This window comes from Dokdonella sp. GW821-FHT11D02 (assembly GCF_058808595.1).
Genome location: NZ_CM179520.1, coordinates 3,658,605 through 4,119,977 on the forward strand (window position 1 = coordinate 3,658,605; position 461,373 = coordinate 4,119,977).

Genomic DNA, 461,373 nt, shown 5'->3' on the forward strand with positions numbered 1-461,373 from the left:
GGATGTCATGCGGATTGGGCTCGCCGTCGACGACGGTCTCGCCCTTCTCCACGTGCTCGCCTTCGAACACGATGACGTGACGCCACTTTGGAATCAGCTCCTCGTGCTCGTTGCCGTCCTGGTCCTTGATGATCAGACGCTGCTTGCCCTTGGTGTCCTTGCCGAAGCTGATCACGCCGGAGCGCTCGGCCAGAATCGCCGGCTCCTTCGGCTTGCGCGCCTCGAACAAATCCGCCACGCGCGGCAGACCGCCGGTGATGTCGCGCGTCTTCGAAGTTTCCTGCGGAATACGTGCGACGACGTCGCCGATGCCGACCTCAGCTCCGTTCTGCAAGCTGACGATCGCGCCGGCCGGCAAGAAGTACTGCGCCGGAATGTCGGTGCCCGGCAGACGCAGCTCACCGCCCTTCTTGTCGACGATGCGCACCATCGGACGCAGATCCTTGGCGCCGCTGCCGCGACGCTTCGGGTCGGTGACGACGGCGCTGGCCAAGCCGGTCAGCTCGTCGATCTGCTCCTGCACGGTGACGCCGTCGGTGAAGTCGATGAAGCGGACCACACCGGCGACTTCCGACACGATCGGATGGGTATGCGGATCCCACTTGGCGACCAGCTGGCCGGCCTTGACCGCGGCACCGTCCTTGGCGTCGATGACCGCGCCGTACGGCACGCGGTAACGCTCGCGCTCGCGACCGTGTGCATCCATCACCGACAACTCGCCCGAACGCGACACCGCGACCAGGTGGCCGGCGTTGTGCGCGACCGTCTTCAAGTTGGTGAACTTCAGCGTGCCGGTGGTCTTGACCTGCACGTTGTCGACCGCGGCCGCTCGCGACGCCGCGCCACCGATGTGGAACGTACGCATCGTCAGCTGCGTGCCCGGCTCGCCGATCGACTGCGCGGCGATTACGCCGACCGCTTCGCCGATGTTGACCAGGTGACCGCGCGCGAGATCGCGCCCGTAGCACATCGCGCAGACGCCGAAACGCGCGTCGCAGGTGATCGGCGAACGCACCAGGATCGACTGCACGCCGGCCGCTTCGATCTTGTCGACCATCGCTTCGTCGAGCAGGGTGTTGCGCGTGACGATCGGATCTTCGTCGTTGCCCGGGGCGAACACGTCTTCGGCCACGACGCGGCCGAGTACGCGGTCGCGCAGCGGCTCGACCACGTCACCGCCTTCGACGATCGGCGCCATGGTGAGGCCGTTCTTGGTGTGGCAGTCGGTCTCGGTGACGACGACGTCCTGCGCCACGTCGACCAGACGACGCGTCAGGTAGCCCGAGTTCGCGGTCTTCAACGCGGTATCGGCCAAGCCTTTACGAGCGCCGTGGGTCGAGTTGAAGTACTGCAGGACGTTCAGGCCTTCGCGGAAGTTCGCCTTAATCGGCGTCTCGATGATCGAGCCGTCCGGACGTGCCATCAAACCGCGCATGCCGGCGAGCTGACGAATCTGCGCCGCGCTACCGCGCGCGCCGGAGTCGGCCATGATGAACAGCGAGTTCATCGACTTCTGCTCGACCGCCTCTCCCTTCGCGGTCTTGACCTTGTCGGCACCAATGCCCTTCATCATCGCCGCGGCGACTTGCTCGTTGGTGCGCGACCAGATGTCGACGACCTTGTTGTAGCGCTCGCCGGCGGTGACCAGGCCTGACTGGTACTGCTGCTGGATCTCGGTGACGTCCTTCTCGGCCGCCTCGAGGATGCCCTTCTTCTCGGCCGGGATCTTCATGTCGTCGATGCCGATCGACATGCCCGCGCGCGTGGCGTAGTGGAAGCCGGTGTACATCAGCTGGTCCGCGAACACGACCGTGTCCTTCAGACCGAGCCGGCGATAGCACTGGTTGATCAGGCGCGAGATCGACTTCTTGGTCAGCTCCGTGTTGGCCAGCGCGAACGGCAAGCCCTCCGGCAGGATCTCGGCCAGCAGCGCACGACCGACCGTGGTATCGACCAGGGCCGTCTTTTCAGTGCGCGCACCGTTCTCGTCGATCTCGACCTGACGCAGGCGCACCTTGACCTTCGCGTGCAGTTCGACTGCACGGTTGTCGTAGGCGCGATGCACTTCGGCGACGTTGGCGAACGCCATGCCCTCGCCCTTCACGTTCTCGAGCGCACGCGTCATGTAGTACAGGCCGAGCACGACGTCCTGGGTCGGCACGATGATCGGCTCGCCGTTCGCCGGCGACAGGATGTTGTTGGTCGACATCATCAGCGCGCGAGCTTCGAGCTGCGCTTCCAGCGACAGCGGCACGTGCACGGCCATCTGGTCACCGTCGAAGTCGGCGTTGAACGCGGTACAGACCAGCGGATGCAGCTGGATCGCCTTGCCTTCGATCAGCACCGGCTCGAACGCCTGGATACCGAGGCGATGCAGGGTCGGCGCGCGGTTCAACAACACCGGATGCTCGCGGATCACCTCTTCGAGGATGTCCCACACCTCGGCGCTTTCGCGCTCGACCAGCTTCTTCGCCGCCTTGATCGTGGTGGCGAGACCGCGGCGCTGCAGCTTGGAGAAGATGAACGGCTTGAACAGCTCCAGCGCCATCTTCTTCGGCAGGCCGCACTGGTGCAGCTTGAGCGTCGGACCGACCACGATGACCGAACGGCCGGAGTAGTCGACGCGCTTGCCGAGCAGGTTCTGGCGGAAACGGCCCTGCTTGCCCTTGATCATGTCGGCCAAGGACTTCAGCGGGCGCTTGTTGGTGCCGGTGATCGCGCGACCGCGACGACCGTTGTCCATCAACGCGTCGACCGCTTCCTGCAGCATGCGCTTCTCGTTGCGCACGATGATGTCGGGCGCGTTGAGTTCGAGCAGGCGCTTGAGGCGGTTGTTGCGGTTGATGACGCGGCGGTACAGATCGTTCAGATCGGAGGTCGCGAAGCGACCGCCGTCGAGCGGCACCAGCGGACGCAGATCCGGCGGCAGCACCGGCAGCACGGTCAACACCATGAACTCGGGACGGTTGCCCGACTCGAGGAAGGCCTCGACCAGCTTGATGCGCTTGGACAGGCGCTTCAGCTTGGTCTCCGAATTGGTCGAGGCGATTTCCTCGCGCAGCTTGATCAGTTCCTGGTTCAGGTCGATCGTCTTGAGCAGCTCGTAGACGGCTTCCGCGCCCATGCGCGCGTCGAACTCGTCACCATGCTCTTCGACCGCCTGCAGGTACTGCTCTTCGTTGAGCAGCTGACCGCGCTCGAGCGCCGTCAGGCCCGGATCGACCACGACATAGGCTTCGAAATAGAGGATGCGCTCGATGTCGCGCAAGGTCATGTCGAGCATGAGGCCGATGCGCGAAGGCAGCGACTTCAGGAACCAGATGTGCGCGGTCGGCGAAGCCAGCTCGATGTGACCCATGCGCTCGCGGCGCACCTTGGCCAGCGTCACTTCGGTGCCGCACTTCTCGCACACCACGCCACGATGCTTCATGCGCTTGTACTTGCCGCACAAGCACTCGTAGTCCTTGATCGGGCCGAAGATCGCCGCGCAAAACAGACCGTCGCGTTCGGGCTTGAACGTACGGTAGTTGATCGTCTCGGGCTTCTTCACTTCGCCGAACGACCAGGAACGGATCAGGTCCGGCGAGGCCAGCGCGATCTTGATCGAATCGAAATCGAGCGACTGGCGCTGCTGGTTGAACAGATTGAGCAGGTCTTTCATTTTTTACTCCGGGATTCGAGATTCGGGATTCGGGATTCGCAAGAAGCCGGGGATTTAGGAGTCGGAGATCGCGAGCGCTTGGCTACGCGTATCTCCAATCTCCAATCCCCAATCCCGGCTCTACCTCTCTTCCAACTCCATGTTGATGGCGAGCGAGCGGATTTCCTTCACCAACACGTTGAAGGATTCCGGCATGCCCGCGACCATCTCGTGGTCGCCATCGACGATGTTCTTGTACATCTGGTTGCGGCCGGAGACGTCGTCGGATTTCACCGTCAGCATCTCCTGCAGCGTGTACGCCGCGCCGTAAGCCTCGAGCGCCCAGACTTCCATTTCGCCGAAGCGCTGGCCGCCGAACTGCGCCTTGCCGCCGAGTGGCTGCTGCGTGACCAGCGAGTACGGACCGGTCGAACGTGCATGCATCTTGTCGTCGACGAGGTGGTTCAGCTTCAGCATGTGCATGTAGCCGACCGTGACCGGGCGATCGAACGCCTCGCCGGTGCGACCGTCGAACAACGTGGTCTGACCCGACTCCGGCAACTCGGCCAGGCGCAGCATCGCCTTGATTTCTTCTTCGAACGCACCGTCGAACACCGGCGTCGCCATCGGCACGCCGTCGGTCAGGTTGCGCGCGAGATTGAGCAGCTCCTCGTCGGTCAGCGACTTCAAGTTGACGTGGTGGCCGGCGGCTGCTTCCTTGCTCGCGTGCGCGTTGTAGACCTCGTCGAGGAACTTACGCAGCTCGGCGACCTTGGCTTGCGCCTTCAGCATGCGGTCGATCTTTTCGCCCAGGCCCTTCGCGGCCCAGCCGAGGTGCACCTCGAGAATCTGGCCGATGTTCATACGCGACGGCACGCCGAGCGGATTGAGCACGATGTCGACCGGACGACCGTTCTTGTCGTACGGCATGTCTTCGACCGGCACGATCATCGACACGACACCCTTGTTGCCGTGGCGTCCGGCCATCTTGTCGCCCGGCTGGATGCGGCGCTTAACGGCCAGATAGACCTTGACCATCTTGAGCATGCCGGGCGCGAGGTCGTCGCCGGCCGTGATCTTGGCCTGCTTGGCCTTGAAGCGGCCTTCGAACTCTTCCTTGTGACCCTTGATCTGCTCCTGCGCACGCTCGAGGAACTCGGCCGCATCCTCGTCCTTCATGCGGATCGCGAACCACTCGTCCTTCTTCAGGCTGTCGAGGTACTCGTCGGTGATCTCGGCGCCCTTCTTCAGGCCACCCGGACCGCCGTTCGCGACCTTGCCGACGATGGCCGTGCGGATGCGGTTGAAGATCGCGCCCTCGAGGATGCGGAACTGGTCGTCGAAGTCCTTCTTGACGCGCTTGATCTCCATTTCCTCGATCTGGCGCGCGCGCTTGTCCTTCTCGATACCGTCGCGCGTGAACACCTGCACGTCGATGACGGTGCCGTCCATGCCGGGCGGCACGCGCAGCGAGCTGTCCTTCACGTCGGACGCTTTCTCGCCGAAGATCGCGCGTAGCAGCTTCTCTTCCGGAGTCAGCTGCGACTCGCCCTTCGGCGTGACCTTGCCGACCAGGATGTCGCCCGCTTTGACTTCGGCGCCGATGTAGACCACGCCCGATTCGTCCAGACGCGCCAATGCCTGCTCGCCGACGTTCGGAATGTCGGCCGAGATTTCCTCCGGGCCGAGCTTGGTGTCGCGCGCCTGGCAGGTCAGCTCTTCGATGTGGATCGTGGTGTAGCGATCCTCTTCGACGACACGCTCGGACAACAGGATCGAGTCTTCGAAGTTGTAGCCGTTCCACGGCATGAACGCGACCAGCATGTTCTGGCCGAGCGCGAGCTCGCCGAGGTCGGTCGAGGAACCGTCGGCCAGCACGTCGCCTTTCTCGACGCGATCGCCGACGTTGACCAGCGGACGCTGATTGAGGTTCGTGTTCTGGTTCGAGCGCGTGTACTTGGTCAGCGTGTAGATGTCGACGCCGGCGTCGTTGTCGCCGATCTCGTCTTCGTTCACGCGCACGACGATACGGCCGGCATCGACCTGGTCGATCAAGCCGGGACGCTTCGCCGCCACGGTGACGCCGGAGTCACGCGCGACCGCGCGCTCGATGCCGGTGCCGACCAGCGGCGTCTGCGAACGCAAGGTCGGTACCGCCTGACGTTGCATGTTCGCGCCCATCAGCGCGCGGTTGGCGTCGTCGTGCTCGAGGAACGGCACTAGCGCCGCCGCGACCGACACGGTCTGCATCGGCGACACGTCCATGTAGTTGATCTCGCTCGAGGGACGCAGCTCCGATTCGCCGCGGAAGCGGCAGGAGACGTATTCCTCGACGAAGGTGCCGTCCTTGTTCAACGGCGAGTTCGCCTGCGCGATCACGTATTCGCCTTCGTCGATCGCCGACAGGAATTCGACCTTGTTGGTGATCTTGCCGTGCTCGACCTTGCGGTACGGCGTCTCCAGGAAGCCGTAGTCGTTGGTGCGCGCGTAGACGGCGAGCGAGTTGATCAGGCCGATGTTCGGACCTTCCGGCGTCTCGATCGTGCAGACGCGGCCGTAGTGGGTCGGATGCACGTCGCGCACTTCGAAGCCGGCGCGCTCGCGCGTCAGGCCGCCCGGACCGAGCGCCGACACGCGACGCTTGTGCGTGACTTCGCTGAGCGGGTTGTTCTGATCCATGAACTGGCTGAGCTGGGAGGAGCCGAAGAACTCCTTCACCGCCGCCGCGACCGGCTTGGCGTTGATCAGGTCCTGCGGGGTCAGGCCATCGGCCTCGGCCAGGGACAAACGCTCCTTGACCGCGCGCTCGACGCGCACCAGACCGATGCGGAACACGTTCTCGGCCATTTCGCCGACCGAACGCACGCGCCGGTTGCCGAGGTGATCGATGTCGTCGACGATGCCGCGACCGTTGCGGATCTCGATCAGCACCTTCATCACGTCGAGGATGTCCGAGCCGACGCCGAATTCCTTCACCAGGCCTTTCGAGGTCTCGTCGTTGCGCTCGCCGAAGTACTTGGCGTCGTACAGGATGCCCGGGCCCTTGTCGTCCTTGCGGCCGACGCGGCGGTTGAACTTCATGCGGCCGACGCGATCGAGATCGTAGCGCTCGGAGGAGAAGAACAGGTTCTGGAACAGGTTCTGCGCCGCGTCCTTGGTCGGCGGCTCGCCCGGTCGCATCATTCGATAGATTTCGACCAGCGCTTCCAACGGCGTGCGCGAGGGATCGATGCGCAGCGTCTTGGAGATGTAGTCGCCGCGGTCGAGATCGTTGACCCACAAGGTCGCCAGCTTGTCGACGCCGGCCTTGCGGAACGCTTCCAGGTGCGCGTCGTTGATCTCGTCGTTGGACGAAGCGAGCAGCTCGCCGGTCTTGATGTCGACCACGTCGTGCGCGAGGATGCGGCCGACCAGGTACTCGTCGGGTACTTCCAGCGACTTGATCTTGGCGTTGTCGAGCTGACGCACGTGACGCGCAGTGATGCGCTTGCCGGCCTCGACGATGACGTCGTCACCGACGCGCAGATCGAAGTTCAGCGTTTCGCCGCGCAGGCGCTCGGCGACGAGGTCGAGCGTGGCGCTGTCCTTCTTGCCGAGGTGGAACACGTTCTTCTCGAAGAAGATGTCGAGCATCTCTTCGTTGGTGTAGCCGAGCGCGCGCAGCAGCACCGTCACCGGCAGCTTGCGGCGACGATCGATACGCGTGAACAGCGCGTCCTTCGGGTCGAACTCGAAGTCCAACCACGAGCCGCGATAAGGAATCACGCGCGCGCTGTAGAGCAGCTTGCCGGACGAATGCGTCTTGCCGCGGTCGTGATCGAAGAACACGCCCGGGCTGCGATGCAGTTGGGAGACGATGACGCGCTCGGTGCCGTTGACGATGAAGGTGCCGGTATCGGTCATCAGGGGCAGTTCGCCCATGTAGACCTCCTGCTCCTTCACGTACTTGATCGCCTTGTTCGACGATTCCTTGTCGTAGATGACCAGGCGCACGGTCACGCGCAACGGCGCGCCGTAGCTCATGCCGCGCGAGCGGCACTCGCGCTCGTCGAACGGCGGCTCGCCGAGACGGTAGTTGACGTACTCCAACGCGGCGCTGCCGGAATAGCTGGTGATCGGGAACACCGATTTCAGCGCCGCGTGCAGGCCCTTGTCCTCGCGCGCGTTCGGCTCGACCTCGGCCTGCAGGAACTCACGATACGAGTCGACCTGGATGGCGAGCAGGAAAGGAACGTCCAGAACCGGCGGACGCTTGCCGAAATCCTTGCGGATTCGCTTCTTTTCGGTGAAGGAGTAGGTCGTCTGGGTCATGAGGAGCACACCTCTGTACAACGTGCGGCGAGGGCGAGTCGCCGGGGGGAAAAGCGGAAGGGAGAAGCGGACATCGGAAATCGCAGGTAGCGCCAGATGGGGGCGGCGCCTGCGATTTCCCATGCCCGTTCGCGAAACCTGCAACGGGCAAAGCCCGGGGGCTCGCGCCCCCAGGCTTGGCTTGTCATTCCGGCGAAAGCCGGAATCCAGTGGCTTTTGATTTTTCTATCGCTATCGCTGTCAAAAGAGCTGGATCCCGGATCGACGTACCTCCTTGTGCTGTCCGGGCTGACTTCATCCTGAAGTCACTTGACCTCGACGGTCGCGCCGGCAGCTTCCAGATCTTTCTTGAACTTCGCTGCGTCGTCCTTGCTGACCGCATCCTTGACGGTGGCCGGGGCCGACTCGACGAGGTCCTTGGCTTCCTTCAGGCCGAGGCCCGTGATCGCGCGGACGACCTTGATGACTTCGACCTTCTTCTCGCCGGCCGACTTCAGGGAGACCGTGAACTCGGTCTGCTCTTCGGCCGGAGCGGCGGCGGCGGCGGCGGGACCGGCGGCCATGGCGACCGGAGCGGCCGCGGACACGCCAAACTTCTCTTCCATCGCCTTGACCAGTTCCATCACCTCGACGAGGGACTTGGACGAGATCGCTTCGATGATCTGCTCGTTGCTAAGGGACATGATTCAAACTCCTGGATACGACTGTTAGTGAAATACCGAGTGGCGAATGGCTCAAGCGGCCTGCTTCTGCTGAGCGACCGCATTCGTCGCGCGCGCCAGCTGAGCGGCGGGCTCCGAAAGAACGCGGACCAGCATGGTCGCGGGCTGCACCATCACGCTGAGCAGCATGCTGAGTGCCTGATCGCGGGTCGGCAGCGAGGCGAGGACGTCGACGTGCGACCCCGGATACGCCTTGCCGCCAATGGCGACCAGTTTGGCCTTGAGCTTGTCGTTGGCCTTGGCAAAGTCCTTGATCAACCGACCGGCTGCGCCGGGGTCTTCCTTCGAAAAGGCGTACAGCAGCGGACCGGTCAATGCGTCCTGGACGCATGCGTAGTCCGTGCCTTCCACAGCGCGGGACACCAAGGTGTTTTTCGCCACCTTGAGGAAAACCCCGCCCTGACGGGCCTTCTTGCGCAGCTCGGTGAGCTGCTCGACGGTGAGACCGGCGTATTCGGCGGCGACCAGGGAATGCGCCTTGGCAGCCACATTCGCCAGTTCGGCAACGACCTCTTTCTTTTGCGCAAGATTGAGCGCCATTGCTTTCTCCGAACCGGGTTCCGGGACGCTCCTGCGCGCCGGTTCCCTGAAGCGTTCACGGTTCCGACTCCTTCGGATCCGTCGACGTCTCTCGACGTCTGCTTGGTGGCCGTTCCAGGTAAAAGCCTGAAGGGCTGCACCATCTACGCAGGCTTGTCGTTTAAGGCTCGCGCCGCCTGCGGTCTTTGACGGCCCTCGTTCGCACGAGGTGCCCTCAAAATTCTTGGTTTACTTTTGCGTTCGTCCTTGAACACGGAAGATCACGACCGGCCATTCATGGCCGATCTATTCACGAAATGCTTAAGCCGAAACGCTCGACGGGTCGACCGGCACGCCGACGCCCATCGTGCTCGACAGCGACACCTTCTGCAGGAAGATGCCCTTCGCGCTCGCCGGCTTCGCCTTGACCAGGTCGGTCAGCAGCGCGTTGAGATTTTCCTTCAGCGCATTGACGTCGAAGCTCGCCTTACCGATCGAGCAATGCACGATGCCGGCCTTGTCGTTGCGGAACTTGACCTGACCCGCCTTCGCGTTCTTGACCGCGGTGACGACGTCGGCGGCGACCGAGCCGTCCTTCGGGTTCGGCATCAGGCCGCGCGGACCGAGCAGCTGGCCGAGCTTGCCGACCACGCGCATCGCATCCGGCGTCGCGATGACGCGGCCGAAATCGAGATCACCGGCCTGCATGCGCTCGGCCAGATCTTCCATGCCGACCGCATCGGCGCCGGCCGCCTTGGCCGCTTCGGCCTTCTCGCCGGGCGGGCAGAACACGGCGACCTTGACCGTCTTGCCGGTGCCGTGCGGCAGCATCACCGAGCCGCGCACGCCCTGATCGGACTTCTTCGCGTCGATGCCGAGACGAATCGCGACGTCGACGGATTCCGGAAACTTCGCCTTGGCGCCGTCTTTGACGATCTTCAGGGCATCCTCGATCGCATAGACCTTGCCCAGAGTGACGGTTTTGGCCAGGGCCTTGTAACGCTTGCTGATTTTCGTGCTCATCGTCAGATCTCCGACACCAGGCCCATGCTGCGCGCGCTGCCCGCGATGGTGCGGACGGCGGCGTCCAGATCCGCTGCGGTCAGATCGGGCTCCTTCGCCTTGGCGATGTCCTCGAGCTGCTTGCGCGTGACCTTGCCGACCTTCTCGGTGTTCGGACGCTTCGAACCGGACGTGATGCCGGCCGCCTTCTTCAGCAGGATCGACGCCGGCGGCGTCTTCGTGATGAAGGTGAAGGTGCGATCCGAATACGCGGTGATGACGACCGGAATCGGCAGACCCGGTTCCATCTTCTGCGTCGCGGCGTTGAACGCCTTGCAGAATTCCATGATGTTCAGGCCGCGCTGACCGAGCGCCGGACCGACCGGCGGCGACGGGTTGGCCTGACCGGCCTTGACCTGCAATTTGATGTAGCCGACTACTTTCTTTGCCATTGTGTTCGCTCCTGGAGTTCAAACGTCTGCACGTCGATGAAGACTGCGGGACTCCTCCGTCGTTTATGCGGCCCTCTATGACCGCGAAGAACAGACCGGCATCCGTGCCGGACCTTTCATGAAAGCGCCGCCTGCGCGGCGACGCTTACGCTTTTTCGACTTGGCCGAACTCGAGTTCGACCGGCGTCGAACGGCCGAAAATCAGTACCGCCACGCGCAGGCGGCTCTTTTCGTAATTGACTTCCTCGACCACGCCGTTGAAGTCGTTGAACGGGCCGTCGGTGACGCGCACCATTTCACCCGGCTCGAACAGCACCTTCGGGCGCGGCTTGTCGGCGCCTTCCTGCACGCGTTGCAGGATGCTGTCCGCTTCCGAGTCGCGGATCGGCAACGGGCGATCCGCCGTGCCGCCGATGAAGCCCATGACCTTCGGCGTTTCCTTGACCAGATGCCAGGATTCGTCGTCGATCTTGATCGCCTTGCCTTCGTCGTGCGTTTCGATCTGCACCAGCACGTAGCCGGGGAAGAACTTGCGCTCGCTGCGACGCTTCTGGCCGCCGCGCATCTCGATCACTTCTTCGGTCGGCACCAGCACTTCGCCGAACTTCTGCTCCATGCCCGCGCGCGCGACACGCTCCTTCAGCGAACGCGCGACCGCGTGTTCGAAGCCGGAATAGGCATGCACCACGTACCAACGCTTGCTCATGCCTTTCCTCAGTGACCCAGTTTCAGCAAGTTGTCGAGCACGACCCACTTCAAGGTGAAGTCGATCAAGCCGAGCAACAGGCTCAGGATGATCACCACCACGATGATGACCAGCGTCGTGCGCAGCGTTTCCTCGCGCGTGGGCCACACCACCTTGCGCAGCTCGAACTGCGATTCGGCCAGGTACTCACGCACCGAGCGACCGAGCGCGGTGAACGCGGCGACGGCGAGAGCGGCGATCGTGCCGGCCAGCAGCACGCCCAATCGCGCCCAACCGTTCCAGACGTCGGCGAAGTAGTAGTAGGCGACGATGCCGGCTACCAGCAAGACGCCCGCGAGCGTCAGCTTGACGATATCGAGCGCGTTGCCGCCGCCTGCTTTTTCGACCTTAGTGTTCATGTCTTCTTTTGAAGAGTGCAGCCATCGATGGCCGCTTTCCCTGCGTTCACGGATGAGCGCAGAAATGACAGGAATGCGGCCGGAGGGCCGCTTTTCGGTGCGATCGTGCTAGATCGCAGAAGTAACTGGCACGCCAGGAGGGACTCGAACCCCCAACCTGCGGTTTTGGAGACCGCTGCTCTGCCAATTGAGCTACTGGCGTGTGATGTACTCGCGCCGTCCTCCGTGACGACAAAGAGGTAGACCAGCATCCCTGCTGGACTACTCGCGAACAGCTCAGCTTTGGCAGGAGATTCGGAATTCGTTGCGCGAATCCCGAATCTCCGATTCCAGCGTTTACTGGATGATCTTGGCCACCACGCCGGCGCCGACGGTACGGCCGCCTTCGCGAATCGCGAAGCGCAGACCCTCGTCCATCGCGATCGGCGCAATCAGCGTCACCACCATTTTGATGTTGTCGCCCGGCATCACCATCTCGACGCCTTCCGGCAGCTCGCACGCACCCGTCACGTCCGTCGTACGGAAGTAGAACTGCGGACGGTAGCCCTTGAAGAACGGCGTATGACGGCCGCCTTCTTCCTTCGACAGCACGTACACCTCCGCCTCGAACTTCGTGTGCGGCGTGATGCTGCCCGGCTTCGCCAACACCTGGCCGCGCTCCACGTCGTCGCGCTTGGTGCCGCGCAACAGCAGACCCGCGTTGTCGCCCGCCTGGCCCTGATCCAGCAGCTTGCGGAACATCTCAACGCCCGTCACCGTCGTCTTCTGCGTCGGACGAATGCCCACGATCTCGATTTCGTCGCCCACCTTGATCACGCCGCGCTCGATGCGCCCCGTCACCACCGTGCCGCGACCCGAAATCGAGAACACGTCTTCGACCGGCATCAGGAACGCCTTGTCGATGTCGCGCTGCGGCTCCGGAATCCACGTGTCCAGCGCTTCCACCAGCTTGATGATCGCCGGCACGCCGATTTCGCTCTGATCGCCTTCCAGCGCCTTCAGCGCCGAACCCTTCACGATCGGCGTGTCGTCGCCCGGGAAGTTGTACTTCGACAGCAGCTCACGGATCTCCATCTCGACGAGCTCCAGCAGCTCTGCGTCGTCGACCATGTCCGCCTTGTTCATGAACACCACGATGTACGGCACGCCGACCTGGCGCGCCAACAGAATGTGCTCACGCGTCTGCGGCATCGGACCGTCCGCCGCCGAACACACCAGGATCGCGCCGTCCATCTGCGCCGCTCCCGTGATCATGTTCTTCACGTAGTCCGCATGACCCGGACAATCCACGTGCGCGTAGTGACGGTTCGGCGATTCGTATTCCACGTGCGCCGTCGAAATCGTAATGCCGCGCGCCTTCTCTTCCGGCGCCGCATCGATCTGGTCGTACGCCTTGAACTCGCCGCCGAACCGCTCCGCACCGATCTTCGTCAGCGCCGCCGTCAGCGTCGTCTTGCCGTGGTCCACGTGACCGATCGTGCCTACGTTCACGTGCGGCTTCTTGCGCTCGAATTTTTCCTTGGACATGCCGAAGAACCCCGATCTGATGGAAACAAAACTAGTTGGAGGCGAAATTGCAAAACACAAACCGGCTCGCCACCGGCGCGCCGAAACTACAAATGGTGCTCACGAATGGAATCGAACCATCGACCTCCTCCTTACCAAGGAGGTGCTCTACCGACTGAGCTACGTGAGCGTGTACTTGTGCGGCCCTCCATGACCGCGAAGAACGACGCTGCATCCATGCAGCACTTTTCAATACAGAGACCTTGAAACTTTTCAGCAGTTCGATGGAGCGGGAGACGGGAATCGAACCCGCACAATCAGCTTGGAAGGCTGAGGTTCTACCATTGAACTACTCCCGCGCCGGAGAACCTGCTTGGGTATTGCGCCGACGGGCCGAAACCTATCGGATGCCGCTGTCCTTGAGCCTGCCGAAAAAAAACCGGCTCGATCTTGGTGGAGGGAGGTGGATTGCTCCGGGCATCCTGCCCTCCGCCCCTCCGGGGCCAGCCCTGCGGGCTGTCCAAAATCGCTCCTGCGATTTTGTCGAACCACGTCGGTGGATCTCATCCACCTCCTGCGGCTCCGTTGTTCGTTGAACCTGCCCAGAAGCCGGCTCGATCTTGCGTGGTGGAGGGAGGTGGATTCGAACCACCGAAGGCGTAAGCCAGCAGATTTACAGTCTGCCCCCGTTGGCCGCTTGGGTATCCCTCCGGAATTTCCTTTTAGAACTTTTTTGCTCGAACCCGCGCCACAAGAAGGGCACGGGCACGGAGCCGCGCATTGTCCTGTCCGCTACGGGATACTGTCAAGGCCTCGGACGCACGGAATTGCATCCGGCGACGCGAATCAAAGGTCGAGGCCGCCCAGCGTCAGAACCGAAGGCAGATCGCTGTCGGGGTGCGCTCTCAGCAACTGGTAGGCAATGCCGCCCAGGCCCGTCATCAATCCCGGCATGAACACCTCACGCACCGAGCCGCAGACCGGTCCGTGCGTCTCGATGCCGCTGACGATCTCCGCCAGCAGGCCTTCGCGTGACAGCTCCGGCGGGGCCAGTCCCGCTGCGATCGCGCGGTCCAGCAGCTCCCAGCTGCCGAGGTCGCCATGGCAGAGGCAGTGGTTCCAGCCCAGCCCCAGACGCGCCACGGCGGCCGCTGCGCGCTTAACCTGCAACCGCGCCGCCGGCTGCTGCAAAGACGGATCGAGATCCGCATGCGCGAGCCCGATGCCGACCGCGCCATGGCACCAAGCGGCCGTGCTCTTGATCCCCTCGATGCCGCGCAAATCGAGCCAATTGGCTTCATCGGCATCGAACAGGCCCTCTTCGAACGCAAACGCCGCGACCGCCAGCTCGGCGTGGCGTGCCTGGCCGTCGGTTCGGGCCAGCTTGCTCAGGGCCCAGCCGATCCCGCTCACGCCGTGTGCGAAGCCGCCGATGCCGTCGGGCCAGCGGTCGGCATCGACCCAGAACGCCGTTTTCCCGCTCCGCCGGCAACGTTCGGCGAGCAGATCGCCCAATTCGCCGGCCATCGTCCGATAGCGTGCATCCGCAGCAGCCCGAGCCAAGGCCAACAGCGGCACGATCGCGCCCGCGACGCCGGTCAAAAGGTCGTTGCTTTGGTCGGCGGCGGCCGCCTCCGGCAGGTACGCCGCCAGTGCGCGAGCACGCGCGAGACCCGCTTCGCCGTCGCGACCCCAGCGCGCCAGCAGCAAATGGCTCCAGATCTGCGAACCGAGGCCGATGTAACCGCCCGGCGCGCGCGGCCGCAGCTTGAAGCGCTCGCGCTCGAGCGATTCGCGCTTGCGTACCGCGAGATCCAGCGTATGCAAGACGGCGTCGAACAATCCGCTCAAGCCGGCGACCGCATCGGCGCGCCCCGCCTCGACCTCGCGCAAATAGGCCGCGGTCAACACGGCGATGCCGGACAGGCCGCCATAGAGATCCTGCTCGATCGGCTGGACCGACCAACCGTTCGGACGCAAGGTCGGCGCGATCCAGGCCACGCTACCGTCCTCGCCGCGCAAAGCCGTGGCGGCGAGCCGCTCGACGATCTTGGCGGCCTGGTGGCGGCGACGCTGGTCCAGATCGTCGCGGCGGACGTGCTCAGGCCGCAGCGAACGCTCGGGCGGCCGCCAGCCGTCGTTGATGTAGGCGCTGACCAGAGTCGCTTCGATGACGCTGCGCTCCAGCTCGAAATCGGCGCTGCGCCAATCCGCCAGCGCCGCTGCGACCCGATTTTCCGCTTCCATCCACTGCGTTCCGCGCGGCCCTTGCAGCCGGCCTGAACCGGCGAGCGCCCCGAAATACGGCACGTCGCCGTGCAGCAGTTCCTCGATCTCGGCCTCGATCACCCGCGCATCGCTCGGCGCCACGGCTGAATTTCCGGCCATGCGACCGAGCAGTTCGCGCGCACGCTGCCGCGCCGGCGCCTCCTCGTGCAACGAAGCCGGATGCCACAGCATGCGTCCGATTTCCGCGTAGGTTTCGGTCGAGCGCGGCACCACCCGGATGCGACAGCGCGCGAAATCGTCCAGTCGCGATTCGAGCTCGCCGGCTTCGTCCAGCCGACGCAACTGCGCGCTCATCTCGTCGAAGCCGGCCAGTATCTGCGGCCACTGCAGCGCCAGCGCCGGCTGCTCGCTCGGATGGTTCTGCGCTGGCACCGGCTCAACCTGCGCCATGTCGATGCGCGCGCTGTCGGTACCGGCGTCGGCGATGTAGGGCTGCGCCAGCCGCGGCTGCTGGCCGCGCAAGAGGCCGAGGCCGGAGCTGTCGATGCCATACCAGCCGAGGCCACCGCCGCGCCCCGGCAAGAGGCCGACCGACAAGACGGTGCGCCCGAGCAGTGCCAGCGCGCCGTCCAGCGCCTGGCCGCGTCCCGAAGGCGGCCGCGGCGGCCGCGGCGTGAACAAGGTTTCGCAATCGACTACGACCGGATGCGGCCCTGCCGCGATCAGATTCTCGGCATGCAGATCGCTGCCGCCGAGCACGCGCATCACCGCCAGCCAGTGACCGATGCCGCGGTAGAAGGCACGCAATTGTTCGTCGTCGCTGGCGTAGCGATGCGCGACGAACTCGGTCCATCCGTGTTCTCCGAAACCGATCGCATTCGGCACACGCATCGTCGACGGCGATTCGCCCTCACGAGTGAGCCCATCGACGAACCGGCGCAAGGCGAGATCGATCTCGACCGGACGCGGCTTGTAGACCAGCCGACCGCCTTCGCAGCGCAGCAGCGCCACCGTGCGTCCGCCGGCATGGCTGTCGCCGGCACCGAAGCCGAGCTCCAGCAGCTCACCCGGCGGCTGCCCGCACAAACTCTCGAGGCGATCGCGCTCCGCGCTCCAATGCTGCGCGAAATCTGCCGCCGCCGCGCAACGGTTGCTCGCCAGACGTCGGATACGTCCGAGCAAGGTCGGATAGTGCACCGCTAGCCCATCCCAGAAAGCGGGCTGCGCAGACAGCTCGCCGAATTGGTGCCAGCGTTGCGCCGGATCGGCACCGTCGAGCCGGCCGGTGACGCGGGCCGCATTCAATTCGAGCAACAAGAGCCGGCTCAGCTTGCCGTGCAGCACTGCGGTCAGCGATGCGCGCGCGGTGGCGCCGATGACGGCGCGTTCGCGCGCACCGAGCCCGCGCAGGGTCGCGAGTTGCGCGTCGAGCTGCTGCAACGGGGGTTCGGACATTGGGGCCAATGAGGCCGTGAAATCCGCCGGTGCCTCGTCCGCAGCTTCCATACCCGATGCGACTCCCGGCGTAACGACGATCCCAGCCCACGCCCGGAGCGGGCGCGAACGGGCTGGCGGTGTGTTAGGTGCTGAAAGCGTTTGGGCCGCCGCGCCGTCTTTTCGACGGCGAGCGGCGGCCCAACGCGATTCCCACGACGAGATCGAACCTCGTCAGATACAACAGAACGAACAACGCGATCCGGTGCATTCCGAAGCGGTCACGCACGAGGTCGGTCCGGCCTCTTCGCCGACGATATCCGACTCGGCGTATTCGCCGCCGACGAACAGCGGACCCGCTGGATTGCTTGCCGATCCGTTACTACGCCACTGAGCAACCAGCACCGTGCCTTCCGAAGCTTCGTTCATGGTTTTGCCCTCGCAGTTCTCCGAGCTGGACATGCCGAAGTCGCGATACTCGAGGAAGCCAAGCGTCCGAGCCCTTTCGAATTGTTCTTCCAGCGTCTACGGCACGCCTGGAATCTAGTCCCGCGGTTTGAAACGGTCAACTCGAAACGACGTCGCCTGAAGCGCCGTCAGGCGGCTGGGGGCGCGGTCGGCGCAGGCCGGAATCGCGCGACCTCGGCCTCCATCGTCTTCGACAGCTCGATCAAGCGCTTGGCGTACTCGGCCAGCCGCCGGTCCTCGTCGTTCTGCGCCTGCCACGCCGGCACCGGTGTCGGCTTGCCGTCCGGCGCGTCGAGCGCGACGAAGGAGATCACACAACTGGTCGCGATACGTTCGGCCGAAGTCTTCAGATCGCGCGCGCTGACGTCGACCGCGAAATGCATGCTGGAATTGCCGGTGTGGATCAGCTTGCAGCGCACCTTGACCAGATCGCCGATCAGGATCGGGGCGACGAACTGGATGCCGCCGACCGCGACCGTCACCGCGTAGCGGCCGCTCCAACCGACCGCGGCGGCGTAGCCGGCCTGGTCGATCCACTTCATCACCATGCCGCCGTGCACCTTGCCGCCGAAGTTCACATCGGTCGGTTCGGCCAGGAAACGGAACTCGACCTCGCGCTGCTGACCGGGCATCGGGCACCTCCGCAATCGTGGCCGCCAAGTCTAGGGATTCGGAGCTGTCTTGTGTGATTGCGGTCGCTTTGCCGGAGCGCCGCGGTCCGTAAGCTGAGCCGTCCGCGCAGGGGTGCGGCAGGGGGAAACGAAGATGGCAGCGACACGATGGTTCGGGCTCGCACTCGCCCTGGCCGGCCTCGCCCACGCGAGCGAGGTGACGGTCAAGAACGACTCTTTGGTCGACAACACGAGCGGCGTCGTGGTCACCGGCTTTGCCGCCGGCGAAGGTGCCGCCGCTTGGCTGACCTCGCCTTGCGACGGCCGCATCGTCGCCGCGCAGGTGTTCTGGCGCTCGCAGGACGCCACCGCCGCCCAAGTCATCGGCGATTCGCTCGACGTCTATCGCGCCGGTACGTTCCCCAATCCCGGCGAACTCGCCGCCGCCATCGGCGGCCCGGTGCTCACCGACGGCGTCATCAACGAATACCGCTATCTCGACGAGAACAACACGATTCCGTTGAGCGTGCCGGTTCTGCAGAACGAAACCTTCGTCGTCTCCTTCACCTTTGCCGAAGCGCCGCCGGCGCCGGAAGGCCCGAGCCTGGTGCGCGACACCAACGGCATCACCGCGGAGCACAACGCGCTCTACGGCGACGTCGGCGCCGGCCTGCACTGGTACGACGCGGTGACGGTGGGCATCACCGGCGATTGGGTATTGCGCGCGGTGGTGAACTGCCAAACCGTCTCGACCCAAGCCGATATCGGCATCACCATGACCGCCGAGCCGACCGCCTACGTCGCCGGCGCCGCGCTGGCCTACACGATCACAGTCGCCAACGCGGGGCCCGCCAACGCACCCAGCGTCACCGTCGTCGACGCGTTCCCGCAAGCCTACGTCGGCGCGACGTGGACCTGCGCCGCCAGCGGCGGCGCCATTTGTCCGACCAGCGGCAGCGGCACCATCGCGCAGATCGTCAATCTGCCGGCCGCCTCGCAGATCGTCTTCAGCGTGAACGGCAGCGTCGCCGCCGGCACCAGTGGAACGCTGAGCAATTCGGCGACCGCCGTGGTCGCGCCGCCGCAGTCCGATCCGGCAACGACGAACAACACGGCGGCACTCGATCTGCAGCCCGCCGACATCGATTCGATCTTTGCCGACGGTTTCGAAGCGGCGGCGCGCGCTGCGTTCGTCAGCGAGCGCTGGAGTCGCCGCAGGCGCTAAGAAGACGTCAGCCGCGTATCGCCTAGCGGCTGCGCGGCGCTAGACGGATTTCGCCGCAGATAGGCGATATTCCATCGGCGTCGCCAGCACGCCGCGATCGAGCGCTGCCGGCCCGAGCTCGACGAAGCCGAGCCGGTGATAGGCCGGCACCGCGAATGCGGACGAGTTGACCGTGATGCGCTCGGGCCGCGCTGATTCGATGCAGGCCGCCAGCGCCGTTTCCCACAACGCCCGCGCAATGCCGCGACCGTGGAACGCGACGTCGACGAAAAGCAGATTCAGATGGCTGTCGTCGCGCGTCGCCGCGACACCGACCAGACGCCCGCCGACTTCGGCGAGGTGATGCCTCTGACCGGCGCCGATGCGCGCGCCGATCGCCGCCGTGCCCATCCACTCGAGCAGCGGCGCAATCGCTGCCGGCGGCTGCTCCGGCAACACGTAGCGACGCGCCGATTCGACCACCAGCGCGCTGATCGCCGACGCATCGCCGAAGCGCGCGAGACGAATCGTGACGGCGGCCGCGTCGGTCATCAGACGTTGAAGCGGAAGTGCAGCACGTCGCCTTCCTTGACCAGGTATTCCTTGCCTTCCAGGCGCAGCCGGCCGGCGTCGCGCGCGCCGGCTTCGCCCTTGTACTTGATGTAGTCGTCGTAGGCGATCGTCTCGGCGCGGATGAAGCCGCGCTCGAAATCGGTGTGGATCACGCCGGCCGCCTGCGGCGCGGTCGCGCCCTTCTTCACCTGCCAAGCGCGCACTTCCTTCTCGCCGGCGGTGAAATAAGTTTGCAGGCCGAGCAGCTTGTAGCCGGCACGGATCACACGATTCAGGCCCGGCTCGTCGAGGCCGAGATCTTTCAGGAACTCGTCGCGGTCGGCGTCTTCGAGCTGCGCCATTTCCTCTTCGATCGCGGCGCACACCGGCACCACTTCGGCGCCTTCCTGCGCCGCACGCTCACGCACTTTGTCCAAGAACGGATTGTTCTCGAAGCCGTCTTCCTTGACGTTGGCGATGTACATCAGCGGCTTGAGCGTGAGCAGGAAGAGATCGCGCAACAGCGCCTTCTCGTCCTCGTCGAGGCCGGCCGAACGCGCCGCGCGACCGTCGTCGAGGACTGCCTGCACCTTTTGCAGCACCGGCCGGCGCGCGATCGCGTCCTTGTCGTTCGCCTTGGCGGCGCGTTCGACACGGTTGAGTGCCTTCTCGACCGATTCGAGATCGGCCAGCGCGAGTTCGGTGTCGATCGTCTCGATGTCGGAGATCGGATCGATCTTGCCGGCGACGTGCACGATGTCGGTGTTCTCGAAACAGCGCACCACGTGCGCGATCGCGTCGACTTCGCGGATGTGCGCGAGGAACTTGTTGCCCAGGCCCTCGCCCTTCGAGGCACCGGCGACGAGGCCGGCGATGTCGACGAACTCGATCGAGGTCGGAATGACCTTCAGCGGCTTGGCGATGCCGGCGAGCGCGTCGAGACGCGGATCGGGTACCGGCACCACGCCGACGTTCGGATCGATCGTGCAGAACGGAAAGTTCGCCGCCGCGATGCCGGCCTTAGTCAGCGCGTTGAACAGAGTCGACTTGCCGACGTTGGGCAGGCCGACGATGCCGCATTTGATACCCATGGTTGAGTCCGGGATTCGGGATTGGGGATTTGGGATTGGTAAGAGCCAAGATTGGAGAGCTGCGGATCGAGACCTCGGATCGGCTTTCGCCTGTCCGAATTCCCAATCCCCAATCCCTAATCCCGACTGTTCGTGTGCAATTGCTTCATCGCCGCCTCGAACTGGCCCGACACGGCCAGCGGCAGCACGTCGAGAGAGCGTCCGATCGCTTCGAGCATGGCTCCCTCGTCGACCGCGGACGGACGGCCGAGTACCCAGCCGTGCACACGATCCTTGTGCCCGGGATGACCGATGCCCAGACGCAGGCGATGGAACTTGCCGTGACCGACGTGCGCGAACAGATCGCGCAGACCGTTCTGGCCGCCGTGACCGCCGTCGAACTTCAGGCGCGCGGCACCGGGCGCCAGATCGAGGTCGTCGTGTACGACCAACATCTCTTCCGGCTCGATCTTCCAATAACGCAACGCAGCGCCGACCGAGGCGCCGCTCGCATTCATGTACGTGGTCGGCTTGAGCAGCCACAACGGCGCACCGGCCAGAGAAATTTTCGCCGTCTCGCCGCGCAGCTTGGATTCGACGCCGAAGCGCGCGCCCTCGCGCTGTGCGAGCGCATCGACCAGCCAGAACCCGGCGTTGTGCCGCGTCCTGAGATGCTCGGCGCCCGGATTGCCGAGGCCGACGATGAGACGAAGACCCGCCATGACGATGAGAACGCTCGCTGCTGAGATCGGCCGCGGCACGGCCTCTTTGATGAGAAAGCCAGCGGAGCCGGGCTCCGCTGGCTTTTCCGAACCGCCTGCGCCGACCGCTGGCCGACGCATGATCTCGCTTGCGTGCGGTTCTTACTTCTTCTCGTCCTTCTTCGCCGGCGCAGCCTTGGCCGGAGCGGCCTTGGCCGGAGCCGCAGGAGCCGCTTCGGCTTCGCCTTCGGCCGGAGCCTCTTCGACTTCTTCGCGGACTTCCTTGGCGATGACGACGGCGTTGTCGTGCTCCTTGCCCAGGCGCAGCTCCGGAATCTCGACGCCCTTGGGCAGCTTGAGATCGGACAGATGCACGATGTCGTCGACCTTCAGCTCGGACAGATCGATTTCGATGTACTCCGGCAGATCCTTCGGCAAGCACGAGACTTCGACTTCGTTGAGCTCGTGCGTGATGACCACGCCCGAGGCCTTGCCGGCCGGCGAATCTTCTTGATTGAGGAAGTGCAGCGGCACGCGTACGCGAATCGCCTCGTTCTCGTTCACGCGCTGGAAGTCCAGGTGCAGCACCATCTGCTTGAACGGATGACGCTGCATGTCGCGCAACAGCACTTTCTGCACGTCTCCGTTGAGACTGAGGTCGAGGATCGAGGAGTAGAACCACTCGTTTTGACTCGCATGCCAGACCGCCTTGTGCTCGATCTGGATGCTGACCGGCTGCAACTCGCCACCGTAGACGATTGCCGGAACGAAACCGGCGCGACGCAGGCGGCGGCTCGCACCCTTGCCCTGGTCGTCACGCTTTTCCACGCTGATTTGATGTGTCTTTGCCATTTTCTATTGCCTTTACTGCGGTTGTGCCGCCTCACGGCGGCATGGACTCTCTCCCGCGACCAGGAGAGGGGTGGAGCCGGGATTGGAGATTCGTGATTCGGGATTCGCTGAAGACAAAGCTCTGCGCTTTACCAATCCCCAATCCCCAATCCCAGCTTTCAATCTACATACAACGAACTGACCGATTCGCCATAAGCGATGCGGCGAATCGTCTCGGCCAACAGCTCGGCGACCGAGAGCTGGCGGATGCGGCCGCTGGCCTTGGCCGCGTCCGACAACGGAATCGTGTCGGTGACGACCATTTCGTCCAGCGCCGAGCCGACGATGTTCTGGATCGCCGGACCCGACAGCACCGGATGGGTGCAGTAGGCGACGACCTTGCGCGCGCCGCGCTTTTTCAGCGCCGCCGCCGCCGCGCACAGCGTGCCGGCGGTATCGACGATGTCGTCGACCAGCACGCACACCTTGTTCTCGACCTCACCGATGATGTTCATCACCGTCGCTTCGTTCGCGCGCGGACGACGCTTGTCGATGATCGCGAGGTCGGCGTCGTCGAGGCGTTTGGCGATCGCGCGCGCGCGCACCACGCCGCCGACGTCCGGCGAAACCACGATCAGGTCGTCCTTCGCGTAGTAGCGCCAGATGTCGGCCAACAGCACCGGCGAGGCGTACACGTTGTCGAGCGGGATGTCGAAGAAGCCCTGAATCTGGTCCGCGTGCAAATCCACCGTCAGCACGCGGTCGGTACCGACCACGCCGATCATCTCGGCGGCGACCTTGGCCGTGATCGGCACGCGCGCCGAGCGTGGCCGGCGGTCCTGCCGGGCGTAACCGAAGTACGGGATCACCGCGGTCACGCTGGCCGCCGATGCGCGCTTGAGCGCGTCGATCAGGGCCAGAAGATCCATGAAATTGTCCGCCGTCGGCGCGCACGTCGGCTGCACCACGAAGACTTCCTGCCGGCGCACGTTCTCTTCGATCTCGACCTGCACCTCGCCGTCGCTGAAGCGACCGACCAGGGCCTTGCCGAGCGGCACGTTCAATTCGGTGCAAATCGCGGACGCCAATTGGCGGTTCGCATTGCCGGTGAAAACCAGGATGCCGGGGCTGTTCACGTTGGTATCCACGCTGCAAAACTCCGATACGCAAACCACCGGCCCCTGCCGCGCAAGGGCGCCGACCGCCGATGGCCGGCAAAGTGTGGAGACTATCCAGCCCAGTCAACCCAAACGCTCGCGCGCGAGTGCTTGGGTTGGCTGGGGCGGCAGGATTCGAACCTGCGAATGCCGGGATCAAAACCCGGTGCCTTACCGCTTGGCGACGCCCCACCGTGCGCGCAGCGGGCTTTCGCCCGCCTTGCATGAAAAAGGTCGCGGCAAAACCGCGCCACGTCTTCCTCGACACGTCGCTCCGCGACGCGCCTGCAGCACCTCCTGTGCCGCGAACCACTCAGATCCTCGAACTCACCTTCTCCCGCCAGCGGAAGAAGGAAAGCAAACATGGGTCGCTATCCCGCTTCGGTGCGCCATTCCTGCAGCCGCGCCGACAGCGGTGAGACCGCTACACCGCGCGCCGCGAAAGCGCGCGTTCCGTCCGGACAACTTTCCACGATCCGCGCTGCCGTTTCGCGCGTATCGACCGCCGCGAAAAGGCAGCCGCCCGAGCCGCTGAGCCTTGCCTCGCCGTAGCGGCCGAGCCAGTCCAGCGCCTGCGCCACCGCGGGAAACCGTTCGCGCACGACCGGCTCGAACACGTTGCTCGTCCGGGCGCCCGCAAGGAAGCGCGGAATTGTCAGCTGCAGCGCAGCACGTGTCAATTCCGGCGCCGCGAACAGGGCTGCTGTCGGCACGCTGACGCCGGGGTCGACGACGACGTACCAGCGTTCGGGCAGCGCCAGCTCGGTCAGGCGCTCGCCGACCCCTTCGGCCCAGGCGCTGCGGCCGCGCACGAACACCGGTACGTCGGCACCCAGGCGCAGGCCCAGCGCAGCCAGCTCGTCCTCGTCTAAGCCCGTGTCCCATAACGCATTCAGGGCGACCAGCACGGTCGCCGCATCGGAACTGCCGCCGCCCAGACCGCCGCCGAGCGGGATGCGCTTGTCGATCGCGATGTCCGCCCCGAAGTGCACGCCGGCGGCGGCCTGGAGCGTGCGCGCAGCGCGCACCGCAAGGTCGTTCTCCGCAGCGACGCCGGGCAGCGGATCGGGCCGCCCGATCACGCCGTCCTCACGCAGGCGCAGACGCACCGTGTCGCCCCAGTCGAGCATCTGGAACGCGGTCTGCAGCAGGTGGTAGCCGTCGCTGCGACGGCCGACGATGTGCAGGAACAGATTCAGCTTGGCCGGCGCCGGCCAGGCGCTCCAGCCGGTGCCTTCGAGCGCTGCCGTCACCGCGCATCCCACTCGCGGATGGCGAGGCGGACCTTGTACTCGCCCTTGGCCGCGAACACCTTGCTCGGCAACGGCGGGGTGCGCGTCGTGTCGTAGTCGAGATATTCCACCTTCCAGCCGGCTTCCTCGATCTCGGCCGGCAAGCCGTCGGCACGGAACGCGATCTGCGCAGCGGAGCCCGCGCGAAGGCCACGCGCCCAATAAGTCAGTTCGGCCACCGGCACGTGCCAGCCGAGTTCGCGCTGGAGCAGGCTCTGCGCATCGCCCGCCTCGACCGCCTGCTCGCGCAGACCTTCCAGCCGCGCGCCGTGCGCGTCGCCGGTGAGCGTCCAGGTCTTGCCGGTGACCGGCGCGTGCATGCTGAAGCGGAACGCGGCGCCGTGCTGAGCCCATTCGAGCGAGCCGCTGCCGCTGTCGCGGCCATCGGACACGCCGAGGCGGCCGCGCAGGCTCCAATCCGTGACGGCACCGAGTGTGCGTTCGCGCTCGGTCTGGCGCGCGAGGTGGTCGGCGTCAGCCGGCTGCAATACGGGCTTCACGCGCTGGCCGACGCAGGCGGCGAGCAAGAGCGGCAGCGCGACTGCCGCGACCAGACGCAAGACGCCGCGGCTCATGCGCCGAGCCGCTTGATCGTTTCGAGCAGCACCTTGTTCTTCGGATCTTTCTTGCGGCCTTCATCCCAGATCCGACGCGCTTCCTCGCGCTCGCCCTTGGCCCATAGCACTTCGCCCAGATGCGCGGCGATATCGGGTTCGGGTTGTTTCTCGTAGGCGCGACGCAGCTGTTTCAAAGACGCATCGAGATCGCCCAGCCGGTAATGCAGCCAACCGAGGCTGTCGATGATCGCCGGCTCGTTCGGCTTCAGCTCGATCGCGCGGCGAATCAACTCACGCGCCTCGCCCAGCTTGGGACTGCCGCGCGGACTGCCGTCGGCCAAGGTGTAGCCGAGCGCGTTCATTGCTTCGGCGTCGTCGGGCTTGAGTTCGATCACGCGGCGCAGATCGCGTTCGGCCGCCTCGCTATCGCCGTGCTCGGCTGCCAGCAGTGCGCGTGCGTAGAGCAAGCGCGTGTCGTCGGGCAGCGCCTCCAGACCGCGCGCATACGCCGCCTGTGCCTCGCGCGGGCGCTGCTTGCGTGCGAGCAGCTCGGCTTCGAGCAGATAGGCGCTACCGAGCTGTTCGCTGTCTTCGGCGGTCTGCGCCTGCAGTTGATGCAGGAAATCTACCGCTTCGGCGCTGCGGTTGAGCTGGTCGAGCAGCACCGCCACGCGCAACTGCGCGTCGAACCAATGCTCGTCGTCGTCGCCGATCTCGCGGTACCAGCCGAGCGCGTCGTCACGCCGCTCGAGCATTTCGCCGAGCTGTCCGAGCAGATACAGCCGCTTGCCCGAACGCGCGCTCTTGTCGGCCTGCATCTCGCGGTAGAGCCGCGTCAGCGCGGCTTCGTCGTCGGCACGCGCGGCGTACGCGGCGCGCGCGCCGTAAGTGGTGTCGTCCTGCGCGCCGCGCTCGAGCGCGCGCGCGGCCGCAGCGTTGTCGCCGCTGTCGGCTAAGAGCGCCGCGTAACCGCCGCGCAACCGCAGGCTGCCGGGATCGCGCTTGAGCGCCGCGGCGTATTGCTCGCGCGCTGCCGTCTTGTCCCCCCGATCGAGGGCCAGGCGCGCGCTCCAGGCATAGCTTTCGCCGCCGCGGAACTTCGCTACCGCGCGATCGGAGAGGCGCTGCGCCAGCGCCTTGTCGCCGAGCTTGAAGGCGAGCTGGCTCATGGCGATCCAGTTCGTCTCTTTCGCCGACAAATGGTCCGGCGTGGCGAGCCGTTCCAGCGTTTGCGCGGCCGCGGCCTTGTCCGGCGCGTTCAACAAGGTCTGCGCGATCAGGCGCCAGCCCTGCTCGTCGCCGCGTGCGGCCAGGGCGGCGAGATCGCCGTAGGCGTCGTCGGCTCGCTGCTCACCTAGCGCCAGCGCGGCGCGCGCCTGCACGATGCCGGGTTCCTGCGGAGCGAGCGCCTGCCAGCGCGCCAGCGCACGCCGCGCGAGCGGCCATTGCTTGACCGCCAGTGCAAGCCGCGTCGCCTCTTCGCTCACCGCCGGATCGCTGGAAAGGTCGGCCGCTTCGGCGTAACCCTGCGCGGCGGTGGCGAGGTCGTCGCCCTGCAAGGCGAACTGCGCCGCCAGCAGTTTCAGCATCAGATCGTTTTCCGCCGCCACCGGCACCACCGCCGGCCGCAGTTCGGCGCTCGCCGCCGACGGCTTGGACGGCAGCGGCGTGCAGGCCGCCAATGCGACCGCCACGGCGGCGCAAGCGGCGCCGAAACGGAGCGAAATTCGAGGGCGGTGCGGCATTCCGTCGTGCATGCAAAGCCTTGTCTTGCTTGATATCGCGGGATCGCGCCCGCACAATTCGCGGCGCTCGGCGCAGGCGTTGCGCCAGTATCGGCAACGGTCGCGAACTAGCTTAGCCGATCCCGTCATCGCTGATTCCATCATCGAGACTCGCCACGCCTCACTCTCACTCGATATGGCTCTGGTCGCCCTCGGACTCAACCACCTGACCGCACCGGTCGCCCTGCGCGAGCGCGTCGCGTTCCCGCCCGAGGCGACCTCGCCGGCGCTGGCCGACTTGTTGGCCGAGCCGGGCGTGCGCGAGGCGGCGATCCTGTCCACCTGCAACCGCACCGAGCTGTACTGCACCGTCGAACCCGGCGCTGAAGGCACGCCCGCCGCCTGGCTGCAGCGGCATCAAGACCTGACCCGCGCACGCATCGACGAGTTCCTTTACCACCACCAGGACGCCGATGCGGTGCGGCACTTGTTCCGCGTCGCCACCGGGCTCGAATCGATGGTGCTGGGCGAGCCGCAGATTCTCGGCCAGGTCAAGGACGCCTACGCCTTCGCGCGCGACGCCCACACCCTGAAAGCACCGCTGGAGCGCCTGTTCCAGAACACCTTCGCGGTGGCCAAGCGCGTGCGCACCGACACCCGCATCGGCGCCAATTCGGTCTCGGTCGCATTCACCGCGGTACGGCTGGCCGAACGCGTGTTCGCCGACCTGCGCGAGGCCTGCGTGCTCTTGATCGGCGCCGGCGAGACGATCGAACTCGCCGCGCGCCACCTGACCGAGGCCAAGGTACGCCGGCTGATCGTCGCCAACCGCACGCTCGACCACGCGCAAAGCCTGGCCACGCGCTTCGGCGGTTACGCCATCGCGCTGGCGGATCTGGGCAAGCATCTGGCCGAAGCCGACATCGTGATCGCCTCGACCGCGAGCCGCGAACCGGTGCTGAGCCGCGCCCAGGTCGCCGCCGCCATCGCCGCGCGCCGGCGCCGGCCGATGTTTCTGGTCGACATCGCGGTGCCGCGCGACATCGAACCGGCCGCAGCCGAGATCGAAGACGTTTATCTGTACACCATCGACGACCTGCGCCAGGTCATCGACGACAACCTGCGTTCGCGCCGCGAAGCCGCGCGCGAAGCGGAAGCGATGATCGAGCTCTCGGTCGAGCATTTCATGGGTTGGTGGCGTGCGCTCGACGCGCACAACCCACTGGTCGACCTGCGCCGCGTCGCCGAAGCCAGCCGCGACGAGACGCTGGCCAAGGCACAGGCCCTGCTCGCGCGCGGCCGTCCGCCGCAGGAAGCACTCGCCTTCCTCGCCAATACGCTGACCAACAAGCTGCTGCACGCACCGAGCGCCAACCTGCGCGCCGCCGCCTTGCGCGGCGATGCCGAACTGCTGCGCGCGGCCGAGCGCTTGTTCGACACGGAAGCGGGGGTTGGGGATTAGGGATTGGGGATTGGTAAAGTCAGACCATACCGATCCGCTCACCATTCCGCAGTACGAAAGACGCCGAGCCCGGCTCTTCCGAATCCCCAATCTCAAGTCCTCAATCCCGGCCCTCCATGCAACCCACGATCCGCCGCAAGCTCGAACAACTGGCCGAACGCCACGAGGAACTCGAGCATCTGCTCGCCAGCGCCGAAGTCCTCGCCGACGCCAAGCGGCTGCGCGAGGTCTCGCGTGAGCACTCGCAGCTGACCCCGCTGACCGAAAGCCTGCGCGCCTACGACGAAGCCGGCAGCGCGCTCGAATCGGCGCAAGCGATGCTGCGCGATCCGGAATTGAAGGACCTCGCGGTCGAAGAAATCGCCGCGCTCGAAGGCGAGCGCAGCCGGCTCGAGGACGAACTCAACCGCTTGCTGGTGCCGAAAGACCCGCGCGACGGGGCCAATCTGTTCCTGGAAATCCGCGCAGGCACCGGCGGCGACGAAGCGGCGATCTTCGCCGGCGATTTGATGCGCATGTATCTGCGCTACGCCGAGCGGCAGCGATTCCGCGTCGAGATTCTGTCCGAAAGCGCCGGCGAGCACGGCGGCTACAAGGAAGTGATCGCGCGCGTCGAAGGCCAGGGCGCGTATTCGCGCCTGAAATACGAATCGGGCACGCACCGCGTGCAGCGCGTGCCGGAAACCGAAGCGCAAGGCCGCATCCACACCTCGGCCGCAACCGTCGCGATCCTGCCGGAAATGGACGAAGTCGAGGACATCGAGATCAAGGATGCCGACCTCAAAGTCGACACCTTCCGCTCCTCCGGCGCCGGCGGCCAGCACGTCAACAAAACCGACTCGGCCATCCGCATCACGCATCTGCCGAGCGGCATCGTGGTCGAATGCCAGGACGAGCGCAGCCAGCACAAGAACCGCGCACGTGCGATGTCGCTGCTGAAGGCGCGTCTGCTCGACGACGCGCAGGCCAAGCAAACCGCCGCGCAAGCCGAATCGCGCAAATTGCAGGTCGGTTCGGGCGACCGCAGCCAGCGCATCCGCACCTACAACTTCCCGCAAGGCCGCCTCACCGACCACCGCATCAACCTGACCTTGTACCGCCTGCCCGAAATCGTCGCCGGCGATCTCGACGAGGTGGTAGACGCGCTCACGCGCGAGGATCAGGCCGATCAGTTGCAGCGGCTGACCGCAACCGCCTGACCCCGCTCAGGGCGTGCGGCCGGCGACCGCGGTTTCGAGCTTCAGCACCGAATCGAACAGCGGCGAGTCGCCGCTTTGTTCAGTATCGGCGAGACGGCTTCCCCATCCACCGGGAGGGCTCCAATCGCATTTCGGCGGTCGCACTCGGCTGTCCGCGAGATTGAAGCAGACAGGCACCAGGACGGTGCCCGCCAACGGATGTCCGCCGACGAGTTCCGGCGCGAACGTCCACTGACGCACCGAGGCCAAGGCAGCATCGACCAGCGGCTTGTCCGCATGCGGCGCACCCGGATAGACGTCGACGTCGGTCACGCGCCCATCGCCGCCGTAGCGGACCTGAAGCAGAACCAAGCCTTGGCGGCGCGCCTTGACCGATGCATCGGGATATCTCGGCGGCACCCGCTTGCCGTAGTAGCCGCCGGTGTCGATGCTGGCAATGCGCAACGCGACTCGCTTGTCGTCGATCGGCGTCGCTTGCAGCCTGACCCGCAGGACCGATTCCGTCGCGGCCGGTTGCCCGTTGAGGGTGCCGGGCTTGAAGCGCCAAGTGCGAATCTCGTGTTCCAGTCTCTCGCGCAAATCCGATGGGACTTTGTCTCGGCTGCTGAGCTGCGTGACTGCCCCGCTCGCGTCCACGGAAATGGCCCAATTCAGCCGGATCGTCTTCGCTTCGCTCGCAGCCCAAAGATTCGAGCCGGCCAACATTCCTACTACGCACAGTCCCAAAGCGATCCACGACTTCATGATTGCCTCACTGCCGAAAACCCGCTGCATTCGAATCAGTATCGATCCGCCCCGGCCGCCGCGCAACGTGCGGCGATAGCGCAAATCCTCCGCCTGGGTTAGCGTCGTCCAATGACCGAATCGCTCCTGTCCGCGCCGCCGGATGCGCTGCAAACCGTCGTCCAATCGCTCGAACAAGGCCGCATCGCCGACGCCGAAGCACGCGCCGCTGCTTTGCGCGCACAGTTTCCCAGGGACGCGGAAACGACGCGTCTGCATGCGATCGCATTGCTGCAGCTGGGCCGCACCAGCGAGGCGCGCGAGGCGCTGATCGCTGCGCAACGCTTGGCGCCGCAATCGATCGAGGTGCTGTGCAATCTGGGCAGCGTGCTGTTGGCGGACGGTGACGCGGCGGCGGCGGTGACGACGCTCGAGCACGCGTACGCGTTGGCGCCGCAGCATCCGGCCGTATTGAATGGACTGGGCAATGCGCGGCGCGCGGCGGGCGATCTGGCCGGCGCCGGCGCGGCGTATCGCGCCGGCACGGCGGTCGCGCCGAACTATGTCGGCGCGTGGTTCAACCTCGCCGCGATCGAGCTGGCGCTCGGCGAGTTCGTGCAAGCCGAGCGCGATGCGCGGCACGCGCTCGCTCTCGCGCCCGGCCACCCGCAAGGCCTGCTCCTGCTCGGCCATGTGCTCGGCGCGCAAGGGCGGCACGCCGAAGCCGAGGCTGCTTACGCCGCCGGCGCGCGCTCCGATCCGCGCGACGCACGCTTCCCGTATCAGATCGGCCTGATGGCGGAGGAGCAGAAGAAGTTCGCCGTCGCCGCCGAAGCGCATGCACGCGCGCTGACGCTGGATGCGAACCTGCATCACGCCCTCGGCCAGCTCGTGTTCCTGCGCCGACAGCTGTGTGACTGGCGCGATCTCGATGCGTTGTCGAACGCGTTGCGCGCGCGGGTCGGCGCAGGTGCCGCCGGCATCGCGCCGTTCGGCTTCCTGTCCGAGCCGGCCGATGCCGCCGAGCAATTGCACTGCGCGCGCCATGCGGCACGCGACGTCGAAGCGAATGCCGCACCGCTGCGCGCGCGCCTCGCGTTGACGCAGCCGGTCTTGCCTGCCGACGCGACGCTGCGCGTCGGCTTCGTCTCCAACGGCTTCGGCAACCATCCGACCGGTTTGCTGACGGTCGCGTTGTTCGAAGCGTTGCGCGAACAAGGCCTGCACTTCGAGCTGTTCGCGACCAGCGCCGACGACGGCAGCGCGATTCGCCAGCGTCTGCACGCGGCCGCGCAAGCACTGCACGAATGCGCCGAGCTTTCCGCCGTCGCATTGGCGCAACGCATCCACACGCAAGCGATCGAGATCCTGATCGACCTGCGCGGCTGGGGCGGCGGTAGCGTCGCCGAAACGCTGGCGTTGCGTCCTGCCCCGTTGCAGGTCGGCTGGCTCGCCTATCCCGGCACCTCGGGCGCTCCTTGGATCGACTACGCGATCGCCGACCGCGTGGTGCTGCCGCCGTCGCTGTGCGCGCAGTTTTCCGAAGCGGTGGCGTGGCTGCCGCGCTGCTTCCAGCCGTCCGATCCGACGCGCGTGGTCGGTGAGCCGCCGTCGCGGACGGACTGCGGCCTGCCCGCGAACGGCGTCGTCTACGCCTGCTTCAACAACAGCTACAAGATCAATCCGGCGGACTTCGAGCGCATGCTCGCGGTGCTGCGCGCCGTGCCCGATTCGGTGCTGTGGCTGCTGTCCGGGCCGGAACGCGCCGACGATCGTCTGCGCGCCGAAGCGCAGCGCGGCGGCGTCGACGCGGCACGGCTGGTATTCATGTCCAAGCTGCCGCACGCCGACTACCTCGCGCGCTATCACCACGCCGATCTGTTCCTCGACACCTCGCCCTACGGCGCGCATACCACCGCTTCGGATGCGATCTGGGCCGGCTGCCCGGTGCTGACCGTGCCCGGCGCGACCTTCGCCGCGCGGGTCGCGGCAAGCCTGAATCATCATCTCGGCCTGGCGCAGCTCAATGCGGCGGACGATGCCGCTTTCGTCGACGCTGCGATCCGGCTCGGCCGCGACACCGATGCACGCGCGGCCCTGCGCGCCGAACTGGCCGAGCGGCGGCGCGGCAGCGGCCTGTTCGACATGTCCGCGCTGGCCACCGATTTCTTCGCCGTATTACGTGAGATGTCGCGCCGTCATCGCGCCGGGATGCCGCCGGCGGCGATCGGCTAGAAGGCGGCGGCTTCCCGCGGCCGGCGCCGCGCGCTACGCTGGCCGCATGACTGCGCAAGCCGACTTCGTTCCGCTCAATCTCTGCGTACTGACCGTTTCCGACACGCGCAGCGCCGCCGAGGACAGCTCCGGCGACTACCTCGTGCTTTCGCTCGGCCAGGCCGGGCACCGGCTGGCCGAACGGCGCATCGTCAAGGACGACCGCTATCTCGTGCGCGCGGTGGTCGCCGCCTGGATCGCCGACGAGAACGTGCACGGCGTGATCGTCAACGGCGGCACCGGCTTTACCGGCCGAGACTCGACGCCCGAGGCGATCTTGCCGCTGCTCGACAAGGAGATGCCGGGCTTCGGCGAAATGTTCCGCCAGATCAGTTTCGAGGAGATCGGCACCTCGACCATGCAATCGCGCGCGTTCGCCGGCCTGTCCAATCACACCTTCGTGTTCTGCCTGCCGGGCTCGACCTCGGCCTGCCGCACGGCCTGGGAGAAGCTGATCCGGGCACAGCTGGACGCGACCACCAAACCCTGCAATCTGGCCGGCCTGCTGCCGCGCCTGCGCGAGCGATGATCGGCGCGGCCGGCGCTACCGGCGAGACGGAGACGGCGACGTGGATAAACTGAAGAAGAAGCAGTACGCCAACACGCTCGAGGATCTGCACAAAGATCTGGTCCAGCTGCAGCGCTCGATCATCGCGACCGGCAAGCGCGTCGCCGTGATCTTCGAAGGTCGCGACGCAGCCGGCAAAGGCGGCGTGATCAAGGCGATCAGCGAGCCGTTGAACACGCGCTACACGCGCGTCGTCGCGCTGCCCAAGCCGAGCGAACGCGAATCGACGCAGTGGTACTTCCAGCGCTACGTCGAGCACCTGCCGGCGGCGGGCGAGATCGTGCTGTTCGACCGCAGCTGGTACAACCGCGCCGGCGTCGAACACGTGATGGGTTTTTGCAGCGACGCGCAGTACCGCCGCTTCCTGGCCGACTGCCCGGTGTTCGAGAAACTCCTCGCCGACGACGGCCTGATCCTGCTCAAGTACTGGCTCGCGGTCGATCAGGACAAGCAGGAGGAGCGCTTCGGCGACCGCGCCACCGATCCGCTCAAGCGCTGGAAGATCTCGCCGGTCGACATCAAGGCGCGCGAGCAATACGCCGCCTACGGCAAGGCGCGCGATGCGATGCTGAAGGCGACGCATGCCGCCTCGGCACCGTGGTTCGTGGCCGACTTCAACGATCAGAAGCGCGGCCGGCTGAACCTGATCTCGCATCTGCTCGCCCAGCTGCCCGATCGCGCGCCGCCGGACAAACCGCTGAAGCTGCCGAAGTTGAAGGGCAAGCTCGGACGCGAGCGCCTGGCCGACCAGCGCTTCTGGATTCCCGAAACGGCCTGACTTGTTGTCAGTTCGTGACCGGGTAGCGAGAAATACCCGCCTCGGCGGGCGCGCTTTTCACACCCCGTATACCCAGCACGGCGGAAGCTCCTGGGGCCGGTGCGGCGACCCGCGGGGTCGTCGCCGCTGCCGGCATTCAAGGACGCTGGGAACACGAGCACGAGCACTGGCGCTGGGCCGCGGCGGTGTGGAGTATTGCGCTTGTCCGTCGATGGGGGCAGCGTGGAATTCGACCGCGCGAAGAACTGAGACATGAATCCGCTGCTGCCACTGTGGATGCTGCTGGCGAACGTGGCGGTCTTGCTCGCCGGTTGGCTGGTGCAGCGCAGATTGCGCAATGCGGGATTGGCCGACTTGCTGTGGGCCTGCTGCATCAGCGCCAGCGCGATCTACTACGGCATCGTCGCGCAGGGTTCGCCGACCTCCCAGCTCCTGGTCGCCGTGATGGGCGGGCTGTGGGGATTCCGCCTCATCATGCATTTGCTGCGCCGCATCCTGGTCGAACGCGAAGACGCGCGCTATCGCCATCTGCGCGAGAGCCGGGCTCATCCCGAAGGGTATTTCTTCGCGCTGTTCCTCTGGCGCGGCATCTCGGCCGCGCTGTATTCGCTGCCGTTGTACATCGCCGCCAGCAATCCGCTGGTCGGCGCCGATCTGTGGACTCTGTTGGCGGCGCTCGTTTATCTGATCGGGCTTTCGGGCGAAGCCTACGCCGACATGCAGCTGTCGACCTTCCGCGCGAATCCACGCTATTTCGGCCACACCTGCCGGCGCGGTCTGTGGCGTTATTCGCGCCACCCGAACTACTTCTTCAGCGCGGTGCACTGGTTCAGCTACGTGCTGCTCGCGGTCGGCATGCCGGGGCCGCTGTGGGCGTTGACCTTGCTCGGCCCGCTGCTGACGATGGGCGGTTGGGTGGTGTCGATTCCGCTGGCCGAGGCGCAGGCCTTGCGCATGCGCGGCGAGGACTATCGCGTGTACCGCGACGCCACCTCGATCCTGCTGCCGTGGTTCCCGCGCGGCTGGCCGGACGACCAGCCCGACACTTCGTCCTGGCAGACACCGCTGCCGCCGTCGCGCCGAGTGGTGCGCACGACGGCAACGCGAGTGCCGCTGGAAGCGTACGTACGGCGCGAGATGAAGCCGCCCGGCGACGGCGCCGCCTGAGCGGCGGCGTCCTTACGGCCGGCGCTCGAGTTCCGGGCTTTCCTTGGTCACCGGCATCAGGTCGGACTTGGATACGCCGAGCCAGTACAAGATCGGGTTGGCGAAGAAGATCGACGACAGCGTACCGATCACGATGCCGACCAGCATGGTCAGGCCGAAGCCTTCCACCGCCGGGCCGCCGACGAAATACAGCGCGAACATCGACAGCGAGGTCGTGACCGAGGTCATGATCGTGCGCGACAGCGTCTGGTTGATCGACTTGTTCAAGATCGAATACGAATCGGCCTTGCGCGTCAGTCGGAACAATTCGCGCACGCGGTCGAACACGACCACCTTGTCGTTGATCGAGTAACCGATCACCGCCAGCAGCGCGGCAAGCACGGTCAGGTCGAAATCGATGTGCATCAGCGAGAAGAAGCCGAGCGTCAGGATGGTGTCGTGGATTTCACTGGCGATCGCGGCGATCGCGAAGCGCTTCTCGAAGCGGATACCGATGTAGATCATGATGCCGATCATCACGAACACCGCCGCGACGATACCGTCGTTGCGCAGATCGGCGCCGACCGAGGAGCCGACCAGGTCCGGGTGGCGCTTGAGCGTCGCGTCCGGACGCTGCTTGGCCAGCGCGCCGATGACGTCGGCGCCGACGCGCTCGGCGTCCTTCTGACCTTCCTGCGGCTGCAGGCGGATCGACACCTCGCGCGTGCTGCCGGCGCTCTGCACCTGGGCGCCGTGGAAGCCGCCGGCGTCGAGCGCGGCACGCACCTGATCGACTTCGATCGGCTGCTCGTACTTGGCTTCCACCAGCACGCCGCCGGTGAAGTCGAGCGCGTAGTTGAGGCCGCGCGTGGCCAAGAGCGCGAGCGAAGCGATCATCAGCACGACCGAGATCGCGATGCTGATCTTGCGCCAGCCGAGGAAGTCGATGTTGCTGTTGGGATTAAAAAGTTCCATTACGCCGCTCCCGCTCTGGAGTAGCCGCTGCCGATCGACAAGCCCTTCAGCTTGCGGCGGCCGTGCACGAAGGTGGTGATCGCGTGGGTGACCGTGACCGAGGTGAACATCGAGGTCAGGATGCCGATGAACAGCGTCACGCCGAAGCCGCGGATCGCGCCCGAACCGAGCGTCATCAGCGCCAGCGCGGCGAGCAGGTGGGTCACGTTGGCGTCGAGAATGGTCGCCCAGGCCTTGTCGTAGCCGGCGCGGATCGAAGCCAGCGGCGTCGAACCGTTGCGCAATTCTTCGCGCACGCGTTCGCAGATCAGCACGTTGGCGTCGATCGCCATGCCCAAGGTCAACACGATGCCGGCGATGCCGGGCATGGTCAGGGTCACGCCGATCGCACTCATCACCGCGAGCAGCAGCACCAGGTTGAAGAACAGCGCGATGTCGGCGATCAGGCCGAACACCCAGTAATAGAACGCCATGAAGATCAGCACTGCGCCGAGACCGAGCAGCACCGCGTAGACGCCCTTCTTGATGTTGTCGGCGCCGAGGCTCGGACCGATCACGCGTTCCTCGACGATATCGACCGGCGCTGCGAGCGAACCGGAGCGCAGCATCAGGGCGAGGTCGGACGCTTCCTTGTTGCTACCCAGACCCGAGGTGTTGAAGCGGTTGGAGAACACGCCGCGGATCGTCGCCACGCTGATGACCTCTTCGGTCACCTTCGTGCTGCGCACTTCCTTGCCGTCGATGATCTTCGTTTCCGGCGTGCGCTCGATGTAGACCACCGCCATCGGCTTGCCGACGTTCTGCGAGGTGAAATCGAGCATCTTGCGGCCGCCGGTCGCGTTGAGCGTGACATTGACCGCCGGCGTTCCGTTCTGCGGATCGGGCGCGCTGGACGCATCCACCATCTCATCGCCGCTGACGATGATCTTCTTCTTCAACAGCACCGGCTGCTTCTGGCCGCTGGGGCCGAGTTCGCGGCGGTAGTAGAGCTTGCTGTCGGGCGGCACGACACCGCCGTTGGCCGCTTCGATCGCGTTGCCGGTTTCGTCGGCGGCGTGGTATTCGAGCGTGGCGGTCGCGCCGAGAATCTTCTTCGCTTCGGCGGTGTCCTGCACGCCGGGCAGCTCGACCGCGATGCGCGATTCGCCCTGTTGCTGGATCAAGGGCTCGGCCACGCCGAGCGCATTGATGCGGTTGCTCAGAGTGGCCTGGTTCTGGCGGATCGTGTTGAGCGCGATCTCGCGCACCTTCTCCGGCTTCACGCCGGCGTTCAGCGTATACGCCTCGCCGACCTGGGCGCCGTTGGCGATGCTCAAATCCGGCACGCCGGTGCGGATTGCGGCCAGCGCCGCGTCGCGGTCCTCGGCACTGCGCAGCTGCACCACCAGACCCTGCGGGCCGCGGCCGACCGACTGATAACGGATGTTCTTGTCGCGCAAGGTCGCGCGGATGTCGTCGGCGTAGCGCTGCAGCTGCTTCTCCAGCACTTCCTTGTCGTCCACTTCCATCAGGAAGTGCACGCCGCCCTGCAAGTCCAGGCCCTTGGGCATTTCGCGCGCGCCGATCGAGCGCATCCAGCCCGGCACGGTCGAGGCGAGGTTCGGCGCGACCGTGTACTGGTCGCCGAGCGTCTGCTTCAGATCTTCGACCGCCTTGGTCTGATCGTCGGCGGCGCCGACCGGCAGACGCACGAGCAGATGAGTGCCGCTCAGATCGATGGACTGGAAGCCGATCTTCTGCTTCTCCAGCTCACCCTGCACTTTCTCTTTCAGCGCCGCGTCGACGGTGGCGCCGCGGTTGGCGACGATCTGCACCGCCGGTTGCTGCACGAACAGGTTCGGCACGCCGTACAGCACGCCGAGCAGCAGCACGACGACGACGAGCACGGATTTCCAGCGGGGAAAATCGTTCATCTTGGATTCCAGGCAGCGACATCCCGACCGTGTCCGGCCGGGCTACATATCCTAAAAACGGAGGACTACGCGGACTTCAACGTGCCCTTCGGCAACACCGCGGAGATCGCCTGCTTCTGCAGCTTGACCACCACGTTCGGAGCGACCTCGAGCGTGACGAACTGCTCGGCGATGTCCTCGATGCGGCCGAGCAGACCGCCGTTGGTCAGCACTTCGTCGCCCTTGGCCAAGGCGCCGATCATCGCGCGCTGCTCCTTCGCACGCTTCATCTGCGGGCGGATCAGCATGAAGTAGAACACCGCGAACAGGATCAACAGCGGCAGGAACGAAAGCAGCGGGTTGCTCGGGGCACCCGGCGCGGCCGCCTGGGCGTAGGCGTTGGTGATGAAGAAGTCCATGCTGTCTCCAGTGGTGCTGCGGCCGGCGCGAACGGCAGGCCGTTAGAAAAAGGTCGCGAAGTATGCCACAGGCCCGGCAGGCCGTCCCTGCCCCGCCGTGGCGCGCCGATCAGGCCGCTTCGGCGGTGCGCTGCGCGTAGAAATCGGCGACGAAGGCGTCCAGGCGCCCGGCCGCGATCGCCTCGCGCAGGCCGCGCATCAGTTCCTGGTAGTAGTGCAGGTTGTGAATCGTCGCCAGCTGCGGCCCGAGCATTTCGCCGCAGCGGTCCAGATGGCGCAGATACGCGCGGCTGAAGCCGGAGCGGCAGGTGTAGCAGGCGCAGTCCGCGTCGAGCGGGCGCGTATCGCGCTCGAACTTCGCGTTGCGGATGCGCAAGGTTCCGTGGCGGGTGAACAGGTGCGCATTGCGCGCGTTGCGCGTCGGCATCACGCAGTCGAACATGTCGACGCCGCGGCGCACGGATTCGACGATGTCTTCAGGCCGCCCCACGCCCATCAGATAGCGCGGCCGTTCCTTCGGCAGCAGCGGTTCGACGCCTTCCAAGGTCGCGTTGCGCTCGTGTTCCGGCTCGCCCACCGCGAGACCGCCGATCGCATAGCCGTCGAAGCCGATCTCGATCAGGGCCTCGGCTGAACGCTTGCGCAAATCCGCGTAGACGCCGCCCTGCACGATGCCGAACAACGAATTGGGATTGCCCAACTGGTCGAACGCGCGGCGCGAGCGCAAGGCCCAGCGCAGCGACAACTCCATCGAATCGCGCGCCTGCTTCTCGGTTGCCGGATACGGCGTGCATTCGTCGAAGATCATTGCAATGTCGGAATCGAGCGTGCGCTGGATGCGCATCGATTCCTCCGGCGACAAGAACACCTTGGCGCCGTCGACCGGCGAAGCGAACGCGACGCCCTCCTCGCTGATCTTGCGCTTGTGCGCCAGGCTGAACACTTGAAAGCCGCCCGAGTCGGTCAAGATCGGCCGCTCCCAGCCGATCAGCCGATGCAGCCCGCCGAATTCACCGACGACATCCAGCCCCGGACGCAAGAACAGATGGAAGGTGTTGCCGAGAATGATCTCGGCACCGATCTCGACCAGGTCGCGCGGCGTCATCGCCTTGACCGAGCCGTAGGTGCCGACCGGCATGAAGGCCGGCGTCTCGATCGTTCCGCGCGGGAAGGTCAGACGGCCGCGGCGCGCGGTGCCGTCGGTGGCGAGAAGATCAAATTTCATGAAAGCCGTGATTGGGGATTCGGGATTGGGGATTCGGTAGAGACGAGCACCAACAAGTCGACAATGGATTGGGTTGGGTTGAAGGAAACGAAAGTCCGGGAGACGCGACCGAAAGCGGATTCATCGCTGTTCTTCCGAATCCCCAATCCCCAATCCCCCATCCCCGCCCCGCGGCCATACCAACATCGCATCGCCGTAAGAGAAGAAACGATAGCGCTGCTCGACCGCGTGACGGTAAGCGGCCAGCACGAAGTCGCGGCCGGCGAACGCGGATACCAGCATCAGCAAGGTCGATTCGGGCAAGTGAAAGTTGGTGATCAGCGCATCGACGCTGGCGATGCGATAGCCCGGAAAAATGAAGATCTGCGTCTCGCCGGCGAACGGCGCCACCTCACCGTACTGGAGCGAGGATTCGAGCGCGCGCACGACCGTGGTGCCGACCGCGATCACGCGCCCGCCGCGCGCTCGCGTGCGGCGGATCTGCTCGACCAAACCGGCGCCGACGTTCAACCATTCGCGATGCATCGCATGATCTTCCAGGCGCTCGGCGCGTACCGGCTGGAAGGTGCCGGCGCCCACGTGCAAGGTCACGTAGCCGAAGTCGATGCCGCGCTCGCGCAGCTCGGCCAAGAGCGCCTGATCGAAATGCAGACCCGCGGTCGGCGCCGCCACCGCGCCCGCTTCGCGCGCGTACACGGTCTGGTAGCGCTCGTCGTCGGCGGAGTTCGGATCGCGTTCGATGTAAGGCGGCAGCGGCATCCGGCCCAGGCGCGCGAGCAGTTTCTCCAGCGGCTCGCGGCCTTCGAAACGCAGCAGGAAAAACTCGCCGTCGCGGCCGAGCACGGTCGCCACGCTGCCGTCCTGCAGCACGATGCGTCCGCCGGGCTTGGGTTTCTTGCTGACGCCGAGCTGCGCGCGCGCTTCGTGCGTGCCGGTCACCCGCTCGATCAGGATTTCGACCGCGCCGCCGCTCTCCTTGTGCCCGAACAGCCGCGCCGGCAGCACGCGCGTGTCGTTGAACACGAGCAGATCGCCCGGCGCGAGGAATTGGGGCAGCTCGGCGAAGCGCCGATCCTCGAGCCGAGACGACGCGGCATCAACCAGTAACAGCCGGCTCGCCGAACGCGCGGCCAACGGCGCCTGCGCGATCAGCTCGGGCGGCAGGTCGAAATGGAAGTCGCTTTTTTTCAAGCCGGGATTGGGGATTTGGGATTGGAGAATTGAGAATGATAGAGGCTCAAGCCCTCCGCCGTTCCGAGTCCCCAATCTCCAATCCCCAATCCCGGCCCTTCAAAGCCAGCCTTTCTGCCGCGCCAGCCGATACGCCTCGATGCGATTGGCGACGCCGAGCTTGCCGATCGCTTCGGACAGATAGTTGCGTACCGTGCCTTGCGAAAGATTGAGGCGTTCGGCGATGTCGCCGGCGGTCAGGCCCTCGCCGGCGTAGCGCAGCACCTGGCGTTCGCGGTCGTTCAGCGGATCGGCTTCGGACCAGGCTTCGAGCGCGAGTTGCGGGTCGATCGCGCGGCCGCCGCGATGCACCGTGCGCAGCGCGTCGGCGAGCTGCTCGGCCGGCGCGTCCTTGAGCAGATAGCCGCCGACGCCGGCGTCGAGTGCGCGACGCAGGAAGCCGGCGCGGGCGAAGGTGGTCACGATGACGACCTTGCAAGCCAGCTCGTGCCGCTGCACGCGCTGCGCCAGTTCGAGCCCGCTCAGACCTGGCATTTCGATGTCGGTCACCAACAGATCGGGGCGCAGTTGCTGCAGCAGGCGCCAGGCTTCTTCGCCGTCGGCGGCGCTGCCGACCACTTCGATGTCCGGCTCCAGGCCGAGCAAGGCGGACAGGGCGCCGCGCACCATCGCCTGGTCTTCCGCCAACAGAACGCGAATCACCCGTGCACTCCGGCAAGACGCCGATCGTGGGCGCCGTCGCCGCTGACTTTACAGGACATTGCGATCGGCTCGCCCTCGCCGCGGCACCGCTCGAGCGCGCGCAAAAACTCCCGATCTTCCACTAACTTGCATTGTGTAAATTTGTTGCACGCATCGACTCGAACGGACTAGGATGCGGCGATTCGGTCGTGCCACAGGGGGCTTCGATGCGATCTCGCGAACATGCCGCGCTTGCGCTGGCTGCGCTGCTGGCGTGGCCGTGCGCGGCCGATGCCGGCATCAGCGTACCGGCCGGCGGGCGCCTCGCGCTCAACGGCGGCAGCACGGATCTGGCGGCACAGGAATTGCGCGTCGACGGCGCCTTCAGCCTCGGCAGCGGCGCGCTGCTCGACGCCGGCGCGCTGCGCATCGGTGCCGGCGGTCAGGCCGACCTCGGCGCCGGCTTGGTCGACCTCTTGGGCGACTGGGAAAACCGCGGCAGCGTCGCCGCCGGCAACAGCCGCGTGAACTTCCTCGACGGCGCAGCGCAGAGCTCGGTGCTCGGCAGCACCGCCTTCGCCAACCTCTCCTTCGTCAGCGCCAACGGCAAGCGCTACCTGTTCGAGTCGGGATCCACCCAGATCGTCTCGGGGCAGTTGCAGATCGTCGGCAACGGCACGCCGATCCAGGTCGACGTAACCCAGCCCGGCACCATCGCGTTCCTCAATCTGCTGCCTTCGGGCAGCCAGGTGATCGCCAACGTCGGTGTTTCCGACGTGCACGCGGTCGGCCAGCCACTGGCGCCGGACCAGACCAACCAGGGCGGCCGCGGCAACGACACCGGCTGGTTCGGCGGCGGTGGTCCGGTCGCTCCGTCCGTACCGGTGCCGACTTCCTCGCCGCTCGGCCTGCTCCTGTTCGCCCTCAGTCTGCTCGGCGCCGCGCTGGTCGCGTTCCGCCGTCTCTCCACCTCCGGAGCTTCCTCATGACGCGCTCGAATCCCAATCGCCGTACGACTCTGTTCGTCGCGCTGGCGCTGGCTTGCTCCAGCGGCCTCGCCGGCGCCGACGACGTCAAGATCGCGCCGCCGCCGGGCGGCGGTTTCAGCGTCACCGACAGCGCCGGCAGCGTCGTGCGCCTGCGCGTGGACGAGAACGGCCAGGTCGTGATCCCGGCTCTGCCGGCCGCGCTGCAACAACAGAGTTTCGTCTGCTTCGACGCCGCCACCGGCGTGCTCGGCAGCTGCGCCGGCGTTCCCGGCGGCGTGACCGGTCCGACCGGTCCCGCAGGCCCGGCCGGCCCCATCGGTCCGGTCGGCCCGACCGGCGTCGGCGCCACCGGTGCCACGGGCGCAACCGGCGCTACAGGTGCGACCGGCCCCACCACGGGCGTGACCGGCCCGACGGGTCCGACCGGTGCAGTAGGCCCCGCCGGGCCGGCCGGCTCGATCGGCGCGACCGGCGCCACAGGTCCCGCGGGCCCCTTCGGTGCCACCGGGCCGACCGGAGCGACGGGCGTCACCGGCCCGATTGGTGCCACCGGCGATGCCGGTCCGACCGGCCCGGCCGGACCGCAAGGCGTCCCAGGTCTGCCCGGTACGGTCGGAGCGGCAGGACCCATCGGCCCCATCGGACCCGCCGGTCCGATCGGCCCGACCGGTGTCACCGGTTCGACTGGCGCGACCGGCGCAACGGGTGCAACCGGCAACACCGGCGTGGCCGGACCGGTCGGCGCCACCGGCAATACCGGCCCGACCGGTGTGGCGGGACCTGCGGGTCCGCAAGGCCCTGCCGGTCCGATCGGCCCCATCGGACCGATCGGGCCACAGGGTCCGATCGGCGTGACCGGCGTAACGGGCGCCACCGGCCCGACCGGTGCCACCGGCGCCACGGGAGCCGGGGTGACGGGCGCAACCGGCGCGACGGGTTCGACCGGCGCTACCGGTGCGACCGGAACCGCAGTCGGCTACACCATTCCGCTGCGCGTGCCCGCCACCGTCATCGCCGGCAACGGGCGCAACTACCTCATCGGCGTCGGCATGAGCAACGTCAACGAAGGCTTCGGCTTGTTCACCATCCCCGACGCCTGTACCAACGCCTCGATTCGCTTCGGCCTCACCGCCGATCCGGCTGCGCCGTACACGCTCAGCGTGAACAAGATCGCAGGACCTACGCCCACTCTGCCCGGCGTCGCGATCTCGGGCTTGAGCTGCACGGTGTCGGCCGGTGCCGGACGCTCCTGCAGCGCCTCCGCCACGGTCTCGCTGGCCGCCGGCGACCATGTCTCGATCCAGCTCGACGGTACCGCCAATTTCAATACCGGAACCGCGCACCTGGTCGGCGAGTTCAGTTGCAAATGAGCCCGTGACGGCGCCGTTCGCGCAGCAAATCTGCCTCAGCATGATCGTCAAGAACGAGGCAGCGGTGATCGACCGCTGCCTCGCTTCGGTACGTCCCTACATCGGCGCCTGGGCGATCGTCGACACCGGTTCGACCGACGGCACGCAAGAGCGCGTGCGCGAACATTTGCGCGACTTGCCCGGTACGTTGATCGAGCGGCCGTGGGTCGACTTCGCCACCAACCGCAACCAGGCGCTCGACCTCGCCCGCGCGCACGGCGATTACGCCCTGATCATCGACGCCGACGAGATCCTCGAGCGCGACGCGGATGCGCACTTTCCCGAGTATCTCGATGCGCCCGGCTACTACCTGCGCCAGCGCATCGACGGCGTCGAGTTCGAATATCAAAGCGCCAAGCTCTTGCGCCACGACGTTGGCTGGCGCTGGGAAGGCGTGCTGCACGAATTCCCGGCCGTTGATCCCTCGCCCTCGCTCGGACGTCTGGACGGCCTCGGCATCCGCAGCTTTCCCGACGGCGCACGCAGTCGCCGCCCGCTGCGCGACAAATACCTCGACGACGTACGTGTACTCAAAATCGCGCTCGCGGCCGAACCCGACAATGCCCGCTACGCGTTCTACCTCGCGCAGAGCCTGCGCGACGCCGGCGAGACCGCGGCCGCGCTGACCGCCTACGAACACCGCGCGGCGATGGGCGGCTGGGCCGAGGAGGCGTGGTATTCGACATTCCAGATCGCGGCGCTGCGCGAGCGACTGCAGCAGCCGGCGAGCGAGGTCGTCGACGCGTATCTGCTCGCTTACGAATCGCGCCCGACGCGGGCCGAGCCCCTGTGCGAGCTGGCGCGCTACCTGCGTCTGCGCGGCCGTTACGCCAGCGCCTATCTGCATGCCTGCGCGGCCGCCGAAATCGCACGGCCGAGCGATCTGCTGTTCATCGATTCATCGGTCTATCGCTGGCGCGCGCGCGACGAACGCGCGGTGGCGGCGTTCTATCTCGAGCGCCGCGCCGAATGCGCCGCCTTGTGCCGCGCGCTGCTCGCCGATCCGCAGCTGCCGGCCGAACAGCGCCTGCGCATCGAAGCCAATCTCGCGCTCTGCTGAGCGCGCGTCAGCGCAGCGCGATCTCCAAGGCCGCCTTCGACCGCGCCGCGTCAGGCAGCGGCAACGCGGCGAGCAGGCGCGTGCCGCTGCCGCGTGTGGACTGGATCTCGAGCCGTCCGCCCAGCGCGAGCAACCGCTCGCGCATGCCGCAAAGACCGTTGCCCGGTTCGATCGAGCCGCCGCGGCCGTCGTCTTCGATCGACAGTCGCCATTCGCCCTCGCGCGCGACCAGCTCGACGCGCGCAACGCCCGCTTGGGCGTGGCGTTGGATATTGGTCACCGCTTCGCGCACGGTCAGCGCGAACACGGTTTCCAGCGCCGGCGGCAGCGCGGCGTCGCCGTCGAGACGATAGTCGAGGCGGACGCCACTCAATTGGAGCAAGAGCCGCGCCGAGGCGAGTTCGGCGGCGAGACCGGCGGCGCGGATGCCGGTGACCGCGCGCCGAACCTGACTCAACGCATCGCGCGCGACGCGCTCGACATCGGCGATCTCGCGCCGCGCGGCCTGTGGATCGCGCTCGAACAACTTCGAGGCGAGTTCGGATTTCAACGCGATCAAGGACAGTGTGTGACCGAGCAGGTCGTGCAGATCGCGTCCGATGCGCTCGCGCTCGGCCAGCGCACCGAGCCGCCGCACTTCATCGTGGCTGAGCTTGAGTTCGGCCTGGCGCAGGCTCTTCTCGCGCTGGAACGCATTCGCCGCGTACAGCGCGGTCGACACGATCGCGGTCACGGTGACGCCCATCACCAGATACTGCAGCGGCCAGCCGATCCACAAAAGTTCCAGAGTGAACAGCACCAGCCCGGCGAAGATGACCGCAATCGACTTGCGCACGCCCAGACACGCATGCGGCAGCAGCGCGCTGGCGTAGATCAGATACGTGTTCGCATTGACGTTGAGGTTGATCAGGAGGAAGCCGAGCGCAGCGATCGCCGCGATGTGGCCGTACACGCGCCGGCTGGATCGATGCCAAGCGTCGAAGTAGATCGGCAGAAAGATCACCACGCTGATCAGCGTCGCCGGCAGCCAGTACGGCCTGGGGTAGTACATGCCGCTGAAGAACAGGAAGCCGAGGTAGAACAGGTTCCATGCCGGCATCCAGCCATATTCCTCCGAATGCGCGAAGGCCAGCACCTTGCGCAAGGTGGATTGCGTCTGGCCTGTTCGCATCACACTCGATCCTCCTGTTCCCAGCGTCATCATACGTGCGTGCCGACGACTCAGCGGACCTCGACGCGATCGATCGCGAATTCGAAGGCGCCGAGCGGCTGGCCGGCGCAGAACGCGAAGCCGCGCACACGGCCGAGATCGGCGCCGGCAAAGGCCGCCAACGGCAGACGAATCTGCTGCCATTGCGCCGTGGCGGCGAACTCCTGCATGGCCGGCATCGAACCTGCGGCCTCGCCACCGGAGAACAGCATGGCCGAGTAGCGGCGGCCATCGCCCTTGACCCACAGCACGATCTCTTTCTTGGCAGAAAAATCGACCGCGTCCATCGCCTTCTCGGCCGGGAAGAACATCACGCCCGCCCAAGGATGGGCGAAGCCGGCCTTGATCTCGCCGTGCACCGCCAACGCACCGCGACTGCCCTCGGCGCCGCCGGCGACCAGCCGGTGTTCGACGGTGGATTTGCCCTGCGCGAGCTGGTCGGTGGTCGGCTGCCAGCCGAAACCGTAGCGGCTGGCGATCGCATCGCCGTCGAAGTCGCTGACCAGGGCGTCGGCCGGCGCCGCGACCGTGGCCTTCGCGGCAGCGGCGGTCGCCGCAGCGGCGAGCGTGCGTTCGATCGGATAACCGTTCTTCCAGACCTGCGCGATGTCACGCGTAGCGTCGATGTCGCGGCCGGGATCGCCGTTGACCAGGAGCAAGTCGGCGCGCAGACCCTTCGCGATGCGGCCGCGATCGGCGAGATGGAAGCGCTGCGCCGGGATCGAAGTCGCTGCGGCCAGCGCCTCGGCCGGGCTCAGGCCGGCGCGCGTCAACAGCGCCAGTTCGCCGTGCAGCGAGGCGCCGTGCGCGGTACCGGGATTGCCGGCGTCGGTACCGGCCAGGATCGGCACGCCCGCCGCGTGCAGCAAGCGCACGCTCTCGATTGCATTGGTGAACAGCGCGGGATGCGCATTTCCGAACGCTCGTCCGAGCATGTCGGCCTGGGCCGACGTCAGGAACGGCTTGATGCGCGCATCGTCACGCAGCTTGGCGCCTTCGCCGGCGCCGCCGATGCTCGCCATCACGCTGAGCGTCGCTACGACGAAGCTGCCGCGTTGCCGTGCGAGCTTCACCGTCGCCGGCGTCGCCACGCTGTCGGAAAACACGTGAGCGAGGCCGTCGGTGCCGTTTTCCAGCACGAAACGCGCATCCTCTTGCGTGGCGACATGGACCACGGTGAGCTTGCGATCCTTGTGTGCCGCGGCGATCAGTGCCGCCGTGGTGTCCTTGCGCAAGCTCGGCGTGCGCATGTTGCCGCCGTAGGTCGAGCCGTCCTCGAGCACGATCTTGAGATAGTCCGAGCCTTCACCGATGCGCGCGTCGACGAACGCCTGCGCCTCCTTAGGCTCGGCGAGCACCGGAATCGGCATGCCGTATTCGGTGCCGTGACCGCCCTTGACCGTCGCCAGCGTGCCGGCGGACCACAGATCCGCCTGCTCGGTACGCGCCAGGGACTCTCGCTCGCGCTTGGCGGCGGCGAGCGCGTGCCAATCGGTGAACATGTCGAGTTCGGTGGTCACGCCGAAACGCAAAGCATCGCGGCGCGCATCGCCCCAGCTGTGCACGTGCGCATCGATCAGGCCCGGCAATACGGTCTTGCCCTGCCCTTCGATCACACGCAGTCCGGACGGAATCTCGACACCGACGCCGACCGCCGCGATGCGGCCGTCGCGCACGACGAGGTTGGCGCCGTCGACGAAACGCTCGCCGTCGAACACGCGCACCTGACGGATCGCGAACGATGCCGCCCCCTCGTCGTCCGCGGCCTCGGCAGCACGCGCCGCCGGCGCCACGCACGAGGTCGCCAGCATCAGCAGCACGATCATGACCAACGCGCGCCGATAGACGCTGCGCAGACTTCTTCCGTTCCAACGAACGCGATTCATAGCCGACTCCTCATGGGTCAAAGCGTGCGAGGCGCCGCCGTGCCAGCGCCAGAAAGATCAGGGTGAACGCCGCCAGCACGGCGACGTGCAGCGCGACGGAACCGACGGACGGTTGGCCGACTGCGGCGTAAGCGAGCTGGCCTAAGTGATAGGCCGGCCACAACGATGCGACCTCGCGCAGGAACGCCGGCAGCATCGCCAACGGCAGCCACAGGCCGGACAGGAACGACATCGGCAGATAAATCAGATTGATCAGCGCCGGCGCCGCCCGCCCGCTCACCGCCGTGCCGATGAAAAGGCCGATCGCGCAGAACGGCAGCACGCCGAACACTTCGACCAGGAACAACATCGCCCACGACGCCGGCGGCAGGCGCACACCGACCGCCGTCACCGCGATCACGGCGAGGATGGCGAACACCAGCGCCGCGAACAGCATCGCCATCACGAGCTTGGCGAGCAGATACGCGCCCGGCGGCAGCGGCAGCGCGCGCCGCAGCGTCAGCCAGCCGTTGTCCCGATCGAGCGCGACGGACACGCCGAAACCGAACAAGCCCGGCGCGATCACGCCGAACACGCCGTAGCCCGCCAGCATGGCGATCGACTGCGCGCTGCCGCCGGCGCCGCCGCGGCTCAGTACGACGCCGAACAGCAGATAGAACATCGCCGGAAAGGCCAAGGTCGGAATGCAGAACATCGGCGTGCGCAGCAGGCGCAGGAATTCGTGTTTGCCTTCGAGCGCGTAGCAGCGCCAGAGGCTGAAGGTGGCGTTGTCGAGGCGCGCTGTAGCAGTAGTGCCGTGCATGATGGCTCTCGCTGAAAAACTTAGATCCGGCCGCCGTCGACTGCTTCGCCGTGCGGCTACTCACATCGATCTCGCCGATGGCGGCGAGGGCGTAACGCGCAGCGCTCAGGCCGCCTCGGCAGCGACCTCGCGCGTGATTTCGACGAACGCCTCGGCGAGGCCGGCGCGATGCACTTCCAGCTCGCTCAGCGCGGTGTCCTCGAACAGCAGCTGGCGTACGACGATCTCGGCCGCGTCGGTGACGATCTCGATGCGCTCGCCGTCGCGGCAGGCGCTGCGCACTTCGGGCCATGCGCTGACCACGCCGGCGTCGAGCGCGCTGATGCAGCGGATGCGCTTCTGCGCGACGCGCGCGCGCACTTGCGCCACGCTGCCCGACGCCACCACCCGTCCCTGCGCGAGCACCGCGACGCGATCGGCCAGCGCTTCGGCTTCTTCCAGGTAATGCGTGGTCAGCACGACCGCACAGCCTTCGGCGACCAGATCGCGGATCGCCTGCCACAAGGCGGCGCGCGCGGCGACGTCGAGCCCGACCGTCGGTTCGTCGAGGAACAACAACTGCGGCCGGCCGCAGATCGCCAGCGCGAACTGCACGCGCCGCTGCTGGCCGCCGGAGAGGCGGTCGTAGCGGCGCTCGAGCAGCCCGTCGAGACCGGCGATGCGCACGCAGTCGGCGCTCGAATACGGATTGGGGTACGCAGCGCGCGTCTGCGCCAACAGTTCGGCCACCTTCAAAGTCTCGGGCAGGCCCGCGCTCTGCAGCATGACGCCGACCCGCCGCCGCACCGGCAAGGTCTGCGGCGATTCGCCGAACAGGTGCACCACGCCCGTGTCGGCGCGCGCCAAACCCAGCCACAGCGAAATGGCCGTGCTCTTGCCGGCGCCGTTGGGGCCGAGCACGGCCAACAGCTCGCCGGTCTGGACCGCGAGATCGACCCCGTCGAGCGCGCGATTGGCGCCGTAACACTTGCTGACGTTCTGCAGTTCGGCGGCCGCTGCGCGCATGGAGCCATTCCCCTCGCTATTTGACGGGGCCACTCTAGGCGCGGGCGCGCTGCGCCTGCAGAAGCAGGCGTCAGGCATCGCGTCTGACGGATGTCATGCGTTGCGTGCGGCGCCGCGACGCGGCGCCGGCGGGGTACCGCCGCGGTTCCCGCTGTGGTAAATTGGCCGCCTGATTTTTCCATTCCAATCAAGGCTTAAACCCACCGTGCCTGCACCTTTCACGAGGGCGGGCACAGTCGTTTTCCGGGAGGTCCGAATGAATCCGATGCTGGCCAAACTCAAGGAAATGCGCGAGTTCGATGGCGCTTTGCGTACCGTCGGTCTGGCCGACGCACAGATCGAGCGCTTTCTGCCGAGCGATCCTGCGCTCGCCGAAGCGATCGACGAGGCCTACGCGTCCCATCTCGCGCTGCGTTCCTGCATGCCCGACTTCCTGCACCTCGACGAAGCCGAGCAGATGCAGGCGGCGCAAGCCGACCTGATCAACTTCTATCCGGAAGACGGCGTCAATCCGTACGTGGCGCTGGCCGCGCGCGGCCCCTGGCTGATCACCTTGAAGGGCGCGGTGATCTACGACGCCGGCGGCTACGGCATGCTCGGCTTCGGCCACGCGCCGAAGGCGATACTCGGCGTGATGTCGCGTCCGCAGGTGATGGCGAACGTGATGACGCCGAATCTGTCGCAGCTCAAGTTCGGCAAGGCGCTCAAGCGCGAGATCGGCCAGAACCGCGAAGGCGGCTGCCCGTACGCGAAGTTCCTCTGCCTCAATTCCGGCTCGGAGTCGGTCACGCTGGCGGCACGCATCGTCGACGTCAACGCCAAGCTGATGACCGATCCCGGCGCGCGCCATGCCGGCCGCACGATCAAGCGCCTCGCGGTCAAGGGGGCGTTCCACGGCCGCACCGAGCGGCCGGCGCTGTACTCCGATTCCTCGCGCAAGGTCTATCAGCAGAACCTCGCCAGCTATCGCGACGAGAGCAGCCTGATCACGGTCGATCCCTACAGCGTCGAACAGCTCAAGCAGGCATTCGCCGACGCCGACAAGAACGGCTGGTTCATCGAAGCGGTCTTCATCGAGCCGGTCATGGGCGAAGGCGATCCCGGCCGTTCGCTCAGTACCGAGTTCTATGCCGCGGCGCGCGAGCTGACCAAGGCGCACGGCAGCCTGCTCTTGATCGATTCGATCCAAGCCGGCCTGCGTGCGCACGGCGTGCTGTCGATCGTCGACTACCCCGGCTTCGAGAAGCTCGAAGCGCCGGATCTGGAAACCTATTCGAAAGCGCTCAACGCCGGCCAGTATCCGCTCTCCGTGCTGGCCACGACCGAGCGCACCGCCGCGCTGTACAAGAAGGGCATCTACGGCAACACGATGACGGCCAACCCACGCGCGCTCGATGTGGCCTGCGCGGTGCTGAAGGAGCTGACGCCGGAACTGCGCGAGAACATCCGCCAGCGCGGCAAGGAGTTCGTGGCCAAGCTGGAGAAGCTGAAAGCCGAGCTGCCGGGCTACATCACCAAGGTGCAGGGCACCGGCCTTCTGTTCTCGTGCGAACTCGCGCCGGAGTTCAAGTGCTACGGCGCCGGCAGCACCGAGGAATGGCTGCGCGAACACGGCTACGGCGTGATCCACGGCGGCGTCAATTCATTGCGCTTCACGCCGCAGTTCGGCGTGCGCTCCGAAGAAGCCGACCTGCTCGTCGAGGGCGTACGGCGCGCATTGCTCGAAGGCCCGCGCAAAGCGCAGCCGTTGCACGCCGTGGCGGCTTGATCGGATTGACCCTGCGATCGTCCTTGATCGCATGGATGTGGAGCGGCTCTCCGGCCGAGTAGACCTTGCCGCCGGAGAGTCCGTCTCGACGCGCTGATTTCTTACATGGCTACGGCGTTTTTCGACGCCTGAATCGCCGACAACTCCTTCGTAAAAATCGCTGGATCGTCACTCCCGTTCCGCAGAGGCAGGCGTAGACTGCGCCGCACCGATGCCAGCCGGCAGCGGACACATTCGGAGAGGAGTTCCCTATGCAGCTCAAGACGATGTACTCGCTGTCGCTGGCGTGTGCGCTGGCCTTCGGTTCCTGCGCGGCATTGGCCGCCGATGCGAAGACCCTGACGCCGCAGCAGCAGCGCATGAAAGACTGCAACGCCGAAGCCAAGACCAAGGCGCTGGCCGGTGCCGAGCGCAAGACCTTCATGAGCTCCTGCCTCAAGGGCGAAACCACCGCCGCCGCGCCCGCCGCGAAGCAGACGCAGCAGGAAAAAATGAAGACCTGCAGCACCGAAGCGAAAGAGAAATCGCTCAAGGGCACCGACCGCAAGACCTTCATGAGCACGTGCCTGAAAGGCGACGGCGCGGCCGCCGCGGCGCACTGAGCTTTCACCGTCATCGCGTGACCGAACGGGCCCGCTGCGGCCCGTTCTTTTTTTGGGTCGACCAAGCCCGCTCGGGAGACGCTTCGCCCAATCGCCCGGGCTCCGCAAATCGCCCTAACGCGACTCGAACCCGTTCGCGAAGATGACGTCGACGAGTTCGAAAGCGCCGATGTCCGTGGTTGCGCCGAGCATGCGCGAGACGCCGCGCTGATCCGAACTCAGGCCCAGATTGTTGCTGCCGTGATCGATCGCCGGGCTGCCGGGTAGCAAGGCGTGCGTCTTGGTCGGCCCGCCGTTGTCGGCCAACGGGCCGAGTTGGGGATCGACGCCGGAAATCACGAACGACACCGCCGGCATGTAGGGAGGAATCGCCCGGACCAGGCTGCTGCCGCCTTCGATGGAGATGGCTTGCTGGCCTACGCTGCCGAGGTCCGACTCCGTGCCGTCGCCGAAGGTGTTGTTGGCGATGAGCGAACTCTGCAGCTGCAAGCCGTGCGCCGGCAACTGGTTGAACACCGCGCCGCCGGCATTGTCCGCGCCGTTGGCGCCGCTGACGTTGCCGGCGATGGTGCTGTTGAAGATCTCGACCGGGCACAGCGTCGCGTAGAGGCCGCCGCCGAGCTGGTCGGAACGGTTGCTGGAGATCGTGCTGTCGCGAATGTGGACGCGCTGGCTTTGCAACCAGAGTCCGCCGGCGGAACGCGACGTGTTCCCCGAAATCGTGGAGTTCTCGATGTGGACGGGTTGGTTGGGGTTGAGGAAGTTCACGCTGGCATCCAGGCCGCCGCCTCTGCCGCCGCTGGAGTTTCCGCTGACCGTGCTCCACTCCATGTAGAGCATGCCTTTCGCCGCAGCGCCGCCGCCGCGCGCGTCTCCGTCGATCGCGTTGGCCGAGTTTCCGCTGATCGTGCTGCGCGTGATCAGCAGGCCGTCGCCGGCGTAAAGCCCGCCGCCGATCGAGATCGGTGTTTGATTGCCGGACCCGATGTAGACGGAGTTGTCCGAAATCCGGCTGTCGGAAACGCTCAGCAAGCGGTGCGCATAAACCGCGCCGCCCTTCGCCTTGATCGAGGCGATGTCCGGATTACCGGCGATGACTTTGCAGTTCGACAGCGTCACGCCGTACAGGCCGACGCTGCCGTTCGAACTGATGCAGCCGCCGTAGGGTGTACCGCTGCCCGTGTACTTCCGCACGCCATCACGGATGTTCAGATTGTACAGACCGAGAAACCCCGAAGTCGTTTGATTGAAGACTCGGCTCGTATTGCCTGCCGTGATCGTCACCGGAGGCTGGCCGTCGCGCTGCTTGATCTTCAAGATGTCCTGCGCGATGACGATTTCCCCGCTGGTCAGGGTAATCGTGCTGCAGGGCAGCTTGCTCAGGTCGAGCGTATCGCCGCTCGCCGCCAGGCCGGCGTTCCGGCGCAGGCTGCCGATGCCGTCGTCGTCGCAGGAATAGACGAAGATCGTCGTCGGCGGCGGAATATCGGCTGCTGCGTCCGGAGGATGCGTCGGCAGCGGCTCGGACGATTGCGCCGCCGCGGCCAGGCCGGAATCGAACCCGGAAGAGGCGAAACTGGTCGCCAGACAGGCCGCCAGCAGGTTCCTGCGCAGCCGGGCCAAGCGGTCATGAGTGATCGACATCGTACCCTCGGTAGTCGCACCAACGGCGTGTGCCGTTGTCGGGGCCAGGGATACGTCGAAACGAGGGCTTTGCTGACAACGCGCGACTGGAGGGCACCGCTAGATCGAGCCGGAGAACCGACCGGCCGTTGTCAGCGAAAGCGATCCGTCGCTTCGATCAGCTCGTGCGTGATTCCGGGTTCCAGCGCCGAATGGCCAGCATCGGAGACGATGCGCAGATCGGCCTCCGGCCAGGCGCGATGCAGATCCCAAGCGCTGCGCAGAGGGCAGACGACGTCGTAGCGGCCCTGCACAATCACGGACGGGATGGACTTCAAGCGGTGCGCATCGCGCAACAGCTGGTCTTCCACTTCGAGGAAGCCGCCGTTGACGAAATAGTGGTTCTCGATGCGCGCGAAGGCGAGTGCGAACTCATCCTCGCCGCTCGCCGCGATGTGCGTGTTGTCCTGGAACAGGAAGCTGGTCGCGCCTTCCCAGGTCGACCACGCTCGCGCGGCCTCGAGCCGCAGCTTCGCGTCGGTGCCGGTCAGGCGTCGGTGGTAGGCGCTGATCAGATCGCCGCGCTCGACTACCGGAATCGGCTTGAGGTATTCCTCCCAGACGTCCGGGAAGATCGCGTCACAGCCTTTCTGGTAGAACCATTCCAGCTCCCAGCGACGCAGCATGAAGATGCCGCGCAGAACGAGTTCGGTCACGCGCGCCGGATGCGTCTGCGCATAGGCCAGCGCCAGCGTCGAACCCCAGGACCCGCCGAATACTTGCCAAGTGCCGATACCCAGGTGCGCACGCAGCGTCTCGATGTCCTGCACCAGGTGCCAGGTCGTGTTGTCGGTCAGTTCCGCGTGCGGCGTCGAGCGGCCGCAACCACGCTGATCGAACAAGACGATGCGGTAATGCGCCGGATCGAAGAAGCGCCGCGACTTCGCATTGCAGCCCGCCCCGGGCCCGCCGTGCAGGAACACCACCGGCTTGCCGTCCGGATTGCCGCACTGCTCGTAGTACAGCCGATGCAGCGGCGATACCTGCAGAAAGCCGTTGTCGAACGGCTCGATTTCGGGATACAGCCTACGGCGATCGGTCATTCCAGCAATCCATAGCGAGGCGTGGAACGAAAGCGTCGCACGACGAATGCATTTATTGAAGAGTGCGCATAGGGATGCGCGCTCTGGACGATCTAACCGTACGAAGCATCGGTCCGAATCGGACATCAACGAAGCAGCTCGCAAAGATGCGAGCACAAACAATGGTCGGGGCGGCCGGATTCGAACCGACGACCACCAGTCCCCCAGACTGGTGCGCTACCAGGCTGCGCTACGCCCCGACGTGTGTTGCGAATCGAAAGTGGTCACGCAGTATAGCAGACCGTCCACGAGACTCATCCGCTACCAGCCCCATGCATGGGCGAGACGGCAGCGTCCTCTCCCGCCCGATCACGCTTTCGCGAGAAGCATCGAAAGCGGCTGCGTTCAGCGCCGCAGGATCTGCAGCACTTCTTCCAGCTCCATCCGCACCTGCCGCACGATCTGATGCGAGATCGTCGATTCGGCCTTGGCTTGGGAGCCTTCCAGGCGCTGGCGCGCACCGGTGATGGTGAAGCCCTGGTCGTACAAGAGCGAGCGAATCTGGCGGATCATCAGCACGTCGTGGCGCTGATAATAGCGGCGGTTGCCGCGGCGCTTGACCGGCTTGAGGTTGGAGAACTCCTGTTCCCAGTAGCGCAACACGTGCGGCTTCACCCCGCACAGCTCGCTGACCTCGCCGATGGTGAAATAGCGCTTGGCCGGTATGACCGGCAGTTCGCTATTGCTGCCCTGATCCAGCATAGGCTTCGACCCGGACCTTGAGTTTCTGCCCCGGACGGAACGTCACCACACGCCGGGCGGAGATCGGAATCTCCTCGCCGGTCTTGGGGTTGCGCCCAGGACGCTGGTTCTTGAATCGCAGATCGAAGTTGCCGAACCCCGACAGCTTCACCTGCTCCCCTTTCTCTAGCGCGTCGCGCACGACTTCGAAGAACGCGTCGACGAACTCCTTGGCTTCGCGCTTGTTCAGACCGACGTCCAGAAACAGGCGCTCGGCCATCTCCGCCTTCGTCAACGCCATCCTATCCTCGCAACTTGGCTTTGCAACCCGATTCCAGAGCGGCGACCGCGAGAGCCACGCACCGGTCCGCATCCGGGTCCGTAAGCGTGCGGTAACGATCCTGCAAAATCAAGCCTATAGCGAGACTTTTGACACCCGATCCGAGATTCGGACCGGCGTAGCGATCGAATAGCACGATGTCCGTCAAGGTTTCGCCAACGGCACCACGAATCGCCGCCTCGACCGCGGCATACGGCACTTCCTCGGGCAGCTCGAAGGACAAGTCGCGCCGCACCGACGGGAAGCGCGACAGCGACTGCGCGGACGGAACCGCTCGCTCGCGCAGCGGTTCGAGATCGAGTTCGAACAAATAGACGTCTTCGGACAGGTCGAGCGCCTTGACCAAATTCGGATGCAAAGCGCCGACGTAGCCGACGCGACGCTCGCCGCGCCGGATTTCGGCGCTCTGGCCCGGGTGCAGCCACGGTTGCGCGGCCGGCACGAAGTGGAACTCGGGCGTTGCCGCGGCCAGTGCGAACAGCGATTCGACATCACCCTTGACGTCGAAGAAGTCGAGCGCGCGCGCGGCTTCGCCCCATTGCTCGGCGACCGCGCGGCCGCAGGCGACGCCGGCGATGCGGTCGATTTCGACCGGCGCGGACGTCGCGCCGTCTGCAGCCTCCCCTTCGCCGCCGGACCCGGCCAGATACACCCGGCCGCATTCGAACAAGCGCACGCGCGCCTGTTGCCGGCTGCGGTTGGACGCCAGCGCCGCGACCAGTCCCGGCAAGAGACTCGTGCGCATCACCGACAATTCGGCCGAAAGCGGGTTCGACAACGCGATCGCCGCGTCCGCCAGTCCCCAAGCGGCCAGCTGCTCGCGCGCGACGAAGGCGAACGTGATCGCCTCCAGATAACCGCGCGCTGCCAGCTGCTCGCGCAGCGAACCCAAGCCGGCACGGTCTTCGCGCAGCGCAGGTCCGACCAGTTCGCCGCTCGGCGCGCGATCGGGAATGCGCTCGTAGCCGTGGATGCGCGCGACTTCCTCGATCAGGTCTTCTTCGATCGCGATGTCGAAACGCGCAGCGGGCGGCGTCGCGATCCAGCCGTCCGCGGCGGCCTCTACTTGCATGCCGAGTGCGATGAGGATGCGTTCGACCTCGGCATCCGCCACGCCGATGCCGAGCACGCGCTCGATGCGCGCGCGGCGCAGGCGCACCGGCGCACGCACCGGCAAATGCTCCTTGGATACCGCTTCGAGAATCGGACCGACTTCACCGCCGGCCGCTTCGACGATCAGCTGGGTCGCGCGCTCGAGCGCGCGGCGCGGCAGCTCCGCATCGACGCCGCGCTCGAAGCGATGCGCCGCATCGGTGTGCATGCCGAACCTGCGCGCACGGCCGGCGATCACGCCGGGACGCCAATGCGCGGCTTCGAGGAAAACATTACGCGTGGCCGCAACCACGCGCGTGTCATAGCCGCCCATGATGCCGCCGAGGGCGACCGGCTTGTCCGCATCGGTGACGACCAGCAAATCGGTATCGAGTGCGATCTCGCGTTCGTCGAGCAGCTTGAGCGTCTCGCCCGCGCGCGCGAAGCGCACACCGATCGGGCCGCGCAGCGTATCGGCGTCGAACGCATGCAGCGGATGGCCGAGCTCGAGCATCACGTAGTTGGTCACGTCGACCAGAAGATTGATCGGACGCAGACCGCTGCGGCGCAGGCGATCGCGCATCCAAGAGGGCGTCGGCGCCGCGGTGTCGATGCCGATCACGTAGCGTCCGCAATAACGCGGACAGTCGGCCGGCGCGTCGAGGCGGATGTCGATGCGGCGATCCGACTGCGGCGCGACCGCGGCGATCTGCAACGGTGCATAGGCGACATCGAATGCGGCGGCGACATCTTTGGCCAAACCTTCGAGCGAAAGACAGTCGGCACGATTGGGCGTCAGGCCGAGATCGAAGGTCGCATCGGGCAGGTTCAGATACGTCACCAGCGGCGTACCGACCGGTGCGTCAACCGGCAGTTCGAGCAGTCCCGACGCGTCGGCATCGAGGCCGAGTTCCTTGGCCGAGCAGAGCATGCCGAACGATTCGACACCGCGCAGCTTGGCGGCTTTGATCGTCAGTTCACCGACTTTTGCGCCGACCATCGCCAACGGCGCCTTCAGTCCCGCGCGCGCGTTCGGCGCACCGCAGACGATCTGCAGCCGCTCACCGCCGGCGTCCACTTCGCACACCTGCAAGCGGTCGGCTTCGGGGTGCTTGGCGCAGGCGAGAATCTGCGCGACGACGACACCGTCGAGCTGAGCGCCGACCGGCTCGATGCTCTCGACCTCATGGCCGATCATGTCGAAGCGCTCGGCCAGCGCGGCGCGGTCGGCCGTCAGCGGTACGCGGGAACGCAGCCAGTTTTCGGAGATTTTCATGGAAGAGCCGGGATTGGGGATTCGGGATTGGGGATTCGAATGGCGCTCGGGAACGCTTTACCGATCCCCAAACTCCCATCCCGAATCCCGGTTTCTCAGGCGAATTGCCTGAGAAACCGGACGTCGTTCTCGAAGAACGCGCGCAAGTCGGTGACGCCGTAGCGCAGCATCGCCAAACGCTCGACGCCCATGCCGAAAGCGAAGCCGGTATAGCGTTCCGGATCGATGCCGCAGTTGCGCAAGACTTCGGGATGCACCATGCCGCAGCCGAGCACTTCGAGCCAGCGCGAACCGCCGTCGGGCAGCTCCCAGCGGATCACCACATCGGCGCCGGGCTCGACGAACGGGAAGAACGTCGGCTTGAACATCATGGTGAAGTCGCGATCGAAGAACGCGCGCAGGAATTCGCGCAGCGTGCCCTTGAGATCGGCCATCGTCGAGGTCTCGTCGATCAATAGCCCTTCGACTTGGTGGAACATCGGCGAATGGGTCTGATCCGAATCGCTGCGATAAACCTTACCCGGCGCGATGATGCGGATCGGCGGCGTGCGGCCCTTGGCGGCGCGGATCTGCACCGGCGAGGTATGCGTGCGCAGCAGACGACCGTCCGGAAACCAGAAGGTGTCGTGCATGGTGCGCGCCGGATGGTCCGGCGGGAAATTCAACGCGCCAAAGTTGTGCCAGTCGTCTTCGATTTCCGGGCCGTCGGCGACGTCGTAGCCGAGCCGGGCGAAGATGGAAACGATGCGATCGAGCGCGCGCGTCAGCGGATGCAGGCTGCCGCGCTCGGCACGGCGCCCAGGCAGGCTCACGTCGATGCGCTCGGAAGCGAGACGGCGATCGAGCTCGACCTGTTCGAGCGCGGCTTTGCGCGCAGCGATCGCATCCGCGAGCTGCTCCTTGACGCGGTTGACCTCGGCGCCGCGCGCCTTGCGCTCTTCGGGCGCCAGCGTGCCGAGCGCCTTCAGCGCGGCGGTGACGGCGCCGTTCTTGCCGAGCAAGGCGACGCGCTGCGCGTCGAGCGCATCGAGCGTGTCGGCGGCCGCGATCTGGTCGAGCGATCGTTGAGGGTCTTGCAATACGTCCATCGCGAAATTCCGGAGTGCTTCAACACGTGAGAAATGCAGCTGAGGACGGCTGCGGTGGAACGCTCCGAAGCCGAGACTTGCAAAAACCGTTGCAACCATTCCGATGGCGGCGCTCCTGGACGGAGCGCGCACCGATGAAAACAAAACGGGGAGGAGGCCTGGCCTCCTCCCCGCTGTCCAATCAGGCATCCAAACAAGCGACGCCTTTCTTGAGGAGTGCGGCCACCGATGGCCGCTCTTTGATTCTCGCGATCAGAAACGATCGCAAAAACTACAGCGCAGCTTTGGCTTTTTCCGCGAGCGCGCCGAACGCTTTGATGTCGTGCACGGCGATGTCGGCCAGCACCTTGCGGTCGAGCGTGATGCCGGCTTTCTTGAAGCCATTCATCAAGCGGCTGTAGGACAGGCCGAACTGACGCGCAGCGGCGTTGATGCGGACGATCCACAGCGCACGGAAATTGCGCTTCTTCTGCTTGCGGCCGATGTAGGCGTACTGGTGCGCCTTGGTGACGGCCTGCTTGGCGACGCGGAAAACCTTGCGACGCGCGTTGTAGTAACCCTTGGCCTTGCCGAGGATCTTCTTGTGACGACGGTGGGCGATGACGCCGCGCTTGACTCGTGCCATGGCTGCTCTCCTTAGCTATACGGCAGCATGCGCGAGACGCGACCGGCGTCTTCTTTGCGCACATGGTTGGTGGCACGCAGACCGCGCTTACGCTTGGTCGACTTCTTGGTCAGGATGTGGCTCTTGAACGCGTGGCCGCACTTGAACTTGCCGGACGCGGTCTTGCGGAACCGCTTCGCCGCGGCCCGGTTGGTTTTCATCTTAGGCATGACTAACTTCCTTCGTTGGTTTTCGTGACTGGCCCGAGCGGCGATCGTCGATCGCACTTTCCGTCCGTGCTCGTTCCGGCTTGTGATACTGATCGCCCGTAGGCGATCTCCCTGCTTCTTCACTTCTCCCGCTTGCGGGAGAAGTCGGCCCATAGGGGCCGGGTGAGGGAACTCGTGGAGAAGTCCCTCATCCTGTCCTCTCCCGCTAGCGGGAGAGAAATGTGCTTTTGCGCTCGTCCTGAGTGCGAAGATCAAACAGCGGTCATCCTGACCGCACTTTTCAATAGAGCTATTGCTTCTTCTTCGGCGCGATCATCATGACCATCAGGCGCCCTTCCATGCGCGGGTACTGCTCGATCACCGCTTCCTCGACGATGTCGGCCGAGATCTTGTCGACCATCGCACGGCCCAGCTCCTGATGCGCCATCTCGCGACCGCGGAAGCGGATCGTGATCTTGACCTTGTCGCCTTCCTCCAGGAACCGCCGCAGATTGCGCAACTTGATCGCGTAATCGCCGACGTCCGTGGTCGGGCGGAACTTCAGTTCCTTGATTTCCTGCTGCTTCTGTTTCTTCTTCGCCGCGTGCGCCTTCTTCTGCGCGTCGAACTTGAACTTGCCGAAATCCATGATCCGGCACACCGGCGGATCGCCGTTGGGCTGGATCTCGACCAGATCCAAGCCGACTTCCTGGGCCATGGCCAGCGCTTCGTCGCGCGACAGGATGCCGACTTGCTCTCCCTCTGCTCCGATGACGCGAACTCGCGGAACGCGGATTTCCAGGTTCCTGCGGTTCGGCTTGTTGTCGGTGGCGATATGCGAATCCTCTTTGGAGAAACGTTACCCGAAGCGGCCGGCGATCAGGCCTGCGCGCCCTCGGACTTCAAACGTGACACGAAGCTGGCGATCGGCATCGAGCCCAGATCCTCGCCAGCGCGCGTACGCACGGCGACGGCCCCCGCTTCCTTTTCGCGGTCGCCGACGACCAGGAGATAAGGGACCTTGTCCAGCGTGTGTTGGCGGATTTTATAGCCGATTTTCTCGTTGCGCAAATCCGCCTCGACCCGGAAACCTTGCGAGACAAGGGTTTGCGCGACTTCGCTCACGAAATCGGCCTGCGCGTCGGTAATGTTCATGACGACCGCCTGCGTCGGCGCCAGCCAGGGCGGGAATTGGCCGGCATGGTGCTCGATCAGGATGCCGATGAAACGCTCCATCGAGCCGACGATGGCCCGGTGCAGCATCACCGGCTGGCGGCGCTGGCTGTGCTCGTCGACGTACTCGGCGCCCAGGCGGCCCGGCATCATGAAATCGACCTGCATGGTGCCGAGCTGCCAGGTGCGCCCGATCGCGTCGCGCAGGTGGTACTCGATCTTGGGGCCGTAAAAGGCGCCCTCGCCGGGCAATTCCTGCCAGTCCACGCCGCAGGCGCGCAGCGCCGAGCGCAGGGCGCCCTCGGCCTTGTCCCAGGTCGCATCGTCACCCAGGCGCGGCTCGGGGCGCAACGCGATCTTGATCTGGATGTCGCTGAAGCCGAACTCCGCGTACACCTTCAGCGCCTGCTGATGGAACGCCGTCACCTCGGCCTCGATCTGCTCTTCGGTGCAGAAGATGTGGCCGTCGTCCTGGGTGAAGCCGCGCACGCGCAGGATGCCGTGCAATGCGCCGGAAGGCTCGTTGCGGTGGCAGGCGCCGAACTCGCCGTAGCGGATCGGCAGGTCGCGGTAGCTGTGCAGGCCGTGATTGAAGATCTGCACGTGGCCGGGGCAGTTCATCGGCTTCAAGGCGTAGGTGCGCTTCTCCGACTCGGTGAAGAACATGTTCTCCTTGTAGTTGTCCCAGTGGCCCGACTTCTGCCACAGCGACACGTCCAGCACCTGCGGGCAGCGCACTTCCTGGTAGCCCGAATCGCGGTAGACCCGGCGCATGTGCTGCTCGACCACCTGCCAGATCGCCCAGCCCTTCGGGTGCCAGAACACCAGGCCCGGCCCTTCCTCTTGCACGTGGAATAGGTCGAGCGCCTTGCCGATCTTGCGATGGTCGCGCTTCTCGGCCTCCTCCAGCTGGGTGAGGTACGCCTTGAGGTCTTTGTCGTTGAGCCAGGCGGTGCCGTAGACGCGCTGAAGCATCTCGTTGTTGGAGTCGCCACGCCAATACGCGCCGGCCACCTTCATCAGCTTGAACGCGCGCAGCTTGCTGGTGTTGGGCACATGCGGGCCGCGGCAAAGGTCGATGAAATCGCCCTGCGCATACAGCGACAGCTCTTCGTTGGCCGGAATCGACTCGATGATCTGCGCCTTGTATTCCTCTTGCTTGTCGCGGAAGAACTTGACCGCCTCGTCGCGCGACATGACCGAGCGCGCCACCGGCAGCTCCTCGGCGACGATCTTCTTCATCTCGGCCTCGATCTTCTCGAGGTCCTCCGGCGTGAACGCCGTCTTGCGCGCGAAGTCGTAATAGAAGCCGTTGTCGATCACCGGGCCGATGGTGACTTGGGTGTCGGGAAACAGCCGCTGCGTCGCCTGGGCGAGCAAATGTGCGGTCGAATGACGCAGGACCTCGAGCGCTTCGGGACTCTTGTCGGTGACGATGGCCAGGTCGGCGTCGTAATCGATCCGATAACTGGTATCGACCAGACGGCCGTCGACCTTGCCGGCCAGGGCGGCCTTGGCCAGACCGGCACCGATGGAGGCGGCGACCTCGGCGACCGTGACCGGATGATCGAACTGGCGCTGGCTGCCGTCGGGGAGCGTGATGTTGATCATGGTGGATTCGATTGAATTTGCGGCGATGGAGAGCCGCTTCGACTCTCGCCGTCAGGACGACGGCAAAAGCACACAAAAATAAAGGGCGCCAAGCGCCCTTCGAGGGTGGCTTCGCGCGATCGGATCAGGCTCGGAACGTTCGCGTCGACATGTCGCACGCTCGGCCGGCGGTTACCCGCGGGCCACCTCTCGATGGAGTTCGGAAAACGCCGGCAAAACTAGAACAGGCAGCGAAAGCTGTCAACGCACTCGCGCCGCCGTCTTCGGCGCCGGTCACGCGCAGACGCCGCGCAAACGAAAACGGCGCGACCGATGAGGATCGCGCCGTCCAATCGCTTGGATTTGGTGGGCGGTACAGGGATCGAACCTGTGACCCCTACCATGTCAAGGTAGTGCTCTACCGCTGAGCTAACCGCCCCTAGCAGGGGGCGCGAAGCCTAACCGAGTCGAGGTCCCAGCACAAGCTGAAAGCGGATCGGAAACTGAAATCCCCCAGCGGACGCCGACGGGAATTGGACGCGGCGAGCCTCCATTGACGGCCCCTCGCTCAGCCGATCCGCGCCCCGGTCGCTTCGCGAATGCGGCGCCACACCTGCAGCAGACGGCCCGGCATGGTCGCCGGCTCCACCCGCAACGGCTCCACCTCGTGACGACGCATCAGGCCGATGTTCGCGCGCAGCTCGGCATGGCGCTCGAGCGCCGCGATCAGGCCGCGGCGCAGCAGTTCGCGTACTGCCGGCTGCAACAGGAAACGGAAGATCTGTCCTTCGTTGATCAGGCCGATGACCAGGCGGCTGTCGCGCAGCGAGGAGAGCACGATCGCCAAGGTCGCCGGCCGCAATCGCTTCAGGCGCTTCAACGCGTCGGCGACGTCGCCGTGCGCGCTGGAAAGCTGCGCGACCAGCACGGCCACATCGTGCTCGGCCAGCAGGGACAGGGCACTTTCGAGATCGCGCGCGTGCTCGACTTGCACCGCGGCGGGCAGGAGTTCGCCGACCTGTGCGGCGATGGCGCCGTCGCCGTCGAGCACGAGAACGCGCGCCGCGATCGCGATCGGCGCCGGCGTCGGCGCTGCCGGCCGCACCGCAGGGCGAACGGCGACGGCGGCGAAATCGCGGATCGCCACGCGCGCGGCCTGCTCGACCACGTCGACCAGATACGGCCCGTTCCACGGCTTTTCGACAAAACGGTAGATCTCGCCCTCGTTGACCGAGGCGGTGACGGCATCGAGGTCGGCGTAGCCAGTGAGCAGCACCCGCATCGTCGCCGGCGAATGTTCGGCAACGGCGCGCAGCACCTCGACGCCGCTGAGGCCGGGCATGCGCTGATCGCTGACCACCACGTGCACCGGCCGCTGCCGCACCCAGTCGATCGCTTCGCGGCCGGAGGTGGTGGCGAGGATTTCGCAGCGGCCGCGAAACAGCATGCGCAGCGAGCGCAGGATGCGTTCCTCGTCGTCGACGAACAGCACGCTCGGCAGCGCCGCGCTCATGCGCGATCTCCGCGTGCGGCCAGCGGCAATACGAGCAGAAAGCGCGTGCCGATGCCCGGCTTGGATGCCACGCGGATCATGCCGCCGTGCTGCTCGACGATCTGATGCGAAATCGCCAGCCCCATGCCGGTGCCCTGCCCGACCGGCTTGGTGGTGAAGAACGGATCGAAGATGCGCGCCAGATGCTCTTCGGCAATGCCCTTGCCGTTGTCCTGCACCAGGATCAGCACGCGGCCGTCGAGCACCTGGGTGCGCACGACGATGCGCCCGCGCTCGTGCTCGATCGCCTGGATCGCGTTGCTGAGCAGATTCAGCAGCACCTGATTGATCTGCGCCGGCGCACATTCGATCTCCGGCAGCTCGCCGGTCTCGCGCGTCACGGCGATGTCGCGTTTACGCAAAAGGTGCTGCACGATCTTCAAGGCGCTGTCGACGAGCTTGTTGACGTCGGCTTTCTGCAGGAACGACTGGTCGAGCCGGCTGAAGTCCTTCAGATTTCCGACCAGATCGCCGATCTGGCCGACACCATGCAGGGTGTCGTCGAGCAGACCGCAAACGTCTTCCAGTGCCGCCGCGTCGATGCGCGGCCGCAGCGTCTCGATTTCGGCCAGGCGTGCATCGAGCGCGGCGTCCGGCTCTTCGGCGCCGGTGAGCGCGCCGATCACCGCCTGCTGCGCCGAGACCAGCTGCACCGCGTCGCCGAGCATCTCGCGCGTCATCTCGACGTTGTTGCGCACGTAGCCGAGCGGCGTGTTGATCTCGTGCACCAGGCCCGCGACCATCTGGCCGAGCGAGGCCATCTTTTCCGATTGCACCAGTTGCAGCTGCGAAGATTTCAGTCGCGCATAGGCGCGTTCGAGTTCGCCGCCGCGCTCGGTCAGGCGGCTCTCCACCGCGCGCAGCACGTCGAGCACGAGGCCGGTGCCCAGATACTCCCCGGCGGCGTCGACCAGCACGAAGTCGTCGGTGATCGGACTGCGGATGTGGCTGGCGATCGCGCGCGCCGCCTGATCCAACGGCGTGGTCGCCGCCAATACCAGAGGCTGCGCGTTCATCAGCGCGGTGATCGGGCGGCGGCCGTACAACTCGCGTCCGTACGGCATCAAAAATACCCGCATCAACTCGTAGCGGCTGATCGTACCGAGGGGTCGGCCGGCGTCGACCACGGCGAGGCTGAGCAGGCCGGCGTGGCGCGAATCGAGGAACAGTCGCGCGACGTCGAGCACGCTGGTCTGCGACGCCACCGGCGCGGTCGGCAGCAGCAACGGCTGCAGATCGGCGGAAGCGGCGACAGCCGGCACGCGAGCGCGCGTCGTCGGAGCTGGATTCATCGTGCAGTACTTCGCGATGCGCTGCCCATGCACGGGCGGCGCAACTTCCAGGGGCGGCTGCAAAGCCTAGCGGTAGCGCGCGACAGATCCGTGACCGTCGCGCACAGCGACGACTAGCCGATCAGGCCCTGCTCGCGAATACGGTGGATCTCATCGCGCAGACGCGCGGCGTCTTCGAACTCGAGATCCTGCGCGTGCTTGTACATCTGCGCTTCGAGCTGTCGAATCTTCGCCGCGACCTGCTCGGGCGTCAGCAGACGGTAGTCGGCCGCCGGTTCGGCGACCCGGCGCGCCGCCGATGTGCCGCGGCCGCGGCCACGCTCGGCGGCGCCCTCGGCTCGTGCGCCTTCCATTACGTCGGTGATCTTGCGCACGACCGACTTCGGCGTGATGCCGTGCTCGACGTTGTACTCGACCTGGCGCGCGCGGCGGCGGTCGGTCTCGTCGATCGCCGCCTGCATCGAGCGGGTGACACGGTCGGCGTACAAGATCGCGGTGCCGCGCAGGTTGCGCGCGGCGCGGCCGATCGTCTGCACCAGCGAATCGGTCGAACGCAGAAATCCTTCCTTGTCCGCATCGAGGATCGCGACCAGCGAGACCTCGGGCATGTCCAGGCCTTCGCGCAGCAGATTGATGCCGACCAGCACGTCGAACTTGCCCAACCTCAGGTCGCGCAGGATCTCCACGCGCTCGACCGTCTCGATGTCCGAATGCAGATAGCGCACGCGCACGCCGTGCTCTTCGAGGTATTCGGTCAGGTTCTCGGCCATGCGCTTGGTCAGCGTCGTGACCAGCACGCGATCACCCTGCGCGATACGCGCGTTCGCTTCCGACAGCAGATCGTCGACCTGGGTGCGCGCCGGGCGCACTTCCACGCGCGGATCGATCAGACCGGTCGGCCGCACCACCAGCTCGATGATGCTGCCGCCCGACTTCTCGATCTCGTACGCGCGCGGCGTGGCCGAGACGAACACGGTGCGCGGCGCGCGTTCCTCCCACTCGTGGAAACGCAGCGGCCGGTTGTCCAACGCCGACGGCAACCGGAAGCCGAATTCGACCAGCGTCTCCTTGCGCGAACGATCGCCTTTGTACATCGCGCCGAGCTGCGGCACCGTCACGTGCGATTCGTCCACCACCAGCAACGCGTCCGGCGGCAGATAGTCGAACAAGGTCGGTGGCGGCTCACCCGGCGCGCGCCCGGTGAGATGACGCGAGTAGTTTTCGATGCCGTTGCAGTAGCCGACCTCGGCCATCATTTCGACATCGAAGCGCGTGCGCTGCTCCAACCGCTGCGCCTCGACCAACTTGTTCGCCTTGTACAGATAGTCGAGCCGGTCCTTCAGTTCGGCCTTGACCGTGTCGATCGCATGCAGCACGCGATCGCGCGTGGTCGCGTAGTGCGTCTTCGGATAGACCACGTAGCGCGGCACCTTGCGCAAGGTCGCGCCGGTCAAGGGGTCGAACAGACTGAGGCTCTCGACTTCGCCGTCGAACAGCTCGATGCGCAGAGCCTCGGTTTCCGACTCGGCTGGGAACACGTCGATGACTTCGCCGCGCACTCGATAGGTGCCGCGACGCAGTTCCATGTCGCCGCGCGTATATTGCAGTTCGGTCAGATGACGGATCAGCTTGCGCTGATCGGTGTGCTCGCCGCGGGCGAGGATCAGCCGCATCGACAAATAATCTTCCGGATCGCCGAGGCCGTAGATCGCCGATACGGTCGCGACGATCAGTGCATCCGGCCGCGACAGCAGCGTCTTCGTCGCCGACAAGCGCATCTGCTCGATGTGCTCGTTGATGGTGGCGTCCTTCTCGATGTAGGTATCGCTGGATGGAACGTAGGCTTCGGGCTGGTAGTAGTCGTAGTAGCTGACGAAGTACTCGACCGCGTTGTGCGGGAAGAACTCCTTGAACTCGCCGTACAACTGCGCCGCCAGCGTCTTGTTCGGCGCCATCACCAGAGTCGGCTTCTGGATACGCTCGACCAGGTTCGCGATGGTGAAGGTCTTGCCCGAGCCGGTCACGCCGAGCAGGGTCTGCTGCGCCAGGCCCGCCTCGAAACCTTCTTGCAGGCGGGCAATCGCGCCCGGTTGGTCACCGGAAGGCTGGAACGGCGCTACGAGCTGAAAACGGTCGGACATCGGCACTCCGCGTCGATCTTCGATTATAGCCGTCGCACCGGCGGCTCCCGCCGGCACGCACGAGTGGATTTCCTACGTGCTTCGACGGCGCGCGGCCATCGTTCGCAAGGAGATCGGCACCTAGCATGGGACTGGTACGAGATGGAGGTTCGCCATGCAAAAGTCCACATTGCGTCCGCACGGATTCACCCTGATCGAGCTCTTGATGACGGTCGCCATCCTCGCCGTCCTGCTCGCACTGGCCGCGCCGTCCTACGCCAAGCTGATCGGCCGCACGCAGTTGCAGACCGCACGCGATTCGCTGCACGCCGCGCTCAACCAAGCACGCCTCGCGGCAGTCGGCCGTGGCAGTCGGGTTGTGATCTGCCCCAGCTCGGACCAACGACGCTGCGATCGCACCACGCAATGGCAGCACGGCTGGATCGTCTTCGCCGACCTCGACCGCGACCGCATCCGTTCGGAAAGCGACCCACTCGTCGCCGTCGCACAAGCGCAACCGGGCGGCGTCGCCATCCTCACCAGCAGCGGCCGCCTGCAGGTCGACTACCAGCCCGACGGCAGCGCCGGCGGCAGCAACCTCGGTTTGACCGTCTGCGACCGCGCTGCCGGTGCCGCTACCCGTCTGGTGATCAACAATGCCGGCCGTGTCCGCAGCGGCGCGGCGGAGCCCGCACAAGCCGCCGCCTGCCTGCGCGTAGCCGGCTGACCGGGCGGGTTCACAACGAAAACTTGACGGCCGACCGCGTCCTCAACAAAATACGCGGCTCGCCCGAATAGCTCAGCCGGTTAGAGCACTTGACTGTTAATCAGGGGGTCGTTGGTTCGAGTCCAACTTCGGGCGCCACATTCAAAGACTTAGACGGCCGCCCTCGTGCGGCCGTCTGACGTTATGGGATCTACCTAACGCTCTTCGGCAATCGTCGACCAAGTGCGCGGCGCCGCCCGCTTGGGCCGAGCTTGGCCGTGATTATCGATGGTCTCGTTCGAGGACCGCCTGCATGCGCGCCGCCTGCCCTCTGCCTCCATGCAGCCAAAACGCGAGCGCTCGCGGAAGGCGAAGAAGTCGCCAACGATGTGGCGCCGAAAGAAAGCGTTCGACCTCCGAGCTACTGGACTCGGTCGTATTGCATCGACCACGGCGCTCAAGAAGAAGACACGGCGGTATCGGTTCGGTCGGGAATTCGCGGAGTGAGCAGGCTCGTCCGTATTCTCTCCGCCGCACCGTCTTTGCCGGCACGGAGAATTACGAAGTGAAGCGGCGCCCACGCTGCCGACCGCACGAACGAGCAGCGCCGCCTACCTAAATTCTTCTTCATCGAAGTCGTCGCGCAGGCGCCATTGAACCGTTCCATGCGGCCCATAAATCGCCCTTGACCGCGGTTGGCCGATCTCCCTCCCCGTTGACGCTTGCCGGCCGTGGTCGTCCTTCGTGAGAAGTGCAGCCAGGCGGGACGGCGGGGTCGCCACGGATGGCCAGTTTCACGCCGGCATGGAGCCGGCCACAGCTACCAAGCGCCTCGCCCCGGGCGCACCGCGTTCGTACCGCTAACTCAGCGGTAGAACGCTCTCCGAACGCCTGCGATCAGCCGGCGTGAACTCGATAGCAAGGCACGTAGCGCGAGCCCGGCAGCTTCATGCGCTGCTGCGCGACGAAGCTGGCGAGCAGCGCGTCGAGCGCCAACATGATTTCACGATCGCCGTTGATCTCGAACACGCCGTGCTGTTCGATCGCACGCATCCCCTCTTCCTTCACGTTGCCGGCGACGATGCCGGAGAACGCGCGACGCAGATCCGCCGCGAGACGGTGCGGCGGTTGGTCGCGGTGCAGATTCAGCGCCGCCATCGCCGCGTGCGTCGGCTGGAACGGCTGCTGGAACTCGCGCTCGATGTTCAAGGCCCAGTTGAAGAAGAACGCGTCCTTGTTGTCGAGCCGGTACTGGCGCACGCGTTCGATGCCCTTGCGCACCTGGCGCGCGACCTCGCGCGGATCGTCGACGACGATCTTGTAATGCCGGGCGACGTCGTCGCCCAACGCCAGCCGTAGGAAGCGGTCGATCTGTTCGAAGTAGGCCGCCGATTCGCGCGGACCGGTGAAGAGCAGCGGGAACGGCAGGTTCGCATTGTCCGGATGCAGCAAAATGCCGAGCAGATAGAGGATCTCCTCCGCCGTACCGACGCCGCCGGGGAAGACGATGATCGCGTGCGCGACGCGGACGAAGGCCTCCAGGCGCTTCTCGATGTCCGGCATGATCACCAGGTTGTTGACGATCGGGTTCGGCGATTCCGCCGCGATGATGCCGGGCTCGGTGATGCCGATGTAGCGGTTGGTGCGTCGGCGCTGCTTGGCGTGGGCGATCGTCGCGCCCTTCATCGGTCCCTTCATCGCGCCGGGACCGCATCCGGTGCAGATGTCGAACGCGCGCAGACCGAGGTCGTAACCGACCTTCTTCGTGTACAGATATTCCTCGCGGCCGATCGAGTGGCCGCCCCAGCAGACCACCAGATTCGGATCGACGTTCGGGCGCAGCACGCGCGCGTTGCGCAAGATCTCGAAAACCGCATGAGTGACGCCGGGCGAATCGGTGAGATCGAAGCCGCCGGCGTCGATCTGGGTGGCGACGTAGACGATGTCGCGCACGACCGCGAACAACAGTTCGTTCACGCCGCGGATGATCTGGCCGTCGACGAAGGCTTCCGCCGGCGCGTTCTTCAGCTCGAGTTTGACGCCGCGATCCTGCTGCAGAATCTGGATGTCGAAATCCGGGTAGCGTTCGAGCAAGGCGCGCGCATCGTCGGTCGCCGTGCCCTGGGTCAGCACGGCCAGCGCGCAGCGGCGCAACAACTCGTGCAGGCCGCCGCCACCGGCGTCGCGCAAGCGCGCGACCTCGTGGCGCGACAGCACGTCGAGCCCACCGGCGGCCGGTGAAATGCGCGCGCTGAAGGTAGCGGGCGGGATCGGATTGGGAATCGGAGTTGGCTCCGTGCTCATGTCGTTTCCTTTTCGTTCGCGGCGACGGGCGCCGCGTGGGGTTGCTAGCAATGCCAGCCGCCGCGATGGCGGTCAAGTGGCCCCCATAAAAAGCGAACGGCCGGCGCAAGGCCGGCCGTTCGTGCAGCGGTGAAGCTCGAACCTTAGAACGTGTAGCGCACCGTGACCAGGACCGACCAACGCGATACCGCGTTGTCGTCCTGCTTGTTCTGCGCAATCGTCTTCGGGTCGGTCAGGTTGTAGATGAACTTGCCGTCCGGGCCGACGCCGGCGAAGTTCGCCAGCGAACGCACGTAGGGGAAGTTCGGGTTGTAGATCTGACCCCAATTCTTGTTCAGCAGGTTGCCGAAGTTGAAGAGGTCGAAGCGGACCTCGCCCTTGTTGCCTTCGAACAGACCCGGAATCTCTTGCACGAAGCTCAGGTCGAGCTGGTTGACCCAGGAGGAAGTCGCACCGTTGCGCGACACGACACCGCCCTGGTGATTGCGCAGGTAGTCGTTGTTCTTGATGAAGGCGTAGAAGTTGTCGATCTGCGCCTGCGTCGTGCCCGGGGTGAAGTTGACCTGGCCCGGACGCGGCACGAAGAACACGTCGTTGCGCGCGATGCCGTCGCCGTTGGCGTCGTTGCCGAAGGTCCAGCTGTAGGGCTGGCCCGAGTTGATGTTCCACACGCCCGAGACGCTGGTGGTGTAGTCGCCGAAGAACTTGTGCTGCCAGGTCAGCGCAGTCAGGAAGCGCAGGCGGATGTCGTAGTTCGAACGGCGCGCGATGTCCTCGTTCGGGTTGAGCGTGGCGCGGCTGTTGAAGTTACTGAAGGCCTGGCTCGAGGTGCCCGGATTCACTTCGGTCGAACGGCCGTAGGTCAGCGCCATCGTACCGAACCAGTTCTCCGAATAAGGCTTGCGGATCGACAAGGTCAGGTAGTTCGACTCGCCCTTGCGCGTATTGGTCAGGTAGGTCGAGGCGCCGCCGAAGCCCGGATTGGCGCCCGCACGCTGGTTGCCGGTGTAGCCGGTCGGGTTGTTGGTGCCGACCGGATTGCCGTTGCGGTCCAGCCAGTTGTTCGGATTCAGACCGGCCGTGGTCCAGTAGTTGATGCGACCGTCGGGCAGGAAGCCGTTGCCCGGACCGAGGTTGATCGCGTTGTACTGGATCGCGTTACGCACGCCGACGTGAGCGAACTCGACCGTGCCGATCAAACCCCACCACGGCAGCTCGCGATCGAAGGCGAGGCCGATCTTCAGCGCGGTCGGCAGCTTCAAGTTCTTGTCGACCACGTCGACGGTCTGCTGCACACCGGCATTGCCCGGCGGGTTCTGCGTGAACGGGTTCGGGTTGAACAGACACTCCGGCCCGGTGTTGCAGCTCGGACCGATCGAGAAGGTCTGCAAGGTCATGCCGTTGTTGGTGAACGGATTGGCCAGCCACACGCCCGGCGTCACGCCCTGCACGATGCCCATACCGCCGCGCAGCTGCGTCTTGCGCTCGGTGTCGAAGTCGTAGTTGAACGACATGCGCGGCTCGATCACGCCGTTGCCGTTGATCGTGCCCTGGTTGGAGTAGCCGAACGCGCGCTGGAAGTTCGCATTGGCGACCGGGCGATCCGGCACGCGCGGCACGTCCCAGCGCAAGCCGTACTGCAAGGACAACTGCGGCGTGAGCTGCCAGGTGTCCTGCACGAAGAAGCCCCACTGGTCGAGGCGGAAGCGCGCGGCAATGCTGTTGATGTCGCCGTTGGTCGGGCGATACAGCGAGTACGTCGAGTACCGGCCTGCCTCGAAATCTTCCACGCTGTTGAACGCGTACGAACCGAACTCGGTACGACCGAACAGGTTGAAGAACTTGTCGCGCTGGAAGTCGAGACCGGCCTTGACCGTGTGGTCGCCGAGGAACCAGTTGCCGGCGAAGAAGCCGGACAGGCTCTTCACGCCGAGCACGTTGTAGTGGCGGAACTCATCCTCGCCGAGATAGACGGCCGTGCCGGAGTTGCCGATGTTGACGCGCACCTGCGGCTGCTGCGCCAACGTGGTCGGCACCGAGTCGTACTTCGACCACGAGAACGAGGCTTCGGTCGAGAACGTGTCGGTCCAGTCGTCATACAAGTTCAGCACGTAGTTTTCGAGGTCGCGGCCCTGCGTGTACCAGTTGCTCGACAGGTTCAGGCGCGTACGGCTCGGCGTATTGAAGATCGGCTGTTCGCTCTTGGTCTTGGAGTAGCGGAAGCTCGCGCGATGGCCGTCGGCGATGTTCCAGTCGAGCTTGCCCAGCCAGAGCTTGTTTTCCTGATCCGCATTCGAGGCATTCAAGTCGCCCGGCTTCATGCCGTAACGATTGGCGGCCGAGATGATGCGGTCGAGCTGATCCTGGGTGACGTTGACGATGTTGTTGCGACCCGAGCCGACCGGACCGAAGTCCGGCGCCGGCGCCTCGATCTTCGATTCTTCGTAGCTCAGGAAGAAGAACAGCGTGTCCTTGATGATCGGACCGCCGAGCGTCGCGCCGTAGGTCTTCTTCGCGGTGTAGCCGGTGTACTCGGACGGCTCGTCGCTGGTCAGGTCCTTCGCGTTCGTGTACGCGTAGTAGGCGCCGCCGTGGAATTCGTTGGTACCGGACTTGGTGACGATGTTGACGTTGGCGCCGACCGCACGCTTATTGGTGACGTCGAAGTTCGCGGTCGAGATGTTGTATTCCTCGATCGCGTCGAACGACAGCGGCTGGTTCAACGACGGCAGGCCGTTCGGCTCGAGACCGAAGGAGTCGTTGGTCGCCACACCGTCGATCGTGATGTTGTTGTAGCGGCTGTTCTGGCCGAGCGCGGAAATTTCGCCGCGCGCTTTGTTGGTCAGATTGATGTTCGGGTTGAGGCGCGCGATGTCTTGGATCGAACGACCGGGATTGGGGATCAGCTTCAGCTCGCGCTGCGAGACGTTCGTGCTGAGGCCCTTGTTGTCGGCCTGGAACACCGCACCCGGCGCCGCCGCGGTGACGGTCAAGCCGGCAAGCTCCGTCGCGTTGCTGCTGCCGCCGGCGACCGTGAGGTTCAACGTGGTTTCTTCGGCCAGCTTCAGGTAGACGTCGTTCTGGTCGGCTTTCTCACCGTGATCGCCCGAGGCCTTGACCTCGAACGGACCGCCGACGCGCAGACCCTGCACCGAGTAACGGCCGTCCGCATCGGTCAGCACCGTGCGCGCGCTGCCCGACGGCACGTGGATGATTTCGACGCTGGCGCCGGCGACCGGCTTGCCGGCACCGTCGACGACGCGACCGGCGAGCGACGACGAGGTGTTTTGCGCGAAAGCGCTGGATACCGCGAAAAGCGAAGCGATGGCCCACGGGAGGACCCGCATCCGAAGTGGCTTGTTCATTGCTGCTAGTCCCTCACTGCATCGTAAAGTGCGCGAACGCGAAGCCGCCTCGAGAGGTTCCCCGGAAGGGAGCCCTCGTGGGCGAGCGTTGGTTTTTTCGATCCCCAAGCTGCCGGGTACCCGAACCCGGTAGAGCTGTTTAACTGCAGTTTAACAGCGTTTGATGACGGATTTGTAACATCAGCCCAGATTTTGCTGCGCTGCGTCAGGTCCGCGTGCGCCATCGATGTAACGCGCCCGCTTGATCGGGCGCAAATGGGCCAGATCCAGCCGCACCAGGCCGTCGACGCAACCGCCGAAGGCGGGATCGACGCCGAAGTCCAGAAACCGCACGCCAGCGGGCTCGCAGAGGTCCGCGTACTGGCGATAAAGGGTCGGCAGCTGGGCCTTCATGTCGCCCAGACGCTGTTTGAGGATGCTCAAACCTTCGCCCGGCGACCTTCCTGCCCAGTCCGCATGTGCGGCATCGGCGATGGACTTGGAGATGACAAAAGGATTGCGAGCGCGTGCCAGACACTCGTGGTCTCTGAAATAGTGGCCGTGGTAATGCACGATCCACTCGCGCGCCTCGGGCGGCAGCGAAGCGCTCAAGCTGACCGGACCGAACAGGTAGCGCACTTCCGGGCGCTTGCGCAGATAGGCGCCGATGCCCTGCCACAAATAGTCGAGACTGCGCGAACCCCAATAGGCCGGCTGCACGAAACTGCGGCCGAGTTCGACCGCGTCGGGCAGGAACGCCTGCGCTTCGGGCGCGTAGTCGAACAAGCTGGCCGAGTAGAGGCCGTCCAGTCCACGCTCGCGCAAGATCGTGCCGGCCTCGCCGAGGCGGTAAGCGCCGACGATCGCCAGCGCCTGCTCGTCCCACAACACCACATGCCGATACCAGGCGTCGTAGCGGTCGAGGTCGCGGCGCGCACCGGTGCCTTCACCGACACGGCGGAACGCCAGCTCGCGTAGACGTCCGATCTCGCGCAGGGCCGGGTCGTCGGCGCGCGCATCGAGCAGCAAGATCTGCTTGCCGTCGTTGGTGCGGCCGAGCACTTCCGCGGCGCGCAACGCACGGCGTACTTCCAGCGGCGACTCCGGATGCGCGACTGCGGCCGAAGTCGGGAACACGGTCGGACGACGGTGCGCAAGACGGTAGACGTGACGGCGCATGTGCTGCGCGATCTGCCCGGCGTCGAGCTTCGAGCGCGTCAGCGCCAAGGTCGGCACGATCTCGCCGACCTGAAAATCGATGCGCGACTGAGCCGCCGCGAACATCTCGCGCGCGAGCAGCAGCATCGCCAGCGGCTTGGCCAGCATCGACACGCCGTAAAATACCGGCGAGTTGCGCGCTTCGATATGCACCGGCAACACCGGCGCGCCGGTCTTCAGCGCCAACCGCGAAAAGCCCTCCGACCATTCGAGATCGCGCACGCCCTTGGAACTCATGCGTGAGACTTCGCCGGAAGGAAATACGATGATCGCCTCTTCGCGCTCGAGCGCGCGATAGGCCTCGCGCATGCCCGCCATCGCGCTGCCGTTGCCGAACACCGGCAAGGGCAGAAACAGCGGCTTCAGAGGCTCCAGCTTCATCAATACATCGTTGGCGAGCATTTTGACGTCGCGCCGGACCGAGCCGACCAGCTGGAGCAAGGTCAGCGCATCGAGCGCGCCGAGCGGATGGTTGGCGACGATCACGACGCGGCCCTCCACCGGGATGTTCTCGCGATCGGTATTGGCGACGCTGTAACTGATCTTGATCTCGTTCAGCACGAGCTCGACGAACTCGAAGCCGGTCAGCGACTCGCCGGCCTTGAGGATCGCGTTGATGCGTTCCTCGCAGGCGATTTTGCGCAGCAGCCCGACCACCGGCTGCGAGAACGCGCGCGCCTTGCCTGCGGCCAGACGCGGGAATTTCTCGTAGAAAGTGCGTTCAACGCTGATCAAGGCACACCTCTCGGATCGTCCATGGGCACGCTAACGCCCCCGTATTACAACAACTTTGCGTGGACCTGGCGCGACGCGCTCGGCCGGGAAGTCACGGATCGCGCGCCTGAACGACCCATCGTTCAGGCGATGTATCAATTTTGCTTAGTGGACACCGGCCAGCCTGATGTAAGCGACCAGCCCGTCCAGGAACATCTGCACCGACAACGCGACCAGCAGCATACCCATCAGGCGCTCCATCGCGGTCAGCACGCGCGCGCCCAGGATGCGGAACAAGAAGGTCGAAGACAACAGGATCAGCGCGGTCAAGAGCCAAGCGACCAAGAGGGCCACGCTCCAGTCGACGGTGCGGCCCGGATCGCTGTTGGCCAAGAGCATCACCGCCGCGATCGTGGAAGGTCCGGCCACCGCCGGTATCGCCAACGGCACGATGAACGGTTCGGCGTCTTCGTCGCCGCCGAAGATGCCGTGCTGCGGCGGAAAAATCATGCGTACGCCGATGATGAACAGGATGATGCCGCCGGCGATCGACACCGACTCCTGCTTCAAATGCATCAGCTGCAGCAGATACTGGCCGCCGAACAGGAACGCGAACAAGGTGATCAGCGCGATCAGCATTTCGCGCACGATCACGAACATGCGCCGTTCTGCGGGCACGGTGCGCAACACGCTGAGGAACAGCGGAATGTTGCCCATCGGGTCCATGATCAAGAACAGCAGGACGCCGGCGGACAAGGTGCTCATCGAACTTTCCATTCGTCCCCCGTAGCGGTGCAACGACCGCGCAATGCGACCCGAGCCCCATTCTAGGGGACGGAAACTGGAGCCTTCGCTCCAACGGACACGCCGGCTCTATGCCGGTCGACGCAGATCGAGCACTTTGCCGCGCAGCGCCGCCCCGTCACGCCCGAGCAGCCAGGTCGCAGCCGCTGCGGCATACGACGGCTCCGCATGGATCATCGTGTTCTCGCCGTAATAGGCCGCGCGGCGCAAAGCCGTGCGCATCGGAGACGGCAACAAGGCGTGCGTGCGGACGCCGGAGCTTTCGGTTTCCTGGTGCAGGATCGACGCAAGCCCGATCAACGCGTGCTTGGCCACACCGTAACCACCCCAGAACGCCTTGCCGACGCGCTCGACGTCGTCGAACACGAACACGATCGCGGCATCGTCCGCACGCCGCAGCAGCGGCAGGCAAGCCTGGGTCAGCAGCGCCGGCGCATGCAAGTTGACCTGCTGCGCGCGCGTCCATTCTTCCGCTTTCTGCTGCTCGAACGGTTGCAGCGTGTCGAAGTGCGCCGCCGCGTGCACCAAGCCGTCGAGCCTGCCGCAACCGCGCTCGATGTCGACGGCGAGCTCGGCGAAATCCTTCGGCGTGGCGCCGGCCAAGTCCATCGGATAGATCGCCGGTTTCGGTGCGCCGAGCTGCTCGATCTCATCGTAAATACGTTCGATCGCGCGCACTTTGCGTCCGAGTAGGACGACCGTCGCACCGGCGGCAGCCGCGGCCAGCGCGGTGCTGCGGCCGAGTCCGCCGGTCGCGCCGGTCACCAACACGACGCGCTCGCGCAACGAATCCGTCGCGGGCGACGCGACGCCGTCCGCGAGATGAACGAGAGGCAGCAAGATCAGGCCTTTTGCGTGTCTTGAACCAGCCGCTCCAACTCGCCCGATTCGTACAGTTCGAGCGCGATGTCGCAGCCGCCGATCAGCTCGCCGTTGATGAACAGCTGCGGGAAGGTCGGCCAGTTCGAGTAGCGCGGCAGATTGGCGCGGATCTCGGGATCTTCCAATACGTTGACCGAATGGAAGCTCGCGCCGACCGCCTTCAAGGCTTGCGCGGTACGGCTGGAGAAGCCGCACATCGGGAATTGCGGGGTACCCTTCATGAACAGCACGATCGGCTGCGACTCGAGGGTGGACTTGATGCGTTCGATGACGTCCATGATGACTCTCGGAAAGCTCGGCGCGCGTCGCGCCGAGGCGTGAATGCGCAAGGGCGCATGTTACCAGCTCGCGACCTGCGGTTGATTCGGCCGCACGCAACGTTGGAGCCGGTTCACGATCGATGTGCCCATCTTGCGTTGTCGTGCCGGCAACACATCGGTGCCGGTACGCGCTATTGGAAGATCACGAACGGGCTCTTAGACTGCGAGACCCGCTTTCCTCACCCACCGGCAAGGAGATTCCCATGGCGATCGAACTTCCCCCGCTTCCCTGGGCGCGCGACGCGCTGGCTCCGCACATCTCGGCGGAAACCATCGACTACCACTACGGCAAGCATCACCAGACCTACGTCACCAACCTCAACAACCAGATCAAGGGCACCGAGTTCGAGAATCTGGCGCTCGAAGACATCATCAAGAAGTCCTCCGGCGGCATGTTCAACAACGCCGCACAGATCTGGAACCACACCTTCTACTGGAACTGCCTCACGCCCAACGGCGGCGGCGAACCGAGCGGCCGCCTCGCCGATGCGATCAACAAGGCCTTCGGCGGCTTCGCCCAGTTCAAGGACGAGTTCACCAAGACCAGCGTCGGCACCTTCGGCTCGGGCTGGGGTTGGCTGGTGCAGCGTCCCGACGGCAGCCTCGCGCTGGCCAGCACCTCCAACGCCGGCACGCCGATCACCGGCACCGATCGTCCGCTGCTGACGTGCGACGTGTGGGAACACGCCTACTACATCGACTACCGCAACGCGCGGCCGAAGTACGTCGAAGCGTTCTGGAACTTGGTCAACTGGGAATTTGCAGCTTCTCAGATGGCCTAGTAAATCCCGTGCAATCGTCCGCGATTCGCGGACGATTGCCGCCTCGCTAACGAGGCGGCAGAGAATTTCGCGCGGTCGCTCGACCGCCTCTTAGGATCGACCTTCCAACACGGAAAGCACCGGCGCGACCTGCCCCTCACGCCCGAGCGCCAGCCCGATCCGCGTCAGGCGCTCGCGCAATTCCGCCGGATTTCTCGCGCAAACCGTCGCATGCCCGACCTTGCGCCCCGCCCGCGCGCTCTTGCCGTAGTCGTGCCAGTGCGCGCGCGGTTCGGCCAGGATCGGCTTCGCGTTCGGCAGCTCGCCGACCCAATTCAGCATGACGTGCAGATCGAGCGCGCTGGTGTCGCCGAGCGGCAAGCCGAGTACGGCACGCAGGTGATTTTCGAACTGGCTGGCCGGCGCGCCTTCGATGGTCCAGTGACCGGAGTTGTGCACGCGCGGCGCCATCTCGTTGCCGAGCAGCTTGCCGCCCTGCACGAACAATTCGAGCGCGAAGGTGCCGACGTAGTCGAGTTCCTCGGCAAGGCGTCGCGCATGCGCGTACGCGAGCGGCGCCAACGCGTCGCTGTCGGGCGCCGGCGCGAGACTGGCCGAAAGAATGCCGTCGGAATGCCAGTTCTGAGTCAATGGATAGGTGCGGAACTCACCCTCGCGCGAGCGCACCGCGATCACCGACAGTTCGCGCTCGAACGGCACGAACGCTTCGAGGATCGAAGGCGCGCCGCCGAGCGCGACCCAGGCTGCATCGACATCGGCCGCCGACTTCAAGCGGAACTGCCCTTTGCCGTCGTAGCCGAGCCGGCGCGTTTTCAGGATCGCCGGTGTACCGATGCGTTCGAGCGCGCGCGCCAGGTCGTCGCGGCTGTCGACCGCGGCGAAAGCCGGCGTGTCGAGACCGATGCGGCCGAACAGCGTCTTCTCGGCGAGGCGATCCTGCGAGGTCGCAAGCGCACGCGGATTGGGGAAGACCGGCACGTGCTCGGTCAGCCAATGCGCGGTTTCGGCCGGCACGTTCTCGAAATCGAACGTAGCGACGTCGACGCGTGCGGCGAAATCGGCGAGCTTGTCGAAATCACGCCAGTCCGCGCGCAAGAGCGGCGCGACCTGACCGGCGCAGGCGTCTTCCGCGCTGTCGACGACGAGGAAGCGTAAGCCCAACGGCGCACCGGCCAGGGCCAGCATGCGGGCGAGCTGGCCGCCGCCCAAGATACCTATCGTCTGCATGACTTAGCTGACTCGCCCCTGTTGCAACGTCGGTGCAGGCAAACCCGCACGATATCGATACGTCCTTCTTCCTCTCCTGCTGGCAGGAGAGGCGGCAGCCCTACGGTGTACGCGCTCATGCCGGTTCGCGCGGATCGGGATTGGCCAAGACGGTCTCGGTCTGCTCGCGCCGGAACGCATCGAGCCGCCCGGCCAGCGCGGCGTCGGCATGGGCGAGCATCGCCGCTGCGCACAGCGCGGCATTGATCGCACCGGCACGGCCGATCGCGAACGTCGCGACCGGAATGCCGGCCGGCATCTGCACGATCGACAGCAGCGAGTCCATGCCGTTCAGCGCATGCGACTGCACCGGCACGCCGAGCACCGGTACGCGCGTCTTCGCGGCGAGCATGCCGGGCAGGTGCGCGGCGCCGCCGGCGCCGGCGATGATCGCGCCGAGCCCGCGCTCGACCGCGCTCTGCGCATAGTCGAACAACAAGTCCGGCGTGCGATGCGCCGACACCACGCGCACTTCGTGCGCGACATCGAGGCGTTCGAGCGTCTCCACCGCGTGGCGCATCGTGTCCCAATCCGAACGGGAACCCATCACGACACCGATTCGTGGGCGCTCTGTCATGGCCGTGGCACGTGCAAATGGATATTGTACGCACATTCGCGCCGGCTACCGCGCGGCGCCGTTGCCGGATTCCTCATGGACAAGCGTTTGCTCGACATCCTCTGCTGCCCGATCACCAAGGCGCCGCTGCGCGCGTTGACCGAGACGGAACTGGCGGCGTTGAACCACACCATCGGCGCCGGCGAGGTGCACAATCACGCCGGTACGCGCGTCGCGCAGACGCTGGCCGCCGGCCTGATCACGCGCGACGGACGCACCATCTATCGCCTCGACGACGACATCCCCGTGATGCTCGCCGACGAATCGATCGCGACGACGCAGCTGGCCGACTTTCCGCGCCCATGACACATTCACAGGCGCCCTTGCGTGACGGCGTTCACAGCGCCGCGACGCGCACTGTCGGAGCATTCAGCCAGTGCGCCCAGGGGCCGTCGGCGACGACGTAGGAATCGCACCATGAATCCCGCCAACGATCCACCCAATGTCGTCGACCTGCAGCAGCGCCAACTCGGCGCGGCGGCCGGCAATGATCGTCTCGGCGATCTGTTGAAGCTGGTGCGCGGCATCTCGCTCAAGCGCATCAACAGCCTGGTCGGCACCTTGTTCGAGAACGTCGACGACGCCCTGTTCGATCTGGCCGAGCGCGCCGGCAGCAATGCGGTGCAGACCGAGTACTTCGACGGCATGCGCGAAGTGCGCAAGAAACGCCAGCTGGTCGATCGCCTGTTCCAGGAACACGCGACCAAAGCGTTCGGCGAATTCGCCGAAGGCAAGCTGCGCCCGGCGCGCCCGGAAATCGCGCCGCAGCCGGCCAACGCCGGTTTGTCGCTGGTCGACGACCAGGAACTGGAAGAGTCGCTGGCAGTGACCAGCATGGTGGCGAAGGCGGAGAACCGTCTGACCCGCGCGCTGTACCAGCTCAACCAGCGCCTGTCGGTCATCATCGGCGGCGGCAAGGTCGAGGACGCCAACAATCCGATCGGTCCGGCTGCACTGGGCCATGCGTTCCGCCAGGCGGTGCGCGAATTCGAGGTCAACGTCCAGGTCAAGCTGATCGTCTACAAGCTGTTCGACCGCTACGTGATGGCCGGCCTCGAGCCGATCTACGACGAGGTCAACATCGAGTTGATTCGCGCCGGCGTGCTGCCGCAAGTGCGGCACACCCTGCCGCACGGTTCGCGTCCGCCGCTGCCGCCCGGTGCCTCGGCACCGATCGGGACCGAAGCGCTCGGCGATGCCGGCGCCGCCGCTTATTACGCGCCGACGGCGGCGAGCGAACTGCAGATCGAGATCTACAACACGCTGCGCTCCCTGCTCGCAGGCCGCCGCGGCGGAAACGACTACGCGGCGGCCGGCATCGGCGGTGGCGGCGGCATGCCCGGCCTGAGTCCGACCGACCTGCTCAGCGCGCTGACGATTCTGCAGAACCAGTCGATGGCCGTGCGCGCGCAGGCCGACAGCGCCACCGACGCGGCGCAAGCTGTGCAGCAGCTCAAGCGCGAGCTGATGGATCAGGTGCACCGGCTGTCCGACGACGCCAAGGAACGCCGCGTCTCCAGCGCCGATGAAGACACGATCGACCTGGTCGGCATGCTGTTCGAATACATCCTGCAGGACCGCAACCTGCCGGCGCAGGTGCAGGCTCTGCTCGGCCGCCTGCAAATTCCGTATCTGAAGGTCGCGATTCTCGACAAGCACCTGTTCGCGCAGAAGGCGCATCCGGCGCGGCGCCTGCTCGACAGCCTGGCCGAGGCCGGCAAGAGCTGGTCGGAAGAGGCCGACCGCGACCATCGCCTGTACGACCGCATCAAGTCGTCGGTGCATACCGTGCTCGGCGATTTCGACGACGACGTCGGTGTGTTCGAGCGCGAACTGGGCGCCTTCACCGATTTCATCGAGCAGCATCACAAGCGCGCCGACCTTGCCGAGCAGCGTGCCGCCGAAGCCACGCGCGGACGCGAAAAACTGCAAGAGGCGCGCCGCGTCTCCGCGCGCGAAATCTTGAAGCGCATCGAAGATCGTGATCTGCCGCCGGTCGTGCACAGCGTGCTGTCGCGGCCGTGGGCGAACTATCTGGTGCTGATCCTGCTGCGCCAGGGCGAAGAATCGGACGAGTGGAAGAACGCGCTGCGCTTCGCCGACGAATTCGTCTGGAGTGCGCAACCCAAGACCAGCGAGAGCGAGCACACGCGCCTGCGCGCCTTGTTGCCGCAACTGGAGAAGGCGCTGCGTCACGGTCTCGCCACGGTCGCCTATCACGACAGCGACGTGCGCCAGTTGATGCAGGAGTTGTCGCAGTTCTACCGCCGCTTGCTCGACGGCCAGAAAGTCGAGACGCGCAGCGCGAAGGACGTCATCACCGGCAACCTCGCCCCGGCGGCCGATGCCGCCGCGTCGGCCGCCGACGGCGACAGCGCAGCGGCGGCGCCGAGCGCACCGCACAGCCCGGTCGAGGAGATCGTGCTGAGTTCGGGCAACGCCGAACCGGAAGCGCAAGCCGAGCCGCTGGCCGACGACGACGAATTCGTGCGCAACGTGCGCGAACTCAAGGTCGGCACCTGGATCGAATTCGTCGGTGCAGACGAGCAGCGCGAGCGCGCCAAGCTGTCCTGGATCAGCCCGATCAGCTCGAAATATCTTTTCGTCAACCGGCGTGGATTGAAGGTCTGCGACAAGACCGTCAACGCGCTGGCGATCGAACTGCGCCGCGGCAGCGCGATCGTGCTGGAAGAAGTACCGCTGTTCGACCGCGCGCTGGATGCGATCGTCGCGCGCCTGCGCAACGCGCACGAAGCGCCGGCCGCACCGGTGGCCGGCACCGACTGAGCCTTACGGCAGGGTTTCTCCGCGCGCCGCCGCTGCTATATGCTCGGCGCCCCGAGAGCCGCCGAGTGCACGCCTTGAGCACCGATTCTCCGACGCTTCCTCCGCAGGACACGATCGAAGGCGACGTCCGCCGCGCGCTGGCCGAGGACATCGGCACCGGCGACGTCACCGCCGACTTGTTGCCGTCCGGCGCCTACGCACGCGCACGCGTGATCACGCGCGAAGCGGCCGTGCTCTGCGGTACCGCCTGGGTCGACGAATGCTTTCGTCAAATCGACGCCTCGGCGCGCATCGAATGGCGCGTGCGCGACGGCGAACGCGTCGCCGCCGGCAGCGTGCTGTGCAAGATCGAAGGCGCCGCGCGCAGCCTGGTCACGGGCGAGCGCACCGCGCTGAACTTCCTGCAGACCTTGTCCGGCACGGCCACCGCGACCGCGGCCTACGTCGACGCCGCACGCGGCACGCGCACGACCGTGCTAGATACGCGCAAGACCCTGCCCGGCCTGCGCGCCGCGCAGAAGTACGCGGTGCGCGTCGGTGGCGGCCGCAATCATCGCATCGGCCTGTTCGACGCGGTGCTGATCAAGGAGAACCACATCGCCGCGACCGGTTCGATCGCCGCCGCGGTGCAGCGTGCGCGCGCCTTGCATCCGGGTCTGTTGGTCGAGACCGAGGTCGAGAACTTCGCCGAGCTGCGCGAAGCGCTCGCCGCCGGCGCCGACCGCATCATGCTCGACGAATTCGAGCTGCACGAACTCGCGCAAGCAGTCACCGAAGTCGGCGGGCGCGTACCGTTGGAAGTGTCCGGCTCGGTCGCGCTCGACCGCGTACGCGCGATCGCCGAGACCGGCGTCGACTTCGTCTCGATCGGCGCGCTGACCAAGCACGTGCGCGCGGTCGATCTGTCGATGCGGATCGAAATCGCGCCGCCCTGAGAGCGCACTTGTCAGCGGCAGCGGACGTCCCCACACTGGTCCGATGCTCGGAACCTGGCTTCTACTGCTCTTGATCGCCCTGGCCATATGGGCCTGGATGGACGCCCTGCGTTCGCGCGAACTGGCGATTCGTCACGGCCGCCAACTGTGCGGCGAAGCCGGCGTGCAGCTGCTCGACCAGAGCGTCTCGCTCAAGCGTCTGCGCCTGGCGCGCCGCGCCGGATTGCCGACCTTGATCCGCCGCTACCAGTTCGACATCAGCCTGGACGGCAGCGACCGCCATCGCGGCCACCTCGACCTGAACGGCCATCGCCTCGAAGCCTGGAGCCTGCCGCTCGGCGAGAAGGCCGCGGCTGCCGCGCTGGCGCGGCCGAATCATCTGCGCTTGGTGGAGTGAGTGCCGGGATTCGGGATTCGGGATTCGGGATTCGGGATTCGGGACGAGCATCAAGCTCCAAAGCCGACACGTCCAATCGACTGCGTACGCGATCGAGCGAACTCGCCTCTCGTTTTTACCCAATCCCCAATCCCGAATCCCCAATCCCGGCTACTTGATCACGCGCAAATGCGGCCGCTTCGGTGCCTCGTCCGGCTGCGGTGCCGGCGGCGGCGGGTCGGTTGGCGAATTGTCGGCCGAGAACATCATGCCCTGGCCGTTCTCCTGCGCGTAGATCGCCAGCACGGCACCCATCGGCACGTAAACAGACTGGCTGACGCCGCCGAAGCGGGCCAGAAAAGTGACGTGATCGTTGCTGATCTCGAACTGGCTGACCGCGCGCGCGACGACGTTCAGCACGACGCGCCCGTCCTTGGCCGCGCCCGGCGGCACGCGCACGCCTTCGATGGCGGCGTCGACCAGGAGGTACGGCGTCAGGCCGTTGTCGCTGATCCATTCGTACAGCGCGCGCAACAAGTACGGGCGGTTGGACGTCATGCTGGTCGAGGACATGGCGTTCGACTCGTTGACGGGGTCGGCGAGTTTCCCTAACTCGCCTCAAGGACGCAACGCTTTCTCCTCAGCCGTCATGCTGCGGGCGAAGCCTTGGCTGCGGAAAATGCGCTCGCCGTAATCGACGATCGCCTGCGCCTCGCGCGGCAACTGCACGCCGAGCGAGTCGAGGCGCCAGATCAAAGGCGCCAACGCACAGTCGGCGAGGCTGATTTCGGGACTGAGGAAGAATTTGGAGGCTTTGAACGCGGACGCGTTCTTGACCAGATCGTCGCGTAAGGCCTTGCGCGCGACGTCGGCCGGTTTGCCGCCGGCTTCGATCTGCTCGACCAGGGTCAGCCAGTCGTTCTCCACGCGCACCATCGCCAGGCGCAGGCGCGCGCGCGACATCGGGTCGACCGGCATCAGCGGCGGATGCGGGTAGCGCTCGTCGAGGTATTCGCAGATGACACTGGTGTCGTACAGGACCAGGTCGCGATCGACCAGGGTCGGCACCGAGTTGTAAGGATTGAGATCGATCAGGTCTTCGGGCGGGTTGTCGAGGTCGACCACGATGTGATCGTAGGTCACGCCCTTGGCCGCCAAGGTCATGCGGACGCGGTGACAATGCACGCTGTCGCGCGCCGAATACAGGGTCAAGATGGTACGTGAGCGCTGGTTCAAGGCCATTCCGTCATCCCCCTCCGTCCCCCCTCGCCGGAGCATAACCCCAATCCAACAAAATGTACTACGGCACCGCGCACACGCCTAGGCGGGCGGATTGGGGGGGATGGGAGACGGAGAGGGAAGCAGGTCGCGCTGCCCGGCACAGACGCGCCGGGCACGGAACGGGCGCGGGGCCGGGCCCCGCGCGGACTCAATGCACGTCTTTCCAGAACTCGTGCTTGAGCAGATAGGCGATGAAGGTGAACAGCGCCAGATAGAGCAGCACCCAGACGCCCATCGCTTCGCGCTTGAGCGCCGCCGGTTCGGCCGCGTACTGCAGGAAGGCGGTGATGTCGCGCACGGTCTGGTCGAACTGCTCCGGCGTCTGCCGGCCCGGGGTGCGGAGATCGAGCCGCTCGATGCCGGCCTCGTGGCCGCCCTCGGCCGCCTTCGGCACGGCGACCTGGATGCCTTGCAGCTCCCACAGCGGGTTGGGCATCGAAGCGTTCGCGAACACGGTGTTGTTCCAGCCCAGCGGCCGGGTCGGATCGAGGTAGAAGGACTTCAGGTACGTATAGATCCAGTCCGTTCCCTTCGAACGCGCCTCCAGGCTGAGATCGGGCGGCGCCTTGCCGAACCACTTGCTGCCGTCGGCCGGCGGCATGTGGTTGTTGGCGTGCTCGCCGACCTTGACGCCGGTGAAGACGAGATTCTTCTCGACTTCCTTCGGATCCAGCTGCAGATCCTCGGCGATGCGCGAATAGCGTAGGTACTGCAGGGAATGGCAGCCCGAGCAGTAGTTGAAGAACAGCCGCGCGCCGCGCTGCATCGAAGCGACGTCGTTGAGGCTGGTCCCGGCGTACTGCAAGCCGCCGCCTTCGGAGGCCTGGGCGACGCCGAGCGTCATCAGAAAGGCGACGGCAGCGGCGGCGAGTTTGGCGAACACGGAGCTTTTCATGGCGGGTGTCTCAGTCATGCGTCGTCACCCGGTCCGGCACCGGCCTGGTCTTCTCGAAGCCGAAGCGCGTGTAGGCCCACAGGAACACGAAGAACCCGAAGTAGACGAGGGTCCAGAAGCGGCCGAACAGGTTCTCGATCGAAGTGGCGTCGGCAGCGGCACCGAACAGCTTCGGAATCATCTCGGCCGAGACGCCGGCGCCGACCGCGCCGAGCATCACGAACGACAGCGCGAACAGGCCGAGCGCAACCTTGTAGCCGACGCCGCGGTAGCGCACCGACTTGACCAAGCCGCGATCGAGCCACGGCATCAGGAACAGCAAGGCGATCGCGGCGAACATCGCGATCACGCCCCAGATCGCGGTACCGAAGAACGACGGCACCATGCGCAAGATCGCGTAGAACGGCGTGAAGTACCACACCGGCTTGATGTGCTCGGGCGTGGCGAGATTGTTGGCCGGAATGAAGTTGTCGTGCTCGAGGAACCAGCCGCCGAAGGTCGGCGCGTAGAACACGATGAACGCGGCGATCAAAAGGAAGAAGCCGGTGCCGAAGATGTCCTTCACCGTGTAGTACGGATGGAACGCGATGCCGTCGAGCGGAGTGCCGTCGGGCTTCTTCTTTTCCTTGATTTCGACGCCGTCCGGATTGTTCGAGCCGACTTCGTGCAGCGCGGCCAGATGCAGCACGACCAACAGCAGCAGCACCAGCGGCAGCGCGATCACGTGCAGGGCGAAGAAGCGGTTCAGCGTGGCATCGGCGGGCAGGTAGTCGCCCATGATCCATTCGACCAGCGAACTGCCGATCCACGGAATCGTGCCGAACAGCGAGATGATCACCTTCGCGCCCCAGAACGACATGTTGCCCCATGGCAGCACGTAGCCCATGAAGGCCTCGGCCATCAGCACCAGGAAGATCAGCATGCCGAGGATCCAGACCAGCTCGCGCGGCTTCTTGTAGGAGCCGTACATCAGGCCGCGGAACATGTGCAGGTAGACCACCACGAAGAACAGCGAGGCACCGGTCGAATGCATGTAGCGGATCAGCCAGCCCCAGCTGACGTCGCGCATGATGTACTCGACCGAAGCGAACGCGGCCGTCACGCCGGGCGCGACTTCGGCCGCGCTCGGCTTGTAGTTCATGGTCAGGAAGATGCCGGTCAGGATCTGATTGACCAGCACCAGCAAGGCGAGCGAGCCGAAGTAGTACCAAAGATTGAAATTCTTCGGTGCGTAGTAACCGCTGGTGTGCGCGTTGAGGAAAGAGAAAACCGGCAGGCGGTCCTCGATCCAGTTGACCAGGCGGTTCTTGCTCTGCAGCCGCGTCATCGTGGTGCCCATTACGCAGCCTCCTTGCCCGGATCGACGCCGATCAGGATGTGCGTATCGTCGACGAAGTGATACGGCGGAACCGGCAGGTTGGCCGGCGCCGGCACGCCGTCGAACACGCGACCGGCCATGTCGTAGCGCGACTTGTGGCAGGGGCAGTAGAAGCCGCCCTTCCAGTTCGGATCGAACGGCTCGGGCTTGAGCTCGGGGAAGAAGTCCGGCACGCAGCCCAGGTGCGTGCAGATGCCGGTCACCACCAGCCATTCCGGCTTGATCGAGCGGTGCTCGTTCTTGGCGTACTCCGGCTGCTGCGCCGTGTTATCCGACTTCGGATCGCGCAGATGCGTGTCTTCGCCGGGCAGCGAGTCGAGCTGCTCCTTGGTGCGATTGACCACGAACACCGGCAGGCCGCGCCACGCGAACGTGACCTTCTGGCCCGGCTCGATCTTGCTGATATCGGCCAATACCGGCGCGCCGGCGGTCTTCGCCGCCACGCTCGGCTCCCACGACTTGAGGAAAGGAATCGCCGCGAGCACGACGCCCGCGCCCCCGACGACCGAAGTCGTCGCGGTCAGGAATCGGCGGCGCCCCTGGTCCACCACAGCAGCATCGTTTGCCATCCGCACCTCGATACTTGTGCGGCCTTCCCTGACCGCGAGTAAAGAGCGGCCGTCCTGGCCGCACCTTGCAAGAGGATCAAAACCTTTCAGATGCGCCGCCCTGAACGCGCCGATAGCGGCCTTTGCGGCGCGCCTCAGGTCGCTGGGGCGAGCCGGAAAATCGTGTTAGTTTAACGAACGCCCCTACACCGCACAATCGAAGTCGTGCGCCATCGCGGCCCGTGCAGGCGGTCGCAACGCCGCTTGCCGACGACGCAATCGCACGCGGATCGCGACACCCGACACCGGACATCATGCGCAGTCGCAGCTATTCCCAAACCCTCGCTTTCGTTGCGCGTTTCGCCGTGATCGGGCTCGCGCTCGCGTTCGTGATCGGCTTCCTCGCGCCGGGGTTGGCCGGACGTCTGCGCGGCGCCTTGCAGGGCAACGGCACGGCTCTGTTCTCCGATGCGACATTGCGCCACGGCCCGTTCTCCTACGCCGATGCGGTCGCGCGTGCGTCGCCGGCGGTCGTCAACATCTACGCGAACCGCACGCGCATCCAACGCCAGGTCGTTCCGCTCGATCCGTTGGCGCAGCGCCTGCTCGGTCTGCGCGGCTTCGCAGGTCCGTGGGAGAAGCGCCTCGATCGCAGCCTCGGCTCCGGCGTGATCTTCAGCTCCGACGGTTACGTACTGACGAACAACCACGTCATCAACGGCGCCGACGACATCCAGGTGCTGCTCGACGACGGCCGCGTCTCCAAGGCGCAGATCATCGGCAGCGACGTCGAAACCGATCTCGCCGTGCTGAAGATCGACGCCGGCAGCCTGCCCGAGATCGCCGTGCCGGACGACAAGATCGCCGACGTCGGCGACGTCGTGCTCGCGATCGGTAATCCGGTCGGCCTCGGCAAGACCGTCACCATGGGCATCGTCAGCGCGACCGGCCGCCAATTGAAGATGTCGGCCTACGAAGACTTCATCCAGACCGACGCCGCCATCAACGCCGGCAACTCCGGCGGCGCCCTGGTCAACGCGGCCGGCGAGCTGGTCGGCATCAATACCGCGGTCTACCCGCGCACGCCGACCGCCGACTCGCGCGGCGCCTATTCGCCCGGCGCCGAAGGCATCGGCTTCGCGATTCCGGTCACCACCGCCAAAGCCGTGCTCGAGCAGATCGTCCAGCACGGCCGCGTGATCCGCGGCTGGATCGGCACCGACTACCTCGACATTCCGCCGCCGAACGGCGCCACCTCGCGTCCGCAAGGCGTGGTGGTCACGCGCGTCGTGCCCGAAAGCCCGGCCGCACAGGCCGGACTGCAGCCGTACGACCTCTTGCTCAAGCTCGACGGCAGCGCGATCGTCGACCAGATCGACCTGCGCAACCGCGAGGCGACGCTCGCACCCGGTACCAAGGTGCGCCTGGAGGGGATGCGCAACAACGTGCCGTTCGCGATCGACGTGACCTTGGCGCAGCGGCCGGCGCCGAGCACGGTCGGCGCCTGAGCGCAGGATCGCCGCAGCGAAGCATTCACGCTTCGCAGGGAGCCGCGCGCACGTCGCTGTCGTCCGCATCCGTTTCGCGCGCCGCTTCGGTTTCGACCGCCGGATGCGCTGCCGAGGTACCGAGCAATAGCAACACGAGCACGGCCGTGATCGCGGTCGCGACCGCCAGCGCATAGATCAATCCGCTCGACGCTCCCGCATAGAGCTGCGCCAGGGTCGCCGTTTCGACGTCGGCACCGAGCGCCTGTCCCGCACCAGCAAGATCGGCGATCGAAAGCCGCTGCAACGCGGCCGCGGCATCGCCGACCCCAGGCAGCGCCGCATGCAAGCGCCATCCCAGCAAGGTCGCCAATGCGGCAGCGGCAAGCGCGAGCACGATGCCCTCGCCGGCGACCCGGCTCGCGCCGAAGATGCCGGCCGCCATGCCGGCGCGCTCCTTCGGCACCACGCTGATCGCGAGGCCGTCCATCAGTCCCCACGGCACCGCGGCGCCGATACCGATCAGGGCCAGGGGCGCGATCCAAGCCGGACCGGCCGCGCCGGCCGCGAGTTCGGCCAGCCACAGCAATCCGAGCGCCGAGAGCAGCAAGGCCGCGCTGCACAGAACGCCCGGCGCGATGCGATGACTCAACACGGCGCCGAGGAACGGCACCACCAGCATCGGCGCGGACAGCGCGGCCAACAGCAGGCCGGCGTCGAACGCGCCGTAACCGTCGACGCCGATCAGACGCACCGGCAGCAGCACGATCAGCACGAGATAGCAGAAGCCGGTGCCGATCGGCAGCAATTGCGCGCCGACGAAACGCGGATAACGGAACAGCGCCAGATCCAGCATCGGCCGCGCCGCCCGCTGTTCGATGCGCAAGAACAAGAAGAGGAGTACGACCGAGCCGATCAGCGCAGCCAGCACCAGCGGATGCGACCAGCCGTACTCGGGCGCCTGCAGCACGCCGGCGGTGAAGGCGGCCAGCATCGCGGTGAAGCTCAAGCTGCCGGGCAAGTCGATGCCGGCCGCGGCCGGGTCGCGCGACTCGCGCATACGCGGCACGCCGAATACCGCCGCGGCCGTCGCCACCAGCAGACTGGAAACGAAGATCGTGCGCCAACCCGAATGCTGCACCAGCGCGCCGGCCAAGCTCGGCCCGAACGCGAGGCCGATGCCGAACGTGGTGCCGAGCAGGCTGAACGCGCGCAGCCGCGCCGGACCATGAAATTCCTGCGCCAGCGCCGCGTTGCCGCCGGCCAGCGCCGCCGCCGCGGCGACGCCCTGTGCGGCACGCAAGAGATTGAGCACGAGCAAGTTCGGTGCGAATACGAGCGCGAGCGAAGCGGCCGCGAAGCCGACGATGCCGAACGCGAACACGCGCTTGCGCCCGATCGCATCGGCCAGCGCGCCGGCCGCCATCAGGCAGCTGCCGAAGCCGAGCATGAATGCGTTCGTCATCCAGTTCAGCGCGGCCGGACTGCCGCCGAGTTCGTGCGCGATCGCCGGAATCGCGATCGGCGGGCCGGTGAAGTTCAAGGGCAGCACCAATCCGGCGAGGCAGACGGCGGCGAGGATCAAATAGCGGTCGTGGCGCCCGCGCACGGTCTCGTGCGGCGGCGTGGGGAGGGAAGACATGCCGGTCCAGGAGCGAAGGAAGTTCGGACAGGCTATATATGCCGCAATGCCCGAAAAACCGGCCGGCTTTCCGTTCTTTATGGAAGAATCGGCCGCAATCCCCTACCCCAGCCCTTCCGATGGACAAGTTCGGCAGCTTGCTCGCCTTCGTACGCACCGCCGAGACGCGCAGCTTCGTCGCCAGCGCACGCCTGCTCGGCGTTTCCGCTTCGGCGGTCGGCAAGAGCGTGGCCAAGCTCGAGGCGGAACTCGGCGTGCGCCTGCTCGAACGCAATACGCGCAACGTCAGCCTGACCGAACAAGGCCGCCTGTACTACGAGCGCTGCCGGCCGCTGCTCGACGAACTGGCCGAAACCGAGGCGATGCTGACCCAGGCGATGCAGGCCCCACGCGGGCGCCTGCGCGTGAGCCTGCCGACGGCCGGCTACCGCTTTCTGATGCCGGTGCTGCCGGAATTTCTAGCGCGCTATCCGGCGGTCGAGCTCGATCTGGATTTCGATGACCAGCTGGTCGATGTGATCGCCGACGGTTTCGATCTGGTCATCCGCAGCGGCGCGATGCCCGATTCACGCCTGCAAGCGCGACGGCTGATGCCGTTCTGCTTCCGTCTGTGCGCCTCGCCGGCTTACCTCGCCGAGCGCGGCACGCCCAGGCGCCCAGCCGATCTGGAAAAGCACGCCTGCATCCATTTCCGCTTCGCCCACAGCGGCAAGCTGCAGGAATGGGCGCTCAAACTCGAACCCGGCGAGCGTCCGCCGCAACTGCCGGTGAGCCTGATCTGCAGCAACAGCGAGGCCGCGATCGACGCGGCATTGCGCGGCCTCGGCATCGTCTACAGCGTCAATTTCCTGGTCGACGACGCGCTGGCGCAAGGCACCCTGGTGCGCGTGCTGGCCAACCACGAGGCGCAGTCCGGTCAGTTCTGGTTGCTGTGGCCGAGCCAGAAGCAGATGACGCCGAAGCTGCGCGTCTTTCTCGACTTTCTCGCCACGCGCCTGGGCGTCTGACTTACAGGGCCTTGGAGTAGCGGTCCCGCAACGTCGCCACGCGCTGCACGTAGACCTGCGTTTCGTCGTAGGGCGGGATGCCGCGATAACGCTGCACCGCGCCCGGGCCGGCGTTATACGCGGCGGTGGCGAGCTGGGCGTCGCCGTTGAAGGTTTGCAGCAGCTGCGACAGATAACGCGCGCCGCCGCGGATGTTCTGGCCGACGTCGAACGCGTCCGTCACGCCGAGATCGTTGGCGGTGCCGGGCATCAGCTGCATCAAGCCTTGCGCGCCCTTGGTCGACATCGCCATCGGATTGAACGCGGATTCGGCGTGGATCACCGCGCGCAGGAGCGCGCTGTCGAGACCGAAATCGGAGGCTGCCGCGGCGATCTCGTTCTTGTACGCATCCAGATTGAGCGCGGTGCGCGCGAAGTCGATCTTCGAGTGCAGATCGCAGGCGACGCAGGTCGCGATGTAGGTGAACAGCACCGCGAACGCGCCGCCCTTCGGCCGCACATTGGTGTACTCGACGATGCCGTCGTTGCGCTGCACGCGATAGACCGAGCCGCGCACGATCTTGGTGCTCACCAACGGCGCCGGCGCGACGAACGCGGCCACCTCGCGCGCCGGTTGCTTGGCCTTCGGCCGCGGCCGATACGGCGCGGCGATGAACGACGGCGTTCCGACCAGCTCCGCGCTGCTGGCGACATCGGCCAGTACGGTGGAGAAATCCTCGGGCACGAACGGCTGGGTGCTTTGCGCGCCGGCGCGCACGAGAGCGAACGAGGCGCGCGCCGCGCCGGGCGGGTCGACCGCGGCGCTGCCGACGACGGCGGAAAAATCTGCTTTAGTCTGCGGATTCTCCTCGTACACCCAGCGCTGCGTGGTCGAGGTGCGCAGCTTGGGTGCGGCTGCGACGACGGGCGCGACCGGCGTCGGCTTCTTCGGCGCGCTGTCGGCGTAATGCGACAGCGCCTTGCACTTGGGAAAGCCGTCCGGCTTGTTGGTGTAGGCGATCACGCCGTCCTTCGCTTCGCAGCGGTACAGCACGCCGGCCGCGGCCGGCCGCGCGCACGCGAACGCACCGAGGCCGAGCGCCAAACAACAGAAAAGGGATCCGACCGATCGCAGCATGAGCGCTATGGAACTCTTTTTCCGCACGAAGTTTCCGCCGACTGTTTCCGAAACCCGACGCGACCACCCTCGCGCCGTGCTTGGCGAGGCGCGGTTGTACCACGTAAACTAGTGAACTTCCTAGGATTTGTGCACATGTCCGGCAAGCTCTACATCAAGACCCACGGTTGCCAGATGAACGAGTACGACTCGGCCAAAATGGCCGACGTGCTCGCCGCCGCGCACGGGCTCGAGCTGACCGCGAACGAGGCCGAGGCCGACGTGATCCTGATCAACACCTGCTCGATCCGCGAGAAGGCGCAGGAGAAGGTTTTCAGCCAGCTCGGCCGCTGGCGCGAACTGAAAGCCGCCAACAGCGCGGTGGTGATCGGCGTCGGCGGCTGCGTCGCCAGCCAAGAGGGCGAAGCGATCGTCAAGCGCGCGCCGTTCGTCGATCTCGTGTTCGGCCCGCAAACCCTGCACCGCCTGCCGGCGATGATCGAAGCGCGCCGCAGCACCGGCCGGCCGCAGGTCGACATTTCTTTTCCTGAGATCGAGAAGTTCGACAAGCTGCCCGAGCCGCGCGCGGAGGGCCCGAGCGCGTTCGTCTCGATCATGGAAGGCTGCTCGAAGTACTGCTCGTTCTGCGTCGTGCCCTACACGCGCGGCGAGGAGATCAGCCGGCCGTTCGACGACGTCGTCACCGAAATCGCGACGCTGGCCGAACAAGGCGTGCGCGAGATCAACCTGCTGGGCCAGAACGTCAACGCCTACCGCGGCGCGATGCACGAGGGCGGCACCGCCGACCTGGGCTTGCTGATCCACGCGATCGCCGAGATCGACGGCATCGGCCGCATCCGCTTCACCACCTCGCATCCGCTGGAGTTCTCCGACTCCCTGGTCGAGGCCTATGCGAACGTGCCCCAGCTCGCCGACTATCTGCATCTGCCGGTGCAGTCCGGCTCCGACCGCATCCTCGCCGCGATGAAGCGCGGCTACACCGCGCTCGAGTTCAAGCAGAAGATCCGCAAGCTGCGCGCCGTGCGTCCGGACATCTGCATCTCCTCGGACTTCATCGTCGGCTTCCCCGGCGAGACCGACGCCGACTTCGACAAGACGATGAAGCTGATCGACGACGTCGGCTTCGACCAGAGCTTCTCCTTCATCTATTCCAAGCGCCCCGGCACGCCGGCCGCGAACCTCGCCGACGACACCTCCGCTGCGATCAAGCACGCGCGCCTCGAGCGCCTGCAAGCGGCGCTCAACGCGAATGCGAAAACGATCAGCGAAGCGATGATCGGCAGCGTGCAGCGCGTGCTGGTCGAAGGCCCGAGCCGCAAGAACCCGAGCGAACTGACCGGCAAGACCGAGAACATGCGCTCGGTCAACTTCCCCGCTCCGCCGCGCCTGATCGGCCAGTTCGTGGATGTCACCATCACCGAAGCGCTGACCAATTCGCTGCGCGGGCGCGTGGCGCTCGACGACGAACGCAGCGCATCCGCCGCGTAGACGGGCAGAAGAAGAGCGCGCTACGCTCGCGCGCCTATGCCCAATCTCATCCAGCACGACTTCACTCTCGAACCCGCCGACGGCGAGCGCCTGGCCAATCTGGCCGGCCCGTTCGACGAGCATCTGCGTCAAATCGAATTGCGCCTCGGCCTCGAGATCGCCAATCGCGGCAACGTGTTCCGCCTGAGCGGCAACGAGCAGGCGGTCAAGCTCGGCGAACGCATCTTGCACGAGCTGTACGCGGCGACCGCGGAGGAGACGCTGACCGGCGCGCAGATCAATCTGCATCTGTCCGAGTCGGACGTCGACGCGGCGCAGGCGCGCGCCGCCGAAGGCGCACAAGACGTCGCCGTCAAGACCAAGCGCGGCACCGTGCGCGGACGCGGCGCGAACCAGACGCGCTATCTGCACGCGATCGCCACGCACGACATCAACTTCGGCGTCGGCCCGGCCGGTACCGGCAAAACTTATCTCGCCGTCGCGATGGCGGTCGATGCGCTGAACGACAATCGCGTGCAGCGCCTGATCCTCGTGCGCCCCGCGGTCGAGGCCGGCGAGAAACTCGGCTTTCTGCCCGGCGATCTGACGCAGAAGGTCGATCCGTACCTGCGCCCGCTGTACGACGCCTTGTACGAAATGCTCGGCATCGAACGCGTGATGAAGCTGATCGAGCGCAACGTGATCGAGATCGCCCCGCTCGCCTACATGCGCGGACGCACCTTGAACGATGCCTTCGTCATCCTCGACGAGGCGCAGAACACCACCGTCGAGCAGATGAAGATGTTCCTGACCCGCATCGGCTTCGGCTCGGTCGCGGTGGTCACCGGCGACATCAGCCAGACCGACCTGCCCAAGCACGTGAAGTCCGGCTTGCGCGATGCAATCGACGTGCTGCGCGAGGTCGACGGTGTCAGCTTCACGTTCTTCACCGCCAAGGACGTCGTTCGCCATCCGCTGGTGCAGCGCATCGTGCACGCCTACGAGGCGCGCGAACAGGAGCAGACGCGATGATCGTTCGTACCGTTGCCGTTGCCACCATGCTCGCGGGCGTGACGGCCGGCGCTTCCGCGCAGAGCCTGAACGGCCCCGAGAGCATCGAATTCCATCCGCGCAGCGGCCGCTACTTCATCAGCAACACCGCCGGCGGCATCCAGCAGCGCGCACCGGACGGCAGCTTGACCCTGTTCACCGACGCGCCGAGTTCGCCCTACGGCATCGAGCTGCTCGGCGGCGTGCTGTACGCGCTCGACTCGGGGCATCTGAAAGGCTACGACGTCGACAGCGCTGAAGAAGTGCTCGATCTCGCCATCACCGGCGCGTCGTTTCTCAACGGCATCGCCTCCGACGGCGCGCATACGCTCTACATCAGCGACTTCAGCGGCAAGAAGATCTACCGCGTCGACGTGAGCGATCTGGCAGCGCCGACGCAAAGCGTGCTGACGCCAACGACGCAGACGCCGAACGGCCTGGTCTACGAACGCAGCGGCAATCGTCTGCTGGTGGCGACCTGGGGCAGCAACGCGAAAGTCCTCGAAATCGATCTCGACGCAGAAACTCCGGCGCCGCAAACGCTGATCCAGACCTCGCTCGGCAGCATCGACGGCATCGCGCTCGATTGCCACGGCGCGATCGTGGTCGCACCGTGGTCCTGCGGCAGCGGCGGCTGCCTGCGCCGCTTCGATCCGCCGTTCGCGTTGGATTCCCCGGCGCAGGTCGTCGCCGACGGTTTGTCCAATCCGGCCGACATCGATTACAACCGCCGCAGCGGCGAGATCGCCGTGCCGGAATCGGGCGCGGACGAAGTCAGCTTCCACCCGACCGGCGACGCTGCGGCCAGCTGCGAAGCCGCCGTATTCGCCGACGACTTCGAGCGCTGAGCCCGCAGCGATGAGCGCGCGCAAGCAGACGACCTCCGCGGCGAAGCCCAAGCGTGCCGCCGAGCTGCCGCTCAAATTCTCGATGTGGCTGAAGAACGAAGCCGGCCGCAAAGGCGTGCCGCTGCTGCCGAGCTTCGAGCGCTGGCTGACTGCGATCCCCGAGCTGCGCCGCCCGCATCATTGGACCGAGCTGAACATCCTGATCGTCGGCCAGGCCGCCGGCCGGCGTTACAACCGCGAGTTCCGCGGCCGCGACTACGCCACCAACGTGCTCAGCTTTCCCTACGAGGCCGCGCCCGGCGAGCACTCCGGCCTGCTCGGCGACCTCGTCATCTGCGCGCCGGTGGTCGCGCGCGAAGCGCGCGAGCAAGGCAAGAACGCACGCGACCACTACGCGCACCTGACCATCCACGGCGTCTTGCATCTGCTCGGCTACGACCACGAAACCGATGCCGACGCCGAGCGCATGGAGGCGCTGGAACGCGCCGTGCTCGCCTCGCTCGGCATCGCCGATCCCTACGCCTGAGGCCCGTGCCGCCGTCGAATTTGCCTGCAACGCGCATTTGCTACACTGCGGCCCCGCCCGGCTGGGCCTGTATGCAGTGGAAATGAGCGAGGACCCTCCCAGTAGTCCCCCGCCACGATCGTGGTTCGAGCGCATCACCCAAGCGCTCTCGGGAGAACCGCAGAGCCGCGAAGAATTAATCGAGGAGCTGCGCCACGCGCAGACCAACGGCCTGCTGTCGAACGACACCTTGTCGATGGTCGAAGGCGCGTTCGAGGTCGCCGAACTCAACGTGGCCGACGTCATGGTGCCGCGCGCGCAAATGGTGTCGCTGCCGATCGACGCGCCGCTGCCGCAGATTCTCGACATCGTCATCGAGTCGGGCCATTCGCGCTTCCCGGTACACGCCGGCGACAAAGACGAAATCGTCGGCATCCTGCTCGCCAAAGATCTGCTGCGCTGCATGCAGGGCAGCACGCAGGACATCCGTCCGCTGCTGCGCCCGGTCACGATGATTCCCGAATCCAAGCGGCTGAACATCCTGTTGAAGGAGTTCCGCCTCTCGCGCAGCCACATGGCGGTCGTGGTCGACGAGTACGGCGGCGTCGCCGGCCTGGTCACGATCGAGGACGTGCTCGAACAGATCGTCGGCGACATCGACGACGAGCACGACGACGACGACGACGAACAGACCCTGATCCAGTCCGGCGCGAACGGCGAGTTCCTGGTCAACGCGCTGACGCCGATCGCCGAATTCAACGAACGCTTCGGCAGCGACTTCAGCGACGAAGAGTTCGACACCATCGGCGGCATGGTCACCTCGGAAGTCGGCCACCTGCCCGAGGTCGGCGAAGAAGCGGTATTCGCCGGCTTCCATTTCCAGGTGACCAAGGCCGACGCGCGCCGCGTGCTGCAATTTTCGGTGCGTGTGCATGAGGCTTGAGGGCGGGGATTGGGGATTGGGGATTCGGGATTCGGGAAAGCGGGGCTTTCGCGCGCGGATCGTCAGCGCCTGCCTGTTGCTTTTTTGCTTTCTCGCGCTGGCCAGCGGCGCTAACGCCCAGACTCAAACCGACCCTGCTTCTACCCAATCCCCAATCCCCAATCCCCAATCCCCGCTCCACATCAGCTTGCTGACGATAGGCCCCGGCCCGATCTTCTTCGAGCGCTTCGGCCACAACGCGATCGTCGTGCGCGACGAAATCGGCGGCGATGCGGTCGCTTACAACTACGGCATCTTCGATTTCGACGAGGGCGACTTCCTCGCCAACTTCGCGCGTGGACGCATGCGCTATCGCATCGCCGCCGACGATCTCGCCGACGATCTCGCCATGTACCGCGCCGAGCGGCGCGAGATCGTCGAGCAGCGGCTCGATTTCTCGCCCGAACAGGCGCAGGCGCTGGCCACCTATCTCGAGTGGAACGCGCGGCCGGAAAACGCGCTGTACCGCTACGAATACTTCACCGCCAACTGCTCCACCCGTGTGCGCGATGCGCTCGACCGCGCGCTCGGCGGCGCGCTGCATGCGCAGAGCGAGGGCCGCTCGCGCGGTTACACCTATCGCCTCGACGCGCTGCGCCTGATGGCGCCGGAGCCTGCGCTGATGCTGCTGATCGATCTCGGCCTCGGCCCGTTCGCGGACCAGCGCCTGGACTATTGGCAGGAAAGCTTCGTACCCGAAACGCTGCGCCACGTGATCGGCGAGATGCGCATCACCGGCTCCGACGGCAGCGCACGGCCGCTGGTCGTCGGCGAGCAGGTTCTCGCGCGCGGCGAGATCGAAATGCCGCCGGCGCTGCCGCCCGATCTGCGTTGGCCGTTCCTGTTCGGCGGACTCGCGCTCGGCCTGGCGCTGTACTGGCTGGCCGGCCGCCGCCATGCAATTGCGCGCATCACGCTGGGCGGTTTCGCGATCCTGTTCGAACTCGTCTGCGGCATCGGCGGCCTCGTGCTGCTCTTCCTCTGGTTCGGCAGCGAGCATCTCGCCGCCTGGCGCAACGAGAACCTGTTCCTGCTCAATCCGCTGTGCCTGCTGCTGTTGCCGGCGTGGATCGCAGCATTGCGCGGCCGGCTCGCACGGCCCTGGGCGCGCTTGGTCGCTTGGCTGATCGTGCTCGGCGCCGCGTTCGCGCTGTTCTCCAAGATCCTGCCTTGGTTCGCGCAGGAGAACTTGCATTGGATCGTGCTGCTCCTGCCCGTGCATCTCGCTCTTGCGCTCGCGTTGCCGCGCGTCGCCGCAGCGCGTAAACGATCGCGATGATCGACTCCGCACGGGCCTTCGTGCCCGCGCCCGTGTTAGCGTCCCGCGCATGCCGATGATTCTTTCGCACGGATGTGCGCAACATCCGACTCCATCGCTGCGCTCGTCGATTTTTTGCGCGCCAGCCTTGCTTGCCCTGTGCAGCCTCGCGTTCGCCGCGCCGCTCGCCGCGGCGACGATCACCGTCGACATCGCCGGCGATGTCTCGACACCCGGCGCCTGCTCACTGCGCGACGCCGTACGCGCCGCCAATCTCGACGCTGCCACGCAAGGCTGCGCGGCAGGCGCCGGCGCCGACGTGATCCGCTTCGCGGCTGCGATCAATGCGGTCGATCTGCTCGCCGCCGGCGGCGGCTCGCTGCGCATCGAAAGCGTGCTGACGCTCGATGGTGAAAACCGCAACGTGACGATCCGCCGCCCCTCGACGCAAACTGCCTTCCGCGTGATCGATGCGAGCAGTCTTTCCGCTCAGCTGAGCTTGAACCGAATCACGATCCGCGGCGGCAGCGTGACCAGCAGCGACGGCGGCTCATCCGGCGCCGGCGGCGGCATCAATGCGCGTGCCGACCTGACCCTGGTCGACAGCGCGGTGATCGGCAACGCCTCCAGCGTCGGCGAAGGCGGCGGCCTCTACAGCTTCGGCAACATCAGCTTGACGCGCAGCGTGGTGCAGTCCAATTCGACCGTCGATGCGGACGGTGGCGGCATCAGCCTGTTCGGCCATCTCACCCTGGTCGACAGCGAAGTCGCCGCCAACTCGATCTCCGGCACATCCGGCAGCGGCGGCGGCATCAACGCGATGGGCGGCGCCACCTTGACCCGCAGCCAGGTCCGCGACAACCGCATAAGCGGCGGCACGGGTGGCGGCATCAACGCGTTTTCCAGCGTCGAGCTGATCGACAGCGGCGTCTGGGGCAATTGGACCTCGGCGATGAATGGCTCCGGCGGCGGTATCTGGAGTTTCAACGACGTGCGCCTGAGCGGCAGCGCGGTGTTCGGCAACCAGACCTTCGAGCCCAACGGCAGTGGCGCCGGCATCTGGAGCATGCGCAAGGTCGCGCTGCTCAACAGCACGGTTTCGGGCAACTACGCGCGTACCGCGAGTGGCGCCGGCATTGTCGCCATGGGCGCCGATTCGACCGCCGACGAGTCCGTGCTGAGCCTGGTCAGCAGCACGGTCGCCACCAACCGTTCGAACATCGACTCGCCACGCAGTTCCAGCGGCATCCAGGTCGGCTCGATGGGTCAGGGCAAGATCGCCTTGCGCAGCAGCGTGGTGTTCGGCAACAGCGGCGTCGATCTCGTTTCATCTGCGCCGATCGTCGCGCTCGGATCGCACAGCCTGGTCGGCAGCGCCGATGCCGCCGTCACCCTGCCCGCGGACACGCTGCACTGCGATCCGCACCTGCAGCTACTGGCCTTCAACGGCGGCCCCACCGCCACGCAAGCCTTGGCCGGCGACTCCTGCGCAATCGATGCCGGCAACAACGAGGCGGCCCTGCCCTACGACCAGCGCGGCGCGGGCTATCCGCGCGTGATCGGCGGCGCTGCGGACATCGGCGCGTTCGAGTTCCGCGACCTCATCTTCGCCGACGGTTTCGACGGTGGTTGAGCCACCGGCGGCGTGACGAAAAGGCCGCTACACGGGCGCGCAAATCCCTCTACGCAATCTTTTGTAAAAATCCGACGCACGCCGACGCATGCGCTGCCGACCGGCTCCTGTGCGATCGACGCCGGCCACAACGACGCGGCGCTCGGAACCGACCAGCGCGGCGGCGGCTTCCAGCGCGTGGAAGGCCCCGCCGCCGACATCGGCGCGTTCGAGTGGCGCGGCCCCATCTTCCGCGACGGTTTCGAGGAGGCCTGAGCACCGGCCGGACGTATGGCAGTCCCCGCGTGGATTGCCGTTGTCATGTCCGAGCGGCATCATCGGCGCATGGGCTTCCATCCGACTAATCTGCCGACCGATCCGACCTGCAAGGATCCGATGGTCGTCAACTGCGTCGCCTACTCGGCCGACGGGCGCAAACTGCGCGACATCACCATCGACGAGATCAGCGACGTCCTCGAAACGCCGGACGAATGGGTCTGGGTCGGACTGCGCGAACCGACCGAGGAGCTGTTGGAAAAGCTGCAGGAGGAATTCGGCCTGCACGAACTCGCGGTCGAGGACGCGCACACCGCGCATCAGCGCGCCAAGATCGAGGTCTACGGCGATTCGCTGTTCATCGTCGCGCACACGGCGCAGACCGTGAACGGCAAGATCGCGTTTGGCGAAACCCACCTGTTCCTCGGCAAACGCTACATCGTGACGGTGCGTCACGGCGCCTCGCTCAGCTATGCGACCGCGCGGCGCGGCTGCGAACAGGCGCCGGAGTTGATGGCGTTGGGGCCGGGCTACTGCGTCTACGCCGTACTCGACTTCATCGTCGACAACTTCTTCCCGATCGTGCGCGAGTTCCGCGAGGAGCTGCAGGAGCTGGAAGAGGAAGTCTTCCAAGACACCTTCAAGCGCGAGACGATCCGGCGCTTGTACGAATTGAAGAAAGAGCTGGTGATCCTGCGCCTGGCGATCGCACCGATCCAGGACATCCTCAACCAGCTCGTGCGTCAGTACCCCGGCGTGATTCGCGACGAGGTGCGGCCGTACTTCCGCGACGTCTACGACCACGCCGCGCGCATCAACGAGTCGACCGACACCATGCGCGAGATGCTGACCGCGGCGATCAGCGTCAACCTCGCCCTGGTCGGCGTGGCGCAGAACGAAGTGGTCAAGCGCCTGGCCGGCTGGGCCGCCCTGCTCGCCGCGCCGACCCTGATCGCGAGCTGGTACGGCATGAACTTCCATCACATGCCCGAGCTCGACAAACCCTGGGGATACCAGGCGATGATCGCCGGCACCATCGGCATCTGCAGCGTGCTGTATTGGGTGCTGCGACGCGCGAAGTGGCTGTAGTCCCGCGCACGCGACCGGGGTATTCGACGAAAGGCTAATGCGGCGCGTCTTGACCCGTCCCCGGCGACGGCACAGGCTCGCACCCGGTGCTGGCATTCGGGGGTCGCATGAATTCGATAGCTGGGAAACTCGGCTGGACCGTCGTCGCCTTGATCGGCGCGTTCTGTCTCGGCACGATCGCGCTGCATCGCGGCGAGACGATCAATGCGATCTGGCTGGTCGCTGCGGCGACCTCGATCTTCTTCATCGGCTACCGCTTCTACAGCCGCTACATCGCCGACAAGGCGCTCGTGCTCGACGGCACGCGCGCGACGCCGGCGGTGCGGCGCAACGACGGCCTCGACTACGTGCCGACCGACAAATGGGTCGTGTTCGGCCACCACTTCGCCGCGATCGCCGGCGCCGGCCCCCTGGTCGGTCCGGTGCTGGCAGCACAGATGGGGTATCTGCCCGGCACCTTGTGGATCCTGTTCGGCGTGATCCTCGCCGGCGCGGTGCAGGACTTCATGATCCTGTTCCTGTCGGTGCGCCGCGACGGCCGCTCGCTCGGCGAAATGGTGCGCGCCGAACTCGGACCGACCGCCGGCGTGATCGCGATGATCGGCATCCTGATGATCATGTTCATCATCCTGGCCGTGCTCGCCCTGGTGGTGGTGAAGGCGCTGGCGGAAAGTCCGTGGGGCACCTTCACCGTCGCGATGACGATGCCGATCGCGGTGTTCATGGGCGTGTACCTGCGCTACCTGCGCCCCGGCCGCGTGCTGGAAGTCTCGGTCATCGGCCTGGTGCTCTTGATCGTCTCGATCTGGCTCGGCGGCGTGGTCGCGCACGATCCCGCCTGGGCCGCGATGTTCCACTTCAACGGCCGCCAACTGGCCTGGATGCTGATCGGTTACGGCTTCGTCGCCTCGGTGTTGCCGGTGTGGCTGCTGCTGGCGCCGCGCGATTACCTCTCGACCTTCCTCAAGATCGGCACCATCGTGCTGCTCGCGCTCGGCATCCTGATCGCCGCGCCCGAGCTGCGCATGCCGGCGCTGACCAAGTTCATCGACGGCTCCGGTCCGGTGTTCGCCGGCAACCTGTTCCCGTTCCTCTTCATCACCATCGCCTGCGGCGCGGTGTCGGGCTGGCATTCGCTGATCTCTTCCGGCACCACGCCCAAGCTGCTCGCCAACGAAAGCGAAGCGCGCCTGGTCGGCTACGGCTCGATGCTGATGGAAGCGTTCGTCGCGATCATGGCGCTGATCGCCGCCTGCGTACTCGATCCGGGCATCTACTTCGCGATGAACTCGCCTGGCGCGCTGATCGGCACCACGGTCGAATCGGCGGCGCAGGCGATCAGTTCCTGGGGTTTCGTCATTACGCCGGACGTGCTCGCGCAGACCGCCAAGGACATCGGCGAGAACTCGATCCTGTCGCGTGCCGGCGGCGCGCCGACCTTGGCGGTCGGCATGGCGCACATCATCCATCAGGTCATCGCCGGCGAAGGCATGATGGCGTTCTGGTACCACTACGCGATCCTGTTCGAAGCGCTGTTCATCCTGACCACGGTCGACGCCGGCACGCGCGTCGGCCGCTTCATGATCCAGGAGCTGGCCGGCCTCGCGGTGCCTGCGCTGAAGAAGACCGAGTCGTGGACGGCGAACCTGATCGCGACCGGACTGTGCGTCGCCTGCTGGGGCTACTTCCTCTATCAGGGCGTGGTCGATCCGCTCGGCGGCATCAACACGCTGTGGCCGCTGTTCGGCATCGCCAACCAGATGCTCGCCGCGATCGCGCTGACCCTCGCCTGCGTCTGCCTGATCAAGATGAAGCGCGAGAAGTATCTCTGGATACCGCTGCTGCCGACCGTGTGGCTGGCGATCTGCACGCTCACCGCCGGCTGGCAGAAGGTGTTCAGCGACGACGTCAAGGTCAGCTTCCTCGCGCATGCGAAGAAGTACTCGGCCGCGCTCGACGCAGGTCAGGTCCTGGCGCCGGCGAAATCGATCGACGACATGCATCGCATCCTCGTCAACGACTACGTCGACGCGACACTGGCCCTGCTCTTCATGCTGGTGGTGATCTCGGTGATCGGCTTCGGCCTGCGTGCCGCGTTCGCCGCGCGCCGCAGCGCGACGGCGACCGCACAAGAGACGCCTTACGTCGCGCTGGCCGGAACGGCACGATGAACGCGCGGCCGCTGCAACGGTTCTGGCGCGGCTGCGTGCGCATCGCGCGCCAGCTGATCGGCGTGCCCGACTACGACGTCTACATCGCGCACCTGCGCGCACACCATCCCGAACGCGCGATTCCGAGCTATCGAGAATTCTTCAACGAGCGTCAGCTCGCGCGCTACAAGGGTGGCGGCGGGCGTTGTTGTTGAGGCGCGTCTAGGCGGCTTCGACGACGATCGCGGCGCGGCGAACCTGCGGCCGCTTGACGCACGTCCTCAAGCGCGCGTCGGCCATGCGGAAAGCGCCGCGATGAATTCGTCGAGCGTCAGCTGCAGCGGTGCGGCGTCGTCGTTCCAAAGGTGCTCGATAAGGGCACCGTCGGACGAGAAAGTGACGGTGAAGGCATTTCCGGTCGCGTCGAGTTCGCTGTGGTGGCCGGCTCGAACGTTGTGGGCGGGCCCGAGATAGAAATCGCGGCAGGCCGCCGTCCGCACCTCGCTCTGCAAGAACTCATCCAATAGCGAAGGCATGATCCCGACTCCCGGGTTTCCCTCGTGCGAAACACGACGGAGTTTTTACCGACCCTATTCTCAAGACGCGAGAGGCAGCGGCGCGCCGGCCTGCCACCGCATCGCCTGCAAGCTTTGCAGCAAGGCGTCGACGCGCGGCTTGGTCGCGCCGCCGTGCACGAGCAGCAGGAGCACGTCGCCAGCGCGTGCCCAGTCCAATAGGGCAAGCATCGCACCGAATTCATCGAGGCATTCAACGATGCGCTCCGGCGCAAGGCCGCCTCGCACCAGCTCGGTGCGCAGCAGCGCGGGGACGGCGCCGACTTCCCTGCCGCGCAGCATGCCTTCGATGTCCTTGAGGATGACGCGCTCGGGCGAGAACTGCGCCGCGACCGCGGCGAGTTCGCGAATCTCGGCGTCCTCGCGATTGCCGGCCTGACCGAGCACGAGGCCGAGCCGGCCGCGGCGCGGGCGCGTGGCGAGTTCGAGCAGCGCGCGCAAGCCATCCGGATTGTGCGCGTAGTCGACGAACACCTCGATGCCGCCGACGGCCCAGTGCTGCAGGCGCCCCGGATTGTCTTCGCGTGCTGCGCCGAAGCGTGCGAACAGCTTGAGCAAGGTCGACGGTGCGACCCCAAGCGCATGCGCGGCGAGCGCAGCAGCGGCGAGATTGGCGATGTTGTAGCGCGCCGCGCCGCCGAAGCTCAGCGGCATCGCCGCGACGGCACCGAGGTCGTATTCGCTGCCGCCGGCGTCGAGGATCAGGCGGCCGTCGCGCAGGCCGCAGCAGCAGCTGGCGCCGGCCTGCGCACGCGCCTGTGCCAGATCGAGCGCGAACCAGGCGAGTCGACGCTGCATGCGCGCACCGGCGCGCGCGAGCAGTGCATCGTCGGCGTTCAATACGAGCACACCGTCGCGACCTAGCGCGTGCGCGACGCTGAGCTTGACCGCGGCGAGGTCGTCGAGATCGTGCACGCCGTATTCGCCGAAGTGGTCGTCGCTGATGTTGGTCACCACGGCGACGTCGGCATGCTGCACGGCGAGGCCGCGCCGCAACAGACCGCCGCGCGCGGTTTCGAGCACGGCCGCGTCGACATTTCCGGCGCGCAGCGCGACGCGCGCGCCAGCCGGACCGGAGTAATCGCCGGCTGCGAGCGCGGCACCGTCGACGAAGACGCCGTCGGTGCAGGTGTAGCCGACGTGGCGCCCGTGCGCGCGCAGCGCCGCCGCGAGCAGGCGCGTGGTGGTGGTCTTGCCGTTGGAGCCGGTCACCAACGCGATCGGCGCATCCTGCAGCGCGTTCCAGTCGATCTCGGCCGGCGCCGGCAGCGCGCCCGGCGACCAGCTGCGCGAACCGCGGCCGACGCCGAGCGAGACGGCGTCGTCGTCGATCAGCACGGTCAATCCGCGCGCTTGGGCAGCACCTACCAGTTCGACCAAGGCCGGATCGCGCTCGGCCGCGGCGAAGGCGCGCAGCGTGCGCAGCGCGGAGGGTTCGTCCCAGGCGGCCGGATGGCCGGGCGCATGGAAGCGTGCGAATCCGTCGTCCGATATCGCGTCGTCGCTTCCTTGCGTGAGCGCCGACGACAGCGCCCATTCGTTGACTTCGGTCGCCGTCAGCAGCTGATCGAGCGGCGCTGCGAACGCGAGCGAGGCGCCGCTCGGGTGCAGGCGCGCGAGCAAGGCCGCGTCCGGCCAGCCGAGTGCCGTGCGCACGCGGCGCACGCGCGCTTCCCAGTCGGCGAGCACGCCGGCGCCGCTCGCGCGGCCGACGGTCTCCAGTACCGCGCCGACGTCGGCGAAGTACAGGTTGTAACCGGTGAGGCGGCGCGAATCGTCGAACGGCAGCGAGGCGGAGGCAGCGCTCAGTCTTCGCCCTCCCGCGACAGATGGATGCCACGCTCGTCGCGCACCACACCGCCGAGTGCGGCGAAGCTGGCTTCGTCGAACACCGGCTCGGCCACCGCCGGCACGCTCGGCGGCAACGGCGCGGCCGGTGTTTCCGGCGCGCCTTCGGGGCGGAACTTGATGATCTGCTTCCACGAGCGCACCAAGGCGTCGGCGAACACCAAGAGCAGATCGCCGGGGCGGCCCATGCGCAAGGCGGCGTCGATCGCCTCTTGCTCGTCGGGAATGATCGAAATCGAATCCTTGTTCACACCGGCGGCGAGCAGCGCCTTCGCCATGATGCGCGGCACCTCGTCGCCGTCGCGACCGCGCAGCGAGTCGTCGCGGCGGCAGACGTAGTGATCGAAGCGGTTGGCCACCGCTTCAGCGATCGAAACCAGGTCTTCGTCGCGGCGATCGCCGGGACCGGCCAACACCACGATGCGGCGGCCGGCGACGTCGAGCCGCTGCGCCAGATCGGCCATCACGCCGACCGCGTGCGCGTTGTGGCCGTAGTCGAACAGCACCTTGAACGGATGTTCGTTGAACACGTTCATGCGGCCGGGCGCTTGGAAGAAGGTGGTGTCGAACGTGCGCAGGCCTTGGCGGATCGCGTCGAGCTTGATGCCGAGCGCGAACGCGACCGCCGCGGCGAACATCGCGTTCTGCACGTTGTGCAAGGCGCGGCCTTCGAGCGTGGCCGGGATCAGATGCGTCCACAACAGCGGAATGTGGCTGCCCTTGTCGTACAGCGTGATCATCGAACCGTTGACGCCGGCTTCGAGCGCACAGGCGCGGCCGCCGGCGCGCACGTGCTCGCGCACCAGCGCGTGCGAGGGGTTCATGGTCACGTAGCAGATGACCTTGGCGTCGGTGTAGCCGGACATCTTCAGCACGTTCGGATCGTCGGCGTTGAGCACGGCGCAATCCTGCGCGATTTCGATGACGATCCGTTTGACCTCGGCCAGCTGGTCGAGCGTGTCGATGCCCTTCATGCCGAGATGGTCGGATTGGATGTTCAACACCGCGCCGACGTTGACCTCGCGCACGCCCATGCCGGCGCGCAAGAGGCCGCCGCGCGCGGTTTCGAGCACGGCGATGTCGATGTGCGGATCGGCCAGCACCATGCGCGCGGAAACCGGGCCGGTCATGTCGCCTTCGACCGTGCGCTGGCCGTCGATGTAGACGCCGTCGGTGGTGGTCAGGCCCGGCGTGTAGCCGGCCATCTTGGTGATGTGGGCGAGCATGCGCGCCGTGGTGGTCTTACCGTTGGTGCCGGTGATCGCCGCGATCGGTACGCGCGTGGGCGCACCGGGGGTGAACAGCATGTCCACGACCGGGCCGGCGACGTCGCGCGGCGTGCCTTCGCTCGGGCTCACGTGCATGCGGAAACCGGGCGCGGCATTCACCTCGCAGATGCCGCCGCCGATCGACTTGTAGCTCTCGGCGATGTTGGGCGAAAGGAAATCGACGCCGCCGACGTCGAGTCCGATCGCGCGGATCGCGCGCACCGCCATGTCGCGGTTGTCCGGATGGATGATGTCGGTGACGTCGGTGGCGGTGCCGCCGGTGGAGAGGTTCGCGGTCGAACGCAGGTAGACGATCTCGTCGGCTTTCGGCACCGAGCTCGCGCTGTAGCCGACGCGCTCCATCATCAGGCCCGCCTCGCGGTCGAGTTCGAGCCGAGTCAGTACTTTCTCGTGACCGACGCCGCGGCGCGGGTCTTGATTCACGATCTCGATCAGCTCGGCGATCGTGCGCGCGCCGTCGCCGACGACGTGGCCGGGCGTGCGCTTGGTCGCGGCGACCAGTTCGCCGTTGACCACCAGGAGGCGATGATCGTCGCCTTCGAGGAAGTTCTCGACGATGACCGAGCGCGAATGCTCGCGCGCAGCGACGAAGCCGGCGCGGACTTCCTCGTCGTTCATCAGGCGGATCGAGATGCCGCGGCCGTGGTTGCCGTTGTAGGGCTTGGTCACCACCGGAAAGCCGAGCCGGCGCGCGGCGCGGATTGCAGCGTCTTCGCTCTGCACCAGTTCTTGTTTGGGTACGGGCAGGCCGAGCGAGGCGAGGATCTTGTTGGTTTCCTCCTTATCGCTGGCGAGTTCGACTGCGATGTGCGGCGTACGCCCGGTCACCGTGGCCTGGATGCGCTGCTGGTATTTGCCGTGTCCGAGCTGGACCAGCGACTGCTCGTTCATGCGCAGCCACGGAATGCCGCGCTGCTCGGCCGCGCGCACCAAGGACGCGGTGGACGGACCCAGCGCGCGGCGCTGCGCGTAGCGGATGAACTCGTCGCGCGCGGTCGGCCAGTCCCAGTCCTCGGGCACGCTGCCGCGCGAACGCAACTCTTGCGGCAGCAGCGAGTTCAAAAGACGCAGTGCGAGCTCGCCGGCGGCGATGCCTTCTTCGCGCTGCGCGTATTCGTACACCACCGTGTACACGCCCGGGCGCGCTTCACCGACGCTGCGCGTCTTGCCGAAGGTGACGTCTTCGCCGGCGACGTTCTGCAATTCGATCGCGACGTGTTCGAGCACGTGGCCGAGCCAGGTGCCCTCGCCTTCGCGCATGCGGCGGATGAAGCCGCCCGGTTCGCGATAGGAGCAGCCGTGTTCGGACAGTCCGGGCAAGGCGGCGATCAAACCGTCGATGAAGCTGGCACCGAGCTTGGCCGTCGGCCATTGCTCGAGTTCGCCCAAATCAAGTTCGAGCCGGATCACCGGGAAGTGGGCGTACAGCGAGGGGCCGACGAAGACGGAACGATCGAGTATGCGCATTGCGGACTCCCTCTTTCAGGACAACGCGTCAATCCTTCTCCCGCCTGCGGGGAAGGTGGCCCGAAGGGCCGGATGAGAGAAACCCGGAGCGGCACGCTCCACTTCGATTCCCCTCACCCCAACCCTCTCCCGCCAGCGGGAGAGGGGAACGATCGGCTCCGCCAGAGAGCCGGCCGCAACGTCCTCTCAACAGTTGAGCTGCAGTTCCTTCATACGCCGGTACGTCGCCACGCACAGCACGACGCAAGCCAACGCGAACAGCACGAGAAACCACTCGACGCGTCCGGTTCGGAAGTACTCGAACGTGCCGAAGCCGCCGAACAGCACGGCGAACAAACCCCACATCACCGACGCCAACGGCAGGCGCGTCTTCGCGTCCCGGCCGATGCCGTAGATACGCTTGGCGCGCCGGTTGATCTCGCGCAGTTCGGTCAGCTCGGTGGCACAGACGTCGCTGCACACGATGCCGAACGGAAGATCGCCGGCACACGCGCGACAAAGCCCGCGTCCGCAGTTCTTGCAGATGCCGGCGGCGGCGGTCGAAGCATGCTTGAAGCACTCCATCGTCGATTCTCTCTCTGCGCGGCGCGGCGCCGTCTCAGTGATCCCGCTTGGACACGCCGAGCGATCCGGCCGAAGCGCGCCGCGTCTGCAGGTTGAAGGTGGCACCGGCGATGAGCACGTGCACTTTGAGCCCGAGCAGACACACCGGCTCGTCCTCGCTGGCCTGGTCCATCGAAGAAAACTGCAATTCGCCGGCGTCGACCACGGTGACCGCACCGCTGCCTTCGACTTCGAGCGTGTTGTCCGGGCGGATGAACGCGGCGGTGTCCTCGTCGAGGCCGATGCCGACCGCGAACGGGTTGTAGGCCAGCGCCGCGAGCAGACGGCCGAGACGGTCGCGCTGGCGGAAATGCTGGTCGATCACGAAACGATTGGTCAGGCCCAGGCCCGGCGCGAGGCGCACGCTGGCCGCAGTCGGCGAGCCGCCCTCCTTGCCGAACGCGATCATGTGTTCGCTCAGGATGCCGGCGCCGGCGCTGGTGCCGCCGACGTGCACGCCTTGCGCGTTGCGCGCGCGGATCAGCTGCGCGATCGGCGTGCCGCCGAGCATGGTCGAGATGCGCAGCTGGTTGCCGCCGGTGAAGAAGATGCCGCTGGCCTGCTCGATGCGCTCCCAGCGGTTCGCTTCGAGCGTGTCGCGGCGCGTGTCGAAATCGAGCGCGCTGACTCGGCCCGCGCCGAGTTCGGCGAAAATCTTCTCGTAACGCTCGCCGGTGTCGACCAGCTGGCTCGCGGTCGGAATCACCACGATGTCGGCATCGGCGCCGCCGCACAAGTCGACGAAACGTTCGAGAATGCGCGCGTCCTGGTGCTTTTCCTCGGCACCGCCGATCGGAACGATCCAGCCGCGCTCTGCACCGTCGCGGACCTTGCTGGGACTCATGCTGCCGACTGCCTCCTGATCGATTGCGTTCTTATCTGTACACGGACCCGCCGCCGCCTGCAACGTGCCCGGCGTGTCTTCAATGCCGCCGCGGCGCCGCGGGACGGCGCAGGGCCAGCGTTTCCCAGGCTGCGACCAGCATCAGCACCAGCGTGGTCGCGGCGCCGAGCGCCAGCGCCGAGAACAGGTGCAGCAGCGCCGGCGGCAGCAGCGCGAGCAGCAAGGCCAGACCGGCCAGGTGCGACAGCGGCGGCGTCGGTCGGTCGTTGGTGACCCATTTGAACAGCGCATTGCCGAGCAGATACAGGGCCGGGCCGCCGAGCATCACCGCGATACCGGCGCCGTCGGCGTGACCGGGATGCACTAGCACGATCTCGTCGGCGACCGCGCAGACGATGATTCCGCCGACGATCAGGACGTGCAGGTAGGTGTAGGCCACACGCGCGATGCGGCCCGGATCGTCGGAATGTTCGATGCGATGCGCGGCGCGCCCCGCGCCGGCGTTGAAGTAGACCAGCCACATCGCGATGCTGCCGAGGAAATTGACCACGAAGGCGGCGACCGTCAGCGGGTTCCAGGCCTGCTCCGCGAAGGTCGCGCCGGTGACCAGCAGCGACTCGCCCAGCGCGATGATCACGAACAGTCCGCAGCGTTCGGCCATGTGGCCGCCGTGAACGTCCCAATCCGCCGTGGTCGAACGGCCGAGCCCGGGCACGCGGAAGTACATCGCCGGCCCTGCGATTTCGATCAGGAGCGCCGCCGCCCAGCACAGAAACTGCGCGTTGCCGTCGAGGAACGCGCCGGCGATCCACAACATGCCCGACGTGCTCAGCCAGACCAGGATGCGCTGGAAATTGCGTCGCCGCGCCGTCGCTTCGTGGCGCACCGCCCACAGGAAAAACAAGGTGCGGCCGACCTGCATCCCGACGTAGGCGCCGATGAAGGCGAAGGTGCGTTCGCCGAAGGCCTGCGGGATCGAGGCCGACAGCACCAGCCCCGCCAGCATCAGCGCGAACAGGCACAGGCGCACCGAGGTGCGTTCCGGATCGAGCCAGTTGGTGACCCAAGAGGTGTAGACCCACACCCACCAGACGCCGAACAAGAGCAAGGCGGTTTCGAGCGCGCCGCGCGGATCGAGGTGCGCGAGCAAACGGTGCGACAGCTGCGTCACCGCGAATACGAACACGAGGTCGAAGAACAGCTCGACCATCGTGACCTTGCCGTCTTCCTGCCCGCCGCGCCGGCGCAGCAGGCTGCTCGCTTTGCTCATACCTTCCCCGTCACGCCGCTCCGACCGGCCATCCTAGCCGAGCCGCCGCCGGCCGACACGGCCGGTCACCGACATTTACGGAGTGTCGAAGCCGTCGGCGAAGATCGTGTCGGTGTCGGCCGGCGGGGTGAAATCGCCGGCCAGGTGCAGCACGATCGCATTGCCGTCGCCGGCGATGGCGTCGTTGATCTGGCCGCCGAAACCGCCGCAGTCGTTCGTGCCGACCGGCGGAATCGCAAAACTCGGGTCGGACAGATCGAGTCCGGCCGCCGACGCGGTTCCGGCGAGTTCGATCGCGATCGGCGCGAACACGCAGGTGCCGACATTGATCGGGCCGAGCACGCTTGAGGCCGAGATCACCTGCAGCCGCAATGCCGCCGGCGTCAGCGCGGCGACGCCGTCGGCAGCGACCGTGCCGCTGGATTGATCGGTCTGGCCGAGCTGATAGGTCACCGTGACCGGACCGAACGGCGAATCGAAGCTGGTGGTGGTCTGCGGAAAGGTCAGCGTGCCGGGCGCGATCGCTCCGCTCGTGCTGTCGTAGCCCGATCCCGCGAAGACGCCGCCGCTCGGCAGCGCGGCGCTGTCGCCGCCGACCGAGAGCGTGCCGCTGAGCGGAAAATCGACCGCGGCGGCCACTGCCGGCAGCGCCATCGAAGCGACGGCCAGGCACCAGGCCGCCGCGTATCGCGTCTTGATCTGCGTTGAAACGCTTTGCATCGTTGCCGCCCAATTGCGACGAAGCCCGCTCGATGGCGCCGCCGTCTTGCGCGAACCCCGCTCGTCTGGAGGGGGTTCGCGCACGGCCGGCGTCGTTACTTCTTCTTGTCCTCCGCCGCCGTCCACTGCTTCAGCCAAGCGTTGACGGTGTCGTGCCAGAGCACGCTGTTGTGCGGCTTGAGCACCCAGTGGTTCTCGTCGGGGAAATGCAGGAACTGGCTCGGAACGCCGCGCCGCTGCGCTGCCGTGAACGCGGCGATGCCCTGCTCGAGCGGGATGCGGAAATCCTGCTCGCCGTGCACCACCAGGATCGGCACGCGCCAGTCCTTGACGTGGTTGACCGGGTTGAATTTCTCGTAGCCGGCCGGGTCTTCGAATTGGGTCTTGCCGGCGTGCTCCCATTCGTCGAACCAGAGTTCTTCGGTCGAGTAGCTCATCATGCGCGCGTCGAACACGCCGTCGTGCGCGACGATGCACTTCCACGGCTGGTTCCACACGCCGGCGATCCAATACGCCATGAAGCCGCCGTAGGAAGCGCCGAGTGCGCAGGCGCGGTCGCCGTCGAGGAAGCGGAAGTTCTCCAGCGCCGCGGCCCAGCCGAGCTTGAGATCTTCCAGCGGCGCGCCGCCCCAGTCGCCGGAAATCGCGTCGGTGAACTTCTGGCCGTAGCCGGTGGAGCCGTGGAAATTGATCGCGACCACGGCGAAGCCTTGGCCGGCGTAGGTCTGCGGATTCCAGCGGTAATGGAAGTCGCTGGTCATCGCGCCTTGCGGACCGCCGTGGATGATGAAGGCGACCGGGTACTTCTTGCCGGCGCGGTAGTTGGCCGGCTTGACCACGTAGCCTTGCACCGAATCGCCGTTCGCACCTTGGAAGGTGAAGAACTGCGGATCGCCGAAGCGGATGTTCTTGAGTCGTTCGGCGTTGAAGCGCGTGACCTGCTTGAGGCCTTTGCCGCGCAGATCGGCGCTGTACAGATCGGTCGGGTGGCGGAAGTCCTGGCGCGCGACGGCGAGTCCCTTCTTGCCGACGTCGAAGCCGACCACGCCACCGCCGTCGACGATGCGCGTGACCTTGCCGCTGGCCGCGTCGATCGCGAACAGCGGATGCTCGCCTTTGTCGTCGGTGGTCGTGTACAGCGTCTTGCCGTCGGCGGATTCCTTCAGCGTCGAGGCCGAGCGGTCCCAGCTCGGTGCGACTTCCTTCTTCGCGCCGGTGGCCAGATCGATCGCCCAGATGCCGAAACGATCGGCCTCGAAGCCGGGCCGCTTCATGGCGAGGTAGTACAGCGTCTTGCCGTTCGCCGAGGCCAGCGGATAGCCGTCCCAGGCCGGGTTGTCGGCGGTCAGATTGCGCGGCTCGGAAGAACCGTCGGCCGGCACCGCGTAGATGTCGAAGTTGGTCGACCAGGGCTCGGTCGTGCCGGCGATACGCGCATTGAAATAGACGCTGGCGCCGTCGGGCGAGAACCCGTACTCGCCGTCGTCGCCGAACGGCTTGGACGGCACGTCGCCGTCGATGCCGCGGCTCAACAGGCGCGGCTCGCCCTGCACGCGGCCGTCGCCGCCGACGTCGGCGATGAACAGCTGCGAGCGGCGGCCGTCGGCCCAGGTGTCCCAGTGGCGCACGAACAGTTTGTCGTAGACGGTGCCGCTGGCCTTGTCGGCCTTGCGCGCGTCAAGGCGCTGCTTGGTGCAGGCGAGCGTGTCGCAGTCGGCGAATACGTCGACCGACAGCAGCACGTGCTTGCCATCGGGCGCGAGTTTGAAATTGTTCACATCGAGCGGCAACCAGGTGATCTGACGCGGCGCTCCGCCCTTCGCATCGACCTGCCAGAGCTGGCTGACGCCGTCCTTGCCGGCCAGAAAATAGACGCCGGCACCGTCGGCCGACCAGCGCGGACCCGCCGCACCCAGGCCGGTTTCGGTCAGGCGTTTGGGCGCGCCGCCGCCGGACGGTACGGTCCAGATGCTGCTGCGCCCTTTGTTCGCCTCGTAGTCGGTTTCGCGCAGCTGGAACGCGATCTGGCGCCCGTCGGGGGACAGCGAGGGGTCGCTGACGCGGTCCATCATGACCAGGTCTTGCACGGTGAACGGATGCGGTTCGGCTTGCACGACCGCCGGCGCGGCCACGGCGAGCGCGAGCGATCCCTGCGCGAGTACGGCGCGGAACGACTTCATCGGGCGTCTCTCCCTTGTTCGAGAACCAAAAATAGTAAGCGCCGCGGGCGTAGTGCGGAAGTAGGCCCCGCGCGGCGGGCGGAATCGGCCTCGGCAGCCCCCTACGCGCCGCTTTGCCGCAGTGCGGCGAACCCGTGCCGACCGCACTACGATACCCTTATGCTTAGGCAATTGGTTTCGCGAGGGCACATTCGTCGATGACGAGACAATCGATCCGGTCCGGCGGCACCAAAGCACGTCTGCTCGAAGCCGCGGAGACGTTGTTCATCGAACACGGGTACGAAGCGATGTCGCTGCGCCAGATCACGGCGCAGGCCGGTGCGAATCTCGCCGCGGTGAACTACCACTTCGGCAGCAAGGAAGCCTTGATGCAGGAGCTCCTGACGCAGCGGCTCGACCGCTTGAACGAGGAGCGGCTGGAGCTCTTGTCGACCTGCGAGAAAGAGTACGGCGAGCAGACGATGGACGTCTCCACCGTGCTCAGCGTGCTGTTCACGCCCGGCCTGCGGCTCACGCGCAGCGCCGTCGGCGGCGCGAACTTCCTGCGCCTGCTCGGCCGCGTCTACAGCGACCCCTCGCCCTTCATCCGCGAATACCTGCACGAGCACTACGAATCGATCTCGGGACGCTTCTTCGAAGCCTTCTCGCGCGCGCTGCCGCAGATGCCGCGCCACGAACTCGGCATGCGCCTGCAATTCAGCCTGAAGGCGCTGTCGGGCATGCTCGCCAGCGAGAACACCGACGAGCTGGCCGCGGCGATCTGCATCGGCGAGGAAGTGAAGGACACGCTGATGATCGCGCGCCTGATCGCGTTCATTTCGCCGGTGTTGACGACGCCGTTTGGGCAGACTCAGCAGGCTAGTGCGGTCGAGCGGGTGCTGCATCTGGCTGATGCGGCGGCCAGCGCGGTCGATGCACGGGCACAACCGGATTCGCGTGCGAAATCGCGTAAATCGGGCTCTGCGCTGCCGTCGTGGAAGCCGCGCGCGGTCGAGCCCTGACGCGGCGGCTCTCAGCGTAGGCCGGGCGGCCGATTCGCTGCTGCGGGGCGACGCTGCCTCGGAGTCAGTTTCCGGCGAAACCGCACGCGTCCCAGCCCTGCTCCGTGCCGGCGGTCGATGGGCCGCGGAAGTTCTGCAGGTTGGACTGCGCCCATTCGTCCGCGTCGGCGATCTGCGCCGGCGTCAGATTCGCGGCCGCAGCGGTGAGTTCGCGATCGATCTGGGCGATACGATGCTGCTCCGCGCCGAGGCGGTAGAGCTTCAGGTAGCGGTAGTGTTGCGCAGGATCAGTGCCGACCACACCGGCGAGCAGGCCTTGTGCACCCGGCTCGTAGGCTTGTTGCAAAAGGTCAACGACGCGCCAGTCGCCGGCGGCGAGGCCCGCGTCGATCATCGATTGCGCGTCGTTGCGGTAGGTCTGCAGCGACTCGGGATGTTCCAGCAGACTGCGCGAATCGTACAGCGGTCCGCGCCCGAGGTAACAGGCGCGAGCGTCTTCGTCACCAAGCTTCGCCGCCTGAGCGATGTTCGGCACCAGGCTGTCGAGCATCGCCTGACTGGCGTCGGCACAGAGCTTCTGCGTCTCGCTCACGGAACGTTGGCGCAGTTCCATCGCATCCAGCAGGAACTGATAGGTGCGCAGCTGCTCGGGCGTCATGTCGTCGGTCTTCTTACTGGTCAGTTCGTCCGAAGCGTGGCCATTTCTCCATTCCGATCCACGCAAGCGGTTGCAACGATTTACGTCGCGCAACAGCCGTGCAGCCGCTGACGCATCACCGGCGTTCGCACGCGCCTGCAGATCGGCGAAGGTGTCTTTCAGCGGAGTACCGAGCGCGGGGAGCGGGTCACCTTTGTGGGCTGCCGATGCCGGCTTGGGCGACAACGGCGTGTGCGCAGCTCGTTCGCTGCCCTTTACGGTGGCCGGTCCGGTCTCGGGATGGCTTGGCCCGGCCATCGCCGCAGGTGACGGCGCGTTCGCTCGTCCTAGGAAATAAGCCGCGGCGACGATGCCGGCAGCGAGCGCGGCGAAGAGCCAGTGTCGATACTTCATGACAAAAGATTCCCGATGCAAGACTCGTCGCCGATCAAATGTTTGCTGTAGTTACGGGCACAATCACGAAGGATACGCGGCATTCGCAGCGTACCGAATGAATCGCGGCCCGCACGTTCGCGTCGTCGATCACGCTGGCGCTTGGGAAGCTTCCAAGGCGGCTTCCAAATTTGCTTTGACTCGCTCGCGCTCGCTCGGTGGCAACCGTGGATCGGGCATCAGCTCTTGCCACAAACGAATACAGGTGTCGTAGTCATCGATGAAGTAAGCCGCGAGTGCAAATTCGTCACGCGCGCGCCAGTGGTATACCGTCAGATCTACGTTCAAAAGATCGTCCGGACGCTCGATCGAACAGGCGATGCGCGCGAAGGTGTACGCGACCGCATAACGCTCGTGAGACCGCGCATGTCGCGCCAGCTCGCACGGCGCCTCGGCGCGCTGGGGGCGATAGTCATAGGCGTCGAGATAGGCCGCGAGGACGTCTTCGTAGCCGGCTCCAATTCGCTCTTGCAGTACCGCGATCTGAAACTTCGAGGCATACACTTCTTCGAACCAACCGCCGATCCGGACGCGGCGCTCGTAGGCCTCGATCGCCTCTTGCAGCCGGCCCGCGTCGCGCAGCGTTTGGGCGAGATAGAACGTGTAGCGCGGGTTGTCCGGAAAATCGACCAGCGCCTTCCGCAGCAGGTCGATGTCGTGTGCGTATCTTTGCTGCAATGGCTGCTGGCTGCGCACGCCGCCACCGAGCATGCGAATGCGAGCACCGTCGAGTTTGGTTTTCCAAACTTCGGCCAGCCGGGCTGAGTTTGGCACTTCGTGAATGACGCCTTCCCAGACCCAATCCAAGCCGAGCTTGAGCAATTGCACTCGATACCAGGATTGGACGCCGATCACGATCTCCACCATGTAGCCCGCCGCTCCGAGCGTGCCCCAAGAAAAATCGTCGGCCACTTCGAGCACGTCGTCGGCGTCGATCACCAACGCATAGTCGCCGTGCCGGTGCGCCAGCTGCAGCGCCTCGTTGCGGCCGTGCGCAAAGTCGATCCAGGGCCGTTCGATCAGCTCTCCCGGCAGGTCGGCCAATAAGGCACGAATTCGTTCCTGTGTGCCATCGGTGCTACCAGTGTCGACGATCGCCCAGGAATCGATGTGCGGGCGCACCGAACGGATGCAGCGCTCGATCACCTGCGCCTCGTTCTTCACGATCATGTTCAAGCAAACGCGCACGCAGACTCCCGTTAGTAATGCCCAATCATCCTGCGATGTAGCGACATCCGGCTTCTTCTCCGAACGCGTTCATCGCCCCACCACGTCGGCGCGCTTCAAAAAGCGGCTCAAGCGAGTGAAATCTCCTTTTGCTCGTTTCGGCTTCGCAGCTCGTTGCGCGCGGTTTCCAAATTGTTCTGCATGCGTTCGCGCTCGGCAGCCGGCACTTCCGGGACGGCGAGAATTTCTTCGTACAAGCGTACGCATGTAGCGTAGTCGCCGAGGGAGAAGCAGGCGATCGCGAGTTCGTCGCGCGCGCGCCAGCGATAGACGCCGGTGTCGACGATCACCAAATCTTCCGGCAACTCGATCGAGCAAGCGATGCGCGCGAACGCGTAGGCCGCCGCATGACGTCCGTTCATGCGCAGATAGCGAGCCAGCTCGCACAAGGCCTCGGCGCGTTGCGGACGGTACTCGTAGGCGTCCAGATAGGCGGCGACAATCTCCGCGTGCCTCGCCCCCATGCGCTCCTTCAGACAGGCGATCTGAAACTTCGAATAGCATACTTCCTCGAACCAGCCGCCGATTTCCACTCGGCGTTGATACATTTCCATCGCCTGCTGCAGGCGTCCTCGCTCGTTCAAGGCCTGAGCGAGGTAGAAGGTGTAGCGTGGATTGTCGGGCAGGTCGATCAGCGCGCGACGTAGTACCTCGATGTCTTTTTCGTATTTGTGCTCTAACGGCTGCTGGCTGCGCGCGCCGCCGCCGACAATGCGGATGCGCGGGCCTCGAAGCTTGGTTTTCATCACGGCTTCGAGATGCGAGGAGACTGGCACTTCGTGGATCACCCCCTCCCAGACCCAATCCAAACCCATGCGCATCAATGCGACACGCCAAAAGGACTGGTTGTCACCGAAGACGATCTCGAACATATAGCCCGGCGCGCCCAACTCGCCCCATTGAAACCCCGGATCTGCCTCGAATAGATCGTCAGCGTCGATCACCAGGGCGTATTCGCCGTGTTTCTGCGCCAGCTCGAGCGCTTCGTTGCGATTGTGCGAAAAATCGACCCAGGGTCGTTCGATCAGCTCGCCCGGCAAGCCTGCGAGCAGAGTACGGACCAGCTCCTGCGTGCCGTCGGTACTACCGGTATCGGAAATCGCCCAACTGTCGATGTAGGGCCGCACCGAACGAAGACAGCGTTCGATTACATGCGCCTCGTTCTTTACGATCATGCTGAGGCAAACGCGCGGACGTTTGGCCACTTCGGGCCGCTGCATCGCGGACGATCGCTCAGTGCCGCGGCTGTACCAATCTTCCGCACGCGATTTTTCTTCCGCTCCGAGTAGGCGCTTCTTGAAAACGACGTGCATCGAATCGACCGCACGGGGCGTGCGAAATATCTGCTCGTCCGTCATCCCGGTGCTGCGTAGACTCTGACCGAGCGGACTCAGGGCCATTTCGTTGCTGACCAAATCGAATCGCGCCTCGCGCCAACCGAGATACCAATGCCAGTCGGTGTAGTAGAGCCAGCTACGCTCGTTGAACGCGCGCACGTGAGTGGGATCCTGCCAGGCGCCGTAGGAAAGATCGTAAGGCACGCTGTTTCGCATTTCGCCGCCGACCTTCAGCAAGTCGAGGCTGCGCGTCATCAGACCGACCAAATCCGGTACGTGCTCGAGTACGTCTTTAGTTTCGATCGATTCGAAAGCGCCTGGATCGAAGCGCAAGAGACCAAAGCGGTGGCTGAAGTGCACACGGCGGAAGGCCCCCGCTTCGGTCAGATCGCAAACGACGTCGGGATTAGTTTTGGCATCGATGTCGATATTGAGCGCATCCGCCCGCCAGTCCTTGCCGCTCCCTAAGTTGATCCGTTTGGGCAGCGGCAAGACCAGCTCGGACAGTGCCTCGGCGAGCATCGGCGCCTGATCACGCTGCGAAAAGATCTCGAAACCGCGTTGCTCCAGAGCATGACGACGTTCGTCGTCATGCACCAATTCGACGCAAGTCTCCACCAGCTGCGAGTACGGAACGCAGGCCATCGCATCGCGCAGTTCGGCATTGATTTCCGTGTTGTCCTCGCATTCGCAGACGATGGCCTTGCGATTGGAAAGCAAGTAGGAACTGCGCACGATCTCGTGTACTTTCGCATCGTATATGTGCACGTTCAGCACCAGCTTGCTGCGTGCGATCCAGCTGTCGCGCTCTTGCCCATAGACGCCGAACAAGGTTTTCACCTTGAGGCCGGCGGCGCGGAGGGCGTCGATCGCCTGCTGTCGGCGTGGATTGGTCGAACCGTAGAACAGCACGTCGATGTCCTGCTCTGCCGCAGGGGCAATGCGCGAAAGTTCCGCCCTGTAGCCGATGCCCAGAAACTGTACGTGCCGATTTGCGGTTTGGGCGCGGATCTTGGCGACGTTGCGGCGCGAGTAATCGAGCACAGCGTGTGTGCGCAACTGCTCGAGATAATACGGATGAAAAAAAGGAGAATCAGCGCCCAACTGCTCGAAGTTGAGGATGACGGAGCTGGGCGGCAGGACGTTTCCTTGACCGAGCAGGTGCGCTCCGATGATCAGATTGGTGCTGTCCACGTCGAGCTCGTTGACGGCGGTATCGACAGTGCAACCTAGCGCACGCAATGCACAACCTAGGCTAAGGACTAGCTCGTCGAACGCGGCGGCATGGGCGAAACCGTCGGGCTGAATCAAGACGAGCCGCACGCGCTCGAATAGGGAAGGCAATTGCAGTGACGTCGCTGCCATTGGAAATTGGATACTCAAGCGATCTGTTGGACGAACGGCCGGCTGGACCGCGCAATCGAGCATGTCTCGGACGAGATCAGAACGCGCATGCGTTGCCCCACGTCATTGTCGATTCGCTCACGTCGTTGCCGCGAAATTGATTCTGGTAGGTGTCCTGCGCCCAGGCATCCGCTTCCGCTAATTGCGCCGCAGTCAAGGACGCTGCGGCAGCGACCATCTTTCCTTCAACCTTTGCAGCAGAATATTGGTCGTACTGGAGGTGGTAACCGAGGCGATAGAGTTTCAAAAAACGGTAGCGTTGGACCGGATCGAAATCCAGCATCCCACCGAGCAGGCTGTTGGAATCGGGCGCGTATGCGTCGTTCAATATCTCGACCACCCTCCAGTCGCCGGCGCCGATCCCGGCTTGCACTAGCGATGGTATGTTGGCTCGATACTGCTCGAGTACTTGCGGCCGACCACCAAGGCTACGCATGTCCAGACCCGGTCCTTGCTGAAGTACGCAAGCTCTCGCGTCAGCGTCGCCCAGTTCGGCGGCTTTTTGCATCGCCCCGAAGCGCTCACCGAACATGTCGCTAGTGACGCCGTCGCACAGGTGGTGCAGGCGTTGTAAGTTTTCCTTGTTGAGTTCGACGCTATCGAGTTCAGCCTGATACGTTTCCAACTGCGTCGAGTCCATCCCGTCCACAGCTCTTTTCAGTATTTCTTCAGAGAGGGAAGAAACTACCGATTCGGTGCCGGACAAGCTTCGGCAGCGACTCAAATCGCGATACAGGCGGGTTGCCGCTTCGACATTACCGGCCTTCGCCTCGCGCGACAACTCCGTGAAAGCGTCTTTCAGAGGTTGGATGTCGGGCGGCATACCCGACAAAGCCCTGCGTGCTTTCTTGAGCTCGGACGCCTTTACGGCGCGCTCCTCCGAATTCGACGCTGTCGGCGCGGCTGGCGTCAGCACCGCCGTGGCGGTCGGCACCGACCCCTTCCATTGGAAACGGGTGATGAAGTAGCCCAGGACGGCCGCGAGAAGAGAGAGCGATACGATGGCGATGGATCGGCGGCGCATGGCTGAAGCTCCTGCAGGACGGCCTTCACGGCCGCCCTGCAGTCATTTGAGTCTAGGGTCGGCCGACCTCTCCTTACGGAGTGGCTTGACCTGAAACGACATACCCTAGCGTAATCCGCGAGTTTCCGTTCAGAACCGCGGTGTTTTTACCGGATGCGGAAGGCAGGCCTACTTTCAAGTTGACCGCGCCCGAAACCAAGGCATCCAAGAGCTGGGTCAGGATCGGCAAACCGAGGGCGATATTGCCGCAACCTTTGGCGGCTGGTACCGCAAACGAGTTGTCGACCAAGGTGCTGCCGTCGACCTTGATGTAGCTGTAGTAGTTCGTTACGTCGGTCACGACCTCTTCGTACGTGCCGACATTGCCGGTGATCGGCTGATTCGGCGGCGGCGGATTGGTCGTCGACGTCCGCAGGTTCACCAGAACCGGATTTTCCGCGGAGCCGATGTAGCAGGTGTTGCCGAGGAAGGGGTTCGACAGACGCACGCGCAACGGCAGCGTCGCCGCTGTCGGATCGGTGCCGTCAGTGGGCGGATACAGCGCGTAGATGAAGACGGTTTGAACGGGAGCGACCAGCTCCATCGTCGCGGTCACGTCGTTGACCGAGTTGACGATGTTCCAGAACGCGACCCACAGCGGGAACGGCCAGTTCGGTAGCGGATTGGTGATACCCAGCAGGCCTCCGGGGACGTGTCCCGGCGGAGACGACAGCGTCGGCGCACCGACTGCATCGTACAACGGCGATCCGTTCAAGTAGGTCAAGCCGCCCTGCAGCACGATTGGAGAGTCGATTGGTAGGGTGGTGGAGCCGATCGTGAAGGCACCCGACGTCGTCTCGTTGTAGAGGCAGTTGCCGTAGTCGCCTACATTCGGATCGGTATATGGGCAATGCTCGAATACCTTGTAGGGGCCGGGCAGCGTGATTGCAGCGGCACTCTTCGGAACGACAGCGGTGGCGGCCAGCGCAGCCGTGAGCGCAAAGGTCAATGCGTGCAGCGATTGTTTCAACATAGCAATCTCCCGTGTTTCGACAAAAGCAATAAAGGCCTCCGGCCGGGGCATGAGCACCAGCCGCCGAAACAGCCTTCGACATCCTTGTCGGTCTTCTAAAAGCGATATCGCCGGAGCGAGGCTGTTTCGTCGAACGCTCAGGCGAATGAACCGACTTTTCTCCCATCAAGAACGGGGTCATCGTGCAGCGACCGCCATTCCTGCCCGCCACTTCGTCGGAATCAATAGAACCCCTTGCGCACACTCAGACCGATCATGCGCGGATCTTGCAGGAACACGTTGGAGGTCAGACCGGTGTCATCGCTGTTGAGGAAGGTACCGGTGATCGCCTCGCCGCCCAGCGCATTCTTGACGTACAGCTGTACAGTGAGATCGTCTTCCAACCTCTGCCAGGTCAGCGACAGGTTCACGTTGCCCCAGTCGTGCAGGCGATCGATCTTGTCTTGATAGATGCGTGCCCAGCTCTCACCTTGGTAGTACAGGTCAGCGCGCAGAATCAGGTCGCCGTGATCGGTGAAGAAGGTGTATTGCGGGCTCACGCTGACCGTGATGTGCGGAGCGTTCGGCAGGCTGTGGCCGCCTACGTTCTTGGCGAAACCTTGACCGCCGTTCGGACCGTCGGTGCGCGGATCGTAGTACCAAGGGAACAGCCCCGCGAATGGATTGTCGGGAACGTTGGCCCACGCGCCGCTGCCGAGCGGGTAGTTGTAATTGCAGAAGCGATTGAGCTGATTGAGCGCGTCGATCCCGATGCTTTGGAAGAAAGCCAATACATCGGATACGTACGCCCGCGGCGCGACGCAGTTCGACGAGTTCTGCAGCCAAGGCCGCACGACGACCCAGTCCGGATTGCCGTTGGTGCGGTCCATCGGGTCGATCGAGTACTGATTGGAACCGATACGCGTGCCGAGCAAACCGAGGTTGCCGCTCAGCTGGAACGAAGGCGTCGGTTTCCAGGCCGCCTCGAGTTCCAGGCCCCAGGTCTTGGCGTCGAAGTTTTCGTTCAGAGTTGCGCGGTCCTGGATCTGCGAAACCTGATAGTTCTTGTAGTCGTTGTAGAACAAGGTCGCGTTGACGATCAGCTTGCCGTCGGCCATCACGTTCTTCGTGCCGAACTCCAACGCGTTGACGTATTCGGCCTTGAACTTCGGATCGCGCTGCGGAAAGGAAAGGTAGCGAGGGTCGGCGCCAATACCTGGCGAGTTGGTTCCGCCGGCCTTGTAGCCGCGCGAGAACGAGCCGTAGAACATCGTACTGTCGGTGAACGAGGTCTGCGGCGTCCATTCCAGCACTACGCGACCGGTCGGCTCGTTCCAGGTCTGGCGAATCTCCGGCTGCGACGGATAGCCGCTGCTGACGTAACCACCACCGTAGAACCCTTCCGTGAGCAGCGCCTGACTCGGAATCGGCGTGGTGAATTTGCGGTCGTTGGTGAAGCGCAAGCCAGCGGTCAGCTTCACAGTGTCGGACAACTGCCAATACGTTTCGCCGAAGACAGCCGCCGATTTAGTTTCCGCCACGTTCCAGCTACGAAAATAATTGTGGCCCTGGCCATTTATGCGATTGAGAGGATTCGGATCGAGATAGAGACAGGCCGTCGCGAGAGGATTGCTCGGATCTATCGGCGCACGCGATCCCGGAGCGCAACTCACGGGCGGAGCGTACATGCCCGCGCCGCCGTAACCATTGAGGAACGTCTGCCCCAACAATGTGAACATGTTGTTGAAGACGTAATAGTTCTCGTCAATCTTGTAGTGCAGATAGTTGGCACCCACGCTGAAATTGAAGGCGCCGTCGAACGAGGATTGCAGACGGAATTCCTGCGACCACTGCGTGCTGTACGCCGTGTTCAGGTCGACCAGCAGCATACGATCGGACGGGCCCAATTGCGGATCGTTGAATACGCCGCCTGGAATCAGGTCGAACACCGGCGCGCCATCGGGCGGGCCGTTGGGCGGAAAACCGATCACGCCATCGGAGGTATTGGCGAATATCTTGTTCGACTGAAAACGCGCGTAGTCTTGCGAGGAATAGTAGCGATCGCGCGTATACAGGGTCTGCGAGATGAACTTCAATCCGTCGCTGACTTCGGCGTCGAAGTTGATCTGCGCGACATCATTCTTGGCCTTGAAGATTGGATCGTAGGTCGTCGCAATGCGGCGCAAATCCTTCGATTGCACCAGACCCTCGTACGGATCGATCCCAGGCGGCACGGTATAGACCGGCCCCGAGCCATCCCTTCTGAAGCCCAGAAGTCCTGGCTGCGATGCTGCGGCGAGAATCCAGGGCAGGCCGCTGCCGTTGGGTGTTCCGAATGCCGCGTCGCCGTACAAGGAACCGTCGAGGCAACCTTGATTGAAATAGGGGCGGTCGGCGACCGAAGGTACGATGCCGTTGAACTCCGCCGGTCCCGGATCGCGATGGCAAAGCTGCTTACCGGTACGCGAGCGGTCGTCGTTCTCGTTGAAGTGCTCCCATACGATGCTGGCATTGACACCTTCGGCAGGCTTCCAAGCCAACGACAGTCGCCCCGACCACAGATCGCGGCCATTGACGTTCTGGCGCGTCACCTCGTTGTAATCGTAGCCGTCACGATCCGTCCATGCCCCCGCGGCACGGAAAGCCAGGCTTTCACTGAGAGGCACGTTGACCATGCCGCTGAAGCGGCGGCTGTCGTAATTGCCGACCTCGGCTTTCACCCAAGACTCGAACCCGTCGAAACTCGGCAGATTCGGAATCATGTTGACCACGCCAGCGGTCGCGTTGCGGCCGTACAGCGTGCCTTGTGGGCCGCGCAGCACCTCGACACGGTTGACGTCGAAGTACTCCTGCTCGAACAAACGGTTGCGGATCATCGGCGTCGAATTGAAGCTGACCGCGACGGCCGGGTCGGTCGTCACCGACAGCGCCTGCGTACCGATGCCGCGAATCTGGAAGTTGTACATCGAGAAATTGGTCTTGGTGAAAGCGACGTTCGGTACTGCCGTCACCAGATCGCCACCACTTTCGATCTTGCGGTCGCTCAAATCCTCGCCGCCGAAGGCGCTGATCGCGATCGGCACTTTTTGAATGTTCTCGACCTTCTTCTGCGCAGTAACGGTGATGGTTTCGAGCTGAGTGGAATCCTTGGCTGACTTGCCCTTGGCCTTCGAAGACGGCGCGGACGCGGGAGTCGACGGGTCCTGCTGCGCAGCCTGCGGCGCATCCGCAGCATCAGGCGTGGCCTGTTCGTTCGTATCGCCTTGCGCATAAGCCGCGGCCCCCTGAAGCAAGGCCAGCCACAGCACATTACGACGCAGGCGGGTTTTTGAGTGGTATTGCACTTCAGCCATTTTCCGTCCCCGTTACAATCGCGGCATCGTTAGAAAAACAACTAGTTATGAACTCTCTGACGAAGCGATTTCGCTTCAATAGTCGACTGCCGCTCTATGAGAGGCGGCAGGATCACTTTCTCTCTTTTTCTTCGTAAATCCGATGGCTTCTTTCCAACGCGGATATCGTCGATCGCCCGTATCTCGATTAACACATGAGCAAAAATCGATCTGAACCGATACTTGCATCGAAATGAGACAGCGACACAGTTCGGCGAAGAGCGCAATGCCGCAGCTGTTTCTCCGCCGGCCTCACTGCAGCACGTAGCATCCGCTAGGTCGCCGTCGAAACGGGAAGGGCGTTACCGCCCTTCCCCCAACGTTTCGGGCCGAAAGGACAACTTCGGCGCAGCCGCCACATCGACCACTCTTGACTGATCGTGAAATCAGTGGATGTACGTGGTCGGCGTGCTGGTCAGATTGCCCGTTGAACGGACCACGCAGCTCGCACCGCCCGGCGCACTCAAAGTGCCGACGAAGGTTAGCTGGCCCGGACCGAGCGAGCCTACCGCGGCATTCGAACCATTCAGCGTTCCGTTCACCGAGCCCGTGCAGGTCTTGTTGATCGGCGCCGGCAAGAAGATCGTGATCGGACCAATGACCACATTGTTCGTTCCGCTCACCGAAGTCGGCACGCTGATGTTCCAGGGTGTTACGGCATTGATGGTCGAGCAGGACACCGGGGTGAACGATGCAGAAGTGACTTTGTCACCCGATCCTGCGACGCCCGTCAGCGTGAAGGTGGACGTGCAAGCAAGCGAGCCGCCGGAAATGGCGATCGTCGGGCCGGAGAACTTGGGATTGAAGACCGCCGAACCAGCCGAAGGATCGTTGAAATAATCCAACGCCATTGCCGAGGACGCTGCCAGCGTGCAGGCGGAAACCAGAGAACCCGTGACGATTTTCTTTACGGTTTTCATACTAAGACCCTCTTGGGCTAGATGAAGAATGGCAAGGCGTTTCTTCTTCGTCTTACTTCGTTTAATCGACGAAGTATTCCTCGACGCCGCCGCCTTGCAAGACGGCGCCAACAGGCTGCTTGATCGCTTGACTAGAAACTCCGTCGAATGTGCCTCATACCCGCGCCACCTCCGTCGGCCAGGAGGGTGGCCAAGCCTCCGGCTTCGAATCGGGGGACTGCAATCGTTGTTCGCGCTCGCTCTGCTGCTCGACCACGACCGCCAGTCCCATCACCTGCTCGATCGCGCTGTCATGCGCGACCTGGTCGAACGGCGTCGTCAGCATCGGCGCGATGAACGCAACCAGACGCGAAAGCAGTCGCGTGTCGTCAACCGGCCCGCCCACGCACATCGCGGCGATCAGCTGGTCGAGGTTCTCGCTCGCGAGCACGCCCGACAGCGCCTTCAGGCTGAACTGCAAACGCACGCCGAGCTCGTGCCGCGGAACTTGCGGCAATGCGCGCTCGAACGCGGCGAAGAAGCCCTCGAAGACCGAGCGATAGTGCTCGTGCAGAAAATTGCGGATGAACGGCGAAGGATCGCTGTAGACGCGACCGAGCAAACGCATCGAGGCCGGACCGCCGCTGCGCGCAAGACGCAGCGCCGGCACGAACAGCACGCCGAGCACGATGTTGAGATCGGGAGCCTGATCGCCGGCGGCTTGCTCGCAGGCGGCGAGCAAACGCTCGCGCTCGCGGCTGAGTCGGTCCAGGCGCTCCGACAGCAGCTCGCGCACCAGCGCTTCCTTGCTGCCGAAGTGGTAGTTCACCGCGGCGATGTTGGCGCCCGCGAGCATGGTGATCTGGCGCAGCGACATGGCGTCGTAGCCATGCTCGACGAACAAGGCTTCCGCCGCCTGCAAGAGGCGCGCCTTGGTCCCGTTCGAGCTGACGTTCTTGCCGATCATCGCCGAAGGCCCCCCTGGGCGCAGCGTGCAGATCCGGAGGCCGAGCCTGTGTCCAGGCCAACCTGACGTTCACTTCAATGAGGTGATTAATGAGATCACTTCAAACGAGTGATTGGCGATTGTAGAGATGCTGTGAAGAGGCGCAAGCTGCACTGCAAAACATCTCGCAGCGCCTCCAAGCAAGCTGCAAAGGCCGGTTCTGCAAAGGAAATGCGGCCCCGAGGCACAGCGGCGGCGGTGGCGATACCCGCCGAATTTGTTGCGATGCAGGTCGACGAGCCGATGCTGCTCCGCCGCATCGCCCTAGTCGCTTCGGTCGCAGAAAACGTTTCCGCCGCGGCCGCTTTCCACGCCCATCCCGCCGAACGATAGCCCTCCGTGGCTATACTCCGGCCGCTTCTCCGCCAGGAATCGGAATGTCCGCCGTTGCCGAGGTTTCGATCCGCCGGGACGAGTTCCTCGGCCATCCGAAGGGACTCTACGTCTGTTTCTTCACCGAAATGTGGGAGCGCTTCTCGTTCTACGGGATGAAGGCGCTGCTCTTGCTCTACCTGACCAAGTACCACCTCTTCACCGACGAGCACGGCTACAACCTGATCGGCGCCTACGGCGGCCTGGTCTATGCGATGCCGGTGATCGGCGGTCTCATCGCGGACCGCTGGCTGGGCATGCGCAAGGCGGTGGTGTTCGGCGGGATTCTGCTCGTGCTCGGGCATCTCGGCATGGCGATCGAAGGCCACCCGGCGAGCAGCGCGAACGGCGTGATCACACGCGACGCCGGCACGCTGCAGATCTTCTACTTCTCGCTCGCCCTGATCATTCTCGGCGTCGGCTTCCTCAAGCCGAACATCTCGACCATTGTCGGCAAGCTTTACGGCGAGAACGATCCGCGCCGCGATTCGGGCTTCAGCCTGTTCTACGCCGGCATCAACATCGGCGCGACGATCTCCGGTGTGTTGTGCGGCTGGCTCGGCGAAACCTACGGCTGGGGCTGGGGTTTCGGTGCCGCCGGCATCGGCATGCTGGCGGGACTGGCGAACTTCCTCTACGGACAGAAGCATCTGCACGGCCACGCCGAGCCACCCGATCCGGCCGCTCTACGCCAGCGCGTGTTCGGCTTTCTCACGCGCGAGCAATCGATCTACCTCGGCTCGCTCGCCGGCTTGTTCGCGATCTGGGGACTGATCCAAGCGCATTCGCTGTTTCTCGCGATCGTGCCTGGGTGGTTCGAACCGAGTCCGGTGCTGCTCGCGATGCACTTGGTCACCGCTTGTCTGCTCGGCGGCATCCTCTGGTTCATGTTCGCGCGCTGCACCAAGGTCCAGCGCGAGCAGATGGCGGCGGTGCTCGTCTTCATCGTGCTGTGCCTGATCTTCTTCACCCTGTACGAACAGACCTACGGTTCGTGGGTGCTGTTCTCCGATCGCGTGATGAACCATCGCGCGCTCGGTGTCGAATGGAATGCGAGCGAGCTGACATCGCTCGGCGCCGTGTTCATTCTGATCCTCGCGCCGATCTTCGCGTGGCTGTGGCCGCGGCTGGAAACGCGCGGCTGGAATCCGAGCAAGCCGGCGAAGTCCGCCTACGGTTTGATCCTCGCCGGCGCCTCGTTCCTGGTGCTGGTCTGGAGCGCGCGCAATCCCGAGGCGAACGGACTGACTAATATCTGGTGGTTCGTGCTCGCCTACTTCGTGCTCGAAGTCGGCGAGATGCTGCTGTCGCCGATCGGCCTCTCTGCGGTCACCGAGTTGTCGGTGCCGAGCGTGGTCAGTCTGATGATGGGCGGCTGGTTTCTCGGCACCTCGTATTCGGAGGTGCTGGCCGCGCAACTGAGCCAGCTGTCGGCGATCGAAATTCCTGACGGCCAAAGCCTGAACGTCGCCGAGGCACTGACGAAGTACGATCAGCTGTTCGTGTTCTCGGCCAAGATCGGCATCGTCTGCGGCCTGCTCGCGCTGGCGGCGACGCCGCTGATCAGGCGCTGGATGCACGGTGTGAAGTAACGACGACGGTGCATCGCCTGGGCGAGTGCGCCGCGCGGCACACTCGCCGTCGAATTGAGCCGCCTCAGCGCGCCGGCTCGGCCGATGCAGTGCCGCCGAGGCTGCGCTGCAGGAAGGCCAGCATCTTGGTGTACATCTCGACGCGGTTGGCGGTCACATAGAAACCGTGCCCTTCCTTGTCTTTGAGCAGCCACTCGTAGGGATATTTGCGTTCGTCCAGCGCCTCGCGCAACGCATCCGCCTGCGCGATCGGTACGCGTTCGTCGCGTCCTCCGGCGATCAGCATCAGCGCCGCCTTGAGGCGGTCGACGTTCTCGGCGGGTGAACGTTTGCGCATGTCGGCCGCGTCCGTGCCGAGCACTCTCTGCAGATAGCGCTTGCCGTACAGGCTGCGCGGGATGTCGCCGTCGCGATACATCAGGCCCAGATCGTAGACGCCGACATAACCGATCGCGCAGCGGTACAAATCCGGTTCGCGTACCGCGCCTTGCAACGAGGCATAGCCGCCGTAACTGCCGCCGTACAGGCACAATCGTTTCGGATCGGCATAGCCTTGCTGCACCGCCCAGCGCGTGGCGTCGGTCAGGTCGTCCTGCATGCGCAGGCCCCACTGCCGGTAGCCGGCCTGCTCGAAGTCGGCACCGTAGCCGCCCGAGCCGCGGAAATTCAGCTGCAGCACCGCGTATCCGCGGCTCGCCAACAGCTGCACTTCGGGATCGAAACCCCATCTGTCAGCGATGCCGTGCGGCCCGCCGTGAGGGTTGACGATCAGCGGCAGATTCTTGCCGTCGCCGCCGCGCGGAAGGGTCAGGTAGCCGTTGAGTTCGAGGCCGTCGCCGGCCTTCAAGCGTATCGGCTGCATCGCCGCCATCAGCTCGGGTTCGATCCATTTGCGCGCGCTGCCGATGTATTCGGCGTTCTTCTTCTGCGTGTCGAACAAATAGAAATCGCCCGGATTGCGATCGCTGGAAACGTGCACCAGACCGAATTTGCCGTCGTTGGCGAAGCTGCCGAAGATCGCGACCTGGCCGGGAAACGCCTTTTGCGTCGCCAGCGCGAGCCGCGCATGCGGCGAGTTCGGATCGAACACGTGAATGGCGGTCTTGCCGTCGTGCGTCACCACTCCGTAGGCGTCCTGCTGGTCCGGCGTCAGCAGCAGTTCGCCGGGATCGGCGCCGCCCTCGTACAAGAGCTCTTTCGCGCCACTGTCGAGGTCGATGCGATACAAGGCATCGGGTTTGTTCGCACGCGAGACGTTCGCATACAGATGCCGGTTGTCGCGCGCGAACATGCGCGGCCTCATGTACACCTTGCTGACCTTGGGGTCGTTGAAGACGCGCCATTCGCCGCCTTCTTCGCCGCGCACGTAGATGACCAGGTTCACGTTCTCGTCCGCGGCGCCGGCAATGCGCACGCGTCCGCGATGATCGGCGATGAACTGCGAATCCGCTTTCGGGCCGACGCCGACGCGACGCGTGTTGCCGGTGTAGACGTCGAGCATTTCGACGCTGGGCGGCGCTTGCTCGCTGTTCTGCCAATCGAAGGTCTGCACCAGGATGTTCTTGTCGTCGCCCGGAATGCGGTCGATGACGAAGGCGCTGGCGTAGCGCTTCTCGCCGCCGCGCTTGATGCGTGAGCCGACTTCCTCCGCACCGCGATAGCCGAACAGCTGCATCGAGCCGCTGCCGTCGGCGTTGATCGCATACAGCTCGCCGTTCGGCCGTGGCGCGTCGATGCCGCCGAGCTGCTCAGCTACCGAGGCGACCAGCCGCGTTTCATTGACCCACCAGAAACGATCGACCACGTTGTTCGAGGAAGCGCGGATGCTCGCGGTGCGCTGGTTCTTGACGCGATCGATGACGAACAGAACCGTCGTATCCTCGAACGGCACTTTCACCGCGAGATATTGCCCGCCGGGCGAGATCGCCATCTCCTCGATGTCCGGTTTCTTGACGAAATCTTCGATCGAGACCTGTGCCGGCGACGACGCCTGTGCCGGCGCTTCCGCTTTCTTTTCTTCGGCCCACGCGAACGCCGACGCAAACGCCAGCGCGACGGAAAGCATCCGTTTCATTGCAACCTCCCCTTGTCGCCCGCTTCCTTGTGCGACGACTCGCGCCTCCGTGCGGAGGCTTCTCCTCAAGTCGTCTTGACGCGCCCGTAGCGGTCTTCCAGGCGCACGATGTCATCTTCCCCGAAATAATCGCCGCACTGCACTTCGATCAAGTGAATATCGGTATCGGTCGGGTTCTCCAGCCGATGCACGGTGTTCATCGGGATGTAGGTCGACTCGTTGCGGCCGAGCAGGAATTCGCGCTCGCCAACGCGCACCTTCGCGGTGCCCTCGACCACCGTCCAGTGTTCACTGCGGCGATGGTGCAACTGCAGCGACAGCACCTGGCCCGGCTTCACCGTCAGCCGCTTGACCTTGCAGTCTTCGGCGTCCTCGAGCACGGTGTAGCTGCCCCAAGGCCGGTGCACGGTCTGGTGCACGCTCGCAGCGGCATGATTGGTCGCGCGCAGGCGCTCGACCACCAGTTTGACCTGCTGCGCGCGCTCGCGATGCGATACCAGCACCGCATCGCCGGTGTCGACGATGACCAGATCCTTGACGCCGACCGCGGCGACCATGCGCGCGTCGGACTGGATGTAGCAGTTCTCGCTCTCGATCACGATCGCTTGCCCGCGCACGCGATTGCCGTCGTCGTCGGCTTCGGCGTCGAGATCGCTGATCGCCTTCCACGAACCGATGTCGCTCCAGTCGAACGCGGCCGGTACCACCGCCACCTTCGGCGCGCGCTCCATGATCGCGTAGTCGATCGAGATGTCCGGCTGCGCCAGGAACGCCTCACGCACGTACTCGACCGGGCTTTCGTGGCTGGTCGCCTGCGCATGGCAGGTCTGCGCCGCGGCGAACACATCGGGACAGACCTTCGCGGCCACGTCGAGCAAAGCGTCGGCACGGAAACAGAACATGCCCGAGTTCCAGACATATTCGCCCGAGGCGACGTAGCTCTCGGCCACTTCGCGGCTCGGCTTTTCGACGAAGGCGCCGACCTGGCGCCCGTCGCGCCCGGCGATCGCCTCGCCCATGCGCACGTAGCCGAAACCGGTTTCCGGATGCGTCGGTCGGATGCCGAACGTGACCAGCCAGCCGTCCTGCGCCAGCGCGGCCGCGCGCTGCGCGTCGGCGGCGAAGGCGTCGAGATCGCGGATCAGATGATCGGCCGGCAGCACCAGCAACACGGCCTCGGCGCCGACGTGCTCGCGCGCGTACAACGCGGCCAGGACCACCGCCGGCGCGGTGTTGCGCCCGGCCGGTTCGAGCAGGAACGGCAGACGGTCGAGATCGGCCTGCGGATGCTGGGCGTACTCGTCGCGGGTCAGGAAGTAGTAGTCGCGGCCGGTCACGGTCAGCACCTGGCCGCCGTCGGCGAGGCGCAAGGCGCGATCGAGCGTCTTGCGCAGCAGCGTTTCGCCATCGCCCATGCGCATGAACGGTTTCGGATAAGCGCTGCGCGATACCGGCCACAACCGCGTGCCGGCGCCGCCGGAGAGAATTACGGGTACGAGCATAGGAAGACTCCAACTGCGGCGCTGATCGCCGCTTCGCGACCTGCCGTCAGGCAGGCTTCGAGGCAGGCCGGTCGTTTGCGGCGATTTCGCCGAGCACCTCGTCCAGACCCACGCGCCAATCCGCTAATTCTAGCCCGAATGCGGATTTCAGCCTGGCGCAGTCGAGCACCGAGTAGGCCGGCCGCTGTGCGCGGGTCGGATAGTCGGCCGTCGTGATCGCCAGCATGCGCGGCGCGCGCGCGATCAGCCCGCGCTCGGCGGCGCTTTTGAGGATGGCCGCGGCGAAGTCGAACCAGCTGCACTGTCCGCTCGCGACGAGGTGATAGGTGCCCGACGGCGGCGCCACGCTCGCTTCCAGCCGCTGCGCGATCGCCGCGGCGGTCGTGCGTGCGATCCAGCGCGCCGGCGTCGGCGCGCCGATCTGATCGGCGACCACGCGCAGCTCCTCGCGCTCGCCGCCCAGGCGCAGCATCGTGCGCAGGAAATTGTGCCCGCGCGCGGCGTAAACCCAAGCGGTACGGAAGATCAGATGTTCGGCGCCGCTCGCGCGCAAGGCGTCTTCGCCGGCAAGTTTGCTGTGGCCGTAGACACCGAGCGGCGCGGTCGCGTCGTCTTCGCGATACGGGCGCGTGCCGCGGCCGTCGAAGACGTAGTCGGTCGAATAGTGCACGGCGAGCGCCGCGTGCTCGCGCGCCCAGGCGCCGATCTCGGCCAGCGCGCGATGGTTGACGCGGTCGGCCAGCTCCGCTTCGTCTTCGGCGCGATCGACCGCGGTGTAGGCCGCGGCATTGACGATCGTGTCGGCCTGCGCCTGCTGCAAGGCCGCGCGTAGCGAATCGGCGTCGCCGAGATCGGCTTGCAAACAAGCCGTACCGTCGGCCAAGCGCCCTTCGCGCGTCGCCGCGATCACGTCTCCCAGCGGCGCCAGCGCGCTCACCAGTTCATGGCCGACCTGGCCGTTGGCGCCGAGCAGAAGCAGCTTCACGGCGAATACGTCGGCAGTTTCTCGCGCGGGACCTCGGCCAGGAACGGCGCCTTGGCGTCCTTGTCCGACAGCAGCGGCTCGGCGATCGGCCAGTCGACGCCGATCGCGGCATCGTTCCAACGCACGCCGGCGTCGGCCGCCGCTTCGTACAACGCGGTGCACTGGTAGGCGAAAGTGGCGTACTCGGACAACACGGCGAAGCCGTGCGCGAAGCCTTCCGGTATCCAGAAATGACGCTTGTTATCGGCCGACAGGATCGCCGCGGCCCAATGGCCGAAGGTCGGCGAGCCGGCGCGCACGTCGACGGCGACGTCGTAGACCTCGCCTTCGATCACGCTGACCAGCTTGCCCTGCGGATTGGGCCACTGGTAATGCAGCCCGCGCAGCACGCCCTGCGCCGAGCGCGACACGTTCGATTGCACGAAGCGCAGGTCGAGACCGGCCTCGGCGAACTTGCGCGCATTGAAGCTCTCGTAGAAGTAGCCGCGCGCGTCGCCGAACACGGCCGGCTCGATCACCACGACACCGGGCAATGTGGTCTGGACGATCTTCACGAAACCCTGCCCTGCTTGACCATTTGCATCAGATAGCGCCCATAGCCGTTCTTCGCCAGCGGCTGCGCCAGGCGCAGCACCTGTTCGGAATCGATCCAGCCGTTCTCCCAGGCGACCTCTTCCGGACAGCAGACCTTCAAGCCCTGCCGGTTCTCGATCGTCTCGACGTAGTTGGAGGCTTCGGTCAAGGACTCGTGCGTGCCGGTATCGAGCCAGGCGTAGCCGCGGCCGAGTTTTTCCAGCATCAGCGAATGATCTTCGAGGTAGCAGCGGTTCAGATCGGTGATTTCCAGCTCGCCGCGCGGCGATGGCTGCAGCGAGGCGGCGAAATCGCAAACGCGCTCGTCGTAGAAGTACAGACCGGTGACGGCCCAGTGCGAGCGCGGTGCGGCCGGCTTTTCCTCCAGATCGACGACCTTGCCCTGCGCGTCGAATTCGGCCACGCCGTAGCGCTCCGGATCGCGCACCCAATAGCCGAATACGGTGGCGCCGCGCGCACGTGCGTTCGCTGCGGCGAGCTGCTCGGTCAGGCCGTGGCCGTAGAAGATGTTGTCGCCGAGGATCAGACAGCTCGGCTGGCCGGCGACGAACTCGCGCCCGATCAGAAACGCCTGCGCCAAGCCGTCCGGCGAGGGCTGCACCGCGTAGCGGATCGACATGCCCCACTGCGAGCCGTCGCCGAGCAGGCGCTCGAACAAGGCCTGCTCGTGCGGCGTGTTGATGACCAGCACTTCGCGCACGCCGGCCAGCATCAAGGTCGACAGCGGGTAGTAGATCATCGGCTTGTCGTACACCGGCAACAGCTGCTTGCTCACCGCCTGCGTGAGCGGATACAGCCGAGTGCCGGAGCCGCCGGCGAGGATGATGCCCTTACGTGTCATGCCATCGTTCTCGCAAGAGAGTGGTTGAACTCAGACGATTTCAAATCAGGATGCGTTGCACGAAACGGATTCGCGATCTGGAGCGGCATCTCCATTGATCGCACCGCCTCTTCGACTCACGCGCCGAGTCGCTCCATGCGATAGCTACCGTCGAGCACGCGTTTCACCCAATCCTGCTGCGTCAGATACCAATCCACCGTGCGCGCGATACCGGTTTCGAACGACTCGCGCTGACTCCAGCCGAGTTCGCTCTTCAGCTTGGACGCATCGATCGCATAACGGCGGTCGTGGCCGGGACGATCCTTGACGTAGCTGATCAGCGATTCGCGCGCACGTCCGTCGGCGAGCGGCTGACGCTGATCGAGCAAGGCACAGATCGTCTTCACGACGTGGATGTTTTCGCGCTCGGCGTCGCCACCGACGTTGTAGACCTCGCCGACGCGGCCGGCGTCGAGCACGCGCTGGATCGCGCTGACGTGGTCGCCGACGTAGAGCCAGTCGCGCACATTGCGGCCGTCGCCGTAGACCGGCAGCGCTTCGCCGGCCAGCGCCTTCTGAATCATCAGCGGAATCAGCTTCTCGGGGAACTGGTACGGACCGTAGTTGTTCGAGCAGTTCGTCGTCAGCGTCGGCAGGCCGTAGGTGTGATGAAAAGCACGAACCAGATGGTCGGAAGCGGCCTTGGAGGCCGAATACGGCGAGTTCGGCTGATACGGCGAGTCCTCGCTGAAGCGTCCCTGGGCACCGAGCGAGCCGTACACCTCGTCGGTCGAGACGTGCAGAAAGCGGAAGGCGCCCTGCCGCTCTGCCGGCAGCTCGCGCCAATACGCGAGCGTGCTTTCGAGCAGAGTCAGGGTACCGACGACGTTGGTGTGCACGAATGCGGCCGGACCGTCGATCGAACGATCGACGTGCGATTCGGCCGCGAAATTCACGATCGCATCGGGCCGGTGCGCAGCAAGCACGCGGCGCACGAACGCGGCATCGCCGATGTCGCCGTGCTCGAAGGCGTAGTCGGCGCGGCCTTCGACCGCGGCCAAGGTGTCGAGATTGCCGGCATAGGTCAACGCGTCGAGGTTGACGATGCGCCAGCCGCCGAGCGCCAGCGTGTCGAGTACAAAATTGCCGCCGATGAAACCGGCACCGCCGGTAACGAGCAGGGTTTTCATGCGCTAAGGTTTTCCGCCACGAGATGGGATCTACGGACGCCGCGATCATTCTGCAGGCGCGTATTTTTGCCAATAAAAAGGGCCGGTTAACCGGCCCCTGCGCAATCCTATCCGCAATCCCGGCCGCGGGCCAACTGCGCCGGCGCAAGGCTTAGGCGGCGCCCCAGCCCGACGGCCGCGGCGGCGGCGTGCGCACGCCCTTGCGCGCACGCATGTGCGCATGCGCATGGCGGATCCAACTCGACAGCTGCGCGCGAATGAAATCCGGTCCCGGCGCGACGTGCGTGTGGCTGACCAGGCCGTGCAGCAAAGCGGTGAACTGCACGAACAGCGCCTTGATATCGGAATTGGAACCGGGCGCGGCGACGAAATAGTGATCGATCGCGATGTCGAACACCTCGGCCTGTTGCAGCAAGAGGTCGCGCAGCGCCTCGGCCAGCGCGGCGTCGCGCTGGCTCGCCGCCAGCAGCTCGTTGTAGGCGCGGTAGATCTTGGTCGCGAACAGCTGCTGCCAGATCGCCTCGACCAGGGCCTGCAAGCGATCGTCTTCCTCCGCCACCGACAGCATCAGCTCGCCCAGCGTGCGATAGATGTCGCGCAGGAGGTTCTGCGCCGCGTCCAGCATCAGGGCCTGCTTGCTCGGGTAGTGATGCACCTGCGCCCCGCGCGAGACGCCGGCGCGGCGCACGATCGAACTCAAGGTGCTGCCGGTATAGCCGTCTTCGGCCAGGCTTTCCAGGGTCGCGGCGAGCAGGCGCTTGCGCATCGCCGCGCTGCGGTCGGACTGCCGGCGCCGCGGCGCCTTGTCGGCCGCTTTTTTGGCCGCGGCGGCGGATTCTCTGCTCATCGATCGCATTCCAAAGGATGTTGCAAACGTTCAATACCGGCCGCCGGCCTAGTGTGCAATCTCCGCTCGGCGCGGGCCAGCGCAGAGGCCGCGGCGCGGCGCTTGACATCGCCTACGACGAAAGCTAGTTTCAATTTACATACAATCCAGACTGTAAATTATTTCGAGAGCCGGCGCATGATCCCCAGGACCTTGTTCTCGCCCGAGCACGACGAGTTCCGCCGCAACGTGCGCCGCTTCCTCGAACAGGAAGTCGCGCCGCACCGCGAGCGCTGGGAAGAACAGCAGCACGTCGACCGCACAATCTGGAACCGCGCCGGCGAACTCGGCCTGCTCTGCGTGACGATGCCGGAAGAGTACGGCGGCGCCGGCGCCGACCGCCTGTTCAGCGCGATCGTGATGGAAGAACAGATGCGCGTGGGCGACAGCAGCCTCGGCTTCGCCGTGCACAGCGACATCGTCGCCAACTATCTCAACCACTTCGGCAACGAGACTCAGAAACGCCAGTGGCTGCCGAAGATGGCCAGCGGCGAGGTGGTCGGCGCGATCGCCATGACCGAGCCGGGCACCGGCTCCGACTTGCAGGCGGTCAAGACCACCGCGCTCGCCGACGGCGACGACTACCTCATCAACGGCTCGAAAATCTTCATCACCAACGGGTACCTCTGTGACCTGGTCGTAGTCGTGGCCAAGACCGGCGATGCCGCCGGCGGCGCCGAGAACGTGTCGCTGATCCTGGTCGAGGCGGACCGCGCCGGCTTCGGCAAGGGCAAGCCGCTGAAGAAGATCGGCATGAAGGGCCAGGACACCTGCGAGCTGTTCTTCGACAACGTACGCGTGCCGCGCACGAATCTGCTCGGCGAGGAAGGCGTCGGCTTCATCGCGCTGATGAAAGAACTCGCGTGGGAACGTCTGATCATCGCGATCAATGCGATCGCCGCGGCGGAATACGCGCTCGAACTGACCTTGGAATACGTGCGCGGCCGCAAGGTGTTCGGCAAGCCGGTCGCGAACTACCAGCACACGCGCTTCAAGCTGGCCGAGCTCAAAGCCGAAATCGCGATCGGCCGCGTCTTCGTCGACCGCTGCTTGGAGCAAGAGTTGGCCGGCCAACTCAGCGTCGAAGCCGCGGCGACGGCGAAGTACTGGTGCAGCGACCTGCAATGCAAGGTCATGGACGAATGCCTGCAGCTGCACGGCGGCTACGGCTACATGCTGGAGTACCCGATCGCGCGCGGCTGGATCGACTCGCGCGCGCAGCGCATCTACGGCGGCACCAACGAGATCATGAAGGAATTGATTGCGCGGAGTCTGTGAGAACCGCGCAAACGGAAACCAACGAAATTCCGCCTACGTCATCCCCTCGAACACCGGAATCCAAAGCGTTTCGCGCGCCATCGTGAAATCGAGAGGGATTCCGGACGACGCCGGAATGACGGCGGAAACCCGCAACGACAAGACCGTAGAGAGAGCGTGCACATGTCGCAGCAACTCAGATACGACGGCAAAGTCGCCATCGTCACCGGCGCCGGCAACGGGCTCGGCCGCACCTACGCGCTGATGCTCGGCGCGCGCGGCGCCAAGGTCGTGGTCAACGACCTCGGCGGCGGCGCATTCGGCGAAGGCAAGTCGTCCGCCGCCGCCGACAAAGTCGTAGAGGAAATCCGCGCCCTCGGCGGCGAAGCGGTGGCGAACTACGATTCGGTGACCGACGGCGAGCGCATCGTGCAGGCCGCGCTGGATGCGTTCGGCACGATCGACATCGTGATCAACAACGCCGGCATCCTGCGCGACGTCAGCTTCGCCAAGATGAGCGAGCAGGACTGGAACCTGATCTATCAAGTGCACCTGCTCGGCGCGTTCAAGGTCACGCACGCGGCCTGGCCGATCTTGCGCGAGAAGAATTACGGCCGCGTCGTCGTCACCGCTTCCGCCGCCGGCCTGTACGGCAATTTCGGCCAGGCCAACTACAGCATGGCCAAACTCGGCCTGCACGGCTTCGCGCAGACCTTGGCCGAGGAAGGCCGCAGCAAGAACATCCACGTCAACACGATCGCGCCGATCGCCGCCTCGCGCCTGACCGAAACCATCCTGCCGCCGGAAGTGCTGGCCAAACTCAGCCCCGACTACGTCGCACCGCTGGTCGGCTGGTTGTGCCACCAAGACTGCAAAGAGACCAAGGGCCTGTTCGAAGTCGGCGCCGGTTTCGTCAGCAAGCTGCGCTGGGAGCGCAGCGAAGGCGTGTTCTTTCCGACCGGACGTGCGCTCGAGATCGAACAAGTCGCCGCACGCTGGGACGCGATCACCGACTTCGCGCGCGCCAGCGAGCATCCGACCAGCACCGCAGAAGCGTTCGCGCCGCTGCTCGCGAATGCGGACAAGCCGCGCCTGGGCGGCAACGAGCACATCGATCTCGACGAGGCGATGGCTGCGCGGCTGGAATCGGAATCCAGCTACGACGAACGCGACCTCGCGCTGTACGCGCTCGGCGTCGGCGCCGCGCGCGATGCGTCCGACGCCAACGATCTGAAATTCGCCTACGAACTGGGCGACAGTTTCCAGGCGCTGCCGACCTACGCGGTGATCCCGCCGGTCAATGCGATGCTGGCGCTGGTCAAGGAAGGCCGTTCGATACCGGGAATCCGCTTCGGCTTGGAGACGGTGTTGCACGGCGAACAGTACACGGAAGTTTTTCTTCCGCTGCCGCCGAAGGCTCGGCTCAAACACGTGATGCGCCTGAAGGCCGCCTATGACAAGGCGCCCAATGCGGTGATCGTGTTCGCCACCGACACCTTCGACGAGCACGGCAACAAGCTCGCCTACAACGAGATCTCCTCGTTCGTGCGCGGCATCGGCGGCTGGGGCGGCGAGCGCGGCCCGTCGGGCGAGATCAATCAACCGCCCGAACGCGCACCGGATGCGACCATCGAAGAGCGTGTCGATTCGAACCAGGCCCTGCTCTATCGACTGTCCGGCGACTGGAATCCGCTGCACGCCGATCCCGCCTTCGCGCAGGCGTTCGGTTTCGAGAAACCGATCCTGCACGGCTTATGCACGTTCGGCATCGCCGGCCGCCACGTCGTCAACGCGTTCTGCGGTGGCGACGCGCGCCGCTTCAAGAGCATCAAGGTGCGTTTCGCCGACAGCGTGTACCCAGGCGAGACCTTGGTCACGCGTCTGTGGAAAGAATCGGACACGCGCATCGTGCTCGAGATGCGCGTGAAGGAACGCGACAAGCTCGTGCTGCGCAACGCGGCGGTCGAGTTGTACCGAGACATTCCGCAAGCGCAGGTCAAGCCGGTTGTGAGCACCGTCGCCGAGAGCGCAGCGGCAGCGCCGGCGAACGAACCGAGCAGCGCCGACATCTTCGCCGTGATCGCGCGCCATCTCGCCGCGAACAAGGGCACCGGAGACCGGATCAAGACGCTGTTCCAGTTCGACCTGACCAAGCCCGATTCGGTCTGGACGCTCGACCTCAAATCCGGCGACGGCAGCGTGCGTGCGGGCGCTGCGGACAAAGCCGATACCACACTCAGCCTCGCCGACGCCGACTTCATCGCGATGAGCACCGGCAAGGCCGATCCGAACCAGCTCTACTTCGGCGGCAAGCTCAAAATCGCCGGTAACGTGATGGCTTCGCAGAAGCTCGGCTTCCTGCAGCAGATCGATCCGAAGCTGCTGCAGGCGGTATTGGCCGAACGCAGCGCGCCGGCCACGGCAACGACCGCGGCGCCCGCCTCCGCCGCAGCAAGCGCGCCGACGCTCGCTGCGGCCGACATCTTCGTCGCGATCGCGAGCCATCTGGCCGCCCATCCGGGCACCGGCGAGCGCATCAAGACCTCGTTTCAGTTCGACCTGACCGAGCCGGATGCGTCGTGGACGCTGGACTTGCGCGCCGGCGACGGCAGCGTGCGCGCGGGCGCCGCCGAAAAACCCGACGTGACACTCAAGCTCAGCGACGCCGATTTCCTCGCCATGTGCAGCGGCAAGGCCGACCCGAACCAGCTCTACTTCGGCGGCAAGCTGAAGATCGCCGGCAACGTGATGGCCTCGCAGAAGCTCGGCTTCCTGCAGCAGATCGATCCCAAGCTCGCACTCGACGCCGCGCGCGCACGCGCGGCCGCCGGCCCTGGTGAGACGAAACCCGCGGCACCGGCGCAGTCGAGCGGATCGGCCGCCACGATCTTCGGCGCGCTCGCCGACAAGCTGAAAACCCATCCCAAGGCCGCCAACGGACTCAGCGGCAGCGTGCTCGTGTTCCAGCTGCGCGAGCCTGAGACACGCTGGACGATCGATTTGTCCGGCAAGGCGCCGAAGGTCGAGCCGGGCGAGAGCGCGCACGCGAACGCCGTGTTCGGCCTGGCCGACGCCGACCTCGCCGAACTCGTGCGCGGCGAAGCAGACGCGCGTGCGCTGTACCAGCACGGCCGCCTGCGCGTCGACGGCGACGTGCGGCTCGCGCACGAACTCGATTTCCTCAAGAACTGATGCGCGAACGCACACGATCGGTCGCGCCGACGCCTTCGCTTTTGATCGAACGACATGGAATTCCCGCGGATGCGGGAATGACGAGCCAGGAGAAATGAAACCCATGAAACGCAGAGTCAACGTCATCGGCGTGGGCATGACCAAGTTTTCCAAGCCCGGCGCCAGTCCCGAGTACTACGAGATGGCGCGCGACGCCGGCCGCATCGCGCTGGCCGATGCCGGCGTCGGCTACCAGGAGATCGAGCAGGCCTACGTCGGCTACGTCTACGGCGATTCGACCTGCGGCCAGCGCTCGGTCTACGAACTCGGTCTCACCGGCATTCCGGTGGTGAACGTCAACAACAACTGCTCGACCGGCTCGACCGCGCTCTATCTCGCGCGTCAGGCGATCGAGGGCGGTCTCGCCGAATGCGTGCTCGCGCTCGGCTTCGAGCAGATGGAAAAAGGCGCTCTGAGTTCGAAGTTCAACGATCGCGAAACGCCGCTCGGCAAGTTCGCCCAGGTGATGAACGACGTGCAGGGCATGAACGCGGCACCGGTCGCGGCGCAGATGTTCGGCGGCGCCGGCCGCGAATACCGCTGGCGTCACGGCACCAAGAAGGAAACCTTCGGCAAGATCTCGGAGAAGGCGCGACGGCATGCGGCGAACAATCCGTATGCGCTGTTCAATCAGCCGTTGACGCTGGAACAGGTGATGGCCTCGGACGAAGTCTTCGATCCCCTGACCCGCTTCCAGTGCTGCCCGCCGACCTGCGGCGCCGCAGCGGCGATCCTGTGCTCGGACGAGTTCGCGAAAAAGCACGGCATCGCCAAGCCGGTGTACATCGCCGCGCAAAGCATGACCACCGACTACGCCACCTCGTTCGAGCCGCAGAGCATGATCAAGATGGTCGGCTTCGACATGAGCCGCAGCGCGGCGCAGCAGGTGTACGAGGCAGCCGGCATCGGCGCCGAGGACGTCGACGTGGTCGAGCTGCACGACTGCTTCACCGCGAACGAACTGTTGACCTACGAGGCGCTCGGCTTGTGCGCCGACGGCGCCGCCGAGAAATTCATCTGGGACGGCGACAACACCTACGGCGGCAAGTACGTCACCAATCCGTCCGGCGGTCTGTTGTCGAAGGGCCACCCGCTCGGCGCGACCGGACTGGCGCAATGCACGGAGCTGGTCTGGCAACTGCGCGGCAGCGCCGACAAACGCCAGGTCGACGGCGCGCGTATCGCCCTGCAGCACAACCTCGGTCTCGGCGGCGCCTGCGTCGTCACGATGTATCGCAACGATTGACCCATTCCGCGCCGGCGTTTCGGCGCTCGTTCCACCCTTGAGGACATTCGATGGACGCCAACACCCTCGTGCAGCAGCTTCCGAAAGCGTTTCGTCCGGCCGAGGCCGGCGACAAGTCGCACACGATCCAGCTCAACATCTCCCAGCCCGCCTATGCGGTGATCGAGAACGGCACCTGCTCGATCCACGCCGGTACCGCGCCGAAGAGCGATCTGACCCTGACCGTGTCCGACGAGAACTTCGTCGAACTGATGCAGGGTCGTCTCAACGGCGTCGCCGCCTTCATGAGCGGCAAGCTGAAAGCGGCCGGCGATCTGATGCTGGCGCAGCGGCTGAGCAAGATCTTCGACGCGAGCGCGCTGCAAGGATAGGCCGCGCATGAGCCTGCTCGCCGGCGTGCGCGTGCTCGACCTGACCCGGCTCCTGCCGGGTCCGTTCTGCACGCTGTATCTGGCCCAGCTCGGCGCCGAGGTGATCAAGATCGAGGACGGCGACGGCGGCGACTACACACGCCTGTTGATGCCGGAACTGTTCGCATTGCTCAATCGCGGCAAAGCCTCGATCACGCTCGATCTGCGTCAGCCGGCCGACGCGCAAACGTTCCGCCAGCTCGCCGCCGAGGCGGACGTGGTGATCGAATCGTTTCGTCCCGGCGTGATGGACAAACTCGGTTGCGGCTACGCGGCATTGAAGGCGATCAATCCGCGCCTGGTCTACGCCGCGCTGACCGGCTACGGCCAGACCGGCCCGTATCGCGACCGCGCCGGTCACGACATGAACTTCCGCGCCTACGCCGGCGAACTCGAACAGAGCGGCGTCGCCGACGGCGCGCCGGCGCCGGGCAATTTCCAAGTCGCCGACCTCGCCGGCGGCGCGCTCACCTGCGCGGTCGGCATCCTCGCCGCGCTGTTGCAAGCGCGCGCCAGCGGCGCGGGCACCCTGGTCGACGTGGCCATGCTCGACGGCACGCTCGCCCTGCAAGTCGCCGCGCTGGCGACCTTGCGCACCCTCGGACACAACCTGCCGCGTGGCGCCGACGCCCTCTCCGGCGCCATGGCGAACTATCGCGTCTACGCCTGCGCCGACGGACGCCACTTCGCGCTCGGCGCGCTCGAATACAAGTTCTTTTCGCGCGTCTGCCGGCTCGCCGCACGCGAAGACCTGCTCGCACTGCCGCTGGCGCCGGGCGCCGACGGCGGGCACGAACTGCACCAAGCGCTCATCGAGCTGTTCGCGCAGAAGACGCGCGCCGAATGGGAACAACTGCTCGGCGCCGAAGACGCCTGCGCAAGTCCGGTGCTGACGCTGGAAGAAGCGCTCGCCAACGAGCAGGTGCGCGCGCGCGGCCTGGTCGTCGACGACAGCGGCAAACCGGCGTTCGGTCTACCGATCCGGTTCGACCACCCGCTGCCGGCGCTGGCGCCGGCACCGGAACCGGGTGCGGACAACGCGCGCCTGCTCGGCACGCTGGCGCAGGAGGCTTGAACATGCACGAGGAAGAACGCGCATGAATCTTCGCGATGTCGCCGCGGTCGTCACCGGCGGCGCTTCCGGCCTCGGCGCCGCGACCGTGCGCGCCTTGCGCAGCGAGGGTGCGAAGGTCGCGATCTTCGACCGCGATGCTGCGCACGGCGACGCTCTCGCGCACGAACTCGACGCGACCTTCTGCCAGGTCGACGTAACCTCCGACGCCGAAGTCGACGCCGCCTTCGCGCAGGCACGCGCCGCCAACGGGCAAGAACGCATCCTGGTCAACTGCGCCGGCACCGGCCTGTCCGGCCGCACCGCGGCGCGCTCCAAGTCGAGCGGCGAGATTCGCCATTTCCCGCTCGATCATTTCCAAATGCTGATCGCGATCAACCTGGTCGGCACCTTCCGCTGCATCGCAAAATCCGCCGCCGGCATGCTCGCGCTGGCGCCGCTCGAAGACGGCGAGCGCGGCGCCATCGTCAACACCGCTTCGGTCGCCGCTGAAGACGGCCAGATCGGGCAGGCTTCGTACGCGGCATCGAAAGCCGCCATCGTCGGCATGACCTTGCCGATCGCGCGCGACTTCATGGACGAAGGCATCCGCGTCAACACGATCCTGCCCGGCACCTTCGACACGCCCCTACTGCAGCTGTTGCCGCCCGAAGCGCAGGCCGGGCTCGCCGCCGCGGTACCGTTTCCCAAGCGCGCCGGCCGGCCGGAGGAATTCGCCGCGCTGGCGCTGGAGATGTGCCGCAACGGTTACTTCAACGGCGCCAGCGTGCGCCTGGACGGCGCGATCCGGATGCCGCCGCGCTAAGGCGAATCGACGACACGACGCGAACCCATCACCGCGAGCTCATCATGAATGCACCCGTCTACGACTACGTGCAACTGTTGCAACAGCGCGGCCGCGACACGCCGGCACAGCCGTGGCTGCATCAGCCGATTGACGGTAAGGAGCGCATCTACAGCTGGGGCGAAAGCCTGACGCAGGTGCAACGCATGGCGGCGGCGCTGCGTGCGAAGGGTTATCCGCCCGGCAGCCGCATCGGCATCTCCGGTCGCAACACGGCGCATTGGTTCCTCGCCGACCTCGCGATCGCGATGGCCGGCTACGTCACGGTCGGTCTGTATCCCAAGCAGAGCGCGAAGATCACACGCTACATCTTCGAGCATGCCGAAATCCGCGCGATGTTCGTCGGCCCCGCACTCGATCTGCAGGAGCTGCTCGCCGCGGTACCGGCCGGCGTGCCGCGCTGGTCGCTGCCCTACCCCGGCGTGCCGCAGCTCGACGACGATTGGGACGCCATGATCGAGGGTTACGAGCCCTACACCGGCTATCGCGTGCCGCCGTCCGGGCAGACGGTGCTGATGGTCTACACCTCCGGCACCAGCGGCTTTCCGAAAGCGGTGATGCTGAGCGCCGGCAACGTGCAGTTCACTTCGGGGCGCTTCCTGCAACACGTGCTGTCGCCGCACGGATTGAAGTCCGACGGCAGCGAGCATCTGTTCTCGTATCTTCCACTTGCGCATTTCTTCGAGCGCCTCGTCTGCGAAGGCGGCTCGCTGATACTCGGCGCGCAGGTGCACTTCCTCGAAAGCATCGAGGCCTTCGGCGACACCTTGGCGCGCGTCGCGCCGTCGATGTTCTGCGGCGTGCCGCTGGTCTACAACCGCCTGCAGGCCGGTGTACTGAATCGGTTGCCGCAGCGCAAGCTCGATCGCCTGCTGCGCATTCCGTTCGTCAGCAGCTATCTCAAGCGCTCGATCCGCCGCAAGATCGGCCTGCATCGCGCCAAATTCATCCTGTCCGGCTCGGCACCGATCGCGCCTTCTCTGCTGGATTGGTACGAGCGGCTCGGCATCCGCGTGCTCAACGGCTGCGCGCCGACCGAAGCGTTCGCTTACATCGCGGTCAACGGCAATCGCGCCAATCGCGTCGGCTCGATCGGCAAGGTGCTGCCCGACGCCGAAGTACGGCTCGGCGAAGACGGCGAAATCCAGGTGCGCCACCCCGGCGTGATGCTCGGCTATTTCAAGGACGAGGAAGCGACGCGCAACGCGTTCACCGACGACGGCTTCCTGCGCACCGGCGACAAGGGCCGCTTCGATGCAGACGGCTATCTCTACGTGATCGGCCGCACCAAGGAAATCTTCAAGACGATGAAGGGCAAGTACGTCGCCCCGGCGCCGATCGAAGAGGCGGTGCGCACGCCCGACGTCGAAACCTGCTGCCTGGTCGGCCCGGGCGTGCCGCAGCCGATCTTGCTCGTCTCGCTCGGGCCGGAGGCACGCAAGCGCGCGCGCGAAGAGGTGCAGCGCGACCTGCTCGCCTCGATGCAGCACACCAACGCGACGCTCGATTCGAACGAGCAGATCGGCAAGATCGTGGTGGTGGCGACGCCGTGGACGATCGACAGCGGCCTGCTCACGCCGACCATGAAGGTGCGGCGCGAACCGGTGCAACAACGCTATGCCGAACTGATCGCGCGCGAGTCGGTCAGCCGCGATGCGTTCGTGTGGGAGGCGTGAGTTGCGCAGCCAGTGCCGCGCAGCTCAATCCATGTTCGGCGACACCTGAGCAAGGCGCCGAACGTTGGGGTCGCATCGCCCGCTAATCGGCAGGCGATGCAAATACACAGGTTCGCACTGCCGGCTCGCAACCGAACCGGCAGTGCGTATCGTGCCTCAGCGGCGTGCGGCGGGCGCCGTTTCGAAGCCGCTGGCGAAGATCACGTCGTTGGGCAGCACGGTGATGTCGACCGGCACCTCGATGGTCGGATTGGCCGTATCGTTGCTGTGGACGCAGACCAGGGCGTGGTGCGGGCCGAGTGCGAGATCGGTCGCATCGACGCTGGTCGTGATCTTGGCCGTCGCGCCCTGAGCGACGCTACCCGAGGTCGGCGCCGCGCTCAGCCACGATACCGCCGCCGGATTGGCACAGGAGGTCGGCGCGGTGTCGATCGTATAGGTCAAAGTGCTGCCGGCGGCGCCGACATTGCGCAGGTTGAACAGGTCGGTCGCGGTGGTTCCGAGCATCAGGCTGAGCGCGATCTCGCCCGCATTCACCTGCGCGGTCGGGTCGGTCGGCACCGAACCGATCCACGGGCCGAACGGCATCAAGGTCGGTCCGGTCTTCTTGCACACCATCGAATCCTGCGGAATGCAGTTGCTGCCGGTGCAGCCGGGCGGCCAGTCGTTCGCGGTCGAATCGCGCACGGCGACGCGGTAATACAGGGCGGGGCGCGCGTCGACCAGACTCTCGCCGTTGACCAGGTTGCCCGACTCCATGTTGCAGATGTTCAGCACTTCCCACGGATCGCTGGGCTCGACGATATCGGCGTATTCACCGTCGTGTTGTTTCGTCGCCATCATGTCGACCAGATGGAAGCCGCGTCCGGACTGGTTGGTCGGCACTAAGTAATCGTTCTCGCCCGGCACCAGCTTGTAGCCGTTGCCGGTGGTGGGATTGCGCACTTCCCAGGTCTTCGGGCCGCCGTTCGCGCCGCCGGCGGCGTCGCGCAGATCGGAGAACTCGGCCGTCTTGTCGACGCCGTTCACGCTGACCGTGTTGTTGCCGTCGTCGATGGCGAACTCCATGCGCCAGTAGTTGTGGTGCCAGTGGGTGACGGTATTGAAGGTGCCGTCGCGATTGCCGAAGCCGAACGAGGGTTGGATGCGGCCGTCGTTCCAAAACGTCCAGCGCGAGGCGTACATGTACCAGTCGGCGCGGTATTGCGTGGTCAAGACGACGTGGTCGCCGTTGTCCTCGATCGCGAACGGCGCGCCGCACGTCGCGGTCGCGTTCGGATAGCCCGACAGCTGGTAGGGGCAGACTTCGTAGGACTCGGTCGGATCGTTCGAGCGATCGCAAGAGGCGACCGCGCTGGGCGGGTCCACCGAGACGCCGAGCTTGTTCTGCACCGCGCGATCGGCCAGCAGACCCGAGTCTTCGTTCTTCCAGTCGCGGTAGCAGTCGCCGCCGTCGCCGTCCTTGTATTCGGCGAACAGCATCGGCGCGTGCGCGCGCACGAACACCATGTGGCCCTTGAAGTAGACCTTGCGCAGTTCCATGCCCGAGCCGATGCCGCCGACGCTTTCGCTCGGCGGCAGCCAGCACATTTCCCAGATCGGGTCAGTGGCCGGCCAACTCATCTTCGTTTCCGGACTCGTACAGGTCGGCGAGCCGGCGTGAGCGGCTCCCCAGCCGGCGAGCAGCAGCAGCGATATCGCGAGCTTGCATGAACGCATGGTCTACTCTCCCTTCGGTTTGATGGCCGTCTTCTCGTCCGCCGGGCGATAGAACGGATAAACGACGCGATCGCTTTGCAGATCGACGATCGAGTGCGAGACCGCGGTGCTGCCGTTGTCGGCCGACGCGATCGCATGGATGCAACGTGTTTTGTCCCCGCAATAGGGATCGTCGAGCTTGCGGTAGACGAAACCGCCGGCCCAGACCACGACGCCGGGCTTGTCCACCAGCGGCTTCAGTTCGGGTTGCTGCCGCACCAGCACTTGCACGCGCTCGCGTTCGCTCTCGGTCAGCGGCGGCTCCTCGCCGCGGACTCGTTGCGTCTGCAATAACGCGCCGCCTTCGTCGAAGGTCTTGCGCAGCGCGATGCCCTGGTCGTAGTCCCAGCCGTACTCCACTTCGTAACGATGTTCCTTGCCGTCGCGCCAGGAGAAGTCGCTGTGACGACGCCCGACGACGTAACCGTGCAGGCGGCCGCTCGACGCACCGCTGGTCGCTGCCGCGTCCGTCTTCGTGGTGGATTTCGTCGCCGGCGTCGCGCAGCCGGCGAGTAGCGCGGCGATCGAGACGGTCAACATGCGGATGAATACGTTCAACGTGAGCGCTCCTGCGGCGTGACGGCAACGGCGGTGGCGGTGACCGCGGGCGGCGACTTGCCGTAGCCGGCCTGTCCTGTGTCGTCGGCTGCGTTGTTCCACAGCTGATAGACGAATTCGCCGCGACTGCGCTGCTGCGGCCCGGCCGTGAACGGCCGCTCCGGACTGCCGCTGCACATCGAGTTCTCGCCCGGCGTCGCGTTGAGCACGGCTTGGTCGCGCAGGAACTCGATGTAGTCGCGGCTGGAGGTCTGGTAGTACAGCGTCGCGGTCGCGCTGAACGGCGGCGTCGCGGCGGGGGCCAGCTCGAAGCTGTAATCGGCGCGATCGCGATTGAGCAGCACGCCGGAGCCGGGCGAGGTTTCCGCATAGACGTGACCGACCGGCCCCGCTTCTTCGCCGTTCGGATCGTCGCTCGCCTTCGGCCGGAAGCCGAGCGGCGGAATGCGGTTGTCCTTCGCCACGCAGTTGTTGAGCACGAAATGGAACTGCTTCTTGCCGTCGCGCTCGATCTCGCAACGCTGCGTGGTGGCATTCCAGATGCCTTGCAGTGCCTCGTACACGCGCGCTTGTGGGTCTTCGGTCAGAACGGCGGTACTGGCGTCGTAGGCGGCGCTCTCGGCGACCAATTGGTTGGCCGCGTCGCGCACCTGCACGTTGAGCCACATGCGCCGGCCTTCGGCGTAGCCGGTCGGCAGCTTGTGGCCGGAGAGGTTGGTGACCTCGACGCGCACGCCCAGCGTTCCGGCGGTGGTCGCCCCGGGCGGCTGGTACTGCGTCACCGTCGCGGTGACGCTGGCGCTGGCTTGCAGCATCCTCTGCGCGGCCGCGATGGTGCGGTCGAAATCGCCGAGCAAGCTGCTGCTGATCAGACTGGCGTATTCGCCCTTGATGATCGCGGGAACCCAGGTATTGGCACCGGCGAATTCGTGCACCGGCAGATTGCCCGTGCGCGAGCCGGCCGGATTCTGCCGGCACGCCGCAGCAGCGTCGGACTGCGAAGACGGCATGTGGCAGTCCTGGCACTGTTGCGCGCGCGCGAGCACCGGCGTGCCGGGCGCGCCGTCGCCGAGGCCGTCGCGGAAGATCGCTTCGGCGAACAGGCTGCGCGTCCATTCGGTGTAGGTGCGCTCGATCGGGAACGGCCGCGCGCTGTCGCTGCCGTCGGCGCGGATCAAGGTGCGCAGCGGGCCTTCGTCGGTGTCCGGCGTGGTGACGTCGTGGCAGCTGCCGCACAGCGCGGAATCTTTGTGATAACTCGAATAGACGTAGCCGTGCGGCGCCTTCAGCGGATCGTCCTTGCTGTAGTCGTAGGGACCGCGGCGGCACGGGCCGGCGAAGGTATCGCCGTTGGGCGTGGTGCAGTTGAGCGCGTCGTCGACCCAGGTGTTGCCGTTGCCGATCGCCAGCGTCTCTCCTTGCGGACCGTTCGGCATCAGGCGATGGCAGTAGTGGCAGTCGACACCGCTGTAGTCGTTGGTCTTGCCTTCACGCTCGGTGTAGCTGCCGAGCAAGCGGCAGCCCTTCTCGCCGTCGGCTGCGGTCGGATTGCCGCTGGCGTCTTTGACGACACGGCCGCTCAGCCACCCGCGCGGCGTGTGGCAGCGCAGGCAGTAGTCGCCGACGCCGGATTTGCCGATCGAGGCGGCATCGGCATTGGCGACGTCGAGCGCGGCCCAGAACAATGGATCGCGCACCGCGTTCGCCATCATCGAGCCGCTCCAGGTCGAGTGCGGCAGGAAAGACGCCTGTACCGGCGTCGCGCCGCGATGACAGGACGAGCAGCCGGTCGGATCGATCAGGACCGATTGCAAGCCCGGCTGGGTGCCGTGCGGCGTGTAGTCGAGCGCGTGCGCGCCGCGGATCGCGAACAAGGCCGCGACGGCGAACAGTGCTTGCGTGACCCATGCGCCGCGAAAACGCGCACTGGTCGCGGCGGTGTCGATTCGCCGCCGAACCCGTTCGTCCGAGCGAGAAGGATCTCCGGCCGGCAACAGGCGATTGAAAACGGCGCCATCGATCGTTGCGTACGCTTTCCGATCTATCAACGTGTGAAACCCCAAGAAACTCCCCTCAACTGCCGGACTGAACGTCCGTTCCGGTCATCGACCCATCCTCGCAACGAATGGATCGCTCGCCCCGACGGCTCCGGCCATCGCCCGCCGATGAATCGACGGCGGCTCTCTCAGCCGCGGCGTTACTCATGCATCGGCAACGTCTCCTTATAACGTACGAGCGGGGACTTCACCCGAAGTCCCCGCTCGTTTCGAAGTTGCGCTCAGCGGCGCTTTGATTTGCTCGCGCCCGGATCGCGGGTAACGGGCTGATGCGGAACCTGCCGCGTCGAACCTTGGGTCTCGCCGATGGTGATGTCATCGACGAAACAATTGCCGTCTTCGGCACCGGTCGTGGTGTAGTCGAACTTGATCTCGTGCGCGGCGTCGTCCGCGTAGCTGCTCAGATCGACCGATACGTTCGTCCACGCGGCATCTTCGCCATTCGCCACGATATCCGTCGACGCGACTTGGGTACCGTCGACCGTGATCTTCAACACCGCCGTTCCGTCCGGCACCGTGTTGACGAGACGCCAGTAGTTCAGGTAACGCGCACCACCACTCGTGATCGTCACGCTCTGCGACCAGGTCTGCGTGCCCGGCTGGCGCCAGCCGCCGCCCCACGCCGCGAACTCACCCGTGTGCGCTTCGCCCAACGCTGTGCTGTAAAACGGCGTACCACCGCCATCGTCGTTGGTGTCGGTACCGGCCCAGAATGGATTCACTTCCGTGTCTCCCGGCGTCGCTTCGAAGCCCGGATCCTTCACCGGCTGCTCGAACGGTCCGCTGCCCGCACCGTCGAAACCGTCGCAGAAGATCTTGTCGGAGGCGGTGCAAGGATCGCCGCCGGCGGCCGTGACGGTGAAGCTGACCGGTACGGTGACCAGCGGATTGGCCGCATCGTTGCTCGCGACGCACAGATTGGCGTCGTAGCTTCCGGCTGCGAGCCCGGTCGCGTTCAACGTGACGGTGACGGCCGATTGGCCACCAGCCGCTGCCGTGCCCGATGCGGGCGAAGCCGACAGCCAAGGCACGTCGCTCGGATTGTCGCAACCCGTCGGCGTGGTACCGCCGCCGGCGATCGCAATCGCCACCAGATTCGTGCCGTTCTGTATCGGCCCGACTTCCGTCGCCGTACCGCTGGCGATATCGACCGTATAGACCTTGTCGTCGCCCTGGTTGGTCAGATACAGCTTGCCGCTGGCCGGATCGAATGCCAGGCCGACCAGATTGGTCACGTCGAAGCCGAGTGAACCGATCGTGGCCGTGGCGCCGCTGGTCTTGTCGATCGAGATCAGGATGTCGTCTTCCTGCACCGTACCGAACAGACGACCCTGCGCGTCGGCGGCGATGCCGTTGATGGTCTTGCCGGCTGCAACACCCGTAATCGCACCGATCAGCGTCGTCGCACCGGTGGTTGCATCCACGGTCGACAGCTTTTGGCCGGTGGTCGGGCCGATCCAATAGAGCTTTTGCGCGCTCGGATCGATCGTCATGCCCCAGACGTCGCCGCCACCCGCCGTACCGGAAATCTCCGTCGCGACACCGGTGGTGGTATTGACGGTGAACAGGCCGCTGTCGCCGAGCATGTACAACTTGCTGGTGTCGCCGTTGAGGAAGCCGGCGCCCCAGAACGGTTCGCCATTGGGCGAGCCGACCGTCGTCAACGCACCCGGCGTATTGAAGTCGAGCGACACCAACGCGTCTTCGCCGGCGTCGCGAGCGAAGCCGTTGACCGCGGCACCGAGCGGCGTCGACAACGCGGCTTTCGCCGAAGCGGAGGACGAAGAGGATTGCGACACCCACTTCGGCTGTCTCGCCGTGCTGCCGATCGGCGTCGCTTGACGCTCATCGCGCGGGAAGTGGCTGCGCGCCGCATCGGCCGCTTCGACGATCGACCAGTTCAAGCTGCCGCCGCCGGTGTTCTTGATCGCCAGCGGCGTGGTGGTCGACGCGCCGACGGCGGCGGTGCCGCTCAACGTGGTCGGGTCGACCGCGATGACCGGATCGGTGCCGGCGCCCGGTACCGTCACGGCGTAGGTGCAGCTGGTGTTGCCGTTCTGGTTGCCGGAGTTGTAGGCCGCGCCGATCGCATCGATCTGCGCCTGCGTGTAGCCGAGCGCCGCTGCGGCATTGATGACCGCCTGCGCCGCATCTTTCTGGTTGGTGTTGCCGCCGGTCATCGACATGCCCTGGAAATAGGCTTTGTCGAACGTCTTGCCGCCTTCGACCGGATCGATCACCTGCAAGGCGCCGCGTGCGACCAGATTGCACGACGACCAATACTGCCCAGGAATATGGCCACCGCCCGGACTGCTGCCGATATTCGGATAGGCGTGGTTCAACTGATAGTTGAGCACGCGCCCGGCCCAGGTGTCGGCGGAATGGCCGTCCCAGTTGAAGACCCAACTGTAGGCCGCGTCCGTCGGTGTCCACTGATCCGGAAAATCGCGGCTGTAGGAGCCGGCGACGAAATCGCCGAACCCTTCCGACAAGCCTTCTCTCGTCGACAAGTTTCCGCCGGTGATCCAGTCGTGCAGACCGTGACCGAGCTCGTGCACGATCACGTCCGCATCCTGCGCGTCGTCGACGCCGCCCTGACCGAAACGCAGATCGTTCGCTCCGCCGACGTACTGCGAATTGTCGTCGCCGTCGAATCCGTGCGGGTCGTAGACCACGCCGCCCGTATGGTTCAGCGGCATCGCGGTGATGCCGAGCGTTTCATTGACGTACTTCATGTAGCGCGAGATGTGGTAGTAGACGTTCACTCCATCGAACGTCTCCGCGCTGCGCGTGACCGAGAAATCGGTGCTCGCCTGCACCGGGCATTCGGTGCCGTGCGGCGTGTCCCAGTCTTTGCAGACCGCGTAGGGGCCGGACAGGCTGTAATTGCCCGATCCGTCCTGAGTGATGCCGGGCAGGGTTACGCTGACGAGCGCGGCGGTCAGCTCCGGCGTATCGGCATTGTTGCCGTCGACGTAGCCGCCACCGTAAGCGACCTTCTTGTAGGACAACGGATCGGGCGTCCATACCGTGCCGGTGCCGTCGGCGTTCTGCGCCTTGTCCTGCGCACGCAGCACCTCGCCGCTCTGCGCGTCGATCAGCAGTTCCCAATGGCCTTGCACGCCGCTTTTCGCGATCGCGTTGACGCGCCAGACGATGCGGGTTCCGCTCGGCGCGGCGTAGACCATCTTGCGCAGCTTCTGATATTCGAGTTCGGAAACGCCCAGATACTGCTTGGCCAGATCGAGCGCGTCGGCCTCGGACTTGTTCGCTGCATTGCTCAACGCTGCGAGGCCGCCGACGGCGGAGTTGGCCACGTAGATGACCTTACCGTTCGGCTGCACGCTGACTGCGATGTCGCTGCCGTAGACGGGCAGACCTTCGTGGCGCTGCTCGAAGCGCACCACGGAAAAATGTTTGCCGGCGCGCAAGGTCGTGCGCGCCAGCGAAGAGGCTTCGCTCGTCTTGAGGCCGAGCTGATCGTGGCGCGCTGCGAGGTATTCGCGCGCCATCGCTTCGGGCGCCGCGGCGCGCGCCGTGAACGCGGGCTCGCCGAGTGTGATGGCGGCGCCGTTGGATTTGTAGCGACCGTCGAGGCGGTTGATGCCGGCTTCGGGCTGCTCCACGCCGCGCGTCAGAGGGCTGGTGCTGGCCTGCATGCTCAAGGCGGATGCAGAGGTGGCGAACAAGGCGCTGATCAGCGCCGCGGAAAGAAGGCCACAGCGTATCGTTCTTCTCATGGGATGAGTCCTATCGGATGGACATCTGTCGGAAGAACTGACGACTCGAGGCAGGCCCCGCTCGACGGCTTCCGATCTCGGGAAGAGTGAGTTCACGAAACGGGGCCTCGGTGGAGGCCCCGTCGTTTTCATCGCGTCGACGCTCAGCGTCGCTTCGAGCCTTGGGTTTCGTTGATGGTGATGTCATCGACGAAACAGTTGCCGTCTTCGGCACCGGTCGTGGTGTAGTCGAACTTGATCTCGTGCGCGGCGTCGTCCGCGTAACTGCTCAGATCGACCGATACGTTCGTCCAAGCGGCATCTTCGCCATTCGCCACGATATCCGTCGACGCGACTTGGGTACCGTCGACCGTGATCTTCAACACCGCCGTTCCGTCCGGTACCGTGTTGACGAGACGCCAGTAGTTCAGGTAGCGCGCACCACCACTCGTGATCGTCACGCTCTGCGACCAGGTCTGCGTGCCCGGCTGGCGCCAGCCGCCGCCCCACGCCGCGAACTCACCCGTGTGCGCTTCGCCCAACGCTGTGCTGTAAAACGGCGTACCACCGCCATCGTCGTTGGTGTCGGTACCGGCCCAGAATGGATTCACTTCCGTGTCTCCCGGCGTCGCTTCGAAACCCGAATCCTTCACCGGCTGCTCGAACGGTCCGCTGCCCGCACCGTCGAATCCGTCGCAGAAGATCTTGTCGGAGGCCGAGCAAGGTTCGACTGCGACCGCTTCCACCGTCACGTTGACCGGCACGGTCACCAACGGGTTCGCGGTGTCGTTGCTGGTCACGCAGATGTTCGCCGAGTAGTTGCCTGCCGCCAGCGTCGATGCGTTCACCGTCACGGTCGAATCGGCCGAAGCACCGGCCGCCAAAGAACCGCTCGCCGGCGACACGCTCAGCCACGGCACGTCGGACGGGTTCTGGCAGCCGACCGGGCCGCCGCCTTCGTCGAGCGTCACGATCATCACCAGATGGAAATCGTCGAAGCCCAGCTCCGATGTCGAGGTCGGGTCGGCCAAGCCGCAAGTAGTGGACGAGAGGAAGGACGGATGGGTTTGCGGGGTCGTGTTGGCGCCGGGCAGCAGGAAGCCTTCGCCATCTGCATTGCCATCGACGTGGAACTCCACTACCAGATCCTTGCCGACCGTATCGTCGACCGAGCCGGTCACCGGAATCGTCGCCGTCACGTTGCCGCTGTTGATCGTTCCGGTGCCGGTTCCGATCGGCGTGAGCGCACTCCTCACCAGCGTATCGACCGGAGTCGAGTGCGGGATCGTGTAGAGGTTGATCGTGACCGGCATGCCGGTGATCGTCACGCCCGAACCGTTCTGACCGGCGCCGATGGTCACGCTCGCCACGTTTGCGCTCGCGCCCACTTCAGGATGTTCGCTGAAGTAGAAGCGGCGCCACCAGCTGTTGTCGGCCGTGCTCTCCGCGGCCGGGTCGTCCTCGCCGTTGTTGCCGCAGCCGACGCCGTCGTTGCCGACGGTGTTGTCCTGCATCTGCGAGATCGTCAACGCGCCGAGGACGACCGGTTGCGCGAACGGCACGCCGGTCAGGTTCTGATGCGCCTGCGCCCGGCTGAGCGTGCTTTGGCCGAGCTGCACGGTGCGTCTCTTCGTGTGATTGGCTCGCGCAGACGGCGGTGTCGTCTTGGCTGCTTCGGACATCGAATACGTCAGCGTGCCGCCGCCGGTGTTCTTGACCGTCAGCGGGCTGGTCTCGGTAGCGCCGGCGTCGACCGTGATCGCCAGGGGCGACGGCGTCACTTCGATGACCGGCGACGGATCGCCAGCGGCGAAGTTCGCGATCACCGTGCAGTCGGCCGTTACCGCCGCGGTCGTGTAGACGTTGCCGGCGAGCGAGCCACCGCAGGTGCCGGTGACGGTGTCGACGTGGAAGCCCGAGCCCGGCGTCAGCGTGAAGCTGGTGGTCGCGCCCGAAGCCACCGTCTGCGCGGTAGCCGGTGCGATCGTACCGGTGGGGGTGCCGACGCTCGGCGTGACGGTGAAGGTTACGCCCGGTGCGCCGGCGATCGCCAACGCAACCAGCTGCGCGTTTCCTTGAGCCGTGCCGACCGCTGTCGCTTGGCCGGTGGCCACATTGACGGTGAAGACACCGATGGTGGCATTGGAGAAATACAGCGTACCGCTGGCTGGATCGAACGCGAGACCCGACAGATTGGTCGCGTTGACGCCCAGCGGACCGATCGCCGTCGTGGCGCCGTTGGTCTTGTCGATCGAGATCAGGGTGTCGTCTTCGATCACGGTGCCGAACAAGCGACCTTGTGCATCGGCAGCGATCGAGTTGATGGTCTTGCCGGCCGCGACGCCGGTGATCGCACCGACCAGCGTGGTGGCGCCGGTGACCGGATCGACCGTGGAAAGCTCCTGATCAGTGGTCGGGCCGATCCAATAGAGCTTCTGCGAGCTGGGATCGGCAGTCATGCCCCACACGTCGCCACCACCGGCACTGCCGGAAATCTGCGTCTTGGCGCCCGTGGTGGTGTTGACCGAGAACAAGCCGCTGTCACCGAGCATGTACAGCTTGCTGGTGTCGCCGTTGAGAAAGCCCGCTCCCCAAAACGGTTCGCCGTTCGCCGAACCGACGCTGGTCAGCGTGCCGGGCGTGTTGAAATCGAGCGATACCAGCTGCCGTGCTCCGGAGTTCTGCGCAAATCCGTTGACCACGGCGCCGAATGGTGTGGACGGGCCGGCCTGCGGCGCCGACATCGATGAGGTGCGTGGCGCCAATTTCGGTTCGTGTGCTGCGGTACTGGCCTGCACGGATGCCACCGGCGTCAGGCCGGCCGCGAATACGGCGCCGGCGATCGTGGCGACCAAGCCGAGCGAACTCGACCAAGTGCCCGTACGCCTGCTTCTTTCGTGAATCGTCATTCGGATATCCCCAATCTGGAGTGCCGGCGACGGCTGCGGGTCGTCGACGGCACGATGAGATGCTCATCCGGAAGATCGGGCCGATGCTTCTCGTCTTCGTACAGTCCGCAACGCATGGACCCATGCCAATGCAGACCGCCGCGCGTTCCGACGCGGAATGACGAAATCAAATCCTCAAAAGCGCAACTGCAAGATCCCCAGTGTTCCGATGCCTCGAGACCGCCCGCCCTACGGTCCAGCCGCCTTCATCGAATCGCCCATACGGAACTTCGGCCAGCGCCGACGAGTAGCCGTCTGATCGATCCGCCTGCGAGCCAGGCGAATGGGTCAGGACATCGGCATCGTTCGACAAGCCGTTCATCCGTGCAGAGGTTTCGAGAAGGTCGACAGCATCGACACTCATAATTGCACCGCATAAGCGACTAGGGGACTGAACAAATACGCTGAATCTTTCAGCCGGTCAGTCGTGCAGGAAGCGGCGAGTCGCTCGGTTTTTCGTCGAGAGGCAACCATGCGCAAACGAATGTTCGATCGCTCGAAATCGTTCTATCGAAGGCTAGAACTGAATGATTTCTGCTCGTCGTGCAATTACGAAAATCGTGCTCGACAAGCACACTTCCTCTCGAGCTTTTTTCGTGTCTGCCGCGGACCGTCGTCCATCGACGATGATCGACAAGAACCCCAAGCTTGTCGACATCGAAAACAAGCTCGCTGAAAGGCCTCGGTTCCCGAGGCCTTTCTTTTTTCTCGCAAATCTTTCTGTCGCCCTCATCCGACTAGACGGCTGAATAGCCCTCGGTCGCATCGAAGCTCGACCTACGAAATGGCACCGAAACTCGCTACTCGGAAGCACACACCTCGAGGAACGAAATTCCTCTACTCATTACCGGCAAAGCTCAGAAACGATGGGTCACGCGGAATGCGTAGTAGCGTCCGAGCACATCGTCGAAGGCGGCATTGAAGCCGCCCGACGGTTCGTCGTAGTAGCGCGGCGTGCGATCGAACACATTGTTCACGCTTACGGTGAACGCCCAACGCGGGATGCCGTTGTAGGTGAGATTGAGATTGGTCAGTGTGAACGGCGGAATCTTGCACTTGCCTTGAATCTTCTTGTAGTCGGCACAGGGCGTCTCGGAGTCCGCATACGGCTCGGTCGAATACGAGCCGACGTAACGCAGATGCGCCGCACCGACCCAGTCGCCGCGCGACCAGCGCAGGGTCGACACGCCGGTCAGGCGCGGTGTGTCGGCGAAGCCGGCGCTGCGGGTCAGCGGCGTGCCGGGTGCGATGCGGCGATCGAGACGGTCGAGATAGTTCAAGCCGAGCGTCAGGCGGAAACGGCCGCTCCGCTCGCCGCCGAAATCCCAGCGCGCTTCGGCGTCGGCACCACTGGTCGTGGTTCGCGCGAGATTGGCGAACGCATTGGTGAGCCCGGTCAAACGACCGTCGGCATCGCGCGCGAGAAAATCGGCGAACTCCTGCGGATGGGCGAGCATGTACGCGTACGGCGGCGTCGCGATCTCGTTGTCGCGCACACTTCGGTACAGATCGAGGCTCAGGCTGAACGCCTGCGTAGGCCCCCACACCGCTCCGATCGCCGTCGTCTTCGTTTCCTCGGGCCGCAACGCGGGATTGCCGCTGATGCTGACGTCGAGCTGGCACAGGCTGGCAGGTCCGGTCGCGATTGCTTCGCGCAGGCAAGGGCCGGCCACTTGAGGAACCCACAGCGGCAGCGAGGTCGGTACGCTGCGCGGCTGATGCAATTCGAGCAGGGTCGGCGCGCGGAAACCGGAGGAACTCGAGGCGCGCAGAACGAGACTGTCCAATGGCGTCCAACGCAGGCCGAACGTCGGCGCTCCATGCGAGCCGAAGCCGTCGATTTGTTCCTGCCGCCACGCGACCGAGGCGTCGAGCTGCTCGGCGATCGGCAGATCGAAGGTGACGTACGCCGCTTTCGCGCCACGGCTGAGCGATTGGGTGTACTCGGGTGGCTGGTTCAACAGCTTGCCGGCGACCAGATCGGTATCGGGTTGCTGCTCGATGCGCTCGCGACGAGCTTCCAATCCGGTCGTCATCGACACCGCGCCGGCCGGCAGGTCGAAGGCGGCGCCGGAAGCTTCCAGCGAGAGCTCTTTCAGCTCGGTGACGCCTTTGCGCCGGATCTGAGGCGCCATCGCTTCGCGCAGCGCGCGACTCGGCGGAGCGCCGCCGAAGCTGTAGGACTCGCCGTCGATAGCTAGGACGTCGGATCGCACCAGACCGTCGATGCGGTCGTCGACGCGATTGCGCTGCGCGCTGGCATCCAGGCTCCAGTTCCAGTTCCCGAATGCGCCGCGAACTCCCGCATCGAGGCTGAGCAAGGTCGACTCGGTCTTCTCGCGCACGGGACCGATGTCGTTGAAGGAGTACAGCAAGGTGATCGGGTCTTCGTCCGACTGCCCCAGCAGCGGCACCAACGCGGCGGAAGGGCTCGCCTGCTGCCGCTGCACCAAATCGTTGGCGCGCAGATTGGCGTAGGCGCGGATCGAATCGCCGAGCGGAATTTCCACGCGCGCGAGCAGCGACTTGCCGACCCGGCCGTTCTGCAGCGTGGTGTACTTCGCCCCATCCAACAGACAAGCACCGGAATCGGCCAGCGTACCGTCGCAGCCGCGCAACGCCGCATAGCGAAGAGCTCCGCCGGCACCCTGAAAGACATAGGTGCCGGGAAACGAATAGGGGCTGCGCATGTCGAGCAGGCCCTGGCGGCGCTGGTCGAGGCTGTACCACGATCGCGCAGCGCCGAGCAGCGGTTCGCCGTGCAGATAGGCGAGATTCAACAACAGGCCGATGCCGCCTTCGGTGCGCTTTCCCCACAACAACGAGGTCTGCTGCGTGGCGGCGTCGCCGCGTTCGGATTGACCGACCGACTGGCTGATCTCGGCGCCGGAGAAATCGTGACGCAGGATCAGGTTGACGACACCCGCGACGGCGTCCGAACCGTAGATCGCCGCGGCACCATCTCGCAAGATTTCGATGCGCTCGACCATTGCCAGCGGAATCGCATTGAGATCGGGAACCGTCCCTGCCGTGTCCTGCGCCAGTCCGTAGCCGACGACACGCCGGCCGTCGACGAGAAACAAGGTGCTCTTGCCGCCGAGCCGCCGCAGCGCGACCGCGGCCGCTCCCGCCGCGCCGGTCTTGAAACTGGAATCGCTCGCCGACGCCATCGCCTCCGGCTGGTTGGTCACCTGCATGCCGGGCTGCGCCTTCAACAGCTCGAACAAAGTCAGATAGCCGCTGCTGTCGATCTGCTCGCGCGTGATCTCGGTGACCGGCATCACACCCTGCACACCCAAGCGCTGCACGCGCCAGTCTTCTACCGTGACGGTCGAAAGCTCGACCGGATTGAGCGCGCGCGGCGACGACACCTGTACTTCGCGGTCGACCGGCGCCGACTTCGTCGCGCGCTTGACCACGAACGTGTTCGCGGTCGCTGCCGCCGCCTCGAGGCCGCTGCCGCGCAGCAAAGTCGAAAGCGCAGCCTCGACCGAGTATTCGCCGTTCAAGCCGTCGACGCGGCGGCCGGCGAGGAGCCGGGTCTCATACAGGATCTGGATGCCGCTTTGCTCGGCCAGCTCGCTCAGGACGGTGGACAGCTCGCCGCCCGACAGATGGTAGGTGCGCGCACTCGACGAAGCGTTCGACGCGCGCACGCACCCAGCGTGGAGCAGGAAAAACAATCCCGCGAGCACGAAAACATTCGCGCGCAATGCAGCGACTCCGGCGTTCTGCGTCGGCTCGCGCGCATGCTCCGACGCGCGCGTTGCCCAGTCGTTCGGGTTTCCCCATCCCGCCCGCATCTGTCGGCGGGCGGCAGTCGGCCCTGACATGGGCGCTCTGCTCGCGGGAACTCGATCATTCGGCGTCGGGGGTACCGTCCGGACCGCACGGATTCCGAGATCCGCGAACGGGGCGATCTTAGGCACAAATGCACATGGCAAGGAATAGCCTGACGGCATGAGCTGACGAGGTGCGTATCGAGAGGAGCGCAGCCGGATTCGGCGGCGCTGGCCTCGCCAGGCGCCCGATTCCCGCCGCAGCGGCAACGGAAAGGAACGCAATCGCGCGCGGCGTCACCATTGTTGACAGTCTGCGAGACCGGTCACCGCTTCATGGTCGACCGGAACCGCATTTCTATTCGATATGGAATTTTTGTTCAGTTCCGCTGGCGAACCTGCTCACCTACAGTCGTAGGGCGCCGGGAGTCCTGCCGTTTCATACCCAGGAGTCGGCAGAGGGCGCCGCATGCGTGAGCATCCACTTCAAGATGAAACCGAAGCCAAGGACGGCCATTGCGCGTTCGAGTGACGACATCGAAACGCGCCGACGCGATCTCGCAACCTCTTCGCTGATGCTTTATCTACGTGCTTCCGGTGCGTTTTCCCCGCATTGCGCGCGGATACGGAGCGCGAGCCGCGAAGCAAAATCCCCTCCAACTTAGTCAGAGCAAAAGTCATCGAAACGATGGACTGCGGAGCGCAGCCTCGATGCTTCATCTGCCGCTGCGCGGCCTTCGCAGCTCGCGCGGTGGATGCGACGCCGGCTGTCGTTCTCGACGGCAGTTCCGGCATCGAACCAAGCCGCAGCACGCACGCCGTCGACCGCTGCATCGCTGCTGCGCGCGGCCGCCTCGACTTGTGCTCAAATCCGCCCAGCGTTCAGTTCGCTGTAGCGCGTACTTCGTTTCAGTCAGTGGCGGAGCGGAAGGTCGACTCCTATCGTCGTGCGACGCGGCGATCGGGGAGCGTCGTTTCCCGACGCCACGCGTATCGTCGCGCCGCAATTCCGTCGTCGACGGTGCGGCCCAGCCAACTCCCTCCTATCCGACCCTCGAGGACGAATCGATGTTCGTACGCCCGACCCGTACCGCGCTTGCCTCCGCTCTCGCCATCGCCTTCGGCGCTCAATTTCCCGCTGTCGGCGCCGCTCCGGCGACCGTAGCGGCCGCACCGCTGCAGATCGACGCACTCGACGCGGCGCGCGCCAATCCGCATCGATTGATCCTGCAGGTCGGAGCGTTCGATCCATCGGCGCAAGCACTGGACGTGTCCGCCGTCGGCGCGGCCGACGCAGCGGAGCCGACCTCCTACGCGATCGTGCAGTTCGAAGCCGACCGCCTCAAGACGGCGCGCCGCGAACTTCTGACTCGCGGCGTGAAGCTGCTCGGCTACGTGCCGAACAATGCCTACTACGCGCGCCTCGACGCCGCCGCACTGGAGCAAGTGCGCAAGATTCCGGGCGTGCGCTGGGCCGGCGCCGTGCAACCGGCGATGAAACTCGATCCGAAGTTGTGGCGCGCCCACCGCACCGACACCACTGCACGACAGGAAGACGGCGGCCACGAGATCATCCTGCACGCGTTCAGCGGTGTCTCCTCGGCGCAGATCGCGGCGACTCTGCGCAAGCGCGTGCCGAACGTCGAAATCACCGCGCGCAGCGAACGCGACGGCGCTGCACCGTACGTGCGAGCGCGCGTCGGCGCAGCGCAACTCGACGCGCTCGTACGCGAAGCCAGTGCGATCGACGGCGTGCGCTACGTCACACCGTGGGTGCAGAGCAAGCTCTTCAATGCCGGTTCGGTCGGCGCGCTGCAAGCCAACGCCACCGGCGCCTGCGCCGGCAGCGGCAACGTTTGCGGCCCCAGCCCCCTGTGGGATCAAGGTCTGCTCGGCAGCGGCCAGATCGTCGCGGTGGCGGATTCGGGCACCACGCCGGACGCCGCTTGGTTCGCGAGCCTGGACAAGGGCAGTGGCGCGCACACCGAAGTCACCTTCGCCGACGATCCGCCGCCGGTGCCGCCGGCGATCGGCCGCCTGTACCCGAACAACAAGATCATCGGCTACTGGACACAGCCCGGTAACGTCGCCTACGACTACTACTCCGGTCATGGAACACATACCACCGGCACCGTGCTCGGCGATGCCGCGGGGACGTTCGGTGCGACCAGCTATCTGCCCTCCTCGCCCTTATTGCCCAATCACGATCTCGCCGACGGCATGGCGCCGAACGCGCAGCTCCTGATGCAAGACATCGGCGGCACCAGCGCGCGCAACGTCAATGCCGGCGATGTGGAAGCGCTGCTCGAACAAGCCCATGCCGGCGGCGCGCGTCTGCACAACGACAGCTGGGGCGGTAGCGCCGGCGGCTTGTACGTCGGCGACGACGCCGCTGTCGACCGCGTCACGCGCCGGCACGAGGACTTCTTGGTCATCTTCGCCGCCGGCAACGACGACGCAGGTCCGGTGCAAACGGGCTCGCCCGGCAATGCCAAGAACGCGCTCAGCGTCGCCGCGCTCGGCCATGCCGGCAGCACGCAGCACGCCGGCTACTCCAACATCGGCCCTGCCGCCGACGGCCGCGCCAAGCCCGACATCGCCGCCCCCGGATCGAGCATCATTTCCGCACGCAACACCACCAGCAGTTCGCCGGTTTCCTCGACTGTGCGCGCGCCGGTGACGGCGCCCAATTCCGGCACCTCGATGGCCGCGCCGACCATCACCGGCAATGCCACCCTGGTGCGGCAATTCTTCACCGACGGTTTCTACCCGCGCGGCGTACGCAGCGCAGCCGATGCGCTCAACCCGATCGGCCCGACGCTGAAAGCGGTGCTGCTCAACGGCACCAACCCGCTCGCATCGCCGGAGTGGCCGACCGCAGAAAACGGTTGGGGCCGCGCCTGGCTCGACAGCAATCTGTGGTTCAAGAACACGATGCCAGGCGGCGACGACAGCCGCCGTCTGCGCGTGTTCGAACGCGTCAATGCGGCCGGCCTTGAGACCGGAGACGTCAACGAGTACGTCGTCGACAACGTCGCCGCCGGCATCGAGCTGCGCGCGACCTTGGCCTGGTTCGACGTCGAGGCCGCACCGGGCGCCGCCTCGACCCTGGTCAACGATCTCGATCTCGAAGTCGTCGCGCCGGACGGCACGATCTACCTCGGCAATCATTTCGACGGCGCCGCGTCGACGGCCGGCGGCAGCGCCAATGCGAAGGACACGGTCGAACAAGTGCGCCTGCCGACACCGGTCGCCGGCCGCTACACGATCCGCGTGAAGGCGAGCAAGGTTCCGGGCGACGGCAGCGACGGCGCCGACCGCCAAGGCTACGCGCTGGCGTTGTCGGGCGCCTTCGGCCTGCCCGATCCGACGCCGTTCCCGGCACCGACCGCGCTGACCCAGGCCGCCAATGGCAGCGGCGGCGTCAGCATCGGCTTCACCGCCGCGGCGGGCGCGCAAGGATTTCAGCTCTATCGCGCCGACGGCGATTGCAACAGCGCGAGCAGCGCCGATTTCCACCTCGTCGCGAACGGCGCCGCGGCGCCGCTGATCGACGATCGCACGCAGGGCGGCTACAGCTATGCCTACCGCGTGCGCGGAATCCAGGGTGACGTCGAAGGTGCGCTTTCGGAGAGCTGCGTCAGCGTCGTTTCGCAGGACGCCTGCACGCGCCTGCCAAGCTTCGACACCGCATCGCTGAATGCCGACGGCGCCCATGCGAGCTGCAGCGTGGCGTTGTCCTGGGCCACGGCGGCTTCGCAGTGCCCGACCACCACGGCGATCACCTATACGATCCTGCGCGATACCGATCCCTACTTCGGTGCGCCGACGACGCTGGCCGACAATCTCGCCACGCCGACCTACACCGACACCACGGTCACGGACGGCAAGCCGTATTTCTATCGCGCCTTCGCCAAAGACGCACTCGGCAATGCGAGCGAGGTCTCCGATCAGGTCGGCGTCACTCCGAGCGGCGCCGACGGTCCCGACCCGGCCGCCTACTTGGACGACGCCGACACGCATGTGTACGCGACGCTGGAGTCGCCGTGGCAAGTCACCAATACGGCGGCGAGCGCGGGAACGCTGAGCTATCACAACGCGCGCGACGGCGGCGTCTATCCGTCCAGCACCTGCGCCAGCGTCGAAACGCCGGCGCTCACGCTGCCGGCGGGTGCGAGCCTCAGCTACAAGGCGCAGTACAACCTTGAACACGAGTGGGACGGCGTGGTCACCGAGATTTCGACCGACGACGGCGCAACCTGGACCGACCTGCCACCGACTGGCGGCTATCCGAGCACGTTCGCCCAGACCGGCTCACCGGCGGGCAACGCCTGCGGCTACGCCGCCACACGCGGCGCCTTCAACGGCGTCAGTACCGTCGCCAATGCGGCCGATCCGAACAACGATAGCGCGACGCCGGTGTTCCTCGGCTTCGGATCCGACCTCGCCACCTATGCCGGCCAGACGGTGCGCATCCGCTGGAGCTTCTCTTCCGACAGCGGCGCGGAGTTCTCCGGCTTCTGGCTCGACGAGGTGCGCATCGGCAACGGCGGCTCCGGCGACGTCATCTTCGCCAACGGCTTCGAGCAGAGTGCCGGCGGCGGCGGTGACCATATGTGCCGCTGAAAGCGGCGAGCCGTATCCGGAGTGATCGTCGTTACAGCCCTCCGCGAACATGCCGTTCGCGGAGGGCAGCGGTGGGAACTCGCATGCAGAGTAGCTGCTTCGAGCGCCTAGTCATCGCTTCGCGACGCAGGCTCGGCGATAGCTCGATTCACCTTGCACCCACGCGATCGCGCCGCGCTTCGAACGGAGCGCGGTCACGATATCGACGTCGGCATGTCGCAGAAAGGCGAAAGGCCCCGCAAAGGGGCCTTTCGATGAGCGTCGCGGCGTTCTTGCAGAGACGATCGACGAGAATGGGGAACCCGTCGTCACCTCGACCGTGGGAATAGCCGGTTCAGTCCTGCCGCGGCGGTCGTGAGTACCTTAAGTCGAACCGGTGCGCGCCACCATTGAACAAATGCGCGTCAATGCACTAATAGCCTGATCGATGCGCCCCGATTCGCTGCAAAGAACTGGTGCGCGAATCAGAACGGAATATCGTCGTCCTCGAAGTTGTCCGCCGCCGGCTGCCGCGACGGCGGCTGCGACTGCGGTGCGCGCGAAGGTGCCGAACGTTCGCCGCGCTCGCGGCTGTATCCGCCACCACCACCGCCTCCTCCGCCACCGCCGGAATAACCGCCGCCTTCACCGCCACCACCACCGGGGCCGCCGAGCATCTGCATCTCGTTGGCGACGATGTCGGTGGTGTAGCGCTCGACGCCTTCCTTGTCGGTGTACTTGTTCGTGCGCAAGGACCCTTCGATGTAGACCTGGCGGCCCTTCTTGAGGTACTCGCCGGCGATCTCGCCGAGCTTGCCGAACAGCACGACGCGGTGCCATTCGGTGCGTTCCTGATTCTCGCCGGTCTGCTTGTCGCGCCAGCTCTCGCTGGTCGCCAGGCGGATGTTGGTGATCGCGCCGCCGTTGGCGGTGTAGCGCGTTTCCGGATCGGCGCCGAGATTGCCTACGAGGATGACCTTGTTGATGCCTCGTGCCATGTGTTCTTCTCTCCGATCCAATGCGATTGCGCGGCGCAAATGATACCACGCACCTCCGCCGCGGCCCGGCGAAACGGCGGTCGGGGCGCGTAGGAAAACCTCGCTCCGTGCCTATCCGGCCGGCACGATCGGCAACTCGACGTAGCTCGCCTCGGCACCGCCGCGATACACCCGCTGCGTCGCTTTGCGGTAGTCGCCCGGCTTGGCGAAGAAGATGTTCGGCACGAAAGTCTGCGGGCTACGGTCGTACAGCGGGAACCAGCTCGACTGGATCTGCACCATGATGCGGTGCCCCGGCGCGAAGGTATGGTTCGCCGTCGGCAGGCCGAATTTGTATACCAAGGGCTGGTTTGCGGCGATCGCCTCGGGTTTTTCGAAACTCGTGCGATAGCGGCCGCGGAAGATGTCCATCGCCACGCCGAGTTCGTAGCCGCCCATCTCCGGGCGCGAAGGCACCGTATCGGGATAGACGTCGATCAGCTTGACCACCCAGTCGCTGTCGGTGCCGCTGGTGGAAGCGGTGAGATGGACTTGCGGCGCCCCGGCGATATGCAGCGGTTCCTGCAAGGGTTCGCTGACGTAGGTCAGCACGTCCGGGCGGCCGTCAGCGAAACGCTGGTCGACCACCAGCCAGCGCTTCCAGGCGTCGCCGTCGGCGAAACGGATCGGCCGCGGCTGATACGGCACCGGCTTGGCCGGATCGGAGACGTACTCGTCGTAAGCGTCCTTGCCCGCCACCGGCGCCGTGAACGACAGGCTTTGATCGGCGCTCAGGTACAGCGGCTTGGATTTCGCCGCGCAACCGTCGCTACAGCTGAGCGGCCAGGAATCGTAGCGGCCCCAGTGGTTTTCGCCGGTGTTGTAGATGTACACCGGCGGCGTATCGGCCTTGCGCGCGCCGTCGAGCAGGTATTGATCGAAGAAGGGCTTGAGCACGTCGCGGCGGAACTGCAGCGCGGTATCGCCCGTCCATTGCAGCGGGCCGAGCGCGGTGCCGTCGTAGTTGACCTGGCTGTGCCGCCACGGCCCCATGACGAGGAAATTCTTGTCGTTGTGCGTGTCCTTCGGTTCCAGCGCCGGATAGCTGTGGATCGCGCCCCACATATCTTCCTGGTCCCACAAGCCCTGCACCCACATCGTCGGCACGCTGAGCGGCGTCTTCGCCATCACCTTGTCCAGCGCCTGCGCGCTCCAGAACGCATCGTAGGCGGGATGCTCGGACACCTTCTTCCAGAAGCCGAGCTGGTCCAGCCCGGCGGCTCGCGCGAAATCGCCGGCCGAACCTGCGCGCAGGAAATTGTCGTAGTCGTCGTAACCGACGCGCGGAATCTTCTTGCCCTCGCCGCGATCGCTGGTCTGGCCGACGATGTAGTCGAAATTGGTCTGTCGGAACGCGCCGTAGTGGAACCAGTCATCGCCCATCCAGCCGTCGACCATCGGACTCTCGGGCGCTGCGACCTTGAGCGCCGGATGCGGATTGGTCAGCGCCATCACGACGGTGAAGCCCTCGTAGGACGAGCCGAGCATGCCGACCTTGCCGTTCGACTCCTTCACGTTGTGCACCAACCACTCAATCGTGTCGTAGGCGTCGGTGGCGTGGTCGACTTTGGAATCGTTGAGCGGCCCGCGCAACGGCCGCGTCATCACGTAGTCGCCTTCGGAGCCGTACTTGCCGCGCACGTCCTGGAAGACGCGGATGTAGCCGCCTTTGACGAATACCTCATCGCCCTGCGGCAGCGAGGCGAGCAGGTTGCCGCTGGTGTCGCGCTCGACGCGCTTGGCCGCGTTGTAGGGTGTTCGCGTGAGCAGAATCGGCGCGTTCTTGGCGCCGTTCGGCACCATGATCACGGTGTACAGCTTGACGCCGTCGCGCATCGGAATCATCTCGATGCGCTTGGCGTAGTCATAGCTCTGTACCGGAGCCGTGAACGCTTTGGGGATATCGGGCGACAGCGGCGGCGTGTCGGCGCGAACGCCCAGCGACAGGACCAGCAACGCGGCGGAACACAGACTCGCGATACGCAGGGTGTTCATCGAAGACCTCGTTCGAGGAAAAATCCCGACGGTCTTAATCCAGAACCGATGATCGCGACAGCGCCAAAGGTCACATTTCGGACGCATCGACGACCGTGTAACGGCCATGCGTATTCGATGGGCGATCCTGCGCCGAGCGCGCAGCGACCGACTCGCGCGGCACGGACGCTTCGCCTCGCCTGTTACAATCGGACGGAGTTATCGACCCATCGACAATGTCCACAGCGCACCCCTTACCGTCGTTTTCGATCACCCGTTTCGCCGACGTGCAAGCGCTGGCCGCCGCCGACATGGCTGCGGTCGATACGCTGATCCGCACGCGCCTGGCCTCCGACGTGGTGCTGATCAACCAAGTCGCCGAGCACATCATCGGCGGCGGCGGCAAGCGTCTGCGTCCGATGCTGCATCTGCTCGCCGCGCAGGCGGCCGGTTATGAGGGACGCCAGCAGGTGCCGCTGGCCGCGGTGATCGAGTTCATCCATACCTCGACCCTGCTGCACGACGACGTCGTCGACGAATCGGATCTGCGCCGCGGCCGCCAGACCGCAAATGCGGTGTGGGGCAACGCGGCCAGCGTGCTGGTCGGCGATTTTCTCTATTCGCGCTCGTTTCAGATGATGGTGGAACTCGACAGCATGCGCGTCATGCGCATCCTCGCCGACACCACCAACCGCATCGCCGAGGGCGAAGTGCTGCAGCTGCTCAACATCGGCAACCCCGACACCAGCGAGCAGGCCTATCTCGACGTGATCGAACGCAAGACCGCCGTGCTGTTCGCGGCGGCGACACGCCTGGGCGCCGTGCTGGCGGAACTGCCGCCCGCGCAAGAGAATGCGCTCGCGCGCTACGGCCTCGATCTCGGCTATGCCTTCCAGATCGCCGACGACGTGCTCGACTACGCCTCCGACGCCGGCACGCTCGGCAAGAACATCGGCGACGATCTGGCCGAAGGCAAACCAACCCTTCCGCTGATCCTGGCGATCGAGCGCAGTGAACCGGCACAGGCGGCGATGCTCAAGCGCGCCATTCAAGCCGGCGGCCTCGATGCGCTCGACGAAGTGCTGGCGGCCATTCGCGCCACCGACGCGCTGACCGCTTCGCGCCAGCGCGCGCAGTCCTACGCGCAGTCCGCACGCGACGCACTCGCCGAGCTGCCGCCTTCGCACGCACGCGACGCACTCGCCGTGCTGGCCGACTACGCGGTCGATCGCACGCGCTGAAACGTCGCGCTCAATCGCGACGCTTGCCCTTCTCCGTACCGCCCTCGTCCGGCTCGACGTCCTCGCAGCCGATGTCGCGGCCGCCTGAGGCGATCTCCGCCCGCGCCTTGCTCGCCAGATCACGATAGCGCCGGCGCACGCGATCGAGCGCTTCCTCGTCCAGCTCCTCCAGATCGAGCAGCGCGTTGTGCGCACCTTCGAGCGCGCGGATGATTTCGTCGAGTTTGACGTGCATCGCCTCCGAATCGCGGTTCTGCGTGTTCTGGATCAGAAACACCATCAGGAAGGTGACGATCGTGGTGCCGGTATTGATGACCAGCTGCCAGGTGTCGCTGAAGCGGAACAGCGGACCGGTGACCGCCCACACGACCACCACCAGGCCGGCCAATGCGAACGTGCCGGCGCGTCCGGTCAGGCGCGAAGCGGCGCTGGCGAAGCGCGTGAAGCCGCCGCTCTGGCTCATCGGCGTCTACTTCGCCGCGAAGGTGTCGTCGAAGAACGTGCGCATCTGCGCGAAGGCGCGTTTGGCGGTGCGCTCGTCGTATTTGCAGCCCGGGGTCGAGCCGTCGGCATCCGGAATCGCGAAGCAGTGCACCGCGCCGCCGTAGCTGACGAACTGCCAATCGACCTTGGCGTCGCGCATTTCCTGCTGGAAGCCGGCGATCTGCTCGGGCGATTCGAACTTGTCGTCGGCGCCGTGCAGCACCAGCACCTTCGCCTTGATCGCCTTCGCCAGTTGCGGATCGTCGCTGGACAGATTGCCGTGGAAGGAAACCACGCCGGCGACGTCGGCGCCGCTGCGCGCGAGATCGAGCGTGGTGGCGCCGCCGAAGCAGAAGCCGAGCGCGCCCCAATGCTTGCCGTCGAGCGGCGCCTTGCCCGCTTGCGACTTCAGCTGCGCCAGCGCGGCGCCGATGCGCGCGCGCAATTCCGCGCGGTTCTGGTACAGCGCCTTGGTCGCAGCGCCCGCTTGCTCGGGATTCTTCGGACGCGCGTCGACGCCGTAGACGTCGGCGACCAGGATCACGTAATTCTTGCCGGCGATCTTCTCCGCCAGGGCGAGATTGTCCGGCGTGATGCCGAGCCAATCGGGCGTCATCACCAAGCCCGGACGCGAAGTTTTCACCGCATCGTCGTAGACCAGCACGCTTTGCATCTTCTTGCCGCCGATTTCGTAGTCGATCGGCTTGGACACGATCGCCGCATGCAGCGGCGCGGCGAAACCAGCGAGACAGGCGAGAGCGAATAGACGCGAGCGCATGATGGAACTCCTTCGGGCCAGGAATCGCATCATACGTCGCGTCGCAGGATCGCAGCGGCGAGCGCGTCACGCCGCGGCGTTGCGCATCCGTTCGAGATCGGCGAGCAAGCCCGGGCCGCTGGGATTCCAACCCAAACGCTGCCGTGTGCATTCGCTCGCGGCCGGAAGATCGTGCGCGACGAAGTGCGCGAGCCAGCCGAAGTGTGCGGGCGCTTCTTCGGCCGCGATCGACACGGCCGGAAGCCCGAGCTGCCGTCCGACGGCTTCTGCGATGTCGCGCATGCGCACGCCCTCTTCCGCTACCGCGTGATAGCGCGCACCGGGTTCCGCCTTCTCCAGCGCGAGCCGATACAGGCGCGCCGCGTCGAGCAGATGCACCGCCGGCCAGCGATTGCTGCCCTCGCCGATATAGGCGGACCTGCCTTTCTCGCGCGCCACCTCGATCGCGTAGCTGACCAAGCCTTGGCGACGCGTGTCGTGCACCTGCGGCAGACGCACCACCGAAACGTTGGCGCCGGCCGCAGAGGCCGACGCCACCGCTTCTTCGGTGGCCGCGCGCGGCATCACCGCGCTGCTCAACACGGTGTCTTCTTCCGTTGCCGGACGTCCGGTGCGCACCGTAGTCGCAGTGCCGGAGGTGACGATCAAGGGACGGTTCGAACCAGCCAGCGCCGAGCCTAGCGCTTCGACCACGCGTCGATCGTCTTCGCAATTGGCGGCGAACTTCGAGAAGTCGTCGTGATTGAAGGCCAGATGGATGACGCCATCCGCACGCGCGACACCTTCTTTGAGGCCTGCGAGATCTGCGATGGAACCGCGCTGCACCTCGACTCCTGCAGCAGCAAGAGCGGCGGCCTTCTCCGCCGACCGCGCCAAGCCCAACACCTGATGCCCTGCCGCCTGCAATTCGGCGACTACGGCCGAACCGATGAAGCCGCTGGCACCCGTTACGAACACACGCATGAAATTCTCCGCTTCCGAATGGACGGAGAGGAATTTCGGCGCATACTGTATCGGGGTAAATAAGTGAACTTATACAGGTATAAGAACTAACAGGCTCGCATGCCGACCACGCACGACAATCCGCTCGGCGCCTATCTCAAGGATCGGCGCGCGAAACTCGACCCGGCCGCCTTCGGTCTGCCGCTCACACGCCGCCGCACGCCTGGACTGCGGCGCGAAGAAGTGGCGCAGCGCGCGCACGTCAGCGCGACCTGGTACACCTGGCTCGAGCAAGGCCGCGGCGGCGCGCCCTCGGCGGAGGCGCTCGACCGCATCGGCCGCGCGCTGATGCTGACCGAGGTCGAACGCGAACATCTGTTCCTGATCGCGCTCGGCCGCCCGCCCGACGTGCGCTATCCGAGCACGATCGAAGGCGTCACCCCGCGCCTGCAGCGCGTGCTCGACGCGTTCGAGCTGAGCCCGGCCCTGGTCAAGACGCCGACCTGGGACGTGGTCGCCTGGAACCGTGCCGCCGCGGCGATGCTGACCGACTACGGCGCGCTCGCCCCTGCGCAGCGCAACATCCTGCGCCTGGTCTTCTGCGATCCGCGCGTGCGCGCGGCGCAGTACGACTGGGACGGCGTCGCGCGCTTCGTCGTCGCCACCTTCCGCGCCGATGTGGCGCGCGCCGGTGCCACGGCGCAAGTGCAAGCGCTGGTCGACGAATTGAGTCAGGCGAGCCGCGAGTTCGCAGCGCTATGGAACGAACACGACGTGCGCAGCTACGGCGAAGGCGTGAAGAAGCTGAAACATCCGCTCGCCGGCCCGATCGAGTTCGAGTATTCGACCTTCGCCGTCGACGGCCGTCCCGACCTCGGCATGATCGTGTACAACCCGGCCACAGCGGACGACGCCGAACGCGTGCGCGCCGTACTCGGCCGGCGCAACGACGCACCGGCGCCGCGCCGGCGCGCTCACCAAACCTTGTAAACCTGCCCGCTCTGCGCGCCTTCGACGCTGCGGCTGTAGGCCAGCGCGACGCGCGCCGCAGGTGCCGGCTCGAAGCCGCGGAAGTACGGCCCGTACGTGGGCATCGACTCGGCCAACACGGTCGGGCTGATTGCGTTGATGCGCAGACCGCGCGGCAGCTCGATCGCGGCGGCGCGCACGAAGCCTTCCACCGCCGCATTCACCGCGGTCGCATCGACGCCTTCGCGGATCGGCTGTTCGGCCAGGATGCCGCTGGTCAGAGTGAACGAGCCGCCGTCGTTGAGCCGATGCTGCGCGGCGAGCACGACGTTGACCTGCCCCATCAGCTTGTCGTCGAGGCCGACGCGAAACTGTTCCGCCGTCATCGTGGCGAGCGGACCGAAATGCACGCTGCCGATCGCCATCACGATCGCGTCCAGTGCTCCGACTTCGGTGAGCAGCCGGTCGATGCTGGCACGGTCGCGCACGTCGACGCGATGCGCGCCGCTGCTGCGGCCGGCCGCGACGATCTCGTGCCGCGGCGCGAGTTCTGCCGCGATCGCTTTGCCCACGGCGCCGGCGGCGCCGATGATCAGTATTTTCATGGTCTACTCCCAGGTCTAGGCGTGGCTCAATTCGTGCGCCATTCGTACACGCTGACGGTCGATGCGCCGTGCTGATGCAGAGGATCGCGCAGCGCGGTCGCCTGCGCCTCCTCCAAGCTTGCGGCCAGCATCAGATACGCGCCGCCGCTGGCATCGGCGAACGGACCGGACAGCTCCAATCGCCCTTGCGCGCGCAACTCGTCCAAAAACGTCTTGTGCGCGGGCCCGAGCGCCGCATCGAAGCTGGGCTTGCGCATTACCAGCACCAGGTAGCGATTCATCGAGAATGTCTCCGTTGCAAATTCATGCGATGCCGAGCCCTTCGATCGAACCGATCGCCGCCGGATCGAAACCGGCCAGTTCGGCGAAGCGGCGACCGCGCTCGGCGTAGTCCTTGAATTGATCGAAGCTCGGCGCACCGGGCGAGAGCAGCACGACGCCGCCGGCCGGCGTCAGCGTGCGGGCACGCGCTACCGCTTCGTCGACACTCGCCGCAGATTCGAGCCGGTACGCGCCGCCGATCTCGCGCAACTGCGCTTCGATGCGCGCGCCGTTGGCGCCCATCGCGACGATCGCATGCGGCGGCTGCGCACGCACGACCTCGGCGAAGCCGCGCCAATCGAGGCCGCGTTCGTAACCGCCGACCAGCACCGTGACGGCACGACCGGCAATGCTCGCGAGAGCTTCCAGCGTCGCTTGCGGCGTGGTCGCGATACTGTCGTCGATCCAACGCAAGCCGTCGCGCTCACCCAAGGTTTGCAAGCGATGCGGCAGCGGCCGGAACGTCGCCAACGCCGACGCCGCGGCGAACGCATCCTCGCCGGCCGCCTCCAGCGCCGCCAGCGCGGCGCAGAAATTCAGCGCGTTGTGCGGCCCAGGCAGCGGCGAATGCGCGAGGTCGAAGGCCGCACGCGCACCGCGCCGAATCGTCGCGCCGGCCACGTGCCAGCCCTCGCTGCCGCCGAAGCCGAGCTGATGCGGATGCGCCGCGAGGCGCGCCAGCAGCGGCGCTTGCGCGGCATTGACGACCAGCGTGCGCGCGACCGCTGCCAACGCCAGTTTGTCCTCGGCGTAACGCTCGCGCGTGCCGTGCCAATCGAGATGTTCTTCGTACAGATTGTTGATCACGGCGACATCGAGCGGCGCCGCCTCGCGCGTCTGGAAGCTCGACAGCTCCACCACCCACCAGTCCGGCGGCTGCAGCGGATCGAGCAACTCCAACAACGGCAGGCCGATGTTGCCGGCCAGCGCAACGCGACGGCCGAGCGCACGCAGCAGATGCGCGATCGTCGCCGTCACCGTGCTCTTGCCCTTGGTGCCGGTCACCGCGATCACGCGCGCCTGCGGAGTTTCGGCGAACCACAGCGCGGTGCCGGACGTGAAGCGTGTGCCGTTGTGCTGCGCCTCGAGCATTTCGCGCTTGTATGCGCTGATGCCGGGCGACTTGATCACGACGTCGAAGACGGACAACGCGGCGCCGTCGGGAGGCACGCTTACGATATCGATGCTGCCCAGCTCGCCCGCGGCGAGCGAGCGCGCTTCTTCAGTGCTGCAGAACAGCGTCGGCCGCAGCTGCGGCGCGCGTAGGCGCAGCGCGGCCAGCGCGGCGCGGCCTTCGCGGCCGTAGCCCCAGACCGCGACGCGACGCCCGGCGAGATCAGCCAGGCGCATCGAACACGAACGGCTGCAAAGGCGCAGGAATGCGATGCTCTGCGGACGGCGTCAGCAACGGCGCCAGGGCGAGTTCGCGCGGATCGAGCTGCGGCGCGATCTCCTCGGCGAAGCGCGCGACCAGCGCGTCTTCGCTCCACTCCGCGCGCGCGGCCAGGGCGGCGAATGCGGCCCGCGATTCGACACCCTCGCCGACGCACTCGAACGGCTTGTGCTCGCGATATTCGATCAAGGCGTCGAAGCCCGCGGCCAGACTCGCGTCGTCGAGCAGATTGCGGCCGAAGATCGCCAGCAGGCGCGGCTTGGGCATGAACACGCTCAGCGCGAGGAAGACGAAGTGACACTTGGGGCACTGTCCGCACCAGCGCTCGGCCGGCTTCGCACCGAGAATGCGGAAATTGCGATTGCAGCTCGAAAACGATGCGTCGTAGCGCGTGCTGCGCGCGAAGCGCTCGGCCACCGCGAGTTCCGACAGCGGCCGCAGCAAGGAGTAGTAGCGCAAATCCGCGGCGACGCGCGCCTGCACCAGCTCACCGAAGACCCGCTCGAACTCCCAGCCCTTGCTCCATTGATGGTTGATCGGCTGGCCGTCGTATTCGAGCGTGGCGCTCGAGGCCGAGCGCTCGTTCGAGAACGCGATCGCGTCGTAGCCGTACAACAAGGCCGCGACGACCAGGATCGCCGAGTTGATCGCGGTTACCGGAATGTGGCCGTTGTAGGCACCGGCCTTGTTGTACTCGAACAGTAGCGGCGACAGTTCGCGGCCGACGTTCAGCATCGGCAACTCGGTGCGTTCGGCGCAGGCCGCGATCAGCGGCGAATGGCCGACCCACGCCGCGCTCGCCGCTGCGCCGGCAGCCTTGAGGATTTCGACGCTGACCAGCGAGTCCTTGCCGCCGCCGATGGGCACCAAGCTGCGCCGCGGCAGGTCGAGCGCCGGCGCCGACGTCGACGCTGCCGCCATGCTCGGAAAGCGGATGCGCCCACGCAGATCGAGCTTGTTGTGGTAGGCGAACTCACCCAGCCCGTGCAGATACAGAGCATCGAGAAACGTCGCCGTCGGTACATCCAATGCCGCCGACTCGACGCGGATCTCACCCGGCACGCCGGCCTTGTAGTAGCTGACGCCGGCGATCAGATGCAACAGATCGAGCGCGGCCTCGAACGCCTGCGTGCGCGGCGGCGGCAGCGCCGGCGGCTGCGCAAACACGATGCGCTCGACCAGCTCGGCACCGTCGTCGAACGCGTACACGAGCGAGACCACGCCGTCGGCATAACCGCGGCGGACGAAACGGAAGGCGCGTGCGGCGCGTGGATCAGCGAGCGCCATCGGCGAGCTCCTTGCGGCGCAGCGCGGCGATACCTTGCGCCAGCGCCGCGGTCAATGGAAAAGTCGCGGCGCCGGCGATCAGCACCGAGCTCGCGACGAAGAACAGCGCTTGCAGGATCACATCCGAGACGCTGCTCGCCTGGCTCGGCTCCAGCCACAGCACCGAAGCGTTCAGCGCGGCGGTGAACAAGAGGCCGAACAAGACATGGGTGATCGCCGCCATGCCGAGCCCGGTCTTCCAGGCGCCCTCACCGGCGGCGGCGCGGCGCGCCAGCGCCGGCCAGCGCGATACGGCGGCGATCTGCGCCGACAATGCACCGACACTGCCGAAGATCAGGCTCTGCTTCAAGGCGAGCGCAGGATCGTTGCGGCTCAGTGCGAGCGACCATGCCGCCGCGACCGCGAGCGGTGCGATCAGGGCGGCCAGGTGCAGCAAAAGGCGCGCGCGACTCACAGCGCGATCTCCGCCGCGGGTTCGCGCAAGTTGTAGTGCGAGGCCATCACCGCGCCGTAGGCACCGGCTTGCGCGATCAGGATCACGTCGCCCTCGTGGCATTCGGGCAGGCGCCGATTCGCGCCGAGCACATCGCCGCTCTCGCAGATCGGACCGACGACTTGAACCATCGCCTCGGCCGGCTGATCCAGGCGCGTCAGGTTCACAATCTCGTGCCAAGCCTCGTACAGCGCCGGCCGGATCAGCGAATTCATGCCGGCGTCGATACCGACGTAGCGCACGTTGCCCTTGCGCTTGGTCTGGGTCACGCGCGCGAGCAACACCCCGGCGTCGGCGACCAGAAAGCGGCCCGGCTCCAGCCACAGCCGGAACTGCGGATAGGCGCTCTTGACCTCGCTCAGCGCCGCGTCGAGTGCGGCGAGGTCGAGCGGCGCTTCGTCCGGTCGCGACGGCACGCCGAGGCCGCCGCCGATGTCGATCGATTCGATCCGACTGAAGCCTTCCGCCACGCTCGCCAGCTGCGCGTAGACCGCGCGCCAATGCGCAGCGTCGAGGATGCCCGAACCCAGATGCGCATGCAGGCCGACGATGCGCGCGCCGTGACGGCGCGCCAGCGCGCGAAACTCCTCGACCTGATCCAGCGCGAGGCCGAATTTCGACGCCGCGCCGCCGGTCTTGACCTTGTCGTGATGGCCGCGGCCGACGCCGAGATCGACGCGCAGATGGATCTCGTGCCCGCCGAACAATTCGCCCCAATGCTGCAACGGATGCAGCGCGTCGAGCGTGGTGCGCACGCCGGCCGCGAGCGCCTCGGCGTACTCCGCGCGCGGCGCGAAGTTCGGCGTGAATAGGATACGTTCGGCGGGCAACGGCGGCAGCGTCGCGCGCACCGCGGCGACTTCGGCCATCGACACGCATTCGAAGGCGAAACCTTCCTCGTGCAAGGCGCGCAGAATCGCCGGATGCGGATTCGCCTTCAGCGCGTAGTGCCAGCGGTCGACGGCGGCGAACGCGCGCAACGAACGCGCCTGCGCGCGTACCGCATCGAGCGCGTAGACGTAGCGCGGCGTCGCTGCGGTGGCGAGTTCGAGCAGCTCATTGCGGCGGCGCATCCACCAGGTCTCGCGCTTGGCCGCAGCGGCTTCGGCACCGAGCTCGCGCCAGCTCGGTCCGAACACGGCGCCGTCCTCGGCGCGCAAGGCGTCGGCACGGATCAAGAGCGCGTGCAGGCGCGGGATCAGTTCGTCGGCGAGCGCTTCGTCGACGACGAAGGTCAAATTGAGATTGTTCGAGGACTGGCTGATCAGATGCACATCGAGCGCGCCGAACTCGGCCAGGACGCTCGATAACTTGTGCAGCAGCGAACGCATGCCGCGCCCGACCAGGGTGATCGCCGCGCACGGCGCGATCACCTTGACGCGGCAGATGCGCGCCAGGTCGGCGGCGAGCGCCGACAGCACGTCGGAATTGACCAGGTTCTCGGTCGGATCGAGCGACACCGTCACATTGGTTTCGGCCGAGCCGATCAAATCCACCGACAGGCCGTGGCGCTTGAACGCCTCGAACACGTCGGCGAGGAAGCCGACCTGCTGCCACATGCCGATCGATTCCATCGAGATCAGGGTGACGCCCTTGCGCGCGCTGATCGCCTTCACGCACGGCGCCGCGTCGGCGGCGACCGCGCGGATTTCGGTGCCGGCGAGCTGCGGACGATTCGTGTCCTTGATCGCCAGCGGCACGCCGGCGCGGCGCAGCGGTCCGAGCGAACGCGGATGCAGCACCTTGGCGCCGGTGGTGGCGATTTCCTGCGCTTCTTCGTAGTCCAGCCGCGCCAGCAGGCGCGCTTCGGGCACCACGCGCGGATTGGCGCTGAACATGCCCGGCACGTCGGTCCAGATTTCCACTCGTTCGGCTTTCAACAAGGCGCCGAAATAGCCGGCCGAGGTATCCGAGCCGCCGCGGCCGAGCAGCACCGTCTCGCCCTCGCCGTTGCGCGCAATGAAACCCTGCGTGATGAAACAGTCGCCGCGCGCGGCGAGCGCGGCGGCGAAGGCCGCGTCCGGCGTCGCCGGCACGTTGGCGGAGAGGTAGCGCGACCAAGCGTTCTGGTTCGCGATCGGCAGCGCGCACAGGTGCTCGCGCGCGTCGAGCCAATGCGTCGGCAAGCCGCTCGCGCCGAGAAAATCCGCGCCGAGCGCGCTGGACATCAATTCCCCGAGCGCGAACACCTCGGCTTGCCACGACACCGCCGCCTGCACACGGCGCGGATCGGCGATCAGACGATCGAGCTCGGCCAAACGCTGGTCCATGCGCACGCAAGCGGCGAGCCCGAGTTCTTCGCACATCGCGCGATGCCGCGCGACGATCGTCGCCTGCACCTCGCGACAACGCGCTTCGTCGTTGCGCGCTTCGGCGATAGCCTTCAACTGGTCGGTGATGCCCGACAACGCCGACACCACGATCAGCACACCGCGGCCGCGAGCGCGATGCGCGGCGGCGATCATGCGGATGTTGTCCCAGCGCTCGCGCCGCGACACCGAGGTGCCGCCGAACTTGATGACGACCCAGGAACGGGCGATGTCGGAGGGCGCCTCAGCGCGCGCGGGAACGGAACTCAATGGGAAGGTCCTTCGGGCCGGTACACAGCCGCGGCATTCTTTCGTGCAGCGCAGCAGAACGCAATGGCATGGCCATTTGCAGGCGCCGCGCCGGCTTTTTGCCGGCAACGCGCAAGCGCAGTCGCGTGCCGCACAATGGCCGCGCCCCCCAGATCCGCGAACCGACTCATGAGCAAATTTCATTTCGGCGACGCCGCGCCGCGCAGCCGTGCCTACGCGCAGGTCGACGTGTTCACCACACGCGCCGGCTACGGCAATCCCGTCGCGGTGGTGTTCGACGCCGACGATCTGGACGGCGCAGCGATGCAGCGCCTGGCGAACTGGACCAACCTGTCGGAAACGACCTTCGTACTGAGGCCGACGGATGCGCGCGCTGACTTCCGCTTGCGCATCTTCACCCCGCGCCAGGAACTGCCGTTCGCCGGCCATCCGACCGTCGGCACCGCACACGCCGTGCTCGAAGCCCGCGTCGAGCTGGCCGAGCGCGACACGCTCACTCTGGAATGCGCGGCGGGCCTGCTGCCGCTGCGGATCGAACGCGACGACGGCCGCCGCGTGTTCGTGCAGGCGCCGCCGGCGCAGTTGCAGCAGCCCTCGCGCGAACTGCTCGAGGCGTGCGAACACGCGCTCGGCGCCAGCCTCGCGCGCGAGCCGCTGGCACGGCTGGTCGACGTCGGTGCGCGCTGGCTGGTGTGCGCCGCCGTCGACGGCGCCGGCGTGCGCGCGTTGCGGCCCGACCTCGCGCGCGTCGCCGCGCTCACTCAGCGGCATACCGACGTGGTCGGCTTGTGCGTATTCGGCCGCCAGAACGATGCCGACGCCGCCCTCGCCGTGCGTGCGTTCTGCCCGGCTGACGGTATTCCGGAAGATCCGGTCACCGGCAGCGCGAACGCGGCGATCGCGGCCTTCCTGCGTGCATCGAGCCAGCTCGCCGCGATCGGCCCGCGCTACCGCGCGAGCCAGGGCCGCGAGATCGGCCGTGACGGCATGGTCGAGGTTCGCGTCGAGGCGGATGGCCGCATCGAAATCGGCGGCCACTGCGTCACCTGCATCACAGGCGCGCTGAGCTTCTGAAATCGATCCACACGCGGCCGCACGACTGCGGCATCATCCGCACTTTGCGCCTGGATCTCCCGTGACCGATCGCGACGGCTCCGCTACGACCAATCCTCCGGCTGCCGTCGGCTATGCCCGCCGCGTCGGCCCCTGGGACGCGGCGATGATCGTGGTCGGCGGCGTGATCGGTTCGGGCATCTTCCTGACCCCGGCGGCGATCGCGCGCCAGACCGGCTCGGCCGGCGAACTGTTGCTAGCCTGGGCGGTCGGCGGCGCGATCGCACTGATCGGCGCGCTCTGCTACGCCGAACTCGGCGCGCGGCGGCCGCAAGCCGGCGGCGGTTACGTCTACTTGCGCGAAGCGTTCGGCCTGATCGTCGCGTTCGTGTTCGGCTGGAATCTGCTCATCGTCAACCATTCCGGCGCGCTCGCCGCGGTCGCTACCGTATTCGTGCAATACGCCGGTGCCGCGATCGGTGTGAAGGTCGACAATCCCGGCCCCTACGCGGTCGGCACCATCGTATTTCTGGCCGGCATCAACTGGTTCGGCATTCGTGCCGGCTCGCTGGTGCAGAACATCTTGACCGTGCTCAAACTCGCCGCGATCGCCGCGCTGATCGCAGTCGGCCTCAGCGTCGGCGGCGCGCCGGCGCCGAGTACGACGCCGCCGGCTTTCAATCCGCTCGCCTTCGGCGGCGCGCTGATGCCGGTGCTGTTCTCTTATGGCGGCTGGTACTACGTCAACGACATCGCCGGCGAAGTGCGCGATCCGCAGCGCACGCTGCCGCGCGCGCTGATCTTCGGCATGCTGCTGGTGGCGGCCTGCTATCTGCTGGCCAATCTCGCCTATCTGGCCGTGCTCGGCCACGACGGTCTCGCCGCCAGCAACGCACCGGCGGCGGATCTGATGCGCCGCGCCTTCGGCGAATCGGGCGCGCGTCTGATCGCGGCCGGTATTGCGATCTCCACGCTCGGCTTCTGCAACATCTCGATGATCGGCGCCGCACGCGTGTTCCAGGTGATGGGCGCGGACGGCGTGTTCTTCCGCTCGGCCGCTCGGCTGCATCCGCGTTGGCGCTCGCCCAACGTCGCGCTGCTGCTGCTCGCGGCCTGGGCCTGCGCGCTGGCGCTGACCGGCAGCTTCGATCAGCTGCTGAACTACTCGACCGTCGGCGATTGGCTCGGCATGGCCGCAGTGATCGCGACGCTGTTCTGGTATCGGCGCACGCACGCGAGCGAACCGAATGCGTTCCGCACGCCGTGGTATCCGCTGCTGCCGCTGATCTTCCTGGCGGTGGTGCTGTGGGTGGTCGCGGTGACGATCTGGAACCACCCGCAGGACGCAGGCATGGGCGCATTGATCACGCTTGCCGGCCTGCCGGTGTACTTCTTCTGGCGGCGTCTGGCGAAAAGCTGAGCCCAACGCGAGGCGGGTGAGCGAGGGGCGCGTCGACGGTTTCTACACGTCCGCGTCACCGCCTCTTCACGTATTTCGCCTACGACGAAGTTCCCACAATAGTTATCTGGACGTCCAGACAGCGTGAAGAAGCCCGCCGCCGGCGCCTGTCAGAAATGACAGCTTGAGCATGCCCCCCACCGGAACATGATGGCCGCGCAGGTCAGCCAATGGGAGAGGCATCATGTTGCACACTGCAAAAACTCGTTCCGTTCCGTTGCGCCGGAGCCTCGCGCTCGCCACTGCGTTCGCGCTCGCCTCCGTCGCCCTACCCGCGTCCGCCGAAGTCGGCAACGCCAGCGCCTTCGATCTGTCGATTTCGCTCACGATCCTCGGCATTCCCGCGTTGAACGTCACGGCGCAGACGACGGCGACGATCGCCAACGCGACCGCGCCGGATGACGATACCAACCAGCTGCCGTCGATCGACATCGGCAACGCCTTGGTCGCACGCGTGACCACAGGAATACTCTCGTCCGAAGCGGAATATCAGCCCGGCGTGTCGACCAGCGGCGCGGCCGGACAAAGCCAGGTCGCGAGCGTCAATCTCACCGCGCTCGGTCTGCTCGGCGCGAACTTGCTCGTACTGCATGCCGATGCGGTCCGCTCGAAGTCCGTGGTGGTCGGCTATTGCCTGCCGCAACCGCGGCATCAGCCCACGATGAACGGGCTGCTCGACGATCTCGTCTACGGCAACGGCTTCGACACCGGTAACCTCGGAACTGGCGGCGACGGAACCCCGGGCAGCGGCCCGGACGACTCGGTTGCGCTTGCTAACCTGAAGCTGTCGATCCTCGGCATCAACGTGCCGATTCCGCTCAATCCGCCGCCCAATACCGGCATCGATCTGAACGCGCTCGGCATCGCCGGAGCGACGTTGATCCTCAACGAACAGGTGGTCGGCGGCGATGGCGTGACCTCGCGCACGAAGACGTCGAATGCGCTCAGGTTGAGCCTGAACGTGCTCAACACCATCGTCGGCGAAGTCATCCTCGCGCACAGCTCGGCCGGGATCGACTGCACGCAGTAAAGCTTGCCCCTGTCCGGCGGCGGCCCCGGCCGCCGGATGGCGCCACACACTTCCGGGGCCTGCACGGTCAAATGGATGGACCGTCGGGTCCGGTTCCCGCCAGATTCCGGACCCTCCCCCGGCGAACCCCCATGTCGCCGGGACTTGGGCGCGGCGCAAACCGGACATAACGCTGCGCCCGCCTTTCCTTGCCGCATGGAGCCTGTGCGATCGCCGCGCGGGATGCGACAATCTCCGCGTCCATCCGCGCATGCGCCCGACGCCTGGCGGACGCCGCGGAGAATCGCATGAGCCAGCCCGAACACGCCGCCGAGGCGCCGACCAAGCGCAACCCGGCCCAGCCGCCTGCACCGCTGGCGCTGTCGATCAACGACAAGCCCTATTTCCACGACGGCGATCCGCAGATGCCGTTGCTGTGGTTCCTGCGTGACACGCTGCGTTTGACCGGCACCAAGTTCGGCTGCGGCATCGGTGCCTGCGGCGCTTGCACCGTGCTGGTCGACGGCAAGGCTGCGCGCGCCTGCCTGCTGCCGATGCAGGCGCTGGCCGAGCGCAAGATCACGACCATCGAAGGCCTGGAAACCGACGCGCTGCATCCGGTGCAGCAAGCCTGGATCGAGGAAGACGTCGCGCAGTGCGGCTACTGCCAGGCCGGCCAGATCCTCGCCGCCGTCGATCTGCTCAAGCGCAAACCGAAACCGAGCGAAGACGATCTCGTCACGATCGGCAACCTGTGCCGCTGCGGTACCTACCCGCGCATCCGCAAGGCGATCTTGCGCGCGGCCGAACTGATGCAGGGTCCAGGCAAGTGAGTCCACGCGAGAACAGCCCGGCAAACGCCGGCCGCCGCCGCTTCCTGTTCGTCTCGCTCGCCGCCGGCGGCGCCTTGCTGGTCGGCTTGCGCGGCGCGCGCGGCGAAGAGCTGCCGCCGGAGCTGCTCGGCGACGATCTCACCGCGATCGGTCCGTTCGTGCGCGTCGAACGCGACAACCGCATCGTGATCGGCGCGCGCGGCTGCGAGATCGGCCAGGGCGTGATGACCTCGCTGCCGATGCTGATCGCCGAAGAACTCGACGTCGATTGGGCGCAGGTGCGCGTGGTGCAGCTGCCATACGGCTACATCGACACCGACCAGGGACCTTCGAACCGCTACGGCGAGCAAGGCGCCGGCGGCAGCACCAGCATTCCGCAGGGTTGGAAGGATCTGCGCCAGGCCGGCGCGACCGCGCGCTGGCTGCTGCTGCAAGCGGCCGCGGCCGAGTGGAAACTCGACGCCGCCTCGCTGCGCACCGAAGCCGGCCAAGTGATCGCAGCGGACGGCCGCAAGCTCAGCTATGGCGCGCTCGCACGCAGCGCGGCCGCCCTGGCGCCGCCATCCGAGCCGGTAGCACTGAAGTCGCCCGCGCAATACCGCATCATCGGGCAGCCGACGCGCGTGGTCGACGCGCGCGCGATCGTCACCGGCCGCAGCCGCTTCGGCATCGACGAATACGCGGCCAATGCGCTGGTCGCGGTGATCGCGCGCTGTCCGCATCTGGACGGCACGCTGGACAACTTCGACGACAGCGAGACGCGCCGCGTCGCCGGCGTGCGCGACGTGATCGCGATTCCCGGCCCCAAGCTGGACACCCCGTTCGACGGTGTGCTCGCCGCCGGTGTCGCCGTGCTCGCCGACAACACCTGGGCCGCGCTGAAGGGACGCGAGGCGCTCAAGCTGAACTGGAAGGAAGGCCCGTGGACGAAGGACTCCACCGCCGCGCTCGCCGCCCGCGCGAACGAGCTGCTCGATCGTGACGAGAACGGTTTGGACGTGCGCACCGACGGCGACTTCGCCAAGGCGCGCAAACAGGCGCGACAAGCGATCGAGGCGCGCTACGAGATGCCGTTCCTGGCGCACGCGACGATGGAGCCGCCAGGCGCGCTGATCGAGATCAAACAGGATCGCGCTCGCCTGGTCGCTTCGCTGCAGGACCCCGACGGCGCTTCCGAGACGATCGCGCGCCTGACCGGTCTCGCGCGCAAGGACATCGAGGTGCGCATGACGCGCGCCGGCGGCGGTTTCGGCCGGCGCCTGCACAACGACTTCGTCGCCGAAGCGGTGCTGGTGGCGAAAGCCGCCGGCAAGCCGATCAAGCTCATGTGGACGCGCGAGGACGACTTGCGCCACGACTTCTATCGCCCGTTCGGCGTGCACGCGATGGCGGCGACGATCGACCGCAAGAAGCGCGTGACCGGTTGGTCGCATCGCTGCGCGGCGACCACACGCGACTATCGCAGCGGCAGCAAGCGGCCGCTGTGGAACGGCTGCATCGGGCCGGACGATTTTCCCGCCGCCCTGGTGCCCAATCTCGACAAGCGATTCTTCGCGCTCGACTCGGGCATGCCGCGCGGCGCTTGGCGCGCGCCGGTGCACACTTTCCAAGCCTTCGCGATCCAGAGCTTCATCGACGAGATCGCGGTGCTGACCAAGCAGGATGCGCTGAAACTGCAGCTGGCGCTGCTCGGCGAACCGCGTCAACTCCCGTATCAAGGTCACGGCGGACCGACGTTCGATACCGGTCGCCTCGCCAACGTGCTGAAACTGGCCGCGGAGAAAATCGGCTGGGGCGCGCCGCGCAACGACGGCCACGGCCTCGGCATCGCCTGCCACTTCACCTTCGGCGGCTATGCCGCGCACGCGTTCGAAGTGTCGATGGAAGGCAACCAATTGCGCATCCATCGCGCGATCTGCGTCGCCGACATCGGCCGGGTGATCAACCCGCTCGGCGCGCAGGCGCAGATGATGGGCGGAACCATCGACGCGCTCTCGGCGGCACTGAACCTGAGCATCACGATCAAGGATGGCCAGGTGCAGCAGAAGAACTTTACCGACTATCCACTGTTGCGCATGGCGCAGGCGCCGCGCGAGGTCGAAGTGACCTTGGTCGAGTCGAGCGCCGAACCAAGCGGCGCCGGCGAGATCGGCGTGCCGAGCGCGGCGCCGGCGCTGGCCAACGCCGTATACGCGGCGACCACGGTGCGCGTGCGCAAGCTGCCGTTGATGCCCGAACTGATGCGGATGCTGTAAGCGGCGGACATGCGTGCGCGGCGTCTACGCCGCGCCGCCTTACGCCCGAACGAGCGCGTTGGGCGGCAGCGGTGGCGCTTCCGATGCGAGTCCTGGCACTTCCTGGTGCGGCCGATGCATCCAGTAGGCGCCGCCCTGCGGCACCAGCGTCGAGCCGAGCGCCACACAATCCTCCACCGAAAAATAGTGGAACACGAGGCTGCTGCGCGTGCGCGCCGGGTCGTTGATCGGGCTGCCGCCGTGCAGAAGATAGGCGCTCCAGATGAAAACGTCGCCCTTCCGCGCCAGGAAGTTAGCCGGCTGCAAGCCGCGCTCGGCGATCTGCGCTTGCATGTAGTGCGTCCAGTGCTCCACTTCCGCGGGGACGACGTGGTGACTGCCGGTCGAGAACACATACTGCGGAATCTTGTGGCTGCCGGGGAAGTAGCGCAGCGGGCCGGCATCGGCGTGGACATCTTCCAGCGCGATCCAGATCGCCACCAGCTTGTGTTCGCTGCGCGGCGTCATGTAGAGCGAATCGACGTGATCGGCCTGCGCGCTGCCGCGCCAGAGATTCAAGGAATTGCACAACACCGGCACGCTGCCGAGCAACGACGTCAGAATCGGGACAATGCGCTCGTTCAGCGCGAGCAGGCGAGTCGCCTCGCTTTCGAGGTACAGGTCGTTGACCTTGAAGCGGTGCTCCTGACGCGCCTCGTCGCTGACATCGAGCAGACGTTGGCGCACGTTGGTGGCGAGGTCGTCCACGACCACGCGCGGATGCTTGTTTTGCCAAACGTCACGCAAGGCCGTGCTGGCCGCGTCGAGTTCGCTATCGGAATAAAATCGGGGCAAAACGAGATAACCCTGCTCTTCCCACTCCCGTCTCGCGCGGTCGAGCGGAATCGGACCGCCCTCGGAAGGGGCCGCCAATAGAACGTTCATTTCCGGTCTCCTGAATCAACGAAGTTCCTTTCCCCGCCTTCGATGCTCCTGTGCGCGCATCCAGGCGACAGACCGGACGGCGAACGACGCTTGGTCGTCGCAACCGCGAAGCGAAGCAGCAATCGGAGATACACCCGATGCCGGCGCCGAGCTTCCGATTTCCTTTTTCACGGCGATCTCGCGCACGCATTCGATGCGCCGGACGGCGCATTTGCGATTGCTACGAAAACGGCGGACTGCGAGGTATGCGGTCCGCACTAGCGATTTCATCCGCGACGAAACTTCCGCGGCCGGCGAATGCTCCGCGCGCGTTTCAGCGGCCGAGCAGCCGGCGCCACTGCAGCCGCAAAGGGCTGCCGACGACCGACGGTTTCTCCAGCTGCCGCCGAATGTCCTGCAATGCGGTCGCGAGCGCTTTCGAATCCGCATCGTGGCGCAGCGCCGATTCATTCAATGCGGCCGCCAAAGCAGCGATTTCCTGGCTCAGCCGCCCGTGCGCATCCAATTGCGTGTGCGCATGCGCGCTGAGCGCGCCGAGCGAAACGTCGATCTCGCCGTAACGTGCGGAACCGGCCGCGAGAGCGGCGATGCCGGCGTCTTGTGCGCGTGCCAAGTCGCGCAGCTCCGCTCCGAGCGCCTCGCTGCGCTCGCGCAGCTCGACGAATGCGTCGCGCAGGCTGGCGTCGCCGCCGACCGCGGCTGCGCGGCCCTTGCCGATCTCCAGATGCGCCAGCGACGCCTCCACGATCGCCTCGTCCAAACATGGGCCGAACGCGGCCGCAGCGCGGCGATAGATCTCGCCGACCTCGCCGATACGGTGCCAGGCCGCGGCCGAATCCGGCTCGTGCCAGGCATCGAACAGTTCCAGCGCCAGCTGCGGCGGCCCGCGCCCGACCGCAACGGCGTCGCTCGCTTCCACATGACGGCGTTCGCGCGGATCGACGAAGGCATCGATCTCGGCGTCTCGCTGCGGCGACGCCGGCCATTCCAATTCGAGCTCGCTGCCGATGCGCGCAATGACGCCGCGCCAATCGCCGAGCAGGTCGTCATAGCGAACCAGCGTACGCGTGACGTGACGCGTCGCCTGCTCGGCTTCGAGCATGTGCTGCAGCCAACACAGGTGCGCGCGCGCACTGGAAGAGATCCAACCCTGTGCCTGCATCGAACGCGCGACTTCGGCCGGATGCCGACCGATCAGAATCACCCGCGGGCGGATACCGAGGCTGGCCATCGCCTCCAACCAGACCGGCACCAGCCGGCACATGCGCGGGTCCTTGATCGCCCAGCGGCGTGAATCGCGGAAATCGCGCAGGATCAGCGCGCGCACTTCGTCGACCGCGGCGCCGAAGGCGGGGTGCTCGCGCCATTCCTGCGGCATTTCGCGCGGATCGAAGCGCGAACGCCCGAGCGCGGCGAGCAGGCGCTCGTGGATGGCGAACGCTTCGCTGTGTTCCCAGAACCCCTTGTTGTTGACGCCGGGCGCGGCCGGCATCAGCGCCGGGCCATGCTCGAAGTCGAGCAGGTGCAACAGACCCGACATCGCCGACGTGCCGCCACGGTGCATGCCGAGCACGAGCACGGCTTGGGCGGTGGAAAGAGCGGTAGGTTCCGTCATGGCGTCTGTATTGGCTTGAGTCTTGGGTTCTAGCATGCGCGGGTTCCGTGTTCGAACTCGAACGACGGCTCGAATTCGAAATCGACCATTCCGGTCGCCAGGCGCTGTGTGTCGGGCAGCACACGGAACATTGCCGCGTCGACCAATCGGCCGAGGAACACTTCCTCGCCGTCGAGCCGGCCGAGCACACCCGCGTTCAAGAAGTACGTCGCCGGCGCGAGCAGGCAGCGAAAGCGGAAAGCGACCTCGAACTCGGCCTCGGCCTCGACGATGTCGACGCCGCGCGATTGCGTGGCCGATGCGCAGCCGCCGAGCTCGAGCCCGGAGACGTTGCGAATCATCATGCCGAAGCGAACCAGCGCTGCCGTACGCTCGAAGCGCACGCGATAGCGATACACGTAATGGGCGCCCGCACGCAGCACATTGACCTGGCGCCCGCCCGGCGTTTCGATCCGCGGCGACACGATGCTGGCGCCTTGCGCGGCGTAGGCGAGCGTATCGGGCAACAAACCCGGATCGAAGAATCCTTCTTCCTCGTCGCCGTCGTGCGACGCGGCGTCGGCGTCCGGGTCGCGCCAGGTCACCATCGCCTCGTCCAGGCCAGCGGCGTGGTCGTCGCGGATGCGCTCGCGGATCGTCTGCGCTTCGCCGGCCGGCGCGTAGAGCAGCTTGTGATAGCGCGACAGCACCGGCTTGGGCGAACCGACCGCGAGGATCTCACCGGCGTCGAGCAAGACCGCGCGATCGCACAACTCAGCCACGGTCGCCGCGCCGTGCGAGACAAACAGCACGGTGGCGCCGCTCTCCCGTATGCGTTCGATGCGGGCGAAGCATTTGCGCTGAAACGCCTCGTCGCCGACCGACAGCGCCTCGTCGATCACCAAGATCTCTGGGTCGACGTGGATCGCGACCGCGAAGGCGAGACGCACGTACATGCCGCTCGAATAGGTCTTCACCGGCTGGTCGACGAACTCGCCGATGTCGGCGAAGGCGAGGATCGCGTCGAAGCGCTGCTCGATCTCCGCTCGCGTCAGGCCGAGCACGGTACCGTTGAGGAATACGTTCTCGCGCCCGCTGAATTCGGCGTTGAAGCCGGCTCCCAGTTCGAGCAGCGCTGCGATGCGCCCGCGCACCGCGACTTTGCCGGCGGTGGGCGCGAGGATGCCGCAGATCACCTGCAGCAAGGTCGATTTGCCAGAGCCGTTGCGGCCGATCAGGCCGACGGTTTCGCCGCGGCGGATGTCCAGATCGATTTCGCGCAAGGCGCGGAATTCGCGATGCCAGCGGCGCCCGCGCGTGCCGAGCACGGATTCGAGCAGACGATGATGCGGCCGCTCGTAGATCGCGAAAGTCTTGTCGACGCCGCGCAGGTGGATCGCGAGATCGTCAGAGGACATCGGCGAATCCCGTGCGCGTCTTGCGGAACCAGGCGTAGCACAGATACATGAAGATGGTCGATTTCAGCGCGTACTGAGCGAGCCCGAGCCAGTCCGGCAGCCTGCCCCACAGCGCCACTTCGCGCGCCTGATCGATGATGAAGGTCAGCGGATTGAGTAGAAAGATCCAGTGCAGGCGCTCGGGCACGGTGTCGAGCGGCACGATCGCGGAGGACAGGAACAACACCGCCATGATCAATACGCCGGTGACTTGGTTGATGTCGCGCAAGTAGACGCCGAGTGATGCGAGCAGCCAGCACAAGCCGCTCACGAACAACACGAACGGCAGCAACACCACCGGCAGCAACACGACTGTCCATGGCGGCGTGCCCGGGGTGATCGAGAACAGCAGCACGAACACGAGCATGTTCATCACGGCGTGGAACAGCGCGGACAGCAGCATCGCCCACGGCAGCACTTCGAGCGGAAAAATCACGCGCTTGACGAAGTTCGGATTGTCCAAGATCAATCGCGGCGCGCGCGACACGCATTCGGCGAAGAATCCGTGCACGATCAAGCCGACATAGAGAATCAGCGCGAAATTGACCTTGCTGTTCTCCACCGCCTGCGGCCAGCGGCTCTTCAGCACGAAACCGAATGCGACGGTGTAGACACAGAGCATCAGAAACGGGCTCAGCAACGACCACAACAGGCCGAAGCTGGCGCCGCGATAACGCCCTTGGATTTCGCGTTTGGTGACCTCGAACAGCAACGAACGCTGTTCGAAGAACGGCAGGAATGGACCGATCAGCATGCTCTGAATATCTGGAGCGCCTTCGACGAAACCTCGAAAAATCAGGACTCGACGCACGGCTAGGGCCGCGCTGGCGGATCGCGAATCATAACCGACGCTTCACAGCGCGCGATCGTCGCAAGACAACTGTACGCAATGTCGATTTTTTGCAAGTTGCGTCACGATCGCACGTGATCTAACGCAATTTACACTTCAATACTGCTCCGGCTCCACGATAATGCGCGCTCGCCGGCCTACGCGAATGGCCGATAAGGGATCTCGCTCGACTCCGCTGATCGGAAACGTCGAAGCGTTCAGCTAGGGAGGAAGCCGTGCCATCAGGATCATCCGCGTCGCCGCGCCGCATCGGCGTGTATCTGTTCTACGACGAAACGGGGTTCGTCGACGACTACGTCCCGATTGCGCTGCGCGCGTTTCGCGAACACGTCGAGCACCTGATCGTCGTCTGCAACGGCAAGCCGGAAGCGGCTGGGTTGGAGCGGCTGCGCGCCGAGTCGGACGAAGTGTTGGTGCGCGCGAACGTCGGCTACGACGTGTGGGGCTACAAGGAAGCGATCGAGCATCTCGGGCGCGAACGGCTGCGCTCCTGCGACGAATTGCTGCTGCTCAACTACACCTTCTACGCGCCGATCTTTCCGCTATCGGAAATGTTCGAGGCGATGGCCGCGCGCGAGTGCGATTTCTGGGGCATCACCGCGCATCAGGAATGCCGCCCCAATCCGCTCACCGGCGGTGAGGTGCTGCCGCTGCACATCCAGTCGCACTTCATCGCCGTGCGCCAGCCGCTGCTCGGCGCGGACGCGTTCTGGGCGTATTGGCACGAGATGCCGATGATCCATTCCTACATGGACTCGATCCAGCATCACGAAACCCGCTTCACCGAGCACTTCCATGCGCTCGGCTTCCGCTACGCGCTGTACATGGAGTTGGCCGATTTCGCGACCGAACATCCGCTGTTCCTCGAAATCGACCGCATGATCGAGCGGCGCTGCCCGATCCTCAAGCGCCGCCCGTTCTTCCACGATCCGCTGTACCTGCAGGCGGAAGCGATCAATCTGCGCCGCGCCATGGACTTGATCGCCGAACGCTCCGATTACGATCTCGGCTTGATCCAGCGCAACGTGCTGCGCACCTCGGAGCTGCGCACGCTCTATACCAATCTGGAATTGTTGGACATCCTGCCCGATGCGCGCGTGGAGCAGAGGCCCCAAACCTGGTCGTTCGGCCGCGTCGGCGTGGTCGCGCACATCTACTACGTCGATCTCCTGGCCGAGATCGTCGACTACACCAACCGTATTCCGTGCGACTACGACCTCTTCATCACCACCGACAGCGCGGAGAAGAAGCAGGCGATCGAAGCGCAGCTGGCCGGCTTCGATCGCGGCGCGCTGCAAGTCGACGTCGTGCATTCCAATCTCGGCCGCGACACGTCGGCCCTGCTGATCGCACAGCGCGAGGTCGTGCTGTCGGGCCGTTACGGCCTGTTGTGTCGCGTGCACAGCAAGAAGTCGCCGCAGGATGGCGTCAATCGCGGTGACGGCTTCAAGTATCACCTGCTCGACAACCTGCTCGGTTCGCGCGGCTACATCGCCAACTTGTTCGATCTGCTCGAGCGCGAGCCGCACGTCGGCATCGTGGCGCCGCCGACCGTGCACATCGGCTACCCGACCCTCGGGCACGCCTGGTTTCTGAACAAGCCCAGAGTCGAAGCACTGGCGCAGTTGCTCGGCATCCACGTGCCGCTCGACGTGCATACGCCGGTGGCGACCTACGGCTCGATGTTCTGGTTCCGCCCGGCCGCGCTCAAGCGCTTGTTCGAGCACGATTGGAGCTGGGAGCAGTTCGACGAGCAGGTTTACGGCGACAGCGATCTGCCGCACGCGATCGAACGCCTGATCACCTACTGCGCGCAGGCCGCGGGCTACGCCACGCGCAACGTGTTCACCGCACGGCATGCGGCGAAGAACTACACCAAGCTCGAATACAAGCACCAGCTCTTGGCGAGCTGCTTCCGCAGCGGCGACATCCGCGACCAGATCCTGCACATGATGTTCGGCGAACGCCCCGCCGACGTGTCACCGCCGTCGGCGAACGCGTCGGTGGAGTGGTCGGCGCCGCCGCGCGTCAGCATCGCGCTGGCGGGCTTGGTGTTCGCGATGAAGCGTTCGATGCAATACCGCACGCGCGACATCGTCAAGGCGTTCCAGCGCAAGCCGAACGGCACCCGCGTGCTGAGCGGGCGCGCGCGGCGCAATGACGGCTGAGGCCGGGGCCGGCGCTACGACATGGTATTCAGCTCCTACCTCTTCATCTTCCTGTTCCTGCCGATCTTCCTCACCCTCTACCGAGAAATTCCCGCCGCCTACAAGAATGCGTTCGTGCTCGTCGCGAGCGTGCTGTTCTACTATCTCGGCGATCACGCTGGCACCTTGGTGCTGTTCGCCTCGATCCTCGGCAACTACGCGTTCGGTTACTTGATCGGGCGCAATCGGGAGCAACCCGCTGCTCCTTCGAGCCGCGCCAGGCTGTGGCTGATCGCCGGCGTCGTGTTCAACTTGGGCGTTCTCGCCTACTTCAAATACGTGGGCTTCCTGACCGTTGGGCTGGATCAGATCGGAGCATGGTTCGGCCGGCCCGATCTCGTCCCGGTCATCAAGGCCACGCTACCACTCGGCATCAGCTTCTTCGCGTTCCAGGGCATCAGCTATCTGGTCGACGTGCACCGCGGCACGATCCAGGCAACCCACAGCCTGCTGCGTTTCGCCACGTACAAGACGCTGTTTCCGCAGCTGATCGCAGGCCCGATCGTGCGTTACAAGGACGTCGCGGCGGAACTGCGCGAACGCGTCGTCAGCAACGATCAGCTCTACGAGGGTACGCGGCGCTTCGTCATCGGATTCTGCAAGAAGGTGCTGATCGCCGACACCCTGGCGATCACCGCGGACACCGTCTTCGCGCTGCCGGCCGATCAGTTGAGCTTCGCCACCGCCTGGCTCGGCGTGCTCGCCTATTCGCTGCAGATCTACTTCGATTTTTCAGGCTATTCCGACATGGCCATCGGCCTCGGCCTGATCATGGGATTCCGCTTCCCGGAGAACTTCAACCACCCCTACATCTCGCGTTCGGTGCGCGAGTTCTGGCGCCGCTGGCACATGACGCTGTCGTCGTGGTTCCGCGACTACGTCTACATTCCTCTCGGCGGCAACCGCAGCGGCGGGGTCCGCACCTACGTCAACCTGCTGATCGTGTTCGCGCTGACCGGCCTCTGGCACGGAGCCGCCTGGACCTTCGTGGTTTGGGGGCTGTGGCATGGCGCGTTCCTGGTGTTCGAACGCGCCGTCGACTTCGATCGACGTGCCGTACCGATGATCGTACGCAGGATTTACCTGCTGCTGGCGGTGATCTTCGGCTGGGTGCTGTTTCGCGCCGACAGTTTCGGGCACGCGCTCAGCATCGCCGCGGCGATGATCGGCTGGTCGCACGGCGAAACGCAGTACCCGGCGGGCGAATATCTGAACGCGTTGCAAGGGACGGCCATGCTCGCCGGATTCATTTTCTCCACGCCCGTGCACGACTGGGTGGCGCAACGCTTGGCTCCAAGTTCCGGCGCTTGGCTGGGCCGGCTGGCGTTCGGCCTATTGTTCGCCGTCGCCAGCGCCAAGGTGCTGTCCGGCGCCTACAGCCCCTTCCTGTATTTCCGTTTCTGACGTGAATACCCGTCATCGCATCTACTACGTCTTCCTCGCGGCCTTGTGGTTGCCGCTGCTCGCCGTCTTGCTGTCGCCGCAGATCGGCGTCTTCGTCGGCAGCGTGGTGCGTAATCCTTCCTCTTACGAGCAAGAACTCAACCGGCTGCGCCACGCGACACCGCTGTGGGGCGGCGCGGTGGCGTTCTACAACCGCGCCTTGTACGCAGCGGGCGTGTCCGGTCAGCCTGCTGCCGCACAGATCGGCAGCAGCGGCTGGATCTTTCTCGGCGATCTTTTCAACCGCAACTTTGCGCAAGCGCTCGGCCGCCGCGTGCTCGACGATGGCGAAGTCGAACGCTGGACGACGACGCTCCGATTGCAGGGCCAATGGCTCGGCGGCAAAAACATCTCTTACGCGTTCGTCGTCGCGCCGGCGAAATGGTCGATCTATCCCGATCGCATGCCGTGGTGGAGCCGCGACCTGACACCGGTGCATTCGTTCGATCGCGTGCTCGCGGCCGGCGGTACTCTGCCCTTGATCGACGTACGCGCCAGCCTGCGCGAGGCGCGCAACCACGTCGACACGTATTCGGCGATGAATTCGCACTGGACCGACTACGGCGCCCTCATCGCCTGGGGTCGCATCGCGACCGAACTGCCGCGCTACCTGCCGGCTCTCGCCGCAGCGCCGGTGCCGGCCATCAAGAGCGTCGCGACGGTGGACAAGGACAATGAGTTCGCCGGCATGCTGAACCTCTCGGTCCGCAACGATTGGACCACCTACGAATTGCAGCAGCCGCTGCCCGATCTGGTCGCCGTCAACAAGGACGGCAGCGAAGTGCCTTTGGGCGGCGGCAGCAAGACCGATCTGCTCGATCTACCGCGGATGATCCGCAACGACCACGCCGGCAATCGCCTGCGCGCGCTGATTCTGCGCGACTCGACCGGCAACTCGCTGTCTCCTTTTCTGCAGAACGCCTTCTATCTGACCTACCAGGTCGATCACCGCATCAACGCGCCCGGCACTTGGCCGAACCTGATCGGGCTGGTCGAACAATTCCGCCCCGATGTCGTGCTGTGGGTGATGACCGAACGCTATTTCGACGTTCCGCTGGGCGACCTCGACTACTGGCATGACGCCAATGCCTACGAGTGTTCGGACGAACGAGGCCGCACGTGGCCCGCGGCGACATCCGCGGCTTCTTTCTCGGTCGAAGGCGATGCCGCGCTGGCGCAGTCGCTGCGAATGACGCTTCCTGGCCGAGCCACGCCGCAGATCGTGCGGCTGAGCCTGCAGGCCACGGCGACCGGCGAGCTGACGGCCGAGATCGTCGAGAACGGAATGTCTGCGCAACGCAAGCTCTATTACGGTTCGGGTCGCAATGAACTGTTCTTGCGGCTCGCGGCCGGCTCGAATCCGACCGTTCTGAGCGTGCAGCCGATGGCCGGCGGCGCGAAGGTCGAGCAGATCGAAGTCCGTGCGATCGGTGCAGCGTGCGACACGCCGGCGCATTGAAGCGAAGTCACGACATGCCGCTAGATCGCCGCAACCACGATCGCCGCACAAATCACCGCCACCACCAGGCTGGCGCGATCGGTCACCGCGAACACGACCGGATCGTCGTGCATGCCGCCGCGCCGGGCGACCCGCCAGATGCGGCTGATCCAATACAGCAAGGCCGGCGTCAACGCCCACAAGTACTCGTGATGCCGATACAGCGCCTGGCTGGCGGTGCTGTCGATGTAGAACGCGAGCACCAGCACACTGAGATAGCCGCTGCCGGCGCCGAGGACTTGGATCCGCGGCAGGTCCTGCGCGGTGTAGCCGCGCCCGGCGACTTGCGAACGTCCGCCGTCGACGACGACGCGTACTTCCGCATAACGCTTGACCATCGCCAGGCTCAGGAACAGGAACATCGAGAACGCGAGCAGCCAGAACGAAGCCGGCACCGGTATGGCGGCGGCACCACCGAGGATACGCACCGTGTAGAGCACGGCCAGGGTGACGACGTCGAGGATCGCGACCCGCTTCAGAAACACGGAATAGGCCAAGGTCGTCGTCGCGTAGCAGAACAGCACCGCCGCGAATTCCGTCGACAGCGCGAACGCCAGTACCAACGCGACTGCCGCCAGCAGCGGCGCTGCGACGAGGCCGTCGCGTATGCGCAAGGTCCCGGCCGCGAACGGCCGCAGGCGTTTGCGCGGATGCAGCCGGTCGGCCTGCAGATCGAGCAGGTCGTTGGCGAGATAGGCGGCCGAAGCGCACAGGCAAAAACAGACGAAGCCGAGCAGCGCGCGGGCGGCGGCGCCGGGCGCGAACAGCACGTGCGCGGCCAGCATCGGCAGGAACACGAGCAGATTCTTCAACCACTGGTGCGGCCGCAGCGCGCGCAGGAATTCACGCCAACCGCCGCTTTCGCGTTCGAACACCCGCTCGATTTCGCACACTTCGCGCACGCGCTCGGGCAGCGTCGGCGCGGCGTTGACGACGATGGCGCGCCGCGCGCGGCGCCAAACATGCAGATCCGCCGGCGCGTCGCCGGCGTAGTCGAACTGGCGCTCGCCGAAGCGCTCGGACAGCGAAGCGGCCTTGGCCGCGCCCGACAGGTTGCGATGGCCGTCGCTGGCAAGCACTTCGTCGAAACCGCCGACGTGCGCCGCCACCGCTTCGGCCAACTGCCGGTCAGCCGCCGTGCACAGAATCTTCGCGCGGCCCTCGCTCTCCTCGCGCAACCATTGCAGCACGCGCGCGTCGTACGGCAAGCGGCTCACGTCGAGCGATGCGCGCGCGGCGAGGCGCTGCTTCAAATACGCCTTGCCGCGCCACAACCAGGCGAGCAGACGCAGCGCATCGAGCGGATTTCGCCGCACGCTCGACAACGCCGATTCGATCAACAGATCCGAGCGCAGCAAGGTGCCGTCGAGATCGATGCAAAGAGGAACGTCGTGTTGCGACATGAGGGATGGCTTGGCCTTTCCTGCGCGGCGCCGTATCGATTCCGTTGCGCGAGAGGCGCACGGGAATTTGTAGATTGCGCTGTTTCATTGACGGCTAGGGCACACTTTTACAATTCACCACCGAAAAGTGAATCCTTTTTTAAGGCCGCTCACGTAAAAGGGAGCCGCCGGATCGGGCGCCAACCAAGGGGTTGGATGGATGCCCGGCCGAGCGCGCGAAGATCATTGTGGGGATCTTGGGGGGAAATGATTCGCTATACGAGCACGGGGGATTTCATGCAATCAGGAGCAAACACATGTCGGGAAGCACCTGTCTGGTCACTGGCGGAGCCGGTTTCATCGGTTGCGCAACCTCCAAGATTCTCGCCGACCGCTACACGCGCGTCGTCGCCATCGATAACCTGCATCCTCAAGTCCATCCGCACAAGCGTCGCCCTGCCGCGCTGGATCGCCGCGTCGAACTGATCGTCGGCGACGTCACCCTGCCCGAAACCTGGGATCAAGTGTTGGCCGATGTCGCGCCGACGGCGGTGCTGCATCTCGCCGCCGAAACGGGCACCGGACAATCGTTGTACGAGGCGACGCGGCACGCGCACGTCAACGTGACCGGCACCACGCAGATGCTGGATGCGTTCGCTCGTCACGAGCGCATTCCGCAGCGCATCCTGCTCACCTCGAGCCGCGCCGTGTACGGCGAAGGCGCCTGGCGTCGCACCGGCGAGCTGGTGCCGATCTACCCGGGCCAGCGCTCGCGCGAACAGCTCGAAGGCAAGCAATGGGATTTCGCCGGCCTCGAACCGGTGCCGTTCTGCGCCTCGACGACCGAGCCGCGCCCGATCAGCGTGTACGGCGCGACCAAGCTCGCGCAGGAGCAAGTGCTGCGCGCCTGGGCCTGTGCGTTCGGCGTCAGCACGACCGTGCTGAGGTTGCAGAACGTCTACGGCGCCGGTCAGTCGCTGCACAATCCCTACACCGGCATCTGCTCGTTCTTCGCGCGCACCGCACGCGAGGGGCGCAGCATTCCGATCTACGAAGACGGCCGCATCGTGCGCGATTTCGTCTACATCGACGACGTGGTCGCCGCGATCGCGGCCGGCCTGCGCAAAAACGAATCGGCGCTGCCCTACGACATCGGTGCCGGCGTCGCCACCACGATCGCCTACCTGGCCGGATCGATCGCGCATCTGTACGGCGCCCCGAAACCGCACATCAGCGGTGCGTTCCGGCACGGCGACGTGCGCCACGCGGCGTGTTCGATCGAGCGCGCGGTGGCCGAGCTCGGATGGCGTCCGAAGGTGCCGCTGCAAGACGGCATTCGCAGATTGTGCAACTGGATCGACGCGCAGATCGAACCCACGCGGCAAGCGGTTTCGGCCGCCTGATGCGCGCCCCGACCCCACGCAGGAGCCTATCGATGCGCCATCGAAACGTTAGCGGGGCGTCGCTCGCGCGCGCCCTGTTGTGCGCCGCTGTGTTGCTGCCGCTCGCCGCCTGCACGGAAGAGACCCACAGCGCGCAGTGGTACATGGGAAATGCGAAGGAGCTGCAGGCGAAGCTGGAAGAGTGCAAGAAGTATCCGTCCTTGAACAGCAGCGACCAGAACTGCAAGAACGCGAACGAAGCCTTCACCATGCTGATTTCGGCCACCAAGCAGGAGCGGCAATGACGCCGGCTCGCGCTCGCACGATCGCGAGATACGCCTCGCCACTCCTGATCGCGTTCTCGATCAGCGCTTGCGAACGCGGCCATAGCGCACGCTGGTACATGGCGCACGGCGAAGCGATGCAGGCAAAAGTGAAGGAGTGCAAGGCGAACCCCGAGCGCGCCGCCAACGACAAGGACTGCGCGAACGCGATCGAAGCGTTCGTCACCTGGGCGCGCGCGACCGGCAACGCGGCCGCCGAGCCGGCTGGCGAAGCGCCCGCGGAGAGGAAATAGGCGTTCGCGACTTCACTCGGTCGCGAGCGCCGGCTGGTGCCGCTGCGAGACGGCGAGCCGCCCGTTCAACCAGTTCAAGATCGGCCGCTCGATGCAGCGATAGCTGAGGAAGCCGACCGCGATGACGACCACGGTCCACAGCGCCAAGACCAATGACGTCGGCAGCCGATAGAACAAGTCGAGCTCATCGGTGATCAGCACGAGCCCGGCCAGCACGAGCTGATGCCAGATGTAGATCGAGTAGGAAGGATCGCCCAATCGGCACAGCCAGTTCGGCAGTACGAAACCCTTGCGTTCCTCGAGCGCGATCAGACCGTATACGATGAACACGGAAGCGACACCGAAGGTCGGCATACGCCACCAAGGCTGCCAATTACCGTACTCACGATGCACGATCGCGCCGACCACGAACCACGCCAAACCGAACACGAGACTCGGCAAGCCCGCCTTCGTGACTCCGCGGCTGATCAACCAGCCCGCACCGCAGCCCAAGGCGAATTCGAGCAATAGCGGGCTGAGGAAGACGTTGTGCAACAACTTGATGTCGATCGCCGCCGCCGTCGCGATGGCAATCGCTTCGATCGCCGCCCACGCTGCCAGCAGAGGAAACACGCGGCGCGGCGCGAACAACAAGATCGCCGCCAGCACCAAATAGAAGTACATCTCGAAGCACAGCGTCCACGCCGCCATCACCTTGTTGTTCTCGGTGGTCGCGAGCAGCACCAAGCGCACGGGGTTGTGCGACGGCAGCCAATTCGGCGCGAGCTCCACGTACGGCGCCGCAGCGAAAGCGAGTGCGAGCACGACCCAATACACCGGATAAATGCGGAACAGACGCTTGAGGATGAACGGCGATGCCGCCTCGGCGCCGGTGTGTGCGCGTGCGCCCGCCTTGACCGCCGTAAGACTGATGATGACGCCGGAGATGACGAAGAAAATATCGACCCCGGCCGGACCGATCCACCAATACGCATTGCGCAGATCGTCCACACCGATGCCGTTGCGCGTGGACAGCAGATGGATGAAGAACACCATGCACGCCGCGATGCCGCGCAAGGCCTGAATGTTTCGGATCATCCTAGGTCCTCGGCCGCCGCGACGAGCGCGGTCGACCGTCGCAGGAAAACTTCGATCATAGTGCAGGAGCCGAACGCGATCGCAGCGGGATCATCCTCCCGGCGGCGTCGGCTCAGGCGGGATCGGCTTCAGCGGCGGCAACTCGACGCGCATCGCCTTGAGCACCTCGATCGGCGCCGTCGGTACCGGTCCCCAGCCGCAGCCGCCGAAGAACAGTACCCAGGTGCAAGTGACCTGCGAGCCGCCCGGCAGACGCGCGGTGCGCTGCACGGTCGCCTTGCGCACGATTTCGCCGGCCAGCGTTTCGCGCACGTCCGGGAAGAATTTGTCGAAACGCGTCGGTTCGTACGGCACCGGATTGCGATGCACGAACGGATTACCTTCGGTCGGCACGATCGGCAACTGCGGGAACGGCGTTTCCGCCGCTTCCGCCTTTCCTTCCGGCAAGCGCACCTGACCGTCGCGGCCGTAGAACGCCGGGGCGGTCGAATCGGCGCTCGGTGCCGCCGGCGCGGCTGGCGTCGAAGCGGTTTGCGGCGACGCAGGACTTGCTTCCACCGGCGCCGTCACGAGAGGGCGATCCGGGCTCGTTCTGGTCCGCGCGCGTGGCCGCGGTTCGGTCGGCCGCGCAGGCTCGGGCGGCTCCGCCATCGGCGCTGCGGCTGTGCTCGACGGCGGCGGCGCGGGCGCCTGTTCGATCAGGCGGACTTGCAGCACATCACGCGATTCCGCTCGCCGCCACGGCGGCCGCTCGCGTTCGAGCGGACCCATCATGCGATCGAGCGCGATCAGAAAGACGAGATTCAACAGAAATGCAGCGCCGGCCGCCAGCCGCCGGCGCAGGCGATCGTCGGCATCGCGGCGCGCCGGCTGCGTTCTCATTGAGCCGGTTCGCAACCGCCGGCTTCGGCCCGCTGCTGACGACGATGCTTGATCGCCTCCGGATCGGCGAGGCCGATGAATTTCAGGTATTTGCCGGAGATCTCGTCCCCGAGCGATTCGTCCTTGGTGAACGCGCCGGCGAATCGCGTCTTCTTGCAATCGAGCGGATTGCCGCGCTTCTCGATCTCGGCCCAGCGCGCCTGCGCCGCCGCACGCGGATTCTCCGGCCTGCTCGGCGGCGCCACGATCGGCGCTGCGGCCGGCCCCAGCCGCACCGAGCCGTCCGGGTTGAACAGCTGCGGCGCCGCCACGCCGGCGCTGCCGATGCGCGCGTTCGCGTCGCTCGGTTCAGCGGTCCGCGGCGGCGGCGCGGTCGTGCGCACCTTCGGCGGCTCGATCGCGATGCGGCTCGGCCGGCGCACGAATTCGGGCGGCTCCGGTTCGGGCGGGGCCGGCGGCGGTGGCGGCTCGGCTTCGATCAAGACGACGTGGATCGCGCTGTCGCGCTTGACCACGTGGCGGTACGGCTTCATGCCGAGGCCGAAGCCGACCAATTCGAGCACGGTGATCAACAAAGCGAGCAGGCCGCCGAGCGCGAGCAGGCGGCGATCGCGCGCCTTCCGACCCCAGCGCAGGCTGCGCTGCCACGGCAGGCGATCGGTTTCGAAGTGGAGCGAGCCGGGATGGGCCAGCGACAGCGTAGCGGGCGAAGGCTGCGCGTGTGACTTCGAAGGTGGCGGGGGCGAATACGACGGGGCCACGAAGTTCGGCGCGGGAGCAGAACGCCGAGGATAGTGAAACTTCTCTAAAGCGTCGCTAAATCCCCGTTCCGCGGCGCTCTGCGGCGGACGCCGGGCGGATCGCGCGCGGTTCCAGCCAGTCCGCCACGCGTTCAGCCGCCGCCGCGGCGGCGCGGCCGAGCAAGGGACCGAGGTGGCCGGCATCGGCGACGCGCTCGAAATCGGCGTCGAGACGGATCGCCAGCGCGCGGCTGATCGCCGGCGGCACGTCGCGGTCGTGCTCGCCGGCGAGCACCAAGGTCGCGCACGACGGTGTCGGCAGCGGCGTCGCCTCGGCTTCGTCCAGCACCCGACCCGACTCGTCGCGCCAGCGCCGGAATGCGTACATGCACGCCGCATCGTCGGCGTCGGCCATCGCGCGGCGCGTACCGGCAAGCGAGCGTTGGCTTCCCCATGGAATCGTCGCGGCACGCGCTTGAGGCCGCGTGGCTCGTGGGGTCAATGGATTGATCAGTACGAGCGCGCGTGCGCGAACTTGCTCCGCCGCGGCCAAGGCCAGCGAAGCGCCCAGGCTCGCACCGAGCAGGATCGGCGCCGCCCCGGCACCGCGGCACCAGCGCACGACCTGATCGAGATAGTCGCCATAACGCGTCGCCGCAAGACCGCCGGCCGCCGCTTGCAGATCCGGTGCGATCACGCTGTAGCCGCGCGCGGCCAGCGCACGCGCCCAGATCGCCCATTCCCAGCCACCGCCACCGGCACCGTGCACGCAAACGATCGCGCAGGTTGCGATGCGAGGGGAGAGGTCTCCATCCATCGTCGAACTCCAGCGCACTACGCGGCGCTCGACTGCGGATTATGCCGGCAGCGCCGGCGCAGCGGCAGCTGCGCCGGACGTGTACTGCGGACGCCTCGCGCGCCGCTACTGATCGAAGCGCGATTCGAACCCGCTGGCGAACACGACGTCACTGCTCGGGAACGGACCCATGATCTCGAAGGTGATGCCGCCGGCGCTCTCACCGCTGGTGCCGCGCTGCGAGCTGAAGTAGAAGCGCGCACCGTCCGGGCTGAAGGCGGGACCGGTGATCTCCGAATCGTCGTGCCCGGCCAGTTGCAGCAGCGGCATCGGCACACCCTCGGGCGTGATCAGCACCACTTGCAGATCGTCGGCGTCCTCGGCCACGTAGACGTAGCCGCTCTTGTCGACCACCACGTTGTCCGGATCGTGCAGCGGCGCGTCCGTGATGCGCGCGGCATCGTAGAAGATGCCGATGGTGTCGTCCTGCGTGCGGTAGGCCCAGACGCGATCGTCGGCGGTGGTGGTGAAGTAGACCACGCCACCGTGGTAGTACATGCCTTCGCCGCGGGCGAAACGCGCCGCGCCGGCGACCTGGTTGCGCGTCGGCGTGTCGCCCGTGCCCGGATTGGGGTTGGGTACGGCGTGCCAGATCACGCTCTGGCGGCCGGTGGTCGGATCGCCCAGCACCTCGGCTACTTCGAGCAGGCCAGCGGTCAGGTCCGGATAGGCGGCCGGGGTGAAGCGGTAGAAGCAGCTGTCGCCCTTGTCTTCCGTGAGATACAGGCGCTGGTGTACCGGATCGACGCAAGCCGCTTCGTGCGCGAAGGTACCGAGCGCCGGACGCGCGCTGCCCTGCCCGGCTGCGAACGGATTGCATTCCCACACCAGTCCGCCGTCGTGCTCCTCGCACGAGAGCCAGGTGTTCCACGGCGTCCAGCCGCCGGCGCAGTTCTGACTGGTTTGCGACAGGATGCGGTAAGCGTCGACGACCTCGCCCTGCGCATCGAACTTGAACGCACCCACGCCGCCGGTGAGCGGCGCGACTTCGCTGTTGCTGACGTAGACCCAGCCGCCTTCCGGCACGGCGTAAGTAGCGCCGCCGTCCGGCGCCGGGTGCCACAGATAGCTGCCGCCGTCGACCGGCGCCTGGCTCGAACGCGCCACGATGCGCGAGCTGAAGCCGGCCGGCAGACGTACGCCGTTCGCGTCCGGCGGCAACAGGCCGCCGCCGAGCGCCTCGAAGAAGCGCTTGCGCGCCGCAGCGTCGCCGACGCCGCTGAGCGAGCGGGTGGCCGCGTTGACGCCGGCCAAGACCTGGCCGCCGATCGCGAGCATGCCGGCGCCGGCGATGGCATGGCTCAAAAAGCGGCGGCGTGAGAGTTGCGGGGATGCGGCTTGCGAGCTGGCTTTGCGCATGAGAGCTGGCCTCGTGAAAAGGCCTTTCACGGTAGAGCCGCCGCATGAAACCGCATTTACCAGCGCGCGAAACTTCCGCGCGCAATCCCGCTCGCGCTTGCGCGCTGCGCCTTGACCCTCCAGCGCGATCGCGCAAGGCTAGCGGCGACGGTCATACGGCGGTCACACAACGCCGCAACCGCCCTGCCTGGCGACACGCACGGAGTCCTTCCACGGACGGACCACTCGACGCAGCACGGGAGGATCGACATGCCCTACAGCACAGACGGCATCCGCAACATCGCACTCGCAGGCCATGCGGGCGCCGGCAAAACCACCTTGTTCGAAGCCCTGCTGCATGCCGGCGGCGCGATACAGACGGCAGGTTCGGTCGAGCGCGGCAGCACCGTGTCCGACCACGATGCGATGGAAAAGGAACGCAAGCATTCGATGTCGAGCGCGATCGCCTCGATCGACCTCGGCGACGTCCACATCAATCTGATCGACACGCCCGGCTTCCAGGAATTTCGCGGCACCACGCTATCGGCGCTGGCGGCGGTGGAAACCTGCGCGATCGTGATCGATGCCGCCACCGGCGTCGCGCACAGCACCCGACGCCTGATGGACCGAGCCAAGCAGCGCAATCTGTGCCGCCTGCTGATCGTCAACAAGATCGACCAGGCCGGCGTCGACCTGGAAGGCGTGGTCGAAGCGCTGCGTGACGAATTCGGCGGCGAATGCCTGCCGATCAACCTGCCCGCCAACGGCGGCACCACGGTGGTCGACTGCTTCTTCCAGCCCAAGGGCGAGGCCGACTTCTCCTCGGTCGCCGCGGCGCACCAGCACATCATCGACCAGGTCGTCGAGATCAACGAGACGGTCATGGGCCACTACCTCGACGACGGCGAGTCGGGCCTGTCCGGCCAGGAACTGCACGATGCGTTCGAGCAATGCCTGCGCGAAGGTCATCTGATTCCGATCTGCTTCGTCTCCGCGCGCAGCGGCGCCGGGGTGAAGGAACTGCTGAACCTCGCCGCCAAACTCTTGCCCAATCCGAAGGAAGGCAATCCGCCGGCCTTCGTCAAAGGCAGCGGCGCGAGCGCGCAAGCGATCGAAGCGGTGCCGGAAGCCGGCCGGCACGTCATCGCCGACGTGTTCAAGATCGTCAACGATCCCTTCGTCGGCAAGCTCAGCGTATTCCGCGTCTACCAGGGCACGGTCAAGCGCGACACGCAGCTGTTCGTCGACGACGGCAAGAAGCCGTTCAAGGTCGGACATCTGTTCAAGCTGAAGGGCAAGGACCACGTCGAGATCGAACAAGCGATCCCCGGCGACATCGCTGCGGTGGCGAAGGTCGAAGAGATCCACTTCGACGCCGTGCTGCACGATTCGCACGACGAAGACCAGATTCATTTGAAGCCGCTCGACTTCCCGCTGCCGATGTTCGGCCTCGCCGTGGCGCCCGCGCACAAGGGGCAGGAGCAGAAACTCGCGACCGCGCTGGCGCGGCTCAGCGAAGAAGACCCGTGCTTCCGCGTCGAGCACAACAAGGAACTCAACGAAACCATCATCCGCGGCCTGTCGGACCTGCATCTGAAGCTGATGCTCGAACGCATGAAGGAGCGTTACGGCGTCGAGGTGACCACGCGGCCGCCGCGCATCGCCTATCGCGAGACGATCGGCGCCAAGGCCGAAGGCCATCATCGCCACAAGAAGCAGACCGGCGGCGCCGGCCAGTTCGGCGAGGTGTTCCTGCGCATCGAGCCCCTGCCGCGCGGCGGCGGCTTCGAGTTCGCCGACGAGGTCAAGGGCGGCACCATCCCGAACCAGTTCATCCCGGCGGTCGAGAAAGGCGTGCGCCAGGTACTCGAGCACGGCGCGGTCGCCGGCTATCAATTGCAAGACGTGCGCGTGGTCGTCTACGACGGCAAATACCATCCGGTCGATTCGAAGGAAGTCGCCTTCGTCGCGGCCGGCAAGAAAGCCTTCCTCGACGCGATCACCAAGGCGCGCCCGCAGGTGCTCGAACCGATCGTCAACCTCGACGTGTTCGTGCCCGACGCGCACATGGGCGATGTCACCGGTGGACTTTCATCGAAACGCGCGCGCATCAACGGCACCGATTCCCTGCGCGGCGGCGAGATCATCATCAAGGCGCAGGTGCCGCTGGCCGAAGTATCGGACTACCAGACCGAACTGAAAGCGATGACCGGCGGCCAGGGCCGCTACGCGATCGAGTTCAGCCACTACGAACCGGTGCCGGCGCAAGTGCAGAAGCAGCTGACCGACGCGTACAAGCCGCGCGTCGAAGAGGACTGACCCGCCGCGGCGTGATGGCGGCGTTAACCTGGCGGCGCGTAAGCTCGCGACTTTCCCGCCGCCAGGAGTTCTCGATGAACCTTCACATCTCGCTGCAGCCGCTGATCGCCTTGATCGCCGGCATCTTGATCCTGGTGATGCCGCGCCTGCTCAACTATGTGGTCGCGCTGTATCTGATCGCAGTCGGCGTGATCGGTTTGCTGCACTTGGGTTGAGGCGAACTTTTAGATGCGTGCTCCCTCTCCCGCGAGCGGGAGAGGGAAATTAGGTTTCGTTCGGACACGCAGTCGCTTCAAGGCGTCGGCGGCAGCACCGGCTTGAAGTCCGGAAAGGCCGGCGCCTTGTAGTTCGCCGGCGGCTTTTCGGCCAGCGTCTTCATCAGGTACTCGACGGCGCGTTCGAGCTGTACGTCGCGGCCGACGCGCTCGGCCTGCGGGTCGTCGTCGACCTCGATGTCGGGCGCGACACCGTGGTTCTCCACTTCCCATTCGCCGACGAGACCCGACAAGGCCAGGCGCGGCGCGGTCACGCGGCCGCCGTCGAGCAAGCGCGGTTCGCCGTAGATGCCGATCAGACCGCCCCAGGTGCGCTTGCCGATCAACGGTCCGAGCTTCATGCGCTTGAAGTACCACGGCATCGCATCGCCGCCGGAGCCGGCGAACTGATTGATCAGCATCACCTTCGGCCCGAAAATCGACTGCCAAGGCCACAACGTGGTCGCGCCTTCGCGCGTGGTCGCCAGCGTCATCGGTTGCCGGCGCAGCACGTCGATGACGTAGTCGGCCAAGGAGCCGCCGCGATTGTGGCGCTCGTCGATCACCACGCCCTGCTTGTCGGTTTGCGCGAAGAAGTAGCGATTGAAGCTGGTGATGCCGTCGATCGCGGTATCGGGCAGGTGCACGTAGGCGAGACGGCCGCCGCTGAGGCGATCGACCGTACGCCGATTCTCCTCGACCCAGCCGCGATGGCGCAGGCCGCGTTCGCTCGCAATCGGCACCACCGTCACCTCGCGCGCGCCGCTGCCGCCGGCGTTGGAGGCGACGCGCAGCACGGTCTGCTTGCCGGCGGTCTGCTCGAACGACGCGTACAGGTCCTGCTCGGCGCGCAGCTCGCGACCGTTCACCGCGAGCAAGTAGTCGCCGGCCTTCACGTTCACGCCGGGCTGGGTCAACGGCGCCGACAAGTCGGGATTCCAGTTCTCGCCGTCGTAGATCTTGGCGAAACGGTAGCGCCCTTGTTCGAGCGTGTAGTCGGCGCCGAGCAGGCCGACGCCGATCGCGCGTTCGTCGCTCGGCGGCAACGAGCGCACGAACACGTGTCCGGCCGAGAGATACGCGAGCATGCGCCGCAACAGCACGTCCAGATCCTCGCGGCTGCCGATGCCGGCGAGGAACGGCTCGAAGCGTTTTTGCGCAGCGACCAGATCGTAGCCGTGGTGCTTGGGGTCGTAGAAGAAATCGCGCTCGCTGCGCCACGTCTCGCGATACATCTGCACCCATTCCGCGCGCGGATCGACGCGCACCTGCATCGCATCGGTGGCGAGCACGCCGTCGTCCGCCTTCGGTACGGCATCGGTCTTGGCGATGTGCCAGCGGCGCCCGCCCTGCCACTGCGGCGGACGCACGAAATCGCCGTCGATGCGCGCGCCCGAGGTCTGCGCGTACAGCATCTTGCGGCCGTCGAGCGACACGCTGAAGTGGGTCACCTGGTCGAGCAGCTTGTCGGTCTTGCGCGAGTCGAGGCTGAACTTCTGCACAGCGACCGGCTCGCTTTTGACGTCGTCTTCGATGCCTTCGGCGATCTGCGGCGCCTGCAGCAGGAACAACTCGCCGCTCTTTCCGGCGATCAGGCCGGTGTAGTTCTCGACCGCGATCGGCAGCGCCAGCGTGCGCTGCGAGAGGCCGTCGAAATCGATCGCGACGCGCACCGGCGCTGCATCCGCTTTCTTCTCCGGCTTGTCCTCGGCGCGCACGCCGCCGTCTTCGTCGCTCGGCGGCGCCAGCGGCGAGGGCAGATCCTTGCGCAGCACCGCGACATAGACCGCGCGCGTGACCGGATGCGCTTCGCTGCTGAGGTCGAGCCAGCCCGGCGTCAGGCCGACGTCGGTGCTGGCGGTGAAGTACAGATACTTGCCGTTCTTGTCGAAGGCCGGGTAGCGGCAATCGCTCATGCCGTCGCTGACCTGGAGCGACTTGCCGCTGTCGGTCGAGTAGACGAACACCGCGTGCAAATGGTTGGGCAGCTGCTTGGTGTAGGCGAGCCAGCGGCTATCGGGCGACCACACCGCATCGAAGCTCTGCAAGGGCTGGTCGAACAGATCAGTATCGATCTTGCGCGGCGTCGGCCGCTCGACTTCGACCTGCCACAGATTCAGCCGCTTGTCGCTGTAGACGATGCGCTTGCCGTCGGGCGACCACGTCGGCGCGTAGAAATACGACGGCGGCTGGCCGAGATCGATCACGCGCACCTCGCCGAGACCGCTCTGCGCACGCAGGTGCAAGGCGTATTCGCCGCCCGCATCGGAGAAGTACGCGATCGACTGACCGTCCGGCGACCAGGCCGGATCGCGTTCGGCCGCGCCGGGCGTGCTGGTGAGATTGCGCACATCGCCCTTCTCGGCCGGCACGGTGAGGATCTCGCCGCGTGCCTGGAACACGGCGCGCGCGCCGGTCGGCGACAACGCGGCGTTGGCGATCTGCTCGCCGACGTTCTCGTAACGCGGCGCCAAGCGCGCGCCGTCGGCGGCGACACGAATCTCGATCGGCCGGCTCGTCCGCGTGACCGGATCGAAGCGATACAGAGCACCCATGCGCGAGTAGACGATCGCCCCGGCGCCGGCGCTGGCGGAATCGATCGGGAAGCCGTCGTTCTCGAGCACGCGCGCGACCTGCGTAGTCTTGGTGTCGTAGGCGTACAGCGTGCTGGGACCGGCGCGATCGGACAGGAAATAGATCGTGTCGCCGATCCACATCGGGCTGCGATCGGTCGAGTTGTCGCGCGGGATGCGCGTGATCGAGGAATCGGACAGGCGCGCTATCCAGATCGGCGTGGTCTGGCCGCCGCGGTAGGCGTGCCAGTCCGGCTGCGCCTGGTAGTCGGGTTCGTAAGCGATCGCCGTGCCGTCGGGCGAGTAGGACCCGGCTTCGGCGCGCGCCAGCGGCAGCGGCGTCTGCGCGCCGCCACTGAGCGCGACGGTGTAGAGCATGCGCGAGCCGTTCGCGGTGGCACGATCGGAAGCGAACAAGACGCGACTTCCGTCGATGCTCCAGCCGGCGACGAGGTCGTTGCCCGGATGCCAGGTCAGCCGCTGCGGCTCGCCGCCTTGCGCGCTCACCACGTACGCATCGACGTTGCCGTTGACGCGCGCGCTGTAGGCGATGCGGCTGCCGTCCGGAGAAAAGTGCGGACGGCTGGTGCGACCTGACGCGCGAACCAGCAAACGCGCATCGCCGCCGTCGCGCGACGCGATCCACAGATCGTCCGCGTAAGCGAACACGACCTGCGTCGCGGAGATCGTCGGTGTCTGCAACAGCAGCGGCGGCGACGCGGCTTGCGCGGCAGCGCAGGCGAGCGCTCCGAACGACGCGAGAAAAACCCTAGCAAACATACGAACACTCCGCAGTGGCTGATGGCGAGACGATTCGATCGTCCGGTTGCATGCATGTCGTGGGCGCATGCCGGAAGTCCCGGACGTGTGATGGATGTTTTGCAGAAAATGAAATATTCATCGCTCCGATGAGCCGCTGAAAAAAGGGAGTGGCGAATGCCTCGCTACGGCGAGGAATTCGCTGCGAGCCGCACGCATGACCGTTCTCGACATCCTCGATGCCTTGTCCATCGGCGCGACCCTCGGCGTGACCGCTCTGGCGGCCGCGCTCGCGTTCGGCTCGCGTACGAGCGCGTCGCGCTACCTGGCCGGCTTTTTCGCTTGCCTGGCGCTGGACAGCCTGTTCGGCGGCATCGCCCACGCGCTGCGGGAATGGTTGCCGGAAGACCTCCGGCGCTGGGTGCGCGTGGTGGTGGTGCCGAACGGTTTTCTGCTCGGGCCGCTGCTGTACGGCTATACCAAGGCGCTGACGTCTGCGGCGCCGGCCCTCGATCTGCGTCGGAACCTCTGGCATGCGCTGCCGTTCGTGCTCGTTCTGGCGTTCTCGCTCGCCAATGCGCTGACTGCCCTGGACCAAACGACGATCGGTCGCCTGCTCCTGCGCGTCTCCCTGCACGCTTGGCTGCTGCAAGGCGCGCCGTATCTGATCCTGGCCGTGCGGCGGACCTACGAGGTACGCCCGCTGCTCGAGCAGATCAACGCCGACGAAGCCAGCTTGCATCTGGCCTGGCTGCGCGGCTTCGTCGCCGTGATCGGCACGATGTGGCTGCTCGAAACGATCAACCGCATCCCCTACGTGGCGGGCATTACGGGCTACGAATCGTTGACGACCCTGTTGTCGTGGCTGATCGCCGGTGCGATGTACTTCCTGGCTTGGTTCGGCTTGCGCCAGCGCGTCCTGATTCCGCCGGAGGTGAGCGAATCGGTGCCGGCCGAGGGCGAAACCGCCGCAGCCAGCTACCAGCGCTCCGGCCTCGACTCGGCGCAATGCGCGCGCATCGCCGACGAACTGACGCGATTGATGCTGAGCGATCGCCCCTACACCGACAGCAGCTTCGACCTGCGCGAACTGAGCCGGCGCAGCGGCTGGCCGCCGAGCTACATCTCGCAAGCGCTCAACCAGGGCTTGCAGCAGAACTTCTTCGAGTTCGTGAACGGATTCCGCGTCGCCGACGCGAAGCGCTGCCTGGCCGATCCCGACGATCACCGGACCACGCTGGCCATCGCGCTGGCGTGCGGCTTCGGCAGCAAGTCGACCTTCAATGCCGTGTTCAAGCGCATGGCCAAGCTGACGCCGAGCGAATTCCGCCGCTCCGCTGCGCCCACCTGATCCGTGCCGACCCAACCTCGGCCCGCGCACGGGCTTGCTCAAACGATGCACGACATCCTCCGCTGAAGTTCGGCGCCACACGACGGCCGTACGACAGGACCGTTCAGAGGGTCGAACTTGATGGAATGGCACCGCGAAAATCGTCCGAGCGCATCGGATCGGACCTTTCCGACCTGCGCGACTCCGCCGCAAACCCATGGACGCGCTTGAAGAAACGCCGTCGGTCGGAAGCGAGCAGCGCATCGCCACGTGCCGTGCAGACGGCGCCTGGGCGCGCGCCTCGGCGGAGACACCGCACTCGCCCGCGCACGCCGCAGCGGGCGCTGGAATCACCGCCAGTGCGCACCTAGACTCGCCGCTCCAGTTGGAGCCACTGCCCATGAGCGATGCGAGCGCACGCCGGCCCTTGCGCGAACGGCTGCGCGAGAAGCTGCCCGAGATCCTGATCGAAGCCGGCTCGATCGTGATCGCCCTCTTGCTCGCGTTCGCGGTCAACGCGTGGAACGAAGGTCGGCAGGAGAGCGAGCGCGCCGAAATCGCGCGCCGCGCGATCCTGGCCGAGCTGCGTGCCAATCAGCAGGAAATCGAATCGGCGCGCGGCACGCTGAAGCAGATCGTCGCGACCCTGCAAGCCGCGATCGCCGCGGAGCAGCCGGCACCGCACGAGCTGAACGTGAATCTCGGCATCTCGCTGTTGTCCTCCGCGGCCTGGCGCACCGCGCTCGCGACGCAGGCCAGCCAACGGCTCGACTTCGGCTGGATCACCGACATCGCCAAGCTGTACGAGCTGCAGGACAACTACCTGCGCATACAGAATGCGACGGTCGATCAACTGGCCGCGATGTCTCCGGAAGCGGGCAGCAGCGGCAAGCAAGTCGCGGCGACGCTGCTCCCGCGTTTCCGCACCCTGCTGCTCCTGGCCGACAGTCTCGCCGGTAGCTACGCCGACGCGCTCACCGGCGCGGCGCGCTGAGCTCGCACACGAGCGACCCGCGCGGCGCGACGAAGGCCGCGGCCGCACACGTGAAAAAAAGTGCCGATATCCTGCGCAGCCTGCGCGCGATCACCGGAACGCGACACGGTTCCTGTTATAACTACGCCATGCGCTCGCCCGACGGTTCCTTCCGCCAACGCCGCATTCCCGTGTTGCCGCTGATCGCTCTCCTGCTGTGCGCAGGTTCCGCGCAGGCGGCGCGCGTTTCCGTGCAGATCGACGGCGTCGACGGCCTGTTGCGCGACGCCGTGCTGGCGGGCGTGGAGATCAGCCAGTACGGCGAGCGCGACGTCACCGCGGCGCAGGTGCGGCGCTTGTACGAGAGCGCCGAACGCCAGGCCGGCTCCGCGTTGGAGCCCTACGGCTACTACGCGGCCAAGATCCAGGGCGAGCTGAAGGAAGCCGGCGGTAACTACACCGCGGTCTTGCACGTAAGCCCGGGCGAGCCGATGCGCATCAGCACGGTCGACATTCGGCTCGACGGCGACGCCGACGGCCAGAGAGGCGTGCAGAAGGCGGTCGCAGCGCTCGCCGAGGCCAAAGGCCAGCGGCTCGATCACACCGCCTACGAAAAGAGCAAGGCGACCATCCAGGCCGCGCTGTTCGGCGCCGGCTATCTCGACGCCGAGCTGGTCACGCACCGGGTCGACGTGCAGCGCTCGAGCAACAGCGCCGAGATCCACCTCGCCTGGAAAGTCGGCACGCGCTATCGCCTCGGCCACACGACGTTCGAGGGCGCGCAGTTTCCGGACGAATTCCTCGACCGCTACATCCCCTGGCGCGAAGGCGATTTCTACACGCAGGATCAAGTCCTGCTGTTGCAGCAGAAACTGATCGACGCCGACTACTTCGCCGTCGCGCAGGTGCAGCCCGACACCGACAACGCGCACGACGGCATCGTGCCGATCAAGGTCATGCTGGGACCGGCCAAGCGCACGATCTACAGCGCCGGCGTGTTCTACGGCACGGATACCGGTCCGGGCGTGCGCGGCGGCATCGAGCGGCGCTGGATCAACCGGCGCGGTCACAAGATGAAGGTCGAGACGCTGATCGCGACGCAGCTGAAGACCGCCGCCGCCACTTACACCATTCCGCTGGCGGGACACGACAACCACACGCTCAACTTCGGCGCGACCTTCCGCGACGAGAACACCGACACCAGCGTGTCGCGCACCTGGGGCCTGGCCGCGACCGATTCCCGCATCTGGCGCGGCTGGACGCGCACGCTGGGCCTCAAGTTCCTCACCGGCAACTTCGAAGTCGCGAACCTGCAAGGCGACACCACCCTGCTCTATCCGGAAGTGTCGCTGGCGCGCAAGCAGGCGGACGATCCGATGTTCGTGCGCAAGGGCTACTCGCTCACCGTCGCCGCGCGCGGCGGCCACGAGTCGCTGCTGTCGGACACCACGTTCGCGCAGGTCACGGCGGATGCGAAGTGGATTCGCGGCCTGGGCGAGAAATCGCGCTTCATCGCGCGCGGCTCGTTCGGCGCCACCTACGTCGACGACTTCGACAAGCTGCCGCCGGAGCTGCGCTTCTTCGCCGGCGGCGACCGCTCGATCCGCGGCTACGCGTTCCAGACCGTCGGCCCGCCGCTCGGCGCCAAGCTGATCCCGATCGCGCAGGCGCGCTGCGACGCGGCACCGAACAAGGACTGTAAGGACTTCATCGTCGGCGGCAAGAACCTGCTCGTCGCCAGCGCCGAGTACGAGTACTACTTCAAGCCGAACTGGGGCGTCGCCGCCTTCGTCGACACCGGCGATGCGTTCTCCAGCTTCGGCTCCTACGAGCAGAAGACCGGCGTCGGCTTCGGCGTGCGCTGGCGTTCGCCGGTCGGCATGATCCGCGCCGACCTCGGCTTTCCGCTCGACAAGGATGAGAACACCAGCACCTTCGAGCTGCACGTCGTGATCGGGCCGGATCTATGAGCGCGCCGATGAAACTGCGCCGCATTCCCGCCGCGGGTTTCGCGCTGTCGCGTCTGTTGAAATGGCTCGGCCTGGTGCTGCTGGTCTTGCTGCTGATTCTCGCGTTGGCGCTGGTCTGGCTGCTGCGCAGCGAATCGGGTGCGCGCTTCGCGCTCGCGCGCGCGGTCGGCATGATGCAGGGCAAGCTCGCGGTCGAGCGTTCGTCCGGTCCCTTGAGCGGCCCGCTCACGCTCGAAGGCGTGCGTTACGCCGACCCTGACCTCGGCGTCGACGCCAAGCTCGGCCGCGTGAGTGTCGAGCTGAGATTGCTGGAGCTCTTGTCCGGGCGCGTGCACATCACCAACCTCGAAGCGGACCGCCTCGACCTCGCGCTGACGACGCTGCCGCCCAAGCCCGAAGCGCCGGACTCGGAGCCGTTCTCCTTGGCCGCGCCGATCGACATCGCGCTCGACCGCTTCGCCTTGAAGCAGGCCGCGATCGCACAAGACGGCAAGCCGGTGTTCGCGCTGGATACGCTCGATCTCGGCGCCGTGTGGACCGAGCAAGGCGCGGCGATCAAGCAGCTCGTGCTACGCGCACCCGACGGCAGCGTCGATCTGAACGGCACTGTCTCGGCCCTGGCCGGCTATCCCGGCCAAGGCGAGACGACCTTCCGCTGGAAGGCGGCCGAGCACACCATCGCCGGCACGCTGAAAGCGAATGGCGACGGCAAGCAAGCCAAGCTTGATTTGGTCCTGAGCGAGCCGACGCCGGCGACGATCGCGGCGGTGCTGACGCAGTCGAAAGAATTCCCGTGGACGGCGAAGATCGAGGTGCCGCGCTTCGACCCGAACACCGTGCAGAAGGACATCGGCCTGAACGCGCTGGCGCTGTCGCTGCAGGGTTCGGGCGACAAGCAGCGCGGCGAGGTGCAGGCCACGCTCGACGTCGACGCGCATCGCGTGCTGCTGACGCCGCTGCGCTACGCGCTCGATGGGCAGAAGCTGAAGATCGAAGCGCTGACCTTGAAGTCGCCCGAGGCGGCCGGCGCCCTGAATGCGAACGGCGAGATCCAGCTCGACGCCAAGCCGGTCGCGGCTACGCTGGCCTTGAACTGGGACGGCGTCGAACTGCCGGCCGACCTCGCCGGCCAGGCGCTCGCCACGCACGGCAAGCTCGACTTCGCCGGCAGCGCCGAGCGCTTCCACAGCGAAGGCGCGCTGGCGATCGGTCCGCCGGGCAAGCTCGCCGATCTGGCGCTGAACGTCGACGGCACGCCGGAAACGATCACGCTCAACCAGCTCGCCTTGAAACAAGCCAAGGGCGGCCTCGACGCGCAAGGCACGGTCCAGCTCAAGCCGGCGCTCGGCTGGAAGCTGACGGCGAAAGCGCGCCAGCTCGATCCCGGCGCGTTCGCGGCCGACTGGCCCGGCGCGTTGAATTTCGATCTCGCCACCGACGGCACCATGACCGACAAGGGGCCCGACGCGACGATCAAGCTCGCCGATCTCGGCGGCACCTTGCGCAAGCGTGCGGTGTCGGGCGCGGCGGATCTGCGCATCAAACCCGAATACGTCGTCGACGGTACGCTCGGCCTCGCTTCGGGCAAGAGCCGCGTCGACGTCACCGGCCGCGGCGGCGCCAACCAGACCGATGCCACCGTCAAGCTCGCGATCGCTTCGCTCGGCGACTGGATGCCGGATGCCAGCGGCAGCGTCAACGGCGATTTCCGCGTGCAGGGCAAATGGCCCAAGCTCGCCGTCGCCGGCAACGCCAACGGCAGCGCCATCGCGGTCGGCGCGAACCAGGTCGGTTCGCTGCAGCTGCGGCTGGACGTGCCCGAGATCCAGCCGCCGCGCGGCAGCGTCGACCTGAAAGCGGCCAAGGTCGTCGCCGGCGGCCTCGCCTTCGACACGCTCGATCTCGATGCCGGCGGCAATCAGCAAGCGCATCAACTCAGCCTGGTCGCGAACGGCACGCCGCTGTCGGCGACGCTGGCGTTGTCGGGCAGCGCCAACGACGGCGGCCGCTGGAACGGCGCGCTGAAAACGCTCGACCTCGCGATCAAGGACGCGCCCAAGCTCGCGCTGGAACGTCCCTCGCAGCTGGCTTGGGACGGCAAGCAATTCAGCGCCAGCGACATCTGCCTGGCCGGCGGCGGCCCGCGCCTGTGCGTCGCCGGCAACGGCGGCGCCGACGGCACGCTCGCCGCGCGCTACCGCATCGAACAGCTGCCGCTCGCGCTGATCAGCAAGCTCGCCGCGCCCGATGCGCCGTTCAAGGCCGAAGGCATGCTCGGCGGCAACGGCGACATCCGCCGCGACGCCAGCGGCGCGCTCAACGGCAACGCCACGATCCGTTCCGACAAAGGCAGCGTCGCCTATCCCGACAACGCGACCCAGCCGCTGCTCTCCTACACAGGCTTCGCCGTCGACGCGCAGCTGGCGCCGCAATCCACGCGCGCGACCGTGCGTGCCGCGCTCGATCACGACGGCAAACTCGACGGCGAAGTCACGCTGAGCGGCGCGCCCGGCTCGGCGCAAGCGCTGTCCGGCCGCGTCGAGGCCACGCTCAACTCGCTCGCCTTCGTCGAGCTGCTGACCGCCGAAGTGGCCAACGTCAAAGGCCGCCTCGCCGCCAACTACACGCTCGGCGGCACCACCGCGGCACCGCAGTTGAGCGGCGCGCTGAGCTTGAAAGAATTCGCCGCCGAAGTACCGATGGCCGGACTCAAGTTGCACGACGGCGACATCACCGTGAAGGCGACCGACGCTGAACATTTCAGCCTCGACGGCACCCTGAAATCCGGCGACGGCACGCTGAAACTCGCCGGCAGCGGCGGCACCGGCGCGACCTCGCCGCTGCACGCGACGATCCAGGGCCAGAACTTTCTCGCCGCCGACATCCCGGCCGCGAAGGTGTTCATCTCACCCGATCTGACCATCGATCGCGACGCGAAGCGGCTCAGCGTCGGCGGCAGCATCGAGATTCCGAGGACCGACGTCGACCTCGCCAAGCTACCCGGCGGCGGTGTCGCCAAGAGTTCGCCCGATGTCGTCGTCACCGACGCCGAACAGCCGGCACCGGGCGAACCGCTGCCGGTGGTGGTCGCGGTCACGGTCAAGCTCGGCGAGGAGGTCAAGCTGGCCGGCTTCGGCCTCGACGGCAAGATCGGCGGCCAGCTCAAGGTCGACCAGCGCCCCGGCAAGGTCGCCACCGGCACCGGCACGCTCAACGTCGGCGGCACCTACAAGGCCTACGGTCAGGATCTGTCGATCGAATCGGGACGCCTGCTGTTCGCCGGCACCGCGCTCGACAATCCCGGCCTCGACATCCGCGCCGTGCGCACGATCCGCGGCAGTTCGGGCCTCGGCGAAGACAACATCAAGGCCGGCCTGATGGTGCGCGGCACCGCCCTGGTGCCGGTACTGACGGTGTTCTCCGAACCGGCGATGGAACAATCCGATGCGCTCTCCTACATCATGACCGGCAAGCCGCTGTCGGGCCTCAAGAGCGGCGAAGGCGACATGGTCGGAACCGCCGCGCGCGCGCTCGGCTCAGCCGGCGGCGACCTGTTGGCGAAAGGCATCGGTGCGCGCCTCGGCGTCGACGCCGGCGTGTCCGACAGCAGCGCGCTCGGCGGCAGCGCGTTCACCGTCGGCAAGTACCTCTCGCCCAAGCTCTACCTCAGCTACGGCGTCGGCCTGTTCACGCCGGGCGAAGTCATCACCTTGCGCTACCTGTTCAACAAGCGCTTCAACTTCGAGGCGCAGAACGCGACCACCGGCAACCGCGCCGGCGTCAACTATCGCTACGAGCGTTGAAACGCGCGAGCTCTGGCGGAGAAATCGTGGAGCGCGAACGCGGAATCGAAGGCTTACGCGCGAAACTGGAACGCGAAGAATATCCGCGACTCGGCATGCTGCTGATCGTCGTGCTCACCGGCGGCTGCGGCTTCCTGGCCTCATTCGCGATGCTGCATCTTGGCCTGGAGTCGATCGCGCTGCGCTATCCGCTCGCGCTCTGCCTCGCCTACCTCACCTTCTTGTCGATGCTGCGGATCTGGTTGCGCACGCGTTCGCGCGATTCCATCGACGACTTGAATGTCGACGATGCCGCGATTCAGCCGCGCAAACCGGAGCGACTACGCGACTATGTCGACGGGTCGCCGTTCGATGCGCTCGACTTCTTCGATGACGCCGGCGTTCCGTTGGTCATCATCGGGCTGTTCGTACTGGCCGCGCTCGCCTCGCTGTGGGTCGTCTACATCGCTCCCACGCTGTTGGCGGAGCTGCTGTTCGATGCGCTGCTCGCCGCCGGTCTGTATCGTCGCTTGCGCCGCGACGATGCGCGCCCTTGGCTCGAAACTGCGCTACGCCGCACCGTCGTGCCATTCATCTTGACGCTGCTGGTGCTGACCGCCGTCGGACTCGCTGCGCAGCACTGGCGACCCGATGCGCATTCGATCGGCGAGCTGCTTCATCCGCCGGCCACCGAATCCAGTCGATGAAAGACAACGATCATCCTGCCGCCGATCACACCGCCCGCCTCGACCATAGCTGGCGCAGCAACGCCGCCGCCTGGACGCGTGCGGTGCGCGAGCAGCGCATCGCGAGCCGCCGCGCCGGCACCGATGCGGCGATCCTCGAGGCCGTTCGGGCGAGCGGTGCGCAGCGCATTCTCGACGCCGGCTGCGGCGAAGGCTGGCTCGCACGCGCGTTGTCGGCGCGAGGCTGTGAGGTGGTCGGCATCGACGCCAGCGCGGAACTCATCGCGGCGGCGGAAGAACTCGGCGGCGCTCGCTTCCTGACACTGTCTTATGCCGAGCTGGATGCACGCGCCGGTGAATTCGCACCGTTCGACGCGGCAATCTGCAACTTCGCCCTGCTCGACGACGACCTCGCCACGCCGCTGCGCGCGCTCGGCCGCGTGCTTCGTCCCGGCGGCCGCTTGATCGTGCAGACCGTGCACCCGTGGACCGCCTGCGGCGAGGCCGCCTATGCCGACGGCTGGCGCGTGGAGACCTTCGCCGGCTTCGGCGACGAATTCCGCGAGCCGATGCCGTGGTACTTCCGCACTCTCGCCTCGTGGATCGAAGCGTTCGGTGCGAACGGCTATCGCGTGGAGCGCGTGACCGAGCCGGTCGACGCGGCCAGCGGCCGTCCGCTGTCCTTGCTGCTGGCTTTACAAAAACGAACGTCGCCGGCGTGAACTCCGGCGCGAGCGGCCGGTCCTTTTTTCGACCATGTCCGCATCGCGCAAAAACTCCTCCGCTCTCGACACGCACGGCGCGACGCGCACGCTCGAAGCCGACCTGTGCATCCACATCTTCAGCGCCTCGGCCGCCCTGGTCGGCGTCTGCCTGACCGTCATCGGCCTGATCCATGTCGTCACCGCGACGACCAAGGTCGGCACCATCGGCGACGATCTGCTCGCCGCCGACGCGACCCTGTTCATGCTGTCCTGCCTGCTGGCTTACTGGGCGCTGCGCTCGCGCAGCTCGCGCCGCATGCATCGACTCGAACGCGTCGCCGACGCCCTCTTCCTCGCCGGCCTTTTGCTGATGACCGTGGTCTGCGGCGTGATTACCTGGGCGATCCTGTAACGCGCATCAAATGCTACGCCGCGCCTGCCGTTCGACCCAATCGGCCGCGGCCTTGGCCGGCTCGGGGTGGCGCCGCACATGGGTCGCGAAGGCACGTGCATTCGCACGCAGGCGGTCGTCGGCGAGCGCGCGCTCGGCTTGCGCGACGACGCGACTCCACGGCGTGGAGATCGCTTTCTCGAAGTAGCGTTGTCGATCGGCGAAATCGCGCAGACCGACCGGATTCAGATTGACGCCGATAGCCAGCTCCTCCAGCCGCGCCGCGATCGTCCCCTGGTCGATGTTGTGCGGCAGCGAAACCACCGGCTTGCCGTGCCACAAAGCTTGCATCACCGTGCCATGACCGCCGGCGCTGATGACGACGTCGGCGCGCGCGCAGGCTTTGAGGCCCGGCGTGTAGGCCTGCACGACGAAGCCGGGCCGATCCGGCGCGAACTCCGCGCGCGGGAAGTTCGGCCCGATCGTCAGCAACACGTTCCAATCCTCGCGCAAGGCCAGCGCGGCGATCAGTTCCTCGTAGCTCTGCCGGCGATAAACCGAACCACCGAGCGAAACGTAGACCAGCGGCTTGGACGGATCGGCCGCGCACAACGTCGCTTCGTTCAACTCGGCGCGCTCGAAGCCGGACCAAAACAATGGCCCGACGTAGTGCAAGTTCTGCCGATCGCTGCGTTCGATCGGCTCGAACTCCTCGCAGCTCGGCACCAGCACCTGCGTGCTCCAGTTCACTTCGCGCCAGCTCATCGGCTCATGCGGCACGGCGAGCTCACGATAGAACGAGCGGATTTCGCGCAGGTAGGTCGAACTGAATTTGTGCATGAACAGCGGCCGTGCCAACGTGCGCGTCACGCGATCGGCGAGGCGCCCGCGCGAGCGCGACAGTCCGAGCAAACCCTTGAACTCGGGCAGCCACTGCGCGTTGATGATCGAGACCTGCGGAACGCCGACCTTGAGGCCCGCGATCGGCCCGAAAAAGCTCGGCGAGGAGACGATCACGTCGGGCCGAAAAGCCTCGGCCGCGGCGATTTCGTCGCCGAGCCAATCGAGAAAGTCGGCGCGATGGCTCGTGAAGTAGCCGATGCCTTGATCGTGCTCGTCGTTGAGATTGACGTCGGCATGCCCGTCGCCGTGCACGGCATGCCCGGCCGCTTCGATGAAGCGCTTCTTCGAGACGGAAGCGGTGAAGCGCGTCAGATGCCCACGCGCGGCCAGCTCGTCCGCGATCGGCAGCAGGCGCGCGACGTGCGCGATCGCGCCGCCACAGTACGGCGTGAACAACACTCGCATTCGCGTACCCCCTGTACGTCGACGCGCCGTCAGGCGCGCTTGGAGTGTAACGAGTTGGGTGCGCGCAGCGTCAGCGCCCGGCGGCGCGATCGGTGAACCAGTTCTTGAGCGGAGCGAAGCGATCAGCGGCAGCGAGGGCGGCGCCGCGCAACGCCGCGATCGGCGTGACATCAGAAGCGAAAACGCGCTCGATCGCATCGAGCCCGCGCGCAGCCAACGCATTCTCGCTGCGCCGCTCGCGCTCGTAGCGACGCAACACGTGCGCGGCACCGACGTCGCTGCCGCGCTCGCGCGCCGCGCGCAACACGCGGCGCAAGCAAGCGACGTCACGCAAGCCGAGGTTCATGCCCTGTCCGGCCAAGGGATGCACGACGTGCGCGGCGTCGCCGACCAAGGCACAGCGGCCGGAGACGTAGCGCTCGGCCAGACGCAGGCGCAGCGGGAAGGCGAGCCGCGCGGTCGTCGCGGTGATCGCGCCGAGGCGGAAATCGAAGGCGGCGCCGAGTTCGGCGCGGAACGCCGCGTCGTCGAGCGTGAGCACGCGTGCTGCCTCGGCTTCGGGCAGCGACCAGACGATCGAGCAGCGTCCGTCGGCCAGCGGCAGGAAGGCGAGCGGACCGCCGGGTTGGAAGCGCTGCCAGGCCGTCGATTCGTGCGGCCGCTCGGTGGCGACGTGCGCGACCACCGCGCGCTGGCCGTAGTCGCGGCCGTCGAACGCGATGCCTAGGCGCGTGCGCATCGAGGATTCGGCGCCCTCGGCCGCGAACAGGCATTTCGCGCGCAAGCGCGTGCCGTCGTCGAGTGTGGCGACGACGGCGTCCTCGCCGTTCTCGACTTCGGCGACTTCGGCCGGGCAATACACGCGCACGTTTCCGGAACCCGGAGTTTCCGCATGACGAGTGCGGCCATGGATGGCCGCATTTTGATCCTCGCCATCACGGACGATCGCAGAAGTGCCCGAAGTGCAATTCCGCCAAAGCGTGTCCTGGACTAAACGGTTCTCGACAATCCAACCCAGCGCCGCTGCGCCGCGCTCGGCCGCATCGAAATGCAGCTCGCCCGGTGCGAGCGCGTCCCACACGCGCATGTGCCGATAGGCGCCGGCGCGCTGCGCCGCGATGGAGGACCACACACCGAGATCGGCGAGCAGCTCGCGCGCGTCCGGCGCCAGTGCGACCACGCGCGCATCGACCTCGTCCTCGACTCGCCACGGCTTGGGCGCACGCGCCTCGACCAGGGCGACCGCGAAGCCGTCGCGCCCCAGCGCCAGCGCCAGCGCGGCGCCGATCGGACCTGCGCCGACCACGATCGCATCGAGTTCGCCGCGGCGGCTCATCGCAGCAGACTCAGTGCCGGCGTATCGCCGCGATAGCCCATGCCGCGCAGCGCGAAGCGACGCTTCAAAGGGCCGATGCGATCGAGTGCGTGGAAGCCGAGCGAACGCAGCAGGCGCAGCGGCGCGAAATCGTTGCCCATCAGGCGCACCAGGTCGTCGCTGAAGGACGTCGTCGCGGTGCGATCCTCGCTGCGGCGCGCGACGTAGCGCGCGAGCAGGTCGGCGGCACCGGGGTCGCCGTTCGCCGCCTGCGCTTCGCGCAGCAGCTCGGCCAAGGTCAGCGCGTCGCGCAAACCGAGATTGAAGCCTTGCGCGCCGAGCGGATGCACGGTCTGCGCGGCGTTGCCGACCAGCACCGTGCGCACCGCGGTCGTGCGCGCGGCGAGCAGACGCGCGAGCGGATACGGTTTGCGCTTGCCGGGCCGCGAGAAACGCCCGGCGCGCCAGCCGAAGCGTTCGTGCACGAAGCCGATGAAGGCATCGTCGTCGAGCGCGGCGACGCGCGCCGCCTCGCCGCTCGGTACGCTGAGCACGAGACCGGCGCGGCGTTCGCCGAGCGGCAGCAGCGCGACCGGACCTGCGTCGGTGAAGCGCTCGTAAGCGGTGCCGTCGAGCGGCCGTTCGGTCGTCACGGTGGTGACGAAGGCGGACTGCGCGTAGTCGTGTCGTTCGGCCTCGATGCCGAGCGTGCCGCGCACGAACGACTCGGTGCCATCGGCGCCGACCAAAAGGCGCGTACGCAGCGATCGCGTCTCCGCGCCGACGCGCAGATCGACGCGGACGAACTCGCCTTCGGTTTCGATCGCGACCGCCTGCGCCGGCGCCAGCCGCGCCAGCGCGGCGCAGCCGTCGAGCCGGCGCAGTAGAGCGTTGCCGAGCTCGCGCGCCGGCAGCACCGCGCCGAACGCGGGCAGGCCGAGTTCGGCGGCGTCGAGGCGCACCGCGCCGAAATCGCCGCGGCGGCTGACGTGGATGCGGCGGATCGGCGTCGCCGGCGCCTGCGCATCGAGTACGGCGAGCGCTTCCAGCGCGTTGAGGCTGGCGCGCGCCAGCGCGAGATTGCGTTCGTCGTAGCTCGGCTGGCTGTCCACCCGCGGCGCCGCCGCTTCGGCCAGCGCCACGGCGAGGCCGGCACCGTCGAGCGCGATGGCCAGGCTCGCCCCGACCAGACCGCCGCCGATGATGAGGACGTCGTAGGTTTCGCTCATAGCGCGATGATAGCCGGCAGCGGCACGGCGCGGCGCGGCCGCATTGGGCTAAACTACGCCCTCGTTCGACCGGAACACGACCATGACCGCCGCCGCTCCCGCCCTGTCCACGTCTTCGCGCTTCGGCCTGTTCGCGATACTCGCGATCGTGATGCTGGCCACGCGTTCGAACCTGATCTCGCTCGGCACGCACATCGGTTCGTTGCCGGACGCCTCGTGGGCGGTGTTCTTCATCGCCGGGTTCTACTTGCGCGGCTCGGTGCGCTGGGCGTTCCCGGCCTTGATGGCCTTGGCGGTCGCGGTCGACTACTTCGTCATCACGCGCGCGGGCATGGACTTCTGGAGCCACTACTGCGTGTCGCCGGCGTACTGGTTCCTGCTGCCGAGCTATGCCGCGCTGTGGTTCGGCGGCGCCTGGCTGCGCCAGCGCTACGACGGCCTGCATGCGCGCGAGTTCGCGCTGCTCCTGGTCAGCATCGTGGTCGCGGCCAGCGTCTGCTATCTGATTTCCAACGGCAGCTACTACTGGCTCAGCGATCACTGGCTGGCCGGCTCCGCCACGCCGCGCAGCTTGGCCGGCTGGGGCAAGAATCTCGGCGACTGGTACCTGTCCTTCGTCGGCATGGCGCTGGTCTACGTCGTCATCGCCGCCGTGCTGCATGTCTTGGCGGTGCAGACGCTGGGCTGGCTGCCCGCGCAGCAAGACCGCAAGCAGCGGCGCTGAGCCGAACCGACGACATCGTTCGCTCGCACAGCGAGCGTCGGCTGGGACGCTGATGGGTAACCGCCTTTCCAAGATCTACACGCGCACCGGCGACGACGGCAGCACCGGCCTCGGCGACGGCACGCGCATCGCCAAGGATTCGCTGCGCGTCAATGCTTACGGCACCGTCGACGAACTCAACAGCGCGCTCGGCCTGGTGCTCGCGGGCGAGTTGCCGGAAGCTGCGCGCGAAGCGCTGACCCAGATCCAGCACGACTTGTTCGATCTCGGCGGCGAGCTGTGCATTCCCGGCATGGCGATGATGCAGGACGACGACGTCGAGCGTCTCGAGCGCACGCTCGACGCGTTCAACGAAGACCTGCCGCCGCTGAAGGACTTCATCCTGCCCGGCGGCGGATTGGCGGCCTCGCATTGCCATCTCGCGCGCACGATCTGCCGCCGCGCCGAGCGCGAGGTGATCGCGCTGTCGCGCCACGAAGCGGTGCGGCCGGAAGCGATCCGCTATCTGAACCGTCTGTCCGATCTGTTGTTCGTGCTGGCGCGCGTGCTGGCACGCAGGTCCGGCCACGGCGAAGTCGTGTGGCAGCACGAGCGGCGCAAGAAACCGTAGCGCAGCGGTGACGCCGGACGAGGCCCTGGCGTTCGTCGAACGGCACGGCATCGTGCTCGAATCCGCCGCTCTGCCCGATTTTCCCAATCTGGTCGAAGCGATCGCCGGGACCGCCCTCGGCGGCCGCTGGTGGGCGCATCCGCGCGGTCACGAGATCTTCGCGCTCACGCGCAGCGTGCGCGATGCAGACACGGTGGCGACCTGCCGTCTGGCGCAGGGCCGCATCACCTTCGTGCACGCGCGCTGCTGGCCGGCGCTGGCGCGCGTCGGTACAGAGTTGCCGGCGAACGGGCTGGCGCGCATCCGCGAGATCCACGGCGCGCACGGGCGTCATCGCATCGAGCAGCAACCGTTTCCTGACTGGCTGCCGGCAGCGGCGCGGGCTGCCGCGCGGGACTTGACGCCGGCGCAGGCACGCGCGACGTTGCCGATCCCTCTCTCCTGGTACGAATCGAGCCCGTGAGCGTCACCATCTACACGCACCCGAGCTGCCGCGAACACGACACCGGCCCGGGCCATCCCGAATCGCCGGCGCGGCTCGCGGCCGTGCTCGAGGCATTGGCCGAGCCGCGCTTCGCCACGCTGCCGCGAGCGGAAGCGCCGCGCGCGACGCGCACCCAGCTTGCGCGCGTGCACGCGCCGGCGCTGATCGATCAGGTGCTCGATCCGGATGCGCCGGCCTGGCGTCCGCTCGATCCCGACACTTGGATGTCGCCGGCCTCGGCCGAGGCGGCACTGCGCGCGGCCGGTGCGGTCGTCGCCGCGGTCGACGCCGCCATCGCCGATCCGCGCCGGCGCGCGTTCTGTGCGGTGCGTCCGCCGGGTCATCACGCTACGCCCGACTGCGCGATGGGTTTTTGCCTGTTCAACAACGTCGCCGTCGGCGCCGCGCATGCGCTCGCGCTGGGTCTCGAACGCGTCGCCATCGTCGACTTCGACGTGCATCACGGCAACGGCACGCAGGACATCTTCTGGAACACGCCGAACGTGCTGTATGCCTCGTCGCATCAGTCGCCCTTGTATCCGGGCAGCGGCCAGCGCGAGGAAACCGGCGCCGGCAACATCGTCAATGCGCCGCTCTTGCCCGACAGCGGTTCGGCCGCGTTCCGCGCCGCCTATGAAATCCTGGTGCTACCGGCGCTGGAGGCGTTCGCGCCGCAGCTGCTCCTGATCTCGGCCGGCTTCGACGCGCACCGGCTCGATCCGCTGGCCAACCTGAACCTGGATGCCGCCGACTACGCCTGGCTGACCGCGCGTTTGGTCGAGCTGGCCGAGCGCCATGCCGAAGGCCGCATCGTGTCGAGTCTGGAAGGCGGCTACAGCCTGACCGCGCTGCGCGAATCGACCGCGGCGCATGTGCAGGCCTTGCTCGGCTAGCGCATTGGATGTCGCGGATGTGCGGTTGCTGAACGCGCCAGGGCCGGGAGGTTTGCCGCCCGCGAGCGCTTCCGGCAAGCTAGCGTTCTTGCGTCCAACGAAAAATCCGATCCGTGCCTACACGCTCCGCTTTGCGCCAGCACCGCTTGCTCGTGGCCGCCATCTTTCTCGCCCTCGGCTCGTTCGCGCATGCGCAGGGCGAGAAGCGCGATCCGGATGGGCCCAATTGTCCGGTCGGCGTGTTCAAGTGCCCGCAAAAGCCGATCAGTTGGGAAATGTGCACAAAGAGCGATCTGCTCGATTTCTACGTGCCCGACCTGCCGACCACCGGCGACCGCAGCAGCGTGCCGCGCGACGCCAGCGCACTGAAGGTCACCAGTCCCGACAACAGCCATTACGTGCTCGAAGGCCAGGCGCAGATCAAGCAGCTCGATCTGCTGCTGCGCGCCGACAAGATCACCTACGACACCGACACCACCGACTATTCGACCGAAGGCCACGTGCGCTTCCAGGATCGCGCGATGCTGATGTCGGCCGAGCGCGCGCACGGCAACGCCGATCTCGACCGCTGCACGCTCGAAGGCGTGCAGTACCAGCTGCTCAGTTCGCGCGGCAACGGCGTGGCGCAAGTCGCGGTGATGGAAGACGCCGACCGCACCAAGCTGACGGCTGCGCGCTACTCGACGTGCGACATCAGCCATCAGCAGTGGGCGTTCGCCGCGCGCGAGATGGCGCTCGATCGCGTCGAAGGCGTGGGACGTGCGCGCAATGTGACCTTCCGCGTGCTCAACGTGCCGATCTTCTGGCTGCCGTACATGCGTTTCCCGATCGACGACCGCCGCCTCACCGGCTTCCTCGCGCCGACGATCGGCTACGGCAGCCGCCGTGGTCTGGACGTGATCTTGCCGTATTACTTGAATCTGGCGCCCAACTACGACGCGACCCTGCTGCCGCGCGTGATGAGCCAGCGCGGCTTCATGCTCGGCGGCGAATTCCGCTACGTGACCGACAGCAGCAAGGGCGATTTCAACTTCGACTACATCGCCAACGACGACATGGCGGCGGACGAAGCGCGCGAGTACAACCAGCGTGTGCCCGACAGCCGCTGGTGGTATCGCTGGCGCGACTCGACCTCGCTGAGCCCGAACTGGAGCTTGGGCGCCGATCTCAACCGCGTCTCCGACAACCGTTACTTCGAAGACTTCGGTCGCGGCATGTACAACTCCGCGATCAGCTTCCTGCCCTCGAGCGCGTACTTGTACGGCCACGGCAGCTGGTGGAATGCGAGCTTCGGCGGCGACGACTACCAAGTCACCGATCCGGCTCTGTCCAACCAATACGAGCCGTACCGGCGTCTGCCGCGCGCGACCTTCACCGCCGAAAAGGCTTTTCTCGGCGACCTCACCGCCGGGGTGGAGTCGGAGTACGTCTCGTTCGGCAAGTCCAGCTATTGGACCGGCGAAGAAGGCAAGCGCAAGCGCACCCAGCCGCTGGAAGGCCAGCGCCTGGACTTGTTCCCCTACCTCGCCTACCCGATCGAAACTTCGTCGTATTTCATCCGACCGCAGCTCGGCTATCGCTATACGACCTACTCGCTCGAACATCGCCCAAAGCCGGGTGATCCGTTCTACAACGCAAAACTGAAGGACAGCAGCCCCAGCCGCGGCACGCCGATCTTCAGCCTCGACACCGGGCTGATCTTCGAGCGCAGCTTCCAGTTCCGTGATCAGGGCTGGACGCAGACCTTGGAGCCGCGCGCGTACTACCTGCGCGTGCCCTACCGCAACCAGGACGACCTGCCGCTGTTCGACACGCAGGAAGTGCCGTTCACCTTCGGCCAGATGTTCCGCACCAACCGCTTCGTCGGCGCCGACCGCCAGATGGATGCGAACAACCTGTCGCTGGCCTTGACCACGCGCTTCCTCGAAGACGAGACCGGCGCCGAGCGCCTGTCGGCCAGCATCGGCCGCATCCGCTACTTCGAAGACCAGCGCATCCAGGTGCCGAATCCGAACAATCCGCAAGGCAAACCGTTAAGCCAGTTCGGCTCCACTTATGCGGCCGAGATCGACATCCGGCCGTCCGATCGCTGGCGCCTGGTGCTCGATCAGCAGTGGAATCCGAACAGCAACCGCACCGACCTGTCGACCGTCACCCTGCAGAACCGCTTCGGCAGCGAGGGCGTGGTCAACTTCTCCTACCGCTACCGGCGCGACTTCCTCGAACAGGTCGACGCGTCGACGGCGATACCGCTGACCCCGAGCTGGCGCTTGATCGCGCGCTGGAACTACGCGCTGAACAATCCCAACCCGAACCCGGCCGACCCGAAGGGCTACGACGGGCGCACGCTGGAGCGCTTCATCGGCGTCGAGCACGACACCTGCTGCGTGTCCTGGCGCTTGCTCGCGCGCGACTGGATCCGCAACCTCGAAGGCGAGCGCGACAAGGCGATCTACTTCGAGCTGGAGTTCAAGGGCGTCGGCTCGATCGGTCAGAAGACGGACGACTTCCTGCGCCGTGGTATCCTTGGATTTCAATGAGCTAGACCACATCCGCCGTACGCCGGCCGCGCCGGCGGCGGATCGAAAACTCCGCTTCATTCGCTCCCAGCCGGTACGCGCCGTGCGTGCCCGATCATCGGAATTCCGCATGAAACCCCTGCTCGCCCTGACCTTCGCCATCCTCGCTTTCGCATTGCCGCACGCCGCGCACGCGCAAGCCGCCGCCAGCCAGCCGCTCGACCGCATCGTCGCCGTGGTCGGCGAGGACGTCGTGCTGCAGAGCGAACTCGACCGTGACGTCTCGCGCATCACCTCCCAGTACGCGCAGAACCCGCAGCAGCTGCCGCCGCGCGATGTGCTCGAGCGCCAGGTGCTGGATCGGTTGATCCTGCAGAAGCTGCAGCTGGCGCGCGCCGACGATACCGGCGTGAAGGCTTCCGACGCCGAGATCGACCGCTCGATGGGCCAGATCGCGCAGCAGAACGGACTCGACCTCAGCCAGTTGCGCGGCGCGCTCGCGCAGCAAGGCATCGACTACGACCAGTTCCGCCGCAACGTGCGCGACCAGCTGATCGTGCAGAACCTGCGCCAGCGCATCGCGCAGAGCCGCGCGCAGGTCAGCGACGCCGAGATCGACAGCCTGATCCGCAACGGCAACCTGCGCGGCGGCCAGCTGCACCTCGGCTACATCGTCATCAACGTGCCCGACGGCGCCACGCCCGAGCAAATCGACGAGGCGCATCGCAAGGCCGAAGAAGCGAAGAAGCAGATCGACGACGGCATGGACTTCTCCGCCGCGGCGATCCGCTACTCCAGCGCGCAGAACGCCCTGCAGGGCGGTGATCTGGGCTGGCGCAGCTACGACGAAGTGCCGCCGGCCTTGGCCGACGCCGCCGACAAGCTGCAGGAAGGCCAGGTCTCGCCGCCGATGCGCGGGCCGAACGGCTTCCACATCATCAAGCTGCTCGGCAAGCGCGACGGCGGCGCACAGATGGTCACCGAATACCACGCGCGCCACATCCTGATGAAGCCGAGCGAACTGGTGCCGAGCGACGAAGCGCAGAAGAAGCTCGCCGCGGTGCGCCAGAAGATCGTCGCCGGCGAAGAGTTCGAGAAGGCCGCCAAGGAATCTTCGCAGGACGAAGCCACCGCGCGTCTGGGCGGCGACCTCGGCTGGTTCACCGGCACCGCCTACGGCACTCGCGTGGCGCAGGAGCTGCAGACGATGAAGGCGGGCGACGTCTCGCAGCCGTTTGAGACCGACGCCGGCTGGCACATCCTGCAGCTGGTGGAAACGCGCAACACCGACAAATCCGGCGAGTTGCAGCGCGATCAGGCCAAGAACATCCTGTACCAGCGCAAGGCCGAGGACGAATACGAAAGCTTCCTGCGCCAGATCCGCAGCGAAGCCTACGTCGACATCCGCCTGCCCGGCGGCAATGCGCCGGCCAAGCCCGCCACGCCTTGAGATCGATCGCGGCGTGCAGCAACCCAAGCCCGCGGCGGCGCTTCCGCGTCTCGCGCTGACCGCCGGCGAGCCGGCCGGCATCGGTCCGGAACTGATCGCGAAGTTGGCGGCGAGCGATCTCGCCGCCGACCTCGTCGCGATCGCCGACCCTGATCTGCTCGCGGCGGCCGCACGCTGTGCCGGTGTCGCGTTGCAGATCGAAGCATACGATTCGCGCGTCGCGCCCATCGCGCGTGCGCCAGGCCATTTGCGCGTCGCTGCGGTGACCTTGCCCGGCAGTGCAATCCCGGGAACCTTGAACCCCGCTCACGCCGCCTACGTACTTGCCACGCTCGCGCGTGCGGCCGACGGTGCCGAGAGCGGCGAGTTCGCCGCGATCGTGACCGCGCCGGTGCACAAGGGCGTCATCAACGACGCCGGCATCGCCTTCACCGGCCACACCGAATTCTTCGCCCGGCGCGCCGGCCGCGATGTCGTGATGATGCTGACCGCGGCGAACGCCGGCGGTCGTGCGGCCAGCGGCGGCGATCTGCGCGTGGCGCTGGCGACGACGCATCTGCCGCTGGCGGCGGTGCCGGCGGCGATCCGCCGCGTCGAGCTGGTCAAGGTCCTGCGCATCCTGTGCGACGAGCTGATCGGCCGCTTCGGCATCGCCGCGCCGCGCATCGCGGTGCTCGGCCTCAATCCGCACGCCGGCGAAGGCGGCCATCTCGGTCGCGAAGAAATCGACGAAATCGCGCCTGCGATCACGCAGCTGCGCGCCGCCGGCTTCGACGTGCAAGGTCCGATCCCGGCCGACACCGCCTTCGTGCCGTCTCAACTTTCGCGCTACGACGCCGTGCTCGCGATGTACCACGACCAGGGTCTGCCGGTACTCAAGCACGCCGGCTTCGGCCACGCGGTCAACGTCACCCTCGGCCTGCCCTATATCCGCACCTCGGTCGACCACGGCACCGCGCTCGACCTCGCCGGCAGCGGCCGCGCCGAGGCGGGCAGTATGATGGCCGCCACCGAGCTGGCCTTGCGGCTGGCCGCTGTCAGGCAACGCAGCGCATGAAACTCGGCCGCCTGCGAAATCTTTGGAGCGGCGTTCCCGCCGCGAGCGACCGCGAGGCCTTGGTTGCCGAGCTCTACCGCGGCATCCTCGGCCGCGAACCTGATAGCGGCGGTCTGCGCTCGCACGCCGGCGCGCTGCAATCGGGCGCGGCGCTTGCCGACGTCGCTCGCGCGATGATCGATTCGGACGAGTTCACTCAGCGCCAGAAGTACCTGCGCGTGCCCGCCGCCGAGCTGCCGGACTTGATCGAGCGATTCCCGCAGCGCTACCGGCGCAACGACGACGGCAGCAGCACGCTCGCGATCACGCACGATCGCGAGTTCGACGAACTCGAGCAGGCCATCCACGAGTACCGCTACTACGACAGTTTCGGCGTGTGGTCGCCGATGATCGACATCGACAAGCGCGTGACCGCCGCGCTGGTAGCCGGCTTCGGCACGCGCCGCTGCCTAGAACTGGGCTGCTTCACCGGTCCCGTGCTGAGCCTCCTGCACGAGCGCGGCATCGAGGTGACCGGCGTCGAAATCAGCCACCTCGCCTTCGTGCTGGCCTATCCGTCGATCAAGAACCAGCTGCGCTACGGTGACCTTTTGTCGCTGGAGCTGACGCCGCCCTACGACGCGCTGGTGGCGATGGACATCCTCGAGCATTTCAATCCGCTCAAGCTCGACCGCTATCTCGGGCGCATGCGCGAACTGCTCGATCGCGACGGCTACTGCCTGATCAACTCGCCCATGTTCGGTCGCGACGACGTGTTCGGCGACACCGACATTCCATTGCCGGAATGGCGCGCCGCAGGTCCGGGCGATTTCTGGCGCCATCTGCACTGCGATGCGCGCGGCTGGCCCGAGCACGGTCATCTGGTCTGGGCCAGCCCATCCTGGTGGGAGCAGCGCTTCGCCGCGCACGGACTGCTGCGCGACAAGGAGCTGGAACGTCGCATCCATCGCGTGCTCGGCGGCTTCTTCGACAAATACGCACGGGCGCGACGCACATTCTTCGTGCTCAAGCGCGAAGACAACACCAAGTCCACAAGTGAAGTCGCCGAACGCGTCAGCGCCGAATTGACCGCCGTGCTCGCCGCCGATCCGGAATTGGCCAGCGCGGCGAGCGCTGCCGCGCGAAGCTGAGTTCAGCGCCGCGGTTGCGGCCGGCACGCATCGAGGAAGGCGCGCAACGTCGCGCCGCGGTAGCGCTCGCGATGCACGACCAGGGCCAGGCTGCGGCGCAAATCTAGAAACGGCGTCTTCAAGGCGACCAGCTTGCCCGCCGCGGCTGCCTCGGCGATCGCGGCGGCCGGCAGGCAGGCGATGCCGAGGCGCGCGATCACCGCCTGCTTGATCGCCTCGCTCTGGCCAAGTTCGAGCGCGACTTCGAGCGGGCCTAGCACCTCGCGACTCGCTTCCTCGAACACCGAACGGGTGGCCGAGCCGCGCTCGCGCAAGATCCAGCGCTGCCCGCGAAAGTCCTCCGCGCGCAGGCGTCGGCGCCGCGCCAGCGGATGATCGGCACGCACGCAGACCTTCAACTCGTCCTCGCGCCAGGCGATGCGCTCGATTTCCGCCGCTGCGGTCGGACCTTCGACGCAGCCAATGTCGAGGCTGAAATCGAGCAGGCCGGCGACGATCTCCGCCGTGTTGGCCACGCGCAGGCTCAAGCGCACCGTCGGATGCGCCGCGACGAAGCCGCCCAATAGCTCGCCGACTAGATAGTTGCCGATCGTATTGCTGGCACCGATCGCGAGCGCGCCGTGCGGTTCGGCGGCGGCGGTGCCGTCGCCCAGTTCGCGCAAGCGCTCGACGATTTCGCGCGCGCGCGGCAGCAGTGCGCGCCCCTGCGCGTTGAGGTGCAGGCGCCGTCGCCGGCGATCGAACAGCGGCGCGCCGAGCAGGCGCTCCAACTCCGCCAGGGCCATGCTCGCGGCCGGCTGGGTCAAGCCGAGCTGGTCGGCCGCCGCGCGCACGCTGCCGGCGGCGGCGATCGCGCTGAAGACTTCGAGTTGGCGCGGGCTGATCGCGATCATCAGGAATCCTTATGATCGATATCATAACAACGGATTATCTTTATATGCCGCCGGGCTCGACAATGCGCGCATGCTCGCTTCCGTTCCGCGCCTGTCCGCCTTTGCTCCGCGCCTGCCCGGCCTGATCTTCGCGCTGTCGCTCGGTCTCGCCGGGCTGGTCCTGGCTGCGGTTCCCACCTTCGCCGGGCTGCAGCTGTCGGCGCTGACCTTGGCGATCGCGCTCGGCATGCTGATCGGCAATCTCGCCGGCGCGCGCCTGCCGGCGCAGCTGGCGCCCGGCATCGCCTTCGCCCAGCGCAACCTGTTGCGCGCCGGCATCGTGCTGTACGGCCTGCGCATCAGTTTCCAGCAGATCGCTGCGGTCGGGCCCGGCGCGCTGCTGCTCAATGTGATCGTCGTCGCCAGCACGCTCGGCCTCGGCGTCTGGATCGGCCGGCGCTGGCTCGGCCTCGATCGCGACACCGCGCTGCTGACCGCCTGCGGCAGCGCGATCTGCGGCGCCGCTGCGGTGCTCGCGACCGAGCGCCTGCTCAAGCCGGATGCGAACAAGGTCGCCATCGCGGTCGCCGGCGTGGTCTTGTTCGGCACGATCAACATTTTTCTGTACCCGCAACTGGCGGCGTGGCTGGCCTTGTCGCCGCAGCAGTACGGCATCTACACCGGTGCGACCGTGCACGAAGTCGCCCAGGTCGTCGCCGCCGGCAATGCGGTCGGCCCGGCCGCGGCCGATACGGCGGTCATCGTCAAGCTGACGCGCGTGCTCTTGCTGGTGCCGTTCCTGTTCCTGCTCGGCGGCTGGCAGGCGCGCAACGGCGCGACCGGCGGCCGCATCACGGTGCCGTGGTTCGCGCTCGGCTTCGCCGGCGTGTGCGCGTTCAATTCGCTGTTCGCGCTGCCGCCGGCGCTGCGTGCCGGCCTGCTCGATCTGGACACCCTGCTGCTCGCCACCGCGATGGGTGCGCTCGGTTTGGAAACGCGCTACTCGCGCTTGCGCGCATTGGGGCCCAAGCCGCTCTTGCTCGCGTTCGTGCTGTTCGTCTGGCTGACGGTCGGCGGGTACTGGCTCACGCGGTGGATTGCTTGAGGCCGGGATTGGGGATTTGGGATTGGGGATTCGGAAAAGCAAAGCGGTCGCTCTTGGATCGTCTGCTCTTCCCCAATCCCGAATCTCCAATCCCCAATCCCAGCTCCTCCGCTACGATGTGGGCATGAACGACGATCGACACGTCCACAAGAAGCGCTTCGGCCAACACTTCCTGCACGATGCAGCTCTCTTGCGCAAGATCGTGCAGGCGATCGACCCCAAGCCCGGCGAACGCCTGGTCGAAATCGGACCCGGTGACGGCGCGCTGACCCTGCCGCTGCTGCGTGCGCTCGGCCGCTTGCGCGTGATCGAGCTCGATCGCGACCTGATTCCGCGTCTGCGCGCGGCCGCCGAAGGCTTCGGCGAGCTGGAGATCGTCCATGCCGACGTGCTGCAGGTGGATTTCAGCGCGCTCGCCGCAGGCTCGCCGCTGCGCGTGGTCGGCAACCTGCCCTACAACATCTCCTCGCCGATCCTGTTTCATTGCCTCGACCACATCGACGCGATTACCGACATGCACTTCATGTTGCAGAAGGAAGTCGTCGATCGCATGGCGGCGGCGCCCGGCAGCAAGGTCTACGGTCGCCTCTCGGTGATGCTACAGCTGTCCTGCCGCGTCGAGCCGCTGCTCGGCGTGCCGCCGGGCGCGTTTCGACCACCGCCGAAAGTCGATTCGGCGGTGGTGCGGCTGACCCCGCGCGCGCCGCACGAGCGCCCGCAAGCGGCAGCGGCGGCGATCGCACGCGTGGTCAAGGCCGCGTTCGGCCAGCGCCGCAAGACGCTGGCGAACGCGCTGCACGGCGTGCTCGAACCCGAGCAGCTGCAAGCGGCCGGGGTCGATCCGAAGGCGCGCGCCGAGCAGCTCGCGCCGGCCGCGTTCGTGGCGCTGGCGCAGACGCTGGCGCCCCCCGCCGGCAGCGGAACGTAAGGCGTGCTTGCCGGCGCGCCCCGCGTCCCGGAAAATCGCCGCCCATGAGCGGCAAAAAGCTTTACGACATCTCGATCTCGGTCGACACGCGTTTTCTCGACGACCAGTCGGCGCCGGGCGACAATCGCTACGCGTTCGCCTACACCATCACCATCGTCAACCACGGCAGCGTCGGCGCACGCCTGATGTCGCGCCACTGGATCATCACCGACGGCAACGGCAAGGTGCGCGAAGTGCGCGGCGAGGGCGTGGTCGGCGAGCAGCCGTGGGTACGCCCGGGCGCGGACTACGAATACACCTCCGGCGCCGTGCTCGAAACCGCGCTCGGCACCATGCGCGGCAGCTATCAGATGATCGCTGACGACGGCACCCACTTCGACGCGCACGTGCCGGCTTTCGTGCTGTCGATCCCGCGGACCTTGCACTGATGGCAGTCTGGGCCATCGGTGACATCCAGGGTTGCCACGACGAACTCGCCCGCCTGATCGACAAGCTGCGCTTCGATCCGAGCGCCGACCGCCTCTGGTTCTGCGGCGATCTGGTCAACCGCGGCGGCCAATCGCTGGCCGTGCTGCGTACGGTCAAGGCGCTCGGCGACAACGCCACCGTCGTACTCGGCAACCACGATCTGTCCCTGCTCGCGATCGCCGAGCGCAAGCGCGAGGAGCAGGCGCGAGTCAATCCCGAATTGCGCGAGGTGCTGTTCGCGCCCGATCGCGACGAGCTGCTCGGCTGGCTGCGCAAGCAGAACCTGATTCACGTCGACCGCAACCTCGGTTTCCTGCTCGTGCACGCCGGCTTGTTTCATCGCTGGACCACGCAGCAGGCGGAAGAGATCGCGCGCGAGATCGAAGACAAGCTGCGCAGCGAAGGCTACCGCCGTCTGCTCAAGCAGATGTTCGGCAACAAGCCGGACCTGTGGACGCCGAAGCTGCGCGGCATCGACCGCTGGCGCGCCGGCATCAACGTGTTCACGCGCATGCGCTACGTCGACGTGCGCGGCCGCATCGCCTTCGGCGACAAGGGCGTGCCGGGCACGCAACGTCCGGGCCTGTATCCGTGGTTCGAAGTGCCCGGTCAGATCAAGCGCGATCTGCGCGTGGTGTGCGGCCATTGGTCCACGCTCGGCCGCTTCGCAGGTCTCGGCATCTACGCAATCGACACCGGCTGCGTGTGGGGCGGCGCGTTGACGGCGCTGCGGCTGGATTCCGAAGAGCCGGAGTTCGTCAGCATCAAGTCCGAGCGCAAACCGGCGCCGGGGAAAGAGCAGGACTGATCCCGCGTTGTATCGCTTTGGGGCGCGAAATCGTTTACGCGCGCCTATAGTCGACGAAGCTCATCGCATACGCATGCCGCGCGTCGGCCGCGTGCGGTTCGCGCAAGATTTCCTTCCATTCCTCCGCATCGAAGCGCGGAAAGTGCGCGTCGGCACCGACGGCTTCGGTGTCGACCCAAGTCAGATAGAGATCGGTGGCGCGCGGCAGCGCGAGCGCGTAGACCTCGCCGCCGCCGATCACGGCGAGTTCCTCGCCGATCGTGCGCGCGATCGCATCATCGAGCGAATGCACCGCGATCTGGCCGTCGAACGGCACCTGGTCGCCGCGCGTCAGCACCAGGTTCGTCCGCCCCGGCAGGACGCGGCCGATCGCCAGCGCGGTCTTGCGCCCCATCAGCACCGGTTTGCCGAGCGTCAAGGCTTTGAAGCGCTTCAGGTCGTCCGGCAGATGCCAGGGCATCGCACCGTCACGGCCGATGGCGTAGTTGCGGTCGAGAGCGGCGATGAGGGAGATGCGCATGCGCCTATTCTGACTGCAGCCTGCACGCCGGGCGAGCGCCGTGACTTTGAGCACTGTGGCGTGCCCCGCACGCTCGGCGATTTTCGCGCGACTCCAACGACGACGAACGACCATGCGCGCCACCGTGCTGCTGTTGACGATTCCGCTGGCCAGCGCGCAGGCCGCGCCGATTCCGACCCGCTTCGAAGCCGATCGCGTGTTCGCCACACTGATGAGCGCGAGCGGCGAGGCTCTGCGCCTCTACACCGATACCGGCGGCGGCGCCAACCTCTTGTGCCTCAAGGCCGCGCAACGTCTGCGCCTGAGATTGGAGGTGCTGCCGCCCAATCCCGAACTCGAAGCCGAGCTCGGCAAGGAGCTTCATCGCACCAAGCTGCCGGCGTTCAAAGCCAATGCCGGCATTCCGGCCAACGCGGACGGCGACGACTCGCTCTTGGTGCACGAGTGCAAGGACCACAGCGGCGCCTCCGCCTCGAGCATGGGCGAAGGCTTGCTCAGCAGTCGCTGGTTCGCCGGGCGCATCTGGACCTGGGACTATCCGGCGCGACGCTTCGCGCTCGAAGACGGCGCCTGGAAGGCGCCGGCCGCGGCCCATCCCGCAGCGATCGGCTTCAAGCTCGCCACTGCGGACTCGCCGGCGTTCCACATGCCGCGCATCAGCGCGCGCGTGGACGGCCACGAGATCGATCTTCTGCTGGATACCGGCGCGACCGGCTATCCCACGCGCGTCGCGCTCGCCGCGCAGCCCAAGCCGGAGCCGACCAACGGCGCGCGCGCGACCAGCTTCATCACCACCAGCACCTTGGACGCCTGGCGCGCGGCGCATCCGCGCTGGACCGTGGTCGAGAACGCCGACGATCTGTTCGCACCGCGTTTTCGCGCGCGCGCGATCCGCGTACCGCAAATCGAGATCGCCGGCTGGCAGATCGGGCCGGTGTGGTTCACCGAGCGTCCGGATCGTGCGTTCCGCGAAATGATGTCGAGCATGACCGACCGTCCGATCGAAGGCGCGCTCGGCGGCAACGCGCTGTCGCGCTTCCGCATGACGCTCGACTATCCGCGCGCGACCGCCTATTTCAGCTGCGCGCGCGAGTGCACCTCTACACTGCCACCGGTGCCTTGATCGCCGCGTGCGGCGCGTAGTCGGCGAAGGCGATGTCTTCGTAGCGGAAGTCGAACAGCGAGCGCACGTCGGGGTTCAAGACGAGCTTGGGCAGCGGCCGCGGTTCGCGCGCGAGTTGCTCGCGCGCTTGATCGAAGTGGTTGGAGTACAGGTGTGCATCGCCGAGCGTGTGCACGAAATCGCCCGGCGCCAGGCCGCTCACCTGCGCGACCATCTGCGTCAGCAAGGCGTAGCTCGCGATGTTGAACGGCACGCCGAGGAAGATGTCGCCCGAGCGCTGGTACAGCTGGCAGGAGAGACGTCCGTCGGCGACGTAGAACTGAAACAGGACGTGGCAGGGCTGCAACGCCATTTGCGGCAGGTCGGCGACGTTCCAGGCGCTGACGACCAAGCGGCGCGAATCGGGATTGCGCCGAATTTCGTCCACCACCCAACTGATCTGGTCGATCGTGTGCTCGGGCGGAGAAGCGCTACCGACGGCGGCTTTTTCGCGTGGCGCGCTGGTGCGCGCCCAGCTCCGCCACTGCTTGCCGTAAACCGGACCGAGTTCGCCGTCCGCATCGGCCCATTCGTCCCAGATCGAGACGCCGTTGTCCTTCAGATAACGCACGTTGGTCTCGCCGCGCAGGAACCAGATCAGTTCGTGCACGATCGAGCGAAGATGCAGTTTCTTGGTCGTGACCAGCGGAAACCCCTGCGCCAGGTCGAAGCGCATCTGCCAGCCGAACACGCTGCGCGTGCCGGTGCCGGTGCGGTCGGATTTCTCGGCGCCGTGTTCGAGCACGTGGCGCAGCAGGTCGAGGTATTGGCGCATCAGCGAGTGTCGCGATCTTGGGTGGCGTCCTGGTCGGGCATCGTAACCGAGTACAGCCGCAAGGTCGGCGCCTTGCGCGAGAACCACAACAGCAGCAGGCCCACCAAGATCAGAGGCAGCGACAGGATCTGACCCATCGTGACCCAGCCGAAGGCGAGATAGCCGAGCTGCACGTCCGGAACGCGCACGAACTCGACCGCGAAACGGAACAAGCCGTAGAGCAGCGCGAACAGACCCGACACCGCATAGCGCGGCCGCGGCTTGCGCGAATAGATCCACAGCACCGCGAACAGCACCACACCTTCGAGCGCGAACTCGTACAGCATCGAGGGGTGGCGCGCCTGGTCGTTCAACTGCCCGGCCAAGTACATCTGATACAGCTCGTCCCTGCTCTTGCCCAGCGACTCCAACGCGTTGGGGAAGATCATGCCCCACGGCTTGTGCGTCAGGCCGCCCCACAATTCGCCGTTGATGAAGTTGCCCAAGCGCCCGAGACCGAGGCCGATCGGCACCACCGGCGCGACGAAGTCGACCACGTCGAAGAAATGCAGCTTGTGCTTGCGCGCCCACCACCAGCCGGCGCCCAGCACGCCGAGCAAGCCGCCATGGAACGACATGCCGCCTTCCCACACGCGGAACAGGCTCAACGGATGCGCGACCAACTCGGCCGTGTTGTAGAAGACCATGTAGCCGATGCGCCCGCCGATCACCACGCCGAGCATCAGATAGAACGCGAGATCGGAGAACTCCTCGCTGGTCACCGGCAGACGCCCCGCGGCGCGCCGCCGCTGGCCGAGCCACCACGCTCCGGCGAAGCCGGCGAGGTACATCAGCCCGTACCAGTGCACCGCGAGCGGGCCGAGCGAGAAGGCGATGGGGTTGATGTCGGCGAAATAATGGTTCACGTACCGGAAAACTCATGCAGCGGCATCGGCGAATTGTGCCCGGTTCGGCCGCTGTCGCCCACTGCTACGGCGAATGAATTCGCCCTCGGGCCGATTCCGTGAAACGGCGGACTCCAAATACGAGAATACGCAGACAAAGGCTGCAGCATGCTCGTTCGATCAATGTCTTCGGCGGCACCCAGTGATCTCAGGCGAGCCGAAAGCGCAACGTCATCAGCCCATACAGTAGATGCACTATGATCGGCGGCTGACGTCGGCGGGGGCGTCACCTCTTAGGACTTTGGATATGAATGGCCTTGATTCTACGTGCGCCCTAGGCGCATGTACGTCCTTGCGCAGATGGCGGTCAGGCCGGCTGCGCCAACTCCTACGCCTGATGCTTGCTGTCAGCTTCGGCCTGTTCTGTCTTACGCCGGCCATGGCTACCATAGTCAGCGGCCGAGTGAGTGATCATTTGACCGACACGCCACTCGCCAATATGCATTTGGCCATCTGGCTAGTCCATCCGTTCGGTACCTTGGTGGTCAGTTCGGCCACGACCGATGCCAACGGCAACTATCTATGGGATGGCACCTGCGATACCGGCATCGTGACCTGCGGCATCGGCGTAGACGATCCGCGCTATGTTCGGACAGCGAAGTATTTCAGCACCACAGCCGCCACCTTCGTTGCCGACTTCCCTCTGCTCCGCGCCAGTTCGGTCAGCGGCGCAATCCGCATCGACGGCGCACCTGCCGATCGTTTGGTCGGCGTCAACGTTTCCTACTACGCGGACGGCTACTGGCACTACTCGGTAAGCGCCACAAGACAGGAGGAAAACGGTCGCTACGTGTTCGAGCGGCTCGCTCCCGACTTCATCTATCGATTTTGCGCCGGCGGTCCGGCGGTCGGCGTGATCGAGCAGTGCTACCGCTTGCGTGATCGCACTTCGCTCGCTGGGGAGCCGCCGTCGGACACAATTACTTTAGCCGAAGGGCAAGTACTCGAAAATGTTGATTTCGAGCTGCACTCGGGTGGACGCATCGAAGGCACGTTGCGCGACGGCTATCTCTCCGTATCGCTGGCGAACACGACCATGCGGCTAGTCGTGTACGACGCTTCGGGCAATGAGCTCGCGTCGTTTCCGACGACCTCCGACGACAACGGCCGTTACCGGGCGAGCGGATTGCCAGACGGCTCTTACTACGTCGCCGCCCGCATCGACGGCCCCTTCAAGGACGCAACCCAGCTCTATCCAGGCATTGTTTGCGAAGAAGATCAATGCCCACCGGCAACTGACGGCCAGCGCGTCCAGATTTCCGGCGGGTCGACAGTGAGCGCCGTCGATTTCACCGTGCATCCGCAAGTTGTCTTAAAGGGGCGCGTCACGGATGAGGTTGGCGGGCAAGGGATCGAAGGAGTCGAAATTTGGAGAAACGATCGTAGCGAATTGTCGACGACGACGAACGCAAGCGGAGAGTTCGCCTTTTACACGTATGGCGGCTCGAACTCGTCTCCGTTCAGAGTCATCGCTCACGGTGCACAACCGCACATCGACCAGGTTTATCCCGGTGCCTCTTGCACGCGCTACACCTGCCGTGACCTCGGTCAGCCGCTGCATCCGGAAATCGACGATGTACTGGAGGATATCGACTTCGTGCTTGAACTCGGCGCGGCCATCTCGGGAACGGTCGTCGACGCAACAACGGGCCTGAGGGAATACGCACCCATTTCCCTCTATGACAGTGAGTTCAAGTTGCTCTGGTCAGGCTACCCCGACGAAGAAGGTCGCTATCTGTCGGACGCCTGGTATCCAGGCATCTACTACGTCATGGCAAATGGATACAGCATCGACTGCGTCTTCTATCTGGCGAGACCCTGTCCGTTTTCCGACCAAGGTCCCGGTGCAGTCGCTCCGACTCCGATCACGATCGGCTCCGGCGAGGTTCGCAGCGATATCGATTTTCGCTTGCTTACAGAGGCGGTCTTTCGCAACGGCTTCGGAAGCTGAGCTCAAATCAACCAGGGCGCATCACGCCGGCAGCACGCGACAGACGAACCCCTTCAAATAATCCGTCTCCGCAATCGCCGGATGCACCGGATGATCGGGCGCCTGCTGCAACGCGATCAGCATCTGCGCCTGACGATCGAGATGCCGCGCACCTTGTTGCACCGCTTCGAGCAGGGACGCGCGCGGCATGTGGTGCGAACACGAGCAGGTGATCAAGAGGCCGTCCTTCGCCAGCACCTGCATGCCCAGCTCGTTGATGCGGCGATAAGCCAGCCGTCCTTCGGCGAAATCCTTCTTGCGCTTGATGAAGGCGGGCGGATCCAAGATCACGACGTCGAAGTGCTCGCGCGCTTCGCGCAACGCCTTCAAATGATCGAACGCGTCGGCACGCACGGCGCGCACGCGATCGGCCAGCCCGTTGCGTGCGGCGTTGCGGGTGGTCGCCTCGACCGCGCTGGCGGAGGCGTCGACGCAGACGACTTCGCTGGCACCGGCGGCGGCCGCGCGCAAACCCCAGCCGCCGAGATAGCTGAACACGTCGAGCACGCGCTTGCCGGCGACGAAGCGCGCGAGCAGGTCGCGGTTCTCGCGCTGGTCGTAGAACCAGCCGGTCTTCTGCCCGCCGACCGGATCGATCACGAATTCCAGCCCGCCTTCGCGCGCGATTGTCTCCTCGCCGCCGCTCGCGACCGCATCGCCGTGACCGAGATCGGCGTACTCGGGCAGATGCTCCATCGCGCGGATCGAAGAATCGTTCTTCCACCAAAGTCGGCGCGGCTTGAGCACTTTGACCACGGCGGCGGTGATCTCGTCCTTCAGTCGCTCCATGCCGGCGGTCGCGATCTGCCCGACCACGACGTCGCCGAAGCGGTCGAGCACCAGACCCGGCAGACCGTCCGATTCGCCGTAGACGAGCCGGTAGTACGGCTCGGTATAGAGCCGCTCGCGCAAGGACAAAGCCACATTGATTCGATGCACGATCAAGGAGCGATCGAGCGCGCGGTCGATGCCGCGCGAGACCAGCCGCGCCGCGATCAGAGAATTCGGATTGACGTAGCCGATGCCGATCGGCTTGTCGCGATAGTCGACGATCGCGACGACTTCACCCGGCTCGAACGCCGTCAGCGGCGAACGTGCGACGTCGACTTCGTTCGAATACACCCACAGATGCCCGGCGCGCAGGCGCGCGTCTTCACCGCGCTTGAGATACAGAGCCGGGTATTCGATGGAATCGGACACGATGTTCGCCCGCGGCGGAAAAGGCCGTGCACGGTAGCGCCTCGCCGGCGCAGCGACAACCGCAGCGTGCCGCCGCTCAATGCGGCGAAGAAGACTTCGCGCACGCGGTGGCGCGATAGTCGAGTCCCTTCTTCACCGTTTCGCCGGCGACGCCGCAGAAACGCGGATTGCGCTCGCGCTTGCCGCCTTCGTTGTCGCGCAGAAAGCCGCCGGCGTCGATCGGATCGTCGGCGCCCGGCACCACGACCTCGAAATGCACGTGCTCGAGCATCGCGCAGCCGACAGCCGCCTCGTCGCCGAGGTATTGGCCCGCAGTCACTTCATCGCCGACGTGCAAGCCGGCTTTCTTGGTGACCGAGGCCGCGGCCACGTGCGAATAGTTCGTCCACTCACCGTTCGGATGACGGATCCAGACGTAGTTGTTGTGGCAGTCGGCCGCCGCGCGCCCGCTTTGCTGCTCGCTGTAGCCGTCTTGGATCGCCGCGATGCGTCCGGCTGCAGCCGCGACGACGCGATACGGTGCATGACCGTCGATCGCGAACAGATCGACCCGGCCGAGCGGCCGATGCGTGAGAGCGTCGTCAAATACCTTCACCTTCGTTCCATCCGCATACGGCAAGCGATAGAGGCCGCTGCTCGGCGGCGGCGCCTCGCCGGCGGCAACGGCGAAAGACGAAACGAACAGCAACGGCAGCGCGGCGACGAGCATCTTCATGGAATGTTTCTTGACTCGGGAAGAAGGCTGCGCAGCAGTCTAGCATCGGCCGCAAAACCTCCCGGTTGCGCGGGCGAGTCGCCACGCTCGCTATGCGCTGCGCGAAACGTCGACCGGCACGTGGAAATCGATCACCGCGCCGGCACGCGTCGGCGCAAACTCGCCGTCGTAGTACTCGAAGTCCGGCCCGTCGGCGACACGCAAGCTCGAGGCCGGAATCAGCTCGCACCAGATTTTCGCCATGGCCGCCTTCACCTGCGGATGCAAGGGTCCGCCGTTCAGCACGATGCGGAACACGGCGTAGGTGGCGGCGGGGATGTCCAGCCGTTGGAAGCCTTCCGGCAGCACCGCAGCGTCCGTCACGCCGACGCCGGCCATGTAGTTGAAGCTGCCTTCGTTGCGATCGGCGGTCCAGATGGCGCCATAGGTGGCCCAGCTTTCGCGCTGGCCTTCGAACGGCAGGGCGCCGATCAACCGCGACCAGAGCTGCGGAATCTCGGCCTTGTTGGTGCCATCGAAACGCCGGCTCGGGCCGGCCAGCGTGAACGCCTCGAGTTCGACCAGATCGGGCAAGCGGGAGACGGCAACGGCGACATCGTCGGGCATGTTCATTGGGTATTGTCCTTCCAAGGGAGCTACGGAGAAGCCGTTGCGGAAGCGTCCCGGCGAGACGCCGAACTGGCGCGTAAACGCCCGCGTGAACGCTTCCTGCGATTCGAAGCCGCAGTCGAGCGCGAGCTCGACCAGTTTCAGGTCCGGCTCGTCGATCAGCCGCTGCGCGATCTTCACCAAGCGGCGCCCGCGCAGGTGGGCGATCACGCTGCGTCCCATACGCGCGGTGAACAGGCGCGAGAAGTGGTACGCGGAGAGGCCGGCCTGTTCGGCGATGCGGTCCAAGGTCAGCGGCTGGTCGAGATGGCGCTCGATCCACGCCAATGTGGTCGCGAGGTCGTTCGCTGCGGTTCGATTCGCCGATGGCATGGGCGAACTATGCCCAAGCCGGCGGCATGTCGTCTTGACCGATCTTGCTTCGGTCCGCGCGTCCGCGGCCGACGCCGGGTTTCCGCCGCGGCGGCGTACACTTCGGCGATGCCCAACCGACTCGCCGCCGAAACCAGCCCTTACTTGCGCCAGCACGCCGACAACCCGGTCGACTGGTGGCCTTGGTGCGAGGAAGCGTTCGCTACCGCGCAGCGCGAGAACAAGCCGGTGCTGCTCTCGATCGGCTACGCCGCCTGCCACTGGTGCCACGTGATGGCGCACGAAAGCTTCGAAGACGAGGCGACCGCGCGCGTCATGAACGCGCACTACGTCAACATCAAGCTCGATCGCGAAGAGCGGCCCGACGTCGACAAGGTCTACCAGCTCGCGCACCAGGCGCTGGCGCGACGCGGCGGCGGCTGGCCGCTGACCATGTTCCTGACTCCGGACGACCGCCTGCCGTTCTTCGCCGGCACCTATTTTCCGAACGCGCCGCGTTACGGCATGCCGAGCTTCGCGCAGGTGCTCGAAGGCGTGCGCCGCTGGTACGACGAGAAGCCGGCCGAGCTGCGTGCGCAGAACGAGGCGCTGGCGCGCTTCCTCGCCGACTACGGCGATGGCGAAACCGCCGCCGTCGCGCTCGACGACGCACCGATCGCACAGGCGCTCGAGCGCATCGCGATGGCGTTCGACGCCGACAACGGCGGCCGCCGCGGCGCGCCGAAGTTTCCGCACGCGAGCGAGATCGAATTGCTGCTGCGCCACGCGCGCGCCGACAGCGCGACCACCCCGTCACCGCACGCGATGGCGTACCGGACGCTCGAGCGCATGGCGCTGCGCGGGCTCGACGACCATCTCGGCGGCGGCTTCTTCCGCTACTGCGTCGACGCGCGCTGGGAGATTCCGCACTTCGAGAAGATGCTGTACGACAACGCGCAGCTGCTGCCGCTCTACGCCCGAGCGGCCGTGGTGCTCGACGAACCCGGCTTCGCACGGCCAGCGGAAGCTTGCGCGAGCTGGCTCGCGCGCGAGATGACCGCGCCGGACGGTGGCTACTACAGTTCGCTCGATGCGGATTCGGAAGGCGAGGAAGGCCGCTACTACGTCTGGCAGCGCGACGAAGTCCGCGCGCTGCTCGACCCGAGCGAGTTCGCGATCGTCGAAATGCGCTACGGCCTGGACCAGGCACCGAACTTCGAGGGCGAAGCCTGGCATCTGGTCGTAGCGGCGGATTTCGACGCGATCGGCGCGCGCACCTCGCTCGATCCGGCCGCGGCGCGGCAGCGACTGGGCAGCGCGATCGGAAAACTGCTCGCCGCGCGCGACCGGCGCGTACGCCCGGGGCTCGACGACAAAATTCTCACCGCGTGGAACGCGCTGACGATCGCAGGTCTTGCCCGTGCCGAGCGGACGCATCCCGATCGTCCGCTACCTGCGGAAGCCGAACGCGCGCTGGATTTCCTGCACGCCAATCTTTGGATCGAGGGCCGCCTGTTCGCCTGCCATGCCGGCGGCGTCGCGAAATTTCCGGCTTATCTCGACGATCACGCCTTCCTGCTCGACGCCCTGCTCGCAATGCTGCAGCGGCGCTGGCAGCGACGCGATCTCGACTGGGCGATCGCGCTGGCCGACTCCTTGCTCGAACGCTTCGAGGATCGCGAGCGCGGCGGTTTCTGGTTCACCGCGCACGATGCCGAGCCGCTGCCGCAGCGGCCCAAACCGTGGATGGACGAATCGCTGCCGGCCGGCAACGGCGTCGCCGCGCGCGCCCTGCTCCGGCTCGGCCATCTGCTCGGCGAGACGCGCTACCTGCAAGCGGCCGAACGGACGTTGTGCGCGGGCTGGCCGACCTTGCAGGAAGCGCCGCACGCCTGCTGCACCTTGCTGCTGGCGCTGGACGAATTTCTGCATCCGCCCACACATCTGGTGGTGCGCGCGAACGACGGCGCCGAAGCGCAGCGCTGGCTCGAGGCGTTCGCCGCGAACGCCTCGCTGGGCAGCGACGTGTATCTCATTCCGCCCGAAGCGGCGGCGCTGCCCGGCGTGCTCGCCGCGCAGGTGCATCGCGAAGGCGGTGTCGCCTATCTCTGTCGCGGCCTGCAGTGCGAACCGCCGTTGCGCGAACCGGGCGAACTGTCGCTCGACTGAGTGGCGTCCTCGCGCGCGTTCCTGCGCGAACGCGCTCGGGTTCGAGCAACCGCCGGCGGCGATGAAGTCGCGATGCGCCGAGACCGGCTCGACGCGCGAGTCCGGCTCAGCCCGGTCCGACCGTGAAATTGCGCCAGCTCGCCTGCGCGTCGAAGGTGCGGATGCCAACCGCGCCGGAGCTCGGACAGCCGGCATCGGTCAGCTGCACTCGCGTCTGCTCCCACGAGCGCGTCGATTGCGCGGTCGCGCTGATCGCGCAGGCGCTGGTCGTGCGCAGTGTCACGTGATACCACTGATTCAGCGCGACGCCGCCGGGCATCGGCGCGAAGGCGAGGCCGGTCCAGGCATTGTTCGAACGGCCGAGCACGAGCGCACCGGCGGTGCCGTCGATACCGGCGTAGTAGCCGGTGTAGGCGTCCGGGCCGACCGCCGGCGAGGTCACGCGGCCGATCACGCCGGGGTTGCCGACGCCGCTGCTCAACACGGTCGGGCTGACGTCTGCTGAGACGGTGTAGTTGTCGCCGCTGACGGCGCCGAGCACTTGCTTGGCGCCATCCGATCCGGATGCGGTTTGCGATTGCGTGGCGCTGCCTCCGCTGGTCACCCAAGTGCCGCCGTAGCTGGTCCAGCCGGCGGCGGCGCCGGAGGCCCAGCTGTCGGTGTAGGCCACCGCCGTGCTGGCCGCGGCCGGCACCACGCCGACGTTGCGGAACGAGGCGTTGGTGAGATGGCTGCGCACGCCGACCTGTCCGCTGGCGAAGCAACTCGGATCGGTCGCCGACGCGCTGCTCAGCGTCGTGCTCGCCGCCGACTTCACCGTAGCCGTGATCGCGCAGCCGACGATGCGCGCCTGCAGGTGATACCAAGTGCCGACTGCAACGCCGCCGGACACGGCCGCGAGCGAAAGTCCGCTGTAGCCGTAGTTCTGCTTGCCGATGATCAACTGCCCGCTGCTGCTTTCGATGCCGATGTAGTAACCCTGATGCGAATCGGCGCCGACACCGGGCCGGCTCGCGCGGATCAGCACTCCGGCTTGGCCGGCGCCGTTCAAGCGCACGTCGGCGTCGATGGTGTAGTCGGTCCAGGCGGTCGAGCCGACCAGTGCCTTCGGGCCGGCGCTGGTGCTCGACTGCGTGTAGACGCCGCTCGCCACCGCCCAGCTGCCGCCGTAGGTCGACCAGCCGGTGTCGTCGCCGGAATCGAACGGCGCGTACAGCGGCAACAAGCCGATCGGACCGCGTGCGAAGCGCACTTCGCAGCGCGTGCGGTTGGCGTCCAGATAGCGTGGCGTGACCATCTCGAGTGCGTTGCCGCTCGCGCTCGGCAACAGGCTCGGGCTGTAGTTGGCGCAGGCCAGTTGTCCGGCCGGAAGGCCTTGGTAGTAGCCGGTCGGATCGACCGTCAACGGCGCCGACACTTCCGACCAGTTACCAACGCCGAGATTGGTGTTGATGAACACGACGCGACCCGATTCGGCCACCACCGCGGTGCTGGCGCCGTCGCTGCCGGTGACCACGCGCTGACCGGCCATCACCAAGGTGCCGTTCGCGCCGCCGCCGGAGATCCATGCCAGCCCCGGTGTGTGCAGGAGTTGGCGGCCGTCGGCGGTCGTCACCAAGCTGCCGAGACTGCTGGCGGGTGTCCACACGGCGCCGTCGCTGGATGTTTTCAGATACACGCGACAGGTCTGATCGGCATTGCCGACCGACGCGACGCAATTCTCGAAACCCAGCACATAGCTGCCGTTCGGCAGCTTGCGCACGATCGGCATGCCGGGCCGCGAACTGCCGTCTTGAATGGCGACCGTGTTGGTCGGCGCGCTCCAGCTGGTGCCGCCGTTGCTCGAAGTCACCATCGCCAGCAACTGGTTGTAGCCGGCGCCGACCTGGCGTTCGTCGGAGTAGTGGCAGGCGATCTTGCCGTCGGCGTTGACGATGAACTCCGGCTCCCACAGGCCGGTGCCGACCGTGTTCGGCGCGCCGGACTTGGTCGCGCAGTTGCCGCGCTGGCTCCAGCTGGCGCCGTAGTCGGTGCTGACGAAGGTCTGGATTTCCTGCGCGGTCCAGTCGCCGTCGTGCCAGGCGGTGCCGGCCGCCAGCAAGGTGCCCGCGGCGAGCCCGCCGCTCGCCTGCGGCAGTTCGTACAAGGTGCCGGTGTAGATGCCCCAGTTCACGTGCGGCGTGTAGATCGTGCTGATGGTCGACCAGCTGGCGCCGGCATCGGTGCTGCGCTTGATCGCAAAATGGCTGGCGCTGCCGTCGTTGTTGACGCTGTAGAGCGTCAGCAGCGCGCCGCGCTTGGACGTGTCCGCGCTGTATTGCAGGCGGATCACGCGCGCGTAGTCGGCGTTTTCGGTCGACGACGGCGACGTATTCGGTTGCGCCACCAGGGTGCCGATCGACGCCTGCGCGAGCGGCGCGGCGCACATTGTCAGCGCAGCTGCACCAGCGAGCAGCCACCGGTTACCTCGAGTTCGAACGGACATCGCAAACCTCCCGTTTCGCACCAGCAGATTGTGGATACGCAGCGGCCCTGCCCTGGTGGGTGCCGTCCGTGGCCTTGCTTCAGATTTCGGCAACGGCGTTCGAGAGCGGACGACGAACGCGCGATCCTCGACGCCGGCGCGCAGCGAGCGGCGCTGCGCGCTTCACAACTTGACGCGCACGCCGAGGCCGACCGTGCGATCTTGATAGCGAATGTCACGCGGGCGCGTGTCGCCGTCGCCCCAGTACTGGTGCAGGTTCGCGCCGAGCACATTGGTCGCCGACAACACCACCGTGCCCCAGTCGTTGAAGCTGTAGGAGACCGAGACGTCGACTTGATTGGCCGGCTTGATCTCGTCCTTGACCCCGGCCAAGGTCGGCTGAGTGAAGAAATCGACGTAGCGGCTGCGGTAGTTGTAGGCGATGCGCGCCGACACGCCGTACTTCTCGTAGAACAGCACGACGTTGTAGTTGTCCTTGGACACGTTCACCAGCGGCGAGCTGACCAGCGGACCGCCGATGTACTGCGGCGAGAGGGTCGAACCGTCGATGTAGGTGTAGTTGAGCTGCGCGCCCAAGCCGTTCCAGAAACCGGGCAGGAAATCGAAGGTCTGCTGGTAGGCGACTTCGTAGCCGGCCAGATGTCCGCGGCCGGCGCTCTGCGGCGAGCTGAGGTCGTAATCGTCGCCGCCGATGTTGACGATGGTGACGTAGTTCTGGATGTAGCCGGTCACGTCGCGGTAGAACACGCCGGCCGAGAGCGAACCGACCGGCGAGAAATACCATTCCAGCGTGGCGTCGTAGTTGTCCGATTTGATCGGCTTCAAGTTCGGGTTGCCGCTCGAGGCGAAGCCGCGCCGATTGATCGTCGGCGGATTGAGCGACAGCGAAGGATTGAGCTGGCCGAACTGCGGATAGGAGACCGTCTTCGCCGCGACCAGGCGCGCCTGCAGGGTGTCGGTGAAGTGCAGGATCGCGCTCGCGTTCGGCAGGTAGGTCGGCTTGTCGGTCGACAAGCTCAGCGGCGTGTAGGTGATCGTGTTGTTGTCGTTGTTGGTCAAGGCCGAGAACGCGTTCAGATCGCGCTTGACCTGCTCGGCGCGAATACCGACGAGGCCGTCGATCGGCAGTCCAAACAAGGTCGTGTCGTAGGCGATCTGGATGTAGCCGGCGTAGCGTTTCTCGTCGATGTCGAAGTAGCGGCCCGGATTCTCCGGCAGCAATCCCGGCGGCAGCCCGTAGAACGAACGCAAGGCGTCGGCGTTGCCGGTCAGATAGTCGTAGCAACCCGTCAGCCAGGAATTGGGAATCGCCGGCGTGGTCGGCATCGAGCAGAAGAAACCGTTCGGAAAGCGTCCCGGCACGCGGTTGTCGGGGTTGGGCTCGGCCGTGCTGCCCTGCCCGCCCGGCGGCGGCTTGGAGATTTCGAAGCTGCCGTGCGCCTGCGCCTTGTGGTCGGACAGACGAAAACCGAACTGCAGATTGCGGATCGGCCCGCCGTCGAAGTCGAGCACGCCGTCGCCGCGCCAGGCGTATTCCTGTCCGCGTTCCGTGCGCCAGGTCTGGAACAGGCCGGCCAGGTAGTAGTTGTTCGGATCGAGCTGCGGGTTGCCGGCGAAACCCCAATGCTGCTGGCCGCTCCACACCGTCGTCAGCGGGCCTTTGAGGAAGGTGTCGATGATGAAGGTCTCGTCGTGGAACGAGGACAAGGTCTGCGACACATCGGTCGACAGATGCAGACGACCCGAATCCCACTTCGCGCCGATCGAGTTCTGGATGTCGTGGCCCCACTGCTGATGCGCCTGCGTGCTGGTCGCCGCGTAGTAGTTGCCGGTCCAGCTGCCGCCGGACGCATCGCACACGGTTTGGCCGTAGTAGGGGTCGTTCGGATTCTGGTTCGGATAGCAGTGGTTGGTGACGTTGATCGACGACGGCGCGACGTTACCGGTCGGCAGGCTGAAGAAAAACGGCTGGCTGTAGTGATCGCTGTCCCAGTCGTACAAGCCGCGCACGTACAGTTCGAGTTCGTCGCTGGCGCGCCACTGCAGGGCGTAGTTGAGTTCCGGACGCTTGCGATAGCCGATGTTGTAGTCGGCGCCGAAGGCATTGGGCACCGAGATCAGATTGCCCTCCGGCGTGCGCACCGGCTGACGGATCGGCGGACCGTTGGGGTTCGCCGGATCGGGCACCGGCTGCGTCAGCACGGTCGGAAAATCGTTCCACACCGCGTTGTAGGCGTAGTGCTTGGTGATGATGCCGAGATTGATCAGCGCGCCGACCTCGCCGATGCCGGTGTTCCAGCGATCGCTCAGCAACAGGCTGCCGGTCGGGTCGGTGTGGTCGCCGTATTTGCCGTGAATCTCATCCAGCGTCAGCGCGAACTTGCGGCCGTCGAAATCGAACGGCTGATACAACTCCATGTCGACCAGACCGGCCATGCCGCCGTCGGGCAGGCTCGCGTCGCTGGTCTTGTAGACCTTGATCGCCTTGACCGCGGTCGCCGGCAGATTCTGGAACGCGTAGGCACGGCCGGCGCCGCTGGTGATCTCGTTGCCGTTCAACGTGGTCACCACGTTCGGCAGGCCGCGCACCACCACCGTGCTCGTTTCGCCCTGGAATCCTTGCGCGACCTGCACGCCGGTGATGCGCTGGATCGCATCGGCGACGCTGTTGTCGGGCAGCTTGCCGATGTCTTCGGCGACGATCGAATCGACGATCATCGGCGAGAACTGCTTCAGCGCCTGCGCCGTACCGAGCGCATCGCGCAGCGAACCGGTCACCGTGATGGTGTCCATTTCGGTGGCCGTGCCGGCGGCCGTCTCCGCCGGCTTGCGCGGCGTGTCGTCCGACGTTGCCTGCGCATCTGCGGCCACCGGCGCCGGCGCCGCGGCCGGTGCGGCGCGCGAATCGACGGCGGCATCGGCCGGGGCCGACTGCGCCCACGCCGATGTCGCGAACGCAGCGACGATCGCTGCCGCCAATGCCGATCGTGCGGCCGATCGCGCGAATGCCGAACTGTTGCTCATCTCAAACCCCTCCTCGTGCGGTGCGGCGTCGCTCTGTGGCGACGTCGTTCTATTTGCTGGCGCCGGCGCTGAGCGCGACGGCCGGAACTACGCCTTTGCGCGCGCCGCCGAGCGCACGCAGGATCTCGGCCTCACGCGCGCGGTACGGCGTGCCGTCGGCATGCAGCAGATCGTGGAACCAGACCGTCGGCGGCGCCGCCGTGTACGGGCGCTGCCAGGAATCCCAGGGCAAGGTCGTCTGCGTGCGACCCTCGACGAAGCCCCAGTTGTACATCGCGACGTTCGCGCGCTTGGCGATCGGCAGCACGCCGTCGATCGTCGAGCCGGCGCCGCGCGCCATGTATTCGGTGCACAACAGCGGCCGTCCGTAGCGCTGCAGTTGCGCGATGCGGCCGGCGAATTTTTCCGGCCAGTCGTAGCTGTGGAAGCTGACCACGTCGGATTGATCGAGCTGGATCTTCTCGACCGCGTTCAACTTGGCCGGATCGGACCAGTCCTCGTTGTGCCACAACCCGCTGGTCAGCGGCTGGCTCGGCCGCGCGGCGCGCGCCCAGGCGAACGCCTGCGGCAACAACTCGGACACGCGCGCGAACTTGTCCTTCGGTTGGCGCGCGTCGTAGTTGCCGCCGCCGGGATTGTCCGGTTCGTTCCAGACATCCCAGGCGAGGATGCGCTGGTCGTCGGCGAAGTGGCCGACGACGTCCTTGACGTAGCTTTCCAGGCGCGCGATCTGCGCCGGGTCCGACATCGCATTGCCGGGGCCTTGCACCCAACCGGAATTGTGCACGCCGGGAATCGGCGGATGCTGCGCGCCGAGTTTCGGGTCCGGATCCCAGCACGAATCGAACAGCACCAAGAGCGGCTTGATCTTGTGCTTCGCGGCGATCGTCAGCAGCGTATCGATGCGCTGCCGGAAGCCGGGCGCATCCTGCTGCCAGAGCAAGTCGTGCAGGAAGATGCGCATGCTGTTCATGCCGAGCTGTTCGGCCCAGCCGAATTCGCGCTCGATGCGCGCCGCATCGAAGCTATCGGCCTGCCACATCTCCAGTTGATTGATCGCATCGGCCGGCACGTAGTTGCTGCCGAGCAGCCAAGGCTGGCGCTCGTACCAGGCATTCGCTTGCGCCGCGCTCCAGCGCGCAGCAGGCGCGGTCGGCGGCGCGGCGTGCAGCGCGAACACTGCGAACAACGAACAAAGCGCGACGGCGAGACGGCCGGTGGTCGAGGACATGACAAGGCTCCGGCGGCTTATTTCGCCGCGGCCGGCGCGGCCGCAGTCGAAAAGCGATAGACGATCAGGTTTCTGTATTCAGCGCCCGGCTGCAGCCGGCCCGAGCCGAAGGCGGGCTGATTGGGCGTATCGGGAAATTGCTGCGGCTCGAGCACGAACGCATCGCCCTGCCGATAGACGCGACCGGACTTGCCGACACTGCTGCCGTCGAGGAAATTGCCCGAATAAAACTGCACGCCCGGCTGGGTCGATTCCAGCGTCAGCACGCGTCCCGACTGCGGATCCTCTACGCGCGCGACCAAACGCGGCGCCTCGCTCGCCGCTCGCGCGACGACGAAGTTGTGGTCGTAACCCTTGCCGCGCAGCAGCTGCGGCTCGCGACCGTCGCGCAAGTCGCGACCGATCGGTTTGGCGGTGCGGAAATCGAATACGGTATCGGCAACCGGCTTGATCTCTCCGGTCGGAATCAGCGTCGCGTCGACCGGCGTGTAGGCGTCGGCCGCGATCATCAAGCGCTGTCCCAGCGCCGAGCCCGAGCCTTCACCGCCGAGATTCCAGTAGGCGTGATTGCTCAGATTGACGATCGTCGGCCGGTCCGTCTTGGCGCGATAGTCGATCGACAGCGCATCGTGCTCGTCGAGCGTGTAGGTTGCCGTCACCGTCAGCGTGCCGGGATAACCTTGCTCGCCATCGCGGCTGACGTAGCGCAAGGTGACGCTGGCGGCCGGCTCAGTGCGCGTATCGACGACTTCCCATAGCACCTTGTCGAAGCCGACGTTGCCGCCGTGCAGCGAGTTGGCGCCGTCGTTGGCCGGCAACGTATAGCTCTTCCCATCGAGCGCGAAGCGCGCCTTGGCGATGCGATTGGCGTAGCGGCCGACCGTGACGCCGAAGAACTGCGGCTTGGCCAGATAGTCCTCGAGCTTGGCGTAGCCGAGCGTGATGTCGGCCAGCTTGCCGTCGCGATCCGGCGCGTACAGCTCGTGCAAGCCGGCGCCGAGCGCGAGCACGCGTGCGCGCAGACCGTGCGCGTTGACGAGCGTGACCGCAGCGACCTCGCGGCCGTCCGCGAGCCGACCGAACGTCTCGCGCCGCGCTTCCGCGGCCGTTGCGCTCACCGTCGCCATCGCCACCCCCACCGATAACACCGTTGTTGCGGCTGCTCTTCGCATCGCGGCTTCCGTCACACTTCGGTACGCCAACATGTAAGCATATTGTAGTATGATATGCAAGCGATGTGATTTTTTATCCATCGCCCTTTCATCGCCGCCAAGATGGCGAAATGGAACGCTGGATACCTACTAGATTCTGCTGTACTGCAGCAAATACTCGAGTTTCATAAGCCGAGTGGGCGGAGATCGGCGAAGGGCTTGGCAGCCGATCGAGAAGCTCCTATAGTGATTTGTATGATTAATAACCGCGGATCAGGAAGGTCCATCGCCGATCGAAGCGCGGCACTCGCCGCAGCCGGCGCCGCACGGACGCGACCGCCGCGCACAACCGAAGGGAAATCGTGATGAAGCCGATCGTGGTTCGCAATTTGCACGGCCATGTGATCCAGTCGCTCGGCCAGCGCATCGTCGCCGGCGAATACCAGCCCGGCGATACGCTGCCGCGCGAGGAAGCGCTGGCCGACAGCCTCGACGTCAGCCGCACCGCGCTGCGCGAGGCGATGAAGGTGCTGTCGGCGAAAGGACTGGTCGAGTCGCGGCCGAAGATCGGTACGCGCGTGCGCGAATCGCGCCACTGGCATCAACTCGACGCCGACGTGCTGGCCTGGCGCTGTTCGTCGATGCCCACGGCCGACTTCGTGCAGAAGCTGGTCGAGATGCGCGAAATGATCGAGCCGGCGGCGGCCGAAGCCGCGGCGCGCCGTTGCAGCGCCGAACAGCTCGAAGCGCTGGATGCCGCCTATCGCGCGATGGAGCAGGCACGTACGCGTGACGACTGGGCCGAGGCCGATCTCGCCTTCCACGAAGCGATCCTCAACGCGACCGGCAACGAACTGATCACCTCGCTGTTCAGCGTGATCGAGACCGCGCTGGGCACGTTCTTCGTGTTGTCGGCGCGCAACGCGAAGAACTTCAAATACTCGCTGCCGCAGCACGGCAAAGTGCTCGAGGCGATTCGCCGGCGCCAGCCGCAGGCGGCGCGGCGCGCGATGCAGGCGCTGGTGGCCGATTCGCAGGCGAACATGACGCGAGTGAAGCGCGCCGCGACCGAGCCCGACGCGTGAACCGGCTGATCGGCCTCGACTGGGGTACCTCGCAGCTGCGCGCGATGCGCTTCGATGCGAGCGGCCGCATGATCGAGGCGCGCCAACGGCCTTGGGGCATCCGCAATCTGCCGCCCGGCGGCTTTCCGGCAGCGCTCACCGACGTCTGCACCGGCTGGGACGAAGCTCCAATCCTCGCTGCCGGCATGGTCGGCAGCCGGCAAGGCTGGCATGAGGTGGACTACGTTGGGGTGCCTGCCGATCTGCACGAGATCGCCGCCGGCGTGGTGAGGTTCGATCTGCCCGATCACCACATCGCCATCGTACCCGGCGTACGCGATGGCGCCGCGCCGGATCTGATGCGCGGCGAGGAGACTCAAGTGATCGGCGCTTTGGCCCTGCAGCCGCAGCTCGCCGCGCATTCGCGCTTGCTCCTGCCGGGCACGCACAGCAAATGGATCGAAGTGCACGACGGCCGCATCGCGCACCTGGCGACGGCGATGACCGGCGAGCTGTACGCCTTGCTGCGCGAGCATTCGATCCTCGGCGCCGGCGTGCCGGCCGACACAGCGCAACGACCCGATGCCTTCGACGCCGGCGTGCTCGCCGTACGCGCGGCGGGCGCGGCGGGTGCGGCGAGTCGTTTCTTCTCGGCACGCGCACTCGTCTTGGACGGCCGTCTGGACGCCGCGGCGGTGCCGGATTATTTGTCGGGTCTGCTGATCGGTGACGAATTGCGCGTCGCCTTGGCCGCCGGCTGGTTCGCCCCCGAACAGCCGCTGTCGCTGATCGGCGACGCCGCGCTGTGTGCGCGCTACCGGCGCGCCGCGCGCCTGTTCGAGCTAGCCGAACCCGGCTTCATCGGCGACGCCGCAGCGCACGGTTTGTGGCGCATTGCGGTCGCCGCCGCCTTGGTCAAGGAAGAGCCGGCCGGAGGCATGCGCTGATGCTCGATCCATGGCTGACGCCGTTGCCGCTGGTGGCGATTCTGCGCGGCGTGACCGTGGAGGAAGCCGTCGCCGTCGGTACGGTGCTGATCGACGCCGGCTTTCGCATGCTCGAAGTGCCGCTCAATTCACCGCGGCCGCTGGACAGCATCCGCCGCTTGGCCGATGCGTTCGGCCGCGATTGCCTGATCGGCGCCGGCACCGTCACCACGATCGACGCCGTCGACGCGGTCTCTGCAGCCGGCGGCCGCCTGATCGTGATGCCGCACACCGACAGCGCCGTGATCGCGGCGGCAAAGCGCGCCGGCCTTTGCTGCGTGCCCGGCGTCGCCACGCCGAGCGAGGCCTTCGCCGCGTTGGCCGCCGGCGCTGACGCACTGAAAGCCTTTCCGGCCGAAGCAATCGCGCCGGCCGTGCTGCGCGCATGGCGCGCGGTGTTGCCGGCGGCCACGAAAATCCTGCCGGTCGGCGGCATTGCGCCGGAAACGATGCACGACTACGTCCGCGCCGGCGCCGCCGGCTTCGGCATTGGCTCGGCCTTGTATGCGCCGGGCCGGCCGGTGCGCGAGGTCGCGCTCGCCGCGAATCGCTTCGTCGCCGCTTGGAACTCGCTGTCCGCGGAGGCGGACCTCGCATGAAAATCACCCGTCTCGATACCTTCCTGGTACCGCCGCGCTGGTTGTTCCTGCGCATCGACACCGATGCCGGCATCAGCGGCTGGGGCGAGCCGGTGGTCGAAGGCCGCGCGCACACCGTCGCCGCGGCGGTGGAGGAATTGTCCGACTATCTGATCGGGCGCGATCCGCGCCACATCGAAGATCTGTGGAACGTGATGTTCCGCGGCGGCTTCTATCGCGGCGGCCCGATCCTGATGAGCGCGATCGCCGGCATCGACCAAGCCTTGTGGGACATCAAGGGCAAGCATCTCGGCCAGCCGGTGCATGCATTGCTCGGCGGACCGGTGCGCGATCGCATCCGCGTGTATTCGTGGATCGGCGGCGATCGCCCGGCCGACACCGCCAAGGCCGCCGCGGCGGTGGTCGCGCGCGGCTTCACCGCGCTCAAGATGAACGCGACCGAGGAAATGCAGTACATCGACACCTACGCCAAGGTCGAGCGTGTACTCGAGAACGTCGCCGCCGTGCGCAGCGCGGTCGGGCCCGCGATCGGTCTGGCGCTCGACTTCCACGGCCGCGTGCACAAGCCGATGGCGAAGGTGCTGCTGCGCGAACTCGATCGCGCCAACGTCAACCTGATGTTCGTCGAAGAACCGGTGCTGTCCGATCATCTGGAAGCGATTCCCGAACTCGCCTCGATTTCGCCGGCGCCGATCGCGCTGGGCGAGCGGCTCTACTCACGCTACGACTTCAAGCGCGTGTTCACGATCGGCGGCGTCGACATCGTGCAGCCCGATCCCTCGCACGCCGGCGGCATCAGCGAGACGCGCAAGATCGCCGCGATGGCCGAAGCCTACGACGTCGCGCTCGCGCTGCATTGTCCGCTCGGGCCGATCGCGCTGGCCGCCAATCTCCAGCTCGACGCGATCTGCCACAACGCCTTCATCCAGGAACAGAGCCTGGGCATTCACTACAACGGCGCCAACGACCTGCTCGACTACGTGGTCGATCGCAAGGTGTTCGACTACGCCGAAGGCTTCGTCGCGATTCCGCAGGGTCCGGGACTGGGCATCGAGGTCAACGAAGCCTATGTGCTCGAACGCGCCGCGGTCGGCCATCGCTGGCGCAATCCGATCTGGCGGCACACCGACGGCAGCGTCGCGGAATGGTGAGCGCAGACATGCACGGCGACGCTCGTTATCCCAGTCTGGCCGGTCGCACGGTGCTGATCAGCGGCGGCGCCACCGGCATCGGCGCGGCCTTCGTCAAGGCGTTCGCCGCGCAAGGTGCGCAGGTCGCGTTTCTCGACATCGACGAAGCCGGCGCCGCCGCCCTGCTCCAAGACTGCCGCGGGTCGACGCCGCTGTTCCTGCGCTGCGATGTGACCGACACCGACGCGCTGCACGAAGCGATCGCAGCCGCGCGCGCCGCGTTCGGACCGGTCGGCGTGCTGATCAACAACGCCGCCAACGACATGCGTCACCGCATCGAAGACAGCACGCCGGCCGCGTTCGAGCAGAACCTCGCGGTCAACATCCGCCATCAATACTTCGCCACGCAAGCCGTGCTCGAAGACATGCGCACGCTCGGCGGCGGTTCGATCCTGTGCCTCGGCTCGACCGGCTGGATGATCAAGAACGCCGACTATCCGATCTACGCGCTGGCCAAGGCCGCCGTGCACGGCCTCGTCAACGGGCTGGCGCGTTCGCTCGGCCGCGACCGCATCCGCATCAACGCGCTGGTGCCTGGCTGGGTCATCACCGACAAGCAGAGCCGCCTGTGGCTGGACGCGGCCGGTGAAGAAGAGATCGCGCGGCGGCAATGCCTGCCCGGCTATCTGCGCGCCGAAGACGTCGCACGCATGGCGTTGTTCCTCGCCGCCGACGACAGCCGCATGTGCACCGGCCAAACCTTCATCGTCGACGGCGGCTGGGTATGAAGCACGTGCGCGCCACCTCCGCCTTGGCGGCCGGCAATCGGCTCGGCGAAGGCATCCTCTGGTGCGAACGCGCGCAAGCCCTGTACTGGACCGACATCGAAGCGGCGACCTTGTGGCGCTACCGGCCTGCCGATGCCGCGTCGAAAACCTGGCCGCTGCCCGAGCGCCTCGCCTGCTTCGCCTTGTGCGAACGCGACGATTGGCTGCTGCTCGGCCTCGCTTCGCGTCTCGCTTTCCTGCATCTGCCGAGCGGAACGCTGGAGCCGATCGAGACGGTCGAGGCCGATCTGCCGACGCGGCTCAATGACGGCGTCTGCGATCGCGATGGCCGCTTCGTGTTCGGCACGCTGCACGAACCGCAGCAAGGTGTGCGCCGCGCGCTCGGCCATTTCTATCGACTCGACACCGACCTTTCGCTGCACCGGCTCGATCTCGATCCGGTCGCGATCGCCAACGGACTCGCCTTCAGCGCGGACGGGCGCACGCTGTATTTCTGCGATTCGGCCACGCGCGTGATCCGTTGCTGCGACTACGACGCCCACGGCGCGGTCACCAACGTGCGCGATTTCGCCGACCTGCGCGACGAGGCCGGCGAGCCGGATGGCGCCACCGTCGACGGCGACGATTGCCTGTGGAGCGCGCAATGGGGCGCCGGACGCGTCGTGCGTTATCGCGCCGACGGCCGCAGCGATCTGCGCGTCGAGGTGCCGGCACGTCAACCGACGCGGCCAGCATTCGGCGGCCGCGCGCTCGACACCTTGTACGTCACCAGCGCGCGCGCCGGCCTGTCGCCGCGCGAGCTGGCCGATGACGAACATGCCGGCAGCCTGTTCGCCGCCGCGGTCGGCGTGCGCGGCCTGCCCGAGGCGCGCTTCGCCGGCGCGCCGCGCAGCCGCGTCGGTTCCGGCTAGGCACACTCATTCGCAAGGGAGGAACCGATGAACAGCGTGCTTGATTCGACTCCGGCGCAGGCGAAGGCGACCACCGTCTTCGTCTGCGTGCTCGCCGCACTGGCCGGCCTGATGTTCGGCCTCGACATCGGCGTGATGGCCGGCGCGACCCAGTTCATCCAACGCGAGTTCGGCGTTTCCGACCATCAGATCGAATGGATCGTCAGCGCGATGATGTTCGGCGCCGCGGTCGGCGCGGCCGGCGCCGGCTGGCTCTCCTTCACGCTCGGGCGCAAGCGCTCGCTGATTCTCGGCGCCGTGCTGTTCGTGCTCGGCTCGCTCTTGTGCGGCCTGGCCACCTCGCCGGGCATGCTGATCGGCGCGCGTTTCGTGCTCGGCCTGGCGATCGGCGTGGCGACGTTCACGGCGCCGCTGTATCTGGCCGAAGTCGCGCCGGAGAACATTCGCGGCGCGATGATCTCGAGCTATCAGCTGATGATCACGATCGGCATCCTGGTCGCGTTCCTGTCCGATACGGCATTCAGCTACTACGGCGCGTGGCGCTGGATGCTCGGGGTGATCGCGGTCCCCGGCGTGCTGTTCCTGTTCGGCGTGCTCGCGCTGCCCGACAGCCCGCGCTGGCTCCTGATGCGCGGCCGTAAGGGCGAAGCGGCTGCGGTACTGCAGCGTCTGCGCGGCGACCGGCAATTGGTCGCGCGCGAAGTGGCCGACATCGAAGAACAACTGAAAACGCCGCAGCGCGGCTGGCAGCTGTTCCGCGAGAATGCCAACTTCCGTCGCTCGGTCGGCCTCGGCATGCTGTTGCAGCTGATGCAGCAGTTCACCGGCATGAACGTGGTGATGTACTACGCGCCGCGCATCTTCCAAGACATGGGCTACGCCACCGCGGCGCAGATGTGGTTCACCGCCCTGGTCGGCGTGATCAACGTGCTGGCCACCTTCATCGCGATCGGCCTGGTCGACCGCTGGGGTCGCAAGCCGATTCTGTACACCGGCTTTTTGGTCATGGCGCTCGGCCTCGGCACGGTCGGCACGATGATGCATCTCGGTATCGCCACGCACGGCGAGCAGATCTTCACGGTGACGATGCTGCTGATCTTCATCGTCGGCTTCGCCATGTCGGCCGGCCCCTTGGTGTGGACGCTGTGCTCGGAAGTGCAGCCGCTGAAGGGACGCGATTTCGGCATCGGCTGCTCGACCTTCACCAACTGGATCGCCAACATGGTGGTCGGCTTCACCTTCTTGAGCCTGCTGAACGGCATCGGCAATGCGGCGACGTTCTGGCTGTACGCGACGCTCAACCTGATCTTCCTCGGGCTGACCTTCCTGCTCGTGCCCGAAACCCGCGGCGTCACGCTCGAGCAGATCGAAACCAAACTGATGCGCGGCACACGGCTGCGCGACATCGGCCGCTAGAGGTTTCGATGCGTCGCTTTCTTGCGCTCGCCTTCGCCCTGCTCGCCTTGACCGGCGCGGCTAGCGCGAGCGAGCGCGCGACGTTTGCCAATCCGCTGCTGCCGTCCGGTGCCGATCCCTGGGTCGCGCAGCGCAACGGCATGTACTACTACCTCGACACGCGCGGCGACCGCATCGCGATCACGCCGACGCGCGACCTCGCCAAGCTCGCCGAGGCGGCGCCGGTCGTGGTCTGGCGCGCGCCGGCGCAAGGGCCCAATTCGATCTCGATCTGGGCGCCGGAACTGCACTTCCTCGCCGGCAAGTGGTACCTCTACTACAGCGCCGCCGATCGCGAACACGACGACGATGCGCATCGCGGCGTATTCGTGCTCGAGAACGACGACGCCGATCCGACCCAGGGGCAGTGGCACGACAAGGGCGCTCTCAACATCGCGCGCCCGGGCATCGACGGCACCGTGTTCGAGTGGCGCGCGCGGCTGTACTTCGTCTATTCGGCTTACGTCGACGATCACAGCGACTTGATCCTCGCGCCGATGCGCAATCCGTGGACCTTGGAGGAGCGCCAGATCGACATCGCACGGCCGACCTTCGCGTGGGAGATGCAGGGCGGACGCAAGATCCTCGAAGCGCCCGAATTCCTGCGCGGACCGCGCGGCCAGCTCTTCCTCACCTATTCGGCCAGCGCGTGCTGGTCGGACGACTACGCGCTCGGTCTGTTGCGCGCCGATCCCGGCAGCGACCTGACCGATCCGCGCTCGTGGCGGAAGGCGCCGCGTCCGGTGTTCGCGAGCGCGAACGGCGTCTACGCGACCGGCCACAACGGCTTCTTCAAATCGCCCGACGGCCGCGAAGACTGGCTGATCTATCACGCCAATGGCGGTCCCGGCTGGCAATGCACGCCGCGCCGCGCGCCGCGCATGCAGCGCTTCCGCTGGCGCGCCGACGGCACGCCCGACTTCGGTGCGCCGCACAAGGACGGCGCACAAATCGCAGCGCCGGCGCGTTGACCGCGCGATTACGCGAGGACATCGAAGCGGATGACCCAATCGACGCAACGCTTTCGAGCGACGGCCGCAGTAGCGGCACTAGCGCTGTTCGCCTGCTGCCGCGCACAGGCCGCGCTCGAACTGCCGCGGGTGTTTTCCGACGGCGCCGTCTTGCAGCGCGAGCGGCCGATTCGACTGTGGGGCCGCGCCGACGCCGGAGCTGAAGTCGAGCTCGCGTTCGACGGCCGCACGACTCGCGCCCGCGCCGCGCGCGACGGCCGCTGGAGCGCGAGCTTGCCCGCGCACGCTGCGGGCGGCCCCTATGTGCTGACGATCCGCGCCGGCGGCGATCGGGTCGTTCTGCACGACGTCCTGGTCGGCGACGTCTGGCTGGCGTCGGGACAATCGAACATGGAATTTCCGGTCGAACTCGCGGCGCAGGCGAAAGAAGAAATCGCACGAGCGACCGATTCGGCCATTCGCCACTTCAAAGTGCCGCGTGCGTGGGGTTATCAGCCGGCTGAGCGACTGTCCGGCGGCACCTGGATCGCCGCTTCGCCGCGCACGGCCGGCGACTTCTCCGCCGTCGCGTATTTCTTCGCGCGCGAAGTGCGCGCCGACCAACACGTACCGATCGGCCTGATCGAGAGCAGTTGGGGCGGCAGCCGCATCGAAGCGTGGATGAGCGCCGCTGCGCTCGGACTCGACCCGAGCGCGCAAGCGGCGCGCATGCGGACGCAAGAAGCGAACGACCAGGCCGCCCTGGTCGAAACGCAGCGGCGTCTCACGCAATGGCCCCGCGACAGCGACGACAGCGGCTGGGCCGCCACCGATCTGGACGAGCGCGACTGGGCCTCGATCGCGGTGCCGGCGCTGTGGGAGAAGGTCGGTTACGCCGGCATGGACGGCGTCGCCTGGTATCGCGCGCATTTTTCGCTGCGGCCCGAGCAGGCGCGCAGCGGCGTGACGCTCGCGCTCGGCCGCATCGACGATTCCGACCAGAGCTTCGTCAACGGCGTCGCCGTCGGCCGGCTCGACAACCGCTGGAATACGCCGCGTTTCTATCGCGTGCCGGCCGCCGTGCTGCACGCCGGCGACAACGTGATCGCGATCCGCGTGACCGACAACGGCGACGACGGCGGTCTGCGCGGCGAACCAAACGAGCGTTACGTGGAATATGCCGACGGCAGCCGCACGAACTTGCCGGCGCAATGGAAGTTCAAACCCGCGCAGGTGCGCGTCGCTGCCGACCAGGGCAAGAACAAGCTCGCGACGATGCTCTACAACAGCATGATCGATCCGCTCCAGCCGTACACGCTGCGCGGCGTGATCTGGTATCAGGGTGAGGACAACGCGTTCGCCGCCGACGCCCGCCGCTATCGTGAGCAGTTCCCGCAGCTGATCGAAAGCTGGCGGCGCGGATTCGGCGACGCGCGCTTGCCGTTTCTGTGGGTGCAGCTGGCCAACTTCGTGGCCGAACGCGACACGCCGGATGCGAGTCCGTGGGCGATCCTGCGCGAGTCGCAGTCGGCGACGTTGCGACTGCCGACGACCGCACAGGCGGTCGCGATCGATCTCGGCGATGCGGCCGATATCCATCCGACCAACAAGCAGGAAGTCGGCCGCCGCCTGGCGCTGGCCGCACGCCATGTCGCCTACGGCGAGGCGCTGGTTTTTTCCGGGCCGGTCTATCGCAAGGCGAGCTTCGAGAGGGGCCACGCGCGCGTCGAATTCGAACTCGGCGGCAGCGCGCTCGCGGTGCGCGGCGGCGGCCGCGAGGTGCACGGATTCGCGCTGGCCGGCACCGACGGACGTTTCGTGCCGGCGCGGGCGACGCTCGACGGCGCTGCGGTGGTCGTCGTCGCCGACGGCGTCGGCGCGCCGCGCGCGGTGCGCTACGGCTGGAGCGAGAACCCGGTCGAGGCCGACCTCGTCAACCGCGAAGGCCTGCCGGCATCGCCGTTCCGCAGCGACGGCGACCGATAGCCTCGCTGCGGGCGCAGCGAGGCTATGGCGAGGTCTCAGTCGATCTCGAAGCTTTGCAGCGACACCGGCGTGCTGGTACTGGCGGTGCTGGTGTTGTTGTCGAGATCCGGGTCGGGAATGCTCGACGCCGGCGTCACCGTCGCGGTGTTGGAGAGGATCGCGACTGCGGCCGGCGTGACGCCCTGAATCGTGATGCGTACGCTGCCGCCGACCGGCAGGGTCGGCAGGCTGCCGCTGACGTCGTTGCCGGCGACCTGCACCGGCCCGCATACGGCGCCGCCGCTTTCGTTGCCGCAGACGGCACTCACGCCGGTGATTTCCGCCGGCACCGGGTCACTCCAGACGGCGCCATCGGCGGCGGTCGGGCCGGGATTGGAAAGCGTCAGTGTGTAGGTGATCGGCTGGCCGCCGCCGACATTCGCCGGCCCCTGCTTGAGCACCTGCACGTCGGCGCTGACGAAGCCGAAGTCGACGGCGGCCTGGCCGCCGTTGACGACGGCAGTCGCGACGTCGTTGGGCGTGTGCAGCGCGACGTCGGCCGGCACGTTCGCATCATTCACGACGGCACGCACGACGTAGTCCTGTCCGACCGGAATGTTGCTGAAGGTGTAGCGGCCGGAGGCGTCGGTCTGCGTCGTGGAGACGATCACGTCGTCGCCGGCAGCGGGCGTGCCCTGGGTGTCGACGATCTGCACCGGAATATTCGCCGGCAGCCCGCCCTCACCCGGCTGCAGCGCGCCGTCGAGATTCACGTCGTAGTACAGCGTGCCCGCGACCGCGCCGGCCTGCAGCGCGCACGGCGCCAGCACGATGTCGTCGAGCGCGAAGTCGTTGCCGAGGCCGCCGTCGGCGTTGTTGTCGAGGCGGATTTCCACCTCGGTCGCGCCGGCGCTGTTGAACGTGGCCGCGTACTGGCGCCAGAACGGCGGCTGCGAGCGCGGGATGTCGCCGGTGGTCGACACCACCAGCCCACCGCCGGGCGGATCGATGCCGACGCGGCGCACCACCGTGGCCAAGTTCGGCAGCAGCAGATCGCCCGGATTGCTGTTGACGTTCATGACCCAGAAGCTGATTTCGAAATTCGTGCTCGGCGCGACCGTCAGCGTCTGCGCGTAAAACGTGCCGGGCTCGATGCTCGCGTTGAACACGGCGAAGCGATCGTCGGCGAGGCCGGTGGTGTGGCCGAGCAACTGGTTGTGCCACGTGCTCCACGGGCTGTCGCTGCCGGTCGCGTTGACGATCGTGTACTCGCCATTGGTCGGGCGTGCGTTGCCCCAGGGCGAGTAGAGATAGGTCGTCTGCGTGCCGAGGCCGGGCGCCGGTGCGGTTTCGCCCAAGGCGCCGCTGCCGGTGCCGAAGCTGCCGCCGACGACCTGGTTGGCGCCGAGCACTCCGCCCTGTGCGGTGCAGGTATCGGGCGAGGGCTGCTCAGGTCCGGGCGGGCCGTTCGCGTGCGCATTGGCCATTGCGAGCAAAAGGGCCGCCAGCGGCATCGTAGGTTTCATGTCGATCATCTCCAGGTTCGTGGAACGGACACGCGCACGCCGCCGAACGCGGCTCGAGCGCCGATCCGAATGAGATGCAAAGACGTCGTGCGAGCGCCGCCGATCGAGACGATCGGCACACGTCGCGCACGCAGGTACGCACGCCCCATGAAGGCGGCGGAACCTTACGTCATCGCGTTGAAGTGCCGACGGAGGGCGAGTATCCCCCTCGCTCCGCCGGTCTGCGCCCAGGTCGCGAAAACAGAATAACAGAGAACTGCGTCACACTTTTAGGATCGACACCGATATTCAAGCTTGGGCCGCGCGAGGGCGTGCCTGTCGGGATTCCGCTACCGCTCGTCCACCGCTGGCGGGCGCGAGGCCGGTGCGGAAAGGGTCAGGACCTACAGCAGGACCGGGCGATCGGGCAGTTCGTCGGCGTTACGGCGCCCGTCGAACGGAAAATGACGCGCGAGGATCGCGCTGATCGCCTCGACCCCGGCGACGGCGCCGCGCTCGTAGTCGCCGCTCGCGAAATGCTGCCGAATCAGCGCGCAGACCTCGCTCCACTCCGCTTCGGCCACGCGCGCGGCGATGCCGCGGTCGGCGACGACTTCGATCGCATGCTCGGCCAGGAGCACGTAGACCAGCACGCCGCTGTTGTACTCGGTGTTCCACACGCGCAGCTGCGCGAACGCCTGCTGCGCACGCTCGCGCGCGCCGAGACCGCGCAAGGCGTCGAGCGACGACAGCGTGCCTTCGACCGCGAAGACGATCTCGCCGAGATGACGATGTTCGCTGGCCTTGATCGCGCGCTGGATCGCATCCAACGTCGCCGGCGGAAAGCGCCGCTTGGCCAGGCCGAAGTCGAACAGATGTCGCAGCGCGCGCATCACCAGCTCCCCGAGGCGCCGCCGCCGGAGAAACCGCCGCCGCCACCGCTGAAACCGCCTCCCCCGCCACCGCCGCCGCCACCCCAGCCGCCTCCGCCCAAGCCGCCGCCGAAACCGCCCCAGCCGCCGCGGTTGGCGAAACCGCCGCCGCCACCGCCACCGAGGAAACCGAGGATCAGGCCGAGCACGCCGAGACCGATGCCGAGCGGCACCAGGCCGCTGAGCAGCCAGCCGGCGCCGCCGGTGACGGCCGCGACCAGACCTGCGCGCGGCGGCGCCGGCAGGCGCCCGAACATGCCGCGCGCCCAGAAGCCGACGAAGATCGCGATCAACACCGCCGTGCCGACGTCCATGCGGCCGCGTGCGTCGTCGTCGGTCAACGGCGGCGGCAGCGGCTCGTCGTTGACCAGCTTGGTCAGCGCGCCGACCGCCTCGTCGACGCCGCCGTAGTAGTCGTTGCCGCGGAATTTCGGCGTGATGTATTCGCGAATGATGCGCGCGGCGGCCGCGTCGGGGATGGCACCTTCGAGACCTGTGCCCACTTCGATGCGCACGCGGCGATCGTCTTTCGCGACGATCAGGATCACGCCGTCGCTGCTGCCCTTGCGGCCGAGCTTCCACGCCTCGCCGACGCGGATGCCGTACTGCGCGATGTCTTCCGGCTGCGTGGTCGGCACCAGCAGCACGCCGACCTGCGCGCCCTTGCTCTGCTCGAGTGCGGCCAAGCGACTTTCCAGCGCCTGCTTCTGCTGCGCGTCGAACGTGCCGGTGAGATCGGTGACGCGCGCGTTCAACGGCGGGATCGCGCGCACTCCGCTCGGCAGCAGATCGCCATCCGCGGCGAACGCGGCGGCGGCGATCAAGCCGCCGAACAGAAGTGCCGCGAGCCTGCGCATCGCGGTCGGCGCTTAGTTCTGCGGTTGCGGCTGTGTTGTTGGCTTGTTGAAGTCGACCGTCGGTGCAGTCGAAATCTGCTTCTCGTTCTCGACCGAGAAGTTCGCCTTGGTCTTGTAGCCGAACAGCTTCGCGGTCAGGTTGGTCGGGAACGAGCGGATGTAGGTGTTGTAGTCCTGGATCACCTGGATGTAGCGGTTGCGCGCGACGGTGACGCGGTTTTCGGTGCCTTCCAGCTGCGCCTGCAGATTCTGGAACAAGCCGTCGGCCTTCAGCTGCGGATAGTTCTCCGACACCGCCATTAGGCGCGACAGCGCGCTCGACAGCTCGCCCTGCGCCTGTTGGAACACCTTCAACTTGTTCTCGTCGGAGAGATCGTCGGCGCTGATGTTGATCTGGCCGACCTTGGCGCGCGCCTCGGTGACCTTGGTGAACACTTCTTCTTCGTGCTGCGCGTAACCTTTGACCGTGTTGACCAGGTTCGGCACCAGGTCGGCGCGGCGTTGATATTGATTCAGTACTTCCGACCAGGCGGCCTTGACGCCCTCGTCCTTGGACTGGATCTGGTTGTAGCCGCAACCGCTGAGCAAGCTGACGAGCAGCAACAAGGCAACGAATCGAATCGCGCGCATATTCCCTCTCCGTTGACGGCCAGGCCCGAATCTAGCGGGTCCGCCTTACTCTGGCCCGGAGCGCGCCGGCGCGCAAGCGCCTGCATGGATTTCTGACATTCGCCGGCGCGGCTCAGCCGTCGCCGACACCGATGCCGCGCTCGCGACGCTGCCGCTGGCGGCGTTCGGCCAACAGATTGAGCAGCTCGACCGCGATCGAGAACGCCATCGCGAAGTACAGATAGCCGCGCTGGATGTGCACGCCGAGGCCGTCGCACAAGAGCACCACGCCGACCAGGATGATGAACGCCAGCGCCAGCATCTTCACGCGCGGATGACGATCGATGAAGGCACCGATCGGATCGGCCACGAAGATCATCACCAGCACCGCCAGCACGATCGCGGCGACCATCACCGGCAGGATGTTGATCATGCCCACCGCGGTGATCACCGAGTCGAGCGAGAACACGATGTCGATCAGCGCGATCTGCGCGATCACCAGGGCGAAGCTGGCCGAGGCGCGGCCGCCGCCCTCGTGGTCCGCCTCGCCGACCGCGTCGATGATCTCCATCACGCCCTTGACCACCAGGAAGATGCCGCCGCCGATCAGCACCAGATCGCGGACCGAAATGACCTGGCCGAACATGCGGAACAAAGACGAAGTACGGTCGTCCATCGCCGCCAGATGGGCCAGCGACAACAGCAGCAGGATGCGCGTGATGCAGGCGAAGGCGAGGCCGATGCGGCGCGCACGCGAACGCCGCTCGAGCGGCAGCCGGCTCACCGCGATCGAAATGAAGACGAGATTGTCGACGCCGAGCACGATCTCGAGCGTGGACAGGGTCAGCAGCGCAATCCAGGTCTGCGGGTCGGTGATCAGATCCAAGTACTCGAACTCCGCTGCGACTCATTCAAACCCGGTGCACGCAAGCGCCGGCGCGAACGATGTCCGGCACTCCTCGCGGCTGCGACGCGTCCGGCTGCGGCCGATCGCGTGAACGGAGCGGCAGCCAGATCGCACGTGCGCTCAGACCAACAGTATCAGGCCCCAGCATAAGAGAACGTTGAACATCAGCAACAACACCGCCGCCGAGCCCATGTCCTTGGCGCGGCCGGCAAGTTCGTGGAACTCCGGGCTGGCTTTGTCGACGATCGCCTCGATCGCGGAATTGAGGAGTTCGGCCGACAGCACCAGGAGCAGACTGCCGCTGAGTATGACTTTCTCGATCGCACCGTTGCCGAGCCAGAGGCCGAGCGGAAACAAGATCGCGCACAGATACGCTTCGAGACGGAACGAGGACTCGTGCCGCCAAGCCGCACGCAGGCCCGCCATCGACCACTGAAAGGCGCGCCAGATCTGGCGCGGACCACGCGGTTCGGTGCTCGGCATCGTCAGGTGGCCGGCGTGCGAAGCGGAACGTAGTGATGGCTCGACCGCCAACGGCGGCGGCCCGATGACACGCGTTCGAATTTCGGCATGGCGCTGCGCGGGACCGGATGAGGGCGCGCTATGATGCCACTCGAAACCGACGCGCGCACAGAGGGGCCTCGAACCGGTGAAACACGATCCAGGCGGCCGCGCCGCAGTGTTTTCGGTCGCACTCACGCACCCAGACCCTAGCGCGAACTACACGTGAACCGCCGCCTGCTCGCGACAGTCGCCGCGATCGCCGCCGCGTTGTTCGCGAGCGGACTGCTCGGTCTCGATCGGCCGCTGGCCGAATGGGTGCGCGCCAGCGGCATCGATAACGCGGCGCTCTTCGCGCGCGGACTCGCCGCGCTCGACGCACTCAGCGGCATGCACGTGTGGTTCTGGCTGGCGGGCTGCATCGCCCTCGGCACCGGCTTGGCCGGATGCGTTGCGTGGCGACGGCGGCGCTGGCCGCGCGTGCTGATCGCCTCCGCGCTGGTGCAGTTCGCGACGATCGAAACGATGTCCGTCGGCAAGGATTATTTCGGCCGCTTGCGCCCGCACCAACTGCTCGACGGTGGCGATTGGAATCACGTCTGGTTCGCGGGCGGCGTCTCGTTTCCGTCCGGCCACTCGGCGTTCTACTTTGGTCTGCTGCTGCCGCTGGCGGCGGCTTGTCCGGTTCGCTGGCTGCGCGTCTTGCTGCTGGCCGTTCCATCTTTCGTCGCACTGGCGCGTATTGACCTGGCCAAGCACTTCCTTTCGGACGTCTCGGCCTCGGCGCTGATCGCGGCGCTGTATGCGCTGCTGTTCGCTAGCATTCTCCGGGGTTGGCTCGCGCCGACGCCACCGCATAAGGCTGCGCCAGCGACGGCGGCAGGATCCGGCGCAGCGCTATCTTGACGATCCGGAAAGCGCACTCAAGGCCTGTTGCGCCTCGAGATAAATGCGCTCATCGGTGGCGTCGGCTTTTTGCATGCCCTCGATCGCGGACTGCAGCAAGGGTGCTGCTGCTCGCGCGTCACCGCGCCGCGCGAGCAACAAGCCTCGCAACGCTTCCAAACGCCACCGTGACTGCGCATCGGCTCCGCCCCCCGAAAGCAATTTTTCGTACAACGTGCCTAGCACGGCAGCTGCTTCGTCGAGTTTGCCCAGAGCGATCTTGACGGCGGCAAGGTAGGAACCGGCGTACTGACTCTCCGCATTGTCCGCCGAAAGTTTCGCGACAAGCTTCTCGTGCGCCATCGAGAGACGCGCTTCGGCCTCCTGCAAGCGACCGCTTTCGTAGGAAAACTGCCCCCAGGTCATCAATGAGATGTTGGTGACGCTCGAATCGTCACCGAATTTCTTGCGCGCGATCTCATAAGCAAGCTCGACGTACTTCAGAGCTGCCGGCCAATCCTTGCGCAATTGAGCCACGTGCGCGAGATCGTCGAGTACTCGCAAATAGCTGCCGTGCTCCGGGCCGAGCAGCGCCAGCACGACTTTCTGCACCTCGATCAGCTGCGCCTCGGCCGTGTCGAGATCGCCCTCGAGGATCATCACACGGGCGAGTTCGTGTTTGGCGTTGGTGGTCACCAGGACGTAGTCGCCTCTGCGCGAGGAAACCTCGTCGAGCAGGGCCTGCCCCTCCTGACGCGCTTCGCGCAATTCACCCAGCTCGGTCAGCGCATGGATCAGGTCGAGCCGCAGTGCGTCCCGTGTGACCAGATTGTCCGGCTCGGAACGTTCAAGCAGTGGAATGGCGATTCGGTATTGCGCCAAGCCCTCTCGCGTCTCGCTCCGGGACAAATAGGAGAGACCCCACGCCCTCGCCTTCAGGTAGCCGACGGCCGGATCGTCCTGACCTGCCGTCGAGCGATCCAGAACTTTCAGCTCCTCCAGCGCTGGATCGAACTTCGACAACCTCGACAAGTAGAGGATACGAAGCGAGCGCGCCTTCACCGTGTGCAGATCGGCAGTACCTTCCTCCCGTTCGTACAGCGCCAAGGCCTGCCGTGCCTCGTCCTCCGCTTCGCTCACGAAACCGACTGAGTTGAGCACCGGCGCCAGGCTGAGGCGGATCGACGCTTCGGTCAGAGGCTGTGCACCGAAGCGTTCGGCGATGCGCGTGCGCGCTCCCATCAACAAGTCCTTCAAGGGTGCATTCGCGCCTTTTTCCATGACCCTTGGATTCGAGCGGCCGATCAGATCCTCGTTGAGGAAGCGATTAATCGCGTTCGAACGTTCGAGCTCGCGTTGCGCTGCGTTGCGTGCGCTCAACGCTTCCCGATACAGCACCAGCACGACAGCGATGCCGGCGAGCAGCGCCGCCGCCAGCGCGATCAGATACGGCCGCCGCGTGCGGCTTTTCGCCAGCTGCTCGCGCGCGATGCGCGCCTGCGCCTCGTCCTCGCGCAGGCGCTGCGCCTGCGTACGACGCTCGTCGCGGCTGCGCAGCCGCATCGCCAGTTCGCTCGCGCTCGACAACCGCCGCGCCGGATTGCCGTCGGTCGCCAGGCGGATGTCTTCGCGCAGCAGTTCGTCGCCGACGTCCTGCTCCCAGCCCGACGCCATCGGCCGGCCCAGGTCACCGGCCAGCAGCTGATACAACAGGATGCCCAACGCATACACGTCGCTCTGCACCGTCGGCGTATGACCGGCGAACACTTCCGGCGCCACGTACAGCGGCGTGCCGGTGGAGGAATCGGTGCTGACGCTTTGCGTCGCGGTCAGCCCGAACTGCGTAATGCCGAGTTCTTCCAGCCGTTCGGGGTCGAGCAGGCGGCCGCTGCCGAAGTCGGTCAGGCGGATGCGCCAGTCGTCGCCTTCTGAGGCGATCAGCACGTTCGCGGGCTTCAGATCCTTGTGCAGCACGCCGACGCCGTGCGCCGCCGCCACCGCATCGCAAATCTGCAGGAACAAGCTCAGCCGTTGCTCGGCCGTCGTTGCGGCCAGTCCTTCGCGCGCCCACTCGTACAGGTTGTCGCCGCCGTATTCGCACTCCAAAAAGAACGGCGGGTTCTCGAAGTTCCAGTCGATCAGCTCGACGAAGTGCGTGCGGTCCTCCAGACTTTCCTGCAGCACGCGCGACAAGGTCGCTTCGCGCTTGAGCGCGCGCAGCCGTTCGCTGTCCAAGCCAAGCTTGTACACGCGCCGCTCGTGCGTCTTCGCGTGTTCGGCCAACCACACCTCACTGCCGCGGCTGCCGCCGAGCTGGCGTTGCAGGACGAAGTTCTCGCGGCCGGGCACCGGTAGGCCCACGCGCAGTTCGAGCTGGCTCGTCAGCTTGCGGCCGACGGCGACGCGCTCGACCACGCCGCTCATGCGATAACCGACGCGCGGCAGAGTCAGCAGCAGCTCTGCATTCGCCTCACCGAGCGCGCGGCGCAATTTGACCACCGCATTCGGCAGGACTTTTTCCACCGTCACGCGATCCGACCAGACTTCGCGGAATAGTTCTTCCTTGGTCACCACCTCGCCGGCGTGGCGCAGCAGATACGCCAACACCGCGAGCGCGCGCCGCTCCGCTTCCACGCGCAAGCCTGCGACGCGTAACTCGAAAGTCGCTTCGTCGAACTCGGCGCTGCCGAAACGATAGCGATAGTCGACCGCGGATACGCTTTTCGAACCGTTGCTCATAGCTTTGGGAGATCGTCCTGAAGTTCACCGCCCGCCGGCATCCGTACTCGTCTGCCGATTCGCTTACCCAGCGCGGCGCGACACGCTATCGCATTCGCTACCGACGTGGCGCGGCCAAGAGATGCGGGCGCACCGGCGCGCCGCAACGCGAGCGTCATTGTGTGATGCAGATCACTCTCTATGCGGATCGCATCGAGCCCGGCCGGCGCCGAGCTCGACTCGCTCGGTCCGGCTACGGCTTGGCTGCGGCCAATGCGGCCTGCGCCTTCTTGTAAAACGAATCGTCGGTCATCGACTTCTGCTGCAAGCCTTCCGTCGCCGATTTCAGCAAGGGCGCGGCAGCACGATCGTCACCACGCTTGCTGAGCAGGAGCCCACGCAAGGCGTCGAGGCGAAACTTCCACGCGCCATCGGGCGCGAGAGTTTCCAAGGCCTTCTCGTCGAGCGCTTGGAGCATGCCGCCGGCGTCTTCGTATTTGCCCAGTTCGACTTCGGCTGCGGCGAGCCAGAAAGCGGCGCTCTGCGCTTGCGGACTCTGGGCCGAAAGCTGCGCGGAAAGCTTTTGCTGGGCCAGCCGCAAGCGGCTCTCCGCCTCGCGCGCATCGCCCGATTCGTACAGCGCCTGGCCGAGATTGACCAGGGTCAGATTGGTGATGTTGTGCTCCGCACCGAGTTTGGCGTTGAAGCCTTCGTAGACGCGCCGTGCATAGTCCAAAGCCTCGGGCCATTTCTTGCGGCGCACCTCGATGTCGTAGAGGTCGCTCAGAATGACCAGATTGCGCGTGTGTTCCGCCCCGAGTAGCTTCACGATGATTTTTTGCGCGTCGAGCAATTGCCGTTCGGCCTTGCCATCGTCGCCCTTGACGGCGTAGGCGCGCGCCACGCTGGCCTTGGCGAAGGCGAGCACCAGTTCGCTGTCGCCTTCGCGCGCGGCGATCTCGTCGATCAGGCTCTCTCCCTCACGCAAGGCTTCGTCGACCTGCCCGGTCTGCGTCTGCACGCTGATCATGTCCATGCGCAGCGAGTCGCGTACCGTGGTGTTGTCGGGGTCCGCCTGGCGTATCGCCGGCACCGCGATCTGGAATTCCGGCACCGCCTTGGCGTAGTCGCCGCGGTTCGCGAAGTAAGTGGCCTTGGCCGACGAAACCAGATACTTCGACCACGCATCGGTCGCACCGGCGGTGAGCGAATCGAGCGTCTGAATCTCCTTCAGCGCCTCGTCGAATTTGGCCGTGCGGGTGAGGATGCGGACCAGCATCGAGCGCGCACGCAGGGCGTCACGGCTGGCCTCGCCCTCCTCCCTTTCGTACAACGACAGCGCGCGACGCGCCTCCGCCTCGGCTTCCGGGAACAGCTCGAGCATATTGAGCGAGGCCACCAGGCTGGCGCGGATCGACGCTTCGGTCAGCGGCTGCCCGGCGAATCGCTTGGCGATGCGATCGCGCGCGCCGAGCAGGGCATCCTTGAGCGACGTGCTCTGCCCTTTCGCCGCGACGAACGGATTGGTCGTGCTGATCAGTTCTTCGTTGAGAAAGCGATTGATCGCGGTGGCTCGCTCCAGCTCGCGCTGCGCCGCATTGCGCGCACTCAGCGCTTCCCGGTACAGCATCAGCACCACCGCAATACCGGCGAGCAGCGCCACCGCCAGCGCGATCAGGTACGGCCGCCGCGTGCGGCTTCTCGCCAGCTGCTCGCGTGCGATGCGCGCCTGCGCCTCGTCCTCGCGCAGGCGCTGCGCCTGCGTACGACGCTCGTCGCGGCTGCGCAGCCGCATCGCCAGTTCGCTCGCGCTCGACAACCGCCGCGCCGGATTGCCGTCGGTCGCCAAACGAATGTCTTCGCGCAGCAGTTCGTCGCCGACATCCTGCTCCCAGCCCGATGCCATCGGCCGGCCCAGATCACCGGCCAATAGCTGATACAACAGGATGCCCAACGCGTAGACGTCGCTCTGCACCGTCGGCGTATGACCGGCGAACACTTCCGGCGCGACGTACAGCGGCGTGCCGGTGGAGGAGTCGGTGCTGACGCTTTGCGTCGCGGTCAGCCCGAACTGCGTAATGCCGAGTTCTTCCAGCCGTTCGGGGTCGAGCAGGCGGCCGCTGCCGAAGTCGGTCAGGCGGATGCGCCAGTCGTCGCCTTCTGGCGCGATCAGTACGTTCGCGGGTTTCAGGTCTTTGTGCAGCACGCCGACGCCGTGCGCCGCCGCCACCGCATCGCAGATCTGCAGGAACAAGCTCAGCCGTTGCTCGGCGGGGGTCGCGGTCAGTCTTTCTCGCGCCCACTCGTACAGGTTGTCGCCGCCGTATTCGCACTCCAAAAAGAACGGCGGATTCTCGAAGTTCCAGTCGATCAGCTCGACGAAGTGCGTGCGGTCCTCCAGGCCTTCTTGCAGCACGCGCGACAAGGTCGCTTCGCGCTTGAGCGCACGCAGCCGCTCGCCGTCCAAGCCGAACTTGTACACACGCTGCTCGCGTGTCTTCCCATGTTCCGCCAGCCACACCTCGCTGCCGTGACCGCCGCCGAGCTGACGCTGCAGCACGAAATTCTCGCGCCCCGGCACCGGCTGCCCTGAGTGCAGCTCGAGCTGGCTCGCCAGTTTGCGCCCGACGGCGATGCGCTCGACCACGCCGCTCATGCGATAACCGACGCGCGGCTGGGTCAGCAGCAGCTCCGCGTTCGCTTCGCCGAACGCGCGGCGCAGCTTGGTGATCGCGTTCGGCAGCACCTTGTCCACCGTCACGCGCCCCGCCCACACCTCGCGGAACAGCTCTTCCTTAGTCACCACTTCGCCGGCATGGCGCAACAGATACGCCAATACTTCGAGTGCGCGGCGTTCCACTTCCACACGCAGTCCCGCGACGCGCAACTCGAAGGTCGCTTCGTCGAACTCGGCCCCACCGAAGCGGTAGCGATAATAGGATTGCGCCGTCGCGCCTGGATCACTCTTCATGTCGTTTCAGATCGGTGGATTGCCTATAGCCCGCAATGCAGCGGGAGCGAGCGTCTTTCATTTCGCGAAGGTCTCGCATCTTCGGGCCTACCCGGACTTCTCGCCCGTTGCCGCCAATACTCGCTTGGCTTTCTCGTAGAACAGGTCGTCGACCGTGGATTTCTGTGCGCCGTTCACGACGGATTGGAGCAAAGGCGTGGCAGCGGCAGCGTCTCCCTGCTTGCGCAAGAGGAGTGCGTGCAGCACGTCCAGCCTGAATTTCCAATCGCCTTTGGCGTCGCTTTCTTGGAGTGCCTTCTCGTCGAGCGTCTTCAGCAAACCACTCGCCGGCTCCAGTTCGCCGAGCTCGACCTGCGTGGCGGCAAGCCAGAACCCAACCAGTTGAGCGCTCGGATTGTCAGCTCCCAGTTGCGCTACCAGTTTCGGATAGGCCGCCGCCAATCGAAGCTTGGCGCCGCGCGCATCGCCGCTCTCGAACAAAATTTGGCCCACGTTTGCGAGCGCCATATTGGTGTAGTTCGCATCATCGCCGAGTTTTGTGTGCATTCCGTCGTAGGCGCGCTTGGCGTAGTCGAGCGCGGCCGGCCAGTTCTTGCGCGCGCGCGCAAGATCGGAGAGGTGACTGAGCAGGACCAGGTTTCGCATGTGACTCTCGCCGAACAGCCGAGCGATCGTCTGCTGCGCGTCGAGCGCATATTTTTCGGCAGCGTCGAGATTGCCTTCGAAATCGAAGGCCTCGGCCAACGTCTCCTTGACCAACGCGATCATGAACTCACTGGCGTCGCTGCGTATCGAGATCTCTTCGAGCAGGCGCTGCGCCTGCTCTCTCCCTTCGCGCGCCTGGCCGGTATTCGACAGTGCCGAGACCATCTCGATGCGCATCGTGTCGCGCATCGGGACATTGTCCGGGTCGACCTTCTCCGCCAACGGAATGGCGATGCGGAATTGCTCCAATCCCTTGGCGAATTCCGTGCGGCTCATGTAGTAGATCGACCAGGCCGAAGACTTCAGGTACGTCGCATAAGGATCGTCGGAACCGGCGGTCAGGCGTTCGGCCGTTTGCAGCTCTTCGAGCGCTTCGTCGAACTTGGAAGCCTTCGCCAGATAGCGCGCCAGGCGCGTACGCGAAGTCAGCGCGTCCCGACTGGCGGGTCCTTCTTCGTGCTCGTACAGAGCGAGTGCGCGCCGTTCCTCTTCCTCAGCGTCGCGTATCCGGGAGATCGTATTGAACAGCTTGCCGAGGCTGGTCCGTATCGACGCCTCGGTCAGCGGCTGCCCGGTGAAGCGCTTGCCGACGCGGTCGCGCGCGCCGAGCAGCACGTCCTTCAACGAGGCGTCCTGTCCTTTCGCCGCCACCAGAGGATTGGCGCGACCGATCAGGTCTTCGTTGAGGAAACGGTTGATCGCGTTCGAGCGCTCCAACTCGTGTTGCGCGTCGTTACGCGCGTCCTGCGCCGCGTCGCGCGCGCTCAGCGCTTCCCGATACAGCACCAGCACGACGGCGATGCCGGCGAGCAGCGCCGCCGCCAGCGCGATCAGATACGGCCGCCGCGTGCGGCTTTTCGCCAGCTGCTCGCGCGCGATGCGCGCCTGCGCCTCGTCCTCGCGCAGGCGCTGCGCCTGCGTACGACGCTCGTCGCGGCTGCGCAGCCGCATCGCCAGTTCGCTCGCGCTCGACAACCGCCGCGCCGGATTGCCGTCGGTCGCCAGGCGGATGTCTTCGCGCAGCAGTTCGTCGCCGACGTCCTGCTCCCAGCCCGACGCCATCGGCCGGCCCAGGTCACCGGCCAGCAGCTGATACAACAGGATGCCCAACGCATACACGTCGCTCTGCACCGTCGGCGTATGACCGGCGAACACTTCCGGCGCCACGTACAGCGGCGTGCCGGTGGAGGAATCGGTGCTGACGCTTTGCGTCGCGGTCAGCCCGAACTGCGTAATGCCGAGTTCTTCCAGCCGTTCGGGGTCGAGCAGGCGGCCGCTGCCGAAGTCGGTCAGGCGGATGCGCCAGTCGTCGCCTTCTGAGGCGATCAGCACGTTCGCGGGCTTCAGATCCTTGTGCAGCACGCCGACGCCGTGCGCCGCCGCCACCGCATCGCAAATCTGCAGGAACAAGCTCAGCCGTTGCTCGGCCGTCGTTGCGGCCAGTCCTTCGCGCGCCCACTCGTACAGGTTGTCGCCGCCGTATTCGCACTCCAAAAAGAACGGCGGGTTCTCGAAGTTCCAGTCGATCAGCTCGACGAAGTGCGTGCGGTCCTCCAGACTTTCCTGCAGCACGCGCGACAAGGTCGCCTCGCGCTTGAGCGCGCGCAGCCGTTCGCTGTCCAAGCCGAGCTTGTACACGCGCCGCTCGTGCGTCTTGGCGTGTTCGGCCAACCACACCTCGCTGCCGTGGCCGCCGCCGAGCTGGCGTTGCAACACGAAGTTCTCGCGACCAGGGACCGGCTGGCCCGGCAGCAGTTCCAGGCGACTGATCAGCTTGCGCCCGACCGCGACACGCTCGATCTCCCCGTTCAAACGGTAGCCGACGCGCGCTTGAGTCAGCAGCATCTCCGAATTCGCCTCGCCGAGCGCGCGGCGCAGCTTGACCACCGCATTCGGCAGCACCTTGTCCACCGTCACGCGGCCGGCCCACACCTCGCGGAACAATTCTTCCTTGGTCACCACTTCGCCAGCGTGGCGCAGCAGATAGGCCAGCACTTCCAGCGCCCGTCGCTCGACGTCGACGCGTAGACCGGCCACGCGCAGCTCGAACCAAGCCTCGTCGAACTCGGCGCTGCCGAAACGATAGCGGTAGCAAGTCTGCGCAGGTGTGCCCGAATCGCTACTCATGGTCTCCCTCGTCACCTCGCGGTCAGGCCAATGTCAGGCCGGTGAAACTCCCTCTCACGTCCGCTCATGATACGACGGTTAGCGCCCACGCCTGGTGCCTGCGGCCGTTACCGCCCCGTTACCACGCCGTTATCGATCCGTGCCGACAAGTCGCAGCGCGACTTCTACACTGACGTGCCGAAGATTCCGAGTCGCCAAAACCGCCCGCTCGCACGTCCCGGCACGGTTGCGCCACTGCAATCGGCCTGCTGTGGCCGCCATCGTGCGATTAAAGAAAACGAATAAAACGAAAAGTTGCATCGCTAAGTACGAAACTTTACGTTGAAGGCCCGGAGGGCTCAAATCAGCGTGCACCGGCCATGGGCGACGGTGCACGAGTCGGCACTCCGCGAAGCGGCTCGGGTCAGGAATCCTCGAACGGACTCCAGCGGCCTGCCCACGGCGGGACGACCGGGCCGGCTTCGCGCTCCGTCGCGCCTAGTGCCGGCTCAGTCCGACTGTGATCGCCTTGGCGAACCCATGAGATCCGTCCCGGATCTGCCCGGCTTTCCGAACGCCTTCGGGACGGTCGCGGCGATCGACCCGAGCGCTCCGGCGAAACCGTCACCTGCCCCATCAAAGCGAAGCCCGAAGGTCCATTTACCGATGATTTCCAAGGACGTGCGCCAACCCGCCGAGCAGGCAGCGAGCCCCATCCAAGCACTGCGGCCACGGCGTAAAAGCGTGCAAAGGCGTAGCCGAACCGGCGATCGGGGCCGGCCCGGGCGATATGCTGTTCGCATGAGCCGCATCCTGCTCGCCGACGACGACCACGAACTCGCCCAGCTCTTGCGCGATTTTCTCGTGCGCGAAGGCTTCGACGTCCTGCTCGCCCATACCGCCGACGCCGCGGTGGCCGCCGCGCGCGCCGAGCCGTTCGATGCGCTCGTGCTCGACGTGATGATGCCCGGACGCACCGGCCTCGACGCCTTGCGTGAACTGCGTCGCGAATCGGCGGTGCCGGTGCTGATGCTGACCGCGCTCGGCGAAGACATCGACCGCATCCTCGGCCTCGAACTCGGTGCCGACGACTACATCCCCAAACCCTGCAACCCGCGCGAGCTGGCGGCACGCCTGCGCGCCGTGCTGCGCCGCGCACGCGGCGAAGGCGGCGAAGCCCTGACCGATCTGCGCAACGGCCCGATCTGGCTGCGCGCCGCCTCGCGCAGCGTCAGTGTCGACGGCCAGCCGATCACGCTGACCGCGACCGAATTCGACCTGCTCGCGCTGCTGATGCGCGAAGCCGGGCGCGCGGTCAGCAAAGAACGTATCTCGCAGAGCGTGCTCGGGCGTCCGCTCGGACCGTTCGACCGCTCGATCGACGTGCACGTGTCCAACCTGCGCCGCAAGCTCGGCGACGGACCCGACGGCGGTTCCCCCATCACCACCATTCCGCGCAACGGCTATCTGCTGCGCCGGCTCGGAGAAGCCGAATGAGCGCACCGGCCGCGCGTTCACGCGTGCGGGGATCGCCGCCGTGATGCGGCGCCTGTTCTGGCGCCTGCTCGCGGCGATCTGGCTCGCCACCGTGGTCGTGCTGCTCGCATTCGCCTGGATCACTACCAGCCGGCTCGAGAGCGAGAAAATTCCAGGGTTGGATGTGACCCGGCTGCAGGCGAAGATGGACGACCTGCTCAGTCGCACCGCGCGCGAGCTGCGCCACGACGGCGAGGCCGACGCGCGCGCCTGGCTGCGCAATGCGCCCGACTTCAGCTGGATCAGCGTCTACGTGTTTTCCGCCGACGGCCGCGAGCTGCTCGAGCGCCAAGCGTCGACGCGAGTGCACGATGCCGCCGCCGCGATCCTCGCCCAAAGCAGCGCAGCCGAGCCACCGCGCGGCAGCGTACAAAGCGACGGCGAGCGCCTGCGCGCGCGCGCGATCCGCATGCGCGACGGCGGCGTCTACGCGATGGTCGCCGTGCTCGAAGGCAATTTCCTGACGCGCATGCTGCTGCGCCGCCCCGGCGTGTTCTGGACCAATCTCGGCGTCGCGATGATCGTCAGCGCTCTGTTCGCGGCCTTGCTCGCCTGGTACGTGACCGCGCCACTGGCGCGCATCCGGGTCAGCACGCGGCGCTTCGCCGAGGGCGACCTCGGCGCCCGCGTCGGTCCGCTCGGCTTCGGCGGCAGCGCCGAAGTGACGGCACTGGCGACCGAATTCGACGCCATGGCCGAGCGCATCAAGGCGCTGGTCGACAGCCACCGCCTGCTGGTGCGCGACGTCTCGCACGAGCTGCGCTCGCCGCTGGCGCGCCTGCGCGTCGCCTTGGAACTCGCGCGCGGCGGCGACACCGCGCAGATCCATGCCGCATTCGATCGCATCGAGCACGAATCCGACCGCCTCGAAGCGATGCTTGCGCAGGCGCTCGAACTGTCACGCCTGGAAACCGCCACCACCGCGCCGCGCGACCACATCGCGCTCGACGAACTGCTCGGCGATGTGATCACCAACGCCGACTACGAAGGCGCACCGCGCGGACGCAAGGTGGTGCTGATCGAATGCGAGCGGCTGCCGCTGATCGGTTCGCACGCCGCTTTGTACAGCGCATTCGAGAACGTGATCCGCAACGCGCTCGCCTATACCGCCGACGGCAGCACGGTCGGCGTGCGGCTGCATCGCGACGGCGAAGGCAATGCGCTGATCCGCGTGCGCGACCACGGCCCCGGTGTGGCGGAAGCCGAGCTCGGCCGCATCTTCGAGCCGTTCTATCGCACCGATGCCGCGCGCACGCGCTCGAGCGGCGGCACCGGCCTCGGCCTTGCGATCGCGCGGCGCGCGATCGAGCGCCACGGTGGCCACATCCTCGCGCGCAATGCCGAGGGCGGCGGGCTCGAAGTGCTGATCGAGTTGCCGTTGCCACGCGAGGCGGGTTCCACGCGCGCAGCCGCCGCGGTGAAAGGCGTAGCGGCACGCCCGCTGCTCGAAGCCAAGCACCACTCCTGACCCATAGAGCGCGCCGGCGCAGCGGATAGCGAGCGCAACGACTCAACCTGCGGCGGCGGTGGCGACGATCGATCGTAGTGCCCAGCGCGCACGCGGCCAGCCGCAGATGGCAGAATGCCGCGCACGCTCGAGCCGCATGAACGCCACCGTCCCCTCCCGCAAAGCGACACCCCATCACGCCCGCGAGCTGACCGAGACGCTGGCGTGGCTGCGCTTGTGCGCGGTCGCCGGGCAGGCGCTGACGGTGCTGGTGGTCGCCTTCGCCTTGCGCGTACCGGTGCCGTTGCTGCCGCTGGCGCTCGGCATCGGCGCGCTCGCCGCGTTCGACATCTTCGCGTTCTGGCGTCTGCGCCAGCCGTGGCCGGTCAGCGCGGCGGAAGCGTTCGGCCACATCGCGGTCGACATCGGCGTGCTCGCGTTCCTGCTGTACTGCTCGGGCGGGGCCACCAATCCGTTCGTCTCGCTCTTGGTCATGCCGATCGCGCTGGCCGCGGCCGCGTTGCCGCGCAAGCACGTCGTCGCGGTGGCCCTGCTCGCCGCCACCGCGTATCTGGCGCTGATCGTGTGGCACCTGCCGCTGCCGCCGCTGCACGACGCGGCCGGCAACTTCAATCTGCACGTGGCCGGCACCGCGATCAGCTTCGGCGTCACCGCGGCGGTGCTCGCGTTCTTCATCTCGCGCCTGGCCAGCGCATTGCGCGAGCGCGAAGCGGAGGTGCAGCGCGAGCGCGAGCGCGCGCTGCGCGACGAGGGCATCCTCGCCATCGCAACTCAAGCCGCCGGCACCGCGCACGAACTCAACACGCCGCTGTCGACGATTCGCACCCTGTTGGCCGAACTGCGCCGCGAACACCAAGACGGCCAGCTCGGTGGCGATCTCGATCTCTTGATCGGCCAGGCCGCACGCTGCCGCGACATCCTGCAAGAACTGGTCGCGGTCGGCCGGCGTCAGCTCTCCGGCACACCGCGACACATGCCGCTGGCGGAGTTCGTGCGCGACTGCGAATCGCATTTCCACCTGCTGCGGCCGGAAATCGAGCTGGTCACCTCGATCGGCGAAGGCGCCGAAGTGCGCGTGATCGAAGCCGCGCCGAACCTGCGCCACGCCGTCATCAATCTGCTCAGCAATGCCGCCGATGCCTCGCTCGCGGCGGGTTCGGAGAAGATCGAGCTCGGCGTGGTCGCCGGGCGTCGCGTCGCCGAACTGTTCGTGCGCGACCACGGCCGCGGCAGCTACATCGCGCCGGGGACCGGCACCGCGTTCCAGAGCAGCAAGCGCGACGGCCTCGGCCTCGGTCTGGCCTTGGCGCATGCCACCGCCGAACAGCTCGGCGGCGACCTCACCGCGGAGGCGCTCGCCGACGGCGGCTGGCTGCAGCGATTGCGCGTGCCGCTGCTCGCATCCGACAATCGCCCCCTATGACGACCGAACCGAACCGCAGCGTGATCGTGATCGACGACGACGTCGTGTTCAGCGCCGTGCTCGCACGCGCCTTGAACGCGCGCGGCTTCGCCGCCAGCACCGCCGCCGACCGCAGCGGCGCCTTGGCCCTGGTACGCCAGGCGGCGCCCGACTTCGCTGTGCTCGATCTCAAGCTCGGCGCCGAGAACGGGCTCGCATTGATCCCCGAGCTGCTCGCCGCGCAGCCGAATCTGCGCATCCTGCTGCTGACCGGCTACGCCTCGATCGCGACCGCGGTCGAGGCGATCAAACGCGGCGCGCACGACTACCTGGCCAAGCCGGTCGACGCCGACCAAGTCGTGCAGGCCCTGCTCGGCGACGCCGGTGAGGAAGCCGACGCGCACGCACCGCTGCCGGCTCACGCACCGCCACTGCGCCGGCTCGAGTGGGAGCACATCCAACGCGTTCTGACCGAATGCGGCGGCAACATCTCCGAGACCGCGCGGCGTCTCGGCCTGCATCGGCGCACCTTGCAGCGCAAGCTGTCCAAGCGCCCGGTGCGCGAAAACCCTTCCGGCTGAATCGTCGGCGCGCGGCCGCGATCAGCGCGGTTGGAGACCGAGGAATTCCGCGTAGCGCCCTACCGCCTCGTCGAACGCCTTGCGCACCGCCGCCTTCGGCGGCTCGAACCAGTCGGCGACCACCTCCACCCCGGACTTCGACAGCGTTCGTTTCCAGATCCCGGCGATACGACCGTCGACCAGCAGCGCCGGCTTGAAGATGCCGTTGCCGGCGCGGCTCGCTTGTGCCGCTTCGAGGAACGCGCCGCGCTCGCGATAAGCGACGGTGTATTCGTCCCATGCCGGCAGCAGATGCACGCGCGCGCCGCCGTCCGCTGCGACGGCTTCCGCGCCGTACCAATACTCGACGCCGTCGATCCGCTCGAGCACGAGTTGCGCTCGCACGCTTTCGTGCGCGGCCGCGGCATCGGCGGCGGCCAGGCCGGACCACCAAACGAAGTCCTGCACGCTGGCCGGACCGCGAGTCTCGAAATAGCGCCGCGCCAGTTCGGCGAGCGCTGCTTCGCGCGACCAGGGACGCGTCGGCGTCAGCCAATCGTCGAGCAGCACGAAGGTTTGCTGCTTGCCTGCACGCGGGCCGAAGCACAGCGTACCTTCGTGCGCCAGCCACCAAACCAGATGCAGACCGCGCGAGGCGTCCGTCGTGATGTCCGCCGCATCGAACGCGGCGTACAAGGCGTCGCGTGCGAGCGCGCGACCGCCGCCGAGCACGCGTTGGCACACGCTGCGCGCGCGCTCGACCACGCGCTCGTCGATGTCGAAATCTTGCAGCAGACGACGCCGATGCCGTTGCAGCACGTTCGGCACGACGAATTGCAGCAGCCATCGCAGATCGTCGGCCGCGACGAAATGCAAGGTGCCGCGCAAGGGCCAGCTGCGCACGATGCGGCGCTCGGCCAGCGCACGCTCGACGGCGGCTTCGTCGACGCCGCGCACGCGCTGGCCGACGCCCCACAGTGCACCGAGATAATCCTGCGCTTGCACCGCGAGCTGCGCCGACACCGCATCCTCTACGCTGGCGAAGTTTCCGCCGATGAGGCGATGACGGTGCAGGCGCTCGCGCAGGAGATCGAAGCGGCGCGACGTCATGCCGGCGGATCGCGCAGCGGCGGTACGCGCACCATCGTCGCGAGCAGGCGTTCGAGCATCGTCCCAGCGTCGACGCAGCGGCCGCTGTGCACCGGCGAGGTCTGGATCATCGTGCTGCGCGGCGCGGTCAGCCAGTGGAAACGCTCGCGCCGCGGCAACTGGCCGATCGGGCCGGCCTCGGCGCCGCCGGCGCAGATCGCCGCGAACGCGGCCAGATGGCGGCGTACCGCGTCGAGATCGAGATCCGGCGCAAGCGCGAGCAGGCGCATCTCGTCGAATTCGATGCGCGCCTCGAGAAAATCGGCGGATTTCGACGACAGCACCACGCCTGCGTTGACGAACTCGCCGCGCTCCACGCGCGGCACCACCCGAATCAGCGCGTAATCATAGGCCGCGTGCACGGATCGCCTCCTCGACGAATTCGCGCGGCGCTTCGAGACGCCGGCACAGATACTGCGCGTAGGCGGCACGATGCGCCGCGGCGTCGGCGAACGGCGCGTCGCCGAGCAGCCAAGCGTCCGGAATCTGCGCGACGATGCGCTCGATCGTTTCCGCGTTCAGCGCGGCGCCGCAGCGCGCATCCGCTTCGCGCAACGCGCTCGCGTACGGCAGCAGCACGTGATCCTTGATACGCGCGAACGGCGCGCGCGCACGGTCCAGATACCCGCTCCAATCGTGATGGAAGTACAGCGCGGCGCCGTGGTCGATCAACCACAGCCGGCGATGCCAGACCAAGAGATTCGTGTTGCGCGCGGTGCGGTCGACATTGCTGATGAAGGCGTCGAACCAGACCACCGTCGAAGCCAACTCCGCATCGACCGTCTCGGCAACCGGATCGAACGTGACCGAGCCTGGCAGGTAGTCGAGTGCAAGATTGAGCCCGGCGCTGGCGCGAATCAAATGCTGGATCTCCGGATCCGGCTCGGTGCGCGCGAGATCCGCATCGAGTTCGACCAACACGATCTCCGGCACGCGCAGGCCAAGCGCACGCGCGATCTCGCCGCCGACCAGTTCGGCGATCAGCGCTTTCGCACCCTGCCCGGCGCCGTGGAATTTCAGCACGTACAAACCCTCGTCGTCGGCTTCGACAATCGCGGGTAGCGAGCCGCCTTCGCGCAGCGGGGTGACGTAGCGGGTGGCGTGGATGGTTCGCAAGTTCATGGGTCTCGTAACTGAGCGGACAGATCGCGTGCCGCATGCAGGATGCGCAGGATCAGAATCTGCTCTTCGGTTGCACGAAAGAAGATCACGTAACGGCCGTGCAAGCTGGCGCGTATCCCCGCACCGAGCTCGGCACGTGCTGGAAATGCGAGCGGCGTCTCACCGATCCTGGCGACGTGCCGGCGCAATTCGTCGATGAAACTCGAGGCTCGAGGCGGGTTGTCGGCAGCGATGTAGTCGGCGATTTCTTCGAGATCGCGCTCGGCCAAGCGTGACAGGAAGGTGCGCATTCGCTTCAGGATTTCTTGGTTTCGTACTTGGCCTTGAGGCGATCGAATAGGTCGTCTGCTTCGCGGCCGACGCCGCTGTCGATGCCCGCCTTGAGCGCAGCGCGCAGTGCCTTCAGCCGCAGCGCGCTTTCCTGCTCGGCGTGCTCGAGCAGGCGAAGGCCGGCGCGCACGACTTCGCTGGCGTTGTTGTAGCGCCCTTCCGCGAGCTGGCGTTTGACGAAGTCTTCGAAATGCTCGCCGAGCGCGACGCTGGTCGGCATCGTCCTCTCCACTAACTGTTAGTCAAACGCATTCTGCGCGGCAATGCGCGATTGTCAACGCCGCCCGCGTCACTCCGCCAGCAGCGCGACGTGCGTCTTGCCGTCCTTGTCGACCCAGCCGCGGTACATGCCGTCGGTGTTGAACGGCGTGGCGAAGTTGCCGTCGGCATCGAGCGCGATCACGCCGCCGTCACCGCCGAGCTTGGGGATGACCTCCATCACGACCTGCCGCGCCGCTTCGGCGACCGGCGTCTTGGCGTACTCGACCCGCGCGCAGATGTCGCGCGCCGCGGTGGCGCGGATGTAGTACTCGCCCCAGCCGGTCGCCGACACCGCGCAGCGCGCGTCGGCATAGGTGCCGGCGCCGATGATCGGCGAGTCGCCGACGCGGCCCCAGCGCTTGTTGGTCATGCCGCCGGTCGAGGTGCCGGCGGCGAGGCGGCCTTGCATGTCGAGCGCGACCGCACCGACGGTGCCGTGATGCGGCGTCTTGCCCGGTTCGGCCGCTTTCTCGCGCTCCTCGCGCAGCGCCTTCTGCAGCGCCTGCCAGCGTTCTTCGGTGTAGAAGTACTTCGGATCGACCAGCTCGATGCCGGCGGTCTTGGCGAACACCTCGGCACCGTCACCGACCAGGAACACGTGCTCGGATTTTTCCATCACCGCGCGCGCCAGCAGGATCGGATTCTTGACCCGGTGCACGGCCGCGATCGCGCCGGCGCGCAAGGTCGCGCCGTCCATGATCGAGGCGTCGAGTTCGTTCTTGCCGTCGTGAGTGAACACGGCGCCCTTGCCGGCGTTGAAGCGCGGCGAATCCTCCAGCACGACGATCGCCTTGCCGACCGCGTCGACGCTGCTGCCGCCGGACTTCAATACTTGATAACCGGCCGCGAGCGCGCGCTCCAGATCGGCACGCACGAGCTTTTCCTTCTCCGGCGTGAGCTCGGATTTGACGACGCCGGCGCCGCCGTGAATGACGAGTACGGGCACAGCGGCCTCCGTGGGCAGGGCGAACAACAGGGAACAGACGACGACCAGACGACGCAGCACGCGCGTACTCCCGTTCGGAACGAAAACGAAGGAGCAAGTATAGGGCGCGCGCCGCCTAGGTGGCTTCCTGCATCAGCGAGGGGAAATCGACGCGAATGGTGGTGCCGACTCCGAGCTTGCTCGAGATGCTGATCTCCCAACCAAAGCGGTCGGCCAGGCGCTTGACGATGGACAAGCCGATGCCGTGCCCCTCACCCTTACTGCGCACGCTGCCGCGGTAGAACGACTCGAACAGGTGCGCCAGGTCCTCTTCGCTCATACCAACACCCGTGTCCTGCACGATCACGCAGGCGTCGTCGATGGTGATGGTGACCGAGCCGCGTTCGGTGTACATGCAGGCGTTGCGGATCAGGTTTCCGATCAAGACACCGAACGCACGCGGCGAGGTGTGCAAGGTGTAGACCGCGCGCTCTTCCACGCTCAAATGCACCGACTTGTCGTCGACCAGCGGTTTGGCGCGCTCGACTTCTTCGCGCACCGCTTCGTTGACGGTGAAGTCCTCTTCCGGCAGGCCGACGCCGTCTTCGCGCGCGAGGATCAGGAACGAGTCGATCAAGGCCTCCATGTCGCGCGCGGCGCGGCGGATGCGTCCGGCGGTGCGGCGCGCGAAGCCGGGCAGTTCGTCCTCGTCGAGCAGCACGTCGGCACCGACCTTGATCACGGTCAGCGGCGTGCGCAGTTCATGGCTGGCGTCGCGCGTGAAGTTGCGTTCGCGGTGGACGAACTCTTCCAGCCGCACCGCGAATCCGTGCAGCGCGTGAGCGAGGCTGCTGACGTCCTCGTCGACGTCGACCGTCACCGGCAGGTTCTCCGGCAACAGCGCGTCGATGTCCGGCGCCTTCGGGTCCCAGCCGCGCACGGTGTCGGCCAAGACGACGATCGGCGCCAGCGCGCGACGCGAGGCGCGATAGGACAGCCAGGCGGTGATGTAGACGGTGGTGAGCAGCAGCGCGAACAGGCCGAAACCGGTCCAGAACACGTAGGAATGCAGGCGCTGCTGTTCGGACACGACGTAGACGCGTCCGTTCGGCAGGTCGGCGATCGCCAGCGCCGGACGATTCGCGGCGGGCGCGTGGTAGCCGGGCGGGAGTCCGGCGATCTCGCGGGGCAGCACCGGCGTGTCGGCGGCGGATTTCCTGAAATAGCTGCGCACGAACGAGTTCTGCGGCGGCGGCGTGGCCGGATCGAGTGCCCGCTGCTCGACGAACTGGCTCGCTTCGCGTGAAACGATTTCACGCAGGATCAGGTTCTCGATCAGGCTCGCGGCGACGTACACGCCGAGCAAGCCGGCCAGGCTGATCGCAGCCATCTGCTGGATGAAGACCGCCCAGATCTTGCGGCGGATGCCAAGCGGGCGGTACATGCGATATCCCCGCGGCGTGCCGCGTCAGCCCCTGCCGACGGCAAGCCGCCATGATTCGTACCGCGCGCCGGCTGGCGCCCCACCCCTCAAGCGCTGCGCCGGTCCGGCGCCGACTCGACGCCGAGATCGGCCAAGCGGTAGCCGGAGCTGTGGATCGTGTGCAGCAGTTGGGTCGCGAACGGACGGTCGATGATTTTGCGCAGATTGTACAAGTGGCTGCGCAGGGTATCGGAATCGGGCAGCAGGTCGCCCCAGACTTCGCGTTCGATGTCGCGCCGGCTGACCACGCGCGGCGACTCGCGCATCAGGATCATCAAGAGCTTCACGCCGATCGGTGCGATCTGCAGCTCCTTGCCGCCCCGCGTCACGCGCAGGGTGGCGGTGTCGAGCACCAGATCGCCCACGCTGAGCACCTCGTCGCTGACTTGGCGGCGGTTGCGCCGGATCAGCGAGCGCAGGCGCGCCTCGAGTTCGCGGATCTCGAACGGTTTGACCAGGTAGTCGTCGGCGCCGGCGTCGAGGCCGACCAATTTGTCTTCGACGGTGTCGCGTGCGGTCAACATCAACACCGGGGTCGCGCGCTTCTCGTCGTGGCGCAAGCGGCGGCACAAGGTGATGCCGTCGAGCCCGGGCAGCATCAGGTCGAGCACGATGACGTCGTAGCTGTTGGTCGATGCGAGGCGCAGGCCGCTGATGCCGTCGGCGGCGTAATCGACGGAGTAACCGCGCCGCTCCAGAAATTCCCCGACCGTTTCCGAAATACCGCGGCTGTCTTCGACGAGCAGGATCGCACCGGTATGACTGTCGCGCTTGTCCACGAGATCTCCCCCTATGCACGTGATCTTCACGTTCGTGAAAATTACGGACCGTACGGCGTGATCGAGGCGTGAAAAAGTTAGCCCGAATCGGTTTTGTTTTGCAAATGCGGCGCTGGTTCGCGTCGTAGTCCGCGATCGAGGCGGCCGGCGGACTCGATGCTCAGGGAAAGACGCGGCTTCGATCGGCCGCGTCGCAGGCATCAGGGGTGGTTCGCCTGAGCGATCGTCCATGATCGCCGCAACCGGGCAGCTCGAAGCCGCGGAAATGAAGCGGCTTCGGCTGGTCTACCCGCGACCATCCATGGCCGCACTTTTCATTTTAAGCCGCGCTGTTCGAGCAGCGGCTCGACACTCGGATCGCGGCCGCGGAATGCGCGGTAGAGCGCCGCCATTTCCTGTGTGCTGCCGCGCGAGAGGATCATGTCGCGGAAGCGCTGGCCGTTCTCGCGCGTCATGCCGCCGTGCTCGCGGAACCAGTAGAACGCGTCGTGATCGAGCACTTCGCTCCACAGATAGGCGTAGTAGCCGGCGGCGTAGCCGCCGCCCCAGATGTGCGCGAAATACGAGGTGCGGTAGCGCGGCGGCACCACGTCCACGGCGACCTTGTACTGCTCGAGCGCCTTCTTCTCGAACGCATCGACGTCCTGCTTGGGCGTGCCGGCCGGCTGCGTGTGCCAGGCCATGTCGAGCAGGGCCGCGGCGAGATACTCCGTGGTGGCGAAGCCCTGGTCGAAGGTGCGCGACTTGTTGATCTTCTCGACCAGCTCGGCCGGCATCGGTGCGCCGGTCTGGTAGTGCTTGGCGTAGTTGGCGAACACCTTCGGGTCACGCGCCCAGTGCTCGTTGAACTGCGAGGGGAACTCGACGAAATCGCGCGGCACGTTGGTGCCCGACAGGGTCGGGTATTCGGTGTTGGAGAACATGCCGTGCAAGGCGTGGCCGAACTCGTGGAACATCGTGGTGACGTCGTCGTAGCTGATCAGCGCGGGCTGGCCGGCCGACGGCTTGGTGAAGTTGCAGACGTTGTAGACGACCGGCTTGGTGCCGAGCAGACGCGACTGGCCGACCAGGTTGTCCATCCAGGCGCCGCCGCGCTTGCTCTCGCGCTTCCAGTAGTCGGCGTAGAACAGCGCCAGCGACTTGCCGTCGGCGTCGAACACCTCGAACACGCGCACGTCCGGCTGGTAGACCGGGATGTCCTTGCGCTCCTTGAAGGTCAGGCCGTAGAGCTGGTTGGCGGCGTAGAACACGCCGTCGTGCAGCACGCGGTCGATCTCGAAGTACGGCTTGATCTGCGCTTCGTCGAGATCGTATTCGGCCTTGCGCACCTGTTCGGCGTAGTACTGCCAATCCCACGCCGCGAGCTTGAACTTGGCGGCGCCCTTGTCGATCTGCGCCTGCATCTTGGCCGCTTCGCCCTGCGCCTTGGCGGTCGCGGTCGGCACCATGTCGGTCATCAGCTTGATCGCGTTGGCCGGCGTCTTCGCCATCTGGTCGGCCAGCGTGTAGGCGGCGAAGTCCGAATAGCCGAGCAGCTTGGCGCGGTCGGCACGCAGCACCGCCAGGCGCTGGATGATCGCGCGCGTGTCGTTGGCGTCGCCGTGCTCGGCGCGGTCGGTCGAAGCCTTGAACAGGCGCTCGCGCACGCCGCGGTCGGTCAGCGAGACCTGCGCCGGCTGCTGCGTGGTGTTCTGCAGCGCGACGAGATACTTGCCTTCCTTCTTGGCGGTCTTGGCGGCGTCGGCAGCGGCGGCGATGTCGGCGTCGGAGAAGCCGGCGAGATCTTTCTTGTCGTCGACCACCAGGGCGCCGGCGTTGTTGGCTGCCAGCAGCTTGTTGGCGAAGTCGGTCGTCAGCGTCGATTCTTCCTTGTTCAACTCGCGCAGCTTGGCCTTGTCCGCCTCGGCGAGCTTGGCGCCGGCGCGCACGAAGTTCTCGTTGTAGCGTTCGAGCAGGCGCTTCTGTTCGGCGTCGAGGCCGAGCTGGTCGCGCTGGTCGTACAGCTTGCTGACGCGAACGAACAGCTTGTCGTCGAGGAAGATCGCGTCTTGGTGCTCGGCCAGCTTCGGCGCGATCGCCTCCTGCACCTTCTGCAGGGTGTCGTTGGTGTCGGCACCGGTCACCGCGTTGAACGCGGTGGAGACGCGGCTGAGCATCTGACCGCTGCGCTCCAGCGGCACGATCGTATTGGCGAAAGTCGGCGCATCCTTCTGCGCGGTGATCTTGGCGATCTCGCCGAGCTGCTCGCGCATGCCGGCTTCGAATGCCGGCTGGTAGTCGGCATCCTTGATCTTGTCGAACGGCGGCGCGTGGAACGGCAGCGTGCTCACCTTGGCGAACGGGTTGCCCGCCACCGACGCGGACGCCTTGGCCGCATCCTTCGCCGAGGCTTCCGGCGCCTGCGCCAGAATGCCGAAACCACCGATCAGGACCAGATTCATCGTCGTCACCAAGAGCCGTTTGCGCAGCATGAGCGTCCTCGCTGATTGGGTTGCCGCGCCTCGCAGGCGCAGCCGGGTCGCGCAGCTTAACGGACTCGCAACGGCGGGACATAGGCCGTTAGGCCCGGTCCGCCGCGCGCGGACACCGGCTCAGCGCAAATCGCGCAGCAGCGGTTCCAGCGCAGTCCAGACCGTGACGAGGATTTTCGGCTGTGCTTTCGCGTTCGGATGCAGGCCGTCGTCCTGCATCAGATCGGGGTCGAGCGCGACCCCGTCGAGCAGGAACGGCAACAAGGGCGCGTTGAATTCCTCGGCCAGACCCCGATACATCGAACGCAGGCCGTCGCGGTATTGCGGACCGTAGTTGACCGGCAGCTCGATGCCGATCAGCAAAATCTTCGCATTCGCGGCCTGGATCGCGGTCAGTATCTTGGCCAGGTTCGCGCGCGCAGTGGCGAGCGGCAGGCCGCGCAGACCATCGTTGGCACCGAGTTCGACCAGCACCAGGGCCGGCTTGTGTTCGGCCAGCAGGGCCGGCAGACGCGCCAGGCCACCGGCGGTGGTTTCGCCGCTGATGCTCGCGTTGACGACCGCCCGCGGCGCCGGTGCGGTTTGCAGGCGCCGCTCGAGCAGGGCGACCCAGCCGTCGTTCAGCGCGATGCCGTGCGCGGCGGAGAGCGAGTCGCCGAGCACCAGGAGCGGGGCCGGCGCCGCTTTCGACACGGACAAGCCCGAAACGAGACAGGCCCAAACCAACAGGATACGAAGCAGGATCATGAGCGCAGACACCATCGCCTTGAGTGCGACCGAGATTAGCAAAGTCGTCGACGGCCCCGACGGGCGCCTGACCATTCTCGACGGCGTGGGACTGACGGTCGCGCGCGGCGACAGCCTCGCCATCGTCGGCGCTTCCGGCTCGGGCAAAACCACCCTGCTCGGCCTGCTCGCTGGCCTCGATCGCCCCAGCAGCGGCAGCATCACCCTGGCCGGACAACGCCTCGATGCGCTCGACGAGGAAGCGCGTGCGCGCCTGCGCCGGCGTCTGGTCGGCTTCGTGTTCCAGAGCTTCCATTTGCTGCCGGCTCTGAACGCCGAGGAAAACGTGATGTTGCCGCTCGACCTCGAGGGTCGCGCCGACGCCGGCGCGCGTGCGGCCGAGGCGCTCGCACGCGTCGGCTTGGAACGGCGCCGGCACCACTATCCCCATCAGCTGTCCGGCGGCGAACAGCAGCGCGTGGCGCTCGCGCGCGCGTTCGTGCACGAGCCGGAAATCCTGTTCGCCGACGAGCCGACCGGCAATCTCGATCAGCGCACCGGCGCCAGCGTCGGCGACCTCTTGTTCGCGCTGAATCGCGAGCACGCGACCACCCTGGTGCTGGTCACGCACGACGTCAAGCTGGCGGCGCGCTGCGCGCGCAGCTTGCAGTTGCGCGAAGGGCGCATCGTCGAAGCCGTTGCAGACTCGATCACGGGCGATGGCGCGTCTTCTTCCCGGGCCAGTATCGCGACCGAGAGCGAAGCCGATCGTGAGGTGAGGGAGATTCCGGCGCAGGAGCCGCGCGCGTGAGGCCATTTGCATTCGCCGCGCGCAGCCTGCGACGCGAATTCCGCCAAGCCGAGCTGGCGACCCTGGCCGCGGCGCTGGTGCTCGCGGTGGCGGCGCTGACGGCGGTGGCGACCCTGGCCACGCGAGTCGAGCGCGCGATCGTGGCCTCCGCCGCGGAACTGATCGGCGGCGATCTCACCCTCAACGCCGGCAAACCGCTGCCGCCCGAATTCACCGCCGAAGCCGCGCGCCGCGGCCTGGCGGTGAACCGGCTCGCCGATTTCGCCAGCGTCGTGTTCGCAGGTACCGCCAGCAAACTCGCCGACGTGCGCGCCAGCGACGCCGCCTTTCCGCTGCGTGGCAGCTTGCGCGTGCTCGACGCGAACGGCGTGGAGAAAAGCGCGCAGGCACCGCCGGCCGGCGCGATCTATGCCGATCGCGCTGCGCTGGTCGCGCTGGACGTGCGCGCCGGCGCGACCGTGCAGCTCGGCGGCCGCGACCTGCTTGTGGCCGGTGAAATCACGCAGTCGCCCGATGGCGGCAACGCGTTCCGCCTCGCTCCGCGCGTGCTGATGAATCTGGCCGACGCCGAGGCGAGCGGCTTGATCGGCGTCGGCAGCCGTGCGCGGCATCGTCTGCTCCTCGCCGGCGACGCGGCTCAGGTCGCTGCGTTCGCCGCCTGGGCCAAGCCGCGCCTGCCCGACGGCGCCGAGCTGACCACGATCGAAGATGCGCAGCGCAATATGCGCACCGCGTTCGAACGCGGCGAAAGCTTCCTGCGCCTGGCGGCCCTGCTCGCCGCGCTCTTGTCCGGTATTGCGGTCGCGCTGGCAGCGCAGCGGTTCGCTCGGCGCAAAGTCGAGGAAGTCGCCTTGTTGCGCTGCCTCGGCGCCAGTCGCAGCGAAATTCTCACCGCGCTCCTGCTCGAACTCGGCCTGCTCGCGCTGCCGGCCTGCTTGCTCGGCCTCGCACTCGGCCTCGGTTTGCAGGAATTGGCGTTGAGCCTCGCGCACGGTCTTTTGCCCGGTGCGGCGCCGCCGTTGCCCTGGCAGCCGCCGCTGGCCGCGTTCGCGGTCGGCTGGGCCGTGCTGTTCGGCTTCGCCCTGCCGCCGCTCTTGCGTCTGCGCGAAATCGAGCCGATGCGCGTGTTCCGCCGCGAGACGTCCGCGCGCGTGCGCCGCTTCGATGCGCTGTATCTGCTGCCGCTCGCGGTCGGTGCGGTGCTGATCGGCTTGGGTGCCGACAATCCGCGTCTGGCCGCCACGCTCGCAGCCGGTTTCGCCGGCGTTGCGCTGACGACCTTCGTGCTCGGCCTTCTGCTGTTGAAACTGACGCGCCTGGCGGCGTCGCGACTGCGCGGCGCGTTGCGCTTCGGGCTCGCCAATCTGGCACGCCGGCGCACGCTGACCCTGCTGCAAGCCGGCGCGCTCGCGCTGAGCTTGACCGCGCTGGCCGTGCTCGCGGTGGTGGGTCCGTCCCTGCTCGCGCGCTGGCGCGCCGAGCTGCCCAACGACACACCGAACTGGTTCGTGCTGAACCTGCAAGCCGAGCAGCGCGAGGCGGTACTGCAACGCCTACGCGAAGCCGGCGCGCACAGCCTCACCACGCTGCCGCTGGCGGTCGGCAAGCTGGTCGCGATCAATGGCCGCATGCCCAATCCGGACGACTACGACGATCGCCGCGCGGCCGGGTGGATCAACGGCGAAACGCGCGTCAGCTGGAGCGACAAGCTGCCCGATTCGAACAAGCTGCTGCAGGGACGTTGGTTCGACACGCAAACGCAGGGGCCGCAACTGTCGGTCGATCAGATGTGGATCGACATGTTCCATCTGAAACTCGGCGACACGATGACCTTGCGCGTCGGCGAACGTGAAATCACCGCGACGATCGCGAGCATCCGCGGCGTCGACTGGGATTCGTTCCGAGTCAATTTCTTCCTGATGCTGGATCCGGCCAGCGGCGCCGGACTACCGTACAGTCACGTCGCCAGTTTCTATCTCGGCGGCGATGCGACGGCGACCTTGGCCGGACTGTCGCGCGACTATCCGAATCTGTCCTTGATCGATCTCAACGCGATCCTCGACCGCGTGCGCGAGATCATCGCGCGCGTCAGCGATGCGGTCGCCTGGGTGCTCGCCTTCAGCCTCGCCGCCGGCCTGCTGGTGCTGCTCGCGGCGCTGGCCGCCACCGCGGACGAGCGCCGCCGCGAAACCGCGCTGTTGCGCACGCTCGGCGCGCACACGCGCCAGCTCAATATCGCGGTACTGGCCGAGTTCGGCGCGCTCGGTCTGCTCGCCGGCGTCATCGCGATCGTCGGTGCCAGCGCGATCGGCGCGCTGCTTGCGCGCCAGGTGTTTCGCTTGCCCGGCTATCTGCCGCCGCTCGATGCGCTCGGAGCGGTCGTGCTCGGCGCCGCCGCGGTGGTCGCCGTGGCCGGCTGGATCGGCACGCTGCGCATCGCACGCACCTCGCCGATGGCGGTACTGCCACGCATTTGATCCACGCAATGCGTCAGTGTGCGGCAGGTGCAGCGCCTGCCGCGAACGTGCTGCCGAGACGCTCGGTCAGCAGGCGCCGCTGCGGTTCGTCGAGCGCGGCGACGAGTACGTCCATCGCCGCATCGAACTTGGCCAGCGTCGCCGCGCGCTCCTGGGCAGAGTCGGTCAGCGCCTTGATCTGCTGCAGAGGTTCCGCAGCAGTCGCGGCTTGCGCGGTGGCGACGGATTCGTAGGCGAGCAGCGCATCGCGCATGGCCGTCCACGCCTCGGTCTGGTCGGCACGCAGCAGCAATTGCGTGCGCAAGTCGCGCAGTGTGGCGAGAAAGCCGGCGAGCGCGTCGCCGGCAGCGGCCGCTGCAGCCGGCGCGCAGGGTGCGGTCGCCGCGTCGCGATTGCCGCCGCCGCGATGTCCACCACCGCCTTTGCCGCCGAATCCCTGCGCCCAGGCGCCCGAGACGGGCAGTACGGCGAGCAGCACGAGCACGACGACAGCCGGTGCGTGCTGGCTTTTTCGGGTCGCGATCGAAGTGCGGCGGCCGATACTGGGCGAGGGAATGGGGCGAGAGACGGACGTGCAACGGCGCATGGCGATAAGCCGTATCGAAGGTCGAAGCAGGCTAGCACGCAGGCGTGGGCGGACTTCCGACCAAACGCCGGACTTACAGGCTTTTACCTCGTAAAGCAGGCTTGGGAATGCCTGCCGCCGCGGCCTCTACGTGCCCTTCCCCGCAGGCACCGGGCTAGTTGCCTTTCGATCGCCATTCAAAAGCTTTGTTCAGATCGACCGTGCTGAACATGATGTGGCCGCGATTGATCTCGCGCGCCATCGCCGGCTGCCCGTCGAGCTTGCCCGACCACCAGCCGCTCTGCGACTTGCCGACGAATTCCACGCGCTGCTTGCCCGCGGTGAACACCATCGTATGCGTGCCATCGGCGGCGACCGTGTCGCTCAGGCGGCAGCCGACAGCCGGCGCGTAGTCGATCTCGCATTGCTCCGACGACGGCGTCTCGTCGGCCGTGGCGGCACAAGCCGCAAGAGCGAGGGCGAAGGAAACGGCGAGCAACTTCCACTGCATCTTGCGCCTCCTGCGCGGCCGCGGGCCGCGTTGACGGGAACCGCTTCGAGCTTGCGCAAATCCGCAGCGCAAGTCCAGCGCGGAGGCGAAGAACCTAGAATGCACCGCCTCTCCCGAACGCGAGCGTAGCCATGTGGAATGCCGTACTGCCCATCCTGCTGCTGATCGGCTCGAACGTCTTCATGACGTTCGCCTGGTACGGCCACCTGAAATTCACCGATCGGCCGCTCTGGATCGTGATCCTGGCGAGCTGGGGCATCGCGTTCTTCGAGTACTGCTTGCAGGTGCCGGCGAATCGCTATGGCTACGGCGTGTTCAATCCGGCGCAGCTGAAGGCGATACAGGAAATCATCACGCTCTGCGTCTTCGCCGGCTTCTCCGTGTTCTACCTCGGCGCCGCGATCCGCTGGAACCATTTGGTGGGTTTCGCGCTGATCGTCGCAGCGGCGTTCTTCATCTTCCAGGAATGAGGTCGGCCGCTCGCCCCGGACACGTTTCGTCACCGTGGCGGCGCTCTCGGAAAGCATTCCGTAAGCATGCGAGCGTAGCGTCGCTTACGCTCATCCCACGCAGGAGGAATGCGATGAAAGTCTTGTCCGCCATACTCGCTCTGCCGCTGGCGTTGTCGTTCGCCGCTGCCCACGCGCAAGCCCCCGCCGGCGCTCCGGCCGGCTCCACCGGCCTGTGCAAGGACGGCAGCTACACCTCGGCCGACGCCAAGAAGGGCGCCTGCCGCGGCCACAAGGGCGTGAAGGAATGGTATGCCGCCGCCGCTGCGACCGCGGCTACTGACAGCACGGCCAGCAAATCCGCATCCAAGACCACGGCCGCCGCACCGACGGGCAGTGCTCCGGCCGGCTCGACCGGGCTGTGCAAGGACGGCAGCTACACCGATGCGGACACCAAGAAAGGCGCCTGCCGCGGCCACAAAGGCGTGAAGGAATGGTACGGCGCAAGCGCTGCTGCCGCAGCACCCGCGACGAAGGCCGCGGCCCCGGCAGCGCCTCCGACACCGGCACCCGCTGCGCCTTCGACGCCCGCGGCCGCATCGGTCACGACACTGGCACCGCGCTCGACTGCCGCGCCGCCGACGGTGCATACGCAAACCGATCCCAACAATCGCGCCGCGGCACCGGGCGGCGGCGCCGGCAAGGTTTGGGCGAACACCGAAACCAAGGTCTACCACTGCTCATCCGACCGTTACTACGGCAAGACCAAACAGGGCGAGTACCTGAGCGAAGCCGACGCGCAAGCCAAGGGCTACCACGCCGCGCACGGCAAGACCTGCTCGCCATAACGGAAGCGCATCCGATCTACCCCGAAGGCAGCGCGCATGCGCTGCCTTCGCATTTCGACCGGTCAGTGCTGCGGCGGCAGACTAACTTTGCCGCCGACGTCCGAGTAGTGAATGCTGTCGAGGTTGGCCTTCGACTCGACCGTGAAACCGCCGCGCACGTGGTCGGCGCGGATATCACCGGAACTGTCCCTGCCGACGCCGGCGTCGCCGCCGATGTCGTCGAACACGATGTCGCCGGAGCTGTCGTTGTCGATGCGTGCATGCCCGCCGATGTGGCGGAATTTGACGTCGCCCGAACTGTCGTTGTGCACGACGGCATTGCCGCGCACGTTGCGCAGATCGATGTCGCCGGAACTGTCGGAATCGACCGTGACGTCGCCTTCAACACCGTCGGCCTCGATGTCGCCCGAGGTGTCTTTGATGCGGATACCGCCGCCGACGTCGCGCAGATCGATGTCGCCGGAGCTGTCGGTCAGGTCGATGCCCTTGCGCAGCCCATCGATCTCGATGTCGCCGGAAGAATCGCGCAAGCGCAACGCCAGCGCCGCCGGCATCCGCACTTCGACGTCGATGTAAGCGTAGTGGTTGCCGAACAGCTTGATACCGCCGTCGTTGTCGGGGATCTGGGTCGCCGCTAGCGCGACCGCGCCTTCACGGCGCTGAGTCAACTGCAGCGCAGCCAGGCTCGCCTCTTCGCTGGCGCAGGCCTTGCCGCGAACTTCGATGCTCGCCAGGCCCGCCACGCCCTTGATGTTCAGATCGCCGGCACCGGTGGCGAGATCGAACGCATCGAGCCCCTTGGCGTCGATGTCGAGCTTGCGCTCGGCGCGAAAGGCGCAGTCGTCCGCGAGGGCAGCAAGCGGCGACAGGGCAAACAGGATCACGGTAATCGTGCGCAGCATGGAGCCTCCGGCATTGGGTCTAGGGCCTACTTGGATACCGTTCCGGCGTGGAAGGTTTACACGATCCCGATCTCCTCACCTTCTGAGTTAGCGGGCCGAGGTCAAACCAAGTCCATACGTGATACTCCCGATCGCTGTCGAACGACGCCTTGCGGTCACCTAGGGTCCTCAGCCCAACTTCGGCTTCGCGCTGTTCTCCGCCGCCGCCTTCGCTCGCCGGCACGGCGGCCCGAGCGAGGAATCGGGACGACGTGAGCCCAACTCCCCCTACCGAGCCGACCATCGATCGGGCACACTGATAGGGCTTGGGGTCGACACCACGATAGGATCTGTCCGCGCGGCGGGAGAGGTCACTACCGCGCGAGGCGATCATGAAAGACAAGCCATTGACCACCAGAGCCGTTCGTCTGAACTGGCGACTACCCGCGCTGATGAGCGAGCGCGGCATCTACAGCAACGCAGAACTACGACGCCGCCTGCTGAACCTCGGGATCGGCATCTCCAGCGCACAAATGAGCCGAATCGTCGGCGAGCGCCCACGTCTTCTCCGTCTGGACATGCTGGAGGGTCTGATGACCGTGCTTGCCTGCGGTGCAGACGAGCTCCTGGAGCCGGGCGCCGATCGGCGTGACGAGCAATACGCTCATTCCTCCATGGCCTCCGGCAGCAACATTCCCTGACGCCGCACCTGCAGTGTCCGAACCAGCAGAGGCTGGCGCATGCCCCATTGCAATGTCCGTGTATCGCTCCGCGATTGGAGCGAAAGCACATCTTTATCCGAGATGTTTCATCAAATGAAACAAATCGCTCTTTTCTCAATGAAACCCGTCAGCTTTTGGAAACTTGAAGGCGAGATTAATCGCTAGGATGAGCGCGCTCTCCAAGAGCAGATGTCACAGCGAAAAGAAACACTTGCGGACTCTGGGATCGGGACCTTCGAGTCCGCTATTTTTTCAACCCGGATAATTACCCGTGATCCCGATTCGTCATTTCTATCCCAACGGTTCCCGCCTGGAACTTGACGAAAAAAGCCTGGAGGCGGAAGGGAAACGCGCCATCGCCGTCGTGCATGGCGAAGGATCGGGTCGCGGTTGCACGCTATCGGTCAATGCCTCGGCCGCCGGCGTTTGGATTCCGCTGCGCGAGGAACTGCAGTTCAGCAGCGGCGAGGCCGTCGTATATCCAGGGGAGTTGCGCGTTTCCGAATCGGAATACGGCTTGCGCGCCACCAGTCGCGGCAATGCCATCTGGGTGGCCTTGCTCGCGGGCGCGCAGACCTGGCGTGAGCTGACCGGAATGTCTCTTGGGCTTACGCTCGATCCGCCCTTGCTGCCGGCACGCCACGCAGCCGATTTCAGCTTGCGTCGCAGCGCGGTCACGATGCGGCGCGCGGCGAGAGGAAAAGACCGCGCAGCACAGACGCTGATCCAGCGCATTCTCTCGCTGCAGGACAAATTCTCGAAGTCCATCGCGGCCTGCCCCGGACGTACCTTCAAACAGCGGCGAATGGTCTTTCTGCGCCTGCAACGCGTACGCAATCGGCTCGCCGCCAGCTTTCAAAGCGACTTCAGCAACGAAGACCTCGCGCGCATGGCGGGTTATTCGTCCTCGCATTTCATTCGAGCCTTCGGCGCCGCCTATGGCGAAACGCCCCACGCGTATCTCGTCCGGCAACGACTGAAGCACGCGCTCAGACTGCTGCATACCAGCCCGCTTGCGATCGCGGAAGTCGCGATGGCCAGCGGATTCGACAGCCCGTCTTCATTTTCCCGCTCATTCCGCGACAACTTCGGAACCACCGCGCGCCTGGCAAGAGAACGAATGGCGAGAAAGCCGACGCTGGTGGTTCGAGAACTTCTTTCGGAAGTCGAAAAGCGCAGTTTGTGAAAAGTTTGGCGCGCCTTCTTGGCAATACAAATAATTTACGGCTTCTTAATATCGAACGACATTGCCACGCAATGTTGCTACGGCTTCGATCACGAAAAAACGGGAGAAGATCTCAATGTCAACGACGATACTAAGAAAGGCGATCAAGTGCGGACTCTACGGGCTGGGTATGACGAACCTGCTCGTGGCGGCTCCCGCCTTGGCGCAAGACACACAAGGCGAAACGCAATCGCTGGAAACCGTCACAGTGACCGGTTCGCGCATCCGCAAGGCGGACGTCGAAACCGCTCAACCCATTCTGGTACTCGATCGAGCCGCGATCGAGAAGCAAGGCTTCAACTCGGTCGTCGACATCCTGTCGAACCTGACCGAAGCCGGCTCGCCGCCGATCAGCCGTTCGAGCGTCTTGGCTTCCGGCGAAAACGTCGGCGGCTACTACATCGATCTGCGCAGCCTCGGTGCGAACCGCACTCTTATCCTGTTGAATGGTAAGCGCCTGGGCGCGACCAGCGACGGCCTACAGGATCTGTCGCAGGTCCCGATAGCGGCAGTCGAACGCATCGAGGTTCTCAAGGACGGCGCTTCGGCGATCTACGGTTCTGACGCGATCGCGGGCGTGGTCAACATCATCACGCGCCGCAACTACGACGGTATGGAAGCCAGCGCCTACATCGGCCAGTACGACGAGGGCGACGGCACCAAGCAGACCTACAGCATGACGCTCGGCTCGCACAACGAGCGCGGCTCGATCACGGTCGCGGCCGAGTATTCGAAGGAAGATCCAACCTGGGCGCGCAACCGCCCATGGAGCGCCTACGGCAACAGCAGCCGGCATCCGCTCGATGCGCTGACAGCGGTGTCGCAGTGGGGTACGTTCTTCTTCCCTGACGGCTCGTGCCCGGGCCAGGACATCAGCTACTTCGCCAACGCGCGAGGCCTGGGCGGTTCATGCACCCTCAATCCCGGCGGCAATCCGTTCAACGACGGTCGCAACGGACGTCCAAACGACTACCACGGCACCAACTCCGCCGGCGGCGCGCAAGATCTGTCCAACTCGAACTCGGAAATGATGGGTACGACGGGTACCGACCGGCACTCCTTGTTCGTGGCGGGTGAATACAACATCACCGACAACATCAAGTTCTCGACCGACATCCTGTACAACAAGCGTTCGACCACGCAGCAGGTGGCGGGTTACCCGTTCCAGGGCGGCAATCTGTCGGCCGACAGCTACTACAACCCATTCGGCAACCAGCATCCGGTCGAAGGCGAAGAAAGTACCAACATCTATTTCCTCCGCCGCGGCTGGGAAGTGCCGCGCTCCACCCGCAGCGATCTGCAGACGTATCGTTTCTCGGGCACCTTGGAAGGCACCTTCGAGATCGCCGGCCGCACCTGGAACTGGGATATCGGCGGCTTCGTCAACACGAATGATCTGCTCAAGACCGGCCGTGGCGACTACAGCCTCGGCGCCGTGGCAGCAGCGACGGGCCCCTCGTTCTACAACGATCTGACCAATCGCGTGGAATGCGGCACGCCGCAGCGTCCGATTCAGTACGGTGCGGGCCCCGGCCAGTGCGTCCCATGGAACCCGTTCTATCCCGCCGGCACGGTCGCGCCGGACTCATTGTCCGGCAATGAGACTCTGCAGACTTTCATGTTCCCGTACTACCACGATACCGGTCGCACCAAAACCGTCGACTACAGCGCCAACCTGACCGGTTCGCTGTTCTCGCTGCCGGCCGGCGATCTCAGCATCGCCACGGGTTACGAGTACCGCCAGGAGTCCGGCCGCTTCGAACCTGACGCATCCAAGCAAGCGGGCCAGTCCACCGACCTCGCCGGCACCATGACCAAGGGACGTTACTCGGTCGACGAGTACTATCTCGAAGTCGATGTGCCGGTGTTGAAGGACGTGCCGTTCTTCAAGGAGCTGTCCTTCAACGTCGCCGCCCGCTACTCGGACTACTCGACGTTCGGCGACACCACCAACAGCAAGTTCAGCCTGACTTGGCGTCCCATCGAAGACTTGTTGGTTCGCGGCAACTATGCCGAAGGGTTTCGCGCACCCACGATCGGCGATCTGTACGGCGGATCGAGCCAAACGTTCGCGTTCTATACCGACCCCTGCGACATCCGCAACTCCGCCGGACGCAATCCTGATGTGCTCGCGCGCTGTATGAGCGGCATGGGCGGCATTCAAGCCCCGACAACGCCGGACTTCAACCAGCGACGCCAAGGCAACGCGGCTTGTGCAGCATTCCCCTGCCAGACCCCCGTTGCGTTCATGGCGGGCTCGAATCCCAACCTCACGGCGGAAACGTCAACCAGCAAGACCGCGGGTTTGGTGTACAGCCCGCACTGGATTCAGGGGCTCGACTTCAGCCTCGACTGGTACAACATCAAGATCGACAACGCCATTTCCACCGACTCGGTGACGCAGATGCTGCAAGACTGCTACGTGTTCGGGGCAGAATCGCGCTGCTCACCGACGCTGTTCACGCGTGATGCCAACGGCAACGTCAACACGGCTCTGATCGGTGGCATCAACCAGGGCTGGCAGGAAGTCGAGGGTTACGATTTCGGTATCAACTATCGACTGCCGGAATTCTCGTTCGGCCGCTTCCGCGTGAGCTGGGACACGACCTACGTCTCCAAGAACAACGTCAAGGCCGACGACCAGCCCGAGACGGTTGTCGAGGTACGCAACAGTTTCGCCGGCTACCCGCGCATTCGCTCCAATCTGAGTCTGGATTGGTCGCTGGGCGACTTCGGCGCGACCTGGACCTCGCGCTACTACTCCAGCATGAAGGAGAACTGTTCCTACGACACGGACGGCGGGCCCGAATGCAATATGCCCGACAACGTCGCACCGGATTCGGGGGAACAGCCGGTCAACCGTGTCGGCGGAAGCACGTGGCATGACGCGCAGATACGCTGGACCGCACCATGGAACGGCACGATCTCGATCGGCGCGAACAACGTGCTCAACAAGAAGCCACCGATCATGTATACGGCGCCCAACTCGCAGTACGCCTACTGGGGCGGGTTCGACATCGGCCGCTTCTACTACCTGCGCTACACGCAGAAGTTCTGATCGACGTTCCACTTGACGGGGGCGTCGACCGGCAGCGGCTGAAAGCTGCTGCCGGTCGACGATTTCGGCGCGCACGCGGCCACAGCGCAACTCGACGCCGATTTGCTCTTAACAGCAAACGTATCAATCCTTTCGCGTCGACGCCGGTTCTGCCAGCGTCGACGGCTCAGTACTCGAATCCATCCTGGAACAAGAGGTCGAGCACCGCACCGACTTCAACCGCGCCGCTGTCGCAACCCGCGCCAGCCGGACGTCCGCCACCGCGCTGATCGAGAAAGAACAAACACTGCACCGACGGAATACGGTCGACCGCGGCGCTAGCGCCGGCAGGAAGCATCGTCTGCGTCGGCCCGCCGTTGTTCGCCAGCGCACCGAGCAGCGGATTGCCGGCACCGTCGCCGGCTTGCGAGAACGGGCATTGAGTCGCGCCGAACCAGAGGTTGTAGCCGGCCGATTCCAACACGCCGTCGCAGTTGCCGCCGGGATTGTCGGCGATGATCGAACGACCGATCGTCAGCGTCGCCGCTGCGCTCCCCTCTTTGTACAAGCCGCCGCCGAACGATGCACTGTTGCCGGCGATGGTGGCGTAGTCGATGCGGCTCGCGCCGCTGCCTTCTTGGTAGAACGCCGCACCGCCACCGCCGGCGCTGTTGGCATTGAAGGTGGAATCGACGATCGTCGCGCTCGCGCTGCTGTGGATCGCGCCACCGTTGCGCGTGGCGACATTGCCGCTGAACGTGCTGGTACGCACGATCAGGTCCCCGTTGCGATGCGCGATGGCGCCGCCGTCGCCATTGAGCCCGGTATTTCGATTGCCGCTGAAGGTACTCGCCTGCACCACCAGCGTGCCGTCGTTGGCCACCGCAGCACCGTCGGAGACATTGTCTTGTACGTGCACGCGGTCGAGCCGCAACACGCCGAAATTCTCCAGCGCGTGCACGTCTCCGTTCTTGCCGTGGCGCAGGGTCAGGCGCCGCAGCGTCGCGTGCGCGCTGGCGTAAACCTGCAAGAACGCCGAGGCATTGCCGCCGTCGAACGTGATCGTGCCGCCACCGTCGATGACGACCGCATTCGCGATGTGCTGGTACAGACTGAACGCGATCGTCGCCGTTCCGCACGCGAACGTGATCGTGCCGCCGCCGCTGCCGTCGACCGCGGCGAGCACGTCGCCGAAGCCGTCCTCGTTGCAGTTGCCTGGGCCGACTACGCCGTTAGCCGCCTGCGCCGTCGCCGCAACGCCCAGCGCCGCCGCCAGGAACACGCAGGCCCATCCCCTCTTGCTCATGTCGCGCATATCGCCGCCTCGCTCCGCTTCGTCTGCTGGGCGCAGACATTGCTTGAGGAAACGCCAAACGATGCCGCGTTGAGACAATGCAGCGCGATCTCGGTTTGCGCGCCGGCGAGATCAGCGGCCGCGGACCTCCTCGCTCTTGGCGCGATCCCACAGCGCGTCCTGCTCGGCCAGCGGTTTCTGCGCCAGCGTCTCACCGGCGGCGGCGGCGATCGCCTCCATGCGGCGGAAGCGCCGCTCGAACTTCGCGTTCGCCTGGCGCAACGCCTGCGAGACGTCGACCTCGGCATGCCGCGCAAGGTTGACGCAGACGAACAGCACGTCGCCGATTTCGTCGGTCAGACGCGCACGATCTTCGCCGGCGGCGAATTCGGCGCGGACTTCCTCGATCTCTTCATGCAGCTTGTCGAACACCGGCCCGACGTCGGGCCAATCGAAACCGACTCGCGCCGCTTTCTTCTGCAGCTTCAGCGCACGCTGCCACTCGGGCAAGCCGCGCGAAATGCCGGCCAAGGCGCTGCCGTCGGCCTCGCCCTTGGCGGCGCGCTCATCCGCCTTCAGGGCTTCCCAACTCGCCGTCTGCGCAGCGGCTGACTCGACGCGCGCATCGGCGAACACGTGCGGATGGCGCCGCACCATCTTGTCGCAGATCGAGTCGACTACGTCGGCGAAGGCGAAATGGCCTGCTTCCTCGGCCATGCGCGCATGGAAGACGACTTGCAGAAGCAGATCGCCGAGCTCGTCGCGCAGGTCGGCGTAGTCGCGCCGGTCGATCGCATCGGCGACTTCGTAGGCTTCCTCGATCGTGTACGGCGCGATCGTCTCGAAAGTCTGCTCGACGTCCCAGGGACAACCGCGTTCGCGGTCGCGCAAACGCGCCATGATCTCGAGCAGGTCGTCGATGGAAGGTTTGGCAGCGGATCGCATGATGGAATGACTCGAAGGAAACGGGCGACGCGGCGACGCATCGCCGCCGACGGCAAAGGCTACGTGCCGATCGCTACGGTTTGGTCAGCAGCGCCGACCAGTCGGCGGCAAGATCGCCGACCGCGAAGAAGTCCGGATTCAACAGCGAATCGCGCGTGTTGTAGCGCAGCGGCTGGCCGTCGAAATCGAACACCGCGCCGCCGGCCTGTTCCAGCACGCATTGACCGGCTGCGGTATCCCATTCCGACGTCGGACCCAAACGCAGATAGAGATCGGCGGCGGCGGCGGCGATGCGCACGAACTTCAACGAAGAACCGAGCGGCATCTTCGCGCAGGGACCGAGCCGCGCGAGCAGATGCGCCTCGTGTTCGGAAGCGTGTGAGCGGCTGCCGGCGACGACCAGCGGCACGTCGCGTCGGCGCGTACTCAGTCGGCGCGGCTTGGCGCCGGCGCTTTCAGCGAACCAGGCTTCGCCGCCCTGCCAAGCCACGGCCAGTTCGCCGCCGACCGGCTTCTGCACCACACCGAGCACCGGCCGCTGCGCATCGATCAGCGCGATGTTGACCGTGAACTCGCCGTTGCGCTTGACGAACTCGCGCGTGCCGTCGAGCGGATCGACCAGCCAGTAGCGCGACCAGCGCGCGCGTTCGCTCCAGGCGACGCCGGCCGATTCCTCCGACAGCACCGGCAGTTCCGGCGTCAGCTCGTTCAGAGAGGCCAGGATCAGGCGATGCGAGGCGAGGTCGGCCGCGGTCAACGGCGTGCGATCGTCCTTCTGCTCGACCGCGAAATCCGATTCGTACACCTCCAGAATCGCTTCCGCCGCGCGTTCTGCGATCGCGGCGGCGGCGCGCGCGAGCTGTTCGAGCGAGAGACTCATGGCTGCGGCCGGAAGCGACCGGCGAGGAATTCGCGCGCGATGAACAGCGCGGCGATCGAACGGCCCTCGGTCACGTCGGGCTGCTCGAGCAAACGATGCAATTCAGACAATTTCCACGGCACCACTTCCAGCTCCTCCGGCTCGTCGCCGACCAGACGCTCGGGGTACAGCTGGCGCGCGAGCACGATGTGCGTCATCGCGGTCATGTAGTTGGGCGACAGCGACAAACGGCCCAGGATGTGCAGCTCGCGCGCGCCGTAGCCGACCTCTTCCTTCAGCTCGCGATCGGCGCCCTGCTCGACCGTCTCATCGCGATCCAGCCGCCCCTTCGGCAAGCCGAGTTCGTAGCGGTCGATGCCGGCCGCGTACTCGCGTACCAGCAGCACGGTGTCCTCGTCCTGCATCGCCACGATGATGACGGCGCCCAGGCCCGAACTGCGCAGCCGCTCGAAGGTGCGCTGCTGTCCGTTGGAGAACTCGAGATCGACCTGCTCCAGGCGCAGGAAACGGCTGTCGTCGACGGTGCGGGTCTGGCGGATGATCGGCGGCTTGCGCATGACGCGATTGTACGGGAGAGCCGCCGGCGGCGGCCGCGAATAGCCGCCCGATTCACGGCAAGGCGTCGGCCCAGTTTGCCCACCATTGCTTGGGCTGGGTCGGAATCTCCTGCCACCAAGCGCCGATCGCGGCTTGATCGCCTGCCGCCCAAGCCGCGCGATGCGCGGTGTCGTCGGCGGAAACCTGCAAGGCGCGCGCGAGTCTCGGATACAACGCACCCTGCGCCAACCACGGATGTCGCGTCAGCAAGCTCAGCAACGTGAACGCATCCGCATCGGCGGCGGCATCGGCGACGCGTTCGGCGGCGGCAGGCGGCGGCCGGGACGCTTCGAGCTCACGCTCGAAATCACGCACCGCCGCCGCGAAGGCGGGTGACGCCTCGGGTCGCAACGGCGTCGAGGCGCGTTCGCCGTTGAAATCCATCGCGAAGCCCGACGGCAACAGCACTTCCTGCGCGCCCAATCGATAAGCGATCCAGCCGCTGCGCACGTAGACACGGCCGCGGCCGTCGGCACTTTTCCACACCTCGAAATCGCAGCCGAGATCGACCAGTTCGGCCGCACCCGCGTCGACGCCGAAGTAATCGGGCGGCGCCCAGATACGCGCGCGCAAATGGCCGCGATCGAGGCTGACCCGATGCCGACCGCTGCGCGTTTCGAGCAAGCGCAAGCTCGATTGCGGCGACAGCTGGATGCGCCCGATGCGGGCGACGTCCACCGTCAACGATTCCGCAGCGCCGGTTTCGAGCGCCGCGCCGGGCGCGAGCTGCGTGGTCTGTGCCGCGCCTCCCTCCACCGCGACCGACCACGCGCGTCCCTCGCTCCACGCCAAACGGTAGTAGTAGCCGGCACACGCGACCACGCTCGCGGCGAGGCCGGCCGCCAAGACGGCCGCGAATGCGCGGTGCCGTCGCGCCGGTGCCACCGGCTTGCCTTTCCATTCGTCGACACCGCGCGCACGCGCGCCGTACGGCGTCAGCAAGGCCTGCAAACGACGCACTTCTTCATCGCCGCCGGCGGCGGGATCCCACAGCGCATCTTCGATGTCACTCATCTCGCACCTCCGCCTGCTGCGCGCTTTCGAGCCCGAGTGCGGCGCGCAACTTGGTCATGCCGCGATGCAGATTGACGCGCACCGATTCGGGCGTGAGTCCGGCCAGTGCCGCGATTTCGGCGCCGCCGAGTCCTTCGACCAGGCGCCAGGTCAGGGTTTCTCGATACGCCTCCGGCAAGCTCGCCAGCACACGCAGGATGCGCTCGGCTTCGGCGCGCTGCTCCGGCGACGCCGCGGTCGAGGCGCGCTCGGGCAGCTCGTCCGTCGTCACCTCGTGCGCTGCCGGCGCCTGCAGGCGTCGCGCGATCGTCGCGATCCACGGCCCGAACTTGTGCTCTTCTTTGAGCTGGGCCAGGCGCTGGAACGCGAGCGCGAAACACTCCTGAGTCAATTCGTCCGCCAGCGCCGGGCGAAAACGGCCGAGCAGGATGCCGTGCACCAGCGGCGCGAAGCGGCGATACAGCCGCGCATACGCCGCCTGCGCGCCATCGCGCGCGGCACGCACGTCGCGTGCGACGTCGAACGCGCTGATCGGACCGGCGGCCGTTTCGTGCAACGGAACTCCTCGTTCGTGTCGATGAAGAGCGCAGCGGTGCGCGAAACGTTAACCGCGCACCGACGGTTAACGGCGCAGGCTCGGCGCCGCTCTTGCTGGAGCCATTCTCCGTGGAGTTCGCCATGCCCCGTTGGCTCAGCCTCATCCTGCTCTGGATCGCCTCGTTCGTCCAAGCGCAAAGCGGCCTGCCGCGCTGGGACGCGTTGCCGGCGATCGACGTACACCATCTGCAAGGCGCTTACGCCGGTCGCGACGTCTGCCCGATATGCCAGCACGGCTACGACGCCGGTTTACTGGTGTTCCTACCCTCGACTACCGCGCCGAGCGAGGCGGCGCGGATCGCGCAGGCTTTGCGCGCAACGGCCGCGACGATCGGCGACGACCGCTTCCGCGCCTTCCTGATCCTGACCGGTGCGCCACCGTCCGCGGCCTTGCTCGAAGCCGTCGCCGGTGTGCAGACCGGCTGGTACGTGGCCCATCTGCCGGCAGACCGGCTCGCCGCCGCTTCGCGCGATTTCGCACTGCCGCTGGCCGATCTGGCGCAAGGCTACGCCTTCGCGCAACGCCGCCTGCTTTGGCACTTCGATCCACTCGCCGACGGCTGGACATCGCCGCTGGCGGCGCAGGCGCGCTATGCCATGAATTTCTTGCAAGCGACCTATGCGCAAGCCTCCGCCGACGACGATCCGGATACGCCGAAAGGCCGGCTGTGGAGCGCGCCCGATCGCCTGTCGTCGACCGTGGCGCTGACGCCGTCACCGCAGACGACGACGCATCGCGTCTGCTTCGTCGATGCCCCCGCTTCGCCACGCGCCGAGGCCTTGCTCGCTTTGAGCCTGCCCGACTCGACCGCGCCGCAACGCGTGCGCTGGGCGCGCAGCGACGAGGCCGGTTGCGTCTCGTTGCAAGGCGCGCGCGAGCCATCGCGCATCCAGGTCGAACTCTTCAGTCCGCTGCGCGCGGCGGCCAGCGCCGAGATCGATACGCGCGCGCTGACCTCCGATCGCGCACTCGAGATCGTCATCGGCACGCAGGAAGCAACCGGCGTGAGCGGCCATGAAACCATCGTCGGCCTGCCCTGCGAAGGCTGCGAGGCCGCGCTCGACGGCCTGCCGGCGCGGCTCGCTTCGATCAGCCGGTTGGCAACGCCGTCCGAACCGGGCGAGCCGCTGCGCTTGTCCGGCATCGTGCGCGATGCGCAAGGGCAGCCGCAGCGCGGCATCGTCGTCTACGCGTATCACACCGATCGCGGCGGCCTCTACCCGCAAGACCCCAAGCTGAGCGGCGAAGCCGCCCGCCACGGCCGCCTGCGCGGATGGGCACGCACCGATGCCGATGGTCGCTATACCTTCCTCAGCATCCGCCCCGGCGGCTATCCCGGCGAAGCGGTGCCGCAGCACGTGCATCTGCACGCGATCGAACCGAGGCGCTGCACCTACTATCTCGGCGACGTGCTGTTCGCCGACGATCCGCGCCTGACGCCGGCCTTGCGCGAGCGCGAACGCGCCGCGCACGGCGGCAGCGGCATCGTGCAGCCACAGCGTGAGAGCGAAGGCTGGTATGTGCAGCGCGACATCGTGCTCGGCCTCAATGTGCCCGACTACGAGCGTTGCGCGAAACCGGACTGAGTGCGCTCGTCAACTCTGCGCGAACGCCGCCAGCGCTTGCGCGTGCAGCGCCGGCGTACCGGCCAGCGCGCTGCGCGTGTCGAGGCCGACCGCCTGGCCGTCGAGATCGGTGAACACGCCACCGGCCTCGCGCACGATCACCACCAGCGGCGCGATGTCCAAGATATTGAGGTCGGATTCGATCACCAGATCGATCGCGCCGCGCGCGAGCAGGTGGTAGTGCAGAAAATCGCCGTAGCCGCGAATGCGACCGACTCGGCGTACCAACTCGCCGTAGGCGTTCCAGCGCGCCGGCGAGGCCGCCAGAGATTTCAAGTTGCCGGTCGAGATCGCAGCCGCCGGACCGAATTGGGCGGTATCGGCGACGCGAAGGCGCTGCGGCTCGCCGTCGCGACGCAGGAATGCGCCGCCGCCGCGCACGGCCCAGGCACGCTCGCCGTATTCGCCGGCGGCGGACACGCCGAGCACCAGCTCACCCGCGTGCATCAGCGCGATCTGGGTGGAGAACATCGGATAGCCGCGCACGAAGGCCTTGGTGCCGTCGATCGGATCGATCAGCCAGAGCCAGTCGCCTTCGCCTTCGCGGCCTTCTTCCTCGCCGTAGAACGCGTGCTGCGGAAACTCCGCGCGCAATACGTTCTTGATCGCCGCCTCGGCCTCACGATCGGCCTCGGTCACCGGCGTCGCATCGGCCTTGGTGACGACGGAAAAATCCTGCGCGCGATAGCGCGGCCGCACGATCGCCTCGGCGGCATCGGCGGCGCGCTGGGCGGCGGCGAGCGCCCGCTGGAGGAATTGCGCCGTCGGCGCCGCGCTCATCGGAACTTGATCATCTGACCGTGCACGACGAACAAGGTCGAGCCGTCGGCTTGCGGTATGCCGATGCGGCGCAGCGTATCGGCCAGCGCGGCATCGCCGTTGCGCGCCGACAGCCGCGCTTGCGCGTCGAGCACGTTGAAACCGACTTTGAAATTGCCGTCGATGGCGAGATTGCCGCTGCCGTCGTCGCGCACCGGACCACCGAGGCCGCCGTCCGGCAGCGAGGCGAACTGGCTCAGCATGTCAGGCAGGCGCGTCTCGCCTTGCGGCGCGACGACGCCGGCACCGCTCCAGCGCGCATCGCCGCTGGCATCGCTGAGCGCGGTGGCGGCGAAGGTCGCTTGCCGCACCACCCCGCTGATCGTGCCGAGCAGCTTCACCTCGGCCAGGTCCAGGCTCGAAGCGAGCAGCTCGGCCGGCACGCTGAAGCGCATCTCGCGCAACTGCATCGAGCCGTCGCCGTTGCGCGTCATCGAGCCGACCGCGTCGACGTCGGCGCCCTTGATGCGCACGTCGGCGACGAAGCGCCCGTCGAGCAGCGGCGCCTTCTGCATGTGCCAATCGAGTTCGCCCAGATCGCGGCCGAACACGCTGATGCCGTCGGCGTGACCGTCCCACAGCGTGCCGCGCACGCCGGTCAGGGTGACCGGGCCCAAATACTTGGTGCCGTAACGGACCGCGACGCTGGCCGGCAGACGCCAGAACAACAAGCCGGCGGCGATCAGGCCGAGCACCAGCAACAACAGCAGAATCTTGACGGTTCGCATCGCGTTCTTTCTTTCGACCGGGTGCAAGGGGAGCGTCGGAACGGGGCCGCTCATGGCGCATCCTGCAGTGTTATGCGCGCATTGACGAGGCCGACGCCATCGGCGCGATCGGCGGAAAAGTCCGTCGCTTCGACGCCGTAACCGCGCGCGAGTTCCTCGACCCATTCGACCAACGCGTCGAAACGGGCGAATTCCAAGCTCACGCGCACGCTGCCGCTGCCGACCGGCTCGACCCGCTTCAGCGCGGTTTCGAGCCCGCCGCTGCGTGCGGTGGCGTCCGCCAGCGCGAGCAGCGAACGGCCCTGGCGGTCGGCGCGCGAACGCGTACCGGCGGCGCGCAGACGCTCGACCTCGGCGCTGCCGCGCTGCACGAATTCCAATTCGTGCCGGCTCTGTTCGACCTGCTGGCGCAGCTCGGCGCGGCGCTGCGCCAGCGGATGCCAGATCAGCGCCCAGCCGAGCAACAGCGCCGCCAGTGCACCGCCGGCGAGCAGCGCGCGCTTTTCCTGCGCGGCCAGCAATTGCCAACGTTCGGCGATCATCGGCTGCCTCCGATGCGGATGCGGCCATCGACGCCGTCGCTGCCGGGGTTCGCGGCGGTGACTTCGGCCGGCAAGCCGGCCGCGACCAGCCGTTCGCGCACGCCGTCGACGCCGGCGACGTCGGCTGCGCGCAGCGCCAGTTCGAAGCGGCCGTTGCGATATTCCATACCGCGCGTCTGGATGCCGGTGCTGCTGCCGAGCACCGGTGCGAGCTGGCCGAGCAGCCGCAGCAGACCGCTGGCGTCGGCGCCGCCGCGCAGCCGCTCCAAGCGTCCACGCATCAACTGCTCCGGACTCGAGCGCGCGAGCTGCGCCGCGTCCAGATCGGGAAACGCGCTGCGCACCGCGTCGGCTGCCTGCGTCTCCAAACGCGCTTCGGTGCGCGAGAGCTGCACCACTTCCAGAACCAGCCCGCCGAACGCGAGCAGGCCGACCGCCGCGGCCAGCGCCGCCGCGAGACGCCAGCCGCGCGCGCCGCTGGCGTGCCGATGCCGCGGCGCGAACTCGCCTTCGAGCAGATCGATCGAGGCTGCTTCGGGCAACACAGCCAAGGTTGTCCCCAGCAGCGCCAGCGGGTCGCGCTGGCGTTCACGCTGGGCGGTCGCCGGCAGCACCATGGCTGGCATCGTCTGCGTGCGGAAATCGCGCACCTCGAGCGGCGCCAACTGCCCGCCCGCGCGCAATTGCGCCAGCCAACCCGGCAGCTCCTCGAGGCCGCAGGCGAAGGCGGACCACGGACCGAGGCGTACCAAGGCACGACCGTTCTCGATCCAGACCGCGGCGCGCTCGGCCGTCAGCGGCAGCGCCAGCGATTCCGGCAGCAGACGATCGGGCCGCACGCCGAGCTCTTCCAAATGCCGCAGCCAGCTGTGCAAGCGCTCTTTCGCCACCACCGCGACGCCGACGCGCTCGCCGTTCCCGCGCGTTGCGGCGAAATGCAGTTCCTCGACCGGCGCCAGCAACTGATCCTCGACCGCGTACGGCAGCGCCTGCATCAGCTGCGCGCGGTTGCGCGCGCTCAACGCGACTTCGGTCAGCAGCACTTCTTCGGCCGGCACCAGCACGACGATCTCGCCGGCGCTTTGCAAAACGGCCGCCGGCGGCACGCCGATCGTCGAAACCGGCTCGCGCACGCCGGCGCCTTGGCGCAGCCAGCTCAGGCCGCAGTCGGGAGCGAGGCGCAGCAACAATCGATCGGACATGACAGCCCCAGAGAATTCGCGACGATTGTAAGTCAGTGCCGCGCGAGATTTCGCGGGTCGATCGGCATGCTTACGCGCCCGTTCGTTAAGGCGCGTCGCTCGCTGCGATCGGCGCCGCCGCGGCCAGCGCGGTGTCGGCGCCGCGGCTGCGCTGCAGCACGCGAACGCCGCCTTTGCCGTCGTTTTGGATCAGGCTGTAGAAGGTGAACGGGACGCTGTCTAGGAGGATGTCGCTGCGGGCGAGGAAGTAGGTGCTGTTGATGGCGAGTAGGTTTCCGATCGAATCGGAAGAAGAAGGGCCTGCCTCCCGCAGGAATTCATCTGGTCCGCCATAGTTGGCTTGCCCGCCGCGCCAAAGTCTTTCGGCGTCGGCTTGGGTTCCGTTGTTCAGCATGCTCCATAACACATGCATCGTTGCCGTGTTCACGTTGATCAACGTGTTGGGCGGCAGCGCGCAGACGTGCGGAGCGAGCCTGGCGTATACCTCGCCGGTCACACCGCGCACCAGACGCAGTTCGGACACGTGCGCGAACAAGCCGCCGCGAGGGCGATACGGAACCGGCTGGGCAAGATAGAAGTTCGACTCGGACGGTGCATTCGGATCGAGCCAAGCTTCGACCGCCTGTTCGATCGTGGAGGGAGCACCAACATGTTCCAGCAACTGCGTAAAAATTTTTCTCCATTTTTGCCGCGTGCTGGACGATACGGTCGGCGCAAGATTGTTGAGATTGAAGCACCCATTCTGATCGCGCATCGACGCAGCGATCAGACCACCCGGCACCGGCTGCGTCGGCAGCGGCATCATCCACGGACTCGTGTTGGTGTCCGAGCCTTGCTTCTTCTGCAGTACTTCGGCCGCGTACGCCTCCAGCCCTTGCGCATAGGCTTCCGCCTGCTCGCCGCGTAGCGCATTGCGTGTGCGCGCAAGCGCCAGCTCGCCGCGATCGAGCAAAGCCGCGATCAGGATCGTCGCCAGCGCGACAACGAGCAGCGCGACCAGCAGCGCGACACCACGCTGGTGTTGCAACGAACGCTTCATCCACCCCCCTGCGGGCTTCCTGGTGCGGCCGACGGCGTGGACGCCGGCAACTCGACCAATCGGCGAATCTCGCCGTAGTCGAGCAGCACGAGGCGAAACTCGATCGCGCGCGGCAGCCGCTCGCTCAGCTTGGCGTCGTCCTGGCAAGTGATTTGCGCCGGCGGCCAGCTCTCGCGCCAAGCCGAATCGCAACCGAGATAGCGCAGGTGAAACTCGCCGACACGCTCGAGCAAGGCGCTCGTCGCCGGCACCGAGCCGGGCGCGCGATCGAGCACGGCGTAGCGGCCGCGGCGCACGCTGCCGGCGTCGAGCGTGTAGACGACGCGCTCGAGATGACTGCGCGGCTCGGCACGCGGATTGGCGTAACCAAGCCGGGTCAGTTCGACCGCGTTCGAGCTCCCGACCACGGCCGGCAACACCGCATCGTTGCGTCCGCTGCCGAGCACCGAGCGCGACACCGCCTGGCGCAGATCGCGTTCGAGCGCATCCACCGCACGCGTGATTGCGGCGAGGCGATCCTGTTGCGCGGCCAAGGCCACACGCGTCCGCGCGAGCTGTCCCAGCCCGCCGTACGCCGCCGCGGCCAGAGCTGCGAACACGGCTAGCGCAACTAGGAGTTCGATCAAGCTGAAGCCGCGGAGGGGCTGGGATTGGGGATTGGAGATTGGGGATTCGGAAAAGCGAAAGCGCGCAGCCGAGCGCAAGCCCGCTTTACCCAATCCCCAATCTCCAATCCCCAATCCCGGCCTCACGGCGACAAATACCGGCCAGCAAACCCACTCAGCGTCGCCGACGGTTCCTTCGCGTCACCGGCGAACACTTGAATGTCGATGCGACGAACGTCGGCATCCGGCGTCGCCTTCACCTCGCGCGTCCAGCGCCACTCGCGCTCGGCCAGACGCGTGCGGCCCTCGCTTTGGCCGGTCGGCGGGAACGGATTGGCGAGCCGGCCTTCGACCAGGGCATTGGCGGCGACCCAGCCGGCAAAGGTGCGCTCGCGCAGCGCATCGAAGCTGCGCACCTGCACGCTCGCCGCGCGCGTCAGCGCGAGCAGCGCGATGGCGACCACGGCGAGTGCGATCAGTACTTCGAGCAGCGTAAAGCCTTTGGAGAGCCGGGATTGGGGATTGGAGATTGGGGATTGGGTAAAGCAGGCTTGCACTCGGCTGCGCGCTTTCGCTCTTCCGAATCCCCAATCCCCAATCCCCAATCCCGGCCTCTTCATAACCTCTCGACCTTCACCGTTCCGTCCTCGCTGCCGCTGACGCGGTAGCGCGGCGTGCCGTCGCCGAGTGCGAGCGTCAGCGCGAACGGCGTCAGCTCGCCGGAAGAAAAACAGACCAGTTGCGGCGCGGCGTCCGCTTTCGCGAGTTCCAGCGGCCGGCCGGCGCGGCTGAGTTCGAGCCGCAAGGCGCTCGGCCATTGGCGCGTGCGCAATTCGCTGCTGCCCAGTTCGCGCCATTCGGCGCCGTCGAGGCGGCGGAAGGCATAGCCGCTCGCATCGAGCACCGCGCCGATCTCGCGTCCCGACAGCTCGGCCTGGCCGCAAGCGTGCGCGAGCAAGGCGCGAAAACGTTCCGCTTCATTGGCGAGCTGGCGCTCAGTGCTGCCGGCGACCGCCAGGGTCAAGGCCAACGCGAGCACGCCGATGATCACCACAACGACCAGGAGTTCGATCAGCGTGAATCCGTTGGAAGGCCGGGATTGGGGATTGGGCATTGGGGATTCGGAAGAGCGCAAGCCCGCCGCCTCGTAAAGTTCTGCTCTATCCAATCCCCAATCTCGAATCCCCAATCTCGGCCCCTTCAATCCCAATTGCCGACGTCCGCCGCCTCGCCCTCGCCGCCGGGTTTGCCGTCGGCGCCGTAGCTGTAGATGTCGATCTCGCCGTGCTGGCCGGGGCGCTGGTACTGGTACGGCTTGCCCCACGGGTCCTTCGGCACGCGATCGAGATAGGGTCCTTTCCAGTTCGGCGCCTCGGGTTGGCCGGACGGTTTGACCAGCAGGGCTTCGAGGCCTTGCTCGTTGCTCGGATAGGAGAAGTTGTCGAGCTTGTAAAGGTTCAGCGCAGTAGTGACGCTGGCCACGTCCTGCTTCGCGCGCGTCATGCGCGCCTCGCCCGGGCGCTCCATCACGCGCGGCACCACGATCGCGGCGAGGATGCCGAGGATCACGACCACGACCAGGATTTCGATCAGAGTGAATCCGCGCGGAGCGGAACGCATGAAACCGGAAGCCGAAACGCTGCGCATGGCAAGACTTGTGCGGAGATGGAGGCGGGCCGGATCATATCAGGGCTATGGAATCCTCTTTTGCTGCCCAGCTCGCGGCACGCGATCTTGCCGTGGTCTGGCATCCGTGCACGCAAATGCACGACCACCAGACTCTGCCGATGCTGCCGATCGCGCGCGCTGAAGGCGCCTGGCTGCACGGCCACGACGGCCGCCGCTACCTCGACGCAGTCAGCTCGTGGTGGACCTGCCTGCTCGGCCATCGCCATCCGCGCATCGTCGCTGCGCTGAAGGACCAGCTCGACCGCCTCGATCACGTCATGCTGGCCGGCTTCACGCACGAGCCTGCGATCGAGCTGGCCGAGGAACTGGTGCGCATCGCGCCACGCCGCACCGCGGCTCGCTCTGCTGCAGCTCAGAACGGGGAAATCCTCGCGAGCGCACCCGCGACCCTCACCCGCGTCTTCTACGCAGACAACGGCTCCAGCGCGATCGAGGTCGCGCTTAAGCTCAGTTTCCACTACTGGAAGAATCAAGGACGCGGCGAACGCACGCGCTTCGTCGCGCTGACCGGCGGCTACCACGGCGAGACGCTCGGCGCGCTGTCGGTGACCGACGTTGCGCTGTATCGCTCGACCTATGCACCGCTGCTGCTCGAACCGGTGTTCGCACCCTCGCCCGACGCCTACGAAGGCGCAGCCGGCGAGAACGCCGCGGCGTGCGCCGAGCGCGCACTGCAAGCCATGCGCGCGATTCTCGAACGGCAGGCGCACGAACTCTGCGCGGTCATCGTCGAGCCACTGGTGCAGTGCGCCGGCGGCATGCGCATGTACCACCCTTTCTACCTGACCGGTCTACGCGCGCTCTGCGACGAATTCGAGCTGCACCTGATCGCTGACGAAATCGCGGTCGGCTTCGGCCGCACCGGCACTTTGTTCGCCTGCGAGCAGGGCGGCATCGTCCCCGATTTTCTGTGCTTGTCGAAAGGACTCACCGGCGGCACCTTGCCGCTCTCGGCCGTGCTGACGACGCCGGATGTGTACGACGCCTTCTACGCCGACTACGCGGCCGGTAAAGCCTTCCTGCATTCGCACAGCTACACCGGCAACCCGATCGCCTGCCGCGCCGCGCTGACCACGCTCGCGGTGCTGCGCGAAGAACCCGTGCTCGAACGCAACCGTGCGCTCGCCGCGCATCTGGCCGCGCGCCTGGCACCGTTGGCCGCGCATCCGCACGTCGCCGACGTGCGCCAGACCGGCATGATCGCAGCGGTCGAACTGGTGCGCGACAAAGCCACGCGCGAACCGTTCGCGGCGGCCGAACGCCGCGGCCTGCGCGTCTACCGGCACGGCCTCGAACGCGGCGCCGTGCTGCGCCCGCTCGGCAACGTCGTCTACTTCATGCCGCCCTACTGCATCACCCCCGAAGAGATCGATTTCATGGTCGAGGTTGCGGCGGAAGGGATCGACAAGGCGGTCGGCTGAGTTTGTGCGGGCCGCAACAGCGGCGCTAAAAAATCGAGCAGGCGGCGTTCGTACTCTGCGCCGGCATACGCACTCAGATCCACGTGGGCCGCGCCGGCGACAACCCATAGCTGCTTCGGCTCGTTCGCCGCCGCGAACAACGCGCGCGACTGCTCCAGCGTCGTGTGCTGGTCCTGTTCGCCGGCGATCATCAGGACCGGAGCGCGCAGCGCCGCAATATGTTCGACCGGGTGCAGCCAGTTCGCGTCGACCGCCAGATGCCAGCTCATCTGCATGCGGATCAGCGGCGCTATCCATGTTCCGAGCGCACCGAGGCGGAGCCGCAGACGGTTGTCGAGCGCCTCTTCGATGGTCGAATAGACTTGTTCCAGCACGAAGGCGTCAGCCGGCAACGGCGGCTCGGCCAGCACCGTCGCAGCGCCACCCATCGAAACACCGACGACGCCGATGCGCTCGCCCGGCGCGGCTTGGCGCAAGTAGTCGAACGCTGCTCGCGCATCGAGGCTTTCCAGATACCCAAACGTGATGCGGCGCCCCGAACTTTCCCCGTGTGCCTGAAAATCGATCAGCAACACGGCGTAGCCCGCGGCAACGAGGAAACGGGCGCGCTGGAGCATGGCCAAACGATTGGCGTGGACGCCATGCAGCAACAGCACCGCCCCGCCCTGGGACCTGCCTGGTACGAACCAGCCGTGCACATCGGTGCCGGATCGGCTCGGGATGCGCACGGCTTGCGCATGCAGATCGGCCGGCGCGGGCCCGATCTGCTTCTGGTCCGGCCAGCTCAACAGCGTGACGAGCGCATAGGTCGCCGCCAGAAACATGACTGCGAAGGCGAGCAGCCACAGAACCACGCGTCGAATCATCGCGGCCTCTCCGGCCGCTCAGTTCGCCGATTGGAAGCCAGCCATGCCGACTCCGCAGCATCCATCCGACCGGCTCGCCGCATCGTTGGGAACTCCCTGACAGGGGCCGGGTCAGCATAACGCGCCGGCCGCGCACCGGCTGGCGTCCGCGCGCACGCTTGCGCACAATCGCCACGTCACGGCACTCCGGAGGCTTCCATGCGCATCCCCCGTATCTACGTGCCGCAACCGCTGCGTCCTGGCGGCGAAGTCGAATTGCCGGTGCAGGCCGGCGAGCACATCGCGCGCGTGCTGCGGCTGGATCGCGGCCATCCCTTACGGTTGTTCAACGGTGACGGCGGCGAGTACGCCGGCGAACTCGCGTCGCTGGCCAAGCGCTCGGTCACCGCGCGCGTGCTCGATTCGGCCACCGCGCCTGAGCGCGAAAGCCCGCTGCGCATCACCCTCGGCCAGGGCATCGCGCGCGGCGAGAAGATGGATTGGATCCTGCAGAAGGCGACCGAACTCGGCGTCGCGCGCATCGTGCCGCTGGTGACCGATCGCACCGAGGTCAAGCTCGACGCCGAACGCGCCGAACGCCGCCTCGCGCATTGGGAAGCGGTGATCGCTTCCGCCTGCGAACAATGCGGCCGCAACCGCCTGCCCGAACTGGCCGAGCCGATGAAGCTGGCCGATTGGGCTGCCGCACTCGATGAAGAGGCCGGCTTACGCCTCGCTCTCGACCCGCACGGCGACATCGGCGCGCGCGAACTGGTGGTCGGCACGCTCGCTACGCTGGCGGTCGGCCCCGAGGGCGGCCTGTCCGAGCACGATCTGGCGACCTTGGATCAGGCCGGCTTCCGCGGCCTGCGCTTGGGCCCGCGCATCCTGCGCACGGAAACTGCCGGCCTCGCCGCGTTGGCCGCGTTGCAAGCGATCCACGGCGATCTTTAAGAGGCGAGGCGCTCGCGCCTCACTCTTCGGCGACGAAGCGCAGATGCACGCTCGGCAGTTCGAGCGTGCTCGCGGTGATGCCGGTTTTGAGGTCGCTGCGATGCAGCGGCAACGATACGCCGTCGAGCTGCGGCTCGTCGCCGAGCTGGCCGCATTCCTCGCCCCAGGCGATGCGTAGATCGATGCGGTCGGCGGCGGCGGAGGCTACGTAGAACTGCGACAACGAGGCCGGAGTAAGTCGCCGCTCGCACTGCTTGGCGGTGGCCTGATCGAGCTGTTCGAACAGCGTCTGCAGCGATGCCGGCGCGGCCGCGTCGGCACCGATGCGCTCGGCCACCTCGCGCGCCTTGTGCGCTTCGGCGAGCAGGCGCTCCGGTTTCGCGTACTCGTCGACGCGCGCCGGTGCGGAAGAACCGAGATGAATGCTGCGCACGGCGTGGTAGCCGCCGTCGCGCAACGGCGTCGCGCATTCGCCGGGCAGGCGGCGATAGGTCAGTTCCAGACTCAGCGCATCGCCGAGCAGGGACAAGGCCTTGAGATCGATTTCGATCGCGCACTCGCGGCCGGAAGACTTGGCGTCGAGGCGATAGCCTTGCGGCACCAAAGTCTGTGCGTAGTCGCGCACGGAAAAAGCCGGCACGCGTTGCTCGCCGGTCTTGGCGATGATGTCGCCCTTTCTGGTCTGCACGCTCCACGACATGCCCGCGGCCAGCGCTGGGCTGGCCGCGAGCAGGAGCGACAGCGCGAGTGCCGCCGCGTTACTTCGCCGCGGGCGGCGCCGTGACGGCCGCGAACGCGTCGGCGAAGTTCTTGAGGTTGGTTCCATAGTCCGGGATGCCGCCGCCGTTGTAACGCGTCGCGAATGTATCGTACTTGCCACCGTTCAACGCGTCCTTCAGATTGCTGTCGCTGCCGATGTGGTCGGTCATCGCCTCGAACTGCTTGATCGGGTTGTCCTTCAAGCTGGTAAACATCTCTTCCGCACTGGCGTAGCCGGCGGAGGAATAGTTGAAGCCCATGACTTGACCGGGGCCCATCGAGATCGACGCCGCCGCCGCTTCGGGATTGAGGCTGTGCGCGTAGTTGAACGCATCCCAGTTGATGTCCTGGTCCTGCGGGCCGCCGGTCGGATGGATCGACTTCCACGTGCCGGCGGTGCCGTCGGGAGCGAGGTTGCCTTCCCCGACCGCGTTGAACTTGTGGCCTTTCCAGGTGGTGTCGGCGTTGTATTTGAAGTGCGCGTCGAAGTCGGCTTGCTGCGTCGCGTCGATGCGCTCGGCGAACTTGTGCACTTCGAAGCGGATCGTCATGCGCGCGGCCGGATCGATGTTGCCGCCGGTTTCCTGCGCGATGATGCCGATCACGTCTTTGACGTTGAGCCCGGCCTTGTTGGCGATGCTCTCGATGTCCTTGCCGTGATGGTTGTAGATGTTGGCGACGGTGAGCTGCTTGCCGCTCAACTTACTGGTGTCGATCGCGCCGAGCGCGCCGGGACCCGATTCGACGAAACCCGATCCGAACGTAGCCTGGTTCGCGGCACGCAGATCAGTGACGGTCACGCCCCAACGGTCCGCGATCGACTGCAGCGTATCGCCGGCGATCGCCTGGTATTGCAGGCCGAGACCTTCGGTCGCGGCCGGGATCGCGAGAATCATGCCGGGGCGTACCTCGTTGGCCGGCTTCGCGGCCACCTGGTCGGGCTGCTGCGACGGATCGAGCGAGGCGCGCATCGATTCGGCCAAAGAACCGGCGTTGTTGCGACTGTCGACTCCACCCAGGCTCATGGCACGCGCTCCGCTGATCGATGGACCGACCATAGGCCCGTCGCCACGTGCAAACAGCTAGGGGAAACCCCGGGCGCGGGCCGATAACGTGAACCGTGCCGCGAAAAGCGCGCTGTGCTTCTGGCGCATGCCTCTTCCGACATGCAAGTCGGGGATCGCCGGGTTGGCGCGCGAGCGCCATGTAACACATCCTTAGCCGGAATGCCGTTATCGGCATCCTATAGGATCACCACAGCCTGCGACTCAGTGAAACGACAGAACCTCTTGCCGGGAGGGCATGCCCAAAGTCCTGCCTCTAAAACGGAAGCCCATCAGGGGAACGCTACACCTCCATGCTGAAACCATTGAACTTTCCCCATCTATCTCGGACCATCAATTACATTACCATTAGAATCTAAAACAATAATCTTCTGAGTGTCTGGAGTAATAGGAATCGGATAAACCACTATGTAATATTTGCATTTTTTCCAGTTAACATCAGCCTCATATCCACCAGGATAACTTACCTTATCTTTAATTAAATCACGTACCTGACCATCATCATACTTTCTCTCACATTTTTTGACATCGTAACCATCCGATAGAGTAGGAACCAAAACAAGTAACGCTGACAATATGTAATTCATGACACTACCTGCTCGGTATCTCTGGAGGAGTATTCGTGCAATTGTAAGCGTCTTTCATATCAGTTACTTTTCCGTTGTAATAGGTTCTTATTTGCGACATACAAGCAATGTCTCCACCTCTACGGCATTCTTCATACTTCGGCAACAGGCAATTCAATTCCCTCGTAGTAGCCCTACATTCCGATTCTGAACGACTATTTCCGTAGTTTTGACTGCCGTCAGGCCTATAGAATCCAGGACACTGTTTGCATGGAACGGAATCGCCGTGGCCGATGTGATCATTCTCATGATCAAGGATGCAATTTGAAATTGCTTGCCCCGGATCTCTGCCGGGATCCCTTGTCTTAGCACAAGCGATCATACGCCCATCGCAGCAAAAAACGCCGCCACCTTCCGCCACAGACGCGAGCATAGGCTGCGCTTTCCCGCAACACTCTGAGTCCGTCAATGTTCCGGTAGAGTCCGAATTTCTCGTGACGCGACCGCTGACGTATGCAAACGCATTCATCCCTCCCGACAAACCAATCGGATCCGTCCCAAGATACCGTCCAATTGAATAATTATAATATCTCTTATAATTATAATTTAGACTCAATGGCACATCGTGATATTGCCCCGGGAATCGCATCGGATTCTCCGACACTTCAGTATCCCCTCGCAGCTTGCCGAAAGCCTCGCTCACCGCCATCCAGGTCTCGCCCCCCGTCTGGTCCGACAGGCTCTGCGATGTCCCAAGATGGTCATTGTGATAAAACCTTGCTTTCCATACTGTTCCGTCGATGTTGGCCAACCATACCGGGTCAGTACCCCACGACTGATCCGCTTTCCATCCATAAGCTCTGTTGAACGCACCGTTCCCAGCGTACTCTGCGACCAACCCTTCATCCGCGTACTGGAACCAAGTGATCCCTTCCGCGGTTTCTTTGCGGATCCGCCGCCCCATCGGGTCGTACTGGTACTTACCGATCGTGGCTGCATTGTCCTGCACTTCACTCAACCGCTCGGCCGCGTTGTAGAGGTAGGTTCGCGTTTTGCTCGGGCTCGACGGGTTTCCGCTCTTCTGCTCGATCGTGTTGCCATTGGCGTCGTAGCGGTAGCTTTGTTGGTCCGCACCGGTGCCGTAAGCATTCAGCTCGTTGTTCGCGTTGTAGCTCCAGCCGCCGGCTTGATGTGCGCTGGTCTTGCGGTTGTGCACCGGATCGTAGGTGTACTGCTCGACCGGTAGCCCGTTCGGATTCGCCGGGCTCTGCTGCAACGACAGCGGCGGCGTCGCCCCGGTCAGCCGATCCAAGCTGTCGTAGTTGTAGTCGTAGTTGCCGTCTTCGGTCTCGCGCTGGCTGATGTTGCCTGCGATGTCGTAGGTGTAGCGATAGTCCATGATCGTCGCACCCGCCACCGATTCGCTGTGGATCCGGGTCGGACGCTGCAGCGCGTCGTACTCGAACGTCCGCGTCGCACCCGGCATCGTCACCTTCGTCGGCACGCGCCACTGATAGTCCTGGTAGCGGATCGTGTTACCCCGGATGCTCAGCGTCGCCAAGCGATTCGCGTCATAGGTGCTGATCTGCACCGTGCCGTCCGGGTAGGTCAGGCTCTTCTTCAACCCGTTCGGCTCGTAGCCGTAGTGGATCGTCTTGGAGAACGCCTGTGGCCCACTTCCATAGGTCACCGTCTCGTCTCGCTTTTGACGCTTGGCGTCGTAGACGTAGCTCGCGCTGCTCTGCGTATCGCCGGTCTGTGTGTATCCGGTCAGCAGGTTGCGCCCGTCATAGGTGTAGATCACCGTCTGGCTCGCCGTCGTGCCGCCCTTGGGGTACTGGTTCTCCGTCGTGCGCCGGTTCGCATCGTCGTAGCCGTACTCGCGCCGCTCGCCGTTCGGACTCGTGCGTCGGGTCAGATTGCCCACTTCGTCGTAGTCGTAGCGGATCGTCTGACCCAACGGCTGCGCTTCGGTCTTGATCCGATCTACTCTGTCGTAGGTGAACGTGTGCGTGTGTTCGTTAGCGTCGGTGATCGTCTTCCGGTTGTTCCGCGCATCGTAGGTATAACTCGTCTTGCCGCCCGCTGGATCGGTGATCGATACCAGACGACCCAATGCGTCGTAAGCCGATTGTGTCGTCCGATTCAGCGGATCGGTCTCACTCAGCTTCTGACCTTTTGCGTCATAGCCGCTCACCGTCACTTGTTGTTCGGGCGGCGCATTCTCTTTCGGCAGGATCCGCGCGACCCGGGTGCGGTTTCCTCTTGGATCGTACTTGTACTCTTCGCAGTACGTCGGATACCGCGTCGCCGTCAGCATCCCCGCCAGACCCGAGGCCTCCGTGTCGTCACACGTCTTGCCGTAGATCTGCGTCGTCACATTGCCCGCACCGTCCGTGATCGTCGTCGGCCGTCCGTCCGCGTCGTAGCCGTAGCTCGTCTTCACCCCGCTCGCGTCGATCTCTTCCTTGCGCTGACCGTCCTTGGTGTAGTGCGTCGTGGTGACGCCGCCGAGCGGATCGGTCACCGTCTCCTGTTCGTTGTTCGCCGTGTAGCTGTAGCTCGTCGTGTGTCCTTCCGGATCCTTCACCGTCTTGCGGTTGCCGACCTTGTCGTAGGTGATCACCGTCTCGTGATCGAGCGGATCCTTGCGGCTCGTGACCCAGCCGGCCGCATTGGTCGGGCTGAGCCAGATCTTGTTGCGCGCATCGGTGCGCTTGACCGCGTTACCCTGCGCGTCGTACTCCAGCGTTGTCGTGTGGTTCTCCGCATCGGTAATCGTGTGCACGTTGCCGTAGCCGTCGTAGGTCCACGTCGTCGTCGCATCTTCCGCTTCCGTTGCACCCTTCACCGTCTGCGTCAGCCGTTGGCCAAACGCGTCGTAGGTCGCTGTCGTGACGCGCTGTTTCGGCTTGCCGACCGCCTCGGTCTGCTTGAGCAGGTTGCCCTTCGCGTCGTACTCGTAGCTCGTCTTCACGCCCAGCTCGTCCGTCCGCTCCAGCGGCAGGCTGTAGCGTGCGTCCCAGCTCGTCGTCGTGCTGCTGCCGTCCGGATAGGTCACCTTCACCGGATTGCGGTTCGCGTCGTACTCGGTGCGCGTCTGTAGGCCGCGCTCATCCACCGCGATCTCCACGTTCGCGCTGTCTTTGATCAGCTGGCTCGTCTGCCGCGTACCGATCTCCTGTTGGATCAGTTTGCCGTCCGCGTCGTAGGTGCCGTAGGTCTTCTTGCCTTCGGCGCTGGTCTCCGTCACCTGATACTGCCGCGTGCCGCGATCGTAGTCATAAACGTAGGTCGTCGCGTTGTTGCGCGCATCGGTCAGCTTGACCACCCGATTGCCTTGGTAGTCGAGTGTGATCGTGTGGCCTTCCGGATCGGTCTGCGTCTTCAGCAGGCTGCCTTGATAGGTGTAGGTCCACGAGTAGCCGAGCACGTCGATCACTTCGGTCAGGTTCGTGCCGGTGTAGCGGTACTGCACTTGGCGACCGCTGTAGTCGGTGATCGTGCTGACTTGGCCGCCGCTGTAGGCGAACGTCAGGATCGTCTTCGGCGGCGTCGCACCGTCGCGCACGCTCTGGATCTGGCCCGAAGCGTCGCGCTCGAACGAGACCGTCACGCCATTGCGTTCATTGAAGCTGCGGATGCGGCCGTCGGCGTCGTAGTCGATCGCATTGCCGAGGCGGTCGCTCCAGCGCAAGCCGGTGCGCACACCGGCTTCGTCACGCAATACGCGGATGAAGTAAGCCCGGTCCGCCTCCTTCAGCACGTACAGGTCTTCGCCCTGCTTCTCGAACTTCGCCGCCGTGCGCCGGATCGAGCGGATCGACTGGTCGCCGCTGTCGATCTCCAGCTCCAAATCCGCCCACGCCGGGTTCAAGTACCAGCGGTACTGGCCCTTGTTGAGGTTGACCGACTGCCACGTGCGATCGACCGTCACGTAGCCGCCCAGCACCTTCACCTTCAGATCCGTCGCACTCGTGCGGTACTCGCCGTTCGGCAAGCGCACTTCCGCCTGCGCGCCGGAGAGCCAAAGGGCCAGCAGGCAAGCCAGCCACGGGCATGCGAATCCGCAGCTTGTTGCCCTGTCCCGGATCATTACAAAATTTCCCTCATTAAACGTCAAGCAGTCGAGAAAAATTGACGACATTTACTTACCAACGAATCAGATAAATAAAAGACTAACCTATGCCACCAGGGCGGATTAATTAAGAATTGTAACTACATAGGACGCTGCAATTTTGGATTAGCCCCAGCAGAATTAAACTCCACAAACCACGTACTGACCCCATGATCATTTTCCATCTCTATAGCAAAAACTATATTTCCATCCGATACAGATCCATGATACACCTTAAATGAACTAGTTTTTACGCCGACGTTATTTTTAAAAAATAAAGCAGCCTCACGAGAAAGTCTCAAATTAATTTCGTCACGAACCCTTGGCGTCCCATTAATGGAGTCACCACTCAAGTACTCGACACCCATTCCTGACTCGGGGTGACACGAGATGAATGCCAATGCCATAGCACTTATGATTAATAATCTTACTACCATCCACGCGACTCGCATTGATATCTGTTGATATAGTGATTATCCGTCCTAATAAAAGAATCCAGATCATCGCAACATCCAAACCCACCCCAACATGAGCAAAATAGCGATGCCTTCAACGCCTGCGCACAAGCACGCCCCTGCTTATGTGCCCTACATTCCGTTTTATAGAAGAAGAAATCTCCCTCGGCAGTCTGGTCAATCTTCTCTGCAGGATTAAAGAATCGAGGCCTATTCTTGCATCTCGAACTTCTTCTTGCATCTGAATTATAATCAGATATATGAGTATTCTCATGCACCTGCGTACAAACAAATGAGCACTGATGATCGCAATTTCTTGACTCAAATCCACCCTTGCCGTCGCACAAGATGACTCCTCGCCCGCCAGCGCATCCACTGGGTATCACCTGAAGCCCTTCGGGGTCTATATACCTAATTGGAGAAGCATATGCGTATATGTATGAATTAATACCTCCGTCGAGCCCGATCGGATCAGTCTCGAAATATCTTCCATTATTTGAATTATAATTTCTTGATCTATTATATACACCGCCTGTTTCGTTATCCGAGTACTGCCCCGCCATACCAAGGGCTTCTAGCAACGAATTCGAAGATTGTATTTTCCTTCCAAACGACTCACTTCTCAACGCTATCGTTATCTCCCCTGTAGGGGTAGTAACGCGCTGAACAGAACCCAATATATCGTTGTGATAGAAGCCGAATCCGGACGACGAACGCCTGTCGCTCCATAGAGGGTCTTCACCCCAAATGCCATGGAGTATCCATCCATAGAATTTCACTTCCCGCCCCGCCTGCGAGTACTCAGCCATGAGTCCTTCATCCGCATATTGGAACCAAGTGATCCCTTCTGCGGTTTCCTTGCGGATCCGCCGCCCAGAAGGGTCGTACTGGTACTTACCGATCGTGGCTGCGTTGTCCTGCACTTCACTCAACCGCTCGGCCGCGTTGTAGAGGTAGGTTCGCGTTTTGCTCGGGCTCGACGGGTTTCCGCTCTTCTGCTCGATCGTGTTGCCATTGGCGTCGTAGCGGTAGCTTTGTTGGTCCGCACCGGTGCCGTAAGCATTCAGTTCGTTGTTCGCGTTGTAGCTCCAGCCGCCGGCTTGATGTGCGCTGGTCTTGCGGTTGTGCACCGGATCGTAGGTGTACTGCTCAACTGGTAGCCCATTCGGATTCGCCGGGCTCTGCTGCAACGACAGCGGCGGCATCGCCCCGGTCAGCCGATCCAAGCTGTCGTAGTTGTAGTCGTAGTTGCCATCTTCAGTCTCGCGTCGGCTGGTGTTGCCGGCGGCGTCGTAGGTGTAGCGGTAGTCCATGATCGTCGCACCCGCCACCGATTCGCTGCGGATCCGGATCGGACGCTGCAGCGCGTCGTACTCGAACGTCCGCGTCGCACCCGGCATCGTCACCTTCGTCGGCACGCGCCACTGATAGTCCTGGTAGCGGATCGTGTTACCCCGGATGCTCAGCGTCGCCAAGCGATTCGCGTCATAGGTGCTGATCTGCACCGTGCCGTCCGGGTAGGTCAGGCTCTTCTTCAACCCGTTCGGCTCGTAGCCGTAGTGGATCGTCTTGGAGAACGCCTGTGGCCCACTGCCATAGGTCACCGTCTCGTCCCTTTTCTGGCTCTTCGCATCGTAGACGTAGGTCGCACTGCTCTGCGTGTCGCCAGTCTGCGCATATCCGGTCAGCAGGTTGCGGCCGTCGTAGGTATAGATCACCGTCTGGCTCGCCGTTGTGCTGTCCTTGGGATAGTAGCCTTCGCTCGTACGCCGGTTTGCGTCGTCATAACCGTACTCGCGCCGCTCACCGTTCGGACTCGTGCGTCGGGTCAGATTGCCCGTTTCGTCGTAGTCGTACCGGATCGTCTGACCCAACGGCCGCGCTTCGGTCTTGATCCGATCCACTCTGTCGTAGGTGAACGTGTGCGTGTGTTCGTTAGCGTCGGTGACGGTCTTGCGGTTGTCCCGCGCATCGTAGGTATAACTCGTCTTGCCGCCCGCTGGATCGGTAATGAGCACTAAGCGCCCTAGCGCATCGTAAGCGGACTGCGTCGTCCGATTCAGCGGATCGGTTTCGCTCAGCTTCTGGCCCTTCGCGTCATAGACACTAGTCATCGCCTGCCGTTCTGGCGGTCCACTTTCCTTCTGCAGGATCTGCAAGACTTGTGTGCGGCGCCCTCGTGAGTCGTACTTGTACTCTTCGCAGTACGTCGGATATCGCGTCGCCGTCAGCATCCCCGCTAGACCCGAGGCCTCCGTGTCGTCACACGTCTTGCCGTAGATCTGCGTCGTCACATTGCCCGCACCGTCCGTGATCGTCGTCGGCCGTCCGTCCGCGTCGTAGCCGTAGCTCGTCTTCACCCCGCTCGCGTCGATCTCTTCCTTGCGCTGACCGTCCTTGGTGTAGTGCGTCGTGGTGACGCCGCCGAGCGGATCGGTCACCGTCTCCTGTTCGTTGTTCGCCGTGTAGCTGTAGCTCGTCGTGTGTCCTTCCGGATCCTTCACCGTCTTGCGGTTGCCGACCTTGTCGTAGGTGATCACCGTCTCGTGATCGAGCGGATCCTTGCGGCTCGTGACCCAGCCGGCCGCATTGGTCGGGCTGAGCCAGATCTTGTTGCGCGCATCGGTGCGCTTGACCGCGTTACCCTGCGCGTCGTACTCCAGCGTTGTCGTGTGGTTCTCCGCATCGGTAATCGTGTGCACGTTGCCGTAGCCGTCGTAGGTCCACGTCGTCGTCGCATCTTCCGCTTCCGTTGCACCCTTCACCGTCTGCGTCAGCCGTTGGCCAAACGCGTCGTAGGTCGCTGTCGTGACGCGCTGTTTCGGCTTGCCGACCGCCTCGGTCTGCTTGAGCAGGTTGCCCTTCGCGTCGTACTCGTAGCTCGTCTTCACGCCCAGCTCGTCCGTCCGCTCCAGCGGCAGGCTGTAGCGTGCGTCCCAGCTCGTCGTCGTGCTGCTGCCGTCCGGATAGGTCACCTTCACCGGATTGCGGTTCGCGTCGTACTCGGTGCGCGTCTGTAGGCCGCGCTCATCCACCGCGATCTCCACGTTCGCGCTGTCTTTGATCAGCTGGCTCGTCTGCCGCGTACCGATCTCCTGTTGGATCAGTTTGCCGTCCGCGTCGTAGGTGCCGTAGGTCTTCTTGCCTTCGGCGCTGGTCTCCGTCACCTGATACTGCCGCGTGCCGCGATCGTAGTCATAAACGTAGGTCGTCGCGTTGTTGCGCGCATCGGTCAGCTTGACCACCCGATTGCCTTGGTAGTCGAGTGTGATCGTGTGGCCTTCCGGATCGGTCTGCGTCTTCAGCAGGCTGCCTTGATAGGTGTAGGTCCACGAGTAGCCGAGCACGTCGATCACTTCGGTCAGGTTCGTGCCGGTGTAGCGGTACTGCACTTGGCGACCGCTGTAGTCGGTGATCGTGCTGACTTGGCCGCCGCTGTAGGCGAACGTCAGGATCGTCTTCGGCGGCGTCGCACCGTCGCGCACGCTCTGGATCTGGCCCGAAGCGTCGCGCTCGAACGAGACCGTCACGCCATTGCGTTCATTGAAGCTGCGGATGCGGCCGTCGGCGTCGTAGTCGATCGCATTGCCGAGGCGGTCGCTCCAGCGCAAGCCGGTGCGCACACCGGCTTCGTCACGCAATACGCGGATGAAGTAAGCCCGGTCCGCCTCCTTCAGCACGTACAGGTCTTCGCCCTGCTTCTCGAACTTCGCCGCCGTGCGCCGGATCGAGCGGATCGACTGGTCGCCGCTGTCGATCTCCAGCTCCAGATCCGCCCACGCCGGGTTCAAGTACCAGCGGTACTGGCCCTTGTTGAGATTGATCGACTGCCATGTGCGATCCACCGTCACGTAGCCGCCCAGCACCTTCACCTTCAGGTCCGTCGCGCTCGTGCGGTACTCGCCGTTCGGCAGGCGCACTTCCGCCTGCGCGCCGGAGAGCCAAAGGGCCAACAGGCAAGCCAGCCATAGCCCTGCAAATCCACGGCGTCCTGCTCCATTCGAAATCATCAGCACTTCCCCCTACATCACTAGATCAACGCCGTTGACAGGCTCGTACTTCGTTTCACTGCCCCTCAGCCACCAGGCCCGCCACCGTCGCAGTCGGGACATTCCGGGACGCAGCCAGGACCACTCGACATCGGCGTGCCGGCCGGGCCGCCGCCCACGCCGCCACCGCCCCAGCCGCCGCCATTTCCGCCGTTCCCGCCTCCGGTGCTTCCGCCACCGCCTCCGCAGCCCTGACCGTATGCTTTGTTGAGTCCGCTCCAAGCGGAACCGCTGCGCGTATCTCCCGCCGCACATTGATAGCCGAACTCGACGTGCATCGGATTGCGATAACTATTGCAGCCGCCAGCCGTGGTCGTGGCACCCGATTTGACCGAGCCGAACAGCACACTCACCTGCGATTGCCCTGGGCACGGGCCGCCTTCCATTCCCGGCAGCGGGGTGCACTTCTTCGTCAGCCGATACGGCAATCGATAACTCTGATGCGCATCGAACGTATCGGGCGGCGTGCCGAGAAATTCGACTTCGAAGTACGCGTCGGACAATGCTGGGAACCAAGTTACGTTGTCCGCACGAACCAGACCTAGGTTGCTGATCGTGATCTCGCCAGTCAGCTCTTCGCCCTCCTGCATGTCGGGCACGTTGATCGATGCCGGCTCGATCAGCATTACCGGTGCGGGTACCTGGGTCTGATACGACGCGGTCAGCGTCACGTCATAGCGATCGCGGATCGTTGTCTCGGTCACCGTCCACTCGAACGTGACGAGCTCGTAGTCGAGGAACACGGGTTGTTCGAGCGTGACGACAGGGCGCACGGTGAAACGCCCAGTAGCGCTGACGTGATTCGGAGCATTGGCGACGTAACGATAATGACCGGTAGGTAGATCTGCGATCTGCAGCAGGCCCTGTGCATCCGTCGTGCCGCTGCGCGTCTCGGTATACACCTGCTCGTTCTGGATGCGGATCGATGCGTTCGCCAAACCGGGGGTTGCATCGCAATCGGGTAAGCAGGTGTAGATGTCCTTCGCGTGGAACTGCACTGCGCCGATCTCAGCCGACGTCACCGCTATGGCTACCGGTATGTCACCGGAAAGTCCATCGGCTTGCACGTGGATGCTCAGTTGGTAGATGTCGTCGCCGATATCGGACGTCGGCGCCGCTACGAGCTGGATCGGCTGGCTCGCTCCGACAGCCAGATCGCCGAGATTGCTCGGCGACGCCAAACGCACCCACGACGGAGCCGAGGACAAGCTAACGACGACATTGCGCGCGGTAATTAAACCGCGATTGCTCAATTGCACCGATTCGTTGACTTGCTTGCCGCGTTTGACGCCGGTCTGGATACCCGAGGGCTGCGGCAGCAGATAGGCCTGCGGCTCACTCAAGCTGTAATTGATCGTAACCGTCCCGCGTGCGCGCCCGCCGCCATCCGTGGCTCGAAGCACGACGGTACCGGTGCTTGCCGGCGCTTGCGCTTCGGTACCGGCCGTGAATACCACGTCGATGGGCACTGAACCGCCTGGGGGCACGTCGATCGCTGCCGGCGCCTGGATAGAAATACCGGCCGGCAATCCGGTTCCGGAAGGTTGATCGGCCGGAACTGCTTCGAAGTACAAACCGCTTGTGCCTTCGCCCGGACTGGCCGAGACGGTATAGCGGATCGTCTGTGGAATCGTGCGCGCCGCGCGCAAGGCGTACTGCGGCGGCGACAGTCCGAGGCGATTGATCGTGAACTGACCTTGGTTGGGCAGATCGGTTTGATTCGGATGGATCACCGAAACCACATATACCCCGCTGTCGGAATTCTGCGGAACGAAGCGATAGGTGAAGACACCGCTCGCATTGGTCGAGGTATTGATGCGGCGCTGAAATCCGTTGACCTTCAGCACGACTTTCAAAAGCGCATTCGGCACTGGCTCGCCGGAGGTCGTATCCACCGCACGGCCACTAACCACGATGGACTCGTTGCCGTACGAACTGGTCGGACTGATCGACGAAACTTCGCCGACATACGCCGTCTGTACCGGCGGAATCACCGGTGTGCGCGCCACCGTGACCGTGCGCGCCACCGTGGCTGACTTGTTGACCACGTTGACCACCGTCACTTCGATCGCATGCTCGCCGTCCGCGACGCTGCCATCGACCGTCCACGACCAGGCATACGGTGGTTGTGACAACACTGTGCCGACCGCATGGCCGTCGATCTTCAGCGTAGCGCTGCGCACACCGACCGCGTCGACCACTGACGCTTCGATCGCGACAACACCATCCGCTTCGATGCGCGCGCCCTCCGGCGGCCAGGTCAGCACAACGCTCGGCGACGGCGCGCTGTAGGTGATCGAGACCGGTGCCGTCGCGGCGCTGGTGCCTCGGCTGTTGCTGGCCGTAGCGGTCAATGCGTGCGTACCTTCCTCCGGCAAGACGATCGTGCGGTTGAAGCTGCCGTGGAACGGCACTGCGATCGGACCGCCAACGGCGCCGCCGTCGAGGAACAATTGGACCTGGCTGCTCGCCTGCGCCGTGCCCGCGACCGCGACATTGGGTTGTGGCGTGGTCGTGGCGTCGACCGGCGAGAGTAGAATCGGCGTCGGCGGTGGCGGCAGCGTCACTGTGATGTTCGGCAACACCTGTTCGCTCGAATTGCCGACCGTGTCGACCGCCGTCAGCGTGATCGCATAGCTGCCATTGACGACGTCGTTGAAATCGAGCAGGGTCGAGTACTGCCCCTGGTTCAGACCACCGCCAGTGACCGCCGTAGAGCCGATGCGCACCGCGCCGGAAGCGACGCCGCTTGCGTCGGTGACACGGAAGGTCAGCAATCCCGGCGCCGTCAAAGTCGTACTGCCGCTCAAGGGCTGCCCGGCAAAACGGACGTCGCTGATCTCAGGTCCAACCGTGTCATTGGAAACACGCTGCAGATTGATCGGTACGCTGGCCCTGCCGATCTGCCCGTTCGCGTTGGTCGCGATTGCTTGCAAGGTGTGCGGTCCGTTGGCGAAACCGGCCACACTCCACAAGGTTTGGTACGGTGCCGCCGTCGCGGCACCGATCCAACCGGTGTCGACGTAGAAGTCGACTCGCGTGATGGCCTCGCCGACGACGGAAGCGGCGATCGTCGTGTCGGCGCTGATCTGCGCGTTGGCCGCCGGCGCCGTGATCGTGACCGTCGGCGCGGTCGAAGCGGTCTCGACCCGAACGTGCCAGGTTTGCTCGCTCGAATTGCCGGGCGTGTCGGCCGCCTGCAGAACGATCGTGTGATCGCCGTCGGCCAAGCTCAGTGCGATCGAATAACTCGTGCCGTTGAGCACACCGCCCGTCGCGGGCTGGCCGTCGATCCGAACACCGGCCGAGGCGACTCCACTGAGATCGTCGACCGTAAACGTCAGCGTGCCGGATGCGGCGATCGTGGCGCCTTCCGTCAACGGCTGTCCGTCGAACCGCACGTCGCCGATCGTAGGACCGGTCGTATCGGTCGGCGGGTGCTGCACGGTTACTGTCTGGATCGCCTGTCCTTGCTGATCGGCGGTGTTGGTCGCGACAACCTTGATCTCATGCGAGCCGTTGGCGACCGCACCGATCTGCCAGAGCTGCTCATACGGCGGCGTCGCATCGCGGCCGATCGCCTCACCGTCGACGAAGAAGTCGACCCACCGGATGTTCGCGCCGGTCACGCTCGCGGTGATGAGCGTGTCGTCGCTGATCGAAGTCCCGCCAGTCGGCGCCGTGACCGTGACCACCGGTGCTGTCGGCGAACTCGGCTCGACGTGGACATGCCAAGTCTGTTCGCTCGGATTGCCGAGCGTGTCGGCCGCCTGTAGCACGAGTGCGTGATTGCCGCCGGTCAAGGTCAGCGCAATCGAGTAGGTCGTACCACCGAGCGTGCCTCCCGTCGCGGTCTGGCCGTCGACCCGAACGCCGGCCGAGGCAACGCCGCTGAGATCGTCGACCGTAAACGTCAGCGTGCCGGACGCGGCGATCGCGGCGCCTTCCGTCAACGGCTGTCCGTCGAACCGCACGTCGCCGATCGTAGGACCGGTCGTATCGGTCGGCGGGTGCTGCACGGTTACTGTCTGGATCGCCTGTCCTTGCTGATCGGCGGTGTTGGTCGCGACGACCTTGATCTCGTGCGAGCCGTTGGCGGTCGCACCAATCTGCCAGAGCTGCTCATACGGCGGCGTCGCATCGCGACCGATCGCCTCACCGTCGACGAAGAAATCCACCCAACGGATGTTCACGCCAGTGACGTTCGCGGCGATGACCGTATCGTCGCCGATCTGCGCCCCGCTGGCCGGCGCCGTGATCGTCACGACCGGGGCCTGCGGCCCGGCCGAGGTGTCGACCTCGATCGAAATGCTTTGCACTGTGGAATTGCCGAGCACATCGCGCGCGCTGAGGACGAGCGTATTGATGCCGTCCGGCAGGTTGTCGAGACCGACTTCTACTGCATACTCGTCGTCGGCGAACACGCCGCCCAGCAACGCTATGTTGTCGAGCTCCGCCCCTACGCTGTCGGGATCGACGCCGCTCGGATCGGTAACGCGGAAACGCAGCGTACCGGGAGCTCTCACCACCGTTCCGTCAGTCAGCGGCTCTCCGGCGAAGCTGACGTCGGCGATCTGTGGCCCTTCGATGTCGACGTCACCCGGCGGCTGCAAGTCGACGATGCGTGTCGCTGCGCTCGACTGGCCGCTGAGACTCACGGCGAACACCTTGATCGTACGTTGCCCTCGCTGGAATCCAGTGATCGGCCACAACAATTCATAGGGGGCGGCGGTATCGATGCCGATTTGCGTTCCGTCGACGGAGAACTCGACCCGATCGATGCCTGCCGCGTCGGACACGGTCGCCTCGATCGTCGTGTCGGTCCGGATCGTCGCGCCTTCCGCCGGCGCATCGATGACGACGACCGGCGCATTCGGCTGGTAATGCACGGTAATCTGCGCGGTCTTCACATTCGAGGTGGCCGCCCGATACTCGACTGCGATCGTGCGATCACCGGCGCTGCCGCTGAGCGCGAACGTCGCCGTCTGTGCGATCGGCAGATACGGCGCGCTGCCGAAGCCGCCGTTCAGCGCGAGGCGGTATTCGACGGCGTTGCGGCAGTCGAGCGCCAACATCACGCTCGGTTGCGTCACCGTCGCCGCACCGTCGATCACCGCCAGCGAGCAGTCGATCAGAGGCACGGTCGTCGCGAACGGCAGATACGTGACGCCGGCGCTCACTTTGTCGCCGGTGCCGTTCGCGTTGTCGGCGGCGGTCGGACCGCTCGCGCTTCCCCACCAGGTATTGCCGGCCTTTACGAGCGCTTGCGAGGACAGATTGAGGACGCCGAAGTCCGTGTTGCTCACCGCTTCGGAGCCGCTCAGTGTCGGCGACGCGTCCTCGCGTGACTCGAGTCCGATCGCATTGCCAATCAGGCTTAATCCCGAGAACGTCGGTCGCGCCCCGCCTGTCACCCGGATGCCGAGCAAACTGTCGCTGATCTTGAGAAACTGGATTGCATAGTTCTTCGCCAACTGCAGCGCCGCCGCGCCGTTGGCTCCCGCATAACGCAACTCCAGCCGATCGATCTGCAAGTCGCCGGCTGCTACCGAATCTTCGATCGTCAAGCCGCGCCAATCGCCTGCCGCCGGGGTGCCCTGCGACGGCCCGGTCCGGCCGCTCGCCGCATCGTCGCTCAAGCTGGTCAACACAACACCGCGGCGAGTCTGTAGGCCCTGCCTCACGGTCAACCCAGAGTTCGCGCCGAACTTGACCACGACACCGTCTTCGAGCGTCAGATTGGCCGTGGCCGCCGCTTCGGAACAGAACGCCAACACGCCCAGGAGGGCGAGCAAAGCGATGATTGCATTCGTGTGCGAACGCGACTTCAGCGGCGCATGGAAGTGTTGCGTCGGCGACGGCTCGCGTTTCAAATGGCCGAAGCGATCGAGCCCATAGGACGGATTACGGATCGTCATGGTCCTGGCTCCGTCCTAGTTGCTGATAACGGTGATCAAGTTGCTCACTGACGAGCCTAGGCTCGCCTCATGAGCAATCACGGCGGTCGTACCCGAACGCATTCCCTTCACTCGTGCCTCGACCCAGGCGGTGCCAGGTGCGATGACGACGGACTCGGGCAGGATCGACGCCACCGCAGGGATGACGCTCGACAAATCGACGGCCAATTCGTCGATAGGTCCGCTCATATAGTCACCGCCGGGCACGCGCGCATAAACCTGGAAGGACTGCTCCTCGCCAACCCTAACGCTCGAATAGGGGCCGTAAATCTCCAGCTTCGGCGACACGACGTTCACTGTAGGAAACTCGGCGTCGAGCAGTCCGATCGCCGTCGCACGAATCTCGGAAGACCCCAGCGCGCCGCCGATGAGCTTGATCGGAATTCCGGAAGCGCCGGCCGGGATGAACGCCTCGGAGTCGATGCCACAGATCGACGGATCGGCGCATTGAATCTGCACTGGCGTACCGCTTCCGAGCGGCGTGTCCACGCCGGCGACACGCGCATTGAGAGAAAGAGCGCCGTAGAAATTAGTTCCCGCGACGATAGAGAACGGCACATCACCGTACTCACTGACGACCGTTAACTGCGGTACGTCGACGACAATCGGATCCGATTGCCAGATGCGGCCAGATCCGAGCCGTGCTTCGATCTGATAGCTGCCGATCGCCGTCGGAACATCGACGAAAAGCGATTCGCTGATGCTGCCGGCGGCCGGGAAATTCAGCGTCGTTGCAGCGCTACCGTCATCGGAAAGGAATCCACCGACAATCGGCGGAACGCCGGCGTTGACGATTGAAAGAGCAAAAGTTTGATCCGCAGCAGGCGGCAGCTCGTATAGCGAACAAATATCGGGAGTGTCTTCGGCGGTGAATCCTGGGGGGTTGGGAGGACAGGGGAAATCGACTTTCCAGAACAGCGCCAGCGGAGCGGGCGAACCATGCACGGCCCGGGCGGCTGCGGTGTCGAAGCCCAGGGTCGGCGCGTACACCATTACCGGGAAGGAAATGGCCGGCCCGGTATCGTCTGCGACGTAGACGTCGATGTAGACAGGGGCGGAAGTGACCTGCAGACCGACGACGGGCAAGTCGATCTCATACTGCCCGCCCCCCCTAGGAGTAAGAGTCAGGCTTTCGGGCACTTGCACCGACTCCGGCGAACGGCTCCTGAAATGCAGTACGGCATCGGCGTCACCGGCAGGGCCTTCGATCCGCAGCGACAGCGGAACGTTCCTCTTCAACCCCTCTGCGGCAACGACGGAGCCGTCGGCGTCGAGTTCGTTCGAGGGAATATCTGATCCGACCGTGCCGCTGGTGACGTACTGCACATCCGAGAGACCGATCAGCTCACCGTCTTCGAGGGCCGCGATCCGATAGGAACCTACGTGGGTCGGCGCCGCGACATATGCGTATTCGCTGGTTGACGACTCAGGCTGGATGGTTATTTCAGCCAATGCATTTCCGTCGTAATCGACAATGGCCGGTTCGGGCAGCACATCGGTCGGTGCCTCCTCGCGAACTTCGAGGTGAATCGTGTGGGAGGAAGTCATATCGGAGGAACCCATGTACCGACCCATGTAGCCAGACCAGCGTAGCGATATTCCGTTGCGGCCCTCGCCGAGTCTCTTGACGCCCGTTAAACCTGAAAACTCTACTTGGCGCGGCACGACGGACACGTCGAGCGTGGCGTCGTCGAAGCCGGGCATGGTCGCGGTAACGCGTACGGGTTGAGCGGTCAGTGCTTCGCCTTTGATGCTCGCCACGTCGTAACAGCTGTCCCTACTGGACGAGTCGACAACGACCTTCGAGGGGTCGCCACTGGTGACGGAAGTGGAAATCGCGGTGTCGCAGGGACTGATGAGAATGCGCATGAAGGGCATCGTCAGCCCCTGTCCAAGCACGATCGGAGTGTCTTCGAAGAAGATTTTTCCGCGCACAACCGTACGCGGCTCGGACTTCCAAGAACCCCAACCGGATACGCTGGCCCCGACGCGATAACTGCCTGGCGCATTCGATCTGCCGCTGTACAGCGTCGTGCAAGATTGTCCCGCCGCAATCGTCACGTGATCGACCGGCATCGTTCCCTCGGCATCGAGGAACAAGCCGTCGACAATCGCTGGCGGGTCCGCGTCAGCGATCGATACGTCGACGCGAGTGTCCGAAGTGTTGACTTGGAACTGATCGTCGGAGAGACATATGTCGAACGACGTGTTGCCGCGGCCCACGGTCGAGATGTCGTTTCCTATTCCCCGGAACACGAGATTCGGCGTTTGAACACTGATTGATATCGCGACGCTGCCGGAACCCAAGAAAGAATTGCTGGCCGAAATGACGGCATCGGCATTCGTCAGCTCGAGGCCCGCGACTTGGAAAGATGCGAAGCCGTCATGCGCCGCCATGATGACTTGGCTCGGAACACCGACCGCAGTCGCGTCCGAGTTATTCAAGGTGATGATTTGCGCGGCATCGAAGTTGCACAGCCTTCCATTCACGTAGCATCGCAAATCGATCTCACGTGTCAGATTCTTACCGACCGTGATCCGCTCCGATTCGCTGAATTGCAGTAGCGAGTCCCGCACCAACACGCCGAACATTCCATCGATCCCGGTTGTATTGGCGGTCGATACGAGCGACAGCAGCCAGCGCCCCGCAACGAGTCCGGTCAGAGACACCTGCGTCGTCGCGGTCGTCTGTCCTTCGGGAATCACGACTTGCGAAGGTTGAATGTCCACCGTGCCGGCGGTCGCGGCTACCAGGTTCAATACCACCCCACCGGGCGGAGCCGGCTTGGACAAATTCACCGCGAAATTCGAAGCGACGCCCTTTGCTAGCTCCGCTTCCTGCTGGCTATCGCCCAAACGCGCGGTGATGCGACGCACCGACACCGAGGTGTAACTGTTTCCGTAGCCCGGTGCCGTGAACGTCAGCTGGGCAGCGGAAGTGCTTTCGAGCAACCCACTCAAGGCGACGGTGACGGAGCTTCCTCCGGCGGCAATCGTCGCGCTCGACGGCGCACTCAAAATCGCCGGGTTGTTGTTCTGAATCGCGACAGCCAGACCACCCGCCGGCGCCGGATAGTTCAGTTCTATCTTCAGATTGGCCGACATGCCCGGCGCAACGAACGCCGTCTGTGGCGTGAGTAAAGTCAATGTCTCTACTCGGATGCTCGCGGACGTCGGGTTGAAGCCATCTGCATTTGCCGAAATACTGGTGTTGCCGGCAACCCGGCCTTGCACATCGAAGCGAGCAAAAGTCGTTCCGGCGGGAATCGTGACACTGGCCGGCACATCGACGAGGTTGGCTGCGCTCAAGTTCACCTGTACGTCGCCGACGGCCAAGCCGGCGGGAATCTGCACCGTCACCTGAGTGGTTCTACCCACGCCGACCGAGACGGAAGACGGCGACAGGGTCAATGGCGGCAGTGGCATTACGGTGACACGTGCGCGAGCGGCTCCAAGGTCCGGATGCCCGGCGGTGATCTCGGTATCACCGACCGCCAAGGCGAAAACGGGGACATCGACCCAGCGCGCTCCGGCAGGAACGACAACTTGGGAATCCACTCGCGCAATCGAGGACGTGAGACTACTCAAGGCGATCGGAAGCCCGCCAGCAGGTGCCGGCATCGGCAGGTTCAAGGTCAAATGACCCGTTCGCCCCTTCGGGATCTGCGCCGTTGCCGGAGCGAAACCGAACGGTGCGGCACCGACCTCGACCGTACCTTCAGCTACGACATAGGGAATACCTTTGAGACGCCATGCCGTCTGGCCGGCAATGACTCCCGCCGGAACCAGAATGCCGTTCAAGGCGTTGCCGATCGCGGTCAGCCCTTCACCCACCGGGGACACATCCAGACCCACCGTGATGGCGGGACCGTCGTGGTACTCGATTGCGACGTCGCTCAACGCGAGCGCCGACGACTCGATCATCACGCCGTGTCCGTAGCGAATGCTCACGTGCCGCAGCGTGCTGGCGACGGTACCGGCACCGAACTTCAAAGGTCCCCAGCCGCCCGGCTGTTCGGAGACGGCAGTGAAGGAAATTGGGGCGTCGCTGGTGCCTTGTGCAGACAGCGCGCCGTCGACGACGGTGAAACTCGCGCCGGCGTTCGCTCGCACCGACACGCCCGGCTGAATCGTCAAATAGGCGCCGCCGGTGATCTGCACCTCGCCACTCAGAACGTAGGGGGATTCGCTCGCGGTCCAGGTCGTATTCGACGAAATCGACCCCGATACCGGAGTCGGACCCGCCGCAGTCGCAACCTGCACAGCGACGCATAGAAGCAGCAGCGCGACGGATCGCGCAAAAATCGCCGCAGCAGGCGTCCTCGCCGCGGCCGGCTTCGTCCCGAAGCGAGCTCTCTCCGCCCGCGACTGCCGCATCGTTCCCCATGCTTGCAACATCCGTCTTCCCCTTCCTGCTGAAGCGTCCCCGTGATGAAAGCCTTAGCCTTGCTCGCACGCCCCCGACCGCGGCTGCTTGGCGGTCTTTGCAATGCGCTCTTGCTGCTCGACGTACGCGTCGTATCGCGTCACGTCGCCGACGAAAAACAACGGCTCGGGCAACGCCAGATCGCGGGCCGCAGCGCGCCACGGAGTCGGATCTCGCCCTTCCGGCAACACGATCACCGCGGCCGTCTTGCGCGCCAATGCCGCGTGCAGGCGATTCAAGATCGTCCTGATCGAGCGCGACTCTTGGGACGCCTGCACGATCCGCGCACCCGACGCCTTCAGCCCAGGCGTTGGACGCCCCTGCGTAAGGACGAGCATTGCATCCGGCTGATGCAACGCTTCGTGCAACTCACGCTCCGTCAGCAACAATGGCTGATCCAAGACGCCGGCGTCGCCGGCGATCACACCACCGGCGCGGCGCCAAGCGGGAATTCCACCATCGAGCACCTCAATCTGCAGCAGGCCGCGCTCGTGCAACTCCTCACACTGACGTAGCAGACGAGGCGTGTTCTTGCCGTCACCAACCAAGACAACGCGCGCTGCCGACTTCACTATCAAATGATTGGCAAGCGACTCCAATCCTAGATTGACGGCGCCGGGAATCGATGCGACGGACACATCCTTCGCGGCTCGCAGATCGACCATCACACGTGGTGTGGAGTCCGCCCTCAACGCAGCAGCGGTCACGCGACAATTCACCGTGCTGACCGCAGGCCGGTGACGCAGGGCATCCATCGCCAGCCCCGCACCGTCGAGTAGCTGCTCGCTGGATCTCTCGCTGGTTTCACACATCGCCGCTGCGGGAACACTCTCCAGCGTCGCCGCTTGCGCGAAGCCGAAGGCAAGCGTCACTGCGGCGATCCTGAAGCGGCTCCTGCCCATGAATTAACGCTCCAGGTTCTTGCAGCCCAGATAGCCGACTTGAATTGCGAAGCTCAATCGCGGCGTCTGGTTAGTAGCGCTCGATCGCGGGCGCCGTATCTTAACCGTGCCGCTCGCTTGGAAACCGTCCTTAAATTGGTTTCCGTAGTAGTACAGCGACGCATTTGCCGCCGTGGCAGTCGCACTCGCACTGATCAGATCCGAGAAGAGCGCGTTCTCCACACTCGTCGTGCCTACGGTGATGCTGGTTTCGTTCGAGCCGGCCAGCGCACCAATCGATAACCGAAGACCGTTACCCTTAAACAAAAGTTTGTCCGCTTCACCGTTGTACGCCACCGAATTGATCAACGTCGCGCCGTCTCGCAACGAGAACGTTCTATTTCCGACACTGTCGTAGGACAAGAACCATTGATAAGTTCGATCGTCCGTCAGATTCTGTACGATGGCGGCATAAGCCCCGTCCGTTTTCGTATCAGCGCCGAGCCTCCAGTCGAGTCCTCCCGGGGTAATTTCGCGCATCCGCAAGCCTTCATTGCTGTAGAAGGGCGAAAAACTCAGACCTAAATCAAGATTCGGCGGCGCGTTCGCTGCCGTGCAAGCCGATAGAGCCAGATACCATTCGCGCTCGAACGCCTGCAGCAGCCAGGCCAGCTCGGTTCGCGCTTCGCTGGTATCAATACTGATCTGACTCAGCGAGCTGTTCGCCCCGATTAAATAACCGAGCGCATCGTTCAATTGGCCGTTTGCTCGCGCACTGTCGGCGTTATTGAGGCTCTTCAAAGCCTTGTTCAAATTGGTCTCGTCAGGGCCGGCGGGAACGATAAGTGAAGAAACCAGGTTTTGAACTATCGAAAGTCGTTTGCCGGTCAACACCACCTGCAACGGCAACTTGGCATGCGCCAAAGCTTCGGCCGAGGCTCCGACTTCCGCCACATCCACGACCAGCGACGATAGGCCGATATCGGAAGGGGTGCGCAACCCCACTCTGGCGTCGAAAGTTGCCGAAACGGCGAGGCTCTTGCGCCAGGTGGCCGAGAGCGCAGACGCGCTCGTCGGCGTCGGTATCGCTGTTAGCAGGTGTGCTCCATTGGGCAATGAAAGCGTCTCGTCGATCTCGACTGGACCACCGACATTCTCGAGTTGTAGATTCACCGGTGCATAGGCGTCGGCTGAGTAGCGCTCTGGAATGGGCGGGAGCGTCGCCGCCGCGATCTGCTCGTACCAGGGAACGTAGGCGCTGTTCTCCGTCAGCGACGCCGCCAAGTCGTAAGCGAACAGCAAGGCCCGCCCTTGCCCCTGCGGGCCGAGCACGATGGCCGGCGCACCGCCGCGGTACTTCGCAATCAAAGTTCCCGTCGTTAATTGATAGCCTAGACCTCCAACTACCGTGAGGCCTTCGAAATCCAGCAAATCGTTCGGAACGAAGCGAATCTCTTCAGGCTCGCCCTGACTTCGAACCGATCCGTCGCGAGAAATGCCGATCCAACTGTCGAGCGCCGCAAACTCGGAGCGACGGAGGCCATCGACGATCAAAGAATCTCCGCGCAGAACGCCCATCCCGATTTCGTCCGCCAGGGAGTCGATTTCGCCGAAGTCGTCGTGAACCCAATACCCGTTCCAGTGTCCGCTGCGCAATTCGTCGCGGAAGTCCGCCGCGCTTTGCGTGATCAAATGTTCGACCGAACGATTCGTCAAATACGTATCGAATGCGTTCCTTCGCAGAAGGCATGCGGAATCGGCGACTCCGTCAGCTCCGCATCCGAAGAACACCAGCATGCGCGACTCGCGTGCGAACGATGGTGTCACCGTAACCTCAGGCGGCCGTCTCACTTGTACGGCCAGCGATGCGAGGTTATTGATCGTATTCGGATCCAATACGGATGCGTCTACCGGCGATACCAAGGCGGATAGCACAGCCGCTCCTTCAACGGTAGCTCGCACTTGCAAAGTCAGCTTGATCCGATCATTCGTCATCGGATCGAGAGAGCCTATCGTCCAGCGTCCGGTGGCAGCATTGAAGGTTCCAACCGAAGGCGTAGCAGACAACACTTCAAGCGTCGGCGGCAGGGTAATTCCAGCCTCCGCATCTGTGACGTCAGGCCCTGCATTGCTCACCCGTAAGGTCAGCGTGAACGCCTCATCCATTCGCGGCGAAGTCGTACTCGCCGCCCAGTCCTCGATCTTAAGGTCTGCCGTGGTCTGCACCAGAATCGGCGGCTTCGCGAAGCTGTAGCCGACTGCTTCAGCTCCCGCAGCGAGAACGATGCCGCTGATCGTGTCGCCGATGGCCGAGCCACCGGCCGAACCGATCGTCGCAACTCCGTCGTAATGGTCCGCAACTGCGCCGACCGTCAGCGCATAGGTACCGGCCGGAAGATCGGCGAACTGGAACGCACCGCCCGATCCAGTTGTTACGTCGCGTGAGAAATCGCTGCCCTGCAAGGTGACAAGCACTCCGCTCAACCCCTGCTCACCTGCGTCCTGTATGCCATCGGCATCGAGGTCTTCGTAGACATTGCCGGCCAGCGAGGCTTCGGTCGGAGTTCCGTCGTAGTTCAGTTCGTAAGTGCAACTGCCGCCGTTGCAGGACGGATCGCTTTCGAACAAGTTGAGGAAGTAAATCCAGCTATCGCCGCCGGCGTTACGACGCTTGGAAAACCAGATGTTCGCGGCAGGGACCGATTGTCCGGTGTCGGTTCGAACTGCGCTGATTGAGCGCTCCTGGCCGTCGAAGTTAATTTGCGCCCGCGCGTACAAGGGCGATCCTGATTGCGCGGGAAAGGAAAGGGCCGTGCCGGAGAATGCCGGCGCGAACTGCTGCAAGACTTCCGAAACTGCACCGTCCGACTCGTAGACCCGATAGGTGTCGGTATCCGAAGCACCGATGGCTTGAGCAAGAAAGTCGCGCACGTTGTCGCGGCCAGGTCGCACCACCAGCACATCGTGCGTCAACAAGTGCGGCGTCACCGGACCGAGCAATGACGTCAGTTCACCGCCAAGTTCATCCGCGTGCGTGTACTCCGCTTCGAACTTGAAGAACTCCCCCGACAACGTGGTCGTCATCAGCCAGCGCCCCATGCGCGACTGCCCCGGGGCGATGTCGCCGAAGTCGATCATCAGACTTGGCTGTGCCGGCTGATCGTCGACGTAGCTGCCGACGATCAGGAAATCGATCAGCAACCCTTGATTGTTCTGCACGATCTCCGGCTGCGCCGACTCGATGGTCGTATGTTGAGCCGCGCCATAGCCCACGTTGCTGATACGCACGCCGAGCGTGAATGGAACCGTCGGCTCCGTCTCCGGCGTCAACGGATCGTCGGCGTAGACGTACCCAGGCAGGAAATAGTCGAGTGCGAGCAGCGGCTGCGGACGTACCGTTATGATCTCCGGTATCACTTCCACCGTGCGATCGGCAGCGTCACCGGTCATGCGATAAGTAACGGTGGCGCCGATTTGATAGTTCTTACCAGAGGTTCCGCCCGCACCCGCCGTCGGAATGATCAGCCAATGCGCCTCACCCGTGCTGGCGGCGGCGACGACTCCGCTGGCGTCTTCAACCGAACCGCTGATACCGGTTGTCGTGTCGAGCCGACTGAAGAATTGGGAGGCTGCCTGGCCGCCGTCGAGATCTTTAAAAGTCAGATTGACGTCGATGCTCTCGACCTGAACGCCTTCCAAGCCGTTTCGAATGCGCAGCATCGCGTCGAACGCCTGGCGCTCGAAGCTGACGCGTTGGTTGATCTGGATTTTGACCTCGGCACAGATCGACTGTGCCGCGAGCGGCGACGGAAAGGCAAGCCATCCTGCCCAGGCGAAAAGCAGTGCACTGAGAAAGTTTGCGACCAGTCCCCACCTCGCCGAACGCGACGCGCCCGGCGAAATCCCAACGCCCCATCGAACGTCCATAGTGTCCCCCGACACTGAAACTGCTCGCAGCCTGCAAGCGATTCCTTCGGCCTGAACTTAGCATACCGTCGATGACACGAAAATGTGAAGCCGCAACGAAGCGCGACGTACATCGGCAAGTACGTGATAGCCCTCGACTTTACGGCGTCCTCGATTGCAGCGCAGCCAGTGGCCCTCCAACCTCGCTATTGGTGGGCGCGCTGTCGTAGCAGATCTAAGTATCCGCCCGTCAGCAAGCAAACAAAGAAATCCCCAACAACCGCGATACTCCTGCGCCACTCTGCTATCGAATCACGCCATCCGCGGCAACCGCCCGCGCACACTATCGGCATCGTGCCGCCGCGTATCGGCGATCAAATCGCGCGCCGGATCGACCTGGCCCCAGACGTTCCACAGCAAGACGCCACGCACGCGGCCGTCGTCGAGGTAATAGACCACGCCTTCGCGATACGGCTGGGTCCATTGCTCGACCACGTCGAGCCGATCGTCGAGCAGGCCGACCGCTTCGTAGCCGAGATCGAACAAGTCGGAGTAGAAGAACGGCAAGGTCGTGTAGTCATCGTCGGCGCCGGCCATCACGCGGCCGGCGTGGTGGCCCATGCCGATCGCCGCGTTCTCGTGCTCGACGCGCAGGCGCATGCCGAGCGGTGCGCACGGAAAATTGGCGACGTCGCCGGCGGCGAAAATATCCGGATCGCTGCTGCGCAGCTTGGCGTCGACCACGATGCCGTTGTCGAGCGCGAGTCCCGCCGCCGCCGCGAGTTCGGTGTTGGGGGTTACGCCGAGGCCGGCGACGACTGCGTCGTAACGCTCGCTGGTGCCGTCCGCGAGTATTAGTTCGACGCCGTCGCCGCTGTCGCGGCCACCGCTGACGCGCACACCGGGGCGCAAGCTCACACCGCGTTCGCGGTAGTAGCCGTCGAGAAAGTCGGTCAGGCCCGCCGGATAGCGGCCGGCGCCGATGCCTTCGCCGGGGAACAGCATCGTCACTTGACAACCCTTGGTCGTCAGCGAGGCGGCGAGTTCGCTGCCGATGAAGCCGCCGCCGACCACGGCGATGCGTGCGCCCGGCATCGCGTAGCGCCTCAACGCAACGTAGTCCTCGAGCGTGCGAAAGTGGATCACCCGCTCGCTCTCGATCGGCAGACGCCGCGGCGTCGCGCCGGTGGCGAGCAACAGTCGGCGATAGCGGTAGCGGTCGCCTTGGTCGTCGTCGGCGTGATGCGCGGCGCGATCGAGCGCGACGATGCGGCGCCCCAGGTGCAAAGTCGCACCGCTCTTGGCGGTGCCGAGGTCGATCGACTCGATCGGCTTGTCGTCTTTCCACAGCGCCTTCGACAACGGCGGCCGCTCGTACGGCGCGTGCGCCTCGTCACCGACGAGACCGATGCGCGCCGAAGCATCCGTTTCGCGGATCGCCTTCGCCGCGGCGTCGGCGGCCATGCCGGCGCCGACGATCAGATAGTCGTAGTCGTATTGCATCGCCGTCTCTCCGCATCGGAAAGCAAAGGATACAAGCGCTGCGGTTGCGTCGACGTTCAGACCGGCGGCGAACGCGAAAACAAAAACTCGTCATTCCCAAGGGAGATGGGAATGACGAGTAGAGCGATTTTCTGCTCTTATCGGAGTGACTGTTACGGCGTGACGTTGAGGCGGATCGGAATCAGCGTCATCGGCTTGGCCGGATCGTTGCTCGCCACGCAAAGCTGCCCCAGGTGTTCGCCCGGCGCCAAACCGCTGGCATCGATCGCGAGATCGACCGTTTGCGTGGCACCGGCGCCGACCGCGCCGGACGTCGCCGCCGGCGTCGCCCAGCTCGGCGTGCATTGGCGGTCGGCGGTGCCGATCATGGCCGCGTCGAAGTGGCCGTCCCAGCTCGTGCTGATGCCTTCCCACGCCGCGCTGCCCGGATCGCCGCCGAACTCGGGATCGTTGTTGAAGGCCTGGCCCATGCCGTTCGCTTGCACGCCCATCAGGAAGCGGAACCACATCACGCCGACGCCGTTGACGGTGTGCGAGTCGAACACCGGATAGGCGACCAACCAGTACTTGCCGGCGGCGAGATCGAGCGCGGCGCCGGCCGTGGCGAGATCGACGTCGAGCGCGTTCAAGGACAGATCCACGCCGGGCGCGTCGACCGGCAGGTTCAAGGTCCACAACGGTGTCGTGCCGTCGCCCGGATGACCCGAGGGCTTGCCGCCGGCATCGGCGTAGATCGACCAGGTGATGCTGCTCGCGTACATGTCGACGGTGTCGCCGAAGTTGGCGAACAAGAAGCCCGGCACCGACAGCTTGCGGAATGCGGTCGGCTGGTCGAGCACGATGTCGTCGCCGACGAAGGCGCCGCTGTTGGCGTCGCTGTAGAGCGAGCTGACCAAACCGTCGCGCGTGTCGGCCACCTGGTTCACCACCGGCACCGAGTTGACGCCCGCGAGCAGGTTCCAGTCCAAGCCGGCATTGCCGAGATTGCGCACGTTGAAGCTCGCGCTCGCGCTGCCGCCGGCCGCAACCTCGACGTCGAAGCGCGCCGGCGTCAGTTCGAGCTTGAACGGATCGACGAAGACCGCCGCCGGCAAATGCAGCGTCTGGCCGCTGTCGGGCGTCAAGGTGACCTCACCTTGCACATAGCCGCCCTGGTCGCGACCGCCAACGTCGAGCGCGAACTCGACATCGCCGCTGGCGCCGGGCGCCAACGTCAGCGTGCTCGGCGTGGCCGTGCCGGCGATGCCGGCGATGCTGACGGCCCAGCTGCGCGTCGCCTGGCCGACGTTGCGGAAGCTGCGTACGAAGCTGCAGTTGCCGACGCAGGAATCGCTGCCGAGGCTGGGCACGTTGAGGCTGGCCGGGTCGCCGCCGCGGGCGGGATCGGCACGCAAGTAACGGTAGCTGGTCTCGTTCATGAGCAGCTCGCTGCGGATCGCGACGTCAGCACGCACGCGACCGGCGCCCATCTCGAACGCGGTCGCCGGCGTGCCGTTGGGCTGCGCCACGATGCCCTCGTTCTTGCTGGTCAGCATCAGCGCCGACTTCACCTCGGCCGGCGTCCACTCCGGATGCGCCTTGCGGATCAAAGCCGCTGCGCCGGCGATGTGCGGCGAGGCCATCGAGGTGCCGCTGAGCACGCCGAACGAATTCGCATCGCCGGCGAACGCGGCGAGGATGTTCGAACCCGGCGCGGCGATGTCGGGCTTGAGCAGGGGCAGCGAAACCGGACCACGCGAGCTGAAGCGCGCGATCTGGTCGGGCTGTTCGACCGTCGCTTCCGATGGATAGTCGAGGCGCACCTCGGCGCTGTTGCCGGTGGCGTAGAACGCCGCCACCGCTTCGCCCTGTACCTGCGTCAGTACTGCGACCGGTATGGTCGAGCCGTCCACGCCCGGATTGATGTCGCCGGCGGCGTTGTTGTACAGCACCACCGCCGCGGCGCCGCCGGCTTGAGCGTTCAGCACTTTCGCGGCGAAGGTGCAGGTGCCGCGGCGGATCAGCACGACGCGGTCGGCGTAGCTGCCTGCCGGCGCCGGCGCACACTGCAAGGGATCGGCCGCGTTGTAGGCGAGCGCACCGGCGATCGGCGCGCTCAGCGGCACCGCCGACGTCGGAATCGTCATCGGCAGTGCGCCGAGTTCGGGCGGCACCGGCGCAGGTCCGGTCACGCGCAGCATGTTCACGAACGCGCCGCGGCCGTGCGTGCTGGCCGCGATGGTGGTCACCCACGGCTCGGCGTGGCCGCTCGATCCGGCCGACGGGCCGCTGTTGCCGGCCGAGGCGGCGACGAAGATGTCGGCGTCGACCGCGTCGAGGAAAGCCTGCGACGGCTCCTCGGTCCACGGCTCGTTACCGCCGGCGATCGAGTAGTTCAGCACGTCGACGATGCCGTCGGCGACGGCTTGGTCGACTGCCGCGACCAAGGACGGATAGAGACAATTGCCGCGGCCGTCGCCGGTGGTGTAGCAGGCGTTGTAGACGATCAGGTTCGCATGCGGCGCGACGCCGCTGATCGGCAAGGTGGGTCCGCCCGGCACCTGCGCGATGACTCGATTGCCGGCCACGGTCGAGGCGGTGTGCGAGCCGTGGCCGTTCTCGTCGACCGGGCCGGGACCGTTGGTCGCGGCCGGATCGTCGGCGAGGATGTCGGGCATGAATTCGCTGACGAAGTCGTACGCGCCGATCACCTTGTCGTTGCACTGCGGGGTCCAGTCCGGGCTCGGCAACGGACCGCACAGGCCGAGGTAGTGGCCGGCGCCGAGCGGGTTCACGTGCTGGTAGTCGCCGCTCTTTGCGGCGAAGGAAGGATGGGCGAAGTTGAGGCCGGTATCGACGATGCCGGCAACGATGCCTTCGCCGCGATTGCCGGCGGGGCCGTCGAAGCCGTCGCCGAAGACGCGGTCGGCGACGCCGTCGAGCGTGCCGTTCCAGATATTGGGCGCGCCGATCAATTGCGGACCGCGATCGGTCGCGACCGGCACGCGGCGCGGCGGCAGCACGGCAGCGACGCCGGGCAGCGTCGCCAGCCGCTTCGCTTCGGCCGCGGTCACGCGCACGACCACGCCGTTGTAAGCGTGACGGAACTCGAACTGCGCACCGACCGAAGCCAGGCTGCGGCCGAGCGCGACCGAGGCCTGCTGCAGAAAGGCCTGCTGCGCCACGCGCAGGCCGTCGAGGTAGTCGATCGCCGCCGCCGCATGCAGATCGAGCCGTTTGCCGGCGTCGATGCCGGGCAGCCTGCCCTCCCGCACCGCCGCCGCCAGCGACGGCGCCTCCAGCCGAACCAGATACGGTTGCGCGCGGCCGGCCGCGGCCGGCAACACGCGTGCGGTGTCGCCGGCTCGGCCCTGCGTCAGCGGATCGGCGAAGGCGGCCGCCGGCACGGCGGCGAGAGCGATGGCGACGACCAGCGGCAACCGGCGTAGCGGCGCGGAAAACGGCAACGGCATGATGACCTCGCGAATGGAAACCGAACGCGCACGGCGCCGCCCCCCGACGGCAAGCCTGTGCGCCGCGCGATCATCGGCGATCAGCGCGCCTGCGGCATTCCCGCGGCATACCCGTTCCATACCCGCCGCATGTCGTTGCGATGCCGCGGCCTCAATGCGCCGAGGCGACCGGCTCAGCGCGGCCGATCGGCGCGCTCGCGCCTGGTTCGCGCAGCAGCTCGGGCGCGATGCGGCGCTCGCCGGCAAGGCCGCGTGCGCGAGCCAAGCTCGCGCTCCAGGCCGCGCGCTGACCGAGCGCGTGATACAGCCGTACTTGCAGCACGGCGCAGTCGAAGTCGCGATCGGCCCAGCGCGCGAGTTCGCCGGCCGCTTCGGCCGCGCGCGGCAATTCGCCGGTGGCGATCAGCACTTGCGCGGTCGTGATCGCGACCGCAGCGATCTCCTTCGGTACGCCGGCCTGCTCGGCCGCCTGGCGCGCCTCGGCCAAGACCGGTTCGGCCGCAGCGCCGTCGGTGCCGACCAGCACATCCGCCTGCGCCAGCCGCGCCAGCGCGAGCACGCCGGCGCGCTGCGTGCCGGCGGCCCAGTCGGCGAAGCGCGTGCTTTCCTCCACCGCCGCGGCGGATTCGCCGCGACGCAACGATGCGCGCACCAGTACGCGCCAAGCCTCGGCGCGCGTGTGCGCGAACTCGGCGCCCTCGAGCGTCGCGACCGCCTGACGCGACAGCGCCGCCGCCGTCGCCGCCTCGCCGGCGGCGAGATCGATACCGGCCTGCAAGGCGCGTGCTTCGCCGAGCACGCTCGGCTCGCGCTCGGGGTTCGCGTTCTGCAGCAGGTCGGCGAGCAGCGCGCGCGCTTCGGCGAGGCGGCCGACCGCAGCCAGCGAGCGCGCGCGAATGACCAGGAAAACGCGCCGCTCGAGCGGATTCCGGATGCGCTCCATCCGCGCCATCATGCGTTCGCTGGCGCCAAGCGCCGCCGCCGGTTGCAGCAGGGCGAGGCGCGCGTCGATTTCGTTACCGAGTGTGTTGACCAGATCGGTCGGCGCATCCAGCCGCTCGAAGCGCTGCGCGGCGCGTTCGAACAAGGGCAGCGCATCGGCCGGGCGGTCGCGCATGGTCGCGACCGCGCCTTCGTTGATGTCCACGCGCGCCGCCGCGTGCGCATCGCCCGACAGATCGAAGGCGATGCGCGCACGCGCGAAGTCGCGCCCGGCTTCGGCGTACTCGGCGCGCATCGCGTGCGCGATGCCGCGCCCGGTCAGCGCGTGGCCGAGCGATTCCGGCTCGTTCTGACTTTCCAGCAACGCGATGGCTTGATCCAGCGACGGCAGCGCGACCTCGGCGCGGTTCTGTTTCAGCGCGATCGCGCCGAGTCCGGTCAAGGCGCGCGCGCGCAGCGCCGGCGCGACTTCGACCGCCAAGGTCGGCAGCAGGCGTTCGAGCCGCTCGCGCGCGGCGTCGGAGGAACCGAGCCGGTAGTCGATCTCGGACCCGCGCAGCTGCAACTCCGGCGTGGCCTGATCGGCCGCGCTCGCGGCGGCGATCGCGCGGCGCGCGCCGTCGAAATCGTTCGCCAGCAAGGCCGCGCCGACGCGCTGCGACGCTTCCGCCACGGACAGATCGAGCGCGCCTTCATCGGGCGCCGCACGCCCGAGCTGGCGCAGCAGGCGATCGGCCACTTCACGACCGACCGCGACCGCATCGCCCGCACGCGCTTCGACTTCGTGCTCGCGTCCGTCGGTTTCGTGCACGACGACGGTGACGATCCAGTCCGCACCGCTGCGCCGCGCCGAGGCCGCGACCAGCGGACCGGCACCGGCCAACTCGCGCAACGCGCGTGCGGCTTCGTTCGGCGCGGCCGTGCCGGCGACGCGCACGACCACGTCGCTCGGCACCACGACAAGACCGCCGGCGCGCAGACGTTGCGCGATCAAATCCATCAGCCCAAGTCGCAGCCAGCCGTCTTCGGCGAGACCGTCAATCGCGACCGGAATGACGGCGAAGCGCGCGGCTTCGTTCGGAATCGACGGTTTGGAGAGATCGGCCGGCGCCGATCCCAGGTACAACCCTGCGCCGATCGCGACGCAAGCCACCAACACCGCGCTGAGAGCGATCACGAGGCGAGGCTTGCGCTGCGCGACGCGCGGCTGCGGCGCAGACGCTTCTGCTTCGGTTGGAGGCGCGGATTCGAGCGTCGGCGCGGAAGTCGGCGCGGCCGCCGCGGTTTCGAGCAGCGCATCGGTCGCGATTTCCTCGCTGCGCACCGGCGCGATCCAGTGGAAGCCGAAGCGCGGCACGGTGAGGATCACCGCTTGCTGCGCACCGTCGTCGCCGACCGCGCGACGCGCTTTGACCAAGGTCTTGCCGACCAGGTTCTCGGCGACGCTGGTCTTGCCCCACACTGCCGCGACCAGTTCGTCGCGCCCGACCGCGCGGTCGCGATGTTCGAGCAGATAGGCGATGCAATCGAACACCGCCGGCGCCAGCGGCACGCGCGCTCCGGCCTGGCGCAGTTCGCGCGCGGCGACGTCCAAACTGCAGTCGCCGAAATGGTAGAGCCGCCGGATCATCGAACTCGAAAACACCGCGGCGTGCCGTCGCGCCGTCCTATCGCGACGATTGTAGCGGTGCCTGCGTCGATGACGGCAGGCCAAAGCAGGCGGCGCGCGCAAGATCGCGTTTGCGCCGGCGCGCCGCTCGTCACTCTCGCTGTGTCAAGCAGGCGGGACTTCGGTATCGAAGTCCCGCCTGCTCTCGATCACGATCTCTGCGCCGACGCCGCGCGCCGACACGAACGCGCGGGCCGGGATCCGTCCCGGCCGCGCATTTCCGTCACTGCGTGATGAACGGGTAGTACGGCTGCTTGAACAGCAAGGCCAAGTCGCTGCCCCAGACATTCTTGTTGGGGCAGTCGTTACGCGGCGTGACGCCGTTGAAGCGGTTGGTCAGATAGTTGTACGCCGGCAGCACGCCTTCGATCGAGCCGGCGACGTGCACCAGTGCGACGAACGGCGTCGGCGTCGCCGTGCGCATGATCTGCACGTTCGCCCCCGCGGCACACCACTGCTTGGCGATGTCGTTGCTCGCCTTCGGCGGCACCAGTTCGTCCCAGGTGTCGTTGTAGACCAGGACCGGCATGCTCGGCACCAGGCTCTGACCGACCAGGCTGTTGGCGCGGAAGATGTAACGGCCCGGCGCGGAATACTGCACCGGCACCCACGGCGCGACCGTGTAGTTTTCCAGGCGACCGGCGAACGCGTTGCGGATCACGCCGTCGATCGTGCACGAGGTGTCGGCGCTCTGGAGCAGCAGATGGCCGAGCGGATTGAGGTAGTCGTAGATGCCCGATTCCGGAAACGCGCGCGAGAGTCCGTTGATCGCCATAACCAACAAACCCGCCGTGATGGTGCCGTTGTTGTGCGTGTACATCTGCTCGACGTCGTTGTTCGAGCCGGCGCCGATCGTCGCGCCGACGATGTTGAGTTCGGGGGCGTAGCTGGACGCCAACACCGCCGCCCATCCGGACGAGCTGCCGCCGCCCGAGTAGCCCATCAGGCCCACTTGGGTGCCCGGGCCGAGACCCGCTGGGGCGTAGTTCAGCGTCGCGCGGATCGCGTCGAGGGTCGAATGGCCGGCCTGGGGACCTGCGATCCATTGCGACTGCGGGCCTTCGTAATCGGGAAACACCACCGCATAGCCCAAGGCCAGCGAAGGCAAGCCGAGCGACACCGCGAACTGCGACGCCGGCAGCTGTCCGTTCAACAGGCCGGTGCGCGCGTGATACGAGGGTGCGCAGCGGATGTAGGACGAATCCTCCTCCACCCCATAAGAAATCAGCGGCCGCGTGCCGTTGCCCTGCCACGGTCCCTGCGGCACCAAGATGGTCGCGACACCCGTCGTGGGCTGGTTGTGGCTGTCGACCGATTTGTACAAAACCTGATACGCGTCGACCTTCAGGTTCTGCAGCACGGTGATGTAGGGCAGGAATTTTTCCGCCTGCGTGCCGAGCCAGCTCAGCACTTCGGTCGAATACAGCGGCGCGAGAAATTGCGCATTGATCTGACGATCGCGGATGAAGCCACCGTTCGGCAGAGACTCGTAGCCGGCCGGCGGCGCGTACCAGGGATCGAGGTCGGGCGGCAGCACGGTTTCCGCCCGCAGCGGAGCTGCTGCGGCAAAACTCAGCATCAACGACAACGCACAAACCCACTTCACGAGACTGCTCGTCTTCATCGCACAATCTCCTTGGCCAGGATTGAACCGCTTCGGGTATCCATACGGATACGTACTCGAACGTATCCATCTGTATACCTAGTGTCAAGAGAGCGCGCGATGAAAGAAGACGCAGTCGAACGAAAGAGCCGCCGCAGCGCCACCGACGGCAAACGCCGGCTGATCCGAGCCGCACTACGCCTGTCCGCGGGGGGTACCTCGCTCTCGGCGCTGGGCCTGCGCGAACTGGCGCGCGAAGCAGGCCTCAACCACAACACCTTCTATCGCCACTTCGGCCACGTCGACGAACTCGGTCAGGCGGTGGCAGAAGAAGTCTCGGCGCAGATCATGGCCGGCATGAAGGAGGTGCGGAAAAACGCCGTGCGCCACGCCGACGCCACGCGCAGCGCGGCCGAATACTTCCTCGACTTCGTGCAAGAGAACCCCGAGCCGTTCGTGGTCGGACTGCGCGAGCTGTACAGCGCGTCGACGCCGATGCGGCGGGTGATTCAGCAGGTGCTAGCGCACATCGCCGCCGAAAGCGTCGAGCAAATCGTCAGCATGGATCTCGTGCCCGGCTTGCAGGAAGCGGGAATGTTGCGTGCCACCGCGGCGATCACGCATTGCATGTTCCATCTTTCGCTCGACTATCTCGAACAGCCGCAGCGGCGCGGAGAGATCGTCGAGCAGATCGTCGCGTTCGCCTATGCGCAGTTTCTCGGCGCGTTGGCGCTGCAGCGGATGGAAGAGGAGCAGCAGCGCAAGCGAACGCGACGGGAGACCGTGAAGACAGGAGTGGGATAGCGGCAATTACGGGGGTGACGTATCGACGCACGGAAATGCTTGCTGCGAGCCGAGGCAAAGCAATGCCGAGACGGCATTCCTCTCAGCAAAGACAGCACATTTCCCGTCCCTCGCGAACGAAGACCGGTCCTTACTTGAAGATTTCCTTGTTCTTCGCGTACTGCACCGCCTGCTGCCGCGTCACCAAGCCGCGCTTGACCAGATCCTGCAAACACTGATCCAAGGTCTGCATGCCGTACTGGCTGCCGGTCTGAATCGACGAATACATCTGCGCCACCTTGTCCTCGCGAATCAGGTTACGGATCGCCGGGATGCCGACCATGATCTCGTGCGCCGCGATGCGTCCGCCGCCGACCTTCTTCAGAAGACTCTGCGAAATCACCGCACGCAAGCTCTCCGACAGCATCGAGCGCACCATCGGCTTTTCGCCGGCCGGGAACACGTCGATGACGCGGTCGATCGTTTTCGCCGCCGAGCTGGTGTGCAGGGTGGCAAAGACGAGGTGACCGGTTTCGGCCGCGGTCAGGGCGAGGCGAATCGTCTCGAGGTCGCGCAACTCGCCGACCAGGACGTAGTCGGGATCTTCGCGCAGCGCCGAGCGCAGCGCCTCGTTGAAGCCGTGCGTGTCGCGGTGCACTTCGCGCTGGTTGATCAGGCATTTCTGCGAGGTGTGCACGAATTCGATCGGGTCTTCGACCGACAGGATGTGCGCGTACTCGTTCTTGTTGACGTGGTCGACCATCGCCGCCAGCGTGGTCGACTTGCCCGAGCCGGTCGGTCCGGTGACCAGGATCAGGCCCTGCGGCTGCGCGATCAGCTCCTTGAATATGCGCGGCGCGCCGAGGTCTTCCAGCGTCAGCACTTCGGCCGGAATCGTACGGAACACCGCCGCGGAGCCGCGGTTCTGGTTGAACGCGTTGACGCGGAAGCGCGCCAGGCTCGGGATCTCGAAGGAGAAGTCGACCTCGAGGAATTCCTCGTAGTCGCGCCGCTGCTTGTCCGACATGATGTCGTAGATCAGCCCGTGGATCTGCTTGTGATCCAGGGCCGGAATGTTGATCCGGCGTACGTCGCCGTCGACGCGGATCATCGGCGGCAGACCCGCCGACAGATGCAAGTCCGAAGCCTTGTTCTTGACCGAAAACGCGAGCAGCTCGGCGATATCCATGCATTCCCCCGGGTAGGTCGCGGCGCCTGCCGCCGCGCCGGAGTATATGAAATCCGTCCGCCGGCAAACTGCGCAGCGCTGCTCGGAGCGGCGGCCGGCTATGGCAAACTGGCCGACTCGCCCCTGGACCTGTGCCCCTTGCCCGCATGCCGCCCCTGAGTTTCGATCGATCCCCCCGGGCGCAGGCGGCGCTGGTGCTGGTCTCGCGTGCGTTCATCGTCGCCGTGGTCCTGTGCACGCTGGCCTACATCGTGCGCGCGGCGGTGCCGACCGTGTTCGCCGACGGCTGGTGGTTCACCGACACCTTCGTGCGCCACTACGTCGACGGCAAGCTCGGCCTGGCCGATTTCTTCAACAAGCGCGCCACGCTCGACCACGCGCAGCCGATACACCGGCTGCTGCTGTACGCCAACCTGGCCTGGTTCGAGATGGACTTCATGTTCGAGGCGCTGGCCGGCGCGGTGTTCGGCCTCGCTTTCTTCGGACTGCTCGGCACCTTGGTCGCACGCGAACTGCGCGGCAAGCCGCACACGTTGGCGACGCGCGAGCTGCTCCTGGTCGGCCTAGCGGTGAGCATCTTCTCGTTCAACAACCGCGAGCTGTTCACCTGGTCCTTGGTCACCCTGGTGTTCGTCTATCTGTTCGCCATCGCGCTGTACTTCCTGCTGCTGCGGCGCGCGATCGAACGCGCGCAGCCGCTCGTGCTGTTCGCCGCCACTCTGATCTGCTGCACCTTGCTCGACACCTCCGGCGTACTGGCCGCAGCAGTCGGTTGCGCGCTGAGCGCCTTCGCCGCTCTGGGCGACCGCCGTTACGCGGCCGGCGCACGCAATCTGGCGGCGATTCTCGCCGGCGTGGTCGTGTACAAGATCGGCTATGCGGTGCTGATGCCGATCCCCGGGCAGACTTCGATCGATACCGTGGCCCAACTCGGCCGTCTGTTCGGCCGCCTCGACGAGGCCTGGAAACTGTTGGTGATTCCGACCGGCGATGCGCTGATCTCGACCAGCCGCGTGTATTACTCGATCGCACCGGAATGGGTGTGGCCGATCGCGCTGCCGTGCGCCGCTCTGATCCTCGCCGGCCACGTCTGGTTCTGGCGCCACTACGCCAGGCACCGCGAGCAGCGCCTGCCCTTCCTCGCCGCCGGCTTGATGCTGTTCTTCTACGCTACGCTGGCCGGCATCGTCTGGGCGCGCGTGCCCGAGAACGGCTTCGATTATCTGAGCCAGCCGCGCTACCAGGTGTTCTACGCGTTGCAGATGATCGCGCTGCTGCTGATGTGGGCCTATCTCGTCGGCCGCGCGCGCGCCGTGGATGCACCGGCCTCGTCGAAGGTGCCGCCGACCGCCGGCCTCGCCGCCGGCGTTGCCGTGCTGGTCGGGCTGGCCTTGTTCTTCATGCACAGCGTGCGCGAGGAAATGCCGCATCTGCGCTACTACGAACTGCAGATGGGCCGGCAGATCCTCGCCCTCGGACAGCAAGGTCCGGACCAGCCGACCATTTGCGAAACCACCCGCTTCGAGATTTGCGACTGGCCGCCGCAAGTCCGTTACTCAATCATCGACGTGCTGCGGCGCGGTCACCTCAACGTGTACTCGGACGCGTTCATCAAACGCCGTCGCTGGACCGAGAAGATCGCCGCTCCGCCGCCATGATCTCGCCGCTGCCGCCGCTGCTCGCGCGCATCGACGCCGCTGCGCGCGCCGGCGCGAACGTGCGCCTGCTCGCCGTTTCCAAGACGCAGTCCGCTGCCGCGATCGAATCGCTGCATCGGCTCGGCCAGCGCGCGTTCGGCGAGAATTACGTGCAGGAAGCGATCGCCAAGCAGCGCGAACTCGCCGCGCTCGGTCTCGCGGCGGATGCGCTCGAATGGCATCTGATCGGCCCGCTGCAATCGAACAAAGCACGCGAAGCCGCGCGCCATTTCGACTGGCTGCAGAGCCTCGACCGCGCCAAGCTGATCGAGCCGCTGGCGCGCTACCGCAGCGGCGCGGCGACGCCGCTGAACGTGCTGATCCAAGTCAACATCGACGACGAGGCGAGCAAATCCGGCTGCGCGCCGGAGGAAGTCGCCGCGCTCGCGCAAGCGGTCGTCGCGCAGGAATCGCTGCGCCTGCGCGGCCTGATGGCGATCCCCGCCCCCGTGCCCGATAGCGAACGTCGCCGCGCCGCATTCCGCCGCATGCGTGCTTTGTTCGATGCGCTGCGCGCCGACTACGCCAACGTCGACACCTTGTCGATGGGCATGAGCGAGGATTTCGAACTCGCCATCGCCGAGGGCGCGACGATGGTGCGGGTGGGGACGGCCCTGTTCGGGGCTAGAAGCCGGGACTAGGGATTGGGAATTGGGGATTCGCAGTGCCGGCCGTCCGATGCGTTGCGGTGGCTTGCTATGCTTACCGACTACGCTGAAGGCCGCGCGGAACGATGCCGACCCATCCCCAATCCCCCATCCCCAATCCCGCTCCCAGAATCGCCTTCATCGGCGGCGGCAACATGGCGCGCAGCCTGATCGGCGCGCTGGTGCGCGGCGGTACGGCCGCAAGCGCGATCGCCGTGGCCGAGCCGAACGCAGCCTTGCGCGAGGCGCTGGCGCGCGACTTCGGCGTCGCCGTGTACGACGCTGCCGACGCGGCAGCGGACGGCGCCGAGGTGTTGGTTCTCGCGGTCAAACCGCAGGTGTTGAAAGACGTCTGCATGGGACTCGCGCCGCGGCTCGCGAACACGCGCCCACTGATCCTCTCGATCGCCGCCGGCGTGCGCATCGCGCAACTGCGCGAGTGGCTCGGCGCCGATCTGCCGATCGTACGCAGCATGCCGAACACGCCGGCCCTGATCGGCGCCGGCGCGAGCGGACTGTTCGCCAATGCCGCGGTCGATGCCGCACGACGCGTGCAGGCCGAAGCGATTCTCGCCGCGGCCGGACGCACCGCCTGGATCGAGCGCGAAGAGCTGATGGACGCGGTGACCGCTCTCTCGGGCTCAGGGCCGGCGTATTTCTTCCTGCTGGTCGAGGCGCTCGAGAACGCCGCCGTCGCGCAAGGCCTGCCGCGCGACACCGCGCGTGCGCTGGCCGCGCAGACCTGCCTCGGCGCCGGCCGCATGCTGATCGAAAGCGGCGAAGCGCCGGCGACCCTGCGCGAACGGGTCACCTCGCCGGGCGGCACCACCGCCGCCGCGCTCGATGCGTTCGCTCGCGGCGGCCTGCGCGAACTCGTCGCCGGCGCGGTCGAAGCGGCCGTCGTGCGCGGGCGCGAACTTTCGGCGAACCAATCCTGAGGAAGGCAACGATGGGCTATTTCGCCAGCGCCGGACAGATCCTGATCAATTTCGCCTTCGTTCTTCTGATTTCGCTGATCGTGTTGCGCGTGCTGCTGCAAATCGTGCGCGCGAACTTCTACAACCCGATCTGCCAGTTCCTGTACAAGATCACCAATCCGGTGTTGATGCCGATGCGCAAGCTGATCCCGGCCTGGCGCAATCTCGATCTCGCCGGCGTGCTGCTGGCCTGGCTGCTGAGCGCGATCAAGCTGTATCTCTTGTACCTGCTCGCCGGCCAGCGTCTCGGTCTGGCCGGGCTGCCGCTGGTGGCGCTGGCCGACCTGATCGACTTCGTGCTGATGCTGTACTTCGGCCTGATCCTGGTGCGCGTGCTGCTCAGCTTCGTCAACGTCGACCGCGCCAATCCGGTGGTGCCCCTGATCTACCAGCTGGCCGACCCGGTGCTGCGGCCGCTTCGAAAACGCCTGCCGGCGATCTCCGGCATCGACCTGTCGCCGATGGTCGCGATGCTGGTGATCCTGCTCGCACGCGTGCTGCTGGTCGGGCCGGTGCTGGATTTCGGTCTGCACCTCGCGCAGGGCGCGTAACACCGTCGCCATAGCGCGATTTGACGCTGGGCCGCGCACCGATGCAGTATTTCGCCGCTGCGTAGGGCGCATCGACACGGGTCGAAAGGGCCATGCCCGCCTACGGCAAACCAACGCCGTCCGCGCCCATGCCCAACCTCGAAAACCTCCGTAAGCAGGCCAAGCAGTACCTGCACTGGCACCGCGACCGTTACTACCCGGTCGCCGCCGAGATCCGTGCGGCGCTGCCGCGCTTCCGCGATCTCGACGACGAGCAGATCCTCGCCGCGCGCTTCCAACTCGCCGATGCGCAGGAACTCATCGCCAGGCAACGAGGTTTCCCGGGATGGCAGGCGCTCACCTCAGGAGCCCACGCCATGACCACTCCGCTCGACCGCGACACGCCCCGCCCGATATTGAGCTCTATTGCCGCGCAATTGTTCGTCGCCGACGTGCGCGTCGCGTGCGACTACTTCGTCGACGTACTCGGCTTCAGCGTCGATTTCGTCTACGGGGAGCCGCCGTTCTACGCGCAAGTCGGCCGCGATCGCGCCAAGCTCGCGCTGCGCCTGGTGCACGAGGCGGTCTTCGCCGGCGATGTGCGCACGCGCGAAGACCTGCTGTCGGCGACCATCACACTCGACCGCGCCGCCGATCTGAAACGGCTCTTCCTCGACTACCAGGCCAGCGGCGCGCGCTTCCATCAAACGCTGCGCACCGAACCGTGGGGCGCGCGCACCTTCATCGTGCTCGACCCCGACGGCAACCTCATCCTGTTCGCAGGTCCCGCCGACTGAGGCGATCGCCGCGGCCGGCCCAGTCGACGACGAGACGGTGGATCGCATCCAGCCCGTCGAACAATGCCGCTGGGCCCGGCTGCAGGATGATCGGCGACTTGATCTCGTGCAGCTCGCCGTCGCGCACCGCCGGGATCGCCGCCCAGCCCGCGCGCGCGGCGACCTTGTCGGGCCGGAACTTCTTGCCGCACCAGGAGCCGAGGATCAGATCGGGCGCACGCCGCACGACTTCGTCCGGGTCGGCCAGGATGCGATCGCGCGCAAGCGGCTGCAGCGCGCGTTCGGGAAAAACGTCGTCGCCGCCGGCGATGCGAATCAGCTCGGCGACCCAGCGGATGCCGCTGATCAGCGGCTCGTCCCATTCCTCGAAGTACACGCGCGGCCGCCGCGGCAACGCCGCCGCGGCGCGTTCCACCTGCGCCAGATGTTCTTCGGCGCGTCGTGCGTGCGCTTCCGCGCGCACGTGCGCGCCAACCAGCGCGCCGAGCCGGCGGATGTAATCGAGGATGCCGGCGACGCTGCGGTGATTGCTGATCCAGACCTCGACCCCGGCCTTGACCAGCTCGCGCGCGATATCGGCTTGGATATCGGAAAACCCGACCACGAAGTCCGGCTCCAGCGCGAGGATCGCCTCGATCTTCGCGCTGGTGAATGCGGACACCTTGGGCTTCTCCTTGCGCGCGCGCGGCGGCCGCACGGTGAAGCCGGAGATGCCGACGATGCGATCTTGCTCGCCGAGCGCGTACAGCACTTCGGTCGGCTCTTCGGTCAGGCAGACGATGCGGCGTGGGCCGATGGCTAGTGACATGTCGCGATTGTCGCATTCGCCTCGACGGTAACGGCGAGCTCAGCCTTCGACCGGATACAAACCGTCGGCGAAATCGCTGCCGTGATAGCCCTTGGTGCCGATCGAGCGCGCCAACGGACTGCGCGGATCCTCGCCCGCGCGCAGCGAGGCCAGGATGTGCGCGAAGTCGTAGCGCGGCTTCCAACCGAGCTCGCTGCGGGCCAGCGCGTTGACGTAGACGCGATCGATCGAGGCATGCATGCGCCAGCCGAGCTGCGCATACACCGCTTCGTAATCCGGCACGCGCCGACGCACCACCGCCGGCGCGTCGGCGCGCAGTTCGGCCAGATCTTCCCGCTCGAACGGCGTGGTCGCGCTCAGGATGTAGCGGCCGAAGCCGAGCGCGGGAGCGCGCTCGATCGCGAGCAGGTGCGCGTCGACCAGATCCTGCACGTCGACGCGGCGATAGAGGAATTCGTTCGCCTTCAGATTCGCATCGGCGTAGACATCGCGCCGCTGCGGATCGTCGTCGGGTTCGGGAAAGAAGCGCGAGGTGCGCAGCACCAGACACGGCAGGCCCTGCTTGCGCTGGAACAGGCGGCACAGATCCTCGGCCGCGGTCTTGGTCGCGCCGTAGATGTTCTTCGCCACCGGCGCCACCTCTTCGGTGATCCACGCCGCCGGCGCACCCGGCGGCGGTACCAGCGCAGCGCCGAAGGTGCTGGTGGTGCTGGTGTAGACGAATGCCCCGACGCCGTTCGCGGCAGCCGCTTCGAGCAGATTCAAGCTGCCGCTGATGTTGGTGTCGACGAAATCCTGCCGCGTATGCGTGGCGACGTGCGGCTTGTGCAAAGTGGCCGCATGCAGCACCGCTTGCACGCCTCGCATGGCGCGCTCGACGAAGGCGCGATCGACGATCGAACCGACGTGATCGGTGTAGGGCGAAGCGACGCGATCGAGGCCATACGCCGCGCGTCCCTGCGCGCGCAGGCAACGCATCAGGGCCTCACCGAGATGACCGGCGCTGCCGGTGACGAGAATGCTCATGGGCGGTTATTCCAACGGCTTGCGAAAGTACACCACGCGCTCGGTCTCCTCGAAGCCATACGCGGCGTGCGCGGCGTGGCTGTCGATGTTGTCGAGTGACGCGTCCGACGCCAGTTCGGTGCAGCCTTGCTGGCGCGCCCAACGTTCGACCGCCGCGACCAGGGCGCGACCGACGCCATCGCGGCGCGCGGCCGGCGCCACGTACAGCCCTTCGAGAAATCCGACCGGCGAGCTGTCGGTGCCGTTGACGTAATCGTGGCGCAGGCTCGCCTCGGCGAAACCGATCGGCGTGTCGGCGCTGTCGAAGGCGAGCAAGGCGACCGCAGCATCGGGGTCGTCGAGCGCCTCGAGCACTTCGCGCAGGTGTGCGGCCGCGTCGTCCTCCGGCCACAAGGCCGCGCGCAGATCGGCCAGCGCGGCAGCGCTGTCGGCGTCCACGGCACGGATCGTCGTGCGCGGCGTCACGGATACAACAACCGCTGGGTCCATTCCTGCGCACCGGCTTCGTACAGCACGCGCTCGTGCAGGCGGAAATCCGCGCCGTACCAGAATTCGATCCGCCGCGGCGCCAGCACGAAACCGCCCCAATGCGGCGGTCGCGGCACCGCCACGCCGGCATAGCGGCGCTCGACCTCGGCCAGACGCGCCTCGAACTCCGCGCGATCGCGCAACGGGCGCGACTGCTGCGAAGCCCAGGCCCCGATCTGGCTGCCGCGCGGGCGGCTGGCAAAATAAGCATCCGATTCCGCCGCCGACAGCTTGCCGACCTCGCCCTCGACACGCACCTGCACGCCGCCACGCAGGGTCTTCCAGTGAAAGCACAGTGCGGCCGACGGTTGCGCGGCGAGCTGCACGCTCTTGTCGCTGTCGTAGTTGGTGAAGAAGCGGAAGCCGCGCTCGTCGACGCCCTTGAGCAACACCACGCGTGCGGAAAGACGCAGTCCCTGCGCCGTCGCCAAGGTCATTGCGGTCGGCTCGGGATCGCCGGCGGCGGTCGCCTCGGCGAGCAGGTTGCGGAAGGTAGCGAGCGCCTCTTGGTAGAGTGCGGCGGAAGCGGCGGCAGGAGGATTCATGCGCGAAAATGCTAGCACGCCGAACGGCTACCCCGATCGCGTCGTGACCGCGACGCTCGACGCCCTGCTCTCGCGCCGGTACGCACGGCGCGCGCCGCAGCTGATCGGACTCTCTGGTCTGCAAGGCAGCGGCAAGAGCACCTTCGCGCGCCAACTCGCCACAGCAGCCGCGGCACGCGGCGTCTCTTGCGTGGTGCTCTCGCTCGACGATTTCTATCTCGGCCGGCGTGCGCGCCGGCAGCTCGCGCGCGCGATCCATCCGCTGTTCGCTACGCGCGGCGTGCCCGGCACGCACGACCTCGACCTGCTCACGCGCACGCTGGCCGCGCTGCGCCGCGCGAGTGCGCAGCATCCGGCGCACCTGCCGCGCTTCGACAAGGGACGCGACACACGCCTGCCGCCATCGCGCTGGCGCCGCGTGGTCGAAGCGCCGCGCCTGATCCTGCTCGAAGGCTGGTGCATCGGCGTGCCGGCGCAAAGCGAGGCCTCGTTGCGGCGCGCGTTGAACGCGCTCGAACGCGACGAGGACCGCGAACTGCGCTGGCGCCGGCACGTCAACGACGAACTCGCCGGCGGCTATGCGCGGCTGTGGCGCGCGCTCGATGCCTTGGTCCTGCTGCAGGCGCCGAGCTTCGAGATCGTCGCGCGCTGGCGCGACGAGCAGGAACGTGCGCTGCGCCGGCGCGGTGCTGCGCAGGCGATGGATCGCGCTGCGCTCACGCGTTTTCTGCTGCATTACGAGCGGCTCAGCCGGGTCGCGTTGCGCGAACTGCCCGCGCGCGCCGATCTGCGTCTGCTGCTCGATCGCCGCCGCCGCGTGCAGCGCATCGTCGCGCGCTGAACCGCGGTATCAAGCCTCCGCGGAGGTGTCCTGCAGCGCGCGTTGCATCACGCCGACGAACTGATCCAGGTTCAACGGCTTGGTCAGGTAGTGATCGGCCCCGGCACGCAGCGAGGCGTCGCGCGCCTCACCGGTCGAGGTCGCCGACAAGGTGACGATGCGGCCGCGATAGCCGTGCGAGCGCAGCTGGAACACGGCCGCGTTGCCGGACAAGCCCGGCAATTCGACGTCGATCAAGAGCACGTCGGGCGGTTGCCGCGTCGCTTCGGCGATCGCGCCGGCGGCGTCTTCGGCCAGGCGCACTTGGAAGCCGAGGTCGACCAGCAAGACCTCGAGCAACTGCGCGATGTCGGGATCGTCGTCGACCACCAGCGCGCTGACGCCGTGACGAAACGGCGCCGCCGCGCGCGCGGCGGCCGGCTTGATCGCTTGCGCACGTTCCAGCGGCGGCAGTTCGACGCGAAAACGTGTGCCGCGACCGAGCGCCGAGTCGAGCTGCAACTCGCCGTGCATCTGTTCGATCAGCCGCCGCACGATGCTGAGGCCGAGGCCGGCGCCCTTGCTGCCCGATTGGCCGCCGCGATTGAACGGCTTGAACACGCTGTCGCGGAACTCGGGCGAGATGCCGATGCCGCTGTCGGCGACCTCGATGCACAAACGTCCGTCGCGCCAAGCGAGATCGCAGGCGATTTCGCCCTTCGCGGTGTAACGCACCGCGTTGGAGAGCAGGTTGACCACGATCTGACGCAAGCGCACTTCGTCGAACACAGGCGCCGCGCCGTCTTCGATCAAGAGGCCGACGCGGAAGGCGACGCCTTTGTCTTCGGCCAGCGGGCGGAACATCGCATCGAGATCGCGCGCGAGCAGGGCCAAATCGACTTCGACTGCGTTGAGCAAGGCGACGCCCGATTCGCCGCGGCCGTACTCGAGCAAGTTCTCCGCCAGCGTGAACAGATACGTCGCGTTGCGGCGCACCGCCTGCAGCGCCTGCGCCGCGTTCGCACTGCCGTCGATGCGGCGTTCGAGCAGGTGCAGGTAACCGAAGATCGAAGTCAGCGGCGTGCGGAATTCGTGGCTCAAGGTCGCGATCAGCGCGTTCTTCAGCGCGTTCGCTTCTTCCAGATCGGCACGCTGGCGCTCGAGTTCGTTGCGGATTTCGGTGAGGCGGCCGATCGCCTTGGATTTCTCGTGTCCGGTCAATACTGCTTCGTGGCCGAGCTGCTGCTGCGCGCGCTGGCGCTCGCGTTCTTCGGCGGCATCGAGCAAGAGCACGTGGAAGCCGGATGCATCCGGAATCAGATGCACGTGCGCGCTGCGGCCGTTGGCGAATTCGACGAACGGAAGATCGTGCGCCGCATCCAGCGGCAGGCCGACGAACAGATCCTGCAATTGGCTGAGCCCGTGTTCGGAATCGAGACCGTAGAAGGCGGCTTCGCCGCGTACTTCGCGCAAGCGCCAATCGCCTTCGAAGCTCAGCAGCAGCGGCTGCGCGCGGCGCATCACGGTGTCGCGCAAGTAGGTCTCGACCGGCGGCGGCAGCTTCGCCCCCGACATCACGGCGGCAACCTCGTAGCGAGATCGGCGAACGCCGCTTCGACGCCGTCGCCCGACAACGCACTGGTCTCAAACACCGGCAAGCTGCGGCGCAGATCGGCCAGGGTGGCCGGCGCGACTTCCCAGCGGTCGATCAGATCGAGTTTGTTGACGGCGAGCGCGACCACCGCGTTCGGCAGCAGGCGGCGCGACTGCATCAGAAGATTCAATGCCGAACCGAGGCTGGCTTCGCGCGTGCCGTCGGCGACCAGCAACAAGGCCGCGGCGCCGCGCAGATAGTTCTCGCCCGGCGCATCGAGCGCGCCGCGGCCGGCGATGTCCCACAGCACGAACTTCTGCGGTTCGCGTCCGGGCAGCGCGACTTCCTTGCTGTCGACCTTGACCCCGACCGTGGTCAAGTATTTGGCCGAGAAGGTGCTGCGCACGAAGCGCGCGACCAGGCTGGTTTTGCCGACGCCGAAGTCGCCGAGCATGCAGAGTTTGTGCGTGCGCACGTCAGTCCTCGATCGTCAGGCGCAGATAGGCGACGCGCCGGTCCAACCTGGCGTCACCCTCGCTGGCCGGTGCGCTGCCGTCCGCATTGGCGATGCCGCGCGCGGCCAGCGCCAGCGCCAGCCAGCGCGCGCGTTCGGTGCGCAGGCGCTGATTGGTTTCGTCGCTGCCGACGTGCGTATTGGCGCCGACGCACGTCAGCCGGACACGCACCCCGGCCACCTTGCCCAACTCGAGCGCACGCCCGGCCTCGCGCGCGATCGCATCGACCGCGGCGCCGCTGGCGTCGGTCGCTTGCACATCGTCGACGAATTCGACCGCATGGGACGGCAGCTCGCGCGCCAATCGCGCCAACTCGGCACGTGCGGCGGCAACGGCGTCGACTTCCGGCGTCAGCGTCGAATCGACGCGCGTGACGCCGGCGATCCACGCCGCGCGCGGCAAGGTCGCGTCCAGCCACGCCTGCGGCGCCGCGCCGGCCAGATTCAGCACACCGTGTTCGACCGCAAGACGCACACCCTCCGGCGGCTGCAGCAAGCGCCGTGCGCGATGTTCGACCACGCTGTCGGCGGTGGACAGATAACCCTCGACTTGAAGCTTCGGCACGACGCCCTCGAACTGGGCCGGATCGAGCAGCGGCGCCAGCGGGGCGGCGTCCGGATCGAGCAGGCCGCGCACCTGCAAACGGCTCCACGGCTTGGCCTCGATCGCGCCGAGGACGAAGCCCGGATGCGCCTCCAGCTTCGCCCGCAACGCATCGACGCGCGCGTGCCAGCGGTCGCGACTGAGCAGGAAGGCGAACAACAGCGCCGTCAGCAGCAGCACGATCAGCAGCAGCGGCAGGCGCGAAGGCGACTTGCGCTGCTGCACTTGGTCGGCGGCGCTCGCCTGCTCGATCAAGGCGGTCGGCTGCAGGCCTTGGCCCCAGGCTAAAGCATGCTCGGGTGCGCGCGGGTCGGCGCTCGGTTCGGCCAGGCGCGTGTGGACTTCCTCCAGCCGCTGTTCGAGCAGGCCGTGCAGCGCCGGCGGCGGCACCCCGCGCATGAAGCAGGCGAGATTCGCGCGCGGACCGTGCAGCACCCACACCAAGTGTTCGCCGACGCGTACTGACTCCAGCGTATCGCCGGCTTCGCGTCCGACCGAATCGCCGACGAACTCGCCGAGCGCGGTGAGCATGCCGGCGATCGCGTCCTTGTCCAGTTCGGGCAGGCCGGGCGCGGCCTCGTGATGCAGCACCAGGCCGGAATCGCGCTCGATCAGGAACACGTGGTCGATCGCGTAGGCGAGGCGGTGTTTGAGTACGACCTGCGCGTAGGGCACGCCGGCGCGCCAGGCTTCGATGCGCCACTGGATGCCGCGCAGAGTGAAGCTGCTCTCGATCGCGCCGTTGAGATCGGCGACGAGGTTGCGCAGCGCTTCGGCGATCGATTTGCGAATCAGCGGCCCGATGATCGGGAACAGCACGTCGATCAGGCTTTGCCGGTTGCGCTGCACCGCCGCGCCGAGCGCTTGCGAGACGGGCGCTGCAAGCGCGTTGGCGACGCGTGTGGTGGAGGCCTCGTCGGCCAGTGCTTCGAGTGCGCCGGGCAGGCGCTGCGCCAGATCGCGCTGCGCTTGCTCGAGTTCGATGATGCGCCGGCGCGCCGCGTCGAGTGCGCGCCGCTCGTCGCCGAGCAGGATCTCGCGCAGGCGCTCGAAGTCAGCCTGCGCGCTCGGCTCCTGCGAGTCTTGGTCGGGTCCTGACGAAGTCACGTCGGCGTGCGACCGCAGGCGCGCTTATTTGAGGGTCGGCAGGTCGAAGTCGCCCTTCAGGCGCAGCGCGAACTCGGTCAGGAGCGCGGCCAGATCCTCGCGGCCGACCTTGTCGGCGCGCAGTTCGGCGCTGCTGCGCGACAGCGCCGCTTCGGTCTCGCCGGCGCGTGCGCTGGCGCTCGCGTGCAGGTCGGCCAGAGCACTGCGATGGCGTTCGTCGCCGGCCGCCAGCTCCTGCCCAAGCGCTTCGAGCGCTTTGTTGACTTCACCGCGCGCGGTACGCGCCGCCTGTTGCAGGCGCGATTCGAGGTCGTCGACGGCACCGTTGCGATCCTGCACTTCCTGGCGCAACAGCTTGCCGAGCTTGTCGAGCTGGTCGTCGATGCGCTTGTCGATCTGCGCCAGGCGCTTGTCCTGCGCTTCGCGCATGCGCGCAAGCTCGGCTTCCAGACGCTGATTGAGTTCCTGGAAGCGGCGCTCGTAGTCGCGCATCTGGCCGCCGAACAGGATGTCGCGGATCTGGTCGACGTTGCGATCGGCGCCGGCATCGGCGGCGGGCTTCTTCGGGTCTGCCATGGACTTGCTCCTGGTTTGCTGGCGCGGCGCCGCCGGCTGGCGCGCCGCCGCCGGCGCACGCACGCGCGCACCGGCCTTGTTCTTGCTGCTACGTGGAAGCGATTTCGCTGCGGTTGCCACGACTTCCCCCTTAGCAGATCGTCGAGCGAAGCGCTCCTGCCTCGTTCGCTGCGTAGATCGCGGCGTAGCCGCGTCTCGCGTGATGCGGATCGGCGACATCGCCGCCGCTGCGCGTGCGAACCGTCCTCGGACGGTAACGATGGACATTCGCCACCGCCCGTCCACGGACGCTTTCGCGCCGCATTGTTGCATCCACCCTCGCCGCTGCCCACCCCGCCGGGCGTCGGCGCCGGCAACTAGACCTGTTCCAGCCGATAACCGTGCTGGTAGATCGCGGCGAGGCGCCAGCCGTGCTCGCCGTTGAGATCGAGCTTCTTGCGCAGGCGGCTGACGTGGGTGTCGACGGTGCGCGTGGACACCGCCGCGCTGAGGTTCCACACGTTCTCGAGCAGGGCATCGCGGCTGACGATGCGGCCATGGCGACGGAACAGGAAGTTGGCGAGATCGAATTCGCGCTGGGTCAGCTCGATTTCGCGGCCTTCGATGCTGACCTTGCGCCGCTTCGAATCGACCTGATAGGGCGCCAGTTCCACCGTTTCGCCGGCACCGGCTTCGGTGTCGCTGCCGTGCCGGCGCAGCACCGCGCCCAGGCGCGCCAACAGTTCGCGCCGCTTGGGCGGCTTGATCACGTAGTCGTCGCCGCCGCTGGCGAGGCCGCGCACGATGTCGTCTTCGGCGTCGCGCGCGGTCAGGAACACCACCGGCAATTTGCTGTTGGCCGACGAGCGGATCGCGCCGATCACCTCGATGCCGGTGCTGTCAGGCAGCATCCAGTCGAGCACCAGGAGATCGATCGCCTCGGTGCCCTGACGGCGCCGGAACTCCGTTGCGCTGCGAAACAGCCGTACCGTGTAGCCGGACTCCTCCAGCCACTGGCCGACCAGCGCGGCCATGTCGGGGTCGTCCTCGAGCACGCCGACCACCAGGCCGAGTTTATTCATGCCGTGCTACCGGTCGTTGCGGAATGGTCCATCAAACCGTTTTTCCCCGACATTATTCGACGATGAAGTTGACGCGCATGTTGACGCGCCATTCGGTCACACGGCCGTCCGCGTCGGTCAACACCTTGATGTCGTTGACCCAGGCGCCTTTGAGATTCTTGACCGTCTGCGAAACCTTGGTCAGCCCTTGCTGTACTGCGTCCTCGATGCCTTTGGGCGACGAGCAGCTCAATTCGATAACCTTGGCAATGGACACGATCGTCTCTCCTCGGATTCGACTTCGACACTATAACAAAGCCGAAAGACTGGGAAAGGTTTAGTGCAAATCGCCGCCGTCGGCATCATCCCCGTGTGATCGGCCGCACAATCACCGCAGCGCGATTCACACGATTCAAGCCAGCGCCGGCGCATTCGGCCGCAGCCGGTCGCGCGGCAGATAACGCAGCCAAATGAGGAACACGACCAAAGCGTCGAGCACGATCAGCGCCTGCCATAGATACAAGTGGAACCACTCGAACCACAGCTTGCTCCATTGGCCGAGGTAGAACAGGCTGATGATGCGCACCAGATTGAGCGTCTGGATCGCGACGAAACCAATGCCGATGCCGGTCAGTTTGTATTTCCACGGCGCCGGAAACGCGAGCATCGCCGAGACCAGGATGATGACCGCTTCGATGCCGTTGCAGCCGCGCTCGATCGAAATCGCGAAATCGCCGCTGGTGGTCTGCAGGATCTTGCCGTAGGCGATCGCGTGCGGATCGAACAGGCCGACGATCCAGACGCAAACCTTGGCGATCGCCGCCGTGAACGGCAGGATCACGTGCTGCTCGACCGGCTGCAGGAGTTCGAGCACGAACAGCGCGGCGAGGAAGAACAGGAACAACGAAACGAAGCGCAGCATGGTACGGGCGGCTTCCGCGAACGACCGGACAGGCCGCCCAGTCTACGCCACAGGCGTGTCTGCATGAGACGCGGCTGCTAGGATTTACACATGAATCCCGCGCCGAACCTGTTTCTCATAGGGCCGATGGGCGCCGGCAAATCGACCGTGGGTCGCCATCTCGCCGAGCTGTTGCGCATGCCGTTCCTGGATCTGGACCACGAAATCGAAGCGCATACCGGCGCCGCCATCGCCTTGATCTTCGAACTCGAGCAGGAAGCGGGCTTCCGCCGCCGCGAGAGCGCGCTCTTGGCCGAGCTCAGTACGCGCGAGGGCATCGTGCTGGCGACCGGCGGCGGTGCCGTGCTCGATCCGGGCAACCGCACTCTGCTGCGCGAACGCGGCTACGTGATCTGGCTCGACGCCAGCGTCGAGGCGCAGCTCGCGCGGCTCGCGCGCGACCGCCATCGCCCGCTGCTGCAGGCGCCGGACCGGCGCGAGCGGCTCGAACAGCTGGCCACGCAACGCAACGCCTTGTATGCGGAAACGGCCGACCTGCGCCTCGATTCGGTCGGCGTCGGCAACAGCATGCACGCCGCGCACGATCTGCTCGACCTGCTCGAAGCGCGTTGGCAGCGCGGTCGCGCGGAAAGCGCCGCATGAGCACGACGGTCGAGGTCGCGCTCGGCGCGCGCAGTTATCCGATCTGGATCGGTCCCGGCCTGCTCGGCGAGGCGGCACGCTGGCGCACGGCGATCCGCGGCCGCCATGTGCTGGTGGTGACGAACGAAACGATCGCGCCGCTCTATCTCGAGCGCGTACTGGCCGGCCTGGACGGTTTCGCGCACAGCGCGCTGGTGCTGCCGGATGGCGAGGCGCACAAGACGCTGGCCAACAGCGGTGTGGTGTTCGACGCGCTCGCCCGCCTCGGCGCCAACCGCGACGCCACCATCCTCGCGCTCGGCGGCGGCGTGATCGGCGACCTCGCCGGCTTCGCCGCCTCCGCGTGGATGCGCGGCATCGACTTCGTGCAGATGCCGACCACCCTGCTCGCGATGGTCGACTCTTCGGTCGGCGGCAAGACCGGCGTGAATCTGCCGGCCGGCAAGAACCTGGTCGGCGCATTCCATCAACCACGCGCCGTGGTGGCCGACACCTCCACCCTCGCCAGCTTGCCGCCGCGCGAATACCGCGCCGGCTTGGCCGAAGTGGTCAAGTACGGCGCGATCGGCGACGCCGCATTCTTCGATTGGCTGGAACTGCACGCCGCTGCGCTGAATGCGCGCGAGGACGCCGCGCTGATCGAAGCGATCGCGACGAGCTGCCGCCACAAGGCCGGCGTGGTCGCGCGCGACGAGCACGAACACGGCGAGCGCGCCCTGCTCAACTTCGGCCACACCTTCGGCCATGCGCTGGAAACCGACAGCGGCTACGGCAACCTGCTGCACGGCGAGGCGGTCGCGATCGGCATGCGGCTGGCGGCGCGACTTTCCGCCGATCTCGGACGCGCTTCACCGGCGGACGCCGAACGCCTCGCGCAACTGCTCGCCGCACTCGGCCTGCCGACGACGCTGCCGCCGAGCGACCCGGAGCGCCTGCTCGCGCTGATGCGGCTGGACAAGAAAAACCTCAGCGGCCGCCTGCGCCTGATTCTCTGGCGCGGCATCGGCCGCGCCGAGATCGTGGCGGATGTCGACGACCGTGCGATCGTCGACGTGCTCGACACGGCGAACTAGCCTGCGCAGGGCACTAACCTGCGCAGGAACGCGCTACTTCGCTCAGAACTTGTGCGCCAATCGCACGAACCAGGCCGCGCCGTTCAAGCCGAACTGCACGCTTTCGTATTTGAAGCCGTTGTCGGTTTCGTCCGGGTTCTGCTTGGTCGGGAATTTGTCCAGCACGTTCTGGCCGCCGACGGTGAGCTTGGTGTTGTCGCTGAAGCTGTAGGTCAGGCTGACGTCGGCCGAGGTCTTGTCCGAATAGTGCTGATTCGGCACCGGCGGACCTGAGAACGTACCGAGCGTCATCTCGCCGAAGTAGATGATCTTCAAGTTCGCATCCCACTTGCCGATCGCGTAGTCGAAGCCGAGCGTCGCCTTCGAGCGCGGCGCGCCGCCTTCGATGAACAGGCGATCGCGCTCGCCGAGCAGAGAGTCCTCGCGCCCGACCAGGGACGGCGGCGTGTGCACCTTGCGCACCGTGGTGGTGCCGCGGTTGAAGGCGAGGAAGCTCGCCAGCGTGCCGTTGCCGAGTTCCGCCGTGTGGTTGACGGTCAAGTCGAAGCCTTGCGTCTTGGTGTCGACCGCGTTGACGAAGAACTGCGCTTGGCCGACACCGAGTTGCTGCAGGATTTCGCCGATATCCGGATCGTCGGTGCCGAAATAGCCGCTCAGCACGATGCGATCGTCGATGTCGATGCGGTAACCGTCGAGCGTGACCGAGAGATCGTCGAGCGGCTTCCAGGTGAAGCCGAGCGTGGCGCTCTTGGATTTTTCTTCCTTCAGATCGGGAATGCCGGCCGCGCGCGCGATGCGGCCGCCGTTCGGTGCCAGCACCACGTCGACCGGCACGCCGCTGATGAAGTCGGTGAAAGTGGAAGAGAAATAGCGCTGCTGCAACGACGGCGCGCGGAAACCGGTGCTGACCGAACCGCGCAAGAGGAAGCTATCGGTGAGATGGAACGCGCCGGCGATCTTGCCGGTCAGGGTCGAGCCGAAGTCGCTGTAATGCTCGTAGCGCACCGCCTGGTCGGTCATGAAGCGCTCGCTCCAGTTGGTTTCGACGTCGAAGTAGGCCGCGTAGCTGTGGCGGCTCTTGTCGGTCGCATCGCCCGGCTGGAAGCCGGGGAAGCCCTGGCTGCCGGCGTTGCCGCCGCCCGGTCCGTCGGCGTCGACCCAGGAGCCGCGCTCGCCGGCGTAGATCTGGTAGTTCTCGTGGCGGAACTCGCCACCGAACGCGATGTTGACACCGTGCAGCCAGCGGTCGAAATAGCGCGAGAAGTCGAGGTTGGTGGTCGCCTGCTCGAACGAGAAGCCGCCCGCGTTGAAGCGGCTCGGGCTGATGCCGGCGCCGCCGTTCTCCAGATCGAGGTTGGCGATCGAGGCGTTCAAGGTGTGCCGGATCGAGTCGATCAGCTTGTTGTAGCCGAAGGTCTGCGACGCGTCCACGCGCCAGTCGTTCCAATTCCACCAGACACCGGCGGTGGCGTGGCGATCTTGGATGTAGGGATCGATGAAGGGCACGAAGCCGTCCGGATACATCGCGGCGGAGTTGCGCGAAGGAATGTCGTCCGAGCCGATGCCGCCGCGCGCGAACGCCCCCGACGAGGCGCTGCGGTTCTGGATGCCGCCGTCGAAATAGAAATGCGCGCCGTTGGCGAACGGAATGTCGCCGTTGAAATAGAACGTGCCGTTGCGCACCGCGGTGTCGCCGATCGTGCGCGGGCTGCCGGGATCGGAGCGGTTGGAGCGGCCGCGATCGAGATATTCGGCGGTCAGCGCGAGCACGCCGTCTCCGGCGACGGCGAAGCCGCAGTAGCCCGAAGCGAGATAGTTCTTGCCGTCGCCGCGATCGTACTGGCCGTAGCCGACCACCGCCTCGCAGCCCTTGCGCCGCTTCAGCTCGATGTTCATCACGCCGGCGATTGCGTCGGAGCCGTACTGGGCGGCGGCGCCGTCGCGCAGGATCTGCACGTTGTCGATCGCCAGCATCGGAATCGTGTTGAGGTCGGCGCCAGTATTGCCGCGGTTGCGCGCGCCGAACAGGTTCAACAGCGAACTGGTGTGCAGGCGCTTGCCGTTGACCAGTACCAGAGTCTGATCCGAACCGAGTCCGCGCAAGGCGGCTGAGTCGACCGAGTCGGCGTTGTCGGCACCGGTCTGCCGGCCCGAGGTGAACGACGGCGTGGTGTACTGCAAGGTCTGCGCGAGGTCGAACGAAGGTCCCTGCTCGGCCGCCTTGGTCATCGGCAGCAAGTCCACCGGCACCGCGGTTTCGGTATCGGAGGATCGATCGCGCCGGCGCGAGCCGAGCACGGTGATGCCTTCCAATTCGGTGACCTTGGCCTCGGCGCTCGGCGCCGGCGGCGCCGTGGCGGCGTCCTGAGCGGACGCGGCGAGAGGAAACATTGCGACAGCGAACCACGCGGCACACCGCGCCGCCTTGCCCTGCGGACTGACCATGAACTCTCCCCGTTGCGGATAGCCGTCGCAGCTTACCCGATGTTCTGCCGGCAACCGTGTCGCGGATCGCACGCCCGCAGTTACAATCGCCGGCTACAATCGGCGACGACCATGCGCCTGTTCATGCAAACCCAAGCCGTCGGCACCGAAGTGCCGCGCTACTACCAGATCGTGCTCGAGCAGGACCTGCTCGGCGGCTGGATGCTGTTCCGCGAATGGGGCCAGCAAGGCAACCGCGCCAGCAGCAAGCGCGAGCTGTTCCTGGAACGCGACGCGGCCATCCACGCCTTCGAGCACGCACGCGACGCCCAGCTCAAGCGCGGCTTCCAAGTCATGTTCAGCCAGGGCTTCGACGGCCGCCGCGCCGGCTAGACCTGAGTCCGATTGCCGCGCCCCGCTGCGCGCGGGCCGCCGCTGCGGCGACAATGGCCGCATTCCCGTCCGCCGAGTGCTGCCGCATGTCCGCTCCCGATCACCGCTTCCTGCGCGCGCTGCGCCGCGAACCCGTCGACAAGACGCCGATCTGGATCATGCGCCAGGCCGGACGCTACCTGCCCGAGTACCGCGCCACGCGCGAGCGCGCCGGCAGTTTCTTGAAGCTCGCGCAGACGCCCGAGCTCGCCTGCGAGGTCACCCTGCAGCCGCTGGCGCGTTTCCCGCTCGACGCGGCGATCCTGTTCTCCGACATCCTGACCATTCCCGACGCGATGGGCCTGGGCCTGCACTTCGTCGACGGCGAAGGCCCGAAGCTGCGCCATCCGCTGCGCAGCGCCGCCGACATCGCCAAGCTCGGCGTGCCCGATCCGGAAACCGACTTGCGCTACGTCCCCGACGCAGTGCGCCTGATCCGGCGCGAATTGAACGAGCGCGTGCCGCTGATCGGCTTTTCCGGCAGCCCCTGGACCTTGGCCTGCTACATGATCGAAGGCGAAGGCTCGGCCAGCTTCGCGCGCGCCAAGGCGCTCGCGCTCGACGACGCCGCCACCATGCATCGCCTGCTCGACACGCTGGCGCAGTCGGTCGCGCGCTATCTGGCGGCGCAGGCCGCCGCCGGCGCGCAGGCGCTGATGGTGTTCGACACCTGGGGCGGCTTGTTGGCGCCGCAGGCATTCCGCGATTTCTCGCTGCGTTATCTGGCCGAGGTCGTGGCTCTGCTGAAGTCCGACGCGGCCGCGCGCGAGGTGCCGCTGATCCTGTTCTCCAAAGGCGCCAACACGCATCTCGAAGCCTTGGCCGGCACCGGCTGCAGCGCGCTCGGCGTCGACTGGACCGTCGACATCGGCGAGGCGCGCGCGCGCGTCGGCGCACGCGTCGCGCTGCAAGGCAACCTCGACCCGGCCGTGCTCGCCGCCTCGCCCGCGGCGATCCGCGCGCAGGCGCACAAGGTGCTCGACAGCTTCGGCGCGCATCCCGGCCATGTCTTCAATCTCGGCCACGGCATCACGCCCGACATCGATCCCGAACACGTCGCGGCCCTGGTCGAGGCGGTGCATGGATATCCGCGCGCCTGAGAATGCGATGACGGCGCGCGAGCAACTCGCGCGCTCGGCAGGCGACGCACTGCTGCAGAACCCACCGACGATCCACGCCTCCACGCCGGCGGCGCGTCCGCGCCATCGGCGCGTGCTGCACCTGGTCTACGCGCCGGCGGATTTCCCGCGCTTCTGAAGCGCCGCGTCGATCGCCTCGCGCAGCAATTGCAGCGTGGCCGGCTTGCGCAGCAGGACGTCCATGCCGGCGAGGCGGATGTGCGCCTCCTCGTCGCCGACCGAACGTGCGGTGATCGCGATCAGCGGCAGGAGCGCGCCGTCTTCGCCGGCGCGGATCATGCGCGCGATGCGCAAGCCGTCGAGGCCGGGCAGATCGAGGTCGAGCATCGCCGCGTCGAAGCGCTCGCCGCCCGGCTCCGTCGCGCGCTTGAGTTCGCTGAGCGCGGCGAGCCCGTTCGGCGCGTGCACGGCGCGATGACCGAGTTCGGCCAACATGGCGACGACCACAGCCGCCACGGTCGCATCGTCTTCGACCAGCAGCACGCACAGGCGGCGCGAGGGCGACAGCGGCGGCGCCGGTATCGGCGCGGCGGCTTCCGCCGCCTCCGGCAGCGGCAATTCGACGCTGAAGGTGCTGCCGGCGCCGAGCGCGCTGGCGACCTCGATGCGCCCGCCCATCAGCTGCGCCAGCTCGCGGCAGATCGCAAGGCCGAGGCCGCTGCCGCCGTGGCGCTGCGAGATGCCGTCGGCCTGCTCGAAGCGGCCGAACAAGCGCTCGCGTACCGCTTCGCTCATGCCGGGGCCGGTATCGACGACGCGGAACAGCAGACCGTCGTCGCCGCGCGCCAGACACAAGGTCACCGTACCGCGCTCGGTGAACTTCAGCGCGTTGTTGGTCAGATTGAGCAGGATCTGCTTGACCCGCAGCGCGTCGCCGACCACGCGCGTCGGCGTGCCGGCGGCGACGTCGAGCGCGAGGCGCAGTCCCTTGCGCTCGGCCAGCGGCTGCTGCAGCACGCCGACTTCGCGCAGCAGCGCGGCCGGATCGAACGGCGCCGCCGCCAGCGCCAGCTTGCCCGCCTCGATGCGCGCGAGGTCGAGGCTGTCGTTGACGATGCGCAACATCAACTCGCCCGACTGGCGGATCGCACCGGCATAGCCGCGCTGGCGTTCGTCCAGCGTGGTGCCGAGCAAAAGTTCGCTCATGCCGAGCACGCCGGTCATCGGCGTGCGGATCTCGTGCCCCATGGTGGCGAGGAAGGCCGACTTCGCTTCGATCAAGAGTTCGGTGCCGCGGCGGCGTTCCTCGGCGAGCGCATCGGCGTGACGCCGGCGCAGGCGCGCGCGCCAACGGCCGAGCGCGAGATAGCCGAGCACCAGCACGGCCAGCGCATACAGCGCATAGGCGAGCGGCGTGCGCCACGGCGGCGGCGCCACGCGCACCGGCAACGGCGCCAGCGCGCTCCAGGCGCCATCGACGTTGGCCGCACGCAGTTGCAATCGGTAGTCGCCGGGCGGCAGCTGCGAATAGATGCGCTCGCCGCGCTCGGCTTCGATCCAATCCTGATCGAAGCCCTCGAGCCGCACCTGATAACGATTCGCCGCTGGGTTTTCGTAGGAGAGCAAGCGCGCATCGACGCGGAAATCGAGATCGTCGTGCTCGAGTTCGATCGGTGCGCCCGCATCGAGCGCGAGCGCGCGACCGCCGCGCTGCACGCCGAGCGCGGTCAGCCGCAGCGGCGATGGCGCGGATTGCAGCTGCAAGGCCGCCGGATCGAAACCAACCATGCCGCGCAGCGTGCCGGCGTAGAGCGTGCCGTCGGCGGCGCGCAGCAAGGCACCGGCGACGAATTCCGAACTCGGCAGGCCATCGCGCTCGTCGAAGCGGCGAATCGCGCCGGTCTTGACCTCGACCCGCCACAATCCGCGCGGCGAGCTGACCCAGACGTTGCCGTCGGCGGCGACCGCGAGCGCGGCGGCGGTCAGGCTCGGCCAACCGGCGGCCGCACCGAGGCTTTGCACGCGTTCGGCGCCGGCCGCACCGAGGCGATACTGCTCCAAGGCGCCGAGCCGGTGCAGCCAGAAGCTGCCGTCGGCGGCGAAGTCGAACGCGCTGATCGGTTCGCGCGGCACGCCCGCGACTTCGACGAAGCGATCCTGCGCCGGGTCGTAGCGCTCCAGTCCGCTCATCGTCGCCAGCCAAGGCCGGCCGTCGCGATCGAGTACCAGCGCGAGCACGTCGGCGTTGGCGAGCTTGCCGTCGCTGGGCGTGTAGCGCGCCAGCACGCGCGGCGGCTCCAGCGCCAGCCGCGCGACGCCGCCGCCGCGCACGCCGGCCCAGACGCTGCCGTCGCGCGCCGGCACCAGCTGGTCGACGATGCCGGGCGGCAGCGCATCGGAGCGGCGCAGATCGGTCGGGATCTCGACCGCGCCGAGATCGCGCAAGGAATGCAACTTGAGCCCGGCGGGCGAGCCGATCCAAACGCGGTCCTCGCCCTGCGGGAGAACCGAAGCCAGCGGCGGTCCGGACAAGTGCAGCCGCTCGCCCCAGCGTTCGATGCGCCCGCTGGCCGCATCGATGCGATCGAGCCCATCGTTGCCGCTGGCGACCCAGATCGCAGCGGAGCGGTCGATGCCGAGCGCGCGCACGCGTGCGCGCGTGAGGCTGTCGAGGTTGCCCGGCATGTGGCGGAACACCGAGAAGTTGCGCCAGTGCGGCGGCAGATGGGCGACACCGCCGTCGTATAGCGCGAACCAGGTGCCGCCCTCGGCGTCGCGCTGGATGTCCATCGTGCGCGTGCCCGGATAGGCGCCGGGTGAAATCTCGCCGCCGTTGTAGCGATGCAAGCCGAGCGCATCCTGGCGCAGCAAGCCGCCGCTGACACCGATCCATAGCGCGTCGGCGCTGCCGCGCGCCAAGGACAGCACGCGCAGCGGTGCCGGCGCGGCGGCGATCTCGTCGCGGTAGCGCAGGTCCGCGCCGACACGGAACAAGCCCTTGGTGGTGCCGACCACGACGCCGCCGTCGTCTTCGCCGACGAAGGCGGAGACCTTGGTCGGGCCGGGACGCTGCAAGGTCGGCGGCAGCTCGACGTGAACCAGGCGGCCGTCGGCTTGCAGCACGTCGACGCCGTCGTCGGTGCCGATCCACAAGCGCTTGCGCGCATCCGGATACAGGCTGATCACGCTGGTCGAACGCAGGCTGCCGGGATCTTCCGCGTCGTGGTCGTAGCGCTGGAAGCTGCCGTCGGGCAGCAGGCGGTTGAGGCCGCCCAGATAAGTACCGACCCAGATCGCACCGTCGGCGTCCTCGACGATGGTGAAGAGGTCGTTGCTGCCGAGCGTGCCGAGTTCGTTCGGCCGGTGCATCCAATGGGTGAAGCTGCGGCCGTCGGCTTCGAGCCGGTTGAGGCCGGTCGCCTCGCCGCCGCACCAGAGCCGGCCGGAACGGTCGACCAACAAGGCGGAGATGTCGTTGGCCGGCAGCGAGGCCGGATCGGCCGGATCGTGCCGCAGCACGCGAAAGCCGATGCCGTCGTAACGCGCGAGACCGTCCTGGGTGCCGATCCAGACGTAACCGTCGCGGTCCTGCACGGTCTTGTAGGCGACGCTCGACGGCAGGCCGTCGGCGACCGTCAGCGAAACGAATTGCGGCGCCGCCGGCGGCGGCGCGGCCTGGGCGAGCGCGGCGGCGAATGCCACGAGCGGAATGACCAGCAGCGATCGATACACTTTCCTTTTCCCCTGCTTCCGTACTGGCCCAAGACGCCGCGCGTGTGCCGCTGGCTAGAATGCAGGGGTTCGCGAGACTCGTCCATGCCGCCACCGCGCCTACCACTCCGCCTGATCCTGTTCGCCGCGTTCGCGGTGGGCGCCGCCGTCTTGATCGGACTTCTGGTGTCCACGCTGAACAATGTGCTCGAGTTCTATCAGCGCGTGGCCGCACTGCCTGTGTGGCTGCGGCTGCCGCTGATCGCGGCGATTGCGCTGGCGATCGTCGCCCTCGCCTGGCTGCTGTGGCGAATGGCGCGGCCAGCCTCGAAGACCGCCATTCCGAAAGCGATTCCGGTCTCACGGAGCGAGGTCGATGCGCGCATCGACGCGTTGCGCGAACGGCGCGCCGAAACGGCGGCGTTAGAAGCCGAGTTGATCGAGCTCGACCGCCGCCGCAGCGGCGGCGACGTCTACGTCGCCTTGTTCGGCGAGATTTCCACCGGCAAGTCGAGTCTAATCCGCGCGCTCGCGCCCGAAGCCCTGCCCGATGTCGACGTGCGCGGCGGCACCACACGTGCGGTCGCGCACCATCGCGGCCGCTTACCAGACGGGCGCGAACTGATGCTCGCCGACGTCCCCGGCAGCGGCGAGGTCGACGGCCGCCTGCACGAGCAGCTCGCACGCGACGAAGCGCTGCGCGCGCACGCGGTGGTCTATCTGTGCGCCTCGGATCTGACCCGCGCGCAGGACACCGAACTCGGCTGGCTGGCCGGCTTCGGCAAGCCGCTGCTGCTGGCCTTGAACAAGGCCGATCTCTACACCGAGAGCGAGCGCACGGCACTGCTGCAGCGCTTCGAGCAGCGTTACGCGAAGCGGGCGCGCGCGATCGTCGCGATCAGCGCCGGCGGCAACGAGCGTTACGAGCGCACTTTGGCGGATGGGCGGCGCGAGAAGGTCGAACGCGAGCGCGTGCCCGACATCGCTGCGCTGAAAGACGCGCTGGCCGAACTCACGCGCCTCGGCGCGGCAGCGCTGGAACCGGCACGCGAGGCGGCTGTGCTGGCCGAAGTCGGCCGCCGCGGCGACGAGCTGGCGCGGGCGGTCGCCGCCAGCGAAGCGGCCGAAACGGTCGCCAAGTACACGCGCCGCGCCGTGGTCGGCGCGCTGGCCGCGGTCGCACCGGGCAGCGACATCCTGATCCAAGGCGCGCTCGGCACCGCCCTGGTGCGCGAACTCGCGCGCATCCACGGCGTCGCGGTGCGCGAGCTCGATGTCGAGGCGCTGCTGACGCGGGTCGGCCTCACCGTGCGCAACACCACCGCGATCGTGCTGGCGATCGCCGGCAACGCGCTGAAGGCGTTCCCGGGCTTGGGCACGCTCGGCGGCGGCGTGCTGCATGCGATCGCCTACGGCCTGGTGTTCGACAGCCTCGGCAACGCGCTCGCCGCGACCTTGGCCGAGCGCTCCGCGCTCGATGCCGCCGACGTCGAAACGCGCGTGCGCGCCTTGCTCGCCGAGCCCGCGCGCGAACGCGTCGAGCGCGTCGCGCGGCTGGCGTGGGAGGCGGCGCGCGGGGAGCGCGGCGGCGAGCGTTGACGCGCATGACCGTGCCGCGCGTCCATCTCTCCCGCTTGGGGAGAGGTGGCGGGAAGACCCGACGCAACGGCTGAATGCAGTGTTCACACCACGGCGCTAGCCTAGGCCAAGCGTTTTTGCCAAGCTGCCGTCCATGCGCGCCTGCCAGGCCATCGTCGCTGTATTCGTCCTCGCTCTGTCGGCGAGCGTCGCGGCTGCGCCGGAGACTTACCGCTTCGATCCGGTGCATACGCAGATCTGGTTCAGCGCCTCGCACCAGGGCTTCTCGCATCCGCTCGGGCGCTTGCGCGTGAAGGACGGTTGGTTTTCGTTCGACCCGGCCGACTGGAGCGCGAGCCGAGTCGACGTGACGATCGATCTCGCCTCGGCCGACCTCGGTGACGACAAGTGGAACCAGACCGTGCGCTCGGGCCAGTTCCTCGACGTCGAACGCTGGCCGGTCGCGCGCTATGTCGGCCGCAGCGTCGAAAAGAAGACCGAGACGAGCGGCATCATCCACGGCGAACTCCAGTTTCGCGGCGAGGTCAGACCGCTGGACCTCACTTTCACCCTGAATCGGATCGCCAACGATCCGTACCTGTTCAAGCGCAAGGCCGGCTTCTCGGCGAGCGCGACCTTGCAGCGTTCGATGTTCGGCATGAAGCGCTACGCCGAAGTCGTCGGCGAGGAGATCGCGCTGCGTTTCGAAGTCGAAGGCATTCGCGACGGCGATGCCGCCAAGCCCACTACCGAGGAAGCGAAAGATGGCGCTGAAAAGTGACGCGACCCGCTGGGGCAGCCTGGCCAAGTTCTTCCACTGGACGATCGTCTTGTTGATCCTGACCCAAGCGGTCATCGGCCTGGTCATGGTCGAGCTGCCCAAGCGCCCGAACACGATTTCGATCTATTCGCTGCACAAGTCGATCGGCATCACCATCTTCGCGCTGGCCGTGCTGCGCCTGCTCTGGCGCGTGTTCGATCCGCGCCCGCGCGATGTCCAGGGCATGCCGCATTGGCAGGCGCTCGGTGCGCGAGTCGGCCACGCCTTGCTGTACGTGCTGATCTTCGCGGTGCCGCTGTCGGGCTGGCTGTTCGATTCCGCCTCGAGCCTGCGTCCTTTGTACTGGTTCAACTTGATTCCGCTGCCGAACCTGACCGGTGGCAAGAACGAAGCGATCAAGGAATTCGCCGAAGGCGCGCACGAGCTGCTGTTCTGGGTGCTCATCGCGGTAGCCGCCGGTCACGCCGCGGCGGCGCTGGTCCACCACTTTCACAACCGCGACGAAACGCTGGCGCGCATGCTGCCGTGGCGACGTCGCACCGATCCCGTTTCCTGACTCGCAAAGGAGTAAGACCATGCTGCTGCGTTCCATGATCTGTGTGGCCCTGTTGCTGCCGCTGTCGGCGTTCGCGCGCGACTGGCAGGTCGATGCCGGCAAGAGCACGCTGAGCTTCAAGGGCAGCTACCAGGGCGAAGGCTTCGACGGCAAGTTCAAGCGCTTCGACGCGACCATCGCCTACGACGCGGCGGATTTGTCGAAGTCGAAGTTCGACGTCAACGTCGATCTCGCCAGCGCCGACACCGGCAACGGCGATCGCGACGACTCGCTGCACGGCGAGGATTTCTTCGACGTCAAGAAAACGCCGAAAGCGCATTTCGTCACCGAGTCGTTCGCCAAGGGCGCTGACGGCAGCGTCGAAGCGAAGGGCAAGCTGACCATTCGCGACAAAACCCAACCTGTCACTTTGAAGGTCAAGTTCGCCGAGAGCGGCGACGGTGCCACGCTCGACGTCGACGCCGTGCTCAAGCGCGCCGACTTCGGCCTCGGTGCGAGCAAGGATTGGTCGGACGTCGGCGCCGACGTGCCGGTGCACGGTCACCTCGTGCTGAGCGGCAAGTAAGGCGCGAATGGAAACACCGCGCGCGTTGTGGCGGCGCCTGCAGCAACGCTTCGCGCGCACGCCGGGCGCAGCGGAAGACGAGGTGCCGCGCGGCGAATCGCATCACGCGCAGGCTGCGGCGAGCCTGCGCGCGCTGCTCGAAGACGCGCAGATTCCCGCGGCCGTGCGCGGCAGCCTCGCGGCCGACTTCGCGCGGCTCGAATCGATGCTCGGCAAACTCGAACGCGGCGAATTGCACATCGCCGTGTTCGGCCGCGTCAGCGTCGGCAAGTCGGCGCTGGCGAATGCCTTGCTCGGCCAGGACGCGTTCACCGTCGGCGTACTGCACGGCACCACGCGCGAGGCCGGCCAGCGCCGCTGGCGCGAGGTCGCCGGCAGCGGCGTGCACCTGATCGATACGCCCGGGATCGACGAACTCGACGGCGAGGCGCGTGAGCGGCTCGCGTTCGAGGTCGTCGGCGTCAGCGATCTGGTCGTGTTCGTGGTCGACGGCGACATGACCCAGCGCGAGCGCGATGCGCTGCAACTGCTCGCGCGCACCGAGCGCCCGCTGCTGCTCGCCTTGAACAAGGCCGACCGCTACGGCGAGGACGAACTCGAACATCTGCTCGAGCGCTTGCGCGAACGCGCGCATGGGCTGGTGCGCGCAGAAGACGTGGTCGCGACCGCCGCGCAGCCGGCGCCGATCGAGCGTGTCCGTGTCGATGCGAACGGCGCCGAACACATCGAGCGCATCGAACGCGCGCCGGATCTCGACGCCTTGCGATCGCGTCTCGGCGCGATCGTAGAACGCGAAGGCAAGACGCTGGCCGCGTTGAACGCGAGCCTGTTCGCCGGCCGCGTTTCCGATCAGGTCGGCGCGCGCATCGCCGACGCGCGGCGAGAACTCGCCGCCAAGGTGATTCGGCAGTACTGCGTGGCGAAAGCGGTCGCGGTTGCCTTGAATCCGATTCCGGTCGCCGACCTGCTCGCCGCCGGCGCGCTCGACGCGGCCCTGGTCATGCACCTGGGTCGGGTCTATGGCCTGCCGCTGACGAAGGTCGAAGCCGGCTCGCTGATCGCCGTAATCAGCGCGCAACTGGCGGCCTTGATGGGCGCGATCTGGGGCGTGCATCTGGTCGCCTCGGCGCTGAAGGGCGTCAGCGCCGGCCTGTCGACCGTGGTCACCGCCGGCGCGCAAGGCGCACTGGCTTGGTACGCGACCGAGCTGGTCGGACGTGCCGCGGAAAAGTATCTGGTCGCCGGCAAATCCTGGGGCGAGCAAGGTCCCAAACGCGTCGTCGCCGGCATCGTCGAAGACCTCGACCGCGATTCGATCCTGCGCGAGGCGCGTGCGGAAATTTTGCGGCGCTTGCGCGATCGCGCGCCGGCTCGATAGCGGCGCTCATCAGCGCCGCCGCGGCAACGCCGCGTGACGGACGTCGATTTACCGATTCTTTGCGCGGTCTGCGCCGCGCATTTACAAGACGCCGCGCATGCTTCGATCGCTCCCTATGGAGGCTGCGCATCATGAACCGAATCGTTCGGATGAGTACGTCGATTGCGCTCGCGTCATTGCTCTCGGGCTGCGTCACGGTCGAGCAATGGGCGCAAGCGGCCAGCGCCGGCCACACCGGCTGCATTCCGGAGGCGAATCGGATCAGCAATTACAAAGGCACGAGCGTCGGCACGACCTGGAACGCCACCTGCGCCGGCAAGGTGTATCTGTGCTCCGACATCGCCGGCAAGAACAGCGACGACATTTCCTGTGCGCCGGCGGTCGATCCAGCGGCGGCGCAATAACCGCCGCATCGGCGACAACGAGTCGAGCGGACTCGGTGCGAGCGCCGGATGTTACTTATCGAAACGCTACGAAAGCTTTCACACCGGCGCAACCGTTCGCGCGCTAGCGTGCGACGGTCGCGCGCCCGTGCGCGACCCCTATTTCCCTGATCGGAGGCCGGCGACCATGAAATTTCAGTTCGTGTTCTCGACGATACTCGGCGGCAGTCTCGCGCTGCTCGGCGGCGGCGCGGCAGCGCAAGGCCTGGACGCGCTGAAGGGCGCGGGCAGCGGCTTGGACGTGTCCTCGCTCGCCTCCGGCAGCGCCGGCAACGCGGCCGGCGTCATCGAGTACTGCGTGAAGAACAACTATCTCGGCGGCGATGCGGCCGCTTCGATGAAGGACAAATTGCTCGGCAAGGTCGGCGGCGACGACGCCAAGGACAGCGACAAGTCCGACTACACCGACGGCGCCAAGGGATTGCTCAAAGGCGGCGACGGCAAGAGCGTCGATCTGCAAAACCTCGGCGGTGGCGGCGGCCAGCTCGGCGGTCTCAAGGACAAGCTGACCAAGAAGGCCTGCGCGAGCGTGCTCGACAACGCCAAGTCGTTGCTCTGAACTCAGCGCCGCGCGTGCGGCGCCACCCGACCCTCATCGCGCCGCGCAATGCGGCGCGTGCTCGTTCAAGCGACCGAACGCAAGCGCGGCGGCGGCGCGCAGTCGTCGATCATCGCGCGCAAGGCCGGATGGCGGATCTGAAACACCTCGAACACGCCGGCCGCGCGCAGATACGGCACGCGTCGCAACAGTTCGTCTTCGCAGGCGCGCCGCTCCGGCTCGTCGTCTTCGGCGGCCAGCGCACGCTGCGCCAGAGCGACGAATTCTTCGATCCAGATCAAGGCGGTGAAGGCATTGCCGCGCTCGACCGGCAGGACCGGCGGCGGAGCGATGGGCGGGAGCAGGCGCAAAAGAGTGGGAGCGTTCATGAGCGTCGTTATCGTTGTGTATACCGTCCGGACGGTACAGTATATACTTCTATTTTTCTCGTCAACCGGTCACCGCATGCCCGCCAAGCCGAGCGCCCGCGAACGCATTCTCAAAGCCGCCGAGCAAGTCGTGGTCGAGATCGGAGCGGGCAATCTGACCTTGGAGGCGGTCGCCGCTGCCGCCGGCGTCAGCAAGGGCGGCTTGCTCTATCACTTCGCCAACAAGGAAGCGCTGCTCAAAGGCATGGTCGATCACCACATGGACGAGGAAGCGGCGCGCGTCGTCGCCGTCCATGCCGAACTCGGCGGCACGCCGGCGACCTACTTGCGTGCGTTCATCGAAGCGACTCTGCAGACGAGCGGCAAGGACCTGCACTCCCCCGCCGTCTCGCGTTCGTTCCTGGCGGCGGCGGCGAATTTCCCCAGCCTGCTGGAGCGGCCGCGGCGTGAAGTGGGCGAGCACTTCGCACGTCTGCGCGCGCTCGGCGAGAATTTTCCGCTCGCTGCGATCGTCAGCCTCGCGATCGACGGCCTCTATTTCAGCGACATCTTCGAAATCTCCGCCCTGACCCCCGCCGAGCGCGACCGCCTCGCGGCCGAACTGCTCGAACTCGCCGATCGCGCCGGCCGCGGCTGAGGCTTTCGCCCGTCGCATCGCGGCGCCTGACAAGCACGACTCGACCTGCCACCATGGCGTGTTTTCTCATCGTCAGGAGCCGTGCGCATGTCCGACCATTACGCGATCCGCCGCGACGTCGGCCCGTGGGCGCTGATGCTGACCGGCCTCGGTTCGATCATCGGTTCGGGCTGGCTGTTCGGCGCCTGGCACGCGGCGCAGCTCGCCGGCCCCGGCGCGATCTGGGCCTGGCTGATCGGCGCTGCGGTGATCACCACGATCGCACTGACCTACGCCGAACTCGGCGCGATGTTTCCCGAATCCGGCGGCATGGTGCGCTACGGCCATTACTCGCACGGCTCCTTGGTCGGCTTCATCGCGGCCTGGGCGAACTGGATCGCGATCGTCTCGGTGATTCCGGTCGAGGCGGAAGCTTCGGTGCAGTACATGGCTTCGTGGCCGTGGGCGTGGGCGCAAGGCTTGTTCGTCAATCACGAACTGACCCTGCCGGGATTGGCGATCGCGGCGGTGCTGGTGGTCGTGTATTTTCTGATCAACTACTGGAGCGTGAAGCTGTTCGCCAAGACCAACAGCTTGATCACGCTGTTCAAGCTGGTGGTGCCGGCGGCTACCGCGATCGCGCTGATCGCGACGGAATTCCATCCGGAGAATTTCCAGGTCGGCGCGCACGGCGGCGCCCACGCGATCAGCCTGTCGGCGATCCTGACCGCGGTCGCGGTCAGTGGCATCGTCTTCAGCTTCAACGGCTTCCAGAGTCCGGTGAACCTCGCCGGCGAGGCACGCGATCCCGGCCGCAGCGTGCCGTTCGGCGTGCTCGGTTCGATCGCGTTGGCGACCGTCGTCTACGTGCTGCTGCAGATCGGCTTCCTCGGCGCGGTGAATCCGGCGGCGATCGCCGAGCACGGCTGGGCCGGGCTTTCCTACAGCTCCCCCTTCGCCCAGCTCGCGCTCGCGATCAATCTGAACTGGTTGGCGCTGCTGCTCTACGCGGATGCCTTCGTCAGCCCGAGCGGTACCGGCATCACCTACACCGCGACGACCGCGCGCATGATCTTCGGCATGGAACGCAACGGCACCCTGCCGAAGATTCTCGGCCGCATCCATCCGATCTACGGCGTGCCGCGTCCGGCGATGTGGCTCAATCTCGCGGTGTCGTTCCTGTTCCTGTTCTTCTTCCGCGGTTGGGCAACGCTGGCTGCGGTGATCTCGGTGGCGACGATCATTTCCTACCTGACCGGCCCGATCAGCGTAGTGACGCTCCGCCGCACCGCGCCGACGATGCACCGGCCATTCCGCCTGCGCAGCTTGGCCTTGATCGCGCCGCTCGCCTTCGTCTTCTCGACCGAACTTTTGTACTGGGCGAAGTGGCCGCTGACCGGCGAGATCATCCTCTTGGTCGTGCTGGCGTTGCCGATCTACTTCTACTACCAGGCACGCGCCGGTTGGCCCGACTTCCGGCGCCAGCTGCAAGGCGCCTGGTGGCTGATCGCCTATCTGCCGAGCATCGCCGCGCTGTCTTACATCGGCAGCACCGAATTCGGCGGACACGGCTGGATGTCGTTCGGTTGGGATCTGCTCGTCGTCGCCGCCGTCGGTGCGGCGTTCTATGCCTGGGGCATGCGCTCGGGCTGGCGCACGCCGGCGATCGAAATGGCCGAACAAAGCGCCATGCCGAGATGAGCGAAGCGGTGGGAAAACACCGCCGCAGCGCGAACTAGGGTTTTCCCTAGCTGGGGCAGGCACGGATGGGCAGGTCGTTGGAGAGATGGTCAACTGGCAGATGCCAGGCCCACTTCCTTCGAGGCTCGCCATGTCCGTCGGTCCCGTCTCCAACAACACCAATACGCTGAGCAGTCCTGCCGGCGGCAACGAATACCGCATCCAGCGCGGCGACACGCTGTCGAAGATCGCCTCCGAGCACGGCGTCTCGGTGCAGGATCTGCTCGCGGCCAATCCGCGCATCAACAATCCGGACGTCATCTACGAGAATCAGTCGCTGACGATTCCGGGCGGCGGCAACGGCCATTCGACCGCGTCCAACGGCGCGGCCAACGCGCAAGGCCCGAGCGGCGTTGCGGGCGCCACGCCCAATTCGCAGCAGGGCCGCATCAACGAAGCGATGGGCTTCTTCGAAAGTCAGGGTTGGACGCGCGCGCAGGCCGCCGGCATCGTCGGCAACCTGCAAGCAGAGAGCGGCGTCGATCCCAATCGCGGCCAGGACGGCGGCGGCCCGGGCTACGGCCTGGCGCAGTGGGAAGGTCCGCGCCAAGGCGCGTTCAAGGCTTGGGCCGGCAAGGACATTCATCAGTCGACGTTCCGCGAGCAGCTGGAGTTCATCCAGCACGAGCTGACCACGACCGAACGCGGCGCCGGCAACGCGCTGAAGGGCGCGACCAACCCGACCGACGCGGCGCGCATCTTCTGCGAGAAGTACGAGCGCCCCGGCGTTCCGCATCTGCAGAATCGCATCAACAATGCCGAGGCGATCTTCCGCAACGCCTCGCCGACGCAGACCAGCCCCGGCAGCACTACGCCGCAGCCCGGCACGCAGCCGAGCACGCCGTCGACGACGCCGAACGCGGCCGGCGGCAACTACACGGTGGTGAAGGGCGACACGCTGTGGGACATCGCGCGCGCCAAGGGCGTGTCGCTGTCTTCGCTGATCGCGGCGAATCCGCAAATCAAGAATCCCGATCTGATCTTCCCCGACCAGGTCATCAAGATTCCGGGCGGCGGCAACGGCGCTACCCGTTCGGGCGGTACGCAAGGCACCACGCCGAGCCCGGGCGTGACGCCGACCGGCAACAACCCGGCCGCGATCGCCAATCAGTTCCTCGAGCGCAACGCGTCCGAGCTGAAGAAGAGCGGCGAACTGCCGATGAACCCGAACGTGCCGAACGACGTTTGCTGCGCCAACTTCGTCACCGCCTGCCTGCAGAAGGCCGGCCTGATCAACTGGCACAGCGATGGCGTCATCGACATGGCCAACCGCCTCAAGGCGCAGGGCTGGAAGGTGGTCGATGCGGCCCATGCCAAGCCGGGCGACGTCGCCATCGTCAACGGCGGCGCGCACACCGAACTGGTCTCCAGCAACGACGGCGGCAAGATCACGCTGATCGGCTCGAACAACCGCAACCCGGACGGTTCGCAGCGCGTCACCCACGGCAATCCGTACGGCAACACCTACTACCTGTCACCGCCGTAAAGTTCCGAGACGACGACGCCCCGGTATGGCGCAAGCCTGCCGGGGCGTTTTCGTTTGTGCGCACGGCGGCAGCGTCGCTGCCGCCGTGTGGAATGCTCAGTCGTTGGGGATCTCGAAGATCGCCGCCGGTGCCGTGTACTGGCGACTCCAATCGGACCAGGCGACGTCGGTCGGCCCGACCGCGCTCGCGACCAGGCTCCATTGCTCGCCGCTGCCGCGCAAGAGACCCGCGTAGGTGCGCGACTTCATGCCGGCCGCGGCTGCTTCGGCGTACGGCGTGCCTTGGTAGTCGATCGGCTGGCCGCCTGCGCTCTGGATCGAGGCGTACAGGAAGGCCCATTCGCCCGCCACACGCAGGCTTTTGACGTCGAGTTGGGCCGGTTTGCCGAGATCGGCGGCGAGCTTGATCAAGGCCGGTTGCAGGATCGCGCGCCCTTCGGCCGAGGTGGTGGCCGGCGTGCGCGGGGCTTCTTGAGCTTGGGTAGCGGTCATGAGGCTGGCACTCAGGATCAGGGAAGTCAGTGCGATACGCATGGGCGTGCTCGCTGCGAGGTGCGATGACGCGGTAGTCCTATGTACCGCGCCACGCCGGCCGCTTCAAGTCGAACGGACGAAAGCGCGCCATACCGGCGCAATCCGCAGGTGTTCGGACGATGCGCGGACGCGGCGGCGAATCTCGCAGCAGCCCCGCGCGCGCGCCAGAAAAATGTGACATAGTGCACAAAGGGAGGGCGCGGGGCGGCGCACCACTCTCGTTGCGGCCGGCTCGTCCGACCGCGTCGTCTGGGGAACAGGGGAAAACTTATGAGACTCGCGACCGGTATGCGCGGCAGCCTGGTGGCCGCCGCATTCTTGATCTCCACTCTCGCCGGCATCGCCGGAGCCGCATCGCCCGCACCGCCACGCTACGAACGCGCGCTCGACGCGCCGGTCGATCCGAAAGGCATTGCGCCGCTGCCCGGCAAGACCGGTCCCGGCTCACCGCGAATCACGCGCGCGGCCACACTGACCGCCGCCACCTCGAATCAATATCCGGGCGAGATCGAGCCCAACGACACGCCGGCCACGGCGACACCGCTCGGCGGTCCATCGAGCGCACGCGAAGGCAACATCTTCGGCGCCGGTGACGTCGACTACTGGTCCTTCACCGCCGCCGCCGGCGACCGCGTCTACGCGGCGACGATGACCAGCCTGAGTTCGAACGCGAGCGTCGATTCCGTGCTCGACCTGATCGACTCGGACGGCACCACCGTCATCGAAACCGACGCCGACGACGGTTCGTTCGGCGCGACCTCCTCCTCGATCGCCGGCGCCACGCTGCCGGCGGCCGGCACCTATTACCTGCGCGTGCGTCACGCCTCCGCCGCGACGCAATTGCGGCCGTACCGCTTGTTCTTCCAGCTGCGCAGCGGCACGCCGACGGCCGAGGCGGAACCGAACGACACCTTCCCCGGCCAGGCGATGCCGGCCGGAAACTGGGTCTCGGGCAACACCTCCTCCGCTGCCGATCCGGACTTCTACGCACTGAACCTCAATGCCGGCGACACCGTGTTCGTCAGCGTCGACCTCGATCCCGAGCGCGACACCGTCGAATGGAACGCGCAGGTCGGTCTCGGCGCATTCGGCACGCCGCCGCTGGTGTTGGTCGTCAACGATGCCGGCGCCGCGACGCCCGACTCGGAGGCGTTCTTCCTCTCGGTCAAGGACGCCGGCACCTACGGCGTGTTCGTCGGCACGCCGACCGGCGGTACCACCTTCGGCACCTATCACCTCAGCGTCACGGTGTTTCCGCAAGCGGTCGAAGGAGCGAACTGCACTACATACACCTCGACCAACGTACCGGTCACGATTCCCGGCGGTCCCGGCATCGTGACCTCGACCGTGACCATACCGGGCAATCCGCGCATCGAGGATCTCGACGTCGCGGTCAACATCACGCACAACTTCATGGCCGACCTCGACGTGCAGCTGACCGCACCGGGCGGCAATATGGTCGGGCTGTTCAGCGACATCGGTTCGGTCACCGTCGGCGCACAGACGACGATGGACGCGATCTTCGACGACGAAGGTGCGGTGCCGAGTCTGTTCACTGTCACGCAAGGATTGCGTCTCGCGCCCGAGCTCAACTATCGCCTGTCCTGGTTCGACGGCCAGGACGCCGGCGGTACCTGGACCCTGACCTTGCGCGACGACGCCACCGGCGACGGCGGCTCACTCAACAATTGGAGCTTGCGCGTGTGCGAGCCGCCACCGCCGCCGGACTGCGCACCCGGTTTCGTGCAGACCACGGTGCTGTCGACCGACTTCGAGTCGGGCGCCGCCGGCTTCACCCATTCCGGCACGGCCGACGAATGGGAACTCGGCCTGCCGACGTTCGCGCCGATCGCCGACTGCGCCAGCGGCTCGAACTGCTGGAAGACCGATCTCGACGGCACTTACGAGGCGAACGCCACGCAGGAGCTGTTGTCGCCCAACATCGACCTGACCGGCCTGTCGCCTCCGATCGTGGTGCGCTGGGCGCAGAAATACCAGGTCGAGTCGGCTCAGTTCGACGGTTTCTCGGTCGACCTGCGCCAAGTCGGCGCACCGACCAATGCGGTGCGATTGTTCCAGCATCTGGGCGCCGACATGGTCGACAACGTCGGCAATCCGGTCGTCACGATCCAGGAGGCGTCGGGCTGGGGTCACCGGGTCGAGCGCGCCGATGCGCTCGCCGGCCAGAACGTCGAGTTCGCGGTGAACCACTACAGCGACGCCACCGTACAGCGCGCCGGTGTCGCCATCGACGACGTCAGCGTCAGCGCCTGCCGCGCCGCCAGCGCGGACCTGTCGATCACCAAGACCGACGGCGTGACGGACGCGACACCGGGCGGCAGCGTCACCTACACGATCACCGCCTCCAACGCCGGCACCGACAACGCGACCGGTGCGACCGTCGCCGACACATTCCCGGCCGCGCTGACCTGCACGTGGACCTGCGTCGGTGCCGGCGGCGGCACCTGCACCGCGTCGGGCAGCGGCAACATCAACGACACGGTGAATCTGCCCGCCGGCGGTTCGACCACCTACACCGCGTCGTGCACGGTCAGCGCTGCGGCGAGCGGAACGCTGGTCAATACGGCGACGGTGTCCTCATCGATCGCCGACCCCAATCCGGCCAACAACTCCGCCACCGACACCGACACGCTGACAGCGAGCGCCGACCTCGCCATCACCAAGACCGACGGCGTGACGACGGCGACTCCTGGCGGCAGCGTCACCTACACCATCACCTCCTCGAATGCCGGCCCGAGCAATGCGGTCGGTGCCACCGTCGCCGATACCTTCCCGGCCGCGCTGACCTGCACGTGGACCTGCGTCGGCGCCGGCGGCGGTACCTGTACCGCGTCGGGCAGCGGCAACCTCAGCGACACGGTGAATCTGCCGGCCGGCGGTTCGACCACCCACACCGCCTCGTGCACGGTCAGCGCCGCGGCGAGCGGAACGCTGTCCAATACGGCGACGGTGTCGTCGGCAGCGGCGGATCCGAGCCCGGCGAACAATTCCGCCACCGACACCGACACGCTCGCACCCAGCGCGGATCTCGCGATCACCAAGACCGACGGCGTCGCCGGCGTCACCGCAGGCGGTTCGACCACCTACACGATCACCGCCTCGAACGCGGGGCCGAGCAACGCAACCGGCGCCACCGTCGCCGACACCTTCCCCGCAGCATTGACCTGCACCTGGACCTGCGCCGGTGCCGGCGGCGGCACTTGTACCGCGTCGGGCAGCGGAAACATCAATGACACGGCGAACCTGCCGGCCGGCGGCAGCGCGACCTACACCGCGACGTGCTCGATCGCATTGGCGGCAAGCGGCACGCTGTCCAATACCGCGACGGTGAGTGCACCGGGCGGCGTGACCGATCCGACCCCGGCCAATAACTCGGCCACCGACAGCGACACGATCGGCGCGGCGGGTGCAAACCTCAGCGCGAGCAAGAGCGTGACCGGCACGTTCACGCCGGGCACGGCGGTGGTCTACACCGTCGTCGTCGGCAACAGCGGCGGCGCGCAGGCCGACAATCCCGGCGACGAATTCACCGATGTACTGCCGGCCGGTCTGGTCCTGGTTTCGGCGACGGCGACCAGCGGCAGCGCCGTGGCGAATGTCGGCACCAATACGGTGACCTGGAACGGCGCATTGCCGATCGGTGGCAGTGCAACGATCACGATCAATGCGACGATCGCCGCGACCGCCAGCGGCACCCTCAGCAACCAGGGCCTGGTCTCCTACGACAGCGATGGAAACGGCAGCAACGATGCCTCGCGTCCGAGCGACGATCCCGCGCTCGGCGGCGCCAGCGATCCGACCTCGTTCGTGGTCGGCGGTGCCGTCGTCGACCTGTCGATCACGAAGACCGACGGCGTTAGCGCGGCGACCGCAGGCGGCTCCACCACCTACACCATCGTCGCCGCGAATGCCGGCCCCAGCGCCGTCACCGGCGCGACAGTCGCCGACGCATTGCCCGCTTCCCTGACCTGCACCTGGACTTGCAGCGGTGCCGGCGGCGGCAGTTGCGGCGCCAGCGGCACGGGCGCGATCGGCGATGCGGTCAACCTGCCGCCGGGCGGCAGCGCGACGTACACGGCGATCTGCTCGATCAGCGCCAGCGCCAGCGGCACGCTCGTCAACACGGCCACGATCACGGCACCGAGCGGCGCGAACGACACCAATCCGGCCAACAACAGCGCGACCGACACCGATACGCTGATCGTGCCGGGGCGCATCAGCGCGACCAAGACCGTGACCGGCTCGTTCCAACCCGGCGGCAGCGTCACGTACGCGATCGTGTTGACGAACGCGGGCGGCGCGCAAGCCGACAATCCCGGCGACGAGTTCACCGACGTGCTGCCCGCCTCGCTGAGCTTGGTTTCGGCCACTGCCAGCAGCGGCGCGGCCGCGGCGAACCTCGGCACCAACACGGTGAGCTGGAACGGCGCGATCGCGGCCGGCGGCAGCGTGACGATCACGATCGACGCCACGATCGCGGCCAGCGCCAGCGGCGCGATCGCCAACCAAGGCCAGATCGCCTACGACGCCGACGGCAACGGCAGCAACGAAGCCAGCGGAGTCACCGACGATCCCGGCACACCGGGCGCGAACGATGCCACCGTGCTGGTCGTCGGCGCGTCGGCGGATCTGTCGGTCAGCAAGACCGACGGCGTCGCGACGATCGCCGCAGGCGCCAGCTCGACTTACACGATCGTGGTCGCGAATGCCGGTCCGAGCGCGGTGACGGGCGCCAGCGTCAGCGACGTCTTCCCGGCCGCCTGCACGACACCGAGCTGGACGTGCGCCGGCAGCGGCGGCGGCAGCTGTCCGGCCGGCGGCAGCGGCGACATCGCCGCAAGCGTGGACCTGCCGGTCGGCGCCAGCGCCACGTTCAGCGCAACGTGCACGATCGGCGCCGGCGTCGCCGCCGGCACCGTCGTCAGCAATACGGCACAGGTCGCGGCACCCGCCGGCACCACCGATCCGAACCCGGCCAATAACAGCGCCAGCGACACCACCACGGTCAGCGCGACGCCGGGCGGCGACACGCCGACACCGGTGCCGGGACCGGGCTTGCCCGCGCTGCTGCTGCTCGTCTGCACAATCGCCTTCGCCGGCTGGCGTCGCGCGGCCTCGATGCGACGCTGAAGACGGCGCTCCGGTTCCCGCCCGCCGCGGGAACCGGAGCGCGACATAGGCTCAGTCCGCCGCCGCGTCGAGGAACGCTCGCACGGCGGCGGCGTCGAACGGCCAATCCAGCTCGCGGCCACCGCGCTCCTCGCGCAGCACCGGTACGCGCGCGCCGTAGCGCGCTTCCAGTTCCGCTTCTTCGTCGATCCAGCGCGTCTGGAAATCCGGCGCGCGCGCGGCCGCCAGCACCGCCAGCGCCTGATCGCACAATGGACAGTCGTCGCGCTGAAAAAGAATCAGGTCCACGCGGGCGGCCTCTGGCAAAACCGTAGAATAGCCGCACCTTTCTTGCGGCGGCGCCGACGCGCCGCTGCATCCGGCAATCGAGGCATTCATGGCTGTCAGCGTTTTCGACCTGTTCAAGATCGGCATCGGACCTTCCTCTTCGCACACCGTCGGGCCGATGCGCGCGGCAGCGCGCTTTTGCGAACGCTGGCTGGCCGAGGCGGGCGCGCTCGAGCGCGTCGCGCGCGTGCAGTGCGAGCTGTTCGGCTCGCTCGCGCTGACCGGGCGCGGCCACGGTACCGACAAGGCGGTGTTGTGCGGTTTCGAAGGCGCGCATCCCGACCGCATCGATCCGGACACGATTCCGGCCACGCTCAAGCGCATCCGCAACGAAAAGAAGATCCGTCTGCTCGGCACTCGCGAGATCGCGTTCGACGAGAAGAAGGATCTGATCTTCAACAAGCGTCAGCGCCTGCCCTACCACTCCAACGGCATGCGCTTCGCCGCCTACACCGCTGACGGCGAGCTGATCGCAACGCGCGATTACTACTCGGTCGGCGGCGGCTTCGTCGTCAACACCGACGAGGCCGCCGACGATCGCATCGTCGCCGACACCACGCCGCTGCCGCACCCATTCCATTCCGGCGACGAGCTGCTGGACATCTGCGAGCGCAGCGGCAAGTCCATCGCGCAAGTCATGCTCGACAACGAGCGCTGCTGGCGCAGCGAGGCGGAGATCCGCAGCGGCTTGATGGCGATCTGGAAAGCGATGCAGGACTGCGTCGCGCGCGGCATCCGCGAAACCGGCACCTTGCCCGGCGGGCTGCACGTGCAGCGCCGCGCACCGGCGATGGCGCGCGATCTGCGCGAGCGGCCGGAGGCATCTCTACGCGATCCGCTGACGATCCTCGATTGGGTCAATCTGTATGCGCTCGCGGTGAACGAAGAGAACGCCGCCGGCGGCCGCGTCGTGACCGCGCCGACCAACGGCGCTGCCGGCATCGTGCCGGCGGTACTGCACTACTACGAGCGCTTCTGTCCGAAGGCGAACGAGGACGGCGTGATCGAATTCCTGCTCACTGCGGGCGCGATCGGCATCCTGTACAAGGAGAACGCCTCGATCTCCGGCGCCGAAGTCGGCTGCCAAGGCGAAGTCGGCGTGGCCTGCTCGATGGCTGCCGGCGGCCTCGCCGCGGCGCTCGGCGGCAGCATCTTCCAGGTCGAGAACGCGGCCGAGATCGGCATGGAACACAACCTCGGCCTGACCTGCGATCCGATCGGCGGCCTGGTGCAGATTCCGTGCATCGAACGCAACGCGATGGGTTCGGTCAAGGCGATCAATGCGCAGCGCATGGCGATGCGCAGCGACGGCAAGCACCGCGTTTCGCTCGACAAGGTGATCAAGACCATGCGCGAGACCGGCCGCGACATGAAAGACAAGTACAAGGAAACCAGTCGCGGCGGCCTCGCGGTGAACGTGATCGAGTGCTGACCCGCTCGGACTTGCGCTAAATGCATGCGAATACGGCGCCCGCAGGCGCCGTATCGCTGTCATCACGCTGCGGACCTCGTGTGAGGCCCGCAGCGATTGCACCGCTCTTTACGGGTTGGCGACGATCTGGATGTCGTCGTAGTAGATCGCACTCGCGCCGTTGGCGAACAGATCGATCGCACCGATGTTGAGGATGCCCGGCGCACCCGGCCCGCCGGCGAACTGCCCGGTCCAGGTACCCGAATACAGCTGCGTACCGTTGTAGTAGAACGTCTGCAGATCCTGGTCGAGATCGACCTCGAGCTTGAGTTCCACCCATTGTCCGGTGACGTAGGTCCCGGTGCCCGGATTCGCCGCACCGTCCTCGGTGCCGACATCGCCCGTCGCGCTGTCGAAGAACACCTGGCTCGACCAGCTGATCACGCTGGTGTCGGTGTCGGAGTACGCGTTCTGGAAGATGAAGTACGACTTGCCCGAAAACGCGGCCGGGATGTACTGCTTCGCCGTGATCGTGTACGAGCCGCTGGTGTAATCGGAGAACTCGTGCACCAGATCGCTGGTCTCCTTGATCTCGATCGAGTTCGGCGTGCTCACGCTCTGCGTGTTGACCACGGTCGCGCCGGCGGCCGCATCGTTGGCCCAGCCCTTCCAGCCGCCCTGGCCGTGGACGTTGTTGCCGGCTGTGTAGCTGTCGAAATTCTCCGAGAACGCCGGCGGACCGCTGGTGCCGTCGAAGCCGTCCTTGAAGATCTGATCCGGCTGGCCGCCGCCGCTGCCTTTGACCGCGACGTACATATGCGCATCGGGCGCCAGTCCATTCGCTTCGGTGAACACGACTTCGGCGAAGGTGACCGCAGTGAGATCGGTGGTCGGCGTCGCCGTGACCGTGATCGCCTGCGTGTCGGCGGCGGTGCCGTCGAAAGAGAACGAACTCGTGTCGACCGCGACGTCGAGACCGGCCGGTGCATTCACCGTCACCGTCCAGCTCGACGGCACCGCGAGCGTGTTGCGCAAGGTGCGCGTCCAATCGCACGAGTCGGTGCAATTCATGTTGCGCATGCTCGGGATGTTGAGCGTCTTCGGATCGCCGCTGGCCGCCGGATTGGCGGCGAGGAAGTTCGCGTAGGTCTCGTTCATCACGAAACCGGTCTTGGCTGCCTTGCTCAGGTCGACGCGGCCGCTGCCGACGTCGTCGGCATCCCAGGCGGTGGTCAGATTCTCCTTGTGACCATCGGTGACCGAGGTCAGCATCAGCGCCGACTTCACTTCGGCCGGCGTCCAGGCCGGATAGATCGCGCGCAACAGCGCACCGGCGCCGGCCAAATGCGGCGAGGACATCGAGGTGCCGCTCAAGGAGCCGTACTCGGTCGCGGTGCCGGCATCCATCGCGGCGTAGATGTTGACGCCGGGGCCGGTGATGTCGGGCTTGGTGACGGTGACCAGATCGCTCGGACCGCGCAGGCTGAAGCCGGCGAGCACGTCACCCTGGATCACGCCCGGGGTGAACGAGGTGACCACCGGCGTCGGCGCGCTCGAATTGATGAACGCGATGATCGCCTGGCCTTCGGCCTGCAGGATGCTGTAAGCCGGCAAGGTCGCGCCGGCGACGTTCATGCCGATCGCACCGGTGGTGTTGTTGTAGACGATCGCGACCACGGCGCCGGCGTCGTCGGCGTTCTGGATCTTCTCCGAGAAGTTGCAACCGCCGCGTTGGATCAGCGCGATCGCGCCGGTGAAGTAACCGGCCGGATAGGCGCCGGTCGCGGTACAGCCGGTCGGGTTGGTGGTGTTGTACAGAATCGGCAGATTGGTCGCCGCCGTGCCCGGATCGGGGCCCGAGCCGGGGTTCAAGCTGATGTTCTGCAACTGCGCCGGCGGCGAGCCGGGACCGGTGACCGACAAGGAACCGTTGGCGGCGTTGTTGCGGTTGTGGGTGGACGCGGCCACGGTGGTGACCCACGGACCGAGATGATTGACCGCACCGACCGGATCGGAACCGTTGCGCGTGTTGCCGGCCGAAGCGGCGACGAAGATGTCGGCGTTCAACGCGTCGAGGAACAGGCGGTCGCTGTCGTCCGATAGCCACGGCGTGGTGCCGCCGGAGATCGAGTAGTTGATCACGTCGACGCCGTCGGCGATCGCATTCTCGATGCCGGCGCTGAGCGCGGCGTCGCCGCAGGTATCGGTCTCGCAGGCCTTATACGTGCGCAGCTTGGCGCACGGTGCCACGCCGGACATGAAGGGTGCGTCCGGCGGCAGCGTCGGCGGCGGCACCGCGGCCGTCGTCAGCACGTTGCCGACTGCGGTGCTGGAGGTGTGCACGCCGTGGCCGTTGCCCGCGTTCGCCTCCGGATTGGGGCCATTGCAGGTGCCGGCGCCGCTGGTGGTCGAGCAATCGAGCGCCGCCAACAGCTTCGGATTGCCGGCGTTGAAGCCGCACGCCGCGTCGTTGGCGAAGGACGGGTGGTCGCTGTTCGCGCCGGTATCGATCACGCCGACGACGATGCCGTTGCCGCGCGTGCCGACGCCGCCGGGCACGTTGCTGCCGTCCCAGATCGACGGCGCGCTGATGAATTCCGGACCGCGATAGGTTCCGAGCTGCCGCTGCAGCTCACGCCGCACGCTGCGCACGCCGGGCAGCGCGGCGATCTTGTTCGCCTCGCTCATGCTCAATTCGAGCGCGACGCCGTTCATCGTGATCGCATAGGTGTGCGTCGGCGTCAGCGTGCGGCCGAGCGCCTGCGCGAACGCCGCGAGATGCGCGTCGCGCTGACCGGAAAGATAGGTCTGATAGGAGCGTGCGGCACTCGAATTCAGATCGAGCTTGCGGCTCGCGCTGCGCGCCGGTGCGGTCGCCGCCAGGCCGTCGATCTCACCTTGGTAGTGCATCAGCCCAGCTTCGACGAAGCGGACGATGTAGATATGACGTGCGGAAACCGGCGCACTGTCGACGGTCTTTTGCAAAGTGGCGGCCGGTGCCTGTTGCGGCATTCCGACTCCAACGAACGCGAAACCGATCGACGCAGCGAGCGTCTTGATACGAAGCGAATTCCCCATTTGAATTCTCCAGGCAGTTCATCGAAGGAACACCGAAGACGAGACCTGCACAAGAACATGCGCAGCTCGGACACAGCAAAGTGAGATGGCCCCAGGACCCTTTGCGGTGAGGGTTTATAACACCGCCCCGTAGACGCCGCAAAATGACAATTCCCGCGGCGTTCGCAAACGAACGTTCGATATCGGCGGGCATGGCTTCTGCGAATGGCGGGATGTGCGGGTGCGGCAGCAAGCCGATTTCCGCGGCCGAATGACGGCGATGGAATTCGCAAGTAGCGCGCCGTCCATGGCCTGGCAAACACGAATACGGCGCCCGAAGGCGCCGTATCGTTTGTAGCAGCCTAGAACTCCGCACGGAGTCCCAGGCAATCGTCTAACCGCTTATGGGTTCGGGACGATTCGGATGTCGTCGTAGTAGACCGCGCTCGCGTTGTTGGCGAAGAGGTCGATCGCACCGATGTTTCGGATTCCCGCGACATCCTGAGCAGGGAACTGCTGCGTCCACGATCCGGAGTAGAGCTCGGTTCCGTCGTAGTAGAACGTTTGCAGATCCTGATCGAGATCGATCTCGAGCTTCAGCTCGACCCACTGTCCGGTGATGTAAGGCATCGTCCCCGCGTTCGCGGCACCTTCCAAGGTAGTGACATTGCCCGTCGCGCTGTCGAAGGACACCTGCGTCGACCAGCTGAGGACGCTGGTATCGGTGTCCGAGTAGGCGTTCAGGAAAACCAAGGAAGACTCGCCCGCATAGTCAGCCGGAATGAATTGCATCGCCGTGATCGTGTACGAGCCGCTGGTGTAGCCGGAGAACTCGTGCACCAGATCGCTGGCCTGCTTGATCTCGATCGAGTTCGGTGTACTCACGCTCTGCGTGTTGACCACGATCGCGCCGGCGGCCGCATCGTTGGACCAGCCCTTCCAACCGCCCTGGCCGTGTAGGTTGTTGCCGGCCGTGTAGCTGTCGAAGTTCTCCGAGAATCCGGCCGTGCCGGCGACGTCGAAGCCGTCTTTGAAGATGCGGTCGTCCGGCTCATTGCCAGCGTTGCCTTTCACGGCGACAACCATGTGCGCATCGGGCGCGAGGCCGTTCGCTTCCTTGAACACGACTTCGGCGAAGGTGACCGCGGTGAGATCCGTGGTCGGCGTCGCCATGATCGTGATCTCCTGCGTGTCGGCGGCCGTGCCGTCGAAGGAGAACGACTTCCTGTCGACCGCCACGTCGAGGCCGGCCGGCGCATTCACCGTCACCGTCCAGCTCGACGGCAGCGCGAGCGTGTTGCGCAAGGTGCGCGTCCACTCGCACGAGTCGGTGCAATTCATGTTGCGCATGCTCGAAATGTTCAGCGTCTTCGGATCGCCGCCGGTGTCTGGATTCGCGGCGAGGAAGTTGTCGTAGGTTTCGTTCATCACGAAACCAGCCAGCGCCGCCTTGGTCAGGTCGACGCGGCCGCTGCCGACGTCGTCGGCATTCCAGGCCGTGGTCAGATTCTCCTTGTGGCCATCCGTGACCGAAGTCAGCATCAGCGCCGATTTCACTTCGGCCGGAGTCCACTGCGGATGTGCCGAACGCAGCAATGCTCCGGCGCCGGCCAGATGCGGCGAGGACATCGAGGTGCCGCTCATGGACCCGTAGTTGCCGGAAGCTTCGTCGACCGCCGCATAGATGCTCACGCCGGGCCCGGTAATGTCCGGTTTGGTCACGCTGACCAAACCGCTCGGCCCGCGCAGGCTGAAGCCGGCGAGCACATCGCCTTGCCGGACCGCGGGAGAGAACGAGGTGACGACCGGCGTCGGTGCGTTCGAATCGATGAACGCAGCGATCGCCTGCCCCTGGCTCTGCAGGATGCTGTAGGCCGGCAGCGTGGCCGACTCGGTGTTCATGCTGATTGCACCGGTCGTATTGTTGTAGATGATCGCCACCACCGCGCCGGCATCGTCGGCGTTCTGAATTTTCTCCGAGAAATTGCAGCCGCCGCGTTGGATCAGCGCAATCGAGCCGTCGAAGTAGTCGCTCGGGAAGCCGCCGGTGGCGGTACAGCCGCTGATATTGGTCGCGTAACGACGGATCTCCAATCCGTTCGCCGGCGTGCCGAGGTTCGGGCCCGAACCGGGAGTCAGCACGATGTTCTGCAACTGCGCCGACGGCGTTCCGGGCCCGGTGACCGACAGCGTGCCGTTGCCGGCCACGTTGCGGTCGTGCGTCGAAGCCGCCACGGACGTGAGCCACGGCCCGAGATGGTTGACCGCACCGACCGGATCGGAGCCGCCGCGTGTATTGCCCGCCGACGCCGCGACGAAGATGTCCGCCTGCAGCGCATCCAGAAACTGGCGATCGTTGTCGTCCCACGGCTCGGTGCCGCCGGAAATGGAGAAGTTGATGACGTCGACGCCGTCGGTGATCGCGTTTTCGATGCCGGCGAGAATCGCGCCTCCCGCACACGTATCGGTCGCGCAGACCTTGTAGGAGCGCAGGCTGGCGCAAGGCGCGACGCCGGACATGAAGGGCGCGTCGGCCGGCAGTGTGGGCGGCGGTACCGCCGCCGTCGTCAGGACATTGCCGACCGCGGTACTGCCCGTGTGCACGCCGTGTCCGTTGCCGTCAGCCGCCTCCGGATCGGCACCGTTACAGACGCCGCCGCTGCTGCTCGTGCAATCCACCGCGCTGAGCTGTTTGGGATTGCTGCCGCCCAAGCCGCAGCTGGCGTCGTCGGCAAACGAGGGATGGCCGCTGTTGGCGCCGGTATCGAGCACGCCGACGACGGTACCGAAGCCACGCGTGCCGATGGCGCCGGGTACGCTGCTGCCGTCCCAGATCGACGGCGCGCCGATGAATTCCGGGCCGCGATAGGTCGACAGTCGCTGGTCCCGCGCACGTTCGACGCTGCGGACGCCGGGCACGCCGGCGACCTGCCGCGCCTGGCTCGCGCTCAGTTCAACCGCAACGGCATTCGCCGTGACTGCGTAGCTGTGCGTCGGTGTGAGCGTGATGCCGAGCGTGCGATTGATCGCGGCCAGATGGGCTTCGCGTTGCTCGGACAGATACGCCTTGTACGCGGTGGCGGCGGCGGAATGCGCGTCGAGCTTGCCGCCGGCGTTGCCCGCGACGGCCGTCGCCGCCAGCCCGCTGACCTCGCCTCGATAGTGCAGCAGGCCGCTTTCGACGAAGCGGACGATGTAGGTGTGATGGGTGGAATTCTGCTCGGCGCTATTGGCTCTGGCCACGGTCGTGGCGGCGTCGAGCTGGGCCGGCAGTCCTACCGCGGCCAGGGCGAATGCGATCGACGCGACCAGCGCGTCGCGATGAAGCGGCTTGCTCATTTCGGTTCTCCAGGTATTTCATCTTGGAAGACCGAAGACGAGACGTGCCGCACCGTTCGCATCGGGGACTAGCAAAGTGATAGCCCCAATTCCCTTTGCGCGAACGGCTTATAGCATCCACCGCGGCGATGCGGAAGCCGACGTCGAGGAAACATCGGTCAATCCCGCGATGGCGCTGCGAATCACACGACGTGTAGCGCTGCAACGCCGATCGATACGCTTGCGCACAGTCGTTGCGGAAGCCAGGGTTTCGTCGCAGCGCGCGACCGCACGCTGCACCGCGCCGCTTCGAGACCCGCCGCGCGGATGCGCGGCAAAGAAAAAGGCGCGGAGGTCCGCGCCTTTCTCGATCTTCGCTGCTCGGAAACCGGCGCGGAAGCCGCGCGGGTTTCGATCAACGCAAGCACTCTTTACTGCTTGGCACCCAAGGTATGGGTTCCCAGCGAAACGGTCTTGCCGCTTCCCGTCGTGCCGTGACCGCGCACGATCCAGTTCGAGTGGTAGTTCGCGATCAGACTCGACACCAACACCATGTTCTGTGCGGCCAGGTCGGGATCCGTCGGCGGCGTGCTGCCGATGTCACCGATCCAAGAACGTCCCGAATCGACCGTGGCGCGGTCGTTCGCAGCCGGGCGAGCACCTGTTGCACCCTTGTAGACGAACGCGATCAGCACGTCGCCCGGACCGGTGAGCTGGAAACCGCCGCCCGGCAGAGTGATCGTCTGCAGCGAATTCAACGGCGCGGCGACCGCGACGTTCTTCGCCGAACCAACCAGCGTGGCGCCGTTGGACGGATCGGTGTCGTTGTCCTGATAGACGTAGACATCGAACGTCTCGCCCACCGCCGCGCCGATGCTGCCGTCACTCAGAGCGCCGACGAACACCGCCTGCACGGTCTGGAGCGTGAACGGATAGTCCGCCGCGTCCGGCGTGAAGCGGTTCAACCAGACGAAGTAGCTTCCGGCTCCCGCACCGACCGCTCCCAACGAGCCGCTCGCCCAGCTGTCGACCTTGAGATCGATGCCTTCAGGCGGGGTGACGGTGCCACCCTTGACCGCTGCGGTGATGTGCTGCTCGGGCGACTGGCCCTGCGCTTCGGTCAGCTTGAGCGTACCGAACTTGATCGCCGACAGCGTGCCGCTCGGTGTCGCGGTGATCGTGATCGTCTGCTCCGCACCCGGAGCCAGCGTGAAGGTGGCCGGCGTGGCCGACAGCGTGAAGCTGTCACCGGTGCCCGTCACGTTCCAAGTGCCCGAGGTGGTCAGCTGGTTCTTGACCTTGCGCGTCCAGGTACACGTCGCCGCGCACGCCATGTCGCGCACCGAAGCGATGTTGAGATCCTTGACGTTGACCGTGCCGCCGCTCGGATTCGAATCGACGAAGCGCTGATAGGTTTCATCCAGCGTCAAGCCGGCCATAGCGGCCTTGCTCAGATCGACGCGACCGCTGCCGACCTGATCGGCGTTCCACGCCGTAGTGCCGTCTTCCTGGAAGCCGTCGCTCTTCGCGGTGGTCTGGATCGCCGACTTGACCTCGGCCACGCTCCAAGCCGGACGCGCTGCGCGCACCAGCGCCGCCGCACCCGCCAGATGCGGGCTCGACATCGAGGTACCGCTGTTCAGGAAGTAGTTGCCGTCGGCAGGACGGCCGGCCGCGAGGATGTCGATACCGGGACCGGTGATGTCCGGCTTGGTCAGGTTGTCGTACGGCGCCGGGGTCGGACCGCGCTTGCTGAAGCCGCCGAGCACGTCGCCCTGGCCCGGGGTGATCACGCCTTGCTTGAAGTTGCCGGTTGCCGAACCTCCCGTAGCCGGATCGAAACCGTCGGCGAAGATCACGTCGGCGTTCGGCGCTGGGCCGAGGTTGGCACTGACGAACGCGATCAGAGCATCCGATTCGGCCAAGGTGTCGAGCGAGAACGCCGGAATCGTCGTGCCCGTCGTATCCATCGAGATGATCTGGTTCTGGTTATTGGCGATGATGACCATCGACGCGCCGGCGTTCGTCGCGTTGGTGACCTTCTCGACGAAGCTGCACGCGGTCGTACCCGGAGCCTGGAAGCCACGGCGGACCACCGCGATCGAGCCGGTGAAGTAGTTCGCCGGGAAGCCGCCGGTATCGTTACAACCGGAGAGGTTGGCCGGATAGGTGCGCAGCGGGTAGTTGGTCAGCGGCGGCGTGGTGGAAACGATCGTCGTGTTGCTGGGGTTGACCGGAATGCTCTGGATGTTCGCCGGCGGCGTGCCTGGACCGGTCACTTCGAAGCGCGGCAGGAAGGTTTCATCCTGCGACGAGGCGGCGACGGTCAGCATCCACGGGCCCATGTGCGAAACGCGTCCGACCGGATCGGCCTGGCATTCCTCGCGTGTGTTACCGGCGGAAGCGGCGACGAAGACGTCGCCGTTGATCGCATCGAGGAATTCGCGATCCTCATCCGACCACGGCGTACCGTTCAAGCAGCCCGGACCGATCGAATAGTTCACCACGTCGATCTGGTCGGCGACCAAGCTCTCGATGGCGGCGTCAATGGCCGCACCGCTCAGCGGGCCGGCCGCAGTTTCGACGCGATAGGAGTACACCGCCGCGCACGGCGCGACGCCGGACATGCTGACGCCGTCGGGCAGGAGCGGGCCCGGATTGGCGGTGTTGTCGATGGTGTTGCCGGCCGCGGTGCTCGAGGTGTGCACGCCGTGACCGCTGACCTGCGCGTTCGGTGTCGGCCCCGTGCAATGTCCGGCGCTGCTGGTGTTGCAGTCGAACGCATGCAGTTTCGGATTGGCCGTGCTGAAACCGCAGGTCTCGTCGTTGGCGAAGGACGGATGGGCGGTATTGGTGCCGGTATCGATGATGCCGACCTTGAGGCCTTGACCCTTGGTACCGACGCCGCCCGGTACGGCGGTGCCGTCCCAGATCTTGTCGGCGCCGATGAACTTCGGTCCGCGGAAGGTATCGGGCGAGTATTCGCGCACCGGCTTGACCGACAGCACGCCCGGGGTCGCAGCGACTCGGGCCAGTTCGGCCGGGCTCAGCGCCGCGGCGATGCCGTTCTTGATGATGCCGTAGGTGTGGCTGATGACGAGCGTGCGGCCGAGGCGGCTCTCGATTTCCGCGACGTGCGTTGCACGCTGCGCGTCGAGGTGAGCGGCGTAGCTCCGCGAGGCAATCGAGCTCACATCCAGCTTGCGCGTACCAACTTTGCTCGGCGCGGTCGCAGCGAGACCGGAAACGTCGCCCGAGTAGTGCAGCAGGCCGGGTTCGGCGAACGTGACGATGTACTGGCCGAGACTGCTGACCTCCACGGCCGAATCGACTGCATTGCTGGCCGTCAGCGTCGCGGCCGATGCCGGCGACAAGCTGACCCCCAATAGCGCCACGCCGACGGCGGACGCCAGCATGTTTACGTGCAGCAACTTCTTCATTTCAATCTCCGACACGATCGCGAACGAAACCGCGCAGCGCAAGCCTCCGTGCTTCGCCGCGCAGCCAGGAAGGAACCAAAGTTGGATCCAGAAGGCTTTGGTTGGATCGCTCCCGCACTACGCAGAAACTGCTGAACTGTGCAGGAACCTGTGCATTCCATCAGTTTTCGTACAAATCCTCATGCTGCTTTGCAGCGTGAATTCGTCCCTTACTACAAATCTTCGTACGAACAAAAGGGTAGAAAGGAAGGCACCCCTGACAGGGCGCTCGCGGCCCGGCGGGCGGCGGGAAAAGGGCACTTAGCGGCAGATTGACGCAGTGCCGGCGAGTTCGAGTGGTCTCACGCTGGCTTGGCCAGGCTGGACGAATTGCCGCAATTGTCCAGTCAGAGGCACCGCCCCGGCACTACCGAGCCCGTCACAGGACGGCTTATTCGGGAGATGAATTTTTTGTCATGAAAAAACCCCGCGCCTCCTCGAGCGAACGGGTGCGCGGCAGCGGCGGCAAGCTGGCCAGAAAAAGGCGGCCGTAGCCGCGCGAGCTCAGGCGCGGATCGCACAGCATCAGGACGCCGCGATCGTGCACGTCACGGATCAAGCGGCCGGCACCCTGCTTGAGCGCAATCGCCGCGGCCGGCACCTGCCAGTCGGCGAACGGATTGCCGCCGGCTTCGCGCAGCGCGTCGAGGCGGGCAACCAGCACCGGGTCGTCCGGCGCCGCAAAGGGCAGCTTGTCGATCACGACCAGGCTCAATGCTTCGCCGGCGACATCGACACCCTCCCAGAAACTCGCGGCTCCCAGCAGCACGCCGTTGCCGGATTCGCGAAATTCGGTGAGCAGACGATGCCGCGGCGCGCTGCCCTGCACGAACAGCGGGAAGCCGACGCGCGCGGGCAACAGTTCAGCCGCGCGGCGCAACGCGCGATGCGAGGTGAACAAGAGAAAGGCGCGGCCGCGCGACGCTTCGAGCACCGGCACCGCCGCGTCGATCACGCGATCGGTGTAGTCGGCCGCGGCCGGATCGGGCAGGCCCTGCGGCAGGTAGGCGAGCGCCTGGTGCGCGTAGTCGAATGGGCTGTCGAGATTCAACGCGACCGGATCGTCCAGGCCGAGCTGGCGCGCGAAATGATCGAAACGGCCGGCGACCGACAGCGTCGCCGAGGTGAAGATCCAAGCGGCTCGGCTCTGCTCGCGCAATTCGCGCAGCGGCGCGGCCAGATCGAGCGGAGTCGCATGGAAGGCGAAGCCGTGGGTGGAGAGCTCGTACCAGTGCACCGTTCCGCGCGCGCCGCTGTCGGTCAGGTGCGCGAGCTTGGCCGCATGCTCGAGCGCACGCTCGGCGATGCTGTCCAAACCGCGGCTGCGCTCGGCGTGGCGGGCGACCACTTCGTTGAAGCCGTCCAGCGCGACACGCAGCGCGTCGAGCTCGCGCGTCACTTCGAGGTCGCGCTCGATCGCCGTGAAGGCGCCCTTCTGCGGAAAGCGATCGAGCGCGAGACGCAGGCGCTTGACCGTCGCGTTGAGCGCGTCGATCGGGGCTTGCAGCGAAGCGAACGCGCCGCTGACGTTGGCGCATTCGGCTACCGTGTCGCCGGCCAGCTCGGTTAATTGGCGCGCCGACAAGGTGGTCGAGAAGAACTGTCCGGCCAGTTCGGGAATCTGATGCGCCTCGTCGAGGATGAACGCGTGGGCGCCGGGCAGGATCTCGCCGAAGCCTTCCTGCTTGATCGCCAGATCGGCGAACAAGAGATGATGATTGACCACGACCAGGTCGGCTTCCTGGGCCGCGCGCCGCGCCTTGACCACGAAGCAGTCGCCGAACAGCGGGCAATCGGCGCCGAGGCAGTTCTCGGTGGTCGAGGTCACGCGCGGCCACAGCGCGGAGTCGTCGGGAATGTCGGCCAGTTCGCTGCGATCGCCCGACGCCGTACGCGTCGACCAGACGTGGATCGCCTGCAGCTGCGCGACCTGTTCGCGGCTGGCGAAGCGCCCTTCTTGCCGCGCCTGCTCGAGCCGGTGCAGGCACAGATAGTTCGCGCGCCCTTTCAGCAAGGCCGCCGACAAGCGCGCGCCGACCACGCTGCGCACCTGCGGCAGGTCGCGATGGAACAGCTGATCCTGCAAGGTCTTGGTGCCGGTCGAGACGATCACGCGCTTGCCCGAGGTCAGCGCAGGCACGAGGTAAGCGAAGGTCTTGCCGGTGCCGGTACCTGCTTCGGCCACCAGCATCTGCCGGTCCGCGATGGCCTCTTCGACCGCCGCCGCCATGATTTGCTGCGAGGCGCGCGGCGCGAAGCCGGGCACCTCGCGCGCGAACGGACCGTCAGGGCCGAGCAGGTCGGCGGCGGCGTTCATTGAAGGGGGCCGGGATTGGGGATGGGGGATTTGGGATTCGGAAAAAGCGGATTTGCGGAGGATCGAGGCCATGGCGTTCGCAGCGAAACAAGCCGAAGCCGAAGACGCTTTCTCCAATCCCCAATCACGAATCCCCAATCCCCGCCCTTGATCACATCCTCAACCGCGGCGCCACGCGGCACTCTTTCAAACGTTGCTTGGCCTGCGCCACGGTCGGCGCGTCGTTGAGCGCGGTGCGCGCTTCGACCACGGTCTGCCAGTTGCGCGCGCACAGACTGCCGACCTTCGGCCCCAGCGTGAAGCTCTTGATCGCGGTCTTCTCGGCCGGCAGCCAGTTGCCGCGGGCGATTTCGAGTTCCGCCACGTATTGCAGGATGTCCGGCGCGTCCGGCGCGAGTTTCAAGGCGGAATTCGCCGCTTCGATCGCACCGGCGTAGTCCTTCGCCGTTTCCAACCCGTGCGCCTTGTTGAGGAAGCCGTCGATCGCCGCATCGCGCAGCGGTTGCACCTGCACAGCCGAGTCCAATCCCTCGCCGGCCGCGCGGATCGCCTTGACCGCGGCGACCGGGTCGACTGTCGCGACACTCGGCTTCACGGTCGGCGCCGGCGGCGCTTGCGTACAGCTCGCCGATGCCAGCGCGATCGCCACCGAAACCCCGAGAGTACGAAACTTCATGTTCATCCGTCGCTGCCCAAACGAAGCGGCAATTCTCGCACGTCAGCCGCCGTTGCCGCCGAAGAACTGCTTGAGCTGATCGAGCGGGCAATGCTCCTCCTCGGTCGGCACGTAACCCGTCGCGAACGGCAGCTCGCGCGCGCCGGCGCAGGCCGAATCGGAACGCTTGCCCTCCGCGCTGACCCAGGCGCGCTCGATGCCCTCTTGCGGCACGCTCAGCGGCGCGGTCGGCAGCCGCTTCATCAATTCGATCCAGATGCGCAACGCACCGGTCGAGCCCATCAACCGCGTCGGCTTGTTGTCGTCACGGCCGACCCAGGCCACCGCCAGCGTGCTGCCGGTGAAGCCGGCGAACCAGGAATCGCGCTGGGTGTCGCTGGTACCGGTCTTGCCGGCCGCGCGCAGATTGCCCAAACCCGCATCGGTGATCGCGTGCGCGGTGCCGCTGATGGCGACCTGCTGCATCGCGTAGGTGACCAGGCGCGTCGCCGTGGTGTAGTCGCCGCCGCCGGGTTTGACCGCGTAACGCGTCAGTGGCCGCCCCTGCGCGTCGAGCACGCCGCGCAAAGAACGCAGCGGCAGCGCGTGGCCGTCGGCGGCGAGGTATTGATACAGCCGCGAGACGTCGAACGGACTCAACTCGACCGCACCGAGCAGCAGCGAAGGATTGGGATTGAGTTCGCGCCCAAGCCCGAACGATTGCAGGAAACCGTGCACACGCTCGACGCCGACGCGCAACCCCAGATGCACCGTGGCGAGATTGAAGCTGCGCACCAGCGCATCGATCAAGAGCACCTGGCCGTGCGTCTGGCGGTCGTCGTTCTGCGGCTGCCAGCGCTGACCGTTCGGCTGCGCCAGATCGACCGCGCCGTCGTCGACCGGCGTCGCCAGCGAATAGCGTTGCGGCTGCGCCAGCGCGACTAGATTGACGAACGGCTTGACCAGCGAACCGATCGGCCGCAAGGCGTCGAGCGCGCGATTGAAGCCGGGCTCGTCGACGTCGCGGCTGCCGATCATCGCCTGCACTTCGCCGTCGCGCGCACCGGTGACGACGACGGCCGCCTCGACCGCGTCGCCGCGCTGCCCCAGACCGGTGAGCGCCTTGTCGACCGCATCCTCCGCCAGCGCCTGCGCCGACGGCGCCAGCGTGGTGTGGATGGCGAGACCGGCGCTGTTCAATTCCGTATCCGGATAGTCTTGCTTGAGCTGGCGCCGCACCAGATCGAGAAAAGCCGGATAGCGGTCACGCGGCAGGCTCGCCTTCGCCGCGATGCCGATCGGCTGCTTGATCGCCGCGGCGCAGCTCGCTTCGTCGATCAGACCGGTGTCGCGGAATAGGCCCAGCACCAGATTGCGACGCGCCAGCGCGCGTTCCGGATTGCGCCGCGGGTCGTACAGACTCGGGCCCTGCACCATACCGACCAGCAAGGCGATGTCGGCGGCGCCGAGCGTGCGCACGTCGCGGCCGAAGTAGAACTCGCTCGCGGCGGCGAAGCCGTGCACCGCCTGGCCGCCTTGCTGGCCCAAGAAAATCTCGTTGACGTAGGCCTCGAGAATGCGCCGCTTGTCGTAGCGCGCCTCGATCAAGAGCGACAGCAGCGCCTCGTTGAGCTTGCGCAGCAAGGTCTGGCTGCGGTCGAGAAAAACGTTCTTGACCAATTGCTGGGTCAGGGTCGAACCGCCCTGCACGACGCGGCCGGCCAGCAGGTTGACCCAGGTCGCGCGCACGATCGCGCTGAAATCGACGCCGAAGTGATTCTTGAAATCGCGGTCCTCGACCGCCTGCAGACCACCGAGCAGGAGCGGAGGAATCTCGCCGAGCTGGACCACGCGCCGATCTTCCTGCTGCGCGCCGTACAAGGTCGCGATGCGCGCCGGCTCCAGCCGCGCGCTGGCCAGCGCAGCACCGCTGTCGGCATCGGCGAGCTCGCCCACACGTCCGCCCGCGAGCGTGACGAGAATGCGCTTCTCACGCTCGCGGCCATCGAGATAAATAAAACCACGCCGCGCGATCGTGTAGCGCGCACCGTCGCGATGATACGTACCCGGCGTGCGCGCGACCGCATCGTCGAGGTAGCGCGCCGCGTCGAGTTCAAGCTGCAGGGCCTCCGCATTCAACGGCAGACCCGGCGCGAGCTGCAGCGGCCGTGCATAGACGCGGCTTGGATACTCCCACGACAAGTCGTCGAAGCGGCCGCGCACTTCGCGATCGAGATAGAACGTGTAGGGAACCAGGAAGCCGATCGCGAGTCCGAGACCGATCCAGAACGGAATTCGCACCACACGCCAAAACGTGCTCAGCACGTCAGGCTACTCGCGGAGAAAGTGGGCGACTCATTGCGATATACAAGATTGGACCGGAATTTCGGCGGAATTAGGGCGATCGCGCGGCGCGGATCGGGCGCGCGCAGTGTAGCCGCGCGGCGTCGCAGCTGGCGAGACGGCGGCTGCGCGCCGGAGCGACCGGATCGGCGATAATTGGTGGGCTTGCGCCTTTTTTAACGGAGTCCGGATGCACGTCACGCCCATCGTCGCGAAGCCCTCTGCCGGCGATGGCGCGGCCGCGCCACTCACCCGCGAAGCCGCTACGCTGCCGCTACGCGTGTGCGTGTACGCCGCCGCGGCCGCCTCTGCGGCACAGCTCGACACGTTGCGTGAACGCCTGCCCGCTTCCGCCGCTGTGAGCTTACTTGCCGACGATGCCGGCGATCCGCTCGCCGCCCTGCGCCGCGCCGCCGCCGCGTTTCCGCGCGAGCATCTGATCCTGGTCCGCGCCGATCTCCAACTGCCCGCCTTCGCCGGCGAACGGCTCCTGCGCGCGCTCGAGCAGCCGGACGTGCTCGGCGCACTACCGCTCGATCCGCTGCGCCTCGATCCCGATCGCAGTCGCGTACTCGCATCCACACATGGCGCCGACGCAAGCCGCATCGACGCGCTCTGCTACGCCAGCTCGGAACGCCGCCTCGACGACGACGCGTACTATCCGCACGCCCTGCCGGCGCTGTCGGCCTGGCACGGCGAGCGCTTGGCGCAACTCGGCGCAGACGCGCTCGGTGATCGCGATGCGCTCGAAGCGAGCGGCCTGCGCGTGGTCTGTCTCGATCATCTCTACATCGACAACGGCGCCACGGCCACAGCGACCGAAGCGAAGCCGCCCTCGCCGCTCGATCCGCTGCGCGAAAGCGTCGCGGCACTGCTCGCCGCCGGCGTGGTGCCGACACAAGCCGGTCTCGACGACAAACCGGTGCTCTTGCACGTGCTGCACGGCTGGGGCGGCGGTGCCGAGCGCTGGGTGCGCGACTTCGCCGCCGCCGACCGCAACGCACACCACCTCGTGCTGATCGCGCGCGGCCGCTACGCCAGCCGCCGCCATGGCGAGTGGCTGGAGCTGCACGACGGCAGCCTGAGCGGTCCGCCGCTGCGGCGCTGGCCGCTGCCGCACGCGATCGCCGATACCGCGCTCGGCGATGCGACCTACCGCCGCCTGCTCACCGAGATCGTGCGCGACTACTGCGTCGATGCGCTGATCGTGTCCTCGTTGATCGGTCACAGCCTCGACGCGTTGCGCACTTCGTTGCCGTTGGTTTGCGTCGTGCACGACCACTATCCGCTGTGGCCGGTCCTGCATCGCGATTTCGGCGACGCCGCGCTCGCCTACGACGACGCGCAACGTGCCGCCGATCTCGCTGGCGGCGACGCCAGCGGCGAATTCGGCAACCGCGATCCGCGCCACTGGCGCCGGTTGCGCGACGCCACCGTCGCCGCACTGCGCGACGCCAACGCGACCTTGATCGCACCGACTCGCTCGGCGCTGTCGAACCATCTGCGCCTGGCGCCGGAGCTGCGCACGCTGCGCGCCGAGGTCATCGCGCACGGCCTCGCAGCGTGGCCACGCGGTACGCAAAAACTTCCTGCGCCGCCTGAGCGCGCGCGTCTGCGTTTGTTGGTTCCGGGACGCATCCGCCGCGGCAAGGGCGCCGAGTTGTTGCAGGCCGCGTTGCCGGCTTTGCGCGCGCGCGCCGACCTGTTCCTGCTCGGCGCCGGCAGCGACGCGCACGCGCTGTTCGGCGAGGGCGGCCTGCACATCGTGCTCGACTACCGTCGCGACGAGCTGCCGCGTCTGCTCGCCGAGATCCGCCCCGACGCCGTCTTGCTGCTGCCGACCGTCTCGGAAACCTTCAGCTACACCCTGTCGGAGATGCGCAGCCTCGGCCTGCCGGTGATCGCGACGCGCGTGGGCGCCTTGGCCGAACGCATCGAGGACGGCGTCGACGGCGTTCTGGTCGAACCCGATGTCGCTGCGATCGTCGCGCGCGTCGAGGAGCTCGCACACCGACGCGACACGCTCGATGCGATCCGCGGCCGGCTCGCCGACGAGCGCCAACCGACGCCGGCGGAAGCGGCGCAAGCGTATACGACCCTGCTCGGTCTCAGGCCGCGCCCGTTCGCGCGCTATCGCTTGCATGCGACGAGTGCGCAAACCTTGAACGAAGCAGCGCTCAGCGCAGCGTTGGCCGACCTGCGCCGGCGCGAAGCCGATGCGCGCAGCAAGCTCGCCGCCAGCGAAACCGAGAGCAGACGGCGCGGCGATTGGGGTCACGCCGTCAGCCGCGAGCTGAGCGGCAACCGCGCGCAATTGAAAACACTGAGCGATCGGCACAGCGCACTGCACGAAGAACTCGACGACCGCACGCGTTGGGCGAAATCGCTGGTCGCCGAAACCGAGCAGCAGCGCGAGACCATTGCCGGCCTGGAATCCATCGCACGCGATCGCGCGGCGATCCTGACCAGCCGCTCCTGGCGCATCACGCGGCCGCTGCGTGCGGCCACCACGCGCTTGCTCGCGCTGCGCGCGAGCCTGCGCTTTCGCTTGACGCACTTGCGCGGCTCCGTCGCACGCGTACGCGGCAGCCTGGCGCAACGCGGATTGGCCGGCACCATGCAGCGAATCGCGCAGGAGTTTCGCCGCAGCGGCCCGCAACAGGCGCCGATCGCCTATGCGGAGCCGGCCAACGATTTCGCATCGTTCGCGCTGCCCAGCAGCGACAGTCCGCGCGTGTCGATCGTGATTCCGGTCTACAACAAGATCGCCTACACCGTCGCCTGCCTGCGCTCGATCGCCGAACACGCCGGCACGACGCCGTTCGAAGTGATCGTGGTCGATGACGGCTCCAGCGACGCGACGCCGGAGCGGCTCGGCGAAATCGCCGGCATTCGCGCGCTACGCAACGCCGAGAACCTCGGCTTCGTCGGCTCGTGTAATGCCGGCGCGCAGGCAGCACGCGGCGAGTACGTGTTGTTCCTCAACAACGACACCGTCGTCACCGCCGGCTGGGTCGAAGCGCTCGTGCGCTGCATCGAGCAAGCGCCGCAGGCCGGCCTGGTCGGCGCCAAGCTGGTCTATCCGGACGGGCGTCTGCAGGAGGCCGGCGGCATCGTCTTCGACGACGGCTCGGGCTGGAACTACGGCCGCTTCGACAGCCCGACCGATGCGCGCTACAACTTCCGCCGCGAAGTCGACTACTGCTCTGGCGCGGCGATCCTGTTGCGACGCGAATTGTTCGAGCAGCTCGGCGCCTTCGACCGCCGTTACGCGCCGGCCTACTACGAGGACACCGACCTCGCCTTCGCCGTGCGCGCGGCGGGGCTGAAGGTCTACTACGAACCGGCCGCGACCGTAGTGCATTTCGAGGGCATCACCTCGGGCACGGATCTGGGCAGCGGCACCAAGCGCTACCAGGTCGTCAATCGCGAGAAGTTTCTCGACAAATGGCGCGATGCGCTGGCGCGGCAGCCTGCGCCGGGCACCCCGATCGGACGTGCCGCGACGCATCGCGCGCGCAAGCGCGTGCTGATCGTCGACGCCACCACGCCGACACCGGATCAGGATTCGGGCTCTTTGCGCATGGTCAATCTGATGCGCGTCCTGTCCGATCTCGGCTGCCAGACCAGTTTCCTGCCCGACAACCGCGCCTGGATCGAACGCTACACAGCCGAATTGCAGGAACTCGGCGTGGAAGCGCTGTACAGCCCGTACGCGGCCGATCCGATCGCGCTCCTGCGCGAACGCGGGCGTGAGTTCGACCTGATCGTGCTGTCGCGCCACTACGTCGCGGCCAGCTACGTCGGACTGGTGCGCCTGTACGCACCGCAGGCACGGCTCGCGTTCGACACGGTCGACCTGCACTACCTGCGCGAACAGCGCGCGGCGGAGCTGTCGGGCAAGCCCGAGCTCGCACGCGTCGCCGCGGCGACGCGTGCGCAGGAGCTGAAGCTGATCCGCGAATGCGACGTGACCTTGGTGGTCAGTCCGGTCGAACAAGCGCTGCTCGCACGTGAAGCGCCCGGCGCGCGCGTGGAGGTGCTGTCGAACGTGCACGAGGTGTACGGCTGTCGGCGGCCGTTCGAGGCGCGCCGCGACCTGGTCTTCGTCGGCGGCTTCCAGCATCCGCCCAATACCGATGCGGTGACCTGGTTCGTGCAGGAAGTCTTCGGCCGCATCCGCGCCGAACTGCCGGATGCGAACTTCCACGTGATCGGCAGCAAGGTGCCGGACGCGGTGCGCGAACTCGCCGATGAACGCGTGCTCGTGCACGGCTACGTCGAAGACATCGCGCCGTACATGGACGGCTGCCGCATCTCGGTGGCGCCGCTGCGCTACGGCGCCGGCGTCAAGGGCAAGGTCAATATGGCGATGAGCTACGGCCTGCCGGTGGTGGCGACCCATGCCGCGGTCGAGGGTATGCACGTGAATGCCGGCGAAGACGTGCTGGTCGCGGACGATGCCGCAGCGTTCGCCGCGCACGTGGTGCGCTTGTATCGCGACGAGGCGCTATGGAATCGGCTGTCGGCGAATGGTCTCGCCAACGTCGAGCGGCACTTCTCATTCGCCGCCGCGCGTGTAGCGCTGCAAGGTTTGCTCGCCTAGGCGGCTTCGCGCGCGAAGCCACCGCCGGCGCGGCTCTGCCAGCGGTCTTCGCCGTCCTCGCTCGCGCCGGGACCGAAGCGCCGCTCGTGCAAGCGGCAGCGGCCGTCGTTGCCTCGCGTCACCAGCGTGCTCGCGCGCGTGCCGTATTTCTCGCCGCGAATGAAAACCGGTGCGAGCACGCGTTCGAGCGCAGCGCCGACGCCGGTGTCGGGCAACGCCGCATCGGGCGGCTGCGTTTCGTCGTGCAAGAGGTCGAGCAGACGCGCTTCGTCGACGTCGCCTGCGCCGACCAGATGCTCGAAGCGCCGCTGCAGACGTTCGGTCTTCGGCCAGTGCACGCCGATCGGGCCATTGCTGATCACGTGGACGCCGGCCGTCAACGTACGCACGCTGCGATCGTTGCTGCCGAGCGCGAACGAGCCGGCTGCGTCACCGACGATGAGATTGAACGGCCCGTACTCACCGGCCTTCGCGCGCAGAGCTTCGAGATAGCGCGCCGGCGTTTCCTCGCCGAACACGAACGCGCGCACCAGATCGCCGCGCGAACGCGGCGCGGTCGCCGGCACGCCGGTGCGCAGATTGGTCACCGCGGCGTAGCGTCCGTCCTCGCGCAGAGCCATCCAACTGCCGCCGGCGACCAGATCGCGTCCGCCGACCACGCGTGCGTCCTCGCTCCACGGTTGCGCCGGCGCGGTCGCACGCGCATGGAATTCGTCGCGATTGCCGAGCAACAGCAGCGGCGTTCTAGCGACAGCGTCGACGGCGATAAGAAGCAGGCACATGGGGGAGCTGGGATTCGGGATTGGGGATTGGGGATTCGGAAAAGCTGAGAACTGGGAAGGAACCTAGAAGAGCGACGCAAGCCTTCGTTGACAATCCCGAATCCCCAATCCCCAATCCCGGCTCCTCACGGCTTTTCGGGCAACGCCTGCACGCGACTTTCCAACGGCGCCAGACGCGGATTGTGCGGACTGAGTTCGCGCGCGGCGTTCAGCGCGCGCGCGGCGTCGCTGCGGCGTCCTTCGCCGATGCGCGCGTCGGCCTGGTCGAGGAAGGCATTGGCGAGCTTCTCAGTCAGCGACGGCAGTGCGGCATCGTCCGGTGCGATCTGGCGCACCGCGTCGAGCAACGCGTAGGCGCGCTGCGGCGTGCCGTCGGTGAGCGCTTGTCCGAACAGTTCTTTCGCGCGCGCGGGCAGGCGCGCGATGCCGGCTTCCGCTTCGCGGTCGTTGCGGTCGAGCGCGAGCGCGGCGCGGTATTTGTCGTAAGCGCTGTCGCCGGGCGGCACGATCAGGTTACCGGCCGCCGCCGCGGTGGCGGCTTCGCCGACCAGGCGGCGTACTTGTTCGATCTGTGCCGGCGTCAACGCGGCGCGCTCGGCACCGATCGCCAGCCGCTCGCGCAATTCGCGCAGGTTCGAGCGTGCCGCGCGCAGGTCGGGCAGATCGGGCGCGAGTTCGGCCGCCTGCGTCAGCAATTTGTCGGCCGCGCCGGCGTTGCTGTCCTCGATCGCGGCGCTGGCTTGCACGACGAAAGCCTGCGCGACCTTGCGCAGGCCAGCTTTGGCACGCGCATTGGCCGGATCCTGTTTCAAGACGCGGCGGAACTGCTCCAGCGCGGCGTCGTCGCTGCCGGCGATGCGGCCCGCACGCAGCTGCTCCTCGGCGCGCGCCAGCGTTTCCTCGGCTGCCGCGCGCTCGGCTTCGCGCGCCTGTGCGATGCGGCCGAGCAGATCGGGCAAGCCCGCGTAGGTGGGCAAGATGCGCGCGATGTCGTCGCTGCGAGCGGCGGCGGTGGCGACGTCCTTCGCCGTCAGCGCATTGCGCGCCTGCGTGGCGAGCGCTTCGGCCGCTTTCTGCAGACCGGCCAGCGCGAGCGCATTGCCTTTGTCGGCGGCGAGCACGCGCAGATACTGCTCGGCGGCGCCGTCGGAACCGGTAATGCGGCCGGCGTCCAAGGCGCTGCGCGCTGTGGTCAGCCATTCCGAGGTCTCGTCGCCGCGCGACTCGCCTTGCTTGAGCGCCGCCTCGAGCCGTTCCACTTCGCTGCCGCCACCAAGCAGCTCGCGCGCGCTGTTCAAGGCCGCGCGCGCGGCCGCGAAATCGTTCGCCTTCAGGGCGGTTTGCGCTTGCTCGAGCAGCTTGCGGCCGACTGCGTCGAGACCGCGGCGTGCAATGTCGTTGTCCGGGTCCTGCGCGCGCGCGGCGAGGAATAATTCGCGCGCGCTGTCGCTGCCGGTGAGGCGGCCGGCGTCGAGCGCGCGTTGCGCGCGCGACAAGGTGTCGTTGAATTCGGTGCGCGGCAATAGGGCGCGCAGGCGATCCTGGTACCCCCAGGCACCGAGCGCGCCCAACGCGAGCAAGGCGACGGCACCGATCGCGAGCCAGCTGGTGCGTGGCATGCGCGCGGGCTGCGCGCGGCTCTTGCCGTTGCCGTTGCCGCGTTCGGCACGGATGCCGTCGTCGTCGATCGCGGCGACGATCTGGTCGATGCGGCCGATGCTCGGCTCGGCACGCTCCGAGCGCTCCGAGCCGACCGCAGCGAGCGGCAGCGGCGAGTCGCCCGCGCGCATCGACACTGGTGTATCGCGGCGCGTCGGCGGCTGTGCCTGGTCGAGCTCCGGCAAGACGCCGTCGGCCATGCGCCGTTCGATCTCGGCGATCGCGACGGCGACTTCCTGCCCGGTCTGGAAGCGCTCTTCCGGCTGTTTGGCCAACAGCCGCCCGAGCAGGGGTTGCAGCGCCATGATGCTGTCGGGCAGCACCGGCACCGGCTGGGTGATGTGCATGATGCCGATCGCGAGCGAATCGTCGGCCTGGTAGGGCACGCGCCCGACCAGCATCTCGAACAAAACGACGCCGAGCGCATACAAGTCGGAGCGGCCGTCGACCGGCTTGCCGCGCGCCTGCTCCGGGCTCATGTAGTGCGGCGTGCCGACCACCGCGCCGGTCTTGGTCATGCGCAAGGTCGAGTCGAGCGCGCGCGCGATGCCGAAGTCGGTCAGTGCGGCCGAACCGTCATCGCGCAACAGGAGGTTGTCGGGTTTGACGTCGCGATGGACGAAGCCCTTCTCCTGCGCGTAGCCGAGCGCGCCGGCGATCTCGCGCGTCACGCGCAGCGCAAAAGCCGGTTCGCGCGTGCTGCCGTCTTTGGCCAATACCGCACCGCCGCCCAGATACTCCATCGCGATGTAGTGGTAGTCGCCGGCGCGGCCGACGTCGTGGATACCGACTACGTGGCGGTGATGCAGGCGCGCGGCGATCTTCGCCTCGCGCAGGAAACGCTCGCCGAAGTTCGGATCGGCCAGCAGCGCCGGCGACATGATCTTCAGCGCCACCTCGCGGTCGACCGACTCCTGCACGGCCAGGTACACCGTCGCCATGCCGCCGCGACCGAGCTGGCGCAACAGGCGGTAACCGGGAATCTCGATCACGTTGGCGTCATATCCGCGTGGAAAGACCGGGAAACCGCGCCCCCGGCTGGTTTTTGAGAATAGCATGCAGTTCGCGCGCCAACAGCGCCGAACGCGGGCGCCGATGTCAACGCGACATGAAGACGGCGGGGGTTTCGGGTGACGCCGCAGCGCGCCCGGAGGCTCAACCGACGCGGCGCGCCTCGATCACGTTCGGCACCGCCAGCAGCTGGCTCAGCAGGCTGCTGAGCTGGCCGAAGTCGGCCACGCGCAAGGCGTAGTCCATGATCGCGATTCCATTCTTGCCGTCGACGCGCGCATTGACCGCGATCACGTGCGCGTTGGCGGCCGCGATCGCGTTGCTGACGTCCTTGTGCAGCCATTTGCGGTCGTAGCCGCGCACGACCACGTCGACGTCGTAGGCCGCCTGCTTGCGCGTGCCCCACTCGACCGCGACGACGCGGCTGGCGTCGCGCTCGCGCAAGGATGCCAGCTGGGCGCAGTCGGCGCGATGCACCGAGACGCCGCGACCGCGCGTGATGTAGCCGGCGATCGCGTCGCCCGGCAGCGGGTGGCAGCAGCGCGCGAGCTGGGTCAACAGATTGCCGACGCCGTCGATGACGATGGCGCCCTGCTCCGCGCTCGGCACGCGCGTCGGCGGCGGTGGCGGCACCGAAGCGGGATCGGGCGGCGGCGCGCTCAGTTCATGCAGCGCGCGCGCGATCTGGCCGGTGCTGACGTCACCGAGCGCGAGCGCCTCGAGCAGGTCGTCGAGATGCTTCAACTGGAAGCGCTCGGGCAAGCCGTCGAGATTGGCGTGATGCAAGGCCAGACGCTTCAGTTCGCGCTCGAGCAGGGCGCGGCCGGCGGCGAGGTTCTGCGCCAGGTCGATGCGCTTGAACCACGTGCGCACTTTTTCGCGCGCGCGATGGGTGGTGAGGAAGCCGTGATGCGGCGACAGCCAGTCGCGGCGCGGTTCCAGCACCTTGCCGGTGAGCACCTCGATGCGATCGCCACTGCTCGGCTGGAAGGTCAGCGGCACGATGCGTTCGTTGACCTTGGCGCCGCGGCAGCGGTGGCCGACGTCGGTGTGGATCGCATAGGCGAAATCGAGCACGGTCGCGCCGCGCGGCAAATCCATCACCTGACCTTTCGGCGTGAGCAAGTAGACGCGGTCCTCGACCACTTCGGTGCGGAAACCGGCGAGCAGTGCGGCGTCGTCTTCGCGCGCGTCCTTGTTCTCCAGCAGCTGACGCATCCAGGCGATCTTGCGCTCGAAGCTGGCATCGCCGCCGCCGCCTTCCTTATAGCGCCAGTGCGCGGCCACGCCGAGCTCGGCGTGGCGATGCATGTCGTGCGTGCGGATCTGCACTTCCAGCGTCTTGCCTTCCGGCCCGATCACGGCGGTGTGCAGCGACTGATAGTGATTGCCCTTGGGCCGTGCGATGTAGTCGTCGAACTCGCTAGGAATCGGCGGCCACAAGGTGTGCACGGTGCCGAGCGCGGCATAGCAGGCGGCCAGATCGTCGACCAACACGCGCAGCGCGCGTACGTCGTAGAGCTCGGAGAATTCGAGCCCCTTGCGCTGCATCTTGCGCCAGATCGAATAGATGTGTTTCGGCCGGCCGGCAATGTCGGCGGCGAGTCCCGCCTTCGTCAGCGCCGCGCCGAGCTGCGTCTTGGCTGTGGCGATCCACGACTCGCGGTTGCCGCGGCGCTCGTCGAGCAGGGCGGCGATGCGGCGATAGACTTCCGGCTGCAAGTAGCGGAACGCGAGGTCTTCCAGCTCCCACTTGACCTGCCAGATGCCGAGACGGTTCGCCAACGGTGCATGGATGTCGGCGCTGAGCTGCGCCAGCGCGCGTCGTTCCGCTTCGGGCAGCCGCTCGGCCGCGCGCATGCGCACGAGCTGGCGCGCGAGCAAGATGAAGACCACGCGCAGGTCGCGGATGATCGCGAGCAAGAGGCGGCGCAAGCCTTCGTTGCTGCCGGCACTGCCGCGGTTCGCATGCAGCGCCCATACCTTCTCCGCTGCCTGCTGACCTTCGACCAGGGCACGCACGTCGGGCGAAAACGCGGCGAAATCGACCTCACCTAGGACGACGCCGGCGAGCGCAATCGTGTGCAGAACGCAAGCCGCCTGCGCTTCCTCGCCGACACCGAGGTCGCCGAGGAGGTCGAGCATGGCGACGAGTTCGGTTTGCGTCGCCGCGTTCGTGCCGTCGACCGCCGACGTTCGCTCGAACGCCAATCGGCACGCGCGCGCTGCCACTCCTGCTCCCGACGCTCGCGCGTGCGCGCCCGCCCACGCCACCAGCGGGGAGCCGGCATCGTCGTGCGGATTCATCGGCTCGGTAAAGACCTCGACCATCGCAAATCGCTGACCCGAAAACACGATCGGCGCCCGCAGGCGCCGATCGAAACATCATCCCGCTGCGTCAACTATTGAGCGCCACGCATCCAATTGAAGCCACCGGAAGTCGGCATGAAGCCGAATATGACGTTGTCGCCGATGAATTTGTCCGCCCCTTCGCCGACGCCGGAGCGCTCGACCAGGACGGAAACGCCGACGACCGGTGTTTCGAGCGTCGAATGGCCTCCGACGACGGCGCGTTTGACGGCGATATAGGAGTGCACGACCGAGCCGGACAAACCACCGGCGGAGCCGGGAATCTCGACCGGCGCTCCGTTGTTGATCGACGTGAAATTTTGTCCGACACAGACGTTGCTATTGAGCGTCGCCGGAACACTCTGCAACACGCACCACCCCTCATCGGATCTGGCGGCTGTGCTGTTGAGATACTTGCCGTCGAACGCTTCACGAACCGTGAAGAAGAGCTGCCCGGCACCATTCACCGCGTCGTTGGACGAACCGCTCGCAGCCGGAGTCAGGGGCACGGGAGCCTCAGAACTTTGCGGACCGAGACGAACGTCGACCTGAAAAAGATAAGTGAGATAGGTTCCGTCCGTGTACGTCCACAGACGCCCGGCGCGCGTCGGTGTACCACCGCTCTGAGCAGACGGACGAACAGCCGTGACAGCAGCGCAGCCTACGTCTTCGACCACCATGGCAGGCTGGTTGGCGCTCGGACTGCACGGCGCAACCGGCACCTGGCTCCAATCGGGCGTGTTCCAGTCGAAGCCGACCGACGGAACCCAGTTGATCAACCGGTTGTAGTTGGCTGCCGTTGCCGCTTCATAGCCGTTGTCGAAGATACCTTGGCGGGTGCTGCTCTTCAGCGCACCGTCGACTGCCGTGCTCAAGCAAGTCAAGGACGTATCCTGACCGGCATTCAGATTGAGACTATCGCCGGTGTACGCGAGCCTGGGCAGATCGCTCGACTTGGGAAAGACCCAAGCTTGCGGCGGACTCATGGTCTTGTCTTCGTGCTTGACCACCAGATCCATCGGCGTGTTCGTTCCGGGGCCTGGATTGCCGCAGAACAAGAATCCTTCCGTGTAAACCGTCAGGGTGCTTTCGGTGGGAGCGCTCTGCACATACGAAAAACCAGACTCAGGCGCCGTCGGCGTCTGCACATTTTGCGATTGCTTGTCGACGACCAGCACCGGTTCGGCCACAGCGGAACCACACGCCGCCGCGCCGGCGACAAGGCCAACCATCCACTTCTTGACTGACGACATTCGGAAATTCTCTTTGCTGCAACTTTTGGTGGCTCCCCTGCGCTCCAGAACCGGAGTCGCCCGGGGCACGAGGCCTGCACTAGAAGGCAGGCGACCGTTCGCCGAAGAACCCCCTCGAACCTTGGCTCGACGGGCGTGCTACACTCAAATTCGCTCCATCGTACCGGTTTCTGCGCTCGAGCGCACCTGTTAACTTCGTGTAAGAACAAGGATTTTTGCGGCTGCGGTCACACGCCGCCCCGCAGCAGCCAACCCTATGCGCCCAATTTCGAGCCTTGCCCTGATCCTACTGGTTGCCGCAGGTGCGGTGGCCGCCCAAACCCAGTCCCCTACCCTCGAGGAGCGCATGTCGCAGGCCGAGTTCCGCGCGGCCGGACTCGACAAGCTGTCGCCGGAAGAGTTGCAGCGACTGAACAGCTGGCTGCAGTCGCACGGCGGCGCCGGACAGACGAAATACGTCACCGCCAGCGGCGCACCGGTGTTCTACCCCGATTCGGCCGAGCGCGGCGTGATCGAAAGCCGCATCACCGGCACCTTCACGGGCTGGCGCGGCAAGACCGTGTTCAAACTCGACAACGGCCAGGAATGGCAGCAGTCCGAGTCGGGCCAGTACTCCGCCGGCGAGTTCGTCAACCCGGTCGTCAAGGTCAAGCCGATGCTGCTCGGCAGCTGGCTCTTGGCCGTCGACGGTTGCGGTTGCAGCGTGCGCGTGCAGCGCATCAAGTAAGCGCAGTAGGCGCGCATCCCCGACGATAGGGGATGTGCGCTGACGCGGAATCCAGGTTCTTTGTTGCGCGACGCATGCCCGCTCCTGCGGGCATGAGGTCGAAACGCACGCGCCGGCGCAACGCGAACCGACTCAAGCCCGCTTCGGCGCCCGCAAGGTTTCGATCAGCTTGGCGACGCGCTTGGGTGAAACCGATTCGACCGTGCGCAGCTCCTGCGCGAAAGTCGACACGCGCAATTCCTCGATCGTCCAGCGCAGCTCGGCAAGGGCAGCATCCTCGCCGCCGCGTTCGGCACGCAATTTCAGATACTCGCGCCAGTAGCCCTGCAAGGCGAGCAGGCGCGCCTGGTCGCGTGCGGGATCTTGGCGCAGGCGCTCGGCGCGCAGCTTCATCGCCTTCAGATAGCGCGGAAATTGCGCCAGACGCGATTTCTCTACTTCACGCACGAAACCGGGCGCCAACAATTCACCGAGCTGCTCGCGCAGATCGTCGTAGTTGGCCTTGGCGAAGCCCATCAGCGGCGGCTGCAGCAGCGGCTGCAATTCGACGTACGCGGCGATGATCGCCTCGGCTTGCGCCAATCGTTCGACCGCGGCCGGGAACAGGCCGCGTGCGATCGCCTCGCGTGCGTGCTCGAACGCAGCACGCGTACGGATGTCGGGGTCCTGCGCCGCGAAGAGCTCGAGCAAGGCGGCCTCGACCAAATCGGCGCGCAAGACTTCGGCTGTGCCGATCGCGGCCCATTTGAGCATCAAGGCGTTGTTCAACGGCAGTTGCCGCCGTGCCTGTTTGATGCGGTCGGCAAGCGTGCGCCGCAGCAAGCGCTCGACGCCGCGCCGATGCGCCACCGCAGCCTCGTCGTGGCGCTCGAACACGCGCAGCGCAACGCTCTCGCCGAGATCGACCAGGGCCGGGAACGCAGTCAAACCGCCGCCCGAAACCACGCTCGCCGGAATGTCTTCGAAATCGAACGTGTCCACGTCTTCGCGCGTCAGCTCGACGTCGGCGCGCTGCGAGAAAGCGACGCGTGCGGCGCCGGTCCATTGCGCCTGGATCGCGGCGAGATCGCGGCTTTCGACCAGGGTCGTGCCGCGCTCGTCGTAGATACGGAAGTTCATCGAAAGATGCGGCGGCAATTCGATCTCGGCGAAATCGGCAGCGGCCAGCGCGACGCCGGTGACCTTTTGCAGATAGCGCGCGAGCGCGACGAACAGCGGCTCGTCGCGCGGCGTCTCGGCCTCGGCGAACGCGCGCGCGAAATCCGGGGCCGGCACGAAGTTGCGGCGCAAAGCCTTCGGCAGCGCGCGGATCGCCTCGGCCACTTTTTCCGCCAGCAAGCCCGGCACCAGCCATTCGCAACGCGCGGCCGGAATCGCATTCACCAAGGCCAGCGGGATTTGCAAGGTCACCCCGTCGGCGGCATCGCCCGGCACGAAGCGATAAGACAGCCGCAATCGATGCCCTGCCAGGTCGAGCTGCGCCGGAAAATCGCGCGCCCCCATGCCGGGCGATTCGCCCAGCACGTCGGCCAGCGACCAGTGCAACGCGGCTTGCTCGGTCGGTGTCGCCCTGCGATACCAAGCATCGAGCGCGACGGCGGTATGGATGTCCGCCGGCAGCTTGCCCGCGAAGAACGCAGCCAGCTCCTCGTCGCTGCGCAACAGCCCGCTGCGACGGCGCTTGGCCTCGATCTCGTGCGCCTCGGCCAGCACGCGCGCGTTCGCGCGCACGAAGTCGGCACGCGTATCGATCTCGCAGCGCGCCAGCGCTTCGAGCACGAAGATCTCGTGCGCGCGCGCCGGCTCCTGCGCGCCGAACTGCACCGCGCGCTTTTCGACCAGGGTCAAGCCGAACAGCGTCACCTGCTCGAACGCCACCACCGTGCCGCGCTTGCGCGACCAGTGCGCGTCGCGCCAGCTGCGCCGGACCAGGTGCGCGGCCTGCTGCTCGATCCAGGCCGGTTCGATGCGCGCGCACTGCATCGCATAGACCTTCGCCAAATCCAGAATCTGCCCGGCCAACAGCCATTGCGGCGGCGACTTGGCCAGCGCCGAGCCGGGAAAGATCGCGAACTTGCGCTCGCGCGTGCCGCGGTACTGACCGCGCTCGTCCTTCAATCCGACCTGGGTCGGCCAACCGGCGAGCAGGCAGCGGTGGATCGATTCGTAAAGGCTGGGATTGGGGATGGGGGATTGGGGATTGGAAGAAGCACGAGCCGCGACCGGCTCCGCTTTGCCCAATCCCGAATCTCCAATCCCCAATCCCGGCTTCTCCTGCGCCAACAGGAGCAGCTGCCGATGCAGCTCGCGCCATTCGCGCATGCGCAGGAACGACAGGAAATGCGCCTGGCACCAATCGCGCAGCTTGGACTGGGTCAGTTCCTCGTGCGCGCTGGCGTAGGCGCTCCACAGCTTGAGCACGCCGACGAAGTCGGACTTCGGATCGGCGAACTCCGCGTGTGCCGCATCGGCCTGCTGGCGCGCGTCGGCCGGGCGCTCGCGCGGATCCTGCACGCTGAGAAACGCGGCCAGCACCAACAGTTCGCGCAGCGCGCCGCGACGCTCGGCCTCGATCAGCATGCGCCCGAGCGCGACGTCGATCGGCAGGCGCGCCAGAACGAGGCCGATGGCGGTCAGCTTTTGTCGCGCCGGGCGCTCATCGGTCGCCGCCTTCCGATCGTCGACGACCGCCACCGCGCCGAGCTCGCTCAGGCGACGATAGCCGTCGCCGATCGCGCGCTCGTCGGGCGCTTCGACGAAGGGGAAATCGGCCGGGTCGCCGAGCTTGAGCGCGAGCATGCGCAAGATCACCCCGGCCAGCGAGGAGCGCAGGATTTCCGGTTCGGTGTAGCGCGGCCGCTGCGCGTAGTCGTCCTCGCCGTACAGCCGGTAGCAGATGCCGGGACCGACGCGACCGCAACGTCCCTTGCGCTGATCGGCGGCGGCTTGCGAGATTGGTTCGATGTGCAGGCGTTCGAGCTGGTTGCGCGGGCTGTAGCGCTTGACGCGCGCGCTGCCGGTATCGATCACGTAGCGGATGCGCGGCACCGTCAGCGAGGTCTCGGCGACGTTGGTGGCGAGCACGATGCGGCGCTGCGGACCGGGCTTGAACACGCGATCCTGCTCGGTGGCGGACAGGCGCGCGTACAAGGCCAGCACTTCGGTTTCGCGGTATTTGCGGCGCGACAGCGCGAGGTGGGCGTCGCGGATTTCGCGCTCGCCGGGCAGGAAGATCAGCACGTCGCCGCGTGGATCCTCGTGCGTGATTTCGTCGGCGACGGCGAGCAGTCGTTCGATTTCGCTGCCGCTGTTGGCGGGTGAAGGCGTCTCGCGGCGGGCGGGTAAGGCCTTGCTCCGACCTGCCCTTGCCCCAGCCTCGGCAGCCGGCGTTGCCCCTGCCCGCTCCGCCGGCGAGGAACGCTCGCCACGGCCCACGGCCGCGAAGGTTTCGATCGGCCGCCAGCGCACCTCGACCGGATAGGTGCGGCCTTCGACCTCGATCACCGGCGCGCCGCCGAAGTGGGCGGCGAAGCGCGCGGTGTCGATCGTTGCCGAGGTCACGATCAGCTTGAGGTCGTGCCGTCGCGCCAACAGGCGTTTGAGGTAACCGAGCAGGAAATCGATGTTGAGGCTGCGCTCGTGCGCCTCGTCCAGAATGATCGTGTCGTAGGCGTTCAACCACGGATCGCTCTGCGTTTCGGCGAGCAGGATGCCGTCGGTCATGAACTTGATCAGGGTGTTGTCGCCGACCTGCTCGGCGAAACGCACCTGGAAGCCGACCAGCTCGCCGATGGAGGTGCCCAGTTCGCTGGCGACGCGCCGCGCGACGGTGCGTGCGGCGATGCGCCGCGGCTGCGTGCAACCGATCAGGCCGGCCGTGCCGCGGCCGGCTGCCAGGCACAGCTTGGGCAGCTGCGTGGTCTTGCCCGAGCCGGTCTCGCCGGCGAGCACGATCACCGGATGCTTGCGGATCGATTCGACGATTTCTTCCGTGCGCGCGCCGATCGGCAAGGATTCGTCGACGCGAATCTCGGGCACGCGCGCAGCACGCGCGTCGCGGCGCGCCTTCGAGGCGGCGATATCGGCGCGCAGCGCCTCCAGCGCCACCGCGGCCGGCTCTTCGCGCAGCCGGCGCCAGCGTGCGAGCAAGCGGCCGAAATCGCGCGCCATCACTTGATCCAGCGCGGCGCGCAGGTTGGAAAGCTCGGTCATGGACCTACGAACGAAACGAAACCATCCGCCAATGATAGCCGCCGGCGATCGAGCCGATGCGCGAATTCGATTTCACTCCGACCGCCGCGCGCGCTAGGCTTGCGCCTCCTTTTTCGAGGAAAACCGCGCCATGGCCATCGACATCGGCATCGCCAAGAAGGACCGCGAGAACATCGCCAAGAACCTGTCCAAGCTGCTCGCCGACACTTATTCGCTGTATCTGAAGACGCACAGCTTCCACTGGAACATCACCGGCACGATGTTCAACACGCTGCATCTGATGTTCGAGACGCAATACAACGAGCTGTGGACCGCGGCCGACGCGATCGCCGAACGCATCCGTGCGCTCGACGTCTACGCGCCGGGTTCCTACACGCAGTTCGGCAAGCTGACCTCGATCGTCGAGGAAACCGGCGTGCCGGATTGGAAGACCATGGTGCAGCAGCTGGTCGAAGGCCACGAAGCGGTCGCGCGCACCGGCCGCGAAGTGTTCAAGGTCGCCGACAAGGCCGACGATCAGCCGACCGCCGATCTCGCTACGCAGCGCCTGCAGCAGCACGAGAAGACCGCCTGGATGCTGCGTTCGCTGTTGAAGTGAGGCGACAGTAACGCCGTGCCGCCGCGTCAGAGCTTGCGCCGCGGCGGCACCAGAAGATCGCCGAACAACAGGCCGGCGACGATCGCGACCAAGAGCGTGACCAAGGTGATCGCGGTGTTGAAGCCGAGCTGGACGTCGCGCTCGAACACGAAACTCAAGGTGCGGAAGCCGACGCTGCCCGGCACCAGCAGAATGATGCCGGGTTCGCGCACCAGCGCGCCGGGGCGGTCGGTCAAGCGCGCGAACAGGTTGCTGGCGGCGCCGACTGCGACGCTGCCGACGAAGGTGCCGAACGCCGGCGACAATCCGCCGGCGAGCTGGGTGCAGGCGTAGCCGAGCAGCACCGCCACCACCACCATCGGCACGTAGCGCAGCGGGCTCTTGAACAGCACCGCGAACGACAGCGCTGCCGCGACCACCGCGCCCCAGGCCAATACCGGCGCCAGCGGCGCATCCTCGAACTGCTGCGGCTGGATGCCGAGCAAGACGCAAGCCTGCACCGCGACGACGGTGCCGAACGTCAGCTTGAGCAAGGTCGCAATGGCGCCGGCCATGCGCGCAGTGCCTGAAATCAGATGCTGGGTCGACAGCTCGCGCACCGCCGTGGTCAGGGTCATGCCGGGCATCAGCACGATCAGGCTGGCGATCACCACCGAGCGCAGCGCCAGCGGCACCAGCCAGGCGGCCACAGCGGTGGCGATCATCGTCGCCAGAAAGGCGGATGTCGCTTCCGAAGCCGGATTGAACGAGGTCCAGCGCTGGCCGGCCAGCGCGATCAGGCCGATCACCAGGCCAATGCCGCCGGCGACCGCGGCTTCGGTCCAACCCGCGTGCAGGATGATCGCGATCGCCGCCGCGGAGATGCCGTAGCTGATCACGCTGGCGACCTTCGCCAGCAGCCGCGGCTTGCGCGCGCCGACTTCGCGCAGCAGGCGGCGGCCTTCGGCGAGCCCGATCTCGCCGGCGATCACGCGATTGGCGATCGCATCGGTAAGGCACAGCGCTTTCAGGTTCACCTCGCCCGGCGGCAGTCGCACGACCTGGGTCACTTCGGCGATGTCGTCGTCGTTGCTGGCGAGGTCGGAGAACGACATCACGATCGACGTCGGCGTCGACAGCACGTTGCAGATCAAGCCGAGCCGCGCGCTGACCAGATTGACGACGTCCTCCAGGCGCGGCGCCGCGGTGCCGTACTCGTGCAGACGACGCGCCAGCTCGACGACGAAGCCGATGCGCGTCTTCAGCGGAACTTCGCCGCCGATCGGTTTGTTGGAAAGGTCGCCATTCATCCGCGCAATGATGCCGCGAATTCGTTCATAACGAGCATGAACGCCGCATGCTCGATGGATTTCCTCAGCTTCCCGGCGCGCATCGCGCCCTGCTAGCCTTGCGCGATGACGACCACCGCCACGGCCACGCTCCAGCGCAACGCGGAGGGCGAGTTCATCGCCGCCGCCGGCGATTGGACCTTGGCCGGCGCGCCGGCACTGGCCGGCCTGGTCGCCGGCTTGCGCAAGCGCAGCGGCGCCGCCCTGCGCGTGGACGCCAGCGGCATCGGCCGCATCGATACCGCCGGCGCCGAGATCTTGCTCAATCTCGCCGGCGGCGGTGAGGTGCGCGGCCTCGACGACAAACGCCGCGCCCTGCTCGATGCGGTGGCCAAGGTCGCCGCGCCGCCGGCCAAACCGTCCAAGAGCCGCGGCGGCGTGCTCGCCTTGTTCGCGCGCACCGGCGCCGCCGCCGAACAGGTCACCAGCAACGCCTACCAACTGCTGGGCTTCATCGGCCTGACTCTGGTCACCCTGCTGCGCTGCCTACCCAATCCGCGCCGCTGGCGGCCGACCTCGCTCGCGTTTCATCTCGAGCAGACCGGTCTCGACGCGGTGCCGATCGTGGTGCTTTTGAATTTCCTGGTCGGCGCGGTGGTCGCCTTTCTCGGCGCCACGGTGTTGAAGGACTTCGGCGCGACGATCTACACGGTCGAGTTGATCGGCTATTCGTTCCTGCGCGAGTTCGGCGTGCTGTTGACCGCGATCCTGATCGCCGGCCGCTCCGGCAGTGCGTTCACGGCGCAGATCGGCTCGATGAAATCGCGCGAGGAAATCGATGCGATCCGCACCCTCGGCCTCGATCCGGTCGAGGTGCTGGTGCTGCCGCGCCTGCTCGCGCTGCTGATCGCGATGCCGCTCTTGACCGTGCTGGCGATGTTGGCCGGCATCGTCGGCGGCGGCATGGTGGCGGCGTTCACCATGGACATCTCGCCGACTCTGTTCGTCGCGCGCCTGCAGGAACTGGGCGCGACCAAGCACTTCTGGGTCGGCATGAGCAAGGCGCCGGTGTTCGCGTTCCTGATCGCCTCGATCGGCTGCCTGGAAGGCTTCAAGGTGTCCGGCAGCGCCGAGTCGGTCGGCTCGCACACGACCTCGAGCGTGGTGCAGGCGATCTTCGTCGCGATCCTGGTCGATGCGGTCGCCGCGATCTTCTTCATGGAGGTCGGCGTATGAGCGCGGCGGCTACGGAAACCGTGATCGAAGTGCGCGGCCTGCGCAACCAGTTCGGCGCGCAGGTGGTGCACGACAACCTCGATCTCGACATCCGCCGCGGCGAGATCGTCGGTGTGGTCGGCGGTTCGGGCAGCGGCAAGTCGGTGCTGCTGCGTTCGATCATCGGCTTGAACCGTCCGGCCGCCGGGCGCGTCACCTTGCTCGGTACCGAAATGACCAGCGCCAGCCAGGCGCGGCGCAACGAGGTCGAGCGCCGCTGTGGCGTGCTGTTCCAGAACGGCGCGCTGTTCTCCTCGCTCACGGTAGCGGAGAACACGATGGTGCCGATGCGCGAGCACTATCGCCTGCCGCAGGCGATGATGGAACGCTTCGCCGCACTGAAGATCGCGCTGGCCGGCCTGCCGGAAAACGCCGGTGCCAAGTATCCGGCCGAGTTGTCGGGCGGCATGGTCAAGCGCGCCGCGCTGGCGCGCTCGATCGCGCTCGATCCGGACATCCTGTTCCTCGACGAGCCGACCGCCGGTCTCGATCCGATCGGCGCGGCCGCGTTCGACCAGCTGATCCTGACCTTGCGCGAAAGCCTCGGCCTGACCGTGTTCCTGATCACCCACGATCTCGACACGCTGTACACGATCTGCGATCGCGTTGCGGTGCTCTCGCAAAAACGCGTGCTGATCGCCGACGCGCTGGACAAGGTCGAGCGCTACGACGATCCGTGGGTGCAGGACTATTTCCAAGGGCCGCGCGGACGCGCGGCGCAAAGCGCGAGCGAGAGGGCGCACGCATGAGCGCGCACACGATGGCTCGGCTCGGAAGCGTGCTCGGTCTACTCGTCGGCGGCGCCGCCGCTGCGCAGGAGGCGACGCTGCCGATCGAATTCCGGCAGGCGTTGAGCGAGCGCGCCGGCGCGGCGGCCGAAGTCTGCGGGGCGGTGCCACAGCGCGCAGACCGTACAGAGGGGATCGCTTGCGCGGAACGCGCGCTGGCGCAACGGCGCGCATTCTGGTTCGCCAAGCAGGATCAGGGAGCCGATTCGGCGCTGTGGTCGGGCCTGGCTGTCGCCGCCGACGGCAGCGCCTACCTCATCACCTACGACTCGGACGTGTACGGCCGATCGCGCATGCCGCTGATACAACCTCGGCTGGAAGTCTGGCGCTGTCGGAATCCGGATCTACAGGGTTACGGCGGTCATTCTTTCGGCTGCACCGATCCGACGCGGATCAGCCCGCCGCCCGCAAACCAACCCGCCGCTGACGGAGCTTGATGCATGGAAACCCGCGCTCACCACGTGCTCATCGGCGCCTTCACCATCGGCGTATTCCTGCTCGCGCTCGGCTTCGTGCTGTGGATGTCCAAGTCCAGCGTCGACCAGAAGTTCAACGACTACCAGATCGTCTTCACCGAAGCCGTCACCGGCCTCTCGGTCGGCGGTCTGGTGCAATACAACGGCATCAAGGTCGGCGAAGTCTCGGCGCTGCGGCTGGCGCCGGACGATCCGCGCAAGGTGATGGCGCGCGTGCGCCTCGACGCCAGCGCGCCGGTACGCCAGGACACGCGCGCCAAGCTCGGCCTGCAGGGCGTGACCGGGCTCGCCTTCATCCAGCTCTCCGGCGGCGCGCCGGAAAGCCCGCCGCTGCTGCCGACCGAGGCGAATCCGCTGCCGGTGATCCCGTCGGAGGAATCGGCCTTGTCCAAGCTGCTCGCCTCCGGCTCCGACGTCGTCACCAGCATCAACGACGTGCTGCTGCGCGTGAACCGGGTGTTGTCCGACGAGAACATCGGCCACGTGACCACCACGCTCGACAACATCGACGCACTCAGCACCGCCGTGGCCGGGCAGCGCGGCGACATCGCCACCGCGGTCAAGCAGTTGTCGGAGGCCAGCGGCGAACTCAAGCGCACCCTGACCACGATCAACAGCACCGCCAGCAATACCAACGCGCTGCTGCAGCAGAACGCGCGCGCCGTGCTGGAATCGACCCAGCGCGCGCTGGTGTCGGCGGACAAGGCGACCGCGGCGATCACCGCGCTGCTCGAAGACAACCGCGGTGCGATCGACCGGTTCGCCAACCAAGGTCTGCGCCAGGTCGGCCCGACCGTGGCCGAACTGCGCGAAACTTTGCGCTCGCTCAAACAAATCAGCGACAAGCTCAGCGCGTCCGACAGCCTGCTGCTGGGCCGCGACCGGCCCAAGGAGTACAAGCCGCAATGAGGACCTACCGCCTCGCCACTCTGTTGCTCGCGCTCGTCCCGCTCGGCGGCTGCTCTTCGCTGCTGGGCGTGCAGAGTCAGCCTTTCACGATCTACTCGCCGAGCTACCAAGCGCCCAAGCCGGCCGCCGCCGGCGCCAGCGTCGACTGGCAGCTCGCCATCGAGACGCCGCTGGCGAGCGAGGCGCTGAACACCTCACGCATCGTGGTCATGCCGAGCCACGGCGTGATCGAGGTCTACCCGGGCGCACGCTGGAGCGATCCGGCACCGACCTTGCTGCGCCACATCGTGGTGCAGGGTTTCGAGCAGTCGGGCCGCATCATGGGCGTGGGCAGCGCCGCGGTCGGCCTGCGCGCGGACTACTCGCTGGTGCTCGACCTGCACGACTTCCAGGCCGAGTTCCGCGACGGCACGCCGTACGCGACGATCGGCTTCCATGCGCGGCTGCTCGACTACAGCACCAACCGCGTGCTCGCCGCGCAGGGTTTTTCCGCCGCCATCCCGTTCGCGGCCAACGATCCGGCCGCCGCCTTCACCGCATTCCAGAACAGCGCCAGCCAGAGCGTCTCCGAGCTGGTCGACTGGACCCTGCGCGAGGGCAGCGCGGCGCACGCGAAGGTCGCGCGCAAGTAGTTCCTCGCCGGGCCGATCGCGGCGACAATACGCCGTCGTTCCGCCGCAGCGCCTGCGCACTGCGCGGATCGGCAACGACCGACCTCCGCCCCCGAACGCAGCCGGCCCCTTTCGCGTAGCGCCCGCCGGCGCCCGCGGAGGCGCCGCGCGACATTCGCCAGCACCGTGTCCCGGCAGCCCATGACCGAAGCAGAAGCCAGCACGCCGCACAGTCTCCTGCAGGCCCAGCTCGCGCGCGTGCACGAGCTGCTGCGGCGGCAACGGCTGGTCGAGAGTCTGGCGCATCGCGAGCACGGCGAGCATCGCGACCTGGTCGAAAACCTGGTGCACCGGCAGCACGTCGCCGAGCTGCAGCGCGAGATCGACGGCCTGCATCCGGCCGACATCGCCTACATCCTCGAAGCGCTGCCGCCGCAGGAGCGCCTCGAAGTCTGGAACCTGGTCAAGGCCGACCGCGACGGCGAGATCCTGCTCGAAGTCTCCGACGCGGTACGCGAATCGCTGCTCGCGGACATGGACCGCCCCGAGCTCCTGGCCGCCGCCGAGCAGCTCGACGCGGAGGAGATCGCCGATCTCGCCGAGGATCTGCCCGAGGACGTGCTGGCCGAGCTGATGCACCGGCTCAACGCCGAGCAGCGCGGACGCGTGCAGGCGGCGATGTCGTGGGAGGACGACCAGGTCGGCGCGATCATGGATTTCGACATGGTGACGATCCGCGAGGACGTCAGCCTCGAAACCGTGCTGCGCTACCTGCGCCGGCTGAAAGAGCTGCCCGACCACACCGACAAACTGTTCGTGGTCAACGGCGACACCGTACTGACCGGCGTGCTGCCGATCCGCTGGCTGCTGGTGAACGATCCGGCCAAGCGCGTCAGCGTGGTGATGGCGAAGGACGCCAACACCTTCCACCCGGAAGACGACGTCACCGAAACCGCGCAAGCCTTCGAGCGCTACGACCTGGTCACCGCGCCCGTGGTCGACGCCAACGGCAAGCTGATCGGCCGCCTGACCATCGACGCCGTAGTCGACGTGATCCGCGAGGAAAGCGACGCCGAAGTGCGCGAACGCTTCGGTCTGCGCGAGGAAGAGGACATCTTCGCCTCGGTGTGGAAATCGCTGCGCAACCGCTGGGCGTGGTTGGCGATCAATCTGGTCACCGCCTTCATCGCCTCGCGCGTGATCGGCGTGTTCGAGGACTCGATCCAGAAGCTGGTCGCGCTGGCGACCTTGATGCCGATCGTCGCCGGCATCGGCGGCAATTCCGGCAACCAGACCATCACGATGATCGTGCGCGCGCTGGCGCTGAATCAGATCCAGCGCGACAGCGCCAAGCGCCTGCTGCGCAAGGAACTCGGCGTCGCGCTCGCCAATGGCCTGGTCTGGGGCGGCGTGATCGGCTTCGTTGCTTGGCTGTTGTACCGCAACGTCGCGCTCAGCCTCGTCATGACCACCGCGATGACGCTCAACCTGCTGCTCGCCGCGCTGATGGGCGTGCTGATTCCGATGACGCTGCTGCGCTTCGGCCGCGATCCGGCGATGGGTTCGAGCGTGATGATCACGGCGCTGACCGACAGCGGCGGGTTTTTCATCTTTCTCGGATTGGCGACGGTGTTCCTGATCTGAGCGTCGCTGCGAGTCACGGCTCGGCGGCGAGCAGGTTCCGCTGCAACAGCACCTGCACGCGCGGTGGCTTGTGGCGCAGTCCGCAGATCACGAAGCCATGCTTCAGATTGGCCTGGATCATCGACGCGTTGTCGTGATTGGTGGCGGTCTCGACGCTGCCGAAGCCTTGCTCGAGCAACCAGGCGTGCTGCTGCCGCATCAAGGCCGATGCGATGCCGCCACGGCGAAACTCCGCGTGCACGCCGCCGAGCCAGCTGTAGTAGCGCGTAGCACCTACGGCGTAACCGGCCTTGAAACCGACCAGCCGTCCGTCCGCGCTGGCGCAGGCGACGCTCGCCGCCGGCATGCGCTCAAGGCGCCAGGCCAGATCCGCTTTCGGCGTGCCGAACACCGCTTCGTTCAAGTGCGCGAGCGCCGCGACGAAGCTCGGATCGAACGGGGCCAAGTGCAGGGAAACCTCGATGCTCATGTCGCCATCCGTCTGCGCGTCCAGGCCAGGCACGGTAAGCGATCCGCTTGGGTGACACCAAGCGCGGCGACGCCCATCTCAGGGGCGTCGAGCTGGCTCGATGTACCTAAACGTCAGATTGATGCGCGGTGCGGCGATTCGCGCGCGCGGCGGCAACGCGTGCTGATAGCAGCGCTGCGTCGCGCCGGCCATCAGCAGCAGGCTGCCGTGTGCGAGCTCGGTCGACCAGGCGATCTCGCGCGTAGCGCGCGAGCGCAGACGAAACGTGCGCACGGCACCGAAGCTGAGCGAGGCGATCGCAGGCTCGGTACCGAGCTCGGGCTCGTCGTCGCTGTGCCAGCCCATCGAGTCGCGGCCGTCGCGGTAAAGGTTGGCCATCACGCTGTTGAAGCGCAGCCCCAGTCGCGCGCTCAGCTCGTCACGCAAGCGCGCGATCGTCGGCGTCCACGGCAACGGCTCGAAGCGCATGCGCGAATAGACGTAGACCGCGTCGGCGTCGCCGATCCAGCACGAGCGGCGCGGCGCCTCGACTTCACGGCCGAATAGGCGCAAGCGATGCACTTGCCACGGAATCTCCGCGCGCAGGGCGGCGAACAAGACATCCGCCTGCGCCAGCGGCCACGCGCATTCGTCGTAGCGGAGATCCGCGCCTGGCAGCGCGACGGAACGAAGTTCGAACGCGGGAGCGGACATTGAATCGAGCTTTTCGATTCCGCGCGTACACGAAGCATTCCCCGCGCATTCGTCTTGCGTGCGCACAGAAGACGCCACAGCGCGGCTAGCGTTGCTGTTCCTGGCTGTAGCCGGAGCGATTGGAGAAAGAAGAGGCGAGGCGGGAAGCGATTCGGATCAGGCCTTTTCGGCAGACCCACAATCCCACTCCCATGCCGACGACCGCAACGGTGATCCAGCCGGCGGCACCGCGCGAATCCATCTTCACGATTTCGAAGAACACCGCCACCGCGATCGAAAGATTGATCGCGAGGAAGGCGAACAAGGTCCGCACGTGCCGATGCAGCCGCACGATGCGCAGGTCCTGCTCGGCGGTCTGCGAGCGGAGCGTATTCGCCCACTTCGAGCGCTCCTCCAGCTCGCGCCGCATGCGTTCGACCAGACCGTTGGTCGCGCGGCGCTCTTTGGTCTGATCGATGGTCGAGCGGATGCGGCTTTCGAACGATGCCTCAAATTGCTGCAAGGCCTGCGACGACGGCTCAATCGGCGGCAACGGATGCTGCAAGCTGCGGTTGAGCGAGGTGGCGCGTTGCAGCAGCTCGCCGTCGACCTGGTCGCGATCGATGCGGAAATCCTTCGGCACCGCGGAGCTATTGATGCGCCGGGCCAAAGGTTCCATGCAGGAAGGCTCGAACGACTCGCCCAAGAAAGCGAGGATGCGAGTCAGCACTTCCTGCGGATGCGCGATCAGATCGGCGTAGCGCAGACGATGCACCACGTCCTTACCGAGCGCCTCTTCGGCGAGCAGGCACGCGCTGACCGCCTTGTACCAATAGGCGTAGGCCTGGTCGGGTCCGGCCACCAGTTCGTGTCCGGCGATGCGATGGAAATTCAGCATCGAAGCGACGACCTCGTCGCAGTCGCGCACGATGTGCACGAATTTCGCCGCCGGGAACATCGCGTGCAAAGCGCAGATGTGCATCGAGTATTCCGGCGTGCCGTCGACCCAGCGCGACTTCGGATCGTCGAGCGAGCGGCGCAGGCGAAAGGCTGCATTGGCGCCGGTGCTGGCCGGATTGCGATCGAACTGGAGTGCAGTCGCGTGATTGAGAATCACGCGGTCGATGGCGTGCCCGATCTCGGCGAGAAAAGCGTCTTGAGTCACGCCCAGCGCGCTGAACTGCGAGCGATCGCCGCGACTGCAGCCGAGTTGATAGCGCGCCCCGGCGTCGGCGGCGAAGTCGCCCATCCACGACGACTCCTCCAGCGGCAGCAGGTCGGAGTGCTGCCCCAGGCACCAGGTCAGAATGCTGGTACCGGAACGCGGTGAGCCGACCACGAAAACGGGCGCTGGCGTCGGGCTCGGCGGTTGGCTGTCGGCAAGATTCATCGCGTGCCGGAAAAACACACTCCTAGGCGGACGGACGTCGCGCGGAAATACGGTCAGGGAGAAACGAAGGAATCGAACGCAGCGCGAAACGCTGCCAATGCCAGACTGCCCCCAGTCGCCCCGCTCCTGTCACATCATAGCCATATCGAGCGGCTTGGGAACCCTAAGGGATGTAAAGGACCGCGTGACGCCGCAGGTCCGAGACCGCAAGGACACGCGCGCACCGACCATCGCGGCGCGCGCAGCATGCGCAGCAATTCGCACGCACTCGCCGAACGGCGAGCGCACGCGATCTGCGAGATGCAACGAATATCGCGCGCCGCAGCGGTCCGCTACGCGCGCGCCACGGCCGCGTAGTCCGGCGTCGCATCCAGCGTCGCCGCGCAAATCTCGGCGAGTTCGAGCAGACGCAAATCCGAGCCCGGCGCGCCGACCAACTGCAGACCGACCGGCAGACCGTCGGGCAAGCGGCCCATCGGCAGACTGACGGCCGGGCAACCGGCGAGGCTGGCGAAGCTGGTCAGGTCCGCGTCGTTGGCGCGCTCGCCCTCCGCGATCGGATACGGCCCGTGCGGCACCGTCGGCAGCACCAGCACGTCGATCTCGGCGAACAGGCGCCGCGCTTTCAGCACCGCTTCGTCGAGCACGCGATCGGCGGCGGCGTAGTCGATCGCGGACTTGCCGCGCGCGTAGTCGAGCATCGAACGCAGGCGCGGCGACAGCGGCGCGCGCGCGTCGGCCGCATCGCCGATCAGTTCGACGCCGAGTTCCGCTTCCATCACCAGCAAGGCGGCGCGGCGCATGCGCGCGAAGTCGTAGTCGGAGAAGTCGACGCGGCTGGTCTCGCCGAGGCTGCCGTCGAGCGTGCTCACCGCACGCTCGAATACGGCCGCGACATCGGCGTCGACGCCGAGCGCGCCAAGATCGGCTAGAACACCGCTGCGCAGGCGCTCGGGCTCCCAGTCCGGCGTCGCCAGCGGCACGCGGCGCTTGCGCGAACGCGGGTCGGCCGGATCGAACGCGTCGAGCACCTGCAGCACGACGGCGAGATCGGGCACCGAGCGCGCCAGGATGCCGACGCAGTCGAGGCGGCGCGCGCCGCGCACCAGGCCACGCGTGGAGATTTCGCCGAAGGTCGGCTTGAGTCCGTACAGGCCGCAATGGCTGGCCGGAATGCGCACCGAACCGAGCGTGTCGCTGCCGAGCGCGAATGCGGCCAGGCCGGCCGCGACCGCTGCGGCGGAACCGCCGGAGGACCCGCCGGCGACGTAGCCCTCGCGCAACGGATTGTGGGTCGCGCCGTAATGCGGATTGATCGTCGCGGTGCCGAGCGCGCCTTCGTCGAGATTGGTCTTGCCCAAGATCACCGCACCGGCGGCGCGCAGGCGCGCGACCGCGGCGGCGTCGCGCGCGGCGACGAAGGCGCGCCGGCCCGGCAGGCCGACCGTGGTCGGCAAGCCGGCGACGTCGAAGTTGTCCTTGATCGCGACCGGCAGCCCGTCCAAGCGTCCGATCGTGCGTCCCTCGCGCCGGCGCGCGTCGCTGGCAGCGGCTTCGGCCGCCGCGCCATCGGCCAGCGCGAGATAAGCGTTGAGGCGCGGATTTTCGCGCTCGATCGCGCCGCGATACGTGGCGGTCAGGCCGGCGCTGTCGATGCGGCCGGCGGCGAGCCAGTGCAGCAGCTGGAACGCCGTGGCGCCGCGCAGATCGTGGTCGGAAAGGGAACGCTCGGCGGCTGACGTCATGCGGGCTCGGTGTCGTCGGGGTCGGGCCGATTATGCCTGTCCGCGATGAAACTGCCGTAGTGCGCATCCTGTGCGGAAGGTTTTACCGACACGCGGCGGGTTTGCCGCGCCGGCGGCGATTCCGGACAATCGCTCCCTTCCCCAGCAGCCGGAGCCAGCGATGAGCGAGCGCGACATCATGGAGTACGACGTCGTCACGGTCGGCGCCGGCCCGGCCGGACTCGCGTTCGCGATCCGCCTCAAACAACTCAAGCCCGACATCCGCGTCTGCGTGATCGAGAAAGCCTCGACGGTCGGCGCGCAGATCCTGTCGGGCGCGGTGATCGAGCCGCAGCCGCTGAACGAGCTGCTGCCCGAATGGGGCAAGAATCCGCCGCCGATCTGCGTGCCGGTGACGCGGGACGAATTCTGGTTCCTGCCCGACGCCAATCGCGCGATCAAGTCGCCGATCGTGCCGCCGCAGATGCACAACCACGGCAACTTCATCGTCTCGCTCGGCGCGCTGTGCGCCTGGCTGGCGCCGCAGGCGGAAGCGCTCGGCGTGGAGATCTATCCCGGCTTCGCCGCCAGCGAGCCCCTGTTCGACGACGCCGGCGCCGTTTGCGGCGTGCGCATCGGGGATATGGGCGTGGCGAAGGACGGTACACACAAGCCGAGCTACACGCAGGGCATCGACATCAAAGCGCCGCTGACGGTATTGGCGGAGGGCTGCCGCGGCCATCTGACCAAGCAGCTGATCGCCAAGTACGCGCTCGATGCGGACAGCGATCCGCAAACCTACGGCATCGGTATCAAGGAATTGTGGTCGGTGCCCGCCGGCCGCAGCGAGGCGGGCAAGGTAATGCACACGGCCGGCTGGCCGATGGACAACGCCACCTACGGCGGCAGCTTCATCTACCACCTCGACCGCGACCGCATCGCGATCGGCTTCGTCACCGGGCTCGACTACCAGGACGCCTTGCTGTCGCCGTTCGAGGCGTTTCAGCAGCTGAAGAACCACGCTCACATCAAGCCGCTGCTGGAAGGCGGCAGCATCGTTTCCGCCGGCGCACGTGCGATCGCCGCCGGCGGCTGGCAATCGCTGCCGCGCTGCGAAATGCCCGGCGCGATTCTGATCGGCGACACCGCCGGCCTGCTCAACATGCCCAAGATCAAGGGCACGCACCAAGCGATCCGCTCGGGCATGCTCGCCGCCGAACACGCGGTCGAGATCGGCAAGCCCGATGGCTGGGACGCCAAGCTGCGCGCCTCAGCGGTCGGCAAGGAGCTGTACAAGGTCAGGAACATCAAGCCCGGCTTCCACAAGGGCCTGTGGCTCGGCACCGCCAATTTCGGCTGGGAAACGCTGACCGTGGGCCATTCGCCGTGGACGCTGAAGAACCACGCCGACTTCTCGCAGCTGGAGAAGGTCGCACCCGGCGACACCGTCGCCGCCGACCAGGCCAAGCTCGGCTATGTCGAGCGCACGCTGGCACCGCGCGACCGCCTCGCCTCGGTCTACTTCGCCGCGACCGAACACGACGAAGACCAGCCGGTGCACCTGCACGTCACCGACACCAATGTGTGCGTGACTCGCTGCGCGCAGGAGTACCAGAATCCGTGCACGCGCTTCTGCCCGGCCGGCGTCTACGAGATCGTCGCCGACGAGACCGCCGAGACCGGCAAGCGCCTGCAGATCAACGCCGCCAACTGCGTGCACTGCAAGACCTGCGACATCAAGGACCCCTACCAGATCATCAACTGGGTCACGCCGGAGGGCGGCAGCGGGCCGAACTACCAGAACTTGTAGTACCACCGTGACCGGGCTGCGCTGGCGCGCGATCGCGGGTCTCACCGGCGCGGTATTCGCCGTACTCACCGGCGCCATCGCGTTCACGGTCGCGCGCTCGCACCTCGACTCGATGCCGAAGCCGGCTCCGGACCCGCATGCGCTGCCGCTCGACTTCGCCGATCCCGAGCTGCGCGATGCATTGGAAGCGCATGCAAAGTTCGATCTCGAGCACGGTCTCGACGCCATCGCCGACGGATGCCGCGAGCGGGAACGCTATCGAGTCGCCGTGAATCCGGGCCTGTTCGAATCGGGCTTCACCTCGGTGGAGCTGGATGTTGCGGGCGGTACAGCGGTAGCGACGGCGTGGCGTTTCCGCACCGGCTCGGAGGGGGGCGGTTCTCGATGGCGGGTTTCGTCGCAAGTTGTCCTCGGCGAACGAGAAATCGATGCGGTCCGTGCAGCGGCGGCACGTTTGCTGTTTTCGCGGATGCCGCCGGCCATCGAGGATGGCGAGGGAGACTCTTCCGAGTGGATCGCCGAAACCTGCCGTAGCGGTCGCTACCACTTTTGGCGTCGTCGCAACCCGAGCGCTTCCCAAGCGGACCAGGCGCCGTTCGTCGCCTTTGTCCGAACCCTGCTGGCCTTCGATAAGCCGGTCAAACGACACTCGGCGCCGATGGACTGACTTCCAAGACCCGTTCCGCTCCTGGCGAACCGCAGCGAGCAAACAAAATCTGTAAATCTGTAATTTCTCGTGCCCGGATGCGCCGCGGCCTTCGTTCCGGTCGCGACTGCCGTGTAATCTCGCGGCGTCCGCCGAAGGGGGCGGCAGCACATCGGGGGTCCGTGCCAGGACTCCGGCACGTCATCTTCATCGCCTTTTGAATACTGTGCCGCCGCCTCCGCGCGAGCCGTCGCAGGCCCGCTCTTTGCAGAGGGGATGACGGCAATACGAAATCGGCTCAAGCTGCCGACCAAGAACGACGTGACGTACCCGATCAACGAGAGAACCCGATGACCGATCAGCGAACCAGCGGCTGGCTCAGCAACCGGCCGATCCAGACCAAGATGCTGTTCGCGTTCGCCGCGATCCTGCTGACCTTCCTGGTCGCCGTCACCGCCATCTTCGTCTCGCTGTCGATCCAGGCCGACGCGCGCCAGTGGACCCAGCACACGCGCGAGGTCATGGAGGAAATCGCCGGTACCACGCGCTCGCTGCAGAAAGTCGACTTGTACGTGCGCGACCTCGCCATGTCCGGCCAGGCCAAGCACGCCAGCGAATATCAAGACGACGTCGCCGAAACCCACAAGCACCTCGACAAGACGCTGGCGCTCACCGTCGACAACGCCTCGCAACAGGCACGCCTGCGTCACATCGACGACCTGATCAAACGCTGGCTGCAGCAGACCGCGGAACCGACCGTGGCCGCCGCCAACCAACTGGTCGGCAACGCCGATTTCGGCAAGCACTCCTACGACATCGGTCTGCGCTATCTGACCGAGACCCACACGCAGATGGGCGAGATCGTCGACACGCTCGACGAAGCGACCGCGGAAGAGCGGCGTCTGCTCGAAGAACGCAACCAGACCCTGCAAGAAACGGTCAATCTGGCGCGCAACATCGTGATCGGCATGTTCCTGCTCGGCCTGCTCGTCGGCATCGCCGCGCTGGTGCTGTCGGCGCGCCTGATCACCCAGCCGATCCGCCACATGACCGGGCTGATGACGCGGCTGGCCGACAAGGACCATGCGATCGAAGTGAGCGGCCAGCAGCGCAACGACGAGATCGGCGCGATCGCGCGCTCGCTCGAAGTGTTCAAGCGCACCGCGATCGCGACCGCCGAGCAGAGCTGGATCAAGTCGAACGTGGCGGAGATCGCCGGCGTGCTGCAATCGGCACCGAACCAGGACGAATTCGCGCGCACGCTGACGGCCGAGCTCGCGCCGCGGATCAAGGCCGGCGTCGCCGTGTTCTTCGGCTACGACGACCAGGCGAAACAACTCGACCTGCGCGGCAGCTACGGCTTCAAGCAGCGCAAGCATCTGGGCACGCGCTATACGCTCGGCGAAGGCCTGGTCGGCCAGGTCGCGCTGGAGCGTAAGCCGATCGTGCTGCAGCAGGTACCCGAGGACTACGTGCGCATCCATTCCGGCACCGGCGAAGCGCCGCCGCGCAACGTGATCGCGCTGCCGCTGCTGCTGCAGGACCATCTGTTGGGTGTGCTCGAATTCGGCAGCTTCGTGCCGTTCGGTAAGGTCGAGCAGGACCTGCTCGACGAATTGATGCCGTTCGCCGCGCTGTCGCTGGAGAATCTCAACCGCGCGCTGCGCACGCAGGAGCTGCTGCTGCGCACGCAAAAGCAAGCGCAGGAACTGCAGACCTCGGAAGAAGAGCTGCGCGTGCAGCAGGAAGAACTCGCGGCGACCAACGAAGAGCTGCAGGCGAAGACGGTCGAACTGGAAGAACAACAGCAGCGCCTGCGTTCTTCCGAAGAGGAGCTGCGCGTACAAGCCGAAGAGCTGCAGGCCTCCAACGAGGAGCTGCGCCAGAAGAGCGATACGCTGAACGAGCAGAAGCAGGTGCTGGAAGGCCTGCAGCAGGAAACCGAAAACAAGGCGCAGGAGCTGGCGCGCGCGAGCCAGTACAAGTCCGACTTTCTCGCCAACATGTCGCACGAGTTGCGCACGCCGCTCAACAGCCTGTTGATTCTGTCGCGCAACCTGGCCGACAACGACAGCGGCAATCTCGACAACGAACAGGTCGAGTCGGCGCGCGTGATCCACGAGTCGGGCTCGAACCTGCTGCGCCTGATCAACGACATCCTCGACCTGTCCAAGATCGAGGCCGGCAAGATGCATGCGGTCGCCGAGGATTTTCCGCTGCAACATTTCGTGCAGGCCTTGCTGCGCCGCTTCCGCCACGTCGCCGGCGAGAAGACGCTCGACTTCGACGTCAACTTGGCCGAAGGCCTGCCGACTTCGATGCACACCGACGGCACGCGGCTGGAGCAGATCGCCAACAACCTGGTCGGCAACGCATTCAAGTTCACTCGCCAAGGCTCGGTGCGCGTGGACATCGCGCGGCCGAAGACCGAGCTGGCGCGTCGCTTCGGGCTGGCGCCGGACAATTCGATCGCGATCACGGTCAGCGACACCGGCATCGGCATCCCCGCCGACAAGCTCGACCACATCTTCGGCACCTTCGAGCAGATGGATGCCAGCACCAGCCGCAAATACGGCGGCAGCGGCCTCGGCCTTGCGATCGCGCGGCGCCTGAGCGAACTGCTCGGCGGCGGCATCGAGGTCGAAAGCGTGGTCAACGAAGGCAGCCGCTTCACCGTCGTGCTGCCCGAACTGCTCGGCAACGGCGCCGGCGGCCAAGCCTCCGCGGAGACGGTCGAACCGCCGCTGGCCGACTCGGGCGGCGCCGGCGCGCCGCTACCGCCGCTCGCTCCGCTCAGCTCGATGCCCAAGCCGTGGGTGCCCGACGACCGCGATTCGCTGCGCGGCGGCGACACCGTGATCCTGGCGATCGAGGACGACCCGGTGTTCGCGCGCACCCTGGTCGACATGATCCGGCGCAAGGGTTATCGCGCGCTGGCCGCCGGCGACGGCGAATCGGGCCTCTATTTGGCGCGCCAGTATCGCCCGACCGGCATCCTGCTCGACGTGATGCTGCCCGGCATCGACGGCTGGGACGTGATCGGCCGGCTGAAGCAGGATCCGGCGACGCGGCGCATTCCGGTGCACTTCATCTCCGCCGCCGACGACACCGCGCGCGCGCAGCAGCTCGGCGCGGTCGGCTTCTTGACCAAACCAGTCGAGCGCGACGCCCTGCTCGGCGCGTTCGAACGCTTGCTGCAGTCCTCCAGCGGGCCGATGCGCAAGGTGCTGCTGATCGACGACGATCCCGACTCGCGCATCGCCGTGGCCAGCCTGATCAAATCCGACACCGTCGAGATCGTCGAAGCGGGCACCGCCGAGGAGGCGCTGCCGCTGTTCGACTCCAGTTCCTTCGACGTGGTCGTACTCGACCTCGGCCTGCCCGGCATGAGCGGCTTCGATTTCCTCGACCGCCTCAATGCGCGCAGCGCCGAACTGCCGCCGATCGTGATCCATTCCGGACGCGAACTCAGCCGCGAGGAAAGCGCCAAGCTGCGCCAGTACACCGACAGCATCGTGATCAAGGGCACGCGCTCGCTCGAGCGCCTGCTCGACGAGGTCAGCCTGTTCCTGCACAGCGTGCGCAAGGATGCCGCGCCGCGCGTGGTGCGCGACATCGACAGCGGCCTGGCCGGGCGCACCGTGCTGGTGGTCGACGACGACATGCGCAACATCTTCGCGCTGTCGAAGATCCTGCGCGAAAAGGGCCTCAGCGTGGTGATGTCGCAGGACGGCCAGAAGGCGCTGCGCCAGATCGAAGAGAACAAGTCGATCGAGATCGTGCTGATGGACATCATGATGCCCGGCATGGACGGCTACGAGACGATGCGCGAGATCCGAAAGCGCCCGGCTTACGCCAAGCTGCCGATCATCGCGGTCACCGCCAAGGCGATGAGCGGCGACCGCGACAAGTGCCTGGAGGCCGGCGCCAGCGACTATCTGGCCAAGCCGATCGACATCGACAAGCTGCTGTCGATGATGCGCATCTGGCTGCACGCCTGAGCGTCGAGAAAAATGTAAAGATGCAATACGAGATTTTGCAGTCGCAACGGCGGCGAAGCGCGACGACCGGGGCCGGCAGGCCGCGCGTACTGCGCTAATGGGACGGCAGGCATGGCGCGAGCGGAAATCGAGGACATCGAAGTCGAGCTGTTCATGCGCGCGCTGCAGCTGCGCCACGGCTACGACTTCAGTCACTACGCACCGGCCTCTTTCAAACGCCGCGTGCTCAACCTCGCCGCCAACGCCGGCTGCCGCACGATCATCGAACTGACCGATCGGCTGCTGCGCGAAGACGAGCTGGTGCCGCAGGTGATCGCCGGGCTGTCGGTGCCGGTGTCGGAAATGTTCCGCAATCCGAGCGTGTTCCGCGTGCTGCGCGAGGAAGTGCTGCCGGTGCTGGCGTCCTATCCGGTGATCAACATCTGGCAGGCCGGCTGCGCGTTCGGGCAGGAGGTGTATTCGCTGGCGATCATCCTGGAAGAGGCGGGCCTGTACGACCGCAGTCAGATCTTCGCCACCGATTTCAGCGACGCCGCCCTCGTACGCGCGCAGGAAGGCATCTTCCCCGCACGTGAGGCGCGCGCCTATTCGGAAAACTATCTCGCCGCCGGCTGCAAGCGTTCGCTGGCCGACTACTACCACGCGCGCTACGAATTCATGAAGCTCGACGAGCGCCTCAAACGCAACGTCACCTTCGCCAATCACAACCTGGTCTGCGACGGCGTGTTTTGCGAGGCACACCTGATCCTATGCCGCAACGTGCTGATTTACTTCACCAATACGCTGCAGGATCACGTGCTCTCGCTGTTCCGCGACAGTCTCGTGCGCAACGGTTTCCTGTGCCTGGGCAATCGCGAGAACATCGATTTCGCCTCGGCAGCGCGCGACTTCACCGCCGTCAACGCGCGCGAGCGCGTGTACCGGAAGCACGCCGACGCGCCATGAGCTTGCTGCCGCCGACGGTCGTGATGGGATGTTCGGCGGGCGGCATGGGCGCCTTGCGCACCGTGCTCGCCGGCCTCGACAAATCCTTTCCGCGCGCGCTGGTGGTGGTCTGCCACACCGGCTCGGAGGACGTGACCACGTTCTGCGAGCTGCTGGAACTGGCCAGCAAACTGCCCGTGCGCGAGGCGCGCGAACGCCAGCTGATCGCGCCCGGCGTCGTCCACATGGCGCCGAGCGGGTATCATCTGCTGATGGAACGAAGCGGACGGTTTGCCTTGTCCGCCGACGAACGGGTGTCCTTCGCGCGGCCGGCGATCGACGTGCTGTTCGAAACCGCGGCTTCCGCCTGCGGCAAGGAGCTGATCGGAGTCGTGATGACGGGGGCTAACAACGACGGTGCCACGGGACTGCGCGCAATCCGCCGCGGCGGCGGACTTGCGATCGTGCAGGAGCCTGCCGACGCGCAGGCCGCGGCGATGCCGCAAGCCGCCATCGACATCGCCGGCGCCGACCACATCGTTCCGCTCAAGGGCATCGCGCCCCTGCTCAACCGGCTGTGCCTATGAACATGATCGCCACCCTGCAGCCGAAAATCCTGATCGCCGACGATCACCGTCCGAACCTGATCGCGATGCGGCGCCTGCTCGCCGGCATCGACGCCGAAATCATCGAAGCGATGACCGGCAACGACGTGCTCGCCGCCGCGCTCGACCACGAGTTCGCGCTGATCCTGCTCGACGTGCAGATGCCGGACATGAACGGCTTCGAGGCGGCCACCCTGCTCGCCGGTGAGGAACGCACGCGCTCGACCCCGATCATCTTCGTGACCGCCTCGCACGCGGACGACGTCAACCGCCTGCGCGGCTACAGCTTCGGCGCGGTCGACTACATCACCAAGCCGCTGAACGAGGTGATTCTGCTGTCGAAGGTGCGCATCTTCCTCGAGCTGTACCGCAACAAGGTCGCGCTGCGCTCGGCGCTGTCGGACCTGTCCGAGCGCAACCGCCAGCTCGAACGCGAGGTGCAGGAACGCCGCACCGCCGAGGAGCAGGTACGCCATCTGGCCCATCACGACGGCCTCACCGGCCTCGCCAACCGCCTGCTCTTCATGGCGCGGCTGGAAGCGGCAATCGCGCGCGCCCGCGCCGACAGCGGCGGCTTCGCCCTCGCTTATCTCGACATCGACGGCTTCAAGCCGATCAACGACAACCACGGCCACCAGGCCGGCGACGAACTGCTCAAGCTGATCGCCGGCCGCCTGCGCAAGGGCCTGCGCTACGACGAAACCGGCGCGCGCCTGGGCGGCGACGAATTCGCACTCATCCTCAACGTCGACAACGTGCGCGAGGCCACCGATCGCGCGCGCGAACTGGCCAACACCCTGTTCGAACCCTACGACGTGCAATCGCGTGCGCTCGGCGGCAACGTCGGCGTGCGCATCCGCGGCAGCCTCGGCGTGGCCCTTTATCCGCAACACGGCGACGACAGCGAGGCGATGATCCACGCCGCCGACGTCGCGATGTACGCGGCCAAGCGCGACCAGACCCAGTTGCATCTGCTCGGCGCGCAGTAGCGCCGCCAGCCTCTCCCGATCCTTCTGAGCTCGGCTCGCCATCTTTCGGTGGCGGCAGTCCGCCTGCGTGTCCTTTGCGCGGAACAGCCGGCTGTAGCCGCGTTCGCGCGCGTGTCAGCGTCGAGTCAAAACACTGATTCCTCACGATTTGATGGTTGTTTGACGCGGCCGGCCGCGTTTTTGAGGCTTAGCTGACGTGGCCGTGCAACAGCCGTCATAGCGTGCCGCTGGGAGTCCAGCCCGCGAACCCTCGCCGTCCGCGCCCGGCTGGATGAGACACCCAACAATCAGAACTCGCAGAGGGGAAACACGCATGTCCACTCAAGCATCCGACGTCGCAGCGCGCATCGCCGCGGCGTCGCCCGAGCGCATCGGCAAGACGCGGCCTCATCGCGGCGTACCGCTGCTGTCCGCGCTGGCCGGTCTGCTGGTGACCGGCCTTTTGGCCGCCGGCAGCGCGCTCGCGGCAGCGGTCGTCGCCACGGAGCCGGGCCAGTTGTCGGCTACGTTGGCGCCGGGCGAAAGCTCGACCCAGGCGCTGACGATCCGCAACGAAGGTACCGATGCGCTGAGCTGGAGCGTGCTCGACCAGAATGCGACGGTGTCCGATTTCCATCGCGATGCCGTCTTGAACTTCGACGCAGACCAGTACTTCCCCGTCTCCGGCGTGATCGATCCGGCCGGCCGCTATGCCTACTTCGGCACCAGCTCGCCGCCGGGTCAGGTGGTCAAGGTCGATCTGCTCAACTGGCAGCAAGTGGCGGCGATCACCTTGCTCGACGGCGAAGGCGAAGACGCCGAACGCTTCCTGTTCTCGGCCCTGATGGATCCGGCCGGCCGCTACGCCTATTTCGGCACCGGCAACTATCCGGGCAAGGTCGTGAAGATCGATCTGCAGCGCTTCGAGCGCATCGGAGCGGCGACGCTCGAATTCGGCGAAGAGGTTCTGCGCTCGGCGGCGATCGATCCGAGCGGGCGCTACGGCTACTTCGGTTCGGATTCGTTTCCGGTGCACATCGTCAAGGTCGACCTCGACACGATGCAGCGCGTCGGCTCGATCGATCTCGAAGAAGGCATCGACAGCCTTGCCGGCGGAGCCGTGATCGACCCGGCCGGCCGCTTCGCTTACTTCGCCGCCGGGTTCGGCATGATCGTAAAAATCGACCTCGCCGACTTCACTCTGAGCGAACGCCTCGATACCGGCATCGACACGTTCTTCGCCGGAGCCGTGATCGATCCGGCCGGACATTTTCTCTACATCGGCACGTATTCCGATCCGGGCCAGATCCTGAAGATCGACTTGACGACCTTCACCCAGCAAGACGTGCTGACGCTGGAGCCGGGCGAAGTGCGGCCGCAGAGCGCGGCGATCTCCGCCGACGGTGCGTTCGCCTACTTCGGCACGCGCCAGACCGCGCCCGGCCGCTTGGTCAAGATCGACCTCGCGAGCTTCACGCGCGCCGGCACGATCAGCTTGAACGAGGGCGAAGACGACGTACGCGCGACCCTGATCGATCCGAACGGCGGCAACTTGTACCTCGCCGCGGCGACGTTTCCGGGCAAGCTGATCAAGGTCGTCGACGTCGAGCGCAATTGCGAACTGCCGCCGTGGGCCAGCGTCACGCCGGGCAGCGGTTCGATCGATGCCGGATCGAGCCAGGCGCTCGCAGTCGCTTTCAACGCGAGCGCCGTCGCAGTCGGCCGCTACCCGGCCACCGTGTGCGTGCAGAGCAACGATCCGGCCACGCCGCGTGCCATCGTGCCGCTGACGCTGGAAGTGCGACTGGCCGAAGCCTTGCCCGCGCATCTGGCCTTCGATGTCGTGCGCGGCGGCAACGGCAACGACACGCTGACGATCACCAATCGCTTCAGTGCGGATCTGTCGTGGAATGTCACCCAAGCCGACCCGACCACCGGCTGCGACACGCCCGCGTCGGCCTCCTGGCTCAGCGCGACGCCCCCGGCCGGCAGCATCGCGCCCGGCGGCAATGCGACGATCGGTGTCGCGGTCGATACCGCCGCGTTGAACGCAGGCAATTACAGCCAGCTGCTCTGCATCAACACCAGCAGCGGTAAGGACGCGCAGACCTTGAGCGTCGCCGTCGACCTGCGCGTGAGCGAGCCGGCGCCGGCTTTCACAGTCGATCCGGGCAGCCTCTCGATCACTTTGCCGTCGGGCCAGAGCGGCAGCTGGGACCTCGCCTTGCGCAACGACGGCGCCGGCGCGTTGGACTGGAATCTGTTGAACGCCAGCATGCCGCCGTATCTCAAGGATTCCTTCGTGCTCGCCGACAACTCCCTGCCGACCGCCGCGGTGATCGATCCGCTCGGCCGTTACGCCTACTTCGGCACCAACTCGATCCCCGGCACGGTCGTCAAAGTCGATCTCGCCACCTTCGCACCGGTCGCCACGCTCACCCTGCCGGCCGGCGAGGACGCGCTTCATTCCGCCGTGATCGACGCGGCCGGCCGCTACGCCTACTTCGGCACCTTCACCGACCCGGGCAAGGTGATCAAGATCGACCTCGCGAACTTCCAGCGCGTCGACGCGATCACGCTGCAGAACGGCGAGAGCCGGCCCAGCACGGCCGTGATCGACCCCGCCGGCGCATACGCCTACTTCGGCACGCGCACCGAACCGGGACGCATCATCAAGATCGACCTCGACACCTTCACGCGCACGGCGGCGATTGCCTTCCCGGCAGAGCAGGACGAAGGCTTCTTGCTCGCCGCGACGATCGATCGCGCCGGCGCCTACGCCTACTTCGGCTCCGGTCCGGCGATCGGCAAGGTGATCAAGGTCGATCTGAACACCTTTCAGCGCGTCGGCTCGATCGTCGCCACCGACGACCAGGGCATCACGACGGCCCTGCTCGATCCGCATGGCGACTTCGCCTATTTCGGCAGCGCACCGTCGTTCATCGGCGCCGCGCATTTCATCAAGGTCGATCTGGCGCAGTTCCAAGTGGCCGATTCGATCGATATGGAACTGGGCAACTACGAAGGCGGCATCACCGCTGCGGTGATCGATCCGGCCGGCCGCTACGCCCTGCTCGGCAACAGCTGGGGCTCGGCCACGCGCATGGCCGAAGTCGATCTGCAAGGTTTCTTCCGCACCGGCTCGGTCCTGCTCGGCGTCACCGAGGGCGGGTTGTGGTCGGCGGTGATCGATCCGGCCGGCCGCTACGCCTACTTCGGCGGCGTTCGTTATCCGGGCACCAACCAACCGGGCCGCATCCTCAAGATCGAAGCTCGACTCGATTGCGTGGTGCCGTCTTGGCTCTCGGTCGCCGACCGCAGCGGCAGCGTCGCTGCCGGCAGCTCGCGCACGATCGAGGTCGACGCTCACGCCAGCGGACTGGCCGACGGCGTGCACAGCGCGAACCTGTGCTTCGGCAGCAACGATCCGGCGCAACCGCTGCTCAGTGCCGCGGTCGAACTGACCGTCACCGGCGGCGACCGCATCTTCCACGACGGTTTCGATCCCGCCACTCCCTAATTGCGGGCGCGATGCGGCGGCCTCCTCGCGACGGCCGCCGCTCTTTTTTCTTGGGTTGCGATGAAATCCGTCCGCTTCGGAATCTTCCTGCTGGCCGCCGCTGCGATGCCGTGTCGAGCTTCGGCGGCGGCCACCTTCTCGGCCTTGGGTTTGCCCGGCAGCCAGCTCGCGGCCTTGTCGGCCGACGGCTGCGTCGCCGCCGGCGGCGTGCTCGGCTCACAGCCGAGCGGTTTCCGCTGGTCCGCCGCGCGCGGCGCCGAATCGCTCGACGGCGCGATCACCGTGCACGCCTTGTCCGCGAGCGGCGACTACGCGG

General features: G+C 66.2%; 352 protein-coding genes, 8 tRNA genes, 1 other RNA gene and 1 pseudogene (2 of these 362 running past the window's edge). 146 read left to right on the plus strand and 216 right to left on the minus strand.

Features of this window, described 5'->3' with window-relative positions:
- From rpoC to AC3QL3_RS15795, 17 genes are all read right to left on the minus strand, one after another.
- Positions 1-3,661: the 5' portion of a DNA-directed RNA polymerase subunit beta' gene (rpoC, locus tag AC3QL3_RS15715; protein WP_492895033.1), read on the minus strand. Its footprint begins 542 nt before the window's first position; the window shows 3,661 of its 4,203 coding nt (coding positions 1-3,661); the start codon lies at positions 3,659-3,661; its stop codon lies beyond the left edge, outside the window.
- A gap of 120 nt (positions 3,662-3,781) precedes the next feature.
- Positions 3,782-7,951 (minus strand): DNA-directed RNA polymerase subunit beta, encoded by a 4,170-nt coding sequence (gene rpoB / locus AC3QL3_RS15720; RefSeq protein ID WP_492895034.1) that lies wholly within the window; start codon positions 7,949-7,951, stop codon positions 3,782-3,784.
- Between the two features lie 305 nt (positions 7,952-8,256).
- The gene (gene rplL / locus AC3QL3_RS15725; protein ID WP_492895035.1) at positions 8,257-8,634 is read right to left on the minus strand and encodes a 50S ribosomal protein L7/L12; all 378 of its coding nucleotides are present in this window, start codon (positions 8,632-8,634) and stop codon (positions 8,257-8,259) included.
- A 51-nt stretch (positions 8,635-8,685) separates the two neighbouring features.
- Entirely contained in the window at positions 8,686-9,213 is a 528-nt protein-coding gene (rplJ, locus tag AC3QL3_RS15730; protein WP_492895036.1) for a 50S ribosomal protein L10, read from the minus strand.
- Between the two features lie 300 nt (positions 9,214-9,513).
- The gene (gene rplA / locus AC3QL3_RS15735) at positions 9,514-10,215 is read right to left on the minus strand and encodes a 50S ribosomal protein L1 (protein WP_492895037.1); all 702 of its coding nucleotides are present in this window, start codon (positions 10,213-10,215) and stop codon (positions 9,514-9,516) included.
- Between the two features lie 2 nt (positions 10,216-10,217).
- Complete coding sequence (gene rplK, locus AC3QL3_RS15740) at positions 10,218-10,646, minus strand: 50S ribosomal protein L11 (protein ID WP_492895038.1); 429 nt, start codon at positions 10,644-10,646, stop codon at positions 10,218-10,220.
- A 145-nt stretch (positions 10,647-10,791) separates the two neighbouring features.
- The gene (gene nusG / locus AC3QL3_RS15745) at positions 10,792-11,352 is read right to left on the minus strand and encodes a transcription termination/antitermination protein NusG (protein WP_492895039.1); all 561 of its coding nucleotides are present in this window, start codon (positions 11,350-11,352) and stop codon (positions 10,792-10,794) included.
- 8 nt (positions 11,353-11,360) lie between these two features.
- On the minus strand, positions 11,361-11,750 hold the full coding sequence (gene secE / locus AC3QL3_RS15750) for a preprotein translocase subunit SecE (RefSeq protein WP_492895040.1): 390 nt from the start codon (positions 11,748-11,750) through the stop codon (positions 11,361-11,363).
- A 126-nt stretch (positions 11,751-11,876) separates the two neighbouring features.
- Positions 11,877-11,952, minus strand: a tRNA-Trp gene (locus AC3QL3_RS15755).
- Positions 11,953-12,086: 134 nt separating this feature from the next.
- Complete coding sequence (gene tuf / locus AC3QL3_RS15760; RefSeq protein WP_492895030.1) at positions 12,087-13,277, minus strand: elongation factor Tu; 1,191 nt, start codon at positions 13,275-13,277, stop codon at positions 12,087-12,089.
- A gap of 93 nt (positions 13,278-13,370) precedes the next feature.
- Positions 13,371-13,446 (minus strand) — tRNA-Thr (locus AC3QL3_RS15765).
- Between the two features lie 95 nt (positions 13,447-13,541).
- Positions 13,542-13,615: transfer RNA gene (locus AC3QL3_RS15770), tRNA-Gly, on the minus strand.
- 92 nt (positions 13,616-13,707) lie between these two features.
- Positions 13,708-13,844, minus strand: a non-coding RNA gene (locus AC3QL3_RS15775) — RtT sRNA.
- A 37-nt stretch (positions 13,845-13,881) separates the two neighbouring features.
- Positions 13,882-13,967 (minus strand) — tRNA-Tyr (locus AC3QL3_RS15780).
- A gap of 135 nt (positions 13,968-14,102) precedes the next feature.
- Positions 14,103-16,940 carry a type 2 lanthipeptide synthetase LanM family protein gene (locus AC3QL3_RS15785; protein WP_492895041.1) on the minus strand — a complete coding sequence of 946 codons (2,838 nt, stop codon included), beginning with the start codon at positions 16,938-16,940 and terminating at the stop codon, positions 14,103-14,105.
- 213 nt (positions 16,941-17,153) lie between these two features.
- A complete protein-coding gene (locus tag AC3QL3_RS15790) occupies positions 17,154-17,348 on the minus strand; it encodes a DUF6229 family protein (protein ID WP_492895042.1) in 195 nt (64 codons plus the stop codon).
- 167 nt (positions 17,349-17,515) lie between these two features.
- A complete protein-coding gene (locus tag AC3QL3_RS15795; protein WP_492895043.1) occupies positions 17,516-18,019 on the minus strand; it encodes an acyl-CoA thioesterase in 504 nt (167 codons plus the stop codon).
- 133 nt (positions 18,020-18,152) lie between these two features.
- Here AC3QL3_RS15795 and AC3QL3_RS15800 point away from each other — a divergent pair, with 133 nt between their 5' ends.
- Positions 18,153-19,223 (plus strand): DUF11 domain-containing protein, encoded by a 1,071-nt coding sequence (locus tag AC3QL3_RS15800; protein WP_492895044.1) that lies wholly within the window; start codon positions 18,153-18,155, stop codon positions 19,221-19,223.
- A 39-nt stretch (positions 19,224-19,262) separates the two neighbouring features.
- Here AC3QL3_RS15800 and AC3QL3_RS15805 read toward each other — a convergent pair whose 3' ends face one another.
- The 9 genes from AC3QL3_RS15805 to AC3QL3_RS15845 form a co-directional block, all read right to left on the minus strand.
- Complete coding sequence (locus AC3QL3_RS15805) at positions 19,263-19,754, minus strand: GNAT family N-acetyltransferase (RefSeq protein WP_492895045.1); 492 nt, start codon at positions 19,752-19,754, stop codon at positions 19,263-19,265.
- Positions 19,754-20,845 (minus strand): redox-regulated ATPase YchF, encoded by a 1,092-nt coding sequence (gene ychF / locus AC3QL3_RS15810; RefSeq protein ID WP_492895046.1) that lies wholly within the window; start codon positions 20,843-20,845, stop codon positions 19,754-19,756. Before ychF ends, AC3QL3_RS15805 begins: the two co-directional genes overlap by 1 nt.
- Positions 20,846-20,961: 116 nt before the next feature.
- On the minus strand, positions 20,962-21,546 hold the full coding sequence (pth, locus tag AC3QL3_RS15815; RefSeq protein ID WP_492895047.1) for an aminoacyl-tRNA hydrolase: 585 nt from the start codon (positions 21,544-21,546) through the stop codon (positions 20,962-20,964).
- Positions 21,547-21,687: 141 nt separating this feature from the next.
- On the minus strand, positions 21,688-22,377 hold the full coding sequence (locus AC3QL3_RS15820; protein WP_492895048.1) for a 50S ribosomal protein L25/general stress protein Ctc: 690 nt from the start codon (positions 22,375-22,377) through the stop codon (positions 21,688-21,690).
- Positions 22,378-22,535: 158 nt separating this feature from the next.
- Positions 22,536-23,492 (minus strand): ribose-phosphate diphosphokinase, encoded by a 957-nt coding sequence (locus AC3QL3_RS15825; RefSeq protein WP_492898949.1) that lies wholly within the window; start codon positions 23,490-23,492, stop codon positions 22,536-22,538.
- 138 nt (positions 23,493-23,630) lie between these two features.
- Positions 23,631-23,705: transfer RNA gene (locus tag AC3QL3_RS15830), tRNA-Gln, on the minus strand.
- 179 nt (positions 23,706-23,884) lie between these two features.
- Entirely contained in the window at positions 23,885-24,766 is an 882-nt protein-coding gene (gene ispE / locus AC3QL3_RS15835; RefSeq protein ID WP_492895049.1) for a 4-(cytidine 5'-diphospho)-2-C-methyl-D-erythritol kinase, read from the minus strand.
- Complete coding sequence (gene lolB / locus AC3QL3_RS15840) at positions 24,763-25,380, minus strand: lipoprotein insertase outer membrane protein LolB (protein ID WP_492895050.1); 618 nt, start codon at positions 25,378-25,380, stop codon at positions 24,763-24,765. The genes ispE and lolB overlap by 4 nt, the downstream gene beginning before the upstream one ends.
- A complete protein-coding gene (locus AC3QL3_RS15845; RefSeq protein WP_492895051.1) occupies positions 25,377-27,056 on the minus strand; it encodes a tetratricopeptide repeat protein in 1,680 nt (559 codons plus the stop codon). The genes lolB and AC3QL3_RS15845 overlap by 4 nt, the downstream gene beginning before the upstream one ends.
- 226 nt (positions 27,057-27,282) lie before the next feature.
- Here AC3QL3_RS15845 and hemA point away from each other — a divergent pair, with 226 nt between their 5' ends.
- Positions 27,283-28,548 carry a glutamyl-tRNA reductase gene (gene hemA / locus AC3QL3_RS15850; protein ID WP_492898951.1) on the plus strand — a complete coding sequence of 422 codons (1,266 nt, stop codon included), beginning with the start codon at positions 27,283-27,285 and terminating at the stop codon, positions 28,546-28,548.
- A 116-nt stretch (positions 28,549-28,664) separates the two neighbouring features.
- Positions 28,665-29,747 (plus strand): peptide chain release factor 1, encoded by a 1,083-nt coding sequence (prfA, locus tag AC3QL3_RS15855; RefSeq protein WP_492895052.1) that lies wholly within the window; start codon positions 28,665-28,667, stop codon positions 29,745-29,747.
- Positions 29,748-29,753: 6 nt separating this feature from the next.
- On the opposite strand, the gene AC3QL3_RS15860 is transcribed toward prfA, so the two are convergent.
- Complete coding sequence (locus AC3QL3_RS15860; protein ID WP_492895053.1) at positions 29,754-30,326, minus strand: energy transducer TonB; 573 nt, start codon at positions 30,324-30,326, stop codon at positions 29,754-29,756.
- Between the two features lie 276 nt (positions 30,327-30,602).
- Between AC3QL3_RS15860 and AC3QL3_RS15865 the strand changes: the two genes are divergently transcribed.
- From AC3QL3_RS15865 to AC3QL3_RS15880, 4 genes are all read left to right on the plus strand, one after another.
- A complete protein-coding gene (locus AC3QL3_RS15865; protein WP_492895054.1) occupies positions 30,603-32,705 on the plus strand; it encodes a tetratricopeptide repeat protein in 2,103 nt (700 codons plus the stop codon).
- Between the two features lie 46 nt (positions 32,706-32,751).
- Positions 32,752-33,273 (plus strand): molybdenum cofactor biosynthesis protein B, encoded by a 522-nt coding sequence (gene moaB, locus AC3QL3_RS15870; protein ID WP_492895055.1) that lies wholly within the window; start codon positions 32,752-32,754, stop codon positions 33,271-33,273.
- 40 nt (positions 33,274-33,313) lie between these two features.
- A complete protein-coding gene (gene ppk2 / locus AC3QL3_RS15875; RefSeq protein WP_492895056.1) occupies positions 33,314-34,090 on the plus strand; it encodes a polyphosphate kinase 2 in 777 nt (258 codons plus the stop codon).
- 252 nt (positions 34,091-34,342) lie between these two features.
- Positions 34,343-35,257 (plus strand): DUF1295 domain-containing protein, encoded by a 915-nt coding sequence (locus AC3QL3_RS15880; protein ID WP_492895057.1) that lies wholly within the window; start codon positions 34,343-34,345, stop codon positions 35,255-35,257.
- A 12-nt stretch (positions 35,258-35,269) separates the two neighbouring features.
- On the opposite strand, the gene secF is transcribed toward AC3QL3_RS15880, so the two are convergent.
- The 6 genes from secF to AC3QL3_RS15910 all read right to left on the minus strand — a co-directional run bounded on the left by secF (position 35,270) and on the right by AC3QL3_RS15910 (position 41,640).
- On the minus strand, positions 35,270-36,211 hold the full coding sequence (gene secF, locus AC3QL3_RS15885) for a protein translocase subunit SecF (protein ID WP_492895058.1): 942 nt from the start codon (positions 36,209-36,211) through the stop codon (positions 35,270-35,272).
- Positions 36,211-38,124, minus strand: a complete 1,914-nt coding sequence (gene secD, locus AC3QL3_RS15890) for a protein translocase subunit SecD (RefSeq protein WP_492895059.1) — start codon at positions 38,122-38,124, stop codon at positions 36,211-36,213. Before secD ends, secF begins: the two co-directional genes overlap by 1 nt.
- 65 nt (positions 38,125-38,189) lie before the next feature.
- Positions 38,190-38,522, minus strand: coding sequence for a preprotein translocase subunit YajC (gene yajC / locus AC3QL3_RS15895; RefSeq protein WP_492895060.1), 333 nt, complete (start codon positions 38,520-38,522; stop codon positions 38,190-38,192).
- Between the two features lie 109 nt (positions 38,523-38,631).
- Complete coding sequence (tgt, locus tag AC3QL3_RS15900; protein WP_492895061.1) at positions 38,632-39,747, minus strand: tRNA guanosine(34) transglycosylase Tgt; 1,116 nt, start codon at positions 39,745-39,747, stop codon at positions 38,632-38,634.
- Between the two features lie 120 nt (positions 39,748-39,867).
- The gene (gene queA / locus AC3QL3_RS15905; RefSeq protein ID WP_492895062.1) at positions 39,868-40,938 is read right to left on the minus strand and encodes a tRNA preQ1(34) S-adenosylmethionine ribosyltransferase-isomerase QueA; all 1,071 of its coding nucleotides are present in this window, start codon (positions 40,936-40,938) and stop codon (positions 39,868-39,870) included.
- A 99-nt stretch (positions 40,939-41,037) separates the two neighbouring features.
- Positions 41,038-41,640 (minus strand): response regulator transcription factor, encoded by a 603-nt coding sequence (locus AC3QL3_RS15910; protein ID WP_492895063.1) that lies wholly within the window; start codon positions 41,638-41,640, stop codon positions 41,038-41,040.
- Positions 41,641-41,846: 206 nt separating this feature from the next.
- On the opposite strand from AC3QL3_RS15910, the gene AC3QL3_RS15915 reads away from it, so the two are divergent.
- From AC3QL3_RS15915 to AC3QL3_RS15925, 3 genes are read left to right on the plus strand one after another with little or no spacing between them, the layout of a single operon-like run.
- A complete protein-coding gene (locus tag AC3QL3_RS15915; protein WP_492895064.1) occupies positions 41,847-42,608 on the plus strand; it encodes a hypothetical protein in 762 nt (253 codons plus the stop codon).
- Positions 42,605-43,978, plus strand: a complete 1,374-nt coding sequence (locus AC3QL3_RS15920) for a collagen-like domain-containing protein (protein WP_492895065.1) — start codon at positions 42,605-42,607, stop codon at positions 43,976-43,978. The genes AC3QL3_RS15915 and AC3QL3_RS15920 overlap by 4 nt, the downstream gene beginning before the upstream one ends.
- A 4-nt stretch (positions 43,979-43,982) precedes the next feature.
- Positions 43,983-45,077, plus strand: a complete 1,095-nt coding sequence (locus AC3QL3_RS15925) for a glycosyltransferase (RefSeq protein ID WP_492895066.1) — start codon at positions 43,983-43,985, stop codon at positions 45,075-45,077.
- Positions 45,078-45,084: 7 nt separating this feature from the next.
- Here AC3QL3_RS15925 and AC3QL3_RS15930 read toward each other — a convergent pair whose 3' ends face one another.
- From AC3QL3_RS15930 to AC3QL3_RS15945, 4 genes are all read right to left on the minus strand, one after another.
- On the minus strand, positions 45,085-46,248 hold the full coding sequence (locus tag AC3QL3_RS15930) for a sensor histidine kinase (protein WP_492895067.1): 1,164 nt from the start codon (positions 46,246-46,248) through the stop codon (positions 45,085-45,087).
- A 50-nt stretch (positions 46,249-46,298) separates the two neighbouring features.
- Positions 46,299-48,173, minus strand: a complete 1,875-nt coding sequence (locus tag AC3QL3_RS15935; protein ID WP_492895068.1) for a CIA30 family protein — start codon at positions 48,171-48,173, stop codon at positions 46,299-46,301.
- 10 nt (positions 48,174-48,183) lie between these two features.
- Positions 48,184-48,975, minus strand: a complete 792-nt coding sequence (locus AC3QL3_RS15940) for an ABC transporter permease (protein WP_492895069.1) — start codon at positions 48,973-48,975, stop codon at positions 48,184-48,186.
- A gap of 105 nt (positions 48,976-49,080) precedes the next feature.
- Positions 49,081-49,980 carry an ABC transporter ATP-binding protein gene (locus AC3QL3_RS15945; RefSeq protein ID WP_492895070.1) on the minus strand — a complete coding sequence of 300 codons (900 nt, stop codon included), beginning with the start codon at positions 49,978-49,980 and terminating at the stop codon, positions 49,081-49,083.
- Between the two features lie 265 nt (positions 49,981-50,245).
- Here AC3QL3_RS15945 and AC3QL3_RS15950 point away from each other — a divergent pair, with 265 nt between their 5' ends.
- Both AC3QL3_RS15950 and AC3QL3_RS15955 read left to right on the plus strand, forming a co-directional pair.
- Positions 50,246-51,748 (plus strand): aminotransferase class III-fold pyridoxal phosphate-dependent enzyme, encoded by a 1,503-nt coding sequence (locus AC3QL3_RS15950; RefSeq protein ID WP_492898953.1) that lies wholly within the window; start codon positions 50,246-50,248, stop codon positions 51,746-51,748.
- A 251-nt stretch (positions 51,749-51,999) separates the two neighbouring features.
- Positions 52,000-52,350 carry a PsiF family protein gene (locus tag AC3QL3_RS15955; RefSeq protein ID WP_492895071.1) on the plus strand — a complete coding sequence of 117 codons (351 nt, stop codon included), beginning with the start codon at positions 52,000-52,002 and terminating at the stop codon, positions 52,348-52,350.
- 114 nt (positions 52,351-52,464) lie between these two features.
- On the opposite strand, the gene AC3QL3_RS15960 is transcribed toward AC3QL3_RS15955, so the two are convergent.
- The 15 genes from AC3QL3_RS15960 to uvrB form a co-directional block, all read right to left on the minus strand.
- Positions 52,465-53,994, minus strand: coding sequence for a choice-of-anchor Q domain-containing protein (locus AC3QL3_RS15960; RefSeq protein ID WP_492895072.1), 1,530 nt, complete (start codon positions 53,992-53,994; stop codon positions 52,465-52,467).
- 131 nt (positions 53,995-54,125) lie between these two features.
- Positions 54,126-55,076: a prolyl aminopeptidase gene (gene pip / locus AC3QL3_RS15965; protein ID WP_492895073.1), complete on the minus strand. Its 951-nt coding sequence runs from the start codon at positions 55,074-55,076 to the stop codon at positions 54,126-54,128.
- A 162-nt stretch (positions 55,077-55,238) separates the two neighbouring features.
- A tRNA-Pro gene (locus tag AC3QL3_RS15970) sits at positions 55,239-55,315 on the minus strand.
- A 145-nt stretch (positions 55,316-55,460) separates the two neighbouring features.
- On the minus strand, positions 55,461-55,817 hold the full coding sequence (locus tag AC3QL3_RS15975; protein WP_492895074.1) for a MerR family transcriptional regulator: 357 nt from the start codon (positions 55,815-55,817) through the stop codon (positions 55,461-55,463).
- Positions 55,795-56,097 (minus strand): integration host factor subunit alpha, encoded by a 303-nt coding sequence (gene ihfA / locus AC3QL3_RS15980; protein WP_300621111.1) that lies wholly within the window; start codon positions 56,095-56,097, stop codon positions 55,795-55,797. The genes AC3QL3_RS15975 and ihfA overlap by 23 nt, the downstream gene beginning before the upstream one ends.
- Position 56,098: 1 nt before the next feature.
- Complete coding sequence (gene pheT / locus AC3QL3_RS15985) at positions 56,099-58,504, minus strand: phenylalanine--tRNA ligase subunit beta (protein ID WP_492895075.1); 2,406 nt, start codon at positions 58,502-58,504, stop codon at positions 56,099-56,101.
- A gap of 95 nt (positions 58,505-58,599) precedes the next feature.
- Entirely contained in the window at positions 58,600-59,592 is a 993-nt protein-coding gene (locus AC3QL3_RS15990) for a phenylalanine--tRNA ligase subunit alpha (RefSeq protein WP_492895076.1), read from the minus strand.
- Positions 59,593-59,863: 271 nt separating this feature from the next.
- Positions 59,864-60,217, minus strand: coding sequence for a 50S ribosomal protein L20 (gene rplT / locus AC3QL3_RS15995; protein WP_492895077.1), 354 nt, complete (start codon positions 60,215-60,217; stop codon positions 59,864-59,866).
- Between the two features lie 11 nt (positions 60,218-60,228).
- Positions 60,229-60,426 carry a 50S ribosomal protein L35 gene (rpmI, locus tag AC3QL3_RS16000; RefSeq protein WP_492895078.1) on the minus strand — a complete coding sequence of 66 codons (198 nt, stop codon included), beginning with the start codon at positions 60,424-60,426 and terminating at the stop codon, positions 60,229-60,231.
- A 289-nt stretch (positions 60,427-60,715) separates the two neighbouring features.
- A complete protein-coding gene (infC, locus tag AC3QL3_RS16005; RefSeq protein WP_492898955.1) occupies positions 60,716-61,240 on the minus strand; it encodes a translation initiation factor IF-3 in 525 nt (174 codons plus the stop codon).
- A 44-nt stretch (positions 61,241-61,284) separates the two neighbouring features.
- Complete coding sequence (gene thrS / locus AC3QL3_RS16010) at positions 61,285-63,189, minus strand: threonine--tRNA ligase (RefSeq protein WP_492895079.1); 1,905 nt, start codon at positions 63,187-63,189, stop codon at positions 61,285-61,287.
- A 343-nt stretch (positions 63,190-63,532) separates the two neighbouring features.
- Positions 63,533-63,607: transfer RNA gene (locus AC3QL3_RS16015), tRNA-Val, on the minus strand.
- 129 nt (positions 63,608-63,736) lie between these two features.
- The gene (locus tag AC3QL3_RS16020; RefSeq protein WP_492895080.1) at positions 63,737-64,681 is read right to left on the minus strand and encodes a response regulator; all 945 of its coding nucleotides are present in this window, start codon (positions 64,679-64,681) and stop codon (positions 63,737-63,739) included.
- The gene (locus AC3QL3_RS16025; RefSeq protein WP_492895081.1) at positions 64,678-66,012 is read right to left on the minus strand and encodes a sensor histidine kinase; all 1,335 of its coding nucleotides are present in this window, start codon (positions 66,010-66,012) and stop codon (positions 64,678-64,680) included. Before AC3QL3_RS16025 ends, AC3QL3_RS16020 begins: the two co-directional genes overlap by 4 nt.
- A 113-nt stretch (positions 66,013-66,125) precedes the next feature.
- Entirely contained in the window at positions 66,126-68,153 is a 2,028-nt protein-coding gene (uvrB, locus tag AC3QL3_RS16030) for an excinuclease ABC subunit UvrB (RefSeq protein ID WP_492895082.1), read from the minus strand.
- A 154-nt stretch (positions 68,154-68,307) separates the two neighbouring features.
- Between uvrB and AC3QL3_RS16035 the strand changes: the two genes are divergently transcribed.
- Both AC3QL3_RS16035 and AC3QL3_RS16040 read left to right on the plus strand, forming a co-directional pair.
- Positions 68,308-68,859 carry a GspH/FimT family pseudopilin gene (locus tag AC3QL3_RS16035; RefSeq protein WP_492895083.1) on the plus strand — a complete coding sequence of 184 codons (552 nt, stop codon included), beginning with the start codon at positions 68,308-68,310 and terminating at the stop codon, positions 68,857-68,859.
- A gap of 61 nt (positions 68,860-68,920) precedes the next feature.
- Positions 68,921-68,997: transfer RNA gene (locus AC3QL3_RS16040), tRNA-Asn, on the plus strand.
- A gap of 738 nt (positions 68,998-69,735) precedes the next feature.
- Here AC3QL3_RS16040 and ppnN read toward each other — a convergent pair.
- From ppnN to grxD, 6 genes are all read right to left on the minus strand, one after another.
- The gene (gene ppnN / locus AC3QL3_RS16045; protein ID WP_492895084.1) at positions 69,736-71,142 is read right to left on the minus strand and encodes a nucleotide 5'-monophosphate nucleosidase PpnN; all 1,407 of its coding nucleotides are present in this window, start codon (positions 71,140-71,142) and stop codon (positions 69,736-69,738) included.
- A gap of 143 nt (positions 71,143-71,285) precedes the next feature.
- Entirely contained in the window at positions 71,286-74,489 is a 3,204-nt protein-coding gene (locus AC3QL3_RS16050; protein ID WP_492895085.1) for a TonB-dependent receptor, read from the minus strand.
- Between the two features lie 198 nt (positions 74,490-74,687).
- The gene (olsF, locus tag AC3QL3_RS16055; protein ID WP_492895086.1) at positions 74,688-76,439 is read right to left on the minus strand and encodes a bifunctional ornithine lipid synthase OlsF; all 1,752 of its coding nucleotides are present in this window, start codon (positions 76,437-76,439) and stop codon (positions 74,688-74,690) included.
- 144 nt (positions 76,440-76,583) lie between these two features.
- The gene (locus AC3QL3_RS16060; RefSeq protein ID WP_492895087.1) at positions 76,584-77,183 is read right to left on the minus strand and encodes a MarC family protein; all 600 of its coding nucleotides are present in this window, start codon (positions 77,181-77,183) and stop codon (positions 76,584-76,586) included.
- Between the two features lie 108 nt (positions 77,184-77,291).
- Positions 77,292-78,062 (minus strand): SDR family NAD(P)-dependent oxidoreductase, encoded by a 771-nt coding sequence (locus tag AC3QL3_RS16065; protein ID WP_492895088.1) that lies wholly within the window; start codon positions 78,060-78,062, stop codon positions 77,292-77,294.
- Between the two features lie 2 nt (positions 78,063-78,064).
- The gene (gene grxD, locus AC3QL3_RS16070; protein ID WP_492895089.1) at positions 78,065-78,382 is read right to left on the minus strand and encodes a Grx4 family monothiol glutaredoxin; all 318 of its coding nucleotides are present in this window, start codon (positions 78,380-78,382) and stop codon (positions 78,065-78,067) included.
- Positions 78,383-78,627: 245 nt separating this feature from the next.
- Between grxD and AC3QL3_RS16075 the strand changes: the two genes are divergently transcribed.
- Positions 78,628-79,206, plus strand: a complete 579-nt coding sequence (locus AC3QL3_RS16075) for a superoxide dismutase (RefSeq protein ID WP_492895090.1) — start codon at positions 78,628-78,630, stop codon at positions 79,204-79,206.
- A 90-nt stretch (positions 79,207-79,296) separates the two neighbouring features.
- On the opposite strand, the gene AC3QL3_RS16080 is transcribed toward AC3QL3_RS16075, so the two are convergent.
- Both AC3QL3_RS16080 and purE read right to left on the minus strand, forming a co-directional pair.
- The gene (locus tag AC3QL3_RS16080; protein ID WP_492895091.1) at positions 79,297-80,433 is read right to left on the minus strand and encodes a 5-(carboxyamino)imidazole ribonucleotide synthase; all 1,137 of its coding nucleotides are present in this window, start codon (positions 80,431-80,433) and stop codon (positions 79,297-79,299) included.
- Between the two features lie 115 nt (positions 80,434-80,548).
- Positions 80,549-81,019 (minus strand): 5-(carboxyamino)imidazole ribonucleotide mutase, encoded by a 471-nt coding sequence (purE, locus tag AC3QL3_RS16085; protein ID WP_492895092.1) that lies wholly within the window; start codon positions 81,017-81,019, stop codon positions 80,549-80,551.
- A 105-nt stretch (positions 81,020-81,124) separates the two neighbouring features.
- On the opposite strand from purE, the gene AC3QL3_RS16090 reads away from it, so the two are divergent.
- The 4 genes from AC3QL3_RS16090 (at position 81,125) to AC3QL3_RS16105 (ending at position 85,207) form a co-directional block, all read left to right on the plus strand.
- Positions 81,125-81,394: a Trm112 family protein gene (locus AC3QL3_RS16090; protein ID WP_492895093.1), complete on the plus strand. Its 270-nt coding sequence runs from the start codon at positions 81,125-81,127 to the stop codon at positions 81,392-81,394.
- Positions 81,395-81,505: 111 nt separating this feature from the next.
- Complete coding sequence (locus tag AC3QL3_RS16095; protein WP_492895094.1) at positions 81,506-83,875, plus strand: DUF1631 domain-containing protein; 2,370 nt, start codon at positions 81,506-81,508, stop codon at positions 83,873-83,875.
- 74 nt (positions 83,876-83,949) lie between these two features.
- On the plus strand, positions 83,950-84,810 hold the full coding sequence (gene nadC / locus AC3QL3_RS16100; RefSeq protein WP_492895095.1) for a carboxylating nicotinate-nucleotide diphosphorylase: 861 nt from the start codon (positions 83,950-83,952) through the stop codon (positions 84,808-84,810).
- A 43-nt stretch (positions 84,811-84,853) separates the two neighbouring features.
- Positions 84,854-85,207, plus strand: a complete 354-nt coding sequence (locus AC3QL3_RS16105; RefSeq protein WP_492895096.1) for a DUF3301 domain-containing protein — start codon at positions 84,854-84,856, stop codon at positions 85,205-85,207.
- A gap of 150 nt (positions 85,208-85,357) precedes the next feature.
- Here AC3QL3_RS16105 and AC3QL3_RS16110 read toward each other — a convergent pair whose 3' ends face one another.
- From AC3QL3_RS16110 to petA, 5 genes are all read right to left on the minus strand, one after another.
- The gene (locus AC3QL3_RS16110) at positions 85,358-85,759 is read right to left on the minus strand and encodes a ClpXP protease specificity-enhancing factor (protein WP_492895097.1); all 402 of its coding nucleotides are present in this window, start codon (positions 85,757-85,759) and stop codon (positions 85,358-85,360) included.
- A gap of 45 nt (positions 85,760-85,804) precedes the next feature.
- The gene (locus AC3QL3_RS16115; RefSeq protein ID WP_492895098.1) at positions 85,805-86,428 is read right to left on the minus strand and encodes a glutathione S-transferase N-terminal domain-containing protein; all 624 of its coding nucleotides are present in this window, start codon (positions 86,426-86,428) and stop codon (positions 85,805-85,807) included.
- Positions 86,429-86,615: 187 nt separating this feature from the next.
- Positions 86,616-87,362, minus strand: coding sequence for a cytochrome c1 (locus AC3QL3_RS16120; RefSeq protein WP_492895099.1), 747 nt, complete (start codon positions 87,360-87,362; stop codon positions 86,616-86,618).
- A 10-nt stretch (positions 87,363-87,372) separates the two neighbouring features.
- Complete coding sequence (locus tag AC3QL3_RS16125) at positions 87,373-88,662, minus strand: cytochrome b (RefSeq protein WP_492898957.1); 1,290 nt, start codon at positions 88,660-88,662, stop codon at positions 87,373-87,375.
- A gap of 38 nt (positions 88,663-88,700) precedes the next feature.
- A complete protein-coding gene (gene petA, locus AC3QL3_RS16130; RefSeq protein ID WP_492895100.1) occupies positions 88,701-89,309 on the minus strand; it encodes a ubiquinol-cytochrome c reductase iron-sulfur subunit in 609 nt (202 codons plus the stop codon).
- A gap of 293 nt (positions 89,310-89,602) precedes the next feature.
- Between petA and AC3QL3_RS16135 the strand changes: the two genes are divergently transcribed.
- Positions 89,603-90,796, plus strand: coding sequence for a S1C family serine protease (locus AC3QL3_RS16135; RefSeq protein ID WP_492895101.1), 1,194 nt, complete (start codon positions 89,603-89,605; stop codon positions 90,794-90,796).
- A gap of 25 nt (positions 90,797-90,821) precedes the next feature.
- On the opposite strand, the gene AC3QL3_RS16140 is transcribed toward AC3QL3_RS16135, so the two are convergent.
- Positions 90,822-92,417, minus strand: coding sequence for an MFS transporter (locus tag AC3QL3_RS16140; protein ID WP_492895102.1), 1,596 nt, complete (start codon positions 92,415-92,417; stop codon positions 90,822-90,824).
- A 119-nt stretch (positions 92,418-92,536) separates the two neighbouring features.
- On the opposite strand from AC3QL3_RS16140, the gene AC3QL3_RS16145 reads away from it, so the two are divergent.
- Positions 92,537-93,424 (plus strand): LysR family transcriptional regulator, encoded by an 888-nt coding sequence (locus AC3QL3_RS16145; RefSeq protein ID WP_492895103.1) that lies wholly within the window; start codon positions 92,537-92,539, stop codon positions 93,422-93,424.
- A gap of 1 nt (position 93,425) precedes the next feature.
- On the opposite strand, the gene AC3QL3_RS16150 is transcribed toward AC3QL3_RS16145, so the two are convergent.
- Complete coding sequence (locus AC3QL3_RS16150) at positions 93,426-94,508, minus strand: lytic transglycosylase domain-containing protein (protein WP_492895104.1); 1,083 nt, start codon at positions 94,506-94,508, stop codon at positions 93,426-93,428.
- Positions 94,509-94,676: 168 nt separating this feature from the next.
- On the opposite strand from AC3QL3_RS16150, the gene miaB reads away from it, so the two are divergent.
- From miaB to AC3QL3_RS16205, 11 genes are all read left to right on the plus strand, one after another.
- Positions 94,677-96,029 (plus strand): tRNA (N6-isopentenyl adenosine(37)-C2)-methylthiotransferase MiaB, encoded by a 1,353-nt coding sequence (miaB, locus tag AC3QL3_RS16155; RefSeq protein WP_492895105.1) that lies wholly within the window; start codon positions 94,677-94,679, stop codon positions 96,027-96,029.
- A gap of 36 nt (positions 96,030-96,065) precedes the next feature.
- Positions 96,066-97,040 carry a PhoH family protein gene (locus AC3QL3_RS16160; protein ID WP_492895106.1) on the plus strand — a complete coding sequence of 325 codons (975 nt, stop codon included), beginning with the start codon at positions 96,066-96,068 and terminating at the stop codon, positions 97,038-97,040.
- Entirely contained in the window at positions 97,037-97,906 is an 870-nt protein-coding gene (locus AC3QL3_RS16165; RefSeq protein ID WP_492895107.1) for an SMP-30/gluconolactonase/LRE family protein, read from the plus strand. Before AC3QL3_RS16160 ends, AC3QL3_RS16165 begins: the two co-directional genes overlap by 4 nt.
- A gap of 10 nt (positions 97,907-97,916) precedes the next feature.
- The gene (ybeY, locus tag AC3QL3_RS16170; RefSeq protein WP_492895108.1) at positions 97,917-98,432 is read left to right on the plus strand and encodes an rRNA maturation RNase YbeY; all 516 of its coding nucleotides are present in this window, start codon (positions 97,917-97,919) and stop codon (positions 98,430-98,432) included.
- 82 nt (positions 98,433-98,514) lie between these two features.
- Positions 98,515-99,354 carry a CorC family transporter gene (locus AC3QL3_RS16175; RefSeq protein ID WP_492895109.1) on the plus strand — a complete coding sequence of 280 codons (840 nt, stop codon included), beginning with the start codon at positions 98,515-98,517 and terminating at the stop codon, positions 99,352-99,354.
- Positions 99,355-99,541: 187 nt separating this feature from the next.
- The gene (locus AC3QL3_RS16180; protein WP_492895110.1) at positions 99,542-100,672 is read left to right on the plus strand and encodes a lipoprotein N-acyltransferase Lnb domain-containing protein; all 1,131 of its coding nucleotides are present in this window, start codon (positions 99,542-99,544) and stop codon (positions 100,670-100,672) included.
- Between the two features lie 127 nt (positions 100,673-100,799).
- The gene (locus tag AC3QL3_RS16185) at positions 100,800-102,284 is read left to right on the plus strand and encodes a choice-of-anchor Q domain-containing protein (RefSeq protein WP_492895111.1); all 1,485 of its coding nucleotides are present in this window, start codon (positions 100,800-100,802) and stop codon (positions 102,282-102,284) included.
- Positions 102,285-102,296: 12 nt separating this feature from the next.
- Entirely contained in the window at positions 102,297-102,539 is a 243-nt protein-coding gene (locus AC3QL3_RS16190; protein ID WP_492895112.1) for a choice-of-anchor Q domain-containing protein, read from the plus strand.
- A 45-nt stretch (positions 102,540-102,584) separates the two neighbouring features.
- The gene (gene corA, locus AC3QL3_RS16195) at positions 102,585-103,628 is read left to right on the plus strand and encodes a magnesium/cobalt transporter CorA (protein ID WP_492895113.1); all 1,044 of its coding nucleotides are present in this window, start codon (positions 102,585-102,587) and stop codon (positions 103,626-103,628) included.
- A gap of 107 nt (positions 103,629-103,735) precedes the next feature.
- A complete protein-coding gene (locus AC3QL3_RS16200; protein ID WP_492895114.1) occupies positions 103,736-105,799 on the plus strand; it encodes a carbon starvation CstA family protein in 2,064 nt (687 codons plus the stop codon).
- Positions 105,796-105,993, plus strand: coding sequence for a YbdD/YjiX family protein (locus tag AC3QL3_RS16205; protein ID WP_492895115.1), 198 nt, complete (start codon positions 105,796-105,798; stop codon positions 105,991-105,993). Before AC3QL3_RS16200 ends, AC3QL3_RS16205 begins: the two co-directional genes overlap by 4 nt.
- A 66-nt stretch (positions 105,994-106,059) precedes the next feature.
- Here AC3QL3_RS16205 and AC3QL3_RS16210 read toward each other — a convergent pair whose 3' ends face one another.
- The 8 genes from AC3QL3_RS16210 to AC3QL3_RS16245 all read right to left on the minus strand — a co-directional run bounded on the left by AC3QL3_RS16210 (position 106,060) and on the right by AC3QL3_RS16245 (position 116,574).
- Positions 106,060-106,290, minus strand: coding sequence for a hypothetical protein (locus tag AC3QL3_RS16210; RefSeq protein ID WP_492895116.1), 231 nt, complete (start codon positions 106,288-106,290; stop codon positions 106,060-106,062).
- A gap of 84 nt (positions 106,291-106,374) precedes the next feature.
- Positions 106,375-108,042: a Mur ligase family protein gene (locus tag AC3QL3_RS16215; RefSeq protein ID WP_492895117.1), complete on the minus strand. Its 1,668-nt coding sequence runs from the start codon at positions 108,040-108,042 to the stop codon at positions 106,375-106,377.
- Between the two features lie 116 nt (positions 108,043-108,158).
- Positions 108,159-110,957: a cyanophycin synthetase gene (cphA, locus tag AC3QL3_RS16220; RefSeq protein ID WP_492895118.1), complete on the minus strand. Its 2,799-nt coding sequence runs from the start codon at positions 110,955-110,957 to the stop codon at positions 108,159-108,161.
- 186 nt (positions 110,958-111,143) lie between these two features.
- Entirely contained in the window at positions 111,144-111,521 is a 378-nt protein-coding gene (locus AC3QL3_RS16225) for a hypothetical protein (RefSeq protein ID WP_492895119.1), read from the minus strand.
- A gap of 34 nt (positions 111,522-111,555) precedes the next feature.
- On the minus strand, positions 111,556-112,404 hold the full coding sequence (locus AC3QL3_RS16230; RefSeq protein ID WP_492895120.1) for a cyanophycinase: 849 nt from the start codon (positions 112,402-112,404) through the stop codon (positions 111,556-111,558).
- A gap of 79 nt (positions 112,405-112,483) precedes the next feature.
- Positions 112,484-113,674 (minus strand): low temperature requirement protein A, encoded by a 1,191-nt coding sequence (locus AC3QL3_RS16235; protein WP_492895121.1) that lies wholly within the window; start codon positions 113,672-113,674, stop codon positions 112,484-112,486.
- A gap of 75 nt (positions 113,675-113,749) precedes the next feature.
- On the minus strand, positions 113,750-114,394 hold the full coding sequence (locus AC3QL3_RS16240; RefSeq protein ID WP_492895122.1) for a hypothetical protein: 645 nt from the start codon (positions 114,392-114,394) through the stop codon (positions 113,750-113,752).
- A 95-nt stretch (positions 114,395-114,489) separates the two neighbouring features.
- The gene (locus AC3QL3_RS16245; protein ID WP_492895123.1) at positions 114,490-116,574 is read right to left on the minus strand and encodes a S9 family peptidase; all 2,085 of its coding nucleotides are present in this window, start codon (positions 116,572-116,574) and stop codon (positions 114,490-114,492) included.
- A 197-nt stretch (positions 116,575-116,771) separates the two neighbouring features.
- On the opposite strand from AC3QL3_RS16245, the gene AC3QL3_RS16250 reads away from it, so the two are divergent.
- A complete protein-coding gene (locus AC3QL3_RS16250) occupies positions 116,772-117,575 on the plus strand; it encodes a TetR/AcrR family transcriptional regulator (RefSeq protein ID WP_492895124.1) in 804 nt (267 codons plus the stop codon).
- A 64-nt stretch (positions 117,576-117,639) separates the two neighbouring features.
- On the opposite strand, the gene AC3QL3_RS16255 is transcribed toward AC3QL3_RS16250, so the two are convergent.
- From AC3QL3_RS16255 to AC3QL3_RS16290, 8 genes are all read right to left on the minus strand, one after another.
- Positions 117,640-118,626 carry a hypothetical protein gene (locus AC3QL3_RS16255; RefSeq protein WP_492895125.1) on the minus strand — a complete coding sequence of 329 codons (987 nt, stop codon included), beginning with the start codon at positions 118,624-118,626 and terminating at the stop codon, positions 117,640-117,642.
- A gap of 129 nt (positions 118,627-118,755) precedes the next feature.
- Entirely contained in the window at positions 118,756-119,835 is a 1,080-nt protein-coding gene (locus AC3QL3_RS16260; protein ID WP_492898959.1) for a glycosyltransferase, read from the minus strand.
- A gap of 125 nt (positions 119,836-119,960) precedes the next feature.
- Positions 119,961-122,612, minus strand: coding sequence for a glycosyltransferase (locus tag AC3QL3_RS16265; RefSeq protein ID WP_492895126.1), 2,652 nt, complete (start codon positions 122,610-122,612; stop codon positions 119,961-119,963).
- Between the two features lie 58 nt (positions 122,613-122,670).
- On the minus strand, positions 122,671-123,657 hold the full coding sequence (locus AC3QL3_RS16270) for a hypothetical protein (protein ID WP_492895127.1): 987 nt from the start codon (positions 123,655-123,657) through the stop codon (positions 122,671-122,673).
- A gap of 73 nt (positions 123,658-123,730) precedes the next feature.
- Complete coding sequence (locus AC3QL3_RS16275) at positions 123,731-124,720, minus strand: hypothetical protein (protein ID WP_492895128.1); 990 nt, start codon at positions 124,718-124,720, stop codon at positions 123,731-123,733.
- A gap of 170 nt (positions 124,721-124,890) precedes the next feature.
- Positions 124,891-127,992, minus strand: coding sequence for a TonB-dependent receptor (locus tag AC3QL3_RS16280; RefSeq protein ID WP_492895129.1), 3,102 nt, complete (start codon positions 127,990-127,992; stop codon positions 124,891-124,893).
- 434 nt (positions 127,993-128,426) lie between these two features.
- Complete coding sequence (locus tag AC3QL3_RS16285; RefSeq protein WP_492895130.1) at positions 128,427-128,960, minus strand: hypothetical protein; 534 nt, start codon at positions 128,958-128,960, stop codon at positions 128,427-128,429.
- A gap of 154 nt (positions 128,961-129,114) precedes the next feature.
- Positions 129,115-129,906: a TetR/AcrR family transcriptional regulator gene (locus AC3QL3_RS16290; RefSeq protein WP_492895131.1), complete on the minus strand. Its 792-nt coding sequence runs from the start codon at positions 129,904-129,906 to the stop codon at positions 129,115-129,117.
- 416 nt (positions 129,907-130,322) lie between these two features.
- On the opposite strand from AC3QL3_RS16290, the gene AC3QL3_RS16295 reads away from it, so the two are divergent.
- Complete coding sequence (locus AC3QL3_RS16295; protein ID WP_492895132.1) at positions 130,323-131,909, plus strand: peptide MFS transporter; 1,587 nt, start codon at positions 130,323-130,325, stop codon at positions 131,907-131,909.
- Between the two features lie 64 nt (positions 131,910-131,973).
- Here AC3QL3_RS16295 and AC3QL3_RS16300 read toward each other — a convergent pair whose 3' ends face one another.
- The 7 genes from AC3QL3_RS16300 to AC3QL3_RS16330 all read right to left on the minus strand — a co-directional run bounded on the left by AC3QL3_RS16300 (position 131,974) and on the right by AC3QL3_RS16330 (position 139,921).
- Positions 131,974-133,983 (minus strand): S9 family peptidase, encoded by a 2,010-nt coding sequence (locus tag AC3QL3_RS16300; RefSeq protein WP_492895133.1) that lies wholly within the window; start codon positions 133,981-133,983, stop codon positions 131,974-131,976.
- A gap of 65 nt (positions 133,984-134,048) precedes the next feature.
- A complete protein-coding gene (locus tag AC3QL3_RS16305) occupies positions 134,049-135,485 on the minus strand; it encodes a mannose-1-phosphate guanylyltransferase/mannose-6-phosphate isomerase (protein WP_492895134.1) in 1,437 nt (478 codons plus the stop codon).
- A gap of 46 nt (positions 135,486-135,531) precedes the next feature.
- Positions 135,532-136,470 (minus strand): dTDP-4-dehydrorhamnose reductase, encoded by a 939-nt coding sequence (rfbD, locus tag AC3QL3_RS16310; RefSeq protein ID WP_492895135.1) that lies wholly within the window; start codon positions 136,468-136,470, stop codon positions 135,532-135,534.
- The gene (gene rfbC, locus AC3QL3_RS16315; protein ID WP_492895136.1) at positions 136,467-137,024 is read right to left on the minus strand and encodes a dTDP-4-dehydrorhamnose 3,5-epimerase; all 558 of its coding nucleotides are present in this window, start codon (positions 137,022-137,024) and stop codon (positions 136,467-136,469) included. Before rfbC ends, rfbD begins: the two co-directional genes overlap by 4 nt.
- The gene (gene rfbA / locus AC3QL3_RS16320; protein ID WP_492895137.1) at positions 137,021-137,905 is read right to left on the minus strand and encodes a glucose-1-phosphate thymidylyltransferase RfbA; all 885 of its coding nucleotides are present in this window, start codon (positions 137,903-137,905) and stop codon (positions 137,021-137,023) included. The genes rfbC and rfbA overlap by 4 nt, the downstream gene beginning before the upstream one ends.
- Before the next feature lie 116 nt (positions 137,906-138,021).
- Complete coding sequence (gene rfbB / locus AC3QL3_RS16325; protein WP_492895138.1) at positions 138,022-139,074, minus strand: dTDP-glucose 4,6-dehydratase; 1,053 nt, start codon at positions 139,072-139,074, stop codon at positions 138,022-138,024.
- Positions 139,075-139,225: 151 nt separating this feature from the next.
- Entirely contained in the window at positions 139,226-139,921 is a 696-nt protein-coding gene (locus AC3QL3_RS16330; protein WP_492895139.1) for a TetR/AcrR family transcriptional regulator, read from the minus strand.
- Positions 139,922-140,098: 177 nt separating this feature from the next.
- Between AC3QL3_RS16330 and AC3QL3_RS16335 the strand changes: the two genes are divergently transcribed.
- The 7 genes from AC3QL3_RS16335 to AC3QL3_RS16365 all read left to right on the plus strand — a co-directional run bounded on the left by AC3QL3_RS16335 (position 140,099) and on the right by AC3QL3_RS16365 (position 149,696).
- Positions 140,099-141,238, plus strand: coding sequence for an acyl-CoA dehydrogenase family protein (locus tag AC3QL3_RS16335; RefSeq protein ID WP_492895140.1), 1,140 nt, complete (start codon positions 140,099-140,101; stop codon positions 141,236-141,238).
- 162 nt (positions 141,239-141,400) lie between these two features.
- A complete protein-coding gene (locus tag AC3QL3_RS16340; RefSeq protein ID WP_492895141.1) occupies positions 141,401-144,409 on the plus strand; it encodes a peroxisomal multifunctional enzyme type 2 in 3,009 nt (1,002 codons plus the stop codon).
- 103 nt (positions 144,410-144,512) lie between these two features.
- Complete coding sequence (locus AC3QL3_RS16345; RefSeq protein ID WP_492895142.1) at positions 144,513-145,694, plus strand: lipid-transfer protein; 1,182 nt, start codon at positions 144,513-144,515, stop codon at positions 145,692-145,694.
- A 50-nt stretch (positions 145,695-145,744) separates the two neighbouring features.
- Positions 145,745-146,065: an SCP2 sterol-binding domain-containing protein gene (locus AC3QL3_RS16350; RefSeq protein WP_492895143.1), complete on the plus strand. Its 321-nt coding sequence runs from the start codon at positions 145,745-145,747 to the stop codon at positions 146,063-146,065.
- Positions 146,066-146,072: 7 nt separating this feature from the next.
- Positions 146,073-147,179 carry a CaiB/BaiF CoA transferase family protein gene (locus AC3QL3_RS16355; protein ID WP_492895144.1) on the plus strand — a complete coding sequence of 369 codons (1,107 nt, stop codon included), beginning with the start codon at positions 146,073-146,075 and terminating at the stop codon, positions 147,177-147,179.
- A gap of 22 nt (positions 147,180-147,201) precedes the next feature.
- Positions 147,202-147,981: an SDR family NAD(P)-dependent oxidoreductase gene (locus AC3QL3_RS16360; protein WP_492895145.1), complete on the plus strand. Its 780-nt coding sequence runs from the start codon at positions 147,202-147,204 to the stop codon at positions 147,979-147,981.
- A gap of 44 nt (positions 147,982-148,025) precedes the next feature.
- Complete coding sequence (locus AC3QL3_RS16365) at positions 148,026-149,696, plus strand: AMP-binding protein (RefSeq protein ID WP_492895146.1); 1,671 nt, start codon at positions 148,026-148,028, stop codon at positions 149,694-149,696.
- A 156-nt stretch (positions 149,697-149,852) separates the two neighbouring features.
- Here AC3QL3_RS16365 and AC3QL3_RS16370 read toward each other — a convergent pair whose 3' ends face one another.
- From AC3QL3_RS16370 to AC3QL3_RS16395, 6 genes are all read right to left on the minus strand, one after another.
- Positions 149,853-151,415: a hypothetical protein gene (locus AC3QL3_RS16370; protein WP_492895147.1), complete on the minus strand. Its 1,563-nt coding sequence runs from the start codon at positions 151,413-151,415 to the stop codon at positions 149,853-149,855.
- A gap of 3 nt (positions 151,416-151,418) precedes the next feature.
- The gene (locus AC3QL3_RS16375) at positions 151,419-152,012 is read right to left on the minus strand and encodes a hypothetical protein (protein ID WP_492895148.1); all 594 of its coding nucleotides are present in this window, start codon (positions 152,010-152,012) and stop codon (positions 151,419-151,421) included.
- Entirely contained in the window at positions 152,009-153,886 is a 1,878-nt protein-coding gene (locus tag AC3QL3_RS16380; protein ID WP_492895149.1) for a hypothetical protein, read from the minus strand. Before AC3QL3_RS16380 ends, AC3QL3_RS16375 begins: the two co-directional genes overlap by 4 nt.
- A 404-nt stretch (positions 153,887-154,290) precedes the next feature.
- Positions 154,291-157,809 carry a DUF4394 domain-containing protein gene (locus tag AC3QL3_RS16385; protein WP_492895150.1) on the minus strand — a complete coding sequence of 1,173 codons (3,519 nt, stop codon included), beginning with the start codon at positions 157,807-157,809 and terminating at the stop codon, positions 154,291-154,293.
- A gap of 143 nt (positions 157,810-157,952) precedes the next feature.
- Complete coding sequence (locus AC3QL3_RS16390; protein WP_492895151.1) at positions 157,953-160,697, minus strand: NHL repeat-containing protein; 2,745 nt, start codon at positions 160,695-160,697, stop codon at positions 157,953-157,955.
- Positions 160,698-161,593: 896 nt separating this feature from the next.
- Positions 161,594-164,392: a TonB-dependent receptor domain-containing protein gene (locus AC3QL3_RS16395; protein ID WP_492895152.1), complete on the minus strand. Its 2,799-nt coding sequence runs from the start codon at positions 164,390-164,392 to the stop codon at positions 161,594-161,596.
- 1,191 nt (positions 164,393-165,583) lie between these two features.
- On the opposite strand from AC3QL3_RS16395, the gene AC3QL3_RS16400 reads away from it, so the two are divergent.
- Entirely contained in the window at positions 165,584-169,141 is a 3,558-nt protein-coding gene (locus tag AC3QL3_RS16400) for a S8 family serine peptidase (RefSeq protein WP_492895153.1), read from the plus strand.
- Positions 169,142-169,605: 464 nt separating this feature from the next.
- On the opposite strand, the gene ssb is transcribed toward AC3QL3_RS16400, so the two are convergent.
- Both ssb and AC3QL3_RS16410 read right to left on the minus strand, forming a co-directional pair.
- The gene (ssb, locus tag AC3QL3_RS16405) at positions 169,606-170,118 is read right to left on the minus strand and encodes a single-stranded DNA-binding protein (protein WP_492895154.1); all 513 of its coding nucleotides are present in this window, start codon (positions 170,116-170,118) and stop codon (positions 169,606-169,608) included.
- Positions 170,119-170,229: 111 nt separating this feature from the next.
- Entirely contained in the window at positions 170,230-172,152 is a 1,923-nt protein-coding gene (locus AC3QL3_RS16410) for a CocE/NonD family hydrolase (protein WP_492895155.1), read from the minus strand.
- A gap of 215 nt (positions 172,153-172,367) precedes the next feature.
- Here AC3QL3_RS16410 and AC3QL3_RS16415 point away from each other — a divergent pair, with 215 nt between their 5' ends.
- A complete protein-coding gene (locus AC3QL3_RS16415; protein ID WP_492895156.1) occupies positions 172,368-173,372 on the plus strand; it encodes a polyprenyl synthetase family protein in 1,005 nt (334 codons plus the stop codon).
- A 10-nt stretch (positions 173,373-173,382) separates the two neighbouring features.
- On the opposite strand, the gene AC3QL3_RS16420 is transcribed toward AC3QL3_RS16415, so the two are convergent.
- The 3 genes from AC3QL3_RS16420 to AC3QL3_RS16430 form a co-directional block, all read right to left on the minus strand.
- The gene (locus AC3QL3_RS16420; RefSeq protein WP_492895157.1) at positions 173,383-173,835 is read right to left on the minus strand and encodes a low affinity iron permease family protein; all 453 of its coding nucleotides are present in this window, start codon (positions 173,833-173,835) and stop codon (positions 173,383-173,385) included.
- A gap of 6 nt (positions 173,836-173,841) precedes the next feature.
- Positions 173,842-174,633 (minus strand): dienelactone hydrolase family protein, encoded by a 792-nt coding sequence (locus AC3QL3_RS16425; protein WP_492895158.1) that lies wholly within the window; start codon positions 174,631-174,633, stop codon positions 173,842-173,844.
- 66 nt (positions 174,634-174,699) lie between these two features.
- Positions 174,700-175,596 (minus strand): SDR family oxidoreductase, encoded by an 897-nt coding sequence (locus tag AC3QL3_RS16430; RefSeq protein WP_492895159.1) that lies wholly within the window; start codon positions 175,594-175,596, stop codon positions 174,700-174,702.
- 99 nt (positions 175,597-175,695) lie between these two features.
- Here AC3QL3_RS16430 and AC3QL3_RS16435 point away from each other — a divergent pair, with 99 nt between their 5' ends.
- Positions 175,696-176,565, plus strand: coding sequence for a helix-turn-helix transcriptional regulator (locus AC3QL3_RS16435; RefSeq protein WP_492895160.1), 870 nt, complete (start codon positions 175,696-175,698; stop codon positions 176,563-176,565).
- Here AC3QL3_RS16435 and AC3QL3_RS16440 read toward each other — a convergent pair.
- Genes AC3QL3_RS16440 through AC3QL3_RS16465 form a run of 6 tightly spaced genes read right to left on the minus strand, consistent with a single transcriptional unit; the run spans position 176,550 to position 183,162 of the window.
- Positions 176,550-177,149, minus strand: coding sequence for a short chain dehydrogenase (locus AC3QL3_RS16440; RefSeq protein WP_492895161.1), 600 nt, complete (start codon positions 177,147-177,149; stop codon positions 176,550-176,552). The genes AC3QL3_RS16435 and AC3QL3_RS16440 overlap by 16 nt on opposite strands.
- Positions 177,150-177,175: 26 nt before the next feature.
- Positions 177,176-177,430 carry a YciI family protein gene (locus AC3QL3_RS16445; protein ID WP_492895162.1) on the minus strand — a complete coding sequence of 85 codons (255 nt, stop codon included), beginning with the start codon at positions 177,428-177,430 and terminating at the stop codon, positions 177,176-177,178.
- Between the two features lie 22 nt (positions 177,431-177,452).
- Entirely contained in the window at positions 177,453-178,820 is a 1,368-nt protein-coding gene (murD, locus tag AC3QL3_RS16450) for a UDP-N-acetylmuramoyl-L-alanine--D-glutamate ligase (protein ID WP_492895163.1), read from the minus strand.
- Complete coding sequence (gene murL, locus AC3QL3_RS16455) at positions 178,807-180,150, minus strand: UDP-N-acetyl-alpha-D-muramoyl-L-alanyl-L-glutamate epimerase (protein WP_492895164.1); 1,344 nt, start codon at positions 180,148-180,150, stop codon at positions 178,807-178,809. Before murL ends, murD begins: the two co-directional genes overlap by 14 nt.
- Positions 180,137-180,604, minus strand: coding sequence for a hypothetical protein (locus AC3QL3_RS16460; RefSeq protein ID WP_492895165.1), 468 nt, complete (start codon positions 180,602-180,604; stop codon positions 180,137-180,139). The genes murL and AC3QL3_RS16460 overlap by 14 nt, the downstream gene beginning before the upstream one ends.
- A complete protein-coding gene (locus tag AC3QL3_RS16465; protein ID WP_492898961.1) occupies positions 180,601-183,162 on the minus strand; it encodes a bifunctional aspartate kinase/diaminopimelate decarboxylase in 2,562 nt (853 codons plus the stop codon). The genes AC3QL3_RS16460 and AC3QL3_RS16465 overlap by 4 nt, the downstream gene beginning before the upstream one ends.
- A 228-nt stretch (positions 183,163-183,390) precedes the next feature.
- Here AC3QL3_RS16465 and AC3QL3_RS16470 point away from each other — a divergent pair, with 228 nt between their 5' ends.
- The 5 genes from AC3QL3_RS16470 (at position 183,391) to AC3QL3_RS16490 (ending at position 189,831) form a co-directional block, all read left to right on the plus strand.
- On the plus strand, positions 183,391-184,296 hold the full coding sequence (locus tag AC3QL3_RS16470; protein WP_492895166.1) for a PhzF family phenazine biosynthesis protein: 906 nt from the start codon (positions 183,391-183,393) through the stop codon (positions 184,294-184,296).
- A gap of 145 nt (positions 184,297-184,441) precedes the next feature.
- On the plus strand, positions 184,442-185,695 hold the full coding sequence (locus AC3QL3_RS16475) for an amino acid permease (RefSeq protein ID WP_492898963.1): 1,254 nt from the start codon (positions 184,442-184,444) through the stop codon (positions 185,693-185,695).
- Between the two features lie 223 nt (positions 185,696-185,918).
- Entirely contained in the window at positions 185,919-186,764 is an 846-nt protein-coding gene (locus AC3QL3_RS16480) for a hypothetical protein (RefSeq protein WP_492895167.1), read from the plus strand.
- Positions 186,765-187,051: 287 nt separating this feature from the next.
- The gene (locus AC3QL3_RS16485; protein WP_492895168.1) at positions 187,052-187,576 is read left to right on the plus strand and encodes a (2Fe-2S)-binding protein; all 525 of its coding nucleotides are present in this window, start codon (positions 187,052-187,054) and stop codon (positions 187,574-187,576) included.
- Positions 187,573-189,831 carry a xanthine dehydrogenase family protein molybdopterin-binding subunit gene (locus AC3QL3_RS16490; RefSeq protein ID WP_492895169.1) on the plus strand — a complete coding sequence of 753 codons (2,259 nt, stop codon included), beginning with the start codon at positions 187,573-187,575 and terminating at the stop codon, positions 189,829-189,831. Before AC3QL3_RS16485 ends, AC3QL3_RS16490 begins: the two co-directional genes overlap by 4 nt.
- Positions 189,832-189,870: 39 nt before the next feature.
- Here AC3QL3_RS16490 and AC3QL3_RS16495 read toward each other — a convergent pair whose 3' ends face one another.
- The 4 genes from AC3QL3_RS16495 to AC3QL3_RS16510 form a co-directional block, all read right to left on the minus strand.
- A complete protein-coding gene (locus AC3QL3_RS16495) occupies positions 189,871-190,755 on the minus strand; it encodes a phytanoyl-CoA dioxygenase family protein (RefSeq protein WP_492895170.1) in 885 nt (294 codons plus the stop codon).
- A 313-nt stretch (positions 190,756-191,068) separates the two neighbouring features.
- Positions 191,069-192,370: a sulfotransferase family protein gene (locus tag AC3QL3_RS16500; RefSeq protein ID WP_492895171.1), complete on the minus strand. Its 1,302-nt coding sequence runs from the start codon at positions 192,368-192,370 to the stop codon at positions 191,069-191,071.
- A 29-nt stretch (positions 192,371-192,399) separates the two neighbouring features.
- Positions 192,400-193,767, minus strand: a complete 1,368-nt coding sequence (locus AC3QL3_RS16505) for an ABC transporter ATP-binding protein (RefSeq protein ID WP_492895172.1) — start codon at positions 193,765-193,767, stop codon at positions 192,400-192,402.
- A complete protein-coding gene (locus tag AC3QL3_RS16510; protein WP_492895173.1) occupies positions 193,757-194,560 on the minus strand; it encodes an ABC transporter permease in 804 nt (267 codons plus the stop codon). The genes AC3QL3_RS16505 and AC3QL3_RS16510 overlap by 11 nt, the downstream gene beginning before the upstream one ends.
- Positions 194,561-194,871: 311 nt before the next feature.
- Between AC3QL3_RS16510 and AC3QL3_RS16515 the strand changes: the two genes are divergently transcribed.
- The 3 genes from AC3QL3_RS16515 to AC3QL3_RS16525 are packed head-to-tail and all read left to right on the plus strand — an operon-like array spanning position 194,872 to position 199,765.
- Positions 194,872-196,824: a rhamnan synthesis F family protein gene (locus AC3QL3_RS16515; protein WP_492895174.1), complete on the plus strand. Its 1,953-nt coding sequence runs from the start codon at positions 194,872-194,874 to the stop codon at positions 196,822-196,824.
- A gap of 21 nt (positions 196,825-196,845) precedes the next feature.
- A complete protein-coding gene (locus AC3QL3_RS16520; protein WP_492895175.1) occupies positions 196,846-198,267 on the plus strand; it encodes an MBOAT family O-acyltransferase in 1,422 nt (473 codons plus the stop codon).
- A gap of 1 nt (position 198,268) precedes the next feature.
- A complete protein-coding gene (locus tag AC3QL3_RS16525; protein ID WP_492895176.1) occupies positions 198,269-199,765 on the plus strand; it encodes an alginate O-acetyltransferase AlgX-related protein in 1,497 nt (498 codons plus the stop codon).
- 20 nt (positions 199,766-199,785) lie between these two features.
- Here AC3QL3_RS16525 and AC3QL3_RS16530 read toward each other — a convergent pair whose 3' ends face one another.
- Positions 199,786-201,207, minus strand: coding sequence for a UbiA family prenyltransferase (locus AC3QL3_RS16530; RefSeq protein ID WP_492895177.1), 1,422 nt, complete (start codon positions 201,205-201,207; stop codon positions 199,786-199,788).
- Between the two features lie 296 nt (positions 201,208-201,503).
- On the opposite strand from AC3QL3_RS16530, the gene AC3QL3_RS16535 reads away from it, so the two are divergent.
- The 3 genes from AC3QL3_RS16535 to AC3QL3_RS16545 are packed head-to-tail and all read left to right on the plus strand — an operon-like array spanning position 201,504 to position 203,145.
- Positions 201,504-202,589, plus strand: coding sequence for an NAD-dependent epimerase/dehydratase family protein (locus tag AC3QL3_RS16535; protein ID WP_492895178.1), 1,086 nt, complete (start codon positions 201,504-201,506; stop codon positions 202,587-202,589).
- Between the two features lie 32 nt (positions 202,590-202,621).
- On the plus strand, positions 202,622-202,873 hold the full coding sequence (locus AC3QL3_RS16540) for an EexN family lipoprotein (protein ID WP_492895179.1): 252 nt from the start codon (positions 202,622-202,624) through the stop codon (positions 202,871-202,873).
- Positions 202,870-203,145: an EexN family lipoprotein gene (locus tag AC3QL3_RS16545; protein WP_492895180.1), complete on the plus strand. Its 276-nt coding sequence runs from the start codon at positions 202,870-202,872 to the stop codon at positions 203,143-203,145. The genes AC3QL3_RS16540 and AC3QL3_RS16545 overlap by 4 nt, the downstream gene beginning before the upstream one ends.
- 12 nt (positions 203,146-203,157) lie before the next feature.
- Here the strand turns inward: AC3QL3_RS16545 and AC3QL3_RS16550 are convergent, their stop codons facing one another.
- The 4 genes from AC3QL3_RS16550 to AC3QL3_RS16565 all read right to left on the minus strand — a co-directional run bounded on the left by AC3QL3_RS16550 (position 203,158) and on the right by AC3QL3_RS16565 (position 208,059).
- On the minus strand, positions 203,158-204,222 hold the full coding sequence (locus AC3QL3_RS16550; protein WP_492895181.1) for an acyltransferase family protein: 1,065 nt from the start codon (positions 204,220-204,222) through the stop codon (positions 203,158-203,160).
- Between the two features lie 90 nt (positions 204,223-204,312).
- Positions 204,313-205,104 carry a hypothetical protein gene (locus AC3QL3_RS16555; protein WP_492895182.1) on the minus strand — a complete coding sequence of 264 codons (792 nt, stop codon included), beginning with the start codon at positions 205,102-205,104 and terminating at the stop codon, positions 204,313-204,315.
- 816 nt (positions 205,105-205,920) lie between these two features.
- Complete coding sequence (locus tag AC3QL3_RS16560) at positions 205,921-206,661, minus strand: alpha/beta fold hydrolase (protein ID WP_492895183.1); 741 nt, start codon at positions 206,659-206,661, stop codon at positions 205,921-205,923.
- Between the two features lie 105 nt (positions 206,662-206,766).
- Positions 206,767-208,059: an alkaline phosphatase PhoX gene (locus AC3QL3_RS16565; protein ID WP_492895184.1), complete on the minus strand. Its 1,293-nt coding sequence runs from the start codon at positions 208,057-208,059 to the stop codon at positions 206,767-206,769.
- Positions 208,060-208,308: 249 nt separating this feature from the next.
- On the opposite strand from AC3QL3_RS16565, the gene fusA reads away from it, so the two are divergent.
- Together fusA and AC3QL3_RS16575 are read left to right on the plus strand one after the other, a co-directional pair.
- Positions 208,309-210,357, plus strand: a complete 2,049-nt coding sequence (gene fusA, locus AC3QL3_RS16570; RefSeq protein WP_492895185.1) for an elongation factor G — start codon at positions 208,309-208,311, stop codon at positions 210,355-210,357.
- A gap of 74 nt (positions 210,358-210,431) precedes the next feature.
- Complete coding sequence (locus AC3QL3_RS16575) at positions 210,432-210,572, plus strand: DUF3096 domain-containing protein (protein ID WP_492895186.1); 141 nt, start codon at positions 210,432-210,434, stop codon at positions 210,570-210,572.
- 77 nt (positions 210,573-210,649) lie between these two features.
- Here the strand turns inward: AC3QL3_RS16575 and AC3QL3_RS16580 are convergent, their stop codons facing one another.
- A complete protein-coding gene (locus AC3QL3_RS16580; RefSeq protein ID WP_492895187.1) occupies positions 210,650-213,964 on the minus strand; it encodes a S41 family peptidase in 3,315 nt (1,104 codons plus the stop codon).
- Between the two features lie 196 nt (positions 213,965-214,160).
- On the opposite strand from AC3QL3_RS16580, the gene AC3QL3_RS16585 reads away from it, so the two are divergent.
- From AC3QL3_RS16585 to AC3QL3_RS16615, 7 genes are all read left to right on the plus strand, one after another.
- Entirely contained in the window at positions 214,161-215,294 is a 1,134-nt protein-coding gene (locus AC3QL3_RS16585) for a helix-turn-helix domain-containing protein (protein ID WP_492895188.1), read from the plus strand.
- A gap of 379 nt (positions 215,295-215,673) precedes the next feature.
- Positions 215,674-216,267, plus strand: a complete 594-nt coding sequence (locus AC3QL3_RS16590) for a hypothetical protein (RefSeq protein ID WP_492895189.1) — start codon at positions 215,674-215,676, stop codon at positions 216,265-216,267.
- A gap of 50 nt (positions 216,268-216,317) precedes the next feature.
- Entirely contained in the window at positions 216,318-218,216 is a 1,899-nt protein-coding gene (locus tag AC3QL3_RS16595) for an autotransporter assembly complex protein TamA (RefSeq protein WP_492895190.1), read from the plus strand.
- An 8-nt stretch (positions 218,217-218,224) separates the two neighbouring features.
- Positions 218,225-222,019, plus strand: a complete 3,795-nt coding sequence (locus tag AC3QL3_RS16600) for a translocation/assembly module TamB domain-containing protein (protein ID WP_492895191.1) — start codon at positions 218,225-218,227, stop codon at positions 222,017-222,019.
- Between the two features lie 26 nt (positions 222,020-222,045).
- Positions 222,046-222,705 (plus strand): hypothetical protein, encoded by a 660-nt coding sequence (locus AC3QL3_RS16605; RefSeq protein WP_492895192.1) that lies wholly within the window; start codon positions 222,046-222,048, stop codon positions 222,703-222,705.
- A complete protein-coding gene (locus tag AC3QL3_RS16610; protein WP_492895193.1) occupies positions 222,702-223,406 on the plus strand; it encodes a class I SAM-dependent methyltransferase in 705 nt (234 codons plus the stop codon). Before AC3QL3_RS16605 ends, AC3QL3_RS16610 begins: the two co-directional genes overlap by 4 nt.
- Positions 223,407-223,440: 34 nt before the next feature.
- Positions 223,441-223,800, plus strand: coding sequence for a hypothetical protein (locus AC3QL3_RS16615; protein WP_492895194.1), 360 nt, complete (start codon positions 223,441-223,443; stop codon positions 223,798-223,800).
- A 6-nt stretch (positions 223,801-223,806) separates the two neighbouring features.
- On the opposite strand, the gene AC3QL3_RS16620 is transcribed toward AC3QL3_RS16615, so the two are convergent.
- From AC3QL3_RS16620 to ubiH, 3 genes are all read right to left on the minus strand, one after another.
- Positions 223,807-225,087 (minus strand): glycosyltransferase, encoded by a 1,281-nt coding sequence (locus tag AC3QL3_RS16620; RefSeq protein WP_492895195.1) that lies wholly within the window; start codon positions 225,085-225,087, stop codon positions 223,807-223,809.
- 70 nt (positions 225,088-225,157) lie between these two features.
- The gene (locus tag AC3QL3_RS16625; protein ID WP_492895196.1) at positions 225,158-226,423 is read right to left on the minus strand and encodes a UbiH/UbiF/VisC/COQ6 family ubiquinone biosynthesis hydroxylase; all 1,266 of its coding nucleotides are present in this window, start codon (positions 226,421-226,423) and stop codon (positions 225,158-225,160) included.
- Complete coding sequence (ubiH, locus tag AC3QL3_RS16630) at positions 226,420-227,631, minus strand: 2-octaprenyl-6-methoxyphenyl hydroxylase (RefSeq protein WP_492895197.1); 1,212 nt, start codon at positions 227,629-227,631, stop codon at positions 226,420-226,422. Before ubiH ends, AC3QL3_RS16625 begins: the two co-directional genes overlap by 4 nt.
- Before the next feature lie 82 nt (positions 227,632-227,713).
- On the opposite strand from ubiH, the gene AC3QL3_RS16635 reads away from it, so the two are divergent.
- The 8 genes from AC3QL3_RS16635 to AC3QL3_RS16670 all read left to right on the plus strand — a co-directional run bounded on the left by AC3QL3_RS16635 (position 227,714) and on the right by AC3QL3_RS16670 (position 236,498).
- Positions 227,714-228,355, plus strand: a complete 642-nt coding sequence (locus AC3QL3_RS16635) for a hypothetical protein (RefSeq protein WP_492895198.1) — start codon at positions 227,714-227,716, stop codon at positions 228,353-228,355.
- A gap of 52 nt (positions 228,356-228,407) precedes the next feature.
- Complete coding sequence (locus AC3QL3_RS16640; RefSeq protein WP_492895199.1) at positions 228,408-228,965, plus strand: cob(I)yrinic acid a,c-diamide adenosyltransferase; 558 nt, start codon at positions 228,408-228,410, stop codon at positions 228,963-228,965.
- A 7-nt stretch (positions 228,966-228,972) separates the two neighbouring features.
- Positions 228,973-229,428: a hypothetical protein gene (locus tag AC3QL3_RS16645; RefSeq protein ID WP_492895200.1), complete on the plus strand. Its 456-nt coding sequence runs from the start codon at positions 228,973-228,975 to the stop codon at positions 229,426-229,428.
- Complete coding sequence (locus AC3QL3_RS16650; RefSeq protein ID WP_492895201.1) at positions 229,425-230,342, plus strand: histone deacetylase family protein; 918 nt, start codon at positions 229,425-229,427, stop codon at positions 230,340-230,342. The genes AC3QL3_RS16645 and AC3QL3_RS16650 overlap by 4 nt, the downstream gene beginning before the upstream one ends.
- Before the next feature lie 113 nt (positions 230,343-230,455).
- On the plus strand, positions 230,456-232,882 hold the full coding sequence (locus tag AC3QL3_RS16655) for an LPS-assembly protein LptD (protein WP_492895202.1): 2,427 nt from the start codon (positions 230,456-230,458) through the stop codon (positions 232,880-232,882).
- Between the two features lie 109 nt (positions 232,883-232,991).
- On the plus strand, positions 232,992-234,311 hold the full coding sequence (locus AC3QL3_RS16660; protein ID WP_492895203.1) for a peptidylprolyl isomerase: 1,320 nt from the start codon (positions 232,992-232,994) through the stop codon (positions 234,309-234,311).
- Between the two features lie 13 nt (positions 234,312-234,324).
- Complete coding sequence (gene pdxA, locus AC3QL3_RS16665) at positions 234,325-235,368, plus strand: 4-hydroxythreonine-4-phosphate dehydrogenase PdxA (protein ID WP_492895204.1); 1,044 nt, start codon at positions 234,325-234,327, stop codon at positions 235,366-235,368.
- Positions 235,365-236,498, plus strand: coding sequence for a methyltransferase domain-containing protein (locus tag AC3QL3_RS16670; protein ID WP_492895205.1), 1,134 nt, complete (start codon positions 235,365-235,367; stop codon positions 236,496-236,498). The genes pdxA and AC3QL3_RS16670 overlap by 4 nt, the downstream gene beginning before the upstream one ends.
- A gap of 2 nt (positions 236,499-236,500) precedes the next feature.
- Here the strand turns inward: AC3QL3_RS16670 and AC3QL3_RS16675 are convergent, their stop codons facing one another.
- Entirely contained in the window at positions 236,501-237,391 is an 891-nt protein-coding gene (locus AC3QL3_RS16675) for a LysR substrate-binding domain-containing protein (RefSeq protein ID WP_492895206.1), read from the minus strand.
- A gap of 70 nt (positions 237,392-237,461) precedes the next feature.
- On the opposite strand from AC3QL3_RS16675, the gene AC3QL3_RS16680 reads away from it, so the two are divergent.
- The 4 genes from AC3QL3_RS16680 to AC3QL3_RS16695 all read left to right on the plus strand — a co-directional run bounded on the left by AC3QL3_RS16680 (position 237,462) and on the right by AC3QL3_RS16695 (position 240,679).
- Positions 237,462-238,475: a YeiH family protein gene (locus AC3QL3_RS16680; RefSeq protein WP_492895207.1), complete on the plus strand. Its 1,014-nt coding sequence runs from the start codon at positions 237,462-237,464 to the stop codon at positions 238,473-238,475.
- Between the two features lie 124 nt (positions 238,476-238,599).
- Positions 238,600-239,403, plus strand: a complete 804-nt coding sequence (rsmA, locus tag AC3QL3_RS16685) for a 16S rRNA (adenine(1518)-N(6)/adenine(1519)-N(6))-dimethyltransferase RsmA (protein WP_492895208.1) — start codon at positions 238,600-238,602, stop codon at positions 239,401-239,403.
- Positions 239,404-239,447: 44 nt separating this feature from the next.
- Positions 239,448-239,831, plus strand: a complete 384-nt coding sequence (gene apaG, locus AC3QL3_RS16690) for a Co2+/Mg2+ efflux protein ApaG (protein WP_492895209.1) — start codon at positions 239,448-239,450, stop codon at positions 239,829-239,831.
- Positions 239,831-240,679 (plus strand): symmetrical bis(5'-nucleosyl)-tetraphosphatase, encoded by an 849-nt coding sequence (locus tag AC3QL3_RS16695; RefSeq protein ID WP_492895210.1) that lies wholly within the window; start codon positions 239,831-239,833, stop codon positions 240,677-240,679. Before apaG ends, AC3QL3_RS16695 begins: the two co-directional genes overlap by 1 nt.
- A 34-nt stretch (positions 240,680-240,713) precedes the next feature.
- Here the strand turns inward: AC3QL3_RS16695 and AC3QL3_RS16700 are convergent, their stop codons facing one another.
- Positions 240,714-241,199 (minus strand): dihydrofolate reductase, encoded by a 486-nt coding sequence (locus AC3QL3_RS16700; protein ID WP_492895211.1) that lies wholly within the window; start codon positions 241,197-241,199, stop codon positions 240,714-240,716.
- Between the two features lie 112 nt (positions 241,200-241,311).
- Here AC3QL3_RS16700 and AC3QL3_RS16705 point away from each other — a divergent pair, with 112 nt between their 5' ends.
- Positions 241,312-242,322 carry a hypothetical protein gene (locus AC3QL3_RS16705; RefSeq protein WP_492895212.1) on the plus strand — a complete coding sequence of 337 codons (1,011 nt, stop codon included), beginning with the start codon at positions 241,312-241,314 and terminating at the stop codon, positions 242,320-242,322.
- Here AC3QL3_RS16705 and AC3QL3_RS16710 read toward each other — a convergent pair.
- Entirely contained in the window at positions 242,300-243,136 is an 837-nt protein-coding gene (locus tag AC3QL3_RS16710; protein WP_492895213.1) for a thymidylate synthase, read from the minus strand. The genes AC3QL3_RS16705 and AC3QL3_RS16710 overlap by 23 nt on opposite strands.
- Complete coding sequence (lgt, locus tag AC3QL3_RS16715; RefSeq protein WP_492895214.1) at positions 243,136-244,041, minus strand: prolipoprotein diacylglyceryl transferase; 906 nt, start codon at positions 244,039-244,041, stop codon at positions 243,136-243,138. Before lgt ends, AC3QL3_RS16710 begins: the two co-directional genes overlap by 1 nt.
- A 454-nt stretch (positions 244,042-244,495) precedes the next feature.
- Between lgt and AC3QL3_RS16720 the strand changes: the two genes are divergently transcribed.
- The gene (locus AC3QL3_RS16720) at positions 244,496-246,031 is read left to right on the plus strand and encodes an MSCRAMM family protein (RefSeq protein ID WP_492895215.1); all 1,536 of its coding nucleotides are present in this window, start codon (positions 244,496-244,498) and stop codon (positions 246,029-246,031) included.
- Positions 246,032-246,052: 21 nt separating this feature from the next.
- On the opposite strand, the gene AC3QL3_RS16725 is transcribed toward AC3QL3_RS16720, so the two are convergent.
- From AC3QL3_RS16725 to AC3QL3_RS16735, 3 genes are all read right to left on the minus strand, one after another.
- Positions 246,053-247,270, minus strand: a complete 1,218-nt coding sequence (locus AC3QL3_RS16725; RefSeq protein ID WP_492895216.1) for a class I SAM-dependent rRNA methyltransferase — start codon at positions 247,268-247,270, stop codon at positions 246,053-246,055.
- Positions 247,271-247,346: 76 nt separating this feature from the next.
- Positions 247,347-247,985, minus strand: coding sequence for a M23 family metallopeptidase (locus AC3QL3_RS16730; protein WP_492895217.1), 639 nt, complete (start codon positions 247,983-247,985; stop codon positions 247,347-247,349).
- A 90-nt stretch (positions 247,986-248,075) separates the two neighbouring features.
- Positions 248,076-248,966 (minus strand): GyrI-like domain-containing protein, encoded by an 891-nt coding sequence (locus AC3QL3_RS16735; protein WP_492895218.1) that lies wholly within the window; start codon positions 248,964-248,966, stop codon positions 248,076-248,078.
- 108 nt (positions 248,967-249,074) lie between these two features.
- Between AC3QL3_RS16735 and AC3QL3_RS16740 the strand changes: the two genes are divergently transcribed.
- Positions 249,075-251,114, plus strand: coding sequence for a thioredoxin domain-containing protein (locus AC3QL3_RS16740; protein ID WP_492895219.1), 2,040 nt, complete (start codon positions 249,075-249,077; stop codon positions 251,112-251,114).
- A 106-nt stretch (positions 251,115-251,220) separates the two neighbouring features.
- On the opposite strand, the gene AC3QL3_RS16745 is transcribed toward AC3QL3_RS16740, so the two are convergent.
- The 4 genes from AC3QL3_RS16745 to AC3QL3_RS16760 all read right to left on the minus strand — a co-directional run bounded on the left by AC3QL3_RS16745 (position 251,221) and on the right by AC3QL3_RS16760 (position 258,981).
- On the minus strand, positions 251,221-253,542 hold the full coding sequence (locus AC3QL3_RS16745) for a 3-keto-alpha-glucoside-1,2-lyase-like domain-containing protein (protein WP_492895220.1): 2,322 nt from the start codon (positions 253,540-253,542) through the stop codon (positions 251,221-251,223).
- A 219-nt stretch (positions 253,543-253,761) separates the two neighbouring features.
- The gene (locus tag AC3QL3_RS16750; RefSeq protein WP_492895221.1) at positions 253,762-256,623 is read right to left on the minus strand and encodes a TonB-dependent receptor; all 2,862 of its coding nucleotides are present in this window, start codon (positions 256,621-256,623) and stop codon (positions 253,762-253,764) included.
- A gap of 49 nt (positions 256,624-256,672) precedes the next feature.
- On the minus strand, positions 256,673-257,854 hold the full coding sequence (locus AC3QL3_RS16755; RefSeq protein WP_492895222.1) for an endo-1,4-beta-xylanase: 1,182 nt from the start codon (positions 257,852-257,854) through the stop codon (positions 256,673-256,675).
- 17 nt (positions 257,855-257,871) lie between these two features.
- Entirely contained in the window at positions 257,872-258,981 is a 1,110-nt protein-coding gene (locus AC3QL3_RS16760; RefSeq protein WP_492895223.1) for an aldose epimerase family protein, read from the minus strand.
- Positions 258,982-259,370: 389 nt separating this feature from the next.
- On the opposite strand from AC3QL3_RS16760, the gene AC3QL3_RS16765 reads away from it, so the two are divergent.
- From AC3QL3_RS16765 to AC3QL3_RS16805, 9 genes are read left to right on the plus strand one after another with little or no spacing between them, the layout of a single operon-like run.
- Positions 259,371-260,090, plus strand: a complete 720-nt coding sequence (locus tag AC3QL3_RS16765) for a FadR/GntR family transcriptional regulator (RefSeq protein ID WP_492895224.1) — start codon at positions 259,371-259,373, stop codon at positions 260,088-260,090.
- A complete protein-coding gene (locus AC3QL3_RS16770) occupies positions 260,087-261,016 on the plus strand; it encodes a 2-dehydro-3-deoxygalactonokinase (RefSeq protein ID WP_492895225.1) in 930 nt (309 codons plus the stop codon). The genes AC3QL3_RS16765 and AC3QL3_RS16770 overlap by 4 nt, the downstream gene beginning before the upstream one ends.
- Positions 261,016-261,654 carry a 2-dehydro-3-deoxy-6-phosphogalactonate aldolase gene (locus AC3QL3_RS16775; protein WP_492895226.1) on the plus strand — a complete coding sequence of 213 codons (639 nt, stop codon included), beginning with the start codon at positions 261,016-261,018 and terminating at the stop codon, positions 261,652-261,654. The genes AC3QL3_RS16770 and AC3QL3_RS16775 overlap by 1 nt, the downstream gene beginning before the upstream one ends.
- Positions 261,651-262,805, plus strand: coding sequence for a galactonate dehydratase (dgoD, locus tag AC3QL3_RS16780; RefSeq protein WP_492895227.1), 1,155 nt, complete (start codon positions 261,651-261,653; stop codon positions 262,803-262,805). Before AC3QL3_RS16775 ends, dgoD begins: the two co-directional genes overlap by 4 nt.
- A gap of 8 nt (positions 262,806-262,813) precedes the next feature.
- Complete coding sequence (locus AC3QL3_RS16785) at positions 262,814-263,572, plus strand: SDR family NAD(P)-dependent oxidoreductase (protein ID WP_492895228.1); 759 nt, start codon at positions 262,814-262,816, stop codon at positions 263,570-263,572.
- On the plus strand, positions 263,569-264,483 hold the full coding sequence (locus AC3QL3_RS16790; protein ID WP_492895229.1) for an SMP-30/gluconolactonase/LRE family protein: 915 nt from the start codon (positions 263,569-263,571) through the stop codon (positions 264,481-264,483). The genes AC3QL3_RS16785 and AC3QL3_RS16790 overlap by 4 nt, the downstream gene beginning before the upstream one ends.
- 27 nt (positions 264,484-264,510) lie before the next feature.
- Positions 264,511-265,899, plus strand: a complete 1,389-nt coding sequence (locus AC3QL3_RS16795) for a sugar porter family MFS transporter (RefSeq protein WP_492895230.1) — start codon at positions 264,511-264,513, stop codon at positions 265,897-265,899.
- 8 nt (positions 265,900-265,907) lie between these two features.
- A complete protein-coding gene (locus tag AC3QL3_RS16800) occupies positions 265,908-266,909 on the plus strand; it encodes a glycoside hydrolase family 43 protein (RefSeq protein ID WP_492895231.1) in 1,002 nt (333 codons plus the stop codon).
- A 30-nt stretch (positions 266,910-266,939) separates the two neighbouring features.
- Positions 266,940-268,874 (plus strand): sialate O-acetylesterase, encoded by a 1,935-nt coding sequence (locus AC3QL3_RS16805; protein ID WP_492895232.1) that lies wholly within the window; start codon positions 266,940-266,942, stop codon positions 268,872-268,874.
- Positions 268,875-268,909: 35 nt separating this feature from the next.
- Here the strand turns inward: AC3QL3_RS16805 and AC3QL3_RS16810 are convergent, their stop codons facing one another.
- The 6 genes from AC3QL3_RS16810 to AC3QL3_RS16835 all read right to left on the minus strand — a co-directional run bounded on the left by AC3QL3_RS16810 (position 268,910) and on the right by AC3QL3_RS16835 (position 274,146).
- Complete coding sequence (locus AC3QL3_RS16810) at positions 268,910-270,379, minus strand: hypothetical protein (RefSeq protein ID WP_492895233.1); 1,470 nt, start codon at positions 270,377-270,379, stop codon at positions 268,910-268,912.
- Positions 270,380-270,762: 383 nt separating this feature from the next.
- Entirely contained in the window at positions 270,763-271,251 is a 489-nt protein-coding gene (locus AC3QL3_RS16815; protein WP_492895234.1) for a TPM domain-containing protein, read from the minus strand.
- Complete coding sequence (locus AC3QL3_RS16820; RefSeq protein WP_492895235.1) at positions 271,251-272,147, minus strand: TPM domain-containing protein; 897 nt, start codon at positions 272,145-272,147, stop codon at positions 271,251-271,253. The genes AC3QL3_RS16815 and AC3QL3_RS16820 overlap by 1 nt, the downstream gene beginning before the upstream one ends.
- 12 nt (positions 272,148-272,159) lie before the next feature.
- The gene (locus AC3QL3_RS16825; RefSeq protein ID WP_492895236.1) at positions 272,160-272,777 is read right to left on the minus strand and encodes a LemA family protein; all 618 of its coding nucleotides are present in this window, start codon (positions 272,775-272,777) and stop codon (positions 272,160-272,162) included.
- Positions 272,778-272,889: 112 nt separating this feature from the next.
- Positions 272,890-273,642 (minus strand): TerC family protein, encoded by a 753-nt coding sequence (locus AC3QL3_RS16830; RefSeq protein ID WP_492895237.1) that lies wholly within the window; start codon positions 273,640-273,642, stop codon positions 272,890-272,892.
- Between the two features lie 141 nt (positions 273,643-273,783).
- A complete protein-coding gene (locus AC3QL3_RS16835) occupies positions 273,784-274,146 on the minus strand; it encodes a diacylglycerol kinase (RefSeq protein WP_492895238.1) in 363 nt (120 codons plus the stop codon).
- A 243-nt stretch (positions 274,147-274,389) separates the two neighbouring features.
- Here AC3QL3_RS16835 and AC3QL3_RS16840 point away from each other — a divergent pair, with 243 nt between their 5' ends.
- On the plus strand, positions 274,390-275,070 hold the full coding sequence (locus AC3QL3_RS16840) for a phosphatase PAP2 family protein (RefSeq protein ID WP_492895239.1): 681 nt from the start codon (positions 274,390-274,392) through the stop codon (positions 275,068-275,070).
- Here the strand turns inward: AC3QL3_RS16840 and AC3QL3_RS16845 are convergent.
- From AC3QL3_RS16845 to AC3QL3_RS16855, 3 genes are all read right to left on the minus strand, one after another.
- Positions 275,062-277,788: a protein kinase domain-containing protein gene (locus AC3QL3_RS16845; protein ID WP_492895240.1), complete on the minus strand. Its 2,727-nt coding sequence runs from the start codon at positions 277,786-277,788 to the stop codon at positions 275,062-275,064. The two genes, AC3QL3_RS16840 and AC3QL3_RS16845, sit on opposite strands and share 9 nt — an antisense overlap.
- Before the next feature lie 232 nt (positions 277,789-278,020).
- Complete coding sequence (locus AC3QL3_RS16850; protein WP_492895241.1) at positions 278,021-280,738, minus strand: protein kinase domain-containing protein; 2,718 nt, start codon at positions 280,736-280,738, stop codon at positions 278,021-278,023.
- Between the two features lie 87 nt (positions 280,739-280,825).
- Positions 280,826-283,570: a protein kinase domain-containing protein gene (locus tag AC3QL3_RS16855; RefSeq protein ID WP_492895242.1), complete on the minus strand. Its 2,745-nt coding sequence runs from the start codon at positions 283,568-283,570 to the stop codon at positions 280,826-280,828.
- A gap of 780 nt (positions 283,571-284,350) precedes the next feature.
- Here AC3QL3_RS16855 and AC3QL3_RS16860 point away from each other — a divergent pair.
- The 4 genes from AC3QL3_RS16860 (at position 284,351) to AC3QL3_RS16875 (ending at position 288,536) form a co-directional block, all read left to right on the plus strand.
- On the plus strand, positions 284,351-285,046 hold the full coding sequence (locus AC3QL3_RS16860; RefSeq protein WP_492895243.1) for a response regulator: 696 nt from the start codon (positions 284,351-284,353) through the stop codon (positions 285,044-285,046).
- 43 nt (positions 285,047-285,089) lie between these two features.
- The gene (locus tag AC3QL3_RS16865; protein WP_492895244.1) at positions 285,090-286,553 is read left to right on the plus strand and encodes an ATP-binding protein; all 1,464 of its coding nucleotides are present in this window, start codon (positions 285,090-285,092) and stop codon (positions 286,551-286,553) included.
- A gap of 136 nt (positions 286,554-286,689) precedes the next feature.
- Positions 286,690-287,976 carry an ATP-binding protein gene (locus tag AC3QL3_RS16870; RefSeq protein ID WP_492895245.1) on the plus strand — a complete coding sequence of 429 codons (1,287 nt, stop codon included), beginning with the start codon at positions 286,690-286,692 and terminating at the stop codon, positions 287,974-287,976.
- Positions 287,973-288,536, plus strand: a complete 564-nt coding sequence (locus AC3QL3_RS16875) for a response regulator transcription factor (protein ID WP_492895246.1) — start codon at positions 287,973-287,975, stop codon at positions 288,534-288,536. The genes AC3QL3_RS16870 and AC3QL3_RS16875 overlap by 4 nt, the downstream gene beginning before the upstream one ends.
- A 21-nt stretch (positions 288,537-288,557) precedes the next feature.
- On the opposite strand, the gene AC3QL3_RS16880 is transcribed toward AC3QL3_RS16875, so the two are convergent.
- The 10 genes from AC3QL3_RS16880 to AC3QL3_RS16925 all read right to left on the minus strand — a co-directional run bounded on the left by AC3QL3_RS16880 (position 288,558) and on the right by AC3QL3_RS16925 (position 297,782).
- Positions 288,558-289,625, minus strand: coding sequence for a winged helix DNA-binding domain-containing protein (locus AC3QL3_RS16880; RefSeq protein ID WP_492895247.1), 1,068 nt, complete (start codon positions 289,623-289,625; stop codon positions 288,558-288,560).
- On the minus strand, positions 289,622-290,026 hold the full coding sequence (locus tag AC3QL3_RS16885) for a DUF3037 domain-containing protein (RefSeq protein WP_492895248.1): 405 nt from the start codon (positions 290,024-290,026) through the stop codon (positions 289,622-289,624). Before AC3QL3_RS16885 ends, AC3QL3_RS16880 begins: the two co-directional genes overlap by 4 nt.
- Positions 290,010-290,780, minus strand: coding sequence for a HipA family kinase (locus AC3QL3_RS16890; protein ID WP_492898965.1), 771 nt, complete (start codon positions 290,778-290,780; stop codon positions 290,010-290,012). The genes AC3QL3_RS16885 and AC3QL3_RS16890 overlap by 17 nt, the downstream gene beginning before the upstream one ends.
- Positions 290,781-290,782: 2 nt before the next feature.
- Positions 290,783-291,076, minus strand: coding sequence for a type II toxin-antitoxin system RelE/ParE family toxin (locus AC3QL3_RS16895; protein WP_492895249.1), 294 nt, complete (start codon positions 291,074-291,076; stop codon positions 290,783-290,785).
- A 5-nt stretch (positions 291,077-291,081) separates the two neighbouring features.
- The gene (locus AC3QL3_RS16900; RefSeq protein ID WP_492895250.1) at positions 291,082-291,336 is read right to left on the minus strand and encodes a type II toxin-antitoxin system ParD family antitoxin; all 255 of its coding nucleotides are present in this window, start codon (positions 291,334-291,336) and stop codon (positions 291,082-291,084) included.
- 69 nt (positions 291,337-291,405) lie between these two features.
- On the minus strand, positions 291,406-292,383 hold the full coding sequence (locus AC3QL3_RS16905) for an isoaspartyl peptidase/L-asparaginase family protein (RefSeq protein ID WP_492895251.1): 978 nt from the start codon (positions 292,381-292,383) through the stop codon (positions 291,406-291,408).
- Positions 292,384-292,438: 55 nt separating this feature from the next.
- On the minus strand, positions 292,439-293,746 hold the full coding sequence (locus AC3QL3_RS16910; protein ID WP_492895252.1) for a sensor histidine kinase: 1,308 nt from the start codon (positions 293,744-293,746) through the stop codon (positions 292,439-292,441).
- Positions 293,747-293,832: 86 nt separating this feature from the next.
- Positions 293,833-294,564 carry a response regulator transcription factor gene (locus AC3QL3_RS16915; RefSeq protein WP_492895253.1) on the minus strand — a complete coding sequence of 244 codons (732 nt, stop codon included), beginning with the start codon at positions 294,562-294,564 and terminating at the stop codon, positions 293,833-293,835.
- Between the two features lie 314 nt (positions 294,565-294,878).
- Complete coding sequence (dcp, locus tag AC3QL3_RS16920) at positions 294,879-297,035, minus strand: peptidyl-dipeptidase Dcp (protein WP_492895254.1); 2,157 nt, start codon at positions 297,033-297,035, stop codon at positions 294,879-294,881.
- Between the two features lie 120 nt (positions 297,036-297,155).
- Entirely contained in the window at positions 297,156-297,782 is a 627-nt protein-coding gene (locus AC3QL3_RS16925) for an arylesterase (protein WP_492895255.1), read from the minus strand.
- Here AC3QL3_RS16925 and AC3QL3_RS16930 point away from each other — a divergent pair.
- Both AC3QL3_RS16930 and AC3QL3_RS16935 read left to right on the plus strand, forming a co-directional pair.
- Complete coding sequence (locus tag AC3QL3_RS16930; RefSeq protein ID WP_492895256.1) at positions 297,781-298,572, plus strand: ABC transporter ATP-binding protein; 792 nt, start codon at positions 297,781-297,783, stop codon at positions 298,570-298,572. The genes AC3QL3_RS16925 and AC3QL3_RS16930 overlap by 2 nt on opposite strands.
- On the plus strand, positions 298,569-301,049 hold the full coding sequence (locus AC3QL3_RS16935; protein ID WP_492895257.1) for an ABC transporter permease: 2,481 nt from the start codon (positions 298,569-298,571) through the stop codon (positions 301,047-301,049). The genes AC3QL3_RS16930 and AC3QL3_RS16935 overlap by 4 nt, the downstream gene beginning before the upstream one ends.
- 13 nt (positions 301,050-301,062) lie before the next feature.
- On the opposite strand, the gene AC3QL3_RS16940 is transcribed toward AC3QL3_RS16935, so the two are convergent.
- Together AC3QL3_RS16940 and AC3QL3_RS16945 are read right to left on the minus strand one after the other, a co-directional pair.
- Positions 301,063-301,533, minus strand: a complete 471-nt coding sequence (locus AC3QL3_RS16940; protein WP_492895258.1) for a hypothetical protein — start codon at positions 301,531-301,533, stop codon at positions 301,063-301,065.
- Positions 301,534-301,789: 256 nt separating this feature from the next.
- On the minus strand, positions 301,790-302,125 hold the full coding sequence (locus tag AC3QL3_RS16945) for an SH3 domain-containing protein (protein ID WP_492895259.1): 336 nt from the start codon (positions 302,123-302,125) through the stop codon (positions 301,790-301,792).
- A 131-nt stretch (positions 302,126-302,256) separates the two neighbouring features.
- Between AC3QL3_RS16945 and AC3QL3_RS16950 the strand changes: the two genes are divergently transcribed.
- Complete coding sequence (locus AC3QL3_RS16950; protein WP_492895260.1) at positions 302,257-302,595, plus strand: DMT family protein; 339 nt, start codon at positions 302,257-302,259, stop codon at positions 302,593-302,595.
- Positions 302,596-302,708: 113 nt separating this feature from the next.
- A complete protein-coding gene (locus tag AC3QL3_RS16955) occupies positions 302,709-303,422 on the plus strand; it encodes a DUF3761 domain-containing protein (protein WP_492895261.1) in 714 nt (237 codons plus the stop codon).
- 62 nt (positions 303,423-303,484) lie between these two features.
- On the opposite strand, the gene AC3QL3_RS16960 is transcribed toward AC3QL3_RS16955, so the two are convergent.
- Entirely contained in the window at positions 303,485-304,324 is an 840-nt protein-coding gene (locus tag AC3QL3_RS16960) for a DUF4097 family beta strand repeat-containing protein (protein WP_492895262.1), read from the minus strand.
- A 371-nt stretch (positions 304,325-304,695) separates the two neighbouring features.
- Between AC3QL3_RS16960 and AC3QL3_RS16965 the strand changes: the two genes are divergently transcribed.
- From AC3QL3_RS16965 to AC3QL3_RS16975, 3 genes are all read left to right on the plus strand, one after another.
- Positions 304,696-305,004: a helix-turn-helix domain-containing protein gene (locus AC3QL3_RS16965; RefSeq protein ID WP_492895263.1), complete on the plus strand. Its 309-nt coding sequence runs from the start codon at positions 304,696-304,698 to the stop codon at positions 305,002-305,004.
- 292 nt (positions 305,005-305,296) lie between these two features.
- Positions 305,297-306,211 (plus strand): helix-turn-helix domain-containing protein, encoded by a 915-nt coding sequence (locus AC3QL3_RS16970; RefSeq protein WP_492895264.1) that lies wholly within the window; start codon positions 305,297-305,299, stop codon positions 306,209-306,211.
- Between the two features lie 115 nt (positions 306,212-306,326).
- A complete protein-coding gene (locus AC3QL3_RS16975) occupies positions 306,327-309,308 on the plus strand; it encodes a TonB-dependent receptor plug domain-containing protein (protein WP_492895265.1) in 2,982 nt (993 codons plus the stop codon).
- Positions 309,309-309,474: 166 nt separating this feature from the next.
- Here AC3QL3_RS16975 and AC3QL3_RS16980 read toward each other — a convergent pair whose 3' ends face one another.
- The 6 genes from AC3QL3_RS16980 to AC3QL3_RS17005 form a co-directional block, all read right to left on the minus strand.
- The gene (locus tag AC3QL3_RS16980; protein WP_492895266.1) at positions 309,475-310,593 is read right to left on the minus strand and encodes a choice-of-anchor Q domain-containing protein; all 1,119 of its coding nucleotides are present in this window, start codon (positions 310,591-310,593) and stop codon (positions 309,475-309,477) included.
- A gap of 120 nt (positions 310,594-310,713) precedes the next feature.
- Positions 310,714-311,526: a nucleoside triphosphate pyrophosphohydrolase gene (gene mazG / locus AC3QL3_RS16985; RefSeq protein ID WP_492895267.1), complete on the minus strand. Its 813-nt coding sequence runs from the start codon at positions 311,524-311,526 to the stop codon at positions 310,714-310,716.
- 73 nt (positions 311,527-311,599) lie between these two features.
- Positions 311,600-312,406 carry a 3'(2'),5'-bisphosphate nucleotidase CysQ gene (gene cysQ, locus AC3QL3_RS16990; protein ID WP_492895268.1) on the minus strand — a complete coding sequence of 269 codons (807 nt, stop codon included), beginning with the start codon at positions 312,404-312,406 and terminating at the stop codon, positions 311,600-311,602.
- Positions 312,403-312,963 carry an ADP compounds hydrolase NudE gene (gene nudE / locus AC3QL3_RS16995; RefSeq protein ID WP_492895269.1) on the minus strand — a complete coding sequence of 187 codons (561 nt, stop codon included), beginning with the start codon at positions 312,961-312,963 and terminating at the stop codon, positions 312,403-312,405. The genes cysQ and nudE overlap by 4 nt, the downstream gene beginning before the upstream one ends.
- 52 nt (positions 312,964-313,015) lie before the next feature.
- Positions 313,016-314,017 carry a FecR domain-containing protein gene (locus AC3QL3_RS17000; protein WP_492895270.1) on the minus strand — a complete coding sequence of 334 codons (1,002 nt, stop codon included), beginning with the start codon at positions 314,015-314,017 and terminating at the stop codon, positions 313,016-313,018.
- On the minus strand, positions 314,010-314,573 hold the full coding sequence (locus AC3QL3_RS17005) for an RNA polymerase sigma factor (protein ID WP_492895271.1): 564 nt from the start codon (positions 314,571-314,573) through the stop codon (positions 314,010-314,012). The genes AC3QL3_RS17000 and AC3QL3_RS17005 overlap by 8 nt, the downstream gene beginning before the upstream one ends.
- Before the next feature lie 122 nt (positions 314,574-314,695).
- Between AC3QL3_RS17005 and AC3QL3_RS17010 the strand changes: the two genes are divergently transcribed.
- Complete coding sequence (locus tag AC3QL3_RS17010; RefSeq protein WP_492895272.1) at positions 314,696-316,201, plus strand: dioxygenase family protein; 1,506 nt, start codon at positions 314,696-314,698, stop codon at positions 316,199-316,201.
- Positions 316,202-316,210: 9 nt separating this feature from the next.
- Here AC3QL3_RS17010 and AC3QL3_RS17015 read toward each other — a convergent pair whose 3' ends face one another.
- The 9 genes from AC3QL3_RS17015 to gspG form a co-directional block, all read right to left on the minus strand.
- The gene (locus AC3QL3_RS17015) at positions 316,211-317,020 is read right to left on the minus strand and encodes an inositol monophosphatase family protein (protein WP_492895273.1); all 810 of its coding nucleotides are present in this window, start codon (positions 317,018-317,020) and stop codon (positions 316,211-316,213) included.
- Entirely contained in the window at positions 317,017-317,787 is a 771-nt protein-coding gene (locus AC3QL3_RS17020) for a type II secretion system protein N (protein ID WP_492895274.1), read from the minus strand. The genes AC3QL3_RS17015 and AC3QL3_RS17020 overlap by 4 nt, the downstream gene beginning before the upstream one ends.
- A gap of 50 nt (positions 317,788-317,837) precedes the next feature.
- Entirely contained in the window at positions 317,838-318,329 is a 492-nt protein-coding gene (locus AC3QL3_RS17025) for a type II secretion system protein M (RefSeq protein WP_492895275.1), read from the minus strand.
- On the minus strand, positions 318,326-319,531 hold the full coding sequence (gene gspL, locus AC3QL3_RS17030) for a type II secretion system protein GspL (protein ID WP_492895276.1): 1,206 nt from the start codon (positions 319,529-319,531) through the stop codon (positions 318,326-318,328). The genes AC3QL3_RS17025 and gspL overlap by 4 nt, the downstream gene beginning before the upstream one ends.
- A gap of 85 nt (positions 319,532-319,616) precedes the next feature.
- Complete coding sequence (gene gspK, locus AC3QL3_RS17035) at positions 319,617-320,570, minus strand: type II secretion system minor pseudopilin GspK (RefSeq protein ID WP_492898967.1); 954 nt, start codon at positions 320,568-320,570, stop codon at positions 319,617-319,619.
- Positions 320,567-321,196: a type II secretion system minor pseudopilin GspJ gene (gspJ, locus tag AC3QL3_RS17040; protein WP_492895277.1), complete on the minus strand. Its 630-nt coding sequence runs from the start codon at positions 321,194-321,196 to the stop codon at positions 320,567-320,569. The genes gspK and gspJ overlap by 4 nt, the downstream gene beginning before the upstream one ends.
- 122 nt (positions 321,197-321,318) lie before the next feature.
- Entirely contained in the window at positions 321,319-321,732 is a 414-nt protein-coding gene (gspI, locus tag AC3QL3_RS17045) for a type II secretion system minor pseudopilin GspI (RefSeq protein WP_492895278.1), read from the minus strand.
- 59 nt (positions 321,733-321,791) lie between these two features.
- Complete coding sequence (gene gspH / locus AC3QL3_RS17050; protein ID WP_492895279.1) at positions 321,792-322,289, minus strand: type II secretion system minor pseudopilin GspH; 498 nt, start codon at positions 322,287-322,289, stop codon at positions 321,792-321,794.
- Between the two features lie 86 nt (positions 322,290-322,375).
- Positions 322,376-322,795, minus strand: coding sequence for a type II secretion system major pseudopilin GspG (gspG, locus tag AC3QL3_RS17055; RefSeq protein WP_492895280.1), 420 nt, complete (start codon positions 322,793-322,795; stop codon positions 322,376-322,378).
- Between the two features lie 74 nt (positions 322,796-322,869).
- Here gspG and AC3QL3_RS17060 point away from each other — a divergent pair, with 74 nt between their 5' ends.
- Positions 322,870-324,285 carry an adenosylmethionine--8-amino-7-oxononanoate transaminase gene (locus AC3QL3_RS17060; protein ID WP_492895281.1) on the plus strand — a complete coding sequence of 472 codons (1,416 nt, stop codon included), beginning with the start codon at positions 322,870-322,872 and terminating at the stop codon, positions 324,283-324,285.
- On the opposite strand, the gene AC3QL3_RS17065 is transcribed toward AC3QL3_RS17060, so the two are convergent.
- Entirely contained in the window at positions 324,210-325,151 is a 942-nt protein-coding gene (locus AC3QL3_RS17065; protein WP_492895282.1) for an alpha/beta hydrolase, read from the minus strand. The genes AC3QL3_RS17060 and AC3QL3_RS17065 overlap by 76 nt on opposite strands.
- 198 nt (positions 325,152-325,349) lie before the next feature.
- Between AC3QL3_RS17065 and AC3QL3_RS17070 the strand changes: the two genes are divergently transcribed.
- Positions 325,350-326,084, plus strand: coding sequence for a 16S rRNA (uracil(1498)-N(3))-methyltransferase (locus tag AC3QL3_RS17070; protein ID WP_492895283.1), 735 nt, complete (start codon positions 325,350-325,352; stop codon positions 326,082-326,084).
- A 19-nt stretch (positions 326,085-326,103) separates the two neighbouring features.
- Here the strand turns inward: AC3QL3_RS17070 and AC3QL3_RS17075 are convergent, their stop codons facing one another.
- From AC3QL3_RS17075 to AC3QL3_RS17140, 14 genes are all read right to left on the minus strand, one after another.
- Positions 326,104-326,772, minus strand: coding sequence for a hypothetical protein (locus AC3QL3_RS17075; protein WP_492895284.1), 669 nt, complete (start codon positions 326,770-326,772; stop codon positions 326,104-326,106).
- A gap of 70 nt (positions 326,773-326,842) precedes the next feature.
- On the minus strand, positions 326,843-327,868 hold the full coding sequence (locus tag AC3QL3_RS17080; protein WP_492895285.1) for an N-acetylmuramidase domain-containing protein: 1,026 nt from the start codon (positions 327,866-327,868) through the stop codon (positions 326,843-326,845).
- Between the two features lie 359 nt (positions 327,869-328,227).
- Positions 328,228-328,494 carry a hypothetical protein gene (locus tag AC3QL3_RS17085; RefSeq protein WP_492895286.1) on the minus strand — a complete coding sequence of 89 codons (267 nt, stop codon included), beginning with the start codon at positions 328,492-328,494 and terminating at the stop codon, positions 328,228-328,230.
- Positions 328,495-328,498: 4 nt separating this feature from the next.
- Positions 328,499-332,569 carry an RHS repeat-associated core domain-containing protein gene (locus AC3QL3_RS17090; protein WP_492895287.1) on the minus strand — a complete coding sequence of 1,357 codons (4,071 nt, stop codon included), beginning with the start codon at positions 332,567-332,569 and terminating at the stop codon, positions 328,499-328,501.
- 122 nt (positions 332,570-332,691) lie between these two features.
- A complete protein-coding gene (locus AC3QL3_RS17095; protein ID WP_492895288.1) occupies positions 332,692-332,958 on the minus strand; it encodes a hypothetical protein in 267 nt (88 codons plus the stop codon).
- Between the two features lie 62 nt (positions 332,959-333,020).
- Positions 333,021-337,055, minus strand: a complete 4,035-nt coding sequence (locus AC3QL3_RS17100) for an RHS repeat-associated core domain-containing protein (protein WP_492895289.1) — start codon at positions 337,053-337,055, stop codon at positions 333,021-333,023.
- 65 nt (positions 337,056-337,120) lie between these two features.
- Positions 337,121-343,012: an Ig-like domain-containing protein gene (locus tag AC3QL3_RS17105; protein ID WP_492895290.1), complete on the minus strand. Its 5,892-nt coding sequence runs from the start codon at positions 343,010-343,012 to the stop codon at positions 337,121-337,123.
- Between the two features lie 15 nt (positions 343,013-343,027).
- Positions 343,028-347,449, minus strand: coding sequence for a beta-helix domain-containing protein (locus AC3QL3_RS17110; protein ID WP_492895291.1), 4,422 nt, complete (start codon positions 347,447-347,449; stop codon positions 343,028-343,030).
- Between the two features lie 42 nt (positions 347,450-347,491).
- Entirely contained in the window at positions 347,492-348,379 is an 888-nt protein-coding gene (locus tag AC3QL3_RS17115; RefSeq protein ID WP_492895292.1) for a rhodanese-like domain-containing protein, read from the minus strand.
- 3 nt (positions 348,380-348,382) lie between these two features.
- Complete coding sequence (locus AC3QL3_RS17120) at positions 348,383-352,285, minus strand: SdrD B-like domain-containing protein (protein WP_492895293.1); 3,903 nt, start codon at positions 352,283-352,285, stop codon at positions 348,383-348,385.
- A 291-nt stretch (positions 352,286-352,576) separates the two neighbouring features.
- Positions 352,577-353,767, minus strand: a complete 1,191-nt coding sequence (locus AC3QL3_RS17125; protein ID WP_492895294.1) for an NAD(P)/FAD-dependent oxidoreductase — start codon at positions 353,765-353,767, stop codon at positions 352,577-352,579.
- A gap of 152 nt (positions 353,768-353,919) precedes the next feature.
- Positions 353,920-357,219: a S8 family serine peptidase gene (locus AC3QL3_RS17130; protein WP_492895295.1), complete on the minus strand. Its 3,300-nt coding sequence runs from the start codon at positions 357,217-357,219 to the stop codon at positions 353,920-353,922.
- A gap of 151 nt (positions 357,220-357,370) precedes the next feature.
- Positions 357,371-359,791 carry a winged helix-turn-helix domain-containing protein gene (locus AC3QL3_RS17135; RefSeq protein WP_492895296.1) on the minus strand — a complete coding sequence of 807 codons (2,421 nt, stop codon included), beginning with the start codon at positions 359,789-359,791 and terminating at the stop codon, positions 357,371-357,373.
- Positions 359,792-360,053: 262 nt separating this feature from the next.
- Positions 360,054-361,454, minus strand: a complete 1,401-nt coding sequence (locus AC3QL3_RS17140; protein WP_492895297.1) for a lipase family protein — start codon at positions 361,452-361,454, stop codon at positions 360,054-360,056.
- Positions 361,455-361,553: 99 nt separating this feature from the next.
- Here AC3QL3_RS17140 and AC3QL3_RS17145 point away from each other — a divergent pair, with 99 nt between their 5' ends.
- Positions 361,554-362,237 (plus strand): TetR family transcriptional regulator, encoded by a 684-nt coding sequence (locus AC3QL3_RS17145; RefSeq protein WP_492895298.1) that lies wholly within the window; start codon positions 361,554-361,556, stop codon positions 362,235-362,237.
- Positions 362,238-362,367: 130 nt separating this feature from the next.
- Here the strand turns inward: AC3QL3_RS17145 and AC3QL3_RS17150 are convergent, their stop codons facing one another.
- Positions 362,368-363,405 carry a type IV pilus twitching motility protein PilT gene (locus AC3QL3_RS17150; RefSeq protein WP_492895299.1) on the minus strand — a complete coding sequence of 346 codons (1,038 nt, stop codon included), beginning with the start codon at positions 363,403-363,405 and terminating at the stop codon, positions 362,368-362,370.
- 194 nt (positions 363,406-363,599) lie between these two features.
- Here AC3QL3_RS17150 and AC3QL3_RS17155 point away from each other — a divergent pair, with 194 nt between their 5' ends.
- The 5 genes from AC3QL3_RS17155 to AC3QL3_RS17175 all read left to right on the plus strand — a co-directional run bounded on the left by AC3QL3_RS17155 (position 363,600) and on the right by AC3QL3_RS17175 (position 368,053).
- Positions 363,600-365,063 carry a hypothetical protein gene (locus tag AC3QL3_RS17155; protein ID WP_492895300.1) on the plus strand — a complete coding sequence of 488 codons (1,464 nt, stop codon included), beginning with the start codon at positions 363,600-363,602 and terminating at the stop codon, positions 365,061-365,063.
- Positions 365,060-365,743 carry a YggS family pyridoxal phosphate-dependent enzyme gene (locus AC3QL3_RS17160; protein ID WP_492895301.1) on the plus strand — a complete coding sequence of 228 codons (684 nt, stop codon included), beginning with the start codon at positions 365,060-365,062 and terminating at the stop codon, positions 365,741-365,743. Before AC3QL3_RS17155 ends, AC3QL3_RS17160 begins: the two co-directional genes overlap by 4 nt.
- 92 nt (positions 365,744-365,835) lie before the next feature.
- Positions 365,836-366,687, plus strand: coding sequence for a pyrroline-5-carboxylate reductase (proC, locus tag AC3QL3_RS17165; RefSeq protein ID WP_492895302.1), 852 nt, complete (start codon positions 365,836-365,838; stop codon positions 366,685-366,687).
- A gap of 11 nt (positions 366,688-366,698) precedes the next feature.
- Complete coding sequence (locus AC3QL3_RS17170) at positions 366,699-367,277, plus strand: YggT family protein (protein WP_492895303.1); 579 nt, start codon at positions 366,699-366,701, stop codon at positions 367,275-367,277.
- A gap of 128 nt (positions 367,278-367,405) precedes the next feature.
- Positions 367,406-368,053, plus strand: a complete 648-nt coding sequence (locus AC3QL3_RS17175; protein ID WP_492895304.1) for a VOC family protein — start codon at positions 367,406-367,408, stop codon at positions 368,051-368,053.
- Here the strand turns inward: AC3QL3_RS17175 and AC3QL3_RS17180 are convergent.
- From AC3QL3_RS17180 to pdxH, 4 genes are read right to left on the minus strand one after another with little or no spacing between them, the layout of a single operon-like run.
- Positions 368,025-368,861: a cobalamin-binding protein gene (locus AC3QL3_RS17180; RefSeq protein WP_492895305.1), complete on the minus strand. Its 837-nt coding sequence runs from the start codon at positions 368,859-368,861 to the stop codon at positions 368,025-368,027. The genes AC3QL3_RS17175 and AC3QL3_RS17180 overlap by 29 nt on opposite strands.
- Positions 368,862-368,900: 39 nt before the next feature.
- Positions 368,901-369,887, minus strand: coding sequence for an NAD-dependent epimerase/dehydratase family protein (locus tag AC3QL3_RS17185; protein WP_492895306.1), 987 nt, complete (start codon positions 369,885-369,887; stop codon positions 368,901-368,903).
- 6 nt (positions 369,888-369,893) lie between these two features.
- Entirely contained in the window at positions 369,894-370,376 is a 483-nt protein-coding gene (gene aac(6'), locus AC3QL3_RS17190) for an aminoglycoside 6'-N-acetyltransferase (RefSeq protein ID WP_492895307.1), read from the minus strand.
- Complete coding sequence (pdxH, locus tag AC3QL3_RS17195) at positions 370,349-370,960, minus strand: pyridoxamine 5'-phosphate oxidase (RefSeq protein ID WP_492895308.1); 612 nt, start codon at positions 370,958-370,960, stop codon at positions 370,349-370,351. Before pdxH ends, aac(6') begins: the two co-directional genes overlap by 28 nt.
- Between pdxH and AC3QL3_RS17200 the strand changes: the two genes are divergently transcribed.
- Positions 370,959-371,801 (plus strand): kinase, encoded by an 843-nt coding sequence (locus AC3QL3_RS17200; protein WP_492895309.1) that lies wholly within the window; start codon positions 370,959-370,961, stop codon positions 371,799-371,801. The genes pdxH and AC3QL3_RS17200 overlap by 2 nt on opposite strands.
- 9 nt (positions 371,802-371,810) lie before the next feature.
- Here the strand turns inward: AC3QL3_RS17200 and AC3QL3_RS17205 are convergent, their stop codons facing one another.
- The 7 genes from AC3QL3_RS17205 to xrtH all read right to left on the minus strand — a co-directional run bounded on the left by AC3QL3_RS17205 (position 371,811) and on the right by xrtH (position 378,137).
- A complete protein-coding gene (locus tag AC3QL3_RS17205) occupies positions 371,811-373,355 on the minus strand; it encodes a hybrid sensor histidine kinase/response regulator (protein ID WP_492895310.1) in 1,545 nt (514 codons plus the stop codon).
- On the minus strand, positions 373,355-373,849 hold the full coding sequence (locus tag AC3QL3_RS17210; RefSeq protein WP_492895311.1) for a Rab family GTPase: 495 nt from the start codon (positions 373,847-373,849) through the stop codon (positions 373,355-373,357). The genes AC3QL3_RS17205 and AC3QL3_RS17210 overlap by 1 nt, the downstream gene beginning before the upstream one ends.
- A 1-nt stretch (position 373,850) precedes the next feature.
- Positions 373,851-375,599: a hypothetical protein gene (locus tag AC3QL3_RS17215; RefSeq protein ID WP_492895312.1), complete on the minus strand. Its 1,749-nt coding sequence runs from the start codon at positions 375,597-375,599 to the stop codon at positions 373,851-373,853.
- Positions 375,600-375,623: 24 nt separating this feature from the next.
- Complete coding sequence (locus tag AC3QL3_RS17220; protein ID WP_492895313.1) at positions 375,624-376,442, minus strand: hypothetical protein; 819 nt, start codon at positions 376,440-376,442, stop codon at positions 375,624-375,626.
- An 89-nt stretch (positions 376,443-376,531) separates the two neighbouring features.
- The gene (locus tag AC3QL3_RS17225) at positions 376,532-377,236 is read right to left on the minus strand and encodes a response regulator transcription factor (protein ID WP_492895314.1); all 705 of its coding nucleotides are present in this window, start codon (positions 377,234-377,236) and stop codon (positions 376,532-376,534) included.
- Positions 377,237-377,288: 52 nt separating this feature from the next.
- Positions 377,289-377,492 (minus strand): dodecin family protein, encoded by a 204-nt coding sequence (locus AC3QL3_RS17230; RefSeq protein ID WP_492895315.1) that lies wholly within the window; start codon positions 377,490-377,492, stop codon positions 377,289-377,291.
- Positions 377,493-377,627: 135 nt separating this feature from the next.
- On the minus strand, positions 377,628-378,137 hold the full coding sequence (xrtH, locus tag AC3QL3_RS17235; RefSeq protein ID WP_492895316.1) for an exosortase H: 510 nt from the start codon (positions 378,135-378,137) through the stop codon (positions 377,628-377,630).
- Positions 378,138-378,227: 90 nt separating this feature from the next.
- Between xrtH and AC3QL3_RS17240 the strand changes: the two genes are divergently transcribed.
- Entirely contained in the window at positions 378,228-378,779 is a 552-nt protein-coding gene (locus AC3QL3_RS17240) for a shikimate kinase (RefSeq protein WP_492895317.1), read from the plus strand.
- Positions 378,776-379,852, plus strand: a complete 1,077-nt coding sequence (gene aroB, locus AC3QL3_RS17245; RefSeq protein ID WP_492895318.1) for a 3-dehydroquinate synthase — start codon at positions 378,776-378,778, stop codon at positions 379,850-379,852. The genes AC3QL3_RS17240 and aroB overlap by 4 nt, the downstream gene beginning before the upstream one ends.
- Positions 379,853-379,894: 42 nt before the next feature.
- On the opposite strand, the gene AC3QL3_RS17250 is transcribed toward aroB, so the two are convergent.
- Complete coding sequence (locus tag AC3QL3_RS17250; RefSeq protein ID WP_492895319.1) at positions 379,895-382,243, minus strand: TonB-dependent receptor plug domain-containing protein; 2,349 nt, start codon at positions 382,241-382,243, stop codon at positions 379,895-379,897.
- A 165-nt stretch (positions 382,244-382,408) separates the two neighbouring features.
- Between AC3QL3_RS17250 and AC3QL3_RS17255 the strand changes: the two genes are divergently transcribed.
- The 3 genes from AC3QL3_RS17255 to AC3QL3_RS17265 all read left to right on the plus strand — a co-directional run bounded on the left by AC3QL3_RS17255 (position 382,409) and on the right by AC3QL3_RS17265 (position 383,965).
- Positions 382,409-382,669, plus strand: a complete 261-nt coding sequence (locus AC3QL3_RS17255; protein WP_492895320.1) for a WGR domain-containing protein — start codon at positions 382,409-382,411, stop codon at positions 382,667-382,669.
- Positions 382,670-382,755: 86 nt separating this feature from the next.
- Positions 382,756-383,808 (plus strand): uroporphyrinogen decarboxylase, encoded by a 1,053-nt coding sequence (hemE, locus tag AC3QL3_RS17260; RefSeq protein WP_492895321.1) that lies wholly within the window; start codon positions 382,756-382,758, stop codon positions 383,806-383,808.
- Entirely contained in the window at positions 383,789-383,965 is a 177-nt protein-coding gene (locus AC3QL3_RS17265; RefSeq protein ID WP_492895322.1) for a hypothetical protein, read from the plus strand. Before hemE ends, AC3QL3_RS17265 begins: the two co-directional genes overlap by 20 nt.
- Here AC3QL3_RS17265 and AC3QL3_RS17270 read toward each other — a convergent pair.
- Positions 383,935-387,519 (minus strand): hybrid sensor histidine kinase/response regulator, encoded by a 3,585-nt coding sequence (locus AC3QL3_RS17270; RefSeq protein ID WP_492895323.1) that lies wholly within the window; start codon positions 387,517-387,519, stop codon positions 383,935-383,937. The genes AC3QL3_RS17265 and AC3QL3_RS17270 overlap by 31 nt on opposite strands.
- Before the next feature lie 84 nt (positions 387,520-387,603).
- Between AC3QL3_RS17270 and AC3QL3_RS17275 the strand changes: the two genes are divergently transcribed.
- From AC3QL3_RS17275 to AC3QL3_RS17305, 7 genes are all read left to right on the plus strand, one after another.
- Complete coding sequence (locus AC3QL3_RS17275) at positions 387,604-389,097, plus strand: GTPase (RefSeq protein WP_492895324.1); 1,494 nt, start codon at positions 387,604-387,606, stop codon at positions 389,095-389,097.
- Between the two features lie 133 nt (positions 389,098-389,230).
- The gene (locus AC3QL3_RS17280) at positions 389,231-389,857 is read left to right on the plus strand and encodes a YceI family protein (protein ID WP_492895325.1); all 627 of its coding nucleotides are present in this window, start codon (positions 389,231-389,233) and stop codon (positions 389,855-389,857) included.
- On the plus strand, positions 389,841-390,413 hold the full coding sequence (locus tag AC3QL3_RS17285; protein ID WP_492895326.1) for a cytochrome b: 573 nt from the start codon (positions 389,841-389,843) through the stop codon (positions 390,411-390,413). Before AC3QL3_RS17280 ends, AC3QL3_RS17285 begins: the two co-directional genes overlap by 17 nt.
- 19 nt (positions 390,414-390,432) lie before the next feature.
- Positions 390,433-390,978 carry a YceI family protein gene (locus AC3QL3_RS17290; RefSeq protein WP_492895327.1) on the plus strand — a complete coding sequence of 182 codons (546 nt, stop codon included), beginning with the start codon at positions 390,433-390,435 and terminating at the stop codon, positions 390,976-390,978.
- Between the two features lie 7 nt (positions 390,979-390,985).
- Positions 390,986-392,356: a DUF697 domain-containing protein gene (locus AC3QL3_RS17295; RefSeq protein ID WP_492895328.1), complete on the plus strand. Its 1,371-nt coding sequence runs from the start codon at positions 390,986-390,988 to the stop codon at positions 392,354-392,356.
- A gap of 149 nt (positions 392,357-392,505) precedes the next feature.
- A complete protein-coding gene (locus tag AC3QL3_RS17300) occupies positions 392,506-392,760 on the plus strand; it encodes a hypothetical protein (protein WP_492895329.1) in 255 nt (84 codons plus the stop codon).
- Positions 392,761-392,926: 166 nt separating this feature from the next.
- On the plus strand, positions 392,927-393,358 hold the full coding sequence (locus tag AC3QL3_RS17305) for a DUF2501 domain-containing protein (protein WP_492895330.1): 432 nt from the start codon (positions 392,927-392,929) through the stop codon (positions 393,356-393,358).
- 65 nt (positions 393,359-393,423) lie between these two features.
- Here AC3QL3_RS17305 and AC3QL3_RS17310 read toward each other — a convergent pair whose 3' ends face one another.
- Positions 393,424-393,726, minus strand: coding sequence for a hypothetical protein (locus AC3QL3_RS17310; protein WP_492895331.1), 303 nt, complete (start codon positions 393,724-393,726; stop codon positions 393,424-393,426).
- Positions 393,727-393,802: 76 nt separating this feature from the next.
- Here AC3QL3_RS17310 and AC3QL3_RS17315 point away from each other — a divergent pair, with 76 nt between their 5' ends.
- The 3 genes from AC3QL3_RS17315 (at position 393,803) to AC3QL3_RS17325 (ending at position 397,568) form a co-directional block, all read left to right on the plus strand.
- Complete coding sequence (locus AC3QL3_RS17315) at positions 393,803-394,363, plus strand: TetR/AcrR family transcriptional regulator (RefSeq protein ID WP_492895332.1); 561 nt, start codon at positions 393,803-393,805, stop codon at positions 394,361-394,363.
- A gap of 87 nt (positions 394,364-394,450) precedes the next feature.
- Entirely contained in the window at positions 394,451-396,043 is a 1,593-nt protein-coding gene (locus tag AC3QL3_RS17320) for an APC family permease (RefSeq protein WP_492895333.1), read from the plus strand.
- 130 nt (positions 396,044-396,173) lie between these two features.
- Complete coding sequence (locus tag AC3QL3_RS17325; protein WP_492895334.1) at positions 396,174-397,568, plus strand: phage tail tip lysozyme; 1,395 nt, start codon at positions 396,174-396,176, stop codon at positions 397,566-397,568.
- Between the two features lie 96 nt (positions 397,569-397,664).
- Here AC3QL3_RS17325 and AC3QL3_RS17330 read toward each other — a convergent pair whose 3' ends face one another.
- The gene (locus tag AC3QL3_RS17330; RefSeq protein WP_492895335.1) at positions 397,665-398,102 is read right to left on the minus strand and encodes a hypothetical protein; all 438 of its coding nucleotides are present in this window, start codon (positions 398,100-398,102) and stop codon (positions 397,665-397,667) included.
- Positions 398,103-398,372: 270 nt separating this feature from the next.
- Between AC3QL3_RS17330 and AC3QL3_RS17335 the strand changes: the two genes are divergently transcribed.
- Positions 398,373-403,253: a proprotein convertase P-domain-containing protein gene (locus AC3QL3_RS17335; RefSeq protein WP_492895336.1), complete on the plus strand. Its 4,881-nt coding sequence runs from the start codon at positions 398,373-398,375 to the stop codon at positions 403,251-403,253.
- Positions 403,254-403,304: 51 nt separating this feature from the next.
- Here AC3QL3_RS17335 and AC3QL3_RS17340 read toward each other — a convergent pair whose 3' ends face one another.
- Complete coding sequence (locus AC3QL3_RS17340) at positions 403,305-403,541, minus strand: glutaredoxin family protein (protein ID WP_492898969.1); 237 nt, start codon at positions 403,539-403,541, stop codon at positions 403,305-403,307.
- An 88-nt stretch (positions 403,542-403,629) separates the two neighbouring features.
- Here AC3QL3_RS17340 and AC3QL3_RS17345 point away from each other — a divergent pair, with 88 nt between their 5' ends.
- Positions 403,630-405,012: an L-serine ammonia-lyase gene (locus AC3QL3_RS17345; RefSeq protein ID WP_492895337.1), complete on the plus strand. Its 1,383-nt coding sequence runs from the start codon at positions 403,630-403,632 to the stop codon at positions 405,010-405,012.
- Positions 405,013-405,120: 108 nt separating this feature from the next.
- On the opposite strand, the gene AC3QL3_RS17350 is transcribed toward AC3QL3_RS17345, so the two are convergent.
- The 6 genes from AC3QL3_RS17350 to mrcB all read right to left on the minus strand — a co-directional run bounded on the left by AC3QL3_RS17350 (position 405,121) and on the right by mrcB (position 420,142).
- A complete protein-coding gene (locus tag AC3QL3_RS17350; protein WP_492895338.1) occupies positions 405,121-408,003 on the minus strand; it encodes a S8 family serine peptidase in 2,883 nt (960 codons plus the stop codon).
- A gap of 447 nt (positions 408,004-408,450) precedes the next feature.
- Positions 408,451-411,387, minus strand: coding sequence for a S8 family serine peptidase (locus AC3QL3_RS17355; protein WP_492895339.1), 2,937 nt, complete (start codon positions 411,385-411,387; stop codon positions 408,451-408,453).
- A 410-nt stretch (positions 411,388-411,797) separates the two neighbouring features.
- The gene (locus AC3QL3_RS17360) at positions 411,798-414,806 is read right to left on the minus strand and encodes a S8 family serine peptidase (RefSeq protein WP_492895340.1); all 3,009 of its coding nucleotides are present in this window, start codon (positions 414,804-414,806) and stop codon (positions 411,798-411,800) included.
- Positions 414,807-415,236: 430 nt separating this feature from the next.
- Positions 415,237-417,162, minus strand: a complete 1,926-nt coding sequence (gene yoaA / locus AC3QL3_RS17365) for a DNA repair helicase YoaA (protein ID WP_492895341.1) — start codon at positions 417,160-417,162, stop codon at positions 415,237-415,239.
- Positions 417,163-417,313: 151 nt separating this feature from the next.
- The gene (locus AC3QL3_RS17370; RefSeq protein WP_492895342.1) at positions 417,314-417,838 is read right to left on the minus strand and encodes a tetratricopeptide repeat protein; all 525 of its coding nucleotides are present in this window, start codon (positions 417,836-417,838) and stop codon (positions 417,314-417,316) included.
- A gap of 42 nt (positions 417,839-417,880) precedes the next feature.
- Positions 417,881-420,142, minus strand: coding sequence for a penicillin-binding protein 1B (gene mrcB / locus AC3QL3_RS17375; RefSeq protein WP_492895343.1), 2,262 nt, complete (start codon positions 420,140-420,142; stop codon positions 417,881-417,883).
- Between the two features lie 208 nt (positions 420,143-420,350).
- Here mrcB and AC3QL3_RS17380 point away from each other — a divergent pair.
- Together AC3QL3_RS17380 and AC3QL3_RS17385 are read left to right on the plus strand one after the other, a co-directional pair.
- Positions 420,351-422,126, plus strand: a pseudogene (locus AC3QL3_RS17380) (glycosyltransferase); the annotation flags it as partial.
- Positions 422,127-422,675: 549 nt separating this feature from the next.
- Positions 422,676-424,766, plus strand: a complete 2,091-nt coding sequence (locus AC3QL3_RS17385; RefSeq protein WP_492898971.1) for a glycosyltransferase — start codon at positions 422,676-422,678, stop codon at positions 424,764-424,766.
- Here the strand turns inward: AC3QL3_RS17385 and AC3QL3_RS17390 are convergent.
- The 3 genes from AC3QL3_RS17390 to AC3QL3_RS17400 form a co-directional block, all read right to left on the minus strand.
- The gene (locus tag AC3QL3_RS17390) at positions 424,763-425,548 is read right to left on the minus strand and encodes an NRDE family protein (RefSeq protein ID WP_492895344.1); all 786 of its coding nucleotides are present in this window, start codon (positions 425,546-425,548) and stop codon (positions 424,763-424,765) included. The two genes, AC3QL3_RS17385 and AC3QL3_RS17390, sit on opposite strands and share 4 nt — an antisense overlap.
- A 125-nt stretch (positions 425,549-425,673) precedes the next feature.
- Complete coding sequence (locus AC3QL3_RS17395; protein ID WP_492895345.1) at positions 425,674-428,199, minus strand: serine/threonine protein kinase; 2,526 nt, start codon at positions 428,197-428,199, stop codon at positions 425,674-425,676.
- Positions 428,200-428,362: 163 nt separating this feature from the next.
- Entirely contained in the window at positions 428,363-430,363 is a 2,001-nt protein-coding gene (locus AC3QL3_RS17400) for a RelA/SpoT family protein (RefSeq protein ID WP_492895346.1), read from the minus strand.
- On the opposite strand from AC3QL3_RS17400, the gene AC3QL3_RS17405 reads away from it, so the two are divergent.
- The gene (locus AC3QL3_RS17405; protein WP_492895347.1) at positions 430,362-430,562 is read left to right on the plus strand and encodes a hypothetical protein; all 201 of its coding nucleotides are present in this window, start codon (positions 430,362-430,364) and stop codon (positions 430,560-430,562) included. The two genes, AC3QL3_RS17400 and AC3QL3_RS17405, sit on opposite strands and share 2 nt — an antisense overlap.
- A 58-nt stretch (positions 430,563-430,620) precedes the next feature.
- Here AC3QL3_RS17405 and AC3QL3_RS17410 read toward each other — a convergent pair whose 3' ends face one another.
- The gene (locus AC3QL3_RS17410) at positions 430,621-431,820 is read right to left on the minus strand and encodes a hypothetical protein (RefSeq protein ID WP_492895348.1); all 1,200 of its coding nucleotides are present in this window, start codon (positions 431,818-431,820) and stop codon (positions 430,621-430,623) included.
- A 346-nt stretch (positions 431,821-432,166) separates the two neighbouring features.
- Here AC3QL3_RS17410 and AC3QL3_RS17415 point away from each other — a divergent pair, with 346 nt between their 5' ends.
- Positions 432,167-432,547 carry a hypothetical protein gene (locus AC3QL3_RS17415; protein ID WP_492895349.1) on the plus strand — a complete coding sequence of 127 codons (381 nt, stop codon included), beginning with the start codon at positions 432,167-432,169 and terminating at the stop codon, positions 432,545-432,547.
- Positions 432,548-432,679: 132 nt separating this feature from the next.
- Here AC3QL3_RS17415 and hrpA read toward each other — a convergent pair whose 3' ends face one another.
- Positions 432,680-436,759 (minus strand): ATP-dependent RNA helicase HrpA, encoded by a 4,080-nt coding sequence (gene hrpA, locus AC3QL3_RS17420; RefSeq protein ID WP_492895350.1) that lies wholly within the window; start codon positions 436,757-436,759, stop codon positions 432,680-432,682.
- 130 nt (positions 436,760-436,889) lie between these two features.
- Here hrpA and AC3QL3_RS17425 point away from each other — a divergent pair, with 130 nt between their 5' ends.
- Positions 436,890-437,357 (plus strand): Dps family protein, encoded by a 468-nt coding sequence (locus AC3QL3_RS17425; RefSeq protein ID WP_492895351.1) that lies wholly within the window; start codon positions 436,890-436,892, stop codon positions 437,355-437,357.
- A gap of 26 nt (positions 437,358-437,383) precedes the next feature.
- On the opposite strand, the gene AC3QL3_RS17430 is transcribed toward AC3QL3_RS17425, so the two are convergent.
- Positions 437,384-438,646, minus strand: coding sequence for a threonine/serine exporter family protein (locus tag AC3QL3_RS17430; protein WP_492895352.1), 1,263 nt, complete (start codon positions 438,644-438,646; stop codon positions 437,384-437,386).
- A gap of 105 nt (positions 438,647-438,751) precedes the next feature.
- Between AC3QL3_RS17430 and AC3QL3_RS17435 the strand changes: the two genes are divergently transcribed.
- The 6 genes from AC3QL3_RS17435 to mgtE all read left to right on the plus strand — a co-directional run bounded on the left by AC3QL3_RS17435 (position 438,752) and on the right by mgtE (position 444,328).
- On the plus strand, positions 438,752-439,861 hold the full coding sequence (locus AC3QL3_RS17435; protein ID WP_492895353.1) for an ABC transporter permease: 1,110 nt from the start codon (positions 438,752-438,754) through the stop codon (positions 439,859-439,861).
- Entirely contained in the window at positions 439,858-440,649 is a 792-nt protein-coding gene (locus tag AC3QL3_RS17440) for an ABC transporter ATP-binding protein (RefSeq protein ID WP_492895354.1), read from the plus strand. Before AC3QL3_RS17435 ends, AC3QL3_RS17440 begins: the two co-directional genes overlap by 4 nt.
- The gene (locus tag AC3QL3_RS17445) at positions 440,646-441,125 is read left to right on the plus strand and encodes a hypothetical protein (protein WP_492895355.1); all 480 of its coding nucleotides are present in this window, start codon (positions 440,646-440,648) and stop codon (positions 441,123-441,125) included. The genes AC3QL3_RS17440 and AC3QL3_RS17445 overlap by 4 nt, the downstream gene beginning before the upstream one ends.
- A gap of 3 nt (positions 441,126-441,128) precedes the next feature.
- On the plus strand, positions 441,129-442,073 hold the full coding sequence (locus tag AC3QL3_RS17450) for an MlaD family protein (protein ID WP_492895356.1): 945 nt from the start codon (positions 441,129-441,131) through the stop codon (positions 442,071-442,073).
- On the plus strand, positions 442,070-442,705 hold the full coding sequence (locus AC3QL3_RS17455; RefSeq protein WP_492895357.1) for an ABC-type transport auxiliary lipoprotein family protein: 636 nt from the start codon (positions 442,070-442,072) through the stop codon (positions 442,703-442,705). The genes AC3QL3_RS17450 and AC3QL3_RS17455 overlap by 4 nt, the downstream gene beginning before the upstream one ends.
- 180 nt (positions 442,706-442,885) lie before the next feature.
- The gene (gene mgtE, locus AC3QL3_RS17460) at positions 442,886-444,328 is read left to right on the plus strand and encodes a magnesium transporter (RefSeq protein WP_492895358.1); all 1,443 of its coding nucleotides are present in this window, start codon (positions 442,886-442,888) and stop codon (positions 444,326-444,328) included.
- Between the two features lie 13 nt (positions 444,329-444,341).
- Here mgtE and AC3QL3_RS17465 read toward each other — a convergent pair whose 3' ends face one another.
- The 4 genes from AC3QL3_RS17465 to AC3QL3_RS17480 all read right to left on the minus strand — a co-directional run bounded on the left by AC3QL3_RS17465 (position 444,342) and on the right by AC3QL3_RS17480 (position 448,604).
- Positions 444,342-444,797 carry a GNAT family N-acetyltransferase gene (locus AC3QL3_RS17465; protein ID WP_492895359.1) on the minus strand — a complete coding sequence of 152 codons (456 nt, stop codon included), beginning with the start codon at positions 444,795-444,797 and terminating at the stop codon, positions 444,342-444,344.
- A gap of 78 nt (positions 444,798-444,875) precedes the next feature.
- Positions 444,876-445,490, minus strand: coding sequence for an alpha-ketoglutarate-dependent dioxygenase AlkB family protein (locus AC3QL3_RS17470; protein WP_492895360.1), 615 nt, complete (start codon positions 445,488-445,490; stop codon positions 444,876-444,878).
- An 85-nt stretch (positions 445,491-445,575) separates the two neighbouring features.
- Complete coding sequence (locus AC3QL3_RS17475; protein ID WP_492895361.1) at positions 445,576-446,859, minus strand: sulfotransferase family protein; 1,284 nt, start codon at positions 446,857-446,859, stop codon at positions 445,576-445,578.
- Positions 446,860-447,191: 332 nt separating this feature from the next.
- Entirely contained in the window at positions 447,192-448,604 is a 1,413-nt protein-coding gene (locus AC3QL3_RS17480) for an amidase (protein ID WP_492895362.1), read from the minus strand.
- A 160-nt stretch (positions 448,605-448,764) separates the two neighbouring features.
- On the opposite strand from AC3QL3_RS17480, the gene AC3QL3_RS17485 reads away from it, so the two are divergent.
- From AC3QL3_RS17485 to AC3QL3_RS17520, 8 genes are all read left to right on the plus strand, one after another.
- Entirely contained in the window at positions 448,765-450,393 is a 1,629-nt protein-coding gene (locus AC3QL3_RS17485) for an electron transfer flavoprotein-ubiquinone oxidoreductase (RefSeq protein WP_492895363.1), read from the plus strand.
- 7 nt (positions 450,394-450,400) lie between these two features.
- Positions 450,401-451,060, plus strand: coding sequence for a hypothetical protein (locus AC3QL3_RS17490; protein WP_492895364.1), 660 nt, complete (start codon positions 450,401-450,403; stop codon positions 451,058-451,060).
- A gap of 329 nt (positions 451,061-451,389) precedes the next feature.
- Entirely contained in the window at positions 451,390-455,040 is a 3,651-nt protein-coding gene (locus tag AC3QL3_RS17495) for a response regulator (protein ID WP_492895365.1), read from the plus strand.
- 111 nt (positions 455,041-455,151) lie between these two features.
- Positions 455,152-455,985 carry a CheR family methyltransferase gene (locus AC3QL3_RS17500; protein WP_492895366.1) on the plus strand — a complete coding sequence of 278 codons (834 nt, stop codon included), beginning with the start codon at positions 455,152-455,154 and terminating at the stop codon, positions 455,983-455,985.
- The gene (locus AC3QL3_RS17505; protein ID WP_492895367.1) at positions 455,982-456,551 is read left to right on the plus strand and encodes a chemotaxis protein CheB; all 570 of its coding nucleotides are present in this window, start codon (positions 455,982-455,984) and stop codon (positions 456,549-456,551) included. The genes AC3QL3_RS17500 and AC3QL3_RS17505 overlap by 4 nt, the downstream gene beginning before the upstream one ends.
- Positions 456,548-457,558, plus strand: coding sequence for a diguanylate cyclase domain-containing protein (locus AC3QL3_RS17510; protein WP_492895368.1), 1,011 nt, complete (start codon positions 456,548-456,550; stop codon positions 457,556-457,558). Before AC3QL3_RS17505 ends, AC3QL3_RS17510 begins: the two co-directional genes overlap by 4 nt.
- 313 nt (positions 457,559-457,871) lie before the next feature.
- Positions 457,872-461,057 (plus strand): BACON domain-containing protein, encoded by a 3,186-nt coding sequence (locus AC3QL3_RS17515; RefSeq protein ID WP_492895369.1) that lies wholly within the window; start codon positions 457,872-457,874, stop codon positions 461,055-461,057.
- Between the two features lie 60 nt (positions 461,058-461,117).
- Positions 461,118-461,373, plus strand: the 5' end (the start) of a protein-coding gene (locus AC3QL3_RS17520; RefSeq protein WP_492895370.1) for a hypothetical protein. 776 nt of this gene lie beyond the right edge of the window; the window shows 256 of its 1,032 coding nt (coding positions 1-256); its start codon is at positions 461,118-461,120; its stop codon lies off the right edge, out of view.

Coding starts and splice junctions, on each gene's coding strand:
- rpoB (WP_492895034.1), bottom strand. CDS start 7,951: ATGACCCAGACGACCTACTCCTTCACCGAAAAGAAGCGAATCCGCAAG.
- rplL (WP_492895035.1), bottom strand. CDS start 8,634: ATGTCCCTTAGCAACGAGCAGATCATCGAAGCGATCTCGTCCAAGTCC.
- rplJ (WP_492895036.1), bottom strand. CDS start 9,213: ATGGCGCTCAATCTTGCGCAAAAGAAAGAGGTCGTTGCCGAACTGGCG.
- rplA (WP_492895037.1), bottom strand. CDS start 10,215: ATGAGCACGAAAATCAGCAAGCGTTACAAGGCCCTGGCCAAAACCGTC.
- rplK (WP_492895038.1), bottom strand. CDS start 10,646: ATGGCAAAGAAAGTAGTCGGCTACATCAAATTGCAGGTCAAGGCCGGT.
- nusG (WP_492895039.1), bottom strand. CDS start 11,352: ATGAGCAAGCGTTGGTACGTGGTGCATGCCTATTCCGGCTTCGAACAC.
- secE (WP_492895040.1), bottom strand. CDS start 11,750: ATGAACACTAAGGTCGAAAAAGCAGGCGGCGGCAACGCGCTCGATATC.
- tuf (WP_492895030.1), bottom strand. CDS start 13,277: ATGTCCAAGGAAAAATTCGAGCGCAAGAAGCCGCACGTGAACGTAGGC.
- AC3QL3_RS15785 (WP_492895041.1), bottom strand. CDS start 16,940: ATGTCCGAACCCCCGTTGCAGCAGCTCGACGCGCAACTCGCGACCCTG.
- AC3QL3_RS15790 (WP_492895042.1), bottom strand. CDS start 17,348: ATGAACGAAGCTTCGGAAGGCACGGTGCTGGTTGCTCAGTGGCGTAGT.
- AC3QL3_RS15795 (WP_492895043.1), bottom strand. CDS start 18,019: ATGCCCGGTCAGCAGCGCGAGGTCGAGTTCCGTTTCCTGGCCGAACCG.
- AC3QL3_RS15800 (WP_492895044.1), top strand. CDS start 18,153: ATGGCAGCGACACGATGGTTCGGGCTCGCACTCGCCCTGGCCGGCCTC.
- AC3QL3_RS15805 (WP_492895045.1), bottom strand. CDS start 19,754: ATGACCGACGCGGCCGCCGTCACGATTCGTCTCGCGCGCTTCGGCGAT.
- ychF (WP_492895046.1), bottom strand. CDS start 20,845: ATGGGTATCAAATGCGGCATCGTCGGCCTGCCCAACGTCGGCAAGTCG.
- pth (WP_492895047.1), bottom strand. CDS start 21,546: ATGGCGGGTCTTCGTCTCATCGTCGGCCTCGGCAATCCGGGCGCCGAG.
- AC3QL3_RS15820 (WP_492895048.1), bottom strand. CDS start 22,377: ATGGCAAAGACACATCAAATCAGCGTGGAAAAGCGTGACGACCAGGGC.
- lolB (WP_492895050.1), bottom strand. CDS start 25,380: ATGAGCCGCGGCGTCTTGCGTCTGGTCGCGGCAGTCGCGCTGCCGCTC.
- hemA (WP_492898951.1), top strand. CDS start 27,283: ATGGCTCTGGTCGCCCTCGGACTCAACCACCTGACCGCACCGGTCGCC.
- prfA (WP_492895052.1), top strand. CDS start 28,665: ATGCAACCCACGATCCGCCGCAAGCTCGAACAACTGGCCGAACGCCAC.
- AC3QL3_RS15865 (WP_492895054.1), top strand. CDS start 30,603: ATGACCGAATCGCTCCTGTCCGCGCCGCCGGATGCGCTGCAAACCGTC.
- moaB (WP_492895055.1), top strand. CDS start 32,752: ATGACTGCGCAAGCCGACTTCGTTCCGCTCAATCTCTGCGTACTGACC.
- AC3QL3_RS15880 (WP_492895057.1), top strand. CDS start 34,343: ATGAATCCGCTGCTGCCACTGTGGATGCTGCTGGCGAACGTGGCGGTC.
- secF (WP_492895058.1), bottom strand. CDS start 36,211: ATGGAACTTTTTAATCCCAACAGCAACATCGACTTCCTCGGCTGGCGC.
- secD (WP_492895059.1), bottom strand. CDS start 38,124: ATGAACGATTTTCCCCGCTGGAAATCCGTGCTCGTCGTCGTCGTGCTG.
- yajC (WP_492895060.1), bottom strand. CDS start 38,522: ATGGACTTCTTCATCACCAACGCCTACGCCCAGGCGGCCGCGCCGGGT.
- tgt (WP_492895061.1), bottom strand. CDS start 39,747: ATGAAATTTGATCTTCTCGCCACCGACGGCACCGCGCGCCGCGGCCGT.
- AC3QL3_RS15915 (WP_492895064.1), top strand. CDS start 41,847: ATGCGATCTCGCGAACATGCCGCGCTTGCGCTGGCTGCGCTGCTGGCG.
- AC3QL3_RS15920 (WP_492895065.1), top strand. CDS start 42,605: ATGACGCGCTCGAATCCCAATCGCCGTACGACTCTGTTCGTCGCGCTG.
- AC3QL3_RS15930 (WP_492895067.1), bottom strand. CDS start 46,248: ATGCGAACAGGCCAGACGCAATCCACCTTGCGCAAGGTGCTGGCCTTC.
- AC3QL3_RS15935 (WP_492895068.1), bottom strand. CDS start 48,173: ATGAATCGCGTTCGTTGGAACGGAAGAAGTCTGCGCAGCGTCTATCGG.
- AC3QL3_RS15940 (WP_492895069.1), bottom strand. CDS start 48,975: ATGCACGGCACTACTGCTACAGCGCGCCTCGACAACGCCACCTTCAGC.
- AC3QL3_RS15945 (WP_492895070.1), bottom strand. CDS start 49,980: ATGCGCGCAGCGGCCGCCGAACTGCAGAACGTCAGCAAGTGTTACGGC.
- AC3QL3_RS15950 (WP_492898953.1), top strand. CDS start 50,246: ATGCTGGCCAAACTCAAGGAAATGCGCGAGTTCGATGGCGCTTTGCGT.
- AC3QL3_RS15955 (WP_492895071.1), top strand. CDS start 52,000: ATGCAGCTCAAGACGATGTACTCGCTGTCGCTGGCGTGTGCGCTGGCC.
- AC3QL3_RS15960 (WP_492895072.1), bottom strand. CDS start 53,994: ATGTCGATCACTCATGACCGCTTGGCCCGGCTGCGCAGGAACCTGCTG.
- pip (WP_492895073.1), bottom strand. CDS start 55,076: ATGACCGATCGCCGTAGGCTGTATCCCGAAATCGAGCCGTTCGACAAC.
- AC3QL3_RS15975 (WP_492895074.1), bottom strand. CDS start 55,817: ATGCTGGATCAGGGCAGCAATAGCGAACTGCCGGTCATACCGGCCAAG.
- ihfA (WP_300621111.1), bottom strand. CDS start 56,097: ATGGCGTTGACGAAGGCGGAGATGGCCGAGCGCCTGTTTCTGGACGTC.
- pheT (WP_492895075.1), bottom strand. CDS start 58,504: ATGAAAATCTCCGAAAACTGGCTGCGTTCCCGCGTACCGCTGACGGCC.
- AC3QL3_RS15990 (WP_492895076.1), bottom strand. CDS start 59,592: ATGGACGTATTGCAAGACCCTCAACGATCGCTCGACCAGATCGCGGCC.
- rplT (WP_492895077.1), bottom strand. CDS start 60,217: ATGGCACGAGTCAAGCGCGGCGTCATCGCCCACCGTCGTCACAAGAAG.
- rpmI (WP_492895078.1), bottom strand. CDS start 60,426: ATGCCTAAGATGAAAACCAACCGGGCCGCGGCGAAGCGGTTCCGCAAG.
- thrS (WP_492895079.1), bottom strand. CDS start 63,189: ATGATCAACATCACGCTCCCCGACGGCAGCCAGCGCCAGTTCGATCAT.
- AC3QL3_RS16020 (WP_492895080.1), bottom strand. CDS start 64,681: ATGAGCGCGGCGCTGCCGAGCGTGCTGTTCGTCGACGACGAGGAACGC.
- AC3QL3_RS16025 (WP_492895081.1), bottom strand. CDS start 66,012: ATGAATCCAGCTCCGACGACGCGCGCTCGCGTGCCGGCTGTCGCCGCT.
- uvrB (WP_492895082.1), bottom strand. CDS start 68,153: ATGTCCGACCGTTTTCAGCTCGTAGCGCCGTTCCAGCCTTCCGGTGAC.
- AC3QL3_RS16035 (WP_492895083.1), top strand. CDS start 68,308: ATGCAAAAGTCCACATTGCGTCCGCACGGATTCACCCTGATCGAGCTC.
- ppnN (WP_492895084.1), bottom strand. CDS start 71,142: ATGAGCACGGAGCCAACTCCGATTCCCAATCCGATCCCGCCCGCTACC.
- AC3QL3_RS16050 (WP_492895085.1), bottom strand. CDS start 74,489: ATGCGGGTCCTCCCGTGGGCCATCGCTTCGCTTTTCGCGGTATCCAGC.
- AC3QL3_RS16060 (WP_492895087.1), bottom strand. CDS start 77,183: ATGAGCACCTTGTCCGCCGGCGTCCTGCTGTTCTTGATCATGGACCCG.
- grxD (WP_492895089.1), bottom strand. CDS start 78,382: ATGGACGTCATCGAACGCATCAAGTCCACCCTCGAGTCGCAGCCGATC.
- AC3QL3_RS16075 (WP_492895090.1), top strand. CDS start 78,628: ATGGCGATCGAACTTCCCCCGCTTCCCTGGGCGCGCGACGCGCTGGCT.
- AC3QL3_RS16080 (WP_492895091.1), bottom strand. CDS start 80,433: ATGCAGACGATAGGTATCTTGGGCGGCGGCCAGCTCGCCCGCATGCTG.
- purE (WP_492895092.1), bottom strand. CDS start 81,019: ATGGGTTCCCGTTCGGATTGGGACACGATGCGCCACGCGGTGGAGACG.
- AC3QL3_RS16090 (WP_492895093.1), top strand. CDS start 81,125: ATGGACAAGCGTTTGCTCGACATCCTCTGCTGCCCGATCACCAAGGCG.
- AC3QL3_RS16095 (WP_492895094.1), top strand. CDS start 81,506: ATGAATCCCGCCAACGATCCACCCAATGTCGTCGACCTGCAGCAGCGC.
- AC3QL3_RS16105 (WP_492895096.1), top strand. CDS start 84,854: ATGCTCGGAACCTGGCTTCTACTGCTCTTGATCGCCCTGGCCATATGG.
- AC3QL3_RS16110 (WP_492895097.1), bottom strand. CDS start 85,759: ATGTCCTCGACCAGCATGACGTCCAACCGCCCGTACTTGTTGCGCGCG.
- AC3QL3_RS16115 (WP_492895098.1), bottom strand. CDS start 86,428: ATGGCCTTGAACCAGCGCTCACGTACCATCTTGACCCTGTATTCGGCG.
- AC3QL3_RS16120 (WP_492895099.1), bottom strand. CDS start 87,362: ATGAAAAGCTCCGTGTTCGCCAAACTCGCCGCCGCTGCCGTCGCCTTT.
- petA (WP_492895100.1), bottom strand. CDS start 89,309: ATGGCAAACGATGCTGCTGTGGTGGACCAGGGGCGCCGCCGATTCCTG.
- AC3QL3_RS16135 (WP_492895101.1), top strand. CDS start 89,603: ATGCGCAGTCGCAGCTATTCCCAAACCCTCGCTTTCGTTGCGCGTTTC.
- AC3QL3_RS16140 (WP_492895102.1), bottom strand. CDS start 92,417: ATGTCTTCCCTCCCCACGCCGCCGCACGAGACCGTGCGCGGGCGCCAC.
- AC3QL3_RS16145 (WP_492895103.1), top strand. CDS start 92,537: ATGGACAAGTTCGGCAGCTTGCTCGCCTTCGTACGCACCGCCGAGACG.
- miaB (WP_492895105.1), top strand. CDS start 94,677: ATGTCCGGCAAGCTCTACATCAAGACCCACGGTTGCCAGATGAACGAG.
- AC3QL3_RS16160 (WP_492895106.1), top strand. CDS start 96,066: ATGCCCAATCTCATCCAGCACGACTTCACTCTCGAACCCGCCGACGGC.
- AC3QL3_RS16165 (WP_492895107.1), top strand. CDS start 97,037: ATGATCGTTCGTACCGTTGCCGTTGCCACCATGCTCGCGGGCGTGACG.
- ybeY (WP_492895108.1), top strand. CDS start 97,917: ATGAGCGCGCGCAAGCAGACGACCTCCGCGGCGAAGCCCAAGCGTGCC.
- AC3QL3_RS16175 (WP_492895109.1), top strand. CDS start 98,515: ATGAGCGAGGACCCTCCCAGTAGTCCCCCGCCACGATCGTGGTTCGAG.
- corA (WP_492895113.1), top strand. CDS start 102,585: ATGTCCGAGCGGCATCATCGGCGCATGGGCTTCCATCCGACTAATCTG.
- AC3QL3_RS16200 (WP_492895114.1), top strand. CDS start 103,736: ATGAATTCGATAGCTGGGAAACTCGGCTGGACCGTCGTCGCCTTGATC.
- AC3QL3_RS16205 (WP_492895115.1), top strand. CDS start 105,796: ATGAACGCGCGGCCGCTGCAACGGTTCTGGCGCGGCTGCGTGCGCATC.
- cphA (WP_492895118.1), bottom strand. CDS start 110,957: ATGCGCATACTCGATCGTTCCGTCTTCGTCGGCCCCTCGCTGTACGCC.
- AC3QL3_RS16225 (WP_492895119.1), bottom strand. CDS start 111,521: ATGGAGTGCTTCAAGCATGCTTCGACCGCCGCCGCCGGCATCTGCAAG.
- AC3QL3_RS16230 (WP_492895120.1), bottom strand. CDS start 112,404: ATGAGTCCCAGCAAGGTCCGCGACGGTGCAGAGCGCGGCTGGATCGTT.
- AC3QL3_RS16235 (WP_492895121.1), bottom strand. CDS start 113,674: ATGAGCAAAGCGAGCAGCCTGCTGCGCCGGCGCGGCGGGCAGGAAGAC.
- AC3QL3_RS16240 (WP_492895122.1), bottom strand. CDS start 114,394: ATGCAAAGCGTTTCAACGCAGATCAAGACGCGATACGCGGCGGCCTGG.
- AC3QL3_RS16245 (WP_492895123.1), bottom strand. CDS start 116,574: ATGAAGTCGTTCCGCGCCGTACTCGCGCAGGGATCGCTCGCGCTCGCC.
- AC3QL3_RS16250 (WP_492895124.1), top strand. CDS start 116,772: ATGACGAGACAATCGATCCGGTCCGGCGGCACCAAAGCACGTCTGCTC.
- AC3QL3_RS16255 (WP_492895125.1), bottom strand. CDS start 118,626: ATGAAGTATCGACACTGGCTCTTCGCCGCGCTCGCTGCCGGCATCGTC.
- AC3QL3_RS16260 (WP_492898959.1), bottom strand. CDS start 119,835: ATGATCGTGAAGAACGAGGCGCAGGTGATCGAGCGCTGCATCCGTTCG.
- AC3QL3_RS16270 (WP_492895127.1), bottom strand. CDS start 123,657: ATGCGCCGCCGATCCATCGCCATCGTATCGCTCTCTCTTCTCGCGGCC.
- AC3QL3_RS16275 (WP_492895128.1), bottom strand. CDS start 124,720: ATGCCCCGGCCGGAGGCCTTTATTGCTTTTGTCGAAACACGGGAGATT.
- AC3QL3_RS16285 (WP_492895130.1), bottom strand. CDS start 128,960: ATGAAAACCGTAAAGAAAATCGTCACGGGTTCTCTGGTTTCCGCCTGC.
- AC3QL3_RS16290 (WP_492895131.1), bottom strand. CDS start 129,906: ATGATCGGCAAGAACGTCAGCTCGAACGGGACCAAGGCGCGCCTCTTG.
- AC3QL3_RS16295 (WP_492895132.1), top strand. CDS start 130,323: ATGTCCGCCGTTGCCGAGGTTTCGATCCGCCGGGACGAGTTCCTCGGC.
- AC3QL3_RS16300 (WP_492895133.1), bottom strand. CDS start 133,983: ATGAAACGGATGCTTTCCGTCGCGCTGGCGTTTGCGTCGGCGTTCGCG.
- AC3QL3_RS16305 (WP_492895134.1), bottom strand. CDS start 135,485: ATGCTCGTACCCGTAATTCTCTCCGGCGGCGCCGGCACGCGGTTGTGG.
- rfbA (WP_492895137.1), bottom strand. CDS start 137,905: ATGACACGTAAGGGCATCATCCTCGCCGGCGGCTCCGGCACTCGGCTG.
- rfbB (WP_492895138.1), bottom strand. CDS start 139,074: ATGAAAACCCTGCTCGTTACCGGCGGTGCCGGTTTCATCGGCGGCAAT.
- AC3QL3_RS16330 (WP_492895139.1), bottom strand. CDS start 139,921: ATGAGCAGAGAATCCGCCGCCGCGGCCAAAAAAGCGGCCGACAAGGCG.
- AC3QL3_RS16335 (WP_492895140.1), top strand. CDS start 140,099: ATGATCCCCAGGACCTTGTTCTCGCCCGAGCACGACGAGTTCCGCCGC.
- AC3QL3_RS16340 (WP_492895141.1), top strand. CDS start 141,401: ATGTCGCAGCAACTCAGATACGACGGCAAAGTCGCCATCGTCACCGGC.
- AC3QL3_RS16345 (WP_492895142.1), top strand. CDS start 144,513: ATGAAACGCAGAGTCAACGTCATCGGCGTGGGCATGACCAAGTTTTCC.
- AC3QL3_RS16350 (WP_492895143.1), top strand. CDS start 145,745: ATGGACGCCAACACCCTCGTGCAGCAGCTTCCGAAAGCGTTTCGTCCG.
- AC3QL3_RS16355 (WP_492895144.1), top strand. CDS start 146,073: ATGAGCCTGCTCGCCGGCGTGCGCGTGCTCGACCTGACCCGGCTCCTG.
- AC3QL3_RS16360 (WP_492895145.1), top strand. CDS start 147,202: ATGAATCTTCGCGATGTCGCCGCGGTCGTCACCGGCGGCGCTTCCGGC.
- AC3QL3_RS16365 (WP_492895146.1), top strand. CDS start 148,026: ATGAATGCACCCGTCTACGACTACGTGCAACTGTTGCAACAGCGCGGC.
- AC3QL3_RS16370 (WP_492895147.1), bottom strand. CDS start 151,415: ATGCGTTCATGCAAGCTCGCGATATCGCTGCTGCTGCTCGCCGGCTGG.
- AC3QL3_RS16385 (WP_492895150.1), bottom strand. CDS start 157,809: ATGAGAAGAACGATACGCTGTGGCCTTCTTTCCGCGGCGCTGATCAGC.
- AC3QL3_RS16390 (WP_492895151.1), bottom strand. CDS start 160,697: ATGACGATTCACGAAAGAAGCAGGCGTACGGGCACTTGGTCGAGTTCG.
- AC3QL3_RS16400 (WP_492895153.1), top strand. CDS start 165,584: ATGTTCGTACGCCCGACCCGTACCGCGCTTGCCTCCGCTCTCGCCATC.
- ssb (WP_492895154.1), bottom strand. CDS start 170,118: ATGGCACGAGGCATCAACAAGGTCATCCTCGTAGGCAATCTCGGCGCC.
- AC3QL3_RS16410 (WP_492895155.1), bottom strand. CDS start 172,152: ATGAACACCCTGCGTATCGCGAGTCTGTGTTCCGCCGCGTTGCTGGTC.
- AC3QL3_RS16415 (WP_492895156.1), top strand. CDS start 172,368: ATGTCCACAGCGCACCCCTTACCGTCGTTTTCGATCACCCGTTTCGCC.
- AC3QL3_RS16420 (WP_492895157.1), bottom strand. CDS start 173,835: ATGAGCCAGAGCGGCGGCTTCACGCGCTTCGCCAGCGCCGCTTCGCGC.
- AC3QL3_RS16425 (WP_492895158.1), bottom strand. CDS start 174,633: ATGCGCTCGCGTCTATTCGCTCTCGCCTGTCTCGCTGGTTTCGCCGCG.
- AC3QL3_RS16430 (WP_492895159.1), bottom strand. CDS start 175,596: ATGCGTGTGTTCGTAACGGGTGCCAGCGGCTTCATCGGTTCGGCCGTA.
- AC3QL3_RS16435 (WP_492895160.1), top strand. CDS start 175,696: ATGCCGACCACGCACGACAATCCGCTCGGCGCCTATCTCAAGGATCGG.
- AC3QL3_RS16440 (WP_492895161.1), bottom strand. CDS start 177,149: ATGAAAATACTGATCATCGGCGCCGCCGGCGCCGTGGGCAAAGCGATC.
- AC3QL3_RS16445 (WP_492895162.1), bottom strand. CDS start 177,430: ATGAATCGCTACCTGGTGCTGGTAATGCGCAAGCCCAGCTTCGATGCG.
- murD (WP_492895163.1), bottom strand. CDS start 178,820: ATGCGCCTGGCTGATCTCGCCGGGCGTCGCGTCGCGGTCTGGGGCTAC.
- murL (WP_492895164.1), bottom strand. CDS start 180,150: ATGGCGCTCGCTGATCCACGCGCCGCACGCGCCTTCCGTTTCGTCCGC.
- AC3QL3_RS16470 (WP_492895166.1), top strand. CDS start 183,391: ATGAGCAAATTTCATTTCGGCGACGCCGCGCCGCGCAGCCGTGCCTAC.
- AC3QL3_RS16475 (WP_492898963.1), top strand. CDS start 184,442: ATGATCGTGGTCGGCGGCGTGATCGGTTCGGGCATCTTCCTGACCCCG.
- AC3QL3_RS16480 (WP_492895167.1), top strand. CDS start 185,919: ATGTTGCACACTGCAAAAACTCGTTCCGTTCCGTTGCGCCGGAGCCTC.
- AC3QL3_RS16485 (WP_492895168.1), top strand. CDS start 187,052: ATGAGCCAGCCCGAACACGCCGCCGAGGCGCCGACCAAGCGCAACCCG.
- AC3QL3_RS16495 (WP_492895170.1), bottom strand. CDS start 190,755: ATGAACGTTCTATTGGCGGCCCCTTCCGAGGGCGGTCCGATTCCGCTC.
- AC3QL3_RS16500 (WP_492895171.1), bottom strand. CDS start 192,370: ATGACGGAACCTACCGCTCTTTCCACCGCCCAAGCCGTGCTCGTGCTC.
- AC3QL3_RS16505 (WP_492895172.1), bottom strand. CDS start 193,767: ATGTCCTCTGACGATCTCGCGATCCACCTGCGCGGCGTCGACAAGACT.
- AC3QL3_RS16510 (WP_492895173.1), bottom strand. CDS start 194,560: ATGCTGATCGGTCCATTCCTGCCGTTCTTCGAACAGCGTTCGTTGCTG.
- AC3QL3_RS16520 (WP_492895175.1), top strand. CDS start 196,846: ATGGTATTCAGCTCCTACCTCTTCATCTTCCTGTTCCTGCCGATCTTC.
- AC3QL3_RS16530 (WP_492895177.1), bottom strand. CDS start 201,207: ATGTCGCAACACGACGTTCCTCTTTGCATCGATCTCGACGGCACCTTG.
- AC3QL3_RS16535 (WP_492895178.1), top strand. CDS start 201,504: ATGTCGGGAAGCACCTGTCTGGTCACTGGCGGAGCCGGTTTCATCGGT.
- AC3QL3_RS16540 (WP_492895179.1), top strand. CDS start 202,622: ATGCGCCATCGAAACGTTAGCGGGGCGTCGCTCGCGCGCGCCCTGTTG.
- AC3QL3_RS16545 (WP_492895180.1), top strand. CDS start 202,870: ATGACGCCGGCTCGCGCTCGCACGATCGCGAGATACGCCTCGCCACTC.
- AC3QL3_RS16550 (WP_492895181.1), bottom strand. CDS start 204,222: ATGATCCGAAACATTCAGGCCTTGCGCGGCATCGCGGCGTGCATGGTG.
- AC3QL3_RS16555 (WP_492895182.1), bottom strand. CDS start 205,104: ATGAGAACGCAGCCGGCGCGCCGCGATGCCGACGATCGCCTGCGCCGG.
- AC3QL3_RS16560 (WP_492895183.1), bottom strand. CDS start 206,661: ATGGATGGAGACCTCTCCCCTCGCATCGCAACCTGCGCGATCGTTTGC.
- AC3QL3_RS16565 (WP_492895184.1), bottom strand. CDS start 208,059: ATGCGCAAAGCCAGCTCGCAAGCCGCATCCCCGCAACTCTCACGCCGC.
- fusA (WP_492895185.1), top strand. CDS start 208,309: ATGCCCTACAGCACAGACGGCATCCGCAACATCGCACTCGCAGGCCAT.
- AC3QL3_RS16575 (WP_492895186.1), top strand. CDS start 210,432: ATGAACCTTCACATCTCGCTGCAGCCGCTGATCGCCTTGATCGCCGGC.
- AC3QL3_RS16580 (WP_492895187.1), bottom strand. CDS start 213,964: ATGTTTGCTAGGGTTTTTCTCGCGTCGTTCGGAGCGCTCGCCTGCGCT.
- AC3QL3_RS16585 (WP_492895188.1), top strand. CDS start 214,161: ATGACCGTTCTCGACATCCTCGATGCCTTGTCCATCGGCGCGACCCTC.
- AC3QL3_RS16590 (WP_492895189.1), top strand. CDS start 215,674: ATGAGCGATGCGAGCGCACGCCGGCCCTTGCGCGAACGGCTGCGCGAG.
- AC3QL3_RS16600 (WP_492895191.1), top strand. CDS start 218,225: ATGAAACTGCGCCGCATTCCCGCCGCGGGTTTCGCGCTGTCGCGTCTG.
- AC3QL3_RS16610 (WP_492895193.1), top strand. CDS start 222,702: ATGAAAGACAACGATCATCCTGCCGCCGATCACACCGCCCGCCTCGAC.
- AC3QL3_RS16615 (WP_492895194.1), top strand. CDS start 223,441: ATGTCCGCATCGCGCAAAAACTCCTCCGCTCTCGACACGCACGGCGCG.
- AC3QL3_RS16620 (WP_492895195.1), bottom strand. CDS start 225,087: ATGCGAGTGTTGTTCACGCCGTACTGTGGCGGCGCGATCGCGCACGTC.
- AC3QL3_RS16625 (WP_492895196.1), bottom strand. CDS start 226,423: ATGAGCCGCCGCGGCGAACTCGATGCGATCGTGGTCGGCGCAGGTCCG.
- ubiH (WP_492895197.1), bottom strand. CDS start 227,631: ATGAGCGAAACCTACGACGTCCTCATCATCGGCGGCGGTCTGGTCGGG.
- AC3QL3_RS16635 (WP_492895198.1), top strand. CDS start 227,714: ATGACCGCCGCCGCTCCCGCCCTGTCCACGTCTTCGCGCTTCGGCCTG.
- AC3QL3_RS16640 (WP_492895199.1), top strand. CDS start 228,408: ATGGGTAACCGCCTTTCCAAGATCTACACGCGCACCGGCGACGACGGC.
- AC3QL3_RS16660 (WP_492895203.1), top strand. CDS start 232,992: ATGAAACCCCTGCTCGCCCTGACCTTCGCCATCCTCGCTTTCGCATTG.
- AC3QL3_RS16670 (WP_492895205.1), top strand. CDS start 235,365: ATGAAACTCGGCCGCCTGCGAAATCTTTGGAGCGGCGTTCCCGCCGCG.
- AC3QL3_RS16675 (WP_492895206.1), bottom strand. CDS start 237,391: ATGATCGCGATCAGCCCGCGCCAACTCGAAGTCTTCAGCGCGATCGCC.
- AC3QL3_RS16680 (WP_492895207.1), top strand. CDS start 237,462: ATGCTCGCTTCCGTTCCGCGCCTGTCCGCCTTTGCTCCGCGCCTGCCC.
- rsmA (WP_492895208.1), top strand. CDS start 238,600: ATGAACGACGATCGACACGTCCACAAGAAGCGCTTCGGCCAACACTTC.
- apaG (WP_492895209.1), top strand. CDS start 239,448: ATGAGCGGCAAAAAGCTTTACGACATCTCGATCTCGGTCGACACGCGT.
- AC3QL3_RS16695 (WP_492895210.1), top strand. CDS start 239,831: ATGGCAGTCTGGGCCATCGGTGACATCCAGGGTTGCCACGACGAACTC.
- AC3QL3_RS16700 (WP_492895211.1), bottom strand. CDS start 241,199: ATGCGCATCTCCCTCATCGCCGCTCTCGACCGCAACTACGCCATCGGC.
- AC3QL3_RS16705 (WP_492895212.1), top strand. CDS start 241,312: ATGCGCGCCACCGTGCTGCTGTTGACGATTCCGCTGGCCAGCGCGCAG.
- AC3QL3_RS16710 (WP_492895213.1), bottom strand. CDS start 243,136: ATGCGCCAATACCTCGACCTGCTGCGCCACGTGCTCGAACACGGCGCC.
- AC3QL3_RS16730 (WP_492895217.1), bottom strand. CDS start 247,985: ATGAAGATGCTCGTCGCCGCGCTGCCGTTGCTGTTCGTTTCGTCTTTC.
- AC3QL3_RS16735 (WP_492895218.1), bottom strand. CDS start 248,966: ATGCCATCGGCGAATCGAACCGCAGCGAACGACCTCGCGACCACATTG.
- AC3QL3_RS16740 (WP_492895219.1), top strand. CDS start 249,075: ATGCCCAACCGACTCGCCGCCGAAACCAGCCCTTACTTGCGCCAGCAC.
- AC3QL3_RS16745 (WP_492895220.1), bottom strand. CDS start 253,542: ATGTGCGCCGCGCCGCTCGCGCAGGCGTCGATCGGCACCCTGGTGGCG.
- AC3QL3_RS16750 (WP_492895221.1), bottom strand. CDS start 256,623: ATGAGCAACAGTTCGGCATTCGCGCGATCGGCCGCACGATCGGCATTG.
- AC3QL3_RS16755 (WP_492895222.1), bottom strand. CDS start 257,854: ATGTCCTCGACCACCGGCCGTCTCGCCGTCGCGCTTTGTTCGTTGTTC.
- AC3QL3_RS16760 (WP_492895223.1), bottom strand. CDS start 258,981: ATGGCGACGGTGAGCGCAACGGCCGCGGAAGCGCGGCGCGAGACGTTC.
- AC3QL3_RS16765 (WP_492895224.1), top strand. CDS start 259,371: ATGAAGCCGATCGTGGTTCGCAATTTGCACGGCCATGTGATCCAGTCG.
- AC3QL3_RS16775 (WP_492895226.1), top strand. CDS start 261,016: ATGCTCGATCCATGGCTGACGCCGTTGCCGCTGGTGGCGATTCTGCGC.
- dgoD (WP_492895227.1), top strand. CDS start 261,651: ATGAAAATCACCCGTCTCGATACCTTCCTGGTACCGCCGCGCTGGTTG.
- AC3QL3_RS16785 (WP_492895228.1), top strand. CDS start 262,814: ATGCACGGCGACGCTCGTTATCCCAGTCTGGCCGGTCGCACGGTGCTG.
- AC3QL3_RS16790 (WP_492895229.1), top strand. CDS start 263,569: ATGAAGCACGTGCGCGCCACCTCCGCCTTGGCGGCCGGCAATCGGCTC.
- AC3QL3_RS16795 (WP_492895230.1), top strand. CDS start 264,511: ATGAACAGCGTGCTTGATTCGACTCCGGCGCAGGCGAAGGCGACCACC.
- AC3QL3_RS16800 (WP_492895231.1), top strand. CDS start 265,908: ATGCGTCGCTTTCTTGCGCTCGCCTTCGCCCTGCTCGCCTTGACCGGC.
- AC3QL3_RS16805 (WP_492895232.1), top strand. CDS start 266,940: ATGACCCAATCGACGCAACGCTTTCGAGCGACGGCCGCAGTAGCGGCA.
- AC3QL3_RS16810 (WP_492895233.1), bottom strand. CDS start 270,379: ATGAAACCTACGATGCCGCTGGCGGCCCTTTTGCTCGCAATGGCCAAT.
- AC3QL3_RS16815 (WP_492895234.1), bottom strand. CDS start 271,251: ATGCGCGCGCTGCGACATCTGTTCGACTTCGGCCTGGCCAAGCGGCGC.
- AC3QL3_RS16820 (WP_492895235.1), bottom strand. CDS start 272,147: ATGCGCAGGCTCGCGGCACTTCTGTTCGGCGGCTTGATCGCCGCCGCC.
- AC3QL3_RS16825 (WP_492895236.1), bottom strand. CDS start 272,777: ATGCGCGCGATTCGATTCGTTGCCTTGTTGCTGCTCGTCAGCTTGCTC.
- AC3QL3_RS16835 (WP_492895238.1), bottom strand. CDS start 274,146: ATGCCGAGCACCGAACCGCGTGGTCCGCGCCAGATCTGGCGCGCCTTT.
- AC3QL3_RS16845 (WP_492895240.1), bottom strand. CDS start 277,788: ATGAGCAACGGTTCGAAAAGCGTATCCGCGGTCGACTATCGCTATCGT.
- AC3QL3_RS16850 (WP_492895241.1), bottom strand. CDS start 280,738: ATGAAGAGTGATCCAGGCGCGACGGCGCAATCCTATTATCGCTACCGC.
- AC3QL3_RS16855 (WP_492895242.1), bottom strand. CDS start 283,570: ATGAGTAGCGATTCGGGCACACCTGCGCAGACTTGCTACCGCTATCGT.
- AC3QL3_RS16860 (WP_492895243.1), top strand. CDS start 284,351: ATGAGCCGCATCCTGCTCGCCGACGACGACCACGAACTCGCCCAGCTC.
- AC3QL3_RS16865 (WP_492895244.1), top strand. CDS start 285,090: ATGCGGCGCCTGTTCTGGCGCCTGCTCGCGGCGATCTGGCTCGCCACC.
- AC3QL3_RS16870 (WP_492895245.1), top strand. CDS start 286,690: ATGAACGCCACCGTCCCCTCCCGCAAAGCGACACCCCATCACGCCCGC.
- AC3QL3_RS16875 (WP_492895246.1), top strand. CDS start 287,973: ATGACGACCGAACCGAACCGCAGCGTGATCGTGATCGACGACGACGTC.
- AC3QL3_RS16880 (WP_492895247.1), bottom strand. CDS start 289,625: ATGACGTCGCGCCGCTTCGATCTCCTGCGCGAGCGCCTGCACCGTCAT.
- AC3QL3_RS16895 (WP_492895249.1), bottom strand. CDS start 291,076: ATGCGCACCTTCCTGTCACGCTTGGCCGAGCGCGATCTCGAAGAAATC.
- AC3QL3_RS16900 (WP_492895250.1), bottom strand. CDS start 291,336: ATGCCGACCAGCGTCGCGCTCGGCGAGCATTTCGAAGACTTCGTCAAA.
- AC3QL3_RS16910 (WP_492895252.1), bottom strand. CDS start 293,746: ATGTACCGCCCGCTTGGCATCCGCCGCAAGATCTGGGCGGTCTTCATC.
- dcp (WP_492895254.1), bottom strand. CDS start 297,035: ATGCTGCGCAAACGGCTCTTGGTGACGACGATGAATCTGGTCCTGATC.
- AC3QL3_RS16930 (WP_492895256.1), top strand. CDS start 297,781: ATGAGCGCAGACACCATCGCCTTGAGTGCGACCGAGATTAGCAAAGTC.
- AC3QL3_RS16925 (WP_492895255.1), bottom strand. CDS start 297,782: ATGATCCTGCTTCGTATCCTGTTGGTTTGGGCCTGTCTCGTTTCGGGC.
- AC3QL3_RS16945 (WP_492895259.1), bottom strand. CDS start 302,125: ATGCAGTGGAAGTTGCTCGCCGTTTCCTTCGCCCTCGCTCTTGCGGCT.
- AC3QL3_RS16950 (WP_492895260.1), top strand. CDS start 302,257: ATGTGGAATGCCGTACTGCCCATCCTGCTGCTGATCGGCTCGAACGTC.
- AC3QL3_RS16955 (WP_492895261.1), top strand. CDS start 302,709: ATGAAAGTCTTGTCCGCCATACTCGCTCTGCCGCTGGCGTTGTCGTTC.
- AC3QL3_RS16960 (WP_492895262.1), bottom strand. CDS start 304,324: ATGCTGCGCACGATTACCGTGATCCTGTTTGCCCTGTCGCCGCTTGCT.
- AC3QL3_RS16965 (WP_492895263.1), top strand. CDS start 304,696: ATGAAAGACAAGCCATTGACCACCAGAGCCGTTCGTCTGAACTGGCGA.
- AC3QL3_RS16975 (WP_492895265.1), top strand. CDS start 306,327: ATGTCAACGACGATACTAAGAAAGGCGATCAAGTGCGGACTCTACGGG.
- AC3QL3_RS16980 (WP_492895266.1), bottom strand. CDS start 310,593: ATGAGCAAGAGGGGATGGGCCTGCGTGTTCCTGGCGGCGGCGCTGGGC.
- mazG (WP_492895267.1), bottom strand. CDS start 311,526: ATGCGATCCGCTGCCAAACCTTCCATCGACGACCTGCTCGAGATCATG.
- cysQ (WP_492895268.1), bottom strand. CDS start 312,406: ATGAGTCTCTCGCTCGAACAGCTCGCGCGCGCCGCCGCCGCGATCGCA.
- nudE (WP_492895269.1), bottom strand. CDS start 312,963: ATGCGCAAGCCGCCGATCATCCGCCAGACCCGCACCGTCGACGACAGC.
- AC3QL3_RS17000 (WP_492895270.1), bottom strand. CDS start 314,017: ATGAGTGACATCGAAGATGCGCTGTGGGATCCCGCCGCCGGCGGCGAT.
- AC3QL3_RS17010 (WP_492895272.1), top strand. CDS start 314,696: ATGCCCCGTTGGCTCAGCCTCATCCTGCTCTGGATCGCCTCGTTCGTC.
- AC3QL3_RS17015 (WP_492895273.1), bottom strand. CDS start 317,020: ATGAGCGCGGCGCCGACGGCGCAATTCCTCCAGCGGGCGCTCGCCGCC.
- AC3QL3_RS17020 (WP_492895274.1), bottom strand. CDS start 317,787: ATGCGAACCGTCAAGATTCTGCTGTTGTTGCTGGTGCTCGGCCTGATC.
- AC3QL3_RS17025 (WP_492895275.1), bottom strand. CDS start 318,329: ATGATCGCCGAACGTTGGCAATTGCTGGCCGCGCAGGAAAAGCGCGCG.
- gspL (WP_492895276.1), bottom strand. CDS start 319,531: ATGTCCGATCGATTGTTGCTGCGCCTCGCTCCCGACTGCGGCCTGAGC.
- gspK (WP_492898967.1), bottom strand. CDS start 320,570: ATGAAGCGTTCGTTGCAACACCAGCGTGGTGTCGCGCTGCTGGTCGCG.
- gspH (WP_492895279.1), bottom strand. CDS start 322,289: ATGCCCAATCCCCAATCCCGGCCTTCCAACGGATTCACGCTGATCGAA.
- gspG (WP_492895280.1), bottom strand. CDS start 322,795: ATGCGTTCCGCTCCGCGCGGATTCACTCTGATCGAAATCCTGGTCGTG.
- AC3QL3_RS17060 (WP_492895281.1), top strand. CDS start 322,870: ATGGAATCCTCTTTTGCTGCCCAGCTCGCGGCACGCGATCTTGCCGTG.
- AC3QL3_RS17065 (WP_492895282.1), bottom strand. CDS start 325,151: ATGATTCGACGCGTGGTTCTGTGGCTGCTCGCCTTCGCAGTCATGTTT.
- AC3QL3_RS17070 (WP_492895283.1), top strand. CDS start 325,350: ATGCGCATCCCCCGTATCTACGTGCCGCAACCGCTGCGTCCTGGCGGC.
- AC3QL3_RS17080 (WP_492895285.1), bottom strand. CDS start 327,868: ATGAGCCTGGGTGGAGTCGACAGTCGCAACAACGCCGGTTCTTTGGCC.
- AC3QL3_RS17085 (WP_492895286.1), bottom strand. CDS start 328,494: ATGAATTACATATTGTCAGCGTTACTTGTTTTGGTTCCTACTCTATCG.
- AC3QL3_RS17090 (WP_492895287.1), bottom strand. CDS start 332,569: ATGATCCGGGACAGGGCAACAAGCTGCGGATTCGCATGCCCGTGGCTG.
- AC3QL3_RS17095 (WP_492895288.1), bottom strand. CDS start 332,958: ATGGGTGTCGAGTACTTGAGTGGTGACTCCATTAATGGGACGCCAAGG.
- AC3QL3_RS17100 (WP_492895289.1), bottom strand. CDS start 337,055: ATGATTTCGAATGGAGCAGGACGCCGTGGATTTGCAGGGCTATGGCTG.
- AC3QL3_RS17105 (WP_492895290.1), bottom strand. CDS start 343,012: ATGACGATCCGTAATCCGTCCTATGGGCTCGATCGCTTCGGCCATTTG.
- AC3QL3_RS17110 (WP_492895291.1), bottom strand. CDS start 347,449: ATGTTGCAAGCATGGGGAACGATGCGGCAGTCGCGGGCGGAGAGAGCT.
- AC3QL3_RS17115 (WP_492895292.1), bottom strand. CDS start 348,379: ATGGGCAGGAGCCGCTTCAGGATCGCCGCAGTGACGCTTGCCTTCGGC.
- AC3QL3_RS17120 (WP_492895293.1), bottom strand. CDS start 352,285: ATGGACGTTCGATGGGGCGTTGGGATTTCGCCGGGCGCGTCGCGTTCG.
- AC3QL3_RS17125 (WP_492895294.1), bottom strand. CDS start 353,767: ATGCAATACGACTACGACTATCTGATCGTCGGCGCCGGCATGGCCGCC.
- AC3QL3_RS17130 (WP_492895295.1), bottom strand. CDS start 357,219: ATGCCGTTGCCGTTTTCCGCGCCGCTACGCCGGTTGCCGCTGGTCGTC.
- AC3QL3_RS17135 (WP_492895296.1), bottom strand. CDS start 359,791: ATGATCCGGCGGCTCTACCATTTCGGCGACTGCAGTTTGGACGTCGCC.
- AC3QL3_RS17140 (WP_492895297.1), bottom strand. CDS start 361,454: ATGAAGACGAGCAGTCTCGTGAAGTGGGTTTGTGCGTTGTCGTTGATG.
- AC3QL3_RS17145 (WP_492895298.1), top strand. CDS start 361,554: ATGAAAGAAGACGCAGTCGAACGAAAGAGCCGCCGCAGCGCCACCGAC.
- AC3QL3_RS17150 (WP_492895299.1), bottom strand. CDS start 363,405: ATGGATATCGCCGAGCTGCTCGCGTTTTCGGTCAAGAACAAGGCTTCG.
- AC3QL3_RS17160 (WP_492895301.1), top strand. CDS start 365,060: ATGATCTCGCCGCTGCCGCCGCTGCTCGCGCGCATCGACGCCGCTGCG.
- proC (WP_492895302.1), top strand. CDS start 365,836: ATGCCGACCCATCCCCAATCCCCCATCCCCAATCCCGCTCCCAGAATC.
- AC3QL3_RS17170 (WP_492895303.1), top strand. CDS start 366,699: ATGGGCTATTTCGCCAGCGCCGGACAGATCCTGATCAATTTCGCCTTC.
- AC3QL3_RS17175 (WP_492895304.1), top strand. CDS start 367,406: ATGCCCAACCTCGAAAACCTCCGTAAGCAGGCCAAGCAGTACCTGCAC.
- AC3QL3_RS17180 (WP_492895305.1), bottom strand. CDS start 368,861: ATGTCACTAGCCATCGGCCCACGCCGCATCGTCTGCCTGACCGAAGAG.
- AC3QL3_RS17185 (WP_492895306.1), bottom strand. CDS start 369,887: ATGAGCATTCTCGTCACCGGCAGCGCCGGTCATCTCGGTGAGGCCCTG.
- AC3QL3_RS17200 (WP_492895309.1), top strand. CDS start 370,959: ATGCGCGAAAATGCTAGCACGCCGAACGGCTACCCCGATCGCGTCGTG.
- pdxH (WP_492895308.1), bottom strand. CDS start 370,960: ATGAATCCTCCTGCCGCCGCTTCCGCCGCACTCTACCAAGAGGCGCTC.
- AC3QL3_RS17205 (WP_492895310.1), bottom strand. CDS start 373,355: ATGTCGGGGGCGAAGCTGCCGCCGCCGGTCGAGACCTACTTGCGCGAC.
- AC3QL3_RS17220 (WP_492895313.1), bottom strand. CDS start 376,442: ATGTCCATCGTTACCGTCCGAGGACGGTTCGCACGCGCAGCGGCGGCG.
- AC3QL3_RS17225 (WP_492895314.1), bottom strand. CDS start 377,236: ATGAATAAACTCGGCCTGGTGGTCGGCGTGCTCGAGGACGACCCCGAC.
- xrtH (WP_492895316.1), bottom strand. CDS start 378,137: ATGCTGCGCTTCGTTTCGTTGTTCCTGTTCTTCCTCGCCGCGCTGTTC.
- AC3QL3_RS17240 (WP_492895317.1), top strand. CDS start 378,228: ATGAATCCCGCGCCGAACCTGTTTCTCATAGGGCCGATGGGCGCCGGC.
- aroB (WP_492895318.1), top strand. CDS start 378,776: ATGAGCACGACGGTCGAGGTCGCGCTCGGCGCGCGCAGTTATCCGATC.
- AC3QL3_RS17250 (WP_492895319.1), bottom strand. CDS start 382,243: ATGTTTCCTCTCGCCGCGTCCGCTCAGGACGCCGCCACGGCGCCGCCG.
- AC3QL3_RS17255 (WP_492895320.1), top strand. CDS start 382,409: ATGCGCCTGTTCATGCAAACCCAAGCCGTCGGCACCGAAGTGCCGCGC.
- hemE (WP_492895321.1), top strand. CDS start 382,756: ATGTCCGCTCCCGATCACCGCTTCCTGCGCGCGCTGCGCCGCGAACCC.
- AC3QL3_RS17265 (WP_492895322.1), top strand. CDS start 383,789: ATGGATATCCGCGCGCCTGAGAATGCGATGACGGCGCGCGAGCAACTC.
- AC3QL3_RS17275 (WP_492895324.1), top strand. CDS start 387,604: ATGCCGCCACCGCGCCTACCACTCCGCCTGATCCTGTTCGCCGCGTTC.
- AC3QL3_RS17280 (WP_492895325.1), top strand. CDS start 389,231: ATGCGCGCCTGCCAGGCCATCGTCGCTGTATTCGTCCTCGCTCTGTCG.
- AC3QL3_RS17285 (WP_492895326.1), top strand. CDS start 389,841: ATGGCGCTGAAAAGTGACGCGACCCGCTGGGGCAGCCTGGCCAAGTTC.
- AC3QL3_RS17290 (WP_492895327.1), top strand. CDS start 390,433: ATGCTGCTGCGTTCCATGATCTGTGTGGCCCTGTTGCTGCCGCTGTCG.
- AC3QL3_RS17295 (WP_492895328.1), top strand. CDS start 390,986: ATGGAAACACCGCGCGCGTTGTGGCGGCGCCTGCAGCAACGCTTCGCG.
- AC3QL3_RS17300 (WP_492895329.1), top strand. CDS start 392,506: ATGAGTACGTCGATTGCGCTCGCGTCATTGCTCTCGGGCTGCGTCACG.
- AC3QL3_RS17305 (WP_492895330.1), top strand. CDS start 392,927: ATGAAATTTCAGTTCGTGTTCTCGACGATACTCGGCGGCAGTCTCGCG.
- AC3QL3_RS17310 (WP_492895331.1), bottom strand. CDS start 393,726: ATGAACGCTCCCACTCTTTTGCGCCTGCTCCCGCCCATCGCTCCGCCG.
- AC3QL3_RS17315 (WP_492895332.1), top strand. CDS start 393,803: ATGCCCGCCAAGCCGAGCGCCCGCGAACGCATTCTCAAAGCCGCCGAG.
- AC3QL3_RS17320 (WP_492895333.1), top strand. CDS start 394,451: ATGTCCGACCATTACGCGATCCGCCGCGACGTCGGCCCGTGGGCGCTG.
- AC3QL3_RS17325 (WP_492895334.1), top strand. CDS start 396,174: ATGTCCGTCGGTCCCGTCTCCAACAACACCAATACGCTGAGCAGTCCT.
- AC3QL3_RS17330 (WP_492895335.1), bottom strand. CDS start 398,102: ATGCGTATCGCACTGACTTCCCTGATCCTGAGTGCCAGCCTCATGACC.
- AC3QL3_RS17335 (WP_492895336.1), top strand. CDS start 398,373: ATGAGACTCGCGACCGGTATGCGCGGCAGCCTGGTGGCCGCCGCATTC.
- AC3QL3_RS17345 (WP_492895337.1), top strand. CDS start 403,630: ATGGCTGTCAGCGTTTTCGACCTGTTCAAGATCGGCATCGGACCTTCC.
- AC3QL3_RS17350 (WP_492895338.1), bottom strand. CDS start 408,003: ATGCCGCAACAGGCACCGGCCGCCACTTTGCAAAAGACCGTCGACAGT.
- AC3QL3_RS17355 (WP_492895339.1), bottom strand. CDS start 411,387: ATGAGCAAGCCGCTTCATCGCGACGCGCTGGTCGCGTCGATCGCATTC.
- AC3QL3_RS17360 (WP_492895340.1), bottom strand. CDS start 414,806: ATGAAGAAGTTGCTGCACGTAAACATGCTGGCGTCCGCCGTCGGCGTG.
- yoaA (WP_492895341.1), bottom strand. CDS start 417,162: ATGAACGCCGCCGCCGACCTGCTCGGCCCTGACGGTCCGTTCGCGCGC.
- AC3QL3_RS17370 (WP_492895342.1), bottom strand. CDS start 417,838: ATGAAGTTTCGTACTCTCGGGGTTTCGGTGGCGATCGCGCTGGCATCG.
- AC3QL3_RS17390 (WP_492895344.1), bottom strand. CDS start 425,548: ATGTGCCTGCTTCTTATCGCCGTCGACGCTGTCGCTAGAACGCCGCTG.
- AC3QL3_RS17405 (WP_492895347.1), top strand. CDS start 430,362: ATGGCGACGAGTTCGGTTTGCGTCGCCGCGTTCGTGCCGTCGACCGCC.
- AC3QL3_RS17400 (WP_492895346.1), bottom strand. CDS start 430,363: ATGCTCGACCTCCTCGGCGACCTCGGTGTCGGCGAGGAAGCGCAGGCG.
- AC3QL3_RS17410 (WP_492895348.1), bottom strand. CDS start 431,820: ATGTCGTCAGTCAAGAAGTGGATGGTTGGCCTTGTCGCCGGCGCGGCG.
- AC3QL3_RS17415 (WP_492895349.1), top strand. CDS start 432,167: ATGTCGCAGGCCGAGTTCCGCGCGGCCGGACTCGACAAGCTGTCGCCG.
- hrpA (WP_492895350.1), bottom strand. CDS start 436,759: ATGACCGAGCTTTCCAACCTGCGCGCCGCGCTGGATCAAGTGATGGCG.
- AC3QL3_RS17425 (WP_492895351.1), top strand. CDS start 436,890: ATGGCCATCGACATCGGCATCGCCAAGAAGGACCGCGAGAACATCGCC.
- AC3QL3_RS17430 (WP_492895352.1), bottom strand. CDS start 438,646: ATGAATGGCGACCTTTCCAACAAACCGATCGGCGGCGAAGTTCCGCTG.
- AC3QL3_RS17435 (WP_492895353.1), top strand. CDS start 438,752: ATGACGACCACCGCCACGGCCACGCTCCAGCGCAACGCGGAGGGCGAG.
- AC3QL3_RS17440 (WP_492895354.1), top strand. CDS start 439,858: ATGAGCGCGGCGGCTACGGAAACCGTGATCGAAGTGCGCGGCCTGCGC.
- AC3QL3_RS17445 (WP_492895355.1), top strand. CDS start 440,646: ATGAGCGCGCACACGATGGCTCGGCTCGGAAGCGTGCTCGGTCTACTC.
- AC3QL3_RS17450 (WP_492895356.1), top strand. CDS start 441,129: ATGGAAACCCGCGCTCACCACGTGCTCATCGGCGCCTTCACCATCGGC.
- AC3QL3_RS17455 (WP_492895357.1), top strand. CDS start 442,070: ATGAGGACCTACCGCCTCGCCACTCTGTTGCTCGCGCTCGTCCCGCTC.
- mgtE (WP_492895358.1), top strand. CDS start 442,886: ATGACCGAAGCAGAAGCCAGCACGCCGCACAGTCTCCTGCAGGCCCAG.
- AC3QL3_RS17465 (WP_492895359.1), bottom strand. CDS start 444,797: ATGAGCATCGAGGTTTCCCTGCACTTGGCCCCGTTCGATCCGAGCTTC.
- AC3QL3_RS17470 (WP_492895360.1), bottom strand. CDS start 445,490: ATGTCCGCTCCCGCGTTCGAACTTCGTTCCGTCGCGCTGCCAGGCGCG.
- AC3QL3_RS17475 (WP_492895361.1), bottom strand. CDS start 446,859: ATGAATCTTGCCGACAGCCAACCGCCGAGCCCGACGCCAGCGCCCGTT.
- AC3QL3_RS17480 (WP_492895362.1), bottom strand. CDS start 448,604: ATGACGTCAGCCGCCGAGCGTTCCCTTTCCGACCACGATCTGCGCGGC.
- AC3QL3_RS17485 (WP_492895363.1), top strand. CDS start 448,765: ATGAGCGAGCGCGACATCATGGAGTACGACGTCGTCACGGTCGGCGCC.
- AC3QL3_RS17495 (WP_492895365.1), top strand. CDS start 451,390: ATGACCGATCAGCGAACCAGCGGCTGGCTCAGCAACCGGCCGATCCAG.
- AC3QL3_RS17500 (WP_492895366.1), top strand. CDS start 455,152: ATGGCGCGAGCGGAAATCGAGGACATCGAAGTCGAGCTGTTCATGCGC.
- AC3QL3_RS17505 (WP_492895367.1), top strand. CDS start 455,982: ATGAGCTTGCTGCCGCCGACGGTCGTGATGGGATGTTCGGCGGGCGGC.
- AC3QL3_RS17510 (WP_492895368.1), top strand. CDS start 456,548: ATGAACATGATCGCCACCCTGCAGCCGAAAATCCTGATCGCCGACGAT.
- AC3QL3_RS17515 (WP_492895369.1), top strand. CDS start 457,872: ATGTCCACTCAAGCATCCGACGTCGCAGCGCGCATCGCCGCGGCGTCG.